Genomic DNA, 333,182 nt, shown 5'->3' on the forward strand with positions numbered 1-333,182 from the left:
AGGCCGCAGGTTCAAATCCTGCCCCCGCAACCAAATTCCCACAAAAATACACGAAATCTCTCAAGCATAACCGATGTTCGTATCTTTGCGAGCTGGCTCCGGCTTCTCGCAGAAGACCGTTCGACCTAAAATCGATGCGCGGAAGCGATTTCTATACGCACGCACCGCAGCGCGCTCATAACCCCAAGGGTGGGCAGCTAGATGCTAGCGTAATTCTCAATCCACCGGAGCTGCATGGTGTAACCCCGGTGGATGTGTTGGCGCGGGTTAGGCTGATGAGTGTGGCTTCAAGATATTCCGGATGCCGAGCGGTTCAAATCAAGGTTGCCTGACGTCCAGCGGAAAGCGGTATCGGGAAATTCCAGATCGAAATGCGCGCGTTTTAGAAGCGCATTTGTGATGACAGCGCTTCTCCAGGCCATCAGGCTCAATTGTGGTTCTGCGATGCCATGGCAAAGCCTGCCTGCGTTGAGTACAAAAATCCGGCGGTCAGCAGGCCCGTTCCAGTCGAGAGCAAAATCTGCGCCGACACGCAAAGATCTGCCCTCTACAGCCGATAGTCGATCCTGGATTGCAGAGAGGCATTCAGGTAGTGAAAATTTGTAGCCCGTGGCAAAGATCAGATGATCGGCGCTGAGCATCTCGATCGTGCCATCGAAACCGTTGCGCATCACGATCGACAGGCTTGCGCCATCCTGCTTGAGGTCAAGAACTTCCCGGTATGGAAGCAAGGTCGCCCGTAGCGCATCGCCGTCCAGATGACGCTGTTCGTAGAGACGTCGATATATGGCCCTGATTGTCGACGCAGAAATACCGTCACTTGCGAGCTTTTGATGCTCGACGATCGCGTGCCGTCGCGGCTCGGCAAGCTGATGAAACTCGGCCACGTATTGCGGGGTGAAATGCTCGTCGGTGAACGGTGAGTCATCAAGCGGCTGAAAGTTCGGTCGCCTGCTGATCCAGCTGATCTCGTTGTCGGAATCTCTGCGTTCCAGCAGATGCTGGAATATCTCCGCGCCGCTTTGCCCTCCGCCGATAACTACAATCCTCTTGCCTTTCAGCGTGTCCAGTTTCTGTACGGCTTCGCTTGAATGGAATGCACGATCGCCAATCACCGATCTGGCCCATTCAGGTACATAGGGTTTCAACCCCACACCGAGGGACAGATTGCGGGCCGTTCGGACCTCATTATCGAAGGCCAGCTGGAAATGATTGCCGCTAAAAGTGATCTCGCGGATATTCTGACCAAAGTTCAGGCTCGGAATATTCCCTGCAGCCCAAGACAGATACCGCGCAAACTCCTTGCGGGGGATGGCGTCGTAGTCAGCGTTGAGAAACTCATAGAACCGCTTATGGGCGACCAGATAGGCTGCAAATGTCCACGGGCTCGTCGGATTAGTGGCTGTAACCAGATCCTTCATGAAGGAGGTCTGGAGTTCGGCACCGGGCAGCATCATGCCCGGGTGCCAGTCGAATTTGGGTTTGCGATCAAAAAATTGGACATTTACGCCGTTGATTGAATCCAGCTGCGCCGCCAGACTGAGATTGAATGGACCAACGCCAATTCCGCACAGATCAAGAATGGAATGTGTCATACTGAAACTCCTTCATTGATATAAGTTTGCGCCCTCTGGGAGGAGAAAGACGCCATTTCCGCGAGGTAAAGAGGATTGTTCAACTCGGTACCAAGAGCGGGAACAGGCCGCTCATTGGTGTCGCCATAGCCGATCGCAAGACGAACGCGATTAATCGCTATGCGCGGTATTTTCGGAAGAAACAGATCAAAAATTTTATATCGCTCGGCCAGTTCCGGATGGCTTTGCTGATAAAACCTCAACCGGGCTGAGAGGCTTGTGTAGAACGATAGTTCGGGATAGCTATCGTGAGCGACCAGTGCTTCGGAAAGAAACCGTAGTACGCTCGCAAAATGTCCTGTCTGGAGATGTTGCTGCAGATGGGGAGCCGGTCGACGTTTCAACGTCGCCTTTACATCTGCGGGGAGTGTTGCCAGCTCCGGAAACTCTTGGTCAATCAGATCGGTGTCACCTTGAAAATCCTTGATCGCCACACCGGCAGGAATGTCGCCGTCCAGAAGAAGCGTGATATTCTGGCCATGCGCAATGAAGCCAACTCCATAGCAGCATAAGAAATGGTAGAGCGGGACCGCGATTGCCTCGAAGAGACGTTCGAGCCATTGATCATGGGACAGGCCGGATCGTTCGATCAGGGCGCTTATAACAGGACGCCCCGCATTATCAGACTGCGCCAGTGCTCCCATCATCATGGGGCGCCAACCGTGCGGCAAGTGCTTTTCCGGACTCTCCCGCCAGATGGCCCCCAGCATCTCGCAAAACTGATAGGGCGCGCCTTTCAGTGTTGCGAAGTGCGGATGAGGGTAAAACGCACCGGCGACTTCCTGCAGAATCCGGACATTTTTCAGCACCGGGTCACTCTTGGTTGTTTCCGCGAGCCAGTGAGACAGCGCCGGTCCGATCCGCATATATTTTCCGGGAACGCCACGCCAGGCAGACGTATTCAGGACGGTAAGCGGCAATTTGACATGATGCGCGTATCCGCGAACCTGATTGGCAAGTGTTCGCAGGGACTGTTGCGCAATGTAGGTATCGCCGAAACAACCGAGCGGTACCAGTCGCCCGGCAGCAATCTCGCTGGCATATTGGCTGACAATCATCGATTGCCATTGCCAGGGATGGACGGGCAGCAGCATATGCGTGTCAAGGCTAATGCCCACGTCACTCATCGCAGCAAGCAGATTGTGTCGTTCTCCTGTGCCGAGGCATTCGGCTAGCAACGCAGGCTCTGTAAGATCGTGTGCAAGTGCAAGCTGACAATGGTTGCGCGCGGCGGCGAGCCAGAAAAGCTGGATCGGTGCATCGAATTGCGGTGCGTAGGTTTCGCTATCCTGCAATCCCCAACCCAGCCGTCCCTTGTTTGCCGGCGCCTTGGGATGACCGTCGAGGAGTGTTTGCAGTTCCGTGTCGGACAGGCCAGCCAGCTCGCTTGCATCGAAAGCGGCACGGCGTGCCACGATACGGGCGTCCGCCATCAGCGTGTTGTAAAGCTCCTTTGCATACGTGCAGAAAGTGGCTGGTGAAATGTCCAGAACATCACGCGCCTCGGCGAGGAAGCCGACTGCGTCATTTGCCACAGCTTCTTCTGTCGATGTCGCCCGCACGAGGCTTTTCGGATCGATATGCAGCTGTCCCCAGATGCGACGGCGTGCTTCAAAACGATAGGAAACAGCATCGCCAAGCGTCAGCGTCCACATCGTTTCAGCCTTGTTCAAGGCGACAGGCGCAAAGCCTTCCTCATACGACAGTTCCGAGATGGCTTTGGCAATAGCTGTTCGGTTCACTATTCCCCATATCTCGTCGTCAACCGCTTTGCGGCCCGGAAGCGGGCCAAGAAGAGCCCCGGAGACTGGTTGACGGTTCATAACGGCACCTCCTTGAAGAAGCGGTCCCGTTCACAACACACCAGAGCGGCGCGCTTGTGAGGAAAATCGAATTCCTTCACCTTGTCATAGGCCACGTCTGCGCAATAGCTGAGCATCTTCTGGTGGGATGCCCGTGGCTCGCCAACGATGCGTTGGGTTCGAGGCTCGTCAAGGAAAAGATAGTGGGTGACCGAGCGGAAAAGCGCGAGCGTTTTGGGGCGGCCGAGGTGCCGGGGATTGCCAATCAGGCCATGCCAGCCGCGATCGAAATCTTCGCTCTCATAATGTGGACCGAGACGGTCTTCACGTGCCCAATAGAATTCGAAATAGCCTGTCGGCTCGTTATCAAAATTCGCGATGACGCCAAAGATATGCGGGTCCTGCTCCTGATCTGCGAGGTAGGTCTCAAGTGCCTCTGGACTTTGCGCCAGCTCCCAGAAAAAGGAGACGCGTCCCTGATTCATCCAGCCGTAGAACAAGTCCAGATCCGTACGACGATCGATGGGGCGGAAGGAAACAGTCTTGTTCAGATCAGGTATCCAGCGTTCGTAAAATATGCCGGATGGACGGGGAGGACGAAGCAATGGCAGCCGGTCAGCGGGACCGAGTGCTGATCGGATGCTGGGATAAGGCATATGGGCAGCCTGTTTGCGCCACAGCAACGACAACTGGCGTAACACACAGCGATCCACTACGGCCAAACCTTCGACTTCCCGCAGAGCTAAGGCGCTGACTGGAGCAAGTTCGCTGGCTGGTGGTAGTGTCAAAGCCGCAATGTCGGGAAAACGCAGAAAGACGGCATCCAACACGGCAGCAAGCAGCATGGTCGCATCGCTATGCAAAGGATCGAGCCTCACATCTTGCAGTGCGATTGTCTGCCGGTCGAAGATGAGGCTTGCTTCGGCGCGAAACGCTCCGGCTTCTCCGAACAGGAATATACGTCCACTCTTGTCCAGCCTTGCCGCAAGCCGCTCGGAATTCGTCGCGCAATAATGCCAGGATAATTCACCACCTATTTCCGCGTGTGGCGGAAGGCGTTGATAGTCACTACTCTTCGTTTGAACATTCATGGCTTCACCGTGTCGAAAGGGGGTTGGGAAACTGGATGTAAGAGGCGAGGGGATCGGTCACGTCGGTGTTTTCATTGACGTTTCCAGCCGAGATCATGAAATTTCCCTTGGCTACCAGCGTGGGGCTGTAAAGGAGATAATCCAGCGCGGTCTTGTCCCGCACAGGCTGCTTGTGTAGCTGTTCCAGAAAGCGTTGCAGGGCCGCAAAAAGTTCATTTTCATCAATGAAACGCGCCGAGCCCAGCGCGGCGATAAGTGCGAAAACGCCGTTGATGAACAGATAGTATCCAATCAGTTGAGCAGCTTCGTCACTGCCGAAGACATGGTCGGTAGCAGCACCTGCCTCAGGCAGATGTTCGCGCAGAAACGGCAAGAACGAGCGGACGTAACCTGTCCCCTGGCAATCACGGAAATAGAGCGCATTCGGCCAACCGTCCTGGAGGCCAAGAACGAGATTCTGCTGATGAGCGCCAAAAAGCAGGCCGTAATCGCCTTGGGCAATCATGAAGGGCGCAATGGCAACATCCAGAAAGCGTTCGAACCAGCGCTTCGCTACATCAGTCTCTGGGGCTCCCTCCGACGCGGCGATCCGGCGTATGAGGTCTGCGACATGGCTGCCATTTCCATCCGGGTGACGTTCGCAAAGCGCTGCAAGGACGGCCGCGTGCGGTTGCTGCTCTCCGCGAAACGGATTCTCCCGGAAAACTGTAATTGTTTCATTGTCGATGGAGCCGTCCGGCAAACGCAGGGATATCCAGCCGGGTTCACCCATAATGTGAAAATCCGGAAAACGTTCTTTCAGGGCCTTGCCGATTGTTCCCGTTACGAGCCGATGGACGTTAATGCCCCGCAGGCATTCGCTTGGTTCTACGATGCGGCGCGAATTGGTAAGCCGGAGGCTGAGCGAAAATTTGAGCATCCAGTCGCTCTCGCGAGAATATATCGCGCGCAACGAGCTTGTCGCGCGCCAGTCAGGGCCGCTGCTGCCGAGATCGATCAACTTGCCCTGACGTTCCAGTTGCTGGATATCCGGGCGTAGCGACAGGCGAGACGCCTGCCATGGGTGCAACGGAATGAGCGGTCGCCCGGCCGCTTTTTCAATCAGTCGAGAATCCGACGCAATGGATACGATAGCTTCGGCAACGTCGAAGCCATCAGCCGCTCCCTGTGCCAGCAGTTCTGGTTCGACAGCCCACCACCGCAAAGCAAAGGCATTGCCATATTCCGGGCCAAACCGGCGGTTGTCTTCATCGGTGAACTCATCCCGGCTGCGTGGAAACGGATGTACCGCATGACCGAACCGCAACGCTTTTTCGGCCGTGATGAAATCAGGGTCTGATTCAACAAAAGGTCGTTCATCGGCGGTTTCCCGGAGGAGGTCGGTAATTGAGCGCGTGCTGTCCAGCACTCTTTGCTGGAAGAGTAGTTTCGCATTGGGTGAAACGCTGCCGCCGATCTCATTTTCTTTGAGAAGCAGGAGCGCGAGTTCTGGCAAACTTATAGGTTCCAACCGGTCGCCATTGGATTTCCACATAGGCGCGCCGAAGCAATGATATCCGGCGAGCGACCAGAAAGTCACAGGCACCCTGACCTCGATATCTGATGCCAGAAGCTTCAGAAGTAAGTATTTTTTTGTTGTACCTCCAGCAGGTGATGGGAGTCCCTCCAATATTTCCCAATTTTTCCATTCTCGTTTCAGAGAATTTATGAATATACTTTCCGATACAGCGAAGTAATTTGTATTAATTACTCTGTTCATTTCGCTTCTCCGAAATAGTTATGATTTTTTATTTACATACTATGCAGACATTGCTACCGATATCGAAAATTAAACATGCGGTGATTTCCATGGGTTTCAATGATACGGCGCTTAAAATGTCTTCTCGTCTTTCGGTTGCCGTTTCGACTATCGGTTTTAATCAGACAGCATTCATTGCGCTTGTCCCTCTCATCGCGACTGCGACGGGTCTGCAAACAGGTGAGATCGGTCTTACAGCGGGGCTTGGTGCCGTGGCCTTCGTTGCCAGCGCTCCCTTGTGTGGAATGCTCGGCGCTCGAATTGGAGCGCGTCGCGCTCTGTATTGGCTGGGGGTCGTACTTCTGCTGGCGCAACTCATCTTTCTGGCGCTGATGGTGGCGGGTCCACTGCCCTATGTGCCGGCTCTCGGTTTGCTCGTAGTATCGCGCCTCGTCTATGGGGCGGCATCCGCTGGAATTATGCCGATTGCTCAAGCCTGGATTTCCGGATTGTTGCCGCAAAAGGAGCGCACCGTTGCCTTGGCACGGCTCAGCGCCGGGCTCAGCATTGGCCGCATTCTGGGTTCGGCTGCGGCGGTGACCGCCAGTGTCATGCCGCTTCTGCCACTTATGCTGCTCGTTGCAAGTCCGCTCAGTCTCCTGCTGGCGCCTGCTGCAAACGACACTGTCGGCAAAGCTGGTCCGCGTTCCGATAGTCGGGCATATCTTTCTCCACTCGACGGACGCCTGCTGCCATTCCTCGGACTTGGATTTCTGGTCACGATGTCCTTCGGACATGTTCAGATGATCCTCGGGCCGCTGCTGCAACTGCATCTTGCCGTCGGTCCGGCCGAGGCGACCGCTGCTGCGGGGATCACGCTGATCGTCGTGGCGCTTGCGATGATCGCAACGCAGATACTGGTCATTCCCCGGTTGCGGCTCGACAATAGAACCTGCGTTATCCTCGGTACAGTTCTGCTGGCTGCTGGTGTCCTGCTCGTGGCGGTACCCCTCGCATATGTGAATCTCTGCGGACTGGTGATGGCCGGAGTAGGAATGGCGATTGCTACGCCCAACTATCTTGGATGGCTCACCGGACGGATGGAACAGGGAGAACAGGGGGCTGCGGCTGGTTGGCTTGCAAGTGCTCACGTACTTGGCCAGGGAGCGGGCGCGATCTCTGGCGGCTATCTTTTTACAGTCTCTGCGCAGGCACCGCTTTTTGTCAGCGCGATCCTTGCTGGCATGGCAGCGCTTCTCGCCTTCTCGATGAAGGCCCGAGATACATGAAGAACAAGAGGGATGCTGGATCATGACGGCCGCCTGCCAATGGCATCAACGCCTGTCCTCGGTAGTGTCTTGAGCATCCTAATTGTGGCGAGAACGGCCAGCCCTGAAAGCGCCGCGGCCAGAGCGAAGAGAAGACCGTAACCCATGCGATCGGCAAGAATGCCGGAAGCCATAGAACCGGCGAGATAGACAACAATCTGTGCGCAGGCGAGGATCGTAAAATCGGTTCCAGGCTGATCGGGCGATGTGACGCTCATGAAAAGGCTGTAGAGCGCAACGATCTCCATGTACCGGATGATCGTCTGAAATGCCGATGCCCCGTAAAGCGGCCAGATTCCACCCAGTGCGCCGAAAGCATGCAGGGTGAACAGTAGGAAGCAGATTGTTCTCAAGCTCCCCAGAAGCCCAAGCACTGCGGCGACACCATTGCGACGAAGAAGAACGGCGGCGATGGCAGAACCGGCAATGCCTGCGGTTGCGGCGGCGGCACCTGACAGATAGCCGATCACGTCGAGCGGAACGCCCGCATCCACCAGATAGGGTCCCTCCATGGCTTTCATCAGCCCTTCGCTTGCCCGATAGATCAGTGCAATCCACAGAATCTGCCGTGCTTCGGCGCGGCGTAGGAAATGCATGATCGAGGGACGTGAAAGAGCCCGCCCGTCGAGCAAAGGTGCGGGGTCGTTTTCCCGCATCGATAAGGCGGCGATCAAAGGAATGAGCGAAAGAAATGCGATCGTGCCAAGCATGATCGTCCAGCCTGCATGGTGATAAAGAACCAGTCCCAGCGTTCCGCCGATCAGCACGCCGAATGCAACCGCACCACCCTGGATGGCGTTGCCAAGAGGTCTGTCTGCCTCGTCGAGATATTTTGCAGCATAGCCATCGGTTGCGATGTCCTGTGTGGCGAGCAAAAGCGATGCAATGAAGCCGACAATGAAAATTCCGGTGACATTATCCGGACCTAGCGGGATGAGGCACACTATGGCCGCGATGATCCCGCTTTGCGTAAGCACAACCCAGCCAGCCCGGTGAGAACGTGCCCATGGCCTGAAACGGTCGACCAAAGGCGCCCATGCAAACTTCAGGACCATGGGCAGAAGCAGAATGGAAAACATGCCGATTGCGGTGCGTGACACATCCTGTTCCCGCAAGATGGGAGGCAGGGCGGCAGCAAACAGATAGGTCGGAATGCCTTGAGCCAGATAGAGCCCCGCAAGGACACAGAACAACCGTGTCCGTGATGAGGGGCGGGCGATGGAAGAGGGGGCAATCGTCATCATCGATTGCCCTTGTGAGAGTGTTGGCCTGCCAGGCAGGCCGTGGTGCTGAAAAGCATCTTCATCGCCCGGCTCTGCCTTAGAACGTCACTTTATAGGAAAGGAAAACGCTGCGCCCCAGCCCTACGACAGGTGCGTTACGCGTGGCTGTTGCCGTGGGGTTGATATAATAGGTGTCGAAGACGTTGCGGACGGCGAGGCTTGCTTCGCTGCCGTTCTCGAAGGTTTTCGAGAACGCCATATTCACCAATGTAGCGTCGTCTATCTGCTGACCCTTGATACGGTCGCGACCCGAGAAATATTCAACTTCCCCCCGGACCTTGTACCCGCCTTCGAACGACACCGTGGTATAGGCAAGCCCCTTCCATGTGGTTGGAATACGGTTATTGGGAAGGTATTCGTCCGAACCGATGCTGCCATCCCGGTTGGCGTCATATTTGCCTTCCTGATAGGCAACCAGACCGCCGATGGTGAACATCGAATTGATGTCGTAGTCGGCTCGTGCCTCCACGCCCCAGATACGTTCCTTCTGTTGGCTTACGCGGTTTGCCGCGATATCATAGTTCACACCATCCTTGGAGGTGGAAGTATAGCTGCTCACAGTGCTGCGAAGATCGCCCCAATCGCCGCGCAGACCCACTTCATAAGTGTTGACCAGCTGAGGCTTTGGCGCGATGTCGGCATAGCTGATCGTGTAGTCAGGCGTGCCGCGGCAGCCATAGATGGCAGCTATCGAGCCGTAGGCATCACAGATTTCTGCAAGTGAATTGACACCCGCGCGGCGTGTAAATGCGCCAATATCCGTTAGGCTGTAGCCTTGCGAGAAATTACCGAAGGCCTGCACCTCTTCCGTGACGTCGTACACGGCTCCAGCGTTAAAGGTCCATGCGTTGTAGTCAAACGAACCACCAAGAACGCTGATCGCCGGATAGATATTCGCCAGTGACCGCGCAGGCCAGGCAACTGCTGTAGGCCGCGTGAAATCATTCACATCGAGGTAGAACTGATCGAAACGCGCGCCGCCCTGCAAACGGAACCGTTCCGTGACGGGAACTTCGGCCTGCGCAAAAGCCGCGATGGAATTCTGCGTCATCGGGGCGATAGCATCTTCGTCGTTCAGCAGTGTCTGCGCCACCTTGTCGTAAGCGTAATCCACACCCCAGGTCAGCTTGCTGCCATTGGTGATGAAATCCATCGGTGTCGTGATGGTCATGTTCACGCCTGTCCGGTCGAAGTCATATTTCGACTGGTTGAACCATGCGGTCGGCTGTCGGGGATTTCCCGAATAATAGACCTGAGTGTTCACAGCCGAAAGTTCGGTGAACGGGGACTGTTTGAAGATCTTGTTATAGAAAGCCTTCACTTCAAGATTGCCGAGCGCAAAATCCTGATCGGTATATTTCGCAGTCAGATACTTGGAATCCTCGCGAAGTGGTTCGCCGGTATAGGCTGCACCGAATCTCGGTGAAACCGGGTTCGTCGTGTAGTTGGTGAACCATTCCGGCTTCTGCTTGGCGTAGGTCCAGTCAAAGCTGACTTCAAACCGGCGCGGACCGCTTTCATAGCCTACGACACCGAAGAAATTGCCGTTGACCGTCCTGTCGCCGCCACCTTGTCCAAGCATGGCGTCGGATGGCATTTCATTGCCATGTCCGTCATAGGTGCGGCGGGTCCAATCGCCGGTTCCGGAGAAGTAATAGTCGAGCTTGTCTTTTCGACCCTCAATGGAGATGCTCGTTTCCGGCGCGGTCGATTTGCCAAGGTTTTCCGTGTAGCCGGAAAGGCCGGTGCGTACCGTGACGGTCGGCTTATCGCTGGTGCCCCGCTTGGTGATGAAATTGATCGTTCCGCCTGTCCCGCCGGCACCGTAGAGGCTTGAAGCTCCGTTCACGACCTCAATGCGTTCAACAGAATTGAGATCGATCATCGACAGGATGCGTGACAGGTCGCGCAGTGGCGTGTTGCGGGGCACACCGTCCACCATGATCAGAACGCTACGACCACGAAATGTTTCCGACGCGCCGGATATGGTCTGGTTGCTTGGTGCGAAACCGGGAACCAGGCGCGAAATCAAGTCGCTGGCATTCGGCGAGATTCGCATCGCTTCTTCGACTTGTTCCCGATCAATCACCTGAACGGATTGAGCAACAGCGGCAATTGAGCTCTCATTGCGTCCGGCAGTGATGATAATCTGGTCCAGCCGCGTAACCCCTGCGTCGTTGCCTGCAGTTTCCTGTGCAAACGCTGCCGTCGTAAATCCGCAGCCTGAGAGCAGCAGAACTATGAATTGCCTGTTCATGTTTTTCCCCAAGTGAGAATAGTCAATGGAATCCGATGGATGGCCAATCCGTGGCGTCGGTTTTCCATCAATCTGTTACAGTCGCCCCTGGACGCAAAGGACATGGTGCCCGGTCATGAGGGTGATCCATGAAGGTCTCCTTTTGTCGTCCCGCCTTCATTCGACGGAGACAGGACTGGCCGTCTCCGCGAAAGTCGTTTAAACTAGATTATTATTGTCAACTTTATAGGGTGGCCTGTGCGTTCGGCTTGGTTCCTGGCGAAAATTGATAGGACCAGGACGAACTGACCGTTGGTCATTTACCCGTGTTGCAAGGATGCATCATGATTCCGTCTAAGCAGATCGAAACGATAGTTCCGCAGCACTTTCATATTGCCGATATCGGGAATGAAACCGACTGCAAACTCTGTGCTTCGGCGCTCACTGAGATTGTGGGAGATGTCTCGCTGGTCGTGGGCGCAACTGCACAGGGTGCTGTCCGGGGTATTTACTGCTCGGTAGATCCGCTCCGGATCATGACCTGCTATTTTCCGAGTTGCGAGATATTGATCCGGGGTAAAGGCGGATGCTCGGCCGATCAATTGCTTATGGTGCGAAGCATGGAAGGAGCGCTTCGCATCCGACAATCCGGTGAGACATTGAACCTGTTGCCGGGTGACGTAGTTTTTCTGTCGCCGGACAAGGCGTATGAATGGTGGCTCCCTGAAGGCGGACGTGTCGATTGTGGACGTTTGCCTGTGAGCTATTTTCCGGTCTCAAAACAGGCCGTGAAAAACTTTTTGATGCGCCCAATACCGAAGGCCTATCCACCATTAAAGCTCCTTATTACGCATGGTGCCTATCTGCTTATGCGAGGCACGCACGCGCCCGGCGAAGCCGAGATGATCGCGGCGCACTTCCGACAGGTGTTGCCAATGGTTCTGGAGTTTCTCCGGGACGATCACCGTAAACATCGCTCAGGTCTGAACCTTTCGCAGATCAAAGCTTTCATCGAGACTGGTCTGTCGGATGCAACCTTCGATCTTGGTACGGTTACCGCAAGGTTTGGCGTTACTGCCCGTCAGGTCCAAAAGCTTTTTCAGGCTGAGAATACGACGTTCTCCCGTTACGTGCTTGAGCGTCGACTGGATATGGCCCGACTGCGTGTTTCACGACAGAACAATCGCTCGATCAGTTCAATTGCTTACGAGGTTGGCTTTGGCGATCTTTCCTATTTCAATCGGGTGTTTCGCCAGCACTTCGGCATGACCCCATCGGCGATGCGAGACCAATCGCATGCCGTGGTGAGCCAGATTCAAGCTCTTGGTTCGTCCAGACTAAAGGTCACAGGGGCCACCCGTTTATAGCTGCTGTTTGACGGTCTGAACGCCTGCGCCGTTACACCTGTTCGAGCCTCGCCTATCAATAGAACGCTGGCCGACCGGATGGGTCTTTATCGATACATATCCATATCTTCCGGAGCCTGTGCGCCAAAATTACGGGCGTAATAATGGCCGCTATAGACCGCAGCTGCGATGATAGATGGTGCGTAACAGTCGCCAATCGCTGTGACGGATATCACGCCCGCATCTTGCCAGTCATTTTTGCGGGCTTCCAAAGCAGCTTGCAGCGTGTTGTTGGGATGGCGGCTGGTCACTGGTACCAGTGTGCTGCATGGAACCTCGGTTTCCCTGCCGGAATAGACACATGCGACCGACAGACTGTCCGATGTTTGTCTTGCGAGATTATGCAGCGGGATTATCCTGACACCCAGTTCTATCAATCTTGTTTGAATTTTTGATTGTTCAAGCGTGTGTTCCGTCCAGGGAGCCACGATCGGCGCTGGCGTGACCAATGTCGTATCAATACCGCGGCTCACGGCCAGCTCGGCCAGAACCGATCCGAGGTAGTAACGATCATCATCAAATATCACCAGAGGTCCGTGGCACGCATCGAGTGATGTTTTGTCTTTCAGGATAGCGTCGACGCTCAGCGTGCGTCCTTCCAGTGTTTCCAGAGGTTGCCGATGCGAGCGACCGACTGCATCCGCGCGCCAGTGCGCTCCGGTGGCCAGCACCACATGCGGGATTCCGTAAGTCAGAATCTCGTCGGCATCGAGTTGGCTGTCGAGATACATCTCCACATTGGTCGCGCGCTGCAATTGCATCATGCGCCAATCGCGAACACGCGCCCAGCTTGCCAGTCCGGGGAGGGCAGCTTCCTCCGTGACGCGCCCACCCCAATGGGTATGCTTTTCGGCTATGATGACTTCTGCACCGCGTTCGGCCATGGCGCGAGCGGCTTCCAGACCGGCTGGTCCTCCGCCGACCACCAAAACTTTCTCGGTGGCCTGCAACCTGCTGATTTTCTCCGGATGCCAGTCCTTGCGCGCTTCTTCGCCAATCGTCGGGTTTTGCGTGCATCGCAATGGTGCAACGGTGTTGTCGCTGGCCGTGCATATATTGCAGCCAATGCATTCGCGAATGTCGTCGATGCGACCGCTCCGGATTTTCTCGGGCAGAAATGGATCGGCGATTGACGGACGGGCTGCGCCGATGAGGTCCAGAACACCGGAGCGGATGGCCTGTACCATGGTATCCGGTGAGGTATAGCGACCAACACCCACGACCGGTTTGCTGGTGAGTGATTTTACAAATGAGATGTAAGGCTCCTGAAAGCCCTCCTGCGAAAAGCGCGACGTCTGGCTGTCGTTGGACCAGCCGGACAGGTTTACATCCCAAAGATCGGGTTCATCGGCGAGAGCGGCAATGACGTCCCGACCTTCACCATTGTACTGGATGCCCTGGTCGCCCAGAAACTCCTCAACCGCAAAGCGGACTGCGATCGCGCATTTGTCGCCGACAGCATCGCGCGTATCGGCCAGAACCTCGCGGAACAATCGCAAGCGGTTTTCGAACGACCCGCCATATTCATCCGTGCGGGTATTGTAGCGCTGCAGCAGAAAATGCTGCAGCAAGGTCATGTCGTGACCTGCATAGACATAAATAATATCGAAACCGGCCCGTTTGGCGCGAAGTGCGGCATCGCGATGCCATTTGCGAAACCGGGCGATATCGGCCTTGTCCATGGCTCTTGCCTGAACTGGGTCCTCCACATCGACAATCATGTCCATGGGACCGAGCGGCGCCAGTCTGGTCAAACGGTTGGAGACGTGGATACCATTATGCACAAGCTGGATTGCAGCGAGACTACCATGCTGGTGGACGGCCTCAGTCAGCTTCTGGAGACGGTCGGCGTCTTTCTCGTCCCATATGCGGCCCTGATTGGATGGCGTGATATCTGACGTCGGATGGATTTCGGTTTCCTGTGTGGAAACGACACCCCAGCCGCCCTCCGCTTTCATTTCACGCAGCCGCAGATCGTGCTCGGGATAACGATGACCCATGCCGCTACAATGTGGAACCTGATAAAAGCGGTTCTTCGTCGTAACAGGGCCAATCTTGATCGGCTCGAACAGAATTTCGTGACGCTTGTCCATGGTCGCTCTGCTTGTCATTTATCAGCATGTCCCCCTTATCGGGCGACTCAATGAGAAGTGGATTTCCATCGCGCTTAACGCGCGATGGAACGCTTGAAGCGAGCTTCGAGTTTGGCCTGAGCATATTCCAGAACGATGGACAGGGCCCAATAGATCATCGATGCGGTGATGAGCATTTCGATGTGCCGGAACTCGGTCTGACCTTGGGTGCGGGCAAGATACATGAGTTCCCAAACGCCGATGACGGAGACCAGGGACGAGTCCTTGAGCATCGCGATGAACTGGTTGCCGGTTGGCGGAATAATGATGCGCATCGCTTGAGGAAGGGTGACCAGCCACATGGTTTGCGAGGGCCCAAGGCCCAACGCATATGCACCCTCCTGCTGCCCGCGGGGAATGCTCTCGATGCCTGCGCGGAAGATTTCCGTCATATAGGCGCCGTAGCATAAGGACAGCGCCAGAATGCCGGCGGGAATAGGTCCGATGACATAGCCCACCTGCGGCAGTCCAAGGTAGATAATGTAGATCTGCATCAACAATGGCAGGCCACGAAAAAGCGAAGTGTAGAACGTCGCCAGACCGTAGATGAGGCCATTCTTAGAAAGCTTGGCCACCGCACCGATCAGAGCCAGAATGGTTGCGAAGAATATCGAGGCTGCGGAAATATAAAGCGTCGTGACGACACCCTGGCTGATCAGAAATCCGATCTTTCTTGCGATAAAATCAAATGAGAGATCGAATGAATAGAAGAAGATCATCAGCAGCAGGAACAGTTCCAGCCATATTGCCGTGATCTGCGCCCAACGCGGAAAAAGTCTCAGGAAGCTCCAATTCGCGAAGATGACGATACTAAGCAGTATCGAGGAGATTAGCGTCGCCTTGGTGAAGCCGGCTTTTGCGACTTTCGGGTCGATGCCAAGCCAGTTTGTTATGCCGGAGAACCGGATATTCATGAAACAGAAGAGTGCTGTCAGGATAACAAAGAGCGCTATCTGGACAGTACGTTTAGCGGCCTCGGGCCGCGTCAGAAAAAACCTCCCGAGCATGTTCTCTCCCCTGTCAGCTTGCCTTTCGCTCCGCAAGCCAATCCTGCATCTGCAGTTTCCAATAGGTTAGCTGGGCGGCTGCAAGACCTGCAGCGCCTCCGGCCCAGACCAGCCCGAATTTTTCGAAGAGTTTGTAGCGGTCACTCTGTTCGCAAATGGCTTCGGCCACGATCTTTCCGCCGATCGCGGTTGTGTTCAGCCCGTGCCCCCCGAAGGCTGTGCAGTACCATGTGGTGCGGTCCAATTGACCGATCTGGGGCATCAAGTGTCTGGCGTAGGACATCAGGCCCGACCATGCCAACTCTGTCTTCAGTGAAGCAAGCTGCGGATAGGTTCCAACCATTTCGTTGCGCAATTCACGGACTACACCGGGCGTATCGGCTGCTCTCGTCGTGATGCGTCCGCCCCATAAAAGCCTGCGACCACCATCGATTACACGGTAGTAGTCACCGGCACGACGGTTATCACCAATCGCGGCCGTGGTGCGGATCGCCGACGCGATCAGTTCGGGCGCTTCTTCGCTCACCATCACATAGGTGGCAATGGGCAGATAGGCCCGTCTGATCCGGCTGACGAGCCCATCGGTGTAGCCACCTGTGGTGATCAGTATTTTGCCCGCTTTGACCTGCCCACGGGCTGTTTTTATAAGCTTGCCATCATTGTGGTCGAGCAATTGGAGTAGGCGGCTGTTCTCGAATATCCGTCCGCCGAGCCGCTCTATCTCGCAACCGAGCGCCCGTAAATAGTTCAGCGGATGGATATGAAACGCATTGGGATCATAGACCGATTGGAAATAGCGTTTGGAATTCAGAATATTGCGCGTTTCAGCTGTCGGGTGAAAATCTATTCTGTAGCCATAATCGCGTTGAAGCGCTTCGGCATAATGTTTCAGGCTTTCACCGTCGTCATACCGGCGCACGCTCATAATGCCGGGAATGAGTTGGGCTTCTTCAATCTTCAGCGTGTCAATGTTCTGTCGAACAAATTCGACGCCTTCAATCGATAATTCATGAAGTGTTTTGGCAATCGTCTTGCCCGTGCGGGCAGCAATGTCATCGCCACCGGACGCGAAGCCGGGGCTGACAAATCCACCATTGCGTCCGGATGCGCCAAAGCCGATGCTTTCAGCTTCCAGGACAACGACTTTCTTGCCAGCTCGCGACATCTGCAACGCGGCCGACAAACCTGCAAGTCCGCCGCCAATCACTGCGACATCTGCTGTTGTTTCGCGTTCAAGCGTTGGACGCGCGAAATCGTCCGCCTTTGTTTGGCTGTAATAAGTGGCCGGATAAGTCATCGCAACACCAGGAAAAGCATATCGGATGAGCCATCGTCACGATGGCTCATTTCAATATTGATGTAAGGGTAATATCAGTCGGCGCTGTAGTCTTTGCCGTACCACTTTGCAGTGAGTGTCGCCAAAGTACCGTCAGACTTCATCTGCTTGATGATTTCGCCAATCTTGGCTGTCCAGTCTGGATCGTTTTTTTCGGCAATAACCACCAACGGCTCACGGAAAGCGTATTCACCTTCGATAATCTTTACGGGGTAGCCATTCTTGATGGCGTTCTGTGCCGTTTGCTCTGGAGCGATGATTGCATCGATGCGGACGCCATCACCCAGTCTCAGATCGTCGAATGGCAGCATGGAATCTGCGAAAGTGCGAATTTCGCCTGGTTCGAGCTTGTACTCAATCGGGGGAAGGCCGGGGGCATCGATTTCCAACTGCCGACGAGCGTAATCTTCTGAAGTCGTTGCGGTCTCGACACCGATGATTTTGCCTTTCAGGTCGGCGACAGATTTTGCCGCGCTGTCCTTATGAACGACATAGACATAGGGACTGTAGTAGTAGATGCCAGCAAAATCGATGACGTTAGCGCGGGCTTTGGTTGGCGTGACCGATCCGACGCCAACGTCATAACGACCCTGCCAACGACCACCTGTCAATGTTGCCCAGTCTGGTGTTTCGAAGGAAACGGTGACGCCAAGACGCTTGCCGATCTCGTTGGCCACGTCCACGTCGAAGCCTACCAACTTGTTGGAATCATCCAGAAAGCTCTGGGGCGGCCAGCCAGCATTGGTCGCGACAACCATGGCCTTTTTTTCCATGACGCGATCCAGCGTCTCTCCCGCATAGGCAGAGAATCCGGTAGCCAGAATAGCGCCTGCGATACCCATTATTGTTATGATTTTTTTCATTTTATCGAACCCCTCCTCTGGTTTGATGCATGAGCATTGCATAAACCCGGAAGCAACGGCTAGGCAGCCCAAAGAAGTAGGTTATGAAATTAGTGCATGATGATATGCAATTCTTGCAGAATGTGCGCTGAAGCCTGCTTGAGCTCGGGGTCGCTCGTGCGCGACGCTCGGATATGCTGAACGAAACCGTCTGATCGTCCGCTCCGTAACTTATTGATTGCGCACGGCCATTGCCGTGACTTCGACCCGCATTTCAGGCGTGGCGAGCCCGGCGACGCCGACCGCGCAACGAACCGGAAAAGGCTTTTTGAAAAAGCGCAGATAAACTTCGTTGAAGGCGGGGCGTTCATTGATGTCAGTCAGATAGATCGTCAGGTGAATGACATTCGCCAGACTGCTGCCAGCCTTTTCGAGCGATGCTTTGAGGCTGTTCAGCGTGCATTCGCTTTGGACTGTTATGTCGCCGGTTTCCATGGAACCGTCTGCCCGGATGGGGATATGGGTGGTCACCAGAAAATTGCCGATGCCTGCGACATCGGAAGAGATTTCGCTTTCGTCCGTATCCTCCAGAAAATAGGGCGTTGTGCTGTTTGTCATGGTCATTCTCCAAGAGGTTAGGCGTTTCTGCAAAGTGTGAAACGGTTTTCCGATAAGTTGTGCGCTAAAACAAGCAGGTAGAACATTTCCGTCGATTGAGCGAACCCGATCCAAGTGAGGTAGCAACAATGTGTACTGGTCGGGACGGGCATCCTATTGCGGTGGTGATCGGGCAGGTCTAAGAAACAGGTCGGAGGCGAGGAGGCTTCCATCAACGACGACCGGTTCTGGTCTGAAGGCAATCCATGACAGAAAAACATTCTCATCGCGGGCTTGTAGTTGCCGCGATTATGGCAAGCATGGCCATGATCGCCGTCGAGGCAACGATTGTGTCGACGGCAATGCCGCAGATCGCGGCGCAGCTGGGCCAGCTCAATCTCTACTCCTGGGTTTTCTCGTCATTTCTTTTGACACAGACAGCAACGACAGTCGTGTTTGGCAAACTGGCCGACATTTACGGGCGCAAGCCGGTGCTTGTTTTTGGTATTGCGCTGTTCCTGACGGCTTCGGTGCTGGCCGGTTTCGCGTGGTCGATGCCTTCAATGATTGTTTTCCGGCTGTTGCAGGGCATCGGGGCGGGGGCAATCCAGCCTGCGGCCATGACCGTGGTGGCCGATCTTTTCCCCGGAGCGCAGCGCAGCAAGGTTCAGGGATATCTTGCCAGCGTCTGGGCATTGTCAGCCGTTGTCGGTCCGTTGCTTGGCAGTCTCATCATTCACAATTTGAGCTGGGCCTGGGTATTCTGGATTAATGTGCCGGTCGGTATTCTGGCGGCGTCGGGGTTTCTTCTCTTTCTTCATGAGGAGAAGCGGACAAAGCCGGTATCGATCGATGTGCTCGGCGCAGCACTTTTCGCCGTCTCCATCTCCTCCCTGATGATTGCGCTCACCCTGATGGAGAGCGCGGTTTCGCTCGAAGGAATTCTGGCGTTCATTCTCTTTGCTCTTTCACTGATTGCGTTCATCTGGCAGGAACGTCGCGCGAAGGAGCCTATGGTCGCACCGGACCTGTGGCTGAAACGTCCTATCGCTTTCTCCAATCTGGCGGTTTTTCTGGCCAGTATGTCGATCATGGGGCTGACGACATTCCTGCCGATGTATGTACAGACAGTTCTCGACCGTTCTCCTGTGGTCGCGGGCTTTGCCCTGACCATGTTGTTGCTGGGCTGGCCGTGCGGTGCCACGATCGCATCACGGCAGTTCACGCGGTTCGGATTACGCCCGATCATGATCGCCGGAAGCATCTGCATTCCGATTGGCACCTCCCTGCTTGTCATGCTGACTCCATCAAGTTCAGCCACACTGGCTGGAACCGGTTCTCTGATCATGGGTTTCGGCATGGGGCTGCTCAACATTGGGGCACTCATCCTGACACAGGATAGTGTGAGTTGGTCGGAGCGCGGCAGCGCCACGGCATCGAACGTCTTCTCGCGCAATTTGGGCAGTACGCTTGGAGCGGCCATTCTTGGTGCGGTGCTGACCTATGGTCTTGCCAATGCCAATCATGGCGAAGCGATTACGTCAGACCAACTTCGGGATCTGTTGAACGGCGCGGAGATGTTGATTGATCAACAGGAGCTTCGGCTGGCGCTTCAACATGCCCTGCACGCAACTTTTGTAGCGATGATGCTTATCGCCGTTCTGATCGTGCCAGCCTGCCTTTGTGTGCCGGGGGTGAAAAAGACTTACGAAGAAAACGTGGTGACCTGACACGCTGCACTTTTAGCAAATTAAGGGTTCAGCTGGCGATTGGTTCCAAGTCGGCTGAACTCGCGATCCTGCGGTAATCCGCACTGGCAAACCGTGGAACTTAGCTGACGCAAAATACGCCTTAAAAGCAAAAATCCCGGAAAGCCGGGATTTTGTTGCTTATCTGATCGGAAAACTGGAGCGGGCGAAGGGATTCGAACCCTCGACCCCAACCTTGGCAAGGTTGTTATCTACCCACTCTGCTATATCCAGCACTTGTCTAAGGTACGTTAATATAAGGCAAAACCAGAATTTAGATCGCCGTCTGTCGCCGTTTCATGCCTGCTGATTTCCCTGTGTTGCTTACAATTTGCTTACAAAGCCGAAGGCGTCGTGCTATTGTAAGCAAACTTCGATGATGCAGTTAGGGGAGGTCCTTATGGCCAAACTTACCAAAAGGGCGCTTGAGGCGATGGACCCGCCGGCAAAAGGCAAGCAGTCTTTTCTATGGGACAGCGAATTGCGTGGCTTCGGGGTACGCCTGCTCCCCTCAGGTCTGCAAACATTCATTTTGCAGTACCGCAACACTGCCAACAAAGAGCGGCGTATCAACCTTGGTCGTTTCGGCGTGATTACCGTCGAACAAGCAAGAGACAAGGCGAGGATCAAGCTTGGCGCCATTGCCGCTGGAGAGGATCCGGCCGACACGGATGATGATCCCCACCATCAGGCAACTGTTGCGATGCTCTGCGACTGGTACCTTACAGAGGCGGAAGCGGGACGCATCCTTGGACGCCGCAATCGACCGATCAAGAAGTCGACACTTGGCATGGACAAGAGTCGCATCGAAACGCACATCAAGCCGCTCTTGGGCGATCGCCTGGCTCACACCCTGAAGGTCGCCGACATCGAAGGCATGCAATCCGACATCGTTGCCGGAAAGACAGCCAAATCGAGAGGCAAAGGCCGCGGCGGCGTTGCCGCCGGCGGGCCTGGCGTTGCGTCTCGGGCAGTCGGGACACTTCAGGCTATCCTTGGTCATGCTGCCCGTCTCGGCAAGATCGAGAATCATCCAAGCCGTGGTGCGCGAAAGCTCGCGGGCAAAAGGAAGACCCGACGCCTGAGTGTGGCTGAGATCAAGAAGCTTGGCATGGCAATGCGGCATGCGGAGCGCAATGGCGAACATCCTGTTGGCCTCGCAATCGTCCGGCTTCTTTTGCTCACGGGTTTTCGTATTTCCGAAGGCCAAGCGATGCAGCGCGCCTGGATTCACGCGGATGCAGGCTACATTAGTTTTCCCGATACCAAGGGGGACGCACAGGTCCGCGCGATCGGACCTGCTGCAGCGAAGCTAATTGCCAGCCAGCCGGTGCAACAGAACTGTCCCTATGTCTTCCCGTCTGATGTCGGCGACGGCCATTTCACAGCTAGTAAGGCATGCTTAGCTAGACTTTGTGCAAGCGTTGGAATTGAGGGCGTAACACCCCATACTCTACGACACACGTTCGGAAGCGTTGCGGGAGATCTTGGATTCTCCGAATTGACGATCCGGGCGTTGCTCGGCCATGCGGCCCAGAGTGTAACTCAGGGCTATGTTCATATCGATGAGGCGCTGAAACTCGCGGTCACGCGCACATGTGACGAGATCGCGTCGCTGTTGGACAGTTCGGAGGAGAAGGCGTTCCTAAACGCTGAAGAGTTTCAAGCCGCGTGAGGCCAGGCCAGAGTGAATTGAGGTGGTGCCGGCTGGTGAGACAGTCTGGCGGCTTGGCTCAGGTGGATCGGGTTCGTTTCTCCCCGCTAATCGCTCCGTCATTTGTGCCGTAGCATAGACCTCGTCGGGCGTCTTGCCGCCGAAGGTCGAGTGTGAGCGTCGCTGGTTAGCCGTGTCCGTCAATTCGGCGAGATGATAGACGGTGGTCTCGATGACTCCAGACATTATGTTTGCCTCCCTCCCAAGCGGTGGGAAGCCATCCGTGTGCCTAGATCCAGTCGACCGTCTCGCTGGTGGCAAGATCGAGCACATGAAACAGGGGGCTGAATCTATGATGCTACAGCCTTCACCGGGACGGCACTTTTCAGTTTGCGCGCTGAAGGTACCCCGACTCGCAGTCTTCGATCCAAAAGTGATAGAGTGCCGCCCAGCATCATAACCGCACCGCCAAGCCAGATAAGCAAAATCAGCGGTTTCCACCATGCGCGCACCACTAGACCGCCGCCGGGTGTGACGTCGCCTATTGATACGTAGAGCTGGCTAAAGCCACGCGTAGCAATTCCAGCCTCGGTGGTCGGCATTTGGCGCGCAGTGTAGAGCCTCTTTGATGAGGTGATTTCACCCCGGAGGCGACCAGCCTTATCGAAGTATTCAAACTGAGCTCGATCCTCGGAAAAATTCGGCCCCTGATAGGGCGAAATGCCTTTGTAACTGAGTGTATAGGCCGCGATCGTCAATGTATCGCCGGGACGCATGACGACAATCCGCTCGATTTCCAACGATGTGACGGCGACGATGCCCAGCACCGTAACGCCCAGCCCGAGATGTGCTAAGGCCGTCCCATAGATCGAGCGCGTCAAACCCTTTAAGCGTCTCCAGACGACTGAGAGTCTGAGGTTTCCTATGCCAGATTTGAGTGCGATGTCGGTAAGCGACCCGAACATCAACCAGAATGCGAGCCCCACTCCAAAGGCGGCCAACGCGTTGGTTCCATCAACCATGAAGAAGCCTATGAGTGCCGCCAGCAGCGCTGCTCCCAAGGCAACGTACAAGCGTTGCGAGACGGCATAGAGATCGCCACGCTTCCAGGCAAGAAGAGGGCCGAGCGGGACCACAAGCAACAACGGAACCACCAGCGGGACAAAGGTTAGATTGAAGAAGGGGGCGCCAACTGAAATCTTTTCGCCGGTTACCACCTCGAGCGCGAGCGGATAGAGCGTCCCGATCAGGACCGTCGCGGCTGCGGTTGCCAGAAAAAGGTTGTTGAAAACCAGGGCTCCCTCGCGCGAAATCGGATGAAACAGCCCGCCGGGCGCCAACCTATTGGCGCGCAGCGCGAATAGGGATAGCGCACCTCCAATAAACATTATGAGGATCATCAGGATAAAGACGCCTCGTGCAGGATCGCTGGCGAAAGCATGAACCGACGTCAAAACCCCCGATCGGACGAGAAAGGTTCCCAGCAACGAAAGCGAGAAGGTGAGAATAGACAGCAAGAGCGTCCAGATTCTCAGGGCCGAGCGCTTTTCCATCACCACTGCGGAATGCAGCAATGCGGTACCCGCCAACCAAGGCAGGAAAGATGCGTTTTCCACGGGATCCCAGAACCACCAACCTCCCCAACCAAGTTCGTAATACGCCCAGTAAGAGCCCATCGAGATCCCGCCGGTTAGGAATATCCAGGCAGTGAGCGTCCATGGCCGAACCCAGCGCGCCCACGCAGCGTCGATCTTTCCCTCAACGAGAGCAGCAACGGCAAAGCTGAAGCAAACCGAGAAGCCAACATAACCCAAGTAAAGAAGTGGCGGATGTATCGCGAGGCCGATGTCCTGAAGTATCGGATTGAGATCTCGCCCCTCGACAGGCGCGGGATTAATCCGAATGAAAGGATTCGACGTCGTCAGGATGAAGAGCAGAAACGCCGCTGCAATCAACCCTTGCACCGAAAGCACATTCGCCCGAAGCGTCGGTGGCAGATTATTGCTAAACCAAGCCACTAACGCACCGAATAATGTAAGAATCAGGACCCATAAAAGCATCGATCCCTCGTGATTTCCCCACACACCTGTGATTTTAAATAGCATTGGCTTTGCAGAATGCGAATTCGCCCAAACATTTGCTACCGAGAAATCTGACTGAACGTAGGCGGACGTCAGTGCGACAAATGACAGCGTAGTGAGTAGGAAACACATCGTCGCAGCCGGGCCTGCAACGGCTGCCAATCTGGAATCACCAAACTGAGTACCGGCAAGCGGAACGGCGAATTGTATGGCGGCCAACGAGAAGGCCAGCACCAGCGCAAAATGCCCAAGCTCAACAATCATACCGTCGCTCCCGCAGGACATCTTCCAGCCCCTCGCTTCATGAGAGGCGAGCAAATCAAAAATACTTGACGAAACAAGCAGTGGCCGGGAACGGTAGCATCTCGAGTTGGATGAGGTTCAAGTCCCCTGCCGAGAATAATTCCCTACCGGGATCGCTAATCCAGAAATCGCGGTAGAGCACCGACTCGAGGCAACAAGGGGCCGTGGTCTCGTGATGGTGTGTCCGACCGCCTCGAACGCTTCCACTACCCTGAGACATCACCATGGATGCGGTTCTATCGCGCAGCTCTGACGAATAGGAGCATCAAAAAATCCCGCGCCACCTGCGCGTTCGCAAGCGGCATCAGGACGCGCTTCAGAAGTTCGTCATTACCTCGACACTTCCGATGCCGAAGCTAGCTCAATGGTTCCGCGCTTTGTCGGCTCAGAAAATACTATTATCGCCTGCAATCCTGAGGTTCTCATCGCGGCACGTCGTAGCCAGCACCTTTGACAGCCTCGAAAATAACACCTTGGGACACCTTGCCACCGTCGTGTTTTACGAGTGCGCTTTGGTCGATCAGCGAAACCTTCACAGCGTCGATGTTGAACAACTGCCGCACTGCTCTCTCGATGGTAAAGGCGCAGTTGGGCATATGGATCAGCCATGATATCGCGACGTGCAGTCGCACTGGTGTTAACTTTCTATCAAGGTTAACACTCGATTCTTTTCCGCGTGTGGGCATTCGGAGGAATGAGATTTTGCGGTCGAAATCGAAGGTCGCTGCCCAGCGACGATCATTGGGTGGTCGCCAGCGGGTGCTTGCAGTTCTCTGCGCGAGTTGGCTGGTATTCGGTTTTGCGTCGCCCACCGGGATCCGGGACGCTAAATCCGAACGTGAGATCGGTCCGACCGCAGATCGGTGGGCGGCCTATGTCGAGCGATCCGACAACTGTTCCCATTTGCAGGAGCTCCGCCTGCGCAACGCAAATATTCCCGGTGACGTCGGAAATCTGGATCTGGTAGTCCCGAGCCAGCGCATTAATTTGCCTGTAGAACGAGAACTCTCCCTCACATCTCAGCGAGTGGTCGAAGAAACAAAGAAGCCGCGCCTCCTTAGCGTGGCATCCCGAACAAGCCCGGAGGTTCGGTTCGCCAGGCAGACGTTGGCCGCCCGCCTGTTCGCATCGGAAACTGACACGGCTTATCTTCTAAGAGGATTTGCAAACCAATCTGATCCTGAAATCGCGGCTAGTCAATCGACTTTTCATAGCCCGTCGGACGATCGTCTCGTCGGAATACCACAGGTTCTTGCTGAACTGGTCAACAACGATGGCGCAGACATCCTGGCCACAGCTTATACCCCAAAGGACGGGTTCCATGCTTCATCCGGTGCCTTCGCAGTACTGCTGGGGACCGATGAGGAAGCCGGTCGCTTCGTCCCGCCCACGACGGAAGGTGACCACGATTGGATGAAGCAGCCCCTACCGAAATCCGTCTTTTCAAGCGCCGAGCAAAAGTGCCTTGCAACCGCGATCTATTTCGAGGCTAGGGGCGAGGAGGTTAAGGGCCAGGCCGCGGTCGCGCAGGTCATTCTCAATCGTGTGCGTAACCCTGCATATCCAGCAAGCGTCTGCAACGTAGTTTATCAAAACGACAGCTGGGTCAACAGATGCCAGTTTTCCTTTGCCTGCGACGGCATTCCAGATGTCATTGCAGATCGACGCGCGTATGGTCTGGCAAAGGATGTGGCGATGGCAGTCACCGGTGGGAAGATCTTCTTACCCGAAGTCGCGTCATCGACCCATTACAATGCCACCTACGTTAGCCCGCGTTGGGCTCGCTCCATGGAGCGCATGACCCAAATCGGATCGCATATTTTTTATCGCACCTTTGGTGGTGGCTGGAGCTAGATAACTGTTGAAGTCGATGCATGCGAAGTCGCCGGTCGAGCGAAAAAGAACCTTGGTTACCTGGCTGTTGGCTCCAGCGTGGCTGACCATGCTCATTGCAACTCAGCCGGAAGGTTTTGAAACACTTGGCTACAGCCTGGTCGAGTTTCTTGGTTTCTTTCTGGTCTTTGCGGCAGTCCTTGGCCGGCTCTGGTGCACCTTATACATCGGTGGACGAAAGGATCTGGATTTATGCCAAAGCGGTCCGTATTCGCTCAGCAGAAATCCGCTCTATTTTTTCTCCTTCCTTGGGCTGATTGGAGTATGCCTTGCGGCACAGAATATTTCTTTGGCGGTGATAAGCGCCGTCGTGTTTTTTGGTTACTACAGATCTGTGATCAAGAATGAAGAGAAGAGGCTCCTTAGCCTGTTTGGGACGGATTATATTTTGTACATGGCCCGCGTCCCGCGTTTCTTTCCGCGCCGCTATATTCCGGAAAATGAGGATATTCTTCTTGTCCAGTCCCAAGCATTCATTCGGTCGCTAAAAGACGTCAGCTGGTTCCTCGCCGGTATCGTCGGCATTGAAGTGATTGAAGAGCTGCGACAGGCGGCTGTGATTTCTGGTTGGCAGCTCCCATTGTAGAGCAAGCTCTTGCACGCCGCCCTCATCTGCCACCGCTTCTTTCCTCGTTTTGTCCTCGAAGGGCCCGCCTTGGAGAAGGCTGAGTTGCTCGGAGGCCTTGTGCCTAGTGGCCTTGGATCGATGATCCTGATTAAGCATCTGTTGTAGGTGTAACGGACTGCAAATTGAGCCGGTGTCCAAACGCCGGCAGCAGCGCTGTCGTGTTTGAGCAGCATATTGCGACATTTGCACACTTGAACCTCAACCTGCTGGAGGTCTTACGTTATGGCAACTGGGTGCTCTGGTCGCCCGCACAAGCTTGCCAGGAGACAACGAATGCTAGAAACTTCCCAGGGAGTCGGTGAGAAAGGCCACGGCCTTCTTTGCCCACTTTGCAGGGTCGACCTCGTCATGAGCGAGAGACAAGCCATTGAGATCGACTATTGCCCAAAATGTCGGGGGGTATGGCTGGATCGAGGGGAACTCGACAAAATCATCGAGCGCAGCGCGGCTGAAGATGCTCCGTATCCTCAGCAACAGCTAGATCGCGGGCGTATACAAACGCCTGCACGCAATGCATCCAGTGACTGCCGCGAAGATCATCGCCGCGACTATAGCGACCATGACCGCCATGGCTATGGCGGTCACCACGGCCGAAGGCATGGCTCATTCCTCGGCCGATTGTTCGACTAACACCGAGGGGGGATGAATCATGAAGGTTGCGCGTATGGACCGGCTGAGCTGCTTCGCTTTCGCGATGCTGTTAGCGTCCTCGCCAGCGTTCGCTCAAACAGTCGATCGCGGCGAGGTCGAAAAGATCGTCCGCGAATACATCTTGCAAAATCCCGAGATCATCGAGGAAGCGCTTGGGGAGCTTGAAAAGCGGAACCAAGCGGCCCAAGCCCAAGCCAGGTCACAGACTGTACAGGCGGAAGCAGATCCGCTGCTCCGCTCAGGCGATGACGTAATCCTAGGAAATCTGGATGGGGACGCAACGCTGGTCGAATTCTTCGACTTTAACTGCGGCTACTGCAAGCGGGCAGCCCCAGACGTCAAAGCACTCGTGGACGAGGATCCCAAACTGCGGGTCGTACTCAAGAATTTTCCGATTCTTGGGCCGGGTTCGGTCGAGGCAGCGAAGGTGGCGCTTTCCGTAAGCCGCTTGAAAGGCAACTCTGTCGCTGCCGATTTCCATGTCAAACTGATGGATATGCAGGGACAAATAAACGGTGACCGTGCGTTGGGTCTGGCAGAGGAGATGGGCCTTGATCGCAAACAGTTATCTGAAGAGATGGCCAAGCCTGCGGTGGAGAGCATCATCTCCGATAACATCGCACTTGCGCAACGCCTTGGGCTGACGGGTACGCCTTCGTTCATTGCCGGTGAGCAGATCATCGAGGGGGCAGTCGGAAAGAAACCCCTTGCTGATGCAATCGAAACGGCTCGCCAAAAGTGAGCTTTGGAAGCGGGTATGCCGCCGGTTGGATATGACCAATAAGCGGACTGAGTTTTAGCGTTTCAATTTGAGCACGCTCCGACACGACCATTCTAGTAATACGCGAGGCGGCTCGTTTATGTCTGCAGCCATTAAGATTTCGGATAGATGTTTCATGCACTGCAGCATTTGATTTTCCTGCGCCAGCGGGCACTCAATCCCCTATATGTGGGAACTATCTTTTCCTTCGGCACCGCTAGGCTCAGGACTTTGGTAACGGGGCCGTCCCAGTCAAGCGATTTTGGGCGAGCGTAATTGTCCGCCCGCAGGCGGACGTGGCGGCGGCTTGATGCTGAGCGGCGCAGTGTGTGCTTAATCGGCATGGCCTTCAAGGCGCCCTTGACCTGCCGAGTTTCCATCAAAACGACGTCCAGACCTGCCTCGGACAATCCGCGATGAAGCCATTGCGACAAGGGGCCGGCCTCGAGGCCGATGGCGACGATGCTTCCATTCTGCTCTCCGATCCAACTCGCGAGCGTCTCGGGCTCACTGGCGACCTGTGGCTCCTTCACGATCTTCCCGTGTTCGCTGACCACGCAGATCGCGGTCTTCGCCAACGACACATCTAACCCGACAAACAGTCTCATCCCGCAGTCCTCCTTCTGGATCCGATACGGGAACAGCGACAGCTTATCCGTGCCATCTGGCGCTCGTTTAGCAGAAACAAATCACTCATCACGGCCTTCTTCAACGGAACCGTGAATCACATCGGATTGGTTGAGGAAAAAGAGAGCCGATAACAAAATATGGATACCCTTTGTCCAAGACATCTAGTTGCAAACAATGATTGCAATTCAGGGAAAGTAGATTATTTTGTGTAATTTCAGAGATTCAGGCAAAGTATTGTGTGCTCAATTTCTTTCATTTTGATTTGATGTCTGCTAAATATTTTTCGAATGCAGTGAGAGTTTGATTTGACACGTGATGTTCGATGCCTTCGCCGTCAATCTCCGCTGTTTCCTCTGGCACTCCAAGGGCGACGAGGAATTGAACGACGATGAGGTGGCGTGACCGTACACGGTCCGCGAGCTGCTTGCCTTCGTCGGTCAGGAATATCCCGCGATAGGGCCTTGACGTTGCCAGACCCTGGCGTTTCAGTCTTGCGACAGCCTTGGTTGCGGTAGGTTGCGCCACGCCCATTCGCGCGGCGATGTCTGCAACTCTTGCCTCTCCATTGATTTCAATAAGGTCGCCGATCATCTCGACATAGTCTTCGATGAGAGCGCTTGCTTGACATTCCCGGACATGTGCGAAGCGACGCGCGTGCTGGGCGGGGCGAGGCGGTGAGTTATTTGACTTTGTCATCAGTAGCTGTTGGTCACCTAGTTGGAGAGATGAGCCCATGGCTCAAATTTAGCCAAGGGTAAAATTGTTTCCGAAAATAGGCAAACTCGAGGTTTTCATCATGCATGAAGCTTATTAGATTGCCCTATTGAACTAAATATAGCATAGGCTATAACGCCACGCGCAACGGCATTTGGATACCGTCATGTACGATACAGAGCGCACGCGTAACGGGATGGCTGAAGTGCTTTCCGGCCAACGTCGCGGCTTTACCAGCCGCCTCCTTTTTGTCGGACCGGCAGTGATCGCCTCAATCGCCTATGTTGATCCGGGCAATTTCGCAACCAACATCCAGGCCGGCGCAGGCTATGGGTACCAGTTACTCTGGGTCGTGCTTCTCGCAAACCTTATCGCCATGCTTTTCCAGGCACTGTCCGCCCGCCTTGGCATCGTGACGGGGAAGAACCTTGCTGAAATGTCCCGGGACCGGTTCCCCGCACCAGTGGTCTGGGTGATGTGGGTGGTCAGCGAAGTGGCGGCCATGGCGACGGATCTGGCCGAGTTTCTCGGTGGTGCGATCGGTCTGGCGCTGCTCTTCGACCTTCCCATATTCTGGGGCATGTCGGTTACGGCCATAGTGACGTATGGCATACTGATATTTGAGAAACATGGTTTCAGGCCGATGGAGCTTATCATCGGCTCGATGGTCGCGATCATTGGCCTTTGTTACCTCATCGAATTGGTGATAGCCCCTGTCGACTGGACAGAGGCCGCTACAGGTCTGATTACGCCGCAGCTTCCGGACGCGGCCGCATTGACCATCGCAGTGGGAATCATTGGCGCTACGGTGATGCCGCACGCCATCTACCTGCATTCGAGCCTCACTCAGTCCCGCGTCCAGATCCGGAACGAGAATGATCGCCGCAAGGTACTGCGTTACTCCAACATTGAGGTTGTGGTTGCCCTCGCCATCGCAGGCATGGTGAATATGGCGATGGTTATCATGGCCGCAAGCGCCTTTCATCAAGGCAACAGCGACGTTGCCGAGATCGAGACTGCCTACCATATGCTGACACCGCTGCTCGGTACGGCAGCCGCTTCCGTGTTTCTCGTTTCCCTGATTACCTCGGGCGTTTCAAGTTCCGTGGTCGGCACCATGGCGGGTCAAACAATCATGCAGGGCTTTCTGCATTTCCATGTCCCGATATGGCTCCGACGCCTCGTGACAATGCTGCCTGCCTTCGTGGTCGTTGCCATGGGCGTCAACCCGACCCAGGCCTTGGTGATGAGCCAGGTCGTTTTGTCGATTGCCCTACCCGTGCCGATGATCGCTTTGATCATTTTCACCTCGCGACGGGATGTGATGGGTAGTTACGCCATGCGGCCGGCCACGAAATGGCTTGCGTTCGTCGGAGCCACGATCGTTCTCGCACTTAATTTTACATTGCTTGCGAGTGTTTTTGGCATCCGCGTTCCGTTTATGGCGATCTAAGAGACCGCATAGAATTCAGTAGGACGAGTCCGTGCGCGGAACGTTCGCGTTAGATACAGTTCAGATGACTATCATCCTCGGTTGAAGCCGAATTTAATTTCCAACCGGAAGTGAGACCCTGGAGGGGACCTAGAGAATGAATTCGCAAATCCACGGGCCGAATGATGGGCATGATCACGGAACGGCGGTGACAGCCGGCAATGAGCGGCGTATTCGGCTCGTCTTCATCTTCACTGCCGGTTACGCCGCTGTGCAGGCAATCGGCGGTTGGCTCTCCGGTTCGCTCGCACTGATCGCGGACTCCGGTCACATGGTGTCGGACGCGGCAGCACTACTTCTTGCGCTGATCGCCTATCGGGTAGCTCGCCGGCCTGCGGACAATAGCCGGACATACGGATTCCACCGCGTGCGCGTCCTTGCCGCGCTGGCAAACGGGGCGAGCCTGCTTCTTCTGGTCGCATGGATCGCGTGGGAAGCTGTTGGCCGGATCAACCAGCCAGTGGAGATTCTGGCGGGTCCCATGCTCATTGTCGCGACTATAGGATTACTGGTCAATCTGGGGGGAGCCTGGATTCTCATGCGCGGCTCCCAGGGTGATAGCAACCTTCGTGGAGCCCTTCTCCATGTCGTCGGCGATCTACTGGGATCGGTCGGAGCCATCGCTGCCGCCATCGGCATTATGCTGACGGGTTGGACGGTGCTTGATCCGATCCTTTCGGTTCTGGTGGCGCTGCTTGTCGTTCGCTCGGCTTGGACGCTTGTGAGCGAATCGATCCGTGTGCTTCTGCAGGCGGTGCCGCGGGGGCTGGATGCCAGCAACGTCGAACTGGAACTGAGCAAATTGCCGCAGGTAGAGGAGGCTGGGCATTTTCACGCGTGGACGCTGACGGATGACACTGTGGTCGCCACGGTTCATGTCACGCCGGCAATGGACGGCGATCCGCTTCAGTTGCCGTCTGTAATCACGGCCTGGCTGAAGGAGCGCTACGCGATCGATCATGTAACCGTTCAGGTCGATCCCCGCGGCGCCCTTCGTCGATCCGGTCCTTTATAAAAATTTCAGGGTTCAGCCGATCGACCCGAAAACCGGAAACTTCTCCAGCAGCCAGAATGCGAACCAGGTCATGTAGCCGCTCACCATGGCAAGGCCCATAACAATCATGATGACGCCTGCGGTCACCTGCAACGCTCGACCAGTTTTACGTAGGCCGGGAAGGAATGCGATCAACCGATCTGTGAAAAGCGCGGCCAGAAAGAAGGGTATTCCCAGCCCGAGGGAGTAGAGAGCCAAGAGCGCTACACCATCCAGTGCCGTTGCCGACACAGCGCTGACTGTCAGTATCGCTCCAAGAATCGGGCCAATGCAAGGCGTCCAGCCGAACGCAAATGCCAGACCAAGCAGATATGCGCCCGTCGGCCCGCCTGTTAACAGGCTACCGTGGTAGCGGACATCCCTTTGCAGCATGGGGAGACGCAGAACTCCGGTGGTGAAAAGGCCGAAGATGATGACAATGACACCACCGATGATGCCCGCTTCGTAACTGTAGGCGCGAAGCGACTGACCAAGGGTTGTGGCTCCCGCTCCGAGTATGACGAACACCGTTGAGAAACCGAGGATGAAACATAGGCTCAGCCAGGCGACAGACAGCTTGTCGCGATCCGGATCGCTGCGTTTATCCTGAGTGGCGGTGCCGGCTATGAAGGACACATAGCCGGGCACCAGCGGAAGCACGCACGGCGACAGGAAGGAAACGGCGCCGGCAGCGATTGCCGCCACCACGCCGATATTTGAGATCTCAAAACCCATACCCGCGTATACAACCTCACCCCGCTGGAGGTTCAATGCCCTGCAACAGCGACATCTTGACCCTCTAGCCGGATGAGCTTCTACGAAACGGTTCCGCCGAAAGGAGAATCGATATCGTAATGATAGCCCGTGTTTATATGGTCGATGCGTGGCGCGGTCTGGCAATCGCGGGCGTCGTGCTGTTCCACTTCGTATGGGATCTGGAATTTACTGGCTTCATCTCGGGCGTCGCATACCATCCGCTCTGGCTAGGCTTCGGGCGTCTTCTGGCCGGAAGCTTCATGATGCTGGTCGGGATCAGCCTAGCCTTGTCCTCTCGCTCACGGTTCCGGCCGAGTGCCTATCTGCTTCGCCTTGCGAAAATTGGCGTCGCAGCCGCGGCCATTACGCTGGTGACATGGTATGTTTTTCCGGCGACGTTCATTTACTTCGGCATCTTGCATGCGATCGCTGTTGCGACGTTAGTTGGTACATTATTCCAGCGTACACCTTGGTGGCTAAGTCTTGCTTCTGGCGTTGGCATGCTGGTGGTTCCTTCCTTATGGCAGTCGGAACTCTTTGACACACGTTGGCTTGCCTGGATTGGATTTGCGCAAAATGCACCGCCGAGCAACGATTTCGTACCGATCTTCCCGTGGGTTGGCATTACCCTCATCGGGATTTCTGGAACAAAAGTGCTGGTCGACAAGGGAAAGGTAGGCGCAGTCGATCGTTTCCTTCCAGCCGGTCAGCTAGCCAATGCGCTGATTTGGATGGGGCAGCACAGCCTGGTGATCTACTTGCTGCACCAGCCGATCATGCTAGCGCTCATTATACCGCTTTCTAGGGCCCTCTAGGTCACGGGTTCTAGTTGAGCACATATTCTCTTACAGCGGCCGGCAGGACTTGATCGGTGCCGACGAGGATGATTAGTCAAGGCGATGCATCCTTTTTCTCATTGTCCTCCATCAGCTCGTACCACATGGCGTTAAGGACGGCGAAGGCGGCGGCGAGCGGCAATCCGAGCAGCCAAGCGAAATACCACATGATGGTTCTCCTTTCTTTTGCTTGCACATAGGGCCGAAAAACGGTTTGCCGCTTTTCGGCCCCATGCGCCTCAATAGGCGTGGCCGGAGCCGTCGCTGATCTGCTTTTCGTCCACCTTGCCCCACAGCACGCGGTAGACCCACGTGGTGTAGAGCGCGATGATCGGCAGGAAGATTCCCGTTGAGACCAGCATGATGAATAGCGTCAGGTGGCTGGACGAGGCGTCCCAGACAGTGAGGCTGGAGCGTGGGTCAATCGAGGAGGGCAGGATGAAGGGGAACATCGCCAGACCGACAGTGGCGATGATTCCGAGCACCGACAGGCCGCTCGACAGAAGCGTCATCACCTCGAGGCGCAGGGCCAGGAATGCGAACGCCAGCAGCGCGCCGCCAAACCCCAGGGCGGGCGCGGCGATCATCCATGGATGGGCGGTGTAATTGGTGAACCAGAAACCGGCGCCCTGCTCGACCGTCTTGTAAAGCGGATTGGACGGGCCGTCAGTGACGATCTCCGAGACGAATCGAAAGCCGTCGATGCCGGTCCAGACCCAGAGGCCGCCGAGCGCGAACAGGATGATGGTTCCCATCGCGGCGATTGTGCCGAAGCGGCGCGCGCGGTCGGCGACCGGGCCGCTGGTCTTGAGCACCAGCCACGACGCGCCGTGCATCATCAGCATGACGACGGAGAGCAAGCCGCACAGCAGCGCGAACGGGTTGAGTAGCTCGAACAGGGTGGTGCCGTCGTAGAAGATGCGCAGGTCCGGCCCGAGCCGGAAGGGCACGCCCTGAAGCACGTTGCCGACGGCGACGCCGAAGATCAACGCCGGCACGATCCCGCCTACGAAGAGCGCCCAATCCCAGCCGTTGCGCCAGCGCTGGCTGTCGCGCTTCGACCGGTACTTGAAGCCGACCGGGCGCAGGATGAGGGCCGCAAGGATGGCGAACATCGCGAGATAGAAGCCGGAAAACGACACGGCATAGAGCGGCGGCCAAGCGGCGAAGATCGCGCCACCGCCGAGGATGAGCCAGACCTGATTGCCTTCCCAGACCGGGCCGACGGCGTTGATGACGACGCGGCGCTCGAGATCGGTGCGGGCCACGAAGGGCAGCAGCGTCTGAGTGCCGAGGTCGAAGCCGTCCATCACAGCAAAGCCGATGATGAGGATGCCCAGCAGCAGCCACCAGATCAGGCGCAGGGTCTCGTAGTCGATGAGTTCATGCAGGATCATGACGGTCACTCCGCGGGTTCGAGCGCGTCGGGCAGGAGCTTCTGCTCCGGCTCGTGGTCTTCTTCGGGGCCTTTGCGGATCGCGGCGAGCATCAGCGTCATCTCGATGATGAACAGCACGGTGTAGATGGCCGCGAAGCCGGCAATGGTGAAAAGCACCGTCGTCGCGCCTAGATCGGAGACGGCGGCGGCGGTTGGCAGAACGCCCTCGATCACCCATGGCTGGCGCCCGACCTCGGCGACGATCCAGCCCGCCTCGGCTGCAATCCACGGCAGCGGGATCGAGAACACAGCGACTTTCAACAGCCACGGATAGCGGTCGAGCTGGTGGCGCGCCGACAGGTAGAAGAAGGTGGCCGTCAGCAGGATGAAGAATATCCCGAGCCCGACCATGATCCGGAAGGACCAGAACAACGTCGGAACATTGGGAACCGTATCCCACGCAGCCTGGGTGATCTGTTCATCCGTCGCCTCGCGCGGGTCATCGAGGTAGGGCCGCAACAGCAGCGCGTAGCCGAGATAGTGGCCGGTATCCTCGAAGCGGTCAGCGACGTCGGCCGGTATGGCCGCGCTGCTGCCGGCCTCGCGGATCGACTGGAGCGCATCAAAGGCCATGATGCCCTGCCGGATCCGCGTCTCGGCCAGTTTGACTAGTTCGTGGATACCGGGAATTTCCGTTGTCAGCGAGCGGGTGCCAATCAGGCCCATGACCCATGGAACCTGGACGGAGTAGTGAGTCTTACGCTCGGCCTGATCGGGCAGGCCGACGATGGTGAACGCGGCCGGGGCCGGCTCGGTGTGCCACATCGCTTCGATGGCCGCGAGCTTCATCTTCTGGTGTTCGGTGGAGAGATATCCGCTTTCGTCGCCCAGCACCACGACCGATAACGACGAGGCCAGTCCGAACGAAGCCGCGACGGTCATCGAGCGCTTCGCGAGCGCGATGTGCCGTCCTTTGAGCAGATACCACGCCGAGACACCTAGTACGAAGATCGAGGCCACCACGTAGCCCGCCGACACGGTGTGAACGAACTTGGCCTGCGCAACGGGGTTGAAAAGAACGGCGTAGAAGTCCTCCACCTCCATGCGCATGGTCTGCGGGTTGAAGACGGAGCCGACCGGGTTCTGCATCCAGCCATTGGCGATGAGAATCCACAGCGCCGAGAAGTTGGAGCCGAGCGCCACGGCCCATGTCGCGGCAAGGTGTCCGAGCTTCGACAGCTTGTCCCATCCGAAGAAGAACAGACCGACAAAGGTGGCTTCGAGGAAGAAGGCCATCAGGCCCTCGATGGCCAGCGGCGCGCCGAATATATCGCCGACATAGTGGCTGTAATAGCTCCAGTTCATGCCGAACTGGAACTCCATCACGATGCCGGTGGCGACACCGAGCACGAAGTTGATACCGAACAGGGTGCCCCAGAACTTTGTCATCTGGCGCCAGATGTCGCGGCCGGTCATGACATAGACCGTTTCCATGATCGCCATCAGGATCGAAAGTCCGATGGTGAGCGGCACGAAGAGAAAGTGGTACAGTGCGGTGAGTGCGAATTGCAGCCGCGACAGGTCGACAATGTTCAGTTCCATGACTGGCTCCGGCAGGTCATTTTCAATCGGGCCTCAATTGGCTAAGTTCTGCATTGAATTCGGTTGTGCCGCGCGCAATGTCGGCCACCATATGGCCGTTGCGCATCACGAGGATGCGATCGGCCAGGTCCGCTTCGCGGCGTATATGAGTTGCGATGAGCACAGTGCGGCCCCTTGCGCAGGCGTGCAGGCGTGCCAGCAGATCACGCGCCGTTTCGCCATCGAGCGCCTCGCTCGGCTCGTCGAGCAGCCATAGCGGGGGATCGAGCAGCAGAAGTCGCGCCAGTGCAAGCCGCCGCGCCTGCCCGGCCGACAGGCCCGCGCCACCTTCGCCGAGCATCGTATCGAGCCCGGTCGAGAGAGACGCGACATGGTCGGCAAGGCCGGCCTGCCTCAGAGCCTCGAGCATCTCTTCATCGGTTGCGCTGGCCCGGGCTATCGCAAGATTGCCGCGCAGCGTGTCACGAAACAGCTCGGTGCGCTGGGTGAGCATGGACAGCGGACAGGCAAGCACGACGCCTTTTACCGGCGTCAATTCGCCGGCAAGCAGGGATAGAAATGATGACTTTCCCGCTCCGCTGGCGCCGACGAGCGCAACCCTTTCGCCGGCACGAATGGTAAGAGTGACGCCTGACAGGACTGGCAGATCGGCGCCGCGATGGCGTATCTCGACATCGTCGAGCCGGATCGCAATGCCAGTCGCCATGGCTGGCTGGTTCTTCTGGACGGCATCGGGCGCCAGCCGGGGGGCCAGCCGTGCCGCGGCCTGCAATGTGCGGCCGAATTCCACCGCGCCGCGGCGCAGCAGGCCGAAAGGCTCCAGACTGGCGAGCACCAGCAGCACCGCGAATGCCGCAACGGCCGCGCCAATGGTGCCAGCTTCGGCGAGGAAGGCAGTTGCGACAAGGACGCCGGAAAGCAGCATGGCCGAGAGCACGCTGAGACCGAAGCCCGCGTCTGCTTCCGCGCGGTTCAGTGCACGGTCAGCGCCACCCAGACGGATGTCAGCGGCCTCGATTGCACGCAGATGCGCGCCGAGGCGGCCCGCCATGGCCAGATCGGCCTGACCGCGTACAAGATCGATGGCGCGTGAGCGCAGCACCTCGAGCGCGTAGGCACGGCGTCGGGACGATGTGACAGCGTGACGAGACACGAGGAAAGGAATCCCCAGACCGCCAGTTATGAGCGCGACACCAACGGCAAGGCCGAGCAGCGGACGTACGAAGGCAAGAGCGACCGCAACGAAAATCGCCGCGATACCGGCGGCCATAACGGGCGCGATCACGCGCAGATAAAGGGAATCGAGTGCGTCAATATCGATTGTCAGGCGAAAGAGCATGCGCGACGGATTGGCTGCCAGACTGCGCGCCGCCCTTGCACCGGCATAGCCACGAAACACGGTCTCCCGCAGCCGCGCCAGAACGCGCAGTGTCGCATCGTGGGTGGTGAGCCGTTCGCCGTAACGGGAGGCGGTGCGGCCGATCGCCAGCAGCCGGATGCCCGCCGACGGCATGAAGACGTCGAAGGCGAGCGCCGTGGCCGATGTCGCCCCGGCAATTGATGTTGCGACGATGAACCAGCCTGACAGGCCGAGCAGTGCTATGCCGGCGAGCGCGGTGGATAGCGACAGAAGCACGCCGTAAACGAGCATGCGTCGATCGCCCCCCCAGAACAGGGCAATGACAGGACGAAGGCTGGAGAGCCGGCTCATGCGGGCACCTGTTCTATCGGTGCGGCGATGGTGGGAAGCAAGACGACACGATCCATGCGCGCGGCGAGCGCGGGGTCGTGCGTTGCCACGACAAGCGTTGTGCCCTGCGCCACGGCGATCAGTCGCTCGGTGAGTTCGTCAGCGGTTTCGCGGTCGAGATGTGCGGTCGGCTCATCGACAAGAATGAGCCCGGGGCGCGGGCCGGCCGCCGCGCGCGCCAGCGCCAGACGCAGGGCTTCGCCGCCGGAGAGGCCCTCGCCATTTTCACCAATGGGGGTAGAGCCACGCCGCGCGGCCACCTCGCCAAGCCGCGCGACTTCCAGCGCCCGGCCGATCTCGGCCTTGCCAAGCTGCGGTCTGCCGAGAGCGATATTGCCGGCAAGCGTGCCGGAAAAGATATGTGGCGGCTGGCCGAGCCATGCGATTTTGCTGCGCAGCCGGGCGGCGTTCTCATGGTTCAAAGCTTCGCCACCGATCCGGATCGTGCCGGCATCAGGCGATGCAAGGCCCGCGACAAGCGCCAGCAGGGTGGATTTTCCGCCGCCGCTGGGCGCCATCACCGCAACGTGTTCGCCGGGACGGATGGACAGGGCGAAATCGGCGAAAATGTCGAGGGTCGATCCGGCATGGCTAAAGGCAAGGCCATCGATTTCGACTGAAAGCGGGCCTGAATATCCGTCGGCCGAGCTTTCGGCATTGCCGACGATTTGCGTGCCGCCGCGCGTGTTGCGCTCAAGAGCTTCCAGTCCGGCTTGCCCGGCGGCGCGGTCGTGCCAGGCCGCCGACAGATCGCGCAGCGGCTCGAAGAAGGCCGGTGCGAGCAGCAGGATGAACAAGCCCTGCGCCAGCGTGAGTTTCTCTCCCCACGCACCGAAATTCAGCTCGCCAAGGAAATGGAAGCCGATATAGACGGCGACCAGCGCCACGCCGAGCGCAGCGAACAGTTCCAGAACCGCCGATGACAGGAACGCGACGCGTAGTACCGCCATGGTGGAGGTTCGCAGGCCTTCGGCATTGGCGCGCAACTGCAGCGCGGTAGCATCCACCGCCTCGAAGGCACGGATGGTAGCAAGCCCGCGCAGCCGGTCGAGCAGAAAGGCATTCATGTCGCCCAGGCGGGCGAGCTGCCTTTCGCTGACCGCCTTTGCCTGCCAGCCGATCAGCGCCATGAAGATCGGGATGACAGGCGCGGCCACCAGCAGCACGAGGGCGGCTACCCATGACAAGGCGAAGACGAAGCCGAAAATGACCAGCGGCACCACGGCGGCGCGGATGCGCAGCGGCTGGAACCTTGCCAGATAGGGCACGATGGCGTCGGCCTGCTCGGTAAGCGTGCTGGCGACGAGGCCGGACGAAGGCCGGGAGGCATCGAGTGGGGAACGGGTTGCAACAGCGGCGGCGGCGCGGGCGCGCAGGGTGGAGAGGTGGGCGCGGGCGGCATCATAGGCGCGGGTGGTGCCTGCGCGCTCAAGCGCTGCGCGCGCAACACCAAGAACTAGGACGCAGAGAGCCGGCAGTATCGCCGCGCGTGCGGAAGCGGCATTGGCCACGTTGCCGATGGCGAAGGCGATGGCCGCTGCCTGCGGAATCCACAGCAGCGACGCCGAGAGCTGGAGGAATGTGGCGAAACGGGGAAGACTGGCCGTCGCCGCGATTGCGTCCGGGTCGTCTCTGTGCAAGGGCGTCTCATCCGCACCAGCGGCGGCGCGTGCGGTTGCCGTGGAGTGCCCGTTCAGGGTTCGCGAACCGCTCATCAATTATCCACCTTTCGGCGGCCGCGTCCTATCGAGATGATCCTGTCGCGCGCATCGAGAAACCGCGTGACCTTCGAGCCCAGCGACAGCAGCGACGCGAGCCGTCCGGTATCGAGTTTCTTGACGTCGTCATACCAGTTGGTGACCTGTTCGATCAGGCCGTGCATCTCTGACAGGCGCGCGCGGGCATAACGCTCGTCGTCATTGACGGGTTCAAGCATCAGAAGATCGCGCAGCACCGACAGGGTCGGATCGACCTCGCGCTTCTTGCGCTCTTCGGCCAGCGTACGGAAAATCTGCCAGACATCCTCGGGTGCGGTGAAGAAATCACGCCGGTCGCCAGGCACGTGGCGGAGAACGACGAGGTTCCACGCCTGAAGCTCGCGCAGGCTCATCGAGACGTTGGATCGCGAGATTCCGAGCGCCTCAACTATGGCATCCGCGCAGAGCGGTTTCGGCGAAACATAAAGCAGGGCGTAAATCTGCCCGACCGTGCGGTTGATGCCCCAGCGGCTGCCCATCTCACCGAAATGAAGGACGAACGACTGGATGGTCGGGGAAAGGTTCATGGCTCTCTACTTCACAACTTTCAGAAATTTCTGAAAATATTGAAGCAGAGTGGCGCGGCGGGATCAATCGCGGGGAGCTGCGCGAGACGGTTTGTCACGGATGCAGCACTCTGCCGAGATTGTAGGAGCCTATCGTCGGGAACCCGCGCACTTGTGCGGTGCGGACGTTTTCAACAATTCATTCTTATCGTAGATTTGACGTCAATTACGTCAGGGAACGACAGGCATGTCCTCATGCCCGTTAGTGATCAGCCGCCAGTTTTCTGATCACTGACGCGGCGTCGGGCCACGCGCCCATGATCAGAGCGGAAGAGCGACTGCGCTGCCATGGCCTCCCTACGAAGTAGAGGCCCTTAACCGGAGACACGCCTTCTGTGTGGAGGAAGCCGGTCTTGGCATCAACCGCGCCTTTGATGTCGACCCAATCTGTTTCATCCCGATAGCCCACCGCCCAGATCACCGTGCGGATCTGAACGACTTTTCCGTCAGAAAACTTCACGACATCTGCTTCAGCCCCTACGAGTCGACTCATGAGCCTGACGCCACGTTTCTGTAACACCTCGTCCCGCAGATTTCTGTCCGGGAAAGCGTCGGTTTTCCTCACCATTCGGCCGCGGAAAGATGTCGCTGGTGCTTCCAATGCGCCAACAAGGTTGAGCCACCACCAGATCGACTTTCCCAGAATATGTTCTGGCAACAGCTTTCTTGGCTTGCCAACGGAGAGAAGGACGGGTTGGCGCTTCCTGGATTCGATCGCAATGTCGCGTCCGCTTGCTCCATCTCCGACTACCAGGACGGGCCCGTCAGGCAACTGATTGCAGTTACGGAATGTTCCTGCTGTCAGCTGCAGCACCTCGTAGCCCAACTCGGCTGAAATTGGAGGAACAATCGGAACCTGAAATGATCCGGTGGCGATTAGTACTTCGGATGCAGCAATGATCTCGCCATTTGAGAGGTTCGCTTCAAAACCATCGGCAGATTTGGCCAGGCGCGATACGTACGATCCCAGTTTGACCGGAAGCTCAAAGTGCCGGGCATAGGCTTCAAGATACTCAGCGAAATCGTCGCGATTGGCATAGCCGTCGCGGTTGCCCGGAATCTGCAATCCCGGCAACGTACTGAACTGGCGTGTGGTGAACAAAGTGAGGCTGTCATATCGGTTACGCCACACGTCGCCAACATGGTTGCTTCCCTCAACGATGATGAAAGGAAGGCCGGCCCTGCGCAGATGGAAGCCTGCGGCAAGACCGGCCTGGCCCGCCCCGATGACGAGGACGTATCGATCCATCAGACCACCACGACGCGCGTCCCGATGGGCGTCAGCTCATAGAGTTCCCGGACGTGATCATTGAGCATACGGATGCATCCGTTCGACACCGCCTTGCCGATCGTCCATGGCTCGTTGGTACCATGTATGCGGTAGTAGGTGTCGCGTCCGTCTCGATAGAGGTAGAGCGCGCGCGCCCCGAGGGGGTTGTTCGGACCACCTGGAACGCCGCCTGCGTGTTTTGCATAGCGTTGCGGGTCTCGCTTGATCATATTTTGCGTGGGGCGCCATGAGGGCCATTTGGCTTTGCGCTCGATAATAGCGCTGCCCTTGAACGCCAACCCGGCTTTACCGACCCCTATTCCATAACGGCGTGCCAGCGTTGGGCTTTCCAGGAGGTACAGAAACCGCTCACGCGGCGCGACGATGATGGTCCCGACAGGCTCCATGAATGTGTGTCTGACTCGTTGCGGAAGGAAACGCGACTCAATTTTGACAGGGCGACCATTTGCGAGCGCGCTGACCGGCGTGAGAGAACCGGCAGCGGCAGCCAGAAGGCCAAAGCCAAACGCCCGACGGTCAATGGTCATGGCCATCATCCTCCTGCGGAGGCGTGACATCCGGCACGAGCTTTTCGACCGTGGCGGTAGCCCGCAACTCACCTGAAATCCGACGCTCTTCGGCAGCCTTGAGAGATTGACGAATTTGTGGTTCGACCAACTCAAAGGCGGGTGGCGGCCTGTCGCGGCTCTCCTCGAGCTTGATGACGTGAAACCCGAATGGAGACCGCACCGGCTCGTTGGTGTAGTCGCCTGTCTTCAGCCTCATGGCCGCCTCATCGACTTCCGGGACTGTCTGCCCCTCGGGGACGAAGCCCAGATCCCCGCCGTTTACTTTCGATACCGCATCGAGGGAGCTCTTGGCGGCAAGGTCGGCGAAGGAGGTACCTTCTCCGAGAGCAGTGATGATCTGCTTCGCCTCGTCTTCAGATGCCACCAGGATATGGCGCAGCCGCCGCTCGGTAACCACCGGTATCGAAGCGACCTGCTGATCGTAGATCTGGCGGATAGCGTCGTCGGTAACGGCTTCAGCGGCCTTCTGCTCCATGAAATTGGCCCGCAGTGTCTGCTGTTCAAAGAACTGCATCTGGCGCTTGTATTCGTCCTGATCTGCGATACCTGCTTTCTTCGCTGCGTCAGAGATGATCCGCATTTCGATAAGTGTATCGACGATAACAGAGAGTTTGGCATCGTCTGGCATGGTCCCGAGTTGGGAACCATACATTTCCTCAGCCACAGCGACGTCTGCACCTGTTATGTCGCTACCGTTCACGCGGGCGACAACGTCTTCCGGCTGTGCGAATGCCGAACTGCATGCTGTGGTCATCAGAAGGGCCAGGGCGATCCGACGCAGGCTTCTTGACGAGTTGGAGAATAAGATTGTCATCTGATGGCGTCCCTACTGGCCCGACGCTGCAAGCAGCGGATCGATGGTGTCGCTGAACTGCGCGACGCTTAGAGCACCCTTGTACATTTTCCCATTGACGAAGAACGTAGGGGTGGAATCGACGCCAAAGCCGCGCCCAGCTTCTGCAACCGCTTGCACCTGCTGCATCAGCTCCTCATTTTGAAGACATGCTTCGAACGCGGCTTCGTCCATGCCGGTCATGCCCATGACAGATTTCATGGCGCCCGTTCCGTCTGAGACGCGGGCCCATGTCTCCTGGGTTCGATAAAGAAGATCGAGGGTTGGATACCACTTTTCGTCGCCCGCGCACCGCGCCAGCATGAAGCCGGCGGTGGAGCGCGGGTCGAACGGGAATTCGCGCATGATGAAGCGCACCTTTCCGGTATCGACATATTTCTCCTTCAGGCCGGGCCAGACGTCGATATGGAATGTTCTGCAATGCGGGCAAGTCAGAGATGCGTATTCGATGATAGTTACAGGTGCATCGTCGGCGCCGAATGTCTTGTCCGGCAGGGCTCCTGGCTCGAGAAGCTCCTGCTCGGTTGACTGTGCAAATGCCAGTGGCGATGCAGCGCAAGCCAGCGCCATGGCTGAAGTGCCGATGAGAAAATTGCGACGTTTCATGGGTGAATCCTTTTGAAAGCCGGAGGCTACAAGCTCTGCCCGCTAGAGGTTCAAGTGATTTTTCATGCTGACGGCTAAGCGGTCGAACTGCCACGGACGATCACCGGCGCTGGCGTCGAAACACGATTATAGAGGTCGATGACGTCCTGGTTGATCAGCCGGACGCATCCGCTCGATACGGCTTTGCCGATGGTCCAGTATTCCGGCGAGCCGTGAATTCGATAAAGAGTGTCCACGCCGTCCTGAAAGATATAAAGCGCACGTGCACCAAGCGGGTTATTAAGCCCTGGATCCATGCCGCCATTGGCTGCGCTGTATTTTTCCAGTTCAGGTTGTCGCGCAATCATTTCCTCAGGAGGTGTCCACCGCGGCCAGCGCCGCTTGTATTGAACGACACCAGCCCCTGACCATGTAAAACCCTGACGCCCCAACCCCACGCCGTAGCGCATCGCCTTCCCATCGGGCAGCACGAGGTAGAGATGGAATGCGGAGGTGTCGACTACAATCGTCCCAGGCCGTTCGCCTGTCGGATCGTTGACGAGCTGACGATAGAAGCGACGTTTCACCTTGCTTAAATCGACAGCAGGGATGGGATAGTCTTCTTCCGGCATCGCGCCGTACATCCGGGCATATCCGACATCTACGGTCGGTTTTTCGGGTTCGGGAGTGGCTGGCGCATCCTGGATTGTCGCACAGCCCGGCAGAACCACAGTTGCGGTCGCGGCCGCAGCCACAGTGAAAAGTTTGCGACGTGATAGCATCACGTCTTGATAATTCGAGCTCAAATCTTCGCTCCTTATAGCTGACAATATCGCCGCGATTTGCGGTCGTACTGAAGGGCGAAATGCGATACATTGCTCGACGGACAAAGACTCGCCCGCCGTCGTATTCACACCCCTTGCGCCTTGCTATCGGGGAGGTCGGAGCAAGCCGGATACGCCGGCTGATTCCAAGCGGAACTGGCCAAAATCGCTGCGTAGTTCAACAGTTGATGGGGCCGAGGGATATGCGGTGTAGACCATCAGTTTGGCGCAATGATCATGACAGGATGACGGGAGGGGTACCGGTGCGGGATTGTTGTCGTCGACCGCAGAGATTTCCGAGCTGTCTCCAGTATCTATGAAGAGATCTGATGAAACCAGGCTGCGACCGTCTGTCGCCGGCGCCGCAATGGACGTGGCAGCGCTCAAATGCAGGGTTAGCAACAGAGCGGCCAGCAATGACAGAAAACCACGCAACATATCCGTCACTCGTTCGGAGAGTGAGGATCCGCGAGCGCTGCGGCGGGCCGGCTGACGGGCACAGAAGAACGGGGTGAGGTTCGCTTAGCCAGCGCATCCTGACCGTTCCGCTCCAGCAGACGGCGAAAGCTTGGATGCATGCCGCCGTCTACATAAGAATGCGCGGACAACGCGCTACCGCTTGAAACCAGCAGGTCCGCCTGCCGTAAGTCAGTCTGTGTGCGGCCGGCTATCGCAGGATGAGACTGGTTGATGGCCGGAGGGCAAGCGGCCAGAGGGCTGCGTGGCTCACCGCCCTCAAAATCTGTATCCACGACATATCGGCCACCGCAATACGAGATCTTGGGTTGGCGACGGGTGACCTCGAAGCTGTCATAGCCGCGCTTCAGGTCGGTCCAGAATTCGAAGTTGGGATCCTCTCGATGCTTGGCCATATTCTGCGGCGTCATGCGGAATGGAAAAGCCTGAACCTGGAAGGATTGTTGACTGCCCTTCAGGGCTTCGCGCGCGACTGCATAAATCTCGGCGACCCCATCATCCGTTAGCGCATAGCACCCCGAGGAGGTGCAGGCGCCATGAACCATCAGGGCGTCGCCTGAATACCCCAATGCCGCTTCGAGCCGGTTCGGGTAACCCAGATTGAACGACAGGTAATATTGGGACGTGGGATTCAGCATTCCCGCATTGACGTGATAAAATCCTTCCGGTGCCTGACGGTCGCCTTCGCGGGTTTTCGGACCGAGCTTTCCCGACCATCGGCACATGGGATACATCTTCAGGAGGGCATATTTTCCGGTACGATCCTGTTTCCATATTTCCAGTTCGCTCTCCTGCTTGAAGATACGAACAAGGATCGGCGATGCGGGAGACATCGACTTTCTTGACATCTCGGCAACCAGCGAGGCGGGAATTGGCTGGGAAGCCTTATTGTCGACATCCAGCACACTCGAGACGCAACCGCTGAGCGACATGACAACAAGGCCGACAGAAATTGCTTTGAGCGCATACAGCATGAAACAGAACCAGACCCGATCCGCCAAGCGACGGAGAACACCATCCGTATTCTGTAGCTATCATAGTTAATGACCCGTTGCGCCTGACAAATCCGCGAGCGACACATCACCGCAGCGGCCCGCCTGTTACTCGCATCGGACGAGGTTTAAAGGGAAAAACTCCGCTTGGGGAGTTTCTTAACAATTTGGAACGGTTAAGATTTTGGAACAACTGAGTAGTGAAGAAACGCAGCGACTCACTCGCCGCCGATCAAAAATGAACATGGTCGTGCTTCTCGGGCTCGTCCTTTTCATCGCCGCTGTGTTCAGCTTCAGCCTGTATCACATACGAGTCGAGACACGTCCTCCTGTAGCGGTGTCGACGCAGGGGTAACATCTGGATCACCCAGCTTTGAATGGTCGGTTCCATTCTCCCGTGAAACAATGGACCGCAGTCTTGGGAGACATGCGGTCCAGTTAATGCTGCTTTATGTATTTTCGTTCTTTGCTGCGGGTGTCGCCGCTTACGGCGCTCTGACACTGGTGTTTGCTCTGGCGTGTCTGGTTCTCGGTCACAATTCCATGGAGATGATATACGGAGATTTCGCCGTTTACTTCTTCACATTTGTCGCAGCTGTGGAAGGCGCCTGGCTGTTGCCGGACGATATAAGGAGTTCCTCGTCGGTGCGCAGGCTCACCCACTGGTTGAGGTTGCGCTGAGACTGGCGCTTGAGGAAGTAGATCTTCGCGTCGCTCCACAGCAGAACTTTCTGTTCAAGATTGTCGAGGATGAAGTCTCCCAGCGAAGTGACGACGGTGAGTACAGCGTGACCGCCGCCTCTGGCATCTCGTGCAGTCGTCAGCAGCAGCGCGCCCAGCGGATAGCCCATTTCGTTCAGTCGCTGGCGTTTGAGAAGGGCGTAGTCTTCACAATCCGCTGCGCTGGTCGGGTATTCCCAGAATTCCTCTACGCCGTAGATTTCCATGTCCGTGAAGGCGGGAATGCTGTTCACTTCAGCATTGATGCGAACGATGTCGCTCCATGCGGGTCGCGTCAGTTCGATCATCGTGCCGCCCGCCCGGCGTGCGCAGCGATCACTGTAACGCTGACAGTAGTCATAGTAGCCGTACGGTACCGAGGTTACCCCAAACGTCGTCATGTTATTGCGACCGGATTGCGTGGGATTGTAATGCGCTGCGCTTGCCAGCGCTGCTGAGCAAAGCATGAGAAAAACAATTGCTGCGCCCCAGATAATCCTCATTGCTCGGCCTCTCCGATTGTTGACGGAGACAACCTATGCGAAAGCGGGAAAAATCAAATAAAATCAATATGATAAATTAGATTCAAATGTCTTGAAAATCTATCTGCGCTTTTTAGCGTTGCATTTACCGACCGATTACGGTCATCGCGCATCACTTGAACGGGGTATCTTGTTCGCCATGACGATGGTGGGTCAGGTCTCCTTTGTCCTGCACAATTTTGGCATTCATCGTGATGGAGCCGCCGCCTTCGAAGCGTAATGTGATTGGAATGGTATTTGGCCGGAGTGGATTGGCGACAAATCCGTCAAGCGCCAGATGAATTCCCGGTTCCACCATCTTCAGCTCGGCATGGCCGGGGATCGTCAGAACGTTGCTTATTCGCTCACGCCGGCCGAAGGTGTTTCTGGAAACCCTAAAGCCGGTGAAGCTGTCGCTTTCGACACTGACAAGATTTTCGGAGGATGTCGTTCCGTTCCATATCGTCAGATACATCGTCGACGACGAAGTATCTGCGGAGGAGATGAGCACCTCTGCATGCTCGATCTGAAGCACTTGCGATGAACTCTCGTGCGATACTTGAATTTCCCGAGCACCGGCGTCAGCTGTAAAACCGGGAACCAAAGCTACGGTCAGGAGGAGGTGGTACAGGTTTGGCTTCATGATTGCCCAATCGGAGGATTGCCCAAGATACAGGTCTGCGTTCACTGACGATGATCACAAATAGTTCAGCGCGTCGGACAATATGCCCTGTTGCAGAGCGGCGGGGAGGACATGAGTCTGGGCTGAGAATGAAAAAGGAGACAATGTTTGCTGACCATTGGAGAGCTGTCAAAGCAGACAGGGGTGAAGGTCCCGACCATAAGGTACTATGAGGAAATGGGCTTGATGAAGCCCGCAGACCGGACGGAGGGTAATCAGCGCCGTTTTGAACCGTCGGACGGGGAACGCCTGGCGTTCATCAAGCATGCACGTGATCTCGGCTTCACTATTGAGGCTATCCGTGAACTCCTCGATCTTAGCGCTCATCCCGAGCGCCCGTGTAAGGATGCCGATCAGATTGCCGTACGCCAACTGAATATGGTTCGTGACAAGATCGACCGACTGGCGCGACTCGAGCACGAACTCGCCCGGATGGTCGGCACGTGTCACGATGGCCATATGAAGGATTGCTATGTCATCAGATCGCTCGCGAACCACGATCTCTGCACAACCGAACACTGACCATCAGGTTTGCGTGTCCGCATCGAAGCTGCAGTAATACGTAACTCGGTCCGTTTCGGCCGCACTCATGGGAACGCCATATAGCGTAATGGCAAGCACCGACCCGTCGCCGCTCTGCCTGATCGATCCCCTTATGATTTCCGCGGGATGTTCGTCGGGTATCAGGTCAAAGGTGGTCTCATCGCCTTTCGTTTGCAGATTGCGAAGCTCGCCCGTGTCGTAGTCGCCTTCGGCCGAAAACGTCGTTTCCATCCTTGTTTGACTCAGGAACATGTAGAACTCCAAATCCGAGCCGAACGGCGCGCGTCCCCAGTACCACGCCTCAGCTTTTTCCACGGAGGGCCGGACACGCACAGTAAGACTGCGGCATTCGTCTGCGCTAGGAGCCGTGGCACCAGGATGGAACAGAAAGACGCCGGTCGGCATGGCATTTGCGGCAATAGTAACTGCAATGGTGGAAGCGGTACCGGCCAGCAGAGACAACAATATTCGCGAGCGCACGAGATTTTTCCTGGCAACCGTTTGATCAAGCGAAACAGGACCCAAATTTAGGGGAGAGAAAGCCGCGCGATAACCGGAAGATGGTTCGATTGAAAGCGCGGTCCGAGATTGAGGCTGACAAGCCCCATATTAGGCGAGATGACAATCCTGTCGATCGGTGTGCCCAGCGCGGGTATGTTGCCGAAGCGGGTGCTAAATCGCGTAGGTGCTGGCCACCACGCGGATTCCGTAGTGCGGTAGCCAGTTTCTGCGAGAAAGTCCTGAAAAAAGAGCGACCAGGGTGGCATATTCCAGTCTCCAGCGATCATGACAGCTGCATCACCATCTTCGTACTGTAGCGCTTGTGTCAGATCGCGAAAATACGCGGCCCGCTCTCGCCACATCGATGGCCTCCGCGGAGTTTGCGCGTGAACAGCATAGAGAACCACCGGCCTGCCTTCGATCAGGAGCTCGAGCCTGAGCGGGTGCCGGCCTCCCGTGTCACGGCTTGCTGGTGAGACAACCTCCTCGCTGACGATCGGAAAGCGGCTGAACACCTTCATGTCGGTATTTGCCCGAAGGTCGCGGTTGCTTTCGTAGCGCCATAATCCGCTGTCGACCAGCGCGTCCTGCCAGACGGGACGCACTTCCTGAAGCACGATGATATCGCTCGAAGCGACTTCCGCGATGGCGAGAAACGGTCGTGGGTTGCGATTGTCCGAGAGGACATTAGCGGAAACAATCGTGAACCGAACGCCGTCGCTTTCGCTGGCCGGGGCGGGCAGGAAGACGAACGGAAAAATAGCAGCAAGACATGAGATCACAGCGCCCACCCGCGTTAGCCGGGATGGCAACAGCAGGCCAGTTGCAAACAGCCCTATTCCCGCAGCGAGAAGGTGTGGCCGAACAAAGTTCGCCATGTCCGCTGCCCACAAATCACGGGCAAGCAGGTGCGAACCGAGCTGGGCTCCAAAATAGATAACCTGCGCCAGAGCGACCAATGGAATGAAGAAGTCGGCCAGACGACGACGGCAAACAGACAAAATGCCCCCACGCTTTCTCTATTAAATCTGCCAATTCACGGACCTGTCGGTAAAAGTCAACAAGCCGCACCAAATCGATAATTGTGCTTGACCCTCCAGCCACCTGAGGTTTTATAAATTTGCTCCTGTATGACAGGAGACCAGCCATGAGTGCTGCTGAACGCCAGACCCGCTTCAGGGTCGAGGGCATGGATTGCGCAAGCTGCGCCACGAAGATCGACACTGCTGTACGTCGCCTCAACGACGTCGCAGACGTCAAGGTTTCGGTTGTGGCCGGAACAATGACCGTGACCCATGGCGACCGCATTGACATAGACGCACTCGCCAAAAAGATTGGTAGCCTCGGATACAAGACCGTCCCGATTACCGCGACGGATTCTCCCGTCGCAATGGAAGGCGCGGTGCATCGTCACGGCCCCGATTGCGACCATGATCATGCCGAGGGAACTCACAATCATTCGAGTGAGAGCACCGGCCAGTCGGACGCTCTCGCGGGCCTGCACGGGCACGATCACGGACCTTCTGACGGGCCATGGTGGAAATCCTCCAAGGCGCGACTGACCATATTATGCGGGGCCGCGCTGGCGATCGCTTTCGGCCTTGCACAGCTTTACCCCCAGACGCAGCCTTGGGGTTTCGTCGTTGCCATGGCGGTCGGGCTCGTCCCCATCGCCCGGCGTGCCCTGTTCGGCGCGTTGAACGGCAGCCCGTTCACGATCGAGACATTGATGACGGTAGCGGCCGTAGGCGCCGTGATCATCGATGCGTCCGAGGAGGCGGCGGTTGTCGTTTTCCTGTTCCTCGTGGGTGAGCTTCTCGAAGGCATTGCAACCGGGCGCGCGCGAGCATCCATTCGCGCTCTTGCAACACTGATGCCTAAAACGGCCCTGCTCGAGATAGACGGTGCGACGAAGACCGTCCCGGCCGAGAGCCTTACGGTCGACGCTATCGTGTTGGTGCGTCCCGGCGATCGTGTGCCGGCTGACGGCGTGGTGTTGTCGGGTGAGAGTGCTGTCGACGAGGCGCCGGTTACGGGCGAGTCGGTGCCTAAGCGCAAGGAAGAAGGCGACAACGTATTCGCCGGTACCGTCAATCAGGAAGGCGTGCTTCGGGTGCGGGTTACGGCCGCTGCTGCCGACAACACGATTGCCCGTATCATCACTCTCGTAGAGGAAGCGCAGGAGACCAAGGCCCCGACCGAGCGCTTCATCGACCGCTTCTCCAGATATTACACGCCCGGCGTGATGGTGGTGGCTGCGCTGATCGCAATCATTCCCCCGTTAGTCGTTGGCGCGGAATGGGCCACGTGGATCTATCGCGGCCTTGCGGTCCTGCTGATCGGTTGCCCGTGTGCGCTGGTCATCTCGACACCGGCGGCAATCGCCGCCGCACTCTCAGCGGGCGCGCGACGTGGCTTGCTGATGAAGGGCGGCTCGGTGCTGGAGAATCTCGGCAAGGTAAACCGGGTCGCCTTTGACAAGACCGGAACCCTGACGGAAGGCAAACCGAAGGTGACCGACATCATCGGTGTCGCAAGGGATGAACGGGAGACCCTGCGTCTCGCGGCGGCGCTCGAGGTGGGATCGAGCCATCCTCTTGCCGTCGCCATCCTTGCAAAAGCTGACAGCGAAGGCGTGCCGCTGACCACTGCGTCGGAGGCCGGTGCGGTTGGCGGGAAAGGAGTGGTTGGCACGCTCAACGGCGAAAAGCTGTTTCTTGCATCGCCCCGTGCGGCCGCAGAGGAGGTTCAGATCGATGCCGCGCTTGCCGCCCGGATCGCCTCGCTCAACGATGAAGGCAAGACAGTTTCCGTGCTTCTTGCCGGCAAAGAGATTGCCGGTCTGGTCGCTATGCGCGACGAACCGCGCGAGGACGCAAAAGAGGGTATCGCGCTTCTGCGCGAACTCGGGGCGGACTCTGTCATGCTCACCGGCGACAACACTCGTACCGCGAAAGCCATCGCCGCTTCGCTTGGAATGGAAGCTCGCGCTGAGCTGATGCCGCAGGACAAGCAGCGGATGATCGGCGAAATGCGGCGGGAAGGCCGTTTTGTAGCCAAGGTAGGCGATGGCATCAACGACGCGCCCGCGCTTGCCGCCGCCGACATCGGCATTGCCATGGGCGGTGGAACCGACGTTGCGCTCGAAACGGCGGATGCTGCGATCTTGCATGGCCGGGTGAAAGACGTCGCGAACATGGTGTCCCTGTCGCGGCTGACGATGAGCAACATCTGGCAGAACATCGTTATCTCGCTTGGGCTGAAAGCCGTTTTCCTCGTAACGACCGTGCTCGGGATTACTGGGCTCTGGCCCGCGATCCTTGCTGATACCGGCGCAACCGTTCTCGTCACCGCCAATGCGATGCGCCTTCTCGCATGGCGGGGAATCCGAACATAGGCAGCGCTCGATAGTGTTTCAGAGGTCGCAATATCTGACGTTTCTTCGCCGTTGGGTCGCTGATCCGCTGACGGTAGGCGCGGTCATGCCTTCCAGCCCGGTTCTGGCCGGGCTTATGGCAAATGCAGTCGGTTACACCGACGGAAGGGTCCTTGAGCTTGGACCAGGCACAGGTGTCTTTACAGAGGCCCTATTGGCGCGGGGGCTTGTTCGGGACCAACTAACCCTGGTCGAACTGGATGAATGTTTCGCAGATTTGCTCTCTGAACGTTTCCCCGGCATCAGGATCGTTCGAGGCAACGCCGCGCGCCTGTCGGCGGCAGGGGTCGATAAGGATGCAAAATACGATGCCATCGTAAGCGGTCTGCCACTTCTGTCGATGTCTGCCCGGAGCATCTACCGGATCGTCCGGAGCGCGGCGCTCAGGCTTGAGCCGAGCGGCCACATGTTTCAGTTCACCTATGGCATACGCTGCCCTGTTCCTGCAGGCATCCTTCTTAAATGCGGATTGAAAGCTGAATTGCTCGGAAGCGTCATCCGAAACATTCCGCCCGCATCGGTCTATCGCATCTCGCATTCGCTAACGCCGAGAGAGCAGGACGTCCCTCGCCCGTTAACCGATGCAAAAATCGCAAACAACCTGACCGAAAGGAGTCAGGCAAGGGGAACGAGTTCACCGCTAACAACATCAAGGAGTTTGATATGCTGACAAGACGCGAGATACTCGCAGGTGCAACTGCGCTTACGGTCGTGTCTGGGTTGTCTGCGCGCGCACAGTCCGGAACCAATCACAAGGTCCAGATGCTGAACAAGGGAAAGAAAGGTCCCATGGTGTATGAACCCGACTTTGTTCGGGCAGCTCCCGGCGACACGGTGACATTCGTTCCTACAGATAAGTCTCACAACGCAGTTAGCATCAAGGAGATGCTTCCCGAAGGAGCTCAGGCGTTTGCAGGAAAACTCAATGAGGAAATCACCATCACTATCGAAAAGGAAGGAGTTTATGGTGTGAAATGCGCACCTCACTACGGAATGGGAATGGTGATGCTCATTTCTGTTGGAGCTCCCGTCAATCTGGAAGACGCCAGAGCAGCCAAACACCCTCCTAAAGCAAAGAAGCTATTTGACGAACTTCTGAATGCCGTTCCGGCGGCCTGAACCTGTCTGACAAATCAATACTGGATGGCAGCGCAAAGCCTGAACCAAAGGAAGGTGCTGCCATCCCGCTGCATGAAAGCTCTATAATCCTTTAGAGATCTTGTTCCATGCGACGCTCATTATGTCGTTTCATTCCGAGTTGCCGCCGATTGAGTGTTGCGACATGTCACATCGACGGTATTGACGGGGCCAGTTAAGCTTTTAGCCATGCAACTTGCACGCGGAATAAGAAGTGGATGCTGGATAACCGGTCTCGCCGTCGGCTTGCTTGCTTACCTCATTTTGCTTCAGGGCCTGGCATCGGCTTACGCCAAGACGGTTATGATTATCAGCCCGTCTGCACCAGTGTTCGTCATCTGTGCGCCGTCCGGCAACAAATATAGCAGCCCGGATAACCCGCTCGGATTTCTCGGTAAGGACTGTTGCGCGGCACTTTGCAAGTCTGCCGCTTCATCAGGGCCGACGGTGCCTCCGGTATGGTTAGATCTGCTTGCGCTGATACCGCATGGTTCGCCCGGAGAGCGCATGCAGCCGCTCGAAAAGGGTGATCCGCCGGACATACTCGTCGTCCCGTCCCTCGGAGCGCGGGCGCCACCTTCATTCTTCATCTGACAGAAAATCGATCCGGCGCGTTCCTGCGCTCGTTTTGTTGCATGGAGAAATCAATGCTCAAGTATATCCGTATCCTCGCGGCAACTGCCGCCTTCGTCTCTGCATCCACAGCGTTCGCGCATGATTTTCGTGTTGGCGACATCGTGATTAATCATCCCTGGACACGTGCTACGTCTCCGGCAGCAAAGGTTGGCGGCGGATATTTCGACGCGGTCAACAATGGGGCCGTGACTGACAGGCTCGTGGGGGCCAGCTCTACCGCGGCATCACGCGTCGAAATCCACAAAATGGAAATGAGCGACGGCATTATGAAAATGCGCCCGGTGCCTGACGGGATGGTCATTTCCGCCGGTGGCAAGATTGAGCTCGCCCCAGGCGGATACCATCTCATGCTGATCGACCTCGTCAAGCCGATCAAAGAAGGGGACATGGTGCCAGTCACTCTTCAGTTTGAGTTGGCCGGTTCGGTAGAGGTTGAGTTCGCGGCCGGGGCCCTCGGCCAGGCGCAGTCGGATCATCAGGGTGGCTCTGCGTCATCGCATGATGGAGAAAACTGATGCGAGGGAGAACGATCGGACTACTTTCGGCTGCGGTGCTTGCAGTCGGCATGGCCCTCGCAGCCGTTACTATCATCTCCAAGGAGCGACAACCGAATATTCAGTTCCGAAGCACTGGTGTCGCCACTGTAGGCGGGCCGTTCCAATTGGTTGGAACCGAAGGCCAGACAGTGACGGAGAAAGATCTGCTAGGCAAGCCGAGCGCAGTCTTCTTCGGCTTCACATACTGCCCGGATGTGTGCCCGACCACGTTGTTCGAACTGACAACATTAGCAAAGCAGCTCGGTCCGGATGCGGACAAGCTCAATTTCGTGTTCGTCTCTGTTGATTCAGAGCGCGATGGGCCTGAGGAGATGAAGCAGTATCTCGAGGCGTTCGATGACCGCATCATCGGGCTTACCGGCACCGCCGAACAGATCGATTCCGTCGCAAAGGCATACAAGATCTACCATGCGAAGGTCCCGCTCGAGGGTGGTGATTATACGATGGATCACACGGCCAGCGTTATCCTCATGGATGCGGACGGAAGGTTTTTCGGCACCATGGACTACGAGGAAGAAGCGAGTGTCATGCTTTCGAAGTTGAAGCGCCTGATCCGTCAACGGGATGGATAAATACTGATCAGCGCTCGTGGCGTAATGGCGAATCAATAATCGGGAGGTTGCTACAAATGGCAAAAGACAACGCCGGGCCGTCTACCGGTGTCTGGATAGTTTTAGCTATGGTTGCTGGAATGTTGGCCGGACTGGGTGGCATTTTGGTATCAGGCGGCTTTTCCGATGAAAGGCAAAAGAGCGTCGCTGAAGCCGCGGTATCGGATAGTTGCTCAGTTTCGCCAGATCAGTTGACGGCGATAAGGAGTGCCTCAAAGGGCGCGGTCGCGGCAATGCTTACGACAGAAAAGCCGCGATCTATGCGTGGAATGACATTCAGTGGGCCGGACGGATCACCAGTAAGCGTCGGCGACTTCGAGGGAAAAACGCTGCTGATTAATCTGTGGGCGACATGGTGCGCTCCCTGTCGTGAGGAGATGCCGGCGCTCGACGCACTTCAAAATGAAGTGGGAGGCGAAAAATTCGAGGTTATTGCCGTAAACCTCGATACCGGCGGAAATGACAAACCGCTGGCTTTTCTCAAGGAAATCGGGATCGACAATCTTAGATACTATAGCGAACAGACACTCTCCCTATTCAACGGCCTTAAGAAGCAGGGCTTAGCGCTGGGCCTGCCGGTTACGCTGTTGGTTAATGGAGAGGGGTGTCTTCTCGCCCATATGAACGGTCCGGCCGAATGGGCGAGCGAGGATGCTGTCTCATTTATAAGGACTGCGATGGGAGCGGCCAACGAGGAAACCTAGCGCGAACGAAGGGAGAGGGACACGAGGGAGGATGGCCGGCGATGGAGAAATCGAACGCGCCACGTTGGGAGCGGCCTGTACGTTGGCCTTCGGACGGACTTCCATTTGATATGAGGGCGTTGCGCTATGTCCTCGCCGCTGCCGAGCAGATGAGTTTTTCCGGTGCCGCCGGCGCCCTTGGAATGAAAGTGTCCAGCGTCAGCCGTCAGGTACGCAATTTCGAGGATGCTATCGGCATCTCCCTGTTTGAGCGCTCCACCTCCGGGGTGCGCCTCACCGATGCCGGCAGCCAGCTGCTCGATGACATCATTCCTGTTCTCCAGATGGCGGAGGCCGTCCTGCAACGCGCCGGCGCCGCAGGCAGGGTCGAAGAGGGCACGGTCAAAGTCGGGATTATCACCACACTTGGTGGCGGATTCCTTCGCGAACTGATCGCGACCTATCGTCAAAGCTATCCGGGTGTCAGGCTCGTTATATTCGATGGCGGGCGACAGGATCATCTGCGCGCAATCCGTGCGCGGCAGCTGGATGTCGCGTTCTTTACCGGCAACGCGCCGCTTGCCGGTTGTGATGTCGAGGAGTTCTGGCGCGAGCGGGTCCATGTGGCCATGAGCGCCGAGCATCCGCTCGCGGACAGCAATGCCGTGGACTGGCCGCAACTGCGGCAGGAGCAGTTCATCGTCTCGAGTATGGAGCCCGGTCCGGAGGTCCATGACTATATCGTGCGCCGCATCGCCGATTACAGCACCTATCCTGATGTGAGCTATCGTCAGGTCACGGTCGAGACGCTGATGCACATGGTCGCCATTGGCGAGGGCATCACGCTGGTTTCCCAGGGCTGGACCAGCATGTCCCATGCTGATCTGACCCTGCGTCCGTTGACCGCGAACGAGGACATCGTGCCGTTCAGCGCCGTCTGGTCACCCTCAAGCGACAATCCGGCCCTGCGGCGCTTCCTGAGCTTCGCGCGGGAACTGGCCGTCAAGCAGCAAGGCCGGCGTGCTCAATGATCGGTGTCGGCCGGATTCGTCCGGCCGACCGCGCCAGGCTGGCCTCCGGTCGTGGGTCGTGATTTACCAACAGCCTTGGCCTTGCGGCTCCGCCAGCCGCGATCCGACCGCAGGAAGGATTCGAGCATGTGGGGGATCAGGGTTGCGGTATCGACCTCGCCATAGAGCCGGCCATATTCGGCGGCGTAGAGGTCGAGTTCCTCCTTCAGTGGCTCCGGCAGCGAGACGGTGATGCGCACCACGCCGAGTCTGGGCAATGGACCGAGTTTGAGATTGCTCATCAATGCGCTCCATAGGGCTCGAGGACCAAATCGCGGGCGACGATCACGCGGACCGGAAAGCCGGGGCGAATGGTGAGCGTTGGGGCGACCTGAAGCTGCCGTTGGACGATTTGCTGGCCGGCCTGGTTCACCGTGTCCTGCGCCCCTTCGCGGATGGCGCGGACAAGACGGTCCTCATCGCTCGTGGCCAGCTCCGCACCGACGGCAAGAAGCGTCGAGAGGCCCGCCGCCTTCATCAGATCCCACCAATGGTAGTCCACTCCATCTTCCAGGCCCGCATAGCCCGACGCATCGGCACCGCGCTGGCGCTCCAGCACGATGGACCGGCCGTTGGGCAGGATGAGACGATTCCACACCAAGAGGACGCGGCGCTGGCCGAAGGTCACGCCGGCGTCGTATTCGCCGATGAGGCGGCTTCCTTGTGGGATGAGCAGGAGCGCGCCGGTCGGGCTGTCATAGACGTTCTGCGTCACCTGGGCTGTGATCTGTCCCGGCAGATCCGAACGGATGCCGGTGATTAGCGCGGCAGGGATCACCGCGCCGGCCTGAAGAATGTAAGGCGACGCGGGTCCCATGACACGATCCGTCGCGACGGTGCGTCGATCCACCTCGGCATTGAGGAAGGCAAGGTGCCTGTCCTGCGTTGCGGCGCCCGCCAGGCCGGACATGCCCGGAACGGCCGGGATCGACGGCGAGCCAGTGTTTTGGCCTGCCCTGATCTGGAAGAAGATCTCGCTGGTGCGGGCCGCTTCCAGCTCGGCGAGGCGGCGCTGCTCCTCGGGATCGGCCGCGGGAACCGGCATCGGGGTCGCGGGGATGGGCTGGCCTTCCTCGCGGGCGCGCAGCACCGGCCCGCCGAGATCTCCGGGCAGCGGCGGGCCGAGGACCGGCACGTCACCATAGCTGCCGGGAAGCCCCTGCAAGCCGTCTGCGGTCTGGCGGCGATCGGTTGAGATCAGCTCCTCGGGCTGCCCGCCGCGATCGACGCCTTGAAGCGCATAGATCAACGCGCCGCCGATGCCGATACCGGCAACCAGGCCCGCGCCCATGAGAACCTTGCGCGAGATGCGCGTGACGCGCGGCGCTTCGGCGCGCAGGCGCATGGAGCCCGCCTTGTCGTTGGCCGCTCCGGCCAGCTCCATCCCTTCCTCCTTCCGGCCTTCGGTCTCGCTCATGACGGCGACCCTCCCGTTGCCGTGCCTTGTCTGCTGGTCGCGGCGGCGGTCTGGCCGGGCTGAACGCGGACGATCCTGACGGTCTGTTGCCGGTTGCCGGAGCCCAGCCGCAGTTCGGCCGCGCCGAAGAGGCGATCGACGATGAGGACGTTCTGATAGATGCGGCTATTAACGATCTCGGGTTCGCCGCCCGATCCGATGACAAACAGGGGCGGCATCTCTCCCTGGATGATGCCGCGTGGGAACACGACATAGACCCGGCGCCCATCGTCGAAGACGGAGATCGGCCGCCAGGGCGGGTTGTCGCCGGAGAGGCCGTAGCGGTAGTTCCGCGCAGTCTCGGCCGGAATGATCGGAGCGGGGGGCGTGGTCATGCGCTGGGTGGCGGGCGGCGCAGGATAGGCCCATGCGACCGCAGGCATCCACGTCTCGTCGCTCGCGCGCAACTCTATGAGGTATGTTCGGCGATCTGTTGTGATGACCAGATTGGTCGAGATGCCGGCGCGGGTCGGCTTGACCAGCACATGGACGCGCCGCGTCGTTCCCGAACCGCTTTCAGTGTCGCCGATGATCCAGCGCGCGGTATCGCCCGCAGCGATCGGGCCAGCGCCGGTCAGGCTTTCGCCGGGCTCCAGCGCTATGGTGGTGATCTGTCCGACAGCGGCATAGACCTGAAACAGCGCGCCTTCCGACCAGGGATAGATCTGGATCGCATTGTAATAGCCCTCGCGGCGCGGCTCGACACGCGCAGCCGCATTGGCGTTGCCCACCTGTCCTGTTGGTGTGCCCGCTGCAGCTCCGCCCCGCGCGACCCTCCAGGCCGGAGGGGTATGGAGCGGCCTTGGGGTGTCGTTGGTCGCCGAGGTTCGCACCACGGGCAATGGGGGCACGTTATCGTCGTAGCTGAACTGCGGCGTGCGGTTGGTGGCGCATCCGGCGAGCGCTGTTGCTGCAAGCAGGCAAGCCGCCATTGCGGGTTTACGGAAAGCCGGATGTCCGGCCTTTGCTGAATTTCTGGTCATTGACTCATCTCCCGCGACCACGAGATCGCGTTGACAAAGATTCCAAGGGGGTTTGCACGGAGACGCTCGGCGGTGCGGGGCTGCTGGAGGACGATGGTGAGGATCGCTGTCCAGCGTTCGGTGGCGGCAAGTTGCCCGTTTTCGTAACGCTGCTCGGTCCAGGCGATGCGGAAGGAGTCTGGCGAGGCGCGGATGACGCTGGAGACCTCCACGGAGACCTGCTCGCGGCCAACGCGGGTGAATGGATCGTTCGCCCGCGCATAGTCGTTGAGCGCTACTGCGCCACGATCGGTCGTAAACTCATAGGCCCGAAGCCAATTCTGGCGGACGATGATCGGGTCGGATGGCAGGCTGCGCACCTGTTCGATGAAGCGGGCGAGGTGCCAGGCGACCTGAGGGTCGGTGGGCCGATAGTCGGCGATGGCGGATTCGACGGCGCGGGCCTCGCCGTGGCGGTCGATTTCGACCACCCATGGAACGACGGTGCCTCGGGCCGATTGCCAGACAAGCGCCGAGGCGAAGCCGGCCGACAATATCAGGCAGCCAAAGGCCATGAAGCGCCAGTTGCGGGCCTGCACGCGCGCCGAGCCAATGCGCTCATCCCAGATTTGGGCTGCCTTCTGATAGGGCGTGACGGGTTCCGGCGTCTTGCCGAAATGGGTGGTGGGGCGTTTGAAGATGTTCATGTGCGGTCGCTTTCGGAAAGGCTGATGGAGGCGCCGCCGCCGTGACTGTCACCGGATCGGACGGCATGGGCGGCGGCCGAGGCGCCGTGACTCAGAGCTTGGCTGCGGCGCATGCGTTGCGCCCAGGCTGGCGCTCCATCGGAAGACGGAGTGCTCGCCGGGCTCGACGAGATGCCACCACCGATGGTTCCCATGGAAGAACTGCCGCCGGTCTTCTCGAATCCAGCTTTGACGCCGGCGTCATGGCTGGATTTGAGGCTGTCAGCGGCTCGGGAAGCCGCGCGTTTCAGGGGAGAGACGGCGGCGGTTACACCGGCACGCGCAACACCGCCGATACCGGCCGCAACGCTGGCCGCGCCGGTATCGCCCATCGAGGAGAGTGTATAGGCAGAGGATGCTGCGCCGGCGGCCGTTGCGCCGCCACGCGCCAGTGCCGCACCACCGGAAAGAGCGGCGGCTCCACCGCGCGCGGCCAACATGGTGGCGCCACCCGCCGCGACGGCAGCGCCGCCGACAGCGAGGCCGGTTCCGACCGCAGCACCGGCGCTGAGCTGCGGGCCGCCGGAAACGAGGCCGGTTGCGATGCCCGGCCCGAAGATGCCGAGGCCGAGAAGGGAAAGGGCCGCCAGGACGATTGCCATGGCATCGTCGATTGTTGGCGTCGCGCCGCCGAAGCCGGCGGTGAATTGTCCAAAGAGGGTGGAGCCGATGCCGATGATGACCGCCAGGACCAGCACCTTGATGCCGGAGGAGATCACGTTGCCCAGCACGCGCTCGGCCATGAACGCGGTTTTGCCGAACAGGCCGAAAGGAATGAGGACGAATCCCGCCAAGGTCGTGAGCTTGAACTCGATCAGGGTGACGAAGAGTTGGATCGCCAGGATGAAGAAGGCGAGGATCACCAGCGCCCAGGCGAAGAACAGGCAAAGGATCTGCACGAGGTTCTCGAAGACCGCGATCCAGCCCATAAGGTCCGAGATGGATTCGAGCAGCGGCCGGCCGGCATCGAGGCCGGTCTGGGCGACGCGGCCGGGACGCAACAGATCGGCGGTAGAGAATCCGGTGCCGGACGCCATGAGGCCGAGGCCGGCGAACGACTCGAAGACGATGCGCGCGAGGTTGTTCCAATTGGAAATGATGTAGGCGAACACCCCGACAAAGAGGGTCTTCTTGACCAAACGCGCGATGATGTCGTCATCCGCGCCCCACGCCCAGAACAGGGCGGCGAGCGTCACGTCGATCACGATCAAGGTGCTGGCGATGAAGGCCACCTCACCGCCGAGGAGGCCGAACCCGCTGTCGATGTAGCTGGTGAAGATGCCGAGAAAGTTGTCGATTACTCCGGTGCCGCCCATGCGCTCACCGCCCTTCGTTCGGGGCAGGAGCTGCCGGTGCGGGCGAGCGGCCGAGGAAGCGATCGCGGGTCTCGGCCCAGACGCGCAGGCAAGCGGCGTCATTTGCGGCGGCTTCACCCAGCTCCTGGCAACGACGCTGTTCCAGCCGCAGCGGATCGGCTGCAGGCTGAAGCGCAGGCGTGGCCGGCGCCGGCCCGGTCTTTTCCTCGCGGGTCATTTCGATGATCGTCGCCGTGATGGCGACGGCGACGAATATGATGGCCGCGATCCGGGCCAGCACCTTGCCGTCCATGATGTCCCCCTTCCGGCCTGTCAGTTGTTGAACATGCTTGCATTGCCCGGCTGGTAGCCGGAGCCGGGCGTCAGGAAGCGTTCGCGCTGGATGCGGCCCTGCTCGGCCGCCGTGGCGCGTTCAGCCTCGGACAAGGCATCCGCCCGGCCATTGGCCGAGATCACGGCAATGAGGTCGGAGAGTTGCTGGCTTTGCAGGGCGAGGAGCTGGTTGCCGGCCTGGGTTGCCTGAAGCGCGCCGGTCGCACCCTGGCTCTCGCCGACGAGGGCCGACATCTGCGAGCGGTTGGTGTCGATGTTGCCGACCACCCCGGCCTGGACACGCATCGCGTCCTGCAAGCCGCCGACGGTCGTTTCCCACCGGCTGCGCGCATCGGCGATCAACTGGCTGTCGGTGGCCGAGAGGGAGAGCTTGCCGTAGTCTTGCTGGAACATGCTGTCGATCGACTGAACGTCGAAGGCGATGTTCTGCGCCTCTCCGAGAAGCTGCTGGGTGCGCTGCACATTCTGCTGGAGCGCCTGAAGCGAGCTGAAGGGGAGGCTCGCCAGGTTCCTCGCCTGGTTGATGAGCATCTGCGCTTCGTTCTGGAGCGACGTGATCTGGTTGTTGATCTGCTCCAGCGTCCGCGCGGCAGTCAGAAGGTTCTCGGCATGGTTGGTCGGGTCGTAAACGATCCGGCCGAAGCCGAAGAGGGCGTGGGCCGGCGTGGTGAAGACCGGCGAAAGCGCCATCGGCGCGGCAAGGGACAGCGCGAGCAATGAAGCGCCGGCGAGACGGGGAAAGCGGTGTCGGGTCATGGCATGATCTCCTCTGGGTCGAGTTCAAGGGCATCGGTGAGGTCGAGCGCCGCCGCGAGCACCGCGCCGGGCGCGAGGGGCTCCGCAGCGGCGGTGATGTTGGTGAGGTTGGGAATGAGATCGGCCGCCCATTCGACGCCGCGCGCCGTGAGCCATGCAGCGAGGAAACCGTCGCGGCCATGCTCGGCGAGGATATCGGCGATCAATGCCTGGTCGGACTTGGAGGACGCCGCGCAGAGCGCGAGGCCGACTTCGGACAGGCCCAGCTCGAACAGCCGGTTTCCCCTGCGGCTTTGGCAGTAATAGTCCCGTTTCGGGATAGCGCGGGCCAGGATCTCGATTTGCCGATCGTTCAGCCCGAAGCGCCTGTAGATGGCCGTGATCTGCGGTTCAACGGCACGGTCGTTGGGCAGAAGCAGCCGCGTCGGGCAGCTTTCGATGATCGCCGGCGCGATGCTGCTCTTTTCGAGCTGTGCGAGCGATTGGGTCGCAAAGACAACGCTTGCGTTCTTCTTGCGCAGCGTGACCAGCCACTCGCCCAATTGTTTGGCGAAGGCCGGATCGCCGAGCGCAAGCCAGCCTTCATCGATGACGATCATGGTCGGGCGGCCGTCGAGGCGATCGGCGATCCGGTGGAAGAGATAGGCGAGGACGGCTGGAGCCGCGCCGGTCTCCAGCAGCCCTTCGGTTTCGAAAGCGACGACAGAGGCTTCGCCCAGGGTTTCCGACTCGGCGTCGAGCAGCCGGCCGTAGGGACCGCCGATGCAATAGGGTTGGAGTGCGAGCTTGAGATCGTTGGACTGGAGCAACACCGAGAGGCCGGTGATCGTTCGTTCCTCGACGGGAGCCGACGCCAGCGACGTGAGGGCGGTCCAGATATGCTCTTTCGCCTCGGGCGTAGCGGATACGCCTTCGCGCGCTAGGATCGCTATGATCCAGTCTGCGGCCCATGCGCGATCCTGCGTCTGCTCGATGCGGGCAAGCGGCTGGAGCGAGACGGAAATCTCGGCGTTTTCGGTGAGCCGTCCACCGAGATCGTGCCAGTCAGCGCCCATGGCAAGGGCGGTTGCCCTGATGGACCCGCCATAGTCAAAGGCGAAGACCTGCGCGCCCTCATAACGACGGAATTGCAGGGCCATGAGCGCCAAAAGCACGGACTTCCCAGCGCCGGTGGGGCCGATGACTAGGGTGTGGCCGACATCACCGACATGAAGGGAGAACCGGAACGGGGTGGAGCCTTCGGTCCTGCCATACAGCAGCGGGGGTGCGCCGAAGTGCTCGTCCCGTTCCGGCCCCGCCCACACGGCGGACGAAGGAACCATGTGGGCAAGGTTGAGCGTCGAGACCGGAGGCTGACGCACATTTGCGTAGGCGTGGCCCGGCAGGGAGCCGAGCCAGGCGTCGACGGCGTTGACCGTCTCGACCATCACGCTGAAATCGCGGGACTGGATGACCTTCTCGACCAGCCGCAGCTTCTCGTCGGCGCGGGCGGCATCGGCGTCCCAGACCGTGACGGTCGCGGTGACATAGGCGATGCCGGCGATGTCCGCGCCGAGTTCCTGTAGCGCCAGGTCGGCATCGGCAGCCTTGTTGGCGGCATCGGTGTCGACGAGCGCCGATTGCTCGTTCGTCATCACCTCTTTCAGAATGGCGGCGATGCTCTTGCGCTTCGCAAACCACTGGCGGCGGATTCTCGTGAGCAGCCTGGTCGCGTCCGTCTTGTCCATCAGAATGGCGCGGGTCGACCAGCGATAGGGGAAAGCCAGCCGGTTGAGGTCGTCGAGCAGGCCGGGCGTCGTGATGCTCGGGAATCCGGTGATGGTGAGGATGCGCAGATGCGCGGCGCCGAGGCGCGGTTCGAGCCCGCCGGTCAGCGCCTCGTCGGCGAGCAGCGCGTCCAGATAGATCAGGGTCTCTGGCACACGGACGCGGTGCCGTTTGGTCGAGACGGTCGAATGAAGATAGGTCAACGTCTCGGCGTCGGTGAGCCACCGGCACTCGGGCATGAAGCCGTCGAGGAGCGCCAGCACGCGATCGGTGCGATCGACGAAGCCGCGCACCAGCTCCCAGGGATCGACGCCGGAGGTCTCCCGGCCTTCATAGAGCCAGCTTTCGGCGCGGGCGGCGTCCTCCGCGGGTGGAAGCCAGAGGAAGGTCAGATAGTAGTCGGAGACGAAGTGGCTGCCTTCCTCCTCGAAATCGGCCTTGCGCTCGGCATCGACCAGCGCGGATGCCGGATCGGGAAAGACGTCGTTCGGATAGGTGCCAGCCTCGGACCGCTGCGCCTCGACGAAAATGCACCAGCCGGAGCCGAGGCGGCGGAAGGAATTGTTGAGGCGCGCGGCGACGCCGACCAGCTCGGCTGCGACTGCCGAGTCGAGATCCGGCCCGCGGAACTTTGCGCTACGCTGGAGCGATCCATCCTTGTTCAAGACGACGCCCTGACCGACCAGCGCCACCCAGGGCAGGTAGTCGGCGAGGCGCGCGGCGGTACGGCGATATTCTGCGAGGTTCATCATGGCCTGCGCCTCACACCGAAAGAAAAGCCGGAACGCGCAGGTGTCGGCGCGTTACTTCCATGAAGAGGGGATCGCGCCGCGCCGCCCATACGGCTGCGAGATGGCCTGCTGCCCAGATCAGGATGCCGGCGAGCCAGAGCTGAAGGCCGAGACCCACGGCCCCGGCAAGCGTGCCGTTGAGGATCGCTACCGAACGCGGCGCACCGCCCAGTAGGATGGGTTCGCTGAGCGCGCGATGAACCGGGGCGGTGAACCCCGGCACGGCGTCGAGCTGTTCGAGAACGGTCGCCATCAGATCAGCGCCCCGCCACCAAAGGAGAAGAAGCTGAGAAAGAAGGAGCTGGCGGCGAACGCGATCGAAATCCCGAAAACGATCTGGATCAGCCGCCGGAAGCCGCCGCCGGTATCGCCGAAGGCGAGCGTCAGGCCGGTCACGATGATGATGATGACGGCGACGATTTTCGCCACCGGACCCTCGATGGATTCGAGGATCGACTGAAGCGGTGCCTCCCACGGCATGGACGAGCCGGAGGCGAGCGCCGGCGACGTCATAAGAGCGACCCAAGTGAAGGCGTTGGCAGTGGCGATGTGACGGCGGATGCGAAAGGCGCGGCGGATCATGCGGGTTCTCCTGAAGGGTCGTTTGGGGTGGGGTCTGGAAGGGCGGGCGAAAGCTGGTAATCGCCATCCGGGCCGAGCCCTTCGACGCGGGCAAGTTCCACCAGCCGGCGCGCGGAACCGCGCCCGGCAAGGACTGCTACTATGTCGATCGTCTCCGCGATGAGGGCGCGCGGGACAGAGACAACGGCTTCCTGAATGAGTTGTTCGAGACGGCGCAGCGCGCCGATGCCGGAACCAGCATGGATGGTCCCGATTCCGCCGGGATGTCCGGTCCCCCATGCTTTGAGCAGATCCAGGGCTTCGGAGCCGCGCACCTCGCCGATAGGGATACGGTCGGGGCGCAGGCGCAGCGAGGAGCGGACGAGATCGGAAAGCGTCGCCACGCCATCCTTGGTCCGCATTGCCACCAAATTCGGTGCGGCACATTGCAGCTCGCGCGTGTCCTCGATGATGACGACGCGATCTGCCGTCTTGGCGACCTCGGCGAGCAACGCATTGGTGAGCGTCGTTTTGCCGGTGCTCGTTCCTCCGACGACGAGGATATTGGCGCGGGAAGCGACGGCATTGCGCAGCGTGGCGGCATGGGCGGCGCTCATGATGCCGGCCGCCACATAGTCGTCGAGGCTGAATATCGCCACTGCGGGCTTGCGGATGGCGAAGGCGGGCGCGCCCACGATGGGCGGCAATAGTCCCTCAAACCGTTCGCCGGTTTCGGGAAGTTCGGCCGAGACTCGCGGCGAACGGGCGTGGACCTCGGCCCCGACGTGATGGGCGACGAGGCGGATAATACGCTCACCGTCCTCTGCAGTCAGCCGTTCGCCGGTGTCGGAGAGGCCCTCGGACAGCCGATCCACCCAGATGCGACCATCGGGGTTCAGCATAACCTCGACGATGGACTTGTCTTGCAGGAGAGTTGAGATGGCAGGCCCGAGCGCGGTTCGCAGCATGCGCGCGCCGCGTTCGGTCGTTGCCCGTTTCTGGTTGTTTCCGGCCATCTCATCCCCGTTCCGCCGGGGAGGAGGTGATTGGCGATCCCCGGATGGGGATGACTAAAAGAGCCACAAAGCGCGGCAGTTCAAGAAGTTTCGGCAGGCGTCGTAGCGTAGCGTGTAAATACAGGAAAACGGCGGAATTGGCTCGATAGGTCTGCGTGAGATTTAGGGGCCGCCGACGAATTAAAAGCGAGAGGGAGTTCACTGACGCCCGGGGCTAAATGATGGCCTAATCTTCAAGGCGCAGGTCTGGAACGTAGGAGAATTCCCTGTGTTGTTCCTTACTATCGTCATCTCGCGCGACAGCGGCGTGCAGCGAAGCCCAACGGTGTCATTTATCGGCCTCGGGACGCAGGATGACGGCTTCATCTTCGCGCGAGACCTCGACTTCATTTACATGGAGGCGGGATTCCTTAGGGTGCGGCACAGCCTGCGAACTGCCTGATTGGAACACTTTTGCGAAATGGGGCGTGGACACCTTCCGAATATACATCAAAGCATTTACGATGTGCCGGCACCCGAAACAGGTGAATCTAGTTGTCTACGCGATCCGCTGAACTTGCAGCAGCATCCTCCGGTATCTCCTTCAAGAAGCTTCGGCCGGACTGCAGATGCTTGCCGAGCGTGTCGACGAATCCTTCGAACCGCACTCGACCCTTGGCTTGTGCTGCAGAATAGGCATCGGGCGCTATGGGCGGTGTGACTGTGAGCCAGAAGCGCACGAACAGCGCAAGCGTTTCGGCCGAGATGCCAAGATCCCGCTCAATCCGGGCGACCTGTCGGGAAAGCCGGTCGAGGCGTCTGGCAAGTGCTGCCTCCTGCATCTGGGCATTGTCGGGCGAGAAAAAGGATTCGAGCGCCGCCTCGACAATTGAAGAGCGCGTTATTTTCTTGCGCGCGGCAAGTTCGGCGACCTGATCGATCAGGGCAACTGGCAGGGAGGCGTTGAGACGATCGCGCATGGCCATATTCCTTACAGTTCGATACCGTCATCGGGATTGAGTGAAGTCTGCCGGGCGATACGGCCCATCTGGCGGCGGATCGCCTGTCGCTGGCGGGCGTTGTCCTCCTGATCATCGTCGAGCATGATTCTGAACTCGTTTTCGGGAGCGGGTTCCTTCTTCTCGTGGACGATCTCGACATGGTCGGGGAGTTCGGGCTCACGGCGCAGGCTGGAATTGGCCTTGTCTTCCTTCTTCTTCCTGGCCTCTTCGGCGGCAGCGATCAGTGTTTCGTCCGGTTTGACCGGCTTGAGCACCGACCAGCCATCCGGCCGCGCGGTGACGACGAGTTTTGCGGGATCTGGCGGTGGCAGAATGCGTTCACTGAGACGCTGATCTTCAAAATACCGCGCCTTCTTCGCGCGGATCGGCGGCGTGCCGGCGACCATGACGATCTCGTCATCGGGCGGAAGCTGCATGATCTCGCCGGGCGTAAGGAGCTGGCGGGCGGTCTCGGAGCGCGAGACCATGATGTGCCCCAGCCAGGGCGCAAGCCGGCTGCCGGCATAGTTTTGCATCGCCTTCATCTCGGTTGCTGTGCCGAGCGCATCGGAAACGCGCTTTGCCGTGCGCTCGTCATTGGTGGCAAAGCTGACACGCACATGGCAGTTGTCGAGGATGGCGTTGTTCTGGCCGTAGGCCTTTTCGATCTGGTTGAGCGACTGGGCGATCAGAAAGCTCCTGATACCGTAGCCGGCCATGAAAGCCAGCGCGCTCTCGAAGAAGTCGAGCCGGCCGAGCGCCGGAAACTCGTCGAGCAGCATCAGGACGCGATGTTTGCGCTTTTTCGTATGGAGATCCTCGGTTAGGCGGCGGCCGATCTGGTTGAGCACCAGGCGGATGAGCGGCTTGGTGCGGGAGATGTCGGATGGCGGCACCACGAGATAGAGTGTGGAAGGCTTTGCGTCGGCAATCAGGTCCTCGATGCGCCAGTCGCAGCGCGCGGTGACGGCCGCAACGACAGGATCGCGATAGAGGCCGAGAAAGCTCATGGCGGTCGAGAGCACACCGGAACGCTCATTGTCGGATTTGTTCAGGAGCTCGCGGGCGGTCGAGGCGACCACGGGATGCGGGCCAGCTTCGCCCAGATGCCTGGTGGCCATCATACCATCGAGCGTGGCTTCGATCGTGCGACGGGGATCGGAGAGAAAAGCCGCGACACCGGCAAGCGTCTTGTCCTTCTCCGCATAGAGGACGTGGAGGATGGCGCCGACCAGGAGCGAATGGCTGGTCTTTTCCCAGTGGTTGCGCCTTTCGAGTGACCCTTCGGGATCGACCAACACATCGGCGATGTTCTGGACGTCGCGAACCTCCCATTCGCCGCGCCGCACCTCGAGCAGCGGATTATAGGCGGCAGATGCCGCATTGGTCGGATCAAACAGGAGCACGCGACCGTGCTTTCCTCGGAAGCCCGCCGTGAGCTCCCAGTTCTCACCTTTGATGTCGTGGACGATGGCCGAGCCGGGCCAAGTCAGCAACGAGGGCACTACGAGGCCGACGCCCTTGCCCGATCGTGTCGGCGCAAAGCACAGCACATGCTCCGGCCCGTCATGGCGCAGATAATCCCGATCGAGCTTTCCGAGCACAACGCCGTCGGGGCCGAGCAGCCCGGCCTTCTCGATCTCGGGCCGCTCTGCCCATCGCGCCGAACCATAGGTATCGATATCGGCCGCCTCGCGGGCGCGCATCACCGACATGGTGATGGCGATGCCGATTGCAAGGAACCCGCCCGACGCCGCGATGATGCCGCCCTCGGCGAAGATGCGCGGGGCATAGGCGTCGTAAAAATACCACCACCAGAAGATCGCCGGTGGATAATAGACCGGCCAGCCCATCACCTCGAACCAGGCCGGGCCGAGCTGAGGCTGGAAGCCGAGCCGCCAGGCGACCCATTGCGTGCCTGACCAGACCGAGATGAGCACGATCAGGAAGACGATGGAAATCTGGCCCCAGAGGATTTTCGTGCCGGACATGAGAGATTCCTTTCGTCAAAGGCCGAGATCGCGTTTGCGTCCCAGCGACCATTCGATGCCGCTGCCGGATTTCGCGACCCCGGAGATGTGCTGGCCGAGTTTGTCGTCGATCTCGCGTGACCAGGGCACGAGTTGGAAGCCGAGCCCGCCGTCAGGACCGCGTCCCTCGATCATGGCGAAGCGCCCTGAGGTGAGCGTGATCTGGCGGCTGTAGGTGCCGGATACGTATTCGCCGGCCTGCGCCGTCACATGCGGCATTCCGGTCTCGGCCGAAAGTTCAGCACCGACGGCATCGAGTTCGCGGCGGCGGAGGGTGCTCAGCAGATTTCGCTGCAGGACAATCCGCTGCCCGTCACGCCTGGCAAGGCCTTCGTCAGTGAGGTGCTCGGCACGGGCGTCCATGGCCTCGCGAACCTCCTTTCCGAAACCGCCGGTGGCGAGCGGCATGGGTTCACGCTCGACCAACCGGTGATCGAGCCACGTCGCGCCGGGTGCGGTGATCTGCTCGTTCAGATCGAGATGCGAACGGTTGGCGAGGATCAGGGTTGGACGCGGATCGTCCGGCCCGCCGAAGCGCCGGACTTCGACGATGCCGCCAACGTCGGGCGCATGTGCGAACGCCTCCATGCCGCGCAGGCGAACATGATGGGCACGGCCGTCGGTGCCGTCGATCACGGCATAGGCTTCGCCGGTCAACTCGTCATGGAGCCCCTTGTCGATGAGCCGTCCGATAATCGGCGGGCCCTCGCGCGCTGCATCGATCACGAAGTCCGCGGCGCCGCGCTCGGAGCCACGTTCGGCAAAAGCGCGATGCATGGTCTTGATGATGTCGCCGCGGATGCCCAGATCGCGCAATGTGCGTTCGGCTCCCGGCTCGACAAACCATTCGTTGATGCCCGCGTCGGTCGCGAGGCCGGCCTGTTCGAGATGGCGCAGCCGCGCGATCATCAGCCTGCGGATTTCGGGATCGTCGGGGCCTTTCACCTCGGGCCGCAGATCGATGTAGCCCAGTTCGTTGGCTTGCCGGGTGATCTCACGATCAAGTCGGGTCCAGCGCTCGGCGGTCACCTCGCGCTCAAGTGCGTTGCGGATCTCGTGTTCGGGCTTGGGGCCGAGCTCGAGATCGACCAGATCGCGGGCGCGGGAGGCAAGGCCTCGGCTGATGTAGTCGCGGGAGATAACCAGGTCGGCTCCCGTTTCGTCGACCCCGCGCACCAGGAGGTGAACATGGGGATTGTCGGTGTTCCAGTGATCAACGGCCACCCAGTCGAGCTTTGTGCCGAGATCGGCCTCCATCTGCTTGACCAAATCGCGGGTGAAGCCCTTGAGGTCGTCCATGTCGGCGGCGTCTTCGGGCGAGACAATGAAGCGGAAGTGATGCCGGTCCTCTTCGCAGCGCCGGGCAAAACCGAGATCGTCGGCGCGATCGGTCTCGGCGTCGAACATGATCCCGCGCTCGCCGTCCCGGCTGACGCCCTCGCGCTTGAGATAGGCGAGATGCGCCGCCATCGGCGCTGCACGGAAGGCGCGGCCTTTGTGGCGGGCGATGCGGGCCTTGGCGATGACGCGGCGATTGGATGCGAAGAGGTGTGAACGGCCGAACTTGCTATGACCGCGGCCGAAGGTGGATGGCGCTGAACCGGATAATCGGCCTGAAGAGCGCGATGCGCCTGGAGAACGGGTGTGGCCTGCCTTCTGGGCGGCGCGCAGCACCTGGTTGACGAAGCTTTTGGCCTGCGGCGCGCGGGTAGATCGCGGCTTGCCCGGGCGGATGCGGAATTCGTGCTCGCTGTCGGTCATCGCCGGACACCTCGCGCAGCCCGGCTGGCTCCTGCCACGCCGAGCCCTTGAATTCCTTGCCCAAATTCGTGCCCTTTGCACGCGACCGACCCGCCTGCCACGTAAAAGCCAAGCTTAGTCAGAGGCTTAGGGCGTTCGTGGCAGGCGCTTTTAACTTGCCCTACCGTTCGCACTATCGCTAACGCTGCCCTTCCTGCCGCACCTCCTTTCCGGCATTGCGCCACGATGCGAGGTTGCACGCTGCGTCTCATGGCCGGGCTCCCTGGGAAGTCCGCACCGGAAACAGGGCGTCCGGTTGTGCTGGCACGAGCGGATTGTGGTGCGATGTCGGTGCCGCCAGTGTGCCGCTCGCGTAACGCTCGCCGTGCAAGCCGGGCGCAGTTTCCGGGCTGCTGGCGGACACCGCGAAGAGGCCGGCGTCGCGCCAGTCGGTGACCGATGGCGAAGCATTTGCGAGGTTATGAGGAAGCGGTTCCCCACCGAGAAGAGGGACGAGTGCCGCGACATAGGCACGGGTTTCTGCTGGCAAGGCGCGGCCGGTCGAAACATATTCGTCGTAACGCGCCGGCCCGGCATTATAGGCGGCGAGCATCGCGCCGATATTGCTGTATCGGTCGAGCATCTCGCGCAGATAGGCGGTGCCCGCGAGTATGTTGTCGCGCTGCGCAAACGGGTCGCTGCCGAAGCCGTAACGCAAGCGCAGTTCCGTCCATGTGTCGGGCATGACCTGCATCAGACCCATGGCGCCGGCCGAGGATATGGCGGAGCGATCGCCGGCGCTTTCCGTCTGCATGATGGCGCGAATCCAGTGCTCGGGAATCGAGAATCGCTCTGCGGCTTCCGTCACATGGGCCGCAATAGGACCGCCTGTCGTTTGCAGGACGGATGGTGCGTTCTGAGCTCTCGCGGCCGCCGCCGATGTGGTGGCGAGGAAAAGGCCGGAAAGGAGAAGGAACGCGATGCGCCGGGCGGCGTGATGCCGCCCGAACGCCCGCGTCTGACGATGCCCGATGCAAGGCAGTGGCATCGCTCAGTCCTTTCCATCGCCTTTGGGGGGCCGGTTCCAGTGCAGCGACCAGGAGACGGCGTCGCTGCCATTCTGGAACAGGTTGGCGCGGATCGGATGCTGAAGGGACGGATCGTCGAGCAGCACGGAGAGATACTCGCCGGCTTTCTCGCCGGTGCGGGTCCATGCCGCGCCGATCTCCGGCCCATCGCCGTCGCCGCCGAGATAGACGCGGTGGTTGGGCGCGTTCTCGACCTCCGATGGCTCGGCTGGGAGAATTGCGATCGTCCGGTCGAGGAAGAGCGATTGGATGCGGCCGGAAAAGCCGAAACTCTCGCGGGTGAATTCGCCGATCTGTGGCATGGGTCTGGTCCTTTCTGCTGCGGTGATGGTGACGGCCGGCAAGGGGAGCGCCGGCCGACGGACGGGTCGCTCACCGCGTTGACGCCCGCCATTGGAAGCGCCCGTCGCCGTTCTCGTCGGTCCAGACCGGCGTGACGCGGGCGGTGATGGAGGAAAGCGGCAATGGCCCGAAATATCGGCCGTCGAGGCTGTCGGGAGCGTCCCAGTTCATCAGGAACACTTCGCCTTCGGCGAGTGTGCGGCAGCCTTGCCAGGAAGGCAGGTCGCGATCGAAGCGGTCACGCGCCTGCGCTTCGCCATAGGCGTGACCGTAGGCAATGATCGTTGCCGCGTGGCGGCAGACCTTTGTGCCGGAAAGTGCGAGCACGCGTTTGATGAGCGGCACACCGCGCGGCAGGTAGCCGCGCGTGTCGAAGAAGATGGCGAGGTCTTCGGGCGGCAGCACCGCGACCAGATCGCCGACTTCGATCTCTGTCGCCGGTGTGACTGTGTAGAGCCCGATCGGCTCGCTGGCCGATGCGTTCCAGATGAGCCGTGGCCCATGCCCGGTCCATGCCGGCAGCGCGATGAGCGCTGCACTGGCGAGCATCGCGGCCAGTATGGCCTTGCGCGCGGTCATGGCTTGTCCCCGGCTGGCTCGCGGCGCGCATCGCCGCCGTGCAGCGGCAGGACGGCGGCGATGCGCGCACGCGCAAGCGCAGCCATATCGGCATCGAGCTCGCAGCCGATATAGTGCCGGCCGGACAGCCGGCACGCTTCTCCCGCGGCGCCCGATCCGGCAAACCAGTCGCCAACAAGACCGCCTTCAGGGCAGCTTGTCCGGATCAGGATTTCGAGGAGCGATGTCGGTTTCTCGGTCGGATGAATGGCGCGGCCGTGCGCATTGCGGATATAGATGACTGACCGCATGATGCGCGGACCGCCGTCTTGGCTGATGTAATAGCCAGCGTCTATATGGCCGGTATGGGGAGGACGGCGTTTGCGGCGAACGGTGCGGGCGACCGCATCAGGGGTGGTCTGCACATCGTTGTAAACGTCGCGCCATGGCGTCTCGGCGCGATAGAACTGGACGGCCAGCTCATGCACGCGCTTGAAGCGGTCGGCGTGGAAACCGGAGCCATTCTGCTTCTCCCAGACGATCTCCTGTGCATAGCGAAGACCTGCATCGGCAAAGCGGTCGGCCGTGGCCATGAAGCAGCGCAGCGAGCCGAAAACCCAGAGCGATCCGGTGCGGCCGAGGGCTGCCCGCGCAAGCGGCAGCCATCCTTCGACGCGCCGGTCCCATGCAAGCGATGTGTCGCCATAAGGCGGATCGGCGATGATCATGTCGAAGGGACCGTGCGCGGGCATAAGCTCTCGGCAATCGCCGGCGAGGATCGTCACGACTGAATCCTCCGCCGTTTGAGCCAGGCGTTGTGCTGCGCAAGCGTATAGGCGTGCGGCTCCAGACCGACGGTCAGGCGATTGTGGACATGGCGCCAGTGATCGGGCGCAACATCAGCCGGATCGAGGCCGAGCGCCTCTATGGCGTCGATCGCCTGGAGAATCTTTTCCACCTGCGGCCAGCCGTCAAGGCGAAGCAGGATGTCGCCGCCGCGCCGCACGAAAGGCAGCGTCTGGTAGGCTTCCCCGGGTCCGACGACGCGCACGATGTCGATGCGCGAAAGCACCGTGCCATAGGCGTTCGAGGCCCAACGGACGAAGGCGAAGACGTGGCCGGGAGCGAAGCTGGCGATACGGCGGGCATAATCGATCCGTTGCTCGGCGACTGGATGGCCGAAGCGCAGCCAGTGTTCGATCCGGTCTTGGCGCCAGGTGAGCTCCACATGGGTGAGATGGGGCGCGGCCTTGTAGGCGGCGCGCACGTCGGCGGGCGGCCTCATGGCTTTAATCCTGTCGATTTGATGATTAGCGCGTGCCGTGTCGACGGCGTTTGGCAGGCCAATCGTGGGCCGTTGCCGGTGCTTCGCGACGGTAAGGCGTCGATGAGCGAGTCCACGATTAACGGGGAATTCCGTTCAACGATTAAAGGAACGCGAGACCACGAGTTGCGGGACCGTTCAGTCATCTTCCGGCCCCCGTTCACGCTTTGCGAAAAGCCGAATGTTTTGCGCGGTCAGCCGACCGTCGGAGGCGTCGCCAGCGGTGTCGAGAAGCCGGTTTTCCCCAGGGCGCGCGCCTCTACAAAAGTTAGATTCAAGAGGGTTAGATAAGTTAAGGGCCGGAATTCGTTTTTCAGGCCAAAGGCTTAACTGCTGTCCCTGCGTGCGAAGTACAGTGCCTGCTGCGTGCGAAGTACAGATAGTGGATGCGTTCGAAGTACAGATGCCGTCCACACTTCGTCCACAGGCTTTCCACAGGCGCACAGGCTGGATGCGGAGCAGCTCGCGGCCGTCCTCGATCTCGCGTGCCAAGCGATAGCCCGGCAGCGGCTGGCGCATGATCAGCCGGCGCATGTGGAGCGCGAAATCCGAAGGTCGTGCGAGCGAACCGGACTTCCTGTGAAGATGGGAAAACTCGAAGCGCCAGCCTTCCGGTTGGCGACCGGCATGTTTGCGGGCAACGCGGTAGAGCCAGCGTTCCAACCCGCCGCTCAGCCGGAAATAGGCCGGGTCGATCGCCAGCACCAATGTGCGGTCGATGACGCCGCGATAGAACCAGTCTGGCAGGACGAATTCCATCCCCTCGACGCGGCCGTCGTGCCGGGTGAGCATTTCCCATTCATTGATCCAGGAGAACTGATGCCGCCGCCATTGCTTGTCGTGACGGATGGTGGTGCGGATCGAGGTCGATTGCAGCCGGTCGAGCGCTCCCTTGAGCAGTTCGTAGGCGCGAATGCCTGTGCCGCGGCCGGTTGCGGTGAGAAGCTGGTAGGGTGTGAAACGCAGGAAGCGGGACGTGACGAGCCCGTGGTTCTGGGCTTCGACGATCTGGCTCGCGGCCCAGATGAGAACATCGGCGTCCCAGATGGTCGCCATGCCGTGTTCGGGAACTGCGAACACCTCGACTCGGACATCGCCCGATGCGTAGCGGATCGGAACGATCCTCTTGGCCTTGGCCAGCGAGAAGAACGGCCGTTCCATGAGATCCCGTTGATCGCGCGGGCTTGCATCGCCCGTTGCGATCACGAACGCATCGAGCTGGGCCCGTTCGGAGGCTGGTGGTCGATAACGCGACATATGGCCCGACCTCAGCGTGCGTAGCGGCCGGAATGACCAGAAGATGTCAGCTCCTGCCGCTTGGCGGGCAGCACGCTGCCGCGCGGGTCCGAGGTCGAGGTGACCGTGCCTTTTTCGGCCCAGGCTTCCAGCTCATGGATGGTGTAGACCACGCGGCCGCCGAGCTTGCGATAGGATGGGCCGGTGCCATAGGTTCGATGCTTTTCCAGCGTGCGTGCGGACAGGCCGAGAAAGGCTGCCGCTTCTTTCGTGCGCAGGAAGCGGGGCGGTAAAAGAGCAGGATCGGGTCGCATGGGTGCCTCCGTGGTTTGCTGTGGAGCCGCTGGTTCGAAGCGGCGGACACAGGTCACGGTGGCGAAGAACGATCGCGCAGAGGGAGGGGGAATTCAGGGGGTGCTAAATTCCCCCACCCTTGATCGGACAGGCGGCTACAATCGGCGGCGGAAGCGCAGGAGCTTGAGATAGCCGCCGCCGATCATTGCATCGCCATATTTGAGCAGTTCGCTCACGGCGTCGCGCAAGGATGAGGTTTTCCAGTGTTCGGAAGCAACCCGCTCGACGCCATAGAGGACACCGGCGATCTCGCGCTGGCTGGCATTATGCTGGCGTGCGTCGACCGCGCGGAACATGGATTTCAGGCGCCGGCGTTGCTGGTCGGTCATCCGCCTGTCGGCTGGAACCTTGTAGCCGAGGAATTGGCGCAGCAGCCGCTCGAGCGCGGCCAGGCGATCAAGCCCATCGCGGCTGATGGAAATGCGCGCTTCCAGAGGATCGTCCGGCCTGCAATTCGGATCGATCATGAGGTGCTGGTCGGGATTAATGCTCCTGCGCAGAATATGCAGAGCCTCGGTGGCCGCTTTGATTTCGTCGCCGAGAAATGTTCGGAGGGTTGCCTGGTCCTCCTCACCACTCCCGCCAGCGGCAGCCAGGCGAAGGACGCCCGTATTGGCGTGTTCGCTCCAGAAGATCGGCTGGTCAGCGGCTGCGAGGCGAGGACGGGCGGCGAAATCGCAACCCCCAGCGGCGCTCCAGTTCCGCAGGCACAGGGCGATCGAGCGCACTGCGCGCTTTTAGACCGGCATAGTCCTTCTGATAGTCCCGGTTTCGCCTCAGACATTCCCAGGCGATATCGTCGACCCCTGCGTGATCCACGAAGTCGTAAGTCGACGCAACGCGCCAGAGTGATGTGTTGGGTTTCATGACACTCCTCCCGCTCAACAAGATACGCCAATCAGGGCAGAGGATCGCGGCGAGTCATCCACAGAGCAATTACCGCGAGCCGCAAGCCGCCTTGCTCTGGCGGCAATACGGTCATCGGCGGCAGAGAGGGAAATTAGTTCGGCCGGCCTCGCCGTAAGATCTTGTAGCCATGTTCGGTCATCCAGTGTGCGCGCGCCAGATGGCTGTCATGGATTTTGCGCGCACGTTCCGGCTCGGCATCTGGATCAATGCCGAAGAGCACTTCGACAGCCTCCTCCCAGCATGCCCCGTCTTCCTCCGCATCAAGCAGACGGACATAGAGCTTTACGTTCTGCCGGTCGTATTCGGTCAGCAGATCCCCGGTCGGCGCCTCGTCGAGAAAGGATAACGTGGTCATTCTACCTCCTACTATGTGTGACGCAGCACCTAAAGCGATCCGACGCATAGCGCAACGAAGTGACCGGGAAACGGCGGAGAGCGACGATAGTTATCGGGGAAGACGGGGAGCAAAAGCGGCGTCCCATCCTATTTGTATGTATGCAACTGCGAAACATCGACCATCACTCCAATATGCGGGCCCGAATTGATAAAGACGATGCCTTGCGCTTCGAGCGCGCGACGCACCTGATCGGCGGTGCTTTCATAGACGCGCAGGCCATTGATCGACTCCATGCGCTTGAGCGCGGTGAGCGATACCCTGGCCCTGTCGGCAAGCATCTCCTGTGTCCAACCAAGCAATGCGCGCGCGGCTCGTGTTTGATGTGCGGTGATCATGCATGATCACCTCCCACCGGCACATAAAAGCGCGCCACAACTACGGCTATAATAGTCGGAGTTTGGACGAAATCCACCTGAATCGGACGCCCTATACGCCTATTTGAGCAACGCAACTGCGACTGATTCGGTCGTCCTTTCGAGCCGGACAGACGGGAGGTTAGTGTTCAGGGACATATTTTCGACGTAGTAATTTGACGTCTTGTCATCGTGTTTCGATGGCAGGAATGATGAGGAAGCCTGTTGCTGAAATCTGTCAGGTATTTTGCGGCAGCCGTGGCGATGATAAGCACGACGGTGGGATATGCGTCCGCACAAAACGACCCAATACCATCCGAGGTGCTGGGTGAGCCTGATGTGATCATTGACGCTGATCCTGAGCCGCCTTTCATCTATTGGGCTCCCGAGGGGTCCACGATTCGTAATCATCCGCACGATCCCATGATTTGGATCGCTGAAAGCGCGGATGGCTCACGCAAGTATTATTTCGGGGATCAATGTCGTGCGTCCCAGTTTCAGGGCTTTGTCGGCGAACCGCTGGACTCTCTTCCCAAGAAGCCAGCCGACGTAACCTGGCGGATGGCATGTTCTACCTGTGCGGTGACCTCGGATCTCGGCCGCGAGAGGATGAACGTCTTCTTTGATGAGAACTCACGGATTATCTCAAGTATATCTTGCGGCTAAGGCTAACGAACATGGTTCTGTGGGCACGAAAGGAACCCGGCGGCTTCTGCCGCCGGGCTCTGGCCCTTGTCAGAAGGGGATATCGTCGTCCAGGTCGCGCTGGGCCTGACCGTTTTCGGTCTGCCTGGCCCGGCTGAGGAAATCGACTGTCTCGGCGATTATCTCGCAACCGTAGCGATCGTTGCCCTGCTGGTCGGTCCACTTCGTGTAGTGGATGCGACCGCGAACCAGAACCTTCATACCCTTCTCGCAATATTGCTGGATCGTCTTGCCGAGGCCGTTGAAGGCGGTGATGCGGTGCCATTCGGTATCCTGCACCCGATAGCCGTTCTCGTCCCGGACAACCTTGCCTTCCGAGTAGCGGGGACGCGAGGTGGCCAGGGTGAAGTGGGTGATGCCGGTGCCGCCCTGGGTGATGCGGGCTTCGGGGTCCTGACCGATGTTGCCGGCGAGGATGACGATGTTCTGCATTGTAAGTCTCCGTTGCTTCTTCGGAGGGACCATCCCTCCGACGAGACCCGGCCAAGGCTGTCGGGAGACTCCCGCAACTGCCGTCCTCACGGCAGCTCGCCCCTAAGGCCCCAAGTGGAGCGGGCAGCCGCGCTCGCGCGGCAACACGGCTGGGAGCCGCGGGGGTTGCTGGTGGAAACCGAACGGACTTAGGGGATCAGTCAGTCGGAGGGATTGGCGCCTCGGAACGCACACGGACTGAGACGCACAGCACAAACATCGTCCTTGCTGCCAACAGTGCTCTCATGGCCCTGTCCGCACCACCCCGCGCGGGCGCCGGCCTTATTCACCGACCATCCGCGTCCCCGCCCGGAAGGCAGGCCGGGACGAGAAGAATGTGCTGTCGGGTTTTCAGTAGAATGGCATCGCCAGAACCATCCGGGGCCGCTGGCGCGATCCGGCGGATATTGGGAAGGGCGACGATGAAGGTGATCGCGGTCGTAACCGCCCGGCGAAACGACGGGCTGACCAGCGGGCTGCGATGCTGTCGCACGGTTTGCGAGAACCGAGCCGATGACCGATTTTCAAGGCTGACCGGGCGAAGGGACCGGGGCGATAACGGTAGGTCATCTCCATGCCGATCTGTCCACCCTGATCGGGCAGCGTCGGAGATCCGGCGACGCAGGCCCTCGGGTTTCATCACTATGGGGAGCGCCGGGACGCCGCCACGCATCGCCTGTCCGGTTCAGCGTGAGAGGACGGCGGTTCCCAGAGCATTGAGATTGAGCATGGCCGCGACGCCGATGAACAGGCCACCCACGCTGCCGAGGATGTTGAGCGCGAGAGTGGAATCCACCGCGTTTTTGGTAACGCCATAGACGAGCGCATAGCCCGCGATGGCGGCGGGTATCGTGAAGACGGCGAGCGCGCCGAGACGCAGAAACGGGTTTTTCGCAAACCCCAGCACCGCGATCACGACGGCGATGGACAAGAGCGCCGCGCCGATGGCGGCAAGGCCGGACATCAAGAATCCGGCGTCCGTGGCATAGACATATTTGAAGGCCGTCAGGCCGACCATGAAGGGCAAGGCGTAGATCGCCAGATGATAGGCCACGATGCAGGCCACGACGGAAAGGAAGATGGCGAGCAGAATAAGAGACATGGAAACCTCCACATGAACGGACAAACGATCACGACAGGCCGCCAGGAGATGCGCGCCGCCTGCGACTATGGTGCTTCGCCGTTTCTGCAAGGATGGCTTATGTGACCGAAAAATAGGTTCCCCGTCAAGAATTGGCGGCTTTGACAGCCGCCCGAGGGCGGCGCTTTATGCGCCGCCGTCGATCTTCATGACCGGGATGCCGAGCTTGCGAGCCTTGTCGCCGAGGTTCTCCTGGATGCCGGTGCCGGGGAAGACGAGGACGCCGACCGGGAGCGTATCGAGCATGGCGTCGTTGCGCTTGAAGGGTGCGGCCTTGGCATGTCTGGTCCAGTCGGGCTTGAAGGCGACTTGGCGGACCTTGCGATTGTCGGCCCATTTTGCCGCGATCAGCTCGGCCCCCTTCGGCGATCCGCCGTGCAGCAGCACCATGTCCGGGTGCTTGGCGTGGACCTGATCGAGCTTGGCCCAGATCAGGCGGTGATCGTTGAAGTCGAGACCGCCGGTGAAGGCGACCCTGGGACCGGCGGGAAGCATCACCTCGGCCTCTGCCCGGCGCTTGGCGGCGAGGAAATCGCGGCTGTCGATCATTGCCGAGGTCAGGTTGCGATGGTTGACCATCGACCCGGAGCGCGGCCGCCAGGCTGATCCGGTATGGCGCTCGAACTGCTCGGCGGCGACGTCGCGGAAGAGTTCCATGCTGTTGCGCCGCTCGATGAAGGTCTGCCCCTCGGCCGTGAGCCGCTCCAGCTCGACCGACTTCACCTCGCTGCCGTCCTGTTCGCGCTGAAGGCGGCGCTGCGCCAGCTCGTTGTCGTCCAGATCGCGCTCGATGCGGCCGGTTGCGCGGTGGAAGAGATTGACGGTCGACCAGAGCAGCTCGTCGAGGTCGGGTTCGAGGCGGGTGTCGCCGAGTGTGACGATCAGGGCATCGAAGATGTCGGCGACGGCCCCGGCAACAGCGTTGCCTTCGGGAAGCGGCCTCGGATCGGGTTCATCCTTGAACGGACGGTAGCCGTAGAGCTGGAGTTCGGTGAGGACGTGATCGGTGGGGGATGAGCTGTGCTGCGGCTCGAACCTCAAGTCATCGTAGTCGGTCATCATAGTGTTCGCCTTGTCGGATCGACCGCGCCCATCGCGGCCTTCGCAGGCGTCGAAGCCCATGGGCGGGACGGGCTGGCAGTCCTCGCGCTCGCGCGAGGGCCTTGATGGCCGGGCACGGCTATTTTGTTTCGCGCTGCAAAGGCGGCTGATCCGGGGTCCCCACGCGGCTTGCCGCATGGGGTGGTCTGGCGCCGGCGGAAAATAGCCAAGTCGCGCGGCCATTGCCTGACCAGCCCGTTTATGGGCCGATCGCCCTCTCAGAAGGCCGTGGGCGGCGGTCCCTCCGACGCATCAGGGGACCACCACGACCGGATACGGCAGGTTTCGGGGTGCTGTGGCTCATCCCCCTGCCAGACCGATCCCGCACTCACGCAGCGAGAAACCGGCTGACGTCCTCGGGGATCATCTGAACCTGTAAGGCCGCCCGAAGCGCCTCGATGCCGCGGCGTCTGAGATCCTCGTTGAAGTCCCCGAACACCGGCGACAGGACAACCGCCTCGATCCCGGCGCTGCTCGCCCGTTCGACCAGCAGGTCTCGCGCGCGTGTCCCGGCTGGATCGCGATCCCTGACGATATAGAGCCGGCGCAGCGATACCGGGAACAGGATGGCGGCGAGGTGCGCCGCAGAGAGCGCGGCGATCATCGGCATGCGGGGCAGACCCGAGCGTGCCGACAGCACGGTCTCGATGCCTTCGCCCGCCGCCAGGACATCCTGCGCCCTGCCGAAGCGGACGCCGTGCCCGAGGAGATGACCCATCGCCCGCCTCGGCGTTCTGACGGGCGCCTTCCCGCCGCCATCGGGCCGAAGCCAGGTGCGATGCGCGCCGGTCTGGACGCCGGCAAGGTCGGTGACGGATGCGATCATCGCAGGCCAGGTCTCGGTCGGGCCATCGCCTTCCGGACGGTAGTAGCAGCGCGGGTGGAACCGAAGGCTCGCCGTGTCGTGCAAAGCCGTAATCGCACGGTTCCGCAAATGCGCCTCTACGACTGTGCCCGTCATCGGCCGCGCCATGGCGAACAGACGCCGCGCCGCTTCGGGCGATCCCGGCGGCGCTTTACCCGGCAACGGCGGAGAAGCCGGTTGAGGCTCCGGTCTCGGCAGGCTGAGGAACGACCGGGCTTCGTCGGCGACATCGCGGAAGTCGATCAGGCCGCAGCTTTCGTGGATCACGTCGAGCAGATCGCCATGCTCGGCCGTTGCGGCGTCGGTCCAGCGCCCAGCAGCTCCCTTGCCGGATTCCGGGCCTTTGAGCCGGACGAACATGGAACGTCCGGGGGTGTTGCGCACGTCGCCCACCATCCAGTAGCGTCCCTCGCGCCGCCCGTTGGACAGATAGTGGCGGCACACCGCCTCGGCCTCCCGGCCGAGACGATGGGCAAGTTCGGAAGCGGTCTGGCGGACCATTTACGCCGCCTCCCGTTCACCGATGCGCTCGACCGGATAGCGTTCGAGCACCTTGGCCAGAATGGCCGGGCCGCTGGCATCGGTTGGCACGAACATCCTGAGCTTCCACGAGATGATTTCGTGGAACAGGCCATAGGCGCGCAACCGATCCCGCATCGTGTCGGTGAAGCCGGTGAGTTCGATGCGGTTGGCGCCCATGACGCGGCTGCGGCGAAGCTGAAGCCCCTCGCTCAGATCGAGGATGGTCCGGCCATCCATAAGCGCGGTGAAGGCGTCATCGGGCGTCAGCGTCGAGGCGCCGGTTGCAACAGCGCCCGCGACCCAGGCTGGCGAGACGCGGCGGCCGACGATGCGCTCGCCGTCATCGGTCTGGAGTCGGTAAACGCGCGTCGACTCGGCCGGGAGACGTTTCCAGATCGGCAGCAGCAGACCACTGACGACATGGATGATGCTGTCGGCGAACTCGGGAACCTCGGCGACTTCGGCCGCCCATGCCGAGGCGAAGCCGGCCTCGTCCGCTTCGACCCAATGGGTCTCACCCATCATCCTTACGGGGATGTTGTGCGCCTCCATCGGCCGGATCAGGCGAACGCGCCGCTCGATCTCCCCGTCGTCCAGCATGACGCTGGTGGTCGGGGTCTGGACTGCGGCGCGGCCAGAGCGCTCGTTGATGAGCAGCTTCGTCCGCCGATCCGCGAGAAGATCGAGCGCCTCGGCCAGCGTGACCGGGTGGTTGCGCTGGCGCTGCGTGATGGTCAGCAGCCGGGCTTCGGCGCCGGTGGCGGGATGGACATGGATCGTCTGGCGGTCGGTGACGGTGAAGCTCTCCGCCCGCAGCGTTTCCAGCCCGACATCATAGCTACCGGATGCGATGGCGCCCTCGATGCGGGCGTTCAGCAATTGCTCGAACGCCGTGAACAGGATGCCCTGCAAGTCGATGGTGAGGGCCAGCAGGCGATTGAGGAAGGTGGTGATCGGCGGCAACTCGTCCTTGATGCCGGTCGAGTCCATTAGCTTGAGGCCGGTGGATGCCTCGAACATCTGGAGGGAGCAGCCTTCGACCTTGCCGCGCACGAGCAGCATGTAGAGCTGGCGCAGCGCGTCGCGGGCATGGTGCGATTCCAGATTGTCCTCGGGCCGGAACAGGCCCTGACCGCCGGTCTGGCGCTGGCCGCGCGTGATCGCGCCCAGCGTGTCGAGACGGCGGGCAATGGTCGAGAGAAAGCGCTTTTCAGCTTTCACATCGGTCGAGATCGGCCGGAAGAGCGGCGGCTGCGCCTGGTTGGTCCGGTTGGTGCGGCCGAGGCCCTGAATCGCGGCGTCGGCCTTCCAGCCCGGTTCCAGCAGATAATGCACGCGCAGGCGCTGGTTCTTCGCATTGAGGTCGGCGTGATACGATCTGCCGGTGCCGCCCGCGTCCGAGAAGATCAGGATGCGTTTCTGATCGTCCATGAAGGCGGCGGTCTCGGCGAAGTTGGCCGATCCGGCGCGGTTCTCGACGGCCAGCCGGTCGATGCCGCCGGGGCCGGTTTTGCGGACGATGCGGCGCGAACGACCCGTCACCTCGGCCACGAGGTCGGTGCCGAAACGCTGGACGATCTGGTCGAGCGCGCCGGGAACGGGAGGCAGCGAAGCGAGCTTCTCGATCAGACGGTCGCGGCGGGCGACGGCCTCGCGGCTCTCCACCGGCTGACCGTCGCGATAGACCGGGCGCGAGGAGAGATTGCCATCGGCGTCGGTGAACGGCTCGTAGAGCTGCACCGGGAAGCTATGCGCGAGGTAGTCCAGGACATATTCCCTGGGGGTGATGTCCACCCGGACGTCGTTCCATTCCTCGGCCGGCAGTTCGGCGAGCCGGCGTTCCATCAGAGCCTCGCCGGTGGAGACGATCTGGATCACGGCGGCATGGCCGTCCTCCAGATCACGCTCAATCGAGCGGGTCAGGGTCGACGTCTTCATGCTGGTCAGCAGATGCCCGAAGAAGCGCTGCTTTGCGGACTCGAAGGCCGAGCGCGCGGCGGACTTGGCCTGCCGGTTCAGCGTGCCGGAGCCGCTGTCGCCGCCAGTGATGTTGGCGGCCTCCATCGCCGCGTCAAGATTGTTGTGAATGATGGCGAAAGCGCCGGCATAGGCATCGTAGATGCGCGTCTGCTCGGGCGTGAGCTGGTGTTCGACCAGCTCGTATTCGACGCCATCATAGGAGAGCGACCGGGCGGTATAGAGGCCGAGCGCGCGAAGATCGCGGGCCAGAACCTCCATGGCGGCGACTCCCCCGGCTTCGACGGCTTCGACGAACTCGGCGCGGGTGGCGAACGGAAAATCCTCGCCGCCCCACAGGCCGAGCCGTTGGGCATAGGCCAGGTTGTGAACGGTGGTCGCGCCGGTCGCCGAGACATAGACGATGCGGGCGTTCGGCAGCGCGTGCTGCAGACGAAGCCCGGCGCGGCCCTGCTGGCTGGCAGCAACGTCACCGCGCTCGCCCTTGCCCCCCGCCGCGTTCTGCATGGCGTGGCTTTCATCAAAGACGATCACGCCGTCGAAGTCGGCGCCGAGCCAGTCGACGATCTGGCGGACGCGGGACGCCTTTTCGCCGCGCTCGTCGGAACGCAAGGTGGCGTAGGTGGTGAAGAGGATGCCTTCGGGCAGCCGAATGTCCTTGCCCTGCGGGAACCGCGACAGGGGCGTGACCAGCAGGCGTTCCATGCCGAGCGCCGACCAGTCGCGCTGTGCGTCTTCCAGCAGTTTGTCAGACTTGCTGATCCACACCGCTTTGCGACGGCCTCTCATCCAGTTGTCGAGGAGAATGCCCGCAGACTGGCGGCCTTTGCCGGCGCCGGTGCCGTCGCCGAGCATGAAGCCGCGACGGAAGCGGACGGCATTTGGCGCATCGTCGGGCGCGGCCGAGACAACATCGAAAGTCTCGTCGAGCATCCACGATCCGGCGAGGAAGTCCGAATGGGCCTCGCCGGCATAGATGACGGTTTCGAGCTGGGCGTCGGACAGCAGGCCCTCGGTGACGAGATTGGCGGGCAGACGCGGGCGGTAGCTCGGTCGGGGCGGCGCGACCGAAGCCATGGCCGCCGATTGCACGAGTTTGGTGGGATGGGCCTGCGCGCCGTGAATACGGATCGCCTGCAATCTGTATTCTTCGTAGATGGCATCGGTGATGCGGCCGTCGTCGGCGGGCGTCCAGTCGACGGTCTCGTAGGCGAGTTCGACGCCCTCGGGTTCGGCGGCGGGACGCGGCGGCGCGGAGGTGGCGGCGCGGGCGAGATAGCGGCGAACGGTGCGAGGCGCGGCCGTGGCAACAGGAGCCAGGATCGTCGGATCGACCGGCAGGCGTGCGGGCACATGCTCGCCAACCCAGCCGATCAGGGTGGCGGCGTCGGGCGCGATGCCGGGCGACGCCGGAAATGCGGCCCGATCGTCGGCGGGTATTTTGTCGATAACGATTAGCCGGGTGGGAAAAGTCGTGCCGTGCTTGGCATAGACCGAGCCGTCGATGGCAGCGGTGAACACCACGCGGCCATGCTCCTGAAGCCGAATGAAGGCGTCGCGCCAGGCCGGCGCATCGGGGGCGAAGTTCGCGCCGGTGATCGTCACCAGCCGCCCGCCCTCGGCCAGACGCGCCAGCGCCGAGGCGACATGGAGATAGGTGGCTTCGGCCATCCGGCCTGAGACGTTCGCCATCGCCGAGAATGGTGGGTTCATCAGCACGACGCTCGGCACGATGGCGGGATCGAGGTGATCGTGGATCTGCGCGGCGTCGAAGCGGGTGACGGGATTGGCCGGAAAAAGATGCGCAAGAAGATCGGCGCGGGTATCGGCCAACTCGTTCAGGGTGAGCGATCCGCCGGCGATCTCGGCGAGGATGGCGAGCAGTCCGGTGCCCGCCGAAGGTTCGAGAACCCGGTCGGCCGGCGTGATGGCGGCGGCAGAGGCGGCGATCAGGCCGAGCGGAATCGGCGTCGAGAACTGCTGAAAAGTCTGGCTCTCTTCGGAGCGGCGCGTATGGGTGGGCAGAAGTCCGGCGATTCTGGTCAGAAGCGGCAGGCTGGCGCCCTGAGACCCGGCTTTACGGAAAAGCGCCTTTCCGTATTTGCGCAGAAACAGGACGGTCGCGGCCTCGCAGGCTTCGTAGGCATCCTTCCAGCTCCACGCGCCGGTCGTGTCGGAGCCGCCGAAGGCGGTCTCCATCGCAGCGCGCAGCGTGGCCGCGTCGATACGCTGGCCGCGTTCGAGATGGGGAAGAAGGAGAAGTCCGGCCTGGTGGATGGCGACGGCGGTATCGACGGCTGCAAGGGTCGGCCCGACCGGAAGGGCCGCGGCGGCAGAGGTGTAGGTCATGGGATGAGCCTCGGAGAGCGGGACAGGATCTAGCCGCGCAGCGCTCTCTCTCGACCGCACCGGCTCAAACCCGTCCCGGCCTTCCTCTCCCTCTCAAGCAGGAACGGGCGGCCCGTGCTTCGCGCGCCTTGACATGGACCATCGAATGGTCCATTTCTCCGATAGAAATGGACTATTGAGCGGTCCAGAAGGAGGCGTCATGCGAATTTCCGTGACCGAAGCCAAAGGCCAGTTGACGGAACTGGTGCGCCGTGCAGAGGCCGGCGATGAAGTGGTGTTGACCCGCCATGGCCATGCCGCCGTGCGGCTTGTCCCTGTCCGCAATTTGCCGGGCCGGAAGGATCGCCGGACGCTTCTTGAGGCGCTTCGGAAATCCGGTGCGGCGAAGGCGCTGGCGGGAGCACCCGCCGCGCGGAGTCAGGACTTCCTTTATGATGACGACGGCCTGCCGCAATGATGGTCGTCGATACCTCGGCGCTGATGGCCATTCTGCTCGATGAGCCGGAGGCGGACGCCTGCATCGCGGCGCTTGAGGCGGAAGAGGAATTGCTGATCTCGGCTGGCACCGTGGCCGAGGCGCTGATCGTGGCGAACCGCCGGAATGTCGGTGAGGAGATGATGCGTCTGCTTGATGACCTCGGATTCGAGATCATCAATGTGACCGCCGCGTCGGCGCAACGTGTCGCGGCGGCCTATGAAGCGTGGGGGAAAGGTGTTCACCGCGCATCGCTCAATTTCGGCGATTGCTTTGCCTATGAGGCCGCGAAGGAGCGGAAAGCGCCGCTGCTCTATGTCGGGGACGATTTCGCACGGACCGACATCGAGGGTGTGCTGTAGATCAGGCCCGGAACACTTTCCGTCGAGGACCAACGCTCACCATGCGGGCTATCCGAACCGGCGTCACTCTCCCTCTGACCGCTGGTCTTGAACGCTGAGCCGTAGCGCACTATCTTACGTTTGTCTTACATCGGAAAGGATCGGCCGATGGCCGCCACGGAAAAACTCACGATCACCGTCTCCACCAAGGGACAGGTCATTCTGCCGAGCGCGATCCGGCAGCGGCGCGAGTGGAGCGCCGGAACGCGACTGACGGTTGAGGAAACCGATGACGGTGTGCTGCTGAAGCCCGCGCCGGCCTTTGCCCAAACGCGGCCGGAAGATGTCTTCGGTGCGCTGCCCTATAAGGGCAAGCCGAAGTCGATCGCGGATATGGATGCGGGCGTGCTCACTGAGGCAAGGCGTCGGCATGCTCGCGATTGATACGAATGTCGTCGTTCGCTACCTGACTAATGACCATCCGAAACAGTCTGCTAAGGCGCAGGAGCTGATCGACGGCCAGCCGGTATTTGCCCCCGTCACCGTCATCCTCGAAACCGAGTGGGTGCTGCGCAGCACCTATGAGTATCGCCCGGCCGATATTGCCCGTGTGCTGCGCGGCTTCGCGGGCCTGCCGACCGTCACGGTGGAGGACGGCGCGGTCGTCGCGGCCGCGCTCGATCTCGCCGAGCGCGGCATGGATTTCGCCGACGCGCTGCATCTCGGGAAGGCGGCGCATTGCGAGGGCATGGCCAGCTTCGACCGCAAGTTCGTCAAGGCTGCGCAGGCGGTCGGATACAGCGGCGTGCGCGAAGCGTGATGGCTTTCAGCCGAACCGGCGGCCGGCCTCGGTGAAGGTGTATCCGTTAGTGCTGATCGTCTCGTCGACCGCTTCGTCTGACGACAAATACTCATATTCGCGTTCGAGCTGCCTGTAGAGCCAGCGGGCGAGATCGCGCAGCGCTTCGGTCACGCCGTCCTCGGCATCCTCGGTCATGTCCTGATATGTCGAACTGTCGCGCTCGACCGAGATCGCCATGCAATACTCGTGATAATAATGCCCGCGATGGCAGGCCTCGGCGCGAAGCTGGTAGAAGTTTCGGCGCTGGACCGCCTGCAGGGCGTCAGCGATCCGATGAAGCTCCTGATCCTGCGGCGCATAGGCCCGGATTTTGGCCGTGGCATTTCTGGCGTAGGAATACGACCCCTCCCAGCAGGCGCCATCGCCTTGCGACCAGAAGCCCCGGAACCAGATGCAGGGGTCGCGGCGCGTGCCGCCGCCCATCAGGCGGACGGCGCGGATCCTGAAGTCGATGCCAAGGATTTCCGCGATGCGCTGGAAATCCTCATAGACGGCATCATACCACTCGTAGTCGAAGCCGCCCTCGCGATACCAGGCGCGGGCCTTGTCCTTCGCTGTATCGGACAGTTCATCGAGCCGATAGACGGTGGTTTCAATGATCTCAGGCATGGGGATCACCTCCCTCCAGCACGGTGGAAAGCCAGCCATCGGTATAGATCCAGTCCACCGTCTCGCCGGTGGCAAGATCGAGGACATGCGCGCCGCCGCCGAAACCGTCGATACGGGGCTTCGAGCAGCTATTGGCGTATTGCATCCCCCATAAGCCGGTCAGGCCAAACGCTTTCGCACAGCGTTTGACGAACTGGATGACATGCTCGGGATCGCCGGTGACATCATCGCACATCCAAAGCTGGGTGCCGCCATGTTCGGGCTGGATCGAGAGCAGGAAACCGTCCGAGGGCGGATCCTCGGCGGCATTGTCCTCCGCCATGGCGTTGTAGAGATCGAGCGCGCGGGCGGCGTTTTCGGGGGTGCCCACGTCGAGCAGGCAGGAAAAGTGGGTAAAATAGTCGGCCATGGGAGCCTCCTGAAACAAGAAAGCCCGGCTCAGGACCGGGCGGATGACGGGGAATGGGTGAGTCTCACGCCGCTTGCGGCAGGCGGAGGAGATCGGCCGAGGTTTCGCGCCAGAAGGGATCGACCAGGCGGGCTTCCAGTGCCGCCGCGCGATAGCGCAAAGCCCGAGCCTCGGTTGAGGCCACCGCCCGGAATGCCATCCCGCGCAGGCGGCTGGCCTCCGTCACAATCCTGCGTGCCTCGGCATAGGATGAGACTGGCTGTTGCCAGAGGATGATACCGGCACGGATTTCGCCGGCGAGGACCAGGCGATGATCGTGATCCTGAATGAGCATGATACGAGGCTGGAAACAGGGGAAGCTGTCTGGCCCCGTGCAAATATCACCGCGTGACAGGCGCAAAGCGGCTGCCTGTATTGCCTCCTCCGGTGACGGGCATTCGCCAAGCGCGATCATGCGGTCGAAGCTGTTTTCGTCATCACTGGCGCCATAACTGGCGACGCCCAGGCAGGAGAGGCGCAGCGGCAGCTTTTGCGCCCGATAAAGCACTGGCAGAACATCGGCCGCAAGAATCTGACCGATGGAGCGGAAGGTTTCGGAACGGGCAAAGGTCATCGGGGTCACTCCATGACGGGCGCCGGCGAGCCTCTCTCTCCAGCCCTCAACCCGTCACGGCCGAACGGCCCGCACTCTTCTTCTCTGACCGGGCTTGTTCCCGGTTCCGCTGCCGACGATGGGGATCATCGTGAGGCGCTGAAGGCCCGAAGCGCGGGCTGCCGCGCTCGGGCCGTCGGGAATAATGCGCTTTCGCGCCTTATTCCCACGGGTCCAGTTCCAGCTTCACCATGTCGTCGTCGCCGTCGAACTCGGCGGCGGGGCAAGCAGCGTGGGTGCCATCTCCGGCCTGGAACACAACGATCGAAACCATCAGCGTGGCGGCAAGGCTGGCGGCGAAGGCGGTGGCATCTGCATAGGACATGGGTTCCGGCTCCTGTCTTTGGAGGCGGGGGACCATCCCCCGCGCGACAGGCGCCCGAAGTGTCTGACCGGATCTGCAATCACCCGAGGGTGTTCGGACTTTTTCCGAATCCCCGAGGGCGGCACGCTCGCGTAAGCCGACCCTTCACGGGTTGATTGTGTAAGAGACGGATCGGACCAAGGTTTGCGAATGGAAGCGGGGGTGGTTTTTCGCATCTGACAGGATGCCGGATACCCGTCGCTGATGCTCCGCCGTGGCAGCCTTGCTACCATGCTGGCAACAGGATCGTGTTCCCTTCAGGCCAGAGATGGCTGCCGCTCGCCCATGTGCAGGGATGACGGCTGTTATGGTGAAGGTGGAGTTGGAGCAGTGGATGTATTCAATGCGAAGAGCCCTTAGCCGCCGGTCGGATATCGGGCCAAGTCGAGTTGTCTTGCCACCTGATCGGCCAGCAGTTCACTGTCATGCTCGCCATCCAACCTCAGCACCGGCGCTGATTGCTTACTCAGCCATTTCTGATGCTGCGTAAAATTCCTCCCGGTGAACTCCGGGTCGTCGTAACGTGATGCCCAATCCCGAAACGCCAAGTGAGCGTCATGCATGTCTCCTCCTGGCAAAATGCGAGAGCCATGGCGTGCTGCCTCTCGTTGGTCGAGACGCTGAAGGCGAACGGGCGTTGGCGTGTGCAAGAAAACAATCAAATCAACGTCCCGGATAAGTGATTCACCCCATCCGATGAACGATCCTGTGAGTATCCATCCAACGAGACAACTCTGGCGATCTTTAATCAGTTGGACGCGCTCCTCGGGAGCACGCTTGGTGCTGTAAGGGGGATCGGTGGGCATCCAATAGTAATCGTCCACATCAATTTGCGGGACACGGAAACGCTTCGACAGGATCGAACCCAGTGTTGAAACACCGGAGCAAGACGCCCCTGTCAGGTATACGCAAGGTTTGTCTGACATACTTTTTCCTTTTTAGGTCGGGCGGTTTCCACTCGGCGTTGACCAACGGCTTCGCCCGCATAGTTCCGAAAGGAAAAGCCGGGTCAAGAGAACCGGGCGTGTTGCACAAACGGGGTGGCTGAAACGGGGCGACCGAAGCCGCCCCGTATGAATGCTATTCAGCAGCGACCATATGCTGTTCCTCCTTGTCATCAGCCGGATCGTCCTCGCCATCACCGGAGAGGAAATCGGGCAGCTCGTCGGCTTCCCTGTCGGTTCCCGTCGTCGGGTCCGCGTCAATGCCATCATCCACCATGCGCAGCGGCTCGGGCAACCAGCCGGTGTCCGCCAGCAGGCGCTCGGCTTCCTTGGCCATGTCACCCTTCTTCAGGTGCCCGATCAGTTCGGCGGCCCGGTCTCCGGCCCCTTCACGCACAGCCTCAAGGATACGCGGCTTGGTCACGCGGCCAAGATAGTTCTCAACCGTCGGCCGCCAGCCCACGGCAACCATATCGAGACCGGTCGAGCGCGCCAGCCGATCAGCCTGCGATAGGCGGATGTCCAGCCCGTGCTGGCTGACGCCCGAGCCGCTATAGGGGTTCGGCTTTTCATAGAGCGCGTTCACACCATAGCTGACGCAATGGGCGAGCAGGTCCATGCGCGAACCATCGTCCAGATCGGTCAGCCAATCCCAGAGGGCGGCATCGTCTGCCGGGACATGATCGCCCCAGCGTTCGTGGCGGTCAGCGATGGCCTTGGCCGACGCGCTATCGCGCAGATCCTCGGCCTGTGCGGGCAGATGAACCTCTCGGACCTGTGCTTCCAGGCATCCGGAGCTGGCATGCGGCATGAAGCAATCCATGACCAGCCGGTGCAGCAGTGCCGTCATGGCGACATGCGGGTTCGCTGCCACGGCATCCCGCAGCGCCAGCGTACGGTGCGCGGTCAATTCGCTGACCAGACGATCTGGCAGCGGCTTGATGGTCTCGGTCTCGTCGTCTTCCTCCTGTTCGACCGGCTGCCCCCCAAGCGTGATGACGGCGCGCTGATGGGTGACGGCCGGTTCGGTCCGCTGGATCACCTCGCCGGTGTCGGGGTCAACGATCTCAACGTCGGGTTCGGCCGGTGTTTCATCCTCGGCGCGAACATAGCCGCGTTCGATCAGCAAGGAGCCATCGGCGTCGATGCTGATGAATGCACCCGCCTTGCCGATCTGGTCCGACTCGAAGACCATCGGGCGGCGCTCGAAGGTTTCCAGCGCCTGTTCGATCTCACCCAGGCGGGCGTCGATCTCGTCAGGCAGCTCGTCAGCCTCGCCATATTCGGCTTCAAGCCGGTCATATTCATCGCGCAGAGCCTCGCGGGTGGCGCGTTCCTCTTCGCTTAGATCGACCGTGGTGCCGACGATCTGGCGAAGGCCATGATCGTGACCATAGGGAAAGGTGATGGCGACCTCGATCCATTTCCAGCCCTCGGCGGCGATGGATTCGGCTTCCGCCTTCAGTTTTTCGCCCACCAGCCGGTCGAGCAGCACCGGATCTTGCAGCCAGCCGCCATCATCCTGCTGGAAGAGATCGCGCAGCACGCAACCGCCTGCTGCCTCATAGGTGTCGATGCCGACGAAGACCGCCCGCTTGTCAGCGGCGCGGACCGTGGTTTCGGTCAGCAGACGGCGGATGGTATAGGGCTCCTTCTGCCAGCCATCCTTGATCGCGTCCCATACCTGCTCCTGACGGGCGTGGTCGGAGCTGACGGTGAAGGCCATGAGCTGTTCCAGCGTCATGCCATCTTCGGCATAGATGTCGAGCAATGTGGGCGAGACCGAGACCAGGCGCAGGCGCTGCTTTACCACCTTGGCATCCACGAAGAAGGCCGCCGCGATTGCGTCCTCGGTCATGCCCTTTTCCCGCATGGCCTGGAAGGCGCGGAACTGGTCGAGCGGATGCAGCGGCGCGCGCTCGATGTTCTCGGCGAGCGACACCTCGTCGATCAGCACATCGGCACTGGCCTCCGACACGACGCACGGAACCGGCGCGATCTTGGCGAGGCGCTTTTGCTTGACCAGCAGTTCCAGTGCGCGGAAGCGGCGACCGCCGGCCGGAACCTCGAATATGCCGGTTTCCTTGCCCTCGCCGTCCACAACCGGGCGGACATGCAGGGACTGGATCAGGCCGCGCCGGGCGATGGAGTCGGCCAATTCCTCGACCGAGACACCGGCCTTGACGCGCCGGACATTGGACTGGCTGAGCACCAGCTTGTTGAAGGGAATGTCCCGCGAGGACGAAAGCGCGATTTTCTGAACGGCAGTGGCCATATTAGGTACTCCATGACGGACGCCGGTGAGCCTCTCTCTCCGGCTATCAGCCCGTCACGAAGCGAAGCGCCGCCCTCTTCCTCTGAAGAGAGCGACGCCAGCCGCAGAACCTGAAAGCCGTCAATCAGGAACTCCGGCTTTCCGTATCGGGGGATGTACGAGGCAAGATCGCCCCGACGCGGTAGAGCAGACGCTCGGCGGAGCGGATGCTGCCGGTCTCGCGAGCGGCCTCGGCCCAGACCGAGATCGGGAAATCCCCGGTGAACAGCAGATCACGCTCGATGCCCATGCCAAAGGGCAGCCGGACCGAAGACAGCTCCTCAAGGCTCCACGAGCCCAGTTCGGGGGAACCGAGATCGGCCAGGCCGAACATGATGTCTCCATCCTCATCCAGTTCGGTGGCGAGCCAGACGCCCGCGCCGAGGGGATTGAAGAACTTCACGACCGGGATGTGATCCTGATCGCGCTGGCGGCCATTGGCCAGCAGCCGGTCGCGCTGCATATCGGTCAGGAGGATCATGCCGCAGCCCTCCGTTCGGTTACGCCCGCATCCGTATCGCCGGCATCTTCATCGGGCAGGTGCGACAACAGCCAGTCCGCCGCCTTGCTGGCCTGCGAGGCGGCGCGGACAATGGCGCGATTATCCTCGCGAAGGCACTCCAGCCACGACCCGATATAATCGGCGTGGCGCACGGTCGGTACGATACCCAGCGTGGCGCAGCAGAAAGCCGCGTTCATTTCGGCGACAAGCTCCTCAAAGGCGTATTTCTTAGTGCCGAAGCTGCCCGAGAAATCCCGCCCAAGTCGCGAGGCATGGCCAGTCGCATGCCCCATCTCGTGCAGGGCCGTGCGGTGCCAGTTGATTGGCTCGAAATAGGCTTGCGGAGGCGGCACCTGAACATAGTCCAGAGACGGCATATAAAAGGCGCGATCTCCGCCGATGCGGAAGTCGATGCCGGTCGCCTTGATGAGCGCCTCGACCTTCGGCTCGATCAGGCCGGGTGGCGGTGGCGGGGCGTCGGTTGCGATTTCCTCCGGCAGGCCCTCACATTGCGCGGCGTTGAATACGGTGAAGCGCTTCAGGAACGGGATGCGGCCTGGTTCCTCGCCGGTCTCGCGGGCGCGACGCTTTTCGTCCTCGGGCGTGAAACGGTCGGCATAAACGACGGTGGTGCCGCGCTCGCCCTTCCTGACATTGCCGCCGAGCGAAAGCGCCTGTCGGAAGGTCAGCCAATTCTGGGTTGGAAAGCCATGCTGGATCACAGCACCCCAGAGGATCAGGACATTGATCCCGGAATATTGCCGGGAGGTCGTCGCATTCCTCGGCATGGCAAGGGGCGCTTTCGCCGCCGCCGTCCCCCAGGGCTGAACCCAGGGCAGCCGCCCTTGCTCCAACTTGGCGATGATCTTGTGGGTGATGTCGTCGTAAAGGTTGCTGCGCGCGCCACTGTCGGGGGCGGCGCGATCTTGTCTGGCCATCGGGATAATCTCCGCGACGGGTGCCGGAAGCCTCTCTTCCAGCCCTCAACCCGTCACGGAAAACCCGTCCGCACTCTCACTCTCAGGGGGGCGTTGCGGGGACTCACCGCTGATGGGGGGGGCGTCGGCAATGCCCATGCCGACCAGGGGGAAGGCCTTCCCCCACGACATCAAATGGCAAGTTAGGGGTGGATTGCGGACAGGCAGCTTACGCGGAGGTGCCCGCGAAAGCTGCCATATTACTCGACGGCCGTTTGTGCAGCCTTAAGAACGCCCGTAGCAGGCACGCAGGAAGCTGAACCAGGCCGGCACCCCGCCGGTCAGGTGCGTTTCTAATGGAATGATCTCGCTGGACACCTGCAAGCCGGGCAAAGGCCGGAGAGAGGTCTGCGCGAGCAGTTCGCCTGTTCCTCGCGCCGTGAGCCATTGATAGACGCCCTGATCGGCCGCTTCGCGCGCGCCGATCGTGACATGGAGCTGCCGGCCAGAGAAATCCCGTCCGGAAGCGACGGCATCATCATACAATTTGAAGATCTGGCTCTCCCCCATGATCCCCGGACTGCCCGCGCCGACACGCCTGAACAGATCAGACCCCTCCAGCATGACATAGGATGTGAAGAGCCCGCCGTAGGAGAAGCCCCAAAGCCCCACATCACTCTCATCGATGCGATAGGCTGCCGTGAGAAGCGGATGAAGTTCATGCTCCAGGAACCCGAGGAACTTGTCCGCTGCCGGGTTGGCGAGCAGTGCGCGATAGCGCTGGGCATCGTCCTCGGACACCAAGCCGGCTGCAACATTTCCGTCCAGGGTTTGATGAAACAGGTCCGGAACCACTTCGCCGGGCGGGACGAGGTCGCGCACGCGGAGCCAGTCCCAGGCGTGGCTTTCCTCTTGTGAATAGCCGATGGAGACCATGATGAAGGGCCGCAGCGGCGACATGACGTCGAACTGTCCCGGCATGTGAAACGGCGCCGTGGCCGCGAAGTAGAGACTCCCATCGATCTGATAGACGACCGGATAGCGCTGCGTTTCGTCGGCGTCGTATTGCATGGGAACGGTGACGAAAGCCGAGAAGCGGGCACCGGCGATCTCGGAGTCGATTTCGAAGTACCGGGTCAGCGGAAAAAGCGTGGCAAAAGCAGGCGTGGACTCGACAAGATCTGTCGTGCCGCCTGTCCCAAGACTGCCTGTGTTCACAGGTTCATTGTCCGCGGCGCGAGCGGGCAGGATCGACGCTGCGGCCGCTGCTGCCAGTACGCTTCCGCCCAGCGACAAGGCGGTCCTACGATCGACGAGCTTATTCATGATAACCCTTCCATATCCAGATAACGCGGTACAGCCGAGCAAGATGCCGAACCGACGGGCCGGCGACTATGCTCGACAGTGGCTTCCCTCCCGCTGCCGAAGGCACGGGAGGTCATGCACACATGCTAGGCGATCTTGAAGATCCTGGCTGTCTTCTGCCGCCGGAATGCTTTCGAGCGCCGCCGGGAAAGCAGCATCGGCAGTATTGACGATCGAAGCGCGCCTCGCTCACACTTGGGCATGACATCATCACCGCCTGAGCAGAATCGCCCCAAAGGAGGGCCAACCCGGCGTTTACACCCTGTGGCGAACAACCACGCGCAAGTGTCCGTTCCATATGTGGAGTTGCCCCCAAAAGACCGGACATGCTCAGGTTTGAGATTGCGAGTTGATGAACTCGCGCGGGGATTGATATCCTAACGCCTTGTGCGGGTGAAGATTATTGTAATGGTCGAACCAGACCGGCAACTGTGCCATGACGGTTTCAGCATCCGGGGTGGGGTTCACCGCGACGTAATCGCGCTTGAAGGTTTTGACGAAGGCCTCGGCCATGCCGTTCGATTGCGGGCTGCGCACCGGCGTCGTGCACGGTTCCATGCCGATGTCGCGGAGCAAGGACGCGGTGTCCCTGGCGATGAAGCAGGAGCCGTTGTCGGTGAGCCATTCGATGGGCTCGGACAACATGTTGATGCGGCCAAAGCGGTTCTCGACGGCGGTGATCACGAGGTCCTGGACGTCCTTGCTCTTGATGCCCTCGGTGGTGGCGACATGGGCGATGGCCTCGCGGTCGCAGCAATCGAGGGCGAAGGCAACCCTGACCTTCTCCTTATTGTCGCAGCCGATCTCGAAGCCGTCGGAGCACCATCTGATATTCGAGCGTTCGACAGCGACCTGACCGTCATGGCGGCGATCATCGGCCGCTCCAGTGTGGCGCACCAACAGCAGATCATGCACCTTCATGACCCGATAGACGCGCTTGGCATTGGGCCACGAACGCCCGGCCTTGCGGGCGTTGCGGCGCAGAATGGCATGGACACGCCGATAGCCGTAGGTGGGCATGTTGGCGATGATGGCCTTGATTTCCTCCACCAGTTCCCGATCCGGGAGTGGCGGGCGTCCTCTGGCTCTGGAAGGGGAGCACGCGGCACGCGTAGCGATATTCGACCGGGCGACACCCAACGTCTCGCAGACGGTCTTCATCCTAAAATCCCTCTCGGAAGAGAGAGCGAGCGCAACATCTGTTTTTTTGAGCCGGTGGCGATTTCGAGGGCTTCCTTGAGGATTTCGCCTTCCATCGTCTTCTTGCCCAACAGGCGTTGCAACTCCTTTACCTGGTTCTGAAGCGCCCGGTATTCGGAGGCCGGGACAACCTCCTCTTCGGCGGCCGTCGCCGTCAGCGCGCCTTGTGACGCCAGCTTGCGCCAGGCGAACAACTGGTTCGGCTGGATGCCATGTCGTCGCGCAACGATGCTCACCGTCGCATCCGGCTCGTAGGTTTCCTGGATAATGGCCAGCTTCTCCGCTGTGCTCCAGCGCCGGCGCCGTTCAGGCCCGGAAAGGACCTGCATCTTATGGGTGGTGATAGTCATAGTACCAACATTACTCCTACCCACTTAGCTAAGTGGGGGAGCATGTCCGGGCCTTTCGGGGGCTAATTCACACGGGCAGCCGGGACACACTGAAGCAGGTCGAGCTTAAGTTCCCGACGCTGGCGTCTGCGATCCGTTACGCGCAGCGGCAGGGTCTTTGCTATGTCGTGGACGTACCAAAGGATAAGGCTAGGATTACCATGGATAAGTCTGGAGAACAGCGAAACACATTCTCCGATGCGACGCTCGGCAAGCTTGGCCTCGTCGGGCTTTCGGACAAGTACCGTCGAGCCATGTCGAATGACGCCAATCGCAATGATGGGGATGGCGGCTGGGCTTCGCCGATGGATTTCGTGGCCGACAACCGGCTCCCCCTTGATGCGAGGCGGTCGATCCTGATGAACTGGGCCTGGACCGAATTCCTGATCGATCAGGCCACCAACGAGGGCATGCCTGAGAACGGCCGCCCCTCGCGCCTTGATGAGGTCGAGCAGGCGCTGCTCGCGCTCGAAAGAGGGGTGAATGGTCCGAACAAGTCCGGCATGCGGAAGGCTGCATGAGGTGCTGCGATGGGTCCACATGTCTTCTTCAATTACAGAAGGTCGTACCCAACCGGTTTTTGATGACGCTTGCGGGGGCCGCCGCAACGCACTCTTGATTGGGTAGCAACGCCGAGAACCGATCTGGATAATGCAGATGCGAAACATATCGCGCCCACGAGATCACGTCGGGCGTGTTCAAGGACGATGCCATGACGAAGGAACAGATGTCCAGCGCAAGGCATTGCGATATCAAGCCGCTGCCGACGCCGAGTGTACGCAGATTGTGCTCGACAGGTCAGGCAATCAGGACATCAGCCTCGACATGCTCAACGATGGCGCCCATCGGCGCGCTTTGGCGCAGCGCGTCAAGCAGAGCGCTCCGAGACGGTGAACTTCGCTGTCACATGATCGACGCAGAGACGGCGACGGGCGGGTGATTTCCAGAGGCAGACTCTTTTAGGATCAGCTTTTCCAGCGTCGGCCTTCTGGGCGCTGAACTCCTTGCGCCAGCGGCAATACGTAAACTGCGTCACGCCGTTCGAACGGACCGCCTCGCCAACCGAACATCGATCTGGCGCAGCTTTGCGATAATCTCTTCCGACTTGTGTTTCTTTTGGGGCATTCCAAAATCCTCTCTCAGGCTCAATAGCCTACTTCATGGAGGACAACTTTTAAGAGGGCAGACCAAATTAGACGCTAACCACACTGGTGTGTTGATGGGTGGCAGGCTTTCTCCGGCTTTGGCTCCCGACGAGGAGGGAACCGGTTTGAGTATCGGCCGATCAATATCCACAATACGAAGGGCGAATCTTGAACAATGTCAGCGCAGGATGTCGGAAGCTTGTCCCACGCGGTCGTCAAATTTAGCCAACGATATCCAAAATCACCCTGTTTTGTGCTTACAAAGCGCTTACAACAACGCCTAGAATTCCTTTGTAAGCAAAAGGCGCCGCGTACGGCGCCTTTTAACTTGCTGATTTTGTTTGGAAAACTGGAGCGGGCGAAGGGATTCGAACCCTCGACCCCAACCTTGGCAAGGTTGTGCTCTACCCCTGAGCTACACCCGCTCGCGCCAGTCGTTTCCGTCAGGCAGGCGCTATATGAACTAACGCCCCGGAGATTGCAACAGGGAAATTACAGGAAAATGTCGTTTCAACAAAATTAGCTGCCGGTTAATTGATAAGTATCTGTAAATATTATGCTTTCCAGAATGCGTGTCGTGTTCTCTGCTGCGTTTTCTCGTCAAAGCAAGAAAAATGAGCCTCCACGGATAATGGAAGCGGCTGTCAGAGGCGTGAGCGAGGCTGGTGCGTTTTGTGCGAACAATCCAATTTGCTTTGCATGGTTTCTAAGCCTCTATCCATGGTCTATAAGCGCTGTTGCAAGTCGTCGAAGCGTGAGGAGCGTGATGACATGCTCAACATATTCAATGCCGAACAGAATGGGGTGGAATCATGCCTTTGTCGCCGAGTGAACTTCACGATTATCTTCAGAAACTCGGTATCGAAGTGAAAACTGTCGAACATCCTCCCTTGTTCACGGTCGCGGATTCCCAAAGCCTGCGTGGTGAAATCCCGGGCGGCCATACGAAAAATCTCTTCCTGAAGGACAAGAAAGACAATTTCTTTCTCGTGACAGTCGAGGAGGACGCGGTGGTCGATCTGAAGTCGATCCATCAGCTGATTGGTGCGGCAAGCCGCGTTTCGTTCGGCAAGCCGGAAAAGCTGCTGGAACACCTGGGTGTGATTCCGGGTGCAGTTACGGTGTTTGGCGCGGTCAACGATACAGCACATAATGTGCAGGTCATTCTTGATGCCGATCTGATGAAATATGACGTCATCAACGGCCATCCGCTGACCAACGAAGCCACGACTTCCATCAAGCGCGAAGACCTCGTCGCTTTCCTCACTTCCACCGGACATGAACCGCGCATTCTCGCCGTTTCCGAAGGTGCGAAAGCGGACACTTCGGTATAAACTGATTTTCAAAACGGGCGGCTTTCTTGCACACGGCAATTGGCAATTGAAGTGAGAGGCGGGAGCGCTAAGTTACAGCGCAACTTGCTGAATCGACCGTCTTGAAATTGGCTTTTGAAGATACGAACTGAAAGAACGACACCGGCTTGTATGCGGACCGTCGCATCGGTCGGAAAATACGAAGGAATTTCTTATGACCAGCCAGAACAATCCTTATGCCGGTGCAGGTGGCCAGATGACGGCAAATGTTTCTTTCGGTTCGGCACCAGCCGCTGCCGGAGGAACTGATCTCGTCAAGGACACGACGACGGCAGGTTTCCAGGCGGATGTAATTACCGAATCCCGCAATCAGCCCGTGCTGGTGGATTTCTGGGCGCCATGGTGCGGACCTTGCAAGCAGCTGACACCGATCATTGAAAAGGCCGTGCGGGACGCTGGTGGTGCCGTCAAACTGGTCAAGATGAATATCGACGATCATCCGGCCATTGCCGGTCAGCTTGGTATTCAGTCCATTCCGGCGGTCATTGCTTTCGTCAATGGCCAGCCGGTCGATGGTTTCATGGGGGCCGTCCCTGAATCGAAGGTGAAGGAATTCATCGCCAAAATCGGTGGGCCGAGCGACGCGGAAGCGGCGCTTGCCGAAGCCATCACGGCCGCGAATGAGCTGATCGAAGCCGGTGATTTCGTTCAGGCGTCGGAGATTTTCTCGTCCATCCTTCATGCCGTTCCAGATAATGTCGATGCGATTGTCGGTCTTGCGACCTGCCTTCTGGAATCCGGCGATGCGGAAAAGGCGCGGGAAATTCTGGCCCAGCTTCCGGATGACAAACAGAATGCGCCTGCCGTTCGAGCGCTGGAAGCGCGCCTTGCGCTGGCTGATCAGGTCAAGCTCATCGGTGATCCGATTGCGCTTGAGAAGCGAATTCAGGCTGATCCGAAGGATTATCAGGCCCGGTTTGATCTTGCGCAGGTGCGTAATGCACAGGGGCGGCGTGAAGATGCGGCCAATGAGCTGCTTTTCATCATGAAGTCCGACCGCGAATGGAATGAAGACGGCGCACGCAAGCAGCTGCTCCAGTTTTTCGAGGCATGGGGCAATGCCGATCCGGCGACGCTCGGCGCGCGGCGCAAGCTGTCGTCGCTTCTGTTCTCCTGATCGCGAGCGGTCGGGAGCATGGCGGGCAAATTGTGTTTTGTGCGCCATGCGGATTCCAACTATTAGGGCGCATGTTTCGTGAGCCCTAATGCATGTCTCCCAAAAGCGGGAACCGGTTTTGGGGTAAAGACATGCATGAAAACAAAAGCTTAAAGCGTGTCGTAAGAGTACGATAAAAAGCGATATGCTTTTGAGGAGGTTGTAATGCAGGTGGGCAATGCCCGTTACAGAACGGGCGCCGATATACCCGAGACCGTGCCGGTTTTCCCGTTGAAAGGGGCGCTGCTTCTGCCCGGTGGCCAGCTTCCGCTCAATATTTTCGAACCGCGCTATCTGGCGATGATCGAAAATGCCCTGGCGGGCAAGCGCATCATCGGCATGATCCAGCCGAAAATCGATGGCGACGATGACGAAATGATCGATGAGCTTGATGAAAGCCTCCGTCCGCAATTGAGTAAGGTCGGCTGTCTTGGCCGTATCACGACCTTTGCCGAAACGGGCGACGGTCGCCTGCTGATTACCCTGCAGGGTATCTGCCGATTTCGCGTGCGTGAAGAAATGCATTGCCGTCAGCCTTACCGGCAATGCCGGATCATGCCGTTTCTGGCCGATCTGGAGGAGGCGCGGGATTCGTCGGAAATCGACCGGGATGCTTTGCTGGGTGCTTTCCGCGATTATCTTGAAGCGCACAATCTGGAAGCCGACTGGGACAGTATTGCACGAGCAAACAATGAAACCCTCGTCAATGCGCTCTCCATCATGTCGCCTTTTGGCCCTGCAGAAAAACAGGCCCTTCTGGAAGCGCCCGATTTGAAGACGCGTGCAGCAACTTTGATTGCCATTACCGAAATGGTATTGGCCAGAGTAAAGGACGACGATTTCGGATCGCGGCTGCAATAAACTTCGGGAATAAGACAATGGACGACAAGACGCAAACCGGCAATATCGACGTACGTCTGCTGGAACTTCTCGTATGCCCGCTTACCAAAGGGCCGTTGGAGTATGATGCGGAACATGGCGAGTTGATCTCGCACAAGGCAAAGCTTGCCTATCCGGTCCGGGGCGGAATCCCGATCATGCTGCCATCCGAAGCGCGCAGTTTGACGGAGTGACCGCAGGCCGATTTGCAGATTGCGGGAACTCTGAAACGTCGAACTGTGTCTGCTTTATCGGCTGTTATATAATTTCTGCATAAGCCTCTATCTTTTTCATAAGTTTCAGCCATGCGCATTATTGCTTGTCGGACAACAGGGCTCTATAACCCTCGCGGAACTAGATAAAGATGGTTTCGGACGGCGTCATGCCATTCGTTACTGTCGTGAATTTGAACGCAATATTCTCGGCGAAACGGGTCCCCATTCTCCAGAATATGCGAAACAAAACAGAGGCTTGGCATTATGGCATCCAGAAAACTCCTTCTCCTGCCCGGCGACGGCATCGGCCCAGAGGCGATGGCGGAAGTCCGCAAGATCATCGCTTTCCTCAACTCGGGCCTCAATCTCGGCTTTGAAACTGAAGAAGGTCTGGTTGGCGGCTGCGCTTACGACGCGCACGGTCAGGCGATTTCGGATGCGGATATGGAGAAGGCGCTGGCTGCAGATGCCACGCTGTTCGGCGCTGTCGGCGGTCCGAAGTGGGATAGCGTACCTTATGAAGTCCGCCCGGAAGCCGGTCTTCTGCGTCTGCGCAAGGACATGCAGCTTTATGCAAATCTGCGTCCGGCCATCTGCTACCCGGCGCTGGCTCATTCTTCGTCGCTGAAGCCGGAAATGATCGAGGGTCTCGACATCCTTATCCTGCGTGAGCTGACCGGCGGCGTTTACTTCGGTGAACCGAAGGAAATCATCGACCTCGGCAATGGCCAGAAGCGCGGTATCGATACGCAGGTCTATGACACCTACGAAATTGAGCGCATCGCCGATGTCGCCTTCGAGCTGGCGCGCACGCGCCGCAACAAGGTTACGTCGATGGAAAAGCGCAATGTGATGAAGTCGGGCGTCCTGTGGAATCAGGTTGTTACCGCGCGTCACAAGGACAAGCACGCCGACGTTGAACTGGAGCATATGCTGGCTGACGCTGGCGGCATGCAGCTTGTGCGTTGGCCGAAGCAGTTTGACGTTATTGTGACAGACAATCTTTTCGGCGACATGCTGTCTGACGTTGCTGCAATGCTGACCGGTTCGCTCGGAATGCTGCCGTCGGCTTCGCTCGGTGCGGTCGATTCCAAAACCGGCAAGCGCAAGGCGCTTTATGAGCCGGTACACGGTTCCGCGCCGGACATCGCTGGCAAGGGCGTTGCCAATCCGATTGCAATGATTGCTTCGCTTGCCATGTGCCTGCGTTATTCGTTCAACCTCGTTGAAGAAGCGGATCGCCTGGAAGCGGCAATCGCACAGGTTCTGGATGATGGTCTGCGCACTGCCGACATCTGGTCGGAAGGCAAGACCAAGATTGGCACCGTCGAAATGGGCGATGCCATCCTCGACAAGTTTTCGAAGCTTTCCGCTCAATAAGCGTGACAAGACCGCTTGCTGAAAGCCCGCCATGCACTTCGCATGGCGGGCTTTTCTTTTTTGAATAAGTGCCCGATTTGAGGCTGTAAATTCATGCTGTGCTGCATAAGAATAGCGGCATGTTGTTCACGCTCCCAGATCAAAACAAACTCTACGATGCACTTGTCGCCCGCGATGCCGCTTATGAGGGCAGGGCCTATGTCGGTGTTGTCTCAACCGGAATTTTCTGCCGCCTGACGTGTCCGGCGCGGAAACCGAAACAGGAAAACTGCCGCTTCTTCGCATCGGTTGCCGAATGCATGGCCGACGGTTTCCGGCCTTGCAAAAGATGCCATCCGCTACAGCCCGCTGCGGAGGCGGAGCCTTCCGTCAAGAAGCTTCTCGACGCGCTTGAGGCCGATCCGGAACGACGCTGGAGCGAAGAGGATGTTGCCCGGATGGGGCTTGATGTCTCGACCGTCCGTCGCAGTTTCCGCCGTCATTTCGGAATGACATTTCTGGAAATGGCGCGGCAGGAACGCCTGCGACATGGGTTTCAGGCGCTTGCCGATGGTGGGCGCGTGATTGATGCCCAGATTGATGCGGGTTTTGAATCTCCCGAAGCTTTTCGTAGTGCCTTTGCACGTATTCTGGGGCTTCCACCCGGCAAATTGCGGGGTGATGGCTTGTTGCGCGCCGACTGGATCAAGACGCCACTTGGCACGATGATTGCGATCTGCGATGCACGAAGCCTGCATCTTCTCGAATTCGCTGATCGCAAGGCGCTATCTGCGGAACTGAAGAAGCTTTATGCTACCTGTCGCGGTGATCTGGGGATCGGTCGTTTCGATACGCATGATCACGTCGAGCAGCAGTTGAATGCCTTCTTTGACGGCAATTCTCCGAGGTTCGATTTACCGCTGGTGCTGCATGGCAGCGCATTCACGCAAGGTGTCTGGCGCGCACTTCAGAACATCGGGGCAGGGGAAACGCGCAGTTACAGTGAACTGGCGCAGGCCATGGAAAAGCCGCTTGCCGTGCGTGCGGTCGCCCGGGCCAATGGGGCGAACCAGATTGCCATCATCATTCCATGCCATCGTGTGATCGGCGCGGACGGGTCACTGACCGGCTATGGCGGCGGTCTGTGGCGCAAGCAGAAGCTGATCGAGATTGAAGCGCAGTATCGCCGATGAAACTCGGAGAAACATGAAAACGCCGCCCGATGGGCGGCGTTTTGCTTTGTGCAGCTGCGATGATTAGTCGAGCTTATGCAGGTCGACGCCCTTGGTTTCCTTGACGAAGATCATGCCGATCACGAAGGTGATAGAAGCGATGATGATCGGGTACCAGAGGCCGTAATAGATGTCCCCCTTGGCAGCGCTCAGTGCGAACACGCCAGCCGGAAGCAGACCGCCGAACCAGCCATTGCCGATGTGATATGGCAGCGACATGCCGGTATAGCGAATGCGGGTCGGGAACATCTCGACAAGGATCGCGGCAATCGGGCCGTACACCATCGTCACATAGATGACGAGGATAGTCAGGATGGCGATTGTCAGGAACCAGTTCACCTGTGCAGGGTCGGCAACCATCTTGAATGCGCCGGCATTCGGGATGGTGTAGACGGCCTGATCGGTGCTGACGCCAAGGCCGTCAGCTTCGGTCTGGGTCAGAAGCTTCTGCTTTACCAGATCGGCAGCCGGAACCATGGCCTTGTCTCCACCACGGATTGCTTCGGCATTCAGCTGAAGTTCCGGATTGGCGGCGACGAATGCATCAAGCTTGCTGTCCGGCACTTTCGCAGCATCGCGAACGAGCGGGAAGCCGGCTTTCTGCAGGGCGAGGTTCACGTCGTGAGACAGTGCCGACTGCTTGGCTGCAGCATCTGCTCCAGCCTGAACAGCGTCGTAGGACGTGATCGTGCTGTCACCGATCGTAACGGTTGCAGGGGTGCCAGCTGCTGCCGTCTGGACGATTTCATAAGGCACCGAACTCTTGGCGAGGAAGCTCGTCGCCACATCGCAAGACGTGGTGAACTTCGACGTGCCAGTGGCGTTGAACTGGAAGTTACAATCGCCAGGCGCTGCAGTAACAGTTGCCTTGATGGTCTGTTCAGCCTGAGCCAGAGCCGGATTCGCAGCACCGGTTAGTGCTTTGAACAACGGGAAGTAGGTCAGGGCAGCGAGCAGAAGGCCTGCCATGATGATCGGCTTGCGACCGATCTTGTCCGACAGCCAGCCGAAGAAGACGAAGCCGCCGGTGCCGATCAGGAGCGCGATAGCAACCATGATGTTTGCCGACTGGTTTTCGACCTTCAGAACGTTCTGGAGGAAGAACAGCGCATAGAACTGACCGCAATACCACACCACGGCCTGACCGGCGGTAAGGCCGAAGAGGGCGATGAGTGCGATCTTCGCGTTCTTCCACTGACCGAATGCTTCGGAAAGCGGAGCCTTGGAGGTCTTGCCTTCCTCCTTCATGCGCTTGAATGCGGGCGACTCGCTCATCTGCATGCGGATCCAGACGGAAATGCCGAGCAGGACGATGGAGACGAGGAATGGAATACGCCAGCCCCAGGCCGCGAATGCTTCCTTGCTCATCACGGCCTGAATGCCGAGGATGACCAGCAGCGACAGGAACAGGCCGAGTGTCGCCGTGGTCTGGATCCATGACGTGAAGAAGCCGCGACGGTTGTTCGGAGCATGTTCCGCAACATAGGTTGCAGCGCCGCCATATTCACCACCGAGTGCGAGACCCTGCAGCATGCGCAGGGCGATCAGGATGATCGGTGCGAAAATGCCGAGCGTGGCCGAGCCGGGCAAGATACCCACGAGGAACGTGGACGCGCCCATGATCACGATGGTGACAAGGAATGTGTATTTACGACCGACGAGATCGCCGATGCGTCCGAAGACGAGAGCGCCGAACGGACGGACGAGGAAGCCTGCCGCGAAAGCAAGCAGGACGAAGATGTTTCGGGTTGCTTCCGGGTATTCATTGAAGAAGGCCGCGCCGATGAAGGCTGCGAGTGTTCCGTAAAGATAGAAGTCGTACCATTCGAAGACGGTACCAAGCGACGACGCAAAGATCACCTTGCGTTCTTCGCTCGTCATTTTCTGCGTGCCGACGTCGGCACTTGACGAGACTGCCATTAATCTGTCCTCCCAAACAGAGCCCCTGACGGGCAAATGTAAGACGATCCTTCTTCACCGGGTAAATGAAGTTCGCCTGATGCGCCGGGAACAGTTCCTCTCAACTGTCCGGGCACTCTCCTCACACTTGCATGATGAACCGAAAAAGGGGATTCGTGCAGTAGTCTTTAGTATGAGACAGAATTGTCAGCTTGAAATACTGTCGTAGAGAGCGAGAGCCTTAAAAAATGCGCTTCTTGAAGAGGTAGAGAATTGACTCCATCTATAAACCGCGTAAAAGCAGTGGCGAACGAAGGAGAACCCGCGTGGATCGCGTCAACGTAGCGTCAGTTTCGCTTGGAACTGCCGGCATTTTTGCCGGGGCAGCGCGCATGCCTTCGATTTCCAAAACACTCACGGCCATTACTAAAACGACCACGAAAACGGTCTGATTCCCTTGGCCTGCTCGCCCTCTCCCCGGGTCTGGCCCGGGGGCGGAAGTCCCGCGTGGCCTGCGGGGTTCCGAATCTGGAAGCGGAGAGGGACAGGAGACGAAAAATGGGTTTCAAGGTTGCAGTTGTCGGCGCCACCGGAAATGTCGGGCGCGAAATGCTCAATATCCTCGAAGAGCGCGGCTTTCCGGCTGACGAAGTTGTAGCGCTTGCATCGCGCCGCAGCCAGGGCACGGAAGTGTCCTATGGCGACCGGACGCTGAAGGTCAAGGCGCTCGACACGTATGATTTCTCCGATACGGACATCTGCCTGATGTCTGCTGGCGGCGAGATTTCCAAGGAATGGTCGCCGAAGATCGGCAAGCAGGGCTGCGTCGTAATCGATAATTCCTCGGCCTGGCGTTATGACTCGGAAGTGCCGCTGATCGTGCCGGAAGTGAACCCGGATGCAGTCGAAGGCTTCCGCAAGAAGAACATCATTGCCAATCCGAACTGCTCGACGGCTCAGCTCGTCGTGGCTCTGAAGCCTTTGCACGATGTTGCCAAGATCAAGCGCGTCGTCGTCTCGACCTATCAGTCGGTTTCGGGTGCAGGCAAGGAAGGTATGGATGAGCTGTTCGAACAGTCGCGCGCTGTTTTCGTCGCCGACCCTGTCTCTGCGAAGAAGTTCACCAAGCGCATCGCGTTCAACGTGATCCCGCATATCGATGTCTTCATGGAAGACGGCTACACCAAGGAAGAATGGAAGATGGTGGCCGAAACCAAGAAGATGCTCGATCCGAAGATCAAGCTGACGGCGACGGCCGTTCGCGTTCCGGTCTTCATCGGTCACTCCGAAGCGGTCAATATCGAGTTCGAAAACCCGATCACGCCGGAAGAAGCACGCGAGATTCTGCGTGAAGCTCCAGGCTGCCAGGTTGTCGACAAGCATGAGAACGGTGGCTACATCACGCCTTACGAATCCGCTGGCGAAGATGCGACTTATATCAGCCGTATCCGTGAAGACATCACCGTCGAGAACGGTCTGGCTCTGTGGGTTGTTTCCGACAATCTGCGCAAGGGCGCTGCTCTCAACACGATCCAGATCGCTGAATTGCTGGTCGCGCGCGGCCTTATCAAGCCAAAGGCGCTTGCTGCCTGATCTACTGTACTCAGTACTGATATTAAAAAGCGCCGGTCACCCGGCGCTTTTTTGTTAGCGGGAAATGCTCTCCGCGAGATTGCCGCGTATATCGAGCAACCTTGTGCGCAAATCCTGCAACTCATCGATGGGTTGACCAAGCGCGCAGAACACCTGTTCAGGAATGCTCTCGGCTTCCCTGCGCAGTGCCTGTCCTTCTTCAGTCAATGTGATGCGGACCTGTCGCTCGTCCTGCGGGTCGCGTCGCCGCGTAATGCGTCCGGCGGCTTCAAGACGTTTCAGCAGCGGGGTCAGGGTTCCAGAATCCAGATTGAGCTTTGCGCCGATCTCCGAGACCGTCCGGTCGTCTTGTTCCCAGAGCACTATCATCACCAGAAACTGCGGATAGGTCAGATCAAGCTTGCTCAGAATTGGCTGGTAGGCGCGCGTCAGCGCATTCGCGGTCGAGTAGATCGCAAAGCAGACCATGTTGGAAAGACCGAGATTGGAATCCTGATCGTCGCGCTTCATCGTGATAACTCCTTGGCAAATACATACATCATGCGCAATTGGATTGCGCATCACATAATTGTGAAGTTAAGTTTTGCAAAATTAGATTGTGCACAATTTAACTATCTGCAAGTTTGGCTGCGGAGACAAACCAAAGGAGAAGCCCAAATGCCAATTCTGTACACAACCCAATCCACAGCAACCGGCGGCCGCACCGGCAGCGCCAAGACTGCCGACGGACGGCTCAGTGTCGTTCTCGATACGCCGAAGGAACTCGGCGGTTCGGGCGGCGAAGGCACCAATCCTGAGCAGCTTTTCGCTTCTGGCTATGCGGCCTGCTTCCTGGGCGCGTTGAAATTCGTTGCTGCCAAGGAGAAAGTTGCCATTTCGGCAGATAGCACCGTGACTGCGACGGTTGGCATCGGTCCGCGTGACGATGGCACTGGCTTCGGGCTTGATGTGGCGCTGCAAGTGGCACTTCCGGGCGTGGACAAGGCGAAGGCCGAAGAACTGGTTCAGGCTGCGCATATTGTCTGCCCGTACTCGCATGCGACACGCGGCAATATCGATGTTCGTCTGAGCGTCGCTTAACAAAGAAATGCAAAAGGCGCCCGATGAGGGCGCCTTTGTTTTATGATATCTTCCGAATTTTAGTAGGAAGCCATACGATGACTATAATGCCTGATATTCGTGAGCTTCGCTCCACTTGCGAGCAAATGGAGGAGCGCTACCTTATAAATCCGACTATAGACGCCTCGTATCATCGACTTGCTGATCGTTTTGCTGCGGACCTTACAGTCGAACGAGACATCTTGCTCAGTCGTTGTGCCGCGCTTATGGCGATCAAATTCTTGAGTGAGGATGCGGCGCTTTAAGTCAGTTCTCTATTTCCCTCAGGTGCTCAAGTGCAGCCTCAACCTGCCCGTATGCTTCGGTTCCCAACGGCAGGATCGGACGTGGTGGCTCGATTTTCGCGAGACCGAGAAGGTCGGCAATGACATACATGACGCGGAAACTGCTGTGGGTTTTGAACAGGTCCCAAAGCGGTGTGAAAGCTGCATTTATGCGTTCTGCCTCAGTATTGTTTCCGCTTTGCGCAGCGCGCGTCAACGCCAGAGCGGGGTCGGGAAGAAGTCCTGCAACCACGCTGTACCAGGCATCGGCACCAGCCAGCAGTGCATCCGCAGCCCCCCAGTCGCCGCTATAGCCGATCGCGAAGCTTGGCGGAGTTTCGGCACGCAGCTTTGACATTGCGCCTTCGTAATCGCCATTTGCGGGCAGAGGCATTTTGATCGCGCTGATATTCTTCACACTGGCAAGCCGTGCAATCAGTTCGTCGTTGAAGATGAACTTTGTCGTGCCGGGATTATTGTAGATGCAAAGGGGAAGATCGGTCGTCTCGGCAACGGTCTTGAAGTGCTGGAAAACCTCGTCTTGCGTCAGCGGCGTATAGGAAACAGGCGCCAGCAACAGCCCGTCTGCACCGGCATCTGCTGCGTCCCGGGCCAGCGCCTGCGCATCATCCGTCCGCAACGCGCCGACGCCGACGATGATCGGTGTTCTGCCGCCGATAAATCTGACGGCGGTATTGATCGTATGCAACCGCTGTTCCCGCGTGAGAAAGGCATAGCCGCCAGTACTTCCCAGAAGACCGATAGAATCCGCTCCCGCCTCGTGAATGCGCTCAAGAAAAACGCAGAGCGTATCCTCAATGAGTTTGCCATCGGTGTCGTTTGGTGTCAGCGGAAAGGCTGAAAGACCTTTGAAGAGTTTCATGGTGCTCTTTCTCAATCAGGTTAGCGCGACAGAAGCAGGCGGATACCGGCAAGGCCAAAGACAGCCGCGAGGACGCCTTCGATCCAGCGACGCGCACGACGATAGAGGCGCACCATTGGCATAGTGGAAAATATGATGGCATAGCCGCAGAAAATGGTGATGCTGAGCACGATGCAGCCACCCAGAAACGCCGCCAGATGTGGCCATGAAGAGTTGGTGCCGAGTCCCAGCGTAACCAATGCGATCCAGGACAGGATGGACTTCGGGTTTGACAGATGCATCAGAAGTCCACGGCGATAAAGCTCGCCATGGGACAGAATTGCTTTGCTGCTGGAAGCTCGCATAGCCAATGCTTTGTCTGATGTCATGGCCGCGCGTCCGGCCTTGAAGGCAAGATAAAGCAGATAAAGTCCGCCGAAGATTTTCAGGATGAACAGAGCTTCGGCAAATCGTGTGAGGATGGCCGAGACGCCAGTCGCAGCCATCACGCCCCAAAAAATGGAGCCTGTAACGACACCGGCAGCAAAGACAAGCCCTGATTTGCGGCCCTGGTCCATGGCTACGCCCATGATCCGCATCGTACTCGGACCAGGGCTGCCAGCTGCAATGATGTAAGTCACATATACGAGGAGGAGCTGGTAGATGGCGGGGGAAATGCTCATATCGCTACTCTAGTGGATTGAATTTGACGTTTGATACCCGTCCGATATAGATCTCGTTTCAAAAATCAAACTCGAAAAATCCACTAGATTCATAAGGTTACTAGTGGTCTTTTTGATTTCGACATTTGCTCGGCGCTCATATCCCAAGGATGCAAATGTCGGAATCAGACCATTAGTTGCATCAAGAGAATCCATAGCATTCTCTCCATGCAATATCTGTATGCGATTGTGCCAGAATCCGAGGAAGAACTGCCAGAACTGCCGATGGTTTCGTCGAAAACGACAAATTCAGACAGCCATCTCGGCTGTGCGGCTTTACTCTGCCTGCGCCTCGATATTTTCCATATCGTCATCGGACAAGCCAAAATGATGGCCGATCTCGTGGATCAGAACATGGGTGATGATATCGCCCAGCGTTTCTTCATGTTCGGACCAATAGTCAAGGATCGCACGGCGGTAGAGCGTGATGCGGTTGGGGCCTTCGCCGGTCTGCAGGCTGAAACGTTCACCGATGCCACGACCTTCGAAAAGGCCGAGCAGATCAAAAGGCGTTTCCAGCCCCATATCCTCGATGATCTGATCGTCAGGGAAATCGGCGATCTGAATAATGATGTCGCCGCACAACGCACGAAACTCCTGCGGCAGATGCGCAAGAGCTTCAATCGCGATGGATTCGATTTCGTCCAGCGAGGGCGAGAGACGTCCCGCCCAGTCACCGCTTTGATCTTCTCGGGCCATTCCAGCCAATCGTGTCCTATTCACTTGTGCAGGCCACCAAACCTGCGACCGAGCATTCTGGCCGAGTATATATAGTGCATACCGACATTATGCCCAGGGACGCAATTCGGCGCGCTTGGCCTCGAATGTGTCGATGCTGCCAGCCTTTTCCATGGTCAGGCCGATATCGTCGAGACCGTTGAGCAGGCAGTGGCGCTTGAAATCATCGACATCAAAGGAAATCGAACCGCCATCTGGACCGTGAATTTCCTTGGCTTCGAGATCGACGGTGAGCGTCGCATTGGCGCCGCGCGAGGCGTCGTCCATCAGCTTGTCCAGATCTTCCTGGCTGACCTTGATCGGCAGAATGCCGTTCTTGAAGCAGTTATTGTAGAAGATATCGGCAAACGAGGTCGAGATCACACAACGGATGCCGAAATCGAGCAGGGCCCATGGCGCATGTTCGCGCGAGGAGCCGCAGCCGAAATTGTCGCCTGCAACGAGAATCTGTGCGTTGCGATAGCCCGACTTGTTCAGAACGAAATCCGGGTTCTCCGTGCCGTCTTCGTTGAAGCGCATTTCGGCGAAAAGACCCTTGCTCAGACCCGTGCGCTTGATCGTCTTCAGGTAATCCTTCGGAATGATCATGTCCGTATCGATATTGACGATCGGCAGGGGGGCGGCAACGCCCGTGAGCTTGGTGAACTTATCCATGTCCTGAACCTGTCGGTTGGGAATTTGCAATTTGCAAACTGGTTTACATCAGCTTGACCGAGAGTCAACGTTTGAGGCCGAAACTGCCCAATAGGTCGCAACTCCCGACCCGTTTCGCGAAATATCCGGCGCGCTTGTCCGCGCGCCGGATAGTTCGACTGTCAGGTTATGCGCATAATCCTGTCTGGAAACCGCGTCAAGTTTTCCGGATCATGCGCCGTTGATACAGTTTGCGCAATTATCAGACATTGAGGGCGACGCCACCAGTCTCGCTGCCGGTCAGGCGGCGGGATTTGCCATCTGTGCCAACGACGATCGTATAACGCCTGCGCCGCATTGAGAGGTTCGGCGAAACCGCCACATCGATGGCCGGATCGAACTGAAGCGTGATGCGCCAAAGTTCAGGCTTGATCGTTTCCTCGACGGCGATGATACGGGCATCGAACGGCGTGGTGTGAAACATGCCGGTGATGCGCTGCCCGACGCGGTAAGGCGCGGTACCGCCCTCGACGGGTGCGGTCTCCACCTTGCTGTCATTGGCGGCCAGCGTATTCCAGTCGCGTGTGCCGGACTGGCGCGCCACAAGGTCGAGTGCCTTGCCGTGGCTGATGTTGATGCCTTCCTCGCTCAAAGCCTGCCGCAGACGGCGGGCCTGATGCTTGAAGTCAGCGTTATTGGTCCCAGCGATAATAGCTGTGGTCATTGTTTTCGCTCCTGATTGTGAGCGGCGTTTTCATGAACGGGTGCCCGCATTGCCGTTTCTGCCGTCACCGGAACAAAAACGTGAAACAGGGATGCTTTACCATGGCCAAAGGCTGCGGACGGCAGGTGCATTCCAACCGAAGGCTGGAAAATAGGCGCGTCGATACAGGATTTCAAGGGCCTGCCTGCTCGCGCTCTCGGCGCTTGCGCTGCAGGATGGTTCGGTGCACAAATCGGGGTATGAAAACTATTGTTCGTCCCCGTCGTTCTGTCCTTTTCGTTCCTGCCGCCAACGCTCGCGCTCTGGAAAAGTCTCTGACCCTGTCAGCGGATTGCGTGATCTATGATCTGGAGGATTCCGTCGCGCCGGAGGCGAAGGTCGCGGCGCGCGATGCGCTGGCCGCGCATTTCGCAAGCCATCCGAAGGTCGGTTTCGAGCGGATTGTACGGGTCAATATGGCGGAAACGCCGTGGGGCAAGGATGATGTCGCGGCAGCTGCGAAAATGGGTGCAGATGCAATCCTTTTGCCCAAGGTCGAACGCCCACAAGACATAATCGACGCGGCCAACCGGCTTGATCGTCAGGATGCCGATCCGGCAGTTGGTGTCTGGGCGATGATCGAAACCGCGCGTGGCATTCTCAATGCCGACGAGATTGCGGTTCTCGGACATCGTTCGGCGGTGCGGCTCGCCTGTTTCGTCGTCGGGCCGAACGATATTGCGCGGGAAACCGGCGTGCGTCCGCAACCGGGGCGGCCCTATCTCGTCCCATGGCTGATGCAGATCATTCTTGCAGCGCGCGCTGGCGGGATCACCGTTCTCGACGGTGTTTACAATGATTTTCGGGATAGCGTTGGTTTCGAGGCGGAATGCGCGCAAGGTGCCGCCATGGGGTTCGATGGCAAGACGCTGATTCATCCCGGCCAGATTGAAGCGGCTAACCGCGCATTCTCACCGACCGAGGACGAAGTTGCGCATGCCCGCGCTGTCGTTGAAATCTTTGCCCGGCCTGAAAATGCCGACAAGGGTGTCATCTCGCTGGACGGGCAGATGGTCGAACGTCTGCATCTCGAAATGGCCGAGCGTGTACTCGCTAAAACGGGCGTAAAGTTATAACAGAGGAAGTAACAGCATGAAGTTATATCGTTTCATTACAGGTCCAGATGATTCCGCATTCTGTCATCGCGTCACGGCGGCGCTCAACAAGGGCTGGCTGCTCCATGGTTCGCCGACCTATGCTTTCAACGCCGCAACCGGCGTCATGCACTGCGGCCAGCCGGTGGTGAAGGAAGTCGACGGCGTCGATTACACGCCGGACATCAAGCTCGGCGAATACTGATGGCCGTCCGCCGCATCGTTGCCAATATTGCAGCCGCCGATCCTGCGGCGGCAAAGCGCTTCTACGGCGACTTGCTTGGCCTTGATGTGGCGATGGATTTCGGCTGGATCGTCACCTATGCCACGGATGCGCAGGCACGGGTACAGGTGAGCATCATGAGTGAGGGCGGGGCGGGCACACCGGTGCCCGATCTTTCCATCGAGGTCGATGATGTCGATACGGTGCTGGAGCGCGCGATCGCGTTGGGATTTCCCGTTGAATATGGCCCGGCGGATGAGGAATGGGGCGTGCGCCGCTTCTACACGCGTGACCCGTACGGTCGGCTCGTGAATATTCTAGCCCACAAGAGTTGAAAAGAAGGCCGGTTTCCCGGCCTTTTGTTTTGGCTTTAGTTCAAGCCGCGCTTTTCAATCATCGCGTCCGGCGTCGGCATCTTGCCACGGAATGCCTTGTAAAGCTCTTCCGGGTCACGGCTGCCGCCAGCGGCATAGATATGCTGCTTCAACTTCGCCGCCAGTTCAGGATTGAAGGCGTCGCCGGTCTCCTCGAATGCGGAGAAAGCGTCCGCATCCAGCACTTCCGACCACATATAGGAGTAGTAGCCAGCGGAATAACCGTCACCGGAGAAGACGTGAGTGAAATGCGGCGTGCGATGGCGCATGATGATCGCATCCGGCATGGAAAGCTTTTCCAGCGTCTTTACCTCGAAAGCGAGCGGATCAGCGATCTTTTCCTTACCGGTATGGAACGCCATATCCACCAGCGCGGATGAGGTGAACTCGACTGTGTTGAAGCCTGCATTGAAGGTGCGGGCCGCAAGCACCTTGTCGAGGAGCGCCTTCGGCATGGCTTCGCCGGTGCGATAATGCACAGCGTATTTCTCGAGAACGGCCGGGACGGTCAACCAGTGTTCGTAAAGCTGCGACGGCAGTTCCACGAAATCGCGCGAAACGGCAGTGCCGGAAACGGCGGGCCAGGTCACATCCGACAGAAGCCCATGCAGCGCATGGCCGAACTCGTGGAACAGCGTGCGCGCATCGTCAAGTGAGAGCAGGGCAGGTTCACCTGCCTTTGGCTTCGCAAAATTCATGACGTTGTAGATGATTGGCTTTTGTCCGCCATTGAGCTTGTGGCTTGATTGCAGGGAGCTCATCCACGCACCCGAACGCTTCGAGGTGCGGGCGAAATAGTCACCGAGGAAAAGGCCGCGTTCGCTGCCATCCGCATTGAACACCTGAAACACCCGCACATCCGGATGCCACGCAGCGATGCCCTTCTTTTCCTCGAAGCGGATGCCGAACAGGCGGCCTGCCACGTCAAAAGCGGCTTCGATGATCTTTTCGAGCTGAAGATAAGGCTTCAGTTCCGCCTCATCGAAGGCGAAGCGTTCGGCACGCAGCTTTTCGGCATAGAAGCGCCAATCCCATGGCGCAACCTTGTGATTGCCGCCATCGGCTGCGATCAGGCGCTCCAGTTCGACTTCTTCTTCATGGGCCTTGGCGCGTGCCTTGTCCCAGACAGGTTCCAGCAGGTCCATAACCGCTTTCGGAGTCTTGGCCATGGTGTCGTCGAGCTTGTAGGCGGCAAAGTTGGCGTAACCGAGCAGATGTGCCTTGCGCTCGCGCAGTTCCACCATTTCGCGCACGATGTCACGATTGTCGCTTTCGCCACCGTTCTCGCCGCGCTTCGCCCAGGCGTTGAACGCCTGTTCGCGCAGTTCACGGTTTTCGGAGAAGGAAAGGAATGGCTCGACAATCGAGCGTGATAGCGTAACCGCCCAGGCATCCGGTTTGCCGCGTTCAGCGGCGGCACTCTGCATGGCGTTCTTCAGGAAATCCGGCAGACCGGCGAGGTCGGCTTCATCGGTGATGAACAGGGCCCAGCTTGATTCATCCTTCAGCACATTCTGACCAAAGCGCGCGCCAAGTCCGGCAAGCTTTTCATTGATACCTGCAAGCTCCGTCTTGCCCGCCTCATCGAGCTTCGCACCGGAGCGGACAAAACCTTTCCATGTCTTTTCAAGAACGCGTTTGGTCTCGGTGTCGAGGTCCAGCATATCGCGATTTTCATAGAGCGCGTCGATGCGGGCGAAAAGCGCCGGGTCCATCATGATGCGCGAATAATGACGTGACATTTTCGGCGCAATCTCGCGTTCGAGCGCCTGGATCGTGTCGTTGCTATGCGCACCGGCGCGCATCCAGAAAATCGATGAAACGCGGTCGAGCGCCTTGCCGGTCAGTTGCAGAGCTTTCAGCGTATTATCGATGGTTGCTTCATCGGTCGCCTTCGCGATGACTTCCACTTCTGCGAGGTCCGCAGCCAACGCGGCATCGAATGCAGACGCGAAATCGTCATCCTTGAAAGCGGTGAAATCCGGCAGGCCCAGCGGTCCGCTCCATTCAGTCAGGGCGCGATTGTAAGCGGTCTTGTCGGACATGATGAGACTCCGGTTCAGATGAATTCGATATGGATCAGACTTAGGAGTTAAGCAGCAGAGGGGCAAGGGCTGGAAGGCCGCTTTCACGGTTTCCACATCGCGGGCGTCTCGCTGCCGAGGCAGGAGCTTGGAAAAAGCGTTCGACATCGTCTCGCAGGGCTTGACTTTATTGGCGACCCAGCGCAAATCACGCTCGCAGCCGAATTTCTGCGGCAGCATTTTCAACCGGAGTTTTATTCTCTTATGCCCAGCGACAGTCACAGTCGATTGTTTCAGCCGTCAAGGCAGTTCGTGATCTGATCGCTTGCGGTCGGCTTGCACGGTCTGCCTTCGACGGCGGATCGACAGAAAGGCAAGCCCATGACCGACAACAACTTCTTCCCGGAAGTACTCAATGTTGCCGACCTCCCTGCTGCTGCCATCGCAAGCCGCATTGCGGACATGCGTACCGGCGACGCAGTGGAACTCGTTAACGAACTCGATGCCGATGATGCAGTCGCCGTCATCGCACAGCTTTCGCACGAAGATGCCATCCGTCTGCTCGACCAGCCGGAACTTCACCGTGCTACCGAAATCATCGCTACCCTGCCGCCCGGCCTCGCGAGTCTCCTGCTCGATGGTATGTCGGCGGACCGTGCAACCGACGTTTTTCAGGAACTGGAAGACGACGACCGCGCACGCCTGTTTCCCATTCTCGCGCCTGAAACCAAGGTCGCGCTGAAGAAATTGATGGGCTATCCGCCGAATACGGCGGGCTCGCTCATGACCATCGAATTCATCGCCGTGCCTTCCAACTGGAATGTTGGCCAGACGCTGGAATATATCCGCAAGGTCGAACGCACGCGCGAGACGGTTTATGCAATCTACGTGGTTGATCCGGCCAGCCGTGTTCTGTTGGGTGTGGTCAGCTTGCGCCGCCTCATCATCCGCCAGCCGGACGAACCGATTCTGTCTATCGCCCGCGACGAAGAGCCGATCACCATTTCGCCTCTCGCAAGTCGTGAGGAAGTGGCGCGCCTGTTCCGCAAGCACGACCTTCTGGCCGTACCTGTGGTGGACGAAAGCCGTCACATCATCGGCATTGTGACCGTTGATGACGTACTCGACGCCATGACGGAGGAGGCAAGCGAGGACGCTTACCGTTTCGGCGGTATGGAGGCGCTCGACAAGCCCTATATGCGCATCGGCTTCGGCGAGATGCTGAAGAAGCGTGCGGGCTGGCTCGGTATCCTTTTCCTCGGCGAAATGCTGACCGCGAGCGCGATGCAGCATTTCGAGCTGGAGCTTGAAAAGGCTCTCGTGCTGACGCTGTTCATCCCGCTCATCATGTCATCGGGCGGTAACTCCGGCTCTCAGGCGACGTCGCTGATTATCCGCGCGCTGGCCTTGCAGGAAATCAAGCTCAAGGACTGGTGGCGTGTCGCCCTGCGCGAATTGCCAACGGGCTTGGCCCTTGGCAGCTTCCTCGGCGTCATTGGCATCATTCGCATCGCCATCTGGCAGACGCTTGGCATCTACGATTATGGCGAACACTGGATTCTGGTGGCCGCGACCGTCGGTATGGCGCTGGTCTGCATCGTGACTTTCGGCTCGCTGACAGGCTCCATGCTGCCTTTCATCCTGCAAAGGCTCGGATTCGATCCGGCCAGCGCATCGGCGCCTTTCGTCGCCACACTGGTCGATGTGACCGGTCTCGTGATCTATTTCAGCGTCGCGCTGGTCATTTTGTCAGGCACGCTCTTGTAAGGCTCGGGCATGTCGCGAAAAAAGTGGAAACCGGTTTTTCGATAGCGACATGCCCAAAAAGAATTCAAAAAACTGTCAGAATGACAGTGTAAAAACGCAATGAAATTCGGGTTTTTCGGGTTAATTGGGGGGCAGTTTCGCGCTGCCCCTTTCTAAAATGCAAAAAAACCTGTAAGAGCGCCGCATTGTTTTTCCGCGCGGGTTTGTTGGCGCGGCTCCCAACTCATATAGAAGTGATCTCCATATGGAATTGCGTAATATCGCTATTATCGCACACGTCGATCATGGCAAAACCACTCTGGTCGATGAACTCCTGAAGCAGTCCGGCTCGTTCCGCGACAACCAGCGCGTTGCAGAACGCATGATGGATTCCAACGACATCGAAAAGGAACGCGGGATCACCATTCTCGCGAAGGCCACTTCGGTTGTCTGGAAAAACACGCGTATCAACATCGTCGACACGCCGGGCCACGCCGACTTCGGCGGTGAAGTTGAGCGTATCCTCTCGATGGTGGACGGCGCTATCGTTCTCGTCGATGCTGCTGAAGGTCCAATGCCACAGACGAAGTTCGTTGTTGGCAAGGCGCTGAAAGTCGGCCTGCGTCCGATCGTTGCGATCAACAAGATCGACCGTCCGGATGGCCGTCATGAAGAAGTCATCAACGAAGTGTTCGACCTCTTCGCCAATCTCGACGCGACCGACGAACAGCTCGACTTCCCGATCCTGTACGGTTCAGGCCGTAACGGCTGGATGGCGCTGAACCCGGAAGGCCCGCAGGACGAAGGTCTGGCTCCGCTGTTCGACCTCGTGCTCAAGCACGTTCCGGCACCGAAGGTTGCTGAAGGTCCGTTCCGCATGATTGGTACGATCCTCGAAGCCGATCCGTTCCTGGGCCGCATCATCACCGGCCGTATCCATTCCGGCTCGATCAAGCCGAACCAGGCCGTCAAGGTTCTCGGTCAGGATGGTTCGTTGCTCGAAAACGGCCGTATCTCGAAGATCCTTGCATTCCGCGGTATCGAGCGTCAGGCCATTGACGAAGCCCATGCAGGTGACATCGTCGCTATCGCCGGTCTTTCCAAGGGCACCGTTGCCGATACCTTCTGCGATCCTTCGGTAAGCGAGCCGCTGGCTGCTCAGCCAATCGATCCGCCGACCGTGACCATGTCCTTCATCGTCAATGACAGCCCTTATGCGGGCACCGAAGGCGACAAGGTGACGAGCCGCGTTATCCGTGACCGTCTGCTCAAGGAAGCTGAAGGCAACGTTGCACTGAAGATTGAGGAATCGACCGAAAAGGATTCGTTCTTCGTGTCCGGTCGTGGCGAGTTGCAGCTTGCAGTTCTGATCGAAAACATGCGCCGTGAGGGCTTTGAGCTTGGCGTTTCGCGTCCGCGCGTCGTCATGAAGGACGGCGAGAACGGCGAGAAGCTGGAGCCGGTGGAAGAAGTCGTCATCGACGTCGATGAAGAATATTCCGGCACGGTTGTGCAGAAGATGTCCGAACGCAAGGCCGAAATGGTCGAGCTGCGTCCTTCCGGCGGCAACCGCGTTCGTATGGTGTTCTACGCACCGACCCGTGGTCTGATCGGCTATCAATCGGAACTTCTGACCGATACGCGCGGCACGGCGATCATGAACCGTCTGTTCCACGACTATCAGCCATACAAGGGCGAAATCGCTGGCCGCAACAACGGCGTTCTGATCTCCAACGATCAGGGTGAAGCTGTTGCTTACGCATTGTTCAACCTTGAAGATCGCGGCCCGATGATCATCGACGCTGGTGTCAAGGTCTATCAGGGCATGCTGATCGGCATTCACAGCCGTGACAACGATCTGGAAGTCAACGTGCTCAAGGGCAAGAAGCTCACCAACATCCGCGCCGCAGGCAAGGATGAAGCCGTGAAGCTCACCCCGCCGATCAAGATGACGCTGGAACGCGCTCTGTCGTGGATTCAGGACGACGAGCTGGTTGAAGTGACGCCGAAGTCGATCCGTCTTCGCAAGCTCTACCTCGACCCGAATGAGCGCAAGCGCTTCGAAAAGAGCGGCAAGTCCAGCGCTGCTTAAGTTGACAGAATAAAGAAAACGGCGCCTTCGGGCGCCGTTTTTGTTTGCACGTTTAACGTGAACTTCAGCTCTTTGGTCGATTATGAGATCAATTGGGGGCGCTGATGATATTCTCGCGTTATGAGCGATTTGTTCTGACTGTCGTTGGTGCGTTGGGCGCAATCGACATTCTTCTGATTGCCGCGAAGGGCATTCGCGTAGACTGGACAGGCTACGGAATGATCGGGGCGATCGGTCTTGGAACGATCATGCTCGGCCTGTTTTATCGCTTCGTAAGGAATGATGCCCGGATTGCGGAGACACTCATTCTGACTGCGGGCTTCATATTGTTCACACTGGTCGGGTCGGTCTTTAACTATATGTTGCTGCCGATCCATTTCCCGCGAATTGACGAATTCCTGGTCGGCGTCGATCGACTGATGGGATATGATTGGCCAAGTCTGGTCACATACATTGCGCAGTGGCCCGGTGTTTCAGCACTGTTGAAGATAGTTTACTTCACTTCCCTGCCGCAGTTGGTGATGGTTGTTCTGTTGCTCGGCTTTTCGGGGCAATCAGAAAAACTTGCTCATTTCCTGATGACTGGAATTGTAGGCGCTCTTCTCAGCATCGTGGTGTGGGCCTTTTTTCCAACATTCGGTACATCGGCTGTATGGAACCTGCCTGATGATGTTGTGAGAAGTGCAGGATTGGCTGTCGGTCCGTCCTATGGCTTGGAATTGATCCGCTTGTCGAAGGAAGGGGTAGATTATCTGACGCCAGCCAATGTGCTCGGCCTGATCGGATTCCCGTCCTTCCACACCGTCATGGCTGCCATGTCCGTGGTCTTTACATGGCGCATCGCATGGGTGCGTTTACCGGTACTCGCTCTGAATATATTCATGGTACCCGCGATCCTGCTGCACGGCGGACACCATCTGAGCGATGTCTTTGGTGGACTGGCAGTTTTCACCATTGCCTATTTTATCGCGCACTATGCGATCAACGTTCTCCGCGACGATAGGGCTGCATCAGCGCCTGCGGGACACGTGCCCGCCGCGCCATCACGATGAGCGCCACAATCGACATGATATAAGGGATCATCAGGAAAAGCTGATACGGAACGACCTTGCCGTAGACCGTCTGCAGACGCAGCTGGAATGCGTCGAATAGCGCGAAGAGCAAGGCACCCAGAAGCGCACGAGCGGGCTTCCAAGAAGCGAAAACGACGAGCGCGATACAGACCCAGCCGCGTCCCTGCATCATCGTCGGGAAAAACGAATTGAAGGCGGAAAGCGTAAGGAACGCGCCGCCGACAGCCATGAGCGCGCTGCCGAACATGATTGTGAAAATGCGTACGCGGATCGGGTTGATGCCCTGCGCTTCAGCTGCGTGCGGGTTTTCGCCAGTCATGCGGATCGCAAGGCCGAGCGGCGTGCGGAAAAGCACATAACCAAGCAGCAGTGCCAGAGGAATGGCGATCCACGTGAGGGCCGTTTGCGTGCCAAGCACCTGTCCGACGAACGGGATATCTGCAAGCCAGGACGGATTGACCGGCTGGAATGGTGTGATCGTCGGCGGAGTTGAAGAGAGCGGCACCAGAAGACGAAACAGGAAATAGCTAAGGCTCGATGCAAATAATGTGATGCCCAAGCCCACGACATGCTGCGACAGGCCGAGCGGCACGGTGAGGGCTGCATGAAGCAGGCCGAACAGAGCGCCGGAAGCGGCGGCGGCGAGCACACCGACCCACAGGTCGGCACCATTATAGACAGTCAGCCAGCCGATCATCGCGCCGAAGGTCATGATTCCTTCGATACCGAGATTGAGCACGCCCGCCCGTTCGCAATAAAGCGCACCGAGCGTGCCGAAGATCAGTGGCGTTGCAATGCGCAGGACCGAGACCCAGAGGCCTGCGGAGAGCAGGATATCCATCAACTCGTTCATCGGGCGATCCTGTATTGTGTGAAGAACAGAGCGACCAGCATAGTCAGAAGCGACAGCGCCACGGTGACATCGGCGATGAAGCTCGGAATGCCAATGGCACGGCTCATGCCGTCGGCACCGACAAACATTGCGGCAGCAAAAAGTGCGGAGAAGATCGCGCCGATAGGATTCAAATTGGCCAACATGGCGACAATGATGCCGGAATAGCCGAAGCCCGGCGACAGATCGGTCGTGACGTAACCCTTAACGCCCATGACCTGTATTGCGCCTGCAAGTCCTGCAAGACCACCGGAAATGCAGGCGACTTTCACCAGTGTCTTGCCAAGCGGAACGCCTGCAAAACGCGCGGCTTGCGGGTTGAGACCGGCAGCCTTGGTTTCCAGCCCGAACACGGTGCACTTCTGCACATAGGCGATGATGAGCGCCAGAGCGATAGCGATGACTATGCCAATGTGAAGCCGCATGCCTGCCATGATTTTTGGCAGCACAGCCGCATCCGGCACAGGCTCGGATTGCGGCCAGCCAAAGGCGAGGGGGTCTTTCATCGGCCCTTCGATCATCATCGAGACGATGAGCACCGCAACGAAGTTCAAGAGCAGCGTCGTCACCACTTCATCGACACCGAAGCGCAGGCGAAGCCCAAGCGGAATGAGCAGGAAAACCATGCCCGCAATCGCACCGACGATAAGCAACAGCGGAATGAGAATAGGGGCAGGAAGCTGCAACTGTGTCCCACAGGCGACCACCGCCAGCGCACCCATATAGAACTGGCCTTCGGCGCCGATATTCCAGAGTTTGGAGCGGAAGGCGACGGCAGCGGCAAGGCCGGTCAGCATCAAGGGTGTTGCGCGGGTGAGTGTTTCGGTGATCGAAAGCTTGTTGCCGAAAGCGCCGATGGCTATCTGGCGGAAGGATTCCAAAACCGGCGCACCGGCAGCGGCAATGAGCAATCCGGCAAGCACAAAGGCGGTCAAAACGGCGATAATTGGTGCGGTTGCTACCAGTGCCATGGGCCGTGTTTCGCGTCTTTCAATACGCATCAGTTCAGCCCCTTCGTGAGATTAGTCTGCCATTCCCCAGCCATCATCAGGCCCAGCCGTTGCGCATTGGCTTCTCCGGCGTCAATCGGCGGCGAGAGGCGGCCCTTGACGATGGCCTGTACGCGGTCGGCAAGGCCGATAATTTCATCCAGATCTTCTGAGATTAGCAGAACCGCTGCTCCCTTTGCCCGCGCTTCCAGAATACGGGCATGAATGGCTGCGACGGCACCTTCATCAAGGCCACGCGTCGGTTGCGCCGCGATCAGAATGCGCGGAGCCGTTTCAAGATTGCGACCCAGAATAAGCTTCTGCATGTTGCCGCCGGAAAGCAGGCGAATGCGGCTATCAGGCGTGCCGCCGCGCACATCGAAATCCTTGATGATGCGGTCGGTAAATTCACGCGCAGCCGCGCGATTGACCAGAAGACCATTGGAGAACTGCGGATCACGCACGCGTTCAAGCACAGCATTTTCCCAAAGCGTCAGGTCACCGATTGCGCCTTCAGCGTTGCGATCTTCCGGGATGCGGCCAACACCTTCCGCCACAAACTGGCGCGGGTCGAATTTGGTGACCGTTTGGCCGAACATGACAAGTGAGCCACTCGCAGGCTGGCTGAGACCCGAAACGAGACGCCCAAGCGCTGCCTGGCCGTTGCCGGAAACGCCGATGATGCCGAGCGTTTCGCCAGCGCGAAGGTGAAAGCCGAGATCAGTCAAGCGTGTCGCGCCATCTTCCACCACTGTTACATTCTTTGCTTCCAGCAAGGTTTCGCCGGGCGTGGCCGCTGCACGCGAAGGGCGCGAAACACGACGGCCAACCATCAGTTCAGCGAGTTCCTCCTTCGAGGTTTCGGAGGCCTTGCGCTCAGCGACAAGCTTTCCGCCGCGCAGGACGACAACGCGGTCGGCTGCCGACATGACTTCATGCAGCTTGTGCGAGATGAAGATCAGCGACAGGCCCTGACGTGCCATTTCTTTCAGTGTCGCGAAGAGGTTTTCGGCTTCCTGCGTGGTCAGAACGGCGGTCGGTTCGTCGAGGATCAGAATGTCGGCGTCGTTATAAAGCGCTTTCAGGATTTCCACGCGCTGCTGTTCACCGACCGAAAGATCGCCAAGCCGTGCATCGGGATCAACCTGCAGGCCAAAGCGCTTGGCGATTTCCGCGATCTTGTTACGCGCTGCACCGTGCGCGGATTTGAGTCTCCAGAGGCTTTCAGTGCCGGTGATGATGTTTTCAAGCACTGTGAGGTTGGGCGCGAGCGTGAAATGCTGGTGCACCATGCCAACGCCTGCGTCGATGGCGGCGCGGGGCTTGCCCTGCGGAATTTCTGCACCCTTGACGAAGACACGGCCCTCATCCGGCACATAATGGCCGAACAGGATATTCATCAGCGTGGTTTTGCCTGCGCCATTCTCGCCCAGGAAAGCGAGAATTTCGCCGCGTTCAAGCTTCAGCGAAATATCGTCGTTGGCGGTAAGCGTGCCAAACCGCTTGGTGATGTTCTGCAGTTCAAGAACGGTCGTGGTCATGTGTGCAACCCCGCAACGGGAAATTTGTGCTGCCAACGCTGGTCCGCCTCCAGACGCTGGCCAAGGCTCAAAAGCAGCCGGTCCGCGCCCATCGGGGCCACAAGCTGCAAGGCGACCGGCATGTCGTTGGTATCCGTCCCAAAGGGAAGCGAGAGCGCCGGAAAACCGGAAATATTGGCGAGCGCCGCATAAGGTGCGAAGGCATTCATCTTCTGCCAATGCGCATCGACATCGCCGTGATTCATGGAAAAGGAGCCGAGCGGCATTGGCCCGCGCGCGAGCATGGGTGTAATCAGCACGTCGATGTCGCGGAAAATCTGCCAGAGCATATGTGCGGCGCTGACAGCTCCGTTCATGGCGCGGTAAAGCGCGGTGGCTTCCATGCGCCGCCCGCGCTCCGCAACGGCGCGGGTGAGCGGTTCAAGCTTGTCTTCATCAAGGGCCAGAAAATCGATTGCAGCCGCAAGATTGACGGAAATGATACGGTCAAATGCGCGTGCGCTGGAAGCGATCAGCGGGCTGAATTCCGAAGCTGGGATTTCGCGGATTGTGTGCCCCTGTGCCTCAAGGAAATGCGCTGCATCTGCCACAACCTGCAGGCGCTCTGATGTGATTGGATAGTTTGCGAGATCGCCGGTCACTATGCCGATACGAAGGCGGTCCGGCAAATCGCTTGCCTGCATCGCCGGGTCGGGCAGAAAGCCTTCCGTTTTGCCTTCGACAAGCGGCAGTAACGCTTTCGCATCACGGACCGAGCGGCAAAGCGCAAATTCGCTCGCAATGCCTGCGAGATAATTGCCGAAATGCGGACCAGCGGGCATAGCACCGCGACTTGGTTTCAGGCCGACAAGCCCGCAGGTTGCAGCGGGTACACGGATGGAACCACCAGCGTCGGTAGCGTGCGCAATTGCGACTATCCCGGCTGCAACCGCTGCTGCCGCTCCGCCGGATGATCCACCGGGTGAAAGCGTTTCATCGAAGGGATGGCGTGCGGGAGGAGCTCCCGCTGGCTCGCTCGCAAGCGCCAGACCGAATTCGGGAACGGTGGTTGTACCGAAGAAATTCAATCCGGCTGCGCGTAGCCGGTGGCCGAGTTCGGAATCCATCTGAGGTGAGGCATTGAGGAATGCCTGCGAGCCGAGCCGGATCGGCAGACCGGCACAGGGCCCGCCCAGATCCTTGAACAGGGAGGGAACGCCCGCGAAGGCAGCTCTGGATGGCGCTGCATCGAATGCAATGGCACCGGCGCGGCCAAGATCGCGATCGAGATATGTAATGGCGCCCAGGGGGCGCCATTTTTCTGCTGCGTCAAGAGCAGCATCCATGGCCTGTTCGGCACTGAGGATTCGTTCCGCAATCGCCTGCGCGAGCGCGGTCGCATCCTGCTGGTTCATGTCGATTGCCACGATATGCTTGCCCGTCCTGAATGACTACTTCGGTTCGGCCGGGTTCGGCTTGTACTCGAACTTGCCTTCCTTCAGTTCCACACGGCGGGCTTCCATCTTGGCTTCCGCTTCGGCAGGGGCAATGCCCTTGACGTAGATGATGTCGTTGCCGCCTTCCTTCATCAGGCTGAACGGCGTGTAATCCTTGCCGGTTGCCTGGCTGGCCTTCACGTCGGCGATAGCCGCATTCAGGATCGGGCGGAAATTCCAGATCGCATTGGCGAAGACCGTGTCGGGATAGCGCGGCGTATAGTCGATCAGCGAGCCGATGGCCTTGATACCACGTTCCTTGGCGGCATCTGCCGTGCCGATGCGTTCACCGAACAGGATGTCGGCGCCCGAGTCGATCTGGGCAAGTCCGGCTTCGCGTGCTTTCGGCGGGTCAAAGAAGGTGCCGATGAACGACGCGATGAACTTCGCATCGGGACGGGTTTCCTTCACGCCATCCTGAAAGGCATTGATGAGCATGTTGACTTCCGGGATCGGCACGGCACCGACGGAGCCGAAGGTACCAGACTTGCTCATCGCGCCTGCCAGCATGCCCGCGAGATAGGCAGATTCAAAGTTCCAGGTGCCGAAAACACCAAAATTATCGCCCTGCGGCTTGCCGGAGGAGCCCATGACGAAAGCCGTCTTCGGATAATCGCCTGCCACCTGGCGCGCTTCGCGTTCGACGGCATAGGATTCGCCGACGATCAGCTTGATGCCCTGTTCGGCATATTCGCGCATGGCGCGGGGATAGTCGCTTGCCGAAACGCCTTCGGAGAAGACATATTCGATGACGCCTTCGTCATTTGCCTGCTTAAGTGCCTCGTGAAGGCGGGAATTCCAGGCATTCTCGACCGGCGAGGCGTGGATGCCTGCGACTTTCAGCTTTTCATCGGCCGCAAAGACGCGAGTGGTCATTGCCGTTGCGCCGAGTGCTGCAGACATTGCGAGAATGTCGCGACGGGTAAAGTTCGGTGCTTTGATGATTTTGGTCATAGGACCCCTCTTTTGTGTTTTCGGCGTGCCGGGAATGCACTGCCGGTTGCTTCGTTTTGTGTGAGCAGAATGTATGAGCAACGGTTCTATCTTTGCTCAATCTGCCTCGAATACAAGCGAATTAGGCTGCGGCCTGAAAATTAGGCATGGGGTTTCAAGCCGCGACTGTTCCGGTTCGTTCATCCGGCAATGTGCCGGGTAGGCCGAAACTGTTGATATTATTAGCCGATTGGCGCGTAATCAGCCCCGTCAACCGAAGACGGACGGCCTTCGAGATTGATGCGGCTTATGCGCTGCGGGGTTTCGGCGATGACCTTGCCGCGCTTCACGACCTTGAGGCGGTTTGCCTTGAGCCGCAGCGCTTCAATTGGATCGCGTGCCTGCAGCACCACGAAATCGGCATTGCAGCCCTTTGCAAGACCGTAGCCTTCGAGGCCCAGCGCCTTGGCGGAATTGACGGTGAGTGCATCGAAAACCTGTTTCTTGCCTTCGATGGAGGTCATCTGTGCGACATGGATCGCCATGTGGCCGACTTCCAGCATGTCGCCGGAACCCATCGAGTACCAAGGGTCCATCACGCAATCGTGGCCGAAAGCGACATTGATACCGGCAGCCATCAGCTCCGGCACGCGTGTCATTCCGCGGCGCTTCGGATAGGTGTCCGCGCGGCCTTGCAGCGTGATGTTGATGAGCGGGTTCGGGATGGCGTTCATCTTTGCTTCCGCAATCAGCGGGATGAGCTTCGAAACGTAATAATTATCCATGGAATGCATGGAGGTGAGGTGCGAACCGGAAACGCGGCCCTGCAAGCCGAAGCGCATTGTCTGCGCCGCCAGCGTCTCGACATGGCGCGACATCGGATCGTCGCTTTCGTCGCAATGGATATCGACCGGCAGCCCGCGTTCAGCGGCAATGCGGCAGAGTTCCTCCAGCGAGGCTGCGCCATCAGCCATGGTGCGCTCAAAATGCGGAATGCCGCCGACGACGTCGAGGCCCATATCGAGCGAGCGGTTGACGAGATCGACCGCGCCCGGCGAACGGTAATAACCATCCTGCGGAAAGGCTACGAGCTGAAGGTCGATGTAAGGCTTCACCTTCTCGCGCACTTCGATCATCGCTTCAGCAGTGAGAAGGCGCGGATCGCTGACATCGACATGGCTGCGGATCGCCAGCAGGCCCTGCGAAACGGCCAGATCGCAATAACGCAGCGCGCGCTCGACCATGGCTTCAACGGTCAGCATCGGCTTCAGTTCGCCCCAGAGCGCGATGCCTTCAAGAAGCGTACCGGAACGGTTGAGGCGCGGCAGGCCGAGCGACAGGGTCGCATCCATGTGGAAATGCGGATCGACGAAGGGTGGGGTTACGAGCCGGTCGGTCGCATCGATCTCCTGAGCCGCCTGATGCTCACCCTTTGAAGGCACGATATCGGCAATCTTGCCGTCCTTGACCAAAATGTCCTGCTTCTCGCGACCGTCGGGGAGATTGGCGTTTCTCACGATCAAATCGAACATCGGCGGGACCTTTCGTCTGGATATGCAAGAACAGAGCTCAAAAATATGGGCTCATTTTCCAATTGCCTTATACCCTATATCCGGTGGGCGCAATGCCGGGGGAAGCTGGAAGGGGTCGTCATCCTCAATGGAAAATGCTAGGCCCCGCAATCATCTTTGTAGGATTGCCATGTTCACGATCAGTCGCGTCGAAACCTTTAGTCAGGAGATCAAGAAAAGTCGATTTCTGGCCATTGCTGCGCCTGTCGCAAACGAGCAGGCGGCGAAGGATTTTTTGAGCGAGCATTCCGATCTGTCGGCGAGCCATAATTGCTGGGCCTGGCGCATGGGGCAGAACTACCGTTTCAGTGACGACGGTGAACCAAGCGGCACGGCAGGAAAGCCGATCCTGCAGGCAATCGACGGCCAGCAGCTGGACAATATTGCGGTCGTGGTTACGCGCTGGTTTGGCGGCATTCTTCTGGGAAGCGGTGGCCTGATGCGCGCCTATGGCGGCACTGCCGCTACCTGTCTGCGACAGGCTGAGAAAACAGAAGTTATTCCGCTGGTCGGATTTCAGTTCGCCTGCGATTTTTCAGATCATGCGCTGCTGAAAGCACGCCTGACAGCGGTGGAAAACCTTGCCATCGCGCAAGAGAATTTCACCGGCACCGGCGTGAAAATGGCGGGCACAATGCCCATCGCCGCGCGGGATGAACTATCCCGCCTCGTCACCGATCTGACGCGCGGCAAGACGATTATCGCATTTGATGACTAGAGCATGTCTCCCAAAAGTGGGGACCGGTTTTGGGATAAAGACATGCTTAAAAACAAAGAGATAGAGTGTTTCCAATGATTCAATCAAAACAGGAAATGCTCTAGATTGTACCGCTCGTATACTGCTGGCGCTTGTTCTCATACATCAGCAGGTCGGCGCGCTTGGCAACGGTTTCCAGCTTCTCGCCCGGCATGCTGGTCGCAGAGCCGATGGAAAGATTGAGCTTGAGTTGGGAATAATACTGGTTGTTGATATCGACCAGCCGCTGAATGTCCTCGACCATCGCCTCGGCGCCGCGCTCATCGACATAAGGCAGCACAACCGCGAATTCGTCACCGCCAATGCGTGCGGCATGGCCCGGCTGCTTCACGGCTTCATTCAGCACTTCTCCGATGCGTCGCAGCAATCCGTCACCTGTCGCATGGCCCCATTGATCATTCGCGGCCTTGAGGCCGTTGAGATCGATGATGATGACTGAAACGGGCGTATGGCCCTTGCGCTCAAGCCGGTTAAGCTCATCGACATAATAGGCGCGATTGTGCAGCTTGGTCAGCACGTCGTGCTTGCCCAGATATTCCAGATAGGCCTCGGCCTTCTTGCGCGCCGTGATGTCGGTAAGTGCGACCTGCACCAGCGACCAATCCGTCTCATGTCCCGGCAGAACAGAGAACTGCAGCAGAACATGCCGTTCGGACCCATCGAGCGCATAGTTCACCACTTCGCGACGCTGGAACAGGATCCCGTTCCACAGGTCGATCAGCTGTTCGCGGAAAGAGGCTTCCATCTCGTCCTTGAAGATATGCGGCAGGTTCTGCAGCAGCGTTTTCTTGTCGGACGCGAGAAATAGGGCCGTCGTCTCGGTGTTGATTTCGAGCACGCGGATTTCGCTCATGCACTGGCGCACGAATTCTGGATGCACGTCGGTAAACACCCGAAAATCAACGATGCCGCGCTGGCGCACATCGTCCATCAGTTGCTTGATGCGGCTGAAATCCTCGACCCAGAGCGAAACCGGTGAATGTTCGAAAAGGCCCACTGCGTGCTGCTTGTGCCGATCCTGCTCGCGGCGGGCATTCTCGCGAGCGGTCACATCCTCGATGGAAAGCAGAACCCGCTCCCAAGTGTGTTCATAGCCGGGAAGCACGACGCCCTTGAGCTGGATGTCGAGCCGCTTGCCGCCGAGCGAATAGTTGATGGTGTCGCTTGAGAAAGTACCGCCGCCGTTCCAGAGCTGGACCATCTCATCGATATGCGGGTCCAGCATGTCGTCGCGAAACACGCGTTCGAGGTTGGCGACCAGATGACTGACGCTGTCCGCCTCGAAAAGCGAAAGCGTCTTGCGGTTGACCTTCAGAACCCGGATATGGCTGGTACAGATGCGCAGCCGGGTTGTGTCTTCGTGCAGGAAAGCCCCGAGATCGGTAATGCCAAGCGCGCGCCATTCTTCGAACTGCTTGCGCAGACCGCTATAATCCTCAAGCCACAGGGAGATTGGCGCAAGGTCAAAAATATTGGCGCTGTCGCTCAAGGCAGACTCGATATTCATGGATTTCCCGCTCTACCATTGGCTTCCCGCATTTCCGAAACTGAGACGTTCAGGATATGCGTCCAAACCGGATTCTCTTTTCCCATCGGGAAAAGCCGCGATGGATTATTGGGAGCGCGTTATATTACGTGAGGCTCAGATAAACTAGAGGTTTTAGTGTAAAAACACTTCGCTTTTTACGAAAAATACAAAGGGCGGCCCTTTGGGGCGCCGCCCTGAATAGATATATAGGCGGCTATCAGTTCTCGGTCGGCAGCCGATGGCGCACGAGCGTTGTCCAGTACGAGCAACCCCAGGCAATGACATCGTCGTTGAAGTCATATTTCGGATGATGGAGATTGGCGCTCGGGCCGTTGCCGATATTGATCATCGCGCCCGGCACCTCGTTCAGCATGAAGGCAAAGTCTTCACCGCCAAGCGTTGCCGGCATATCCCGAGCCACGCGGTCAGCGCCCGCAACTGCATCGGCAGCGATTGCGGCCAGTTCCGTCTCGCGCTCGTGATTAACGGTCACCGGATAGCTGCGCTGATAGTCGAGCGTGGCCTTGGCGCCGAAAGCATCGGCAATGCCCTGCACGGCGCGAGCCAGCTTTTCCTCGATATGGTCGCGCACTTCCTCACGAAGCGTGCGGACCGTACCGGTCAACCGGATTTTCTGCGGAATCACGTTGAAAGCATCACCACCCTGAATGGTGGTGATCGAGATCACTGCGGAATCCAGCGGGTCGACGGTGCGTGCGGTCAGCGTCTGGATTGCCTGAATGAGTGCTGCCGTCACCGGGATGGGGTCGATGGTCTGGTGTGGGGAGGCCGCATGTCCGCCAACGCCCTCGATGGTGATGTCGAGAATGTCAACCGATCCCATGATCGGGCCGGAATTGATGATGTAGTGTCCGACGGGAAGATTCGGGCGGTTATGCATGCCGTAGACTTCATTGACCGGCCAGCGCTTGAACAGGCCGTCGTCGATCATCGCCTTTGCGCCTGCGCCGCCTTCTTCGGCAGGCTGGAAGATAACGATGACGGTGCCGTCGAAGGCGCGGCTTTGCGCCAGTTCGCGGGCAGCGCCCAGAAGCATGGTCGTATGGCCGTCATGGCCGCAGGCATGCATTTTCCCCGGCACTTTCGATGACCATTCCGCGCCGGTTTCTTCGAGGATCGGCAGCGCATCCATGTCGGCACGCAGGCCGATGGCGCGACCGGAACGGTTCGACTGGCCGCGAATGACGCCGACGACGCCGGTGCGTCCGATGCCGGCCACCACCTCATCGACGCCTGCGGCGCGCAGCGCTTCGGCAACTTTTTCTGCAGTCCGGTTTACATCGTAAAGCAGCTCCGGGTTTTCGTGCAGGTCACGACGGAACGCGACGAGTTCGTCCAGCTGGTTCGATGTCCAGTTTTCAACCGGCATGTCAGGCTCCTTTTGTGTTGTCTTCAGTCTTGTCGAGACGGTAGCGGAAATCGCAGTGGCTTGCGCCCTTCATGATGGTCTGCGAGCGTTCCAGCTTCATTTCTGGGTTGTAGCCGATGCAGAAATCGCCATCGCGATTGCAGGAGAGCAGGTGGCCGATATGGCCAAGACCCATCTCGCGGTACATTTCCGAATAACGGCATCGCGTAACGTTGAAATCGAAATGATCTTCGCCCTGCGAAATCACGTCGATCTCCAGTGCGTTTTCCTTCGTCCACAGCGGCTGGATATCGGCAAAGTCCTGTATCGTTGGCGTGCGGCCCAGCTCGTCGGCAAAGCTCTTGCCCTGTTCGATGGCCGAACGGCTGACGGCTTCGCCGATTGCAGCCTGCGCTTCTTCCTCACCGGAGCGTTCGCGAATAACTTCGTAAACATTCTTGAGAACCAGCGCTTCGATGCGGCGACGTTCGAGAATTGACATTTGATTCATGGACCTGACCTTTCACATGAACGTTAAATGAGCGGGACTAGAGATTTGGCTCGGAGAGATCCTTGCGCCGAAGCCATGCGAGGTAGAACGGGGCAATCTTTCGCGCGACTTTATGAAAAGGCAGCGGTGCCGGTTCCGAGACGGGCAGGGCAAGTTCCTGCACAGGCTCGCCGTCGAGCGCACGTGCAAATTCCCGCCCGAGCGATGTGCCAAGCGCAACGCCGCGCCCGTTGCAGCCGATCCAGGCCCAGCCATTGGGGCCGAGCTGATGAACGCGTGGAAAGCGATCCCATGTCATGCCGATATAGCCGCTCCACACATGGGTGATTTCCGGCTCGCCAAGCGCTGGAAAGGCTTCCGCCATGTTGCGCGCCGTCTTGCGCTTGACGCGTTCTGCGATGTTGAAATCGCCCATCACCACGCCGCCGGTAATCAGCCGGTTGCGGGCATCGTAGCGGAAGAAACGCAGGTCGCCGCGGGTGTCGGAAACGGCCTGCCGACCGGGCAAAATCGTTGCGCGCAGATTATCGCTGACGGGCGCGGTCGCCATCTGCCACGAGAGCACCGGCACGATGGTGCGGGCAAGGCGCGGAGCAAGCCCTTCACGCAACTCGCCGGTATAGGCGTTGGTGGCGAGCAGAAAGCCCTTGGCGCGAACTGTGGCACTGGCGGTCTTGACCTCCCAGTGATCACCCACCTGGGCATAGGAGATGACCGGGCTTTGTTCGTGAATGATCGCGCCGTGGCGTTCGGCAGCAGTGGCAAGACCGCGCGCGAAGGCCAGCGGATTGATATGACCGCCGGTCGGGTTGAACATGCCGCCATACCAGAAATCGCTGCCCAACAGCCGCGATGTTGCGGCGCGGTCGAAAAATTCCGCCGGGAAGCCGAAGCGTTTCCATGCGTCCACGCGGGTTTGCGAAAGCTTCACCCGGCCCGGCGAATGGGCAGGCTGGAACCAGCCGTTCTGCTCGGCCTCGGCCTCGATGTTTTCATCACGCACGATGGAGAAAAGAATGTCGGCACTATTGCCGATCAGTCTGGCAAAACGTTCACCCGATGCGCCGTAGCGTTTGGCGATTGCATCGGGTTCCGCCGAAGTCATGGTCGGAATGACCTGTCCATTGTTGCGCCCCGATGCGCCCCAGCCGACCGCATTGCCTTCCAGCAGGATGACGCGCTTGCCGCGTTTCGCCAGATGGAGCGCTGCTGAAAGCCCCGTAAAACCACCGCCGACGATGGCGATATCGGCTTCCGCGTCATTGGTCAGCGGCTTTGCCGGTATGCGGGCAGGGGCAGTGGCAGCCCAGATGGAGGGTGGAAAGACTATGTTCTGCATGGTGTCACGCATTTTCCAAACGAGGAGGCGTCCAGCCCTTGCCGGGAATGGAGGCAAGGAGGCGCTGTGTATATTCATGTTGCGGATTAGCGAAGACTTGCGCCGTCAGACCTGCTTCGGCGATCTCACCCTTCGACATGACGATGATGCGGTCGCAAAGCTGGGCCGCGACGCGCAGATCATGCGTGACGAAAAGAAGCGACAGATTGAGCCGTTCGCGGAGGCCGGCCAGAAGCCGCAACACCTGAGCCTGTACGGAGACATCGAGCGCGGAGACCGGTTCGTCGGCGACGATGATGCGCGGCTCCAGCGCCAGCGCGCGGGCGATGCCGATGCGCTGCCGCTGCCCGCCGGAAAATTCATGCGGAAAACGGCCGGCTGCGGCAGGCGAAAGCTCGACCAGCTCCAGCAACTCGCGGGCCTTTGCGTGCGCCTCTGCCTTCGGTACGCCATGGACGATTGGCCCCTGTGCGATCAGGTCCACGACGCGGCGGCGCGGGTTGAGCGAGGCCATCGGGTCCTGAAAGACCATCTGGATGTCCTTGCGCATGGCCCGCACTTCACGCGGGCTGGCGCTCAGAAAATCTTTGCCATTCACATCGACCTTGCCGCTATCGGCTTCAAGCAGACGGGTGACGATGCGCGAAACGGTTGTCTTGCCCGACCCGCTTTCGCCCACGACGCCAAGCGTTTCACCCTGACGTAGTTCAAACGAAAGGTCCTTCACGGCAGGAACGGCACTTCTTTTGCCGGTCAGCAATCCGCCGCGCGCCTTGAAGGTTTTGCGTAAAGCGCTCGCCTTGAGAATGATCGGCTGAGCGTCCACAGATGGCTTCGGTTCGGGCGGAGTGAGAGCTGGAACCGATGCAATCAGCGCCTTGGTATATGGGTGCTGCGGATGGTTCAGCACTTCGTTTGCCGGGCCTTCCTCGACCAGTTCGCCAAGCCGCAGAACGGCAACGCGGTCGGCAATTTCCGCCACCACGCCGAAGTCATGCGTGATGAACAGGATGCCGGTATCGTGTTCGCGTTGCAGGTCGCGGATCAGTTTCAGGATTTGTGCCTGCGTGGTCACATCGAGCGCGGTGGTTGGTTCATCGGCAATGATGAGGCGCGGTTTCAGGATAAGCGCCATGGCAATCATGACGCGCTGGCGCTGTCCGCCCGAAATCTGGTGCGGATAGGCGTTGTAAGCGGATTCCGGGTCCGGAATTTTCACTTCCGCCAGCATGTTCAGCACGGCGGCGCGACGTTCCTTGCGACCGAGTTTCGTGTGCAGGCGCAACACTTCATCGATCTGCCAGCCGACCGTCTTCTGCGGGTTGAGTGCGGTCATCGGCTCCTGAAAGATCATGCCGATGCGGTCGCCGCGCAGCTTCTTCATGTCGGTTTCGCTGAGCGAATAGAGATCGGTGCCTTCCAGCCTGATTGTGCCATTGGTCACGCGCACATGCGGTTCCGGCAAAAGGCGCATGATTGCGCCTGCCGAAAGCGATTTGCCGGAGCCGCTTTCGCCGACGAGGCAGACGATTTCACCGGGGTTGATGGTCAGTGTCAGGTCCTGCAGGGCGTAAGGGCGGTCGGCGCCCTTTGGCAGCGCGATCTGCAGATTTTTGATTTCGAGAACGGGTGCAGCGGTCATTATTTCTTCTGCCTCGGATTAAGCGCGTCGTTCAGGCCTTCGCCAAGCAGGCTGAAGGAAAGAACGGTGAGCAGAATGGCGATGCCGGGAATAACCGAGCAGAACCAGTCAGTGCGCAGCACGGCGCGACCTTGGCCGATCATGTTACCCCAGCTTGCATAGTTTGGGTCACCGAGGCCGAGGAAGGCGAGCGCGCTTTCCATCAGGATGGAAGTGGCCATCACCACGGATGCGAAGACAATCACCGGCGGCAGGGCATTCGGCAGGATTTCACGGAAGATTATTGAGGCATTCCCGACGCCGAGATTGCGCGCTGCATCGATGAATTCGCGCTTGCGCAGCGCCAGAAATTCGGCGCGCACCATGCGGGCAGGCGCGGTCCATGACACGATGCCGATGCAGATGATGATATTTTCGATCGATGAGCCGAAGATTGCTACCAGTGTCAGAAGCAGTACGAAGCTTGGAACGGTCTGGAAGGCTTCGGTGATGCGCATCAGAACGTCATCCACCCAGCCACCATAATAGCCGGCAAGCGCGCCGATGATGATGCCGATCACGATAGAAATCAGGGTGGCGACCACGCCGATCAGAAGCGAAATGCGCGCGCCATGGACAATGCCTGCCATGATATCACGCCCAAGCTGGTCGGTACCAAGCGGCGTTGCAGCATTGACGAATGGCCAGACAAGCGGATCGCCAGCGCGGCGCAACGGGTCGCCGGGCGCAATGACGTCGGCCAACAGCGCGATCAGGACCACGGCGATGAAGAGGATAAGGCCCAGTACGGCGGCGCGGTTGCGGCTGAAGCGCTGCCACAGAACTTTCGTGCGGGAGACCTGCGGGCGGGTGAGGGAGAGGTCCTGTGAAGTCATGACAGTTCGATCCTGGAATCAAGCCGCGCATAGATGAGATCGGTGATGAAATTGACGATCACCACCAGCACCGAGCACAGAAAGATGATGCCCATCAGCGTGTTGAGGTCGCGCTTGATCACGGAGGTGTAGGCAAGCTGGCCGAGGCCGGGCAGCGAAAAGATTGTCTCGATCACGACCGAGCCGCCAAGCACAGTCGAGAATTGCAGTCCGAGCAGCGTAACGACAGGCAGGAATGCGTTACGCATGATGTGATGGAACATCAGCCTTGCACCGCTTGCACCCTTGGCGCGTGCGGTACGAACATAATCAAGGTCAGCCACTTCCAGCACGCTGGTGCGCATCAGGCGCATGTAGAATGCAAGATAGATGAGCGAAAGCGCCGTCGTCGGCATGACGAGGTGCACGGCAATATCCCAGACATTCTTCCAACCGGTGTAAAACCCGGCAATCGTCTTGTAACCGCCGACCGGCAGCCAACCGAGCTTGACGGAAAAGATGAACATCAAGATGAGGCTGAGAAAGAAGCTCGGCATGGCATAGAAAACAAGACCGAGCGTGGAAATTGCATTGTCGGTCAGGGAATATGCCTTGCGCGCCGCAAAAGCCCCAAGCGCAATGCCGAAAATGAAGGCCACCGAAAGCGAGGAAACCATGAGCAGGAGGGTCGGCAAAAGGCGGGCCATCAGCACATCCAGCACCGGCTGCTCGTAGACATAGGACCAGCCGAAATCGAACTGCGCCAGCTTGGTCATGTAAATCCAGAGCTGTGTCCAGACCGGCTGGTCAAGGCCGTATTCGGCGCGCAGATTGGCGACGAATTGCGGATCTGCGCCGCCCATGTCGCCAACAAGTGCGTCCACGGTATCGCCGGGCGCAAGCTTGATCAGCAGGAATGACCCGATCATGATGAGAAGAATGACGGGGATCGCCTGCAAGATGCGCCGCAGCGCAAAAGTCAGGATCGGGGGCAGGGGCATTGCGGGTTATCCTGCAAGATATTCATTTCAGCATTCATAAAACTGGGGAGCCGCTGCCGGATGACCGGCAGCGGTTGGTATTGTTTATTGATCGATCCACAGATCGTACCAGCTGGAAGAATCCCAGCGCGGCGTGTTGTGGTGGTTCTTCAAGACCTTATTGGTCACGCCGACGAACGGATGTTCGATGGCGAAGATGACCGGCAGGTCTTTCATCTCAAGCTGCTGGATCTGGTGATAAAGATCGGCGCGCTTGGCCGGGTCGAGCTCGCTGGCAGCCTTGTCGATCAGGCTGTCCATTTCGTCCGATTTGTAGTCGAACTGGTTGGACCATGCCGTGCCGACCGGAGCGCCGGAACGCAGCCAGACGGTGGTGGAAACAGCCGGATCGGAGCGGAACTGGTGCCAGCCGCTTGCCGTGTCGAAGTCATGGTCACGATAGACACCGTTCAGAAAGCCCGGCGCATCGTTGGTCAGGATCTGGACGTCGATACCGACTTCCTTCATCGCCTGAGCATAATATTCGGCCCAGAGCTGCGTATATTCACCCCATGGTGCCGGGCGATGACGCAGCTTGAAGCGGATGCCGTCGGGGCCAACCGGATAACCGGCTTCGTCGAGCAGTTTCTTCGCCTTTTCAACATCATACGGGTAGGTTTGGACCTGATCCGTGTAATTGGCGCCGCCGGCGCTTGGGATCGGGCCACGGCCCGGCTTGGCATAGCCGCGCATGATCGTCTTGATCGCAAAGTCGATATCGAGCGCGTGATAGATCGCCTGGCGAACCTTCAGATTGGCAAGGATCGGATTGCGCAGATTGAACTCGATGGTCGAGTGGGCAACGTTGTTTTCGAAACCCTTGGTGCCGGTGTCAAAGCGGCCATCCTTCTGGAGGCGCTCGGTATCCGACATGGAAATACCGTTGAAGGCGGTTTCCATCATTTCACCGGCTTCAAGCGCTGCGGCAGCAGCGGCCTTGTCCGGCATGAAACGCCAGACGATGCGGTCGAGATAAGGATATTCCTTGCCACGCCAGTAATCGTCGTTGCGCTCGGCAATGATGTGCTGGCCGCGCTCATACTCGACGAACTTGAACGGTCCCGTGCCCACCGGCGCGGCGTTGTACTTGTTCTTGAGAATATCAGTGCCTTCATAAAGATGCTTCGGCACCGGATGGCCGAGATCAGGCATGGCGGCGACGAGCAGCTCCAGCGGCATCGGCTTGGAATAGCGGAACACTGCCGTGTGCGGATCGGTGCAATCGACGGCTTCGAGATTGGCCTGAAGCGTGGTCGAATAGTTGAGCAGCTTCTTCCAGAGATTCATCGCGCTGTACGAAACGTCATCGCAGGTGAAGGGCTGGCCGTCGTGCCAGCGCACATTCTCGCGCAGCTTGAAGGTGATAGCCTTGCCGTCTTCCGAGGAAGACCAGCTGGTCGCCAGAACCGGCACGTAGCCCTCATAAGTGCGGTCGATCAGCGGTTCCATGATACGGCCGGTGATCTGATAGACGCCGGTGGAGGCGCGCAGCGCAGGGTTAAGCACACCCTGCTCGGTGTTCATATGGACGATGACAGTGCCGCCGCGCTTCACTTCTTCGGCGTGCGAAGACGCCGTCGCAAGCGAAAACGCCGCTAGAAACAGGCCAAGGCCAGCTTTTCTGATATGCATTCTCTGTTCCCCTGAAGGACGTTGAGGGAGGGCTTTCCAGCCTCTTTTCCCGCACGTCCCAATATTGTTCAAGCCCCTGAAATCGCAACGAAATGCCACCTCAGAGGGTCTTTATTGTATGCAAGCATTGATATGCTAGAATCCGTGGCGATAATGTCAAGATAAACTAATATCGCGGGCAAAATTGGTAAAATTTCTCGACCAGCCTGCGTTAATAAATGTCGATTTTCTACGACGGAGTTTGTTGATGAGTCAGAATTCCCCCGAGCAGAACGCAAACTCGGGCAAAAACGAGCGCGGTGCGGTCTGGATCACCGGCGCCGGGTCCGGCATCGGCGCTGCCATGGCACGACGGTTCGCGCGTGAAGGCTGGCGCGTCGCGCTAACGGGCCGCAAGGCGGATGCACTTGCAGTGATTGCCGAGGAGATCGTCTCCAATGGTGGCGAGGCGCAGATATTTCCGGCGGATGTTCTCGACCGGGAGGCGGTTGCCGCTACTGCCGGAGCCATCGTCGATTGGGCAGGTCGTCTTGATGTGCTCTGCAACAATGCCGGTCTCAATATTCCGCGCCGTAGCTGGGCGGATATTGATTTCGATTCATGGGACGATGTCATCGACATCAACATCAAGGGTGCGATCAATGTGATTGCCGCTGCTTTGACGCCCATGCGCGCACAGGGTGGTGGGTTGATGATCCACACATCGTCCTGGGCAGGGCGGTTTTCATCGCCCGGCGGCGGCGTCCCCTATGGTGCGTCCAAACATGCGCTCAACGATCTGAGCGCCAGCCTGAATGCGCAGGAAGGACCAAACGGCATCCGGTCGACGGTGCTATGCCCCGGTGAGGTGGCGACGCCGCTTCTGGCGCGTCGTCCGGGCTTCGATCTCTCTCGCATGGATGATGTCATCCAGCCCGAGGATATGGCTGAAACCGCCCTCTATGTTGCCAATATGAATCCCAAGGTTACGATCCACGAGATCGTTCTGGCTCCGACCAAGAAATAGAAAAGGAAGTTTTGTATGTCTCATCCGGTCAAAGGCGTCGATCATATTTTCCTGCTGGTCGGCGATCTGGAGAAAAGTGCCGAACAATATCGCCGTTTCGGATTCACACTGAGCCCACGTGGACTCCACAGCAAGGAAAAGGGCACCGGCAACTACACCATCATGTTTCCGGAGGATTATTTCGAGCTGCTCGGCATCGTTGCCGAGACGCCGGGTAATCTGCATCAGCGTGAGAAACTGGCAGCGCAGGGCGAAGGCCTCCATGCCATTGCCTGCCGCATCGACAATGCGCGCGATGCCAAGGCGGAACTGGACGCACTTGGCATCAAGACCGGCGAGGTTGGCGCGTTTCAGCGTCCCGTAGAACTGCCGGGCGGCGGCGAGGGTGTTGCGGCTTTTGAAACGGTGTCTTTCGCGGAAAGTGAAGTGCCGCAAGGTATGGTCTTCATGTGCCAGCACAAGACCCGCGAAACAGTCTGGCTGCCGGAACTGATCGAACATGCAAATGGTGCAAATGGCCTTTCCGCCATTGTTGCCATCTCATCCGATCCGGAAGCTGCTGCCAATGGTTTTGCCCGCCTGTACGCCAATGGCAAGGCAGAGGTACAGGATGGTGGCTGGAAGGTTTCGACAGGCTCACGTTCGGCAGACATATGGGTTGTGAGTGAGGAGAAAGCCGCTGCAATCTATCCCGGTGTGGATTTTGCCCGGACACCGGGCAAGGCTTTCGCCGTTCTGCGCATCCGGGTCGCTTCGCTGGACAAGGCGCGCGGCGTTCTCGATACCAACGGAATTTCCCACGTGAAGACATCTGCGGGCATCGCCGTGCTGCCGGAAAATGCCAGCGGCACGGTTCTGGAATTTTCCGAACAGTAAGAATTTGAACAGGCGGGGCTGTGAGGCCCCGCTTTGCTAATCAGCGCGGAAAGCGCTGGTTTTCTTCCAGCACGTTCAGGTCCATGTGGTTGCGCATATAGCGCTCGGACGCCTTTTGCAGCGGCTGGTAGTCCCATGGATAGTAGGCGCCGTTGCGCAACGCCGGATAGACGACGTGGCGACGCGCCTGACTGGCCCGGACGTCGGCATCGTAGCGTTCCAGATTCCAGCGTTTTTCAGCTTTGGCCAGAAGGTCGTCCAGAGCGGTTTTGAATTCCGGCAGTTCCGCCAGATTGCGCAGCTCGTCGGGATCGTCGGCAAGGTTGAACAATTGTGGCGGGTCGGCGCGGCACAGGTTGAGCTTCCAGTCGCCATCCCGCAGCGAGATCATTGGCGCAATGGTGCCTTCGGCTGCATATTCCATAGGCACCGCCCCGCGCTCCGCGCCAGAGGCAACATCTGTCAGTGAAACGCCGTCGGTCCACGGCATGATGCCCTTGAGGTCGATCCCGGCAAGGTCCGCCAGTGTCGGCAGAACGTCGAGCGTCGAGACGGGCGCATCCACGCGGCCAGCCCGCAATTGCGGGGCCGCAATCATCAACGGGACGCGAGCGGAGCCATCGAAGAAGCTCATCTTGAACCACAAGCCGCGTTCGCCAAGCATATCGCCGTGATCGGAAGTGAAGACGACAATCGTGTCTTCCGCCATGCCGCAGCGTTCGACGACATCGAGCAGGACGCCGATCTTGTCATCCACATAGGAGATATTGGCGAAATAGGCCTGACGTGCCGTGCGAACCTTCTCGCGGGTCAGATCGTAGTCCTCGGCCTTGCAGGCCCGTAACAGGCGTTCGGTGTGCGGGTCGATCTCGCTTTCAGCCAGCGGTCCGATTTTCGGATCAAGTTCGGGAATGTCCGCATAGAGATCGAAGAAGCGCTTGCGCGCTACGTAAGGGTCATGTGGGTGGGTAAAGCTGACAGTCAGACACCATGGCCGCTCGTCGTGGCCGCGCGCCAGATCATAGAGCTTCGCTTCGGCCTGATAGGCAACTTCATCGTCATATTCGAGCTGGTTGGTGATTTCGGCGGAACCCGCTCCGGTGATCGAACCGAGATTGTGATACCACCAGTCGATACGTTCACCAGGCTTGCGATAATCCGGCGTCCAGCCGAAATCCGCCGGGTAGATGTCGGTGGTGAGCCGCTGCTCGAAACCGTGCAGCTGATCCGGACCGACGAAATGCATCTTGCCGGAAAGCGCCGTCTGGTAGCCAGCGTTGCGAAGGTGATGCGCATAGGTTGGGATTTCAGACGAAAACTCCGCCGCATTGTCATAGACGCCAGTTCGAAACGGCAACTGGCCCGACATGAACGACGCACGCGCCGGGGCGCAAAGAGGGCTTGCCGTGTAGCAGTTGGCAAAACGTGCGGAACGTTCGGCAAGCTTTCTCAGATTGGGAACATGCAGGAATTCGGCCGGGCCGTCCGGAAAGAACGTGCCGTTCAGCTGATCGACCATGAGGATGAGGATATTCGGCTTTTTCATTGTGCGGGACCGTTGGCAAGTGTGGGAACGCGAAACGGCGGGCGCTGAAACGCCCGCCTGCAAAGTGCGTGTTGTTCTCGGTTAAAGACCGAGGTTTGCCTTGACGGCTTCCGCGCCCGGTTCGCCCTTGAAGGTGGTGACGCCCGCAAGCCATTTGTCGATCTGGTCCGGATGCGCCTTCAGCCATTCCTTGGCGGCTGCAGGACCTTCCGCACCTTCATCGAGAATCTTGCCCATCAGCTCATTCTCGATATCGACAGTGAAAGTGAGGTTCTTGAAGAACGTTGCGGCATTCGGGCATTGGGCGGCCCAGCCGGTGCGGCCAAGCGTGTAGACTTCCGCGCCGCCGAAATTCGGGCCGAAATAGTCATCGCCACCCGCCAGATATTCTATCTTGAGCTTGTTGTTCATCGGGTGCGGCGCCCAGGCCAGAAACACGACCCAAGCCTTATCCTTGTTCTTGCGATCCACCTGCGCGAGCATGGCCTGCTCGCTCGATTCCACCAGCTTCCAGCCATCGAGCTTGAACTTGTGGTCCTCGATGATTTTCTGGATGTTCTGGTTGGCAGGTGCACCCGGCTCGATGCCGTAGATTTCCTTGCCAAATTTGTCCGCATGGGCGGCGAGGTCGGCAAAGTCCTTCACGCCTTCGCTTGCCACATAATCCGGCACGGCCAGCGTGAACTTTGCCCCTTCGAGGTTTTTCACGATGACTTCGGCGGCTTTCGCCTTGTCGAGATCGTCACGGAACTTCTGTTGTGCGGGCATCCAGTTGCCGAGGAAAACGTCAAGATTGCCAGTCTTGAGCGCCTCATAGCCGATGGGCACGGACATGGTTTTTACATTGGGCTTATAGCCGAGACCTTCCAGCAGCACGCTTGCGACGGAGTTGGTGGAGGTGATGTCGGTCCAGCCCGGATCGGACAGCCGGATGGTTTCGCAAGCGGCGGGATCGGCAGCAGAAGCCGCTCCTGAAAGCCCCGCCAGTGCCGTGAACGCCAGTGCCGCAATCTTCAAGTAGCGCATTTTGTGACCCCTCCTATAGATTAAGACCAGTTATGTCTTATGTTCCTACTTTAAGGAGAACATCATTTAGGCTAAGGAAAAACCCATTCATTTTTTATCGAAGCTATAGAAAGTATTTATGGTTTCTCCATCCTGGGACCTTGGCAGCCTTGGCGTTTTCGAAGCGGTGGGACGATTGGAAAATCTGACCCTTGCAGCGCGTGAACTCGGCATGACGCAACCGGCCGTCAGCTATCAGATAAAACGCATCGAGGAGCGTCTGGGCGTCGCATTGTTCGCCCGGCGGGCGCGCGGCGTTGAGATATTGCCCGAGGGCCGCATTCTTTATGAAGCAGTGCGCTCCGGTCTCGATGGAATCGATGAGGCTGTGCAGCAGATCAAACGCCGTCAGCGCGCGCCGGGACTGCGGATCGCGACCGACTATGGCTTCGCGACGTTCTGGCTGATGCCGCGTGTCGCGCAGTTTCGCCCGAAACATCCGGAGGTGGATGTGCGCATCACGGCATCATCCATGCTTCAGCCGCTCGACCGGCGTGACGCGGATATTTCGGTCCTTTTCGGCGGTCGCGAGGATTTCCCGAAGGACGCTATCGCCTTCATCGGTGAAAAAGTCGTGCCGGTCTGTTCGCCAGCCTATCTTGCCGAACATGGCCCGTTTCCGGATGGGAAACGGCTGGGTACCGCTTCACTGCTGCATCTTGATACGCTGCAGGGTGATCGCTGGTTCACATGGCAGTCATGGCTCGATGCTATCGGTGAGGACATCGAGGACGGCAATTACGGGCTGGTCTTCAACACCTATAATCTGGTGATCGAGGCAGCCATTGCCGATCAGGGGGTGGCGCTTGGCTGGGCGGGGCTGATCGACGGGGCCGTGCAGCGTGGGCAGCTTGTCCATGCTTGCGAGGTGTCGCAGACGAGCGACAAAGGTTATTGGCTGGTCTTCAATCCGGACATTTCTGCGGGGGCGCGCAAGCTCGCACTGGAATTGCTGCAAGCAGCAGACGAAAGCTGATATTGTAAGAAAGCAGTCGCGATCCTACTTTTGCACATCATTCAATATCTGACGCGCTTGCCAAAAGCGCGCGGTTTTTTAAGAGGTGTCGATATGATTACCTGGAACCGGATCGATGAAACGAATTGAACTTCTGATCGAAAATATCATTCTGGCGTCACGCTGGCTGCTGGTTGTCTTCTATCTCGGTCTCGCCGTTGCGCTGGCGATCTATGCTGTATCCTTCGTGGGCAAGCTGTTCGATTTTGCAACGAAAGTTACCGCGCTGAATGATACCGACACGATCCTGAAAGTCCTCGGGCTCATCGACGCGGCGTTGATTGCGAGCCTCGTGGTGATGGTCATCATTTCGGGCTATGAGAATTTCGTCAGCCGCTTCGATCAGGCCGGCGACGAGGTGCACTGGCTTGGCACCATCGATGCAGGCTCGCTCAAGATCAAGGTTGCCTCGACCATCGTGGCGATCTCGTCGATCCATCTGCTGCAGATATTCCTCAACGCCACCACCTACACGTCAAACCAGTTGCTGTGGTTCACCATCATCCATCTGGCATTCGTGTTTTCGGCGCTGTTCCTCGCCTATATCGACAAGCTCACGGCCAAGGATAAAGGCGGGGCTAAAGGCAAGGGCAAGATCGAGCCGAATATCTGATGCTCTCGGATATAATTCATTGAAAAGACCCGGCTTTTGCCGGGCCTTTTGTTTTGAAAGACGAATGCAGTAAAGTTGGTTTCAATCAATGTGAAGAAGCTGCCGCTATGCATTGCTGGCAGCGGTGTGGCTCCATTTCAACCTTGTGCTAGACTGACCTTCTTTGAGAGGAAGGGCTGACCATGACACGTCTGACGGCGAAGGATTTCCCGCAAGAACTTCTCGAACTCTACGATTTCTATGCCCATGGCCGGATAACCAAACGAGAGTTTCTGGACAAGGCTGCAAAGTTTGCGGTCGGCACCATGACGGCCACAACCATACTGGCCTCGCTCAGTCCCGATTATGCGATGGCGCAACAGGTCGAATTCACCGATCCCGACATCCATCCCGAATACATCACCTATCCGTCACCGGAAGGAAACGGCGAGGTCCGCGCATATCTGGTGCGACCGGCCAAGCTGCAGGGCAAGCTGCCCGCCGTCGTGGTAGTGCACGAAAATCGCGGACTGAACCCGTATATCGAAGACGTCGCCCGCCGGGTCGCAAAGGCCGGTTTCATCGCACTCGCGCCCGACGGTCTCACCTCGGTTGGTGGCTATCCCGGCAATGACGATAAGGGCCGTGAATTACAGCAGCAGGTCGACCCGACCAAGCTGATGAACGACTTCTTTGCGGCGGTCGATTTCATGATGAAAAGCGATCTGACGACCGGAAAGGTGGGCATTACCGGCTTTTGCTATGGCGGTGGTGTTGCCAATGCGGCGGCAGTCGCCTTTCCGGAACTCGCAGCCGCTGTGCCTTTCTATGGCAGGCAGGCCCCGGCGGATGACGTGCCGCGCATCAAGGCGCCTATCCTGTTGCACTACGCCGAACTGGACACCCGCATCAACGAGGGCTGGCCCGCTTATGAGGAAGCGTTGGAAAAGAACGGCAAGACCTACGAGGCTTACATCTATCCGGGCGTCAATCATGGCTTCCACAACGATTCCACACCGCGCTACGACGAAGCGGCGGCGAAGCTCGCATGGGATCGGACAATCGAATGGTTCAAGCGCTATCTGGCCTGAAGTTAGAGCATGTCTCCCGAAAGTGGGAACCGGCTTCGGGATGAAGACATGCGTGAAAACGAACAGATAGGGCGCCGATCTGATGCAATCAGATCGAAACGCGCTCTAGGCCTTCGCTTTCAGGGCCTTGAAGACGTTGACGGCTATCACGACGACAATACCGATTAGAACCGCAAGTACAGCCTGCAGGAAGGAGGTGGCGATCCATTCGAAGGCGGCTGCAAACCGGGTGCCCTCGGTCGGCAGGTGCGAGACGATGGAATGGATGAAGGCTTCAACGCTATGGATGCCGATGGAATCCAGCCCATGTACGATGATGCTGCCGCCGACCCAAAGCATGGCGATGGTGCCGACAGTGCTCAGAACCTTCAATATGATGGGCATGCCCGCGACCAGCCCCTTGCCGAGTTGCCTGCCGAAAGCCGTGTGACTGTTGCGCACGAGCGAGACGCCCATATCGTCGAGCTTCACGATGATGCCGACCACGCCATAAACGGCGAAGGTGATCAATATGCCGACTGCGGCGAGGATGGCCGCCTGCGTATAAATGCTCGACGGAGCCAGGCCCGCCAGCGTCAGTGCCATGATTTCCGCCGACAGGATGAAGTCCGTGCGGATCGCACCGCTGACGGTTGTTTCCTCGATCTCCTTGGCAGTCGTGCCCTTGGTTTCCTCATGTTCCTCTTCCTTGTGCGGGATGAAGAACTCCACCAGCTTTTCCGTTCCTTCAAAGGCCAGATAGACACCGCCGATCATCAGAAGCGGCATGATGAAGGATGGTGCGAAATAGCCGAGGATGAGCGCCAGCGGCAGCAGGACGATGAGCTTGTTGCGCAGCGATCCCTTGGTGATTTTCCAGATGACCGGCAATTCACGTTCCGGCTTCAGCCCCACAACATATTTCGGCGTGACGGCCGTATCATCAATTACGATGCCTGCTGCCTTGGCGCTGGCCTTTGCCGTCTGTCCTGCAACATCGTCGAGCGAAGCTGCCGCCATTTTCGCAATGGCTGCGACATCATCGAGAAGCGCGAACAAGCCGGACGCCATGGGGAGCCTTTCTATATTGCTGTTGCAGGTAGCTAAACTTTGAATGGGCAGTACGTCTAGATGGAAATCATCATAGCCTGCAACTGTATCTGAAATCGATACAATCTGTGCATGATTGTCAATGTTTCAATGATCATACCGATGGCTATATTGGCGGTAACACAACAGGAGAGATAGCCATGCTTAATCAGATCAAGGGCCTCCACCACGTGACCTCGCTTGCCGCCGATGCGCGCTCCAATAACCGCTTTTTCACCGATACTCTGGGACTGCGCCGCGTCAAGAAGACTGTCAATTTCGACGATCCGAGTGTCTATCATCTCTATTATGGTGATGAACTAGGCACGCCCGGCACTGTCATGACCTATTTTCCATTTCCCTGCATGCCGCGCGGTCGCGATGGTACGGGCGAGGTGGGGACGACGGTATTTGCTGTGCCGCAGGGTTCTCTTGGCTTCTGGGAGGATCGTTTCGAGCAATCCGCCGTCAAGATTGAATCCGAAGACGAGGCGTTCGGCGAAAAGCGTATCCATTTCCGTGGACCGGATGGCGACAGTTTTGCACTGGTTGAAGTGAAGGACGATCCGCGTGCGCCGTGGGCACATGAGGGGATTGATGCCGAGCACGCCATCCGTGGCTTTCATTCGGTCTCAATGCGGCTTCGCGACGAAGGCGCGACCTCGGAATTGCTGAAATATATGGGATACCAGAAGCTCGATGCGAAGGACGGTGTCACCCGGCTCATCATGCCGGAAGGCAATGGTGCGGGCGTCATCGATCTGGAAACCTTGCCAGCAGTTGGTCGCAACCAGCAGGGTGCCGGTTCCGTGCATCATGTGGCATTCGCCGTCGAAAACCGCGAGAAGCAGCTGGAGGTGCGCAAGGCGCTGATGGATACGGGCTATCACGTCACACCGGTCATCGACCGCGATTACTTCTGGGCGATCTATTTCCGCACGCCGGGCGGCGTGCTGTTCGAGGTGGCGACCAACGAACCCGGTTTCGACCGCGACGAGGATACGGCCCATCTCGGTGAAGCGCTGAAGCTGCCGGAGCAGCACCAGCATCTGCGTGGCTATCTCGAAGAGCATCTGGACAGGATCTGAAGACGTCGGGACAGGAGATCGAACATGACAATCCAAACCTATGAGCACCGGCTGAAGGCCGGTGCGAACGGAGCGCCGCTGTTCATCGTGTTTCACGGTACGGGCGGCGATGAAAACCAGTTTTTCGGTCTGGCGGAACAGCTTTTGCCGGAAGCGACCATCGTGTCGCCACGCGGTGATGTGTCGGAATATGGAGCTGCGCGCTTCTTCCGCCGCACAGGCGAGGGCGTCTACGATATGGAAGACCTTGCTCGCGCCACCGACAAGATGGCCGATTTCATCGCTGGCCTTGTGGCTCAGCACAAGCCATCCGAAGTGATCGGGCTCGGCTATTCCAATGGCGCCAATATCATGGCGAACCTTCTGATCGAGAAAGGCAGGGTGTTCGACAAGGCGGCACTTCTGCATCCGCTGGTGCCATTCAGGCCGAAGGACAATCCGGCGCTCGAAGGCGCGAAAATTCTGATGACTGCCGGGCGGATGGACCCGATCTGTCCGCCGGATCTGACAGAAGCGCTTGCATATTATTTCGAGCGCCAGAAAGCTGATGTCGAGCTGGTCTGGCATCCGGGCGGGCACGAGTTGCGCCAGACGGAACTGGCCGCCGTTCAGTCACTGCTCCAGAATTGAGCTCAAAGCCGCCGTTCAATTTTGTACGGCGGTATTACTGTTCTGGCTCTCTTGAAAAAAAACAATATACATTATATTTAATTGTATATTGAAAATTGGGTGCCATGATGGATGCGATTTCGGGCCGAGTGCCAGCCCATGAAAACAAGATGACGCGCACGGAAATGGAGGGGCGGGCAACCGAGGTTGCCGAACTCCTCAAGACGCTGTCGCATCCGGCGCGGCTTATGCTGGCCTGCACGCTTGCAGAACGGGAATATTCGGTTGGAGAGCTGGAGGAAGCGCTTGGCATTCACCAGCCGACGCTGTCGCAACAGCTGGGCGTGCTGCGCGAAGCGGGCATTGTCGAAACCCGTCGCGAAGCGAAGCAGATTTTCTACCGGCTGACGGAAGCCAAGGCTGCACAACTCATCGAGGCGCTTTACGGCATTTTTTGCGCACCGGAGGAACGGGCATGATCACAACCTATCTGCAATCATTGGCAGGCGGCATGTTGCTCGGTCTTTCCGCAGTCCTGCTGCTCGTCTTCAATGGGCGCATCGCCGGGATCAGTGGCATCGTCGGGCGGCTTCTGGGTGGCAAACAGATTCCAGCCAATGCGGTCTTTGTCGTCGGCCTCGTTCTGGGACCGATTATCTATGAGGCGATTTATGGTTCATTTCCCCCGGTCACGATGGCTATGTCCTGGCCCGTCATCGTCGTGGCAGGACTTCTGGTCGGCATCGGAACGCGGATGGGATCGGGCTGCACATCCGGTCATGGCATCCTCGGCATGGCGCGGTTTTCCAGGCGTTCGATAGCCGCAACGCTCACCTTTCTTGTAACCGGCATTGTGGTGGCCAGCATTTCGGGAGCATTGCTATGAAACAGTCGGCATATGCGCGTCTGGCCATGACGCTGCTTGCGGGCGCGATCTTTGGGTTTGGTCTGTCGCTGTCGGGCATGATCGATCCATCGCGCGTGACGGGCTTCCTGAATATTACCAGCGGCCATTGGGACCCAAGCCTTGCCTTCGTGCTGGGCGGTGCCCTCCTGGTGGCTATCCCCGGCGTGATGTTGCAGCGGCGTATGGCGCGGCCGGTGCTGGACCAGTCTTTCCATCTGCCGGAGAATACTGAGATCGACCGTCGGTTGATTACCGGTTCTGCCATCTTCGGCGCGGGTTGGGGGCTGGCAGGCTTTTGTCCCGGCCCTGTCGTGTCCGCACTGTCCATGGGGTTGCCGCAGGTATGGCTCTTCGTTGCGATGATGGTTTTGGGAATGATTTTCCACGATCGTATTATGATGAAGTCTTCATAGGAAAATCATTCCGGGCGGCGAAATTCCGGACAAAAGCCAGCAGAAGCATTCAAATCTTGAACTCTTTGGTCAAATTACCCTTTTAATAGGGAGATGAATGAGTTAGGCACCCTTTGAACGATCTTGAGGGAACCGTGCCATGGCTGGATTGCTGAAACGTTTTGCCGGATATTATCGTCCGCATCGTGGGCTGTTCGCGCTGGATTTTACCAGCGCCGTGGCATCCGGCCTGCTAGAGCTTGCCTTTCCGGTTGCCGTTACGCTTTTCATCGACAAGCTGTTGCCGACCGGCCAGCTCGGCGTGATCGCCATTGCTGCGATCGGCCTGCTGGCCATTTACGTCGTCAATGCCTTCCTGCAGGTCATCGTGACCTATTGGGGGCATATGCTTGGTATCAAGATCGAGACAGAGATGCGCCGCAAGGCCTTCGATCATCTGCAGAAACTCTCCTTCGGCTTCTTCGATAATCAGAAGACCGGCCATCTTGTGGCGCGGCTGACCAAGGATCTGGAAGAGATCGGCGAAGTGGCGCATCACGGGCCGGAAGATGTCTTCATCGCGATCATGACCCTGATCGGCGCCTTCATCCTGATGCTGTGGGTGCATCCGCAGCTTGCGCTGATTACCGCCGTCATCGTACCGCTGTCGGCCTATGTCACCGCCCGCTATGGCGGACGCATGACGCACACATGGCACGCGCTTTACCGGCGCGTCGGTGATTTCAACGCGCGTATCGAGGAAAATGTCGGCGGCATCCGCGTTGTTCAGGCCTTTACGAACGAAGATCATGAACGCCAGCTTTTCGCGGAGAGCAACGACAAGTATCTCACCACCAAGCTCGCCGCCTACAAGATCATGGCCGCGTCGATGTCTCTGTCCTATCTGTCGATGCGCTTTGTGCAGGTCGTGGTGATGCTGGCGGGCGCATGGTTCGTGGTGCGCGGCGAACTGACGGCTGGTGGATTTGTCGGCTTCCTGCTGCTGGTGAACGTGTTCTTCCGCCCGATTGAAAAGATCAATTCGGTCATCGAAACATATCCGAAGGGCATTGCCGGTTTTCAGCGCTATACGGAATTTCTCGATACGCGCCCGGATATTGCAGACCGCCCCGGTGCGCAGTCCGTTGCACGTCTGACCGGCGATATCGAATATCGCGATGTCAGTTTCGGCTATAGTACCGAGCGTCCCATTGTCGATGGTCTCGATATTTCCATTCGTGCTGGCGAAACGATTGCCTTTGTTGGTCCTTCAGGTGCAGGCAAGACGACGATCTGCTCGCTGCTGCCGCGCTTCTATGATGTGACGAAGGGCGCGATTCTTGCCGACGGCAGCGACATTCGCGATATGACCCTGAAGTCTCTGCGGTCGAATATCGGTATTGTCAGTCAGGATGTGTTCCTGTTCGCCGGAACGATCCGGGAAAACATCGCTTATGGCCGTCTCGATGCGACCGACGCGGAAATCGTCGAGGCTGCGCGCCGCGCGCGGCTTGATGGCGTGATTGCCAATCTGCCGGAAGGCTATGACACGGTTATCGGCGAGCGTGGCGTCAAGCTTTCCGGCGGGCAGAAGCAGCGCATGGCCATTGCGCGCATATTCCTGAAGAACCCGCCGATCCTGATCCTTGATGAGGCGACTTCCGCGCTTGATACGGAAACCGAACGTGCCATCCAGCAATCGCTCGCCGAGCTTTCGCAAGGGCGCACGACTCTGGTGATCGCACACCGCCTTGCAACCATCGTCAATGCCGATCGCATTCTGGTGGTGGAGGGCGGGCGGATTGCCGAACAGGGCAGTCATGCCGAGCTTCTGTCCATGAAGGACGGACGCTACAAGCGCCTCCATATTGCGCAGGCCGGGCTGGATCAGGGGCATTATTCAGCGGCGGAATAGGCTGATCTGCATATCAGGATACGCTTAATAAAGGCGGCCTTTGGCCGTCTTTTTTATTGTCTGACAACGAGCGGAAGAGTTTCCTTTGATATCTGATGTATCAGATATTGACATATCAGATTCGCTGTTTCAGGATCGGAGCGTGAATTCAGTGACAAACAGGTGTTGCCTTGGGTGATAACGTTTCCCCCCTTTCTCCGATCAAGGTGAAGAGCCTCAGAGACCATGTGCATGACAATCTGCGGGAGGCGATTATTTCCGGGCGGATCAAGTCCGGCGAAAAGCTGAATGAGAGGCAGCTGGCATCCGATCTGGGCATCAGCACGAGCCCTTTGAAAGAAGCGCTGCGCCAGCTGGAAGGAGAAGGGCTGGTGCGCACGGAGGCCCGTCGTGGAACGTTCGTGTCGTTCAATGCGCGGCAGGCCGAAGAGATGACGCTCGCTCGTGCCGCGCTTGAAAGCATCATTGCGCGGCAGGCGGCCAAGCATGGCGGCGAGGAGGCGTTCGGCTTTCTTCGCGCGGTGATTGAAGAAATGCGGGCGGCGGTCGAGGCAGGCAATGTCGATCAGCTGATCGAGCTGAACGAGAAGTTCCACGACGGCATCCATGAGGCATCGGGATGTGAATATCTGCGCCGGTTGCAAAATGCACAGCGCATGTACGACCACGCCGCAAGGGTGACTGTTCTGTCGCGCGAGGATGTGCGTCGGCAATCCTTCAACGAGCACGAAGCAATCATGAAGGCAATTACGGCACGTAACGGCGATCTGGCTGAGCGTCTGATGCGCGAACACATCGTGAAAGCGGGAGACACGCATATCGAACTGGTCTTCTGACCAGTACATTGGGAGGAAATAATGGATCTAGCGGAATACCGCCGGGTGCTTCGGGGCATTTCGGGTGTGCACGCGACTGCCTATGATACAGATGGTGAAATCGATGACGCGCTGACGGCGAAAATTGTCGAGCGGATCGCCGGCGCCGGTGTGCATAATATCGTTACCGGCGGCAATACGGGCGAGTTCTACAGCATGACTGTGGATGAGGTCATCCGCTTGCAGGCTATCGCGGTGAAAGCGGCAAATGGCAAGGCTGCTGTGACAGCCGCAGCCGGCCGTTCCGTGCGTGATGCGATCAGGATTTCACAAGCAGCACAAGCCGAAGGTGCCGATGGCGTGATGATCCATCATCCGCTTGATCCCTTTGCGGCGCCGCATGCGCAGGTGGATTATTTCATCGCGATTGCCGAAGCCATAGACTTGCCAATCGTTGCCTATATCCGTTCGGATCTGATTCCGCTCGATGAAATGGTGCGCCTTGCGACCCATGCCAAGGTCGCAGGCGTCAAGTTTGCATCGCAAAACACGATGCTCTTCTTCGAATGCTGTCGGGCGACAAAAGGCATGGATGCGACCTGGATCTGCGGCTTGGCGGAAAGCTGGGCCTTGCCTTTTTATGCCCTTGGTGGCCGCGGCTTTACCTCTGGCCTCGTGAATGTTGCACCGAAGCGTTCGCTGGCGGTCTGGAATGCGCTGGAAGCGGGAGATTTCGCAAAAGCGCGGGCGGTAGTCGAAAGCATTGCCGATTTCGAGACCATGCGCACCAAGTACCGTAATGGCGCGAACGTGACTGTTGTGAAGGAAGCGTTGCAAATTCAGGGGTTTGAGGTCGGAAAAGTGCGACTACCCGGATTGCCGCAGCTTGAAGCGAATGATCGCGAGGTGCTCCAGACAATCGTCTCGGGCTGGGAGACTGATGGCATTGTCTGACAAATGAAACCCGGCCGTCCTGACAGGGAGAAGAGGGGCGCACCGGAAAACCAAAAAGTGGAGGAGAACATGAATAAGGGAATTTCACGTCGTACATTCATGGCGGGGGCCGGGATTGCGACCGGCATGGGTATCATGCTGCCGAAAGGCGTATGGGCACAGTCGGCGAAACTGCCGTCGTCGCCAGTAGCGCTCAACGTCATTGATGCCGCTGGCAATCTGGCCCTGACCCAACCGATCTTCGACAATTTCGCAGCCGAGCAGAAAGCGCTGGTTTCGCGCTTCACCTTCAACAAGGCACCGGCGCCGGAACTGCCGGGGAAAATCAAGGCGCAGCAGCGCGCCAACCGAATTGACATAGACATGGTGATCGTCGGGCCGGATGCGCTTTCCGCCGGACTTGCCGATGACATATGGACCGACATCATCGCGTTGCCGGATAACGGCTTGCCGAAGCTTCAGGATATCTATCTTGAACCAGCATGGCGTATGCAGGAAATGTCGAAGGGCAAGGGCGTTGTGGTTTCCTATTATCCATCTGGCCCCCTTCTTGAATATCACCCCGACAAGGTGAAGACACCGCCCAAGACCGCTGAAGAACTGCTGGCCTGGACGAAGGAAAACCCGAACAAGTTCATCTATGCTCGCCCGGCCAATTCCGGTCCGGGGCGCACCTTCCTGATGGGGCTTCCCTATCTTCTGGGTGATAGTGATCCGAAGGACCCGGTCAAGGGCTGGGACAAAACCTGGGCCTATCTGAAGGAACTGCACAAGAATATTGAATACTACCCGGCAGGTACGGGCGCGCTCATGAAGGAACTGGGCGAAGGCACGCGCGATATGACGGTGACCACCACTGGCTGGGACATCAATCCGCGTGCGCTCGGTGTGGTGCCGAAGGAAATGGGCGTCAGCAAGCTGGAAGGCTTCCACTGGGTTTGCGATGCGCATTACTTCGCCATTCCTAAGGGCGTGTCCGAGGAAAAAATCGCAGTGCTGATGGAGTTCATCAAGTTCTCGCTCAAGCCTGACCAGCAGGCCTATTCCTACGATGCCGGTTATTTCTATCCGGGTCCTGCTGTGAAGGACGTCACCATCGAAATGGCGCCGAAGGAAAGCCAGAACATCATCGCGGAGTTTGGCCGTCCGGAATATGCCGACTGGATTGCAAATAATCCGATCGAGCTGCCGCTCGAACCGGAGGCGCTGGTCGCTGCATTCCGCCGCTGGGACGAAGACGTCGCCGCTGGTTGATTGACCGAAGGCTGGGTGGTGGGCCGTGAAGGGCTCGCCACTGGCCGCTGATAGTCGCCAATTCTAAATCATGGTGCTTGTGTCAATGTCCTTTCAAGAACTCCGGCTCGACCGGATGAGCCGATCATTCGGAACTTTCAATGCGCTGAGGGAAATCAACCTCACAATCCGGAAAGGCGAGTTCATCGCACTTCTGGGACCTTCCGGCTGCGGGAAATCGACGGCTCTCAATTGCATCGCCGGACTTCTCGGCACGACGAGCGGCGGTATCTATATCGATGAACGGCGCGTGGACCAGTTGAAACCGGAGGATCGCGGTTTCGGCATGGTGTTCCAGAACTATGCGCTGTTTCCGCATATGAATGTCCTGCAAAATGTCGGGTTCGGTCTCAAGATGCGCGGTCTGGCAAAAAGCGAGATCGACGAACGTGCGCGCGCCGCATTGGCTTTGGTGCGCTTGCAAGGACAGGAAGAAAAACTGCCGGGACAGCTTTCCGGTGGCCAGCAACAGCGCGTGGCAATTGCCCGCGCCATCGTCATCGAGCCGCCGGTGGTTCTCATGGATGAGCCGCTTTCCAATCTCGACGCGAAGCTGCGGCTTGAGATGCGCGCCGAAATCCGCCGCATCCATAACCAGCTCGGCTCAACGACGATCTATGTGACCCACGATCAAGACGAAGCCCTGTCGCTGGCCGACCGCATCGTGGTCTTGCGCGACGGTGAAATCCGTCAGGTCGGCAAACCGCACGAGCTTTACGAAGAGCCCCGCTATCGTGATGTCGCCGCCTTCATGGGTTTCCGCAACGCCTTGCCAGGCAAGGTCGTGCGCGTCGAGAACGGGCAGGCGATCATTTCCGTCGCGGGAAACGAACTCGTTGGCCGTGCGATGGATGGGCTTGAGCCGGGTGACGATGCCGTGCTGATGGCACGCGGCGATGATGTCGTGTCCGGTTCGGGTCATCGCAATGACCTGCAGGCGACCGTCGAGACCATCGAATATCGAGGGCGCGAATATGTCGGTACAGCCCGCACCGAAACCGGGATGGAGCTGATCTTTCATGGGCCGCAGGGCGTGGAGCCCGGCAGTCGTATCGTGTTGGGCGTCGATGCTGGCCATGCGCTGGTTTTCCCGGCGGAGGGCTGAGCGATGGTGGCTGAGACCTATGCGGATGCACCGCTTAAGCCCGGTTTGCGACAACGGCTTGCAAATCGCGGCTTCGACGGCGTCACCCTTCTGATCCTGCCCGCGCTGCTCTTTGTGGTGGGTGTATTCATCTATCCGTTTCTTTACGGGCTAGTTCTGTCCTTCAATCCAATTGATGGCGGCGGTGCACTGGCCAATTACACCAAGTTCTTCTCCGATCCCTATCTTTACAAGACCATCGGCGCGACGCTTTGGCTTGCGATTCCTGTAACCGTCATCAGTGTTCTTTTCGCGGTTCCCATCGCCATGCGCGTGCGTCTGATGCCGCGCCAGCGCCTGCTGACCACGATCCTCGTTCTGCCGGTGACGCTCGGCACGGTTCTGATTGCTGAAGGTCTTTTGAATTATCTGGGGCCGCAAGGCTGGTTCAGCCGCACGCTGATCTATATTGGCCTGATCGATAATCCGCTGAAGCTCACTAATAATTACTGGGGGGTCTTTGCATCGCTGGTCATTACGGTTTTTCCGTTCACCTTCCTGCTGACGCTTTCCTACATAACCGGCATTGATCCCGCACTGGAACGGGCCGCCGCCACGCATGGCGCCAATAGCTGGCAGCGCTTTCGCCATGTCATGCTGCCATTGCTGGTGCCGGGGCTGGTGGTCGCAGCCTGCCTCACCTTCGTGCAGGCATTTGCTGTGTTTCCATCCGCTGTCCTCTTGGGCGCGCCGTCGGGACCGACCCGCGTGATATCCATCGCTGCGGCACAGGCGGCCTTCGAGCAATATGACGACTCCATGGCTTCATCCATCGCCATGATCATGGCGGCAGTGCAATTGCTCGTCGTCGGGGCACTGCTCGGTGTGCGCTCGCTCTTCTATCGCGGCTCGACCGCTGGCGGAAAGGGATAGATCATGATCCGCGATACTTCCATCCTTTCCAAGCTCTGGATCACTCTCGTCTGGCTCGTAACCGGCTTCTTCGTGCTCAATGTTCTTGCTGTCATCGTGGCCGTGGTGGTTTCAAGTTTCGGCACGCGCTGGCTGGGTACATGGCTTCCAGACGCGTTTACCACGCGCTGGTATGCAGCCGCCTGGGCCGAATTCCAGCTTGATCAAGTGCTTCTGGTCACCTTTCAGGTCGTCTTTGCAGTGGTGATCCTGTCGGGTGTTCTGGGCGTCACGGCAGCTTACGCCATGGCGCGCCGCGATTTTCCCGGCAAAAAGCTTGTGCTGCTGATCTTCCTGCTGCCGCTTCTGGTGCCGCCGATAACCTTCGGCATTCCGCTGGCAACCGTGCTTTACAAGTTCGGGGTGGGCGGTACCTTCTGGGGCGTCGTTCTCGCCAATCTCGTGCCGACGGTACCCTTCGTCATTCTGGTGATGATCCCCTTCATCGAGCAGATCGACCCGAAGGTCGAGGCGGCGGCGCGTGTGTTTGGCGCAGGCACATTCAAGCTCTTCATCCATGTGCTTCTGCCCATGCTGTTGCCCGGTGTGCTTGCGGCCATGCTGCTGGTTCTGGTGCGCACGGTCGCGATGTTCGAGCTGACCTTCCTGACCGCAGGACCGACATCGCAAACGCTCGTCGTCGCGCTCTATTATTCGGTGTTCGCTGCCGGGGTCCGCTCCGTCCAGTCCATCGACGCCATGGCGGTCATTTACATGGTCACCTCGCTGGTTTGGCTGCTTCTGGCCCTGCGTTTCGTCAATCCGACGCAGATCGTTGCGCGCAACCGTCAACCGTCCGCGCATTGAGGCACAACAGGATGAAAATCATCGCTATCGAAACGGTGCAGCTTCCGCACCTCAACAACATAGTGTGGGTGCAGGTCCACACCAATGAGGGCATTGTCGGACTTGGTGAGACTTTCCGTGGTGCAAATGCGGTCGCCGCCTATATCCACAGCGATATCGCACCGCTGCTCGTCGGCCAGAACCCGCTGGAGATCGACCGTATCTCCAAACTGCTGCTGGAGCCTTATGTCGGCTTTCGCTCGTCAGGCGTGGAAATCCGTGCCGCCTCGGCGATAGACATCGCGCTTTGGGATATTTTTGGCAAGGTGACCGGCCAGCCAATCCATCAGTTGCTCGGTGGTCTGTCTCGACAATCGATCCGCACCTACAATACCTGCGCGGGCTACACCTATAACAAAAGCGGCGCGCGCCGATATATCGGTGATGCCGATGAGGCAACGGAAGGGCCCTACGAGGACCAGCTGGCTTTTCATAGGGACGCAGGTGCACTTGCCGAAAGCCTTCTGTCGGAAGGCATCACGGCCATGAAAATCTGGCCCTTCGACCCGTTCGCTGTCGCATCCGGCGGAAACTTCATCCATGCCGGCGATCTCGACAAGGCGCTGGCACCGTTTCGCCAGATACGCGATGCGGTCGGCGAGCGGATGGAAATCATGGTCGAGTTCCACTCCATGTGGGACTTGACGTCGGCTCTGGCCATTGCGCGCGAACTGAAAGTCTTCCGACCGTTCTGGTCGGAAGACCCGATCAAGATGATGAACCCGCAGGCGCTGGCCGTTTACGCACGCCAGTCCGGCATTCCGGTCTGTGCCAGCGAAACCATGGCGACGCGTGCGCAATTTCTCGATGTCCTACGCGCCGATGCCTCCGATTATGTCATGCTCGACATTTCATGGTGTGGCGGGCTTTCGGAAGCGAAGAAGATCGCCACCATGGCCGAGGCATTTCAGCGCCCCATTGCGCCGCATGACTGCACTGGTCCGGTGGTGTTCGCGGCCTCCGTCCATCTGTCGCTCAATGCGCCCAACGCGATCTTTCAGGAATCTGTGCGGGCCTATTACACCTCATGGTATCGCGATCTGGTGACGGTGATGCCGCGCATAGAGAAGGGCATGATCTATCCGTTCGAAGGAGCGGGTCTGGGATTGGAGTTGTCTGATTTCGTACTCAGTCATCCCGATGTCATTCGGAAAAAGACGGGAGCTGAATGATGGGACCGTTTCGCTGCATAGCCGATCTTCGCGGGCAACTGATGGAAAGTCCGGTTTGGGATGACCGCAGGGGAACACTTTTCGCCTGCGATATCTATGGGCGCCGCATATATGAAATCGACATTGACGTCGATAGGGGTGTGCTTCGTGAATGGTCCTTTACAAGCGAGGTAGCAAGCTTCGGATTGACAGAAAGCGGACGTCTCGTGGTGGCGCTTTCACGTGAGGTTGTCCTGTTTGATCCTGAAACCGGCATTCGTGAACCGCTATGGGCGGGGTACGATGAGCCGGGAACATCCCGCCTCAATGACGGCAAGGTCGGTCCTGACGGTGCGTTCTGGATCGGCAGCATGGATGGCCGTCATGAGCGGGAAGCCATCGCGCGGCTCTACCGAGTAACATGGGACGGCGAGGCTTCTGTTAAGGCCGAGGGTTTTGAGATTTCTAATGGTCTCGCTTGGACGGCGGACGGCAGAACCATGTTCCATACGGATTCCCGCAGGCCGTGGATCGACCGTTATGACTTCGACCCGGAGACCGGTGAGATTAGTGGGCGCAAGCGCATTTGCGACCTCGATGAGCAAAGCGGCAGGCCGGATGGCGGCGCCTGCGATGCTGAGGGTGCTTATTGGAGCGCGGGTGTATCCGCTGGCATTCTGAATCGCTTCGACCGCGAGGGTAATCTGCTTGAAAAGGTTCCGGTACCGGTTCCGGCTCCAACAATGCCCTGTTTTTGCGGACCAGACCTGACACTTCTGGCCATCACCTCGCATCGCCAGCTGCCGGAAGCGACCCTGGAGGCCGCACCTCGGTCGGGTGGCGTATTTCTGGCGCAGGCTTCGGTTGCAGGAGCCCCTGTGGCCCGGATGAACGGAGTGTAACGTGATCGCGCAGGCACTCCTGAATATTTGTTTTGAATTGAATATCATCTCGAAGCCGTTTTACGCCCTTCGGGATATTTTCTGATCGGGAAGGTAGGGAAATGACCAGAAAGACCTATGGAGATCTGCGTTCGGCGCGCTGGATGCTGCCCGATGATCAACGCTCGTTCGGCCATCGTTCGCGCACCATGCAGATGGGATATGATCCGGTCGACTGGGAAGGTCGTCCGATCATCGCCATCATAAACACCTGGTCCGAGGCCCAGCCTTGCCACATGCATTTCAAGGATCGGGTGGAATGGGTCAAGCGCGGCATCCTGCAGTCAGGCGGATTCCCGATGGAGTTGCCAGCATTGTCGCTGTCGGAAAACTTCGTGAAGCCGACAACCATGCTCTATCGCAATCTGCTGGCGATGGAGACCGAGGAACTTCTGCGCTCGCATCCTGTCGATGGTGCGGTGCTTATGGGCGGTTGTGACAAGACAACGCCGGGTCTCGTCATGGGGGCCGTCAGTATGGGACTGCCGTTCATTTTCTTGCCCGCCGGACCAATGCTGCGCGGCAATTATGCCGGTAAATATCTGGGGTCCGGCACTGATGGCTTCAAATACTGGGACGAGCGCCGCGCAGGCACCATTTCCAAGGAGGAATGGCAGGGGATTGAAGGTGGCATCGCACGGTCCTACGGCCATTGCATGACCATGGGAACCGCATCGACCATGACCGCGATTGCCGAAGCCATGGGGCTGACGCTTCCCGGTGCATCATCGATCCCGGCTGCGGATGCCAATCATCAGCGCATGTCCACGCAGTGCGGTCGCCGCATTGTGGAAATGGTCTGGGAAGACCTGACGCCGGAAAAGATTATGACGCCCGCTGCAATAACCAATGCGGTCACTGTTGCGATGGCAACGGGATGTTCGACAAATGCCATCATTCATCTGATTGCGATGGCGCGCCGGGCAGACGTGCCACTGGAACTGGACGATCTGGATCGCATCGGACGCACGACGCCTGTGATCGCGAATATCAGACCTTCCGGCACGATCTATCTGATGGAAGATTTCTACTATGCGGGAGGGTTACGAGCGCTCATGAAGCAGCTTGGCGACAAACTCGATCCTTCGGCCGTGACCGTGACCGGCAAGCCGCTGACCGACGGTCTGGATGAGGCTCATATCTGGAACGATGACGTGATCCGCCCGCTTTCCAATCCGGTCTATCATGAAGGCTCGCTTGCGGTGCTGAAAGGCAATCTCTGCCCCGATGGCGCGGTGATAAAACCTGCTGCCTGCGACCCCCGCTTTCACCGCCATAGTGGCCCGGCGCTTGTCGCGGACAGTTACCCCGACTTGAAAAAGATCATCGACGACCCCGATTATCCCATGACGCCGGATACGGTTCTGGTGCTGCGTAATGCCGGTCCGCAGGGCGGGCCGGGAATGCCGGAATGGGGCATGATCCCCATGCCGAAAGCGCTGTTGAAACTTGGGCTGCGCGATATGGTGCGGATTTCGGATGCGCGCATGTCGGGAACCAGTTTCGGTGCCTGTGTTCTGCATGTCGCGCCGGAATCCTTCATCGGGGGACCACTCGCCCTGCTGAAGACGGGCGACATCGTCGAACTCGACATTCCAGCCCGCAGCCTCAACATGCTGGTTTCGAACGAGGAGCTGGCGGCACGGCGCGCGGCCTGGCAGACGCCACCACCCAAATATGAGCGCGGCTATGGCTTTGTCTTTTCCAAGCATGTCGAACAGGCCGACAAGGGCTGCGATTTCGACTTCCTGAAAACCGATTTCGGCCGTCCTGTCGACGAACCGGTTATCTATTGAGAGGCAGTTTCGATGTCAGATTATGTGCTTTCCGAGGAAACGCGGGCCAAGCTGAAGACGGTTTCGACGGCTTCCGTTGCGACAGCGCTTTACAAGCGTGGTCTGCGCAACCAGTTCATTCAGGGCGTGTTGCCGGTGGCGCGCAGGCGCGAGAACATGGTCGGTCAGGCCTTCACGCTGCGCTACATCCCGGCGCGTGAGGACCGGAATCCCATCACGGTTTTTCGTAATCCGGACCACAAGCAGCGCGTTGCGATAGAGACTTGCCCACCCGGTTTCGTGCTGGTGATGGATGCGCGCAAGGATGCGCGTGCGGCGACTGCGGGGTCTATCCTCGTGACAAGGCTTGCCTTGCGCGGCGCGGCGGGCATTGTTTCTGACGGCGGATTTCGCGATGTCAGCGGGATCGGCGAGCTTGATATGCCTGCTTATTGCTCAAAGCCATCTGCGCCGACCAATCTCACGTTGCATGAGGCGGTGGATATCAATGTGCCGATAGCCTGCGGCGATGCGGCAGTGTTTCCGGGCGATGTGCTGGTTGGCGATGCTGACGGTGTCATGGTCATTCCGGCTGGTCTTGCGGATGAAATCGCAACCGAATGTATCAGCATGGAAACTTATGAGGATTTCGTCCTGGAAGAAGTGCTGAACGGCGCTACCATTGTCGGCCTCTATCCGTGCACGAAAGAAGAGACCGAGCGCAAGTTTGAGAACTGGCGCGAACAAAATGGCCGTTAGCGCATCCCGAAAAGTGTGAAACGGTTTCCGGATAAGAATCGCGACAAAACAAAAAAAGAGAGGCGTTACGCCTCCCTTTTTCATGCAGCTTTGTTGCCGTGTTTTAGTAGAGCACGTTCTTGGCTTCCGGCTGGTCGATATTGTCCTTGGTGACGACGACGGCGCCCGTATCGACAACCTTCTCGACCTTTTCTTTGTTCAGCACCTTCAACAGGGTTTCGATGCCCTTTTCGCCCATCTGGTAGGAACCCTGAACCACGATGGCATTGAGCGTGCCGTCCTTGACGAATTCCTGCAGGTCCTGATTGCCGTCGAAGCCGATGGCGGTCAGCTTGCCGGACTTGCCTGCCTGCTTGATCGCGCGGCCCATGCCGATGGCAGTCGGTTCATTGGCACCGAAGATGCCGACGAGGTCGCCATTGGCCGCCAGAACGTCGGTGGTCTGGTTGAGCGCTGTCGCCATCTGCGATTGTGAGTAGTAAGGACCGACGACTTCCAGCTTGGAATTGGCCTTGATGTAATCCACGAAGCCGCCGACGCGACCGATTTCCGAGCCAGCGCCCGCAACATAGGACATGACGGCGATCTTGCCGGTCGTGCCTGCCTTGTCGATCAGGGCCTTGGCTGCGGCTTCACCGGCCTTGCGGTTATCGGTGGCGAGGAACGACTGGTAGTATTTGTCGGCACCATCGGCGAGCTGCGAGTCAATGATGACGACCGGAATGCGGGCTTCCCATGCCTTCTTTACCGCAGGCGTCAGCGCATCCGGATCGGACGGGGCAAGAAGGATTGCATCCACTTTGCGGTTCACGGCATTTTCCACCATGTTCACCTGATCGGCGATGGCCGATTCAGCCGCCGGACCCTGGAAGGTCATGGTGTGATCCTTGGAATCCTTGATCGCAGCTTCGGCACCCTTCTGAACGTTCTGCCAGAAAGTCGAATTCACGGTCTTCACGATAACGGCGATTTCGCCCGCCGAAGCGCTTGCCGCTCCAGTAAGCACAAAGGCCGAAGCCATCAATGCAGAAACCAGTCTACGCATGTTTTCCTCCTGTTATCGAGCTCTTGGCTCTACCCTTTTCCGGAATGCCCTGACACATTCCGTCTCCCCTCTCATCGACGGTTGCGCATCTGGTCGATCCATACTGTGACCAGAATGACGAGGCCGATGATGATCTGCTGTGTGAAAGCGGAAATGCCGTTCATGTTGAGGCCGTTCCGCAGGATTCCGATGACGAACGAGCCGATGAACGTGCCCGAAATCGTGCCGACGCCGCCGATGAGCGAAGTGCCGCCGATGACCGCGCTCGCAATGGCGTCGAGCTCATAGGCGACGCCTTCATTGGGCTGTGCGGTCACGAGGCGGGACATGAGAACGCAGCCCGTCAGACCCGCCAGTGTTCCCGATACGACATAGGTGAAGGCCGTTACACGGGCGACGTTGACGCCCGAAAGCCGTGCAGCCTCGGCATTCGATCCGATGGCATAGATGTGGCGGCCAAGCACGGTGCGGTTCAACACGAGTGCGGCCACGATCGCGATCACGATCATCAGCACAACCGGGTAGGGGATGCCGGGGAAGGTGACGACCGGAAAGCCCTGTTCGTCGATGCTCTCGATGCGAAACAGCGAGCCGTTGCCCAGCACGCCGAAGGATTCGCCAAGGCCGGAGACGGCACGCGCACCGGTGATCTGAAGGGCTACACCGCGCGCGATCAGCATCATGCCGAGCGTGGCAATGAAGGGCGGTAGCTTGAGTTTTGTGATGACGACGCCGTTGATGAGGCCGCAGAGCGACCCCGTCAATATACCGAGCAGCATGGCGAGCGGGATCGGCAGCGAAAGATCCTTGACCGCAAGTGCGGCCACAACACCGGCAAGCGCCAGCACGGAGCCGACCGAAAGATCGATGCCGCCGGTTATGATGACATAGGTTGCGCCGATGCCGAGAAACGCGATTGAGGTCACCTGCAAGGCGATGGTCATCGCATTGTTGACGGTCATGAAGGCGCTGCTGGTGACGGAAAAGATCGCCGCCAGAATGATAAGGCTGCCGACAGCCGCAAATTTCTGGATGATATCCTTCTGACGGTCGCTGAGCCCCTTGGATTTTGCCGTCTGCTGGGGCTTGTCCGTAGTGATTTCGGCCATTACTGCGTCCTCATTTGTCCTGCCGGCCCCGACCGGAGGCATAGGTCATGATTTCTTCCTGCGATGTCGCGGCCGTGTTCAGGACGGCGGTGATGCGCCCCTCGTGAAAGACCGCCACACGGTCCGAAAGCCCCAGAATTTCCGGTAGCTCCGAGCTGATCAGCACAATGCCGATGCCCCTTGCGGCCAGTTCGTCCATGATCTGGTAGATCGCGAATTTTGCACCGACATCAATGCCCCGCGTCGGTTCATCGAAGAACATGATACGCGGTTCGCGGAACAGCCATTTGCCGATGATGATCTTCTGCTGATTGCCGCCCGAAAGCAGCCGAACGGGCTGGGCCAGCCCCGGCGTCTTGATATTGAGAAGATCGACATAACGCTGGCTCGCCTGCCGCTGTCGCTCGAAATCGATCACGCCATAGGCACTGCTGACCGCTTCCATATTGGCGAGTGTGAGATTGGCATCGACCGGCATCTTGACCGCCAGTCCTTGCGCCTTGCGGTCTTCAGACAGATAGGCAATGCCTGCCTCGATGGCGTCGCGCGGGCTGGAGATGGAAAGCGTCTCGCCTTCAAGCACAATCGTTCCGGCATCGTGCGGATCGGCGCCGAAAATCGCCCGCGCTACTTCCGTGCGCCCTGCGCCCATCAGTCCGGCAAAGCCGAGGATTTCTCCGCGCCGGAGTTCAAAGCCGATATTCTCGAAGAGGCCGCTTCGTGTCAGTCCGCTGATGGAGAAAATCACTTCCTCCGTCGGCTTTCGGGTCGGTTCCGGAAACTTTTCATCAAGCGAGCGCCCGACCATCCCGGCCACGATTTCATCCACGGTCACAGCGTCAAAGTCCTTGGTCCAGACATAACGTCCGTCGCGCAGGATGGTGACGCGGTCGACGATCTCCGCCATTTCATCGAGACGGTGCGAAATATAGACGATGCCGGTGCCTTGCGCTTTCAGTTCGCGGATGACCTTGAACAGAAGCTGCGCTTCCTGTTCGGTTAGCGAGGAGGTCGGCTCGTCCATGATGAGGACGGAGGCATTGAGCGAGAGGGCCTTGGCGATTTCAACCATCTGGCATTGGGCGACGGACAGGTTCAGCACCTGTGCAGACGGGTCGATCTTGACGCCAAGCCGGTCGAGGCAGTGCTGCGCGTCCTGCTTCAGCTTGCGGCGATCGACGAAGAAGCCGCGTTTCGGCTCGCGAGCGAGATAGATGTTTTCGGCAACGCTCAGATGCGGAACGAGGTTCAGTTCCTGATGGATGATGGCGATGCCCGCCGCTTCCGATTCAAGCGTGGAAGCAAAGCGGACAGTCTGGTCGCGATAATGGATCGTCCCGCCATCAGGCTGATAGACGCCACTGACGATCTTCATCAGCGTCGATTTGCCCGCACCATTCTCGCCGCAGACAGCATGAACCTCGCCCGCCCGCAATTCGAAGCTGACATTCGACAGAGCTTTGACGCCTGGAAATTCTTTGGAAACGGAATCCAGCTTGAGCAAGATAGGCGCGGTATCGGCGCGCACAGTCGCTGACGGCAATCCTCCCATCGCGCTTCCTCCCTCGCGCAAAGTTTCGTCACCTATGCATGGAAGAAGTAGAAGCCTGCTGGTTTCTGGTCAAGCCAATTTTGCGCGAGCAGCAAAAAACCCGCCACATCGCGGACTGGCCCTCCAGAATTTCAGTTATTAAACCTAATTGGCCTGACCAGACCATGATTTTGCGGTTTTACCTGCATCGTGAATCATTTACTGAAAAGAAGAGAAAAGGCAGCTACTGCTGGCCAGAAGAGAGCACATAAGTACTGCAATTCCGACAGTATCGCAGTATTTTGTGTCGCGGCCTCTGGAAAGAGGGGCGGTTCCTTTCTATCATTATATTCCGATTATCTGATCCCGAGGGGCAGTTTTGTACTTTGAAATAATTACGGTCGTGCTGTTGACGATCCTCAATGGTGTTCTCGCCATGTCGGAACTCGCAGTGGTTTCCTCCCGCCCAGCGCGACTGAGGGTAATGGCCGACAAGGGCAGCCGCGGCGCCCGCATGGCCATCGAGCTTGCCGATAATCCCGGCCGTTTCCTGTCCACCGTCCAGATCGGCATCACGCTGGTCGGCATTCTGTCGGGTGCATTTTCTGGCGCGACGCTGGGTGCCCGTTTGTCGGGCTGGCTTCTTGGGCAAGGCTTGTCGCCAGCCCTTGCCGATGCTGTTGGCGTCGGTTCGGTGGTCGTGGTCATCACCTATCTGTCGCTGATTGTCGGCGAACTCGTGCCAAAGCAGATCGCACTGCGTGAGCCGGAAGCGGTTGCAAGCCGTGTAGCGCCGACCATGACACTGCTGTCCAAGATGGCTGCACCGCTGGTCTGGCTTCTCGATACATCGGGCCGTCTGGTCTTGAGACTGCTTGGCCAGTCGGGCAAGTCGAGCGACGGCGTGACCGACGAAGAGATCAAGTCCGTTCTCGCCGAAGCGCATAGCGCGGGCGTGATCGAAACGGAGGAATCCCGCATGATTGCAGGCGTTATGCGCCTTGCGGACCGGACGGCACGCGGGCTGATGACGCCGCGCATGGATGTCGAAATGGTCGATGTGGATGATAGTTTCGATGAAATTCGCCTGCAACTGCACAATACAAGCCGTTCGCGGCTTCCTGTGCGCGGCGAAGATTCCGATGAAGTGATCGGCGTCTTACAGGTGCGCGACTTCTTCAATCAGCTGTCCTCCAGGGGCAGTGTCAATCTGCGCGAGATCGTCCGTGATGTTCCGGTCGTGTCGGACTTTTCCGATGCGCTCGACGTGGTGGAAGCCATTCGCGGCACGCCAACGCATATGGTGCTCGTCTATGACGAGTACGGTCATTTTGAAGGTGTGATTACTGCGGGCGATGTGATGGAAGCGATCATCGGCGCCATGCAGGAGGACCATATCGAGGAAAAGGCTATCGTGCGCCGGGCGGATGGTTCTTATCTCGTCTCGGGCTGGATGCCGATTGACGAGTTCTCGGAGTTTTTGCGTTTCCCGATTGACGACGATGCGGAATACAACACCGTTGCCGGGCTGGCGCTTGAGGAACTGAAGCATCTGCCGGATGTGGGTGAAACCTTCGTCAAGAACGGATGGGTGTTCGAAATCGTTGACCTTGACGGACGCCGCATCGACAAGCTGCTGCTGACGGCGGAAGAACAGTCGACCGAGTAATTCCGGGATAGAACATTCCCTGGTTTGTCCGAACTGTGGCGCATGGCATGGGTTCCTGCGCGTCCCTAACTATTGTTGAGCGCGCGCCTCAAGCGGCATGTCGATGGTATGCCTTGTCCGCCGAAGTGATCGTCTTGATTGAACTGCCGTACCATTGGCATTTTAGATTGTATGCATGTTATAGTTGTCAGTCGGGGGCAGGTTTGCTGTCATTCCTTTTTAATCAGGACACGAGGGGCGTCCCGATTGGAAAAAAGCTGAACGTGCTCTGGCCAGTGGTGGCGTTTAAATGGGGTCGAGAACTGAATATTGGCTTCAACTGGTCAGGTCGGCCTATGGCAGGCAGGACAGCCCGATAGCCGACAAGATACTTGCGGACCAGCTCAGGGAGATTTGCGACGGCGCGCGCTTCTCGATGCCCATCAGCACGATTCTGTCCGTGCTCATTTTACTGGTCCAGATTGCTGCCGGGCATTTCTGGATGCCCATCATCTGGTTCGCGCTGGTCAATATCATCAATGCGCTGCGCTTTATCGATGCGATAGCCTATTATAGAAGCCCGGCTGCGCCAGTTGAGAATATCGCGGTTCTGCAGCGCCAGCTCGCCCGCTTTCAACTGCTTGGCGCTATGGCCGGTTTCGTCTGGGCCGGTATCGCCATTCTTTCCCATGGGTTCTCTGATCCGCAATCGTCGGTCTATCTGGTCATTCTGGCCGGTATCTGCGCGGGCGCCGTCACCTACGGCTCGTCCTATGCCGCCGTTGCAATCAATTTCATAACGCCGCCGCTTGTCGTGACGGTGGTGTGTCTGGTCCTGCAAACCGACCTGCAATATGGCGTGATTGCCGTTGCAGTTGTTCTGTTCTGGCTCGGGCTTACGCGTGGCGCACTTTTGGGGCAGAACCGCTTCATCCAGACCAGCAGGTTGAAACACGAAGCCAAGCAGCTGGCTGACGAAATGGCGCTCAAGTCGCAGGAGGACCCGTTGACGGGGCTCTTCAACCGGCGCGGCCTTGAAACCTCCATTCGCCTCTATCCTGTGAAAGACGGCCCGTTCATCGTCATGCTGATCGATCTCGACGGGTTCAAGTCCGTCAACGACACCTATGGTCACAAGGTGGGTGACGACCTCCTTGTCGCCATTGCGCAGCGTATCCGTCAGGTCTCGCCGGAGCGTTCCGTTCTGGCGCGTATTGGCGGTGATGAATTCGTACTCGCTTATCCCGAGCCCTCAGCCAAGATCGAGGCCGGATTGGTGGCCGCACGCATCATCGGCAGTCTGACCGCCCATTATGAGGGGATTCTGTCGGTGGAGATCGGCGCCTGTGTCGGCATTTGCCGGCTGGAGCGTCTCGATCCGGTCGAAATGTTGCTGCGCGCCGACTTCGCGCTTTATGCGGCCAAGAAACGCGGACGCAACGAATATTATTTTTTCGAGAAGCGTCTGCAGCACGAGTGGGAGCGCAAGCAAAGCATAGAGCGAGACCTGCGCATTGCAATCGAAACCGGGCAGGTGCAAACCTACTTTCAGCCGGTGGTGCAACTCTCCAGTGGGCGCATGGTTGGTTTTGAGGCACTGCTGCGCTGGGATCATCCGCAGCACGGCACAATTCCCCCGCCGGAAATCATCGATGTTGCGTGCGAAGTGGGTGTGGTGCGTCAGCTGACGAATAATGTGCTCTTCAATTGCTGCGAGATGATCGACAAGCTCACCGAAGGCGGGCGCAGCGATCTGACAGTTGCCATGAATCTTTCCCCTCGCGAACTGGCGGGGGGACGCATTCCGCACGAAATCCTGTCCCAGATGGAAAAACGCGAACTTCCGATGTCCATGCTTGAAATCGAGATAACGGAGGAAGCTCCCTTCGATCAGCGGGGGATGAGTGACAGTCTCGGAGTGCTGTCGAGCGCTGGTGTCTCTATCGCACTTGACGATTTTGGCACCGGCTTTGCTACTTTCGCCTCCTTGAAGAAGGGCCTCATCACCAAGATCAAGATCGATAAGGTTTTCGTGCGCGGCATTGCCGAATCCGAAGGCGATCAGCACATCGTGCGCGCCATGGTCGAGCTGGGCGATGCTCTTGGCATCAAGGTCACTGCCGAAGGGATCGAGACCGAGGAAGATCGCGACATGCTTTGTAAGCTCGGTTGCAATGCCGGGCAGGGCTTCCTGTTTTCACCAGCTTTGCCGGCGAGCATGGCTCTTGATGCCCTTGCCAAAGCGAGTGCCAGCTCACGGTTCGATCAGGCTGTCCGGTAGTTTAGGTGGATAATCCATCTCGATTTCGTCCTGACCGTAAATAGGGCTCTTCAGGTTGGGGCCGGTCAGGATGGGGCGGATCTTGTATTTTCCTGTAGTCAGCCCTTCGGGAAAGAACGGCGAATAGGCGTCATCGTCGCCGACCGGGTGATAGATCACAAATTGCCCGCCGCGCTTCTGTACGGGATTATCATCGAGTGTTTCGCTCTTTCCCGGCTCAAGGGTCTTGTTGAAGAGATCATAGAGCTTATGAGTGGTTTGCTGGCCGTCGGCAGATGTGAAAATCAGGTGCAATTCACCATAGCCGAGTTCTACGGCTTCGCGGCTTTCATTGGCCAGCGTCAGCGTGAACAGGTGCTTGTAATAATCCTGATCCTTGTCGACCTCGCTGTAATCCGCGAGACCGAGCTGCAAGGATTGTAGTTTTTGCCCGTTTTCCGCCTGCCAGGCCGCAAGGTCATAGGCCTCTTTCAGGGATATCCAGCCCTCCAGCGGCCCGGTTTTGCCCTGATAGGCAATTTTCATCCAGTCATCGCCGGCAAAGACAAGCTTGCGCGCCTTGTCGCCTTTGGCCAGATAGGAATTTGTGGTGCTTTGCCGGTCAGGATCGCTGTACAGGGCCAGCTTTTCTACAGGAACCTCCCAGCCTTGTTCCGTTTCATCCGGTGCCAAAGGCACTTCAAGAACGCTGTTTCCCTGTGCGTCATAGGTGACCATGCGCATGGGTTTCATCAGGTAGGGCCAGCCAGACATCTGCTCTTCCGGGCGCGATTGTTCCACAAGCCGCACCGTCTGGTCGCGATCAATCGACAGGATGTCGACGCGGTTATAATGCCCATCCAGACTACAGCTGCTTTTGATCAGCTTTCGTTCCGGGATGCGTTCGACATTCCACAGCTCGCCGCAATTCAGTTTTCCGCCAAGTTCGTCCTCGATAATCAGTGGGGAAAAGGCTTTGGCTTTTGGATTATAGAGATAAAGCGCGACGCCAACGTCGAGGCTTCCCGCTTCGCGGGCGCCCAAAGAAAAATCGGTGTAGCCATCGAAGTCATAGTCGCCGGTTTCGAAGCTGACAGGCCCGTCCAGTCCGTTGAGCCAATCGGAATCCAGCAAAACGAGTTTCGATCCATCGGGCTGGGTCAGAACATAACCCTCTTTGCGTCTTTCGATATGCGCGCTCACGCCCGGTTCTGGCAGAAGGCGAGGAAGATTTTCTTCCGCGAAAGCAAGGTTCATCAGGCCTGGCGATAGAAATGCCAGACAAATTCCGCGTGCCGCGAGGTGGAAAAATCGTCTCATTGCCATCTGCTTGTTTGATGTGGTCAGCTTTGCTTACACGAGACATGGCTGAAACGGGAGTTGTTCTTTCCTGTCATCCAAAGCTTGGTCGCAAACCGGATGAGATGTATGGTCCCAGCAACGAAGAACCGGCGGGAGACGCGATCAGTGGAGGAAACGTAATGACCGATAAAAAACCTGACGGTCCGGTACTTTTGTCGGGCGGCAATCCCCAGATTGCAAAAGGGGAAGGGGATGCGCCGGTTCAGGCCTATATCGCTGCCATGCCGGGATGGAAAAGCGAAGCAGGTCGCCGCCTGGATGCTCTCATCGTGCGTACCGTTCCCGATGTGCATAAAGCGGTCAAATGGAATTCCCCCTTCTACGGAATGAAGGGAGAGGGGTGGTTCCTCAGCTATCATTGTTTCGACAAATATATAAAGGTTGCATTCTTTCGCGGCGCAAAGCTGAAGCCGATGCCGCCGGTTGAATCCAAGAGCCAGGATACGCGCTATTTCCACATTCATGAGCACGACGATGTGGATGAAGCCCAGCTGACGGACTGGATCAGGCAGGCAAGCCAGCTACCGGGCGAGAAAATGTAGGTTGGAGCACAGATCGAAAGACGCTCTGGGAGGGGTTTCATGACAGATGATAATGACGCTTCAAAGCTTATTGACGGGCGGATTGTCGAGCTCGATGACTGGCGCGGCGAGACGCTCGCCCGAATGCGGGCGCTCATAAAGAAGGCCGATCCCGACGTGATCGAGGAATGGAAATGGCGTGACGTGCCGGTATGGTCGCATGACGGCATCATCTGCACCGGCGAGACTTACAAGAAGGTCGTGAAGCTGACTTTTGCCAATGGCGCAGCGCTGAACGATCCCACCCGCATCTTTAATTCCAGTCTTGAAGGCAATACGCGCCGCGCGCTGGACATAAGCGAAGGTGAAGAGGTCAACGAAGATGCCTTCATCGCACTCGTTCAAGCTGCCATAGCGCATAATACAGCCAAGCGGGCGCAGCGAAAAACCAAACGCAGCTGATTGCCCCCTAATTTGCGAGAATTCTTGTGAAATCCGTCGGTTTGCGGCGGATTTTTTTAATGCGCATTTCGATGCTCGGGTGCGTGTCTGTCGTGCAAAAGGCAGTCTCAAAGTTACGAGCACACGAAATCGCGAAGACAAAACATGTATCTATGTCTATCTTTATTTCTTATAATTGATCATCTTGTAGAGCGTTTATTTTAGTAAATACTAATGAAAGTAACAATAATATCTATTTAATAAATTGTAATATTGTATAAGTATCGTCTCGATACAAAAATAATTGCCACTTGATCTATGGCTTTTTTGTTGTGGCGGTAAAGAGGATATTCAGATGTGTATAGCCTGTAATCCGGGTATGGTGGCGTTTCTGCGGTCCACGGCCTCAAGGCGCGATTTTCTCAAATATCTCGGCGCTGCCGCCGCGACTTCGGCCTTTGCCTGTTCTTCGCCGGGCATGGCATTCGCGCAGCAGGCTGCAGCACCCGCGGGCGATATCATCTTCAAGGGCGGGACAATCCTGACCATGAATGACAAGGCGCCGCGTGCCGAAGCGATTGCCATTCGCGGCAACAAGATATTGGCCGTCGGCAAGCTGGATGACGTGCAATCCGCCATCGGTTCCGGAGCGCAGGTGGTGGATCTTCAGGGCCGCACCCTGATGCCGGGCCTGATCGATCCGCATATGCATTTCGTGTTCACGGCATTCGAGGACTGGATCGATGTCAGCCCGATCACGACACCGGATTACGCGACCGTCTGGTCGAAGTTGCAGAAAGGCGTGGCTGATGCCAAGCCGGGGGAATGGGTGCGCGCGCAGCAGTTTGATGCCAGCATCACCCGCGATGCCAAAATTCCGACGATTGCCGAACTGGATGCACTTGCGCCCAACAATCCATTTTTCATGCAGGAAAGCAACGGCCATATCGCCTATGCCAACAGTGCCGCCTTCAAGGCCGCCGGTATCACCCGCGAGACGCCTGACCCGTCCGGTGCGCGCTTTGTGAAGGATGCCGATGGCAGCCTGACCGGGCGCCTGGAAGAGATGGCGGCGCAACAGGAATTCCTTGGCGTCATGCCGTCTCCGACTGCGGCGGATATGATCGGGCGCGTCCAGCGTTTTCTGGATCACGCAAGCTCCGTTGGCTGCACCATGCTGCACGATTGCGGCATCGGCATCATGGCCGGTGCGCAGGATCTCAAAATCCTCGATGCGGTTCTGGGCGGAGGCAAGGCCCCGGTGCGCTATCGTGGTATGCTCGTGTCAACGATCATGGATGAATGGGAAAAGGAGGGGATCAAACCCGGTCGCGGCAATGATCTTTTCCGCGTCGATGGCATCAAGGCGTGGGCCGATGGTTCCAATCAGGCGCAGACCGGTTATCAGCGCGAGAACTATCTGGGCACCGATGCGCGCGGCGCCCTGAACTACAGCCTTGAGCAGGTAACGGAAGTGATCCGCCGGGCGCATGAAGGCGGCTGGCAGGTTGGCGTTCACGCCAATGGCGATGCGGCAATCGACATGGTACTGGATGCTTACGAGGCCGTTCTCGGAAAGTCCTCGAACAGCGATCTTCGCCATCGCATCGAACATTGCAGCGTTTTCCACCCGGAGCAGATGGTACGTATGAAGGATATGGGGCTTTCGCCGTCCTTCCTGATCGGCCATGTGCGCTGGTGGGGCAAGGCGTTCCGCGACCGTCTTCTGGGGCCTGAGCGCGCCCGCTTCTATGATCCGTGTGCTTCCGCGCTGGCTGCGGGTCTCAAGATTTCGCTTCATTCCGACTGGAACGTGACACCGATTGAGCCGCTGCGCTATGTCGAGGATGCCGTCACCCGCGTGATGAACGAAGGTGGCGACGTGTTCTTCCCCGAAGAACGTATTCCGGTGGATGCAGCGCTGCGCGCTGTTACCATCGATGCGGCCTGGCAGTGTCATATGGAAGACCAGATCGGTTCGCTGGAAACCGGAAAGTTCGCAGACTTCGCCATTCTGGAAGAAGACCCGACCGCGCCCGATGTGAAGATCGGCAAGATCAAGGTCAGCGAAACCTGGATGGATGGCACCAAACGTTATGCGGCCTGACCGGAAAATGCGGCGACAGAACGAAAACTGTCGCCGGATTGGTTCGGCTTCACAGAATATCGGCGGCGCGGTGATGTTTATCGACGCCGTCGATCAGAAACACCTCTCCTTCCGATCCTTGCCGGCGCCATTCGATAATCGCCTGATAGGCAGGCGAGGCATACCAGTTGCGTGCTGTTGCTAGATCGGGAAAAGCGATGACGATCAGATCGTCCGGTGACAGACCTTCCAGTTCATCCTTCGGTCCACCGTGAATGATGAAGTGTCCGTCGAAGGGCGCCAGAGTTCCATCGATGGCTTTCAGATAATCGACAATTCCCTGATTGACCCTGACATTGCGAAGCTGGGCGATTGCATAAGCGGTCATTTGAGGTCTCCGTTCGATCAGAATGCGGTTTGAGGGATGCGGGCGGCGCGAACTTCGAGCCAGGTAAGCACAGTCACAGCCGCGGCCTGTCCAACGAGAAAAACCCAGCCGAACAGATTGGGAAAAATCATCCCCGCAACAGGCAGGAAAAGGCTGGCTGCTACCCATGCGCCATTGCCAAGAATGACGAGGTTTACCGCCCATGCGGGAGGATTTGCGCTCCGCGACACCCAGGCCATAAAGGCTGCGACTGGCAGCAGCAGTATGCCTGCCCAGTAAAGCAACGACGCTGGAATTCCAGTCAGTTCGCCCACCGGTGCTGAGGCAGTGACAAGCGCGGCACCCATCGCTGCGCAGGTAACGGCATCGATTGCGACGATTGGCTTGAGGGCAAATATTGGGTGTGTGGTTTTCATCCTATCGACCTTTCAATTTGGCGTCCCGTTCTTCGGGCTGGCTGCATATTTGCCCTGTTGCGTTCTGGGGTCGATTACGTGAGAGGTAATTGTTGCTATGAATTTTGCGACGCATTCCAGAATGCACCTGCCAGCCATGATGGGCAGTCAAATCGTTGAAGGGATCGGACAAGCCTATGACCGAAACACAACAGACAGTCGGCTCGCTTCTCCGGGAATGGCGGCAGCGCCGCCGCTTCAGCCAGCTATCCTTGGCGGTCGAGGCCGAGATTTCGCAGCGTCATCTGAGTTTTCTTGAATCAGGGCGCTCGGTGCCGAGCCGCGACATGGTTCTGCGTCTGGTCGAACATCTGGACGTGCCGCTGCGGGCGCGCAACCGGATACTGGTTGCCGCCGGATATGCGCCCGTTCACAGCGAGCGAGGGTTGGAAGCGCCGGAATTTGCCGCCGCGCGACGCGTGATTGAAGCCCTGCTGCACGGACACAACCCGCATCCCGCCCTTGCAATCGACAGGCATTGGACCCTGCTTCTGGCTAACAAGGCGGTAGGTGTTCTCACGGAGGGTGTGGCGGAACATCTTCTGCAGGGGGAGGTGAATGCGCTTCGCCTCAGCCTGCACCCGGAAGGACTGGCCCCGCGCATCCAGAATTTTCGGCAGTGGCGCAGCCATATTCTTGCGCGCCTTGCTCGCGATGCGGACAATTCAGCCGATCCGCGACTGGCAGCACTTCTCGATGAACTGAAATCCTATCCGGTCCCCGCGCGCGCGGTGTCTTCGGGTGGGGGAACTGTCACTGATAATCCGGTGGCCATTCCGCTCAGGATCGACAGCCGTGAAGGCCCGCTGGAGTTTTTGAGCGCGACGACGGTATTCGGCACCGCCGTCGATATCACGCTGTCGGAAGTGGTCATCGAGACCTTCTTCCCCGCCAATGAGGAAACGGCAGCCGCCATGCGGCGGCTCACCGTCGAGTCGTAGTTTAAACAGCCCGCGTCAACCCGCCATCCACACGCAGGTTCTGGCCGGTGATGTAGGCGGCGCCATCCGATGCGAGGAAGGCGATCGTCGCCGCGATTTCCTCGCTCTTGCCATAGCGCTGCAATGGAACGCTTGCCCGGCGCTCTTCCGTCTTCGGCAGGCTGTCGATCCAGCCCGGAAGAACATTGTTCATGCGAATATTGTCGGCAGCATAGGTGTCGGCGAAAATCTTGGTGAAAGAGGCGAGCCCTGCGCGGAAAACCGCCGAGGTTGGGAACATGGCGCTCGGCTCGAATGCCCATGCGGTCGAGATATTGATGATGACACCAGACTTCTGCTTCTGCATCGTCGGCACGACGAGACGCGACGGGCGAACTGCATTCAGGAAATAAGTGTCCATTCCCTTGTGCCAGTCTTCATCGGTAATTTCGAGGATCGGCGCACGCGGGCCATGACCTGCGCTGTTTACCAGCACGTCGATACGGCCCCATTTTTCCAGAACAAGGTCTACGAGGCGCTTCAGATCATCATTCGACTGGTTCGAGCCGGTGACGCCGAGGCCACCCAGCTCCTGTGCCAGCGCTTCGCCCTTGCCGGAGGATGAGAGGATTGCAACCTTGAAACCGTCCTGCGCAAGCCTGCGCGCGGCGGCTGCACCCATGCCGCTTCCGCCCGCCGTTACAATCGCTACTTTTTCTACTGTCATGATGCGTTCCTTTTTCCGAAATGTTGCACTAGGTCGCAACTGTCGACAACCATTATTTGACGTTATAGCGGAGAGCCATTATCGTGACGAACGAAAACGCGTAACGTTAATCAATAGAAATTCTATCGAGTTTAACTCATGAAAAGGCTTCCCTCGCTCAATGGTCTGCGTGTGTTTGAAGTCGTCACGCGACATCTGAATTTCCGGCTGGCAGCGGAAGAACTTGGCGTGACACAGGCAGCAGTGGCCCAGCAGATACGCGGGCTTGAGGCAGAGCTTGGACTGAAACTCTTTGAACGCCAACCCCGCACGCTGGTCATGACCGAACCGGCTCGTGCATATATTGCCAATGTGCGACGGGCTTTCGACCTGCTTTCGGAGGCGACCGAAATGCTGCGACCCGAGCCGCAGCACCTGACCATCAGCGTGACGCCGACCTTCGCGTCGAAGTGGCTGATCCCGCGATTGGCGGAATTTACGCACACACATCCCGATATAGAATTGCGCATTGTCGCCAGCGACAAGGTCGCCAATTTCCAGACCGATGCCGTCGATCTGGCGGTACGCTACGGCGAGCCGCCTTTCGGTCCGGGACTGAACGCGGAGCTGCTTTTCGAGCACGTGATTGTCGCCGTGGCAAGCCCGGTGCTGGTCGAAAGGCTTGATGATCCGGGGCTGCCGGAAAACCTGGAACGCTATCCGCTGCTGCACGACGCACATAATTTCTGGCCGCAATATCTGGAAAAGGCTTTTCCGGACGGCGTGTCGACATCGCCGAAGAATATCCGCTTTAACCAGACGTCACTTGCCATCGATGCGGCGATTGCCGGGCAGGGGCTGGCGCTGGCAAGCCGCTTCTTCGTGGAAAAGGAAGTTGCAGCGGGCAGCCTCGTCCAGCCAATGGCCACCGAGCTGCGGGTGGGCGCGGATTTCTATGCGGTTTCCCTGCGAAAACCGCGTCATCCGGAATCGGTCGACGCAGTCAAAGCCTGGTTAAAAAGCGCATCCCGAAAAGTGTGAAACGGTTTTCGGACTAAGATGCGCGTCAGGTTGATGGCTCGGGCACTTCCAGCGGGGCTTTCTGGCTGCGGGTCGGTATGGTGATGCAGACAAGGCAGATGACAACCAGAAGAACACCAAACCAGCCGAGGGCGGAAAGGCGTTCGCCGACAATCACCACTGCGAAGAACGCGGCGACAACCGGTTCAAAAAGTGTGATCGTCGTCGCCACACTGGTTTCAACGCGGCTCAACCCGTAACCGAAGCAGACATAGCCGAGGAACATCGGCACGAAGGCCATGTATAGGCCGACAGCTGCATTGTTCCACGAGGCGAGGAACGGTCCGCCGGTTGCGAGCAGAACCGGCATCAACAAAAGACCGCCTATACCGAAAGTCGCGCCCATGGCGGTTGTCGATGATATGCCGCCCTGCATCAGCTGGCGCGCGCATGAGGAATAAAGCGCATAGGTGAAGCCCGCCACCAATCCGACCAAGGCTCCCATGAGTGTGGAGCCTTCTGTAGACGCGGCATGGCCGCCGCCGTCCTCCGACATGCTGAGCAGGACCATGCCGACAATGCCGATGATCGCACCTGCCAGCCAGCGCAGCGAAGGGCGAAAGCCGCTTTGCCGATACTCAATCCCTGCCGAAAGAAGCGGGGCGGAACCGAGCGAAATGACTGTTCCGATGGTCACGCCAGCCATCCGCATGGAGCCATAGAAAGCGAGGGGATAGATCGCGACGCAGACGGCTCCCACTAACAGGACGCGCCATTGATCGGCCAGCGCCTTTCGTGAAGCGATCAGTCCGCGCCAGGCGATTGCTGCCTGCGCCAGTCCGCCAAGTCCCATGGCCGCGGCGCCGATCGCCGCCGCGCCAACCTCGGGCGCAAAGGTTGCTGCGGTGCCTGTCGTGCCCCAGATGGTGGAAGCGACGATGATGGCGGTCACTCCCAGAAGATAGTTTTTTGATGATTGCATTTTACACTGGTTTCAAAATTGTCGTGACCATGGCCTTGGCCTCGCCAAGACGCGCACTATTGCCTTCAAGGCCAGCCCGCATGATTGCTCCTTCGAGAATGAAGGAGAGCTGCACGGCGAGCTGGCGGACCCGGGGCGGATCGTCCGGGATCAAGCCGGTGAGATGTGTCACAAGCAGGCCTTCGACTTCTTCCTTGTGTTTTCTCACCGCCTTGCGGCCCGGATCGCCAGCGGGCAGTTCTGCTGCCGCATTCAGCAGCCCGCAGCCGCGAAACCCGTGTTCGTAGGCAAATTCCGCGTGATCGCGGTAAGCGTCGAATATGGCCAGTATCCCATCCATCGGGCTTGCTGCCTTTTCCAGGCGATTGTCATAGAGGCCCAACCATTCGGCATGGCGATGCTCCAGATAGGTGGCCACCAGCTCCGCCTTGGATGCGAAGTTGTTGTAGAGGCTCTGCTTTGCCACGCCCGCACGCTGGATGATCGCGTCGATCCCGGTCGCCGAAATACCTGCATCGTAAAACAGTTCCGCTGCCGCTTGCAGAAGCCGCTCGCGTGCCGGTTTTGAACTAGGTGTCGCGGGATCGTCCATCATATTTCATCCGAATAATTAGGTAGACCAGTCTACCTAATTGAAAGGTGGAGTCAATCGGGGGAGAAAAACCGTTTGGAAGTCTCACTGGAGGAGAAGTTCTGCGCCGGTTTTGGTTTTAACCCCTTGTCCCTTGGGAGAGATTCACGTATCCGCTCTATTAGGCAGATGGAACGGGAGGTCGTCCGGTGCCGCAGAGAATTTCCCCCCTGGCGCCTTTCCAATACAAAACATTTCGGGCGCTCTGGTCAGCTACATTGGTTTCCAACCTCGGCGGTCTGGTGCAGACGGTCGGTGCTGGCTGGATGATGGCAACCATCGCCCATTCGGACGATATGGTTGCACTGGTGCAGGCTTCGACAACTCTGCCCGTGATGATCTTTTCAGTTGCTGCAGGCGCCTTGGCCGATAATTTCGACCGCCGCCGCATCATGCTCACCGCGCAGGTTTTACTACTGATTGTTTCGGTTGCACTGGCGGTTTTTGCCTATCTTGGCATTCTCACACCATGGATGCTGCTCAGCTTCACATTCCTGATCGGCTGCGGCGGGGCCTTGCACAACCCGTCATGGCAGGCGTCGATGGGGGACATCGTGCCCCGCACCAATCTGCCCGCAGCTGTAGCGCTCAACAGCATGAGCTTCAATCTCATGCGAAGCATTGGTCCTGCCATCGGCGGTATCATCGTTGCGGCAGCGGGTGCTGCTTTTGCCTTCATTTTCAATGCGTTCAGCTATTGTGCGCTTATTCTGGCGCTATGGCAGTGGAAGCCGGAAACGGTCAAATCCACCCTGCCGCGCGAAACGCTGGGACCGGCCATGGTGGCAGGGCTGCGTTATGTCGCCATGTCGCCGAACCTTCTCAAGGTGATGTTCCGGGGGTTTCTGTTCGGCCTGTCCGCGATTGTCATTCTGGCGCTTTTGCCGCTCGTCGCGCGCGATCTCGTCCACGGAACAGCGCTCACCTACGGTATCATGCTGGGCTTTTTCGGGCTTGGCGCCATTGGCGGCGCCTTGCTCAGTGCCCGGCTTCGCGAACTTCTCGGCAATGAATGGTTGGTGCGCGGCGCTTTTGTGGCCTTTGCGATCAGTTGTGCCTTGCTGTCGATCAGCCGGAATATGTGGCTGAGCTGCATTTTCCTGCTGCCTGCGGGTGTTTCGTGGGTTCTGGCGCTGTCGCTGTTCAACGTTACTGTGCAGCTTTCCACGCCGCGCTGGGTGGTGGGGCGTGCTCTGGCGCTCTATCAGACGGCGACTTTCGGCGGGATGGCGGCAGGTAGCTGGCTCTGGGGCTCTGTCGCAGATGAATATGGCGTGCCAGGCGCGCTTCTGGCTGCTGCCGTGGTGCTGATGTTCGGCGCGCTGATCGGTCTGCTCCTGCCGCAGCCTGAATTTGAAGACCTCAATCTCGATCCGCTCAACCGTTTCAGCGAGCCGCAGCTTCGGCTGGATTTGCGTTCGCGCAGCGGTCCAATCATGATCATGGTCGACTATAAGATCGCACAGGAAGATGTTCCAGCCTTCCTTTCCGCCATGGCTTTGCGCCGCCGTATGCGCATCCGCGACGGTGCCCGGCAATGGGTGCTGCTGCGTGATCTGGAGAACCCGGAAACCTGGACGGAAAGTTATCACGTGCCAACCTGGGTCGAGTATGTCCGCCATAACCAGCGTCGCACCCAGGCCGATGCCGAAGTGTCGGAACGGCTCCTTTCTTTGCACAAGGGGGACAAGCCGCCGCTCGTCCATCGCATGATCGAAAGGCAGACTGTTCCGGTTCATGACGACATGCCGCTAAAGGCACATCTGGACCTGTCTTAGAGCACCGATCTGATTCAATCAGATCGGTGCTCTAAACTTTTCTTCCCAAAGCATAATCTTACCGATCCTCTTTTCACTTCGATCGGATTATGCACCAAGCGCCGATTTCAAATTAAGGCAAGTTCGGGATTTGTGTCCGTTCGGCGCTGAAGCGGCATTTCTTGGAGCAAAACCTGCTTATTTTGCATCAAATTTTGTGGCGACGGGCGGACGAAAACAAGGCGAAACAAAGGCTAGAAGCCCAGACGCTCCCGCAACGCTTTTCGATAGGATCGCGAGACTGGCCACGACTGATCGATGCCGCGCATCCTGACCAGCCATTTGTCGATGGTACTTCTGTCCAAGTCCGATACATGCAGCACGTTTATGAACGTCGTGCGGTGAATGCGAAAGAAGACGCTAGCGGGAAGAATGCCTGCCCATATGCCAAGCGGTCTGGAATCAAGAACGGAGGAACCATCGCCAAGCCATATCTCGCTGTAATTGCCAGCCGAGCGCACCCCGATGATTTCCTCCGGGGACACTCCGCGCATTACCCCGCGTTTGCTGACATAGATTACTGATGTCGGGTCAGGCTCTTCGTCTGACACCGCTTCCTCATCGGAGGTCGAATATTTCGCCTGTGCGATCAGGCACGCACATTGGAACATGGCTTTGATTTCTGCGCGCGACCAGTGTCTGGCTTCCACGGTCGTATCGAAACCGACGATCCCTCGCAGCCGACGCTGATGAAAAACCGGTATGCTGAGTATGCTTTGATTGCCCTGACGCAGGAATTCAGCCTGAATGGCGCGCGCGGTGCGCGGCAGCCCCCTGACATCGTGGACGGCGACGGCCTGTCCCTCGCTCAGATAGCGGTGCAGCCAGCCAATCAGCGTGGTTGGGGTTTCCTGAAGTTCGGAAATATAGGCGGTTGTATCGCCTTTACACCATTCATGCGTGTTACAAAACCGCAGCAGATCAGGCGAATACTCAATCATCCAGGCGCGATCAGCCCGCGATGCATTGCCCACGAAGGCGAGAAACTCCGAAATCGCGTTCTCGAAGGGCTCTCGGAGCAGGTGCAGTGCGCAAACATAGGGCCAGTCGAGTGCAGGTGCGTCCGAGCACTCCTTTTCAGAATAAATCCGGTAGGCCCCAACTGCGCTGTCCAAGCTGCCTCCCAAAATGTTGCGTTATCGAAATCGGTCGTCCTTTAATAGTAAGACAGTATATTGAATATAGTTTTTCGCTATTTGCAATGGAAATCATGCTGTGGCTGCAACCATTGTGCCAGTTGATTTACCTATCAGAGTGTAGAATTATCTGGAATGGGGCGGCGTAATGGACATGAAACGGCCAAAAGCCCCGGAAAGCCTCGGTATGTGTGGTGATAGCATAATCATACCGAGGCTGCGCATTTGCCTGATTCCGCCGAAGCGGTGCGCTGGATCAGATTAGTGATCATTGCGACAGAAAGAAGTCTTACTTCATGGCCTGATGTAATGCCTGTGGATCAATTAATTTGTATGCAAATTATTTCCATATCGCAGGCATTTTATTTCAAATACTTCGCGCGGCCATGCCCTCGATTTCGACCTTCAGCTCGGGCCGTGCCAGTCCGGCGACATAAACGAGCGTGGTCGGTGGAAGGCTGTCACCCAGCAACTCAGCGCGGATTTTTTTGGCGCGTTCCGGGTCGAGCCGGTCCACGAGGAAGATGTTCAGCTTCACCAGACTGGCCGGTGTGAGGCCCTGACTGTCGAGGATGCCGACAATGTTGCGCAGAGCCAGCTCATATTGCTTTTCCGGCTCTTCGGGAACTGTACGGCTCAAGTCCATGCCGACCTGGCCTGCAATAACCAGAAGTTCCGTGCCGGACGGAATGACTGCCAGATGTGAATAGGCCGCTATAGGCGGTGCGACATTGTCAGGGTTTAAAATCCGAACGGAATTCTTTGTTTCGTCTGGCAAGGTCGCCTCTATCTTTGGAGAGCATTCAGGCCCGAAACGGGTCCGGGCCTGACATAGAAATCAACCGATATCTTCGACCTGATCGAGATACTGACCATATCCCTCCGCTTCCATTCGGTCTTTTGGAACGAAACGGAGTGAGGCCGAATTGATGCAATAGCGAAGGCCGCCGCGATCAACCGGCCCATCCGGGAAGACATGGCCCAGATGACTGTCGCCATGTGCCGAGCGCACTTCGGTCCGTACCATGCCATGCGAGATATCGTTCAGTTCGGCAACATTGGCGGGTTCGATCGGCTTGGTGAAGCTGGGCCATCCGCAATGGGACTCATATTTGTCGGCTGAGGCGAAGAGCGGCTCGCCCGAAACGATATCGACGTAAATTCCCGGCTCTTTGTTGTAGAGATATTCACCGGTCCCGGGGCGCTCGGTGCCGCTTTCCTGCGTGACGCGATATTGCTCGGGCGTGAGCTTCGCAATCGCTTCGGGGTTCTTGCTGTAGGTCATGATATGCGCTCCCTTGATATGTGCCCTGAATCTAGGACGAAGGGAGCAACTATTCCAGCCCGTCGCAAGTGACGAACTGTTGAAGAAGGGAGGTTGCGTGCGAAGAAGATTTTCTTCACACGCAACAAACGCTTCAATTGCAGAGTTCAGTCAACTGCGATCATCACGTCGGATGCCTTCACCACGGCATAAGCGCCGCCGCCAGCTTTCAGGCCAAGCTCGTCGACAGCCTCATTGGTGATGGAGGAGGTAACGATCACACCATTGCCGATATCGATCCGGACATGGGATGTGGTTGCCCCTTTGGTGACTTCGACGATTGTTCCCTTTAGTCGATTGCGGGCGCTTATCCTCATTGTGCAGTCCTTTCGAAGGTTGATTTCGATCGCTGAATATAGAGTGACTTCACATATTTGGAACAGAAAAACCCCCGCCGGAGCGAGGGTTCTGTTTCAATAATTTCGCGAAGATGAACCTTATTTGGCAGTGACCACTCGCTCTGCAGGAGCGGCCTTGCGGGCACCTGCGAGAAGCAGAACAGCGATGCCGCAAAGGGCCGCAAGCGTGTAGAAACCAGCATCATGATTGCCCACTGCGACATCGGCCCAATTCTTGATTTGCGGCGCGAAGAATGCACCGAGATTACCGATGGAAACAATGAAAGCGATGCCGCTGGCCGCGCCGATCCCGCCCAGATAACGGGTAGGCAGGCTCCAGAATACAGGTTGCGAAGCTGTGAGGCCCGGCACGGCAATGCAGGCCGCAAGAAGCATCAGCCATGGGTTGCCGGTGAGCCCGATGACGGCGAGCGCCACTGTTCCAGCGATGACCATGCCCATGCAGACAAGCCGATGCTGGTTGGTCTGGTCGGCCAGAACCGTGAAATAACGGGTTGCGATGACCGAGCACAGCCAGGGAAGGGCGAGAAGCGAGCCGATAAGAAGATTCATCTGCCCATTCGATGCTGCCTGTGCGAAGCGCGATGGGAAATAGAAGGTCAAAGGCGCGGTGCCGATCTGCAGAAAGAAGTAGATGCCAATGAAAGCCCAGACGCGGCGGTCTTTCAGTACCGACATGGCTGAATGCTGGGCCTGTGTTTCTTTTGCGGCTTCTTCCGCGGCGATAACCCGTGTGAGGGCATCGCGCTCCTCGACCGAGAGCCAGCGCGCTTTTTCGGGGCGATCCGTCAGGTAGAAAAGGGCGATGATCCCGACCAGTGATGCGCCGAGCCCTTCGACCACGAACATCCATTGCCAGTTGGTGAGGCCAAAAATACCGTGATGGGTCAGCAACCAGCCGGAAAGCGGGCTTCCCAGGACGAGCGCCAGCGGAACGCCAAGATAGAAGATACCGGTCGCGCGTGCGCGCTGCTTCGCGGGGAACCAATAGGTCAGATAAAGTAGGACGCCCGGATAGAAACCGGCCTCGCAAACGCCGAGCAGAAAACGCAGCGTGTAGAAGACGCCTTCCGTATGAGCGAACATCATGGCGGCGGAGACGATACCCCACGAAATCATGATCCGGCTCAGCCAGAGGCGTGCGCCGACCTTGTGCATGATGATGTTGCTGGGAACTTCAAAAAGCGCATATCCGATAAAGAATATGCCGGCTCCGAATGCATAGGCAGCATCACTTAAGCCCGTGTCAGCCTGAAACTCGGACTTGGCGAAACCGATATTGGCGCGGTCCAGAAAGGCCAGGATCAGCATGATTGCCAGAAATGGCAGAAGTCGCTTTGTCGCCTTGCCAACGGCGGAATCGACGAGGTTGTCTTGCATCGTTGAGCCTCCTCCTCAATGCTGCCCCTCCGGGCACGATGGTGAAGCGGAAACTAGTCACAATTCTCTGATAAATATATAGCGCATATATGAATATTTGGCGACGTATTTGAGGCTTCACCGATATATCCGGTGCGATGACAGCCACTTTAATCTTTGGTTCTGTGTGTAAGTTGAAGTATAATTTATATATGAATAATATTTTTAGTATGCGGGTTTTGATGACTTATCAACGATAGTTTCCTGCTGGAATAATCCGTGATTTTGCGTGTCGCTCACCGGCTGATCCGTACGCGCGGGAAAATTTCCATGGTCAGATAGTGCTCATCGAAGCTTGAGATATGGACGAGAGCTGACCGGTTCAGAAATTCGACCTCATTGTTGCGGAAGACGAGAAGATCGTCCTCACGAAGTTCACGCAGCATCCGGTTGATATGGATCGGCGTAAGCCCCAGTGCATCGGCCAGCTCGCTTTGTGTCAGCGGACAGAAAAAGCTGTTTTCATCGCCCGTTCCGTTGATCCGCGCCCTGTGCCCCAGTTCGAGCAGGAGATGCGCGATACGCACAAGTGCACTTCGGCGGCCTATGCTGATGAGATGCTCAATCAGAATGGCACGCTGACGCGCCATCAGTTCCATGAATGTCATGGCAAGACGAGGGGAGTTGAGAAGGCTTTCGGTGAGATGATCCAGGGAGATTTCGAGGACAGAAAGCTCGGTAACCGAAATCAGGGTATAATAGTTGAAGCCGAGCCCGGTTCGGAAACCCAGAAAATCACCTTTCATGGGAAAGTCCAGAATCTGGCGATCACCATCGGGAAGATCGCGATAGATGCAGCCCCAACCACTCTTTATTATGTGAACCGAATTGGCCCAGTCTCCCTGGCTACTCACCACGGTGTGCGGGGCATAGTTTTTTGAGGATATGGGCAGGGCGCTAAGAACGCTCAGGTCACTTTCATTGAAAACCGCACTGATAGGCGCGCTTTCCAGAAAATGGCGCAGCGTTTTTGCTTCGTCGGCATTTACCACCATAGAGCCTACCTGCCGTTTCGCCCAGCATGAGTGCATATAAGTTTTAAGTCGAGCGCCCCCCACGGTTCGTTTCCCCAGGCTCTTCCAAGGAGGCCAGGTATCTAAAGAGTTTCAGCGAGGCCATTTGTTTTGGCAAGGTAGTAATTTCTACCACTAATTGGGTATATATCCGCGCTTTGTCTAAACCATATTTTGCCGAAACCCTTAATCTAGGTTAATGACACTCAAAGAATTTTCAGGCAGTCTTTTCATCAAAATAAGAACAAAAACAAGAATTGCTTCCGGGGTTTTGTCTAGATCTCAAGAAGAAAAATAAAACAGGTAACCGATGCGCTTCCGTGATTGTGATGTGCAAACAATGGGGTCGTGCGCATAAGTCGGATTAGAGGGCGAACAGATGAACATTTCTCCACAATTCAGTAGCAGGACGAGTGAATTAAAGAATAATGGCTTTGGGGCGTCAAAAGATAGTTCTTTTAAACCTGAACAGCCTAACGACAGCATGTTGCCGCTACTGGTCATCATAGACAACCGTGCGTTGGATCGCGAATGCCTCGCACATGGATTGACAAACCACAGTATCGAAATGTCGATCGCCACATTCAGCTCGTTCGAGCAGTGGCAACATCAGCGCAAGGGCCGCACCGCAGGTGCAGTGCTCTTCAACATCGGTGGCCAGAAGGTTTCGGACCCGGCTGTCGGAAATTATCTCAATCGCATTGTTACTGACTGCGCTCCGGCACCGGTCATTCTTCTGGCCGACAAGGAAGAAATCTCGCAGGTTCTCAAAGCGCTCGACCATGGCGTGAAGGGGTATATTCCAACATCGGTGAATGTGAATGTCTGCGTTGAAGCATTGCGGCTTGCCATGGCGGGCGGAACCTTTGTTCCAGCCAGCAGTGTGCTCGCTCTGCGTCACGCCACCGATCCGAACTCACAGCGGCTGCAACCTCTCGGCGGAATGTTTACCCAGCGTCAGGCCGAAGTGGTCAATGCGCTGCGCCGCGGCAAGGCGAACAAGATCATCGCCTATGAGCTGAAGCTGCGGGAAAGCACGGTCAAGGTTCATATCCGCAACATCATGAAGAAGCTGAAGGCGTCCAACCGTACCGAAGTGGCTTGCATCATCAACGAGCTGTTCCCGTCGGAAACATCGTTCTCCGACTTGCAGTAGGGCGCAACTGGCGGCAGCGAAGCCGCCCGGCCGACGGATAGAATTGTTCCGTGAAGGAGACTTTTGGTGATTATCTCCGACGTTTCAGCAGGAAACGGGCGGCAGCCGGTGGCTGACCTGCTCGACACTATAAAACGTAGAAGGATGATGCTGATTGTACCGGTGCTTGCAGGCATCGGTGTCGGCTTCGCAGGATATCTTACAGCACCAGTCAGTTATGTGTCGGAGTCTGTGCTGGTGCTGGATATGCGGCGATTGCAGGCGCTTCCCAATGAAAGCGCGATCACCCCATTGCCGCAGGACAGTCCGGTTCTGCGTTCCGAACTCGATATCATCAATTCGCGTATGATGGCGCGCAAGGTCATCGACATTCTGCAAGCGGAGAACATTGTCGTGCCGACGGAATTCCGTTCGCGCACGGTGTTGTCGTCTGCTTCGAATACAGGATCGCAGGCGAAGAGCGCACGCGATGTCGATCCGGCCATGCGGGAACGCCAGCAGATCGACCTTCTTCTTTCGCGGTTGCGGGTCACAAATGATGGCCGTTCCTATACGATCTTCATTTCGTACCGCGCTTCCGATCGGGTTTATGCGGCCCAGGTCGCCAATGCCTTTGCCACGGCCTATCTCAATCATCAGATCGACGTGCAACAATCGGCCACGCGGCGTATCAGCGAATGGCTGGGCGAAAAGCTTGGTACCTTGCGCAGCGATCTTGAAAGTGCCGAAAGTGCTGCGGAGGAGTTCCGCCAGAAGTCACGGCTTGCGGGCGATCAGGGACAGATCAGCTTTCAGGCCCAGCGCGTCGCGGCTCTGAACAATGAAATTGTCGCCGCAACGGGAGCAGTCTCGCTCGCCGAAGCACGATTGCGCACGGCATCAGAGCTGAAGAACAACAATGAAGCGCCTGCACTGGCCGAGGTGCTGGCTTCGCCTGCGATCCAGACCTTGCGCAATGAGGCAGCACGCGTCGAACGCCAGCTTGGCGAATTGCAGTCGAATGGCGCGTTGAAGAGCGCTGAAATTCCTGTGCTGAAGGCGGAACAGGAAGCGTTGAAGCAGCAGATTTCGAGCCAGGTCGGCGAAATCATCAAGAGCCTTGGCAATGAAATCCAGATTGCGCGTCAGCGGCGCAGCGGACTGGAAGGCGCATTGAAAGATGCGGAAGCCGATCTTGCCGAAGCCAATCAGGCGCAAGTCAGGGCCGGGCAGCTGGACCGCGAGGCCAATGCCAGCCGCACGGTCTATGAAAGCTATCTCACGCGTTACAAGCAGCTGATCGAACAGGACGGCATTGCCGCGCCCGAAGCACAGATGATCTCGCCTGCGGAGCCGGCGATGGCCAAGGCCAGCCCGAACCTCGCCAACTGGCTGCTGCTGGGGCTGGGGTTGGGCGGACTGGTTTCACTTGCAGGCACCATGCTGAAGGAAACATTCGACAAGATCAGGCCCGCACAGACGGCATCTCTGATGCTGCCCGGCATTCCGGCTGCGACGTTGCTGCCGGTTTCGCCGCAGCTGACTGTGCCGCTTCTCGTCAATCGCGGTCTCGATCCGGCAAGCCCGTTCGGTCGTGCAATCAAATCCGTGCACGATCGTCTGCGGACACTGACACGCGGCCGGGATTCCTTGGCGCTGTCCGTCGTCTCCCTGTCCGATGGCGAGGGAAAGACCCTGTTGATCACCGCGCTCGCGCAACAGATCGCCGCGACCGGCTTAACGGTTGCAGTCATCGATGCGACAAACAAGCGGTCGGGCCTGTCGGAGGCCTTCGGGCTTCCGCATGGTGATTACGGTGCTGTTTCTACAGGGCGTCCGCTTTCCGGCGCAACGCTCGTGCATGATCACGGTTCGGGGATCGATATCATCAAGCCGAACAGGCAGATGCGTGACGGAGACTGGCTGGCCGAGCTGATTGCCCAATTGCGCGCGGATCACAAGATCATCCTTGTCGATCTGCCGGCGGTCATGGAAGACAAGCGCTCGGTTCTCCTGTCGCGGGCGACGGATACGGCGCTTCTTGTGGTTCCGTCCGACCGACAGGACCAGCTTGCGACCAATGCACTGATACAGACGATGGCGTCGTTCGGGCGCAAGCCCGCGCTGGCGGTCGTGAACCATAATTCTTCGTCTTATCGCAGCTGGATAGTGCTCCCCGTGGTGCTTTGCGGACTGGGCTTGCAGAAAGCACGGCGGAGCATAAGCGCGATATTCGCGCGGCGCCGGAAACCAGATGCGGATGGCGCACAGGAACAGGCGTGAGGGCAAACCATGTCATACAGGATCATCAAGAATCGCATTGGTACCCATCTTCGGGCCACTATGCTTTCGGGCCTCATTCTGGTCGGCGGGACTTTTGGAGCGCTTGCGGACGGACAAGCCTATCGGGTTGGCGCAAATGACGTGCTGCAGGTAACCGTTTATGGGCAACCGTCACTCACCGGGCTTTACCCGGTCGATGTGGACGGCAATATCGGTTATCCGGTCGTGGGCAATATTTCCGTCACCGGGCTGACCACCAACGAAATCAGCGAGAAGATCGCGGGATCGCTATCCCAGCATATTCCGGGACTGACGGTCACAGCAACGATCAATCAATATGCGCCGGTATTTGTCGTTGGCGATGTGAAGGCGCCGGGAAAATATCAGTTCCGGCCCGGAATGGTGGTGCTTGAACTCATGGCGCTGGGTGGCGGAGCCGGAAAAGCGGAGTCTCCAGCCCTGACTGCCGGGATGCAGCTTATTTCCGCGCAGCAGGAATATGTCGACCTGCAGATGCAGATCACTGCCATGGCAATCCGGCGGGCCCGTTTCGAGGCAGAACTGAACGGCACGGATTTTACTTATACTCTGCCGGATCAGGCGGCTGCGAACAAGGAAACCGTGGCCCTGACGCAGAAGATGCTGGACGGTGAAAAGACAGTGTTCAACGTCCGCCGCAACAATCTTGCAGCCGAGCGTCGGGCGCTTGAAGCGCAAGCAGCGAGCTATGGCGATGAAATCCAGACCCTGCAGCAGAGTATCAAGCTGCACGACACCGAAATCGGGCTGTTGCAGGAGAATGTGGATTCCAGCAAGTCGCTGGTGGATCGCGGCCTGGCTGCAAAATCCAACCTGCGCGATATGGAGCGTGATCTGTCGGCCACACGGCGCGCTGCGCTGGAGCTTGCTTCGTTTCTTGCACGGGCAAGACAGAACCAGCTTGCCATGGAGCAGCGCATCGCCAATCTGGAAGAAATTCGCAAAAGCGAAGCAGCTACCAATTTGCAGGATATTGACCTCAACATTGCCCGCATGGAGCGCCGCAGCAATACACAACTCCAGGCTATGGCCGAGATCGCCAAGTCTTCCGGTAATATTTCCGCGGCCACGCTGCGCCAGAAACTGGTGTTCTCGATCAGTCGTATCGTGAATGGCAGCTTTCAAGATATCGTCGCCAACGAAAGTACGGAAATCAAACCGGGTGACATCCTGCGCGTCGAGCTGGATATGAGCAGGGTTGGCGGCTCGCCGTCATAGGTTGAGAGTTCCACTTCAATGGAAGTTTAGGAAGGCGCGGCGTCTCTTCGTGCTTCGGGACGACGCTGCGCGTCTCCCCGGCATGAGGGATGCCGAGGAGACTTGTCCAGGATCGACAATATCGAAGAAAACGTCGCGCTTGATCGGAAAAGCGGGTCCCGCTTTTCCGGGGGCTTCAAGCGGCGACAGGATCGGCGGCTTCCTCCAACCAATCGCGATAGACTTCACGCAGGCCGTCCTCCAGACGAATTTGCGGCTTCCAGCCCAGCGCCCGCATCCGCGACGTGTCGAGGAGTTTGCGCGGTGTACCGTCCGGTTTGCTGAGGTCGTGTTCAAAGCGACCTTCGTAACCGACGACGCGGGCAACGGTCAGTGCCAGATCCTTGATCGAAATCTCTTCACCCGTCCCGATGTTCATCGGCTCGACGCCTTCATAGAAACGCAGCATGTGCAGGCAGGCATCGGCAAGATCATCCACATGCAGGAACTCCCGCAAGGGCTTGCCGGTGCCCCAGAGCGTCACATGGTCGGTCCCTCGCACCTTGGCCTCGTGAATCCGGCGGATCAATGCCGGCAGGACATGCGAGGTGTTGGGATCAAAATTGTCGTTTGGACCGTAAAGATTGGTCGGCATCGCCGTCATGAAGTGATTGCCATATTGCCGTGCGCAAGCCCGAGCATATTCAAGCCCTGCGATCTTGGCGACGGCATAAGCTTCGTTGGTCGCTTCCAGCGGGCCTGTCATCAGGGCATCCTCGGTGAGAGGCTGCGCTGCGTCGCGGGGATAGATGCAGCTTGATCCGAGCCACAACAGGCGTTCGACACCGTTCTGATGGGCGGCGCGGATGAGGTTCATGCCGATGGCGAGATTGTCATAGAGAAAATCTGCCGGATATTGCGAATTGGCAAGGATGCCCCCAACGCGGGCGGCAGCGATGATGATGACATCCGGCTTGCGACCGCTGATGAAATTCTCCGTCGGTCCCTGCCGGGTCAGATCGAGTGCGCTGTGCGCTGCAGTGATGATGTCGCAATCCGTGCCTTGCAGGCGGCGCAGAATGGCCGAACCGACCATGCCTGTATGCCCGGCAACGAACACCTTCTTGCCTTCGAGTGAATAAAACGGAGCGGGGGTGATGTCAGCCGTAGAAGTCATTGCGTCCAACCTCCCGCATGATGTTGCGCAAATCCCAGTCGACCATTTCGGTGACAAGATGGTCGAAGCCCGTTGTATGCTGCCAGCCGAGGCGATTTTTCGCCTTGGATGCATCGCCGAGCAGGAAGTCGACCTCGTTCGGACGGAAATAGCGGGGATCAATCTCTATCAGGCAATTGCCGGATTTTCGGTCGCGGCCGATTTCTTCCACGCCGTTACCGTGCCACTCGATCTCCTTGTCGACGGCCTTGAAGGCGTGTTCGACAAACTCGCGCACCGTGTGCGTTTCGCCGGTCGCCAGCACGTAGTCGTCGGCGGTGTCTTCCTGCAGGATACGCCACATGCCCTCGACATAATCACGCGCATGCCCCCAGTCGCGACGGGCATCGAGATTGCCGAGCCGAAGCCTGTCTTGCAGGCCGCGTTCAATGGCCGCGACAGCACGGGTGATCTTGCGGGTAACGAAGGTTTCGCCACGAAGCGGGCTTTCGTGATTGAACAAAATGCCGTTGGAGGCATGGAAGCCATAGGCGTCGCGGTAGTTTACCGTCGTCCAGTAGGCATAGAGCTTTGCTGTCGCATAAGGACTGCGCGGGGCAAAAGGCGTCTGTTCGTTCTGTGCCTGGGGCGAGCTGTTACCGAAAAGTTCCGACGTGGAAGCCTGATAGAAACGGCATGTCTTGCCGAGACCCAGAATACGCATGGATTCGAGCAGACGCAGCGTGCCGAGCGCATCGGCATTGGCCGTATATTCAGGCGTTTCAAAGCTTACCTGAACATGGCTTTGCGCGCCGAGATTATAAATCTCGTCGGGTCGCACTTCCTGAATGACACGGCACAGATTGGTTGCATCGGTCAGGTCACCGAAATGCAGGCGGAAGTGAATGTCCTCCTCATGCGGGTCCTGATAGAGATGATCGATACGCGCAGTGTTGAACGAGGAAGACCGCCGTTTCAGACCATGTACGCGATAGCCTTTTTTGAGCAGAAGCTCGCTTAGATAAGCGCCGTCCTGTCCGGTCACACCGACGATGAGAGCTGTTTTCTCTTGCAAGGGCTTCCCTCCGACCAAAGCTTTCCAAAGCTGCAATGAAACCATGTTAGCGATTTCCTGCGTGGGCAGAACGGCTCCAAAACGGCAATTGCGGGCCGGAACATCCCTCTTCGGATGAGGCTTGAGGCGCGCCCGGTATGTCCGGTTTCACCCAAAGAGGTAGGCAGTTCGCCCGGTGTCGGTGCATGCCATGCCTTTGTGTTTCTTGCGGTATCTGCTGCGCAGTTGCGATGCTCGTTTCAACGGGATCGAACAACAGGACGTGAAATCATGCGTGTGGTGCTTGCCAATCGTTACTTCTACCCGGACCAGTCGGCGACGAGCCGGATGGTGACGAGCCTTGCCCATACGCTTGTGCGTGAAGGCATCGAGACGACAGTGCTGGCAAGCCGCAGCTATCACGACAAGCGGAAGGACGTGTTGCCCGCGCGTGAAACGATCGACGGCATAGATGTGCATCGCATATGGACCTCGGGCTTTGGTCGGGGCAAGCTTGTCGGGCGCGCGGTCGATTATGCAACCTTTCATCTGTCCGCGGCCGCCTGGTTTGCATCCAATGCCCGCAAGGACGATGTTTGCGTCGTCTGTACCGATCCGCCGCTTCTTTCCGTTTCGGCAGCGCTGCCTGTTCGCCTGCGACGGGCAAAGCTGGTCAACTGGGTGATGGATCTTTTTCCCGAAACGGCAATGGAACTCGGCCTCATCAAATCCGATACCGTTTCCGGTAAGCTCGCCCTGATCCTGCGCAACTGGTCGATGCGCCAGTCTGCACTGACAATCTGTCCGATAGAGCGCATGGCGCATTATCTTTCGACACGGGATATTCCGGCGGAAAGCCTGAGCGTGGTTCACCACTGGGCCGACCGCAATGAAATCGTTCCGGTGGAACCGTCGCAGAACCCCTTGCGCCGTGGCTGGGGGCTCGGTCGAAAATTCGTCATCGGTTACTCGGGCAACTTCGGGCGCGCGCACGAGTTCAAGACGGTGCTCGATGCTGCGGAGCGGCTCCGGCATATGAAAAGCATCGTCTTTTTGATGATCGGCGAGGGGCAGCAGCGTGGTTTCGTCGAAAGTGAAGTCAAGCGACGCGGCTTGACCAATGTGATGATGAAACCATTCCAGCCCGTGGAAAAGCTCTCCGAGAGCCTTGGCGCGGCCAATGTGCATCTGGTTTCGCTGAAGCCGGAGCTGGAACATTGTATCGTGCCCAGCAAGTTCTATGGCGTCCTTGCGGCGGCCCGTCCGACAATCTTCATCGGTGATACGGAAGGCGAGATCGGCACGATTGTCCGCGATTTTCAGTGCGGTATGGCGCTGAGACCGGGCGATGTCGATGCGTTGATCAACGCGATCCTTCATTTGCGGCATTCGCCTGTGGGACGCATGTCGATGGGCAACAATGCCCGCTATCTGATGGAAACAGCCTATTCGCGTGAATATGGCGCAGCCGTCTGGCAATCGGCCATTTCGCGGCTTGAGGAAAAGGTGGTGCCACAGGCCATGCCGGTTCTCGACCGGCAGTTCCAGCCGAGGGAATTATGATGGATGGGTCGGTCGTTGTCAGCCAGTTGGGCGCCCGCCGGCACTATGCAGTCCCGCGGATTTTTGCGAATAATCAGAAGCTGGCACATTTTTATACGGACATATGCGCTTTTCAGGGATGGCCACGTTTCCTCAACAGCTTGCCCTCCAATGCACTCCCATCCTCTGTTCGGAGATTGATTGGACGCAAGCCCCAGGGAATTCCCCAACAACAGATGACAACCTTTCCGGGCTTCGGACTGCATTCCGCCGTACGCAGACTGGCGAACCAGACCGGGCCGAAATCCACGGCCAATGCAATATGGGCTGGTGAAACATTCGGAAGGCTGGTCGCCGAAAGCGGATTTCACGGCGCAAGTGGTGTCTATGCCTTCAGCGGTGAAGCTGTTGAACTGTTGTCGGCTGCGCGAAAAATGGGTCTTTGGACAGCGGTCGATCAGGTAATCGCGCCGCGCGCCATCGTCGACCAGCTTGGTTATGAAGAGGAATTGTTGAACCCGGGTTGGCAATTGCCGCTCGAAAGCGATGGATATTCCGAGGCTTTCGCGGAGCGTGAACGAGCTGAATGGCAGCTGGCCGATGTGGTTGTGTGTCCATCACCTTTTGTTGCCCGTCATGTGGTTGAAGAAGGTTGTGCTCCCGAAAAAATCGTGGTGGTTCCGACAGGTGTTGATACGCGTTTCCAGGTTGAACGGAAACCACGGGCACCAGGCAAATTGCGCGTGCTGACAGTGGGCGCGGTTGGCTTGCGCAAAGGTTCGTCTTATGTCGGCGGGGTTTCCCGATTACTGGCGGGAGAGGTGGAATTCCGGATGGTCGGCCCGCTGGAACTGTTGCCGGAAGCACAGAAGAAGCTCGCCGCCTCGGTCGAATTGACAGGCCCCATTCCGCGCAGCGAGATGCGCAAGCAATTTGAGTGGGCCGATGTTTTTCTGTTGCCTTCGTTATGCGAAGGGTCGGCGATTTCCGTTTATGAAGCGCTGGCCGCTGGGCTGCCTGTAATTTGTACGGAGAATACGGGCAGTGTCGTTCGCAACGGTATCGACGGCTATATCGTGCCTATCCGGGATGTCATGGAGACAACGGAAATCCTGCGGGAACTTGCAGGCAATCCGGCAGCGCTGGAACGGATGGGCGAAAGCGCCCGCGAACGCGCGGCTGATTTTACTTTATCGCGTTATGGCGAACGGTTGACCTCAGCAATCTTTCGGGAGAAGGCGGCATGAACATTGTCCACGTCATCGGTTCCTACGACCCTGCCAAGGGCGGCCCGCAAGCCGTCGTGGTGCGGCTTGCAGCAGCGCAGGCAACGCTCGGTCATGAAGTGACAATCGTAAGCTATAGCGATGATGAAGTGAGCGGTCGCGCCGTCAGCGCCACGGCCACAATCCCTGGTTTCGACAAGGTGCGCACCCTGCTTCTGCCAATGCCTGACCTGCGTGAAACCTTGTTCGGCGGGGCTGCAGCAAAAGCAATGGAGATGCTGCTGCGCTCGGCAGATTTTGTGCATCTTCATGGCATATGGGAAACCAATCTGTTGCGGGCATCAATGCTTTGCCGCCGCTATCGTGTGCCATATTGCGTATGTTGTTGCGGTATGCTCGACGTGTGGAGCATGCAACAGAGCGCATGGAAGAAGAAGATCGCGATGATGCTCGGCTTTCGTCGTATGCTCGACGGTGCGGCCTTCATCCACGCACTGAATGCGGATGAAATCGAGCTGATGCGGCCGCTTGGCCTGAAATCACCCTCGATGATTATCCCGAACGGAATTTTCCTCAATGAAGTCGAGGGCGACAAGGACATTGCCGTGCGCGGATTGCCGGAACGGCCCTACATACTTTTTCTGTCGCGGCTGCACTACAAGAAAGGTCTTGATATACTTGCCGATGCCTTTCGTCGTGTCGCCCCCTTGTTTCCTGATGTGGATCTGGTTGTCGCGGGTCCCGATGGTGGTGCGGAAGAAGATTTTCGGCAGCGTATTCGTCAATACGGGCTTGAGACGCGGGTACACATGACAGGCGGGCTCTATGGTCCGGCGAAGATCGCTGCCCTGAAACAATCGGCCTGTTTTTGCCTGCCAAGCCGTCAGGAAGGATTCAGCGTCGCTATAACCGAGGCGCTGGCCTGCGGCGTACCGGTTGCGATTACCGATGCGTGCCATTTTCCGGAAGTCGCTGAAGCCGGTGCCGGTGTGGTCTGTTCACTCGATCCGATGGCTGTGGCTTCAGCGCTTGAGCAAATTCTGGAAGACCCGGATCGCGCGAAACGCATGGCTGCGGCTGGTGCCAGACTTGTGCGGGCCAACTACACCTGGCCACGCATCGCTCTCCAGACAATTGCGGCCTATCAGAGCTTTCAACCGCAAAAAAGCGGCGCCGTTGCAGGCCGCAAGGCGCTCCGGTCCGTTCCTGCTTCCTGATTGTCAGGGCTTCCGTCGAGGTCTCACGGGCTTGGCCGGATTGCCGACATAGACCATCCATGGTTCCATATCACGGAAGCCGACCCCGCGTGCGCCAAGAACTGCGCCTTCACTGATGGTCACGCCCGGCCCGACAAAGGCTTCAGCTGCAACCCAGCCATAAGGCCCGATGTGAATGGGTGCTGCCGTGAGGGGAAAATCCGCCTGATCGATATTGTGCCCCGCCGTGCACAGATGCGCGCGTTGTGAAACGATGGCGAATGGGGCAAGCGTTACGTGCGCTACGTTATAGCAGAGCGCACCTGGTCCCAGCGATGAATGAGCACCCATGGTCAGATTGCCCGGCCACCAGATACGCGCACTGCCGCGCACGATGGCGGTCTTGTGAATCTTCGCGCCGAAGGCACGCAACACCGCGCCACGCCAGCGCCACAGGAAAGATGGCGTCCATGCCGCCAGTAACAGCCAGCTTGCCTGCCAGCACAGACGCTGAACACGGTGTCCGAGTGTGAAGGTCGCGCCGCCTTCCATGGGGCGCGACGCGTTCATTCTGCCTGAAATGCCATCCAGTTGGCGCGATTTACCGGTTTCTCCGGCGAACGTCCCTTTGTGGTCTGACGTCACGGTCATGATGACCATCCTTCCTGAAACCTGGCCCCCGCAATGCTGATCGCGCCACTTTGTGATGGCGGAAGCGGGAGCTGGATTGATCGATTGCGGATTACGCAGAACGACAGAACGGGAATGAGGAACAATGCCATGTGAATCCAGACAGGCACGACCCAATCCGTGTGATGAGAAATTGAGTGCATGGCCGGAACAATGGAAAGCATATACACCAATTGTCCGAGCATCTCGCCTGCCATTGCGGTTTCCCAAAGTCTGCGCATGGCCCAGGCAAGCAGCAGGAATTTCAGGGCTCCGAAATACCAGAATGACAAGAACGCATCGACCAATCCCGTTTCGGTCGAGCCTGTCAAAGGGTTGTAATCCCGGCTGGGTTCCGGGACATCGAGATAGAGCGCTTCCTTGATGCGACTACCCACAAGTTGCGCCGGAACGAATGTAAAGATGATACGGTTCCAGTGATATTTGCCGTAATCAAACTCGAGCCGCCGATCAATTTCATCAATACGTTGCACGGCATTGCGCATTTCCGGACCACCACGGTCAAGGGTAGCGCGAAAATTGGCGGCATAGTCGATCTCCAGAATCTCATCGAGAACAAAGCTCGCATCCGCACGGGTTACCTGTCGATAATCGCCCATACTGGTCATCAGAAATGTGCCAGCCAGAATGCTGATTGCCATGATTGTTCGAGGTACGACAATCCGTCGGTAGAACCAGAAGGCGAGAAGGAACATGAGGACCAGCTGGATGGTCTCTGCGCGTTTTCCTGTGACCAGAATACGGTCCAGATAGAAAACCAGATCGAACAGGATGATCGCGATGGCAAACCATGACGGCCGCCGTGCGAAACACAGGACGGCGATGGCCAGGCCATAGGGCATGAGCTGTGCAAAGAAGAGGTACACCACCGGCATACCAGTCATTTGTACGCCGATGGAGACGTCTCCTGGAAGGCGGCTAAGGAGGAAATAGAAGACAGCGCCGAAAGCCGACAATCCGGCTGCAGCCCAGAGCAGTCTGCGTTCGCTGAAACTCATGCTGAGAAACTGAATCGGCTTTCTCGTCAGACGCCATCCAAGCATCAGCATTGCGAACGACAGAATGCCCATGATCATCGTCTTGGCGTAAGCGCCGGAAGGCAGAAACTGATCATATACGAGGGCGGGAAGCTGCGGCAGCAGGAAGCCGAAGGTCATCACCCCTGCAAGAAACGGAAACTGATACATGCGTTCCGGTCTGGAGAAGAGACCGCCAGCCAGAAGGCAGAGGACGCAACCGACGAAAATCCAGGTGAGTGAGAGGTTCATTGTGTAACCCCCGCATCAGCGCATACATCCGAAAGATCGGGTGCCGGTTCATCCGTGGAAAGGTCGTGTGGGAAGATGCGGCCTGAAATCAGATACCAGCCAAGTTTCACATATTCCTTGACGACGAGTTCCATGTCCGTGGGTGTTGTCGGAAAACCGGGCCGACCGTCATCGCCGCCGATGGGAGACGAGATGAAACGCATCTGGGGGCAGGCGGCGCGAAAGCTCGCTATGGCGCGGCGCGAGTGATACCAGTTGGTCACGATCAGCGCACTTCTGGCCTGTATTTCGCGCATGAGGGGCGCGGAAAATCGGGCATTCTGCCAGGTGCTGCCCGATTGGCATTCCACAAAAATCGCCGATGGTGTCACGCCTTTGCGCACCATGATCCGTTTGTTGGAGAGGCAATCCCCGTCGCCGGTAACAAGGATCACCGGTGAGCGGCCTTCCTTCCAGAGACGTGCGGCCTCCGCCGCGCGGGGCGGTCCGTCTCCACCGGGTACGACGATCACGTCAGCTCTGCCGCCGTCATCCTGCAAGGTCAGAACAGGTTCCGAGAAGAACATGGCGACCAGTCCGAACAAAACGGCACAGGGCAGAATAATGGGCAGCATCATACCATACGCCGTTCTGGTGCTTCGGTTTCCAAAGGGCGTCTGACTGATGATGATTCAGCCAGAAGCGCCGATTGGCGCTGGCGTTGCTCTTCCATCTTGATCACGATCATGAACTCGTAAGCCGAAAGCAGGCGGCAATAGAGATAGCCGGGCTTGCCGTCGAGGAAGCCACCGCGCAGCACATACATGTAGAAGAAGCGCAAGGTCGGCCGACACGGCAAATTGTAGGACAGGGATTTCATGGCGCGCCGACGCCGTTCCGGATTGCCCGACAGGAGGCCACCCCAATCGACGCGCCGCTCAAGAAGCCGCGCTGCCGACAAATCCGCTTCAACGGTGGAATAGAGATTGTGTTTGTCGTACCAGGCGGCGAGCCCCTTGTTGAAGCTGTAATGGATGAAATGCGCCTGTAACTGGCCGCTCGGACCTCCGGTTGCGCGTGCATGGATTGAACGCTCGAAGCGTACGCGATCCGGCCTGACCAGCCGGGTGATCCATGTCGGATAGAGGCTTGCATGGCGTATCCAGCGCCCCATGAACATGTTCTTGTAGCGAAGCCGGAAAAACACTTCCGGTCGGTCGGGATCAGCGGTGACCGACAGTATTTCATCTCGCAGGTCCGGCGGTGTGATTTCGTCCGCATCGGGTGTATAGACCCAAAGATGTTTGAACTCGATTTCCGTCAGCCCGTACATGCGCTGGCGGTCCTCGGTGTCATAGACGCGCTGATAGACGCGCGCGCCCGCTGCTTTGGCGATTTCCACGGTACGATCAGTGCTGAATGAATCGAGCACTACGATATCGTCGCACCAGTCGAGTGAGGCGAGGCATGCAGGTAGATTGACTTCCTCGTTAAGCGTTCTGATGAGGACGGACACAGTCATGAAGTTGCCCCTGGATAAGTGATGTTCGGTTTGGTGGTCGGGTTGGCCTCGGCCATCGAAGCGGTAACGATCGGACGTGCGCCTCTGGTCATGCGCAGCACGAAGAGCGTGTGCGCTGCGGCAGGGATCGCCAGCGCCAGAAGCATCGGCCAGACGGGTATGTCGAACCGGATGGCGATGTAGGCGATGGCTCCCGCCAGAAGATTGAGCGCCATGACCGCTACGGCTGTTTGCCCGCAGGAAAGCCCCGCATCCATCAGCAGATGATGCAGATGCTGCCGGTCCGGCGAGAACGGGCTTCTGCGTACAGACATGCGGCGCACGATCAGGCTCAGCGTATCAATGACTGGCACGATCACGATCCAGATCAGGACGGGAAAGGCGACGGCGGCGGTTCCGCTTGCAAGGATGAGGATAAATCCGGCAAGGGCTGCACCGAGAAATGTGCTGCCGCCATCGCCAAGGAAAAGGCTTGCTCGTGCGCGCCAGCGATGCCGCATGTTGAAGACCAGAAAGCCGAGGCAGGCAGCAGCAAGGGCGAGCGCCTGGAGCCCGAGGCGATGTTCGCCGATCCCGAAGCCGATGACGGCCAGCCAGAAGAATGCGGCAGCACTCGCCGACCCTGCCAGTCCGTCCACGCCGTCACTCATATTGACCGCATTGACGAGGCCGACAATGAAAGCAAGCGCGATAATCAGGAAAAGCGGTCCGGTCAGGACCTGTATAAGCATTTCCGGAGTGGACGTGGCGGCAGTTTCGATGCCGTCGGAAGCAAGCCCGAGATAGGTCTGCGTCACCCCGGTGATAGCAATTATCAGGAAGGCTGCGAGCAACTGGATTGCAAGGCGCGGCGCGACAGGCAGGTTGAAACGGTCATCGAGAACACCGGCGACGAGGATGAGCACAAGCCCTGGCAGCAAGGCCATGGCATTGGCATGTCCTGAAACGCCAAACGCCAGAAACGTGGCTGCGGAAAACGAGAGGAAAATGGCAATGCCCCCGCAAAGCGGGACATTCCCGTCATGCCTCTTGCGGGCATCAGGAATGTCGATGAGATGCCATTCGCGTGCCAGCCCCCGAAAGCCGAGGCAGAAAGCGACGGAAAGAGCGAAGGCCAGAAGCGTGATCCAGGAAAGACTCGTCATGTCTCCTCCGAGGCGCGTGCAAAAGATCAAACTCCGGAAATTTTTACGCACTGACACTGCTATCCACGACTTGGCTTTAGAGCGTGCCGCATACTCCTTTCAGGTCAGGTGCTAACACCAAGGGCGACATTTCGTGCCTGTGGCAAAGGATTATTCTGAGCGAGGATTGGAAAATTGCGCCTGCGGACGCTTTTGCCCGCGCTGTCATGAATGGGGGATGAAACGATGATGCAGAAAACGCTGGCGGTGCCAGAGAATACCTGTTGGAGCGGATCATGAATGGCAGTCGCAGGGGTTTCCTCATGGCGGCGCTCGAACAATATGCAGGGCTGCTCTTCAACTTTGTGACGGTGGCTGCGGTGTCACGTGTTCTGGGGCCAGCCGAAACCGGAATGGGTGTGATAGGCTTGAGCCTTACGGCAGTCGTGTTTTCGCTGCGTGAATTCGCCAGTCCCGAATTTTTGATAAAGATCGATAAGGTACGCGATCAGGACATCCGGACTTCGCTTACTTTTCTGATGGGTGTAACGGTTCTGCTGTCGCTGATCCTGTATTTTGCACTCGGATACTTCGCCGAATCCTATAACGATCCGAAGTTGAAGCTTTTTCTCAGCATCACGATTGTGGCCGCGCTGGTCGAAAGCCTGTCCTTACCGATTGTCGCATTGCTGAAGCGCGACATGGCCTTCGGAACATTAGCGCGCATCCGCACCGCCGGGGCCGGTCTGGGTGCATTGGTAACCATTGCCATGGCCTTCAGCGGTTTCGGGCATATGTGTTTTGCCTTCGGACTGCTGGCAAGCGCGTTGATAACAACGGGGCTGGCTGTCTCGATCCACCCTTTGAAAAATCTGTTCCGCCCGTCATTGGCCAGTTTCGACACGGCCTGGCGGTTCGGGATTTATCTTGGAGGCAATGCTGGTCTGAACAAGATTTGCATGACGCTTCCGCAGCTTCTGCTCGGGCGTTTCATGCCCATATCGGCAGTTGGCATTTACAACCGTGCCGACACTTTGAGCGGTCTGCCGGATCGCATCATCCTTTCAGCCGTCTTCACCGTGGCGTTCCCGATGCTTTCGGCGCAAGTTCGTGCCGGAGCGGATATCAGCCAGTCATACATCCGCGCCTTGTCCTATATTACCGTCGCCTACTGGCCGGCACAGGCATTGCTGGCGCTGCTCGCCTATCCGGCAGTGCACATCGTTCTTGGCCCCGACTGGACTGAATGCGTGCCCATAGTGGCGATCCTCAGCCTTGCCTGCCTTTTCTGGTTTCCTGCGATTCTGACCTATCCCTTGCTGATGGCATTGGGTGAAAACCGCGAAGCTTTCCTGTCCAACCTCATTTCGCGGCTGGTCGCACTCACCGTTATAGGCACGGCTGCATTTTATGGGTTGCTTGCCGTCGCGCTGGGTCAGTTCATCAGCTTGCCCATACAGATGGTCATAGCCATCGTTTTCGTGCGCAGGCACGTGGCCTTTTCCTATGCCGTACTTGGTCGGGAATTGCTGAAAAGCGGTCTTGTGACTCTGATTGCGCTGGCCATACCGCTTGCAATGGTTGCCGCTGATGGCTTCTCGCTGGAAATCCCTTGGACCAGAGGCGTCGTGATGGGCCTCATCGCGGTGGTGAGTTGGCTGGGCGCGCTATTCCTGGTGCGCCATCCCTTCGCTGCCGAGGTCGAGCCATCGCTGAGCTGGCTTTTCGGAAAGCTTCGGGCGCGGCTTGTGCCCCGATCGGCGTCGACCCCTGCAGAATAGGACGGCCTGTCATGGACAAATGCAAATTGGAACAGCCGACAATCGACGTTGTTATTCCCAACTTCAACTATGGTCGCTATCTTTCCGCCTGCGCCAACAGCGCCTTGCAGCAATCAGGCGTCAATGTCCGTCTGCTCATCATCGACAATGCCTCGACAGATAATAGCGTCGAGGTTGCAAAGAGCCTTGCGGCCGACGACAGCCGCGTCCAGCTGCTGCTCCGTCAGAAAAATCTGGGGCCGCATGCTTCGTTCAACGAGGGCATAGACTGGGCCGCATCGGAATATTTCCTGATCCTGTGTTCGGATGATCTGCTGGCGAGAGGGGCTCTGGAGAGGGCGACAAGAATGCTGTCGCAACGCGACGACGTTCATCTCGCGCATGGCGCGACGGGCCGGATAAAAGCCGACGATGGTGAAGCTCGCGTGACAGGTGCCACGTCCCCCGCTTCGGACGAGTGGCGGATATGGTCCGGGGAAGAATTCATTGAGTTTGCCTGCCGGCATGCGTTTAACCCGGTTACAGGCCCGACAGCGGTTGTGAGGACTGCGATCCAGAAACAGATGGGATATTACCGCACGTCGCTTTCCCATACTGACGATCTCGAAATGTGGCTTCGCATCGCCACACGCGGTTCCGTCGCCTCTACCGGCCAGATACAGGCTTTTGCGCGGTCGCATCCCCAGAACCGGTCGGCGACGGTGAATGGTATTCTGTCCTGGAACCGCGAGTTCGAGGCTGGATTCCGGTCCTTCTTCGATCATGAAGGTGCCAGCTTGCCGCATCAACACCGTCTGTTTGCAATGGTTCAGGATTGCCTTACCAAACGGGCTTATTGGTCAGCGATCTCCAATCTGGCGCGGAGGCCGAAAGTGGCGGGTTCGCTGATGGCATTCGCGCTGAAGCGGGAGCCCTTGCTCGCTGTCATACCCCCCTTCGACTATCTGTTGAAGCGTTCCGCGTGGCGAAGCGGACGCGGCGCCTAGAACGCATCCCGAGAAATCCGAAACGATGTTCGGATCAAGGTGTGTGTAAAAACAAAAAGATAGGGCTTTTCCAAACACGTACTAGTTCGGTCGTAGTGACTGAATGGCTGGATCAGCCGTACTCCTGACATTGTCGAGAAATGTGGTGTGAAGAAGCTCTTCCTGTCGTGCCAGCCGGCTGCGATAGCGCTCCACACCGGCTTTCACCTGCATGGTCAAAATCGTTCGATGCTCGAAAGCAAAGTCGATCTGGGAGAGGATTGTTTCAGGATCAAAACTGTCAATCCGGTGGCAGAATGCCGCCAGTCCGGTATCGTGCAACAAAGCGTCGTTTTTGCTCGCATAAGCCATGGAGATTGTGGGGCGTCCCATGGCCAGCGCGCAGACGATGTTATGGTAGCGGCTTGCGATAACGACGTCGGTTCTGGCGATCTGTTGCATGAGTTCGTGCAGGGAAGCGGATGGTTCAAATGCGACTTTGTTCGCTTCCGCCGGAGCGAGCTGCTCCAGTATATCGCGAGCCGCCTCTATGTCGCCCTTGTCTCCGATCAGCAGACGCACCTGACGCCCGCTGGCCAGAAGCCTGTTCACCAGTGTCGTCACTTTGGAGACATAGTCCCTGTAGATGGCATCGCCATCCTTCTCCATCTTTTTCCACCCGCGATAAGTCATCACGCCGATGCCCACACATTGTTCCGGGCTATTCCGGTTCTGATCTGGAACCGTTGGCAATGCAAAGGCGATATCAGCACTGACGAAATCCTGAGCGGGTTTTACGCCCAGCTGTTTCATGAAGTCATGAGAGATCTGATCTCTATAGGAACGAAAAGACGCCAGCATTGCAGCCTGACGGATGAAGAACCTGCTCCATCGATGATCGACCGGTCCGGCACCGATCGACACGAAGATCATGCGCGTGCCGGTCAGTCTGGCCGCCAGCGACCAACGCAGTACAGCAAAAGGCCAGCCAAGGGGGTTCTCGTTGAAGTCATCCAGTATGCCTGTACCCGGTACAATGATGAGATCGAGCTGAGAAGCAAGCAGAAGCGCGCAACTGAAACCGACTGTTCGTCGGGGAAAATGCAGCATTGCTTTGTTGGTTGCCCGGAGCAGCCAGTTGGATGGGTCGGGCTGGGAGACCGGATGAGCCGAAAGATCGAATGTCTGCGCAACGATATCGGGTTTGGAGCAGATGCAGACAAGCTGTGCGTCGGGACAGTTACGCTTCAAGAGTTGCAACATGGCTTCCAGCGAACCGTCATTGCCGGTATTGCCGGAACCAAACTGCCCGAAAAGTCCTATTCTCATGCGCGTGTCTCCCGCTGCACCGACAAGCTTAGGCCAGACCGACCTGCAGGAAAACTGGCAGAAGGGTGAACACCATACTCTATTGTAGGATGGGGTGTACCCCTCATAGCCGAAATGCGTGGCAGAGCAATTTCGATACACTGGCCAGCGGTATATCCATTGCCCCCCGATATACCGGAGTAAGGCTTCGAGGGAGTTGTTCCCTCGAAGTCTTGTCTCCCCTGAGGTGTTTCTGTGGCAACAAGGTTCTGGCCATGAAATGTGCTTACTTTGTCCGTCCTCACATAGGCGGGACCTATTCGGTTTTCACGCGTCTGCGCGCCTCGCTTGCCCAGTCGGGCATAGAGCTTCGCTGGCTTGCTGCAGGCGCTGCTGGCGATACGGTCAATGTGCCGACAGGGCAGGGGCTTGATGATGCGCTTCGCAAGGGCGATGCCATCGACCGCATGGGTGTGCTGGATGAAGAAACCCGCGCAAGGCATATGATCAGCTTCCTGCGCGAAAACCATTTCGACGCCGTTTTCGTCAATGTTCTTGCGAACCGTTTCGAAACCAATCTGGCGCGCTATCTGCCCGCCGATATTCTGCGCATCATGATCGTGCACAATATCACACCCGGCACCTACGCGGCGGCGCGGGCAATCCGTGATCATGTTCACGCAACCGTCGGTGTTTCAAAACGCTGCCGTGACGATCTCGTGCGCCAGCATGGTTTCGATGCGTCGCGCACGCTTGTCATCCCGCATGGACTGAACCGGGACATTCACTTGTCGCGCAAGGTTCAAAAGCCGGATGAGTCCGGCCCGCTTCGCCTGCTTTATCTGGGGCGGATGGAAGACAATTCGAAGGGCATTTTCTGGCTGCCGAATATTCTGCGCGAGCTTGATTGCTCCTATCACCTGACGGTCGCCGGTAATGGTCCCGATCTGGAACAGTTGCGGCATCGTCTTGCGCCTTTCGGTGACAAGGTCAGTTTTAGTGGCTGGGTTGCGCCTGCCGATGTTCCCTGGCTGGTGAACCAGCATGACGTCATGATCATGCCGTCACGCTTTGAAGGTTTCGGCCTGACGCTCATTGAAGCGATGAGCCAGGGATGCCCGGCGGTCGTCTCGAAGATCGCTGGTGTGACTGATACGATTGTCACCGATGGCGAGGACGGGCTCTTGTTTCCCGTCGGCGATTTCCGTCAGGCTGCGCGTCATATAAACCGGCTTGCACGCGACCGAGAGCTACTTGCCGGCATGGCAGCCGCCGCCCAGCAGAAAGTGGAAACGGTCTTCGACAACGATATTGCTGGTCGAGCCTATGCCGGTCTTCTCGAACATCTCGCGGAGGATCGCCCAGCCATTGCGCCGCCACTGCCGCTTTCGCAATGGTCGATGCCGAACGCACTTCATTCCAGTTTGCGCAGTCGCTTGCCAAAACCGGTAAAGAACTGGCTGCGTCAGGTGCGCGAGCGCCTGCATACGAGATGGTCGGCAGCATGATCTGTGAATAAGAAAGGAGAAGGGGCATGAACCTTTTCACATCGCAGTTCCGCAATTCTCAGTTGCTCGCCAGCAAGGCGCACGCGCTCATTCCGGGCGGCTGTCACACCTATGCCAAGGGTGACGACCAGTATCCGGTACTCGCGCCCGGGTTCATCCAGCGCGGGTCCGGTTCGCATGTCTTCGACGTCGATGGCCATGAATATATCGAATATGGCATGGGCAATCGTGCGGTCGGGCTTGGCCATGCCTACCCGCCCGTCGTGCGCGCCGTGCGCGACGCCTTGCAGGACGGATGTAATTTTACGCGCCCAAGTGCCATCGAAGTCGAATGCGCGGAAAGTTTTCTGGAGCTGATCGACGGCGCCGAGATGGTGAAATTCTGCAAGGACGGTTCGGATGCGACCTCCGGCGCGGTGCGATTGGCGCGTGCCTATACCGGACGTGACATGGTTGCCTGTTGTGCCGATCATCCATTTTTCTCCACCGATGACTGGTTTATTGGAACGACGAAGATGAATGCAGGCATTCCAGCTTCGGTTTCGGCTTTGACGGCAACTTTCCGTTACAACGATATTGCAAGCGTTGAAGCCCTGTTTGAGGATTATCCGGGGCGTATCGCGGCCATTATCCTCGAACCTGCAAAGGCTGACGAGCCGCAAAACAACTTCCTGCAGGAAGCAAAGCGCATCGCCCATGAAAACGGAGCCTTGTTCATTCTGGACGAGATGATTACCGGCTTCCGCTGGCATATGCGCGGCGCGCAGAAGCTTTATGATGTCGAGCCGGACCTGTCCTGTTTCGGCAAGGCGCTGGGCAACGGTTTTGCAATATCGGCGCTGGCAGGTAAGGCGGAATATATGCAGCTTGGTGGTCTGACCCAGACCGACCATCCACGTGTGTTCCTGCTTTCGACCACCCATGGCGCTGAAACCCATGCCATGGCTGCGGCGATTGCCACGATGACGATCTATCGCGACGAGCCGGTGATCGAGAGGCTCTATGAGCAAGGTTCCAAACTGGCAGAGGGCGTGAATGCGACGATTGCCAGTCATGGGCTACAGAATCATGTTCGCCTGTTCGGGCGTCCGTGCTGCCTTGCCTATGGAACGCTCGACGAGCAAGGGCAGCCGTCGCAGGAATTTCGCACATTGTTCCTTCAGGAGACAATCCGGCGCGGCGTTCTGATGCCATCGCTGGTGGTGAGCTATACGCACAGTGACACCGACATTGCGCGCACGGTGGATGCCATCGACGGTGCACTCGACGTTTACGTCCGGGCGTTGAACGACGGTGTAAGCTCTTATCTGACCGGACGTCCTTCACAGGTGGTCTATCGCCGCTTCAATGAAACGCCGACCTATCCGCCGACGATGCGATGAAACACTTTGCAGCGGTTTTGATTGCCGCGATCCTGCTGTTTATCGCGGCAGGGTCATCTCAGGCGGCTGCTTCGTTTCCGATCAAGATCAGCCAGGATCGGCGCATTTTCGAGGATGCGACGGGTAAACCTTTTTTGCTGCAGGGCGATACTGCCTGGTCGCTGATCGCCGAACTGAAGCGCGAGGATGTCGAGATCTATCTGCAGGATCGCCGGAAGCGCGGCTTCAACGCCATTCTGGTCAATCTTGTCGAACACTATTTCTCCCGTGATCCACCCGCCAATGCCTATGGTGAAAAACCGTTCAAGGGCGATGCCTTTGGCGATCTCAACCCGAAATATTTTGACCACGCCGCTTGGGTGATCGGGCGGGCGGAGCAATTGGGGATAGTTGTTTTTCTGGCTCCCGCCTATCTGGGCGTGAACGGTAACAGTCAGGGCTGGTTCTCGAAGGCTGAGGTTGCCGGTCCCCAGAAAATGCGCGTCTATGGCGAGACGATCGCCCAACGATTTAAGGAATTTCATAATATAGTCTGGGTCTTGGGCGGTGATTTTAATGCGCCGGATCAGCGGCTTGTCTCTGAAATGGCTGAGGGTATAGCGCGCGTTGATCCAGACGCCCTCCAGACGGTGCACTCTGGCCGCAAGACGAATACGGCGGAACTCTGGGCCGATCAGTCCTGGCTGAGTTTCGATACGGTTTATACCTATGACGATGTGCATGCCACGGTTTCCGAGCGGCGCAAACCGAACAAAATGCCCGTTATTTTGCTGGAGGGGGGCTATGAGTTCGAGCGGGAGACGACCGCGCAAATGATCCGGCGCAACGCCTATGGTGCTTTGCTTGCCGGTGCTGCCGGACAGTTCTTTGGCAATAATCCCATCTGGCATTTTACCGGGCCGGGTGTTTTCACTGCTGATCGCAGCTGGCAGGAAGCGCTCGACAGCCCAGGCGCGCAGTCGATGACGGCGTTGAAGAGGCTCTTCGACAAACTGCCCTGGCCGCAACTTAAACCAGATGGCGAAGGAGCTGTTCTGGTCAGTGCGAAAAGCTATGCCGTATCGCTGCCTGATGGTACTTTGTCGGTGGTTTACGGGGACGCCAACGATTTCAAGGTACAGAAAAATGTCGTGAAAGATGGCCGGAAGGCCGTCTGGTATGACCCTGTTTCCGGCAAGTTTGCCGATGCAGGCCAGCCGACGGTGGAGGGGCTGATTGCCACCTACACGCCGAAGCGGGTGCAAAATTCCGGCGGCGGAACCGATTGGCTTCTGCTGATCGGCAGCAACGAGCGTCTGCGACCCATCCAAAAGAGGTAGGCGATACGTCCTTTCACGCTTTTCATAAACGCTTGTCCTAATCGGGCATGCCTTCGGTCAAGTCGTCGCTCCTGTCCTCTCTGGCTAACATGCATTTATCAAAGCTTGAGGAGTCGGACATGAAAGTACTGGTTACGGGCAATCAGGGCTATATCGGATCGGTCATGGTACCGGTCCTCATGAATGCGGGGCATGAAGTGTCCGGCTATGACATCGGCCTTTACGAACATTGCCTCTTTGAAGAAGGCGGTGCCGTTATGAACGTGCCGACCATCCGAAAGGACGTGCGCGATGTGTCGCCGCGCGATCTGGAGGGGTTTGACGCGGTCATTCATCTAGCCGCACTCTCCAATGATCCGCTGGGTAATCTCAATGAGGAATTGACCTACGACATCAATCACCGGGCAAGTGTCGCCGTGGCGAAAGCGGCCAAACGGGCAGGTGTCGGGCGTTTTCTGTTTGCATCATCCTGTAGCAATTACGGCATCAGCGATGCTGATTTGATCGACGAAACTGGAGAGTTGAAACCGGTAACGGCCTATGGCCGGTCCAAGGTGCGGGCGGAACAGGAGATCCGGGAACTGGCAGATTCAAGCTTCTGCCCGGTCTATCTGCGTCCAGCAACGGCTTACGGTGTTTCGCCTTTCCTGCGTTTCGACATCGTGCTCAACAATCTCGTGGCATGGGCGGTGACGAAGGGGCTGATCTATCTCAAGTCCGATGGCACGCCATGGCGACCCATCGTGCATATCCGCGATATTTCCCGCGCCTTCATGGCGGCTATGGAAGCACCGCGCGAAAAAGTCTGGAACGAAGCTTTCAATGTCGGTTCGACGGAGCATAACTACCGCATCCGCGACATTGCGGGCATCGTCGCCGAGAATGTTCCCGATTGCCGTATCGAATATGCGGATGATGCCGGACCGGATACACGTTCCTATCGCGTCAGTTTTGAAAAGCTGGCGCGGGTGCTGCCAGAGGCAAAACCGGAATGGGATGCCGTTGCTGGCACGCGCGAACTGCTTGCCGCCTATAGCCGCTCGACGCTGACACTTGAGGAGTTTGAGGGCCCGCGCTTCCAGCGCATCGCGCATATTCGCAAGCTGATTGCGGAAGGGGTCTTGGATGCCGATCTGCGGCGCGCTGACGATGAACCGCAACCGCTTCGGGCAACGGCGTGATGGATACGGGGGCCGGGCACAAGGGCGTTGAAATTGCCATTCCGCCATTGTCGAACGGGATGGCCATCTACGATCTTGCTGCCCGCCTCTATCCAGTCTGCCGCAGTCTCGCCGGTGATGGCGTGCGCGAAACGCTTGCCATCATCGGGGAACATTTGCCGCTGACGGTTCATCAGGTTCCAACGGGCACTCTGCTTTATGATTGGAAGGCCCCGCAGGAATGGATCATCCGTGAGGCCTATATCGCGGACATGAACGGCAATCGCATCGTCGATTTTGCCCGGCATAATCTGCATGTGGTGAATTTCAGCGTGCCTGTGCGGGTGCGAATGCCGCTCAACGCGCTGAAGGAGCATATTCATACACTGCCCGACCAGCCGGACCTCATTCCCTATCGCACCTGTTACCATGCGGAGGGCTGGGGCTTCTGCATGACGCATAACGGGTTTCTGTCGATGCAGGACGGCGACTATGACGTCGTGATTGATGCGGAGCGCCGGGACGGTTTTCTGACCTTCGGCGAGTTCATTCACCGGGCGGAAACCGACGAGACGTTCATCCTGTCGGCACATCTTTGCCACCCGTCGCTGGCCAATGACAATTGCTCTGGGCTGGCGCTGCTGGCGCGTCTTGGCGAAGTGCTGCAATCACGGCGCACGCGCCTGACCTACCGGCTGCTTTTCGGCCCGGCGACTTTCGGCGCTCTTGCATGGCTAAAGCAGAATGAAGAGCAACTGGGGCTGGTCCGGCACGGGCTGGTCCTGTCTTGCGTCGGCGATGCTGGTGGGCCGAATTACAAGCGCAGTCGTCGCGGTGATGCGGAGATTGATCGCATTATGGGCCATGTCCTTGCCGGTTGCACCAATGCGACGCTTCATGATTTCTGGCCATATGGCTATGACGAGCGCCAGTTCTGTTCGCCGGGATTCAACTTGCCAGTCGGTATGTTCCAGCGCAGTCTTTATGGCACCTTTCCGGAATATCACACATCAGCCGACAATCTCGATTTCATCAAACCGGACTATCTTGAGCAATCGTTCAACATGGTCTTGCAGGCTGTTGAAATTGCTGAGCGAAACTGGCTTCCGCTGAACACGTCGCCAAAGGGGGAGCCGCAGCTTGGGCGGCGTGGCCTTTATGGAAACATGGGCGGAGACAGTCGCGCCGCGCAAAACGCCATGGCGCTGCTGTGGGTGCTCAATCTGGCGGATGGCGAACACTCCATTCTCGATATGGCAGAGCGTGCGAAACTGCCATTCGCAACCCTTGCCGATGCCGCAGACCGGCTCCGTGATGCAGGCTTGTTGGTGGAGAGCTAAAGCAGCGGCCAGGCCAGATCCTTATCGGAAATGACGCTTGGCCTGTTCGGCCATGGTATGCCGAGCGACGGGTCGTCATAGCGTAAACCTGTCGCATAATCAGGTGCATAGGGCTTCGAGATCATGTAGCGCACGAGGACGTCAGAGGTCAGGGTCTGGAAGCCGTGTGCGCAGCCTTCGGGGATGTAGAGCTGGACGCCGTTTTCGGCGGATAGTTCCACGCCGGCCCAGCGCCTGTAGGTCGGCGAATGCGGGCGCAGATCGACCAGAACATCCCAGATGACGCCCTGCAGGCAGGTGACGAGTTTGGTCTCCGAATGTGGCTCGTTCTGGTAGTGAAGGCCGCGCAATGTTCCTTCTTCGCGTGAGAAAGACAGGCTGTGCTGCGGAAAATGTGTTTCCATCTGTCGCTCCGCGAAGGCGGCTTCGCAATAGACCCGCGCGAACCAGCCGCGCTCGTCCTCAAGCCTTTCCGGCTCGATAGACCAGGCGCCATCGATGTTGAGCGAAGTGAAACGCATGTTTTGCTCCGATTTCCATACATGCGCATTCTGACAGCGGGATTATCGGGCGATAGAAGTTTCTTCGATGCATCCAAATAGCCTTCCGGGCGAGGCCAACCTGTCCGAATGAGGTAGGCGCCTACGCCCACGTCGCCATAGGGTGAAGATCGGGTACCTACTCCTCGTAGTCCGTCCGGTGAATGTTGCGCCCGATCGTATGTACGGCTCGCCCCTGATGACAGTCTCGGCAATTTTTAGGCCGCTTAGTAGTTTTGATTATCCGACGTGGATCGGAGTTCAACCCCATCAACCCGTAACGGACCAGTCCGAAGGTTCGTTGAGGCGAGGAACGACGTATGACCATCCAGACGCCGGATATTTCGCGGAGCACGAGCATGGCGCAAGAGCAGACCGGCTGTCGCCTGTGCGGTAAACTACTCAAACACACCTTTGTTGATCTTGGGATGTCGCCGCCTTGCGAAAGCTTCATTACGGCGGATCGCCTCGACCGCATGGAGCCTTACTACCCGCTCTACGCGCTTGTCTGCGATCATTGTTATCTGGTGCAGTTGAAGGAGTATTTCTCGCCTGCCGAGATTTTCACTGAATATGCCTATTTCTCGTCTTTCGCCACCAGCTGGGTCAGCCATGCGAAGACCTATTGCGACGATATAACCGAGCGGTTGGGACTGAACGAAAACAGCTTCGTGGTCGAGATTGCCAGCAATGACGGTTATCTCCTGCAGCATTTCCTGCCGAAGGGCATCCCGATCCTCGGCATCGAACCGGCGGGCAATGTGGCAGAAACGGCCATTGCCAAGGGCGTGCCGACGCGCGTGGATTTCTTTGGTTCGACGCTCGCTGCCGAACTGGTCGGCACAGGACGCAAGGCCGACCTCCTGATCGGTAACAACGTTCTGGCGCAAGTCCCTGATCTCAATGACTTTGTGCGCGGTCTGCAGCTGTTGCTGAAGCCGGAAGGCGTGATTACGCTGGAGTTTCCGCATCTCGCCAATCTTATCGAACAAAACCAGTTTGACACGATCTATCACGAGCATTTCTCGTATTTCTCGTTGCTGACGATCCGGTACATGGCGCACCGCCATCACCTGAAGGTCATCGACGTGGAGGAACTGTCAACCCATGGCGGGTCGCTCCGGGTGTATCTTGCGCATAACAGCAGCAAGCGGAAGGCAGGACCGCGTGTGGCCGCCCTTCTGAAGCGCGAAGAGAGTTTCGGCCTCAACGAGATTTCGACCTATGAGCAGTTTGCCGAAAAGACCCGGCGCACCAAGCGCGATCTCCTGTCCTTCCTGATTGCAGCCAAGAATGCCGGCAAGCGCATCTGCGGTTATGGCGCGCCGGGCAAGGGCAATACGCTTCTGAACTATTGCGGCATTGGCACGGATTTCCTGGATTTCACGGTCGATCGCAATCCCTACAAGCACGGGCGTTTTACACCGGGCATGCACATTCCGATCTACGATGTGTCGGCGATCGACAAATACCGGCCCGATTACATCCTCATCCTGCCGTGGAACTTCAAGGACGAGATCATCCGGCAGATGCAGCACGTGGTCGAATGGGGTGCAAAGTTCATCATTCCGATCCCACACGTCACGTTGATTGACCCGGCACTACTCACAGAGGAGCGGTAAGTCATGAAAGTCGTTCTGTTCTGCGGCGGTCTTGGAACCAGAATCCGCGAATATTCGGAGAACATCCCGAAGCCGATGATTCCGCTCGGCCATCAGCCGATCCTGCATCACGTTATGGAATATTACAGCGACTACGGGCACAACGAGTTCGTTCTGTGCCTGGGCTACAAGGCCAATGTCGTGAAGGATTTCTTCCTGACGATCCGCCCGCAGACCTTCGCGGACTGTGTGGTTTCCGATGGCGGGCGCAATGTGCAATTGCTTGAGGAAGTGGATCGTGACTGGAGCGTGACGCTGCTCGATACGGGGATCTGGCGCAATATCGGCGAGAGGCTCTGGAGTGCGCGGTCGCATGTGGCGAATGAGGATATGTTCCTTGCCAATTACAGTGACGGGCTCAGTGATGTCGATCTCGACGACATGACGGAACGTTTCCGTGCCAGCGGCAAGATTGCCTGTTTCCTCGCCGTCCGCCCGCCGCTGACCTATCACCTTGCAGATATTGCCGAAGGCGGCGACGTGAGGGCTTTCCGGACTTCGAACACCTCCGATATCTGGATCAATGGCGGTTACTTCCTCTTCCGCAAGGAAATCTTCGACTATATGCGCGAAGGGGAAGAATTGGTGCTTGAACCATTCGGCCGTCTGATCGCCGAAAACCAGCTGATGGCCTATAAATATGAGGGTTTCTGGCGCTCGATGGATACGCTGCGCGACTGGCAGACGCTTGAGGACATGGTCGAAAAGGGCGACATGCCCTGGAAGAGGCACAAGGCGGAAGAGGCCGAACGACGCGCTACCAATGTCGCGATAGCGCTATGATCGATCTGCGCTCGCTCGCTAATCAGAGCCGTCCGCTGCAGTTGCTTTGTCTGGGCGCGCATTCCGACGATATCGAAATCGGTTGCGGCGGCACGCTTCTGAGCCTGATCGAGAGCGGCACGCCATTGCATGTGGAATGGTGTGTTTTGTCGGGAAATGAAGAAAGGCGCGCGGAGGCAGAGGCTTCCGCGCGCGATTTTCTGCGCGGGATAGACAGTTTCAACATTCATCTTGCCTCGTTCGAGGATAGTTATTTCCCGGCGCAAAGCCGTGAGATCAAACAATGGCTGATCGAACAGCGCGGGCGAGGGCAGCCGGATATGGTCTTTACTCATCGCCATGGCGATGCGCATCAGGACCACCGCACGGTCAACGAGCTGACATGGAACCTGTTTCGGGATCAGGTGATCCTTGAATATGAAATCCCGAAATGGGATGGCGATCTGGGCCAGCCCAACGCCTATTCGGCGCTACCGGCTGCGATCATGGATCGCAAGATCGACCTGTTGATGAAACACTTCGGCACGCAGCGCTCGAAGGACTGGTTCGATGCGGAAACTTTTCGCGGGCTTGCCCGGCTACGCGGCATGGAATGCCGCGCGCCTGAAACCTACGCCGAGGCGTTTCATGCCCGTAAGTTGCGGTTGTTTTAGTTTGCAACTGGCTCTGCATTTGTGTCGACACGGACGACCACCGACATGCCGGGCACTAGACGTGCCGCATCCGGTTGATCTTCATTGATGGCGATGCGAACGGAAAGGCGCTGCGTGATCTTGGTGAAGTTGCCGGTCGCATTGTCGGATTTGATGACGCTGAATTCGGAACCGGCAGCAGGCGCGAAGGCTTCGATGTGCCCCTTCAGCTCGGCATGACGCAGCGCATCGACGGTGAAAGTGACCGGCTGGCCAATCTTCATGCCGTAGAGCTGAGTTTCCTTGAAATTCGCCATTACCCATTTGATCTTTGGTACGACGGAGACGAGCTGCGTTCCCGCTGTCACATATTGACCGAGGCGCACGCCCACTTCGCCGAGCGTGCCGTCACGTGGTGCAATGATATGGGTGTTCTGCAGATCGATCCGCGCCAGTTCAACGGTTGCTTCCGCATTGGCGATATCGGCATTGAGGCTGTCGCGATTGACGATGATGGACTGCAGGTCCTGTTGTGCGACGGCCAGCGCTGCCTGAGCTTCCTCGACGGAGGCCTGCGCCTGAAGCAGGGTTCCGTGAGCCGTATCGGCAGAACTTTGCGTGGTCACACCGCGCGGCAGCAAAGCCTCGACGCGCTTTGCATTGGCTTCGGCCACCTCAAGTGCTGCCTTGGCGCCGGAAATCTGTGCCTGCCGCGACTGGATCGTCGCTTCAGCCGAACGCTGGCTCTGTTCTGAATTGGCCAGGGCTGCCTTCTTGCTGTTGAGTGCGGCCAGCGCCTGATCCAGCTTTTGCTGATAGCTGCGGCTGTCGATCTCAAACAGTAGGTCGCCCTGTTTTACTGTTTGATAGTCGTTGACATTGACCTTGGTGACATAACCGGCGACCTGCGGACTGATAACCGTCACCTGTCCACGGACATAGGCGTTATCGGTTGTCTCGACGGTGTGTTTGAAAGGCGGCAACTGCCACGCCCACAGCACCATCAGAACGCCTGCAAGGCCGATGATGAGGGCGAGACCACCGCGAATATACTGTTTTCCAACTGACATTTTCAAATACTCGTCGATTTAACCAGCCACAGTAGCGTTATGGTGGGTGTGCATGTTTTCATAGAAGCGATAGGCGATCAGGCAAACGAGCGAGAGGCCCGCAATGACGGAGATTGCGAGAAAAGCATCGTTATAGGACAGCACCGTCGCTTCCTTGGTGACCTGTTGTCCGAGAAGCGCCAGCCCTTCGGCCTTCGTCAGTCCCTGATCAGCCAGAACCTTTGCATAGGTGCCGGAGAGCGCCTGAACGCGCTGGGCGACAACGGGGTTGGACATGACCAGTTGCTCCACCAGATAGGCGGAATGATACTTTTCGCGGATCGCGATGAATGTGCTGAACACGGCAGAGCCGATAAGACCGCCGATGTTCTGCGTGAACAGGAAGATGACGATGAAACTCGTCATGTAGGTCGGTCCTTGTTTCAGCGCCTTGGTGATGCCCGCAAGCATGGCCGGGGGCAGGAACAGAGCGCCGCCGAAGGCTATCAGGCCCTGACTGAGATAGGCGTTGTGCGGGCGGGTCAGGTTTGTGGCATGGCTGTCCAGAAAGGCACCGACCGCGATGAAGACCAGCGCCAGCCCGAAGATGAACGATACGCGTTCAAGCTTCATCCACATGCCGCAGGTAATGCCCCCCGCCAAGGATGCAGCGAGAATGACGAGATAAAGGCCACGGCTCTGGCCGTCCTGCAGGCCGAATGCCTGAAAGAGGCCGACCGCACCGGTTGTCTGCTCGGCAAGCACGATGCGGAATATGAAGAGGATCAGCGTGAAGCGCAGGATTTCCGGTTGGAACAGCCAATGCAGGTTCATCAGCGGCTGCTCGCGGTTGAGTTCGATTGCGGCAGCGCAGGCAAGAACAGCGATTGAGATCGCCAGACATATGCCGATCCAGGGGGCTTCGAACCACCAATAGTTCTTGCCCTGAACCAGTACGACCGCGAGAAGCCCAAAGCCGATGGCAATCAGTCCGTAAGCGACGAAATCCAGCCAGTGCAACACTTTTGCACGCGGCGCTTGTGTCATCGGCAGGATATAGACGACGGCGAAGGCTGCGAGCGACAGGCCGATTTCGACCATATAGAGCTGCTGCCATTGGCCGATATCGAAAAGTAGCGGTGAGATGACACGCGCCAGTGGGCCTGCTGCAGCCGAACAGGTGAGCGCAAGGCTGAGGCCCCAAGTCATTTTCTTGGCGGGCGGAAAGGCTTCGAGCATGTAAAGAAAGCCGATGGTCGAGATCGGCGCCGCAGCAGCGCCCGCAATGAAGCGGATCGGGATCGCCGACCAGATATCATAGACAAGCAGATGCAGCAGGGAAGAAATCAGGAAAACGGCAATCGCGATTTCCGCAAAGCGGCGCAGACCGAACTGGGTGCGTATCTTGATGAGAAGGATCGTCAGGCTGGCATAGGGAGCCATATAGGCTGCGATCAGCCATGAGGTTTCCGTCAGCGTTGCGCCAAGTGATCCCTGTATCTGCTGCGTGTTGGCCGAGATGAAATACATGCTGAGACCGCGCGTCGACCACATGAGGACAGACGCGGCGATGTAGATAGCGGACATGTAAACCGGCATATGCGGAACGGCAGGCGTTGCAGCCGGTTGGCTTGCCGGGGAAGCCTGTTGTCCTTGCTGATCGTTGTCTTCTTCCGACATGGTTCTAGCGGTCTTTCCCCGCGAGTGTCGTTTCCACCGTTTGGCTGATTTCCTGAAGAACAGTAAGGGCAGTTTCAAGTGACTTCGGATCGAACTTTTGCAAGAGCTCCGACCGGATGTTGCGGGTGATTTCCTGTAACTCGCGCACCTGCGCCTGCGCCTCACCCGTCAGCTCAATACGTTTCGCGCGGCGATCGCTTTCAACTGCGGCGCGATAGATCAACCCCTGCTTTTCAAGGCCATCCAGAAGGCGGACCACGGAAGGGTGCTCGATTTCCAGAGCATCTGCCAGCTCGCGCTGGTTCCAGTCGCGCTGCTGGGCGAGAAGCAGGAGTACGCGGGCACGTGCCAGCGTCAGCCCGCGTTCCCGGACGCGGGAATCGAACAGGTTACGCATTTTGCGCGCGGCCGTGGAAAGCTCCATCGTGAAAGCCGCTTCGAGATCATGTTTTGACTGAGACATTGTATAGCTATCTATTATATGTGTAGCTATATATAATGTTTAGAACATGCTAATCAATGGGTTTGATGGCACTCAGATGCAGGAACGGAAAAATATTTGCGGCTTCGGGAATAAATCGCGGTCGTCGATTGTCTTATCTCCATATCGCATGTCGCGATTGGAACCCCGTGAGGCAGATCATGAAAACGTTTGGTTTTATGTCCGTACTGGCAATCGCTACCGTGGCGGCGTCAGCCGCGCTGGCCGCGCCATCCGTCAAGACGATGGAAAGCTCGAAGGGGCAGGTGCTGGCAGGCGCCAAGGATATGACGCTCTACACTTTCGACAAGGATAGCAAGGGTGAATCCAGCTGCTATGATACTTGCGCAAAGAACTGGCCGCCCTTCATGGCGATGAAGGGAGCAAAGGCTTCCGGCGCATATACGCTGGTCAAGCGCAAGGATGGCAGCGAGCAATGGGCGAAAGACGGAATGCCGCTCTATTACTGGGTGAAGGACAAGAAGCCCGGCGATGTCACCGGAGACGGCGTTAATGGAGTCTGGCACGCAGCAAAGCCATGAGGCCGATGTGAGCCATCCTGCTCCCGAAAGCTTCGAGGGCCAGCTTCTGGCCCTCCTGCCGGTCATGCGGCGTTATTCGCGTAGCCTTGCTCAGTCCGATGCCGAAGGCGAGGACCTTTTGCAGGATTGCGTGGCGAAGGCGTTGTCGCGGCGCGGCCAGTGGCGTGGCCTCAATCTGCGTGGGTGGATACTCACGATGATGACCAACCTCTATCGCAATGGCTACAAAAGCCGCGCCCGGACCCGACATGAAACGCTGGATGCTGTGGAAAATGTCAGTGTCGCTGCGACGGAGACGGATCCGTTCCAGCTGCAGCAGCTTGAAGAGGCGATCAACACCCTGCCGGACGATAACCGCGCCGTGCTGATGCTCATCGTCGTCGAAGGCTACAGCTATGGCGAGGCGGCGGAAATGCTGGGCATACCTGTCGGAACGGTCATGTCGCGGCTTTCACGGGCAAGACATCGCGTTGCCGAACATATGAGCGGCTCGAATATTGTAACGCTTCGGAGAAACCGATGACAGAACGCAATTCTCCCATAACCGAAGCGGAACTGCTCGGCTTTGTCGACGGGCAATTGTCCGAAGCAGAACATGCGCGCATTGCCGGGCTTCTTGAAAGCAACCCCGAGCAGGCGGCGCTGGCTGCCGAATGGCGCAGACAGAACGAAGGTATCAGGCAACTCTTTTCCGGTTATGCCGAGGCAAAGAACGACGATCCCGGAATGATCCGCTCAGCGGGGATCCGCCAGTTGCGAACCTATCGTAGCACTGTTGCCGCAGCGGTTCTGGCGGCCTTGTTGATCGGCGCCGCAGGCGGCTTTGCAGGTGCGCGCCTGTTTGCGGAAGCCGAGCCGCAATTGGCGAGCGTGCAGACTCTGCCACAGCAGTCGCAGGCGGCATATCTCATCTATGCCAGCGAAGTACGGCATCCGGTTGAGGTCTTTTCCAACGAAGAGGCGCATCTTGCGACATGGCTTGGCAAACGGCTCGACATACCCGACCTTCGTGTTCCCGATCTCCGCTCGTTGGGTTTTCAGCTTGTCGGTGGGCGCCTGTTGCCGGTTGACGGCAAGGCGGGCGCCTTCTTCATGTATGAGGACGAGGCAGGAAAACGGCTTTCGGTGATCGTCGGTCGCAATCCGGATAACCGCGATACGAGCTTCCGTTTTGCTTCAAACGATGGTGTCGAAACTTTCTACTGGATCGACAACGATCTTGGTTATGCAGTAAGCGGCGAGATTTCGCGCGAACGGCTGCGGCAGGTGGCGGAAGAATGCTACCGCCAGTTTCCGGGCTGACCTGCTTATCGGTCGTCGCTGAAAGCGTGAACCATCGCATCCTTTGAGCTGCCACTCGCGATCAATGCGGCAAGCAGGATGCGCGCCTGACCCGGGCGAAGCGTATGTGCGTGAATGGCTCCAGCTTCGCCAAGATCATATCCGCCGCCGCCGCCGCCATAGCCGGGTGTCAATAGGCCTTCCGGTACGCGGCTTGAAACTGCAACGGGAATATTGCGGCGCGAGCATTCGCGGACAGCTTCGACAACGCAGGGTGTGGTATTGCCCGAACCGAGCGCTGCAAGAACGATGCCGCTGGCACCGGCTGCAATGCTCGCCTCTATGTGGAGGGCATCGCAGCCGGGATAAATGGCAATCGTGTCGATCCGGCGGTCACCGACAGGAGCGGGAAGCGTCGGGCTCTGGATAGGGATCATACGTGCAGAGCGGAAGGCGTCGGCGCTGTCGCTGCTGAACTTGTATGCCCCCCAAGCCGGTACGATCCGTCCACCGAAGGCAATAAGGACGCCTTTGTCGGCATTGGCCGGATCGCAGGCAAGCCGAATGGCGGTGGCGAGATTTTCCGGCCCATCCGCCTGCGGGTGGTCGGCGGTAAACTGTGCTCCGGTGAAAATCACGGGTTTGCTGATGCGGCGCTGCAGATGCACCAGCAGCGCCGTTTCTTCCATGGCATCCGTTCCGTGCAGGACGACGATGCCGTCGACGTCGCCATCCTTGAGGCAGGAACCGACGGAATCGCTGATGCGCTGCATGTCGGAAAGGGTGAGGCTTGCAGAATCCTTCGCCATCAGGTCGACCGGGCGAAGCTCCGCTTCAAGGCCCGGTACGAATTCCAGCAGATCCTCACCGGACAGGACCGGTGTGCTTGCTCCGTCTTCCCCACGCTTGCTGGCGATGGTGCCGCCAGTGGCGATCACCGCTATGGAAGGCTTTGCAAGCGTCATATTTCCGAATCCTCTCACTTACCGGGAATGCTGGCGTCTACAGCACGTTCGGTAGCAAGTCGATGGATGCGTTCACGCATCATATACCAGCCGAGGATGAGGGCAGGGCCGATGATTGCCAGTGAAGCAATCGTCCATGTGCCGACTGGATAGTCGAGCGCCATCAGGACAAGCACGCCAAGCAGGAATGCGAGTGTGAGGATGCCGGTGTAAGGTGCACCGAACATTCGGAAATCCGGGCGCACGATTTCGCCGCGACGCGCAAGGTGCCAAAGTTTCAGCTGACAAAGGACGATAACACCCCATGCCGTGATGATGCCGAGTGCGGAGAGATTAAGCGCGATTTCAAAGGCTGCCGCAGGCACGACAGCATTGAGAACAACACCGATGACAGTGACGACAGCGGTAACCGCGATGCCCATATAGGGAACGCCGTTCTTGTTCATCTTGGCCAGTGAGGCTGGCGCCGAGCCGGAAATGGCCATGGAGTGCAGGATGCGCCCGGTGGAATAAAGCCCGGCATTCAGCGACGACAGAACCGCAGTCAGGACGACGAGGTTCATGATGATATCCGCACCTTCGACGCCGATCTTGCCGAAGAAGGTCACAAACGGGCTCTCGCCAGCAGAATAGGCTGTGTAGGGAAGAAGCAGCGAGAGCAGCAGAACAGAACCTACATAAAAGACGAGAAGGCGGAAGACCACGGTGCGGATTGCGCGGGGCATGACCTTGCGCGGGTCTTCGGTTTCTCCCGCTGTGGTACCCAGCAACTCAATGGATGCATAAGCGAAAACCACACCCTGGATGATGATGAATGCAGGCAATATGCCGTTCGGGAAAAGGCCTCCGCTATCCGTGATGATGCTGAAGCCAGCCGAATGACCGTCAATCGGCGTGCCGGAGACAACGAAGTAAATGCCGACAACCAGAAAGGTCACGAGCGCAATGACCTTGACGAGACTGAACCAGAATTCCAGCTCGCCAAACACTTTCACCGACAGAAGGTTCATCGACAACACGATGACAAGGGCCGTCAGTGCGAACACCCATTGGTCAATGCCTTGCAGCCACGGCACATAGTGCTTGAAAAAATTCATATAGAGCGCGACAGCCGTTACGTCCGCGACCGACGTCATGGCCCAGTTGAGCCAGTACATCCAGCCTGCCACGAACGCCAGTTTTTCACCGTAGAATTCGCGGGCATAGGAGACGAAGGAACCGGAGCTGGGGCGATGCATGATGAGCTCGCCCAGTGCACGCAGCACCAGAAAGGCAAAGAATCCGCAGAGGGCATAGACGAAGACCAGGGCCGGACCTGCCATTGCGAGGCGTCCGCCTGCACCGAGAAAGAGCCCGGTTCCGATTGCGCCGCCGATGGCGATCATCTGGATCTGACGCGGTTTCAGGGCTTTGTGATAACCACGGTCCTCTTCAATGAACACTTCGCGTTCGGCCGGGGTGGCCTTCATGGTTTCGATCGGCATTGCTCCTCCCTGAGAGCGCGGTTTCGACAGGCGACCGTTCGGCGTGAAAGGCCAATTAGGGCGTGCCGCCGGTCATTCAATGAGGGTATGGAATTCATCCCTATTTGATGGGTATTCTGTAAAGCTGCATGACAGATTTTGAAGCCGGTTTTAACGCATATCGCAGAACGCGCGTCAAGTATTCGGCTTCAAATGAGAAGCATCGCATGCATTTCCGAAATAGGCTGGCAGGGAAAAAATCAGCAGGAATAAAGTGTTACCGGCATGTGCTTATCTGGCATGAAAATGCCGCACCAAGCCAGATTGGCATGAATAATCTGCGCGAATCCTGTGTAAAGCGGTGGTCCTGCAATTGTGGTGTCAGACCTCATCCTTGCCGATGATCGTCGTTACAGCAGTCTTGACTTTGCTCAGATGCGCTTCCATCGCAGCGCGGGCATCAGTTTCCGATCCCGCCTCAATAGCTTCGACAATCAGGCGATGTTCGACATTCGAAGCTTCGCGGCGGCCAGACATCAGGTTGACGAGTTCAGATTGCTGGATCAGCGCCTCGCGGGCATCAGCGACAATCTTGGAGAAGACCGTGTTTCCGGAAGCCTCGGCAATCGCGCAGTGAAATTCGGAATCGAGCAATTCCCATTTCTGTGGGTCCGTCTGGCGGTCCATCTTGTCGCAAAGTTCAAGCAGGTTGGCGAGTTGTTCGGCGCTGCGTCGTAAAGCTGCCCAACCTGCCGCCGGCACTTCGATGAACGGGCGTGCCTCGATCAGATCACGCGCGGAATAGCCGCCATAACTCAGTTCGCTCGCGGGGGAAGCATTCAGGACGTAGGTGCCACTACCTGTTCGGGTCTGGGTGAGGCCCAGTGTCTGTAGTGACCGCAGCGCCTCGCGCACGATTGGGCGGCTGACACCGAACCGGCCAGCGAGTTGAGTTTCAGAGGGCAGGCGGGTGCCCACGGCAAGGCGACCGGATGTGATGGCCGAGCGAATATCGTCGAATACAACTTCAGCCGCATTCTTTCGTGTGACCGGATGTGTGTCCGATAGCCAGTCGGCCAATTCGCTCATGTCCGAACCTCCGTCAATTGCTTCGCTCCTGTCAAGCAGCTAGGCAATTTTCAGAAGGATATCAATCCCAAAGCGGTTCAAAAAGGCAGATCAAGAGACACAAAAAGCCCTGCGCTCCAGCTGGAGCGCAGGGCTTTCCTATTGGAACTTATCAGGCCGCTGTGGCGGCCGTGTTCAACTTGTTGGCCGACAGGATGCTGATGAACGCTGCACCATAAGCTGTGAGCGGCGCCATCTTGGCAAGCGCGCTCGCAATGGCGTCGTGGTGGCTCAACTCTTCCTCGGAATCGTGGCGGAAGGATACGCAAACAGTTTCGCCATCTTCACCGATGAATTCTACCTGATAGGAATTTTCCTTGCCGCATCTTTTGACCAGAGCATCGACAATTTGCATGCAATCATTCTCCTTCCGAGCCGCATGAACGCGCTGGAATGAAGATGGTTCCATAAAATTTTATCTTTTTGTCCAATCTCAGTTTCGGCTTGACAGGCGGGCTGCACCCAGTGCCGCTGCGAACGCAATGGCAAGCATGACAAAGGTGAATTCGGCAACCGCAGACCATCCATCCGCAACCCAGAAATAGCCGCCTGCTGCACCGGCAACACTGGAGCCGAGATAGTAGGCGAGCAGATAGAGCGATGACGCATGTCCCTTTGTGTGGAGTGCCAGCCGACCGACCAGAGCGCTGGCGACCGAATGGCTGACGAAGAAGCCGACTGTCACGAGGATGATACCCACAATGATGACAGGCAGCGGTGCAAAGAGGGTCAGAAGACAGCCCGCAGCCTGTATGGCAAGCCCGATGGGAAGCACGGTGAAATAGCCGAGCCTGTCGCCCATTCTGCCAGCAAGCCATGAAGCTGCAATGCCGAACAGATAGACCGTGAAAATGGCGCCGAGCGCTGTCTGGCTGAGGCTATAAGGCGCCGTCACGAGGCGGAAACCGATATAGTTATAGATGGTGACGAACGAACCCATCACGAGAAAGCCAATGGCAAAGAGCAGTGGCAAGGCCGGGTTGCGGATGTGACCGATCCACGCGCCGAGGTGAAACCGTGCATTGAAGCCGGGACGCGGGACGAAGTTCTGCGAGGCGGGCAGCAGGAGGAGGAAACCAATGGATGCGGCTAGTCCCAGCAGGCCCATACCTGCCAGGCCGACGCGCCAGGAGAAATACTCTGCGAGCGTTCCGGCGATGACACGGCCCGCCATGCCGCCGAATGCATTGCCAGCAATATAAAGTCCCATTGACGCGCCAAGGCCACGCGGGTCGATTTCTTCCGCCAGATAGGTCATGGCGACCGCAGGCACGCCGCCAAGCAGCAGGCCCTGCAGGGCGCGAATGACGAGCAGCATATGCCAGTCCGGCACCAATGCACTGGCTATTGTGCAGAGTGCGGAGCCGAGAAGCGAGGCGAACATCAGTGTCCTGCGTCCGAAGCGTTCGGATACAGCTGCGGCACAGAAAATTGCAAAGGCTAGAAAGCCTGTCGAAACAGAAAGCGACAAGGAGCTGGCTGCAGGCGTGATGTTAAAATCATGCGCGAAAAGCGGCATTAGCGGCTGGACGCAGTAAAGCAGGGAGAAGGTCGCAAAGCCGGACAGGAACAGCGCGATGCTCGCATTGCGGAATGCCGGCGTGCCCTTGACGAGATAATTTTTCTGTTCGGTTGCCGTGGGAGCTGAAACGAGCTTGAGCTGGCTTTCCGGTGTTCTGACGCTGTCGAGGCTGCGTTCTGCGAGGCGTGACATGACTTTGCCTTTTCAAATCCTCCCGCTTTTTGATCTAGTCAAAGATGTTTCATTTGTCCAATATATGGAAGTGACGATTGTAATAGCTTTTGGATATGGCGATGGAACTGCGTCATCTGCGTTATTTTCTGGCTGTGGCCGAAGAGGGCAATTTTACACGTGCGGCTGCGAAGCTCGGTATCGGCCAGCCACCGCTCAGCCAGCAGATACGCGACCTCGAAAACGAGATCGGTGTTGCGCTATTTCATCGCGTGCCGCATGGAGCCGAACTGACCGCAGCAGGAACGGCTTTTCTTGGTGAAGCGAAGGCTTCTCTTGCTGCCGCCGAGAAGGCGAAGCTCGCAGCACAAGGCGCGGCGCGGGGAGAAACCGGCAGGCTGGCATTGGGCTTTACCGCTTCGTCTGCCTTCAATCCGGTCGTCAGCGGCACGATCCGTAAATTTCGCGCCAGATGGCCCGATGTCCGGCTGACCCTGACGGAGATGAACAGCCATCTTCTGATGGAAAAGCTGGTCAGGGGGGAAGTGGACGCCGCCTTCATCCGACCCGGTTTGGAAAACCCCAAGGATGTGCGCGTGAAACGGCTGGCTGATGAGCCGATGCTGATCGCCCTGCCGAGCCATCATCCGCTTGCGGTTCATCCCAAGCTGCCGATTTCAGCATTGGCAAACGAGGCATTTGTGCTTTTCCCGCGTATTGTGGGGCTTAGCCTTTACGACGATGTGGTTGAGGCTTGCCGGAATGCCGGCTTTGAAATGATCGTCGCGCAGGAAGCACCGCAGATGCCGTCGGTCGTAAACCTGGTCGCCGCCGATCTTGGCGTTTCGATTGTTCCCGCTGCCATTGCCCAGATCAAGCTGGCCGGAGTGACTTACCGTCCAATCGAAGGCGAGCCGCTTCTGGCTCGGCTGGGGCTGGTTTCGATGAAGAACAACCGGTCGCCGCTCATCGATAATCTGACTAGCCTGTTGCCGGATCAGTAATCATGTCCGTTCCGTCGCCGGAAGCGATAGTTTGCTGGCTGTGTCGGCGTTGACCGTCACTTTTGGACATGTATGATGGTTGTCGCGGCGACGTACCTGGGAGGGGACGCTGCTTTTCCATCCTTAAGATAACCGTTCACGAGGGCTCTGACGCCCACAAGCCGAACGGTCGAATTTTGCCCTATCCCGTCCGATTGGAGATTTTCGTGAAAAGACTTCTGATTACCGGTGCTGCGGGCGGACTCGGGCGCGTAATGCGAGATAAACTGGCCGGCAAAGCCGAGCTGCTGCGCCTGTCCGACGTTGCCGATCTCGGCAAAGCCAAACTCAATGAGGAGTTGGTTCAATGTGACCTCGGCGATTTAGATGCAGTCATGCGTCTTGTCGAAGGTTGCGACGGTATTCTGCATCTCGGTGGTATTTCGACCGAGGCGTCTTTCAGCAAAATACTCAACGCAAATATCGTCGGGATGTACAATCTGTATGAAGCCGCGCGGGCGCATGGCCATCCGCGTATCATTTTTGCCAGCTCAAACCATACGATCGGTTTCTATAGACAGGACGAATATATCGACGCAAAGGCGCCCACACGCCCAGACGGTCTTTACGGCATTTCAAAATGCTTCGGCGAGTCCATTGCCAGCATGTATCATGACAAGTTCGGTCAGGAGACGGCAATCGTTCGCATCGGCTCCTGTTTTGAGGAGCCGCGCAATCATCGCATGCTTTCGACCTGGATGTCGTATGACGATTTCGCCGGTCTGATTGAGTGTGTTTTCCGGGCGCCGATGCTGGGATGTCCCGTTATCTGGGGTGTTTCGAACAACGATTCGGCGTGGTGGGACAACAGCCACGCCCGTTTTCTCGGCTGGCACGCCAAGGACAATGCGGAACGTTTCCGGGGCGAGCTGGAGAAGACAACGCCGCGACCAGCGCCGGATTCAGCACTCGCGGTCTATCAGGGCGGTACATTTGTCGATGAACCGATCCATCAGGATGATTGATCGGAACCTTTCTGTTTAACGGCAGAAGCCTTGTAAGGTCAGGGCTCCTCCGGTTTGATAACACCTTGGAGTGCATATTTTGCTTTACGTACCTCAAAACGAAAGCTAAACTTTTTATCGTGACGCTTTGGGAGGAGTTCACGTGCAGCCAGAACTATCGGCAAAGAGCATATTAAAGACGCAAAAAATGCGGCAGTTCGCTGTGGACGGTTGCGCATGAGTGCGCCAGATAAAGATGACGGGCCAGCACTGTTGGAAGCTGTGTCGCTTTCCAAATCATTCGGTCCTGTTCAGGTTCTGAAGAATATCGATTTGCGCATTTTCGGCGGCGAAGTCCATGCGATCATCGGCGAGAATGGAGCCGGGAAATCGACGCTGATGAAGTTGCTTGCAGGCAATGAGCGTCCTACGAGCGGAGAAATCCGCATCGACGGCAAGCCGGTTACTTTCTCGGGGCCGGTAGAGGCCGAAGCGCAGGGCATTGTGCTGGTGCATCAGGAAATTCTCCTCGCACCCGATCTGACCGTCGCGCAGAACATCTATCTTGGTCGCGAGCTTAACCGTGGACTGGTCGTCGATGACAAGTCGATGCGCGAAGGTGCGCGCAAGGCCATCCGTGATCTTGGTGCCGATATCGATCCGGATGCAGTTGTCGGCTCCCTGTCGATCGCACAGCGCCAGCTCGTGCAGATTGCGCGCGTGTTGCTGGTGCCGCATCGTGTGGTGATTTTCGACGAACCGACCGCCTCGCTGACACCGTTTGAGACGGAGGCGCTGCTGAAAGTGATCCGGGATATTCGTGCGAAGGGTGTCGCCATCCTCTACATCTCGCATCGTCTGCCGGAAGTGAAGGAAATATCCGATCGCGTGACTGTGCTTCGCGATGGCAAGCTTGTTTCAGCGCATTTGTCTTCGGAATTGCAGCCATCGGACATGGCCCGCCTGATGGTCGGTCGTGACGTTTCAAAGCTTTATCCTGACCGCGCAAGCCAGCATGACAACGCTGCCATTCTCGAAGTCGATAACTTCAGCGTACCCGGCTACGTGCAAAATGCGAGCTTCCATCTCAACCGGGGCGAGATACTCGGCTTTGCCGGTCTGGTCGGCGCCGGACGCACGGAGCTGATGGAAGGGATCGTCGGTCTGCGACCCGGTAAGGGGGATGCACGCCACAATGGCAAGCCGGTTCATTTCCGCAATGCGCATGAAAGCCAGAAGGCGGGAATTGTTTATCTCAGTGAGGATCGGAAGGGCAAAGGGCTGCTTCTGTCCAAGGACCTGGGCGTCAATCTCACGCTAGCTTCATTGAAGAAATTCGTCAGCGGTTTGCAGATCGACCGCAACCGGGAACGCACTGCGCTCGATGATGCGATCCGCGAGTTCGATATTCGCACAGGCCGCAAGGACATTCTGGCAGGTCAGCTTTCGGGGGGGAACCAGCAGAAGCTTTTGCTTGCCAAGATGATGATGCTCGATCCGTCCATCGTCATCATTGATGAACCGACACGCGGTATCGATGTTGGCACAAAGGAGCAAATCTACCAGTTCATTGCCAATCTGGCAGATGAGGGGAAATCGATAATCGTGGTTTCGTCGGAAATGCCGGAGCTGATCGGTATCTGCGACCGCATCGTCGTGATGCGGGAAGGGCGGGTTGCCGGTGAGGTGACAAGCGACCGTATGACGGAACATGACATCGTCGTGCTTGCAACCGGCGTAGAAGCCGAAAATGCCGCATAAAAACAATAAAGTGGGAAGTAGATGACACAGGTTGCGACCGATAAAAGCTCAGTGGCGAGAACATCCAAGGATTGGGATTTAAGGGCGATTGCCCCGTTCATTGCGCTCGCCTTGCTGCTTGTACTTGGTGCTATCGCTAGTCCGAATTTCATAGGCCTAGACAATTTACTCAATGTCATGACACGCGCTGCATTTATCGCGATTATTGCAGTGGGCGCGACCTACGTAATCTCTTCGGGCTGTCTGGACCTGTCAGTAGGATCAATGGTGGCTTTCGTCGCCAGCATCATGATCCTGTTCATGAATAGTGGGGTGATTGCCGATCCGGTGATGATGCTGATTGCGGCCGTAATGCTGGCATTGATGGTCGGTGCAGCCTGCGGTCTGTTGAACGGGCTGATAACGACGGTTGGCGGAATTGAGCCTTTCATTGCAACGCTTGGAACCATGGGTATCTACAGAGGTTTGACGACTTGGCTGTCACAGGGCGGCGCGATCACTCTTCGCAATTCCGAAATTCAGGCCATGTATCGCCCGGTTTACTACGGACACATAGCTGGTATTCCGGTCCCCGTTATCTTCATCTTTGCGACGGCGGCGCTAGCAGCTTTTGTGCTTTATCGCACACGCTATGGCCGTCATTTGCTGGCGGCAGGTTCCAACGAAGATGTGGCGCGCTATTCCGGTATCTCGGTCAAGAAGGTGCGCACTGTTGCTTATGTGGTGCAAGGGTTGTGCGTGGCTGTTGCGGTGCTGCTTTATGTGCCGCGTCTCGGCTCCACCTCGGCCCAGACCGGCATGATGTGGGAACTGAATGCCATTACCGCTGTCGTCGTCGGCGGTACAGTGATGCGCGGCGGCGTGGGCCGTATCTGGGGCACGATCTGCGGCGCGTTCATTCTGGAGATCATCGGAAACATTATGATCCTGTCGAACTTCGTCAGCGAGTATCTGCTCGGGGCAATTCAGGGCGCGATCATCATTATCGCCATGCTGGTGCAACGTTCGCTGTCGCGAAGATAGGTCTAATGCATGTCTCCCAAAAGCGGAAAGCGGTTTTGGGAGACATGCATGAAAACAAAAGCTTAAAGCGTGTCATACGAGTACGATAAAATATGACACGCTTTAAGGATTGGCGGAATTGTTGGGGCGATTCCAGCCTGAGAGGAATGAGAGCCCCGTGTTTACTGGGAGGAAGACTATGCGAGGGAATTTGATGAAGCTTGCTTTCGCCGCTTTGACGGCGGGTGCGCTTGCCTTTGGCAGCGCAGCAAGCGCACAGGACAAGAAGGTGACGATCGGCGTGTCGATCCCGGCTGCCGATCACGGCTGGACGGCAGGTGTCGTCTATCACGCCGAACGCGTGGCGAAGCTTCTGATGGCTGAGCATCCGGGCCTCAACGTCATCGTCAAGACGTCGCCCGATGCGGCATCGCAGGCCAATGCGTTGCAGGATCTGGCCGTACAGGGCCTCGACGGGCTGGTTGTTCTGCCAACCGATCCAGATCCGCTTGTCAACGCCATCAAGGAAATCAAGGACAAGGGAACCTTTGTCGCTCTGGTCGACCGTGCGCCGAGCAGCAACGACAATTCCATCCGCGATCTCTATGTGGCCGGTAACAACCCGGCACTCGGACAGGTCGCCGGCGAATATATCAAGAAGACCACGCCCGATGCGCAAGTCGTCGTCATTCGCGGTCTGCCGATCCCGATCGATCAGCAGCGTCAGGACGGTTTCGACAAGGGCATTGAAGGCTCCAACGTGAAGGTTCTGGACCGCCAGTATGGCAACTGGAACCGCGACGATGCATTCCGCGTCATGCAGGACTTCCTGACCAAATACCCGAAGATCGATGTGGTCTGGGCACAGGATGACGACATGCTTGTCGGCGTTCTCGAAGCCATCAAGCAGGCCAACCGCAGCGACATCCAGTATGTTGTGGGCGGTGCAGGCTCCAAGGACATGATCAAGAAGGTGATGGATGGCGACAAGCTTGTGCCGGTTGATGTTCTCTATCCGCCAGCAATGGTTTCAACTGCCATGGAACTCGCCGCCGGTCATTTCTATGACCAGATTCCTGTGAGCGGTAGCTACATCCTCGATGCAACACTCGTCACCAAGGACAATGCGAAGGATTTCTATTTCCCGGATTCGCCGTTCTAAGGTGCTTGAAGACCGTGCGCCTGTCTAAGCGGGCGCACGGCTTTTCTTTTCATTCCCGATATGCAGCGCGAAGCGCGCTCTCAAATTGCTCGATGCCGGTTGATGGCGGGGTCCGAGCATATTCAGGAGAAATTTGATGAAGACGATCAAGGGCCCCGGGATTTTTCTTGGGCAGTTTGCAGGCGATGAAGCGCCGTTCAACACATGGGATGGCATCACCAAATGGGCTGCCGAAAAAGGCTATGCCGGGGTTCAGGTTCCCACATGGGCCAGCCAACTGATCGATCTGAAAAAGGCTTCTGAATCGAAGGATTATTGCGACGAATTCGCCGGGGTCGCTCGCCAGAACGGCGTCGAAGTCACGGAGCTTTCGACCCACTTGCAGGGCCAGCTCGTTGCGGTGCACCCGGCCTATGATGAAGCTTTCGACGGTTTCGCAGTGCCGGAGGTGCGCGGCAATCCCAAGGCGCGTCAGGCCTGGGCAGTCGAGCAGGTAAAGATGGCGATCCGCGCCTCGCGCAATCTCGGCATCGGCGCGCATGCAACCTTTTCCGGCGCGCTGGCCTGGCCGTTTGTCTATCCATGGCCGCAGCGTCCTGCCGGTCTGGTCGAAACCGCATTTGAGGAACTCGCCCGACGCTGGAAGCCGATCCTCGATCATGCCGACGAGCACGGGGTCGATATCTGCTATGAAATCCATCCGGGCGAAGACCTGCACGATGGTGTGACCTTCGAGATGTTTCTGGAGCAGGTCAAAAATCACCCGCGGGCCAATATGCTTTACGACCCGTCGCATTATGTCCTGCAGTGCCTCGATTATCTGGACAATATCGACATCTACAAGGACCGCATCAAGATGTTTCACGTCAAGGATGCGGAGTTTAATCCGACCGGGCGGCAAGGTGTCTATGGCGGCTATCAGGGCTGGGTCAATCGTGCAGGCCGCTTCCGCTCGCTCGGTGACGGGCAGGTGGATTTCGGCGCTGTATTCTCCAAGATGGCCGCGAACGATTTTGACGGCTGGGCCGTTGTCGAATGGGAATGCGCGCTGAAGCATCCTGAAGATGGAGCGCGTGAAGGCGCGGAGTTCGTCAAGGCGCATATCATCCGCGTCACCGACAAGGCATTTGACGATTTCGCATCCGGCGGCACCGATGACGCTGCCAATCGCCGTATGCTCGGCCTATAAGATACAGGGATCGATATGACCATCGAAGCAAAGACCACGGAAACAGCTGCTCCCCGTATCCGCCTCGGCATGGTAGGCGGTGGGGCTGGCGCGTTTATCGGCGGCGTGCACCGCATGGCGGCGCGTCTCGACAACCGGTTTGAACTGGTGGCAGGCGCTTTGTCGTCATCAGCGGAAAAGGCGCAGGCCTCGGGACGTGAACTGGGGCTGGCCGAAGACCGCATCTATTCCAGCTACAAGGACATGGCCACTCGGGAGGCGCGGCTGAAAAACGGCATTGAAGCCGTTTCCATCGTAACGCCGAACCACGTTCACTATGAAGCTGCCAAGGAGTTTCTGCGGCGTGGCATTCACGTCATCTGCGACAAGCCGCTGACCTCGACGCTTGCCGATGCGAAGAAGTTGAAAAAGGTCGCCGATGAAAGCGGTGCCTTGTTTGTTCTCACGCATAATTACACCGGCTATCCAATGGTGCGGCAGGCCCGCGAGATGATCGCCAATGGCGATCTTGGCGATCTTCGTGTCGTGCAGGTGGAATATGCGCAGGACTGGCTGACCGAAGCGGTGGAAGCGACAGGTGCCAAGGGCGCTGTCTGGCGCACCGATCCGGCACAATCGGGGCTAGGCGGCGCGACCGGCGATATTGGCACGCACGCCTTCAATCTTGCCTCCTTCGTGACCGGCCTGATGCTCGACAGCCTTGCCGCTGATCTCGACAGTTTTGTCGAAGGACGTCGCCTGGACGACAATGCGCATGTGATGCTGCGTTTTGCGGGTGGTGCCAAGGGCATGCTTTGGTGCAGTCAGGTTGCGCCCGGCAATGAAAATGCGCTGCGCCTGCGCGTCTATGGCACAAAGGGCGGCGTCGAATGGGCGCAGGAAGACCCGAACTATCTCTGGTTCACGCCTTTTGGCGAGCAAAAGCGGCTCATCACGCGGGGCGGTGCCGGTACTGGTTCTGCGAGCGCCCGCGTGACCCGCGTACCGGCCGGGCATCCTGAAGGTTATCTGGAAGCTTTTGCCGCGATTTATTCGGAAGCGGCCAATGCCATCGAAGCTCATCGCAACGGCAAAAAGCCGGACAGTGCCGTGATCTATCCGACCGTCGATGACGGATTGAAGGGCGTTGCTTTCATCGATGCCTGCGTGCGCTCGTCACAGAAAAACGGCGGCTGGGTCAAGCTTTAGAAATTGACATGTAATAGAAGAAAGGGCGCTGGTGGCGCCCTTTTTTGTATCCGTCGATTATTGGCTTCAAACGTAGCGATTGACGACGTTTTCGAGATACTCCTGGCGGCCGGATTTCGGCTGCGGATTGATGTCCTTCGTTTCGACTTCAGCCGTGATCTGGTCCAGCGAGAGGCCAGTCAAAAGCTTCTTGCCGAAATCGCCGTTCCAGCCTGCATAACGCTCATCGAGCGGCTTGGACAAGGCGCCGTCTTCAAGCATTGCGGCGGCTGCTTTCAGCCCGCGTGCACAGCAGTCCATGCCACCGATATGGCCGATCAGCAGGTCTTGCGGATCGAGCGACTGACGGCGCAGCTTGGCGTCGAAATTCGTGCCGCCGGTGGTGAAGCCGCCTGCAAGCAGGACCTGATAATAGGCGAGCGCCATTTCCGGCACATTGTTCGGGAACTGGTCCGTATCCCAGCCTGACTGATAGTCATTGCGGTTCATGTCGATGGAACCGAAAATGCCAAGTGCACGGGCAAGCGCCAGTTCATGTTCGAACGAGTGACCGGCGAGAATGGCGTGGCCCTGCTCGATATTGACCTTCACTTCGTTTTCGAGGCCGTAACGCTTCAGGAAGCCATAAACCGTCGCGACGTCGTAATCATATTGATGCTTGGTCGGCTCCTGCGGCTTCGGTTCGATCAGGATCGTGCCCTTGAAACCGATCTTATGCTTGTATTCGACTACCAGATTGAGGAACCGTCCCATCTGGTCGAGTTCGCGTCCAAGATCGGTGTTGAGCAGCGTTTCATAGCCTTCGCGACCACCCCAGAGCACGTAGTTCTCACCACCGAGCCGTTTCGTCGCGTCGATGCAGCTTTTTACGGTCGCTGCGGCAAAGGCGAACACATCGGGATCTGGATTGGTTGCGGCCCCGCCCATATAGCGGCGGTTGGAAAAGAGATTGGCTGTGCCCCAGAGAAGCTTTACGCCGGTTTCGGCCTGCTTCTTCTCGAAGATATCGACAATTTCATTGAGATATCGCGTGTTTTCCGCAAAGTTGCGCCCTTCGGGCCGCACATCTGCATCGTGGAAGCAATAATAGGGCGCGCCAAGCAGGGAGAAAAACTCGAAGGCCACGTCAGCCTTGAGCTTTGCCGCATCCAGCTCGTTGGAATACCAGGGACGGTCGAAGGTGCGTCCGCCGAACGGGTCGCCACCCTCCCAGGCAAAGCTGTGCCAGTAGGCGACCGCAAAGCGCAGATGGTCTTCCATGCGCTTGCCCAGCACGATTTCATCCGGATTATAGTGGCGAAATGCCAGCGGGCTATCACTGTCCGGCCCCTCATATTTAACCTTTTGAATGTCGCCGAAAAATCCGGTGCTCATTGTGTCCTCCCGTTCGAATGTCGTCATGTCTGATTGTTTGCGGCAGCGTCACTAACCGGCGAGGGCGTGAAGTGCCGGATAAAGGGCGTGATAGCGCTGATAGGCTTCCTCATAGGCAGGGAGCAGGGCGGCTTCCGGCTCTATCGTGCGCTCCGTACGCGGTGGCGTGCAGACGGCAAATGGATCGACGCCGGTTGCCGCAATGAGGCCCAGTCGTGCGGCACCAAAAGCGCCACCGAAGTCGCCTTCTTCCGGCAAGGCAATCGGTACATTCAACGCGGTCGCGATTGCCTTCAGCCAATAGGTGGAGCGCGAGCCACCACCGACGGCGGTCAGCGACTTGATATCGGTGCCAGCCGATTGCAGCGCGGCGAGATTGTCACGGATAGCGAAGGCGACGCCTTCCAGAACGGCTTGCGTTAATGCGCGCTGATCGGATTCATGCTCAAGGCCTGAAAATACGCCGCGTATCTTCGCATCGTTATACGGGGTGCGTTCGCCCGAGAGATAGGGCAGGAATGTCGCGCTGCCCGGCGCATTCAGCGTGTCGCCGAGTTCCTTATCGAGTTCATGTGCCGTTTTGCCGACAAGCCGTGCATACCAGTCGAGCGCGCTTGCCGCGGACAGGATGACACCCATCTGGTGCCATGTGTCGGGCAAGGCATGACAGAAGGCATGAACCGCACTTTCAGGCTTCGGCTGATAGGCACCATTTGCGGCAAAGAGTACGCCTGATGTGCCGAGCGAAACGAAGGCATGGCCGGGCTTGACCGTACCCATGCCGCAGGCCGAGGCCGCATTGTCGCCAGCGCCGCCCGCCACGACCGGTTGACCGGCGATACCCCATTCGGCGGCAATTTCGGCCCGCAGCCGTCCGGTTGCGTCCGTGCCTTCGGCAAGGCGCGGCATCTGGCTCTCATCGAGGTTGGTCTTGTCCAGAAGCTCGCGCGACCAATGGCGTGCCCCGGTATCGAGCCAGCTCGTGCCTGCTGAATCCGACATGTCGGAGACATATTCCCCGGTCAGCCAGAGGCGCAGGTAGTCCTTCGGTAGCAGCACCTTGCGGATGCGCGTAAAAATATCCGGTTCGTTATTGGCAACCCAAACCAGCTTCGGTGCGGTAAAACCGGGAAAGACAATATTGCCGGTGATGGCGCGAAACGCCGGATCGGCATCGAGTTTGGCCGCTTCGCGATAGCTGCGCGTATCGTTCCAGAGGATGCAGGGACGCAATACCTGGTCCTGTTCGTCCAGCAGGGTGGCACCATGCATCTGACCGGAAAGGCCGATACCGGCAATCGCCGAAACCTCTTTCGGATGGGCCGCGCGCAGGCCATCAATTGCAGTGCGGCAGGCCTTGATCCACTGTACCGGGTCCTGTTCGCTCCAGCCCGGATGGGGGCGGGACACGTCCAGTTCGCCATGGGCCGAACCGATCACCGTCTGCGCGTGGTCGATCAACAGCGCCTTGACACCGGATGTTCCTAGATCGAGCCCGAGATACATATTTGCTCCTGTTGGAAAGGCGTTGTGGCCCGCGCGTCAGTCGAAATGCGGCAGGTTGTCTTTAAGGAAAATTTCGATGCGGATGTGTTCCTGTCCCGGAACGATCGCCAGACGATCCGCAGATGCTTTGAGAACCCGGATGGCGCTGCGGATTTCATGGCCCGCATCCTGCGCCAGCACCGCATGGATAATGCCATCTGTCAGCGCTTGTGAGGTCACGCTGTCGCGTTCATGCGCGATGACGAGCGGTCGATTGGAGGTATGCTCAGCCAACGCCTTCACAAGACCGCTGTTGCCAGCGCCGAGGCTATAGATCCCGGCAATGTCGCTGCGCTCGTCAAGCAGCTTGCCGACAAGTTGTTCCACACGCGATCCTTCATCGAAGCCTTCCAGAACGGGCAATATCTCACGGCCCGGAAAGTCTGCTTTCATGGCTGCCGTAAAACCGTCGAAACGTTCCTGATGATCGCGGACTTTCAACGAGCCGGCGACCACCGCAAGAGCCCCCTCCGTTCCGTTGGCAAAGAGCCCCAGAAGCCGCGCTGCCGTGCGTCCGGCTGCGCCGTTATCGACGCCGACATAATGCGTTCGTGTGGAATGCCCAAGGTCGGATACGAGCGTGACGGCGTGAATACCTTGCTCACCCAATCGGGCGCAGGCTTCGCGCACGGGATCGGTGTCGACTGCCACGAATGCAACGCCATCGGGCTTGCGTGAGGCACACTCGTCCAGTGCTGCGACAAGTGCTGCTTCATCGAAGGCCGGAACGAGTACGACATTGACCAGCACACGCTCAGCCAAAGCCCGTTCTGTCGCGGATTGCAGTTCCGCGCGCAGGCTCAGCATGAAGGTATTTTCATTGTCCGGCAAAATAAAATCGAACTGATAAAGCCGTCCGCGTGCGAGGTTGGCAGCGCCCACATCGCGCACATAACCGAGCGTGTTCATCGCTTCCATAACCCGGTCGCGCGTCTTCGCTCTCACACCCGGACGTTCGTTCAGCACACGGTCGACCGTGGCAAGGCTGACGCCCGCTGTTCTGGCTATATCATGGACTGTAGGTTTCATCCTCGCTCCTCGATGCGGACCATAAGATCAAAAATGAGGTACGTAAATCAAAAAATGCTTGCTATTCATTTTTCTTCACGTATCAATGGTTCCCGAGGATAGGGCAGTGTGTCTTTTGCACACTGTCCCGATGGAGTGATCTTGGCGCAACGCGCCTATGGGAGGATCAGCCATTCAAGGAATAAGCAACTCTGAAGAGGGCTGTTTTGTCGTGCCGAACTCCGGGGGCGGAATACGTTCGGGGGCGCGGTTTGGTATCAGCCGGTAGCAAGCCGGTGTTGTTTGGAGGAGATTTGCATGAAACGTCGTAATTTTCTGACCGGCGTGCTGGTTGCCGCGGCTTTGGGCATTGGCGCCATGGCGTCCACGCCGGTCTATGCTTCGCCGGAAAACCCGGTCATTGGCTTTTCCATCGACGATCTTCGCGTCGAGCGCTGGGCACGTGACCGCGACTATTTCATTGAAGCAGCAGAAAAGCTGGGCGCCAAGGTCAATGTACAGTCGGCTGACGGCAATGAGGAAAAGCAGGTCAAGCAGGTTGAAAACCTGATTGCGCAGGGTGTTGACGCCATCGTCATCGTGCCCATGAATTCCAAGGTTTTCGATGCGGTCGTGGCTGACGCCAAGGCATCCGGCATCAAGGTTCTGTCCTATGATCGTCTGATCCTCAATGCGGATATCGATGCCTATATCTCGTTCGACAATGAGCGCGTCGGCTTCATGCAGGCCGAAGCCGTCCTGAAGGCCAAGCCGGAAGGCAATTATTATCTCCTTGGCGGCTCGCCGACGGATAACAACGCCAAGCTTCTCCGTGCCGGCCAGGAAAAGGCTCTGAAAGAAGCTATCGATTCCGGCAAGGTGAAGGTCATTGGCTCGCAGTGGGTGAAGGAGTGGAGCCCGACGGAAGCGCTCTCCATCATGGAAAATGCTCTGACGGCTGCACAGAACAAGATTGATGCGGTTGTCGCTTCAAATGACGGCACCGCCGGCGGCGCCATACAGGCTCTTGCCGCGCAGGGACTGGCTGGAAAGACTGCTGTTTCCGGTCAGGATAGCGACCTTGCCGCCGTCAAGCGTCTGATTGACGGTACGCAGACCGTTACGGTCTACAAGCCGCTGAAACTCATTGCTTCGGAAGCTGCCAAGCTGACCGTCCAGATGGTCAAGGGTGAAACGCCTGAGTTCAATTCCAAGCTCGACAATGGCGGCAAGCAGGTCGACACGCTTCTGCTGACGCCGACTGCCGTGACCAAGGACAATATCGACATCTACGTTCAGGACGGCTTCTACACCAAGGAGCAGATTGAAGGGAAGTAAGCTTTTCCGGCGACTTATCCTTGAGAGAATAGTGGGGCCGGAAGTCTGGAAATCACGATCCAGCTTCTGGCCTCACCGACTTGTCGATGCTGTCTGTGACAGCGTTGTCCGGAACATTCCCGCCAGAAGATGGTGTGGTTTGAAACCGGACGGCTCATGCTGCTGCGTTACTGCAAGGTCATATGCGATGTCCGAATATCTTCTAGAGATGCGCAATATCAGTAAGGACTTCAACGGCGTGAAAGCGCTTGACGGTATTTACCTGAAAGTGCGCGCGGGGGAGTGTGTCGGCCTTTGCGGTGAGAACGGCGCGGGCAAATCCACGCTGATGAAAGTGCTTTCCGGCGTTTATCCCCATGGCACCTGGAGCGGGGAAATTTTCTGGGAAGGCCAGGAACTGAAGGCGACGGGCATCCGCGATACGGAAGCCGCGGGTATCGTCATCATCCATCAGGAACTCATGATGGTGCCGCATCTGTCGGTTGCGGAAAACATCTTTCTGGGATCGGAGCCCACGAGCGGGGGCTTCATCGATTATGACCAGATGAATGCGCGCGCGACGGAACTTCTGGCGCGTCTCAAGATCCACGACATCAATGTCGCACTTCCGGTTTATCATTATCCAGGCGGCAAGCAGCAACTGATCGAGATCGCAAAGGCGATCAACAAGAACGCGAAACTGCTCATTCTGGATGAGCCGACATCGGCGCTGACGGCATCCGAAACACGCATCCTTCTCGATCTCATCAAGGACTTCAAGGCGCAAGGCATGGCCTGTGTCTACATCTCCCACAAGCTGGATGAAGTGGCCGAAATTTCCGACACGGTGACGGTCATTCGCGACGGAACGCATATCGCGACGAAGCCGATGGCGGAACTCACCACGCCAGCCATCATCACCATGATGGTGGGGCGCGAGATGAAAAACCTGTTTCCGCGCGAGCCGCACGATATTGGCGAGGTTGTTTTCGAGGCGCGCAATATCAACTGCTGGGATGTGACCAATCCGGATCGCAAGGTGGTCGACAATGTTTCATTCGCGCTGCGACGCGGTGAAATTCTCGGTATTGCCGGGCTGGTGGGCGCGGGGCGCACGGAACTGGTGTCCAGCCTGTTCGGTGTCTGGCCCGGAGCGCATGACGGGCAAGTCTTTCTGGAAGGCAAGGAGCTGAAGATCCGCACACCGCGTGATGCGGTTCGACAGGGCATCTGCATGGTGCCGGAGGACCGAAAGAAGGATGGCATCCTGCCGATCATGCCTGTGGGCTATAATATGACGGTCTCCGTGCTGGATCGCTTTTCCTTGCGCGGATTGCTCGACAAGGAAGCGGAACTGGCCACGATCCAGCGCGAAATTCTGCGCCTCAAGGTGAAGACTGCCGATCCGATGCTGGAAATTGCGTCCCTGTCCGGTGGCAACCAGCAGAAGGCGGTGCTGTCGAAGATGATGCTGCCAGACCCCAAGGTGCTCATTCTCGATGAGCCGACGCGGGGCGTCGATGTTGGTGCGAAATATGAAATCTACAAACTGATCTTCGCACTCGCGAAACAGGGTGTCGCGGTGCTCATGGTCTCTTCCGAAATGCCGGAAGTTCTTGGTATCAGCGACCGTGTTCTCGTGATCGGCGAGGGCAGGCTGCGTGGCGATTTCCCCAATGAAAATCTTACCCAAGAGAAGGTGCTTGCCGCTGCAATCGGCAAACTGATGACCAATGCGGCCTGATCCTCGAATAACTCTTTGTTTTCACGCATTTTCCTTATGCAAAACCGTTTCACATCTTTGCTGGAAATGCTCAAATTTGACCGGTGCATGATATGACATTGACGGGCAAAAGCCTTCGGAAGTTTCTGGCGGATTATAAGATTGTCGCGCTGCTGATTGTGGTTGCGCTCATCTGGGCATTGTTTGCGATCCTTACCTACGATCCTGAAATGGGACGTTCGCAGTTCCTGACGGCACGCAACTTCTCCAATCTTCTACGCCAGATGGCCATTACCGGAATGCTCGCATCGGCGATGGTTTTCGTCATCGTTGCCGGCGAAATCGATCTTTCTGTCGGCGCACTATTAGGGCTTCTGGGCGGTGTCGCCGCTGTTCTCGATGTGATCTACGGATGGCCCTTATGGGCGACGATCAGCACGGTTCTGGTTCTCGGCGTGGCGCTTGGCGCCTTTAACGGCTGGCTGACTGCCTATCTCGGCATACCGTCCTTCATCGTCACGCTCGGCGGCCAGCTTGTGTTTCGCGGCATCGTACTCGGCATCATGGGTGGCGTCACCATCGCGCCGATCTCGCCGGAGTTCAAATATATCGGGCAGGGCTATCTGCCGGGCTGGCTTGGCAATCTCTGCGCTATTGCCCTGTTCGGCGTGCTGATCCTGATGACGCTGCGCACGCGGGCCAGCAAGCGCAAGCATAATCTCCAGACACTTTCATCCGGGATGGAAGTCGCAAGGCTTCTCGGTATTGGTATCCTGATCCTCGGTTTTATCCTGATCCTCAACAGCTATCAAGGTGTGCCGGTTCCGGTGCTGATCCTGCTGGTGATCCTTGGCGTCTTCACTGTCATTGCAAAACAGACCGTGTTCGGTCGCCACATCTATGCGGTCGGCTCCAACACAGAAGCGACGCGCTTTTCCGGCGTGAACGTCAATTTCGTCAAAATGGCCGTCTTCGCACTGATGGGGTTGATGGCGGCGGTGGCTGGCCTGACAACGACCTCACGCCTCGCGGCAGGCACGCCATCGGCAGGCATGGGCGGCGAACTTGACGCCATTGCCTCCTGTTTCATCGGCGGCACCTCCATGCGCGGCGGCGTTGGTTCCGTGCTGGGTGCACTGGTCGGCGCGCTCATCATGTCGAGCCTCGACAACGGCATGTCCATGCTCGGCGTCGATACGTTCTGGCAGCAGATCATCAAGGGCAGCATTCTTGTTCTGGCTGTCTATCTCGACATCGTATCTTCCGGCACGCGGCGTGGATAAGTGCGGGTCTATATACTAGACAAATAAAATATATTGAGCCCCACCAATCAGCTGGCTAAACTGCGGCCATGACGATGCTCAAGGATATCGGCGGTCTGCTCGCTCTGACAGCCCGTCTTCTGGCACGGTTCTGGCCCCAGCTGCTGCTTATCGGTACGCTGGGCTATATTGCACGCGACTTGCTGCTCGATGCTGCGGTACGCGCGGGCGGATATTTTCCGCTCGCCGGAATGGTCGTGCTTTCGCTGGTCGTACTTGTGAAGCTGCTCGTCGTGGTGACGATGTTCGCCACGCTGCGCCCCGGATTGCCAGCGCTTGCTTCGTTGCGCCAAACCGCTACGGCAGGAACCGCACCGTCGCCCGGCAATCGCAAGGCCGACCGTATGCTGATGGTGACGGCAGCTGTCATTCTGCCGTTCTTCGCCTATTACGCCGCATGGGGGTTTCTTGGCGACACAGTGCGCGAATATTCGCGGCTTGCTTTCGAGCGCACAGCCTTTGGCGAGAAGATGCACATATTCGACCTTGTGCGTTCCGGTAGCCTGATCGCGGCAATTTTCGTCTGCTGGCTGATCCGCTGGATTGCCAAACGGGCGAATGAGAAAGTCCATTCACCTTGGTTGCGGCTGTTGATTGTCGCCGCCGACGCAAGCTGGATATTCATAGGTCTGTTTGCGCTCGACAAGTGGAAGGATGATCTCATCCGCTGGATTGGGGCCGGGTCCCTGCTCGACAGTTTCGATGTCAGTGCTGCATGGTTTTCGATGAGCGCTTACGCTGCCGAAAATTTTGTGCCCGTGGAGTTCCAGCAACCGAGCTTCTGGGTACAGGCGCAGAATCTGTTCTTCTATGCGCTCCTGCCGATGGTCTGGCTGGTGATGGCCGCAATCATCTACGGCTATGATCTGTCCGCCAGGAAAGCACCGGTTCCGCCAGCCCCATCTCGCGGAACGACCTTCCGGAAGTGGTTGAGCGACTTCACTGCACATTATCTGGGCGGTTATCGCAGCCGCTACCGGCCTGTATGGACCTGCCTGAAACTGGTTGTCGGGGCAGGGCTTGGAACCCTGCTGTCGTTTATCGTTCTCTACCGTGCCATAAGCTGGACCGGCGCATGGATCTGGTACGGTACGACCCATTATCTTGGACCATACGATATCGAAATTTGGCAACGCATCGCCAATGTTCTGGCTATTCTGATCGGTAGCCCGACGGAGCTTGATGGCGGCATCCTGCTTGACGCAATACGTATCGCACTTCTGGCGGCAGTCCTCGAATATGCGTTGGTGAGCCAGAAGAACAGGGCTATTTCAGAACCAGATGCTCAGGCTGTTTCCCCAGCATAGAGAGCGATAGCGAAAGCTCTCCGACGTTTTCGGGAACAAGAAAGCTCTCGACGATACGAACCGGGGCGCTGCCATTTTCATTGGCAAGATCGTAGCATTTCGGCTTGTCGGCGGCTTCCGGTTTCAGTTTTTGGATTACTTGATTGGATACATACAACGTCGACCAGCTGCGGCCTTCAGTGTCCGTCGCAGTTACGAAACAGGGGATCAACTGTTTCAACTGTTCACCGTCCTGAATAGTCACTTCGATTTCTGCAAGCACGATATTCGTCTTTGGCAATGTGCCTGGAAACTTGTCCAATGCGACCAGTTTCCAGTTGGCACCAGCATAAGTCTGCACATCGCCACGCGGCACGACAATCGGCTCTTGCAGGTTCTGCTCGATCCATCGCAACAAACCGCCGTCGGAACGCACGAAAACAGCAAGGGGCAGGGCGATAATCAGGAGAGCAAGGCATATCCAGAACGATTTTCGCTCGCCTGAAGAGGCTGCTTCACTCATTGGCTGACCTCCAATTGCCAGGGCATGATGGTCCCCATGCGTTTGATCGCGATTGACTGGCTGACATTGTCCTGCGCCGTGGAGTTCATGCTGATCTGCACCTGTTCTGAAAGAGGGGTCAGTGAAGATTCGGCAATGAGCAGCTTTCCACCTGCGATCTGGTCACGCGGCAATTCAAACACCATCAGTATAGGACGTGGAATCCCCGGCTCCAGTCGTTCTGAGCCGACTATACCGGGCGCATAAGTCGGACGTTTGCTCATGGCGTAGCGGATACCGTTCGGCCCAAGCCATTCGACAGCCGCGAGGCCAAGGCTCTCGATCTTTGCTTTGGCTGCGGCCTCGATGACCAGCCATTCGCCATCCGTATTATAGGCGCGGGTGCTTCCGATGCCGGGTGTCGTCAGTTGCCGGGCCCGATAAACATTCACGATGCCGACGACAAAACGACTGGTTTCTGCTGGCTTTCCCTGCTGTCCTTCAATGGTTACGGAGGAAAAGATATCGCTGTAATAGGGGGTGGAATGCTGCATGCCATATAGCGCGGCGGCGGCCACGCACAGCATGAGAGTGTTTTTGAGCCAGCCCATCATCCTTCGCTCTCGGCAGATGACATATGAACAGGCAATTGGATGACCGCGATGGGGTCCCGATCAAGCCACGTAGAGGCCCCATAGAGATTATCCCGCTTCTTGTAGATTTCACTGCCAATGAGGAGCCGCACTTCCTGCGGCGGAGTTTCACCTTGCGGCCATTCCCATACTACGGTCAGCTTTTCCGGCATGCCGGGATTGATCGGGCTCGCAATCCATTTGTCCTTGATGATGTAAACGATTGGGTCTTTCAGCGCCGGATTTGGCGGATCGAGGGTGAGGAGCCTTCGCGATGCATAGGCTGACGACGCGGAGCGATTGTCCAGATTGACATCGACCATGAGGTAGTTCTTGGGCTCGTAAGGTTTCACACCGGTCGGTGGAACAGAGCTAAAGCGCGCACCGGTTATCGCCACGTGCCAGCGTCCAGTATCGACCGTCTCGCCGGGGTTCAGTTCCCGCATAGGCTCAGGATTGGCTGCTTCATAAATTGCTGCTGCATAGGAGAATACGCTTGCGGCGGCCGTGCCGATACCCGCAATGACGATGGCAGCCAGTCGCTGCCGGAAGCTTCGACGCTGTTCGTCCGCCATGACACCTCCCTCTGTGCTGGCGATTCAAACGACAATACAGGCCCCCGGCCAAGCCCCCGGTTCCTATAGCATATCAATGCTCCAGCGTCATCTTTTGGCTTAACCTAGGTTAACCTTCCTCGACGAACACCTCGTCGCGCTTCTTGCGTACCGATGGAAGCAGCACGACCACGAGAACGGCCGCAGCTATGGCGAGCAGAATGGCGCTGATCGGGCGGGTGAAAAAGGTTGCCGGGTCGCCGCGTGACAGGATCATGGCGCGTCGCAGATGTTCCTCCAGCAACGGGCCGAGAACGAAGCCAAGCAGCAGGGGGGCGGGTTCGCAGCGCAGTTTGGCCAGCAGATAGCCGATGAAGCCGAAGAAGGCGACTGCGTAGAGATCATAGACATTCGAATTGACGCTATAAACGCCGATTGAACAGAAAGTCATGATAATCGGAAAAAGCACATAATAGGGCACTGTCAGAAGCTTTACCCACAGGCCGATCAGTGGCAGGTTCAAGATGATGAGCATGAGATTGCCGATCCACATCGACGCAATCACACCCCAGAACAAGGCGGGTTGTTCTGTTGCAACATTCGGGCCTGGCACGATGCCCTGAATAATCATGGCGCCGATCATCAATGCCATGACCGGATTGGCTGGAATGCCGAGTGTGAGCATCGGAATGAAGGATGTCTGCGCACCGGCATTGTTGGCGGATTCCGGTCCTGCAACGCCTGCTATCGCGCCCTTTCCGAACTCTTCCGGCGTATCGGAAATACGCTTTTCCACCGTGTAGGAAGCAAAAGACGCCAGAATGGCGCCACCGCCGGGCAGGATACCAAGCGCCGAACCGATGACCGTTCCGCGCAGGATTGGCGCAGTCATGCGCTTGAAATCGTCGCGCGTCGGCATCAGTCCTGTGACTTTGGCCATCAGCACTTCGCGCGCATGTTCATTTTCGAGATTGCGCAGAATTTCAGCGATGCCGAACACGCCGACAGCAACGGCAACGAAATTGAGGCCATCCGCATATTCTGTAATGCCGAGCGTGAAACGCGGTGTGCCGGTGTAGATGTCAGTACCGATAAGACCGAGCAGCAGCCCCAGTACAACCATCGCCAGAGCCTTGATGATCGAACCGTGCGCCAGTGCCACGGACGACACCAGCCCGACGACCATCAGCGAGAAATACTCAGCCGAGCCGAATTTCAGGGCGATTTCTGTGAGTGGCGGAGCGAAGATCGCCACCAGAAAGGTGGAGACAGTGCCGGCGAAGAATGAACCGATTGCCGCGATTGCAAGTGCTGCACCGGCACGCCCGCGGCGCGCCATCTGGTAGCCGTCGATGGCCGTCACCGCCGACGAGGATTCTCCCGGCATGTTGATGAGAATTGCGGTTGTCGACCCGCCATATTGGGCACCGTAATAGATGCCAGCAAGCATGATCAGTGCGGAAACCGGATCGCCAATCTGGAACGTGATCGGAAGAAGCATGGCAATGGTCGCGGTGGCACCGATGCCCGGCAAAACGCCGATCAACGTGCCAAGCAATACGCCGATAAGGCAAAAGCCGAGATTGGCAAGCGTCGATGCTGTTGAGAAGCCAAGCGCAAGATTGTTGAAAAGCTCCATGCTCGTGCCCCCTTTAGAACGGCCACCAGGGCCCGAAACGCTGATATGGCAGCGCGAGCGCGTAGCTGAAGACAATGACCGAAAAGACCGTGATTGCAGCGGCAAGAATGATTGCTGCAAGTGGTTTCATACGCATCGAGGCGAAAGAGGCGATGAGACAGGTCAGAAACAGCGACGGTACGAAGCCGAGGCCGCGCACGGTCAGGCCGAAGAATATCGGCGCAGGCAGAATAAAGAACAGGCCGCGCCAAGCGATCGGGCCGATAGGCTCGCCGGAGACACGTGTAGCCTGAATAAGGATGACCAGTCCAAGCAGGATCAGAACACCGGAAAGGACAAGTGGGAAATATCCCGGTCCCATACGTAGCGATGTGCCGAGGTCCAGACCAAGCGACTGATAGGCAAAAAAGGCGCCTGTCAGTGCGAGCAGTGCACCGCACAATCCGTTGGTCGGATCTATTGAGAATTTCCTTGAGGGCTCGTTCATGGCCAATCGTCTTTCGGATTTGCCGTTGAAAGGGCTATGCCGGAAGATCGGCATATGACGTCGGTCGTGTATCCCGTCGACTGCAGTTTGATGTGCAGCCGAAGGGAAAACGACAATCAAGGCGCGTCAGATGACATGCCTTGATTGTTTCCTGTACGATCAGTCCGCGTATTGTCCTGCAGCTTCGATAATCGGCTTCCAGCGCGCGATTTCGGATTCGAGCTTGGCCTTCAACGCGGCCGGTGTCGCATCGGATTCCGGAGACGGCTTTGTGCCGAGTTCGGCAAAACGGGCAACCACATTCTGGTCTTTCAAGGCCACCTGAAGCGACTTCGACAGACGTTCGGTGACTTCCGCCGGGGTTCCCTTGGGGGCATAGATGCCATGCCAGATGCCCACTTCCATGCCGTCCAGACCGGCTTCCTTGGTAGTCGGAAGGTCTTTCAGCACGTCCAGACGTTCAGGCGAGGTAACGGCATAAGCCTTGATCGTGCCGGCCTGAATCTGCTTCGTCGTGTTGGTGGTCTGGTCACACATGATGTCGACCTGTCCGCCGAGAAGATCGGTCATGGCCGGGCCGGTTCCCTTGTAGGGAACTGTAACGAGCGGCGTTTCAATCGCGCTCATGAACAACATGCCGCAAAGATGCGATGCCGCGCCGATACCGGCATTGGCGACCGTCGCCGTATCCTTGTTGGCCTTGGCATATTCGATCAGCCCCTTGAGATCGGTTGGCTCAAGGTCTTTGCGTGCAACAATCGTCATCGGAACTTCCGTGACAAGACCGACATATTCAAATGCATTCAGCGTGTCATAGGCGAGCTTGCGGTAAAGCGTGGCGCTTGTGGCCATGCCGATATGGTGAAGCAGAAGCGTATAGCCATCCGGATCGGCGGTTGCGACACGCCCGGCACCAAGTGTTCCACCTGCGCCGCCAACATTCTCGACGATAACCTGTTGTCCGAGATCCTTGGACATGGATTCTGCCACAAGTCGCGTAACAGTGTCGGTAGGCCCACCGGCTGAGAAAGGCACGACCATGGTGATCGTCCGTTCCGGATAATTTTGTGCCTGTGCGGTGAAAGCTGCGGTGGAAATAGCAAATGTTGTCGCCAGAGCGGCGATAGTTTTCATCATAGCGTCCTCCCAGACTATGTTGCGGCGGGCGTGCCGGTATTCTGAATTTGGTTCCCCGCGCCTCTTTGGGCGCTTCGGGCAATCAGATGCGATACTATTCAATGACTACAATAAAATGTTTCTGCACCGTTGTTGCTCTTGAATCGGCAGAACTATTCGGTGCGCTTGAAAAAGAATGTAGATGTATCCCGGCGGCTTGCCAATGCCTGACCTTCAATGAAAGCGCTTGTACTACCAAAGTCTGGGTAGCTCGCTTGCCATGTTTTCGCCGTGCGTTGGCGTATCGTCTTGAAGGTTCTTTCTGATCGGGGCTAATCTTATGCAGTTTTGATTGCGGGAAGCTCAGCATTCAAGACGAGGTGATCGACGAGGCTCCTGGCCGGTGTGGTTAGTTCTTCTAAGGATTGCACCGCTATTGCCAGATTTCTTCTTGCCCAAGCATCGGAGATAGCGACCGTTGCAATGGGGAGTGTCTTTCTAAGGCGTCGGGCGGCGGTCTGCGGAATGATCGCAACACCTACGCTGGCAGCCACCATATTACCGACCCCTTCAAACGTGCGGAGTTTCGTCCTGATTTTAAGTCTGCCGCCTAGCCGGGTTGCCTGAATTTCGAGGTGCTCCTGCAGTGCGCCAGCTGATAGACCGATGAACTGTTCCTGCAGGATGTCAGAGAAACTCACGCGCTTATGTTCAGCCAGCGGATGACTTCTGGCAGTGATCAGTACCAGCTGATCTATTGCAAAAGGAACCAGCTCCAAACCCGCAGTTTCCACCGCATCCGATAAAATTCCGATCTCAACAAAGCCGCGCAAAATGGCACGAGCAATATCGCTGCTCTGTCGTTCTTTCAACTCCACATCGATGCGAGGATTTTTTGCCATCCAGGCGGCGAGTTTTGCCGGAAGATATTCGGTGACGGTAGCGGTATTGGCCGCGACGCGAATGGCTGTGCGCATGGCTTTGGCATGTGAGCCCAATTCGCTATGCAGGTCGGCCATCTGCCGCATGACCGCTCTTGCGTGATGGACAAGGGCTTCGCCTGCTTCGGTAAGGGCAACGCCGCGTCGTCCCCGCTCCAAAAGCGAAACCTGCCCGGAGGCCTCCATGTCACGCAGGCGCTCGCTTGCCGCTGGAAGCGACAGGCCGACTTCAGCCGCACCATGAGTGATGCTGCCGGTATCGGCGACAGCGAGGAAGAGGCGAAGGTCGGTAAGATCAAAGCGCATAAGCGATGTTAGCGCGAATTCTGCCTATGGGAAAGCCGAAGGCTCTATAAGGAACTTCCGCATTCCGTCCGATGGCCAAGTCGCTATAGCAGGGACATGATTTATTCATTACCCTTGATCCTGACGATTGCGGTAACGTTCCTCGGTGCCGGCTTTGTCAAAGGCCTGACAGGAATGGGGCTGCCCACAGTCGCCATGGGCATATTGGGCGCGCTCATATCTCCGCTCGCAGCTGCAAGCCTGCTGATTATTCCGTCCTTCATCACCAATCTTTGGCAGCTTCTGGCGGGGCCTAGTTTCGGTCAGCTTATGCTTCGTCTCTGGAGCATGATGCTTGCCATTGCAGTCGGGGCCATTGCGGGAACTGCGGTTCTGGTCGGGGGGAACATTGCAGTCACCACATCGATGCTGGGCTTCTCGCTCGTTATCTATGCAGCCTACACGTTGTTCGCCCGCCAGCTACAGGTGTCGGAAAAGCTTGAACGCCTGCTGTCACCTGTCATCGGGTTGCTGACCGGCTTGATTGCGGGCGCTACAGGGATATTCGTCATACCGGCTGTGCCCTATCTGCAATCGCTAGGATTCAGAAAAGATGATCTTGTGCAGTCGCTTGGGCTTTCCTTTACTGTCTCGACTGCTGCACTTGCGGTCGGGCTTTCGAGCAGGCAGGCATATTCCGGTGATCTCCTGCTGGCGTCTGTTCTGGCCATTGTTCCTTCACTGGTTGGCATGTTCCTAGGGCAGGCTTGTCGCCGCAAAATCCGATCAGAAACCTTCCGTCGATGGTTTCTGATCGGCCTTATGATCCTGGGGCTTGAAATGACATTGAGACCATTGTTCTCGATGAGTTGATGAACGGGGAACAATTTTTCCATTCCGGCAAGCGGATACGGATTTGCTTTCTTGTTCGAATCCGGCAAGGGCAGGATATTGTCTCACCCCCAAGAGAACAGTCTTTAGCTTCAACGGGTTTTCGCTGAAGCGTCCCCTATCATCGGCCTGATTGACGGAATGACCCAGAGAGATCCAGAACAACACCAGTCGCGTGCGCTCCGACTGTTCAAGCCGGTTCTTGCCGGTGCAACGCTGCGAGAACGTTCGATTGCTTGCCTCGGTGCCTTGATTGGTATCGCGCTGACCGGATTCATATCGAGCATGCTGCTGGGAAGCGGTCCGCATCTGCCTTTGATCGTAGCGCCGATCGGTGCTTCGGCGGTTCTGCTTTTCGCAGTTCCAACCAGCCCGCTGGCGCAGCCGTGGTCGATCATCGGCGGCAACACGATTTCCGCCTTTGTGGGACTGGCCGTCACCCAGTTTGTTGATGATCCGGCTTTGGCGATCGGCCTTGGCGTGGCGCTCGCCATCGCGGCAATGTCGGTTACCCGTAGCCTCCATCCGCCCGGCGGCGCAGCGGCGCTGACTGCAGTTCTGGGTGGTTCTGCGGTTGCCAAGTGGGGATTGCTGTTTCCGCTTGTGCCGGTCGCGCTGAACTCTTGCCTTCTCGTCGGCCTTGGTATCCTTTTTCACAAACTGTCGCGTCGGAAATATCCGCACGTGGCGGCGGCTGCTCCGGTAAACAAGCACAGCACCGAAGATTTGCCGCCTTCGGTCCGGATGGGTATCCGCGAGGAAGATATCGACCGCGCCTTGCTTGCACTGGATGAAAGCTTCGATATCGATCGCAACGATCTTGGACGTCTGCTGCGGCAAGTGGAGCTTGAAGTGTCCATTCGTTCCCACGGCGACCTGACCTGCGCCGACATTATGTCTCGTGATGTCGTCAGTATCGATGAAGATGCAACGGCGAGTCAGGCGCGCGACCTGATCTTGCGGCATAATCTACTGACCTTGCCGGTACACACGGCCGACGGTCGTCTGAAGGGCGTAGTCGGTTTGCGCGAATTGATGCATCCGGGTGACGATTTCAGAAACTATATCGTGGAAGCGCCCACCGCTGCGCAAGCCGATCCGGTGATGAGCCTTCTGCCCAGCCTGACCGATGGATTGGCGCATGCTGTCGTGGTTGTTGATGAAATGCGCCGCATCATCGGTTTGGTGTCGCAAAGCGATCTTCTGAGCACGCTCGCGCGTTCACTTCCCGATGAAAAGCGGGTGCCTCTGAAAGCGGCATAACCTGCCGGGCCTGCGCTTCTCTATTGAATTGGAATGGTTTTCCGGGCAGGGTTTCCTGACCCGGAAATCTGCAGCAGGTGATTATGTCCGTCCAGCGCGCGAGCTTCTATATTCTACTGGCACTGGTCACCATCGCCTTTGCATGGCTGCTGTTGCCTTATTATTCGGCGGTTCTCTGGGCAGTCATTCTCGCCGTGGTTTTCTCGCCAGTACAACAACGCCTGGAACGTCTGCTCGGCGGCAGGAAAAACATTGCCGCTCTGCTTTCAGTACTGATGTGCATCTGTCTGGTCATCATTCCAATGCTCGCGATTTTCGGTTCGCTGGTACAGGAGGGGAATTCTCTCTATCAACGCCTGAGCAGCCGTGAGTTTGATCTGAACAGCTATATCTCACGCATTCTGGGCGCCTTGCCGGATTCGCTGGAGGAGTGGCTGACCCGGTTCGAGCTGGGTGATTTCGCGGAATGGCGGGCGCGCATATCGTCTGCGATCATGCAGGGTAGTCAGCTTTTTGCCGGAAAACTGGTCAGCTTCGGCCAGAACACGCTGCAATTCTTCATCGGCTTCGGCATCATGCTCTATCTGCTGTTCTTCCTGTTTCGCGACGGTGCGGACCTTGGACGGAAGATCAGGCAGGCCATTCCGCTCAATGATGATTACACGCGGCAGTTTCTGGAAAAGTTCATCGCTGTCATCCGCGCGACGGTGAAAGGCAATATCATCATTGCCATCATTCAGGGCACGATCGGCGGTTTGACTTTCTGGTCCTTGGGCGTTGAGGCGGCTTTGCTCTGGGGCGTGTTGATGACATTCCTTTCCATGCTGCCAGCGGTCGGCGCAGCACTGGTCTGGGTGCCGGCAGCGGCCTGGTTCTTTGCAAGCGGAGAATGGATCAGCGGAGGCATTCTGGTTTTCGTGGGCGTGTTCGTGATCGGACTGGTCGATAATCTCCTGCGCCCGCCTCTGGTCGGAAAAGGCACCCGCATGCCGGATTATGTCGTGCTGATCTCCACGGTTGGGGGCATTTCACTGATCGGGATCAATGGTTTTGTGATTGGGCCGCTGATTGCCGCGATGTTCATTGCTGCGTGGTCGCTTCTGGCAGAAGAGCAGAAGGGGAATAGCTCCGCTCAACTGCCAAAGAACTAAATCTTACGCGACCTTCAGTTCCGCGATGGGAAGTCCGGTTTCGGTCATCTTGTTGTCGACACCATTTTCATCGAGAAACTGCTTCATCTCGGCATAGGTCTCGAACCATGCCCGGTTATACTTGTCGAACAACGACTGATCCCAATAGTCTTCCAGCCGGAAAGGCTTGTCGCTGAAGACGTCATAGCTCGGTATCTTGTAGGTTTCGGCAAATTCGGCTGTACGGCTGTCATAGGTGAAATAGATGGACGGCACACCGTTGGCCAGCGCCATCAGATTACCATGCAAGCGATAGCCGAGAACGAGCTGTTGCCTGCGCACCAGTTCCTCGTAATCGGCAACGACATCCGAATAGAACATGCGATGGCGATAGAGGTTTTCTATTGTCTCGTCGAAATACCAGTCTGCTGTCCAGCGATGGTTCTTGAGCGCTGCAATGGCCTCCTCCTTCTGCTCCGCAGTGCCGAAGACCATCTTCTTCTCATCGATCTCGCCCTGAGCCATCAAGGTCACATCGAAGCGCCCGGCCATGGTTTTGATAAGGTCGCGGTGACGCGTCAGATATTGCTCGATATCCTGTGCATAGGCTGGTGAAACCTCGCGGCGAACCGTAACGCCGACTTGAGTCACGTTTTCCAGTGGTGGCAACTTGATACGCAAATGCTGGTTGTTGCGGCGAAACGCAGTCGGACACCCGACGATGCGCACATTGCGGATGCCGATATCGTTCAGTACCTGCGCCGTGTAAGCGCCGCGCACACCGATGGATGTCGTCGAATCTGCAATGATGCGCAGGACCGCCTTGGTCTCTTCGGAAAGCTGTATTTCCCCTCTGACCGGCGCTTGTGCTCCGATACCGAATGCTATGACCGGCAGTTTAAGCCGTTGCAAGACCGGGATCGTGTCGCGCCAGTTCATATCCTTGTTGATATAGTTCGAACCGCGCAGGATCACATAATCATACTCTTCACGCAGCTGATCAATTTTCTCAGGTGAGAAATTGGTGATCGGAAGTTCGGAAGCCTTCTCGTAATTCATCAGTTTCAACGATGACTCGAACACGAAGGCATCGCCGATATTGTGATAATGATTGATGCTGCCCTGAACGTCGGTGTGACGATACCAGCGGACATTGTCGTGATCGTACACTTCTCCCGCAGGGATCATGACGAGGGCGCGTGCCATACGGTCTTCCTTCTGTTTCACTAAGGTCAAGCCAGGCTCAGCTTGCCTGAGAAAGAGCAGTTTGCGTAACTGCCGGTTTCTGTTTGCGGGGTTTTGACCCACGCAGCCGGTTGTAGAGGTCCAGATGTTCCTTTGCGCAATCGACATAGTGGACCGGATTGCGGATGGAATGATGCAGTCTATCCCATATGCTCGGCTCGCTGAGCACTTCTGTAAAACGGTCGGCCAGATCCTCGGCGCTGCGAACACGGAAATGCAGGCCGTCTTCGCCATCGCGGATTTTCTCAGCCATGCCGCCAATATTCGAGCAGATGACCGGACGGCGATGGTGCAGCGCCTCCTGAATGACAATGGGTGAATTTTCCCACCAGATTGAGGGCATGACCACCCAGTCGACCGACTGCATGAGGCGCGGCATTTCAGCATTCTGGTACGCACCATAGAAACGCACACGCGGACCAGCCTCTTCAATCAATTTCTGCATGCGCTCCTGAAAAGCGGGCGGTTGCTTTTCCAGATTGCCGCCGAAGATCATCAGGCGGGAATCCTCGCCCCATACCTGTTCCGGCACACGCGATACGGCATCGACCAGAACGTCTATGCCCTTGAACGGGTTGATCTGACCGAAAAAGGCAAAGCGACTGCGACGCGGGTTCGGGCCGGTCAGCTCACGCGGAGGGGTAACATCACGGATGGCGATGCCGTTCTCGATGACTGCCATCTTGTCGGGGTTGAGGCCCCATTCCAGATAGCGGTTGGCAAGGAACTCGCTCGGCGACACAAATGCGTCGGCCAGTTCCAGCATGCCGCGCACGAAACGTTCGCGCTTGAGAAAACGCGCTGGCGGTATCTGCGGAAAACAGCCGTGGCAATCGATAGGGGACGCCTCGTTGCAGAGCTTGGAGGTGCCAGCTTTGACCATCTGGCCATCATTGTTGCAGATCGACAGGAATTCATGAAACGTCACCAGAATGATGCGATCCGGCAGTGCCTCGCGGATGGCAAAGAGCGTTTCAAGCCCGAGGCCGAGAACATGATGGAAATGCACGATGTCCGGATCGAAGTCGCGGACAAAGCGCAGCAGGTCACGGCGGATTTCATCGGTGTTCTTGTTCGACAGATAGAAGTGATCGTATTCGTCGGCATGGAACAGGATTTCGTCGCTGGCGCGCCGCATGCTCATGAGCGCCGTCGTGCCATGCCGCGGGATCGGATGAGCGGCGCGGGCCAGATAGACTGACTGAACATCGGGAATGGTGTTCAGCCCCTTGTGCAGATTGTAGGAAGCGATTTCACCGCCACCGAGCGAGATCGATGGGTGAGCGTGCGAGATGACGAGAACACGGAGTTTATCGCTCATGCGGGTTCCTCCACCTGTACGTTACGCCTGCCAGCGAGAATGGAGGACCACCGTGCATCGAAGACCTGCCGGTCAATGCGCTCAATGAGCGCTATGGTCGATGCCCTGTCAGTTACGGATGTATCGTCTGCTCCCAGCATCTGCGCTGATGGTAACCAATAGGAGCGCAAGCCCGATTGTTTGAGTTTCAATCCGAGATCCAGTCCCTTTTCATGGGTGCCGAGATAACCGCGCGTGAAACCACCGACGGAAAACAGGGCTTCACGCGGAAGGATGCAGCACTCGAACGTAGCCGTTGCGACTTCCGTCAAGGACATTCCTGAAACGGCGTCGATGGGATAACCGGCGTAGCGGCTAATCAGAGCGCGATCCGCCGACATGCCGGATTGCGGTCCGGCAACCCAGGTTCCCGCCCAGCGAATTGAATCATCCTCATAGGCAAGGGTGGGAGACAGCACGCAGTCCTTGTGCGCTTCATAGGCGCTGATGAGCTTGTTCAGCCATCCGGAGCGGCGCGGCAGCAGCGATCCGGCCAGAAATATGACCTGATCTGTCGAAACCGTGCGGGCGCCGACTTCCAGTGCATCGTAGAGGTCTTCCGACCCCGTAGCTGAAACGAGCCTGATACGCAGGCGGTAGAAATCCGCAAGACGCCTGATTTGTACGCCGACGCGATCAATGATCTCGGTTGCAGCTGCGATTACGATTGGCGCGATGCGGGTTTCGGGATCGAGCGCGAGAAGCGCCAGCAAAGGTTCGACTTCCTCGACGCGCTCGTCGATACCGATGATGATCGCAGGCCCTATCGCATCTTCGAAGGGGCCGAGATCGACTACACCAAAGACTTCCGGCGCAGGGCGGTTGACGCCGCGCAGCAGCGGCACGAGCTGCTGGTCGACAATATGGCGCAGCGCCCATGCATTTGGATCGGTCGCGCGGATTTGCCGTACGATAGCGTCACGCGAGGTGACGCGGGTTGGCGTCAATGGAAAAAATGCGCGCCGTCCGTCGCTGATTGCAAGTTCTAGATAGAATGGCGACGTGCTGTCGCCTGCAAGCTCGGGTGCGAAGGCAACGAAACCATGCGCGTGACGGCTGGGGTCCAGCCCGGCATTGAATGGCGGCTGATTGTCGAATTCGTGGGTGACGTCGGGCCGGTCGATGCGGGTCCAACTGGTATCGATCTGGATTTCACCGCGATGACGGCGCAGCTTCACACTTTCCACGTGGCTATCGGGATCGAGCAGCCAGCCCGAAACCAGCATGCCGCTGCCTTCCACCCGGAAGACATTGTCTATCCCCATCCGGACAGGAAAGGGAAGGCTGGATACCGTGTCGGCACCATCGAAACGGTTTGCGGCGGAACGCATGCGCAGCAGGATGTCTGTCGAGCTGCGTACCCGCGGCAGAATTGCCCGGATATGGCCCGGCGTTTCACGCGAGCCGGACAGCAGCCTGCGGTCGTAGACTTCGGTAAAACGCCAGCCCCTTCGCCCGCGAAACAGAAGCCGTTCGATATCAGTCGGTTCGACCGGTTCGTTGGCAAGAAGAAGGCCTGCAAATCCGGAAGCTTCATCATTGAGATCTGGCCGTGCGAAAACGCTGACTGCGCATTCCGCAAGCGAAGGGTTCTTGCCGCTGATCAGCAGCCGGGTTACCGCAGGTGTCAGATCCTGCGCCCAGCCCTGAACGAAAATCTCGCCTTCATCGCTGCCGCCGATGAGTTCGATGCAGCCGTCAGAACGGGCCCCCGCCTGTAGCAGAACGGTGATGGCCGAAAGTTTCTTCCGGCTGATAGGGCCGGAAATCAGACCTTCCACCAGTTCATCGATGACGCCCGGCAAGCTCGGTCCGGCTAGATCGCCGATCATGGCGACAAAATCGGCAATAGAAGCGGAGCGCGATGCGAAATTGTAGCGGGCGACCTTTGCCCGGTGTTGGAACATGATCGTCTTGAGAGTGCCACGGCGCAAAGCAGCCGTTGGCACGATGGCGACGAAACCATGTGTTCCGGCAGGTGAAGGCTCCCTGAGTGGCCATGTAATCAGGTTCGTCTTCACGCTCATGGCGGGGTCGCCATTCAGGAACGCTGTTACCTGATCGTTTGTTGCGCTGCCGATGCCGAGCACCAATGCCAGCGTGTCTTCGATCGCGCTGCCGACGACCATTTCGCCCTCCATCATCATGGGAGGGCGATCCGGTGCACGAGTTGGTCTTGCTGTCGGCCGCTGCGTGATAGGTCTCTCGTCTTGCGCCATAAGGTTTTTCCTCAGTGCATGACCGCGAGGGTCAGCAATGCGCCTGCGACAAAACCCGTCAAGACGGCAGCCAGCAAGAACAGGAACTTGAGGTCGCCGCCGCTGCGCTTGCGCACGTCATCCAGACGCTGTTCCAATCCTGCAACAACGCCGTCCATGCGCATGATGTGCACGTCAAGTTCGGTCATGCGCTGATGGAGGTCGGTTCGCAAACCGTCGACGGAACTTGCAATGTCGAGCAGTTCTGCCGGGGCGGCATTGCCGGATGCATCAAGGGTAGGCGCGACGCGTTGCAGCGAACGCTGATTGACTTGCAACTGGCGCTGCGCTGCCATCAGCATGTCGAGCTTGTCCAGAATGCGCGTCATCGGCGCGGCGATAAGCGCTTCGGCCGCCTGTTCGTCGGGCTTCGGTACGCGTAGCTTCTGCTCCGCGCCAGATGCATTGGCGGCGACGACAACGAGTTCGCCAGCCCGAGCAGCGGCAAACTGCGGCAGCATCACTTCAAAAGCATGCTTGCCATCGCCGATACCGTTGCGCTTCAGATCAGGACGATCCTTGTCGGCGGGTGCTTCAGCAATAGGCTTGTCGTCCAGCAAAACGCGGATCAGAAGCCGTTCTGTCGGAACGGATGGATCGAAGGCCCAGCCATAGAGACGGCCTTCCTCGATGGCATCAACGCGTCCTTTCATGGCTTCGGTCCTTTGAGGCGCGGCAGCGGCATTGGGTGCCGCTGCCTGTTTGGTTTCCCCCTCGGATGGAACTTTGGTCGCGATGTTCATGATTTACCTCTTATGCTGCCTCGACACGCGCGATACGCAATGTCCCGATCAGATCGAGATAGCGTGCAGCAGTCGTGTCGATGGTGTCCGGATGACGCGCATTCTCGCTGAGCGACTGGCGCAAGTCCGGGTTTTCCGCCATTCGACGCATCGCCTGGGCGAGCGCGAGCGGATCATTCGGCGGAACGGTAAGGCCATTGACCTCATTCTCAATCATTTCGGCCATTCCGCCGATATTGCTGCATATGACAGGACGGTTTTGTCCCTGTGCTTCCTGAATGACGAGCGGAGCATTTTCCCACCAGATCGACGGCATGATGGCGCAGTCGACGGACCGGATCAGCTGGGCAATGTCCTCACGACGATAAGCACCCCGACGCTGGACAAACGGCGATGTCTCGGCAAAGAGCTGGTCGATTTCGCTGACAAAGCTTTCGCTTTGGAATGGTGCTGCGCCGTGCACGCGCAATTCGAAATCGAAACCCTCGGAAATAAGCTGCTGTGCTGCTTCAAGCAGGACCGTTGCGCCCTTCCACGGATTGAGATTGCCGAAATAGCCGAAGACCGGCTTGTTGCGCTCGACCTGCCGCGTTTCGGCTGCGGGGCGTTCCGGTTGGCCATTGGGAATGACGCTGATCAGCTCTTCCGCAAGTCCCCATTCGACATAGCGTTGTTTCAGAAACTCACTCGGTGAGACGAATGCATCGACTGCGCTGAGGAGCGATTTGATATGCCGTTCACGCAGTACGAATTTATCAAGCGCGATGTCCTTGAAACAGGCATGGCAGCGGTCAGGACCGGCCCCATGACACAGTTCCTTTCCAGTGGTGCGAACCATCAGGCCATCATGGTGACAGATGGGGTAATAGTCGTGCAAAGTCAGAATGATGCGGCAATCCGGTAAAGTTCGGCGCACGATATGCGGGAATTCGGCGCCGAGCAAAAGCAGATGGTGCAGATGGACGACATCAGGCCGAAAATCCTGCAGTAGTTCGACAATGTCGGGAACGATCCCGTAAAGGTCGATCTGGCTCATGTAGAACCGGTCGAAATGACCGGACCAGAGCAGGATTTCATCGCCGCCGTTACCGATACTCTGGAAGCTTGTACCGGGACGGGCCTCACGATGCACCTTGTTAGTGGCACCCATGAACATGGCTTCGCAACCGGCGCGCTGATAGGCGCGGAATAGATCATGCGCGAAAATTTCAGTTCCGCCAGGGTGCAGAGATGGATGGTTATGGGCTGCTATGAGCACACGCTGGGCCATCAGGCAGCACCTCGCGAGGCGATGAAAAGATCCTGATAGTGATCCGCTTCGATGCCGCGCCAGTGACCGAAGGATCTTGCCTCTAGTGTCAGTTTCGCGCCGGCAAGCGCACGATCCAGAAAGCCGTTTTCAAACCCGACCGCCGCAAGCGGCGGCAATTCCGGTACGAACCAGCACGGTCCGTTGCCATGGCGTTCAAATGCAAGTCGTTTGTCCCGTTTGCCAAGGCGGTCGCGCGCGGCCACATCGTCCACGACGAAGGCCGTCATGAATAATTTTCCACCGGGAACGAGGACGCGAGAAATCTGGTCGAGATAGGTCTTGACCTCGTCTGACGTCAGATGCGTGACCACCGATGTCATGATGATGAAGTCGAAGCTCTTGTCCGCGAAAGGCAGGACGAGATTGAGCCCGTTGACCGCCCCTTTTGGGTTATAGAGGTCGTGGGCAATATCGATGTGTCGGAACTCGAAGTTCGGATAACGCGATGTGATGTTCTGGCGACACCAGTTCACGCCGCCTGCCACGGGATCAATCCCGGAATAGCGCGCTTTTGCCGAGTGGAGATATTGCGTCAGCGGCACTGCCATGCGACCGATACCCGAACCGATATCGAGCACACGGGCATCGGGTTGAAGCCCGCCCTTGCGAATGAAATGACCGAGAAATTCGGCGCCGACTGCACGATAATCCCCGTCGCCGACGAACACGCTGTTCGGGTCGGGGGAGGGCAAAAAGCGGTTCTTCAAAACAGACTGCATCAGCCAATCGATCTGCGCATCCGGTATTGCTGGTTTGGCTTCAAATTCTGGCTGTTTCAGCGCTACCACGTCCGTCAAGCGGCGCTCCTTTCAGATTTGGTCATGATCACATTGGACAGGTCGGCAGTGCCTTCCTGTTCCTGGGGCAGGACCATCAATTCGGTAATGTCATCATCCCAGCGCTGTGTGTGGAGCCAGGAATTATATTGGCTGGCGAGGCCGCGCATGTAATCCGTGCTGCGGCGGATTGAACGGCGCTCGAAATGGTAAAGTGCTACGGCGGGTTCATAGAATATCTGGAAGCCAAGTTGCCTGATCTTCAGGCAGAGATCGCTGTCCTCGTAGTCGCCGATGACATAGTCTTCCGTAAAGCCGCCGACGAGATCGAAGATATCCTTGCGTGTTATCAGGCACGCACCGGTAACCCCCGGCACCTCCCTCGAACGAAGCGCAGGCGGATAGTTGCCCGGCATACCCTTGTAATAATGGTGGTTCAGCCAGACACCCTGACGGTCGCGGGCAAAATAAAGCCCCGCATGTTGAAGCGAGCCATCCTCGAAAAGAAGGCGAGGGCCGATTGCTCCGAGCTTGGGCTGATCGAACAGAGGCTGGATCAGCTGCTGCAGCCAGCCATGTTCCGCAGGAACGACGTCGGAATTCAGCATCACGATAGTCGCTCCAGTCGCAATGCTGGCGCCTGCATTGCAGGCACGCGCATAACCACCATTTCGGTTCATGATGGCGAGCTTGAATGGCATGTCGTGCAGAATGTGCAAGCCGCCCAGCATATGCTCGGTGTCGTCCTGAATTTCAGGAGAATCCAGCACGAAAATGAACTCTGCATTCTCCATCAGCCAAGGGTCCGTCGCCATCGACGAGAACTGGAAACGCAGAAAATCCAGGTTACGGTAGAGTGGAATAACGATGGATGCGAGTGCGGAGGCGGGCGTTGTTCCGTAATCCTTCACTTCGGATATCCGTACTGTTGCGGCGAGCTTCTTCTCAACTTCGGTGAGAGCTGGTCCCAGAATATGCGAGAAGACGTGAGGCCTTGCTTGCTGCGGCGGCACGGACCGCAAGATGCGATTACGCTGCGCCGATGGCTCGAAGGGTTGCGGTGCGGGGACGAGGGGCGCGGTGGTGCCGGACGCGAGACGCATCTGGAACCGCGGCTGCAAGAGCGGCCCAAGATTCTGCACCGAAGGAAGCCAGGCTACAAAGCCCGTCACGTCCTGCTGTGGCGTATCTTCCCGCTTGGCAATTTTGGCTGGAAACTTGTGAAAGTTCGGCTTCAGTGACAGTGCGCTTCCGTTTTCGGGAATATATTCGATATCGGCAAGCATGGCGGCGGGGTCATGCATCCATCCGCCAACAATCAGTCCGCCATCGAGCGCCAATGCGAGATCGATTTCCGCTGCCGGATGGGTGGCAGATTGTGCGATCTGACGAACGGGGAGCGGAGTGCGCGTTTGCAGGTCGATGGCGACCGCAGCACCGGAAGGGCTTAGTTTGCCGAGCTGGCGAACAAGAAATTCCCGCAAAGCACCATTGCCCTGCCATTTGGTCCACCATTTGGCGAAATCTGTTTGTTCACCGGTCGTTGCCGCAAGCTTGCGAACGGCAACGCCTTTCTGGCCGGTGAACACCAGCAGCAGCGATGACGGCAGGTCTTGCGCTGCTTCCAGCAGAAAATGGCATGGCTGCCAGGCATTGCGAGCCTGCCTGCCCACCACAAATCGTGGCGGAATAACCGTGACGCTGCCGGGTGTGATGCCATAGATGGCCGAAATCTCGCCCAGCATCGGGTCGACTGCGGTTTCAAGAAGGTGATGTCCCTGAACCGGTTCGCCGCAATGCTGGGCCTCGCGCGGTTCCGGCGTCAATGCGAAAGTCAGGTCACGCACGAGGGATGCGAAAGTCTGGTTTCGCGACAGCCGGAAAGTGCTGCGCCACGTGGTCAGAATATTGGTCAGAAGCTTGATGTGGCCGGGTAAGGTGAGGTCGCTCACGACATACTCGACGTCAAAGGGAGCAAGCTCATTAGCTGGATACACGATAGCCTGAGCCGTAGGGCCGAGAGAGCCTGCGGAGAGCGAAAGTTCGACGGGTTCTTTACCCGTGCGCATGGCCCAAAACATGCGTAGGCCGCCATTCTCGAGCGGAATGCCAACGCTCAATAACGGAACCGGTTGGGTCGCCATTTCAAATGTGCATTTGGTGGTTGTGCGAGCCGGGCTTGGGATATCCCAGATGACCACAGCGACATCGGCGCAAAGACGGCAAATAGAGAGGTTCTCGGTTTTGCTTTCAGTGTCCGCCGAATGATCGAGGTTCAATGTGAGGCCCTTTCATTCTTGCAGGAAAGTTCGGCTTGCAGGAAGTTCCGGGCACACAAAAGCTAGGGAAGATGCGTGCCCGGTAAAGACGAAACGTGCCCGACGGGAGGATTGCCGGGCACGCTCTCAATTGTTCAATCAGTGAACAGTGAAGTACTGGTCGGGATGAGCCTGTACATCGTCTGCATTGGTGTTCACGAGGGTAACGGAATCGCCATTGCCGAGATCGACAACGACATTGCCACCAACCTGCGTGACACGATCGGCAAGATCGTCTGCGGAAGCGATATCAAGACCATTGATACCCTTCTGAATTTGCAGAATGTCTTCGCCGGGATTGAAGTCGAGAATGACGTCGTTTCCGCCGCCACCATTGAACAGGAATGTATCGCTGCCATTTCCGCCGATGAGAACGTCGTTTCCGGCGCCGCCATCGAGGATATCGCTGCCATTCCCACCGTAGAGAATGTCATTATGCGCGCCGCCAAAGAGCAGGTCGGAGCCGTTGCCGCCCTGGAGAATGTCATCTCCATTGCCGCCATACAGCACGTCGCTGCCATTGCCGCCGCTCAGGACGTCGTTTCCTTCATTACCGAAGAGAATGTCGTTCCCGTTTTCGCCGAACAGGGTGTCGTTACCCGTGCCGCCGAAAAGGATGTCACTCCCGTTACCGCCGAAGACAGTGTCGTTACCATCGCCTCCGAATACGAGATCATCACCGCCATGGGCGCGGATGAAATCGTCAAAGCGGGAGCCGAACAACACGTCGTCGTAGGCGCCGCCTTCTAAAGTGGCCATCTGCTTCTCCTTGTGTTCCTGTATGGGGTTTCCACAAGCCGGAATGCTCCGACCATTATGCTCTTAGTAGTCTGCTCTGCATTAACTGGAATTGCAACATTGGTAATTGGTATAAATTTGGCAACGATAAGTAACAAATTATTACCATTAATTTATATTACAGTTATGTAAACAAAAATATGAATGATATTTATATTCACTATAATTTCTATTTAAGTTGTATTTACATAGAAATTAGTTCTAAATTTGAAATATCGGAGTGATGAAAAGAAAAATGAAAATATTTCAATGAGATGACGCCGCGCATGAAATGTCATGCGCGGCGTCCCTTCTTTTCGGAATTTCAACCTATGATCGAGTTTTACTTTGAAATTATCTGATCATTAATCTTCACGGAATGCCCGGTTCAAACTATCAGTGATAGGTGAGACCAAGTAATCGATGGCGCGACGCTCCTTGTGCACGATGATTACCTCGGCGGGCATGCCAGGATAAAGTCGGGCAGTCGGATTTGCGGCAAGTGACGCCGGAGTAATTTCGGCTCGCGCGACGAAAAATGCGGTATCTGTCTTTTCATCGAGCGATTGATCGGCGGCAATATAGGTCAGTTTGCCGTCTAGCGGTGCCATCGAGCGTTGATTGTAGGCGGTTAACCGGATCTGTGCGCCTGCACCAACCGAGATGCTGTCGATATCACGCGGGCTGATTTTCATTTCAACGACCAAAGGTTCGTTCTCAGGAACGATATCCATGATCGCTTCGCCCGGCGCGATGACGCCGCCCGGTGTTCGCAGCCGGATGTTCGCGACGATACCATCCTGCGGCGAGCGAACTTCCACGCGACGCATCACGTCCTTGGCGGCAACGATACGTTCCTGCACATCTGAAAGTTCGACCTGGCTGGAGGTGATCTCGCCAGCGATTTCCGACTGGAGATCGCTTTCGATCCCTGTCAGGGCGAACTCTGCACCGGCTTTAGCTTGTTCGGCTTTCGCCTTGTCACCGGCATATTCGCCGCGGTCGCCCGCAAGCTGGCTAAGGCGTGTATCGATTTCCGTGAGCTTCGATTTCTGGGCAAAGCCCTTTTCAACGAGGCTGGCAATCGCCTTGCGCTGTTCGCTGATAAGCTCGATCTGCCGGTCGGTGGCCGCTATCTGCGATGTGGAGGCCTTGGCCTGTTCAGTATATTGCTCGATGGTCTTCTGCTGGATGTCGATCTTGCTCAGTTTCTGCGCAAGTCGTTTCTGGAAGAAGATGTTTTCGGCGCGAATGGCGTTCTGTGCATTCTCGCCGTCATCGGCGAAACCTTCCGGAAAACTGATTTCTTTTTCGCCGGATTGCTCGGCGCGCAGGCGGGCCAGTTTTGCGATCAGGCCGATGCGCCTGCTCTCCAGAGATTGGAGATCGGAGCGTGCCTTGGTGTCGTCAAGCCGGAGCAGGGGTTGGCCGACTTTGACTATGTCGCCTTCCTGCACGAGCAGACGATCAAGAATGCCACCTTCGAGATGGCTGATTGTCTTGCGCTTGGAATCGACAATCACCGTGCCCATTGCGACTGCCGCACTTCCCAGATTAGCGGAATAAGCCCAGGCGAAGAATCCACCGAAAGCGACACCGATTGTGGCGAGGCCTGCAATGATGAGACCGCGCAGCGGTGATCTCGAATCCTCTCGTTCCAGATCAAGCGCCCATTCAGGTTTGACACTGCCGAAACGGGTGAGAGTTTTGTGATCCGACGATTCTGCTCGCGGCGCGAGCAGGCTGGAAACACGACGAGAAATGACTGATTTACCCATCATGCGTTCGCTGCTCCCATTTGCGGGCCGTTATTGGCAGGTGTCAGTGATGCGACGACATCGGTGCGCGGACCGAACTGTGAAATCCGCCCGTTTTCGAGTACCAGCAGCTTGTCGGCGACCTGCATGATAGATGGCCGATGTGCGATCATGATGACAATGGCGCCGTCGTCGCGGGCATGTTCGACGGCTCGAATCAGTGCACGTTCGCCAACGGCGTCGAGATTTGAATTCGGCTCATCGAGAACGATCAGGCGCGGGCGGTTGTAGAGGCAGCGGGCGAGCCCGATTCTCTGGCGCTGACCGCCAGAGAGGGTGAGGCGACCGTCGCCGACCGGCGTGTCATAGCCGAGCGGCATGCGTCCGATCATCTCGTGCACATCGGCAAGGCGCGCGGCTTCCAGCACGCGATGCGGGTCGCTGTCACCCATGCGGGCGATGTTGTCCTTGATGGTTCCATCAAGAAGTGAGACCGACTGCGGCAGATAGCCGGCAATCTCACCGAAAGAGCCACGTTCCCAGAGATAAACGTTATTGCCGTCGAGGAAAACGCCGCCTGACGTGGGTTTGACGATACCGATCAACAGTCGGGCCAGCGTTGATTTACCGGCAGCCGAAGGACCGACGACGCCCAGCACTTCACCTGGCGAAATCGAGAAGGAGATGCCCTTGATGATCGGAACGTCGACGCCCGGCGCTGCATAGATCAGCTTGTCGATCACGAGATCGCCGTTGGGTCGCGGTGTTGGCATGGTCTGGCGAACGGCCAGATTTTCCGAAAGCAATGACTGAACGCGTTTCCAGCTGGCAATTGCGCTGACCCACTGGCGCCAGTTTTCAACGATTCGATCGAACGGCATCAGCAAACGACCGATGATGATGCTGGTTGCGATCATGGCGCCGGGAGTGATTTCCTGCTGCATGGCAAGCAGCGTGCCGATACCGAGCGATCCAATCTGGATGATGAAACGTGCCGTGCGGGCAATCGAGGATAGGGCACGGGCGCGTGTTCCACCAAGATCGAGTACTTCCAGCGCCTGAACCTGCATCGTTCGCCATCGACGAGCGAGCGCTGGAAGCATGCCCATGGCTTCGATGACTTCGGCGTGGCGCAAGCTGCTGCCGATTTTGGAAACCGCTTCGATGTTAGCTTGATTCGCCTCCTGAATCAGATTTCGGGTCAAAAGGTCGGTGAGCAGACCACACGCCACCAGAATGATGACGGCGACGAGACCGATCACGCCCAACATCGGGTGAAGCAGGAACAGAACGCCGAGGAAAATCGGCGACCATGCCGCATCGAGCGGAGCATTGATGGCCGGGGATGTAAGGAAACTGCGCAACTCGTTGAGATCGCGCAACGTCTGCGTCGCTTTCGGCATCCCCTGATTCACAGAGGCCTGCACCGCTGCTGTCAGAACCGCGAGGTTCAGGCGGCGCACGAGCGCGCTGCCCATGGCCTGGAAGGAAAGCGAGCGGATATATTCCAGCACGCCGAACACCAGCATCGCACCAATGGCGAGCACGGTCAGCATGGTGAGCGTGTCCATGCTTCGGCTGTTCAGCACCCTATCATGAACCTGCAACATATAGAGAGGTACAGTGAGTTGTAGCAAATTGATACAGGCGCTCAGCAGCACTGCATAAAGTAGTCCCGACAGGAAAACGCGGCGGGCCTTGAAAATCAGGCCTTTGGGCGTAGTTACCGAATCGTCCTGCCCCTTTTTGTGCGCAGGGCTCTTGCCAATCGATTTGAATTCGCGAGTATCATTCATACGCTATCTGCCTTGGAATGGTCACAGGTGGCGGATATCCCTAAAAACTGTGTGCTAGTTCTCAAGATCAGTAAAGTAATACTGCAGAGAATGTGACAGAAAAAAGGTTCTTACGGCGGGGAAATGCGAAAGGAGCAAAGAAAATATAACTGCAAATTTCTTCAAAATTTGAAGTAAAATTGAAAATGGAGAGCAAAAGATGCAAAAACTTCTACACGAGGGAGTGGAAGTCGAAACATCAGTCGATGGCTTTACTGCCGTTGATTTTCCTGAAGTTACCGCCGAAAAACAGGAACGCAGACATCCGGTCCATACAGTCGTTATCACGCATTTCGAACTGGCCCGGATGATAGAACGAGTAAACCGCCGCTTTGTGAGCTTGCTAAAAACCGAGCTGACGAAGTTGGGCGTGGAAGATATCGGCCCGGCCCAGACCCTGGTTCTGATGGCTATCGGCGATGTCGAGCTCACTGTGGGTGAATTACTGGATCGCGGACATTACGTCGGTTCCAACATTTCCTATTATCTTAAACAGCTTACCGATGGTGGGTATGTTGATCGTGTCGCCTCGCAGAGGGACAAACGGTCTGCCCGTATCCGCCTGACGGACAAGGGTGAGCGGCTGTGTGCAAGCTTGCGGAATGCAAGCCGGGCCTACAACCATATCCTCACTCGCGATGATGACGATCTCAGAAATCTCGAGATCGCCTATCAGACTCTGCACAGACTGGAACTCGTGTGGGGTAACGCCGCACGATTTGGCATTTGATGTGTTGCGACGCTTTTCGGCCACTAGCCGAGCACGTTTCGTAACATGCGTATAGCATTTGTGCACAGGCGCGGTTTCGGCCAGTTTGCTGCTTTAGCCGAAAGTCTGGCTACCAGCGGACATGATGTAAGCCTGATCTGCGAGACAGTGGACCGTCGCCTCCCAGCGGTCCGCGTCATCCGCCACAGAGTGGAATCTGGTCCTCGCACCGGCGGTGCGATGGCCAGATATCTCGAAGTACCCGATCATCATACGAGGATCGGGTACCGTGTGGCCGAAACCCTGGAATCCATGGCTCATCAAGGCCAGGCGCCCGATATCGTCATCGGTCATATTGGTTGGGGCAGCATGATGTTCGTCAAGGACGTGCTGCCCTCAGCACCAGCTCTTGGTTATTGCGAGTTTTTCTACCGTGCCAATGGTGCGGATGTAGGATTTGCGCCCGGCGACCGACCAGACATCGAAACTCGCAAGCGTCTGCGTTTGCGCAACATGGCCCAGCTCGTCACCCTTGAGGGAATCGATGGTGGGTTTAGCCCGACACACTGGCAGAAAAGCCTCTACCCTCGTTCCGTGCAAAATCGCATCGCCGTGGTGCACGAAGGGGTGGATACAAAACTCTTCTATCCAGACCGTCACGCCACGATTCAGCTGCCCGATGGACGCACGCTGAAGGCAGGAGAATCGCGCGTGATTACATTCGTCGCACGCGATCTCGAACCCTATCGTGGATTTCCGCAAGCGCTTGAAGCCGCTGCCAAGGTCGTTCGGCAGAACGATGATGCGATCTTCGTTTTTGTTGGCGGTGATGGTGTCAGCTATGGAACGCCGCCGCCCGGTGGCGGATCGTGGCGCGAGCATCTGGTCAAGAATTTGGATCTGCCGCCGGATCGCATCGTATTTCCTGGTACAATTCCGCACGCCCAACTCCGTAAGCTCTACCAGATATCCACCGCACATATTTATCTGACATATCCGTTCGTCCTGTCCTGGTCGGTGGTGGAAGCGATGGCCTGCGGCGCGCTTATCATCGGTTCGGACACGCCGCCTGTTCGGGAAGTGATCCGCTCAGGTCAAAACGGGCTGCTCGTGCCGTTTTTTGACTCGGATGTGTTGGCGGAAGTGATCATGAATGTCCTTCGCGATCCCGATGCATGCCTCCAGATGCGTGCAGCTGCACGCCGGACAGTCGAAAATCGGTTCAAGCTGTCGGATTGTTTACAGCAGCAAAAAACCTTGATCGATGCAGTATTGAACGGGAGATAGTCAGTATGTGGCGACAATCGGGCGTGCAAACAGTGATAATGAAATATAAAATGCCGTATTTCTGCGTGTTTACGACGTAGGCGCAATATATGTGCACATTGTTTCAAATTTTGAATTAAACTTGTTCCAAATATTCGCAATATTATCATATAGTTGATGCTATAAGGCTGTTGACAATACATTGACTGTATTTTCTCATTGCAAGTGCAGGCCGAGACTCCCAAGTCGGCCATCACACAATGGATGATTATGTTGAGCACACCACTTCCTGCGATCTCGGCGCGGAAATCCCGCCGATATGCCATTGCTTCGATGCGTGATCGTGAAGCGCTGGAAGCGACGTCTCTGGGCGGGCTGACCACTTTTGTTGAAGGGGATGGAAAACGTCTTCGGCTGGCGAATACATTTCCGCTCATCGCGATTGCTGCTTCGCAAGAGGGCGAGGACGAACTGAAGACGGTTCTGCAACAGGTTTATCGTCTGAGCACCATTCCGGAACTTCCCGTTGTGCGAATCGACGATGCGACGGCGGAAACCGTTCCCCTGCTGGTCACCCAACTGCTTGAGAGCAGTTTGGATCGCCTTGTAGGCCACGTCAGCAAGGTTCACACCGAGCTCGCCATGCTGCGTCGCGAGCGTGAGACAATGTTTGAGAATTACCGGGCGATTGAAGACGCGTTTCACGCTCGCAACTGGGATTCCTCAACGGAAATCTTCAGCCATGCCTCTCTGGTCGACCCGAAGGACGAAGGCTTTGCGCGTCTGCTGCGCGAATCGGAGATCGAACAGCTTTTCCCGGTTTCGAGCTATGCCGTTTCCGGTTTTGCCCTGCATTTCCGTGAGTTGCCTGCTAATCGCAATGGCCAGCTGATCGTTACGCTGGACTATCTTGAAAACGGTGAAGGGATCGCCGAATGGCTGGTGCCTTACGGTGCGCTGCATTCGGAGTGGAACTTCTTCTCGCTTCCGAAGGCGTGCGATGGCAGCCATCGGACATTGCGTCTGCGCATCTCAGCTTCGGGCGGGGTTCCACCAGAATTGTCGTTGGGCAATGTGATCGCCAATGAGCGTTATGCGGCGCGTGCGCGTATTCCACATGCTGATCTTGACATGCGCCCTCTGGCATTGCGGATTTTCACCGGCCTGCCGGGCGTTCGTCCGGCATCGCTGCCGAATGCCATTGTACCGACTGCGCTGATCAATGGCCGCAAGGTTGATGATTACCGTCTGCCCGTTGAATTGCTGCGTAACGTGGCCAACGTGTCCGTCACACCTATTACGCCCGACTTTCCGACTGTGCGGTTTCTTGAACATGAAGATGCCATCGGCTGCCATCCGCTTGAGGAGGGGGTCACCGCAGCTGCAATCCGTCGTGTGGTCGCGCCGGGCACAGTTCGAGTTTCAGCGCGGGCTGTGATCGATCATCCCGAAGGCCAGCCCTGCGCAGTGGGACTGCTGCTGGTCAATCTGGCGTCGGATGTGAAGGAAGAAATCGATGCGATTTCCAGTCTCGACCGCCGCCGCCAGCAGGTGTTGTTCAGCGGCTGGTCGGAAGTTGCACCCAATCGTCCGATCGACATCAACTTCATGCTTGAGGAACCGATCGACCGCACGATGGATCTCGTCGTCCTGAGCAAAGCCGCAGCAGGTTCCGTGGATTTTTCCTGGCTCAAAGTGTTCAACTTCCGGCTGGTCAAGCACATTGAGGCGCGCCCCAGTCAGGAAATAACCAAAGAGGCCGCGAATGTACGATAGGTCGAAAGATTTGATCGTTGTCGCCATGCCGCTCTATGGTCATGCGGCGCTGGCTCTCGAAGCGCTGGAAACCGTTCTCGCGTCAGAAACGGTTTTCCGCACGCAGATCGTGGTGTCCGTCGATGGTGATCCGCGCCGCGAAGTGTTTGATAGCCTGACGCTTTATGCGGCGGCTCATCCAAACATTCACATCATCTTCGGCGAGAATGCAGGGCCCGGCGGGGCGCGCAATCGTGCTGTCGACTATATTCTCGAAGAGATGCCGGATGTTAAAGCGGTTTATTTCGTTGATGCCGACAACCGGGTACAGCCCCACACCATCGATACGCTCTATCGCAAGCTTTTGGCGTCGAATGCGGGCTGGGTTTACACCAATATCGATACCTTTTCGGTCAACTGGCGCGCTCATTATGGCGACAGCTATTCGCGCCTGATCCACTGCATCACTGATAATATCTGCGATACCGGATCAATGATTTCTGCGGAGGTTTTCCGCAGCGGTGTCCGTTTTGATGATGATCGTCAAAATGGCTTTGAAGACTGGGAGTTCTGGCTGTCCGCCATTGAGGCAGGCTTTGTCGGTGCGCCTTGCCACGATACCGGCTTCGAGTATCGCCTGCGCGCGGAGAGCCGTTTCAAGGAAGCCAATCGTGACCGCTCCGGCTCAATCAGTTTCCTGCGCAAGCGGCACAAGGCGCTGTTCCGTCGCCCGACGCTTGTGGGTTTCGAGCATGAAGAATGTCCGCGCTATGGCGTGATCCGCGCAGGCGAGGGGACGGTCAGCCTTTTCACCGACCTCAGCCTTGGCACCTCAGATCTTAAATTTGATGATGCCATTCGCGCCTTCTGGGGCAGTGTGTCCGAACCGGACAATTTTCACTTTCCGCCGTTTCTAGCCTCTTCGAATACAGAGACATTGAAACTTCTGGCGCGTTCACGACTGTTGCCGAATATCCTGTCGCGGCTCGAAAAGCTTTCTGAACAGGCCAATATCGTCTTTGTGGAACTCACCAATGTCGAAGACGAGCGGCGCATCGATACTGAGATCATGCCTTCCGGCACGCGCCAGCCGCACGCTGATCTGATTTTCGTCTCGACGAAACTGATCAAGGACATCATCGAAAACGATGCGCTGGATTGGTTCGCATCATTGGGCACGCAGCAATTGTGGCCCACATCGGCGCGGATGAAAGTGCGTTTCCCGTTCCCGCGTGTGCGTCAGCGCCGGGCCTTGTCACGGCCTGAACAATCGATGCTCAATCTGGTGACGTCGATTGCGACCAGCCCGCTCAAGCAAAGTGCGGCCATGCGCTGGACATGGCGTCCGCGTCGCCTGCCCGCACTTTCTGAAATGTATCAGGTGCTGCGCAATGAACTTGGTGGCGGGCCGGTGCTGCCACTTGCGCATAATGCAGCAAGGAAGAAAACGGCTGCCGTTCTGGTGCCGAATGCCTCGTTCGGCGGGGCGGAGAAGGTTGCTTATGCCGCCGGGCGTGAGTTGAAAAACCAAGGATTTGAAACCCACCTCTTCGTGCTTGGCAATGAGCGGATGGATGTGCTGGACGAGTTCGACCAGTCCTTCGACTACCTGCATTTCTGGAAGGATGGCATTCCCGCCTGGGGAGACACAAATCGCTTCTTGGGGCAGGATTTTATCACCGACGATCATCCGCTTGATTGGGGCATCCTGCGTGGCCAGCTTTCAGGATTCGACCTTGTCGTGAACAATCACGTCATGGCGGCGCATCCGTTGATGGGTAAACTTCGCTCTGAAGGCACGCGCACGGCCTGCTATCTGCATGTGGTGGATGAAACGGTCTTCCGCCGTCAGGCGGGGCAGCCCTATGCCGCGATTGCCTTTGAACATGCCTATGATGCATTTCTGACCTGTTCGGATCAATTGAAAATCTATCTGCACAGCTTTGGCGTGCCGTATGAAAAAGTGTTCTCCGTGCCAAACGGAGCTAGTTTTTCAATCGATACAAAACTGCGTGCGCAAGTCACCGCAGCGCGCAAGCAAGGCCGCAAGGGCGAACCGATGCGAATGCTCTATATGGGGCGTCTCGATCGCCAAAAGGGTATCGACAGGCTGCATGATGCAATCGTCAAGCTGAAAGAGCAGGGTATTCCCTTCGAAGCGCAGGCAATTGGCGGCGAAATCCTCTCCGACGATCCAAGTGCCTCTTGGATGACGCGCCTGAAGGATGCGGGTGTGAAAGTCTCGCCACCAGTCTTTGACGGCAAGGACATTGCGAACCATCTTGCATGGGCCGATGTTCTCTTGATGCCATCGCGCTGGGAAGGTGCGCCGCTGATGATTGCCGAAGCACAGCAGCTTGGCTGCGTGCCGGTTGCGACGGCGGTTGGTGCTGTCGATGAGCTGATCAATCATGGCCGCGATGGCATTCTCATCCGCAATGGCAACGATGCGCAGATCGTCTCCGATATGACGCGCATTCTGACCATTCTTGCGCAGGATCGCGAAGCCCTGATGCGAACCGCTGAAGGTGCGCTCGCCTCCGCTGCTCACCGCACATGGAGCTCGGCTTTCTCCGAATTTACCGAATGGGCGAATGAAATACGCCCCGCTTATCCGAAATCCCGGTCTTCCCAGCCGGATGTTGCAGATGCTGCCAGCACGATCGCCGCTCTTCCCGGCCGTGCAGTTGCCTGATTATACCAGAAAGGTCGACCTATGAGCCGCCCAACCAATCCAAGAATCCTCGTCACAGGCATTCCGAGCCATCTGACGCGCCTTATCCAACGTGCGGATAAAGCGCAGGTCCATTATTCGGAAAAACAGCGGGATTCCGAATCTAGGGATAATTTCATCCAGGAGCTGAAGAATATCAGCAATACTGGCAATTATCTGATCGGCGAAGGTGCGATGACGGCGCTTCTGCCGAGCGCCAAGCACATCCCGTTCTGGCATCTCTATAATTGCGTGAACAATGGAACGGGTCTCGAAGAGGTCAACAAGGATTTCGATATCTGCGTCTTCACCTGCGCAAACCTTCTGCGCAAGGGCCTGTCCGCAGATGCGGAAGCGCTTGTTCTATCCAAACTTAATATGCCCGTCGTCATGCTCGGCATCGGCATCCAGAACCGTCCTGACATTGAAGGCGAAGACGGCCTGCCAGCGGGCACGAAGAAGCTTTTGGAAGTACTCAAATCCCGCGAGCATTATTTCCTCACGCGCGGTGAAAATGCTGCCGGATATCTCCGCGATCAAGGCTTTTCCTATGTTCGTCCGGTCGGCTGTCCGTCGCTCTATTTCCGTCCGGATAATATGCGCAAGGCGATCAGCCGTCTGCCCGATGTGAAGGTGGGCGAGGGCCGTACCGTTTTCACCGGTTATATGGGGGCGGAACTTGAAACCATTGGCGATATGAACGCGCTGAGTTCGGATGACGGTCGTTCAGCCTATGTGGTTCAAGATGAGCTGCTGCACTTCGACATGCAGCTTGAATCCGATGCCAATGGCCGCGCCTACGATTCCACAACCGGCGAACTCGTCGGTCCGTTGACCTACAAGGGCTCGGACGATCTCAAGAAGAAGATCAGCGTTCACGCCTTCCTCGATACTAATCAATGGCGCGCCTGGTGCTCGACTATGGATTTCTCCTTCGGTCGTCGTTTCCACGGCAATGTTATTTCCATGCAGGCTGGTGTGCCGAGCCTGATGGTCGCTGTCGATGATCGTATGCGAGAGATGCTGAATTTCTCCGGTCTGCCGAAGATCGACGCGCGCGATCTCAATGCGGCCAACGATCGGAGGGCTTTCGTGAGCGACCACATCGCCGCGATGAATATCCCCGAAGTCATCGAAAACTACTCGGCGCGAGAACGCAATTTCCGAAGCGTGCTTTCAGAAATCGGCATTGGATAACTCCCAGTCCAGCCCGGTCTGAAGCAGGCTTCAGATTTTTATTGTTCGCATGTCTTTGTCCCAAAACCGGTTCCCATTTTTGGGAGACATGCCTTAACTCCAGCGAAGATGGATCACCATGCGCATAATGATCACCGGCATCCCGTCCTATTTGATGCGGACCGTCGAAAGCGTTTCAGGGGCGAGTGTCAAGCATCGCCCCTATTTCGAGCCCATCCGCACGAAGAAGGATGTGATCGATCAGGTCAAGAAGATTGCCAATACGGGCAATTATCTCATCGGTGAGGGTGCAGCCAACGCCGTGCGCGGCCATGATGTAACCTATGTCCCGTTCTGGCATCTGGCCAACAGCCTCAATTCACCGGATACCTATGCGAAGCTCAACGAAAGCTTTGATCTTTGCCTGTTTGCCTCAGCCAATCTTCTGCGGCCCGGCTATGCGGCAACGACGGAATCCTTCGTCTTTGAAAAGCTGAACATGCCGATTGTGGTCATGGGCATCGGTATTCAGAAGAAGGAAAATCTGAAAGCGGAGTTGCCAGAAGGTACGCGCCGTTTCCTCGAAATTCTGCGCCGCAAGGAGAGCTTCTTCCTCACGCGCGGGCATTTCACCGAAGAGTTCCTGAAAGATGCGGGCATGAAATATGTCCGTCCGACGGGCTGCCCATCGCTTTATTATGCGCCGGATCAGATGAAGCTCTCGCTGAGCCGCCTTGCCGATCCCAGCCTTGCAGACGCGCAGAAAATTTCCTTCGGCGGCTATCTTGGCAGTGTGGCGGATACGATTGTTGACGCCCATGCGCTGCTCGAAAAGGACAGCGTTGCGAGCTACGTCATTCAGGACGAGGTGATCGTCTATAACATGAACATGACGGGTGAAGATCATTCCGAAGCCTATGATCAGGCCGCAAGCCGCATCACGGCACCGGTCGATTACAAGCACATGGAAAAATGGCAGCGCAAGAACGAGCTGCTGGTATTCTTCGATACGCACAAATGGCGCAGCTGGATTTCCAGTCAGGATTTCGGCCTGAGCCGCCGTTTCCACGGCACGATCATCGGAATGCAGTCGGGTGTCCCGGGACTGATGATCGCTGTCGATGACCGTATGCGCGAAATGCTCGGTTTTGTCGGATTCCCGCATATCGAAGCGAGCGTCTGGAACCGCGAGCCGCAGAAAAAAGCCTATCTGCGCGATTTCCTTTCCAGGATCGATGTGCCAGCGGCCATCAATCGTTATTCGGAATGTGAAGCCAATTTCAACGGCGCGCTGAAGGATATTGGTATCCGATGATGCAAACGCGCAAGAGCATCGGGAGTGGGGTGGTGGCAGTGGTGGCGCTTTTAGGCGGCATGTTGTTAGCAGCCCAATCTGAGAGCGCTTTTGCCGATACGCGCTTTGGCGTCAACAGGGTCAACATGGCCTGGCTCAAGCCGGCAGAGCGCGAGCTGATTTTCAATCAGATGATTGAGAACGGTGTGTTGGCAGTTCGGTTGTCGCTCACACGACCGATTGATCAGAGCATCGATGCTGTGCGCCTTGCCCATGAGAAGGGTCTGGCCATTCTGCTCGAAATATCGCTCAACAATGCAGACTTCTATCCTGAAGGAACGAAGCCCCGTTCCGGGCGTGGGCGTATCTGGGACATGTATCGGCTTTCCGACATATCTCCCGAGCACTTTCAGCAGGCAATGGGTGACGCCTTGCAAAAGATTGATGCGCTGGGGGTCCCGCTCGTTGCCGTTGAACCCGGCAATGAGATCAACTGGGGTGCCTATAATGGCGATCTTGCCATTCTGCCCAAGGAAAAGATGAAGACTGCCCGCTCTTTAAGCGAGATGGAGGAGATTCCTCTGGTCGAAAAAGGTGCTGAAAAATACGTCGAACTTTTGCGTATTGTCCGGGCAGAGCTGGCGAAAACCAAGCATAGCACCGAGGCAAAGGTTGTATCTGCGGGTTTGTCCGATATCCCTTTCATCGATGCCGACCGGCGCGGAATCGACACTGTCGAACCCGCCGCCTTTACTGATCTTCTCAAGAAGTATGGTTTGGATGGCGCTGCAGACGGCTACGGCATTCACATCTATCCGGGCAGCAGTGGCACGCGGGCCGCACGTGCAAAGCACATCAGCAATGCGCTTTCGTTCTGCGGTGGGGCGGATGGCAAGCCTTGTTGGATCACGGAATGGGGCTTTGCCAATACGTCCAAGGCCTGCCCGGCCAATGACAATAATCGCGAACAACTGGTCGAGAAAGCACGCGACCGTTTTCGGCAGATGATGGATAGCGGCCAGATCGCAGCCGCTTATTATTTTGATTGGGATGCAAGCACTTACGGTGTGTGGCGTTGCGGTTCGCTAACGCCAGCCGGTAAGGCTGCAACGGTGACGAAATGAAACTCAAGACTGTAATCATCGGTGGTTCAAACACCGTCATGCTGCCCGGCTATCTGCCGACGCTTTTATCGACGATGGCGAAACGCGGCGTGGAACTCGACATCGTCGCTGATCTCGCGGTTGGGGGCACGACGAGTGCTCTTGGCCTTTATCAGCTCAAGCAGTTCGAACAGCTCGAAGAGTGTGAGCTGTTGCTGATCGAATATGCGATCAATGATGCCTTCGTTTATGGCGATGAACGGCGTCCATTCCGTCATTGGGCACGGTTTTACGAAGGGATCATTCGTTACGCGCTTGAGCGCAACCCAAACTTGCGTATTGCAACGCTTGTGTTCGGCGCACGCAATGGCTCATTTCTGAATTCCGTTCCCTCTATTGATGCAGGCATCAACTACATTTCGCAATGGTATGGAACGATCTCAGCCGATGTCTCGCGAATGCTGATGCAACAATATGGCCGTGATGTCGTAAGCAATCCGGCTTTCTATCTCGATCAGGGTCATTATGCGCGCCCAGTTTCGACAACCATCGTTGCGAACTTGATTGCAGATGTTCTCGAACCGGCCTTGTCTGTTCCACATCGTCCAAAAGCGCTGCCGTTCGCTATCGACCCGGACCATTTCGCCAATGCACGCGCTTTGAGCGGCGAGCAGCTTTGCAAGCGGCTGGGGCGCGTGCCGGTCCAATACAGCAATCGCCGATTCTCGATTTCGGCTCTCGATCTCGGTTCAGACAGAATGCGCTTTGAAGTTGATAACGGACAACTGCTGGCGCTTGGCTATGTCTGTGATCCGCGCATTCCACCGCTCGATGTGGCGATGGGCGGGGAGGTGCATCGCGCGGCAATGATGAAGGGCGGCGTACGCGACGGAACTTACAAGTTTCTGGTTTCGATGCTGAGTTTCGAGTTTCTTTACGGCACTAAATTGCTGGAAGCACGCGGGAATGTGGCGCTTACTCTATCTGGTGCCGAAGAGGGCGTGGAACATAAGCTGCATGTTCCCAAAGATAGTGCCCATCACGAGGAACTGCCTTTGGAGCCGGTGCTTCCGATAACCGGCATGCTGTTTTCCGGCAACTTGAAAGTCATGTCGCTGGAGAAGAAAGCTGCGGAAAACACCATTCTATCAGAAGCGGCCCAGTAGCCGTTATTCTACGAAAATGTTGACGCTGGCGGCCCGTCCGGCAGCGTCGACCACGGTCAACGTCGAATATCCGGTTCCGTCTGGTTGCCAGTTTGTTGTCCGCCGCCGCTCAATCTCAGCAATGGGCTTGCCATTAGCAAGCCAGCGAAACGGTGCGCGTCCGCCCTGTAATTTCAGCACCAGCGGCGATGCATTGTCGGTCAGAGCTTTCAGTTCGACATGCGCGCCATCAGGCGGAAATACGATGCGCGGTGCCGGCTCAATCGTGGCTTTGAGAACCGGCAGAGGATCGCTGCTCGATGAAAAACGTATCTGCGTTACCGGAAGATCGGCGCGTGCCGTGCGAAATGCGCCAGCAGGCGCACGTGGTAACGGCATGGAAACAACGCCTGAGCGCACAAAGGCTTCAAACAGGATAGGAGCCGCCGAAACATAACCAGCAAGGCCCGGCACCGAGCCGCCATCCGCACGCCCGACCCAAACACCTAGCACATAACGCCCGTCATAACCGACCGACCATGCATCACGATATCCATAGGACGTGCCGGTCTTGTAAGCGAGGCCGAGACGCTTTGCGCCTTGCGGCGGCACGACACCGGCCAGAATATCGCCAATCTGCCACGATGCCTGCTCGGTGAGAATAGGGGCCGATGGCTGCACCGGCTCGGTACCTTCGGTGCCGTCACGAAGGGCTGCACCGCGACCGCCATTGGCAAGGCCTGTATAAAGCTGCACCAGATCGCGCAGGCTGATGCCCGCACCGCCAAGTCCGATGGCAAGCCCCGGCGCTTCGCCTTTCGGCAATTGGAGATTAACCGCCGCCTGTCGAATTCGCGTGGTGAGCCGTGCTGGACCGACTGCATCGAGCAGGCTGATGGTCGGCACATTCAGCGACATTTGCAGCGCCTGGCGGATGCTGACATCGCCCTGATAGCTCATATCGAAGTTACGCGGACGATAACCCGCAAAATCCTGCGGGCGGTCCTCGATGATGGTTTCCTGCGCAATCAGTCCCTGCTCGAAGGCCAGCCCATAGATGAAAGGTTTTAACGTTGAACCCGGCGAGCGCACGGCGCGGGTCATATCGATCCAGCCCTGCCGCTTGCCATCGAAGTAATCAGCGGAGCCGACTTCGCCTAAGATATTGCCGTTGCGACTGTCGGCCAGCACCATGGCGACCGATACCTTTGGCCCAAGCTTCGCAGCAGCTTCGCGTGCCACAACTTCAAGCCCAGCCTGCACCGACTTCTTAAGCGTCAGCTGATGCCGGGCCTCGGTCGGCGCCTGTTTCAAAGCGAGATCGGCAAAGTGAGCGGCCAATGAAGGCAAGGGATGACGCGTCGCGGATATGCGCTCACGCGATGCGCGCTCGGCTTCTTCGCCTGTGAAAACATCAGACGAAACCATGCGTTTTAAAACGCGATCCCGCGCGGCCACCGCGTTCTTCATCTCGCGATCCGGGCGGCGGCGTTCAGGCAATTGCGGCAGAGCCACAAGAAGCGCTGCTTCCGATATGGTGAGGCGCAGCGGCTCCTTGCCAAAATAGGCTAATGATGCCGACCGCACCCCCTCCAGATTGCCGCCGTAGGGCGCAAGCGTCAGATAGCGCTCCAGTATTTCAGACTTGCTTAACCGCCGTTCGATCTGGATTGCACGCGCCAGCTGTCGGAACTTGGAGCCGAAGCTGCGGCTTTCGCGCGGCTCGATCAGCCGGGCAACCTGCATGGAAAGTGTGGAGCCGCCGGAAACAATACGGCCGCTCCCTGCAAGCTGATATGCGGCCCGAAGAAGCGCTGTGAAATCAATGCCGCCATGATCGTAAAAACGCTTGTCCTCATAGGCGATCAGCATTTTCACGAATTTCGGATCGACATCCTCAATCCGCGTATTCAGGCGCCAATAGCCGTCTGGCGTTGCATAGGCGCGGAGCAAAGTGCCGTCGCGATCCATGACTTCGGTGGAAATGGTCAGCCGTTCCGGCAAAGGCGGAGGATAAGCGCGGTCGAGCCAGTCAAGCCCAGCAACCGTTCCTACAGCGGCGATGCCAAGAAACACGGCACCGCCAATTGCTATTTTCCAACGCCTCTTCATTTGTTTGAGCGCACACTAAGGTGCCGCCACCTCCATCATGCCTGTCGCCGTGCGCGCTGCAAATTGCGGACGATACATATCCTCAACCGTTGCTGCCGGATGGGTGTAAAGACCCGGCGTCACCGCACGCACCACATAAGCGAGCGTAATCGGCTTCTTCTCGCCTGCAGAGCGGTCGAAAGCGGCCACAAAACGATCATTGCGGAATTCGAGATGCGCTGCCTGTGTGCTTTCCAGCCATGGGAAATTGCCAAGATCGGCACTGGAAACAAGACCCGGATTGTCGATCTCGAAACCAGCTGGCAGCAGATCGGTCACAAGCAGACGCGACTGCCATTCCTGCAGATCGTCGATTTTCAGAACAACAACATAGCGCTCATTCTGATTGACCCCGGTGACATTGGCCGGCTCGCCATCGAGCGTATAATAAGTACGCTCGATGTTGAAACCTTCTCCACCCGCAGGCAGTGACTGAGCGGGTGCTGCAACAGCCGTGACGACCGCATCAACCGAACCCTGCCCCTTGTTGGTGACGACCAGCGGCTGCGTTTCAAGGGCTGCACCATTGAGACGCTCGGAGAACGCGCCCTGATGCGCTGTGCCATTGATGTCGAGGCTGATTGCGCCATTGTCATCCTGAAGCCCGCGTGCTGCAAGCAGCATCCATGCCTGATCCTGCGTGCTGAGATAACGCGCCTTTTCGCGCTGGAACTCGACCAGCGTAATCAACGATGGCAGCACTTTCGGCGCAGGCTTGGTTTCCGACGCAAGAGCCAACATTGCCGCGCCATCACGCAGCGGCGAACCATAATCGGAACGATTATAGTCGTAGCTGGACTGGCTGGTTGCGAGCTGGAGCGACGAATTGAACACGCGTTCCGAACGCGGCTGATCACCATAAAGCGCTAATGCTGCACCAAGCTGGGCAACGGCCATCGGGCTTGCAAAGTTTTCAAGCTGGGTATCGGCAAAGTAACGCAGATCGCCAACAGAAGCCTTCTTGTTGCGTGCCAGAACATAGAGCGCATAGGCAATGTCGTTGCCACGTTCCTTGACGTCGGTGGTATAGCCGAGCGCATTTTGCAGATTAGAAAGTGCAGACAGCATCGCCTGCTGCGGCACGTCATAGCCCTTTTCGCGGGCACGCGTCAGGAAGTCGGTCACATAGGCGTCCATCCAGAGATCACCCGATCCCGGCGACCAGAGGCCAAACGAACCACTCGAAGACTGGTTGTTGAGCACGCGGAAGATGGAATCCTGTACGCGCTTTTTAAGTTCTTCCTGACTTTCCAGACCCGCTGCTGCTTCTGTGCCTGCCGCCATTTCGCTCAAATAGAGCAGCGGTAACGCGCGGCTGGTAGTCTGCTCGGTGCAGCCATACGGATAGCGGTCGAGCGCCATCAAAAGCGCTGGCACATCAAATGCAGCACTGCGCGTCACACCAACGCTGACAAAAGCACCATCAAGCAGGCTTTCCGACAGAAGGCCGCCGTCGACTTTCAGGCTTCCGCCATTGGCCGCGAGATTGACGACATGACGGCTCGTGACCGGCAGATCGACCGGGCGCACCGGCAATGCCAAGGCCTGTTCAACGTTGAGGCCTGCATCGTTGGAAAGCCGGATCGTCACACCACCGGCACCCGTGGCCACCGCATTGAGCGGAACGGTGATCGACTGCCGTTTGCCACCTGTAAGCGCAATGCTTTCAGGATAAGAGCCAACTTCGACACCGAGATTATCGGTGGTCTCAAGGCTCACACGATAATCGCCGTCCGGTGCATCCGTATTGGCAATATCGAAGCGGATATTGGCCTGATCTCCGGGGGCCATAAAGCGCGGCAGACCAGCGGTGATGACGACCGGATCGCGGATGATGACATCGGTGACGGCGTGGCCGACGGCCTTTTTCGTCCATGTAACAGCCATGACACGCGCGGTGCCGTTGAACTGCGGTATATCGAAGGTGATCGTAGCCTTGCCGTCGCTATCGAGTTCGACCGGACCGGAGAACAGTGCGACCAGCTTTTCGGTGGGCGGGCTGCCTTCCGCTGCCATATTGCCACCATCGCCACCTGTGCGCAGCTTGCCGGTGACGCCGAGCGAACCATCGATCAGGCGACCATACATATCGCGCATTTCAAGGCCCAGCTGACGCTGGCCGAAGAACCAGTTTTCAGGGTTCGGCGGCTGATAGCGGGTCAGGTTGAGAATGCCGACATCGACCGCCGCAACCATGACATAGGCCTGCTCGCCACCCGCATTTTCAACCGAAACAGGGATGGAAAGTGTGGAACGCGGCGCGATCTTTTCAGGCGGGGTCAGCTTAACTGCAAGCTGCTTGTCGGCAGGATCGACCTTCAGCCATTTAAGACCAATCGCACGCGCAGGCATACGGCTTTCAATCGCCTCACCCGGACGGAACAGCGTTGCCGTAACATAGGCGCCGGCACCCCAATCCTCACCCACCGGAATATCGATGGTCGTACCACTTTCCGGCACGCTTGCGGTGATTGTCTTAAGCAGCTTTTCCGCACCAATGGTGATGAGCAATTCACCGGCAAAACGCGGGGAGATTTTCAGTTCTGCCGTGTCACCTGCCGCATAATGTTCCTTGTCGAGTGCGATTTCGAGCCCGTCCGGTGTTTCGGTCGAGGTTGAGCTTACATACCAGCCCGCGTCGAATTCGTAGCTTGTGGGCGGACCCGAGGCATCAGCCGTTTCGATTTCAAGACGATAACGACCCCAATCAACCGGCAAGCTGATTTCAGCCTCGCTATCGGTTTTTAGATCAATCTTGCCGTTGGCAATCGCCTTGGTGAAAGTCACTGGTTCGTAGTTCCAGCTGTTGCCGCTGCGATACCACTGATAATTACGCTCGATCTTGACCAGCGACCATTGTGCGCCATCAAGCGCCTTGCGATCACCCTTGCTGTCAGAGGCGATCAGGCTGAACTTTGCAGTGCCGCCCTGCGGAACTTCATCGCCAGCGAAATCCGGGCGAATGCCGATGAGATCGGTTTCCGGCTGAATGGCAACATCAATCTTACGCTCAACCGCACGACCGCCGGTTTCACGCATACGAACGGTCACGGCTGCATTTACGAGACGCGTTGTTGACGGCATTTCATCGACTGTAACCGGGAAGGTCGCCTTGCCATTGTCATCGACTTTTGACAGGCCATCGAGCGGCAGGCGCGTGGCTTCGCCCTGTTCTTCATCGGCGAGGCCGAAATAATAGCCCTTGAAGCGGTCCCACTGACGCTTGGTCGAAAGCGTGACTTCGCCTTCAAGCGCAAGACTGGCGGCAGGCGCACCATAGAGGAAACGACCGTCCACGGTGATATTGGCGGTTTCGCCAACAGCGATTTCCGGCTTGTCAGACGTCAGATCGAACTCGATCCGGTCCGGTACAAAATCTTCAACCAGGAACATCTGCGTGGCAATCGCTGGCTGCTTGGGATCGGTATAGACCGAAACATTCCAGGTGCCACGCATGGCGTTCGACGGCAAGGTCAGGTCGATGGCATGACCACCGGCCAGTTTGCTGTCGGAAACGAGACGGCGATCTTCCACGCCATCGGGACGCGTGAAGATGAAGGTGAGCGGCAGATCATCGATTGCAGTTGCGGTGTCGTCACGCGCAAGCGCGCCTACATGCACAACTTCGCCCGCGCGATAAATGCCGCGCTCTGTCCATGCATAAAGATCAAGCGCTTTCGGCACGGCACGGCCCGTCACACCACGATCGGAAAGATCGAAACCGGCGCGCGCCATATCGAGGAATGTGAAATCCTCATCATGCTGACTTGCCATCAGCACCGCTGGCACCATGCCGTCCGTGCCGCGTGTCAGTCCCGGCGTAAACGTCGCACGGCCATCGCTGTCGGTGGCCGCTTCGCCCAGCACTTCATTGTTGCGTGCAAGGAGCGTCAGCTTCACGCCTTTAAGCGGCTCTGCGCTTTCCAGCGAGCGGGCAAACACATTGATGCCGTCCTGTCCGGTATAGGTCGAAAGGCCGATGTCGGAAACAACAAACCACTGCGTTGCCTTGGTGCCATATTCATCATCGGACTTCTGGACCAGCGGTTCAGCGGTCAGCACATAGACGCCGGGCTTGCGTTCCGGCAGTGCTTCATCAACCGGGAAACTGGTCGTTGCTTCCTTGTTCAGCTCATTGCCTGCAACCTCGATCTCACCTTCCCAGACAGGTGCACCCATCTGATCGGAAACCGTGCTGATGTCGTAGCTGTCCAACTGGCGCAGGAACTGATAGCCGGAGAGAAGCTGTGCCAGCGAACGGTCGCCGACGCGGTAGAGCTTGACCTTGGCTGTGCTCAAATTGACGCTGACCAGCGGAATGCCGCGACGGGCTTTCGCAGGCAGCACGAAGCTGTCGCCGGTAAAGCGCACCGATGGCGCGCGGTCCTGCACATAGATCGAAAGATTGACCGGAGCTGGCAGCACTTCGCCAACAGCCGATGGCAGACCCTGACGGAACGTCACGGTGTAATTGCGGCCATGTTCCAGACCTTCGACACAGATCTGACGATCCTTGGCTTCAACTGCCTGCGGCGCGCCATTGTCAAGCTTGACGAAGCTTGAATAATCGACACCACTCTTGACCAGTTCTTCCGAGAACTGCGCGCAAATGCGGGGGGCGGCATTATCATTATCGACCGTGTTGTTGACGATGCGGAAGCCTTTGCGGGCTTTCAGATCTTCATAGACTGCACGAACGGATGCGGAATTGACGAGATCAAGGCTCGCTTCATAGGCCTGTAAGGCCGGGCGCGATGCATCGCGCTTTTCCAGTGCCTGCGCCATGACGGCAAGCGCTTGCGCGCGCTCATCCTTGGTGCGTGAGGTCTGGTAGGCAAACCACGAGGCCGACGTCGCATCGCGCTGGAACTTGGAACGTTCCTGACCGTTGGACGGCTCGGTCGCAAGCGCTGAAAGCGCATATCCGGTCCAGATTTCGCTTTCATCCGGCGACATGCTGGCAGCCAGGCGGAACTTTTCCATCGCCGTGCGCGGATCGCCATTCAGGCCCGCTGCACCTGCTTCATTTCGCAAAGTGCGCAGGCTGTCGGAGCTTTCAAGGCCATTGATTTCGCGCTTCAGACGACGGGCTTCGTCAATCAGATTGGCGGCGAAGAACGAGATGCTGGGCGGAGCGCCAATATCTTCTACTTCGCGGGCTGCAGCGGATTGCGTGACGACCTTACCCGCAATAGAGCCAACGGACTGATTGAGCTTGTTGAAATCGGATTTCAAGAAACACCACTTGACCTTCGGATTATAGGTGAAGGCGAGGCAAGCATTGTCACCCAGACAAATGTTTTTGCACTGGTCGAGCGAGACATTCTTCTCCGTACGCAAGTCGAAGCCGAAATAATCGCTATCTTTGGTGATCTCTATCCGCCGGGTTTCGGCCGCTTGTGTAGTGTGTGGAGCTGCGGACAGGCAAGCTGTGACTGCAAAGGCCCAGAAAAGCCGGTTGAAACCAAAAAGCATTTGCATCCCCTCACGACGACCGGTGCCATTTCCAATTCTATTAGAAAAGGCGAAAAGAATCCGGCTCATGTGAAGCCTCACCGCGACAAACTGTCAAGGCGAATAGGGATTATCTACAACTATTAGGATAAGTTTAGGGAATAATACGCTCTACGAGGTAAATGCCTCGCAGAGCGTGCACGGGTAATCTAGATGATCCCACCATTGGCTCGCAATATCTGGCCATTTACCCATGCACCGTCGGGTCCGGCCAGGAACGCAACCACCCCTGCAATGTCTTCCGGGGTCCCCAGACGTTCGAGCGGGCTCATCTTGGCCATGCGTGCGACCAGCTCTTCAGATTTTCCATCGAGAAAGAGATCGGTCGCAGTGGGGCCGGGCGCAATGGCATTGACGCTGATGTTTCGACCGCGCATTTCCTTGGTCATGATCGCCGTCAAGGTTTCGACTGCGGCCTTGGTTGCGGCATAAACACCGTAGTTTTCCAATTTCAGGCCGACGACAGTGGTGGAAAAATTGATAATACGCCCATTGTCGCGCAGTCGTTTACCAGCCTCCCGCATGGTATTGAAGGTGCCCTTGAGGTTGACCGAAACGAGCTTGTCGAAATCTACGTCCTCTGTTGTGGCGAGAGGCGACAGGGTCATGATACCGGCATTGTTGACGAGAACATCTACGCCGCCGAAAGCGTCTTCGGCCGCATCGAACATTCTCTTTACTGCGGCAGGATCGGCAACATCAGCCTGTGCTGCTCGCGCAATGCCGCCCGAAGCCTCGATCTTGTTGACGACGGCGTCGGCGAGAGCGGCATTGCCTGCATAGTTAACGATGATAGTAAAACCGTCGTGGCTCAGTCTTTCGACAATGGCAGCGCCAATGCCGCGCGATGCTCCAGTGACGATGGCAACCTTGTTTTTCATATCGGACATTGTCTGCTCCGTTCCGGTGGTTTGGTTTTGTACAACCCACAGCAAGATCGCACTTTTCTAACACCGTTTAATCCGGCATTATTTGTCATTACTATCCGAAAGTAGCGAACAATCAGATGGACCGGTTTGATGCGATGCGGGTTTTTACCCGTGTACTGGAACGACGCAGTTTCACATTGGCGGCGGAAGATCTAGGGATCCCGCGTTCAACCGTCACCGACGCGATCAAGCAGCTCGAAAGACGATTGGGCACGCAATTGTTCTTGCGCACTACGCGTCACGTTAATCCAACGCTTGATGGTCAGGCCTATTATCAGCGCTGCATAGAAATCATAGCTAGTATCGAGGATGCCGAAGGCGGATTTTCTGGCGCAATGCCGAGAGGTTTGCTTCGGGTGGAAGTGCAGGGCACGCTTGCGCGGCATTTTCTGCTACCGGAATTGCCAGCTTTTCTGGAAAAGTATCCGGATATTGAACTTTATATGACCGAGGGCGATCGGTTCGTTGATCCGGTTCGGGAAGGTATCGATTGCGTTCTGCGTGTGGGTCTCCTGCAGGATAGCGACATGATTGCCCGGCGTGTTGCGACGCTGGATGAGGTTACCGTCGCATCTCCTGCCTATCTTGCACGATTTGGGGAACCCCGACATCCAGATCAACTGACTGATGGCCATCAGATGATCGGCTTCCGAGCCAGCGGCAGCATAGCCCGTATGCCCCTGGAGTTTATGGTCGACGGCAAATTGCGAACAGTGACGATACCGGCTCCGGTTTCGGTCAATGCCGCTGAAAGCTATACGGCTGCGGCCAGCTTGGGCCTTGGGATCATTCAGATACCTCGCTATCATGCGATACGACATATTGCGGATGGAAAATTAGTACAGATACTCCACGCTTATCCGCCCAGCTCGTCACCGGTATCTGTTGTATATCCGCGCGATCGGCAACTTTCTCCCCGGGTCAGGATATTTATCGACTGGATTGCCATGATACTCGCCCGTCAGAACAATTGAGACCGTTAACCCCTCATTAAGAATTTGGAACAAGATGGCTTCTTACGTGTTAGAATAGAGCCTGCAGAAATGCAGAAAGCACATCGCTACGCACCACGGGAGGGAGGGCAGAGATGAGCAACATTCTATTCTGGACCGCTTTGGTAATCGTTCCTGTGCTTCTGGGCACAGCCTACGCTTATGTGCAATCGATACGGCATAGGGACGACTTCTAGAACGCAAGCATAGCTGACGGAAAGCTGCTCTTATCTTGAAGCAAGCGAGTGGTCGCGTGCTTCAAGATAATTCTATTGCATAGAATTTTGTATCGACAGCCATCCGCGGAAAATCTTCCGGTAAATCTGTATGGGAGATTTCCACGAAGCCGTTCTTTTCATAAAACCGATGTGCGCCCAGAAACTTCTCGGTCGTTCCAAGCAATACTTTGGTAACGCCTCGTTCGTGAGCGTGCGAAATGAGCGTTGCAAGCAATTTGTACGCAGTACCGAATTCGGAACCGCGATAAGCCTTGGCGACAAACATTTTCCGCAAAGCAGCCTGACCTTGCCCTATATCCTTGAGGGCTATGGTGCCGACGATGTGACCATCGGCTTCGGCTACCCAAAATTCACCGCTTCCCTGACAATAGAACCCCTCCACGTCTCGTATATCAGGTTGGTCGTCTGCGCTGATCGGAATGTCGAACTCGCATTGTTGTATTGGCAAGATTACAGCAAAAACACTGTCCGCGTCGCCCGTCTGGAATGTTCTAATTCTGATCAAGTCCGCTTTGCTCGTCATTGTGCTGCCGTTCATCTCGCCCGCGAATCTACATTGATTTAATTGTTAATGAATCCGCTTCTCGGATTCTGGGTCAAGAGACGTTCAAATCTGTCCGGCTGACGGGGTTTTCGTAGATAAAGCTAATATTGGGCTCTTTTAGAAGGTTTTGATCACATTCAGTTGGTGTTCGGTTGCTTACACCAATTTCAACCCGAGCGCGCTGTGTGCGGCAGCGTGTGAATCCCCCTATTCAGGGGGATCAAGGCGAATATATGAGCAAAATTAGCAGTTTACGCTATAAAATATATTTCATGCTATTTTACTCGGAAGAAAAGGTGTCATATTTTGGTAATCGATATGGTTGCTTTGAACTTTTGATTATCTTTGTTTTGTGGAAGTAGTTTCACTTTTGAAGTGATATTTTACGTTGCCTAATGAAAGAAAATACCCTTCTATTGTTTTGAGTAGAGCACTGCAAAGAGCTGAGGGGTTTCAATGCATTGTCGCAACATCGGCTCGCGCGCCATCCGTTTTCTGTCCAGCACAGCGCTCATATCCTTAGGAACGGTTTTGCTACAAAGCACTCCCGGCATGGCTGCATGTTCGTTTTCGCCGACGCTAGGTGATGACACATTCATTTGCGACAGCGGCACATCTCCCGGCGGTCTTACCGACCTCAATGGTAACAATACATTGCTTTTGCCGACTGGAGGGACAGGCACCGTTAGCGGAGATGTAGCGTTCGGCTCCGGTGTGGACCGCGTGGAAGTCCATTCCGGTTCGATTGTAGGGAATGTCAATCAGGGCGATGGTCTCAACAGCTTTCTCATTACAGGTGGAAGCGTTACAGGCAATGTTCGTCAAGGAAATGGTATTGACGAGTTCCGTATAACGGGCGGCGAGATTGGTTCGCTCAATCAGGGTAACGGATACGACCAATTTTTTATGTCGGGTGGACGTATCATCGATGCCTTTGACGATGGCGATTATGCAGTGATGACGGATGGACGCATCGGACGCGTCAATCTCAAGCTAGATGATAATTATTTCAACATGTCTGGCGGAACAATTGACCGCAACCTGATTGCCGGACTTGGTAATGATACGATTATCGTTTCTGGCGGTATGATCGGCGGCAATATAAGCATCAGTAGTGGAACCGACAGTGTAACCATGACGGGCGGCACGGTTGCAGGTGATGTTCTGCTCGGTTTCGGTAATGATCAGTTTTCATGGAGTGGTGGCGGCATAATCTATGGGAAGATTGATCTTGGCCCGGATAACGATACGGCCGTTCTTGCCAACCTTACCGATGCCAATATAGGCGCTACTGCACGGCTTAGCGGCGGCGAGGGGAATGATGTTCTTACGTTCAATAATGTGAAAACAGGAAAAGTCTCCCGTTTTGACAGCTGGGAAACAATCAACCTTACTGACGATACGCGCCTTGTTTTCGACAGCGCTCTTACGTTGGGCGATGCCGGAACGGGAACGGGGACGCTCAGTATCGATGCGACGAGCACCGTCTATGGCGGTGCTGCAATGGGTAGTGTGAACCCGTTCGCAGCAAGCCAACTGGCCAGTGTCTTTAACGCCGGGCGTATTGACCTCACCAATGGAGGGGCGAGCACTACTGACACATTTACGATCAAGGGCAATTACGTCGGGCAGAACGGTCTTCTGTTTTTAGATACCGTTCTGGCTTCTGATGGCGCTCCTTCGGACAAGCTTGTGATCGATACAGGTGTTGCATCAGGTAACACCGCCATTGCGGTTACCAACGCGGGTGGGGCAGGCGCTGCAACAAATGCGGACGGCATTATGGTCGTACAAGCATTGAATGGTGGTTCCACCAGTCAGAATGCTTTTTCACTGAACGGTCGTGCTGCTGCCGGTGCCTACGAATATTTTCTGTTCAAGGGCGGTGTAACGGCGAATACCACCGAGAACTGGTATCTGAGATCAACTTTGGTTCGTGGAAGCGAACCGCCTGCTTCGACGGGGGGAACATCCGTTTCGCCGGAAGAGCCCGAAACAACTGCGCCGCCACCCGCACTCGAGCAGCCTCCAGCGACTTTGCCTGTCGACCCGGATACAGAAACGCCGGTAACAGAAGATGCTTCCGCTCCCGATGCGCCTCCACCTCCCGTATCGGCGGAGGCTCCTAATCCACCCGACAATACGACGGGTCAACAACAGAATGTTGTCCTTCCATTCGACGGAGCAGTTCCGCCTTCACCTGGTGCAACGAGGGTTAAGGGCGACGTGATTTCTCTCTATCGCAAGGAAGTGCCGGTTTATTCAGCATTGCCGCCTGTGGCGTACCATCTGGCGCTTTCTACGCTCGGTACGTTTCATGAACGTCGTGGCGAGCAGGATTTGCTGAAAACTGCCGGATATCTGCCTGCGAGCTGGGGCAGAGTCTTCGGGCAGGATATTGATATGAAATGGCGAGGAACGGTTGCACCGGGTCTCGACGGAAAGCTCTTTGGTATTCAGGCGGGACAGGATATTCTGGGTCGCGAAACGGATGGCGGACATTTTGACCGTTTCGGTCTGTTTTTCGGTTATGCCCGCGCAACAGGTGATATCACCGGGCAAGCGCTCGGCTGGAACGATCTCGCTGTTGGCGATCTCGAAGTTACGGGTACGAGTTTCGGCGGGTACTGGACTCATATCGGGCCGCAAGGCTGGTATCTCGACGCCATACTTATGGGAACGTGGTTCGGTGGTGATGCAACCTCGAATGAAGGTCAGAGTATTGACCTCGACGGGCATGGGGTTACGGCTTCGCTCGAAGGAGGCTATCCTCTCGCCCTGAGCGAAAGCTGGACACTGGAGCCGCAGGCGCAACTGATCTGGCAGCATCTCTCGCTTGATGATCAGGCTGATCGTTATTCCTCGGTAGCGTTTGATACAGGTGATGCACGGACGGGCCGGATCGGGTTCAGATTGCAGGGTGAACAAGAAACTTCGGTCGGGAAATTACGGCCATATCTGAAAGCCAATCTTTGGCAGAATTTTTCATCGGATCAAACTGTGCGTTTTGCCACTGATCCGATTGTGACTGATCTCAAGGGCACATCGCTGGAACTGGGTGGTGGGCTGACCTTGGATATTACCGAGAAAGCCAGTTTGTTTGCGACTGCAGACTACACGACCAATCTTGGTGGCGAACGCAACCGGATATGGGAGGGTAACTTGGGGCTGAATATAAAATGGTGAAGGCAATGGCGATCGGAGATGATCGCCGTAATGACAGAGGAGGGAACAACGGTAATGGGTAGACGTGCATACGAAAAGCTCGCGAGAATCTGTGCATCCCTAAACACATCCGAGCAGGAGCTGGCCCACTCTCTCGGTATTTCGCGAGTTGCGCTGAAAGCGATAGATCGCACTGATGCGCCGCTTTATCTTCGATTGGCATTGGCCGCTCTGGTATCGGAAATGGATCCGGATCAAGTGCTGAACTCCAAACGAGGGAGCTCAGAAATGGAAGCACCTCGTCAGCTCTTGTCGGTGAGGTGATCATCAAAAGTTATGGGTTTCAAAGGTGTTGTGGTGGCAAAATCTTTCGCCTTGCTTCTTTTGATTGGACTGCTCTGTTTCCCGCAATTGGCTGCCGCGTCCTGCACGCGTGCAGCCGGTGCTGCGGATATGATGACGCAGCGCCAGCTTTCGGCACTGCGCGCGCTGGAACGCAGCCGTGGTTGCAAGGGTGGCGACGAACGCGGCGGTTTTTTCAATCCTTGCCGCGATCTTTCTCAAAAAATAGCTGAAATACAGCGGCAGCTTTCATCCAGTTCGCTTTCTTCCCGATCATGCGTAGAACAACCGGCTGCCAGTCCGGCAGCAAAAGTGAAACTTGACCGTCCCAAAGTTGCGTCTGTCGCAACGAACGACAAGCCATGGGTGCCGAATGGTATCAAAGGCGCCCTGACTTATTGTGTGCGTTTGTCGGATGGTTATCTATTCCCAGCTCCGCATTCACAGTTTCAGAAGTCCGACAGCGTGACGGAAACAGTGGCACAATGCCGTTTTATTTGTCAGGGGGAGAATGTCGATCTCTACGTTCTGAATGATCCGAACGGCGAAACGGCCGATATGGTGTCAGTCTCGAACGGTAAGCCCTATGTCGAGTTGTCTACCGCATATAACTATCAGGGAAGCGGTGATTTCAGAAGATGCAACTGGGCCGGTTATGTCGACAAGATCAGTGAGCTGCGGGCCAGTAGCAAGGGCGGTCGCGCGTTCAAAAATGTCGTCGTTCCCATGCCAGATGCTCGACCGACTCGTAATGATGACGTAGCTGCTTCAGCGGCGTCTTTTGCTCCCATAACAGACCGTAGTGTACGTGTTGTCGGCCCTGCCTTCATTTTTGATGACGGCGCGGGAAACATGAAGCTTAGTGCACACTGACGGTGATGCACCAAATCCTCAAGTTCAATTTGAATGAGACGTGTCGCGATTGGGACTGAACCGCTCGCTTTCCGTCTGTAACTTCCCTGAAACGGGCGTTGTCAATTTGCGTCCGGAGACCATCGATCATTGCATTGTTTGAAATCTGTCAGTGTTGTTCGACCTGGAGGAGGTAGACATGAGCAAGAACCGTGGCGTCGTTTATTTGCGGCCCGGGACAGTCGAAGTGCGCGATATTGAAGATCCAGCGTTAGCGGCACCGGACGGGAGGAAGCTGGACCACGCCGTTATATTGAAGGTAATCTCGACAAATATTTGTGGTTCCGACCAGCATATGGTTCGCGGACGCACGACTGCGATGCCCGGTCTCGTGCTGGGGCATGAAATTACCGGGGAAATTATTGAAAAAGGCAGCGATGTCGAGATGCTCGACGTGGGCGACATCGTTTCAGTCCCGTTCAATGTCGCTTGCGGTCGCTGCCGTTGCTGCAAATCCCAGGACACAGGTGTTTGTTTGACGGTCAACCCGTCGCGTGCCGGTGGCGCCTATGGATATGTTGATATGGGAGGCTGGATTGGCGGGCAGGCCCGCTATGTCATGGTGCCCTATGCCGATTTCAATCTGCTCAAGTTCCCCGATCGCGAGCAGGCGATGGAAAAAATCCGCGACCTGACGATGCTTTCTGACATCTTGCCGACCGGCTTTCACGGTGCGGTGAAAGCCGGCGTCGGGGTTGGTTCGGTTGTATATGTCGCGGGTGCGGGACCGGTGGGGCTTGCTGCTGCGGCATCCGCTCGCATTCTGGGCGCTGCGGTCGTTATGGTCGGTGACTTCAACAAGGAACGGCTCGATCACGCGCGGAAAGTGGGTTTCGAACCAATCGATCTTTCGGCAAGTGATCGTCTCGGCGACATGATTGCAGAAGTCACAGGCAGCAACGAAGTGGATAGTGCTATTGATGCTGTTGGGTTCGAGGCGCGCGGTCATAGCGGTGGCGAGCAACCGGCGATCGTGCTGAACCAGATGATGGAGATAACTCGTCCCGCCGGGGCAATTGGTATTCCGGGGCTTTATGTCACCGAAGACCCTGGTGCTGTCGACAATGCTGCGAAACAAGGCAGCTTGTCGTTACGGTTTGGTCTCGGTTGGGCCAAGGCGCAGTCATTCCATACCGGACAGACACCCGTTCTGAAGTACAATCGCCAACTGATGCAGGCGATCCTGCATGGACGCCTGAATATCGCCGAGATCGTAAACGCTCAGGTCATTTCACTTGAGGATGCGGCGAAGGGCTATGAGAGCTTTGATCAGGGTGCGGCGAAGAAATTCGTTCTCGATCCGCATGGCCTCGTGAGCAAGGTGGCCTGATTCAAGTCGATTTCGAAATGCAGGAAGGGCGCTCTCACGAGCGCCCTTTTCGTTTGGGATTGTTTCAATCTGTAACGTTACAGATTCATAGATCTTGAGTGTTTCATGCTGAATATCAAACGAGATAAAACACAAGATGATCCTTTCACACCAAAAAATTTCTTTCAGGAAAACAACAAAAGATCAATCTGTTAAACTCTGCCTGAGTGCTAGATCCCACTTGTCAGAAATTAAGGACTTGCAAGCGAGATGGTTTTGAATACCATATCTGTAACGTTTCAGATTTGGGAGGATATGGAATGTTACCAGAAAGAGCAAAAGTTCTCGCCACATCTGTTTGTCTCGCTATGACAACGTTGACAATGGCAGATTCAACTTCTGCGGCTAATCTTGAAGTTACGCATTGGTGGACATCAGGTGGTGAAGCGGCAGCTGTCAAAGTTCTCGCTGAAAAATATGACGCGCTCGGCGGCGACAAGTGGGTCGATGGGGCGATTGCCGGTAGCGGTGCTACAGCCCGCCCGATCATTATCAGCCGTATTCTCGGCGGTAATCCAATGGGAGCGACCCAGCTCAATCATGGACGGCAGGCTGAAGAACTGGTTCAGGGCGGATTGATGACGGATTTGACCGAGCTTGCCGAAAAGGAAGGCTGGGCCAACTTCATTCGCCCGAAGAGCCTCTTGGAATCCTGTACTTATGAAGGGCGCCTCTACTGTGTGCCGCTGAATATTCACTCATGGGAATGGATGTGGATCAATCCGCAAGCCTTTCGCGAGGCCGGAACCGAACCTCCAAAGAACTGGAATGACCTTATAGCTGCAGCTCCCAAGCTGAAGGAAAAGAACATTGTGCCGTTGGCGACCGGTGACGGTTGGCAGGTGAATGGCATGCTGACTGTCCTGACAACTGCGATTGGCGGTAAGGACCTCTATCTAAAGGTCAATAAGGACAAGAACGCCGATGCGGCACGCGGTCCTGAAATGAAGAAGGTTTTTGAAGCGCTGGCTCAGGCGCGCTCATTGGCTGACCCGGGTTATGTGGGCCGTTCATGGAACGAGGCGACCAACATGGTGCTGACCGGCCGCGCCGGTACGCAGATCATGGGAGACTGGGCGCAAGGCGAGTTTGGGACAGCAGGCAAGGTTGCAGGCAAGGATTATGACTGCTTGCCAGGACTCGGCGTTCATCAATATCTGGATACTGGCGGTGATGCGATCTACTTCCCGAAGAACAAGGATCAGGAAGTCACCAAGGCACAGCTCAAGCTGGCAAGCATGCTCGTTTCCAAGGAGACGCAGGTTGCCTTCAATCTGGCCAAGGGTTCGCTGCCGATCCGTGGCGATGTGGATCTCGATTCAGCCTCGAGCTGCATGCGTGCGGGTATCGATATTCTGAAGAACCCGGACAACATCGTTCCCTCTGTGGAGCAGTTGCGTGCGCCGGATACCCAAGGGCAAATCGAAAGTCTGGCTGCCGAGTTTTTCTCCAATCCAGACATGACGGTCGATGATATTCAGGAACGTTTTGCGGAGATTATCGAACAGGCACAATAGTCACGTTCAAGTCCTGCGCTGTCGATGAGGACGACGGTACAGGACACTCCGAGAACCGGAACAGGGAGGAGTATCATGGCCGTCATGGAAGAGGGCAGTCGTGGAAAGCCGTTGGGAATATTTCGCAATCTGAATGCAAAGGTTGCAGCACTTCCGATGATCGCGACGGTTCTCGTGGTCTTCATTGGCTGCACGCTCTGGACGGTTGTTTATTCCTTCACGTCCTCCAAATCGCTGCCTATGTTGAATTTTGTCGGCTTCGATCAATATACGCGCCTGTTTTCTGCGACCCGCTGGCATGTGTCAGTCCGCAATCTGGCGATCTATGGCGTCCTCTGCATGGGCTTTTCCCTTGTGGCCGGGTTTGTCCTTGCTGCCCTGATGGACCAGAAAATCCGCTTCGAGAACACATTTCGCACGATTTTCCTCTATCCCTATGCCCTGTCGTTCATTGTGACGGGCCTTGTCTGGCAGTGGATTTTCAATCCGCAACTCGGACTGGAGAAAGTCATTCGCGATATCGGCTTCGACAATTTCCAGATGGCTATCCTGTCGAGCCGTACCTACGTCATCTATGCAATTGTCATTGCCGGGCTCTGGCAGATGACGGGGTTGGTCATGGTTCTGATGCTGGCCGGGCTGCGCAATGTCGATGATGAAATCTGGAAGGCTGCACGAGTTGACGGCATTCCGAAGTGGAAAGCCTATCTCTTCATCATCCTGCCGATGATGCGCCCCGTTCTGGTGACGACCATCGTTCTTATCGCGACAGGCATCGTCAAACTATACGATCTGGTGGTTGCCATGACCAATGGCGGTCCCGGCATAGCGTCGGAAGTACCAGCAAAATATGTTTACGACTTCATGTTCGGCTGGGCCAATTTGGGGCAGGGGCTTGCTGCTTCTACCGTCATGCTGACCACGGTTCTGATCATTCTCGTTCCTTGGACAATGCTGGAATATAGTCGGAGGAAAGCGCGATGACTGAAGCTGTCCTCAACAGGAAGAGGCCAGCCGAAACTGAGGCTGTAGCAGCCCAGGCTCGTCCGGCACAAAAGCGGGCTTCGCAGCCGTGGGGTCGTAAGCCAAAACGGCGCTTTGCACCGGCCACCATCATGCTCTACAGCATTTTGTTCGTTGCTGCCGTCTATTATCTGTTGCCGCTTTACGTGATGGTAGTCACTTCTCTGAAGGGTATGCCGGAGATCCGGCTCGGCAACATCTTTTCACCGCCAGTCGAAATCACCTTTGAGCCATGGGTCAAGGCATGGAGTCAGGCTTGTACCGGCCTTTATTGTGAAGGCATTAGCGCGGGTTTCTGGAATTCGATCAAGATCACCGTGCCGAGCGTGATGGTTTCCATCACCATTGCTTCGGTCAATGGTTACGCGCTGGCCAACTGGAAGTTCAAAGGATCGGAAATATTCTTTTCAGTCTTGTTGTTTGGGGCATTCATTCCGTATCAGGTCATGCTGTATCCGCTCGTTATCATTACGCGCGAGCTTGGTATATTCGGCACGCTGACCGGCGTTGTCTTCATTCATACCATCTTCGGCATGCCGATCTTGACGTTGTTGTTCCGCAACTATTTCGCCGGCCTGCCGCCGGAACTCTTCAAGGCAGCGCGTGTCGACGGAGCCGGGTTCTGGCGCATTTTCTTTCAGATCATGCTGCCGATGTCGCTGCCGATCTTCGTGGTTGCAATCATTCTGCAGGTGACCGGTATCTGGAACGACTTTCTGTTCGGCGTGGTATTTGCGGGAACCCAGAATTTTCCGATGACCGTCCAGCTGAACAATATCGTCAACTCCATGCAGGGCGTGAAGGAATACAACGTCAATATGGCCGCCACCATTCTTACCGGGGCTGTGCCATTGCTCGTCTATTTTGTTTCTGGTCGGTATTTTGTACGCGGCATTGCCGCTGGCGCAGTGAAAGGATGAACTGATGAACTCCAGCGTTTCCATCCAGGACCTATCGCTCGGCTTCGGCTCGGTCAATGTGCTGCAAAATCTCAATCTGGAGATCGGGGAGGGTGAATTCCTCGTGCTTCTTGGGCCTTCCGGTTGCGGCAAGTCTACGCTGCTCAATTGCGTGGCGGGCCTTCTCGATATTTCGGAAGGCAGCATCTTCATCAAGGGGCGTAACGTTACGTGGGAAGAACCGAAGGATCGCGGTATCGGCATGGTGTTTCAATCCTATGCGCTTTATCCGCAGATGACTGTCGAAAAGAACCTTTCCTTTGGTTTACGTGTTGCCGGGCTGCCCAAAGGAGAGATCGATAAGCGTATCAAGCGTGCTGCTGAAATTCTCCAGATCGAACCTTTGCTGCAACGTAAACCCTCAGCCCTGTCCGGCGGACAACGTCAGCGTGTTGCGATCGGTCGTGCGCTGGTGCGCGATGTCGACGTGTTTTTGTTCGATGAACCGCTTTCCAATCTGGATGCAAAATTACGTTCTGAGCTACGCGTTGAGATCAAGCGCCTTCACCAGAAACTCGGCAATACCATGATCTACGTCACGCACGACCAGATCGAAGCCCTGACATTGGCGGACCGCATCGCAGTCATGAAAGGTGGGGTGGTCCAACAACTGGCTGATCCGTCGACGATTTACAATCGCCCAAAGAACAGGTTCGTAGCGGGTTTTCTCGGCTCGCCGTCGATGAATTTCTTTACGGGAGAAATTACGGCTACAAATGGCAAGCCAGTCTTCCATGTTGGCGAGACCGCCGTTCAGCTTGATGGATATGACGGTGGGCTGACACCCGGACGTAAGGCCACCCTCGGGGTTCGTCCTGAGCATACTAGACTTGATGTCGAAGATGGTTTTGAGGCGACCGTCGATCTGGACGAGCCGATGGGTGCCGACAGTTTGGTCTGGCTTCGCCTGAACGGACATTCGCTATCCGCACGGGTGGAAGCGGGGAAGCGCTATCGGGCAGGTGAGAAGGTCAGGATCGGTTTCAAGCCGGATGCCCTGTCGCTTTTCGATGCGCAAACGGAGGAGAGGCTTTAGATGAATAGCGAAGAACGCTCCCCTTAAGAGCCTCTCCTGCGAGAGGCGAGGCTATTGGCTTTCAATGGACGGCACGAAGGCTTGCCTCGGACCGTGCGGGGATTTTTTGCTCGCAAGAAAGCCCGACACAATTCTGGATAGAGTTCTGAGGACGAGGACATGAACGGATATTCCTATCAACTTTACAGCTCCCGCAACTTCCAACCGTTGGAACGAACGCTCACCATGCTGCGGGATCTCGGCTATCGTCGGGTGGAAGGCTATGGGGGGATTTATGGTGATCCTGTTCGATTAAAGAAGGACCTCGACGCATTGGGACTTTCCATGCCTACCGGGCACTTTGGTCTGGATATGCTGGAGAACGAAGTCGACCGTGTTCTGGAGATTGCCAAGGTCGCCGATATGAAGGCTATTTTCTGCCCTTATCTCGATGCAGACCGCCGCCCGGATAATGTTGCCGGTTGGCAGGAGTTCGGAAAGCGCCTTGCTATCGCTGGAGAGCATTATCGCAAGGCGGGCTATGCATTTGGCTGGCACAACCATGATTTCGAATTCCGCCCGTTAGCCGACGGTTCCGTGCCACAAGAACATATCCTCGATGCTTCGCCCGATCTTGCATGGGAGGCGGATATTGCGTGGATTATCAAAGGTGGTGCCGACCCGCTTGAATGGATCAGGCGCTATGGCGACCGAATCCTTGCGGTCCATGTCAAGGATATCGCCATAGCCGGTGAAAAAACCGACGAAGACGGATGGGAAGACGTCGGACATGGCACTGTGGACTGGGCTGAATTGTTTACGGCTTTGCGCAAGACGCCCGTCCGCTATTTCATCATGGAACACGATAATCCGTCGGACGACACCCGATTTGCGAGCCGTTCCATCGAAACCGTAAAGAATTTCTGAGTTGGAGAGCGAAATGACCAAGACACTTGGTGTCGGCATTATCGGTTGTGGTAATATATCCGCTGCCTATCTGCGGCTGTCTCCCATGTTTCGAGGTATCAAAATAATGGCGTGCGCGGATATAAATCCTGCTGCAGCAAAAGCGCGCGCAGACGAGTTTGGTGTAAAGGCGCAGACTATCGACGAGCTGCTTCAGAATGACGACATTGACATCGTCGTCAACCTGACAGTTCCCGATGCTCATTATGCTGTCACGAAGCAAATTCTGGCCGCAGGCAAACATGCATACTCAGAAAAACCTTTGGTTCTCTCGATGGAGCAGGGGCTGGAACTGAAGGCGCTTGCCGATGGTCGTAACCTGAAAGTGGGGTGCGCGCCGGATACGTTTCTGGGTGGAGCCCATCAGCTGGCGCGGCGCGAAATCGATAATGGTAATGTCGGTCGCATCACCTCCGGTACATGCCATGTCATGAGCCATGGCATGGAGCATTGGCATCCGAATCCGGACTTTTTCTTCCGAAAGGGCGGTGGGCCGATCCTTGATCTTGGACCGTATTACATCGCCAATCTCGTTAATCTGATTGGCCCCGTGAAGCGCGTCGCCGCTTTGACTTCTGTAGCTACACCGACGCGGACGATTAGCTCTGAACCACGCAAGGGCGAAGCCATTCCTGTGGAGACGCCAACGACCATTCACGCATTATTGGAATTCGAACAGGGCGCAACAGTAACACTATCAGCCAGTTGGGATGTCTGGGCGCATCGCCATGCGAACATGGAGTTGTATGGCACCGAAGGATCGCTTTACCTGCCCGATCCCAATTTTTTTGGCGGAGAAGTTCAAATGGCGAAGCCGGGCGAACCAGCAGAGCCAGTTAAAAATTGGGAGCATCCATTTGGCGTTGCCAATGAACAGCATTCTCAAGGTATGATGGCTAACTATAGAACGGCTGGTCTGGCAGATATGGCGGCTGCTGTTCTGAACGGCCGCGATATACGTTGTTCACTGGAGCGTGCACTGCATGGGGTCGATGTCATGCTGGCTATTCTAAGATCAGGCGAGGAAAAGCGCTTCATCGACATCGAAACGCGTTGCACGCGCCCGGAAGCACTGAACATTAAAGCGGCTGAGGCTTTGTTGCTGCCAGTTGAAAATGGAAAGAAACGGGCGGCGAACTGACTTTGCATCGCTCCTCCCGAGCGATAGGAGGCTATTCCGGGCTCACGGGTCCGGAGTGGCCTCCGCCCATTCTTATCCGATGGTCTGCAAGGACCTCACATCGATGCCGTTAATCCGGCCCAGAATGGCTTTACCAAGCTGCTGCCCGGCCAGTTTGAAACTTTCCTCGACGACAATCAGCCCCGGGCGAAACCAATGCAAAATCTGCGTCGATTGTTTGGCTGCGACATCGACTTCATTACCGATACTCAATCCCGCATCTTCTACACCGGCAACAATTGCCAGAGCGGCTGCACTGCCAGAGCAGATAATACCGTCCGGTCGATCAGGCCTTTTCATCAATTGAGCTATATGCTGTCGCAAATCCTCAAGCGGTGTATCGAGATCAACGTCTTCGAGCGGCGATCCACCACAGTGAAAGGCACGCAGACCTTCATAAAATCCACCTACCATATGCCGGTAATAGGTGAGATGCGCGGGTGGAGTCAGTAAAGCGAGCCGCTTTCGTCCGCGCGCCGCCAGTTTGCCAACCATATCCAGCGCGAAAGTGAAATTATCAAAGTCGTGAAAAGGGTGCTCAATGCCCGTATCAGTGCGACCATGGGTGGCAAACGGAAAATCATGTTCCGTCAGATAATGGACGCGCTGATCGTCCGGTTCTGTACGCGAAAAAATAATACCGTCAGCTGAACCCGTTTCCACGATGTAGCGGATTGGTTCGATTGGTGCCCGCGAATGAAAATAGGGTGTCAGAATGAGATGGTATTGCGTTTCGGCAAGAACATCCGCGACGCCATGAATGACCTGGCTGGTAAAGCCCATGATCTCGTCCTGTGTGTTCAGGACAAGGGCAATGACATTCGTCTTGCCGGTTCGAAGGCGCACACCGGCACGATTGGGACGATAGCCGATCTGTCGGGCGATCAGTTGTACGCGTTTTCGTGTTTCCGGACCGATTTCCGGGGCATCCTTTAAAGCACGCGAAACCGTGGTCACGCCAAGGCCGGTCATGAATGCAATTGTCTTCAGCGTGGGACGTTCATTTTCAAAGAACGATTTGGCTGGATTTTGCGGCTTGGAAGCCTGCGGGCTCCGTTTTTCATTCATACGTATTTCGTCCGGCAGCGAGGAACGATGTGTACAGGAAAAAGCTAGAATTCGCTTTATCTATCAATAGCTTGTTTTAACGTACTTGTCATCTTTTATGATGTTAAATCAATATTTCCAGATACCATTTCGAACGGTTTTTATTGCGCTCCGCACGTACTCGCTGAGGCATGCTTTCCATCGTCTCGGTGCTTGTCATTGCCAGCGATAAGAACTTCTCCTTGAACGCTGTTTTGACTGGATTGTCATGAAGAAATTTCAGTATAATAGGACAATTCTGGATATGTCATGATGGAGCTGGTAGACGCATGTGGGAACCCATGTTGGAAATGCGCAAGGGCGTCACCAAGCATAGGCTTTTGACAGATAAAATTGTCGACGATATCGAGAAGGGCGTTCTTTTGCCGGCCACGCGTATGCCGACCCATCGCGATTTGGCGCACAAGCTCGGGCTTTCGGTGCAGACGGTCAGTATCAGCTACAAAGAAGCCGAGCGGCGCGGCTATCTGCGTGGCGAAGTCGGCCGGGGAACTTATGTCTGCAACCGGGTGACGGAGCGGGCTGATCGTTTCATGCTTGATCGGGATCCCAGCGGAACCGCGGATCTGTCGATCATTCGCGCCGTCTATACAGAATCCCACGAGAATGCATCGCGCCGCCTGCTGGAGGAAATGAGCCAGTCGGACAATGCGAGCTTCATGCGTCCATGTCGACCTATTGCGGGGCTGGACCGACATCGCGCGGTCGCGCGTGACTGGTTGCGCGGCCTGTCAGTGGATGTCGATCCGGGTCGGATCATCATCACGAATGGCGCTGCTCATGGCCTGTTTCTGGCAGTCGCAGCGGTTGTGCAGCCGGGTGAGGTTGTACTGACGGAAAGCCTTACCGATCATGGCATCATAGGTCTTGCCAATGTGCTTGGCTTCACGCTGCGTGCGCTGCCGACGGATAGAGAAGGTATTCTGCCCGATGCTTTTGAAATTGCATGTAAGGCGGGAGATGTAAGGGCGTTGGTGCTCATCCCGACACTTGGCAATCCGACCAGTCATTTGATGGGCGCTGAAAGGCGCATTGCTGTTGCGGATATTGCCCGGCGATATGGCGTTTGTGTCATCGAGGATGAAGTCTATAAGCCGATCCTTGAAGAGCCTCTGCCGTCAATGCCGGAACTGCTGCCAGAGCTGGGCTTCTTTGTGACAAGCTTCACCAAGACGGTTATGACCGGCTTGCGGACAGGCTATCTTGTGGTGCCTGCGCATTATTCCATCCGCGTAACGTCGATTTTGCGCGTCACGAGCTGGAGCGGCGTTAATCTCGTTGCAGAGATGGCCAGCCGCTGGATCGAGGACGGAACGGCGACCGGGCTTCTGGATATTCAGCGTAGCGAATTGCGTTCAAGGCAGACATTGGTAGCCGATATTCTTGAACCGCACATTGCAGGCAGCAATCCGCTGTCGCTTTGTGCGTGGTTGAAGATCCCGCGCAACTGGTCGGAGGATGGTCTGGTCCGTGCTCTGGCAAGCAAAGGCGTTGCTGTCACACCTTCTGATCCGTTCGTGGCGGGCGGTGAGCGGGGGGATGGGGGCATCCGCATTTGCCTCGGCGGAAGGCTTTCGCGATCTGCCTTGCAGACAGCTCTTGAAACTATTCGCGAAACCTTCGCGCAACTACCGCCGGTCTATGATGTCAGTTCTATAGCCTGAGTGCTATAGAACTGATTGCAGAAACTCTTTGGTCCGCTCTTCGGTCGGAGACTGGAATATCTGTTCGGGCGTGCCCTGTTCGCAGATGCGTCCCTTGTCGAAAAAACAGACACGATCGGAAACTTCGCGTGCAAAGCGCATCTCATGGGTGACGAGGAGCATTGTCAGATCATGTTCTTGCGCCAGACTGCGAATGACCGCCAGAACTTCGCCGACAAGCTGTGGATCAAGTGCCGATGTAGGCTCGTCAAAGAGTAGAACACGCGGACGCATAGCCAACGAACGCGCAATCGCAACGCGCTGCTGCTGGCCACCTGAAAGCTGAGAAGGGTAGTGATCTTTCTTGTCTGTCAGGCCGACAAGAGCAAGAAGATCGAGTGCACGCGCCTCGGCTTCGTCCCGCTTCATACCGAGAACGTGTACAGGCGCTTCGATGATATTGCGCAGCACAGACATATGCGGAAACAGGTTGAAGCTCTGGAACACCATGCCGACATGCGATCTGATTTTACGCAAGTGGGCTTCGCTCGCCCGAAACTGTCCTTTGCCGTTTGGTTGGTGATAGGACATATCTGCGAGTTCGAGCGTACCCTCCTGAAACGGCTCCAGCGTCATGAGAATACGGAGCACCGTTGATTTTCCCGATCCTGATGGACCGATCAGCGTTACTTTCTCGCCTGTCTTGACCGAGAAATTGAATTGATCCAGCACAGTCAGTGCGCCGAAACGCTTGGCTACGTCCTGAAAGCGGATAATTTCCTGGGTCATTTGAGGGCGATCCCGTTCTTTGGAAGTGTGCGTTCGAGCAGGCGTATGAGCGCCGAGCAGATAAGTGTCAGGATGAGGAAGATCAGGCCGACCATCGACAGCGGCACCAAATATTCGAAGGTGCGGTCGCCGATCAGATTGGCGAGGTTCAGCATGTCGACGATACTGACGACAGACAGAACCGGGGTCTCCTTCAGCATGGAGACGAGGTAGTTGCCCATGGCCGGGATGATCCGGGGTATGGCTTGCGGAATGACAATGTCGCGATAGGTGCGCCAAGGCGTAAGGTTCAGGGCGCGCGCTGCTTCCCATTGTCCGCGCGGAATGGCCTCTATACCTCCGCGGTAAACCTCCGACGTATAGGCTGAATATTGAAGGCCAAGCGCCAGAGCGCCGGTCAGGAAAGCAGGCAGAACAATGCCATAGACAGGTAGCACGTAGTACAGGAAAAACAATTGCACCAGCAACGGCGTATCGCGCAGAAACTCCACAACGACCACGGTCGGCCAGGATATGATTTTGTATGGGCTGCGGCGCAGAAGCGCAAAGACAAGGCCGAGCACCAGTGCAATGGCAAAGCCGGTGGCTGCGGCTTTCAGGGTTACCGTCAGACCAATTGCCAGAATTGGCAGAATGGAAATCGCAAAGGAAAGCGTGGACGAGGTGTCCCATGCATAGCCGTAGATCATGCGAACCCCCCTGCCATTGTCTGGCGTTTCAGTCGTCGCTCAAGCCAGCGAATAGCGGAAGCGAGCACCAGAGCCATTGCAAAATAACCGAGTAATGTCAGCGAGTAGATCGTTACATTGTCCAGCGTCAGATTGCGCAAACGCTGGGCCTGGAAAGTCAGATCACTGATGGCGATAAGCGAGGCAAGTGCTGTATCTTTCAGATTATGAATGGCCAGATTGCCGAAAGCCGGCATCATCTCGACAACTGCCTGTGGCAGGACGATGTGAAACAATGTGTGGCCTCTACTGAAGTTGAGGGCTCTTGCGGCTTCATGTTGCGCTTCAGGAACGGCCTGCAAGGCACCACGCACGACCTCAGCACCATAAGCACCAATGTTAAGGCCAAGCCCCATAATGCCGGTCGTGATCGGATCGAATGAAATGCCGATCAATGGCAGGGCGTAATAGAGCCAGAACAATTGCACGAGCAGTGAAGTACCCCGGAATATCTCGATATAGATCACCGCAATCGTGGAAAGGATCGGCCCACCCGCAAAACGGGCAATACCGGCTGCGAACGCCAGCAGAGTGCCGATAGCCATCGAACTGAGGGCAAGAACGACGGTGATTTGTGCGCCTTTGAAAAGGGCGGGAAGATACTCCGTCCAGTGCATATGGTCTTCTCCCGATAGAGATGAGACAAGGCCCGCCGAACCAATCATCATGGCACGGCGGGCGACAAAAGCGTTATTTTGCGTTGCAGAGGCTGGCTGTATCAACAGTCCGCGCCGCTTCGACGCTCTCTTCGCTAAGCCCATAGGTCATCAGGATTTTCTTGTAGTCATCGGTCTTCTTGAACTCGATGAGTTCCTTGTTGAAGGCGTCGTAGAATTCCTTGTCCTCCGGACGGAAGCTGAAAGCGCCAAAACTGCGCGCGGACTTGCCATCCACAACCGGGTCGGTAAACGGATGTGCCTGTTCCAGTTGTGGCGAATTTTCAACGAGCTTGGCCACTGTCAGCTCTGTTGCGGCATAGGCATCCGCACGACCGGTCTGAACCGTGGATGGAGCGTCAGCATTGCCCTGAATCATGATGATCTGCGATTCATCGATACCCATTCCATGCAGGAAATCGATCTGATCGGCACCCGAAACAATTGCGACTTTCAGAGACGGATCTTTCTTGATGTCATCATAGGAATGAATGTTTTTTGGATTGCCTTTTGGCACCAGGAGACCTTCACCGTAGCTGGAATTGGCGACCGTGAACTGAACCTGTTTGCAGCGGTCGGGCAAAACATTCTGCTCTGCGGCGACAAACTCAAAGCGTTTGGCCTTCAATCCGGGAATAAGCGAGCCGAAAGGCGTAACAGTCCAATCGACTTCTTCAATTCCGAGTTTTTTGAAAATTGCTGCGGCAACGTCCGGGCCGATGCCTTTGGCTGCGCCACTCGCGTCCATATAACCATAGGGCACTTCGTTGGCGGTCGCTCCTCGCACAAACCCTGCGCTTTTCAGATCGTCAATGGTGACGGCCTGTGACGGGATTGTAAGAGCTGCAAATGCTGCTGCGGAAAGCAGAGCGGAAATCGTATGAAGTTTCATGCGCATGGTGTTCACTCCTCTTTATGGATGCCGGTTGTTTTTGGTCCGGCTTTTCAATTGGTTGGTACTGATTGATTTAAGACGAAGACGGCTCCTCGCTGATCGTGGCGATGACCGAAAGGCAATCACCCATCTTGATGAGACCCGGAAAGTGCCGTGCCGCGAGAATTCCGTCGAGTGCGGCGCGGTACTCTTGCGGAGCTACGCCGGTGCGCGCCACATTATGAACGCGGGCAATGAGGTCGCCTTTGCGTATTTCCGTGCCAAGATCGACCAAAGGTTCAAGCAAACCTTCGGTATCGGCAAAGCCGAAGCATTCCTGCGATGGCATATCGAGCCATGTGGTGGGCGAATACTCCACATCACCATGCAAAATGCCAGCGTGGCGCAATAGGTTGCGAATGCCACGCTTGGCGATTGCTGCCGACCGTGCTGAAATCGTGCCGCCGCCAGAAAGCTCGGTCGTCACAAACACCTTGCCCGCTTCTTCAGCCGTCGTGTCGTACATGCCTACAGCATCGATCTCGATCATTCGCATGGAGAAAGGGGCGGAGAATGCTTTGACGGCAGCAAAGCATTGGGCTTCCTGAGTTGCATCGGGCAGGACGTGCGCGGCGGCATAGGGCAGGAAGTCGAGTGTTCGTCCGCCGGAATGAAAATCCATGACGATATCGGCTGTGGGCAGCAGATAGCGGGTGAAATAATCGGCGATCTTTTCAGTTACCGTGCCATCCGGACGGCCGGGGAAACTACGATTGAGATTACCTTTATCTATCGGCGATGTGCGTGTTCCGGCCATGAAGGCCGGGAAATTCATTGCAGGAACAATAATAACGCGTCCGTTGATCTCAGCTGGTTTCAGATTGGCGGCTAGATCGTAGAGTGCAACCGGCCCCTCATATTCATCGCCGTGATTGCCACCCGTAAGAAGGGCGGTCGGGCCGTTGCCGTTACGAATGACACAGATTGGCAGCATCAGCGAGCCCCAGGCGGAATCGTCTCTGGACCATGGCAACCGCAAATGCCCGTGCTGTACGCCGTCGCGGTCAAGATCGACAGTCGGCGTGATCGGGGAGGGACGTGATGGAGGCGAGCTAAGCATCATCGCAGCGTCCTAATCCTTGACCACGAGTTTGCGTGGCACATTCGACAGGCATTCGACGCCGGTTTCGGTGATCACGATGCTCTCGGTGATCTCCAGCCCCATGGTTTCCAGCCAGAGACCTGTCATGAAATGGAAGGTCATCCCGGGCTGCAACTCGGTGTGATCGCCGGGGCGCAGGCTCATCGTGCGTTCGCCCCAATCCGGTGGATAGGACAGGCCGATTGAATAGCCGGTGCGGTTGTCTTTGATGATCCCGTATTTCTTCAAAACAGCGAAGAAGCCGTTGGCGATATCTTCGCACGTGTTGCCGGGGCGAGCAGCAGAAAGTCCCGCTTCCATACCTTCGAGCGTTGCTTTTTCTGCATCTAGAAAAGCCTGCGTCGGCTTGCCGAGAAATACAGTCCGCGACAGTGGGCAATGATAACGCTTATAGCAGCCGGCGATTTCGAAGAAAGTACCTTCTCCGGTCTTCATCGGTAGATCATTCCAGGTGAGATGCGGGGCGGAGGCATCAGGTCCAGAAGGCAGCAGTGGCACGATGGCAGGATAATCGCCGCCGAAATCGTCAACGCCGCGCGTGCCTGCATCGTAGATTTCGGCAACCAGATCGCATTTACGCATGCCCGGCTCGATTTTATCGACGATGCGCTGGTGCATGGCTTCCACGATGCGACCGGCTTTGCGCATATAGCCGATCTCGGTTGAACTCTTCACCGCCCGCTGCCAGTTGACGAGACCTTGCGCATCTTTGAACTGTGCATTGGGCAGATGCTTCTGCAGAGCATGGTGGGCCGCAGCAGTGTACCAGTAATTGTCGAACTCGACGGCTATCGTCTTGTTACCCCATCCCTTTTCCTCGAGGATTGAGGCCAGAAGGTCCATCGGGTGGCGTTCCAGCGATTGCACGTAATGGTCGGGATAGCCGATAATGTTGTCATGGCTGATCCACGCGGTGCGTTTAGCACCGTTGCCATCCTGACCACGACCATACCAGATCGGTTCGCCTTCCATCGAAAGCACAACGCATTGATGGACATAGAAGGACCAGCCATCATAACCGGTAAGCCAGTGCATGTTGGACGGGTCTGTGACGATGATGACATCGAAGCCTGCCTTCTCCATGGCGCGACGGGTTTTGGCTATCCGCTCATCATATTCCGCGCGGGTGAAGTTGAGTTCCACACTCATCGACTGGCTCCTGCAGTTTTGGTTGAATCAATTTTCGTGCCTGCGTCGCGCAGGCTGGCGCGCTCCGTCGCAAGACGGGCGATTGCAGTATCCTGAACCCCGGTGCCCGTGAGGTCGCAGAAGGTTATGTCCTCTGCCTTCCGCTGGAATGTGGGGGCATTGAGAACGATCTGGCCCAGTTCTGGAAAGACAGTATCCGCTGCAACAATCCCAGCCGAAATTGCGTGGTGCAGTTCGCCAAGCCTGCGTGTCTGGGAGAGGCTGTCAGCGACATAGATGATTGATCGCTGGAAAAGGGTGGGGTCGATCTCGTTCTTATGTTCGGCATCCGATCCCATAGCAGTAACGTGCTGACCGGGTGCAAGCCATTCAGCCTTTATGAGCGGTGTTTCCGATGGCGTCGTCGTGACGATGATGTCAGTGCCATCACAAGCTTCCTTTGCACCTGCAATCGCCGTCACCGGTATTCCGAGCTTTTCGGTAAAGTTCTGTGCGGCTTTCTTCGCGCTATCGAAGTTGCGTGCCCAAATCCGCGCCTCGGAGATGGGGCGCACGAGTTTCAGCGCTTCAAGCTGCATTCCTGCCTGCATGCCCGCACCGATGATGGTGGCGACACGGGCATTTTCCCGCGCCAGATATTTTGCTGCGACAGCACCGGCAGCCGCTGTACGCACATCGGTCAGATAGCCATTATCCAGCAATAGTGCTTCGATAAGTCCGGTCTTTGCCGAAAACTGGATCATCAGCCCATTGGTGGATGGTAAGCCGATGGAAGGATTATTGAAGAAGCCGGGACTTACTTTGATGGCAAAGCTGTCTAATCCAGGAATATAGGCCGTCTTCACATCGACTTCGCCACGTTCTGCGGGGATATCCAGCCGAAGAATGGGCGGCATGCTGACACCGCCACTCGCGAGTGCCCGGAAAGCATCCTCCACGCACGCCACGCTTTCAAGGTCGAGGGCTATGATCTGTCGCAGATCAGCTTCGGTCAGAATTCTCATTTCAGCCATCAGCCTGCCCTCCGATAGCGGTCTTCCACGATTGCGCGATGTTGTTCGGGATCGATATTGCCACCAGAAACAATGATGACGGTCGGTCCTGTCGGCTTGATTTTTCCAGCAAGCAAGGCGGCAATACCAACAGCTGCCGCGCCCTCAATAATCTCGCTTTCCAGCCGCGCCGCATGGCGGATGCCTGCTGCGATCTCTTCCTCGTCCAGCAGGATCACGTCGTCCAGCAGCGAGCGGCACATCTCAAAAGTCCAACGGTTATCGAGGCCTATGCCACCACCGAGGGAATCTGCCAGCGTATCCTGTTCCTCAACATTGACTGGTCTGCCCGCTTCAAGGCTCGCTTGCATCGCCGCGCCGCGGCGCATGGAAATTCCAATTACCCGCGCTAGTGGGCGTTTTGCTTTCACTGCTGCAGCCACTCCGGCGGCAAGTCCACCACCAGAAAGCGGAACAAGCACGGTGTCCAGTTCAGGGAGGTCTTTGACAATTTCCAATCCCATCGTTCCCTGTCCGGCAATGATGCGCGGATCGTCGAATGGTGGGATGGCATTCATGCTTTCATCACGCACAAGTCGCACGACTTCTTCCATCGCATCGTCCTGTGAGTTCCCAACGATGCGCACATCCGCACCAAGATCGCGGATTGCCTCGACCTTATTGCGCGGTACAAGCGATGAAAGACAGATTGTGGCGGTCAACCTTTGCATGGACGCCGCATGAGCCAACGCGCGCCCATGATTTCCGGTAGAGGCTGTGACAAGTCCCTGCTTGCGTTCATTTTCGGACAGGCTGAGAACGGCATTTGTTGCGCCGCGAAGCTTGAAACTACCCGTTGGTTGTCTGTTTTCAAGCTTGAGAAAAACCGGCACGCCTGATTGCGCGCTGAGACTTTTGGAGCAGATCAGCGGTGTTCTTTGGACATGACCATTCAGCCTGTCTTGGGCTTGCTCTATTTCGTTGAGACTGATCATTTGCGACACACTTCCCGACATCCGCACCGCCGTTCAAAGCGGCGTGACAATGGGGAGCGCTGCACCAAGCAAAGCACGTCTTCGCTGCAGGCGAGCAAATTGAGGGCGCAATAGTACGCTACGTGCGAAACCGTAAGGCCGCATCTTCGTTCCCCATATGTTTAATTTTTTGTTCTTGGCTCTATGTGTGAAAGACCTATAGGATCATGTCAATAATTATATTGGATCATTACAATTTTGATCTGTCACGACTTTTCGATGTCGGAGCCTTGTCAGCGGCGCAGGGGCGTGCCAATGAGAACAGGAATGTTTGCAGATGCTGGATCAACAGAATGAAAGCCGCCTTGAAGCTCGACGCCGTCGATTTGCGTATTCTCGAAGCCGTTCAGGAGAATGCGCGGATCACCAAGCTTGCCTTGGCGGAGAAGGTCGGGCTTTCTGCGACACCCTGCTGGCTGCGACTGCGCAAGCTGGAAGAGGCGGGGATTGTCACGGGCTATCATGCGCGCATCGCCTACCGTAAAATTGCTCCCATCGCGCATGTCATTGTGCAGATCACTCTGGGCAATCATCGTCAAAGCGATTTTGACCGGTTCGAAAGAGCCGTCACAGCAGTACCCGAAATCGTGTCCTGCTGGTCGGTTGGCGGTGGAGTGGACTATTTTCTGATGATCGTGGCGCGCGACATTGATGGCTATCAGCGTCTGATTGACCGTCTTCTGGATCAGAATATCGGCATAGAACGCTACTTCACCTATATCGTGACTAAGCTGGTCAAGGACGAGAAAGCGAGTGCACCTTTGTCGCTGTTCAAGGAAGTCGCGGACTAGCCCAAACAGACTGTCTGGCTTTTAAATTTAGTCCAATTCGAATGTTCAGCGGGCTGCCTTTGGTCCGAATCCAGAGCTATCCTGTGACAAACTTCTTCCTGAATTGGGAGAAGAACAATGAATGCCGTTCTGGATCATCCGATACAACATGATGGGCTTGGCAGGCTTCGCGATAAGCATCTTTTTCGTGAACTGGGCTATGTCGATGGACGCTGGTTTGCGGGACAAAAGGCCGAAACCTTCCCTGTTCTCGATCCTGCAACGGGTCAGCGGCTTGCCCGTGTGGCAAGTCTTGGCGAAGCTGAGACGACGCTCGCGATCGATGCGGCAGTAAAAGCCTTTTCGGCCTGGCGGGATAAGCTGCCCCACGAACGATCCGCGGTCTTGCGGCGTTGGTTCGAGCTGGTCACGGCAAATCGCGAAGATCTCGCATTGCTGATGACGCTGGAGCAGGGCAAGCCGCTGGCGGAATCGCGCGGCGAAATCGACTATGGCGCATCTTTCATCGAATGGTTTGCAGAAGAGGCCAAGCGTCTTAACGGCGAAACCATAGCGAGCCATCTCCCCAATGCCGAGATGCTCGTGCGCCGTGAGGCGTTGGGTGTCGTAGCACTTGTTACTCCATGGAATTTTCCGCATGCCATGATCACCCGCAAGGCGGCTGCAGCGATTGCCGCCGGTTGCCCGGTCGTCGTGCATCCGTCTTCAGAAACACCGCTTTCCGCGCTTGCCTTGGCCGAGCTGGCCGAACGTGCCGGAATGCCTGCGGGTGTCTTCAATGTGCTGACGGGCAAGGCCGCGCCTATCGTCGATGTATTGTGCTGCGACGAGCGTGTACGGGGGTTGAGTTTCACGGGTTCGACTGAGATTGGCAGGCTGATCGCCACCAAATGTTCGAACACGATGAAACGGCTTGTCATGGAGCTTGGCGGACATGCACCTTTAATCATCTTCGATGATGCCGATATCGAGCGGGCGGTTGATGTTGCTATGGCCGCCAAATTTGCGACCTCTGGTCAGGATTGCCTTGCTGCAAACCGTATCTTTGTTCAGCGCGGCATTCTGAAAGCGTTCACAAAGGCTTTTGCAGCGCGCATTGCGGCGCTGAAGGTTGGCAACGGTCTTGATCCGACGGCGGAGATTGGGCCTCTGATGCACAGCCGGGCGGTGGACAAGGTCGAAGAGCACGTGCGGGACGCTGAAAAGCGAGGCAGTAAGATACTCGTCGGCGGCAACCGGCTGAGAGAGAACTCGCTTTTCTTTGAACCGACATTGCTGGTCGATGTGCCTGATGATGCGGCGATTATGCACGAAGAGACATTCGGACCGGTAGCTGCTGTCACGGTTTTTGATGATGAGGACGAAGTCATAGCCCGCGCCAATGCCACACAATATGGCCTCGTTGCCTATGTCGTAACGACGAACGGTGCGCGACAGCTCCGTATGGGACGCGCACTCGAATATGGAATGGTAGCCATCAACCGCGCGAAAATTACCGGCGCGCCGATCCCTTTCGGCGGCTGGAAGCAATCCGGGCTTGGCCGCGAAGGCTCCCATCAGGGCATCGAAGCCTTCACCGAACTCAAATATCTCTGCATCGATACCGCCGCGTGAAAGCGTGGCGACAGGAAAGGAACATAACCATGTTGAACAATAGCAATGAACTGACCGCTTGGGACCGGGATCACTTCTTTCATCCGTCCACCCATATGGGAATGCATGCACGCGGTGAAACGCCAACGCGCGTGATCGAAGGCGGCGAGGGTGTGTACATTGCCGACGTGAATGGCCGGAAGAGCCTTGATGCCTTCGCAGGTCTTTATTGCGTCAATGTTGGTTATGGCCGCACAGAAATTGCGGATGCGATTGCAGAACAGGCTCGGAAGCTTGCCTATTATCATGCCTATGTCGGCCATGGCACCGAAGTGTCTATCACGCTTGCCAAGATGATCATCGATCGTGCGCCCGAGCATATGAGCCGTGTCTATTTTGGTCTGTCCGGTTCGGATGCCAATGAAACCAACATTAAACTGATCTGGTACTACAACAATATTCTTGGCCGCCCGGAAAAGAAGAAGATCATTTCTCGCTGGCGCGGATATCATGGTTCAGGCGTGATGACGGGAAGCATGACGGGTCTTGCAACCTTCCATAATGCATTCGATCTGCCGCGTGTGCCTATCCTGCATACGGAATCGCCATACTATTTCCGTCGCGCGGACCGCTCGATGAGCGAAGAGCAGTTTTCGCAACATTGCGCCGACAAGCTCGAAGAAATGATCCTTGCTGAAGGTCCGGATACGATTGCTGCCTTTATTGGTGAGCCGGTTCTGGGTACGGGGGGCATTGTGCCGCCACCGGCTGGTTACTGGCAGAAGATTCAGGCTGTTCTTGATCGCTACGATATTCTGCTCGTTGCCGATGAGGTCGTTACCGGCTTCGGCCGTCTTGGCAGCATGTTTGGTTCCGACCATTACGGCATGAAGCCAGATCTGATTACCATCGCCAAGGGATTAACCTCGGCCTATGCACCGCTTTCCGGCTCGATTGTATCGGACCGCATGTGGCAGGTGCTGGTTCAGGGATCGGACAAGATGGGGCCAATTGGCCATGGCTGGACCTATTCTGCCCATCCGATCTGCGCTGCAGCAGGCGTAGCCAATCTCAAGCTCATCGACGAGTTGAAACTGGTTGAAAATGCCGGCTCCACAGGCGCCTATTTCCGCAAGGCACTGCAGGATGCTCTTGGCGATCACAAGCATGTCGGCGAAATTCGCGGCGAAGGTCTGATGGCGGCAATCGAATTCGTGGAAGATCGCGACGACCGCAAATTCTTCGATCCTTCGCTGAAGATCGGCGCACAGGTTTCAACGGCACTTCTTGCCAACGGCGTTATCGCTCGCGCTATGCCTGAAGGCGATATTCTCGGATTTGCTCCACCACTCTGCCTGACGCGTGAAGAAGCAGACAAGGTTGTTGCCGCGACGAAAAAGGCAGTTGCGACCGTCTTTGCTTGAGCCAGTAAAAGCCGTGGCTGTCGGATATTCAATGTCTGACAGCCACGGCTTTTCTCTTTGTTCGCCAGAACAGAAATGTCGCCTTGTCGAAGCCGTTCCATTCGCCATATGTGTTGGTGAGGCATTGAGGAACCATTCCTATGACGACGATTGGCTTGAAGCGTATTTATGAAGCTCCTTCACCGAACGATGGCTACCGTGTACTCGTGGATCGTGTTTGGCCGCGCGGTATGACAAAGGAGAAGGCGGATATAGATCTTTGGGCCAAAGATATTGCCCCGACCGCCAATCTTCGCAAATGGTTCTGCCATGATCCGGCGAAATGGAATGATTTTCAGATAAAATATCGCGAAGAGTTGGAAGGTAACAAGCCAGCACTGAAGGATTTGATCGCGACCGCCAAGGCAAGAGGTGGGCGACTAACGCTCTTATATGGCGCGAAAGACGAAGAGCATAATCAAGCTGTCGTCTTGCATGAATTCATGCAAACTCTGTAGACGGCCTCAAAGAGTGCCACAACCGTGGCACTCTTTGGTATTCAATCTCAAAATCACCACTTGGTGTGGACCTTGAGTAGCGCTTTACGCCCTTCACCATAGCCGCAGACATAAATGCCCTGACAACCAGCGACATAGTTCTTGTCGAACAGATTGGTGACGTTGAGGTCGACCCCCCAATTGTCTTTTTCGTAACCGAGCTTCAGGTCGGCAAGCGCCACAGCTGGCACCTTGAGTGTATTTTCCTCATCGGCATAAGAGGAACCGAGGTAGCGTACACCGCCGCCGAGCGTCACCCCTTGAAAAGCACCGTCTGGCACCTTGTACTCGACAAAGACGGAGGCCTGTTGTTCCGGCAAGAGGTAAGGACGATTGCCGATAATATCGGGGTTGCTGTCATTCTCTTTGATTTTCAGGTCGTAGGCAGTAACCGAAGCAGTCACTTTCCAAGCATCGGTGATATTGGCCTGAACTTCCAGTTCGAAACCGCGCGAGTTGACCTTGCCAAGCTGCTCACGCGCGAAGCTGGAGCCAGTGAGGGCATTCTCCTTGGTCAAATCAAACAGTGAAGCGGTGATCAAGCCGTCGAACAATTCCGGACGGTATTTGACGCCCACTTCATACTGTGTTCCCGTCTCCGGTTGAGCATAGCTGCCATCTGCCAGCGTTTCGATGATCGGATTGAAGAAGGTCGCGACGCTGACATAAGGCGTTATGCCATTGTCGAACTCGTAGCCCAGTCCAGCGCGGCCTGAAGCTTTGCCCTTGTTATATTCGTAGCTCGGCAATCCTGCCGCGTCAGTTTTGACATAGTCGTAGCGACCGTTGAATGTTGCGATCCAGCCGTCGCCGAACTCTACTCGATCCTGTGCGTAAATGCCGATCTGGTGACGTCGCAGATCCTGATCGATATAAGGGTCGAACATCGGGCCCTGTGGTTCACCATATACCGGATTGAAACCATCGATAACAGTCGCCCCGCCGGTCTGCTGCATCTGTTCAATACGGAAATAACGGTACTCGACACCAAACAGAAGATTGTGTGTCAGAGCATCGGTCTCGACTGTTCCCTCAAGCTGGTTGTCGGCAAGGAAGGTATTGACCGTCGTATCGTGCCTGAAATTGATGCGCGCAATGTTCGGATTTCCTGGTGCCGGCTGCGGCAAGAAACCTTCGTAACCATAGGCGTAAAGGGTGTGTTCTTTCACATGTGAAAAACCATAGCGAACGTTCTGCCGTACAGTCCAGTCATTGTCGAACTGATGCTCGAATTCATAGCCGATGGAGGCCTGCTCGCGCTCGTAGGAATCAATGTCGGGCTCGGTGAAATTTCGCTTGCGCGAAATCTTGCCGAACTCGGTTGGAACGACAGTGCCGTAGTAGGGAAGAAAGCCTCCGCCATCGTGGGTCAGATCAAGATGGGTATAGTTGCCGAGAATGGTCAGCTTCGTCGCTTCGTCCGGCTTGTATTCAATGCTTGGCGAGATGACGCCGCGAAATTCCTTGGCGAAGTCTGTATAATTATCGCCACCCTGAATCTTGCCGTTCACACGGTAATTGACCGTATCGCTGGCTTTGTCGCCGATGTCGAAGCCAAGATAGGCATTACCGTAACTATTGACGCCCGTTTCTAGATATCGCAGCCGCTCGTCGGTCGGACGCTTGCTGATATAGTTGACAATGCCGCCCGGATTGGACCCGCCGTAAAGGCCAGACGATGCACCACGCAGAACGTCGATACGTTCAATGCCAAAGCTATCGATCAGGAAACCACCGAAGCCGTAGCTGAAGTTCTGCAAACCGTCGAGATAGGTGCCGTATTGGGTGGCTTCGAAACCGCGAATATAGAGCCAGTCGGTATCGTTATCGACACCGAAAGGCTGTCCGAGCACACCTGGCGTATAGCGCAATGCTTCGTCCAGCTTTTGCGCGCCGATGGCATCCATCTGCTTGCGCCCTACAACTGATACGGATTGTGGAATCTTTTCGACGGCAACGCTGTCTTTCGAGCCGGTTGTCGTTGCTGTTGGAACAAAGCCGTTTACCGGCGCAACACCCTCATCACTACGACCATTTCCCGTCTGTACGACAACCGTGTCAAGGCGAACCGTATTGTTAGTCTCTTGCGCGTAGGTTGTCGAAAGCGGCAGAAATGCAAATGCTGCGTTGCCGGCCAGCAGCATCAGGAAGTGTTGCTTTATCGATGTGGTCATTCGGTGCAAGCCCCTTGAGAAATCCTATATCTGACCCAACTTGCCAACGTCCGATAAGACAACAGCCAAGTACGGCGAATGCGTCAGCGCTGCAACGCATTGCGAATTAATATGAGTATTTACATCAAGATATTGCTAGAAGATTGTTCGTTATTTCGCCTAATTGAATGATCTTTGGCTAATGTAAAATGTCCTCAAATATCGCTCGCGCTGGGTTTACTGTTGGTGTTGTCTGACCCAGGCGGCAGGCGTAGTGCCGGTCAGTTTCTTGAAAACACGGGTGAAACGCGCCTGATCGGCGAAGCCCGTGAGAGCTGCGATATGGGGTAGGGACACGTTTGGTTGCAGAAGCAGAATCTGCGCTTGATCAATGCGCTTCTGCATCTGCCAGGCGTGCGGTGAAACACCTGTCGAGGCCTTGAAGGCGCTGCAGAAATAGGATTCGGACAATCCGGCGAGCGTTGCCAGTTCTTGAAGGCGGATAACGCGCGCGTAATTATCCTCCATGAATTCAGTAACGCGGCGAAGCTGTCGCGGTGAAAGCTTGCTGTTAAGTGTCCTTTGTTCCAACTGCGCTTCAAAGAGTTCTGTTACAAGTGCGGTTAGCAGGCCCTCTCCATAAAGGTCATGCATCGGTGCTTTTGAAATGCATTCTTCGGCCAGCAAGGAACCAATCTGTTCGATCTTCGAGTTCGAAAAGAACAGGCGAGGCTTTTCGATGCTGCTTTTGTCCAGTACGTGACCGAAGCGTTGTTGTAGGGCAGCAATATCGAAATGCAGATCGAGATGCTTTAGTTTTCCCGGACGTGTTACGCGGCTCCAGATCGTCATGCCAGCAGGGACGTAGCAAAGCCTTTGCCGCGGTTGAACACTCGCCAGCGTATGGTTGGTTTGTTCGGGGCGGATTGCCAGTTCCCCTCGGCTTTCAAGCACAAGAAAAAGGCGCGGCGCTTCCGAAACATATTCTCCGCGTGCGCCTGGTCCGCAATCGACCGACCATACGTCGGCTATTGCGCCATTCCAAACGCGATAATGGAGATCGTCCAGTAAGCTGACGTCTTCAATGTGACTTTTCATATGCGGATGGAAGCCCAAACTCTTCTTCCCGATGATGTTTCTCAAAACATGTATATCTTTCTCATATTTTGCTATCAACCTTCGATGAACTGCTTTATTGCAGGCCAGATATCTAGGTCCTGACCCTAGAGTTGACCAAAATCAGGAATGAGAATGATGACCTCCGCTCTGTTCGAACTCGAGAATGTCACCTTTTCAGCCGCCGGGCGCGTCCTGTTGCAACCGCTGACGATGTCGATACCGGTGGGAAGCCTGACAGCGCTTATCGGGCATAATGGTTCAGGCAAATCAACACTTCTGAAAATTTTGGCTCGGCAGCAGCCAGCGTCCGGCGGGACTGTACGCTTTGCGGGTAAGGCGCTTGGTGATTGGGGTGACCGTGAGTTTGCGCGTAAGCTTGCCTATCTGCCACAGCAGACTGCACCTGCGGCAGGCATGCTGGTCAAGGAACTTGTCGCTTTGGGGCGCTACCCCTGGCACGGTGCTCTAGGGCGCTTCGGCGCAACGGACCGTCAGAAGGTGGAAGAAGCCATCGAACTGACCGGGATCGGAGCCTTCGCGGACCGATTGGTCGACACCCTTTCGGGCGGTGAGCGTCAGCGCGTCTGGCTCGCCATGCTGGTTGCTCAGGATGCGGAATGCCTTCTGCTTGATGAACCGACTTCGGCGCTGGATATCGCGCACCAGATCGAAGTTCTCTCGCTTGTGCGTAAGCTGTCACACGAAAAGGACCTGAGCGTCTTCGTCGTCTTGCATGATGTCAATATGGCCGCACGCTTTTGCGATGAAGTGTTTGCACTCCACAGCGGCAGATTGATCGCACAATCCACGCCTAAGGGAATTATGGTGCCAGAACGCCTGGAGGAAATCTATGGCATTCCGATGGAAGTCATGCAGCACACTTCTACGGGACAGTTGATCGCTTCGCCGCGATAGGCTGTCAGTCCCTACCTTCTTCGGGCGTTCCTAACGGAAACAGATGACGGAATGGTCGCGCTTCGTCGAGTGCGCGGGCATAGCTCGGCCGTGCAAGCAGACGTTTGCGATAGGTCCACACATTGGCGAATTTTTCGGGAATGGCATAGGTCCAGTCTGCGTAGAGCAGGGCAGGCGCCGCAGCGCAGTCGGCAAGGCTGAAATCATCCCCCGAGACCCATTTGCGCCCTTCCATATGTCGATCCAGAAACGCATAGGCTGTATCGAAGGCTGCTCGCCAGCGGTTGCCCCCGTCGTCATGCTCGCGACCAAGTGCGATATAGACGAGGCGTTGCTGCGGGTAGTTTATGTAATTATCGAAGAAACGATCCCACATTCTCACGTCCGCGCTGACAAGCGGGTCCGATGGGATCAGTTGTCTGGTGTGGGGATGGGTGGCGTCGAGATACTCGATGATACCGGTCGCTTCAAACACCAGTTTTCCATTATGCGTTAGCACGGGGAATTTACCGAAGGGCCAAACGGCGTTGAACTCGCTCGCTACCGGTTCCGTACCATCAAGCATTCTTGCTTCGAAAGTTATGTCCTTTTCATAGAAGGCGGTTATCGCCTTCTGGCAGTATGACGAAAAGGGATGAAGGTAGAGTTTCAAGGTCATCGTGGTCCTCCCAGACAGATGGCAGATGAACTTCAATCGCCGTTGGCGCGATAGTCCGCGCGATTGATGCCATGACGCTGCATCTTATCGTAAAAGGTCTTTCGCGGAATACCGAGCGCCTCAATCGTTTCCTGAACATTGCCATTATGGGCGGCAAGCGTTTCGCGGATGAGCGCTTCTTCGTAGCGCTCGAGCCGTTTTGGAAGTGTTTCTTGATTGCCGACCATCGATTGCAGCAAGTGAGCCGGTTTCGCAACGCCAAGCGCTACGCGGTCGGCAAAATGTGCCAATTCGCGGACATTTCCCGGCCAGCTATGGTTCATGAGATGTCGGTGTGTGGCCGCATCGATAGCGGGCACATCGCGATTGAATCGTTTCGACGCTCGCGTCAGGAAATGTGCGAAAAGCAACGGAATGTCGTCTCGTCTTTCTCTCAGCGGCGGGATGGAAAGCGTGACAACATTCAGCCGGTAATAGAGGTCCTCACGGAAGTCGCCTCTCTGGGCGGGGTCACCGAGGTCGATCTTTGCTGCAGCCACAACCCGCAGATCGACCGGGCGAACCTCATTCGTGCCGAGTGGTGTGATTTCGCGCATCTCAAGGACGCGCAGCAGTTTCACTTGCGTTGCTGCAGGCATGCTTTCAATTTCATCGAGAAACAGCGTGCCACCACTTGCATGTTCAACCCGTCCGAGCCGCTTTTTCTGAGCTCCCGTGAAAGCACCTGCCTCGTGACCGAACAGTTCGCTTTCAATCACCGTTTCGGGCAAGGCCCCGCAGTTGAGCGCTACGAAATTGCCTTTGCGACGATGGCCCCAGTTGTGCAGCAACTGTGCGACGACTTCCTTGCCACTGCCAGTTTCACCAGCCACGAGCACATCAACATCCGTATCGGCTATATCGCGCAAGGTACGGCGCAGATTTTCCATCGCCGGTGTCTGGCCGATCAACGGCAGATCGCCCTCCACATTCTCGGCGGCTTCGCGTAAGGCGCGGTTTTCAACGATAAGCTGTCGCTTTTCCCATGCACGACGGATGCTGTGCACGAGCCTGTCGGCTGCAAACGGCTTAGCGATGAAATCATAGGCACCGTCCTGAATGGCTTGCACCGCCATCGGAATATCACCGTGGCCAGTAATCAGGATTACTGGCAAATCGGGGTCAATGGTTTTGATCCGGGCAAAGAATTGGAGACCGTCGATCTGCGGCATGCGGACATCGGTAACGACAACGCCATCATACTCAAAAGTAACGCTGTTCAACGCATCCAGTGCGCTTGGAAAATCAGTAACCTCAAAACCGGCAAGCTCAAGCGTTTGACGAGTGGCGCGGCGGAGCGCCTTGTCATCGTCGACAAGAATAACGGAGGGTGACTTGCCCATCATGCTTTTCTCAGTTCGATGCGGAAAGATGTGCCTGCGGCATTACTTTCGGCGGAGATGGCCCCGCCATAGTCAGTGACGATCTCCTTGACGATCACAAGACCTAGACCGAGACCTTTCTCCTTCGATGTGTTGAAAGGCGAAAACAGATTGTCGCGAATATGCTGCGGCATACCCGGTCCATTGTCGGAAACCGATATGATGACCTTGTCACGATCTACATGAGTACGAACTTCTATTTTTCCATCATTCTGTTTTAAATCAATGGCTTCCAGTGCATTCTGGAACAGGTTGATGAAAACCTGTTCCAGCCGGATTGAATGACCGATAACTTGCAGTTCCGGCGGTGGTAGTGCGATATCGAGCTGATCCATGCGCCCGGAGAACCTGCTTCGCAACAGTACCAGCGCACCCGAAATGACCTGACTGAGCGAAGTCGGCTCGGAAGGAGTGCGTCCTTTGCGGGCAAGTGCTTTAAGGTCGCCCGTGATTGTACCTATGCGGTCCGTTAATGCGGCGATTTCACTGAGGTTTTCGGTTGCGTCAGAAAGGCGTTTCCGTTCGATGAAGGTTTTTGCGTTGTCTGCATAGGCGCGAATAGTTGCGACGGGCTGGTTGATTTCATGCGCCACGCCAGCCGCTACTTGCCCCATGATGGCCAGGCGATTGGCGTGCACGAGGTCCTGCTGCACCCCTTGCAGCATTGTTTCGGTGCGACGGTGGTCGCTGACCTCAGCTTGCAGTCTGTCGCGTGCCAGACTGAGATCGCGGGTGCGCTCTTCCACGCGTTCTTCCAGTTCCATCTGTGTACGCTGTGCATTGGCGATGCGTGTCGCGATTTTCTGCCTGCGACGTAAAAGAAGTCCGGCAACCGTTGCGATGGCTGAAAGGATGATAAAGGTGAACAACCGGGATTCACGAATGGCGGAAGGAATCTGCGGGCGAATTGGCGCGAGACTGTACATCTGCCAGGGAGTGGAAGGCACGATCGAACGGATCGCGAGAAAGTCGGTATTGCGCGCATTGCCGGGCAGCAGCGCATCAATCAACTGTACATCCTCGCCGTCGATTGACTTGATCGACAGGGGCAAGGGTTTAAGTGGCGCGTCACCAAACTGCAGGCTATCGCGGATAGACTGAAGCTGCTCCTGATCGATCGAGCCAATGGTCATGAAACGCCAGGACGGCAAGCTTGTAATCAGAACGATATTTCGTTCATCCGTCACGAAGGTCGGTCGTCCGGCATTGTTCCAGTCACTTTCCAGCCTGTCGAACTCCAGCTTGACAACGATCACCCCCAAGGGACCGCTTGGGCCATCGATGCGACGGGATATGTAAAGACCGGGGCGATTGCTGACATTGCCGAGCGCAAAGTACTCTGCATCCCCGTTTTTCAAAGCGTTGTGAAAATAGGGGCGAAACTTGTAGTCGTTGCCGACAAAACTCGTTGGTCCGCGCCAGTTGCTTGCCGCGATGGCAATGCCGTCCATGCCGACAAGATAAATGACGGCCGCTTGCGTCCCATCCGCCAATGCTTCGAGTTTCTCATTCAAGGGATCGATTGTTGTGGCTGTTTTGTCCAGTAATGCAGCTTCCAGCGCCTTATCCTTTGACAGCACCAGAGGCAAAGCACGTTGCTTGTCGAGAACAGCGCGCAACAATGCAGTGTTGAGGTTGGCATCGATCCTTGTCTGCTCGCTTAATGCGAGGACGGCCTTGTCTCGTGCCATGTCGCCGACGACCCAGAATGCAAGCGCGAAAACCGCAGCCCAAAACAATCCGAACAACGCCCATGTCCGTCGGTTGATGTTTGTGGGTCGGGTGCGGCTGTCCGCTGGGGAGGGGTTCGAACTCATTGCTCTCATTGTGCAATATTTCACACAAATAGGAAATCCAAATGTGCGGATAATCGCACTTATTCTAGATTTACTTCGATGCGAAAACTCACAAATTTAAAGAAAACAACACGTTAGTGATCTATCTCCAAACTGGCACGGACATTGCAATCAATCAGTTCAGCAGCGGCTGGGACCGCTGGAATTCGAGACTGAAGGCTTGGGAGGCTGGACAGGTTCCGGACTGAGCCGAACGGAGGACACTATGATTGCAGTACCGACAGGTGCCGCGGCTGCGCCGCGCGGCCCAATCCCCTTTTACAAGCATCTTTATGTACAGGTATTGGTGGCTATTGCTGCCGGTATTCTGCTTGGCCATTTTTATCCCGAACTGGGCACGCAGTTGAAGCCGCTTGGCGATGCGTTCATCAAGCTCGTGAAGATGATTATCGCGCCTGTCATCTTCCTGACCGTTGCGACCGGCATCGCCGGAATGACCGACATGAAAAAGGTCGGTCGCGTTGCCGGTAAGGCAATGATCTACTTCCTGACCTTCTCGACGCTTGCCTTGATTATTGGGCTTATCGTCGCCAACGTCGTGCAGCCGGGCGCCGGGATGCACATCGACCCGGCTTCGCTTGATCCGAAGGCCGTTGCCAACTACGCCGCCAAGGCACATGAGCAGACCATCACCGGCTTTCTGAGCAACATCATCCCGACAACGATTGTTGGAGCATTCGCAGACGGCGACATTCTGCAAGTGCTGTTCTTCTCGGTTCTGTTTGGTATTGCGCTGGCTCTTGTCGGCGACAAGGGCAAGCCTGTCACCGATTTTCTTCACGTCCTGACAGCACCCGTTTTCAAGCTGGTTTCGATCCTCATGAAGGCCGCTCCAATCGGTGCTTTCGGTGCCATGGCATTTACCATTGGCAAATACGGCATCGGCTCGATTGCCAATCTCGCGCTTTTGATCGGCACATTCTATCTCACGGCCCTGCTGTTCGTGCTTGTCGTTCTGGGAGCTGTCGCCCGTTACAATGGCTTCTCGATCCTCGCTCTCATTCGCTACATCAAGGAAGAGCTGCTGCTGGTTCTGGGCACCTCTTCGTCTGAAGCCGCACTTCCCGCGCTGATGGACAAGATGGAGAAGGCTGGCTGCAAGCGCTCTGTCGTTGGCCTCGTCATTCCGACGGGTTATTCGTTCAACCTCGACGGCACAAATATCTACATGACGCTGGCAGCGCTCTTCATCGCGCAGGCGACGGATATTCCACTGTCACTGAGTGATCAGATACTGCTTCTACTGGTGGCTATGTTAAGCTCCAAGGGTGCAGCAGGCATTACGGGTGCCGGTTTCATCACGCTTGCGGCTACGCTGTCCGTTGTTCCAGCCGTTCCAGTCGCGGGTATGGCCCTGATCCTCGGTATCGACCGCTTCATGTCAGAATGCCGCGCTCTGACCAATCTCGTTGGCAACGCGGTCGCAACCATTGTCGTGGCACGTTGGGAAAATGAACTCGATACCGACAAGTTGGCCGCAGCGATGAACGGAACGCCTGTTGTCACAGACCTTGTTCCGCAGCTGGAACCTGCCGAATAACGGCATATCAGACAGTAAGAGAAACGGCCCGCTTCTGGCGGGCCATCTTCCATCTAGCGCTCTACAGGTTTGCCTTGCGTTATCAACCGGGCGCTATGCTGGCCGGAGATGTAAGTCCAGAGCCAGCTCCAGGCGACGGCGGCACGGCTTCGCGTTCCAATAAGGAAGAAGATGTGCGCAATGCCCCAGAACCACCAGGCGATGAGTCCCTTGAGCTTGAAGCGCCCCATATCAACCACAGCGGCGCCTCTGCCGATGGTCGCAAGATTGCCCTGATGCTTGTAACGGAATGGCATCGGTGGGGTCTTACCTTCAATGCGGCTTTTGATGACCTTGGCAACATAGGCACCTTGTTGCTTGGCGGCAGGGGCAATACCCGGAACCGGCTTGCCGTCCGGTCCCTCGACCCACGCCGTATCACCAATGACGAAGATATCCTCATGGCCAGGTACATTGAGGTTGGATAACACCTTCACGCGCCCTGCTCGGTCACTCTCGGCGTTGAGCCACGTTGCAGCTGGAGAGGCAGCCACGCCTGCTGCCCAGATTGCCGTCCGGCATGGAATGAAGTCTTCGCCGACAGTCACGCCCTCGGCTGTGATGTCCTTGACCGGAATTCCGAGCCGTACTTCCACCCCCAGTTTTTCGAGCGCTTTCAACGCATAATTGGACAGGTCTTCTGGAAACGCCGCCAGAATGCGCGGACCGGCTTCAAGCAGCATCACGCGTGTCTGCCGCGTGTCTATATTGCGAAACTCCGGCCATATGGTTTGCTTGGCCAACTCAGCGATAATGCCTGCTAGTTCAACGCCGGTCGGCCCGCCACCGACGATGGCAAATGTCAACAATGCTTGCCGCTTTGCTTCATCGCTTTCACGTTCTGCACGCTCAAAGGCGAGAAGCAGGCGACGGCGAATGGTGGTTGCGTCCTCAAGCGCCTTCAGTCCGGGGGCCAACGCTTCCCATTGATCGTTGCCGAAATAGGCGTGTCGTGCTCCAGTGGCGAGTACGAGCATGTCGTACGAAATTTCGGTGCCGTTTTCGAGCAGCACCTGACGGTGCTCGGTGTCAACATCGGTGACTGTGCCCAATAGCGTGGTCACTTCCTTGCGATCTTTGAACAGATGCCGGATCGGCCAGGCAATTTCGGACGTGGCCAGGATGGTTGTTGCAACCTGATAGAGAAGCGGCTGGAACAGGTGATGATTACGCTGATCGATCAGCGTTATTCGCACATCGACGTTTCTAAGATCGTGGATCAGTTGCAATCCGCCAAAACCGGCGCCGACGACAACGAGATGGGGGGCTCGCTTTTCACTCATTACTTCAGCCTGCTTTCATCCTTAAAATGCTCGTCAATCACCCTGTTGCAAGAGGAGGATCGTCGTCAGACATATTTTATGTCTGTGTCCTGTTTTTTCCAGACATCTTACCCCGATATTGATCTATTTTAAGTTTTCATCACACAACGGTGTAAGGAGATTGTCTCCGTTCCAGAATAGAACAATTCCAGAAAGCACTTTCAACTTTTTGAGCGATCTTGTTTTTGCTGTCATTTCTTTTAACATTTTGCGTTTGCGGCCTCTTGTCTTTGGTGTTTCCGCTCTAGCTAACCCTAGGTTGTTATCGGAGCTTGGAGGGACGGATGCATTGGCTTCAGGCAATATTTCAGCAGGCACCCGAAATTGCTTTGTTCCTTTCCCTGGCCGGCGGGTATGCGATCGGCAAGATACACTTCGGCAAGTTCCAGTTAGGAGGGGTTGCCGGGTCACTGCTTGTCGCGGTGATAATCAGCCAGGTGGGCGTTCAGATCGATAATGGGGTGAAGGCTCTGCTCTTCGCCCTTTTTATTTACGCAGTCGGTTTCGAAAGTGGTCCGCAATTCTTTCGATCACTCGGGCGGCAATCCTTGCGTGAGATCGCAATGGCCGCGGTGCTCGCGATCAGCGGTCTCGCGACCGTCGTCATCATGGCGCGCATATTTGGTTTGGACAAAGGTCTTGCGGCGGGTATCGCAGCAGGTGGGCTGACGCAATCTGCAATCATCGGAACGGCAAGTTCGGCCATTTCCAAGCTTGGTCTGGCAGCCGACGAAGTGCAGCGATTGCAGGCCAATGTCGCTGTTGGATATGCTGTGACCTATATTTTCGGTTCCTTCGGAGCGATCATTGTCTGCGTCAATCTGCTGCCGAAATTCGCGGCAAAAAACTAAGCTATTGTAATCATTTCTTTTTCTTATTACCGCTCCCTAACCTCTGGATTGGGTTAGGGAATAGTTTGTTCGCAGCACGTTCTGCAAGCCTAGCTCGATCTGCCTTCCGTGTATAGACTTCGGCCATCTTTGTTGATGACCAACCGTACATAGCAGTTAGCTCAAATGGCGTGGCTCCGTTGTCCGCCGCAAAGGTCGCACCGGCCTTTCTAAGCCCATGAGCACGGCCCGGAACTAGCGCCTCATCACACCTGTCAGCGAACCAGTATCCGAACCCTGCATGCTTCCACGGCAAGCCCTTGCTGGTAATCAGAAACACCATGTCGCCGGTCTTGGTGGCGTTGATCGACTTAGCCAGTGGATCGAGTAGCGGAATTATAATCTCCGCACCCGTTTTCGATGTCCTGATTGTGATGTAGTTATTTTTGATATGTTGAGGCCCCAGCGTGATAGCATCCGTGCGCCGGAGGCCAGTATACAGCATCAGGTCAAGCGCTAGCCGCGCCTGTGTGCCGACAGGATGCTTCTCCTGGTATCGATGAACTTCCTCAATCGTCCAAGTATGGAAACCGTCTGACTTCGGCTTCTTTGGCTTCACGTCATCGGTCGGGTTGATCTTTATCCACCCACTATCGACTGCAAACTCAAACAGCTTCCGCATGATGCTGAGATATGCGCCAGCCTGAAACGGCGTTCCTTCTCTCCGAAGCATACCTTGACGAATATCGTCGGTCCCGATGCCTCGGAAGTCTAAATCCCCACCTGTCTTACAAACTCCCTCAAGCATGACCTTCTGATTGCGCTGCGTGAACGGTTTCAGAAGCGAATACCGTCCGCTGGCGTAGTATTGATCTACAAGCCAGCGGAGCGATGTGTGTGATGCTTTCTGGCGTTTTGGTGGCTCATTCCCAGACAAAGCCGCATCGTAGGCTGCATTAAACTCTTTCGATCCGAATTGGCCGGGAAGCCGTATGCGTTTCTCTTTCCCACGGCGGAAGTACCAGATGGTTTTCCCGTGTCTGGTTACTTCACGCTGGATATACGGCTTTCTCGGTCTTGGCATGGTCACTACTAGAGATACCCTTTCCCTTTATTGTCAATCCGTGGCTGGTCAGATATGTGATCTTCAGGCACCAACCTAATGAACGCATTGCCGATTTTAATTTCTGGTATGTGACCAGCTTTCTCGGCTCCCATGCAGATTGCGGTTATCTGTCGAGCGGTGACATCAAGACGCTTTGTCATCCTCACTCCCTTTCCCGCAGTGCGGCGCGGCCTGCTTCGGTGATGCTGTAATGGTTGTGGCCGTGATATTGAGCCAGTCCGTTACTTAGGCTTCTTGCCGTCGTCAGTTCTGGTCCGACGAGAATGGTAGGTCCTTCGGCGCGATCCAGCCGTCTCAAAACGCGTAACCTAGCTTCTGTCATCTTCATTAGCTCTGCTCCCCAAGTGCGGATGCGGCGAGGAAAGCCGCGTATCCGATATAATCGAAGATGCCATGTTTTTGCGCATTGTCGTATGCGATCACCATTTCGGATTTCGGCTCCTGTAGAGCGGCGAGGATGGTGGAGATGGCGGCTTGGGCCGTTGGCGTGTAATCAACGACCTCGCTGTGCTCCAGCGTCTCCATGTCTGTTGATTGCCACTGAGAACTGACCCGGCGTTTCCACCG

Annotated in this window: 302 protein-coding genes, 1 tRNA gene and 2 pseudogenes; 132 read left to right on the forward strand and 173 right to left on the reverse strand. The window is 57.4% G+C overall.

The annotated features are described in order from the left end of the window. Positions 1-287: 287 nt before the first annotated feature. Genes CES86_RS09900 through CES86_RS09915 form a run of 4 tightly spaced genes read right to left on the reverse strand, consistent with a single transcriptional unit; the run spans position 288 to position 6,022 of the window. Positions 288-1,595 carry a lysine N(6)-hydroxylase/L-ornithine N(5)-oxygenase family protein gene (locus tag CES86_RS09900; protein ID WP_010658466.1) on the reverse strand — a complete coding sequence of 436 codons (1,308 nt, stop codon included), beginning with the start codon at positions 1,593-1,595 and terminating at the stop codon, positions 288-290. Beyond that, positions 1,592-3,457, reverse strand: a complete 1,866-nt coding sequence (locus tag CES86_RS09905; protein ID WP_094514278.1) for an IucA/IucC family protein — start codon at positions 3,455-3,457, stop codon at positions 1,592-1,594. Before CES86_RS09905 ends, CES86_RS09900 begins: the two co-directional genes overlap by 4 nt. Further along, a complete protein-coding gene (locus CES86_RS09910) occupies positions 3,454-4,527 on the reverse strand; it encodes a GNAT family N-acetyltransferase (protein WP_029927853.1) in 1,074 nt (357 codons plus the stop codon). The genes CES86_RS09905 and CES86_RS09910 overlap by 4 nt, the downstream gene beginning before the upstream one ends. 4 nt (positions 4,528-4,531) lie before the next feature. After that, complete coding sequence (locus CES86_RS09915) at positions 4,532-6,022, reverse strand: IucA/IucC family protein (RefSeq protein ID WP_235819900.1); 1,491 nt, start codon at positions 6,020-6,022, stop codon at positions 4,532-4,534. A gap of 380 nt (positions 6,023-6,402) precedes the next feature. Here CES86_RS09915 and CES86_RS09920 point away from each other — a divergent pair, with 380 nt between their 5' ends. Continuing rightward, positions 6,403-7,554: an MFS transporter gene (locus CES86_RS09920; RefSeq protein WP_235819901.1), complete on the forward strand. Its 1,152-nt coding sequence runs from the start codon at positions 6,403-6,405 to the stop codon at positions 7,552-7,554. A 20-nt stretch (positions 7,555-7,574) separates the two neighbouring features. On the opposite strand, the gene CES86_RS09925 is transcribed toward CES86_RS09920, so the two are convergent. Both CES86_RS09925 and CES86_RS09930 read right to left on the reverse strand, forming a co-directional pair. Next, positions 7,575-8,837, reverse strand: a complete 1,263-nt coding sequence (locus tag CES86_RS09925; protein ID WP_094514281.1) for an MFS transporter — start codon at positions 8,835-8,837, stop codon at positions 7,575-7,577. Positions 8,838-8,913: 76 nt separating this feature from the next. Further along, positions 8,914-11,133, reverse strand: coding sequence for a TonB-dependent receptor (locus CES86_RS09930; protein ID WP_029927843.1), 2,220 nt, complete (start codon positions 11,131-11,133; stop codon positions 8,914-8,916). Positions 11,134-11,456: 323 nt separating this feature from the next. On the opposite strand from CES86_RS09930, the gene CES86_RS09935 reads away from it, so the two are divergent. Continuing rightward, on the forward strand, positions 11,457-12,479 hold the full coding sequence (locus CES86_RS09935) for a helix-turn-helix transcriptional regulator (RefSeq protein WP_029927840.1): 1,023 nt from the start codon (positions 11,457-11,459) through the stop codon (positions 12,477-12,479). Positions 12,480-12,565: 86 nt separating this feature from the next. Here the strand turns inward: CES86_RS09935 and CES86_RS09940 are convergent, their stop codons facing one another. The 5 genes from CES86_RS09940 to CES86_RS09960 all read right to left on the reverse strand — a co-directional run bounded on the left by CES86_RS09940 (position 12,566) and on the right by CES86_RS09960 (position 18,453). Next, positions 12,566-14,629 carry an oxidoreductase gene (locus tag CES86_RS09940; protein WP_029927838.1) on the reverse strand — a complete coding sequence of 688 codons (2,064 nt, stop codon included), beginning with the start codon at positions 14,627-14,629 and terminating at the stop codon, positions 12,566-12,568. 56 nt (positions 14,630-14,685) lie between these two features. Next, positions 14,686-15,657 (reverse strand): amino acid ABC transporter permease, encoded by a 972-nt coding sequence (locus CES86_RS09945; RefSeq protein WP_029927836.1) that lies wholly within the window; start codon positions 15,655-15,657, stop codon positions 14,686-14,688. Between the two features lie 13 nt (positions 15,658-15,670). Next, positions 15,671-16,954 (reverse strand): NAD(P)/FAD-dependent oxidoreductase, encoded by a 1,284-nt coding sequence (locus tag CES86_RS09950; RefSeq protein WP_094514282.1) that lies wholly within the window; start codon positions 16,952-16,954, stop codon positions 15,671-15,673. A gap of 74 nt (positions 16,955-17,028) precedes the next feature. Continuing rightward, positions 17,029-17,856, reverse strand: a complete 828-nt coding sequence (locus CES86_RS09955) for a transporter substrate-binding domain-containing protein (RefSeq protein WP_012092708.1) — start codon at positions 17,854-17,856, stop codon at positions 17,029-17,031. Between the two features lie 210 nt (positions 17,857-18,066). Next, positions 18,067-18,453, reverse strand: a complete 387-nt coding sequence (locus CES86_RS09960; protein ID WP_029927832.1) for a RidA family protein — start codon at positions 18,451-18,453, stop codon at positions 18,067-18,069. A gap of 245 nt (positions 18,454-18,698) precedes the next feature. On the opposite strand from CES86_RS09960, the gene CES86_RS09965 reads away from it, so the two are divergent. Both CES86_RS09965 and CES86_RS09975 read left to right on the forward strand, forming a co-directional pair. Continuing rightward, positions 18,699-20,162, forward strand: a complete 1,464-nt coding sequence (locus CES86_RS09965) for an MDR family MFS transporter (protein WP_029927830.1) — start codon at positions 18,699-18,701, stop codon at positions 20,160-20,162. A gap of 418 nt (positions 20,163-20,580) precedes the next feature. Continuing rightward, positions 20,581-21,855 (forward strand): tyrosine-type recombinase/integrase, encoded by a 1,275-nt coding sequence (locus CES86_RS09975; protein WP_094514284.1) that lies wholly within the window; start codon positions 20,581-20,583, stop codon positions 21,853-21,855. Between the two features lie 329 nt (positions 21,856-22,184). On the opposite strand, the gene CES86_RS09980 is transcribed toward CES86_RS09975, so the two are convergent. Together CES86_RS09980 and CES86_RS27155 are read right to left on the reverse strand one after the other, a co-directional pair. Next, positions 22,185-24,176, reverse strand: a complete 1,992-nt coding sequence (locus CES86_RS09980) for a heme lyase CcmF/NrfE family subunit (RefSeq protein WP_094514408.1) — start codon at positions 24,174-24,176, stop codon at positions 22,185-22,187. Positions 24,177-24,640: 464 nt separating this feature from the next. Continuing rightward, entirely contained in the window at positions 24,641-24,814 is a 174-nt protein-coding gene (locus CES86_RS27155; RefSeq protein ID WP_143851074.1) for a heavy-metal-associated domain-containing protein, read from the reverse strand. A 106-nt stretch (positions 24,815-24,920) separates the two neighbouring features. Between CES86_RS27155 and CES86_RS09985 the strand changes: the two genes are divergently transcribed. The 4 genes from CES86_RS09985 to CES86_RS10000 all read left to right on the forward strand — a co-directional run bounded on the left by CES86_RS09985 (position 24,921) and on the right by CES86_RS10000 (position 28,132). Next, positions 24,921-26,072: a cell wall hydrolase gene (locus tag CES86_RS09985; protein ID WP_094514286.1), complete on the forward strand. Its 1,152-nt coding sequence runs from the start codon at positions 24,921-24,923 to the stop codon at positions 26,070-26,072. A gap of 16 nt (positions 26,073-26,088) precedes the next feature. Then, positions 26,089-26,697: a methyltransferase family protein gene (locus CES86_RS09990; RefSeq protein WP_235819914.1), complete on the forward strand. Its 609-nt coding sequence runs from the start codon at positions 26,089-26,091 to the stop codon at positions 26,695-26,697. Positions 26,698-27,012: 315 nt separating this feature from the next. Next, positions 27,013-27,369 carry a TFIIB-type zinc ribbon-containing protein gene (locus tag CES86_RS09995; RefSeq protein WP_094514287.1) on the forward strand — a complete coding sequence of 119 codons (357 nt, stop codon included), beginning with the start codon at positions 27,013-27,015 and terminating at the stop codon, positions 27,367-27,369. A 19-nt stretch (positions 27,370-27,388) separates the two neighbouring features. Beyond that, a complete protein-coding gene (locus CES86_RS10000; protein ID WP_094514289.1) occupies positions 27,389-28,132 on the forward strand; it encodes a DsbA family protein in 744 nt (247 codons plus the stop codon). 152 nt (positions 28,133-28,284) lie between these two features. On the opposite strand, the gene CES86_RS27705 is transcribed toward CES86_RS10000, so the two are convergent. Together CES86_RS27705 and mntR are read right to left on the reverse strand one after the other, a co-directional pair. Next, complete coding sequence (locus CES86_RS27705; RefSeq protein WP_208617821.1) at positions 28,285-28,758, reverse strand: hypothetical protein; 474 nt, start codon at positions 28,756-28,758, stop codon at positions 28,285-28,287. Positions 28,759-29,032: 274 nt separating this feature from the next. Continuing rightward, positions 29,033-29,515, reverse strand: a complete 483-nt coding sequence (gene mntR, locus CES86_RS10010) for a manganese-binding transcriptional regulator MntR (protein WP_328589803.1) — start codon at positions 29,513-29,515, stop codon at positions 29,033-29,035. A gap of 145 nt (positions 29,516-29,660) precedes the next feature. On the opposite strand from mntR, the gene CES86_RS10015 reads away from it, so the two are divergent. Both CES86_RS10015 and CES86_RS10020 read left to right on the forward strand, forming a co-directional pair. Continuing rightward, positions 29,661-30,947 (forward strand): Nramp family divalent metal transporter, encoded by a 1,287-nt coding sequence (locus tag CES86_RS10015; protein ID WP_094514290.1) that lies wholly within the window; start codon positions 29,661-29,663, stop codon positions 30,945-30,947. Positions 30,948-31,083: 136 nt separating this feature from the next. Further along, entirely contained in the window at positions 31,084-32,001 is a 918-nt protein-coding gene (locus CES86_RS10020) for a cation diffusion facilitator family transporter (protein WP_094514292.1), read from the forward strand. A 12-nt stretch (positions 32,002-32,013) separates the two neighbouring features. Here the strand turns inward: CES86_RS10020 and CES86_RS10025 are convergent, their stop codons facing one another. Next, entirely contained in the window at positions 32,014-32,754 is a 741-nt protein-coding gene (locus CES86_RS10025; protein WP_094514293.1) for a cytochrome c biogenesis CcdA family protein, read from the reverse strand. 119 nt (positions 32,755-32,873) lie between these two features. On the opposite strand from CES86_RS10025, the gene CES86_RS10030 reads away from it, so the two are divergent. Continuing rightward, a complete protein-coding gene (locus CES86_RS10030) occupies positions 32,874-33,590 on the forward strand; it encodes a heparan-alpha-glucosaminide N-acetyltransferase (protein ID WP_235819902.1) in 717 nt (238 codons plus the stop codon). Positions 33,591-33,666: 76 nt separating this feature from the next. On the opposite strand, the gene cydX is transcribed toward CES86_RS10030, so the two are convergent. The 14 genes from cydX to CES86_RS10100 all read right to left on the reverse strand — a co-directional run bounded on the left by cydX (position 33,667) and on the right by CES86_RS10100 (position 48,184). Then, positions 33,667-33,780 (reverse strand): cytochrome bd-I oxidase subunit CydX, encoded by a 114-nt coding sequence (cydX, locus tag CES86_RS10035; RefSeq protein ID WP_094514295.1) that lies wholly within the window; start codon positions 33,778-33,780, stop codon positions 33,667-33,669. A 70-nt stretch (positions 33,781-33,850) separates the two neighbouring features. Beyond that, a complete protein-coding gene (cydB, locus tag CES86_RS10040; RefSeq protein WP_094514296.1) occupies positions 33,851-35,008 on the reverse strand; it encodes a cytochrome d ubiquinol oxidase subunit II in 1,158 nt (385 codons plus the stop codon). A 5-nt stretch (positions 35,009-35,013) separates the two neighbouring features. Next, positions 35,014-36,591, reverse strand: coding sequence for a cytochrome ubiquinol oxidase subunit I (locus CES86_RS10045; protein ID WP_094514297.1), 1,578 nt, complete (start codon positions 36,589-36,591; stop codon positions 35,014-35,016). Between the two features lie 22 nt (positions 36,592-36,613). Then, positions 36,614-38,302 carry a thiol reductant ABC exporter subunit CydC gene (gene cydC, locus CES86_RS10050; RefSeq protein WP_094514298.1) on the reverse strand — a complete coding sequence of 563 codons (1,689 nt, stop codon included), beginning with the start codon at positions 38,300-38,302 and terminating at the stop codon, positions 36,614-36,616. After that, positions 38,299-40,056, reverse strand: coding sequence for a thiol reductant ABC exporter subunit CydD (cydD, locus tag CES86_RS10055; RefSeq protein WP_094514300.1), 1,758 nt, complete (start codon positions 40,054-40,056; stop codon positions 38,299-38,301). The genes cydC and cydD overlap by 4 nt, the downstream gene beginning before the upstream one ends. Then, positions 40,056-40,625: a GbsR/MarR family transcriptional regulator gene (locus tag CES86_RS10060; RefSeq protein WP_094514301.1), complete on the reverse strand. Its 570-nt coding sequence runs from the start codon at positions 40,623-40,625 to the stop codon at positions 40,056-40,058. Before CES86_RS10060 ends, cydD begins: the two co-directional genes overlap by 1 nt. Before the next feature lie 241 nt (positions 40,626-40,866). Beyond that, the gene (locus CES86_RS10065; protein ID WP_094514302.1) at positions 40,867-41,913 is read right to left on the reverse strand and encodes a flavin-containing monooxygenase; all 1,047 of its coding nucleotides are present in this window, start codon (positions 41,911-41,913) and stop codon (positions 40,867-40,869) included. Then, positions 41,913-42,488: a L,D-transpeptidase gene (locus CES86_RS10070; RefSeq protein WP_094514304.1), complete on the reverse strand. Its 576-nt coding sequence runs from the start codon at positions 42,486-42,488 to the stop codon at positions 41,913-41,915. The genes CES86_RS10065 and CES86_RS10070 overlap by 1 nt, the downstream gene beginning before the upstream one ends. Next, positions 42,472-43,338 carry a peptidylprolyl isomerase gene (locus CES86_RS10075; RefSeq protein WP_094514305.1) on the reverse strand — a complete coding sequence of 289 codons (867 nt, stop codon included), beginning with the start codon at positions 43,336-43,338 and terminating at the stop codon, positions 42,472-42,474. Before CES86_RS10075 ends, CES86_RS10070 begins: the two co-directional genes overlap by 17 nt. 12 nt (positions 43,339-43,350) lie before the next feature. Continuing rightward, on the reverse strand, positions 43,351-43,983 hold the full coding sequence (locus CES86_RS10080; protein ID WP_094514306.1) for a DsbA family protein: 633 nt from the start codon (positions 43,981-43,983) through the stop codon (positions 43,351-43,353). 74 nt (positions 43,984-44,057) lie between these two features. After that, a complete protein-coding gene (locus CES86_RS10085) occupies positions 44,058-44,744 on the reverse strand; it encodes a L,D-transpeptidase (RefSeq protein ID WP_374828141.1) in 687 nt (228 codons plus the stop codon). Between the two features lie 485 nt (positions 44,745-45,229). Then, complete coding sequence (locus CES86_RS10090; protein WP_094514308.1) at positions 45,230-46,237, reverse strand: L,D-transpeptidase family protein; 1,008 nt, start codon at positions 46,235-46,237, stop codon at positions 45,230-45,232. Positions 46,238-46,827: 590 nt separating this feature from the next. After that, complete coding sequence (locus CES86_RS10095; protein WP_094514309.1) at positions 46,828-47,478, reverse strand: transglutaminase-like cysteine peptidase; 651 nt, start codon at positions 47,476-47,478, stop codon at positions 46,828-46,830. Positions 47,479-47,629: 151 nt separating this feature from the next. Further along, positions 47,630-48,184: a copper chaperone PCu(A)C gene (locus CES86_RS10100; RefSeq protein ID WP_143851076.1), complete on the reverse strand. Its 555-nt coding sequence runs from the start codon at positions 48,182-48,184 to the stop codon at positions 47,630-47,632. Between the two features lie 102 nt (positions 48,185-48,286). Here CES86_RS10100 and CES86_RS10105 point away from each other — a divergent pair, with 102 nt between their 5' ends. After that, the gene (locus CES86_RS10105) at positions 48,287-48,700 is read left to right on the forward strand and encodes a MerR family transcriptional regulator (RefSeq protein WP_094514312.1); all 414 of its coding nucleotides are present in this window, start codon (positions 48,287-48,289) and stop codon (positions 48,698-48,700) included. Positions 48,701-48,703: 3 nt separating this feature from the next. On the opposite strand, the gene CES86_RS10110 is transcribed toward CES86_RS10105, so the two are convergent. Further along, on the reverse strand, positions 48,704-49,201 hold the full coding sequence (locus tag CES86_RS10110; RefSeq protein ID WP_192800269.1) for a hypothetical protein: 498 nt from the start codon (positions 49,199-49,201) through the stop codon (positions 48,704-48,706). A 47-nt stretch (positions 49,202-49,248) separates the two neighbouring features. Then, positions 49,249-50,223, reverse strand: coding sequence for an endonuclease/exonuclease/phosphatase family protein (locus tag CES86_RS10115; RefSeq protein ID WP_235819904.1), 975 nt, complete (start codon positions 50,221-50,223; stop codon positions 49,249-49,251). 146 nt (positions 50,224-50,369) lie between these two features. Between CES86_RS10115 and CES86_RS10120 the strand changes: the two genes are divergently transcribed. From CES86_RS10120 to CES86_RS10155, 8 genes are all read left to right on the forward strand, one after another. After that, the gene (locus CES86_RS10120) at positions 50,370-52,619 is read left to right on the forward strand and encodes a heavy metal translocating P-type ATPase (RefSeq protein WP_094514313.1); all 2,250 of its coding nucleotides are present in this window, start codon (positions 50,370-50,372) and stop codon (positions 52,617-52,619) included. Positions 52,620-52,632: 13 nt separating this feature from the next. Continuing rightward, positions 52,633-53,328, forward strand: coding sequence for a class I SAM-dependent methyltransferase (locus CES86_RS10125; RefSeq protein WP_094514315.1), 696 nt, complete (start codon positions 52,633-52,635; stop codon positions 53,326-53,328). Next, positions 53,322-53,777, forward strand: a complete 456-nt coding sequence (locus CES86_RS10130) for a pseudoazurin (protein WP_094514317.1) — start codon at positions 53,322-53,324, stop codon at positions 53,775-53,777. Before CES86_RS10125 ends, CES86_RS10130 begins: the two co-directional genes overlap by 7 nt. 207 nt (positions 53,778-53,984) lie before the next feature. After that, on the forward strand, positions 53,985-54,389 hold the full coding sequence (locus tag CES86_RS10135) for a hypothetical protein (protein ID WP_143851077.1): 405 nt from the start codon (positions 53,985-53,987) through the stop codon (positions 54,387-54,389). A 53-nt stretch (positions 54,390-54,442) separates the two neighbouring features. Then, the gene (locus tag CES86_RS10140) at positions 54,443-54,946 is read left to right on the forward strand and encodes a copper chaperone PCu(A)C (protein WP_094514319.1); all 504 of its coding nucleotides are present in this window, start codon (positions 54,443-54,445) and stop codon (positions 54,944-54,946) included. Then, positions 54,946-55,560 carry an SCO family protein gene (locus CES86_RS10145; protein ID WP_094514320.1) on the forward strand — a complete coding sequence of 205 codons (615 nt, stop codon included), beginning with the start codon at positions 54,946-54,948 and terminating at the stop codon, positions 55,558-55,560. Before CES86_RS10140 ends, CES86_RS10145 begins: the two co-directional genes overlap by 1 nt. Before the next feature lie 56 nt (positions 55,561-55,616). Continuing rightward, positions 55,617-56,303: a thiol:disulfide interchange protein TlpA gene (gene tlpA / locus CES86_RS10150; RefSeq protein ID WP_094514322.1), complete on the forward strand. Its 687-nt coding sequence runs from the start codon at positions 55,617-55,619 to the stop codon at positions 56,301-56,303. A 41-nt stretch (positions 56,304-56,344) separates the two neighbouring features. Then, positions 56,345-57,313 carry a LysR family transcriptional regulator gene (locus CES86_RS10155; protein WP_036589061.1) on the forward strand — a complete coding sequence of 323 codons (969 nt, stop codon included), beginning with the start codon at positions 56,345-56,347 and terminating at the stop codon, positions 57,311-57,313. Here CES86_RS10155 and CES86_RS10160 read toward each other — a convergent pair. Genes CES86_RS10160 through trbB form a run of 11 tightly spaced genes read right to left on the reverse strand, consistent with a single transcriptional unit; the run spans position 57,307 to position 67,056 of the window. Beyond that, positions 57,307-57,594, reverse strand: coding sequence for a DUF2274 domain-containing protein (locus tag CES86_RS10160; protein ID WP_094514323.1), 288 nt, complete (start codon positions 57,592-57,594; stop codon positions 57,307-57,309). The two genes, CES86_RS10155 and CES86_RS10160, sit on opposite strands and share 7 nt — an antisense overlap. Continuing rightward, positions 57,594-58,769, reverse strand: coding sequence for a TrbI/VirB10 family protein (locus CES86_RS10165; RefSeq protein ID WP_374828138.1), 1,176 nt, complete (start codon positions 58,767-58,769; stop codon positions 57,594-57,596). The genes CES86_RS10160 and CES86_RS10165 overlap by 1 nt, the downstream gene beginning before the upstream one ends. Further along, a complete protein-coding gene (trbG, locus tag CES86_RS10170; RefSeq protein WP_094514324.1) occupies positions 58,766-59,791 on the reverse strand; it encodes a P-type conjugative transfer protein TrbG in 1,026 nt (341 codons plus the stop codon). The genes CES86_RS10165 and trbG overlap by 4 nt, the downstream gene beginning before the upstream one ends. Continuing rightward, on the reverse strand, positions 59,788-60,477 hold the full coding sequence (gene trbF / locus CES86_RS10175; RefSeq protein WP_094514326.1) for a conjugal transfer protein TrbF: 690 nt from the start codon (positions 60,475-60,477) through the stop codon (positions 59,788-59,790). The genes trbG and trbF overlap by 4 nt, the downstream gene beginning before the upstream one ends. Next, positions 60,474-61,832 carry a P-type conjugative transfer protein TrbL gene (gene trbL / locus CES86_RS10180; RefSeq protein ID WP_094514328.1) on the reverse strand — a complete coding sequence of 453 codons (1,359 nt, stop codon included), beginning with the start codon at positions 61,830-61,832 and terminating at the stop codon, positions 60,474-60,476. The genes trbF and trbL overlap by 4 nt, the downstream gene beginning before the upstream one ends. A gap of 4 nt (positions 61,833-61,836) precedes the next feature. Then, the gene (gene trbK-alt / locus CES86_RS10185) at positions 61,837-62,124 is read right to left on the reverse strand and encodes a putative entry exclusion protein TrbK-alt (RefSeq protein WP_094514329.1); all 288 of its coding nucleotides are present in this window, start codon (positions 62,122-62,124) and stop codon (positions 61,837-61,839) included. A 20-nt stretch (positions 62,125-62,144) separates the two neighbouring features. Continuing rightward, positions 62,145-62,921, reverse strand: a complete 777-nt coding sequence (gene trbJ, locus CES86_RS10190) for a P-type conjugative transfer protein TrbJ (protein WP_036589081.1) — start codon at positions 62,919-62,921, stop codon at positions 62,145-62,147. Further along, the gene (gene trbE / locus CES86_RS10195) at positions 62,918-65,440 is read right to left on the reverse strand and encodes a conjugal transfer protein TrbE (protein WP_094514331.1); all 2,523 of its coding nucleotides are present in this window, start codon (positions 65,438-65,440) and stop codon (positions 62,918-62,920) included. Before trbE ends, trbJ begins: the two co-directional genes overlap by 4 nt. Before the next feature lie 10 nt (positions 65,441-65,450). Continuing rightward, on the reverse strand, positions 65,451-65,732 hold the full coding sequence (locus CES86_RS10200; RefSeq protein ID WP_094514332.1) for a VirB3 family type IV secretion system protein: 282 nt from the start codon (positions 65,730-65,732) through the stop codon (positions 65,451-65,453). After that, positions 65,732-66,061: a TrbC/VirB2 family protein gene (locus CES86_RS10205; protein ID WP_094514334.1), complete on the reverse strand. Its 330-nt coding sequence runs from the start codon at positions 66,059-66,061 to the stop codon at positions 65,732-65,734. Before CES86_RS10205 ends, CES86_RS10200 begins: the two co-directional genes overlap by 1 nt. Beyond that, complete coding sequence (gene trbB / locus CES86_RS10210) at positions 66,058-67,056, reverse strand: P-type conjugative transfer ATPase TrbB (protein ID WP_094514336.1); 999 nt, start codon at positions 67,054-67,056, stop codon at positions 66,058-66,060. Before trbB ends, CES86_RS10205 begins: the two co-directional genes overlap by 4 nt. A 268-nt stretch (positions 67,057-67,324) precedes the next feature. On the opposite strand from trbB, the gene CES86_RS27505 reads away from it, so the two are divergent. Continuing rightward, entirely contained in the window at positions 67,325-67,498 is a 174-nt protein-coding gene (locus CES86_RS27505) for a hypothetical protein (protein WP_167387112.1), read from the forward strand. 88 nt (positions 67,499-67,586) lie between these two features. Here CES86_RS27505 and CES86_RS10215 read toward each other — a convergent pair whose 3' ends face one another. From CES86_RS10215 to CES86_RS10280, 14 genes are all read right to left on the reverse strand, one after another. Continuing rightward, the gene (locus CES86_RS10215; RefSeq protein ID WP_036589091.1) at positions 67,587-68,015 is read right to left on the reverse strand and encodes a ribbon-helix-helix protein, CopG family; all 429 of its coding nucleotides are present in this window, start codon (positions 68,013-68,015) and stop codon (positions 67,587-67,589) included. Between the two features lie 11 nt (positions 68,016-68,026). Further along, on the reverse strand, positions 68,027-70,027 hold the full coding sequence (locus CES86_RS10220) for a conjugal transfer protein TraG (RefSeq protein WP_094514337.1): 2,001 nt from the start codon (positions 70,025-70,027) through the stop codon (positions 68,027-68,029). Between the two features lie 15 nt (positions 70,028-70,042). Further along, positions 70,043-71,827, reverse strand: coding sequence for a relaxase/mobilization nuclease domain-containing protein (locus tag CES86_RS10225; protein WP_094514339.1), 1,785 nt, complete (start codon positions 71,825-71,827; stop codon positions 70,043-70,045). Positions 71,828-72,074: 247 nt separating this feature from the next. Beyond that, the gene (locus tag CES86_RS10230) at positions 72,075-72,854 is read right to left on the reverse strand and encodes a lytic transglycosylase domain-containing protein (protein WP_094514340.1); all 780 of its coding nucleotides are present in this window, start codon (positions 72,852-72,854) and stop codon (positions 72,075-72,077) included. 3 nt (positions 72,855-72,857) lie between these two features. Then, complete coding sequence (locus CES86_RS10235; protein ID WP_094514342.1) at positions 72,858-73,196, reverse strand: DUF736 domain-containing protein; 339 nt, start codon at positions 73,194-73,196, stop codon at positions 72,858-72,860. Positions 73,197-73,266: 70 nt separating this feature from the next. Then, positions 73,267-73,815 carry a S26 family signal peptidase gene (locus CES86_RS10240; protein ID WP_094514343.1) on the reverse strand — a complete coding sequence of 183 codons (549 nt, stop codon included), beginning with the start codon at positions 73,813-73,815 and terminating at the stop codon, positions 73,267-73,269. Then, positions 73,812-74,546 carry a DNA-methyltransferase gene (locus tag CES86_RS10245; protein WP_094514419.1) on the reverse strand — a complete coding sequence of 245 codons (735 nt, stop codon included), beginning with the start codon at positions 74,544-74,546 and terminating at the stop codon, positions 73,812-73,814. The genes CES86_RS10240 and CES86_RS10245 overlap by 4 nt, the downstream gene beginning before the upstream one ends. A 29-nt stretch (positions 74,547-74,575) precedes the next feature. After that, entirely contained in the window at positions 74,576-75,079 is a 504-nt protein-coding gene (locus CES86_RS10250; protein WP_094514345.1) for a DUF2840 domain-containing protein, read from the reverse strand. A gap of 177 nt (positions 75,080-75,256) precedes the next feature. Then, positions 75,257-76,375, reverse strand: coding sequence for a replication initiator protein A (locus tag CES86_RS10255; protein ID WP_094514347.1), 1,119 nt, complete (start codon positions 76,373-76,375; stop codon positions 75,257-75,259). 11 nt (positions 76,376-76,386) lie between these two features. Continuing rightward, positions 76,387-76,668: a helix-turn-helix transcriptional regulator gene (locus CES86_RS10260; RefSeq protein ID WP_036589108.1), complete on the reverse strand. Its 282-nt coding sequence runs from the start codon at positions 76,666-76,668 to the stop codon at positions 76,387-76,389. 135 nt (positions 76,669-76,803) lie between these two features. Beyond that, on the reverse strand, positions 76,804-77,436 hold the full coding sequence (locus CES86_RS27905) for a DUF2285 domain-containing protein (RefSeq protein WP_235819905.1): 633 nt from the start codon (positions 77,434-77,436) through the stop codon (positions 76,804-76,806). Further along, on the reverse strand, positions 77,351-77,575 hold the full coding sequence (locus CES86_RS10270) for a transcriptional regulator domain-containing protein (protein WP_080692129.1): 225 nt from the start codon (positions 77,573-77,575) through the stop codon (positions 77,351-77,353). The genes CES86_RS27905 and CES86_RS10270 overlap by 86 nt, the downstream gene beginning before the upstream one ends. A 133-nt stretch (positions 77,576-77,708) precedes the next feature. Continuing rightward, the gene (locus CES86_RS10275; RefSeq protein ID WP_094514348.1) at positions 77,709-77,972 is read right to left on the reverse strand and encodes a DUF2285 domain-containing protein; all 264 of its coding nucleotides are present in this window, start codon (positions 77,970-77,972) and stop codon (positions 77,709-77,711) included. Positions 77,973-78,100: 128 nt separating this feature from the next. Continuing rightward, positions 78,101-78,349: a helix-turn-helix domain-containing protein gene (locus tag CES86_RS10280; protein WP_036589110.1), complete on the reverse strand. Its 249-nt coding sequence runs from the start codon at positions 78,347-78,349 to the stop codon at positions 78,101-78,103. Positions 78,350-78,592: 243 nt separating this feature from the next. Here CES86_RS10280 and CES86_RS10285 point away from each other — a divergent pair, with 243 nt between their 5' ends. Beyond that, positions 78,593-79,033, forward strand: a complete 441-nt coding sequence (locus tag CES86_RS10285; protein ID WP_199270306.1) for a hypothetical protein — start codon at positions 78,593-78,595, stop codon at positions 79,031-79,033. Between the two features lie 69 nt (positions 79,034-79,102). Here CES86_RS10285 and CES86_RS10290 read toward each other — a convergent pair whose 3' ends face one another. The 6 genes from CES86_RS10290 to CES86_RS10315 form a co-directional block, all read right to left on the reverse strand. After that, a complete protein-coding gene (locus CES86_RS10290; RefSeq protein ID WP_036589112.1) occupies positions 79,103-79,504 on the reverse strand; it encodes a single-stranded DNA-binding protein in 402 nt (133 codons plus the stop codon). 325 nt (positions 79,505-79,829) lie between these two features. After that, a complete protein-coding gene (locus CES86_RS10295) occupies positions 79,830-80,036 on the reverse strand; it encodes a hypothetical protein (RefSeq protein ID WP_094514350.1) in 207 nt (68 codons plus the stop codon). 192 nt (positions 80,037-80,228) lie between these two features. Continuing rightward, complete coding sequence (locus CES86_RS10300) at positions 80,229-80,645, reverse strand: hypothetical protein (RefSeq protein ID WP_094514352.1); 417 nt, start codon at positions 80,643-80,645, stop codon at positions 80,229-80,231. Between the two features lie 165 nt (positions 80,646-80,810). Next, the gene (locus CES86_RS10305) at positions 80,811-81,746 is read right to left on the reverse strand and encodes a DUF2493 domain-containing protein (RefSeq protein WP_094514421.1); all 936 of its coding nucleotides are present in this window, start codon (positions 81,744-81,746) and stop codon (positions 80,811-80,813) included. Between the two features lie 367 nt (positions 81,747-82,113). Beyond that, complete coding sequence (locus tag CES86_RS10310) at positions 82,114-83,151, reverse strand: DUF7146 domain-containing protein (RefSeq protein WP_094514353.1); 1,038 nt, start codon at positions 83,149-83,151, stop codon at positions 82,114-82,116. Further along, a complete protein-coding gene (locus CES86_RS10315) occupies positions 83,152-87,498 on the reverse strand; it encodes a strawberry notch family protein (RefSeq protein ID WP_094514355.1) in 4,347 nt (1,448 codons plus the stop codon). Positions 87,499-87,697: 199 nt separating this feature from the next. On the opposite strand from CES86_RS10315, the gene CES86_RS10320 reads away from it, so the two are divergent. From CES86_RS10320 to CES86_RS10335, 4 genes are all read left to right on the forward strand, one after another. Next, complete coding sequence (locus CES86_RS10320) at positions 87,698-87,955, forward strand: type II toxin-antitoxin system Phd/YefM family antitoxin (protein ID WP_094514357.1); 258 nt, start codon at positions 87,698-87,700, stop codon at positions 87,953-87,955. Further along, positions 87,952-88,335 (forward strand): type II toxin-antitoxin system VapC family toxin, encoded by a 384-nt coding sequence (locus CES86_RS10325; protein ID WP_036589135.1) that lies wholly within the window; start codon positions 87,952-87,954, stop codon positions 88,333-88,335. The genes CES86_RS10320 and CES86_RS10325 overlap by 4 nt, the downstream gene beginning before the upstream one ends. Before the next feature lie 147 nt (positions 88,336-88,482). Then, positions 88,483-88,758, forward strand: a complete 276-nt coding sequence (locus CES86_RS10330) for an AbrB/MazE/SpoVT family DNA-binding domain-containing protein (protein WP_094514359.1) — start codon at positions 88,483-88,485, stop codon at positions 88,756-88,758. Beyond that, the gene (locus tag CES86_RS10335) at positions 88,745-89,134 is read left to right on the forward strand and encodes a type II toxin-antitoxin system VapC family toxin (protein WP_094514360.1); all 390 of its coding nucleotides are present in this window, start codon (positions 88,745-88,747) and stop codon (positions 89,132-89,134) included. Before CES86_RS10330 ends, CES86_RS10335 begins: the two co-directional genes overlap by 14 nt. Before the next feature lie 6 nt (positions 89,135-89,140). Here the strand turns inward: CES86_RS10335 and CES86_RS10340 are convergent, their stop codons facing one another. The 10 genes from CES86_RS10340 to CES86_RS10385 all read right to left on the reverse strand — a co-directional run bounded on the left by CES86_RS10340 (position 89,141) and on the right by CES86_RS10385 (position 98,781). Continuing rightward, on the reverse strand, positions 89,141-89,785 hold the full coding sequence (locus tag CES86_RS10340) for an antitoxin of toxin-antitoxin stability system (RefSeq protein ID WP_094514361.1): 645 nt from the start codon (positions 89,783-89,785) through the stop codon (positions 89,141-89,143). Continuing rightward, positions 89,778-90,194: a hypothetical protein gene (locus CES86_RS10345; RefSeq protein ID WP_094514362.1), complete on the reverse strand. Its 417-nt coding sequence runs from the start codon at positions 90,192-90,194 to the stop codon at positions 89,778-89,780. Before CES86_RS10345 ends, CES86_RS10340 begins: the two co-directional genes overlap by 8 nt. Positions 90,195-90,258: 64 nt before the next feature. After that, on the reverse strand, positions 90,259-90,807 hold the full coding sequence (locus tag CES86_RS10350; protein ID WP_167387113.1) for a hypothetical protein: 549 nt from the start codon (positions 90,805-90,807) through the stop codon (positions 90,259-90,261). Between the two features lie 199 nt (positions 90,808-91,006). Further along, positions 91,007-91,171 (reverse strand): hypothetical protein, encoded by a 165-nt coding sequence (locus CES86_RS10355; RefSeq protein ID WP_009450567.1) that lies wholly within the window; start codon positions 91,169-91,171, stop codon positions 91,007-91,009. Positions 91,172-91,566: 395 nt separating this feature from the next. Beyond that, positions 91,567-92,136, reverse strand: a complete 570-nt coding sequence (locus tag CES86_RS10360; RefSeq protein ID WP_094514366.1) for an ATP-binding protein — start codon at positions 92,134-92,136, stop codon at positions 91,567-91,569. 154 nt (positions 92,137-92,290) lie between these two features. After that, positions 92,291-94,429 carry a Spo0J and enkurin domain-containing protein gene (locus CES86_RS10365; protein ID WP_094514367.1) on the reverse strand — a complete coding sequence of 713 codons (2,139 nt, stop codon included), beginning with the start codon at positions 94,427-94,429 and terminating at the stop codon, positions 92,291-92,293. A 124-nt stretch (positions 94,430-94,553) separates the two neighbouring features. Then, positions 94,554-94,949, reverse strand: a complete 396-nt coding sequence (locus tag CES86_RS10370; protein WP_094514368.1) for a DUF2958 domain-containing protein — start codon at positions 94,947-94,949, stop codon at positions 94,554-94,556. Beyond that, on the reverse strand, positions 94,946-95,908 hold the full coding sequence (locus tag CES86_RS10375) for an ArdC family protein (RefSeq protein WP_094514370.1): 963 nt from the start codon (positions 95,906-95,908) through the stop codon (positions 94,946-94,948). The genes CES86_RS10370 and CES86_RS10375 overlap by 4 nt, the downstream gene beginning before the upstream one ends. 264 nt (positions 95,909-96,172) lie before the next feature. Beyond that, positions 96,173-97,213: an alpha/beta hydrolase gene (locus tag CES86_RS10380; RefSeq protein ID WP_094514371.1), complete on the reverse strand. Its 1,041-nt coding sequence runs from the start codon at positions 97,211-97,213 to the stop codon at positions 96,173-96,175. Between the two features lie 369 nt (positions 97,214-97,582). After that, positions 97,583-98,781 (reverse strand): IS3 family transposase gene (locus CES86_RS10385; RefSeq protein WP_374828140.1). Its coding sequence is split into 2 segments (ribosomal slippage): positions 97,583-98,467 and positions 98,470-98,781, totalling 1,197 coding nucleotides; the frame shifts between segments, so codons are not numbered across the junction. Positions 98,782-98,870: 89 nt separating this feature from the next. Here CES86_RS10385 and CES86_RS27910 point away from each other — a divergent pair. Further along, positions 98,871-99,362 (forward strand): annotated as a pseudogene (locus CES86_RS27910) (ETC complex I subunit); the annotation flags it as partial. 136 nt (positions 99,363-99,498) lie between these two features. Next, positions 99,499-99,735: a hypothetical protein gene (locus CES86_RS27160; protein WP_143851078.1), complete on the forward strand. Its 237-nt coding sequence runs from the start codon at positions 99,499-99,501 to the stop codon at positions 99,733-99,735. 103 nt (positions 99,736-99,838) lie between these two features. Here CES86_RS27160 and CES86_RS28285 read toward each other — a convergent pair. Together CES86_RS28285 and CES86_RS10400 are read right to left on the reverse strand one after the other, a co-directional pair. Next, positions 99,839-99,966 (reverse strand): annotated as a pseudogene (locus tag CES86_RS28285) (IS3 family transposase); the annotation flags it as partial. A gap of 370 nt (positions 99,967-100,336) precedes the next feature. Further along, positions 100,337-100,411, reverse strand: a tRNA-Gly gene (locus CES86_RS10400). 387 nt (positions 100,412-100,798) lie between these two features. Between CES86_RS10400 and CES86_RS10405 the strand changes: the two genes are divergently transcribed. From CES86_RS10405 to CES86_RS10435, 6 genes are all read left to right on the forward strand, one after another. Further along, positions 100,799-101,320, forward strand: a complete 522-nt coding sequence (locus CES86_RS10405; protein WP_029927828.1) for a prolyl-tRNA synthetase associated domain-containing protein — start codon at positions 100,799-100,801, stop codon at positions 101,318-101,320. Between the two features lie 193 nt (positions 101,321-101,513). After that, positions 101,514-102,476 carry a thioredoxin gene (gene trxA, locus CES86_RS10410; RefSeq protein WP_029927826.1) on the forward strand — a complete coding sequence of 321 codons (963 nt, stop codon included), beginning with the start codon at positions 101,514-101,516 and terminating at the stop codon, positions 102,474-102,476. Positions 102,477-102,680: 204 nt separating this feature from the next. Continuing rightward, on the forward strand, positions 102,681-103,376 hold the full coding sequence (locus CES86_RS10415; RefSeq protein ID WP_029927823.1) for an LON peptidase substrate-binding domain-containing protein: 696 nt from the start codon (positions 102,681-102,683) through the stop codon (positions 103,374-103,376). A gap of 17 nt (positions 103,377-103,393) precedes the next feature. After that, positions 103,394-103,588, forward strand: coding sequence for a Trm112 family protein (locus CES86_RS10420; RefSeq protein WP_029927821.1), 195 nt, complete (start codon positions 103,394-103,396; stop codon positions 103,586-103,588). Positions 103,589-103,873: 285 nt separating this feature from the next. Continuing rightward, positions 103,874-104,989: a 3-isopropylmalate dehydrogenase gene (gene leuB, locus CES86_RS10430; RefSeq protein ID WP_094514376.1), complete on the forward strand. Its 1,116-nt coding sequence runs from the start codon at positions 103,874-103,876 to the stop codon at positions 104,987-104,989. Positions 104,990-105,108: 119 nt separating this feature from the next. Further along, the gene (locus tag CES86_RS10435) at positions 105,109-106,161 is read left to right on the forward strand and encodes a bifunctional transcriptional activator/DNA repair enzyme AdaA (RefSeq protein WP_010658485.1); all 1,053 of its coding nucleotides are present in this window, start codon (positions 105,109-105,111) and stop codon (positions 106,159-106,161) included. 63 nt (positions 106,162-106,224) lie between these two features. Here the strand turns inward: CES86_RS10435 and CES86_RS10440 are convergent, their stop codons facing one another. Next, positions 106,225-108,120, reverse strand: a complete 1,896-nt coding sequence (locus CES86_RS10440; RefSeq protein WP_010658486.1) for an MFS transporter — start codon at positions 108,118-108,120, stop codon at positions 106,225-106,227. Positions 108,121-108,657: 537 nt separating this feature from the next. On the opposite strand from CES86_RS10440, the gene CES86_RS10445 reads away from it, so the two are divergent. Continuing rightward, the gene (locus CES86_RS10445; protein WP_010658488.1) at positions 108,658-109,692 is read left to right on the forward strand and encodes an aspartate-semialdehyde dehydrogenase; all 1,035 of its coding nucleotides are present in this window, start codon (positions 108,658-108,660) and stop codon (positions 109,690-109,692) included. A 54-nt stretch (positions 109,693-109,746) separates the two neighbouring features. Here CES86_RS10445 and CES86_RS10450 read toward each other — a convergent pair whose 3' ends face one another. Further along, the gene (locus tag CES86_RS10450; protein WP_010658489.1) at positions 109,747-110,202 is read right to left on the reverse strand and encodes a MarR family winged helix-turn-helix transcriptional regulator; all 456 of its coding nucleotides are present in this window, start codon (positions 110,200-110,202) and stop codon (positions 109,747-109,749) included. 147 nt (positions 110,203-110,349) lie between these two features. On the opposite strand from CES86_RS10450, the gene CES86_RS10455 reads away from it, so the two are divergent. Then, the gene (locus CES86_RS10455; protein ID WP_029927819.1) at positions 110,350-110,772 is read left to right on the forward strand and encodes an organic hydroperoxide resistance protein; all 423 of its coding nucleotides are present in this window, start codon (positions 110,350-110,352) and stop codon (positions 110,770-110,772) included. A 285-nt stretch (positions 110,773-111,057) separates the two neighbouring features. On the opposite strand, the gene CES86_RS10465 is transcribed toward CES86_RS10455, so the two are convergent. From CES86_RS10465 to CES86_RS10485, 5 genes are all read right to left on the reverse strand, one after another. Further along, entirely contained in the window at positions 111,058-111,957 is a 900-nt protein-coding gene (locus CES86_RS10465; RefSeq protein WP_029927817.1) for a dihydrodipicolinate synthase family protein, read from the reverse strand. Between the two features lie 20 nt (positions 111,958-111,977). Further along, positions 111,978-112,619, reverse strand: coding sequence for a LysE family translocator (locus CES86_RS10470; protein ID WP_029927815.1), 642 nt, complete (start codon positions 112,617-112,619; stop codon positions 111,978-111,980). 315 nt (positions 112,620-112,934) lie between these two features. Further along, the gene (locus CES86_RS10475) at positions 112,935-113,357 is read right to left on the reverse strand and encodes a metallopeptidase family protein (RefSeq protein ID WP_012092734.1); all 423 of its coding nucleotides are present in this window, start codon (positions 113,355-113,357) and stop codon (positions 112,935-112,937) included. An 87-nt stretch (positions 113,358-113,444) separates the two neighbouring features. After that, the gene (gene leuD / locus CES86_RS10480) at positions 113,445-114,050 is read right to left on the reverse strand and encodes a 3-isopropylmalate dehydratase small subunit (RefSeq protein ID WP_029927809.1); all 606 of its coding nucleotides are present in this window, start codon (positions 114,048-114,050) and stop codon (positions 113,445-113,447) included. Between the two features lie 241 nt (positions 114,051-114,291). Further along, positions 114,292-114,753, reverse strand: a complete 462-nt coding sequence (locus CES86_RS10485; protein WP_029927807.1) for a glyoxalase superfamily protein — start codon at positions 114,751-114,753, stop codon at positions 114,292-114,294. Between the two features lie 239 nt (positions 114,754-114,992). Between CES86_RS10485 and CES86_RS10490 the strand changes: the two genes are divergently transcribed. Genes CES86_RS10490 through CES86_RS10500 form a run of 3 tightly spaced genes read left to right on the forward strand, consistent with a single transcriptional unit; the run spans position 114,993 to position 116,444 of the window. Further along, a complete protein-coding gene (locus CES86_RS10490; protein ID WP_029927804.1) occupies positions 114,993-115,868 on the forward strand; it encodes an HpcH/HpaI aldolase/citrate lyase family protein in 876 nt (291 codons plus the stop codon). Positions 115,869-115,884: 16 nt separating this feature from the next. Continuing rightward, positions 115,885-116,091, forward strand: a complete 207-nt coding sequence (locus CES86_RS10495) for a DUF1737 domain-containing protein (RefSeq protein ID WP_010658498.1) — start codon at positions 115,885-115,887, stop codon at positions 116,089-116,091. Next, complete coding sequence (locus tag CES86_RS10500; protein ID WP_010658499.1) at positions 116,091-116,444, forward strand: VOC family protein; 354 nt, start codon at positions 116,091-116,093, stop codon at positions 116,442-116,444. The genes CES86_RS10495 and CES86_RS10500 overlap by 1 nt, the downstream gene beginning before the upstream one ends. A gap of 35 nt (positions 116,445-116,479) precedes the next feature. On the opposite strand, the gene CES86_RS10505 is transcribed toward CES86_RS10500, so the two are convergent. Further along, positions 116,480-118,528: a M3 family metallopeptidase gene (locus tag CES86_RS10505; protein WP_029927802.1), complete on the reverse strand. Its 2,049-nt coding sequence runs from the start codon at positions 118,526-118,528 to the stop codon at positions 116,480-116,482. Between the two features lie 360 nt (positions 118,529-118,888). On the opposite strand from CES86_RS10505, the gene mgtE reads away from it, so the two are divergent. The 3 genes from mgtE to CES86_RS10525 all read left to right on the forward strand — a co-directional run bounded on the left by mgtE (position 118,889) and on the right by CES86_RS10525 (position 123,397). Then, on the forward strand, positions 118,889-120,274 hold the full coding sequence (mgtE, locus tag CES86_RS10515) for a magnesium transporter (RefSeq protein ID WP_010658501.1): 1,386 nt from the start codon (positions 118,889-118,891) through the stop codon (positions 120,272-120,274). A gap of 244 nt (positions 120,275-120,518) precedes the next feature. Beyond that, entirely contained in the window at positions 120,519-122,345 is a 1,827-nt protein-coding gene (gene typA, locus CES86_RS10520) for a translational GTPase TypA (RefSeq protein WP_010658502.1), read from the forward strand. A 104-nt stretch (positions 122,346-122,449) separates the two neighbouring features. Continuing rightward, the gene (locus CES86_RS10525; protein ID WP_010658503.1) at positions 122,450-123,397 is read left to right on the forward strand and encodes a phosphatase PAP2 family protein; all 948 of its coding nucleotides are present in this window, start codon (positions 122,450-122,452) and stop codon (positions 123,395-123,397) included. Here CES86_RS10525 and CES86_RS10530 read toward each other — a convergent pair. The 6 genes from CES86_RS10530 to CES86_RS10555 all read right to left on the reverse strand — a co-directional run bounded on the left by CES86_RS10530 (position 123,327) and on the right by CES86_RS10555 (position 130,780). Then, complete coding sequence (locus CES86_RS10530) at positions 123,327-124,271, reverse strand: ABC transporter permease (protein WP_029927800.1); 945 nt, start codon at positions 124,269-124,271, stop codon at positions 123,327-123,329. The genes CES86_RS10525 and CES86_RS10530 overlap by 71 nt on opposite strands. Next, the gene (locus tag CES86_RS10535; RefSeq protein ID WP_029927798.1) at positions 124,268-125,311 is read right to left on the reverse strand and encodes an ABC transporter permease; all 1,044 of its coding nucleotides are present in this window, start codon (positions 125,309-125,311) and stop codon (positions 124,268-124,270) included. The genes CES86_RS10530 and CES86_RS10535 overlap by 4 nt, the downstream gene beginning before the upstream one ends. Next, positions 125,311-126,840 (reverse strand): ABC transporter ATP-binding protein, encoded by a 1,530-nt coding sequence (locus CES86_RS10540; protein ID WP_029927796.1) that lies wholly within the window; start codon positions 126,838-126,840, stop codon positions 125,311-125,313. Before CES86_RS10540 ends, CES86_RS10535 begins: the two co-directional genes overlap by 1 nt. After that, positions 126,837-128,234, reverse strand: coding sequence for an amidase (locus tag CES86_RS10545; RefSeq protein WP_029927794.1), 1,398 nt, complete (start codon positions 128,232-128,234; stop codon positions 126,837-126,839). Before CES86_RS10545 ends, CES86_RS10540 begins: the two co-directional genes overlap by 4 nt. Before the next feature lie 36 nt (positions 128,235-128,270). Next, positions 128,271-129,269, reverse strand: a complete 999-nt coding sequence (locus tag CES86_RS10550; RefSeq protein ID WP_010658508.1) for a BMP family protein — start codon at positions 129,267-129,269, stop codon at positions 128,271-128,273. A gap of 221 nt (positions 129,270-129,490) precedes the next feature. Beyond that, on the reverse strand, positions 129,491-130,780 hold the full coding sequence (locus CES86_RS10555; RefSeq protein WP_029927792.1) for an amidohydrolase family protein: 1,290 nt from the start codon (positions 130,778-130,780) through the stop codon (positions 129,491-129,493). 169 nt (positions 130,781-130,949) lie between these two features. Here CES86_RS10555 and CES86_RS10560 point away from each other — a divergent pair, with 169 nt between their 5' ends. Then, on the forward strand, positions 130,950-131,537 hold the full coding sequence (locus tag CES86_RS10560) for an IMPACT family protein (protein ID WP_010658510.1): 588 nt from the start codon (positions 130,950-130,952) through the stop codon (positions 131,535-131,537). 100 nt (positions 131,538-131,637) lie between these two features. Here the strand turns inward: CES86_RS10560 and CES86_RS10565 are convergent, their stop codons facing one another. The 8 genes from CES86_RS10565 to CES86_RS10600 all read right to left on the reverse strand — a co-directional run bounded on the left by CES86_RS10565 (position 131,638) and on the right by CES86_RS10600 (position 141,491). Then, the gene (locus CES86_RS10565) at positions 131,638-133,083 is read right to left on the reverse strand and encodes a sensor domain-containing diguanylate cyclase (RefSeq protein WP_010658511.1); all 1,446 of its coding nucleotides are present in this window, start codon (positions 133,081-133,083) and stop codon (positions 131,638-131,640) included. Between the two features lie 238 nt (positions 133,084-133,321). Continuing rightward, positions 133,322-134,494: a M20 aminoacylase family protein gene (locus CES86_RS10570; protein WP_094514377.1), complete on the reverse strand. Its 1,173-nt coding sequence runs from the start codon at positions 134,492-134,494 to the stop codon at positions 133,322-133,324. Position 134,495: 1 nt separating this feature from the next. Next, positions 134,496-134,984 carry an L-2-amino-thiazoline-4-carboxylic acid hydrolase gene (locus tag CES86_RS10575; RefSeq protein ID WP_010658513.1) on the reverse strand — a complete coding sequence of 163 codons (489 nt, stop codon included), beginning with the start codon at positions 134,982-134,984 and terminating at the stop codon, positions 134,496-134,498. Positions 134,985-135,021: 37 nt separating this feature from the next. Continuing rightward, positions 135,022-136,323 (reverse strand): NAD(P)/FAD-dependent oxidoreductase, encoded by a 1,302-nt coding sequence (locus CES86_RS10580; protein WP_029927790.1) that lies wholly within the window; start codon positions 136,321-136,323, stop codon positions 135,022-135,024. 4 nt (positions 136,324-136,327) lie between these two features. Beyond that, positions 136,328-137,965: an ABC transporter ATP-binding protein gene (locus CES86_RS10585; RefSeq protein ID WP_029927788.1), complete on the reverse strand. Its 1,638-nt coding sequence runs from the start codon at positions 137,963-137,965 to the stop codon at positions 136,328-136,330. Next, positions 137,965-138,840: an ABC transporter permease gene (locus CES86_RS10590; protein ID WP_029927785.1), complete on the reverse strand. Its 876-nt coding sequence runs from the start codon at positions 138,838-138,840 to the stop codon at positions 137,965-137,967. Before CES86_RS10590 ends, CES86_RS10585 begins: the two co-directional genes overlap by 1 nt. Continuing rightward, on the reverse strand, positions 138,837-139,820 hold the full coding sequence (locus tag CES86_RS10595; protein WP_029927783.1) for an ABC transporter permease: 984 nt from the start codon (positions 139,818-139,820) through the stop codon (positions 138,837-138,839). The genes CES86_RS10590 and CES86_RS10595 overlap by 4 nt, the downstream gene beginning before the upstream one ends. A gap of 84 nt (positions 139,821-139,904) precedes the next feature. Further along, complete coding sequence (locus CES86_RS10600) at positions 139,905-141,491, reverse strand: ABC transporter substrate-binding protein (protein WP_029927782.1); 1,587 nt, start codon at positions 141,489-141,491, stop codon at positions 139,905-139,907. Positions 141,492-141,738: 247 nt separating this feature from the next. On the opposite strand from CES86_RS10600, the gene CES86_RS10605 reads away from it, so the two are divergent. Next, entirely contained in the window at positions 141,739-142,497 is a 759-nt protein-coding gene (locus CES86_RS10605) for an SDR family oxidoreductase (protein ID WP_029927780.1), read from the forward strand. Positions 142,498-142,512: 15 nt separating this feature from the next. Next, complete coding sequence (locus CES86_RS10610) at positions 142,513-143,373, forward strand: VOC family protein (protein ID WP_029927777.1); 861 nt, start codon at positions 142,513-142,515, stop codon at positions 143,371-143,373. Positions 143,374-143,413: 40 nt separating this feature from the next. Here the strand turns inward: CES86_RS10610 and betC are convergent, their stop codons facing one another. Both betC and choX read right to left on the reverse strand, forming a co-directional pair. Next, a complete protein-coding gene (gene betC / locus CES86_RS10615; RefSeq protein WP_029927775.1) occupies positions 143,414-144,919 on the reverse strand; it encodes a choline-sulfatase in 1,506 nt (501 codons plus the stop codon). Between the two features lie 81 nt (positions 144,920-145,000). Beyond that, positions 145,001-145,945 (reverse strand): choline ABC transporter substrate-binding protein, encoded by a 945-nt coding sequence (gene choX, locus CES86_RS10620; RefSeq protein WP_029927773.1) that lies wholly within the window; start codon positions 145,943-145,945, stop codon positions 145,001-145,003. A gap of 118 nt (positions 145,946-146,063) precedes the next feature. Here choX and CES86_RS10625 point away from each other — a divergent pair, with 118 nt between their 5' ends. The 3 genes from CES86_RS10625 (at position 146,064) to yghX (ending at position 148,682) form a co-directional block, all read left to right on the forward strand. Beyond that, a complete protein-coding gene (locus tag CES86_RS10625) occupies positions 146,064-146,960 on the forward strand; it encodes a LysR substrate-binding domain-containing protein (RefSeq protein WP_012092760.1) in 897 nt (298 codons plus the stop codon). Between the two features lie 115 nt (positions 146,961-147,075). Next, positions 147,076-147,612 (forward strand): TIGR00645 family protein, encoded by a 537-nt coding sequence (locus CES86_RS10630; RefSeq protein ID WP_010658524.1) that lies wholly within the window; start codon positions 147,076-147,078, stop codon positions 147,610-147,612. A 182-nt stretch (positions 147,613-147,794) separates the two neighbouring features. Further along, positions 147,795-148,682, forward strand: coding sequence for a YghX family hydrolase (yghX, locus tag CES86_RS10635; RefSeq protein WP_094514379.1), 888 nt, complete (start codon positions 147,795-147,797; stop codon positions 148,680-148,682). A gap of 105 nt (positions 148,683-148,787) precedes the next feature. Here yghX and CES86_RS10640 read toward each other — a convergent pair whose 3' ends face one another. Then, positions 148,788-149,732, reverse strand: a complete 945-nt coding sequence (locus tag CES86_RS10640) for a DUF808 domain-containing protein (protein ID WP_010658526.1) — start codon at positions 149,730-149,732, stop codon at positions 148,788-148,790. Positions 149,733-149,911: 179 nt separating this feature from the next. On the opposite strand from CES86_RS10640, the gene CES86_RS10645 reads away from it, so the two are divergent. The 16 genes from CES86_RS10645 to CES86_RS10720 all read left to right on the forward strand — a co-directional run bounded on the left by CES86_RS10645 (position 149,912) and on the right by CES86_RS10720 (position 165,251). Next, positions 149,912-150,838, forward strand: coding sequence for a VOC family protein (locus tag CES86_RS10645; RefSeq protein WP_094514380.1), 927 nt, complete (start codon positions 149,912-149,914; stop codon positions 150,836-150,838). A gap of 24 nt (positions 150,839-150,862) precedes the next feature. Further along, positions 150,863-151,468 carry an alpha/beta hydrolase gene (locus tag CES86_RS10650; RefSeq protein ID WP_029927766.1) on the forward strand — a complete coding sequence of 202 codons (606 nt, stop codon included), beginning with the start codon at positions 150,863-150,865 and terminating at the stop codon, positions 151,466-151,468. 107 nt (positions 151,469-151,575) lie between these two features. Next, positions 151,576-151,926 carry a sulfite-sensing transcriptional repressor BigR gene (bigR, locus tag CES86_RS10655; RefSeq protein WP_036563524.1) on the forward strand — a complete coding sequence of 117 codons (351 nt, stop codon included), beginning with the start codon at positions 151,576-151,578 and terminating at the stop codon, positions 151,924-151,926. Next, positions 151,923-152,333, forward strand: a complete 411-nt coding sequence (locus CES86_RS10660) for a YeeE/YedE family protein (RefSeq protein WP_029927762.1) — start codon at positions 151,923-151,925, stop codon at positions 152,331-152,333. The genes bigR and CES86_RS10660 overlap by 4 nt, the downstream gene beginning before the upstream one ends. After that, positions 152,330-152,767, forward strand: coding sequence for a YeeE/YedE family protein (locus CES86_RS10665; protein ID WP_029927760.1), 438 nt, complete (start codon positions 152,330-152,332; stop codon positions 152,765-152,767). Before CES86_RS10660 ends, CES86_RS10665 begins: the two co-directional genes overlap by 4 nt. A gap of 139 nt (positions 152,768-152,906) precedes the next feature. Then, positions 152,907-154,661: an ABC transporter ATP-binding protein gene (locus CES86_RS10670; protein WP_029927758.1), complete on the forward strand. Its 1,755-nt coding sequence runs from the start codon at positions 152,907-152,909 to the stop codon at positions 154,659-154,661. Positions 154,662-154,888: 227 nt separating this feature from the next. After that, the gene (locus tag CES86_RS10675; RefSeq protein WP_010658533.1) at positions 154,889-155,497 is read left to right on the forward strand and encodes a GntR family transcriptional regulator; all 609 of its coding nucleotides are present in this window, start codon (positions 154,889-154,891) and stop codon (positions 155,495-155,497) included. Between the two features lie 21 nt (positions 155,498-155,518). Continuing rightward, positions 155,519-156,430 carry a dihydrodipicolinate synthase family protein gene (locus CES86_RS10680; protein ID WP_010658534.1) on the forward strand — a complete coding sequence of 304 codons (912 nt, stop codon included), beginning with the start codon at positions 155,519-155,521 and terminating at the stop codon, positions 156,428-156,430. 99 nt (positions 156,431-156,529) lie between these two features. Next, complete coding sequence (locus CES86_RS10685) at positions 156,530-157,684, forward strand: extracellular solute-binding protein (protein WP_043063088.1); 1,155 nt, start codon at positions 156,530-156,532, stop codon at positions 157,682-157,684. A 70-nt stretch (positions 157,685-157,754) separates the two neighbouring features. After that, positions 157,755-158,828 (forward strand): ABC transporter ATP-binding protein, encoded by a 1,074-nt coding sequence (locus CES86_RS10690; protein ID WP_029927756.1) that lies wholly within the window; start codon positions 157,755-157,757, stop codon positions 158,826-158,828. A 3-nt stretch (positions 158,829-158,831) separates the two neighbouring features. Further along, complete coding sequence (locus tag CES86_RS10695; protein WP_010658537.1) at positions 158,832-159,740, forward strand: ABC transporter permease; 909 nt, start codon at positions 158,832-158,834, stop codon at positions 159,738-159,740. A gap of 3 nt (positions 159,741-159,743) precedes the next feature. Beyond that, positions 159,744-160,586, forward strand: a complete 843-nt coding sequence (locus tag CES86_RS10700) for an ABC transporter permease (protein ID WP_029927754.1) — start codon at positions 159,744-159,746, stop codon at positions 160,584-160,586. An 11-nt stretch (positions 160,587-160,597) separates the two neighbouring features. Beyond that, positions 160,598-161,797 carry a mandelate racemase/muconate lactonizing enzyme family protein gene (locus tag CES86_RS10705; protein ID WP_010658539.1) on the forward strand — a complete coding sequence of 400 codons (1,200 nt, stop codon included), beginning with the start codon at positions 160,598-160,600 and terminating at the stop codon, positions 161,795-161,797. Continuing rightward, a complete protein-coding gene (locus CES86_RS10710; RefSeq protein WP_029927752.1) occupies positions 161,794-162,678 on the forward strand; it encodes an SMP-30/gluconolactonase/LRE family protein in 885 nt (294 codons plus the stop codon). The genes CES86_RS10705 and CES86_RS10710 overlap by 4 nt, the downstream gene beginning before the upstream one ends. 101 nt (positions 162,679-162,779) lie before the next feature. Continuing rightward, a complete protein-coding gene (gene araD, locus CES86_RS10715) occupies positions 162,780-164,513 on the forward strand; it encodes an L-arabinonate dehydratase (RefSeq protein WP_010658541.1) in 1,734 nt (577 codons plus the stop codon). Positions 164,514-164,525: 12 nt separating this feature from the next. After that, positions 164,526-165,251: a ribonuclease activity regulator RraA gene (locus CES86_RS10720; RefSeq protein WP_029927750.1), complete on the forward strand. Its 726-nt coding sequence runs from the start codon at positions 164,526-164,528 to the stop codon at positions 165,249-165,251. Between the two features lie 103 nt (positions 165,252-165,354). Here the strand turns inward: CES86_RS10720 and CES86_RS10725 are convergent, their stop codons facing one another. The 3 genes from CES86_RS10725 to CES86_RS10735 form a co-directional block, all read right to left on the reverse strand. After that, complete coding sequence (locus tag CES86_RS10725; protein WP_029927748.1) at positions 165,355-166,296, reverse strand: ABC transporter substrate-binding protein; 942 nt, start codon at positions 166,294-166,296, stop codon at positions 165,355-165,357. A gap of 71 nt (positions 166,297-166,367) precedes the next feature. Then, a complete protein-coding gene (locus tag CES86_RS10730; RefSeq protein WP_029927747.1) occupies positions 166,368-167,405 on the reverse strand; it encodes an ABC transporter permease in 1,038 nt (345 codons plus the stop codon). 10 nt (positions 167,406-167,415) lie between these two features. Then, entirely contained in the window at positions 167,416-168,957 is a 1,542-nt protein-coding gene (locus CES86_RS10735; RefSeq protein ID WP_029927745.1) for a sugar ABC transporter ATP-binding protein, read from the reverse strand. 38 nt (positions 168,958-168,995) lie between these two features. Here CES86_RS10735 and CES86_RS27165 point away from each other — a divergent pair, with 38 nt between their 5' ends. From CES86_RS27165 to CES86_RS10745, 3 genes are all read left to right on the forward strand, one after another. Beyond that, positions 168,996-169,208, forward strand: a complete 213-nt coding sequence (locus CES86_RS27165; RefSeq protein WP_143851080.1) for a hypothetical protein — start codon at positions 168,996-168,998, stop codon at positions 169,206-169,208. Positions 169,209-169,315: 107 nt separating this feature from the next. Beyond that, positions 169,316-170,605, forward strand: a complete 1,290-nt coding sequence (locus CES86_RS10740) for a hemolysin family protein (protein ID WP_012092780.1) — start codon at positions 169,316-169,318, stop codon at positions 170,603-170,605. A gap of 289 nt (positions 170,606-170,894) precedes the next feature. After that, on the forward strand, positions 170,895-172,865 hold the full coding sequence (locus CES86_RS10745) for a putative bifunctional diguanylate cyclase/phosphodiesterase (protein WP_029927742.1): 1,971 nt from the start codon (positions 170,895-170,897) through the stop codon (positions 172,863-172,865). Here CES86_RS10745 and CES86_RS10750 read toward each other — a convergent pair. Next, positions 172,839-174,164 (reverse strand): hypothetical protein, encoded by a 1,326-nt coding sequence (locus CES86_RS10750; RefSeq protein ID WP_235819907.1) that lies wholly within the window; start codon positions 174,162-174,164, stop codon positions 172,839-172,841. The two genes, CES86_RS10745 and CES86_RS10750, sit on opposite strands and share 27 nt — an antisense overlap. A gap of 161 nt (positions 174,165-174,325) precedes the next feature. Here CES86_RS10750 and CES86_RS10755 point away from each other — a divergent pair, with 161 nt between their 5' ends. The 3 genes from CES86_RS10755 (at position 174,326) to CES86_RS10765 (ending at position 177,275) form a co-directional block, all read left to right on the forward strand. Then, complete coding sequence (locus CES86_RS10755) at positions 174,326-174,748, forward strand: DUF1801 domain-containing protein (RefSeq protein ID WP_012092783.1); 423 nt, start codon at positions 174,326-174,328, stop codon at positions 174,746-174,748. Between the two features lie 39 nt (positions 174,749-174,787). After that, positions 174,788-175,189, forward strand: coding sequence for a DUF1801 domain-containing protein (locus CES86_RS10760; RefSeq protein ID WP_029927739.1), 402 nt, complete (start codon positions 174,788-174,790; stop codon positions 175,187-175,189). Positions 175,190-175,523: 334 nt separating this feature from the next. Further along, positions 175,524-177,275 carry an amidohydrolase gene (locus tag CES86_RS10765; RefSeq protein ID WP_029927737.1) on the forward strand — a complete coding sequence of 584 codons (1,752 nt, stop codon included), beginning with the start codon at positions 175,524-175,526 and terminating at the stop codon, positions 177,273-177,275. A gap of 49 nt (positions 177,276-177,324) precedes the next feature. On the opposite strand, the gene CES86_RS10770 is transcribed toward CES86_RS10765, so the two are convergent. Both CES86_RS10770 and CES86_RS10775 read right to left on the reverse strand, forming a co-directional pair. Further along, positions 177,325-177,642, reverse strand: a complete 318-nt coding sequence (locus CES86_RS10770) for a DUF1330 domain-containing protein (protein ID WP_010658552.1) — start codon at positions 177,640-177,642, stop codon at positions 177,325-177,327. Positions 177,643-177,659: 17 nt separating this feature from the next. Next, positions 177,660-178,058 carry a hypothetical protein gene (locus CES86_RS10775; protein ID WP_029927735.1) on the reverse strand — a complete coding sequence of 133 codons (399 nt, stop codon included), beginning with the start codon at positions 178,056-178,058 and terminating at the stop codon, positions 177,660-177,662. A gap of 176 nt (positions 178,059-178,234) precedes the next feature. On the opposite strand from CES86_RS10775, the gene CES86_RS10780 reads away from it, so the two are divergent. Further along, positions 178,235-179,038, forward strand: coding sequence for a helix-turn-helix domain-containing protein (locus CES86_RS10780; protein WP_036586530.1), 804 nt, complete (start codon positions 178,235-178,237; stop codon positions 179,036-179,038). A 1-nt stretch (position 179,039) separates the two neighbouring features. Here CES86_RS10780 and CES86_RS10785 read toward each other — a convergent pair whose 3' ends face one another. After that, complete coding sequence (locus CES86_RS10785; protein WP_012092789.1) at positions 179,040-179,744, reverse strand: SDR family oxidoreductase; 705 nt, start codon at positions 179,742-179,744, stop codon at positions 179,040-179,042. Between the two features lie 138 nt (positions 179,745-179,882). Here CES86_RS10785 and CES86_RS10790 point away from each other — a divergent pair, with 138 nt between their 5' ends. Then, the gene (locus CES86_RS10790) at positions 179,883-180,764 is read left to right on the forward strand and encodes a LysR substrate-binding domain-containing protein (protein WP_029927730.1); all 882 of its coding nucleotides are present in this window, start codon (positions 179,883-179,885) and stop codon (positions 180,762-180,764) included. 25 nt (positions 180,765-180,789) lie between these two features. Here CES86_RS10790 and CES86_RS10795 read toward each other — a convergent pair whose 3' ends face one another. Beyond that, positions 180,790-181,725, reverse strand: a complete 936-nt coding sequence (locus tag CES86_RS10795; protein WP_029927728.1) for a DMT family transporter — start codon at positions 181,723-181,725, stop codon at positions 180,790-180,792. Position 181,726: 1 nt separating this feature from the next. Beyond that, positions 181,727-182,317, reverse strand: coding sequence for a TetR/AcrR family transcriptional regulator (locus CES86_RS10800; protein WP_029927726.1), 591 nt, complete (start codon positions 182,315-182,317; stop codon positions 181,727-181,729). A 188-nt stretch (positions 182,318-182,505) separates the two neighbouring features. Between CES86_RS10800 and CES86_RS10805 the strand changes: the two genes are divergently transcribed. Further along, positions 182,506-184,134: an MFS transporter gene (locus tag CES86_RS10805; RefSeq protein ID WP_010658559.1), complete on the forward strand. Its 1,629-nt coding sequence runs from the start codon at positions 182,506-182,508 to the stop codon at positions 184,132-184,134. Positions 184,135-184,367: 233 nt separating this feature from the next. On the opposite strand, the gene CES86_RS10810 is transcribed toward CES86_RS10805, so the two are convergent. From CES86_RS10810 to CES86_RS10835, 6 genes are all read right to left on the reverse strand, one after another. Beyond that, positions 184,368-185,288, reverse strand: coding sequence for a LytTR family transcriptional regulator DNA-binding domain-containing protein (locus CES86_RS10810; RefSeq protein ID WP_029927724.1), 921 nt, complete (start codon positions 185,286-185,288; stop codon positions 184,368-184,370). Positions 185,289-185,676: 388 nt separating this feature from the next. Next, entirely contained in the window at positions 185,677-186,087 is a 411-nt protein-coding gene (locus CES86_RS10815) for a RidA family protein (RefSeq protein ID WP_010658561.1), read from the reverse strand. Positions 186,088-186,147: 60 nt separating this feature from the next. Continuing rightward, complete coding sequence (gene msrB / locus CES86_RS10820) at positions 186,148-186,594, reverse strand: peptide-methionine (R)-S-oxide reductase MsrB (RefSeq protein ID WP_010658562.1); 447 nt, start codon at positions 186,592-186,594, stop codon at positions 186,148-186,150. Positions 186,595-186,740: 146 nt separating this feature from the next. Then, positions 186,741-186,950: a TOBE domain-containing protein gene (locus CES86_RS10825; RefSeq protein WP_029927722.1), complete on the reverse strand. Its 210-nt coding sequence runs from the start codon at positions 186,948-186,950 to the stop codon at positions 186,741-186,743. Positions 186,951-187,070: 120 nt separating this feature from the next. Further along, a complete protein-coding gene (locus CES86_RS10830; RefSeq protein ID WP_029927720.1) occupies positions 187,071-188,372 on the reverse strand; it encodes an MFS transporter in 1,302 nt (433 codons plus the stop codon). Between the two features lie 275 nt (positions 188,373-188,647). Further along, positions 188,648-189,406 (reverse strand): Crp/Fnr family transcriptional regulator, encoded by a 759-nt coding sequence (locus tag CES86_RS10835; RefSeq protein WP_010658565.1) that lies wholly within the window; start codon positions 189,404-189,406, stop codon positions 188,648-188,650. Positions 189,407-189,803: 397 nt separating this feature from the next. On the opposite strand from CES86_RS10835, the gene CES86_RS10840 reads away from it, so the two are divergent. From CES86_RS10840 to CES86_RS10850, 3 genes are all read left to right on the forward strand, one after another. Then, entirely contained in the window at positions 189,804-190,580 is a 777-nt protein-coding gene (locus CES86_RS10840; protein ID WP_012092799.1) for a response regulator transcription factor, read from the forward strand. A gap of 66 nt (positions 190,581-190,646) precedes the next feature. After that, on the forward strand, positions 190,647-192,842 hold the full coding sequence (locus tag CES86_RS10845) for a GumC family protein (RefSeq protein ID WP_029927718.1): 2,196 nt from the start codon (positions 190,647-190,649) through the stop codon (positions 192,840-192,842). Positions 192,843-192,851: 9 nt separating this feature from the next. Continuing rightward, positions 192,852-194,099, forward strand: a complete 1,248-nt coding sequence (locus tag CES86_RS10850) for a polysaccharide biosynthesis/export family protein (protein ID WP_012092800.1) — start codon at positions 192,852-192,854, stop codon at positions 194,097-194,099. Positions 194,100-194,274: 175 nt separating this feature from the next. Here CES86_RS10850 and CES86_RS10855 read toward each other — a convergent pair whose 3' ends face one another. Beyond that, complete coding sequence (locus tag CES86_RS10855; protein ID WP_029927716.1) at positions 194,275-195,255, reverse strand: GDP-L-fucose synthase family protein; 981 nt, start codon at positions 195,253-195,255, stop codon at positions 194,275-194,277. Beyond that, the gene (gene gmd, locus CES86_RS10860) at positions 195,239-196,309 is read right to left on the reverse strand and encodes a GDP-mannose 4,6-dehydratase (protein WP_029927714.1); all 1,071 of its coding nucleotides are present in this window, start codon (positions 196,307-196,309) and stop codon (positions 195,239-195,241) included. Before gmd ends, CES86_RS10855 begins: the two co-directional genes overlap by 17 nt. A gap of 270 nt (positions 196,310-196,579) precedes the next feature. Here gmd and CES86_RS10870 point away from each other — a divergent pair, with 270 nt between their 5' ends. Genes CES86_RS10870 through CES86_RS10880 form a run of 3 tightly spaced genes read left to right on the forward strand, consistent with a single transcriptional unit; the run spans position 196,580 to position 200,273 of the window. Continuing rightward, entirely contained in the window at positions 196,580-197,851 is a 1,272-nt protein-coding gene (locus tag CES86_RS10870; protein WP_029927712.1) for a glycosyltransferase family 4 protein, read from the forward strand. After that, positions 197,851-199,077, forward strand: coding sequence for a glycosyltransferase family 4 protein (locus CES86_RS10875; protein ID WP_094514382.1), 1,227 nt, complete (start codon positions 197,851-197,853; stop codon positions 199,075-199,077). The genes CES86_RS10870 and CES86_RS10875 overlap by 1 nt, the downstream gene beginning before the upstream one ends. Beyond that, entirely contained in the window at positions 199,074-200,273 is a 1,200-nt protein-coding gene (locus tag CES86_RS10880; RefSeq protein WP_029927710.1) for a glycosyltransferase, read from the forward strand. Before CES86_RS10875 ends, CES86_RS10880 begins: the two co-directional genes overlap by 4 nt. A 3-nt stretch (positions 200,274-200,276) precedes the next feature. Here the strand turns inward: CES86_RS10880 and CES86_RS10885 are convergent, their stop codons facing one another. The 5 genes from CES86_RS10885 to CES86_RS10905 form a co-directional block, all read right to left on the reverse strand. Beyond that, the gene (locus tag CES86_RS10885) at positions 200,277-200,822 is read right to left on the reverse strand and encodes an LbetaH domain-containing protein (protein WP_051686656.1); all 546 of its coding nucleotides are present in this window, start codon (positions 200,820-200,822) and stop codon (positions 200,277-200,279) included. A gap of 77 nt (positions 200,823-200,899) precedes the next feature. Then, entirely contained in the window at positions 200,900-202,210 is a 1,311-nt protein-coding gene (locus CES86_RS10890) for a hypothetical protein (protein WP_029927705.1), read from the reverse strand. Beyond that, complete coding sequence (locus CES86_RS10895) at positions 202,207-202,827, reverse strand: YdcF family protein (protein ID WP_010658576.1); 621 nt, start codon at positions 202,825-202,827, stop codon at positions 202,207-202,209. Before CES86_RS10895 ends, CES86_RS10890 begins: the two co-directional genes overlap by 4 nt. Beyond that, positions 202,824-203,711, reverse strand: a complete 888-nt coding sequence (locus tag CES86_RS10900; protein WP_010658577.1) for a glycosyltransferase family 2 protein — start codon at positions 203,709-203,711, stop codon at positions 202,824-202,826. The genes CES86_RS10895 and CES86_RS10900 overlap by 4 nt, the downstream gene beginning before the upstream one ends. Next, the gene (locus CES86_RS10905; RefSeq protein ID WP_010658578.1) at positions 203,708-204,856 is read right to left on the reverse strand and encodes an MraY family glycosyltransferase; all 1,149 of its coding nucleotides are present in this window, start codon (positions 204,854-204,856) and stop codon (positions 203,708-203,710) included. The genes CES86_RS10900 and CES86_RS10905 overlap by 4 nt, the downstream gene beginning before the upstream one ends. Before the next feature lie 275 nt (positions 204,857-205,131). On the opposite strand from CES86_RS10905, the gene CES86_RS10910 reads away from it, so the two are divergent. Both CES86_RS10910 and CES86_RS10915 read left to right on the forward strand, forming a co-directional pair. After that, positions 205,132-206,616 (forward strand): oligosaccharide flippase family protein, encoded by a 1,485-nt coding sequence (locus tag CES86_RS10910; protein ID WP_029927703.1) that lies wholly within the window; start codon positions 205,132-205,134, stop codon positions 206,614-206,616. Positions 206,617-206,627: 11 nt separating this feature from the next. Next, positions 206,628-207,602: a glycosyltransferase family 2 protein gene (locus CES86_RS10915; RefSeq protein WP_029927700.1), complete on the forward strand. Its 975-nt coding sequence runs from the start codon at positions 206,628-206,630 to the stop codon at positions 207,600-207,602. An 81-nt stretch (positions 207,603-207,683) separates the two neighbouring features. Here the strand turns inward: CES86_RS10915 and CES86_RS10920 are convergent, their stop codons facing one another. Further along, positions 207,684-208,910 carry a polysaccharide pyruvyl transferase family protein gene (locus CES86_RS10920; protein ID WP_029927697.1) on the reverse strand — a complete coding sequence of 409 codons (1,227 nt, stop codon included), beginning with the start codon at positions 208,908-208,910 and terminating at the stop codon, positions 207,684-207,686. Between the two features lie 254 nt (positions 208,911-209,164). Here CES86_RS10920 and CES86_RS10925 point away from each other — a divergent pair, with 254 nt between their 5' ends. The 5 genes from CES86_RS10925 to CES86_RS10945 all read left to right on the forward strand — a co-directional run bounded on the left by CES86_RS10925 (position 209,165) and on the right by CES86_RS10945 (position 215,598). Beyond that, positions 209,165-210,397, forward strand: a complete 1,233-nt coding sequence (locus tag CES86_RS10925; RefSeq protein ID WP_029927696.1) for a glycosyltransferase family 4 protein — start codon at positions 209,165-209,167, stop codon at positions 210,395-210,397. Positions 210,398-210,423: 26 nt separating this feature from the next. Next, positions 210,424-211,779, forward strand: a complete 1,356-nt coding sequence (locus CES86_RS10930; protein WP_094514384.1) for a glutamate-1-semialdehyde 2,1-aminomutase — start codon at positions 210,424-210,426, stop codon at positions 211,777-211,779. After that, a complete protein-coding gene (locus CES86_RS10935) occupies positions 211,776-213,098 on the forward strand; it encodes an apiosidase-like domain-containing protein (RefSeq protein ID WP_029927692.1) in 1,323 nt (440 codons plus the stop codon). Before CES86_RS10930 ends, CES86_RS10935 begins: the two co-directional genes overlap by 4 nt. A gap of 119 nt (positions 213,099-213,217) precedes the next feature. After that, positions 213,218-214,279 carry an NAD-dependent epimerase/dehydratase family protein gene (locus tag CES86_RS10940; RefSeq protein WP_012092816.1) on the forward strand — a complete coding sequence of 354 codons (1,062 nt, stop codon included), beginning with the start codon at positions 213,218-213,220 and terminating at the stop codon, positions 214,277-214,279. Then, complete coding sequence (locus CES86_RS10945; RefSeq protein WP_094514386.1) at positions 214,279-215,598, forward strand: DUF4910 domain-containing protein; 1,320 nt, start codon at positions 214,279-214,281, stop codon at positions 215,596-215,598. The genes CES86_RS10940 and CES86_RS10945 overlap by 1 nt, the downstream gene beginning before the upstream one ends. On the opposite strand, the gene rfbC is transcribed toward CES86_RS10945, so the two are convergent. Continuing rightward, positions 215,595-216,119 (reverse strand): dTDP-4-dehydrorhamnose 3,5-epimerase, encoded by a 525-nt coding sequence (rfbC, locus tag CES86_RS10950; protein WP_010658587.1) that lies wholly within the window; start codon positions 216,117-216,119, stop codon positions 215,595-215,597. The genes CES86_RS10945 and rfbC overlap by 4 nt on opposite strands. A gap of 338 nt (positions 216,120-216,457) precedes the next feature. Between rfbC and CES86_RS10955 the strand changes: the two genes are divergently transcribed. Genes CES86_RS10955 through CES86_RS10965 form a run of 3 tightly spaced genes read left to right on the forward strand, consistent with a single transcriptional unit; the run spans position 216,458 to position 219,234 of the window. Continuing rightward, the gene (locus CES86_RS10955) at positions 216,458-217,759 is read left to right on the forward strand and encodes a class I SAM-dependent methyltransferase (RefSeq protein WP_029927688.1); all 1,302 of its coding nucleotides are present in this window, start codon (positions 216,458-216,460) and stop codon (positions 217,757-217,759) included. 3 nt (positions 217,760-217,762) lie between these two features. Then, positions 217,763-218,581: a sugar phosphate nucleotidyltransferase gene (locus CES86_RS10960; protein ID WP_010658589.1), complete on the forward strand. Its 819-nt coding sequence runs from the start codon at positions 217,763-217,765 to the stop codon at positions 218,579-218,581. Continuing rightward, on the forward strand, positions 218,578-219,234 hold the full coding sequence (locus tag CES86_RS10965; protein ID WP_029927687.1) for a PIG-L deacetylase family protein: 657 nt from the start codon (positions 218,578-218,580) through the stop codon (positions 219,232-219,234). Before CES86_RS10960 ends, CES86_RS10965 begins: the two co-directional genes overlap by 4 nt. Here CES86_RS10965 and CES86_RS10970 read toward each other — a convergent pair. Genes CES86_RS10970 through CES86_RS10980 form a run of 3 tightly spaced genes read right to left on the reverse strand, consistent with a single transcriptional unit; the run spans position 219,231 to position 222,405 of the window. Then, entirely contained in the window at positions 219,231-220,283 is a 1,053-nt protein-coding gene (locus CES86_RS10970) for an HlyD family secretion protein (RefSeq protein ID WP_029927685.1), read from the reverse strand. The two genes, CES86_RS10965 and CES86_RS10970, sit on opposite strands and share 4 nt — an antisense overlap. A gap of 18 nt (positions 220,284-220,301) precedes the next feature. Next, entirely contained in the window at positions 220,302-221,942 is a 1,641-nt protein-coding gene (locus tag CES86_RS10975; RefSeq protein ID WP_010658592.1) for an MFS transporter, read from the reverse strand. Positions 221,943-221,946: 4 nt separating this feature from the next. Further along, positions 221,947-222,405 carry a MarR family winged helix-turn-helix transcriptional regulator gene (locus tag CES86_RS10980; protein WP_094514387.1) on the reverse strand — a complete coding sequence of 153 codons (459 nt, stop codon included), beginning with the start codon at positions 222,403-222,405 and terminating at the stop codon, positions 221,947-221,949. 179 nt (positions 222,406-222,584) lie between these two features. Between CES86_RS10980 and CES86_RS10985 the strand changes: the two genes are divergently transcribed. Genes CES86_RS10985 through CES86_RS10995 form a run of 3 tightly spaced genes read left to right on the forward strand, consistent with a single transcriptional unit; the run spans position 222,585 to position 224,267 of the window. Continuing rightward, positions 222,585-222,965, forward strand: coding sequence for a COG4315 family predicted lipoprotein (locus tag CES86_RS10985; RefSeq protein WP_012092824.1), 381 nt, complete (start codon positions 222,585-222,587; stop codon positions 222,963-222,965). Next, entirely contained in the window at positions 222,937-223,488 is a 552-nt protein-coding gene (locus CES86_RS10990) for an RNA polymerase sigma factor (RefSeq protein ID WP_029927681.1), read from the forward strand. The genes CES86_RS10985 and CES86_RS10990 overlap by 29 nt, the downstream gene beginning before the upstream one ends. Beyond that, positions 223,485-224,267 (forward strand): anti-sigma factor family protein, encoded by a 783-nt coding sequence (locus tag CES86_RS10995; protein ID WP_029927678.1) that lies wholly within the window; start codon positions 223,485-223,487, stop codon positions 224,265-224,267. Before CES86_RS10990 ends, CES86_RS10995 begins: the two co-directional genes overlap by 4 nt. A gap of 5 nt (positions 224,268-224,272) precedes the next feature. Here CES86_RS10995 and CES86_RS11000 read toward each other — a convergent pair whose 3' ends face one another. From CES86_RS11000 to CES86_RS11020, 5 genes are all read right to left on the reverse strand, one after another. Then, on the reverse strand, positions 224,273-225,211 hold the full coding sequence (locus CES86_RS11000; protein WP_029927676.1) for an asparaginase: 939 nt from the start codon (positions 225,209-225,211) through the stop codon (positions 224,273-224,275). 14 nt (positions 225,212-225,225) lie between these two features. Further along, positions 225,226-226,695 (reverse strand): amino acid permease, encoded by a 1,470-nt coding sequence (locus CES86_RS11005; RefSeq protein ID WP_010658598.1) that lies wholly within the window; start codon positions 226,693-226,695, stop codon positions 225,226-225,228. 360 nt (positions 226,696-227,055) lie between these two features. After that, positions 227,056-227,763 (reverse strand): FadR/GntR family transcriptional regulator, encoded by a 708-nt coding sequence (locus tag CES86_RS11010; RefSeq protein WP_029927671.1) that lies wholly within the window; start codon positions 227,761-227,763, stop codon positions 227,056-227,058. A 151-nt stretch (positions 227,764-227,914) separates the two neighbouring features. Then, the gene (locus CES86_RS11015; RefSeq protein ID WP_010658600.1) at positions 227,915-228,157 is read right to left on the reverse strand and encodes a hypothetical protein; all 243 of its coding nucleotides are present in this window, start codon (positions 228,155-228,157) and stop codon (positions 227,915-227,917) included. Positions 228,158-228,235: 78 nt separating this feature from the next. Further along, positions 228,236-229,516 (reverse strand): MFS transporter, encoded by a 1,281-nt coding sequence (locus CES86_RS11020; RefSeq protein WP_010658601.1) that lies wholly within the window; start codon positions 229,514-229,516, stop codon positions 228,236-228,238. 101 nt (positions 229,517-229,617) lie between these two features. On the opposite strand from CES86_RS11020, the gene CES86_RS11025 reads away from it, so the two are divergent. The 7 genes from CES86_RS11025 to CES86_RS11055 all read left to right on the forward strand — a co-directional run bounded on the left by CES86_RS11025 (position 229,618) and on the right by CES86_RS11055 (position 237,784). After that, positions 229,618-230,499 carry a LysR family transcriptional regulator gene (locus CES86_RS11025; RefSeq protein WP_029927668.1) on the forward strand — a complete coding sequence of 294 codons (882 nt, stop codon included), beginning with the start codon at positions 229,618-229,620 and terminating at the stop codon, positions 230,497-230,499. 206 nt (positions 230,500-230,705) lie between these two features. After that, the gene (locus tag CES86_RS11030) at positions 230,706-231,503 is read left to right on the forward strand and encodes an NAD-dependent epimerase/dehydratase family protein (protein WP_029927666.1); all 798 of its coding nucleotides are present in this window, start codon (positions 230,706-230,708) and stop codon (positions 231,501-231,503) included. Between the two features lie 216 nt (positions 231,504-231,719). Then, entirely contained in the window at positions 231,720-233,243 is a 1,524-nt protein-coding gene (locus CES86_RS11035) for a sugar ABC transporter ATP-binding protein (RefSeq protein ID WP_029927665.1), read from the forward strand. Between the two features lie 21 nt (positions 233,244-233,264). Then, positions 233,265-234,266, forward strand: a complete 1,002-nt coding sequence (locus CES86_RS11040) for an ABC transporter permease (RefSeq protein ID WP_029927663.1) — start codon at positions 233,265-233,267, stop codon at positions 234,264-234,266. A 178-nt stretch (positions 234,267-234,444) separates the two neighbouring features. Next, a complete protein-coding gene (locus CES86_RS11045) occupies positions 234,445-235,407 on the forward strand; it encodes a substrate-binding domain-containing protein (RefSeq protein ID WP_012092835.1) in 963 nt (320 codons plus the stop codon). Positions 235,408-235,543: 136 nt separating this feature from the next. Then, positions 235,544-236,596 carry a sugar phosphate isomerase/epimerase family protein gene (locus CES86_RS11050; RefSeq protein WP_010658607.1) on the forward strand — a complete coding sequence of 351 codons (1,053 nt, stop codon included), beginning with the start codon at positions 235,544-235,546 and terminating at the stop codon, positions 236,594-236,596. A gap of 15 nt (positions 236,597-236,611) precedes the next feature. Further along, positions 236,612-237,784: a Gfo/Idh/MocA family protein gene (locus tag CES86_RS11055; RefSeq protein ID WP_029927662.1), complete on the forward strand. Its 1,173-nt coding sequence runs from the start codon at positions 236,612-236,614 to the stop codon at positions 237,782-237,784. A gap of 66 nt (positions 237,785-237,850) precedes the next feature. Here the strand turns inward: CES86_RS11055 and xylA are convergent, their stop codons facing one another. Genes xylA through CES86_RS11070 form a run of 3 tightly spaced genes read right to left on the reverse strand, consistent with a single transcriptional unit; the run spans position 237,851 to position 241,732 of the window. After that, a complete protein-coding gene (gene xylA / locus CES86_RS11060; RefSeq protein ID WP_029927659.1) occupies positions 237,851-239,158 on the reverse strand; it encodes a xylose isomerase in 1,308 nt (435 codons plus the stop codon). A gap of 51 nt (positions 239,159-239,209) precedes the next feature. Next, entirely contained in the window at positions 239,210-240,664 is a 1,455-nt protein-coding gene (xylB, locus tag CES86_RS11065; protein WP_094514388.1) for a xylulokinase, read from the reverse strand. Between the two features lie 36 nt (positions 240,665-240,700). Then, positions 240,701-241,732, reverse strand: coding sequence for a LacI family DNA-binding transcriptional regulator (locus tag CES86_RS11070; RefSeq protein ID WP_029927655.1), 1,032 nt, complete (start codon positions 241,730-241,732; stop codon positions 240,701-240,703). A 297-nt stretch (positions 241,733-242,029) separates the two neighbouring features. Here CES86_RS11070 and xylF point away from each other — a divergent pair, with 297 nt between their 5' ends. The 4 genes from xylF to CES86_RS11090 all read left to right on the forward strand — a co-directional run bounded on the left by xylF (position 242,030) and on the right by CES86_RS11090 (position 247,380). Beyond that, on the forward strand, positions 242,030-243,049 hold the full coding sequence (gene xylF, locus CES86_RS11075; RefSeq protein WP_029927652.1) for a D-xylose ABC transporter substrate-binding protein: 1,020 nt from the start codon (positions 242,030-242,032) through the stop codon (positions 243,047-243,049). A gap of 187 nt (positions 243,050-243,236) precedes the next feature. Then, entirely contained in the window at positions 243,237-244,772 is a 1,536-nt protein-coding gene (locus tag CES86_RS11080) for a xylose ABC transporter ATP-binding protein (RefSeq protein WP_029927651.1), read from the forward strand. A 92-nt stretch (positions 244,773-244,864) separates the two neighbouring features. After that, positions 244,865-246,034 (forward strand): sugar ABC transporter permease, encoded by a 1,170-nt coding sequence (locus tag CES86_RS11085; protein WP_012092841.1) that lies wholly within the window; start codon positions 244,865-244,867, stop codon positions 246,032-246,034. A 68-nt stretch (positions 246,035-246,102) separates the two neighbouring features. Next, on the forward strand, positions 246,103-247,380 hold the full coding sequence (locus tag CES86_RS11090) for a hypothetical protein (RefSeq protein WP_029927649.1): 1,278 nt from the start codon (positions 246,103-246,105) through the stop codon (positions 247,378-247,380). Here CES86_RS11090 and CES86_RS11095 read toward each other — a convergent pair. The 7 genes from CES86_RS11095 to CES86_RS11125 form a co-directional block, all read right to left on the reverse strand. Beyond that, positions 247,340-247,882, reverse strand: coding sequence for a hypothetical protein (locus CES86_RS11095; RefSeq protein ID WP_010658616.1), 543 nt, complete (start codon positions 247,880-247,882; stop codon positions 247,340-247,342). The genes CES86_RS11090 and CES86_RS11095 overlap by 41 nt on opposite strands. After that, positions 247,879-248,472: a hypothetical protein gene (locus CES86_RS11100; protein WP_010658617.1), complete on the reverse strand. Its 594-nt coding sequence runs from the start codon at positions 248,470-248,472 to the stop codon at positions 247,879-247,881. The genes CES86_RS11095 and CES86_RS11100 overlap by 4 nt, the downstream gene beginning before the upstream one ends. Further along, entirely contained in the window at positions 248,472-249,068 is a 597-nt protein-coding gene (locus tag CES86_RS11105; protein ID WP_029927647.1) for a hypothetical protein, read from the reverse strand. Before CES86_RS11105 ends, CES86_RS11100 begins: the two co-directional genes overlap by 1 nt. A 109-nt stretch (positions 249,069-249,177) precedes the next feature. Further along, a complete protein-coding gene (locus tag CES86_RS11110; RefSeq protein WP_010658619.1) occupies positions 249,178-250,686 on the reverse strand; it encodes a tripartite tricarboxylate transporter permease in 1,509 nt (502 codons plus the stop codon). A 13-nt stretch (positions 250,687-250,699) separates the two neighbouring features. After that, the gene (locus tag CES86_RS11115; RefSeq protein ID WP_010658620.1) at positions 250,700-251,173 is read right to left on the reverse strand and encodes a tripartite tricarboxylate transporter TctB family protein; all 474 of its coding nucleotides are present in this window, start codon (positions 251,171-251,173) and stop codon (positions 250,700-250,702) included. A gap of 159 nt (positions 251,174-251,332) precedes the next feature. Beyond that, complete coding sequence (locus tag CES86_RS11120) at positions 251,333-252,310, reverse strand: tripartite tricarboxylate transporter substrate-binding protein (protein ID WP_036596091.1); 978 nt, start codon at positions 252,308-252,310, stop codon at positions 251,333-251,335. A gap of 317 nt (positions 252,311-252,627) precedes the next feature. Continuing rightward, positions 252,628-253,536, reverse strand: coding sequence for a LysR family transcriptional regulator (locus CES86_RS11125; RefSeq protein ID WP_029927643.1), 909 nt, complete (start codon positions 253,534-253,536; stop codon positions 252,628-252,630). 96 nt (positions 253,537-253,632) lie between these two features. Between CES86_RS11125 and CES86_RS11130 the strand changes: the two genes are divergently transcribed. From CES86_RS11130 to CES86_RS11140, 3 genes are all read left to right on the forward strand, one after another. After that, positions 253,633-254,388, forward strand: a complete 756-nt coding sequence (locus tag CES86_RS11130; protein WP_029927641.1) for a sulfite exporter TauE/SafE family protein — start codon at positions 253,633-253,635, stop codon at positions 254,386-254,388. A gap of 159 nt (positions 254,389-254,547) precedes the next feature. Next, a complete protein-coding gene (locus tag CES86_RS11135) occupies positions 254,548-255,669 on the forward strand; it encodes an HPP family protein (protein ID WP_012092850.1) in 1,122 nt (373 codons plus the stop codon). Between the two features lie 83 nt (positions 255,670-255,752). Next, entirely contained in the window at positions 255,753-256,820 is a 1,068-nt protein-coding gene (locus CES86_RS11140; RefSeq protein ID WP_029927638.1) for an AI-2E family transporter, read from the forward strand. A 3-nt stretch (positions 256,821-256,823) separates the two neighbouring features. On the opposite strand, the gene CES86_RS11145 is transcribed toward CES86_RS11140, so the two are convergent. From CES86_RS11145 to CES86_RS11190, 10 genes are all read right to left on the reverse strand, one after another. After that, the gene (locus tag CES86_RS11145; RefSeq protein ID WP_010658626.1) at positions 256,824-258,005 is read right to left on the reverse strand and encodes a polysaccharide pyruvyl transferase family protein; all 1,182 of its coding nucleotides are present in this window, start codon (positions 258,003-258,005) and stop codon (positions 256,824-256,826) included. A gap of 37 nt (positions 258,006-258,042) precedes the next feature. Further along, the gene (locus CES86_RS11150) at positions 258,043-259,365 is read right to left on the reverse strand and encodes a glycosyltransferase family 4 protein (RefSeq protein WP_029927636.1); all 1,323 of its coding nucleotides are present in this window, start codon (positions 259,363-259,365) and stop codon (positions 258,043-258,045) included. Continuing rightward, positions 259,362-261,533: a glycosyltransferase family 2 protein gene (locus tag CES86_RS11155; protein WP_235819908.1), complete on the reverse strand. Its 2,172-nt coding sequence runs from the start codon at positions 261,531-261,533 to the stop codon at positions 259,362-259,364. The genes CES86_RS11150 and CES86_RS11155 overlap by 4 nt, the downstream gene beginning before the upstream one ends. 101 nt (positions 261,534-261,634) lie before the next feature. Continuing rightward, positions 261,635-262,405, reverse strand: coding sequence for a hypothetical protein (locus CES86_RS11160; protein ID WP_029927632.1), 771 nt, complete (start codon positions 262,403-262,405; stop codon positions 261,635-261,637). 10 nt (positions 262,406-262,415) lie between these two features. Beyond that, positions 262,416-263,675, reverse strand: coding sequence for a glycosyltransferase family 4 protein (locus CES86_RS11165; protein ID WP_029927630.1), 1,260 nt, complete (start codon positions 263,673-263,675; stop codon positions 262,416-262,418). Then, entirely contained in the window at positions 263,675-264,514 is an 840-nt protein-coding gene (locus CES86_RS11170; RefSeq protein ID WP_029927628.1) for a class I SAM-dependent methyltransferase, read from the reverse strand. Before CES86_RS11170 ends, CES86_RS11165 begins: the two co-directional genes overlap by 1 nt. Further along, positions 264,511-266,772, reverse strand: a complete 2,262-nt coding sequence (locus CES86_RS11175; RefSeq protein WP_029927625.1) for a glycosyltransferase family 2 protein — start codon at positions 266,770-266,772, stop codon at positions 264,511-264,513. Before CES86_RS11175 ends, CES86_RS11170 begins: the two co-directional genes overlap by 4 nt. A gap of 138 nt (positions 266,773-266,910) precedes the next feature. Next, complete coding sequence (locus CES86_RS11180; RefSeq protein WP_010658633.1) at positions 266,911-267,570, reverse strand: calcium-binding protein; 660 nt, start codon at positions 267,568-267,570, stop codon at positions 266,911-266,913. 383 nt (positions 267,571-267,953) lie between these two features. Beyond that, positions 267,954-269,369 (reverse strand): HlyD family type I secretion periplasmic adaptor subunit, encoded by a 1,416-nt coding sequence (locus CES86_RS11185; RefSeq protein WP_029927624.1) that lies wholly within the window; start codon positions 269,367-269,369, stop codon positions 267,954-267,956. Continuing rightward, entirely contained in the window at positions 269,366-271,141 is a 1,776-nt protein-coding gene (locus CES86_RS11190; RefSeq protein ID WP_012092860.1) for a type I secretion system permease/ATPase, read from the reverse strand. Before CES86_RS11190 ends, CES86_RS11185 begins: the two co-directional genes overlap by 4 nt. 199 nt (positions 271,142-271,340) lie before the next feature. Between CES86_RS11190 and CES86_RS11195 the strand changes: the two genes are divergently transcribed. The 8 genes from CES86_RS11195 to CES86_RS11230 all read left to right on the forward strand — a co-directional run bounded on the left by CES86_RS11195 (position 271,341) and on the right by CES86_RS11230 (position 282,362). Continuing rightward, a complete protein-coding gene (locus CES86_RS11195; RefSeq protein ID WP_010658636.1) occupies positions 271,341-271,910 on the forward strand; it encodes a MarR family winged helix-turn-helix transcriptional regulator in 570 nt (189 codons plus the stop codon). Positions 271,911-271,955: 45 nt separating this feature from the next. Continuing rightward, positions 271,956-273,176: a glycosyltransferase family 4 protein gene (locus CES86_RS11200; RefSeq protein ID WP_012092861.1), complete on the forward strand. Its 1,221-nt coding sequence runs from the start codon at positions 271,956-271,958 to the stop codon at positions 273,174-273,176. A gap of 249 nt (positions 273,177-273,425) precedes the next feature. Beyond that, on the forward strand, positions 273,426-274,931 hold the full coding sequence (locus CES86_RS11205) for a DUF6212 domain-containing protein (protein ID WP_029927621.1): 1,506 nt from the start codon (positions 273,426-273,428) through the stop codon (positions 274,929-274,931). Beyond that, a complete protein-coding gene (locus CES86_RS11210; RefSeq protein ID WP_029927619.1) occupies positions 274,921-277,605 on the forward strand; it encodes a glycosyltransferase in 2,685 nt (894 codons plus the stop codon). Before CES86_RS11205 ends, CES86_RS11210 begins: the two co-directional genes overlap by 11 nt. Positions 277,606-277,626: 21 nt before the next feature. Then, positions 277,627-278,820 carry a polysaccharide pyruvyl transferase family protein gene (locus CES86_RS11215; protein ID WP_010658640.1) on the forward strand — a complete coding sequence of 398 codons (1,194 nt, stop codon included), beginning with the start codon at positions 277,627-277,629 and terminating at the stop codon, positions 278,818-278,820. Between the two features lie 118 nt (positions 278,821-278,938). Then, positions 278,939-280,114 carry a polysaccharide pyruvyl transferase family protein gene (locus tag CES86_RS11220; protein ID WP_029927618.1) on the forward strand — a complete coding sequence of 392 codons (1,176 nt, stop codon included), beginning with the start codon at positions 278,939-278,941 and terminating at the stop codon, positions 280,112-280,114. Then, the gene (locus tag CES86_RS11225; RefSeq protein WP_036596089.1) at positions 280,111-281,217 is read left to right on the forward strand and encodes a hypothetical protein; all 1,107 of its coding nucleotides are present in this window, start codon (positions 280,111-280,113) and stop codon (positions 281,215-281,217) included. The genes CES86_RS11220 and CES86_RS11225 overlap by 4 nt, the downstream gene beginning before the upstream one ends. Continuing rightward, positions 281,214-282,362: a hypothetical protein gene (locus CES86_RS11230; protein WP_029927614.1), complete on the forward strand. Its 1,149-nt coding sequence runs from the start codon at positions 281,214-281,216 to the stop codon at positions 282,360-282,362. The genes CES86_RS11225 and CES86_RS11230 overlap by 4 nt, the downstream gene beginning before the upstream one ends. A 3-nt stretch (positions 282,363-282,365) precedes the next feature. Here the strand turns inward: CES86_RS11230 and pbpC are convergent, their stop codons facing one another. The 3 genes from pbpC to CES86_RS11245 form a co-directional block, all read right to left on the reverse strand. Then, on the reverse strand, positions 282,366-284,453 hold the full coding sequence (gene pbpC, locus CES86_RS11235; RefSeq protein WP_029927612.1) for a penicillin-binding protein 1C: 2,088 nt from the start codon (positions 284,451-284,453) through the stop codon (positions 282,366-282,368). Between the two features lie 15 nt (positions 284,454-284,468). Next, the gene (locus CES86_RS11240) at positions 284,469-289,973 is read right to left on the reverse strand and encodes an alpha-2-macroglobulin family protein (RefSeq protein WP_036596087.1); all 5,505 of its coding nucleotides are present in this window, start codon (positions 289,971-289,973) and stop codon (positions 284,469-284,471) included. Positions 289,974-290,155: 182 nt separating this feature from the next. Continuing rightward, positions 290,156-290,896 carry an SDR family oxidoreductase gene (locus tag CES86_RS11245; RefSeq protein WP_029927607.1) on the reverse strand — a complete coding sequence of 247 codons (741 nt, stop codon included), beginning with the start codon at positions 290,894-290,896 and terminating at the stop codon, positions 290,156-290,158. 116 nt (positions 290,897-291,012) lie between these two features. Between CES86_RS11245 and CES86_RS11250 the strand changes: the two genes are divergently transcribed. Beyond that, on the forward strand, positions 291,013-291,909 hold the full coding sequence (locus CES86_RS11250) for a LysR family transcriptional regulator (protein ID WP_029927604.1): 897 nt from the start codon (positions 291,013-291,015) through the stop codon (positions 291,907-291,909). Between the two features lie 276 nt (positions 291,910-292,185). Here the strand turns inward: CES86_RS11250 and CES86_RS11255 are convergent, their stop codons facing one another. Then, a complete protein-coding gene (locus tag CES86_RS11255) occupies positions 292,186-292,704 on the reverse strand; it encodes a GNAT family N-acetyltransferase (protein ID WP_235819910.1) in 519 nt (172 codons plus the stop codon). Positions 292,705-293,166: 462 nt separating this feature from the next. Here CES86_RS11255 and CES86_RS11260 point away from each other — a divergent pair, with 462 nt between their 5' ends. From CES86_RS11260 to CES86_RS11305, 9 genes are all read left to right on the forward strand, one after another. After that, complete coding sequence (locus CES86_RS11260; protein WP_094514390.1) at positions 293,167-295,896, forward strand: autotransporter family protein; 2,730 nt, start codon at positions 293,167-293,169, stop codon at positions 295,894-295,896. Positions 295,897-296,211: 315 nt separating this feature from the next. After that, a complete protein-coding gene (locus CES86_RS11270) occupies positions 296,212-297,090 on the forward strand; it encodes a DUF2865 domain-containing protein (RefSeq protein WP_029927598.1) in 879 nt (292 codons plus the stop codon). Positions 297,091-297,268: 178 nt separating this feature from the next. Continuing rightward, the gene (gene fdhA / locus CES86_RS11275; RefSeq protein WP_029927596.1) at positions 297,269-298,459 is read left to right on the forward strand and encodes a formaldehyde dehydrogenase, glutathione-independent; all 1,191 of its coding nucleotides are present in this window, start codon (positions 297,269-297,271) and stop codon (positions 298,457-298,459) included. A 299-nt stretch (positions 298,460-298,758) separates the two neighbouring features. Further along, positions 298,759-300,015, forward strand: coding sequence for an ABC transporter substrate-binding protein (locus tag CES86_RS11280; protein ID WP_051686646.1), 1,257 nt, complete (start codon positions 298,759-298,761; stop codon positions 300,013-300,015). A 75-nt stretch (positions 300,016-300,090) separates the two neighbouring features. Further along, positions 300,091-300,999: a carbohydrate ABC transporter permease gene (locus CES86_RS11285; RefSeq protein WP_081861790.1), complete on the forward strand. Its 909-nt coding sequence runs from the start codon at positions 300,091-300,093 to the stop codon at positions 300,997-300,999. Next, a complete protein-coding gene (locus CES86_RS11290; protein ID WP_029927590.1) occupies positions 300,996-301,958 on the forward strand; it encodes a carbohydrate ABC transporter permease in 963 nt (320 codons plus the stop codon). Before CES86_RS11285 ends, CES86_RS11290 begins: the two co-directional genes overlap by 4 nt. Before the next feature lie 4 nt (positions 301,959-301,962). Further along, positions 301,963-303,033 (forward strand): ABC transporter ATP-binding protein, encoded by a 1,071-nt coding sequence (locus CES86_RS11295; protein WP_010658656.1) that lies wholly within the window; start codon positions 301,963-301,965, stop codon positions 303,031-303,033. Between the two features lie 159 nt (positions 303,034-303,192). After that, positions 303,193-303,939 carry a sugar phosphate isomerase/epimerase family protein gene (locus tag CES86_RS11300; RefSeq protein WP_029927588.1) on the forward strand — a complete coding sequence of 249 codons (747 nt, stop codon included), beginning with the start codon at positions 303,193-303,195 and terminating at the stop codon, positions 303,937-303,939. A 13-nt stretch (positions 303,940-303,952) separates the two neighbouring features. Then, entirely contained in the window at positions 303,953-305,119 is a 1,167-nt protein-coding gene (locus tag CES86_RS11305) for a Gfo/Idh/MocA family protein (protein ID WP_029927586.1), read from the forward strand. A gap of 72 nt (positions 305,120-305,191) precedes the next feature. Here CES86_RS11305 and CES86_RS11310 read toward each other — a convergent pair whose 3' ends face one another. Continuing rightward, entirely contained in the window at positions 305,192-306,226 is a 1,035-nt protein-coding gene (locus CES86_RS11310) for a LacI family transcriptional regulator (RefSeq protein ID WP_010658659.1), read from the reverse strand. Positions 306,227-306,534: 308 nt separating this feature from the next. Between CES86_RS11310 and ehuR the strand changes: the two genes are divergently transcribed. Further along, positions 306,535-307,929, forward strand: a complete 1,395-nt coding sequence (gene ehuR / locus CES86_RS11315; protein WP_029927584.1) for a MocR-like ectoine utilization transcription factor EhuR — start codon at positions 306,535-306,537, stop codon at positions 307,927-307,929. Between the two features lie 3 nt (positions 307,930-307,932). Here ehuR and ehuA read toward each other — a convergent pair whose 3' ends face one another. The 8 genes from ehuA to eutB form a co-directional block, all read right to left on the reverse strand. Next, positions 307,933-308,697 (reverse strand): ectoine/hydroxyectoine ABC transporter ATP-binding protein EhuA, encoded by a 765-nt coding sequence (gene ehuA / locus CES86_RS11320; protein WP_029927582.1) that lies wholly within the window; start codon positions 308,695-308,697, stop codon positions 307,933-307,935. Then, positions 308,694-309,386, reverse strand: coding sequence for an ectoine/hydroxyectoine ABC transporter permease subunit EhuD (ehuD, locus tag CES86_RS11325; RefSeq protein WP_010658662.1), 693 nt, complete (start codon positions 309,384-309,386; stop codon positions 308,694-308,696). The genes ehuA and ehuD overlap by 4 nt, the downstream gene beginning before the upstream one ends. Beyond that, positions 309,383-310,042 carry an ectoine/hydroxyectoine ABC transporter permease subunit EhuC gene (gene ehuC / locus CES86_RS11330; protein ID WP_010658663.1) on the reverse strand — a complete coding sequence of 220 codons (660 nt, stop codon included), beginning with the start codon at positions 310,040-310,042 and terminating at the stop codon, positions 309,383-309,385. The genes ehuD and ehuC overlap by 4 nt, the downstream gene beginning before the upstream one ends. A gap of 73 nt (positions 310,043-310,115) precedes the next feature. After that, positions 310,116-310,979, reverse strand: coding sequence for an ectoine/hydroxyectoine ABC transporter substrate-binding protein EhuB (gene ehuB / locus CES86_RS11335; RefSeq protein ID WP_080692039.1), 864 nt, complete (start codon positions 310,977-310,979; stop codon positions 310,116-310,118). Positions 310,980-311,049: 70 nt separating this feature from the next. Then, positions 311,050-312,078 (reverse strand): N(2)-acetyl-L-2,4-diaminobutanoate deacetylase DoeB, encoded by a 1,029-nt coding sequence (gene doeB, locus CES86_RS11340; protein WP_029927578.1) that lies wholly within the window; start codon positions 312,076-312,078, stop codon positions 311,050-311,052. Between the two features lie 9 nt (positions 312,079-312,087). After that, complete coding sequence (doeA, locus tag CES86_RS11345) at positions 312,088-313,266, reverse strand: ectoine hydrolase DoeA (protein WP_029927576.1); 1,179 nt, start codon at positions 313,264-313,266, stop codon at positions 312,088-312,090. Then, positions 313,263-314,279: a cyclodeaminase gene (locus CES86_RS11350; protein WP_029927574.1), complete on the reverse strand. Its 1,017-nt coding sequence runs from the start codon at positions 314,277-314,279 to the stop codon at positions 313,263-313,265. Before CES86_RS11350 ends, doeA begins: the two co-directional genes overlap by 4 nt. Continuing rightward, a complete protein-coding gene (gene eutB, locus CES86_RS11355; RefSeq protein WP_094514392.1) occupies positions 314,279-315,253 on the reverse strand; it encodes a hydroxyectoine utilization dehydratase EutB in 975 nt (324 codons plus the stop codon). The genes CES86_RS11350 and eutB overlap by 1 nt, the downstream gene beginning before the upstream one ends. Before the next feature lie 344 nt (positions 315,254-315,597). Here eutB and CES86_RS11360 point away from each other — a divergent pair, with 344 nt between their 5' ends. The 4 genes from CES86_RS11360 to CES86_RS11375 all read left to right on the forward strand — a co-directional run bounded on the left by CES86_RS11360 (position 315,598) and on the right by CES86_RS11375 (position 319,597). Beyond that, the gene (locus tag CES86_RS11360) at positions 315,598-316,083 is read left to right on the forward strand and encodes an Lrp/AsnC family transcriptional regulator (protein WP_029927569.1); all 486 of its coding nucleotides are present in this window, start codon (positions 315,598-315,600) and stop codon (positions 316,081-316,083) included. A 117-nt stretch (positions 316,084-316,200) separates the two neighbouring features. Continuing rightward, entirely contained in the window at positions 316,201-317,697 is a 1,497-nt protein-coding gene (locus tag CES86_RS11365) for an NAD-dependent succinate-semialdehyde dehydrogenase (RefSeq protein WP_094514393.1), read from the forward strand. A gap of 29 nt (positions 317,698-317,726) precedes the next feature. Further along, positions 317,727-319,100, forward strand: a complete 1,374-nt coding sequence (locus CES86_RS11370) for an aspartate aminotransferase family protein (RefSeq protein WP_029927565.1) — start codon at positions 317,727-317,729, stop codon at positions 319,098-319,100. A gap of 140 nt (positions 319,101-319,240) precedes the next feature. Next, positions 319,241-319,597, forward strand: a complete 357-nt coding sequence (locus CES86_RS11375) for a DUF488 domain-containing protein (RefSeq protein WP_010658672.1) — start codon at positions 319,241-319,243, stop codon at positions 319,595-319,597. A gap of 53 nt (positions 319,598-319,650) precedes the next feature. Here CES86_RS11375 and CES86_RS11380 read toward each other — a convergent pair whose 3' ends face one another. Both CES86_RS11380 and CES86_RS11385 read right to left on the reverse strand, forming a co-directional pair. Continuing rightward, a complete protein-coding gene (locus CES86_RS11380; protein WP_094514395.1) occupies positions 319,651-321,810 on the reverse strand; it encodes a TonB-dependent siderophore receptor in 2,160 nt (719 codons plus the stop codon). A gap of 216 nt (positions 321,811-322,026) precedes the next feature. Continuing rightward, the gene (locus CES86_RS11385; RefSeq protein ID WP_235819912.1) at positions 322,027-322,887 is read right to left on the reverse strand and encodes a helix-turn-helix domain-containing protein; all 861 of its coding nucleotides are present in this window, start codon (positions 322,885-322,887) and stop codon (positions 322,027-322,029) included. A gap of 156 nt (positions 322,888-323,043) precedes the next feature. Here CES86_RS11385 and CES86_RS11390 point away from each other — a divergent pair, with 156 nt between their 5' ends. Continuing rightward, a complete protein-coding gene (locus tag CES86_RS11390; protein ID WP_094514423.1) occupies positions 323,044-323,823 on the forward strand; it encodes an ATP-binding cassette domain-containing protein in 780 nt (259 codons plus the stop codon). A 4-nt stretch (positions 323,824-323,827) separates the two neighbouring features. Here the strand turns inward: CES86_RS11390 and CES86_RS11395 are convergent, their stop codons facing one another. From CES86_RS11395 to CES86_RS11405, 3 genes are read right to left on the reverse strand one after another with little or no spacing between them, the layout of a single operon-like run. After that, the gene (locus CES86_RS11395; protein ID WP_012092897.1) at positions 323,828-324,481 is read right to left on the reverse strand and encodes a glutathione S-transferase family protein; all 654 of its coding nucleotides are present in this window, start codon (positions 324,479-324,481) and stop codon (positions 323,828-323,830) included. Between the two features lie 32 nt (positions 324,482-324,513). Continuing rightward, positions 324,514-325,866: a sigma-54-dependent transcriptional regulator gene (locus CES86_RS11400; protein WP_012092898.1), complete on the reverse strand. Its 1,353-nt coding sequence runs from the start codon at positions 325,864-325,866 to the stop codon at positions 324,514-324,516. Next, positions 325,863-327,728 (reverse strand): ATP-binding protein, encoded by a 1,866-nt coding sequence (locus tag CES86_RS11405; RefSeq protein ID WP_094514398.1) that lies wholly within the window; start codon positions 327,726-327,728, stop codon positions 325,863-325,865. Before CES86_RS11405 ends, CES86_RS11400 begins: the two co-directional genes overlap by 4 nt. 235 nt (positions 327,729-327,963) lie before the next feature. On the opposite strand from CES86_RS11405, the gene CES86_RS11410 reads away from it, so the two are divergent. Next, positions 327,964-329,298 (forward strand): dicarboxylate/amino acid:cation symporter, encoded by a 1,335-nt coding sequence (locus tag CES86_RS11410; RefSeq protein WP_012092900.1) that lies wholly within the window; start codon positions 327,964-327,966, stop codon positions 329,296-329,298. 53 nt (positions 329,299-329,351) lie between these two features. On the opposite strand, the gene CES86_RS11415 is transcribed toward CES86_RS11410, so the two are convergent. Beyond that, on the reverse strand, positions 329,352-330,620 hold the full coding sequence (locus CES86_RS11415; RefSeq protein WP_094514400.1) for an NAD(P)/FAD-dependent oxidoreductase: 1,269 nt from the start codon (positions 330,618-330,620) through the stop codon (positions 329,352-329,354). Between the two features lie 323 nt (positions 330,621-330,943). Here CES86_RS11415 and CES86_RS11420 point away from each other — a divergent pair, with 323 nt between their 5' ends. Beyond that, on the forward strand, positions 330,944-331,510 hold the full coding sequence (locus tag CES86_RS11420; RefSeq protein WP_208617822.1) for an aspartate-alanine antiporter-like transporter: 567 nt from the start codon (positions 330,944-330,946) through the stop codon (positions 331,508-331,510). 10 nt (positions 331,511-331,520) lie between these two features. Here CES86_RS11420 and CES86_RS11425 read toward each other — a convergent pair whose 3' ends face one another. Together CES86_RS11425 and CES86_RS11435 are read right to left on the reverse strand one after the other, a co-directional pair. Beyond that, the gene (locus CES86_RS11425) at positions 331,521-332,573 is read right to left on the reverse strand and encodes a tyrosine-type recombinase/integrase (protein ID WP_094514402.1); all 1,053 of its coding nucleotides are present in this window, start codon (positions 332,571-332,573) and stop codon (positions 331,521-331,523) included. A 369-nt stretch (positions 332,574-332,942) separates the two neighbouring features. After that, positions 332,943-333,182 (reverse strand): hypothetical protein (locus CES86_RS11435; RefSeq protein ID WP_208617823.1); only part of this gene is annotated, 240 nt, incomplete at its 5' end.

This window comes from Brucella lupini (assembly GCF_002252535.1).
Classification (GTDB): Bacteria; Pseudomonadota; Alphaproteobacteria; order Rhizobiales; family Rhizobiaceae; genus Brucella; species Brucella anthropi.

What these genes read in the sequence shown, in the direction of transcription:
- CES86_RS09900 (WP_010658466.1), bottom strand. Translation starts at nt 1,595, where the DNA reads ATGACACATTCCATTCTTGATCTGTGCGGAATTGGCGTTGGTCCATTC.
- CES86_RS09905 (WP_094514278.1), bottom strand. Translation starts at nt 3,457, where the DNA reads ATGAACCGTCAACCAGTCTCCGGGGCTCTTCTTGGCCCGCTTCCGGGC.
- CES86_RS09910 (WP_029927853.1), bottom strand. Translation starts at nt 4,527, where the DNA reads ATGAATGTTCAAACGAAGAGTAGTGACTATCAACGCCTTCCGCCACAC.
- CES86_RS09920 (WP_235819901.1), top strand. Translation starts at nt 6,403, where the DNA reads ATGTCTTCTCGTCTTTCGGTTGCCGTTTCGACTATCGGTTTTAATCAG.
- CES86_RS09925 (WP_094514281.1), bottom strand. Translation starts at nt 8,837, where the DNA reads ATGATGACGATTGCCCCCTCTTCCATCGCCCGCCCCTCATCACGGACA.
- CES86_RS09930 (WP_029927843.1), bottom strand. Translation starts at nt 11,133, where the DNA reads ATGAACAGGCAATTCATAGTTCTGCTGCTCTCAGGCTGCGGATTTACG.
- CES86_RS09935 (WP_029927840.1), top strand. Translation starts at nt 11,457, where the DNA reads ATGATTCCGTCTAAGCAGATCGAAACGATAGTTCCGCAGCACTTTCAT.
- CES86_RS09940 (WP_029927838.1), bottom strand. Translation starts at nt 14,629, where the DNA reads ATGACAAGCAGAGCGACCATGGACAAGCGTCACGAAATTCTGTTCGAG.
- CES86_RS09945 (WP_029927836.1), bottom strand. Translation starts at nt 15,657, where the DNA reads ATGCTCGGGAGGTTTTTTCTGACGCGGCCCGAGGCCGCTAAACGTACT.
- CES86_RS09950 (WP_094514282.1), bottom strand. Translation starts at nt 16,954, where the DNA reads ATGACTTATCCGGCCACTTATTACAGCCAAACAAAGGCGGACGATTTC.
- CES86_RS09955 (WP_012092708.1), bottom strand. Translation starts at nt 17,856, where the DNA reads ATGAAAAAAATCATAACAATAATGGGTATCGCAGGCGCTATTCTGGCT.
- CES86_RS09960 (WP_029927832.1), bottom strand. Translation starts at nt 18,453, where the DNA reads ATGACAAACAGCACAACGCCCTATTTTCTGGAGGATACGGACGAAAGC.
- CES86_RS09965 (WP_029927830.1), top strand. Translation starts at nt 18,699, where the DNA reads ATGACAGAAAAACATTCTCATCGCGGGCTTGTAGTTGCCGCGATTATG.
- CES86_RS09975 (WP_094514284.1), top strand. Translation starts at nt 20,581, where the DNA reads ATGGCCAAACTTACCAAAAGGGCGCTTGAGGCGATGGACCCGCCGGCA.
- CES86_RS27155 (WP_143851074.1), bottom strand. Translation starts at nt 24,814, where the DNA reads ATGCCCAACTGCGCCTTTACCATCGAGAGAGCAGTGCGGCAGTTGTTC.
- CES86_RS09990 (WP_235819914.1), top strand. Translation starts at nt 26,089, where the DNA reads ATGCATGCGAAGTCGCCGGTCGAGCGAAAAAGAACCTTGGTTACCTGG.
- CES86_RS09995 (WP_094514287.1), top strand. Translation starts at nt 27,013, where the DNA reads ATGCTAGAAACTTCCCAGGGAGTCGGTGAGAAAGGCCACGGCCTTCTT.
- CES86_RS10000 (WP_094514289.1), top strand. Translation starts at nt 27,389, where the DNA reads ATGAAGGTTGCGCGTATGGACCGGCTGAGCTGCTTCGCTTTCGCGATG.
- CES86_RS27705 (WP_208617821.1), bottom strand. Translation starts at nt 28,758, where the DNA reads ATGAGACTGTTTGTCGGGTTAGATGTGTCGTTGGCGAAGACCGCGATC.
- mntR (WP_328589803.1), bottom strand. Translation starts at nt 29,515, where the DNA reads ATGGGCTCATCTCTCCAACTAGGTGACCAACAGCTACTGATGACAAAG.
- CES86_RS10015 (WP_094514290.1), top strand. Translation starts at nt 29,661, where the DNA reads ATGTACGATACAGAGCGCACGCGTAACGGGATGGCTGAAGTGCTTTCC.
- CES86_RS10020 (WP_094514292.1), top strand. Translation starts at nt 31,084, where the DNA reads ATGAATTCGCAAATCCACGGGCCGAATGATGGGCATGATCACGGAACG.
- CES86_RS10025 (WP_094514293.1), bottom strand. Translation starts at nt 32,754, where the DNA reads ATGGGTTTTGAGATCTCAAATATCGGCGTGGTGGCGGCAATCGCTGCC.
- CES86_RS10030 (WP_235819902.1), top strand. Translation starts at nt 32,874, where the DNA reads ATGATAGCCCGTGTTTATATGGTCGATGCGTGGCGCGGTCTGGCAATC.
- cydX (WP_094514295.1), bottom strand. Translation starts at nt 33,780, where the DNA reads ATGTGGTATTTCGCTTGGCTGCTCGGATTGCCGCTCGCCGCCGCCTTC.
- cydB (WP_094514296.1), bottom strand. Translation starts at nt 35,008, where the DNA reads ATGATCCTGCATGAACTCATCGACTACGAGACCCTGCGCCTGATCTGG.
- CES86_RS10045 (WP_094514297.1), bottom strand. Translation starts at nt 36,591, where the DNA reads ATGGAACTGAACATTGTCGACCTGTCGCGGCTGCAATTCGCACTCACC.
- cydC (WP_094514298.1), bottom strand. Translation starts at nt 38,302, where the DNA reads ATGAGCCGGCTCTCCAGCCTTCGTCCTGTCATTGCCCTGTTCTGGGGG.
- cydD (WP_094514300.1), bottom strand. Translation starts at nt 40,056, where the DNA reads ATGAGCGGTTCGCGAACCCTGAACGGGCACTCCACGGCAACCGCACGC.
- CES86_RS10060 (WP_094514301.1), bottom strand. Translation starts at nt 40,625, where the DNA reads ATGAACCTTTCCCCGACCATCCAGTCGTTCGTCCTTCATTTCGGTGAG.
- CES86_RS10065 (WP_094514302.1), bottom strand. Translation starts at nt 41,913, where the DNA reads ATGGATCGATACGTCCTCGTCATCGGGGCGGGCCAGGCCGGTCTTGCC.
- CES86_RS10070 (WP_094514304.1), bottom strand. Translation starts at nt 42,488, where the DNA reads ATGGCCATGACCATTGACCGTCGGGCGTTTGGCTTTGGCCTTCTGGCT.
- CES86_RS10075 (WP_094514305.1), bottom strand. Translation starts at nt 43,338, where the DNA reads ATGACAATCTTATTCTCCAACTCGTCAAGAAGCCTGCGTCGGATCGCC.
- CES86_RS10080 (WP_094514306.1), bottom strand. Translation starts at nt 43,983, where the DNA reads ATGAAACGTCGCAATTTTCTCATCGGCACTTCAGCCATGGCGCTGGCT.
- CES86_RS10085 (WP_374828141.1), bottom strand. Translation starts at nt 44,744, where the DNA reads ATGCTATCACGTCGCAAACTTTTCACTGTGGCTGCGGCCGCGACCGCA.
- CES86_RS10090 (WP_094514308.1), bottom strand. Translation starts at nt 46,237, where the DNA reads ATGCTGTATGCGCTCAAAGCAATTTCTGTCGGCCTTGTTGTCATGTCG.
- CES86_RS10095 (WP_094514309.1), bottom strand. Translation starts at nt 47,478, where the DNA reads ATGAGGATTATCTGGGGCGCAGCAATTGTTTTTCTCATGCTTTGCTCA.
- CES86_RS10120 (WP_094514313.1), top strand. Translation starts at nt 50,370, where the DNA reads ATGAGTGCTGCTGAACGCCAGACCCGCTTCAGGGTCGAGGGCATGGAT.
- CES86_RS10130 (WP_094514317.1), top strand. Translation starts at nt 53,322, where the DNA reads ATGCTGACAAGACGCGAGATACTCGCAGGTGCAACTGCGCTTACGGTC.
- CES86_RS10135 (WP_143851077.1), top strand. Translation starts at nt 53,985, where the DNA reads ATGCAACTTGCACGCGGAATAAGAAGTGGATGCTGGATAACCGGTCTC.
- CES86_RS10140 (WP_094514319.1), top strand. Translation starts at nt 54,443, where the DNA reads ATGCTCAAGTATATCCGTATCCTCGCGGCAACTGCCGCCTTCGTCTCT.
- CES86_RS10145 (WP_094514320.1), top strand. Translation starts at nt 54,946, where the DNA reads ATGCGAGGGAGAACGATCGGACTACTTTCGGCTGCGGTGCTTGCAGTC.
- tlpA (WP_094514322.1), top strand. Translation starts at nt 55,617, where the DNA reads ATGGCAAAAGACAACGCCGGGCCGTCTACCGGTGTCTGGATAGTTTTA.
- CES86_RS10155 (WP_036589061.1), top strand. Translation starts at nt 56,345, where the DNA reads ATGGAGAAATCGAACGCGCCACGTTGGGAGCGGCCTGTACGTTGGCCT.
- CES86_RS10160 (WP_094514323.1), bottom strand. Translation starts at nt 57,594, where the DNA reads ATGAGCAATCTCAAACTCGGTCCATTGCCCAGACTCGGCGTGGTGCGC.
- CES86_RS10165 (WP_374828138.1), bottom strand. Translation starts at nt 58,769, where the DNA reads ATGAGCGAGACCGAAGGCCGGAAGGAGGAAGGGATGGAGCTGGCCGGA.
- trbG (WP_094514324.1), bottom strand. Translation starts at nt 59,791, where the DNA reads ATGACCAGAAATTCAGCAAAGGCCGGACATCCGGCTTTCCGTAAACCC.
- trbF (WP_094514326.1), bottom strand. Translation starts at nt 60,477, where the DNA reads ATGAACATCTTCAAACGCCCCACCACCCATTTCGGCAAGACGCCGGAA.
- trbL (WP_094514328.1), bottom strand. Translation starts at nt 61,832, where the DNA reads ATGGGCGGCACCGGAGTAATCGACAACTTTCTCGGCATCTTCACCAGC.
- trbK-alt (WP_094514329.1), bottom strand. Translation starts at nt 62,124, where the DNA reads ATGGACGGCAAGGTGCTGGCCCGGATCGCGGCCATCATATTCGTCGCC.
- trbJ (WP_036589081.1), bottom strand. Translation starts at nt 62,921, where the DNA reads ATGACCCGACACCGCTTTCCCCGTCTCGCCGGCGCTTCATTGCTCGCG.
- trbE (WP_094514331.1), bottom strand. Translation starts at nt 65,440, where the DNA reads ATGATGAACCTCGCAGAATATCGCCGTACCGCCGCGCGCCTCGCCGAC.
- CES86_RS10200 (WP_094514332.1), bottom strand. Translation starts at nt 65,732, where the DNA reads ATGGCGACCGTTCTCGAACAGCTCGACGCCGTGCCGGGGTTCACCGCC.
- CES86_RS10205 (WP_094514334.1), bottom strand. Translation starts at nt 66,061, where the DNA reads ATGATCCGCCGCGCCTTTCGCATCCGCCGTCACATCGCCACTGCCAAC.
- trbB (WP_094514336.1), bottom strand. Translation starts at nt 67,056, where the DNA reads ATGGCCGGAAACAACCAGAAACGGGCAACGACCGAACGCGGCGCGCGC.
- CES86_RS10215 (WP_036589091.1), bottom strand. Translation starts at nt 68,015, where the DNA reads ATGCGCGATCGTCTCAACGCCTCCCTGCCAGTTGCCCTGATCGATCAG.
- CES86_RS10220 (WP_094514337.1), bottom strand. Translation starts at nt 70,027, where the DNA reads ATGTCCGGCACGAAAATCCTCTGGGGCCAGATTTCCATCGTCTTCCTG.
- CES86_RS10225 (WP_094514339.1), bottom strand. Translation starts at nt 71,827, where the DNA reads ATGACCGACAGCGAGCACGAATTCCGCATCCGCCCGGGCAAGCCGCGA.
- CES86_RS10230 (WP_094514340.1), bottom strand. Translation starts at nt 72,854, where the DNA reads ATGCCACTGCCTTGCATCGGGCATCGTCAGACGCGGGCGTTCGGGCGG.
- CES86_RS10235 (WP_094514342.1), bottom strand. Translation starts at nt 73,196, where the DNA reads ATGCCACAGATCGGCGAATTCACCCGCGAGAGTTTCGGCTTTTCCGGC.
- CES86_RS10240 (WP_094514343.1), bottom strand. Translation starts at nt 73,815, where the DNA reads ATGACCGCGCGCAAGGCCATACTGGCCGCGATGCTCGCCAGTGCAGCG.
- CES86_RS10245 (WP_094514419.1), bottom strand. Translation starts at nt 74,546, where the DNA reads ATGCCCGCGCACGGTCCCTTCGACATGATCATCGCCGATCCGCCTTAT.
- CES86_RS10250 (WP_094514345.1), bottom strand. Translation starts at nt 75,079, where the DNA reads ATGAGGCCGCCCGCCGACGTGCGCGCCGCCTACAAGGCCGCGCCCCAT.
- CES86_RS10255 (WP_094514347.1), bottom strand. Translation starts at nt 76,375, where the DNA reads ATGTCGCGTTATCGACCACCAGCCTCCGAACGGGCCCAGCTCGATGCG.
- CES86_RS10260 (WP_036589108.1), bottom strand. Translation starts at nt 76,668, where the DNA reads ATGCGACCCGATCCTGCTCTTTTACCGCCCCGCTTCCTGCGCACGAAA.
- CES86_RS10270 (WP_080692129.1), bottom strand. Translation starts at nt 77,575, where the DNA reads ATGAAACCCAACACATCACTCTGGCGCGTTGCGTCGACTTACGACTTC.
- CES86_RS10275 (WP_094514348.1), bottom strand. Translation starts at nt 77,972, where the DNA reads ATGACCACGTTATCCTTTCTCGACGAGGCGCCGACCGGGGATCTGCTG.
- CES86_RS10280 (WP_036589110.1), bottom strand. Translation starts at nt 78,349, where the DNA reads ATGATCACCGCACATCAAACACGAGCCGCGCGCGCATTGCTTGGTTGG.
- CES86_RS10290 (WP_036589112.1), bottom strand. Translation starts at nt 79,504, where the DNA reads ATGCAGAACATCGTCATCCTCGCCGGCAACATCGGTCAGGACCCCGAA.
- CES86_RS10300 (WP_094514352.1), bottom strand. Translation starts at nt 80,645, where the DNA reads ATGTCTCTTATTCTGCTCGCCATCTTCCTTTCCGTCGTGGCCTGCATC.
- CES86_RS10305 (WP_094514421.1), bottom strand. Translation starts at nt 81,746, where the DNA reads ATGATGACCGACTACGATGACTTGAGGTTCGAGCCGCAGCACAGCTCA.
- CES86_RS10310 (WP_094514353.1), bottom strand. Translation starts at nt 83,151, where the DNA reads ATGGTCCGCCAGACCGCTTCCGAACTTGCCCATCGTCTCGGCCGGGAG.
- CES86_RS10315 (WP_094514355.1), bottom strand. Translation starts at nt 87,498, where the DNA reads ATGACCTACACCTCTGCCGCCGCGGCCCTTCCGGTCGGGCCGACCCTT.
- CES86_RS10320 (WP_094514357.1), top strand. Translation starts at nt 87,698, where the DNA reads ATGCGAATTTCCGTGACCGAAGCCAAAGGCCAGTTGACGGAACTGGTG.
- CES86_RS10325 (WP_036589135.1), top strand. Translation starts at nt 87,952, where the DNA reads ATGATGGTCGTCGATACCTCGGCGCTGATGGCCATTCTGCTCGATGAG.
- CES86_RS10330 (WP_094514359.1), top strand. Translation starts at nt 88,483, where the DNA reads ATGGCCGCCACGGAAAAACTCACGATCACCGTCTCCACCAAGGGACAG.
- CES86_RS10335 (WP_094514360.1), top strand. Translation starts at nt 88,745, where the DNA reads ATGCTCGCGATTGATACGAATGTCGTCGTTCGCTACCTGACTAATGAC.
- CES86_RS10340 (WP_094514361.1), bottom strand. Translation starts at nt 89,785, where the DNA reads ATGCCTGAGATCATTGAAACCACCGTCTATCGGCTCGATGAACTGTCC.
- CES86_RS10345 (WP_094514362.1), bottom strand. Translation starts at nt 90,194, where the DNA reads ATGGCCGACTATTTTACCCACTTTTCCTGCCTGCTCGACGTGGGCACC.
- CES86_RS10350 (WP_167387113.1), bottom strand. Translation starts at nt 90,807, where the DNA reads ATGACCTTTGCCCGTTCCGAAACCTTCCGCTCCATCGGTCAGATTCTT.
- CES86_RS10355 (WP_009450567.1), bottom strand. Translation starts at nt 91,171, where the DNA reads ATGTCCTATGCAGATGCCACCGCCTTCGCCGCCAGCCTTGCCGCCACG.
- CES86_RS10360 (WP_094514366.1), bottom strand. Translation starts at nt 92,136, where the DNA reads ATGTCAGACAAACCTTGCGTATACCTGACAGGGGCGTCTTGCTCCGGT.
- CES86_RS10365 (WP_094514367.1), bottom strand. Translation starts at nt 94,429, where the DNA reads ATGGCCACTGCCGTTCAGAAAATCGCGCTTTCGTCCTCGCGGGACATT.
- CES86_RS10370 (WP_094514368.1), bottom strand. Translation starts at nt 94,949, where the DNA reads ATGATCCTCCTGACCGATATGCAGCGCGACCGGCTGCTGGCCAATGGC.
- CES86_RS10375 (WP_094514370.1), bottom strand. Translation starts at nt 95,908, where the DNA reads ATGGCCAGACAAGATCGCGCCGCCCCCGACAGTGGCGCGCGCAGCAAC.
- CES86_RS10380 (WP_094514371.1), bottom strand. Translation starts at nt 97,213, where the DNA reads ATGAATAAGCTCGTCGATCGTAGGACCGCCTTGTCGCTGGGCGGAAGC.
- CES86_RS27160 (WP_143851078.1), top strand. Translation starts at nt 99,499, where the DNA reads ATGCGAAACATATCGCGCCCACGAGATCACGTCGGGCGTGTTCAAGGA.
- CES86_RS10405 (WP_029927828.1), top strand. Translation starts at nt 100,799, where the DNA reads ATGCCTTTGTCGCCGAGTGAACTTCACGATTATCTTCAGAAACTCGGT.
- trxA (WP_029927826.1), top strand. Translation starts at nt 101,514, where the DNA reads ATGACCAGCCAGAACAATCCTTATGCCGGTGCAGGTGGCCAGATGACG.
- CES86_RS10415 (WP_029927823.1), top strand. Translation starts at nt 102,681, where the DNA reads ATGCAGGTGGGCAATGCCCGTTACAGAACGGGCGCCGATATACCCGAG.
- CES86_RS10420 (WP_029927821.1), top strand. Translation starts at nt 103,394, where the DNA reads ATGGACGACAAGACGCAAACCGGCAATATCGACGTACGTCTGCTGGAA.
- leuB (WP_094514376.1), top strand. Translation starts at nt 103,874, where the DNA reads ATGGCATCCAGAAAACTCCTTCTCCTGCCCGGCGACGGCATCGGCCCA.
- CES86_RS10435 (WP_010658485.1), top strand. Translation starts at nt 105,109, where the DNA reads ATGTTGTTCACGCTCCCAGATCAAAACAAACTCTACGATGCACTTGTC.
- CES86_RS10440 (WP_010658486.1), bottom strand. Translation starts at nt 108,120, where the DNA reads ATGGCAGTCTCGTCAAGTGCCGACGTCGGCACGCAGAAAATGACGAGC.
- CES86_RS10445 (WP_010658488.1), top strand. Translation starts at nt 108,658, where the DNA reads ATGGGTTTCAAGGTTGCAGTTGTCGGCGCCACCGGAAATGTCGGGCGC.
- CES86_RS10450 (WP_010658489.1), bottom strand. Translation starts at nt 110,202, where the DNA reads ATGAAGCGCGACGATCAGGATTCCAATCTCGGTCTTTCCAACATGGTC.
- CES86_RS10455 (WP_029927819.1), top strand. Translation starts at nt 110,350, where the DNA reads ATGCCAATTCTGTACACAACCCAATCCACAGCAACCGGCGGCCGCACC.
- CES86_RS10465 (WP_029927817.1), bottom strand. Translation starts at nt 111,957, where the DNA reads ATGAAACTCTTCAAAGGTCTTTCAGCCTTTCCGCTGACACCAAACGAC.
- CES86_RS10470 (WP_029927815.1), bottom strand. Translation starts at nt 112,619, where the DNA reads ATGAGCATTTCCCCCGCCATCTACCAGCTCCTCCTCGTATATGTGACT.
- CES86_RS10475 (WP_012092734.1), bottom strand. Translation starts at nt 113,357, where the DNA reads ATGGCCCGAGAAGATCAAAGCGGTGACTGGGCGGGACGTCTCTCGCCC.
- leuD (WP_029927809.1), bottom strand. Translation starts at nt 114,050, where the DNA reads ATGGATAAGTTCACCAAGCTCACGGGCGTTGCCGCCCCCCTGCCGATC.
- CES86_RS10485 (WP_029927807.1), bottom strand. Translation starts at nt 114,753, where the DNA reads ATGACCACAGCTATTATCGCTGGGACCAATAACGCTGACTTCAAGCAT.
- CES86_RS10490 (WP_029927804.1), top strand. Translation starts at nt 114,993, where the DNA reads ATGAAAACTATTGTTCGTCCCCGTCGTTCTGTCCTTTTCGTTCCTGCC.
- CES86_RS10495 (WP_010658498.1), top strand. Translation starts at nt 115,885, where the DNA reads ATGAAGTTATATCGTTTCATTACAGGTCCAGATGATTCCGCATTCTGT.
- CES86_RS10500 (WP_010658499.1), top strand. Translation starts at nt 116,091, where the DNA reads ATGGCCGTCCGCCGCATCGTTGCCAATATTGCAGCCGCCGATCCTGCG.
- CES86_RS10505 (WP_029927802.1), bottom strand. Translation starts at nt 118,528, where the DNA reads ATGTCCGACAAGACCGCTTACAATCGCGCCCTGACTGAATGGAGCGGA.
- mgtE (WP_010658501.1), top strand. Translation starts at nt 118,889, where the DNA reads ATGACCGACAACAACTTCTTCCCGGAAGTACTCAATGTTGCCGACCTC.
- typA (WP_010658502.1), top strand. Translation starts at nt 120,519, where the DNA reads ATGGAATTGCGTAATATCGCTATTATCGCACACGTCGATCATGGCAAA.
- CES86_RS10525 (WP_010658503.1), top strand. Translation starts at nt 122,450, where the DNA reads ATGATATTCTCGCGTTATGAGCGATTTGTTCTGACTGTCGTTGGTGCG.
- CES86_RS10530 (WP_029927800.1), bottom strand. Translation starts at nt 124,271, where the DNA reads ATGAACGAGTTGATGGATATCCTGCTCTCCGCAGGCCTCTGGGTCTCG.
- CES86_RS10535 (WP_029927798.1), bottom strand. Translation starts at nt 125,311, where the DNA reads ATGCGTATTGAAAGACGCGAAACACGGCCCATGGCACTGGTAGCAACC.
- CES86_RS10540 (WP_029927796.1), bottom strand. Translation starts at nt 126,840, where the DNA reads ATGACCACGACCGTTCTTGAACTGCAGAACATCACCAAGCGGTTTGGC.
- CES86_RS10545 (WP_029927794.1), bottom strand. Translation starts at nt 128,234, where the DNA reads ATGAACCAGCAGGATGCGACCGCGCTCGCGCAGGCGATTGCGGAACGA.
- CES86_RS10550 (WP_010658508.1), bottom strand. Translation starts at nt 129,269, where the DNA reads ATGACCAAAATCATCAAAGCACCGAACTTTACCCGTCGCGACATTCTC.
- CES86_RS10555 (WP_029927792.1), bottom strand. Translation starts at nt 130,780, where the DNA reads ATGTTCGATTTGATCGTGAGAAACGCCAATCTCCCCGACGGTCGCGAG.
- CES86_RS10560 (WP_010658510.1), top strand. Translation starts at nt 130,950, where the DNA reads ATGTTCACGATCAGTCGCGTCGAAACCTTTAGTCAGGAGATCAAGAAA.
- CES86_RS10565 (WP_010658511.1), bottom strand. Translation starts at nt 133,083, where the DNA reads ATGAATATCGAGTCTGCCTTGAGCGACAGCGCCAATATTTTTGACCTT.
- CES86_RS10570 (WP_094514377.1), bottom strand. Translation starts at nt 134,494, where the DNA reads ATGCCGGTTGAAAACTGGACATCGAACCAGCTGGACGAACTCGTCGCG.
- CES86_RS10575 (WP_010658513.1), bottom strand. Translation starts at nt 134,984, where the DNA reads ATGAATCAAATGTCAATTCTCGAACGTCGCCGCATCGAAGCGCTGGTT.
- CES86_RS10580 (WP_029927790.1), bottom strand. Translation starts at nt 136,323, where the DNA reads ATGCAGAACATAGTCTTTCCACCCTCCATCTGGGCTGCCACTGCCCCT.
- CES86_RS10585 (WP_029927788.1), bottom strand. Translation starts at nt 137,965, where the DNA reads ATGACCGCTGCACCCGTTCTCGAAATCAAAAATCTGCAGATCGCGCTG.
- CES86_RS10590 (WP_029927785.1), bottom strand. Translation starts at nt 138,840, where the DNA reads ATGACTTCACAGGACCTCTCCCTCACCCGCCCGCAGGTCTCCCGCACG.
- CES86_RS10595 (WP_029927783.1), bottom strand. Translation starts at nt 139,820, where the DNA reads ATGCCCCTGCCCCCGATCCTGACTTTTGCGCTGCGGCGCATCTTGCAG.
- CES86_RS10600 (WP_029927782.1), bottom strand. Translation starts at nt 141,491, where the DNA reads ATGCATATCAGAAAAGCTGGCCTTGGCCTGTTTCTAGCGGCGTTTTCG.
- CES86_RS10605 (WP_029927780.1), top strand. Translation starts at nt 141,739, where the DNA reads ATGAGTCAGAATTCCCCCGAGCAGAACGCAAACTCGGGCAAAAACGAG.
- CES86_RS10610 (WP_029927777.1), top strand. Translation starts at nt 142,513, where the DNA reads ATGTCTCATCCGGTCAAAGGCGTCGATCATATTTTCCTGCTGGTCGGC.
- betC (WP_029927775.1), bottom strand. Translation starts at nt 144,919, where the DNA reads ATGAAAAAGCCGAATATCCTCATCCTCATGGTCGATCAGCTGAACGGC.
- choX (WP_029927773.1), bottom strand. Translation starts at nt 145,945, where the DNA reads ATGCGCTACTTGAAGATTGCGGCACTGGCGTTCACGGCACTGGCGGGG.
- CES86_RS10625 (WP_012092760.1), top strand. Translation starts at nt 146,064, where the DNA reads ATGGTTTCTCCATCCTGGGACCTTGGCAGCCTTGGCGTTTTCGAAGCG.
- CES86_RS10630 (WP_010658524.1), top strand. Translation starts at nt 147,076, where the DNA reads ATGAAACGAATTGAACTTCTGATCGAAAATATCATTCTGGCGTCACGC.
- yghX (WP_094514379.1), top strand. Translation starts at nt 147,795, where the DNA reads ATGACACGTCTGACGGCGAAGGATTTCCCGCAAGAACTTCTCGAACTC.
- CES86_RS10640 (WP_010658526.1), bottom strand. Translation starts at nt 149,732, where the DNA reads ATGGCGTCCGGCTTGTTCGCGCTTCTCGATGATGTCGCAGCCATTGCG.
- CES86_RS10645 (WP_094514380.1), top strand. Translation starts at nt 149,912, where the DNA reads ATGCTTAATCAGATCAAGGGCCTCCACCACGTGACCTCGCTTGCCGCC.
- CES86_RS10650 (WP_029927766.1), top strand. Translation starts at nt 150,863, where the DNA reads ATGACAATCCAAACCTATGAGCACCGGCTGAAGGCCGGTGCGAACGGA.
- bigR (WP_036563524.1), top strand. Translation starts at nt 151,576, where the DNA reads ATGGATGCGATTTCGGGCCGAGTGCCAGCCCATGAAAACAAGATGACG.
- CES86_RS10660 (WP_029927762.1), top strand. Translation starts at nt 151,923, where the DNA reads ATGATCACAACCTATCTGCAATCATTGGCAGGCGGCATGTTGCTCGGT.
- CES86_RS10665 (WP_029927760.1), top strand. Translation starts at nt 152,330, where the DNA reads ATGAAACAGTCGGCATATGCGCGTCTGGCCATGACGCTGCTTGCGGGC.
- CES86_RS10670 (WP_029927758.1), top strand. Translation starts at nt 152,907, where the DNA reads ATGGCTGGATTGCTGAAACGTTTTGCCGGATATTATCGTCCGCATCGT.
- CES86_RS10680 (WP_010658534.1), top strand. Translation starts at nt 155,519, where the DNA reads ATGGATCTAGCGGAATACCGCCGGGTGCTTCGGGGCATTTCGGGTGTG.
- CES86_RS10685 (WP_043063088.1), top strand. Translation starts at nt 156,530, where the DNA reads ATGGCGGGGGCCGGGATTGCGACCGGCATGGGTATCATGCTGCCGAAA.
- CES86_RS10690 (WP_029927756.1), top strand. Translation starts at nt 157,755, where the DNA reads ATGGTGCTTGTGTCAATGTCCTTTCAAGAACTCCGGCTCGACCGGATG.
- CES86_RS10695 (WP_010658537.1), top strand. Translation starts at nt 158,832, where the DNA reads ATGGTGGCTGAGACCTATGCGGATGCACCGCTTAAGCCCGGTTTGCGA.
- CES86_RS10700 (WP_029927754.1), top strand. Translation starts at nt 159,744, where the DNA reads ATGATCCGCGATACTTCCATCCTTTCCAAGCTCTGGATCACTCTCGTC.
- CES86_RS10705 (WP_010658539.1), top strand. Translation starts at nt 160,598, where the DNA reads ATGAAAATCATCGCTATCGAAACGGTGCAGCTTCCGCACCTCAACAAC.
- CES86_RS10710 (WP_029927752.1), top strand. Translation starts at nt 161,794, where the DNA reads ATGATGGGACCGTTTCGCTGCATAGCCGATCTTCGCGGGCAACTGATG.
- araD (WP_010658541.1), top strand. Translation starts at nt 162,780, where the DNA reads ATGACCAGAAAGACCTATGGAGATCTGCGTTCGGCGCGCTGGATGCTG.
- CES86_RS10720 (WP_029927750.1), top strand. Translation starts at nt 164,526, where the DNA reads ATGTCAGATTATGTGCTTTCCGAGGAAACGCGGGCCAAGCTGAAGACG.
- CES86_RS10725 (WP_029927748.1), bottom strand. Translation starts at nt 166,296, where the DNA reads ATGCGTAGACTGGTTTCTGCATTGATGGCTTCGGCCTTTGTGCTTACT.
- CES86_RS10730 (WP_029927747.1), bottom strand. Translation starts at nt 167,405, where the DNA reads ATGGCCGAAATCACTACGGACAAGCCCCAGCAGACGGCAAAATCCAAG.
- CES86_RS10735 (WP_029927745.1), bottom strand. Translation starts at nt 168,957, where the DNA reads ATGGGAGGATTGCCGTCAGCGACTGTGCGCGCCGATACCGCGCCTATC.
- CES86_RS27165 (WP_143851080.1), top strand. Translation starts at nt 168,996, where the DNA reads ATGGAAGAAGTAGAAGCCTGCTGGTTTCTGGTCAAGCCAATTTTGCGC.
- CES86_RS10745 (WP_029927742.1), top strand. Translation starts at nt 170,895, where the DNA reads ATGGGGTCGAGAACTGAATATTGGCTTCAACTGGTCAGGTCGGCCTAT.
- CES86_RS10750 (WP_235819907.1), bottom strand. Translation starts at nt 174,164, where the DNA reads ATGAGACGATTTTTCCACCTCGCGGCACGCGGAATTTGTCTGGCATTT.
- CES86_RS10755 (WP_012092783.1), top strand. Translation starts at nt 174,326, where the DNA reads ATGACCGATAAAAAACCTGACGGTCCGGTACTTTTGTCGGGCGGCAAT.
- CES86_RS10760 (WP_029927739.1), top strand. Translation starts at nt 174,788, where the DNA reads ATGACAGATGATAATGACGCTTCAAAGCTTATTGACGGGCGGATTGTC.
- CES86_RS10765 (WP_029927737.1), top strand. Translation starts at nt 175,524, where the DNA reads ATGTGTATAGCCTGTAATCCGGGTATGGTGGCGTTTCTGCGGTCCACG.
- CES86_RS10770 (WP_010658552.1), bottom strand. Translation starts at nt 177,642, where the DNA reads ATGACCGCTTATGCAATCGCCCAGCTTCGCAATGTCAGGGTCAATCAG.
- CES86_RS10775 (WP_029927735.1), bottom strand. Translation starts at nt 178,058, where the DNA reads ATGAAAACCACACACCCAATATTTGCCCTCAAGCCAATCGTCGCAATC.
- CES86_RS10780 (WP_036586530.1), top strand. Translation starts at nt 178,235, where the DNA reads ATGACCGAAACACAACAGACAGTCGGCTCGCTTCTCCGGGAATGGCGG.
- CES86_RS10785 (WP_012092789.1), bottom strand. Translation starts at nt 179,744, where the DNA reads ATGACAGTAGAAAAAGTAGCGATTGTAACGGCGGGCGGAAGCGGCATG.
- CES86_RS10790 (WP_029927730.1), top strand. Translation starts at nt 179,883, where the DNA reads ATGAAAAGGCTTCCCTCGCTCAATGGTCTGCGTGTGTTTGAAGTCGTC.
- CES86_RS10795 (WP_029927728.1), bottom strand. Translation starts at nt 181,725, where the DNA reads ATGCAATCATCAAAAAACTATCTTCTGGGAGTGACCGCCATCATCGTC.
- CES86_RS10800 (WP_029927726.1), bottom strand. Translation starts at nt 182,317, where the DNA reads ATGGACGATCCCGCGACACCTAGTTCAAAACCGGCACGCGAGCGGCTT.
- msrB (WP_010658562.1), bottom strand. Translation starts at nt 186,594, where the DNA reads ATGACCTACAGCAAGAACCCCGAAGCGATTGCGAAGCTCACGCCCGAG.
- CES86_RS10825 (WP_029927722.1), bottom strand. Translation starts at nt 186,950, where the DNA reads ATGAGGATAAGCGCCCGCAATCGACTAAAGGGAACAATCGTCGAAGTC.
- CES86_RS10830 (WP_029927720.1), bottom strand. Translation starts at nt 188,372, where the DNA reads ATGCAAGACAACCTCGTCGATTCCGCCGTTGGCAAGGCGACAAAGCGA.
- CES86_RS10835 (WP_010658565.1), bottom strand. Translation starts at nt 189,406, where the DNA reads ATGGTGGTAAATGCCGACGAAGCAAAAACGCTGCGCCATTTTCTGGAA.
- CES86_RS10840 (WP_012092799.1), top strand. Translation starts at nt 189,804, where the DNA reads ATGAACATTTCTCCACAATTCAGTAGCAGGACGAGTGAATTAAAGAAT.
- CES86_RS10850 (WP_012092800.1), top strand. Translation starts at nt 192,852, where the DNA reads ATGTCATACAGGATCATCAAGAATCGCATTGGTACCCATCTTCGGGCC.
- CES86_RS10855 (WP_029927716.1), bottom strand. Translation starts at nt 195,255, where the DNA reads ATGACTTCTACGGCTGACATCACCCCCGCTCCGTTTTATTCACTCGAA.
- CES86_RS10870 (WP_029927712.1), top strand. Translation starts at nt 196,580, where the DNA reads ATGCGTGTGGTGCTTGCCAATCGTTACTTCTACCCGGACCAGTCGGCG.
- CES86_RS10875 (WP_094514382.1), top strand. Translation starts at nt 197,851, where the DNA reads ATGGATGGGTCGGTCGTTGTCAGCCAGTTGGGCGCCCGCCGGCACTAT.
- CES86_RS10880 (WP_029927710.1), top strand. Translation starts at nt 199,074, where the DNA reads ATGAACATTGTCCACGTCATCGGTTCCTACGACCCTGCCAAGGGCGGC.
- CES86_RS10885 (WP_051686656.1), bottom strand. Translation starts at nt 200,822, where the DNA reads ATGAACGCGTCGCGCCCCATGGAAGGCGGCGCGACCTTCACACTCGGA.
- CES86_RS10890 (WP_029927705.1), bottom strand. Translation starts at nt 202,210, where the DNA reads ATGAACCTCTCACTCACCTGGATTTTCGTCGGTTGCGTCCTCTGCCTT.
- CES86_RS10895 (WP_010658576.1), bottom strand. Translation starts at nt 202,827, where the DNA reads ATGATGCTGCCCATTATTCTGCCCTGTGCCGTTTTGTTCGGACTGGTC.
- CES86_RS10900 (WP_010658577.1), bottom strand. Translation starts at nt 203,711, where the DNA reads ATGACTGTGTCCGTCCTCATCAGAACGCTTAACGAGGAAGTCAATCTA.
- CES86_RS10905 (WP_010658578.1), bottom strand. Translation starts at nt 204,856, where the DNA reads ATGACGAGTCTTTCCTGGATCACGCTTCTGGCCTTCGCTCTTTCCGTC.
- CES86_RS10910 (WP_029927703.1), top strand. Translation starts at nt 205,132, where the DNA reads ATGAATGGCAGTCGCAGGGGTTTCCTCATGGCGGCGCTCGAACAATAT.
- CES86_RS10915 (WP_029927700.1), top strand. Translation starts at nt 206,628, where the DNA reads ATGGACAAATGCAAATTGGAACAGCCGACAATCGACGTTGTTATTCCC.
- CES86_RS10920 (WP_029927697.1), bottom strand. Translation starts at nt 208,910, where the DNA reads ATGAGAATAGGACTTTTCGGGCAGTTTGGTTCCGGCAATACCGGCAAT.
- CES86_RS10925 (WP_029927696.1), top strand. Translation starts at nt 209,165, where the DNA reads ATGAAATGTGCTTACTTTGTCCGTCCTCACATAGGCGGGACCTATTCG.
- CES86_RS10930 (WP_094514384.1), top strand. Translation starts at nt 210,424, where the DNA reads ATGAACCTTTTCACATCGCAGTTCCGCAATTCTCAGTTGCTCGCCAGC.
- CES86_RS10935 (WP_029927692.1), top strand. Translation starts at nt 211,776, where the DNA reads ATGAAACACTTTGCAGCGGTTTTGATTGCCGCGATCCTGCTGTTTATC.
- CES86_RS10940 (WP_012092816.1), top strand. Translation starts at nt 213,218, where the DNA reads ATGAAAGTACTGGTTACGGGCAATCAGGGCTATATCGGATCGGTCATG.
- CES86_RS10945 (WP_094514386.1), top strand. Translation starts at nt 214,279, where the DNA reads ATGGATACGGGGGCCGGGCACAAGGGCGTTGAAATTGCCATTCCGCCA.
- rfbC (WP_010658587.1), bottom strand. Translation starts at nt 216,119, where the DNA reads ATGCGTTTCACTTCGCTCAACATCGATGGCGCCTGGTCTATCGAGCCG.
- CES86_RS10955 (WP_029927688.1), top strand. Translation starts at nt 216,458, where the DNA reads ATGACCATCCAGACGCCGGATATTTCGCGGAGCACGAGCATGGCGCAA.
- CES86_RS10960 (WP_010658589.1), top strand. Translation starts at nt 217,763, where the DNA reads ATGAAAGTCGTTCTGTTCTGCGGCGGTCTTGGAACCAGAATCCGCGAA.
- CES86_RS10965 (WP_029927687.1), top strand. Translation starts at nt 218,578, where the DNA reads ATGATCGATCTGCGCTCGCTCGCTAATCAGAGCCGTCCGCTGCAGTTG.
- CES86_RS10970 (WP_029927685.1), bottom strand. Translation starts at nt 220,283, where the DNA reads ATGTCAGTTGGAAAACAGTATATTCGCGGTGGTCTCGCCCTCATCATC.
- CES86_RS10975 (WP_010658592.1), bottom strand. Translation starts at nt 221,942, where the DNA reads ATGTCGGAAGAAGACAACGATCAGCAAGGACAACAGGCTTCCCCGGCA.
- CES86_RS10980 (WP_094514387.1), bottom strand. Translation starts at nt 222,405, where the DNA reads ATGTCTCAGTCAAAACATGATCTCGAAGCGGCTTTCACGATGGAGCTT.
- CES86_RS10985 (WP_012092824.1), top strand. Translation starts at nt 222,585, where the DNA reads ATGAAAACGTTTGGTTTTATGTCCGTACTGGCAATCGCTACCGTGGCG.
- CES86_RS10990 (WP_029927681.1), top strand. Translation starts at nt 222,937, where the DNA reads ATGGAGTCTGGCACGCAGCAAAGCCATGAGGCCGATGTGAGCCATCCT.
- CES86_RS10995 (WP_029927678.1), top strand. Translation starts at nt 223,485, where the DNA reads ATGACAGAACGCAATTCTCCCATAACCGAAGCGGAACTGCTCGGCTTT.
- CES86_RS11000 (WP_029927676.1), bottom strand. Translation starts at nt 225,211, where the DNA reads ATGACGCTTGCAAAGCCTTCCATAGCGGTGATCGCCACTGGCGGCACC.
- CES86_RS11005 (WP_010658598.1), bottom strand. Translation starts at nt 226,695, where the DNA reads ATGCCGATCGAAACCATGAAGGCCACCCCGGCCGAACGCGAAGTGTTC.
- CES86_RS11010 (WP_029927671.1), bottom strand. Translation starts at nt 227,763, where the DNA reads ATGAGCGAATTGGCCGACTGGCTATCGGACACACATCCGGTCACACGA.
- CES86_RS11015 (WP_010658600.1), bottom strand. Translation starts at nt 228,157, where the DNA reads ATGCAAATTGTCGATGCTCTGGTCAAAAGATGCGGCAAGGAAAATTCC.
- CES86_RS11020 (WP_010658601.1), bottom strand. Translation starts at nt 229,516, where the DNA reads ATGTCACGCCTCGCAGAACGCAGCCTCGACAGCGTCAGAACACCGGAA.
- CES86_RS11025 (WP_029927668.1), top strand. Translation starts at nt 229,618, where the DNA reads ATGGAACTGCGTCATCTGCGTTATTTTCTGGCTGTGGCCGAAGAGGGC.
- CES86_RS11035 (WP_029927665.1), top strand. Translation starts at nt 231,720, where the DNA reads ATGAGTGCGCCAGATAAAGATGACGGGCCAGCACTGTTGGAAGCTGTG.
- CES86_RS11040 (WP_029927663.1), top strand. Translation starts at nt 233,265, where the DNA reads ATGACACAGGTTGCGACCGATAAAAGCTCAGTGGCGAGAACATCCAAG.
- CES86_RS11045 (WP_012092835.1), top strand. Translation starts at nt 234,445, where the DNA reads ATGCGAGGGAATTTGATGAAGCTTGCTTTCGCCGCTTTGACGGCGGGT.
- CES86_RS11050 (WP_010658607.1), top strand. Translation starts at nt 235,544, where the DNA reads ATGAAGACGATCAAGGGCCCCGGGATTTTTCTTGGGCAGTTTGCAGGC.
- CES86_RS11055 (WP_029927662.1), top strand. Translation starts at nt 236,612, where the DNA reads ATGACCATCGAAGCAAAGACCACGGAAACAGCTGCTCCCCGTATCCGC.
- xylA (WP_029927659.1), bottom strand. Translation starts at nt 239,158, where the DNA reads ATGAGCACCGGATTTTTCGGCGACATTCAAAAGGTTAAATATGAGGGG.
- xylB (WP_094514388.1), bottom strand. Translation starts at nt 240,664, where the DNA reads ATGTATCTCGGGCTCGATCTAGGAACATCCGGTGTCAAGGCGCTGTTG.
- CES86_RS11070 (WP_029927655.1), bottom strand. Translation starts at nt 241,732, where the DNA reads ATGAAACCTACAGTCCATGATATAGCCAGAACAGCGGGCGTCAGCCTT.
- xylF (WP_029927652.1), top strand. Translation starts at nt 242,030, where the DNA reads ATGAAACGTCGTAATTTTCTGACCGGCGTGCTGGTTGCCGCGGCTTTG.
- CES86_RS11080 (WP_029927651.1), top strand. Translation starts at nt 243,237, where the DNA reads ATGTCCGAATATCTTCTAGAGATGCGCAATATCAGTAAGGACTTCAAC.
- CES86_RS11085 (WP_012092841.1), top strand. Translation starts at nt 244,865, where the DNA reads ATGACATTGACGGGCAAAAGCCTTCGGAAGTTTCTGGCGGATTATAAG.
- CES86_RS11090 (WP_029927649.1), top strand. Translation starts at nt 246,103, where the DNA reads ATGACGATGCTCAAGGATATCGGCGGTCTGCTCGCTCTGACAGCCCGT.
- CES86_RS11095 (WP_010658616.1), bottom strand. Translation starts at nt 247,882, where the DNA reads ATGAGTGAAGCAGCCTCTTCAGGCGAGCGAAAATCGTTCTGGATATGC.
- CES86_RS11100 (WP_010658617.1), bottom strand. Translation starts at nt 248,472, where the DNA reads ATGGGCTGGCTCAAAAACACTCTCATGCTGTGCGTGGCCGCCGCCGCG.
- CES86_RS11105 (WP_029927647.1), bottom strand. Translation starts at nt 249,068, where the DNA reads ATGGCGGACGAACAGCGTCGAAGCTTCCGGCAGCGACTGGCTGCCATC.
- CES86_RS11110 (WP_010658619.1), bottom strand. Translation starts at nt 250,686, where the DNA reads ATGGAGCTTTTCAACAATCTTGCGCTTGGCTTCTCAACAGCATCGACG.
- CES86_RS11115 (WP_010658620.1), bottom strand. Translation starts at nt 251,173, where the DNA reads ATGAACGAGCCCTCAAGGAAATTCTCAATAGATCCGACCAACGGATTG.
- CES86_RS11120 (WP_036596091.1), bottom strand. Translation starts at nt 252,310, where the DNA reads ATGATGAAAACTATCGCCGCTCTGGCGACAACATTTGCTATTTCCACC.
- CES86_RS11125 (WP_029927643.1), bottom strand. Translation starts at nt 253,536, where the DNA reads ATGCGCTTTGATCTTACCGACCTTCGCCTCTTCCTCGCTGTCGCCGAT.
- CES86_RS11130 (WP_029927641.1), top strand. Translation starts at nt 253,633, where the DNA reads ATGATTTATTCATTACCCTTGATCCTGACGATTGCGGTAACGTTCCTC.
- CES86_RS11135 (WP_012092850.1), top strand. Translation starts at nt 254,548, where the DNA reads ATGACCCAGAGAGATCCAGAACAACACCAGTCGCGTGCGCTCCGACTG.
- CES86_RS11140 (WP_029927638.1), top strand. Translation starts at nt 255,753, where the DNA reads ATGTCCGTCCAGCGCGCGAGCTTCTATATTCTACTGGCACTGGTCACC.
- CES86_RS11145 (WP_010658626.1), bottom strand. Translation starts at nt 258,005, where the DNA reads ATGGCACGCGCCCTCGTCATGATCCCTGCGGGAGAAGTGTACGATCAC.
- CES86_RS11150 (WP_029927636.1), bottom strand. Translation starts at nt 259,365, where the DNA reads ATGAGCGATAAACTCCGTGTTCTCGTCATCTCGCACGCTCACCCATCG.
- CES86_RS11155 (WP_235819908.1), bottom strand. Translation starts at nt 261,533, where the DNA reads ATGGTCGTCGGCAGCGCGATCGAAGACACGCTGGCATTGGTGCTCGGC.
- CES86_RS11160 (WP_029927632.1), bottom strand. Translation starts at nt 262,405, where the DNA reads ATGAACATCGCGACCAAAGTTCCATCCGAGGGGGAAACCAAACAGGCA.
- CES86_RS11165 (WP_029927630.1), bottom strand. Translation starts at nt 263,675, where the DNA reads ATGGCCCAGCGTGTGCTCATAGCAGCCCATAACCATCCATCTCTGCAC.
- CES86_RS11180 (WP_010658633.1), bottom strand. Translation starts at nt 267,570, where the DNA reads ATGGCCACTTTAGAAGGCGGCGCCTACGACGACGTGTTGTTCGGCTCC.
- CES86_RS11185 (WP_029927624.1), bottom strand. Translation starts at nt 269,369, where the DNA reads ATGATGGGTAAATCAGTCATTTCTCGTCGTGTTTCCAGCCTGCTCGCG.
- CES86_RS11190 (WP_012092860.1), bottom strand. Translation starts at nt 271,141, where the DNA reads ATGAATGATACTCGCGAATTCAAATCGATTGGCAAGAGCCCTGCGCAC.
- CES86_RS11195 (WP_010658636.1), top strand. Translation starts at nt 271,341, where the DNA reads ATGCAAAAACTTCTACACGAGGGAGTGGAAGTCGAAACATCAGTCGAT.
- CES86_RS11200 (WP_012092861.1), top strand. Translation starts at nt 271,956, where the DNA reads ATGCGTATAGCATTTGTGCACAGGCGCGGTTTCGGCCAGTTTGCTGCT.
- CES86_RS11205 (WP_029927621.1), top strand. Translation starts at nt 273,426, where the DNA reads ATGTTGAGCACACCACTTCCTGCGATCTCGGCGCGGAAATCCCGCCGA.
- CES86_RS11210 (WP_029927619.1), top strand. Translation starts at nt 274,921, where the DNA reads ATGTACGATAGGTCGAAAGATTTGATCGTTGTCGCCATGCCGCTCTAT.
- CES86_RS11215 (WP_010658640.1), top strand. Translation starts at nt 277,627, where the DNA reads ATGAGCCGCCCAACCAATCCAAGAATCCTCGTCACAGGCATTCCGAGC.
- CES86_RS11220 (WP_029927618.1), top strand. Translation starts at nt 278,939, where the DNA reads ATGCGCATAATGATCACCGGCATCCCGTCCTATTTGATGCGGACCGTC.
- CES86_RS11225 (WP_036596089.1), top strand. Translation starts at nt 280,111, where the DNA reads ATGATGCAAACGCGCAAGAGCATCGGGAGTGGGGTGGTGGCAGTGGTG.
- CES86_RS11230 (WP_029927614.1), top strand. Translation starts at nt 281,214, where the DNA reads ATGAAACTCAAGACTGTAATCATCGGTGGTTCAAACACCGTCATGCTG.
- pbpC (WP_029927612.1), bottom strand. Translation starts at nt 284,453, where the DNA reads ATGAAGAGGCGTTGGAAAATAGCAATTGGCGGTGCCGTGTTTCTTGGC.
- CES86_RS11240 (WP_036596087.1), bottom strand. Translation starts at nt 289,973, where the DNA reads ATGCAAATGCTTTTTGGTTTCAACCGGCTTTTCTGGGCCTTTGCAGTC.
- CES86_RS11245 (WP_029927607.1), bottom strand. Translation starts at nt 290,896, where the DNA reads ATGTCCGATATGAAAAACAAGGTTGCCATCGTCACTGGAGCATCGCGC.
- CES86_RS11250 (WP_029927604.1), top strand. Translation starts at nt 291,013, where the DNA reads ATGGACCGGTTTGATGCGATGCGGGTTTTTACCCGTGTACTGGAACGA.
- CES86_RS11255 (WP_235819910.1), bottom strand. Translation starts at nt 292,704, where the DNA reads ATGAACGGCAGCACAATGACGAGCAAAGCGGACTTGATCAGAATTAGA.
- CES86_RS11260 (WP_094514390.1), top strand. Translation starts at nt 293,167, where the DNA reads ATGCATTGTCGCAACATCGGCTCGCGCGCCATCCGTTTTCTGTCCAGC.
- CES86_RS11270 (WP_029927598.1), top strand. Translation starts at nt 296,212, where the DNA reads ATGGGTTTCAAAGGTGTTGTGGTGGCAAAATCTTTCGCCTTGCTTCTT.
- fdhA (WP_029927596.1), top strand. Translation starts at nt 297,269, where the DNA reads ATGAGCAAGAACCGTGGCGTCGTTTATTTGCGGCCCGGGACAGTCGAA.
- CES86_RS11280 (WP_051686646.1), top strand. Translation starts at nt 298,759, where the DNA reads ATGTTACCAGAAAGAGCAAAAGTTCTCGCCACATCTGTTTGTCTCGCT.
- CES86_RS11285 (WP_081861790.1), top strand. Translation starts at nt 300,091, where the DNA reads ATGGCCGTCATGGAAGAGGGCAGTCGTGGAAAGCCGTTGGGAATATTT.
- CES86_RS11290 (WP_029927590.1), top strand. Translation starts at nt 300,996, where the DNA reads ATGACTGAAGCTGTCCTCAACAGGAAGAGGCCAGCCGAAACTGAGGCT.
- CES86_RS11295 (WP_010658656.1), top strand. Translation starts at nt 301,963, where the DNA reads ATGAACTCCAGCGTTTCCATCCAGGACCTATCGCTCGGCTTCGGCTCG.
- CES86_RS11300 (WP_029927588.1), top strand. Translation starts at nt 303,193, where the DNA reads ATGAACGGATATTCCTATCAACTTTACAGCTCCCGCAACTTCCAACCG.
- CES86_RS11305 (WP_029927586.1), top strand. Translation starts at nt 303,953, where the DNA reads ATGACCAAGACACTTGGTGTCGGCATTATCGGTTGTGGTAATATATCC.
- CES86_RS11310 (WP_010658659.1), bottom strand. Translation starts at nt 306,226, where the DNA reads ATGAATGAAAAACGGAGCCCGCAGGCTTCCAAGCCGCAAAATCCAGCC.
- ehuR (WP_029927584.1), top strand. Translation starts at nt 306,535, where the DNA reads ATGTGGGAACCCATGTTGGAAATGCGCAAGGGCGTCACCAAGCATAGG.
- ehuA (WP_029927582.1), bottom strand. Translation starts at nt 308,697, where the DNA reads ATGACCCAGGAAATTATCCGCTTTCAGGACGTAGCCAAGCGTTTCGGC.
- ehuD (WP_010658662.1), bottom strand. Translation starts at nt 309,386, where the DNA reads ATGATCTACGGCTATGCATGGGACACCTCGTCCACGCTTTCCTTTGCG.
- ehuC (WP_010658663.1), bottom strand. Translation starts at nt 310,042, where the DNA reads ATGCACTGGACGGAGTATCTTCCCGCCCTTTTCAAAGGCGCACAAATC.
- ehuB (WP_080692039.1), bottom strand. Translation starts at nt 310,979, where the DNA reads ATGCGCATGAAACTTCATACGATTTCCGCTCTGCTTTCCGCAGCAGCA.
- doeB (WP_029927578.1), bottom strand. Translation starts at nt 312,078, where the DNA reads ATGATGCTTAGCTCGCCTCCATCACGTCCCTCCCCGATCACGCCGACT.
- doeA (WP_029927576.1), bottom strand. Translation starts at nt 313,266, where the DNA reads ATGAGTGTGGAACTCAACTTCACCCGCGCGGAATATGATGAGCGGATA.
- CES86_RS11350 (WP_029927574.1), bottom strand. Translation starts at nt 314,279, where the DNA reads ATGGCTGAAATGAGAATTCTGACCGAAGCTGATCTGCGACAGATCATA.
- eutB (WP_094514392.1), bottom strand. Translation starts at nt 315,253, where the DNA reads ATGATCAGTCTCAACGAAATAGAGCAAGCCCAAGACAGGCTGAATGGT.
- CES86_RS11365 (WP_094514393.1), top strand. Translation starts at nt 316,201, where the DNA reads ATGAATGCCGTTCTGGATCATCCGATACAACATGATGGGCTTGGCAGG.
- CES86_RS11370 (WP_029927565.1), top strand. Translation starts at nt 317,727, where the DNA reads ATGTTGAACAATAGCAATGAACTGACCGCTTGGGACCGGGATCACTTC.
- CES86_RS11375 (WP_010658672.1), top strand. Translation starts at nt 319,241, where the DNA reads ATGACGACGATTGGCTTGAAGCGTATTTATGAAGCTCCTTCACCGAAC.
- CES86_RS11380 (WP_094514395.1), bottom strand. Translation starts at nt 321,810, where the DNA reads ATGACCACATCGATAAAGCAACACTTCCTGATGCTGCTGGCCGGCAAC.
- CES86_RS11385 (WP_235819912.1), bottom strand. Translation starts at nt 322,887, where the DNA reads ATGAAAAGTCACATTGAAGACGTCAGCTTACTGGACGATCTCCATTAT.
- CES86_RS11390 (WP_094514423.1), top strand. Translation starts at nt 323,044, where the DNA reads ATGACCTCCGCTCTGTTCGAACTCGAGAATGTCACCTTTTCAGCCGCC.
- CES86_RS11395 (WP_012092897.1), bottom strand. Translation starts at nt 324,481, where the DNA reads ATGACCTTGAAACTCTACCTTCATCCCTTTTCGTCATACTGCCAGAAG.
- CES86_RS11400 (WP_012092898.1), bottom strand. Translation starts at nt 325,866, where the DNA reads ATGATGGGCAAGTCACCCTCCGTTATTCTTGTCGACGATGACAAGGCG.
- CES86_RS11405 (WP_094514398.1), bottom strand. Translation starts at nt 327,728, where the DNA reads ATGAGAGCAATGAGTTCGAACCCCTCCCCAGCGGACAGCCGCACCCGA.
- CES86_RS11410 (WP_012092900.1), top strand. Translation starts at nt 327,964, where the DNA reads ATGATTGCAGTACCGACAGGTGCCGCGGCTGCGCCGCGCGGCCCAATC.
- CES86_RS11415 (WP_094514400.1), bottom strand. Translation starts at nt 330,620, where the DNA reads ATGAGTGAAAAGCGAGCCCCCCATCTCGTTGTCGTCGGCGCCGGTTTT.
- CES86_RS11420 (WP_208617822.1), top strand. Translation starts at nt 330,944, where the DNA reads ATGCATTGGCTTCAGGCAATATTTCAGCAGGCACCCGAAATTGCTTTG.
- CES86_RS11425 (WP_094514402.1), bottom strand. Translation starts at nt 332,573, where the DNA reads ATGCCAAGACCGAGAAAGCCGTATATCCAGCGTGAAGTAACCAGACAC.